This window comes from Microbacterium sp. Clip185, assembly GCF_028743715.1.
Classification (GTDB): Bacteria; Actinomycetota; Actinomycetes; order Actinomycetales; family Microbacteriaceae; genus Microbacterium.
The window spans coordinates 1,642,913-2,088,015 of sequence record NZ_CP117996.1; the positions used below are offsets into that span (position 1 = coordinate 1,642,913).

Sequence of the window (445,103 nt, forward strand, 5' to 3'; positions counted from 1 at the left end):
GCGCGGCCGAGACCGCGGACATCATCGGAGCGATCCTCGAGCGGCCCGTGACCGCCCGCTATCCCGAGCTGCGCGAACGCTCGTACGGCGAGGCCGAGGGCGTGTCGATCGATGAGCTCGCCGAGCGGTGGGGACGCGGGCCCGACGTCCAGGTGCCCGGGGCCGAAACACGCGAGCAGCTGCGTGAGCGCGCACTGGGCGCCGTAGCGCGGGTGATCGACGACGCGTCGACACAGACCGAGCCGCCGGTCGTGGTCGCCGTGGCACACGGCGCCCTCATCCGCGAGGTTCTGGCCTTCGCCACCGACGAACAGCTTCCCGCCGACGGCGACCGGCTCGGCAACGGATCGGCGCAGGAGTTCTCCTGGCAGAACGGCGTCCTGCGGCTCCTGTCCTACTCGTCCGTCTGAGCCGCCGAGCCGGCACGATGGCGATGCCGTAGCCTGACACACGATGAGCCGTCGACCGAAGAACGATCCGCCCCCGGATGCCGGAGCCGCATCCCGGCGCGACTTCCTGCGAGTGGGCGGCCTCGCCCTCGGCGGACTAGCCCTGGGCGGCGCCGCCGGAGCGGGCGCGGCGGTGGTGCAGGCCTCGACGCGACCCTCTCGCGCCGTGAACGAACCCGCGTTCGCCCACGTGGTGGTCCTGATGGGCGAGAACAGATCGTTCGACAACCTCCTGGGCCACCTCTACACGCCGAAGACTCTGCCCACGGGTGCCCGATTCGACGGGCTCGCGTTCGACGACTACTCGAACCCCGCACCCGACGGTCGTACGATACCCGCGCACGTGTACACGGGCAGCACCGATGACATCATGTGCTCACCCGACCCTGACCCGGGCGAGACCTACCCGCATGTGAACACCCAGATCTTCGGCACGGTCGACCCGGCCTCCAACGAGACCTCGTGGCATCGCCCGCTGCGCGCGCCATGGAATGCCCCATCGGCCGATGCCACCCCGACGATGCAAGGCTTCGTGCGCGACTACGTCGCCAACTACCGGCGCACGAGCAAGGGCAAAGAGCCGTCTCCGGCGGACGCCGATGTCATCATGGGCGGATTCTCCCCGGCGATGCTCCCCGTCCTCTCGACGCTGGCTCAAGGGTTCGCGGTCTACGACCACTGGCACTGCGCAGTGCCCAGCCAGACGTACTGCAACCGCTCCTTCTTCCATGCATCGACCTCGCACGGCTTCGTCACCAATCGCGGTGGAGGCGGCTACAGCAAGTGGCTGGACGCGGCTCCGGCGCCGACGATCTTCAACCGTCTTGAAGAGGCGGGTCGCAGCTGGCGCATCTACTTCGACGAACAGCTGCTCGTCTCGCTGACCGGTGTGATGCACGCTCCCGTGCTCGAGAAGTACTGGCGCAGCGACCACTTCGCGTACATGGACCAATTCTTCGCAGATGCGAAGGCGGGGACACTGCCCGATTACGCATTCATCGAGCCGCGGATGGTGTACAACCACAACGACTTCCACCCTCCCTTCGGCGTCGTGCGCGGCAGCGACGTCGATGGCTCGCCGGTGTTCGACTCTGCCGTCTCGGATGTGCGCGCCGGCGAAGCGCTGGTGGCGAGCGTCTACGACGCGATCCGCACCTCTGACAGCAGCGACGGCTCGAACGCCCTCAACACGCTCCTGCTCATCACCTTCGACGAGCATGGCGGCACGTACGACCACGTCGTCCCACCGAAGGCCACTCCTCCGGACCCCGAAGCCGCCGAGGGCGAGATGGGTTTCCGTTTCAACCGACTCGGCGTGCGCGTGCCGGCGATCGCCGTGTCGGCATACACGAGGGCGGGGACGGTCATCAATGAGGAGATCCATCACGCCGCCGTCATCGCGACCCTGTGTCAGCTGCACGGGCTCGAACCGCTGACCGATCGCGACCGTGGCGCCCCGACCCTGTTCGGTGCGACCAACCTGACCGAGCCCCGTGATCCGTCCACCTGGCCCACCGTGAGTCCCGCCTATCTGCCGCCGCTGCTGGAGGAGGATGAACTCGAGGAGATCCGTACCTCCGACAAGCCCTTGACCTCCCCCGCGAAGGGTCTCCTCGGACTCCTCCTGGAGCGATACGGCTCCAGTGGCGCGCCGGAGCCGGAGACCTACGCCGACGCGTACAACATCCTCAAGGAGCACGGGCTGGGACTGTTCACGGCTCAAGGCGCTTCCCCGAGCCCGACCGCGACGTGACACCGCACGCGCAATGTGCGCAAACCGGGCGGCCCACTGCTGCTAGCGTTGCGCATCATGCCCGCCTTGGACCGTATCGACATCGAGCTGCTCCGCGCGCTCGCTGACGACCATCGCGCGACGGTCGTCGCTCTGGCCGAGCGCCTGCAGCTGTCCCGCAACACCATTCAGGCGCGGCTCGCCCGCCTCGATCGCACAGGCGCCTTCCTCAGCTACCAGCGCGCGCTGTCAACCAGAGCCCTCGGATTCCCCATCGAGGCGTACGTGAGCGTGACGGTGAGACAGCACGAACTGCCGCGGATCCGCGAACAGCTGGCGGAGGTGCCGGAGGTCCTGCAGGCGCACGGCTTGGCGGGGTCGGTCGATCTGCTGGTCCGTGTCGCGTGCCGCGATGCGCAGCACCTGTTCGACACCGACGCCCGCATCCTCGCGATCAGCGGGGTGGAGCGCACGGAGACCTCTCTCGTCATGGACGAGGTGATCCCCTATCGCGTGACGCCTCTCATGGCACTGGCGCAACCGCAGCGATAGGTTCCGACGGCGGCGAGGTATCCATCCTGACGAGCACGACGCCGACGATCAGGACCGCGCCGCCGACGATCTGCACCGGACCGGGCGCCTCGCCCAGAAGCAGCCAGGCGAACAGGAGCGCGAAGAGGACTTCGGACAGTCCGACGAAGGATGCGACGCGCGAACCCAGCATCGGCACGGCGATGACACCGAGTGCGTACCCGAGGGTGGTCGCGACAGCGCCGACCCAGCCGATGGCGACCCATGCCGGCAGTTGGATCCCCGCCAGGGCGACCGTGACGTCGGGAGCCGCGAACGGCAGCAGGCCGGTCGCGCACAGCGCGGCCATCAGAAGAGCGCCCACGATGAGTCCACCCGCTGCCAGAGCCAGGGCAGGCAGTTCCTCGCCCGTGCGCTCGGACAGCAGGAAGTACGCGCCGACGCAGACCGCGGCCCCCAGCGCGAACACGGTGCCGAGCAGGTCGAAGCGCGCGCCGGCGACGTCCACGACCAGCACGAGGCCGACGATCGCGACGGCAGAGCCCATGAGGACCAACCGGGACGGGGCGCGACGGGTGCGCACCCACGCGAGAAGGACCAGGAGCACGGGAGCGAGGTACTGCACGAGGAGGGCGACCGCCACCGGCATCCGTTGCATGGCGGCGAAGTAGAAGATCTGGCACCCTGCGACACCGGTCAGACCGAATCCGACGATCAGCGGCCACTGGCGGCGCAGGAGTCCCGGCCGACGCCGCACGGCCCGCACGAGAGCGGGCGACAGGATGAGTGCCGCGAGCGACATCCGCACCAGGAGAGCCGCGCCCAAGGTCCAACCGGCCTCGATGAGCGGCTTCACGACAGGGCCGCTGGACGAGAAGGCCAGCGCCGAGGAGAGTCCTACCGCGAGTCCCGCGACCCGCCGGCCAGGCACGGGCAGGGGCTCGATCACGGCGAGGGAGGAGGTCTGGGCGACCATCGGCGTCTCCGGTTGTCAGGAGTAAACTAGAGGAACGCTGGTGACGCTATCCCCCATCGAGTCAGGAGTCAACTTGATCTTCACCCCTGACACGCGGTCATCCCTTGTCATGACCGCCGACATCGTCAACACGCTGCCCGGCACAACCTCGCCGGACGTGGACGGCCTCGTCGATCTGGACGATCTCGCCGCGTATCTGCAGGTGCACCCCTACTCGGGAACGATCCGTCACGACGCCACGGAACTCGAGGCGATCCGCCGCATCCGGCCCCGCCTGCGCGAACTCTGGTCCCTCGATCGCGACTCCGCGGTACCTCTCGTGAACGCCATGCTCCACGAGAGCAATGCGGTACCCCGCCTCGTGCGCCACGACGCGTACGACTGGCACATCCACGCCACCCCCGACGACGCTCCCCTCGCCGATCGCATCCTCATCGAAGCAGCCATGGCGTTCGTCGACGTCATCCGCGCCGACGCGTATGAGCGGATCCGCGTCTGTGCGGCCGACGATTGCGGAGCGGTCTACGTCGACTTCTCCCGCAACGGGTCCAAGCGCTACTGCGACACCGGCAACTGCGGGAACCGGATGAACGTCAACGCGTACCGTCAGCGGAAGGCGAAAGAAAGCGACTGATCGCGGCCGCCGCCGGCTCAGGCGTCTCATAGTGGATCAGGTGTCCGACGCCGGGGATCTCGACGAGCTCCGCGTCGTCGAACAGCGTACGCAGGGCACGCTCGGCTTCGATCGGAGTGATGTCGTCGAGCTGAGCGGCCACGAGCAGCGTGGGCTGAGAGATGCGTGGTGCGAACTCGCGCACGTCATGAGAGACGGAAGCCACGAATGCCTGCAGGAGCACGTCACGATCAGCGAAACGCGAGAAGTAGCGGTCGTGCTGGTCATGGACGAACCGTCGCAGCAACGGCTGTCGCGTCTTGACCATGGCGACGCTCATGCCACGCACGATCGCGCGGTTGCGCAGCAACGCGTCGCCGATCGGCGCAGGCAGACGCGCCGCCGCACGGTAGTAGAACACCGCCAGACGGGTGAGGACGCCGCGCGGTCCCTCCAGCGCAGGCGCGCCGATCGGGTTCACGAGCACGAGCCGATCCGTGGTCAGTCCCGCGGCGACCGCCGCCGAGGCCACGATCGACCCGAACGAGTGGCCGAGGATCGGCGCTCCCGCCGCGACCTCCTGCGCGAAGCCACGCAACCAGTCCGCGTAGAGCTCCAGGTCGTGGACGCGGCCCGGAATCGGAGCGGTCTCGCCGAAGCCCGGGAGATCGGGAGCGATCACACGGAAGCCCGGCAGGTTCGCCACGACCGGTTCGAGGCCGTGGTGGTCCCCGCGGAAGCCGTGTACGAGCAGCAGCGTCGTGTGGGCGGCCTCGTCGCCGTACTCCCAGTAGACCGTCCGGCCGCCCAGAACCTCGACAGTGCGCCGCTGAACGGGGATGGGCGCGAGCTTGTCGGCGTAAGGATGCGGCGCTGTCACCGTTCGAGTCTACGTCGCACCCGGCGTGGTCATCCGGACGTGGGGGTGGCCTCCCGTAGCGTGATCGCATGCCCGACCACCCCGTCGCCGCCCGCGCTCCCGAAGCGCTCTTCGACCTCGAGGAGTTCCTGACACCACGTCCTCCCGAGTGGGTCAGGCGCATCGGCGTCTTCGACCTCGAGACGACCGGAATCGATGTGACCCGCGACCGTATCGTGACCGCTCACGTCGGCGTGCTGGACGAGACCGGCACCGTGATCGAAGCGCGCTCGTGGCTCGCGGATCCCGGAGTCGAGATCCCGCACGCCGCGCAGGCCGTGCACGGAATCTCCACCGCGCACGCCCGAGCCCATGGGCGTCCGGCTGGAGAGGTCGTCGCCGAGGTGTCCGCCGCGCTGTCCGAGCTCTTCGCATCGGGCACGCCGGTCGTCGCCTACAACGCCCCGTACGATTTCTCGCTCCTGCGGCACGAGGCCGTGCGTCACGCGGTGGCACCGATCGAACACCCGTCCCCCGTGATCGATCCGTTGGTGCTCGACAAGGCGTTCGACACGTATCGTCGCGGCAAGCGGACGCTGAGCGTGGTCGCCGAGCACTATCGCGTCGTCCTCGAGGACGCTCACGAAGCCGCAGCGGACGCGGTAGCCGCGGGAAGGCTCGCGCTCGCCCTCTGCGAACGCTACGGCGATCGACTGCCCGCTGCCGTCGCGGAGCTTCACACGAACCAGATCGGATGGGCGAGGTCTCAGGCGGAGAGTCTCACCGAGTACTTCGTCCGTATCGGCCGCATCGACCCGCTCGATCCCGTCGACGGTCGCTGGCCAATCCGGTGACACGACGAAGGGCCCCGCGATCTCGCGGGGCCCTTCGTCGTGAGGGCGTCTTACTTGGCGCCGAAGTTCTTGAAGCGCTGGTTGAACTTCTCGACGCGACCGGCCGAGTCCATGATGCGCTGCTTGCCCGTGTAGAACGGGTGCGAGGCGGAGGAGATCTCGACGTCGACAACGGGGTACTCGACACCGTCGAGCTCGATCGTCTTGTCGCTCGAGACCGTCGAGCGGGTGAGGAAGGTCTCGCCCGAGCCGAGGTCGCGGAAAACGACGTCGCGGTAGTCGGGGTGGATGTCAGTCTTCATGGTGTTCCTTGCGGGAGTGCTTCGGAGGAAAGTCTGCGGTGCCGGAAGCACCAAAAGACGAGTCTAACAGGCGGAGCGGCGCTTCGCCGCATCCGGCGCTCAGCGTGCCGCGCGCGCGGCATAGCGGCCGTCCGCCTCCGTGACCACGATCGGCATGCCGAACGCCTCGGAGAGGTTCTCGGCGGTGAGCGTCTCGGCGATCGGTCCGGAGGCGACGACCGCGCCGGCGCGCAGGAGCAGCACGTGAGTGAAGCCGACGGGGATCTCTTCGACGTGGTGCGTGACCATGACCATCGCGGGCGTCGTGGGCGCCTGCGCGTAGCCGCTGAGCAGTTCGAGGAGCTCTTCACGCGCACCGAGATCGAGGCTCGCGGTCGGCTCGTCGAGCAGCAGCAGCTCGGGATCGGTCATGACGGCACGGGCGATCTGGACACGCTTCTGCTCGCCGTCCGACAGCGTGCCGAAGGTACGGTCGGCGAGGTGGTCGAGCTTCCACTCCGCCAGCACACGCAGCGCCCGGCGCTCGTCGATCCGGTCGTACTGCTCGTTCCAGCGTCCGAGTACGGAGAATGCTGCCGTGAGCACGACGTTCAGGACGGTCTCCTCCGCCGGGATGCGCTTGGCCATCGCGCTGGAGGCGAATCCGATGCGCGGACGCAGCTCGAAAACGTCGGTGCGGCCGAGCCTCTCGCCGAGGATCGTCACCGCACCCGAGGTCGGATGATCGAGGGTCGCGGCGAGCTGGAGGATGGTGGTCTTGCCCGCACCGTTCGCGCCGAGCACGACCCAGCGCTGGTCGCCGTCCACCTGCCAGTCCAGATGGGAGACGATGTCCTTTGCGTTGCGGCGGACGACGACGTCGGAGAAATCCAGCACCTGCGGCATGCCGTCCAGCCTACCGGGCCGGCGGTTGAGGCCGAGCCGGCTCAGCGAGCCTCGAGCACCTCGCGGTAGAGCTGCTCGGTCTCGGCGGCGATGCGCGTCCAGCTGAAGTCCTCGACCGCCCGACGGCGTCCGGCGGCACCGTAGCGGGCGGCCTGCTCGGGGTCGGAGACGACCTCGATCAGCACCCGGGCGAGATCCGCGACGAAGCGTTCGGGATCCAGCGGAGTGCCCGTTCCGTCCTGCAGCTGCTCGATCGGCACGAGGCGCCCCGTTTCACCATCGACGACCACCTCGGGAATCCCGCCCGTGGCGGTTCCGACGACCGCCGCACCGCAGGCCATGGCCTCCAGGTTCACGATGCCGAGAGGCTCGTAGATCGACGGACAGACGAACGTCGTGGCGGCCGTCAGGATCGCCGAGAGCTCGGGGCGCGGTAGGTGCCGGTCGATCCAGACGACCCCGTCGCGGGTCTCCTGCAGTTCGCGCACCAGACCCTCGACCTCTGCCATGATCTCGGGCGTGTCGGGAGCTCCCGCACACAGCACCAGCTGCACGTCGGCCGGAAGGAGCCGCGCCGCGCGGAGCAGGTACGGCAGACCCTTCTGCCGCGTGATGCGCCCGACGAAGACCACAGACGGCCGCGCCGGATCGATGCCGAGCGCGCGCAGCAGATCCTCGTTCCTGGTCGGCTGCCAGGCCTCGGCATCGATGCCGTTGTAGATGACACGCACGCGGGCCGGATCGACATCGGGGTAGGCGCGCAGGATGTCGGCCCGCATCCCCTCGCTGACCGCGACGATCGCCGCAGCGGACTCGTAGGCCGTGCGTTCGACCCAGCTCGACACCGCATAACCGCCACCGAGCTGTTCGGCCTTCCACGGCCGCAGCGGCTCGAGGGAGTGTGCGGTGACCACGTGAGGAATGCCGTGCAGAAGAGATGCGAGATGACTCGCGAAGTTGGCGTACCAGGTGTGGCTGTGCACGATGTCGGCACCGGCGACGTCGCCGACGATCTCGAGATCGGTGCCGAGCGTCTTCACCGCGGGGTTTGCGTGCGCGAGCTCCGCGGGCGTTGCATACGACGTGGTGTCGGCTTCGTCACGGGGCTCGCCGAACGCGCGCACCTGCACCTCGATACGCTCGCGCAGCGCGCGGACGAGCTCGGCGACGTGGACTCCGGCCCCGCCGTAGATCTCGGGCGGGTATTCCTTGGAGACGATGTCGACGCGCATGTCATGGACGCTAGTACAGGGGGTGCGTGCGGCATAGTCTGGTGCCATGCCGGCACCCAAGGTCTTCGGAATCATCCTCGCGGGTGGCGAAGGTAAGCGACTCATGCCGTTGACGGCCGACCGGGCGAAGCCGGCGGTGCCGTTCGGCGGACAGTACCGACTCATCGACTTCGCCATCTCGAACCTCATCAACTCGGGACTGCGACAGATCGTCGTCCTCACGCAGTACAAGTCCCACAGCCTCGACCGCCACGTCTCCCAGACATGGCGCATGTCGGCGCTGCTCGACTCCTACGTGACCTCCGTGCCGGCCCAGCAGCGCCTGGGCAAGCGATGGTTCTCCGGCTCCGCCGACGCGATCCTGCAGAGCCTGAACCTCATCAACGACGAACAGCCCGACATCGTGGTCGTGGTCGGCGCCGACCACGTCTACCGGATGGACTTCCAGCAGATGCTGGACGCGCATATCTCCTCCGGGGCGCGCGCGACGGTCGCCGGCATCCGGCAGCCGATCGGTCTGGCCAACCAGTTCGGCGTCATCGACGTCGAGCCCGACGACCCGACCCGCATCCGCGAGTTCCTCGAGAAGCCGCAGAATCCAGCAGGCCTCGTCGACAGCCCGCACGAGGTCCTCGCCTCCATGGGCAACTACATCTTCAACACCGATGCCCTCATCGAGGCCGTCGAAGCGGACGGCGAGCTTCCCACCTCGAACCACGACATGGGCGGCGACATCGTGCCGTACTTCGTCGACCGCGGCGAGGCGGGCGTCTACGACTTCATCCGCAACGAGGTCCCCGGCTCCACCGACCGGGACCGTGCCTACTGGCGGGACGTCGGCACGATCGACTCGTTCTACGACGCGCACCTCGATCTCATCTCGACGCTTCCGATCTTCAACCTCTACAACACGCAGTGGCCCATCCACTCCCAGCTCGTGAACTCGCCGCCCGCGAAGTTCGTGCGGGACGCGGTGGGTCGCATCGGCAACTCGATCGACTCGGTCGTCTCACTCGGGTCGGTGCTCTCGGGCACGCATCTGGAGCGCAGCGTCGTGGGTCCCTGGACCTTGGCGGGCGGCGGATCGACCATCACCGACTCGGTTCTCTTCGACCGTGTCCGCGTGGGAGCGGGAGCGCGCATCCACCGCGCGATCCTCGACAAGAACGTCGTCCTTCTCGACGGCGCGACGGTCGGCGTCGATCGCGAGCGCGACCTCGCGCGCGGGTTCACCGTCACCGATTCGGGGATCACGGTCGTCGGCAAGAACGTGCGCGTCGAGCCGTAACACCCGCGGTGTCCGTCAAGCGCTCGCTGCGGCGCGCGCTAGCGTGGACGGATGCGTGAGACCCGCCCTCGTCGTCTGCTCGTCGTGCTCGACGCCGACTCCACCCTCATCCGCAACGAGGTCATCGAACTGATCGCGGACGAGGCCGGACGCGGCGCCGAGGTCGCGGCGGCGACGGAGGCGGCGATGCGCGGGGAGGTGGACTTCGCGACGAGCCTGCGCGGCCGCGTCGCCCAGCTTCGCGGCGTCCCCACCGCGTCGTTCGCGCGGGTGCGCTCGCGCATCGAGCCGACCCCGGGCGCACGTGAGCTGATCGAGGCCGTGCACGCGCGAGATGGCGTCGTCGGTGTGGTCTCCGGCGGCTTCCACGAGATCCTCGACGAGATCGCGCCCGCCCTCGGCGTCGACCTGTGGCGCGCGAACCGCCTCGAGGTCGGGTCCGACGAGCTCACGGGCGTCGTCTCGGGCACCATCGTCGACGCGGAGGCCAAGGCGTCGCAACTGATCGAATGGGCCGCACAGCACGGGGTGGATCCACGCCGAACGATCGCCATCGGCGACGGCGCCAACGACCTGTTGATGATGCGCGCGGCGGCTCTGGGCCTGGCGTTCAACGCGAAGCCCGCGGTGCGCGCTTCCGCCGATCTCGTCATCGGCCCCGTGGACCTGCGCGAGGTCATTCCGCTCCTGCCCTGACGGCGTCGGAGGCGAGGCGTAGAGTCCGGGAATGCAGGTCATTCTCATTCCCGGCCTCTGGCTCGGCGGAGAGTCGTGGCACGACGTGGTGCCCACGATCGACGACGCCGGCTTCGACGCCGTTCCTCTCACCCTTCCGTCCTCCCCAGAAGCGCAGCTGGCGGACTGGATCGCTGCCGTGGTGGCACGGATCGACGCCGCCGGCGAGCCGGTCGTGCTCGTGGGGCACAGCGGCGGTGGAAATGTCGCGTGGGGCGCCGCCGACGCGCGTCCTGATGGCGTCAGCCGCGTGATCTTCGTCGACACGGTGCCCGTGCCGGACGGCGCGGACATCTCAGCATTCCCGGTCGTCGACGGCGTCGTGCCGTTCCCGGGTTGGGAGGCGTTCGACGCCCCAGACATCGCCGACCTCGACGCAGGTATGCGCCAGCGGCTCGCCGCCACAGCAGTACCCGTGCCCGCATCCGTTCCGACGGACCCGCTTCACCTGCACGACCGGCGCCGTTACCGCATCCCCGTCACCGTTCTCTCCGGCGGCGCCGACGCCGAAGAACTGGACACGCAGTTGTCAGCGTGGCCGAGCTATCACGATGAGTGGCGCGCAATCACCGACCGCGAGGTCTCGCGCGTCGGGTCGGGCCACTGGCCGCAGTTCTCCCAGCCCAGACTGCTGGGAGCGCTCATCGTGCGCGCGATCGAGCGCTGACGATCAGTGACCCATGCCCAGGCCGCCGTCGACGGGGATGACGGCGCCGGAAACGTAGGCGGCGTCATCGGAGGCGAGCCACGCCACGACCGCGGCGACCTCCGCCGCGGTGCCGTAGCGGCCGGCCGGAATGGCCTTCTTGTACTCCGCCTGCGTCTCGGCCGGCAGCTCGGCCGTCATGTCCGTCTCAATGAAGCCGGGGGCGACGACGTTCGTCGTGATGCCGCGCGCACCGAGCTCGCGGGTCAGCGAGCGAGCGAAGCCGACAAGCGCACTCTTGGAGCTTGCGTAATTGATCTGGCCCGCCGAGCCGTAGAGGCCGACCACACTGGAGATCAGGATGACGCGACCCCAACGCGCCCGGATGAGCCCCTTGGCGGCGCGCTTGACCACGCGGAACGTACCGCCGAGGTTCGTGTCGATCACATCGTCGAAATCGTCCTCGCTCATGCGCAGAAGCAGCATGTCGCGCGTGATGCCCGCGTTCGCGACGAGGATGGTGACGGGGCCGAGCTTCTCCTCGACTTCGGTGTAGGCGGCGTCCAGTGCGGCGGCGTCCGTCACATCGGCACGCACCGTGAGCGTGCCTTCCGGTCCCTCGCCCGAGCGAGCGGTCACGGCGACGCGGTACCCGTCGGACACGAAGCGTTCGGCGATCGCGCGGCCGATGCCACGGTTTCCTCCGGTGATGAGCACGACACGGTCGCTCGACATGGTTCTCCTCGTCAGTTCGGGCAGAGCCTCCAGCCTATCGACAGGCCCGTTTGACACCGCCCAGCGCTCACTGGAAGGCTTCCCTCACAGACTGAAAGGCACCCCGATGAGCGATCAGAACAACGACCTTCCCACGCCCGCATCCGCGGGAGAAGGCGGCACCCCCGACGCTCAGCCCACGCCAGCGGAGCCCTCCGGCGCGGCCCCCGCATCGCCGGACTACCAGCCGCCCGCCTACGCGCCGCCGTCCTACCCGGCTCCGTCGTCCCCGGCCCCCTCCTATGCACCGCCCGCCGCCTACCCGGGATACAGCGCACCTCCGGCGGCGCCCGCCGCCTATCCGGCGTACGGCGTGCCCCCCACGGCCCCCGCGTATCCGCCCGCGTACCAGGGCGCCCCGGCCTACGGGGTCCCGCCGACCTACACGCCGTATCCCGCGGGCCCCAAGACGAACAGCCTCGCTGTGGTGTCGCTGGTCTCCTCGATCATCGGGGTGGTCATGCTGCCGTTCATCGGTTCCATCGTCGGCATCATCACCGGCCACATCTCGCTCAAGCAGATCCGCGAACGCGAAGAGGGAGGCCGCGCGCTGGGGCTGGCGGGCACCATCACCGGTTACGCGGGCCTCGTGCTCTACGCGATCATCGGGGTGCTCGTGGTGCTCTGGATCGTCTGGGTCGTGAATCTCGCCAACGGCGCCTACTACGACTACAGCTACTCGTCCTGACCGACCCCGCGAGCGGTGCCTCCGGCGTACTCTGGAAACACCGTGAAGCACCCCTCCCCACCGCAGTCGGCGACCTCGCTCCCCCACGCTCCGCGTGACGAGTCGAGCGCTCGCATGCTCAAGTACGTCATCATGATGGGCGTGCGGGTGGCCTGCTTCGTCGCGATGATCCTCGTCACCCCCTACGGCTGGTACACGTGGCTGTTCGCCGCGGGAGCCGTGTTCCTTCCCTACATCGCCGTCGTGATCGCGAACGTGGGCCAGGAGTCCCGAGCCGCCCCCGCCGAGACCGTCACTCTGCCCGCTCTGGATCCGAAAGCGGAGCGGCCCGCGCCGACCCCCCACAGCCAGGTGATCACCATCTCCGAAACGCCTCCGAGCACGCACGACGCATGAGCGACGAGGCGATCTGTTCACGAGCGGGATGTCGCGACGGCGCCCGTTGGCGGGTGCTGTGGCGCAATCCGCGGATCCATGACGCGGATCGACGCAAGATCTGGCTGGCCTGCGACGCGCACGTCGCGTATCTCCGCGACTTCCTCGCGACCCGTTCCTTCCCGGTCGCGGTCGAGCCCTTCGCCACGCAGGACGCGTCGTGAGCATCCGTCGTGACACCGCTGTGCGGTGGACCGCGTACGTCGGGGTCGCCATCGCGTTCGCGATCGCGTGCGTCTTCCTCTCGAACTGGCAGTTCGCGCGCAACGACGAACGGGCAGCGCAGCTCGCTCTCGTCGAGCGGAACTACGACGCGACGGCCGTGCCGCTGAACGAGCTGCTTCCCGACGACGAGTTGGATCCGGAGTCGGAATGGCATCCGGTGGTCGTCGTCGGTGAGTACGTACCGGAGCAACAGTTGGTGGTGCGCAATCGTCCTCACGGAGGCACGAGCGCGTTCGAGGTTCTGACACCGCTGCGCACATCCGACGGGAAAGTGCTCATCGTCGACCGCGGCTGGATCCCGCCGGCGGAGAGTGGTGACGGGCCGGCTGCGATTCCCGCACCTCCTGACGGCCCGGTGAGCGTAGTGGTGCGCCTGCGCGCTCCGGAGGCGCTACCGGCCTCTGGCCGGTCGGCGCCTGCCGGGCAGGTCCCGACCATCAACCTCCCCCTCGTCGCAGAGACGACGGGTCCGGAGACACTCACCTCCGCCTATGGGGCCCTGGTCAGCGAGACCCCGCCTGTCACGCAGATGCCGTACGCGCTGGCAGCACCGTCGGAGGATCCTGGACCGCATCTGTCGTACGCGATCCAGTGGATCCTGTTCGCGGTGATGGGGTTCGTGTTCATCGGCTACATCATCCGTACGGAGCGTCGTAAGCGCGCGGAGGACGAAGAGGACGAGGCCACGCCGACCCCATCGCCCGCCGTCCGTCGGCGTGCCCGCGTGGACCGGGACGCCGAGCAGGAGGACGCGATCCTCGACCGCGCCGACGCCTGAGGGATCAGGCCAGGGTGATCAGGTCGACGTAGTCACGACCCCAGATGTCCTCGACCCCGTCGGGGAGGATGAGGACGCGCTCCGGGTTGAGGGCCTCCACGGCCCCGGCGTCGTGTGAGACGAGCACCACGGCACCCTCGTAGTGTGCAAGTGCTCCGAGGATTTCCTCGCGCGAGGCCGGGTCGAGGTTGTTCGTCGGCTCGTCAAGGAGCAGCATGTTCGCGCTCGAGACGACGAGCGTGGCCAGCGACAGGCGCGTCTTCTCTCCGCCGGAGAGCACGCCGGCAGGCTTCAGCACGTCGTCGCCGGTGAACAGGAACGAACCGAGAACCTTGCGGGCTTCCGTCGCGGTGATGTCCGGCGCTGCCGACATCATGTTCTCCAGGACCGAGCGAGACACGTCGAGGTTCTCATGCTCCTGGGCGTAGTACCCGATCTTCAGACCGTGTCCGGGCTCGATCGTTCCGGTGTCCGGAGCGTCCACTCCCGCGAGCATCCGCAGCAGCGTCGTCTTGCCCGCGCCGTTGAGCCCCAGAACGACGACCTTCGACCCGCGATCGATCGCCAGGTCAACGTCGGCGAAGATCTCCAGCGAGCCGTACGACTTCGACAGGCCGCGCGCCATCAGCGGCGTCTTTCCGCACGGGGCAGGCTTCGGGAAGCGGAGCTTCGCGACGCGATCTTCTTGGCGCACGTCATCCAGACCCGAGAGCATCTTCTCCGCGCGTGCCACCATCTGGTGGGCTGCCGCGGCCTTCGAAGCCTTGGCGCCGAAGCGCGCCGCCTGCAACTGGAGTGCCGTCGCCTTCTTCTCGACGTTGACGCGCTCCTTCTTGCGGCGCTCCTCATCGGCCACCCGCTGACGCTGGTAGTTCTTCCAGTTCATGTTGTAGATGTCGATGACCTGGCGGTTGGCGTCGAGGTAGAAGACACGGTTCACGGTCTCGCCGACGAGTTCGACGTCGTGACTGATGACGATGAGCCCGCCCTTGTAGTTCTTCAGGAACTCACGGAGCCAGACCACACTGTCGGCGTCGAGGTGGTTCGTCGGCTCGTCGAGGATCATCGTGTCGGCATCCGAGAACAGGATGCGGGCGAGCTCGATGCGCCGGCGCTGACCGCCCGAGAGCGTCTTCAGCGGCTGATCGAGGATGCGGTCGGGAAGCGAGAGGTTGTGGGCGATGGACGCCGCCTCGGCCTCGGCCGCGTAGCCCCCGAGTGACTCGAAGCGCTCGGTGAGCGTCCCGTAACGCCGCATGGCCTTCGCGGCGACGTCCGGATCGTCGTCGGCCATCGCGAGCGAGGCCTCCTGCATGCCGAGCGCAAGCGTCCCCAACCCGCGCGCGTCGAGGATGCGCGTGCGTGCCAGCATCTCCGGGTCGCCCGAACGAGGATCCTGCGGGAGGTAGCCGAGCTCTCCCCCGCGCTGCACCTCTCCCGCCGAGGGCAGCAGGTCGCCGGCGAGGACCTTCGTGAGCGTCGTCTTGCCCGCGCCGTTGCGACCGACCAGCCCGATCTTGTCGCCTCGGGAGACGCGGAAGGCGACCTCGGACATGAGAACGCGCGCGCCGACGCGGATCTCGAGGTCATGCACGGCGAGCACGGCGTACGTCCGTTCTGTTCGGGTGGGGTCGTGGCCGGAGAAGGCCACCGTTCAGTCTACCGGGCCCCCATCGACACGTCGTTGCGGTCACACTGCTGGTCGACCGCGGTCGAAATCCGTCAGCGAGTTAGGGTAGCCTCGCCTAGCACCCCTTCAGAAAGGCCCTCCTCGCCATGCAGCTCAAGCGCTGGACCGCCATTGCGGTCGCCGCCGTCTCCCTTGCCGCTCTCACCGCCTGCAGTTCAGGAATGGCGACCCCCGCTGCCACCGGCGATGACGCGGGTCAGAGCGACGCGTTCCCGCTCTCGATCGAGAATGCCTTCGGCGCCACCACGATCGACGCCAAGCCGCAGCGCGTCGTGACGGTCGACTGGGGCAACCAGGATGTCGCGCTGGCGCTGGGAATCGTGCCGGTGGCCATGCCGAAGGTGACCTACGGCGACGAGGACGGCGACGGACTCCTGCCGTGGGTGAAGGACAAGCTCGACGAGCTCGGCGCCGAGACCCCCGTTCTCATGGATGAGACAGACGGGTACGACTACGAGGCCATCGCCGATGCGGCACCCGATGTCATCCTGGCCGCATACTCCGGCATGACCCAGGAGCAGTACGACACCCTCAGCAAGATCGCACCGGTCGTCACCTACCAGGACATGGCGTGGGGGACGTCGTGGCAGGACATGACCATCCTCGATGGAACGGCCCTGGGAATGGCCGACGAGGCCCAGGATCTCGTCTCATCGCTCGAGAAGCACGTCGCCGACACCGCCGCGCAGTATCCGGCCATCGCCGGGAAGACCACGCTCCTGTCGTACTTCGACCCGACCGACCTCAGCAATCTCGGCTTCTACAGCCGGTCGGATCCGCGCGTCGGCTACCTCGAGGAGATGGGCTTCGCGCCCTCCGCATACGTCAAAGAGCAGTCGGCCGCGTCCGACCAGTTCTGGATCGTCACCAGCACCGAGCAGATCGAGAGCTTCGAAGACGTGCAGGTGATCGTCACCTACGGCACGGACGAGACGCTCGCCCAGTGGCAGGCCGATCCGCTCATGTCCCGTATCCCCGCCGTCGCCAAGGGCGCCGTCGCGGTGATCACCTCCGACTCGACGCTCTCCTCGGCGATCACGCCGTCGCCGCTGTCGATCGGCACGAGCTACGGCGACGACTACATCACGTTGGTCGGAGAGGCCGCCGCCAAGGCATCATGATCCCGCCGATCGTCCGCGGGCGCGGGCGGCGATGAGCGTCGCCGTCACCCCCACCACTGCCGCCCCCACACCGTCGCCGCGACGGCGCTGGGGGCGGCGTCGGGCGTTGTGGATCCTGGTGCTGCTCGTCACGTTGCTGGGGGTCTCGTTCCTGTCGATCACCTTCGGCGCACGCGCGGTCGGCTGGCACGACATCTGGTCCGGGCTCGGCGGCACCGTCGACACAGCTGGGGCTGCTGCCGTGAACAAGCGCATCCCTCGCACCGTCCTCGCGATCGCGGTCGGTGCGGCGCTCGGCGTGGCGGGTGCCGTCCTGCAGGGCGCAACCCGCAATCCTCTCGCCGACCCGCAGATCCTCGGAATCAACGGCGGGGCTGCCCTCGCCGTGGTCTGCGGCATCGCGTTCCTCGGCCTCGCCACGCCCACGCAGTACATCTGGACCGCGCTCGTGGGCGCTGGGGTCGCGGCGGTGTTCGTGTACGGCATCGGAGCGCTGGGCAGAGGGGGCGCGACGCCGCTGAAGCTTGCTCTGGCCGGGGCGGTGACAGCCGTCGCGTTCTCCTCTCTGACGAGCGCGATCCTGCTGCCGCGGGTCGACGTGATGAGCCAGTTCCGCTTCTGGCAGGTGGGCGGAGTCGGCGGCGCGACAGGGGCCACCATCCTGCAGGTCGCGCCGTTTCTCATCGTCGGTCTCGTCGTCTGCCTGGCATGCAGCCCCGCTCTCAACACGCTCGCCCTGGGTGATGAGCTCGCAGCAGGGCTCGGTGAGCGCGTGCGCACCGCCCGTATGATCTCCACGCTGGGCGCTGTACTGTTGTGCGGAGCCGCGACCGCGGTCGCCGGCCCCATCGGATTCGTGGGGCTCGTCGTCCCGCACATCTGCCGGCTGCTCATCGGCGTGGACCACCGCTGGCTCCTGCCCTTCAGCGCCGTCGCAGGAGCCGTGCTCCTCACGGGCGCCGACGTCATCGGGCGCGTCATCGCCCGGCCCGAAGAGATCGAGGTCGGCATCATCACCGCGCTCATCGGTGCGCCCTTCTTCATCGCCATCGTCAGACGCCAGAAGGTGAAGGCGCTGTGAGCGCCACCACCTCGGCCGTGCAGGCGACCGACATCGTGCGGGCCGGGCGCCGCAGACGGCGCCGACGTTGGATCGCCGTCACTTCCGTCCTCGCCGCCGTCGCGCTGATCGCCTACGCCCTCTCGCTCATGGTGGGGCAGACCTTCTACTCCCCCGCCGAGGTATGGGGCGTCCTGACTGGCCAGCGCCTGCCGGGCGCGTCCTTCACCGTGGGCGAGCTGCGACTGCCGCGTGCGACGACGGCGCTCCTGACCGGTCTCTGCTTCGGGATGGGCGGCGTCGTCTTCCAGACGATGCTGCGAAACCCGCTCGCGAGTCCGGACGTCATCGGCATCAGCTCGGGCGCCAGCGCAGCCGCTGTCACGGGGATCGTCGTCCTCGGCCTCGGAGAGACGCCCGTCTCGTTCCTGGCGACGGGCGCTGCCCTGATGGCGGCTCTGCTGATCTACCTGCTGGCCTACAAGCGCGGCGGATCCGGGGCCCGCCTGATCCTCATCGGCATCGGTGTGGCCGCCATCTGCAACAGCGTGGTGTCGTATGTCATCTCCCGCGCCGCAGAGTGGGACCTTCAGACCGCCATGCGCTGGATCACGGGCAATCTCAATGACGCGAGCTGGGACAAAGTGCTGCCACTGTTAGCCGTCATGGTCCTGGTCGTTCCCGCTTTGCTGCTCCTCGCGCGCGATCTCGAACTGCTGCGGGTGGGCGATGAGACCGCATCCGCTCTCGGCGTGCGCGTCGAGCGCAGCAGGCTCCTGCTCATCGTCACTGCCGTCTGCCTGCTCGCCTTCGCGACCGCGGCTGCCGGACCGATCTCGTTCGTGGCCTTCCTTGCCGGCCCCATCGCCGTGAGGGTCCTGGGGCCCGTCGGCTCCCCCGTCCTGCCGGCGGGACTCGTGGGCGCCGTCCTCGTGCTGGTGTCCGACTTCGTCGCGCAGTACGCACTGGGCACGCGCCTTCCCGTCGGCGTCGTGACCGGCGTGCTGGGCGCGCCCTATCTCGTCTACCTGCTCATCCGGAGCAGCCGGACCGGAGGAAGCTCTCTATGACCGTCGAACACACTCTCGCCGCCGACGCGCTCACCCTCGCATACGGAGACAGGACCATCGTCGAAGCATTGAGTCTCGCTGTTCCCGCGGGAAGGATCACGACGATCGTCGGTGCCAACGCGTGCGGGAAGTCCACGCTGCTCAAGTCGATGGCACGCTTGCTCTCCCCCGTCGCAGGACACGTCCTGCTCGACGGAAAGAGCATCCATCGGATGCCCACACGACAGGTTGCGCGCGTGCTGGGACTGCTGCCGCAGTCACCGATCGCGCCCGACGGCATCGCTGTTTCGGACCTCGTGAGCCGAGGCAGGCATCCGCACCAGGGTCCCCTTGCACGGTGGACCTCCGCCGATGACGCCGCCATCGCCGGCGCGCTCGAGGCAACGGGTACGGCGCACCTCGCCGATCGTTCGGTCGACGAGCTCAGCGGCGGCCAGCGACAGCGCGTCTGGATCGCCATGGCGCTGGCTCAGCAGACGGACCTGCTGCTGCTCGACGAACCGACGACATTCCTCGATATCAGTCACCAGATCGACGTGCTGGATCTCCTGACCGATCTGAACCGCGATCGCGGGACGACCATCGTCATGGTGCTGCACGACCTCAACCTCGCGGCTCGCTACGCCGACCACCTCGTTGCCATGGTCGACGGCCGCATCCTCGCCGCAGGAGAGCCCGCGAGCGTGCTGACGACAGATGTCGTGCGCGCGGTCTTCGGGCTGGAGAGCAGGATCATGCCCGACCCGCTCACGGGTCGACCGATGGTCATCCCTCTCGGACGCCACCACACGATCACGGATGCGGATGCACCCGCCTGACCACGCCCGGCCTCCTACTCGACGCGTTCGGCGACTCCTCGTCGCCAGTACCCCATGAAGGCCACGCGTTTGCGATCGACGCCATTGCCCTGAACGAGGAGCCGGCGCAACGTCTTGACCGTCTGCGACTCTCCGGCGATCCAGGCATAGAACTCGCCCTCCGAATCCTCCGGACTGTCCCACAGGATTTCGCGATCGACGTCGACGTCCTCGAGCTCCTGCGGACGAGGCGCAGCGGCGCGGGCGAGCACATCAGCAGCGGTCTGCGTCCAGGAGGCGACCGCCGCGATGAGCGCCTCGCCGTGGGGGCGCTCATCGCGTGACAGCCACGCGACGCGGGCATGGGTTGCGATCGGGAGAGCGTCCTGGCCAGAGGGAACCTCGATGAACACGTCGACGTCCGTGTCGGACGGCAAGGACTCGAGGATGCCGGCGATCGCCGGAGCCGCCGTCTCGTCACCGGCGAGCAGAAGCCTGCGCGCGCTTCCCGGATGCCAGTCGATACCCAGACGGGAGTCCGGGCTCCGCTGGTCCGGTCCGACGATCACGAGCTCGTCGCCGACGACGGCCGCCTCCGCCCAGGCACCGGCGGGGCCGGGATCATGGTGCAGCACGAAGTCGATGTCGACCTCGCGGCGGTCAGGATCGACGCGGCGCACGGTGTACGTGCGGAAGGGTGTGCGCTCCGCGGGTGGCAGCGCGCGCCAACGCGTGTACCAATCGCCGTTCGCCATGGCCTCCTCGTCGCGCTGACCAACGTCGCATACGCGGCCGTCCGTGCCGGGGAACAGAACCTTCAGCCGCTGGTCCTGGCCGGCAGTGCCGAAATGCTCGAAGTCGGGGCAGGTGAAGGTGAGACGCGCGAAGTGGGGAGCCAGGCGCACGACCCGAGAGACACGCGCGATGTACGGGCGATAGGACGGGCGGGTGGCGAGGACTGTCACCTATTAAGGGTATCCTTACCTGCTCGGATACCCAAGCGGGATCAGCGCAGAACGGCGATCCGCTCAATCGCCTCTGTGAGCACCTCCGGTGCGCATCCGAGAGTGAGTCGGATGTGTCCGGCACCGCCGTCCCCGAACGCGGGACCCGAGTGGACAGCCACGCGTGCCTCGCGGAGAATCCGACGCGCGGGCGCGTCCCCCCAGCCGTAGCGGGAGAGATCCACCCACCCGAGGTAACCCGCGTCGGGTGGCCGGTAGCCCGCATCCGGCAGGTGCTCCTCCAGCAGCGTGCGCAGAAGTTCGGTGTTCGCATCGATCGCGAGCGCTTGCGCATCCAACCAGGCATCGGACTCGGGCGACAGGGCCGCGACCGTCGCCAGGGCGCCGAACAGCCCGGTGCGCCACGAGACCTCCTCGGGGAGCGAGCGCAAAACGGCGTGCGTCCCTTCGCTCGCGGCAACCATGATCGCGCACTTCAGTCCCGCGAGGTTGAACGCCTTGCTTGCGGACACGATCGCATATCCGCAACGCGCCGCAGCGTCCGAGACGGAGAGGAACGGCGTGACCACATTGTCCCTTCGCGGGAGCGGCGCATGGATCTCGTCGCTCACGACGACGGCTCCGTGGCGCTCTGCGAGCTCGGCCAGCGCGCGCAGCGCGTCGGGAGCATGAATCGTCCCTGTCGGATTGTGGGGGTTGCACAGGAGGATCGCGCGCGCCCCCTCGCGGAACGCGGCATCGATGGCCCCGAGATCCAGCTCCCAGCCGCCTCCGGTGTCCCGCAGCGGCACGGACTGCGTGATCCCGCCGGCTTCCGGCACGGCCTCGAAGAACGGCGGATACACGGGCGGCGTGACCACGACGCGATCTCCGGGCTCGATGATTCGGCGCAGGATCTCGACGACGCCCATGATGACGTCTCCCGTGATCCGCATCCGCCCCGGATCCGGCTCCCACCCCAGTCGACGTGCTGCGAAGGACGCGTACGCCACCGCCGCGCCGGGATCGGCCGGCGTGTAGCCGGTGTCCCCGCGGGAGACGGCCTCGTGCAGCGCGGCGCTGATCGCGGGTGCGAGCGGATAGTCCGTCTCAGCGACGAAAAGGGGAATCACATCGTCCGGATACGACCGCCACTTGGCGCTGCTCCGCTTTCGCAGCTCATCGAGGGGCAGCGCGCGAAGCGGCTCGATCATCACGAAACGAGCCTATCGGCGACCGTCAGATCGCGAAGCCGAGCGCCCGCATCATGTCGCGCCCGTCGTCGGTGATCCGCTCCGGGCCCCACGGCGGCATCCATACCCAGTTGATCCGGAACCGGTCAACGACCGAATCCAGCGCCTGCGCCGTCTGCTCTTCGAGCACGTCGGTCAGCGGGCACCCCGCAGAGGTCAGCGTCATGTGGATGACGAGAGCATCGTTCTCGTCATCCCAGGCGAGATCGTAGATGAGCCCCAGGTCGACGACATTGACACCCAGTTCGGGGTCCATGACGTCTTTCAGAGCCTCGGTGACCTCGTCGTACTTCTCCGGGGTGATCGTCGCGGTCATAGTCGAATCCTACGCGCCCGCCTGCACACCCGGCTCGAGGAACCGGTCGTAGCCCTCGTTCTCGAGGCGCTCGGCCAGTTCAGGGCCCCCCTCTTCCGCGACGCGGCCGTTCACGAGCACATGAACGAAGTCGGGACGGATGTAGTTGAGGATGCGGGTGTAGTGCGTGATGAGCAGAACGCCGAGGTCCGTCTCCGCCTTGGCGCGGTTGACACCCTCGGACACGATCTTCAGCGCGTCGACGTCGAGGCCGGAGTCGGTCTCGTCCAGGATCGCGACCTTGGGCTTGAGCAGCTCGAGCTGGAGGATCTCGTGACGCTTCTTCTCGCCGCCGGAGAAGCCCTCGTTGACGTTGCGCTGGGCGAACTTGGCGTCCATCCGCAGGTTGCTCATGGCCGCCTTGACGTCCTTGGTCCAGGTCCGGATAGCCGGAGCCTCGCCGTCGATCGCGGTCTTTGCCGTGCGCAGGAAGTTCGTCACCGTGATTCCCGGCACCTCGACGGGATACTGCATCGCGAGGAAGAGACCGGCACGGGCGCGCTCGTCGACGCTCATCTCGAGGACGTCCTCGCCATCGAGGGTGATCGAACCACCCGTCACGGTGTACTTCGGGTGTCCGGCGATCGTGTAAGCGAGCGTCGACTTGCCCGACCCGTTGGGGCCCATGATGGCATGGGTCTCACCCGTGCGGATCGTCAGAGTGACGCCGTTCAGGATGGGGGTGGTCCCCTCATCGGTCTCGACCGTCACATGGAGGTCGCGGATCTCGAGCACAGACATGTCAGTTCCTTCGTCAGTCGACGTTCTTGGTCACGGCGGGATCGATCAGCACATCGTCTCCCTCGATCGTGACCTCGTATACGGGTACCGGCTCGTACGCCGGGAGGTTCAGGGGCTTTCCGGTACGCAGCGAGAACGCGGATCCGTGCGCCCAGCACTCCAGGGTGTCTCCCTCGACGAATCCGTCCGAGAGCGAGATGTCACCGTGGGTGCAGGTGTCGCCGATCGCGTGCACCTCACCGTTGCCGTCGAGCACAACGGCCATGGGTACGCCGTCGATCTCGACGCGGCGCGCCTCGTCCTGCTGCAGCTCACTCAGAGCGCACACGCGCGTCGCGCTCACCGCCGCTCCCCCGCCAGCTCCGCCTCGATCGCGCCGACGAGACGCTCCTCGAGCTCGGTGATGCCGATCTTCTGCACGATCTCCATGAGGAAGCCGAGCACCACCAGGCGTCGCGCCTGCTCCGCGTCGATGCCGCGGGCCTGCAGGTAGAACAGCTGCTCGTCGTCGAAACGGCCGGTGGCGCTGGCGTGCCCCGCCCCGCGGATGTCGCCCGTCTCGATCTCGAGATTCGGGATGGAGTCCGCCCGAGCACCGTCGGTCAGCACCAGATTGCGGTTCGCCTCGTAGGAGTCCGTCCCGACCGCATCCGGTCCGATCAGCACATCGCCGATCCAGACGGAGTGGGCCGTCTCGCCCTGCAGCGCACCCTTGTAGAGCACGTCGCCCACGGTCTGGGCGCCCTTGTGGTGCAGGTACACCTGACTCTCGAGGTGCTGACCGGCGTCTGCGAAGGAGAGACCGTACAGCTCGCCACGCGCGCCGGTGCCGGCGAGTTCGACGTTCGGGTTCACGCGCACGACGCCGCCCCCGAACGAGACCACGACGTGGCGCAGGCTCGCGTCGCGGTCGACGCGCGCCTGGTGGGCGGCCACGTGCACCGCATCGTCATCCCATTCCTGGAGGGTGACGAGGGTGAGGGCGGCACCGTCACGGACGATGATCTCCACGTTCTCGGCGAACTCGGCGACACCCGCGTGGCGCAGGAGCACCGTGCCGCGTGCGTTCGCCTGCGCCTCGATCACGACGTGCGCGTGTGCGCGTCCGCCGGCGCCACGGAAGTCGACGGCGACGGGCTCGCTCAGCTCGGTGCCGCTGGGAATACTCAGGTACAGCGCCTCCGCGGAGCGCTCCCACGCGATCGCCGCGCTGAGGTCCTCGGCCGTGAAGACCTCGCCGCGCGGGGCCTGCTCCGCGGAAAGACCCGCCGCTGCGAGAGGACCGGTCACGGAGACGGCGACAGCGCCGGGATCGCCTGCAGCGTCTTCGAGCAGCGAGCGGATGCGGTCGATCGGCGTGTGCTTCCAGTTGACCTCGCGGCCGCTCGGCGTCTCGAAGAACGAGACCTCGTTCGCACGCGGGCGCTCCGAACGGGTCTGCACCGGCACGAATGCGGCGGCAGGGTCGATGTGCCCCTTCGCGGTCTCGACCACGGGGGCTTCGGCCTGGGGGCTCATCCGACGCTGCCTTCCATGCCCATCTCGATGAGCTTGTTCAACTCCAGTGCGTACTCCATCGGCAGCTCGCGCGCGATGGGTTCGATGAACCCGCGCACGATCATGGCCATCGCCTCGTCCTCGGCAAGGCCGCGGCTCATGAGGTAGAAGAGCTGCTCCTCGCTGACCTTCGAGACCGTCGCCTCGTGACCCAGCTGCACGTCGTCGACCCGGATGTCGATGGCCGGATAGGTGTCGGAACGCGAGATCGTGTCGACCAGCAGCGCGTCGCAGCGCACCGTGTTGGCGGAGTGGTGCGCATTCGCATCCACGCGGACCTCGCCGCGGTAGCCGGCGCGCCCGCCGCCGCGAGCGATCGACTTCGAGACGATCGAGGACTGCGTGTACGGCGCCATGTGGATCATCTTGGCGCCGGCGTCCTGGTGCTGACCGGGACCGGCGAAGGCCACCGAGAGGGTCTCGCCCTTCGCGTGCTCTCCCATGAGGTAGATCGAGGGGTACTTCATCGTCACCTTCGAGCCGATGTTGCCGTCGACCCACTCCATGGTGGCGCCCTCGTGCGCGACAGCGCGCTTCGTCACCAGGTTGTAGACGTTGTTCGACCAGTTCTGGATCGTCGTGTAGCGCACGCGGGCGTTCTTCTTCACGATGATCTCGACGACGGCCGAGTGCAGCGAGTCGCTCTTGTAGATGGGCGCCGTGCAGCCCTCGATGTAGTGCACGTAAGAGCCCTCGTCGGCGATGATGAGGGTCCGCTCGAACTGGCCCATGTTCTCCGTGTTGATACGGAAGTAGGCCTGCAGCGGGATCTCCACGTGCACGCCTTTGGGCACGTAAACGAACGACCCGCCCGACCAGACGGCCGTGTTCAGAGCGGCGAACTTGTTGTCGCCGGCGGGGATGACGGTGCCGAAATACTCCTCGAAGAACTCCGGGTGCTCCTTCAACGCCGTGTCGGTGTCCATGAAGATGACGCCCTGCGCCTCCAGATCCTCCTGGATCTGGTGGTACACGACCTCCGACTCGTACTGTGCTGCGACACCCGCCACCAGCCGCGAGCGCTCCGCCTCAGGGATACCGAGCTTCTCGTAGGTGTTGCGGATGTCCTCGGGGAGGTCCTCCCAGGACTGCGCCTGCTTCTCCGTGGAACGCACGAAGTACTTGATGTTCTCGAAGTCGATGTCGCTGAGGTCCGCGCCCCAGGTCGGCATCGGCTTGCGACCGAACAGCTGGAACCCCTTCAGACGGGTCTTCAGCATCCACTCCGGCTCGGCCTTCAGGGCCGAGATGTCGCGAACGACGGCCTCGGTGAGTCCGCGCTTCGCGCTCGCCCCAGCGGCGTCGGGGTCGTGCCATCCGAACTCGTACACCCCCAGACCTTCGAGTTCCGGGCGGTCGATCAGCACATCCGACATCACACTCTCCTTATTGGACCGCAACGGTGTCATCCGCCCCGGCATCCGCCGCCCCGTCGAGTCTGCGGGGACGAACGCCGCTCTCGGGCCCTCATCGTGGGCGCTCGCGTCGCGCCTAAACTGTTGTCGATGCACCCTGCGCGTAGCGCGGCATCTCAACAACCACGATTCTACAGGTTCCCCCTGACTTCCGGGCCGCGCCCGGGGTCCGGAACGGGCCGGAGGACACATGCCCGCTCCCATCGCCCTGCCCGAATCCGATCGCGTCCGGGGAGCCTCCGGGATCGAGGTGCGACGCCCGCTGCGCGTGCTGGCCTGGCTCTCGTTCCTGACGGAGGTCATCATCATCGGCACCGGCGGCGCGGTGCGGCTGACCGGCTCGGGTCTGGGCTGCTCTGAGTGGCCGTTGTGCACCCCGGAATCCCTCGTCCCGCTTCCCGAGCAGGGAATCCACGGCCTGATCGAGTTCGGCAACCGGACCATGACGGGCGTGGTGGGGATCGTTGCGGTCGCGGTGGTCCTGCTCACGCTCCACGCGATCGCCGGCCGCCCCGCCGTCATGCGTGCGCTCGTGTTCGCCGGCGGCGGCATCCTCCTCGCCGTCCCCGTCTACGCACTGGCGGCGGCACTCGATCTGCCCGCCTTCGGTTTCGCCTCCGGCGCCCTTCTCGCCGCGGTCATCGCCGCCGCGATCGATGCGGGCAGACGACTGCCCCGACGCCGCGACCTGTCCACGCTCGCGTGGATCGTGTTGGCCGGTGTCATGGCTCAGGCGGTCGTCGGAGGGTTCGCAGTCCTCACCGACCTCAACCCCTTCCTCGTGGGTTTCCACTACACGTGCTCTTTGCTGCTCGTGTGCGTCGCCGCCGCCTATCTCGTGAGGCTCGATGCGACCGAAGGGCCGCGCACTCGGGTCGTGCCGCTGTGGTTCCAGATCGGAGCGCACGCCACCGGGCTCGTGCTCGCCGTGACGATCCTCTTCGGCGTGCTCACCACGGGGTCCGGCCCGCACTCAGGCGACGCCAACGTGATCCGCCAGGGGTTCGACGCCACGATCCTCGCCCACGTACACGCCTGGCCCGGCTACGTCCTCGCCGCTCTCGTGCTCGCGCTCACCGTCAGCGCCTGGGTCCTGCGTCTGCAGCCCAGACGCTGGCTGCTCGTGCTCGCCCTGGCGATCGCCGTGCAGGTCACGGTCGGCGTCTGGCAGGCGCGTGAAGGACTGCCCGAGCTTCTCGTCGGCATCCACATGGTGCTGGCTTCGCTCTCCGCAGCCGCCTACACGGTCGTCGTCCTCCACCTCAAACGGCCCGCCGCATCCGGCGCGTCCTCAGCAGACGCATAGACGGATCATCGGGCACACCTGGACTGACCCGCGAGGGTTGCCAGGTCGCGGCAACCGTTGTCGCACGTTCGAGGAGTGATCCACATGACGACCCGCCCCCGCCTGTCCCGCAGCATCCCGTTCTGGGGGCTCGTCGCAGGCTCCGCCGCCGCCGTCGGCTTCGGCGCCTGGCTGACGATCGACAAGATCTCGGTCATGACCTCAACTCTCACCGACGGCAGCGCGACCGGCGTCGAGGTCTACGCCGGTCAGGCGTGGGCCCTGTTCGGCGCCGTCATCGCGGGTGCCGGCCTGGTCGGCCTCGTCGCGGCCCTCGCGCTCGGGGCCGCACGCAGCCTCTTCGCCCCGAAGGTCGACGTCGTCGAGTCCATCGCCTGGCAGGAGGAGCCGGGTCTTGAGACAGACCCCGTGGCGGTCGAGAACGCGCCGGAGGCTTCCGCAGACCCCGAAGGACCCTCCGCCGCTGCGGAGAACGACGCCGAGACCCCCGCGGAGCAGCAGCCCATCACCCGCTGACCCGCGGACGCTGACGCTGACGCAACGCGAAGATCCCTCGGACCCGTCTCACGGGGCCGAGGGATCTTCGCGTGTCGCGCCTGGATCAGAAGGGCAGCAGAGGATCGATCGCGATCGCGACGAACAGCAGCGTCAGGTAGGTGATCGATGCGTGGAACACACGCATCGGTCGTGGCTCCGTTCCCCGTACCGCGCGTGAGTACAGACGGTGGGACTCATAGAGGAACCATCCGCCGAAGACGAGCGCCGAGACCGAATACACCATGCCCATGGAAGCGACCGGGATCAGCAGAAGCGAGCAGGCCACGGTCGCCCAGGCGTAGAGGATCACCTGGAGGCCCACCTGCGACCCCGACCGGGTGGCCCCCAACATCGGCACGTCGACGTTCTCGTACTGGTCCTTGTACTTCATGGACAGCGGCCAGTAGTGGGGCGGGGTCCACAGGAAGATCAGGACGAAGAGAATGAGCGGTGCCCACGACAGCGACCCCGTCACGGCAGACCAGCCGATGACGACGGGGAAGCAGCCTGCGATGCCGCCCCACACGATGTTCTGCTCGGTACGACGCTTGAGCAGGATCGTGTAGATGACGACGTAGAAGAAGATCGCGCCGGCCGACAGAGCGGCGGCCAGCCAGTTCGTGGTGATCAGCAGCCAGACGGTCGAGACCACCGCCAGCGTCCACGCGAAGATCAGCGCGCCGCGAGGCGAGACTTCGCCGGTCACGAGGGGCCGGTTCACCGTGCGCTGCATGTGCGCGTCGATATCGCGATCGAGGTACATGTTGAACGCGGCGGCAGAGCCTGCGCTCAACGATCCGCCGATGACGGTCGCCAGCACCAGCCAGAGATCAGGAAGCCCGTTCTGCGCCAGGATCATCACCGGAACGGTCGTCACGAGCAGCAGCTCGAGCACGCGCGGCTTCGTCAAGGTGATGTAGGCGCGCACCTTCCGACCCATCGGAGGACGGACAGCGGATGCGGGCTCGCCCTGGCTCGTCGTCATGATGTCCATCTGCTGCGTTGTCGCCCCTCGTCAAGCTCCAGACCAGTCTATGCTGAAACCACACGCGCGCCTGCCGTGGTCCAGGCCCTCCGGGGTCGGACTCATCGGCCCTCTGTGGCGCACTCCTCTTTGTGAAAGGCGGTCCCGTGGCCGATTTGCGTTGGGATGAGATTGATGCACGCGCCGTGGACACGGCCCGCATCCTCGCGGCGGATGCAGTGGAGAAGGTGGGCAACGGTCATCCCGGCACCGCGATGAGCCTCGCCCCCGCCGCCTATCTGCTCTACCAGCGAGTGCTGCGCCACGACCCCGCCGACCCGCACTGGATCGGTCGCGACCGCTTCATCCTCTCCGCCGGGCACTCGTCCCTCACGCAGTACGTCCAGCTGTACCTGGGCGGATTCGGTCTCGAGCTCACTGACCTCCAGTCGCTGCGCACGTGGGGCTCGCTGACTCCCGGCCACCCGGAATACGGCCACACCAAGGGCGTCGAGATCACCACGGGCCCCCTGGGCCAGGGCCTCGCCTCATCCGTCGGCTTCGCCTACGCCGCCCGCTACGAGCGCGGCCTGTTCGACCCCGAGGCGCCGGCGGGCACCTCGCCGTTCGACCACTTCGTCTACGTGATCGCCGGCGACGGCGACCTGCAGGAGGGTGTCACCAGCGAGGCCTCCTCGCTCGCGGGCCACCAGCAGCTGGGCAACCTCGTCGTCATCTACGACTCGAACCAGATCTCGATCGAGGACGACACGAACGTCGCCTTCACCGAGGACGTCGCCGCGCGCTACGAGGCATACGGCTGGCAGGTCCAGACCGTCGACTGGAAGAAGACCGGTCAGTACGTCGAGGACGTCGCCGAGCTGTACGCAGCGATCGAGCGCGCGAAGGGCGAGACCGACAAGCCGTCGCTCATCATCCTCAAGACGATCATCGGCTGGCCCTCGCCCGGCAAGCAGAACAGCGGCAAGATCCACGGCGCCGCGCTCGGTGCCGACGAGCTGGCCGCCACTAAGAAGGTCCTCGGATTCGACCCGGACAAGAGCTTCGACGTATCCGAGGATGTCATCGCCCACACGCGTGAGCTGGTGCAGCGCGGTGAGCAGGCGAAGGCCGAGTGGCAGAAGTCGTTCGATGCCTGGGCAGCGGCCAACCCCGAGCGCAAGGCGCTTCTCGACCGTCTCGAGGCGCGGGAGCTCCCCGCCGACATCGCCGACGCCCTGCCTGTCTTCGAGGCGGGCAAGGACGTGTCCACCCGCGCCGCCAGCGGCCAGGTGATCAACGCCCTCGCGGCGAAGCTGCCCGAACTGTGGGGCGGGTCGGCGGACCTTGCCGAGTCGAACCTCACCACGATCAAGGATGCGCGCTCGTTCATCCCGCAGGAGTGGTCGACGCACGAGTGGAGCGGCTCGCCCTATGGGCGCGTGCTGCACTTCGGCATCCGCGAACACGCCATGGGCGCGATCCTCAACGGCATTGTGCTCCACGGCCCGACGCGCCCGTTCGGCGGTACCTTCCTGATCTTCAGCGACTACATGCGCCCGCCGGTGCGTCTGGCCGCACTGATGAACATCCCCACGGTCTTCGTGTGGACGCACGACTCCGTCGCGCTCGGCGAGGACGGCCCCACCCACCAGCCGATCGAGCAGCTGGCGACGCTGCGCGCCATCCCGAACTTCTCGATGGTCCGCCCCGCCGACGCCAACGAGACGGCAGTCGTCTGGCTCGAGATGCTCCGCCGTACCGGCGGTCCCTCGGGCATCGCGCTCACCCGTCAGAACATCCCGGTGTTCGAGCGCGGCGACGGTGAGGCCTCCGGCGACGTGTTCGCCTCGGCCGACAACGCCGTCAAGGGTGCCTACGTCCTGGCCGAGGCGCCCGGCGGCACCCCCGACGTGCTGCTGATCGCGACCGGTTCGGAAGTGCAGCTGGCCGTCGAGGCACGCGCCGCTCTCGCCCAGGAGGGCGTGTCGGCGCGCGTCGTCTCGGTGCCCTCGCTCGAGTGGTTCGCCGAACAGGACGCCGAGTACCGCGAGTCCGTCCTGCCGTCCTCGGTCAAGGCGCGCGTCTCGGTGGAGGCGGGTTCGGCGCTGACCTGGCAGGGCATCGTGGGCGACGCCGGTCGCTCGGTCGCCATCGACCACTTCGGTGCCTCCGCCGACTACAAGACGCTGTTCCAGAAGTTCGGGATCACCACCGAAGCCGTCGTCACCGCCGCTCGCGAGTCCATCGCCGCGGCAGCCGAGTAAGTACGAGGAGAAGCAAGAACATGAGCACCCCTACCGAACAGCTCGCCGCGGCGGGCGTCAGCATCTGGCTCGACGACCTCTCCCGTGAGCGCATCACGACGGGCAACCTCAGCGCGCTGATCTCGGACCGCACGGTCTCCGGCGTGACGACGAACCCGACGATCTTCGCCGGCGCCCTCTCCAAGGGCGAGGCCTACGCCGAGCAGGTCGCCACCCTCGCCGCTGCCGGCGCGGATGTCGACACGGCGATCTTCGAGATCACGACGGATGACGTGCAGGCGGCGTCCGACATCTTCCGCCCGGTGTACGACGCCACCAACGGCGTCGACGGCCGCGTCTCGATCGAGGTCTCCCCCGACCTCGCTCACGACACCGCGGCGACCGTGGCACAGGCCAAGGAGCTGTGGGCCAAGGTCGACCGCCCCAACGCGCTGATCAAGATCCCCGCGACCAAGGCGGGACTGCCGGCGATCACCGAGGTCATCGGCGCGGGCATCTCCGTCAACGTGACGCTCATCTTCAGCCTGGAGCGCTACGCCGCCGTCATCGATGCGTACCTGTCCGGTCTCGAGAAGGCGCGCGACGCGGGCATCGACATCTCCGGCCTGCAGTCGGTGGCGTCGTTCTTCGTCTCGCGTGTGGACACCGAGGTGGACAAGCGGCTCAAGGCCATCGGTTCGGACGAGGCGACGGCCCTGCTGTCCCAGGCGGGCCTCGCCAACGCACGTCTCGCGTACGAGCTGTTCGAGCGCGAGTTCGGCTCCCCGCGCGCGCAGGCTCTGCTCGAAGCCGGCGCGAACCTGCAGCGTCCCCTCTGGGCCTCGACCGGTGTCAAGGACCCGGCCCTTCCTGACACCCTCTACGTGACCGAGCTCGTCGCTGCGGGCACCGTGAACACGATGCCCGAGAAGACGCTCGAGGCCACGTTCGACCACGGCGTCATCGAGGGCGACACCATCACGGGCAACATCGAGGCGGCCCACGCCTTCTTCGATCAGCTCGCCGCCGTGGGCGTCGACTTCGCCGACGTGACCCAGACGCTTGAAGACGAGGGCGTCGAGAAGTTCATCGTGTCCTGGCACGAGCTGCAGGAAACGGTGGAGACGGCGCTCAAGGCTTCGCGATGAGCTTCGACATCCACCTCAGCGGCGACGTCCGCGACGTGGTGGAGGCGGAGCTGCCCGCTCTCGTCGACTCGCTGATCGCCTCCGGCATCACGGCCGGCGACCCGGACCTCTGGGGTCCGGATGCCGCTGCGGATGCTGCGGAACGGCTCGGCTGGGTGCAGGCGGTCACCGTGTCCCGCCCGCTCGTCGAGGAGATCGTGACGCTGCGCGAGGTCCTGCGCGCCGACGGCGTCACGCGCATCGTCCTCGCCGGGATGGGCGGTTCCTCCCTCGCTCCCGAGGTGATCGCCGCCACCGCGGGCGTTCCGCTGGTCGTGTTGGACTCCACCGCCCCGGGTGAGGTCGCCGCCGCCATCGGCGGCGACGCCGAGGCCGGGGGCCTCGCGCAGACCGCTCTGGTCGTCTCGTCGAAGTCCGGCTCCACGATCGAGACGGATTCTGCGAAGCGCGCCTTCGAGGCGGCCTACCGTGCAGCGGGCATCGACCCCGCGAGTCGCATCGTCGTCGTCACCGATCCCGGCTCACCGCTCGCCGAATCGGCGGATGCCGACGGCTACCGTCTGTTCACCGCTGACCCCACCGTCGGCGGGCGCTACTCGGCGCTGACGGCATTCGGTCTCGTGCCCGCGGGTCTGGCCGGCGTCGACATCGACGAGCTCCTCAACGAGGCAGAGGCGACGCTGCTCGAGGTCGCCATCGACGACCCACGCAATCCGGCGCTCGTCCTGGCGGCCGCCATCGCCGGCGGGGGCGCCGCCCGCAAGGACAAGCTCGGTCTCATCACCGACGGCACCCACATCGTGGGGCTGCCGGGATGGATCGAACAGCTCGTCGCGGAGTCGACCGGAAAGAACGGCACCGGCATACTGCCCGTCGTCCTGCTCCCGGTCTCCCCCGAGGTCGACGACACGCCCGCCGACCTGCGCCTGCTGCGCCTGGTCGACAACGTGCGGCACGACCACCTGTTCGAGCACCACCGCGGCGAGATCCTCGTCGCCGGGTCCCTGGGCGCGCAATTCGTCGTCTGGGAGTACGCGACGGCGATCGCCGGGCGGATGCTGCAGATCAATCCGTTCGACCAGCCCGATGTCGAGGCGGCGAAGCGGGCCGCACGGGCACTCCTGGACCAGCGCCCCGAGCCGACGCCCGCCGACTTCGTCCAGGACGGCATCGAGGTCCGCGTGTCTGATCCGTCTCTTGCGGCGGACGGCACGTTGAGCGGGGTCCTCGACGCGCTCTGGGCCCGCATCCCCGACAACGGATACGTGGCGCTGCAGGCATACGTGGACCGACGAGAGCTCGCCCCGCTCGAGGGACTGCGAGAGCTCGTCGCGGCCGATTCCGGTCGCCCGACGACATTCGGGTGGGGTCCGCGATTCCTTCACTCGACCGGTCAGTACCACAAGGGCGGCCCCGCCAACGGCGTCTTCCTGCAGATTCTGCAGCATCCCCGCACCGACCTGGCCATCCCCGGCCGACCCTTCACCTTCGGCGAACTGATCGCCGCGCAAGCCGCCGGCGATGCTTCCGTGCTGGCCGACGAGCACGCGCGCCCGGTCGTCACGCTCACCCTCGTCGACGCGCAGGCCGATGTGCTCGCGCTGTTCGACGCTGCCCAGTAGGAGAACACTCTCGATGACTGCCGAGATCTCGCGGGGACACAACCCCCTCCGCGACCCCGATGACCGGCGCCTGAGCCGGATCGCGGGCCCCAGCGCCCTCGTGATCTTCGGCGTGACAGGCGACCTGTCGCGCAAGAAGCTCATGCCCGCGGTGTACGACCTCGCCAACCGTGGCCTGCTGCCCCCCGGGTTCGGGCTGGTGGGCTTCGCCCGCCGGGACTGGGAGGACGAGGACTTCGCCGAGGTCGTCCGCGACGCGGTGAAGCAGTACGCGCGCACCGAGTTCCGTGACGAGACGTGGGAGCAGCTGCTGCAGGGCATCCGTTTCGTGCAGGGACAGTTCGACGATCTCGATGCGTTCCGACGCCTGCGCGAGACCGTAGAGAAGCTCGATGTCGAACGCGGCACGATGGGAAACCACGCGTACTACCTGTCGATCCCGCCGCGCGACTTCCCTATCGTCGCCGAACAGCTCAAGGCCTCGGGGCTCGTGGACGACACGGCCGACGGCGCAGATCGTTGGCGTCGCGTCGTCATCGAGAAGCCGTTCGGCCACGACCTCGAGTCGGCGCGCGAGCTGAATGACGTCGTGCGTTCGGCCTTCCCCGCGGATTCGATCTTCCGCATCGACCACTACCTGGGCAAGGAGACGGTCCAGAACATCCTGGCGCTGCGTTTCGCCAATGAGCTCTACGAGCCCATCTGGAACCGCAACTACGTCGACCACGTCCAGATCACCATGGCCGAAGACATCGGCGTGGGCGGCCGGGCCGGTTACTACGACGGCATCGGCGCGGCGCGCGACGTCATCCAGAACCACCTGCTCCAGCTTCTGGCGCTCACCGCTATGGAGGAGCCCATCACCTTCGACGCCGCGCAGCTGCGCGCCGAGAAGGAGAAGGTCCTGGCAGCGGTCACGCTGCCCGACGACCTCTCCACGGCGACCGCGCGCGGGCAGTACGCCGGCGGTTGGCAGGGCGGCGAGAAGGTGCTCGGCTTCCTCGAGGAGGACGGCATGGCCGCCGACTCGACGACCGAGACCTATGCCGCGATCAAACTCGACATCAACACCCGGCGCTGGGCCGGCGTTCCGTTCTACCTGCGTGCCGGCAAGCGGCTCGGCCGTCGGGTGACCGAGATCGCGGTCGTCTTCAAGCGCGCCCCGGAACACCTCTTCGGTCGCAGCCAGACCGACGGCCTCGGCCAGAACGCGCTCGTCATCCGCGTCCAGCCGGATGAGGGCGTCACGATCCGATTCGGATCCAAGGTGCCGGGTGCCGACATGCAGGTGCGCGACGTCACGATGGACTTCGGCTACGGCCACGCGTTCACCGAGGCGAGCCCCGAGGCCTACGAGCGTCTCATCCTCGACGTGCTCTTGGGCGATCCGCCGCTGTTCCCCCGTCATGAAGAGGTGGAGCTGAGCTGGAAGATCCTGGATCCGATCGAGAAGTTCTGGTCGGAGCAATCCGGCCCGCTCGAACAGTACTCCCCCGGTTCATGGGGACCGCAGTCCGCGGACGATCTCCTCGCCCGCGATGGTCGCACCTGGAGGCGCCCGTGATCATCGATCTGCCCGACACCACCGTCAGCAAGATCTCCCGTGCGCTGGTCAACGTCCGTGAGGAAGGCGGCGCGGTCGCACTCGGTCGCGTCCTGACCCTGATCATCGCGACGCGGCGCGGAATCGAGGAAGAGGCGATCGAGGCGGCCAACGACGCCTCTCGCGAGCACCCCATGCGGGTCATCGTGCTCATGCTCGACGACCCGAAAGCCGAGCCTCGGCTGGATGCAGAGATCCGCGTGGGCGGCGACGCCGGCGCGAGCGAGGTCATCCTGCTTCACGCGCACGGACCAGCAGGCTCGAACGCCGAGAGCCTGGTGACCGGTCTGCTTCTTCCCGACGCCCCCGTCGTGGCGTGGTGGCCGGCTGACACCCCGGAGATCCCGTCGCGTTCCGACATCGGCAAGATCGCCCAACGTCGCATCACGGATGCGGCGATGCAGAGCGACCCGCACGAGTGGGTCCTGAACCTGGGCGGGCATTACGCGCCGGGAGACACGGATCTCGCCTGGACGCGCCTCACCCGCTGGCGTGAGCAGCTCGCCGCGGTGCTGGATCAGCCTCCGTACGAGCCGATCACAGCGGTGGAAGTCCTGGGCGGCGGCGACTCCCCCTCGACTCCCCTGCTGGCGGCGTGGCTCCGTCTTCAGCTGAAGGTGGACGTGACCTGGCGTTATCTCGACAGCGACGAATGGGCGAGCGGGATCAAGTCCGTCCGGCTCACGCGCGCCAGTGGAGACATCGTGCTCGAGCGACCCGACGCTCTGACGGCGGTGCTGACCCAGCCGGGACAACCCAGCCATGAGCTCGCCTTCCCGCGGCGCTCGCTCCGCGAGTGCCTGGCCGAGGAGCTGCGACGATTGGATGCCGACCTGCTGTACGGGCGCGTCGTCACCGAGGGCAGCGCCCTCATCGAGCACTGATACGAGGAGCATGATGCCCGAGGCCACCGAGAAGCAGGTCGTCGTCCGCTCGGACCCCGACCGGATCGCCCGCGCTGTGGCCCGGCGCCTGCTCAGCCGGATCGCGAAGCGCGTCGTCGAGGGCAAGCTCGCCCACATCTCGCTGACCGGTGGTTCCATGGGCGGGCGCGTTCTCGCGGCCGTCGCACAGAACCCACGATGCCACGAGGTGGACTGGTCGCTGGTCCACTTCTGGTGGAGCGATGAACGTTTCGTTCCGCGAGGCTCCGCCGACCGCAACGACGCCGAGGCCTTCACGGCCCTGCTCGATCGCATCCCGGTGCCGGCCGAGAACGTGCACACGATGGCTGCCAGCGACGACGGACTCAGCATCGAAGACGCGGCCGCAGCCTACGAAGCAGAACTCGCTCGCTTCGCTGACCCGAGCGTCGGTGCCTGGCCATCCTTCGACGTCTGCTTCCTTGGAGTCGGGCCGGATGCGCACATCGCTTCGCTGTTCCCGGACCGTGGCGAGATCCAGGTGACGGATCGCGCTGCATTGGCGGTCCGAGATGCGCCGAAGCCTCCGTCCGAACGGATCACCGTCACCCGCCCCGTGATCAACTCTGCGAAGCGCGTGTGGCTGGTTCTCGTCGGGCCTGACAAGGCGTCCGTCCTCGGACTCGCTCTTGCCGGCGCCAGCTATCAGAGTGTTCCCGCAGCCGGTGCGAAAGGGCGCAAGCGCACCGTCTTCTTCGTCGATGAGGCGGCGGCCGCGAAGGTGCCTGTCGAGCTCATCGACAGCGACTACTGAGATCGCAGAAGAGCCCCGGTCGATGACCGGGGCTCTTCTGGTGAACGCTGTGGTTCAGTCTTGGCCGCGACGCTCACGCAGCTTGTGCAACGCCTCGTCGAGGAGCTGCTCGGCCTCGTCGTCCGTGCGACGTTCCTTCACGTAGGCGAGGTGTGTCTTGTAGGGCTCGGGCTTCGCCAGAGCCGGCGGATTCGCCTGATCGCGGCCAGCCGGAAGCCCGGAATGGGGCGAGTCGATCGTCTCCGGGATCTCTTCCTCGGCGATGCCGGCCGCGAAGTAGCGCACCGTCTCATTGCCCAGAGCGTCCCAGTAGGACACCGCGACGCGGTCGGCGTGGTAGCCGTGATCCTGCTCACCCATCGGACCCGCGCCCACGCGCGTTCCGCGGATTGCGTTACCCCCCGTAGCCACGATCAGACCAGCCCGGTGAACTTGGTGACCAGTCCGAGGGCCACGATGGAGATGAACCAGACGAGGGCGAGCACGATCGTGAAGCGGTTCAGGTTGCGCTCGGCCAGACCCGAGGATCCCAGGGACGAACTCATGCCGCCTCCGAACATGTCGGAAAGGCCGCCGCCGCGCCCCTTGTGGAGCAGGATCAGCAGCGTCAGCAGCAGGCTCGTGATGCCGAGGAGCACCTGGAGCACGAACTCGAGAATCTGCACTGTGTTCGTCACCCTTCTTGGCGATCCCGAGATCGCACAAGGAACAAGTATAGCCAACGCGCCGACCAGAGCCGTGAGACGGGGCCGCGCCCCGCCTCACGGCCGAGATCAGACGCCGACGTGCTTCTGGTAGCGGATGATCGCCGCGAACTCCTCGGCGACCAGACTGGCTCCACCCACGAGCGCACCGTCCACGTCGGGCTGGCGCATGAAGGTGGCGATGTTGCCGGACTTGACGGACCCGCCGTAAAGGACACGAGTGCGGGCAGCGGCCTCCTCGCCCAGCACCTCGGCCACGACGCCGCGAAGCGTGGCGCACACGTCCTGCGCCTGCTCGGGCGTGGCAGCCTGGCCGGACCCGATGGCCCAAACCGGCTCGTACGCGACGACGACGTCGGCATCGGCCGACACGCCCTCGAGTGCGACCCGCAACTGGCCGACCGGTACGGCGCTCGCGCCGAACTTCTCCAAGTCCTCCGCGGTTTCGCCGACGCAGATGACCGGGCTCAGCCCGTGGCGGAGAGCCGCCTGCACCTTGGCGGCGACGACGTCGTCCGTCTCGTTGTGGTAGTCACGACGCTCGGAGTGACCGATGATCACGTACTTCGCATCGAGCTTGGCCAGGAATGCTCCGGAGATCTCACCGGTGTACGCCCCCGAGTCGTGCGTCGACAGGTCCTGGGCGCCGAGGGCGAACGGGATCTTGTCCGCGTCGATCAGCGTCTGCACCGTGCGCAGGTCGGTGAACGGCGGGAAGACGGCGACCTCGACGCTGCCCTCGTCGTGCTTGGCGTCCTTGAGCGTCCAGTAGAGCTTCTGAACGAGCGCGACCGCCTGCAGGTGGTCGAGGTTCATCTTCCAGTTTCCCGCGATGAGCGGGGTACGTGTCACTGCCATCCGAGGACCTCCAGTCCGGGAAGCTTCTTGCCCTCGAGGAACTCGAGGCTGGCGCCACCGCCGGTGGAGATGTGGCCGAACTGATCGTCGCGGAAGCCGAGCTGACGGACCGCGGCGGCAGAGTCTCCCCCGCCGACGACCGACAGGCCATCGACCTCGGTGAGTGCCTTCGCGACCGCCCGGGTACCGTCGGCGAACGCCGCCATCTCGAACACGCCCATCGGGCCGTTCCAGAACACGGTCTTGCTCGCGGCGATCGCCGCCGCGAACGTCGCCGCCGTCTCCGGGCCGATGTCCAGACCCAGACCCGAGGCACCGAACGGGGTGTCCTCCAGGGCATCGACGGCAGCCACCACATGCTCCGCGTCCGCGGAGAAGGATGCGGCCACGACGGCGTCCACCGGAAGCACGATCTTCACGCCGCGCTCTTCGGCGGTGGCCAGGTAGCCCTTGACCGTGTCGATCTGGTCCTTCTCGAGCAGGCTCGCACCCACCTTGTGACCGAGGGCGGCGAGGAAGGTGAACATCATGCCGCCGCCGACGAGGAGGGTGTCCACGCGGGGCAGCAGGTGCTCGATGACGCCGAGCTTGTCGCTCACCTTCGAGCCGCCCAGCACGACCGCGTACGGCCGCTCGGGGTTCTCGGTGAGGCGGTCGAGGACGTCGACCTCCTTCTCGATGAGCAGGCCCGCGGCCGAAGGCAGCAGCTCCGCGAGCTCATAGACGCTGGCCTGCTTGCGGTGCACGACGCCGAACCCGTCGGAGACGAGGGCGTCGCCGAGAGCCGCGAGCTCCTGCGCGAAGGCCCGACGCTCGTCCGCATCCTTCGAGGTCTCCCCCGGGTTGAAGCGGAGGTTCTCGATGATGGCGACGTCACCGTCGCCGAGCGAGGCGACAGCCTCCTGTGCCGAGACACCCACGGTGTCGCGTGCGAAGGCCACGGGCTTGCCGAGCAGCTCCGACAGTCGCTGCGCGACCGGCTCGAGGCTGTACTTCGGATTGGGCTCGCCGTCGGGACGCCCCAGGTGGGAGCAGACGACGACGCGGGCGCCCTGATTGATCAGGGCGTTGAGGGTCGGCAGCGTAGCCCGCACGCGACCGTCGTCCGTGATGACCCCGTCCTTGAGAGGAACGTTGAGGTCAGCACGGACGACGACGCGGCGGCCTGCGAGCGACCCCAGCGAATCGAGGGTGCGCAGTGCCATGGTGTGGATCAGAGACGCTCGGCGACGTACTCGGTCAGGTCGACGAGGCGGTTGGAGTAACCCCACTCGTTGTCGTACCAGCTCGAGAGCTTGACCTGGTTGCCGATGACGCGCAGGAGGCCTGCGTCGAAGATCGACGAGTGCGGGTCGGTGACGATGTCACTGGAGACGATCTCGTCTTCCGTGTACTTCAGGATGCCCTTGAGGGGACCCTCGGCTGCAGCCTTGTACGCGGCCTTGATCTCGTCGACAGTGACCTCGCGCGACGCCTCGACCGTGAGGTCGGTGATGGAGCCGGTGGGCACGGGCACGCGCAGCGCGAAGCCGTCGAGCTTGCCCTTGAGCTCCGGCAGGACCAGGCCGATGGCCTTCGCGGCGCCCGTGGAGGTGGGGACGATGTTGATCGCGGCCGCGCGAGCGCGACGCAGGTCGCTGTGCGGACCGTCCTGCAGGTTCTGGTCGGCCGTGTAGGCGTGGACCGTCGTCATGAGGCCGCGCTCGATGCCGAAGTTGTCGTTGAAGACCTTCGCCAGCGGCGCGAGGCAGTTCGTGGTGCACGAGGCGTTCGAGATGATGACGTCGGTCTCGGGGTTGTAGTCGCCCTCGTTGACGCCCATGACGATGGTGACGTCGTCACCCGTCGCGGGAGCCGAGATGAGGACCTTCTTCGCGCCACCCGCAATGTGCTTCTTGGCGTCCTCGGCCTTGGTGAAGCGGCCGGTCGACTCGATGACGATGTCGACGCCCAGCTCGCCCCAGGGGAGGTTGGCGGGGTCGCGCTCGGCGAGCACCTTGATCTTGTGACCACCGACGGTGATCGAGTCCTCGTCGTACGTGACCTCTGCGTCCAGACGACCCGTGATGGAGTCGTACTTGAGCAGGTGCGCCAGAGTCTTGTTGTCGGTGAGGTCGTTCACCGCCACGATGTCCAGGTCCGCACCCTGCGCGAGCGCTGCGCGCAGGTAGTTGCGTCCGATGCGGCCGAAGCCGTTGATGCCGATCTTGACAGACACGGTGTCTCCCGTTTTCTCGTCGCGCCGCAGCGCCTTTTCCATCCCGGGTTGTCCTCCCGGGGTGAGTCGTGCGTGGGTGCGCATCGACTCGGAGAGGGGGATGCCGGAGCCCCCGCACGGCGAGGGCTCCGAGGCATCCTCACCTGATCATGACCCTACCAGCAGGCCTGCCGTCTTCTCTCGCGCCGTAACAAAGCGCGACTGGACGTTGGACCAGTCGGCGATGTTCCAGAACGCCTTCACGTAGTCGGCTCGGACGTTCTTGTAGTCGAGGTAGTACGCGTGCTCCCAGACGTCCAGGAGCAGCAGCGGGACGCTGCCCGCAGCGAACTGCGACTGCTGGTCGAAGAACTGCTGGATGATGAGGTTCTCACCGATCGAGTCCCAGAACAGACCCGCCCAGCCGGAGCCCTGCACGCCGAGAGCAGCGGCGGTGAAGTGGGCCTGGAACTTGTCGAACGAACCGAAGTGGTCGTCGATCGCGGCCTCGAGCTCGCCGGTCGGCTTGTCGCCACCGTTGGGCGAGAGGTTCGTCCAGAAGATCGAGTGGTTGGTGTGACCGCCCAGGTTGAACGCGAGGTCCTTCTCGAGCTTGTTCACGTTCGCGAGGTTTCCGCTGTCGCGGGCCTCCGCCAGCTGCTCGAGCGCGGTGTTCGCGCCGGTGACGTAGGCCTGGTGATGCTTGCTGTGGTGCAGCTCCATGATCGTCGCGCTGATGCTGGGTTCCAGCGCGGCGTAGTCATAAGGGAGCTCGGGCAGCGTGTACTTCGCCATGTTCTCTTCCTCCTGTCGGGCGCAGCGCCGAACGCCTCGGCGATGCGGGGATGACGCCTTCATCCTACTGAGGCACAACCCCGCGAGGCAGGGGTTGATTCCTCGGAAGCTGTCCCCAAGAAGGAGGTTGGGGGCTACTCCTTGGCGGCGGCGGGGACGGCGGACTCGGTGTCCGGCAGGCCCTCGGTCTCCGCCTTCTTGTCCGCCATCGCCAACAGGCGCCGGATGCGGCCGGCCACCGCATCCTTGGTCAGCGGCGGGTCGGCGTGGTGCCCCAACTCGTCCAGGCTCGCATCGCGGTGCGCGAGACGGAGCTCCCCTGCCGCGCGCAGATGTTCGGGCACGGTGTCTCCCAGGATCTCCAGCGCGCGCTCCACGCGCGCGCACGCGGCGACGGCCGCCTGCGCGGAGCGACGGAGGTTGGCGTCGTCGAAATTCACGAGGCGGTTGACGCCGGCACGGACTTCTCGCCGCTGGCGCAGCTGTTCCCACTCCTGCGCAGCGCGACGCGCACCCATCTCGTGTAGGACGGCGCGGATCGCGTCGCCCTCGCGGACGACGACGCGCGGAAGCCCACGCACCTCTCGGGCTTTGGCGGCGATGCCGATGCGGTGCGCGGCACCGACCAGGGCCATCGCGGCCTCACCGGAGGGGCAGGCGATCTCCAGGGCAGCGGAGCGACCAGGGTCGCTGAGGCTTCCCGCGGCAAGGAACGCACCGCGCCAGATGGCGGCGAGGTCGTGACGAGCACCCGTCGTCAGACGGTTGGGAAGGCCGCGCACCTGCCGGCGACGCTGGTCGAGCAGGCCGGTCTGACGGGCGAGAGTCTCACCGCCGTCGATCACACGCACCGCGTACGTGGTGCCCGGGCGTCCCGAGGTGCCCTGCACGTGCGCGAGCTCGGGACGCACCCCGTACAGGTCGACCAGCTCGCGGGCCACACGTCGCGCGAGAGCCTCGGAATCGACCTCCGCCTCCACTGCGACACGGCCCGCGATCGCGTGAAGTCCACCGGCGAACCGCAGGATGGCGGTCAACTCGGCCACTCGGGCGCTCGGACGCGGATCGCGACCGGCGATCAGTTCGGCCTTCACATCGGCGGTCAGCGGCACGGTACTCCTTGTGGGAATGGGGAACGGGACGACGTTCCAGCCTACTCTCGACCCAGGTCCCGATGTGTGACGCCGACGGCCACATCCGGCATCTCGGACAATCGTGCAGCGATCTCCCGCGCCATGACGACCGAACGGTGCTTACCGCCGGTGCAACCGATCGCGATGATCGAGTGCCGCTTGTTCTCCCGCTGGTACCCGGCGATGACGGGCGCGAGCGCCGCCGTGTAGGCGTCGAGGAACTCGCGCGCGCCGGGTTGCGAGAGGACGAAATCGCGGACCGCCTCATCCTCGCCGGTGAGCGGACGCAGCTCGTCCGTCCAATACGGATTAGGCAGAAAACGCATGTCGGCCACCAGATCCGCATCCACCGGGAGCCCGTACTTGAAGCCGAAGCTCATCACCGAGACGGTGTGCAGCGGGCTCCCCTCGGCGGAGAACAACTCGGCTACCCGAGTGGTGAGCTGGTGGATGTTGTACGAGGAGGTGTCGATGATGAGGTCGGCACTCTCGCGCAGCGGGGCCAGGCGCTGACGTTCCCGATGGATGCCGTCGACGATCGTGCCCGTGCTCTGCAGCGGATGCGGCCGCCGCACCGCCTCGAACCGCCGCACCAGCACCTCGTCGCTGGCGTCGAGGAACACGATGCGCACGCGTCGATGGGCGCGGAGGGCTTCGGCGATCTCGGGCACGCGCCCGAACAGCTCTCGTCCACGTACATCGACCACCACGGCCACGCGAGGGACGGCCCCGCCGGCCAGCTCGGAGAGCTCGAGCAGCGGACGCAGCATCTGGGGCGGCAGGTTGTCGACAACGTACCAATCGAGGTCCTCGAGGGCGTTCGCGACGGTCGAGCGTCCCGCGCCCGACATGCCGGTGACGATCAGCACCTCGCCGGTGTTCGCCGTGTCCGGGTCCGTCATCCCTCTCTCCTGTCCGCCTCGCTCAGACTATCGACTCGTCAGGTGCTCATGCACGGCCGTCGCCAGCTTCGGCCCGATGCCGGGAAGCTCGGCGATCTGTTCCACCGTCGCGCTTCGCAGCGCCGTGACCGAACCGAAGTGACGCAACAGCGCACGGATGCGTGCGGCGCCGAGGCCGGGAACCTCCTCCAGCACGCTGGAGATATCTCGGCGCCGACGTTTGCGTTGATGGGTGATCGCGAACCGGTGCGCCTCGTCGCGCAGGCGCTGAACCAGGTAGAGCGCCTCGGAGGTGCGGGGCAGGATCACCGGGTACTCCTCCCCCGGCAGCCAGATCTCCTCCAGGCGCTTGGCGATTCCGCACAGCGCGATCTCGGTGTGGCCCGACTCCTCCAGCGCCCGCGCGGCCGCTGCGACCTGGGGCTGGCCGCCGTCCACGATCAGCAGCTGGGGCGGGTAGGCGAACCGCGGCCGCTTGCGCACGGTCGCCACCTCGTCGTCGGCGGCCGCCTGCTCGGGATCGATCGCCGCGGCGGCGACCTCGACGTCGTCCGCATCCTCGGGTCGGTCGAGGTGGGCGAGGCGACGGGTGAGCACCTGGTACAGCGAGTCCGTGTCGTCCGTCGTCTCCGCGACGGAGAAGGACCGGTACTGGTCCTTGCGCGGCAGACCGTCCTCGAAGACGACCATCGAGGCGACCACGTTCGTCCCGGCCAGATGCGACACGTCGAAGCACTCGATGCGCAGCGGTGCGGTCGCGAGCCCCAACGCCTCCTGGAGGTCGGTCAACGCCTGCGTCCGGGCGACGTAGTCGCTCGTACGACGGGTCTTGTGCAGCATCAGTGCCTGCTGCGCATTGAGGGTGGCCGTGCGCATGAGATCGGCTTTGCCGCCGCGCTGGGCGACCTGGATCGTGACATTCTTGCCGCGCTTGTCGCGCAACCACTGCTCGAGCTCGGTCACATCGTCCGGAAGGGCAGGCACGAGCACCTGCTTCGGGATGTCGGCGGCGGCCGCATCCCCGTACGTCCGCTGGAGGACCTGATCGACGAGCTCGGCGCCGGAGATGTCGATCTCCTTCTCGATCGTCGTCGCGCGCACACCGCGCACACGACCGCCGCGCACCACGAAGTGCTGCACCGCGGCGGCGAGCTCGTCTTCGGCGATTCCGAAGAGGTCCGCATCCGTGTCGTCGGAGAGGACGAGAGCGCTCTTGCCCAGGACGGCTTCGATCGCCTGCAGCTTGTCGCGGTATCCGGCCGCGGCCTCGTAATCCATGGCCGCGGCGGCCTCCCGCATCCGGGCGGTCAGGGCTCGCGCGAAGCGCTGATCGCCGCCGGCCATGAAGGCGATGAAGTCGTCGACGATGGCGCGGTGCTCCTCGATCGTGACCTTCATCGAGCACGGACCGCCGCAACGGCCGATCTGTCCGGGGAAGCACGGTCGCCCCGTCGCCATCGCCTTCTTGTAGGAAGCGTCGGAGCAGGTGCGGATCGGGAAAACCTTGATCATCAGGTCGATGACGTCGTGCACGGCCCAGACCTTCGGATACGGCCCGAAGTACTTGGCGCCCTTGATCCGCCGGTTACGCGTGACGATGACCCGTGGGGCCTCGTCCGCCAAAGTGATCGCCATGTACGGGTAGGACTTGTCGTCCTTGTAGCGCACGTTGAAGGCCGGCGAGAACTCCTGGATCCACATGTACTCCAGCTGCAGCGCCTCCACGTCGCTGCCGACGACCGTCCACTCGACCGACGAAGCGGTCGTGACCATGCGGCGCGTGCGCTCGTGCAGGGTGTGCAGCGGAGCGAAGTAGTTCGAGAGCCGTGCGCGCAGGTTCTTCGCCTTGCCGACGTAGAGGATGCGACCCTCGGCGTCACGGAAGCGATAGACCCCCGGGCTCGTGGGGATCTCCCCCTGCTTGGGTCGATAGGGCAGCACGTTCAGCCGGCCTTGCGCTGTTCGGCGACGCCCAGCACCTCCGCGAGGAACGCGCCGGTGTGGCTCTCGGGCACCTGGGCGACCTGCTCCGGGGTGCCGGTCGCGACGATGGTCCCACCTCCCGAACCACCCTCGGGACCCAGGTCGATCACCCAGTCGGCGGACTTGATCACATCGAGGTTGTGCTCGATCACGATGACCGTGTTGCCCTTGTCTACGAGGCTGTTGAGCACCTCGAGAAGCCGGCTCACGTCTTCGAAGTGCAGACCCGTCGTCGGCTCGTCCAGCACGTAGATGCTGCGCCCGTTCGAGCGTCGCTGGAGTTCGGTCGCGAGCTTCACGCGCTGCGCCTCGCCGCCCGAGAGCGTCGTCGCCGACTGCCCGAGACGGACGTAGCCCAGGCCCACATCGACGAGCGTCTTGAGGTAACGATGGATCGCCTGGATCGGCTCGAAGAACTCCGCCGCCTCGGCGATCGGCATCTGCAGGACCTCGGCGATGTTCTTGCCCTTGTAGTGCACCGTGAGGGTGTCTCGGTTGTAGCGCTGACCGTGGCAGACCTCGCAGTCGACGTACACGTCGGGCAGGAAGTTCATCTCGATCTTGATCGTGCCGTCACCGGAGCACGCCTCGCATCGTCCGCCCTTGACGTTGAAGCTGAACCGCCCGGCCTGATAACCGCGGGCCTTGGCCTCCAGGGTCTCCGCGAACAGCGTACGGATCCGATCGAACACGCCGGTGTAGGTCGCGGGGTTCGATCGCGGCGTGCGACCGATCGGGGCCTGGTCGACGTGCACGACCTTGTCGAGGTTCTCCAGGCCCGTCACGCGCGTGTGCTTGCCGGGAACGCGACGAGCGCCGTTGAGTCTCGAGGCGAGCACCTCGTAGAGGATGCCGTTGACGAGCGACGACTTGCCGGAGCCGCTGACGCCGGTCACGGCCGTCAGCACGCCCAGCGGGAAGGTCGCGGTGACGTTCTTGAGGTTGTTCTCCCGCGCCCCCACGACCGAGATCTGGCGCTTCTTGTCGATCTTGCGACGCTGAGCGGGCACGGCGATGGAACGCCGACCGGAGAGATAGGCCGCGGTGAGCGACTCGGGCTCCTCGAGAAGCTGCGGGTACGTTCCCGAGTGCACGACGCGGCCGCCTTCGACCCCTGCGCGTGGGCCGATGTCGACGATCCAGTCGGCCGCCTGGATCGTCTCCTCGTCGTGCTCGACCACGATGAGCGTGTTGCCGAGGTTCTTCAGAGCCAGCAGCGTCTCGATGAGCCGCCGATTGTCGCGCTGATGAAGGCCGATCGAGGGCTCGTCGAGCACGTAGAGCACGCCGGTGAGACCCGAGCCGATCTGCGTCGCGAGCCGGATGCGCTGCGCCTCACCGCCGGAGAGCGAGCCCGCGGCGCGGGACAGACTGAGATAGGTGAGCCCGACCTGGATGAGGAAGTTGAGGCGGGCCCGGATCTCGCGCAGCACCGCCGCGGCGATCTTCGCCTCTCGGTCGGTCAGCTCGAGGCCGTCGAAGAAGCCCTGCGCGTCGATCAGGCTGAGGCTCGACGCGTCGGCGATCGAGTGGCCGTGCACCTTGACCGCGAGCACCTCCGGCTTCAAGCGCGTGCCGTCGCATACCGGGCACGGCACCTCGCGGAGATACTCGCCCCATCGCTGGCGGGCGCTGTCGGACTCGGCCTGCTGGTACTGACGCTCGATGTAGGGAACGACACCCTCGAACCCGGACGTGTACCGCATCTCGCGGCCGTAGCGGTTCTTCCACTTGACGGAGACCTTGAAGTTGTCGCCGTGCAGCACCGCATCCTTGACGTCCTGCGGAAGCTTGCGCCAGGGGGTGTCGAGCGAGAAGCCGAGGTCGGACGAGAGCCCCTCGAGCAGTCGCTCGTAGTACTGGAACAGGCCCTTGCCCTGGGTGGTCCACGGCACCAGTACGCCCTCGCGGATCGAGAGGTCCTCGTCGCCGAGCATGAGCTCCACATCGACCGACATCCTCGTGCCGAGTCCGGAGCACGTCGGGCATGCGCCGAACGGAGCATTGAACGAGAACGTGCGTGGTTCGATCTCGGTGAGCTGAAGCGGGTGACCGTTCGGGCACGCGAGCTTCTCGCTGAAGTTCTGCCAGGCATCGTCGCCCTCTTCATCGACGAAGTTCACCTGCATCACGCCGCCCGCCAGGCCCAGCGCCGTCTCGACCGAGTCGGTGACGCGGGAGAGGATGTCGGCGCTGGCGACGAGCCGGTCGACGACGACGGCGATGTCGTGCTTGTAGCTCTTCTTCAGCGTCGGCGGCTCGGAGAGCTGGATGAGCTCGCCGTCGACGACGGCCCGCGCGTAGCCCTTCGCACTGAGTTCCTTGAAGAGGTCGACGAACTCGCCCTTCTTCTGGGTGACGACGGGAGCAACGATCTGGTACCGCGTGCGCTCGGGCAGCGTCATCAGCTGATCGGCGATCTGCTGGACCGTCTGACGTTGGATGACCTCACCGCACTCGGGGCAGTGCGGCACACCGATGCGCGCCCACAGCAGACGCATGTAGTCGTGGATCTCGGTGATCGTGCCGACCGTGGAGCGCGGGTTGCGGTTCGTGGACTTCTGATCGATCGACACCGCCGGGCTCAGCCCCTCGATGAAGTCCACGTCGGGACGGTCGACCTGCCCGAGGAACTGGCGTGCGTAGGAGCTCAGCGATTCGACGTAGCGGCGCTGGCCCTCGGCGAAGATCGTGTCGAAGGCAAGGCTGGACTTTCCGGACCCGGACAGACCCGTGAAGACGACGAGGCAGTCACGGGGGATGTCGAGATCGACGCCGCGCAGGTTGTGGACCCGGGCGCCACGGACACTGAGAGTTCCGGCGTCGTGGGCGAGTTCGGAGACAGGCGAGATGGGCACCACGCAAGTCTAGGCAGGGCCACGGACACGGGCTCCGAGCTTCGCCGACAGCGCACGATCGTGTACGCGCGCGCTCAGAGCTCCGGCCGCCGGCCGGCGAAGGGCGCGAGCCCGTCGCGCAACGCCGCGATCTGAGAGGCGTCCATGCCCACGCGGTCCATGATCTGCTGCGGAACGCGAAGCGCCTCCTCGCGGAGTCGATGGCCTGCATCGGTGAGGCCGATCTCCAGCACGCGCTCATCGTCGGCGCGCCGAGCGCGCGTGACCCTCCCCTGCGCCTCGAGACGCTTCAGCAGCGGCGACAGGGTGGCCGGCTCCATCGCCAACTCTTCGGCCAGCTCCCCCAGGGTCCGCGGCGATCGTTCCCACAGGGCGAGCAGCACGAGGTACTGCGGATGCGTGAGACCGAGCGGTTCGAGCACGGGCCGGTAGACGGCGACGACATTCCGGGCGGCGGTCACCAGGGCGAAACAGAGCTGGTTCTCGAGCCGGAGCAGATCGTCGGTCATCGCACCATCCTACAGATTAGTTAGTACACTAATGGTTATGGCACACAAGAATCCGCGGCCGCCCCTGCGACAGCGCGTACGCGAGGCAGGCGGCTGGTACGCCTGGATCAACCGCAGCCTGATCCGGGCAGCGGGTCCGGCATCCGTGGGTCCCTACGAGAGCGCACCGGAGCCCGTACGCACCGAACGCCCGTGCCCGTTGTGCGGCGCTCCGATGTCATCGCACACATTCGACCGATCCGGCCCGAAGCCGATCATGCACTGCCCCTGACGCGGATCAGAGCGGAACGGCGATGCGGAATCCGCGCTTGACCACGGTCGCCACGATGCGGGCATCCGGCAGCGACTGACGCAAGCGGCTGATCGCCACGTCCACCGCATGCGCATCCAGCGGATCCGGAGCGATGTCGGACAGCTCCTCGCGCGATACGGTGGCCCCGTCCGCCAGCATGAGCGCCCGGAAGAGAGAGCGCGACACCGGACTCAAGGCGGCCCGCTGGCCGGCCACACTCACCATCCGGCCGCGCAATTCCACCGGACCGACCTCTGTCTCGGCGCGCAGCACGCCCTCCGACTCGAGGTGTTCGCACACCAGACGGATCAGCGCCCCCATCCGGAAGCGTTCCGGAACGATCGGGAGGATCCCGGACTCGACGAGCGGCGCCGCGGTCACCGGTCCGACGGCCGCCGCCGTCACGTCGCTGCGGAAGGCGGCCTCCACATCGGCTCGCCGCCCACCCGCATCGGCCGCCGCCAGGAGCGCCTCCACCGCGGGCGCGCTCGTGAAGGTCACCGCATCGAGGCCGCCCGAGCAGATCGCGTCGATGAGGCGCGTGACCTTGGCCTGATCCTCGTGCGCGGTCCAGCGATACGGCGCGACCGCCAACACGCGTGCTCCGGCCGCATCCAGGCGTGCGAGCTGCGCGGGATCGGTGTAACCGTGCAGCTGGACGGCGATCGTCGCTCCTCGCACATCGTGGCGCAGGACGAGATCGACGAGCGACGCGGTGGTCTCGCGCTCGCTCATGCCCTCGTCGTCGAGCCCGATGGCACGAACGGCTCCGCGCGCCTTCGGTCCGCGGACCAGGATGCGGGCGTTCTCGAGCACGTCGACGAGGTCCTCCCCCAGCCCTGCCGCATCCGCCGCCTCGGTCCAGCGGCGCATGCCGTACGAGGTGGTCGCCAGCAGATAGTCGGGGCGGCCCGCGATCACGGCCCGCGTCTCTTCGACCACCTCTGCATCGTCGGATGCTGTCGCCATCCGGATCGTGGGCGCGTGCAGCACCTCCGCCCCGCGCCGCTCCAACGCCGCTATCAGATCCTCCGAGCGGCGGTCCGAGGTCACGCCGACACGGAAGCCGAGAAGTTGATCCGGCCGGAATCCGACGGCGGCGGATGCGTCGACGGAGTCCATCCGTTCCCTCCTTGCGTGGGTCAGTGCGCGGGGGCGTCGAGTGCGTCCAGCATCGCGTGAGGCGTCCACCCATTGTGCACGGCGGCCGCTGCCGGTTCGAACCCCGCGTCGCCGAGGGCGGTCACGACCTCCCCGACGACGATGACCGCGGGCGAGGCCGGCTTCACCGTGCCGAGGATCGGCACGATCTCGCCCACCGTCGAGATCGTCGCACGCTGCTCGGCGCTGAACGCCTTCTCCAGGATGGCGAGCGGCATGTCGGCGCGCATCCCGTGGCGCCGAAGTCCGGCGACCAGGTGGGGCAGGGTTCCGACGCCCATGAGCACCACCAGAGTCCCGTTCAGGCCCGCCAGGTGGGCGAGCTGGGCCTCGGCGAAAGGGGCATGCCCGGAGACGACGGTGAACGCACGCGCGACCTCGCGATGAGTGACGGGGATCCCCGCCGCCGCGGGCACGGAGATCGCGCTCGTCACACCGGGCACGACCGTCACCGGCACACCCGCATCCCGGCACGCGCGCAGCTCCTCACCGCCGCGCCCGAACACGAACGGGTCTCCCCCTTTCAGGCGGACGACCCGCATGCCCTTCGCCGCGTGAGCGACGATCAGGTCGTTGATCTCCTCCTGCGGCACGGCGTGGTGCCCGGGGGTCTTGCCCACGTCGACGATCATCGCTCCCGGCGCGTACTCCGCGATGACATGCGCGGGGCCCAGACGGTCGTGCAGCACCACATCCGCATCCGCCAGCGCGCGCAGGCCCGCCACGGTCATGAGCTCTGCATCGCCCGGTCCCCCGCCGACGAGCCAGACGTGGCCTCGACCGGCGGGCGGCAGCGGGTCGTCCTCGAGAAGCTGGATGCGGTGTCGCCTCGCCAGCGACGCGACCCGTGCGTGTTGCTCCGGCGCGCCCTCCATCCACGAGATGAGCTCGGGGACACCGTCCCCGTCCAGGAGCGCGGCGTGCAGCCGCGCCTCGACGTCCTGCGGCTCGCAACGGGAGACGCGCGCACCGGCCGCCGCGTACCGTGCGACGGCGCGGCGCGCTGCCAGCTCCCCGCCGACGACCAGGATCTCGCGGTCGCTCACGTCCAGACGTGTGTGCATGATCACGATGTCACCTGCTCTCTCACCGGCAGGACGGGTCCTGCGATCATCACCCGTTCGTGCGGGAAGGCGGGCCGCTCCTGGTCGCGCTCGCGAACCTTCCGGATGGCGGGGTCCGCGGTCGTCGGCGCGTTCACGAAGGACCGGAACCGGCGCAGACGCTCCGGGTCCGCCAGCGTCTCCCGCCACTCGTCGCGGTAGGTGCCCACGTGCCGGGCCATGGCCTGCTCGAGCTCGTCGGCGATGCCGAGCGAATCTTCGACGACGACCTCGCGCACGTGATCGAGCCCACCGGGCAGTTCCTCCTGCCACCGCGCCGTGCGCTGCAGACGCTCGGCCGTGCGGACGTAGTACATGATGTAGCGGTCGATGTAGCGCACGAGCGTCTCGTCGTCGAGGTCACCCGCCAGCAGTTCGGCGTGAACGGGCTGATACCCGCCGTTCCCGCCGACGTAGAGGTTCCACCCGTTGTCGGTTGCGATGACGCCGATGTCCTTCCCGCGCGCCTCGGCACACTCCCGCGCGCATCCGGAGACGCCCAGCTTGAACTTGTGCGGAGAACGCAGTCCCCGGTAGCGCTCTTCGAGGTACACCGCCATGCCGACGGAGTCCTGCACGCCGTACCGGCACCACGTCGAGCCGACGCACGACTTCACGGTGCGCAGCGACTTGCCGTACGCCTGCCCCGATTCCATCCCGGCATCCACGAGGATCCGCCAGATCTCCGGCAGCTGCTCCAGTCGCGCACCGAACATGTCGATGCGCTGTCCGCCCGTGATCTTCGTGTACAGACCGAACTGCTCGGCCACCTCTGCGATGACCTTGAGCTTCTGGGGCGTGATCTCACCGCCGGGGATGCGCGGCACGACCGAGTAGGTGCCGTCGCGCTGCATGTTCGCCAGGGCACGGTCGTTCGTGTCCTGCAGCGGTCCCTGCCCGCCGTCGAGGATGTAGGCGTTCGTCTGGGTGGCGAGGACGGAGGCGACCACCGGCTTGCAGATGTCGCAGCCGAGTCCTGTTCCGAACCTCTCGTAGATCGCGGCCGCGCTGGTCAGCCCCAGCACCCGCACGGACTCGAAGAGTTCCGCGCGGCTCAGTGAGAAGTGCTCGCACAGCGCGCGGGAGACCTCGACCCCGGCCGCTTCGAGCTCGGTCTCCAAGATCTTCTTCACCAGCGGAACGCACGAACCGCACTGCGTCCCGGCGCGGGTACACGCCTTCAGCTCGCCGAGATCCACGCAGCCGTCCTGCACCGCGTGGCGCACCGCGCCGACCGAGACGTTGTTGCACGAGCAGAGCTGCGCGTCGTCCGGCAGGCTCGTGCCGACCGGGGCGACCTGGCCCAGACCGGAGAGGAAGCCGCTCGGCTCAGCACCCAGCTCACGGCCGAGGAGGGGCCGCAGCGTCGAGTACGGGCTCGCGTCCCCCACGAAGATGCCGCCGAGAAGAGTCTTACCGTCGTCGGCGACGACCACCTTCTGGTAGAGCCCGCGTGCCGGGTCGGCATAGACCACGCTGAGCGCGCCGTCGGACTCGCCCCTCGCATCGCCGAAGCTCGCGACATCCACCCCGGCGAGCTTGAGCTTGGTCGCGTCGTCCGCGCCCGGAAAACGCGCGTCTCCGCCGAGGATGCGGTCGGCAACGACATCCGCCATCGCGTTGGCGGGCGCCACCAGGCCGACGCAGGACCCGCCGTGCACGGCCGCAACCTCTCCGACCGCCCAGATGTGGGGGTCACTCGTCGCGCAGGTGTCGTCGACGTGCACGCCGCCGCGTTCGCCGAGCCGAAGGCCGCCCCGGCGTGCGAGCTCGTCGCGCGCACGGATGCCGATGGAGAAGACCACGATGTCGGCGCTGACGGCAGTGCCGTCGGTGAGTTCGACGCCCAGGACACGACCGGACGGACCCGCGAGGAGGCGGGTCGGACGCCGGCCCAGGTGCAACGCGATCTGCGCCTGCCGGATGAGCCGCCCCAGCGCCTCACCGGCGCCTTCGTCGAGTTGCGCCGACATGAGCCACGCACCGGAATGAACGACGGCGGCGCGAGCACCGAGTCGGGCAGCACCGCCCGCGGCCTCCAGGCCCAACAGCCCACCTCCGACCACGACCACATTCGCCGGACGACCGTGCTGAGCGGGGAACGCGGTGATCTCGTCCACGAGGCCCGCGACGTCGTCCAGTGTCCGGTACACACGCGCCAGATGCGCGTTCTCGATGTCAGGGACGGCCGCATCCGAGCCCGTTGCGAGCACGAGCTCGTCGTACTCCATGACGCCGGATGGGCTGGACACCGTCCGGGATGCGACATCGATCGCCTCCACGCGCTCCCCCAGGCGAAGCTCGACCTCCTCCCTTTCCCACACCCGCGGAGCAAGGGTCAGGTCGGCGCTCACGTCGTCGATCCGCCGACTGAGTGCCACGCGGTCATACGGCGTGTGCGCCTCTTCCGCGAAGACCGTCACGCGGATGTCGACCCCCGACGCGGCCGCCCCGTCGAGGAGATTCGTGGTCACGCGATGCGCGGCGGGCCCGCCGCCGACCACGACGATGCGGCGTGTCTTGCTCATCGAACGCTCCCGGATGTCGATCCCTGATCTGGAAGCGCCCACGCTACGCAGCACCGGTTCCGCGCCTGTTGCCCCTGCGTAACACCGTGTGACGCGGTTCTCACAGCACCGGAAGCGGGTGGTGAGAGAGACGTTACGGCGCGGACACCATCGCACGTCGACGGCGAAACATGGGCTGCCTAGCCTCCTGCTCATGACTCTCGTCGACAGCACCGCGACCGCGAGGCGCGACCAGCTCCGGCCCGCCGTGTGGACGCGCATCTGCCGGCGCGACGATCTCGAACCGCTCTGGGGCGAGGCTGCACTCGTGGGACGCAGCCAGGTGGCGGTGTTCCGGTTGCCCGACGAGCGCATCCTGGCAGTCGGAAACGCCGACCCCGTCACCGGCGCCTCGGTCATGTCGCGAGGCCTCGTCGGGTCGCGCGGGACACGCACGACGCTCGCGTCTCCGCTTCACAAGGATGTCTACGACCTCGAGACGGGCGAATGCCTCACCCGCCCCGGCGAACTCCGACTCCCGGTGTGGCGGGTACGCGAGACGGAGGGCTGGGTAGAGGTCGCCGCATCCCACTCGCTCATCGCGGCCTCGCACGGCACCTCTGATCCCGAGGGTCGACGCGCCGTCGCATCCCTCGTCGCAGCCGTCGCCCGTGCGCGGCCGGAGCTCGCGGTCCACGAGAGCTTCGTCGACGTCCAGGAGCCCGACGTTCCCAGCGTCCTTGCGACGCAGGATCCGCACAGCGGTGCCGTCATCGTGCCCCTCCTGCTCTCGGCCGGCTACCACGTCCATGTCGATCTCGCCGAAGCTGCGTCCGCCACGGGACTCGATGCGCGCGTCACCGGCGCACTGGGCCCGGACCCGCGCCTGGTCACGGTGCTCATGCGGCGCCTGTCCGAGGCCGGAGTGGGGTGCGTCGACACGGACACCCGCGTCGTCCTGGCCGCGGCCGGTTCGTCGGATGCCAGGGCCACCGCCGACTGCATGACGACGGGCGAAGCGTTGGCCGCCGCACTCGGCGTGCCGGTCGGCGTCGGATTCGTATCCGCCGCGGCGCCTCGGTTGACCGACGCCGTGGCCGAAGCCCGTGCGCACGGCGGCAGAGTCGTCGTGGCCACCTACCTTCTCGCCCCCGGCTACTTCGCCGACCTCGTCGCCGCCTCCGGCGCCGATATCGTCACCGCTCCGCTGCTGCGAGCGGACGAAGACCCGCCCGCCGAACTCGTCGAACTGGTCTCCGACCGATTCGACCTGGCGCTCTGAACCGCCCGACGCACCGCCGATTCCTGGAGAAGCCATGTCTGCTCTGATCACGACCGCGCCCTCGAACACCGCACCTGCCGCCCCCGAACTCGTCCACCGGCGGGGTCGATGGATCGACGGATGGGACCCTGAGAATCAGGCGCAGTGGAACGCCGTCGGGCGCCGGATCGCCGCTCGGAACCTCCGCTGGTCGATCTTCGCGGAGTTCCTCGGCTTCGTCGTCTGGCAGCTCTGGTCGATCGTGGTCGTATCGCTGCCGGCGGCCGGCTTCACCTTCGACACCGCGCAGACATTCTGGCTGATCTCCATCCCCAGCCTGGTCGGCGCCACCCTGCGCTTCCCGTACACCTTCATGGTGCCCAAGGTGGGCGGACGCAACTGGACCATCGTCTCCGCCGCACTCCTGCTGCTTCCCGCGATCGGCCTCGCCCTGTGCGTCGCGAATCCGGAAACACCCTTCGGCGTGATGCTCCTCGTGGCGGCACTGGCGGGCTTCGGCGGAGGCAACTTCGCGTCTTCCATGGCCAACATCACCTACTTCTACCCCCAGCGGGAGAAGGGCTGGGCGCTCGGGCTCAATGCCGCAGGGGGCAACCTCGGCGCCGCCGTCGCACAGCTGATCGTCCCGATCGTCGTGACGATCGGCGCCGGTGTCACGCTCCAGCTGCCGCTCGCCGGATGGGTGTGGGTGCCGCTCATTCTCATTGCTGTCGCCGGGGCCGCGCTGCGCATGGACAACCTCTCGCACGCGAAGGCCGACTTCGCCGCATCCGTTGCGGCCTTCCGTGAGCCGCATCTGTGGCTCCTCTCGTTCCTCTACCTCGGCACCTTCGGCTCCTTCATCGGCTTCGCCGGAGTGTTCCCGAAGCTCCTCGCCGACCAGTTCCCGGAGTTCTCCGGCATCCACCTCGGCGCGACGACGCTGCAGCTCGCCTTCCTGGGCGCACTCTGCGGATCACTCGCCCGACCCTACGGGGGCAGGCTCGCCGACCGCTTCGGCGGTGCGACGATCACCATGATCGCGTTCGGCGTCATGGCGGCCACGACGGTCACGCTCATCCTGACGCTTCCCTCGCTCGGTTTCTGGGGCTTCCTCGGCCTCTTTCTCGTCCTGTTCGCGACGAGCGGGATCGGCAACGGCTCGACGTACCGGATGATCCCCACCGTCTTCGCCTGGCGTGCGGGCGCCGCGGATGCCCACCGCAGCTCCGGCGACATCGGAACGCAGCGCAAGGCTGCCGCGGCGCTCGGCATCATCGCCGCCATCGGCGCGTACGGCGGCTTCCTGATCCCGCAGGCGCTCGGACTGTCCAAGTCGGCGACGGGCGGGTACGGCGCCGGCCTGTCGTGGTTCGTCGCGGCCTACGCCCTCATGCTCGCCGTCACCGCCGTCGTCTACGTGCGCGGCGGACGCCGATCCGGGACTCGCCTGTGACCGCGGATGCGGCGATCGCCGACACGCACTGCCCGTACTGCGCCCTCCAGTGCGCGATGCGGCTGACGCCTCAGCGAGACGGCGCGCGGGTGGACGCACGGGAGTTCCCGACCAACCGGGGCGGATTGTGCAAGAAGGGGTGGACCGCCGCCGAACTCCTCACTCGCGGCGACCGTCTCACCGCGCCGCTGCGCCGCAACGGCGACCGGTTCGAGGAGGTCGGGTGGGACGAAGCGCTGGACGAGGTCGCAGGGACCCTGCGGGCGTTGCGCCGCACGCACGGCGCGGATGCTGTCGGCGTGTTCGGCGGCGGCGGACTCACCAACGAGAAGGCCTATCAGCTCGGCAAGTTCGCCCGCGTCGCGCTGGGCACGAGCCGCATCGACTACAACGGCAGGTTCTGCATGTCCAGCGCCGCGGCCGCGGGCAACCGGGCCTTCGGGATCGACCGAGGACTCCCCTTCCCCGTTGCCGATCTCGATGAGGCCCACACCGTCCTCCTGCTCGGCTCGAACGTCGCGGCGACCATGCCCCCCTTCATCCGCCACCTCTCACGTGCCCGAGAACGCGGCGGACTCATCGTCGTCGACCCGCGCCGGTCCGAGACCGCACGACTGACCGACGAGGGCGGGGGCATCCACCTCCAACCCGCGCCCGGCACAGATCTCGTCCTCATCCTCGGGCTGATCCACATCGTCATCGCCGAGGGTCTCGCGGACGAGGGCTACATCGCGCAGCGCACCGTGGGCTTCGACGCCCTGCGCGTGAGCGCCAACGCCTGGTGGCCGGAACGCGTGCAGCAGGTGACCGGCGTCCCCGTGCCACTGCTGCGGAGCGTCGCACGCCGACTCGCCGAGACCGGAGGCACCTACATCCTGACCGGGCGCGGTGTGGAACAGCACGTCGACGGCACCGACACGGCGACGGCCGCCATCAATCTCGCACTGCTGCTGGGGCTGCCGGGCACGCCCGGCAACGGGTACGGCACGCTGACCGGCCAGGGCAACGGGCAGGGCGGCCGTGAGCACGGGCAGAAGTGCGACCAGCTGCCCGGCTACCGCAAGATCACCGATCCCGCTGCACGAGCCCATGTCGCACGGGTGTGGGGCGTGCCCGCGGACTCGCTCCCGGGCCCGGGCGTGCCGGCCCTCGAGCTGCTGGACCTGCTCGGTGACGAGGTGCACGCCCTCCTGGTGCACGGCTCGAACGTCGTCGTGTCCGCTCCCGACGCCGACAGCGTCACCCAGCGGCTCGGTCGCCTCCAACTGCTCGTGGTGTGCGACTTCTTCCTGTCGGAGACGGCGCAGCTCGCTGACGTCGTCCTGCCGGTGACCCAGTGGGCCGAGGAGGAGGGCACGATGACCTCACTCGAGGGCCGTGTGCTGCGTCGACGCCGAGCGCTCGCCGCCCCCGCGGGAGCGCGCAGCGAGCTCTGGATCATGAGCGAACTCGCCCGTCGCCTCGACGCGCCCGGAACCTGGTCCACCGACTCGGCCGAGGTGTTCGACGAGTTGGCCCTCGCGTCCGAGGGCGGCCCCGCCGACTACTCCGGCCTCAGCCACGAACTGCTGGACACAGGCCTCACGGCGCACTGGCCGTTTCCACGAGGCTCGCGCGGCACGCCCCGCCTCTTCGAAGAGCGCTTCGCCCATGACGACGGGCGCGCACGGCTGGTCGTCGTGCATCCTCGTCGGGAGCGTTCGGAACCGAGCGGTGCGGCAGACCTCACGCTCATCACGGGCCGCCTGCTCGAGCACTATCAGTCCGGTGCGCAGACCCGGCGCGTCCCGGAGCTGCTCGCCGCTCGCCCCGAGCTCACCGCACAGCTGCACCCCGCCACGGCGGTACGGCTGGGAGTATCGGACGGCGACCCGATCGAGCTGCGAAACACCCGAGGGGCCGTGCGAGCACGCGCCGAGGTGACCGCCGGCATCCGCCACGACACGGTCTTCCTCCCCTTCCACTACCCCGGCGACGCGCGAGCGAACCTCCTCACCGAGGCGGTGACCGACCCGATCTCGGCGATGCCGGAGTTCAAACGCACGCGGGTGAGCGTCCACGCTGCGAGCGACACGCCCGTCGTGGAGACGGCGGTGTCTCGATGATCCGCATCGTCGTGATCGGCTACGGCCCTGTCGCCGCGCGCTTCATCGAGGGGATGCTGCCGGCACTACGCGCCGGCGAGGTCTCGGTGACCGTGGTGGGCGCGGAGACGGAAGACGCGTACAACCGTGTGCTCGTCGCCGAGTACGCCGTCGGGCGCGCCGATCGTTCACGGCTCGACATCACCGACACCGCTGCGGCCATCGCGGCGGGTGCCGAGATCCATCTTGGTGAAGCCGCCGTGGCGATCGACCGCAACCTGCGCACCGTCCGCACCAGCGCGGGGCGACGCATCCCGTACGACCGGCTGGTGCTCGCGACGGGGGCGCGGGCCAACATCCCCACCCTTGCGGGAATGGAGCGCGCGCGACGCGAACGCACCGTTCGCGCAGAAGACCCTGCCGCCCTCGATGAGGGTGCGAGGCCGCTGCCCTCCGGTGTTCATGCCCTGCGGGATCTGAGCGACGCCACGAGCGTGCTCGCAACCGTGAGGGCCGGTGGCCGCATCGTCATCCTCGGCGCCGGCGTACTCGGCTTGGAGTTCGCCCTCGCCGCGCGTGAACAGGGCGCGCAGGTCGTCGTCGTGCACCACGGCGCTATCCCGATGCCCCGCAATCTCGATCTCGGCGGCGGACGGATCCTGGCGCGTGCGGCCCGGGACGCGGGGATCGAGATCGCTCCGCACTCGCGCGCCGAGAGCGTGTTGCTGCGCACCGACGAGAATGACCCGCATCCACGTTTCGACGCGCTCGTCTGCGCCGACGGGAAACAGATCGCGGGAGACCTGCTCCTGCTGTCGGTGGGCGTCACGGCTCGCACCGAGCTCGCCGCGGCCTCCGGGCTCGCCGTCGCGGCAGGCATCCTCGTGGACGGTGTGGGGCGCTCATGGAGCGATCCTGATGTCTTCGCGATCGGCGACTGCGCGCAGATCGCGGAACCTGCGGCCTACGCGGACCACGACCGCGTTCCGGGCGCGCCCTCCGGTCTCATCGGTCCCGGCTGGCGCCAGGCGGATGCGGTCGCCGACATGCTCTCCGGTCGCCCCGTTGCGACGACGAACGACCGCCCGAGCGTCGTCATGCTCAAGGCGGAGGGCGTCGACATCGTCGCCGGCGGCGATGTCTCCGCCGACCTGTGGGATGAAGGCGCGCACACCGATGGCTGCGTGGATGCGCCGCAGGTCACACAGTGGGCGGATCCGGCTCGCGGAACCTACGTGAAGATGGTCACACGCGCCGGCGTGCTCACGGGCTTCGTGGCCGTCGGCCTCCCCCGTACGGGTGCCGAGCTCACACTGCTGTTCGAGCGCGGGTCGGAGCTTCCCGCCGACCGGTCCGTGCTGCTCCGCCTGGACGCGGACGACGCCGGGGCATCCGTCTCCGCGGACCCGTTCGCCGCCGACGCGACCGTGTGCTGGTGCAACGGCGTGACCGCGGGCAGGATCGGCGAAGCCGTGTCGCAGGGTGCGGACTCGGTCGAGTGCGTCGCCGCCCGGACACGGGCCGGCACAGGATGCGGTGGCTGTCGGGGCCGTATCGCCGAGCTTCTCGCCCGAACGGCCGCCGTCTGAGCCCGCGGCGCTCCCCGATCAGGCGTGGCCCGCGCGCTCCATCGCGCGAAGCTCCTTCTTCAGGTCTTGGACTTCGTCACGCAGACGGGCGGCGAGCTCGAACTTCAGCTCGGACGCCGCCGCAAGCATTTGATCGGACAGGTCGGAGATCGTCGCCTCGAGCTGCGCCGCACCCTCTGCCGCGATGCCCTCACGGCGCAGGTTGGGCGTCGGTGACTTGCCTTTGCCCTTGGGGTCGCGAGAGAGCATCGCCTTCGTGTCGGCGCCCTCACGGATCAGGGCGTCGGTGATGTCGGCGATCTTCTTTCGCAGGGGCTGCGGATCGATGCCATGCGCCGTGTTGTACGCGATCTGCTTCTCGCGTCGCCGCTCGGTCTCATCGATCGCGTTGCGCATCGAATCGGTGATCTTGTCGGCGTACATGTGCACCTGCCCGGACACGTTGCGCGCCGCGCGCCCGATGGTCTGGATCAGCGATGTTCCACTGCGCAGGAAACCTTCTTTGTCGGCGTCGAGGATCGACACCAGAGAGACCTCCGGCAGGTCGAGGCCCTCGCGCAGCAGGTTGATGCCCACCAGCACGTCGTAGACGCCCGCGCGCAACTCGCTGAGCAGCTCCACGCGTCGCAGCGTGTCGACGTCGGAGTGCAGGTACCTGACGCGCACGCCGTGCTCACCGAGGAAGTCGGTGAGCTCTTCCGCCATCTTCTTGGTGAGAGTCGTCACCAGGACACGCTCATCGCGCTCCACCCGGAGTCGGATCTCTTCGAGAAGATCGTCGATCTGCCCCTTCGAGGGCTTGACCACGATCTCGGGATCGACGAGGCCGGTGGGACGGATGATCTGCTCCACCACGCCGTCGGCGATGCCCATCTCGTACCTACCGGGGGTAGCCGAGAGGTAGACCGTCTGGCCGATCCGGTTCTTGAACTCGTCCCACCTCAGCGGCCGGTTGTCCATGGCCGAGGGCAGCCGGAACCCGTGCTCGACGAGCGTGCGCTTACGCGACGCATCGCCCTCGTACATCGCCCCGATCTGCGGAACCGTCACGTGCGACTCGTCGATCACGAGGAGGAAGTCGTCCGGGAAGAAGTCGAGCAGGGTGTGCGGGGGCTCCCCCGGCGCGCGCCCGTCCATGTGCCGGGAGTAGTTCTCGATGCCGGAGCAGAATCCGAGCTGCTGCAGCATCTCGAGGTCGAAGGTCGTGCGCATGCGCAGCCGCTGGGCCTCCAGCAGCTTGCCCTGCGCCTCGAACTCTTTCAGCCGCTCGGCCAGCTCGGTCTCGATCGTGCCGATCGCCCGCTGCACCACGTCCGTTCCCGCAACGTAGTGCGAGGCGGGGAAGATCGGCACCGAGTCCATCCGCTCGACGATCTCTCCGGTCAGCGGATGCAGGGTGTACAGCGCTTCGATCTCGTCGCCGAAGAGCTCGATGCGGATGGCGTACTCCTCGTAGACCGGGATGATCTCGATCGTGTCGCCACGGACGCGGAAGTTGCCGCGCGAGAAGTCGACGTCGTTGCGGTTGTACTGCATCGCGATGAACTGCCGGATGAGTGCGTCTCGGTCGTATCGCTCCCCCACCTGCAGCGCCACCATGGCGCGCAGATACTCCTCAGGCGCACCGAGACCGTAGATGCAGGAGACCGTGGAGACCACAACGACGTCACGCCGGCTGAGCAGGGAGTTCGTCGTGGAGTGGCGCAGGCGCTCCACCTCGGCGTTGATCGACGAGTCCTTCTCGATGAACGTATCGGTCTGGGGGACGTACGCCTCGGGCTGGTAGTAGTCGTAGTACGACACGAAGTACTCGACCGCGTTGTGCGGCATGAGCGCGCGGAACTCGTTGGCGAGCTGCGCGGCGAGGGTCTTGTTGTGTGCGAGAACGAGCGTCGGACGCTGCACCTGCTCGATCAGCCAGGCGGTGGTGGCGGACTTTCCGGTGCCGGTGGCGCCCAGCAGCACGACATCGGTCTCGCCGGCGTTGATACGGGCGGCCAGGTCGGCGATCGCCGCCGGCTGGTCGCCGGAGGGCATGTACTCGCTGACGACCTCGAAGGGGCGAACGGAACGTGTGGTCTGCACCATTCCAGGGTAGGCGCGACCACGGACATCGGGGCGGTCAGCGGCGCAGCCGCTCCCACAGCTCGTCGGTCTGGGCGATGGTGTCAGCGAGGGAACCCGACGTATCGATCACCACGTCGGCGACGGCGAGGCGTGCGTCGTCGGAGACCTGGGCGGCGATCCGCGCGCGCGCATCCTGCTCGCTGGCGCCACGCAGCTCGACGAGCCGACGCTCGCGTTCGGCGGCCGGGGCGTGGGCCACGACGATCAGCTCCCACGGGTCGTCGACACGTGCTTCCACGAGCAGCGGCACGTCGTAGACCACCACCGCTGCGGGGTCTTCGGCGAAAGCGCGCTCGAAACGCTCGGTCGAGGCGGTCCGCACCGCCGGATGCACGATGGCGTTGAGGCGTTCGCGCGCGGCATCGTCGGAGAAGACGATCGCGCCCAATGCTGCGCGATCCAGAGATCCGTCGCTCCGGATGACCGCATCTCCGAACTCGGCAGCGATCCGCTCCAGCACGGCGGAGCCCGGCGACTGCACCTCACGGACGATGGCGTCGGCGTCGACGATGACCGCACCGTGCTCGGCGAGACGGCGCGCGATGGTCGACTTGCCGGACGCGATGCCGCCGGTGAGTGCGATGAGAGGCATGACTCGAGCATGCCACGGCGTCACGCCGGGTTCTCTTCCGCCTCCGATGCGCCGCCGAACAGCACGGACGACTCGACGCTCGTGGCGGAATCGATCGCTGCCAGGCGAGCGCTCTGCACCAGCGCATCCGGTCGGTAGCCGACGGTCTCGGTCAGCGCGACACCGACGCCGACGGAGGGGATGACCGCGCGCGTCACGGCGCCCAGTGACTCCAGGACACCGCGGTAGATCACCGCCGCCTGCCGCCTGGCCTCCGCCGCTGTCGCCGCGCGCGTCACGACGATGAGCGTGTCCGCTTCGTCCTCTCCGACGAGCGCGAACGACGGCGCATATCGACGCACGCTCTGACGCCAGTGGTGCAGCACGTCGCCGGCGACGTCCGCACCGAAGGCCGTTCGGATCTCGGGGAGATCCGCCATACGCACCGCGACCGTCGCGACCATCTCCCCGCGCCACCCCGCGCGCTCGACGACATCCGCCATCGCCGTCCGGAGCGTCGCCGCCAGCAGGATGCCGTCCGATGTGACGCCCCTGCTGCTCATCCACGCGAAGGAGCGCAGCTCGACCTGCGCCGCCCTCAGCACCGAGATGACGACGACCGCGACGACCGTCAGGATCACGGTGAAGAAGTTGGCAACGACCGAGCCGAACGCGTCGAGAAAGAGCGCGCTGCCCGGGCCTGCGACGACGAACACCACGCAGCGGGCGAGATAGAACGCCGCCATCACGAGGAAGACCACGGCGAGGACCGAGGCGGTGCCGAAGCGGCGCATCGGCGCGCGGAGCGTCTCGATGGCGGCCAAGGTAGAGAACACCACGAGGCCGATTCCCATCGTGAGCCATCCGGCCCAGTCACCGCCGTCCGGTCCCTCCACGACGACGGCCCCGGCCACCGTCAGGGCGCCGAGCACGGTGACCGCCGTCGCCGAGCCGATCCGTCGCTGGTTGAAGCTGCGAGAGCCCAGCCACATCACCGCCGTCGTCGTGACGAACAGCGCATTGCCCACCGCGATCGGCAACATCTCGCCGATTCCCGCGGCCCACATGCTGTACGCGACCGTCGTCGCCATCCCGCTCAGGAAGGCGATCGACCAGATGCGGCCGGGACCGTGGTCTCGGCGCAGGATCGTATCGATGATGAAGACGGCCCCGGCGACATTACCCACGAGAGCGGTGAACAACGACGCTGTGAACAGGTCGACGTTCATCGCGAGCTCCTCGTCTGTCCGTCCGGCGCGACGACCGAAGCCTCCGAACGTTCGTCGACCGGAAGCTGCACCATGAACGTCGACCCCAGTCCCCGGCTGGTTCGTACCGTGATGTCTCCCCCGTGGGCGCGAATGATGTCGCGGCTGATCGAGAGCCCCAGTCCCGTCCCCTCCACATCCGTCCGAGCGCGGAAGTAGCGCTCGAACAACCGTTCCAGATCGGCCTCGGCGATGCCGGTACCGGTGTCTCGGACGAGGATCCACGTCGAACTCCCGTCGGTGGTGCAGCCCAGGAAGATCGCGCCGCCGTCGCGGTTGTACTTCACGGCATTGCTGACGAGGTTGTCCAAGACCTGCCTCAGCCGCAGCGGATCGGCGAATGCACCGGCGGGCTCGATCCCGGCGGTATCGATCGTCAGTGCCCTCTCGGCCGCCCGAGGACGCCAGGCTTCCGCGGTCGCCGCCACCAGTTCAGCGACGTCGACGGGCTCGGGCGAGATGGTCATATCGACCGAGAGTCGCGATGAGCTGGATGCGGCGAGGATGTCGGCGACGATCTCCAGGAGCCGCTCGCCGTTGCGCGCCGCGATCTCCAGTGAGCGGCGCGCCTGCTCGGGGTCATCGAGCGTATCCATCGCGAGGTCGAGATACCCCAGTACCGAGGTCAACGGCGTACGCAGCTCGTGCGAGACGGACGCGACGAGGCGGTCGCGAGCGCGCAGCGCCGTCATCTCCGGGGTCACATCCCGTGCGATGAGCACGGCGCCCGCATCCGCACCCTCGGCATCGTGCATCCGGCGCACGGTGATGCTCATCGCATGGCGTCGTTCATCGGGATGACCGAACCACACCACCTGGTTCTCGAACACCTCGCCTTCCAGCGCCCGGAACAACGGCCGTTCCGCGCGGGGCAACGGCGTCACGCCGTCGGCACGGTACGCGTTCTCGATCTCCCGACTGCGCGCCCCGAAGCCGGGGATCGTGTTCTGGAACCGCCCCAGCGCCTCGTTGACCACCGACACCGTTCCGTCCGGTGCGATGCGCAGCACCCCGAAGTCGACGGCGTCGAGCACGTCGATGACGAGCTCCTCCTGACGCTGCGCGCGCTGCAGCGCACCGCTGAGCAACGCCGCCTGCTTGTCCAGCAGGTGCGCCTGCGCGCGCTGGCGACGAGACGAGATGAACGTGGTCGTCGCGACCGCGAGGACGGCGACGGGCAGCAGGAACGTGGTGTATCCCCACACGGTCGTTCCGGCTGTCACGACGATCACCGCGTAGGTGGCCGTGATGACGACGAACTGCACGACGTACCCGATCGCGCCCAGGGTCGCCAGCCACATCGCCGGGAACACCCAGACCAGGCCGAGCCCGCTCATGGGCTCGGCGACACGCATGACGGCGATGGCCGCGATATCGGCCAGGGGCAGCACGTAGACCAGCCAGCGAGGAAAGCGGGTCCAGGGAACCGCGAGCGTCGCCGCTCCCACGGCGAAGACGAGCACGACCCCGACGAGGAACAGGCTCTCGTTGCGCAGGCTGTGGGAGAAGATCCCCACGGTGGCCACCACCAGAACCAGCGCGCAGAGGATGAGCTGGTTCAGGACAGCGGTGCGCCCCCGCGCCGCGAACGCACGGGAAGCGCGTGATCCGGCGACGCTCGCGTGCAGGAATCCGCGTACGCCTCTCCCCCGAACGGGAGCAGCATCGCTGTGCATATCGTGGACACTATCGCTCCGTCGGCTCCCCCGGGAACGCGGGCGTCGCCAGCCCGCGCGGCTGCGCGAACACCACGGACGTCTCGTCGCTCTCGGACGCCTCGACCGCGGCGATCGTGGCTGCCTCCACGAGCACCTCCGGCCCGTAGCCGAGCGTCTGGCTGAGGGCGACGCCGACACCGACTCCGGGCACCACGATCCCCCGTGCATCCACGAAGCGCTCGATCACCCCGCGGTAGATCAGCCCCGCCTGGCGGCGCGCATCCGACGGGCTGGACGCGGTCGTGGCGACCAGGATGATCGTCCGGTCGTCCGTCGCCCCCACCGCGGCCACGGGCGACGCGAACTCCCGTACCGCCGAGCGCAGCACGCGGGTGGTGGCTTCGGCCACTTCCTGTCCGAAGGAGGCCGTGATCGCGCCGACGTCCTCCACGATCACGGCGATGACCACGACGAGCTCCGTGCGATGCGCGGCACGCCGGAGGATCCGCCGCAACATGGCGAGGAACGCGGACGCCGCGAGCACTTCGTCCTCCGCTGCCGCACCCGTCGCCTGCTGCTCGGTGACCAGCACGGCGCGAAGCATGAACAGGGTCAGCGAGGACACGGTGCCCAGCACCAGCACGACCAGGGCGAGGGAGACGGGGCCGAACCAAGCCGCGAAGACGGCGCTGTCCTCCCCCGCCGTCACCGTGACGACGGCGCGCATGACGTGGTAGGCGCCGAACAGGGTGGTCGAGCCGACGAAGACCCAGGTGCCGACGTGAGGTCGCGTCCGCGGACCGACGGCATGGATGATCGCTCCCACGCAGAGACCGGCGATGACCAGGCTGTACCAGAGCACACCCGTCTGTCCGCCCGCCGCCGGCTTCTCGACGACCGTGACGGCCGCGACGAGGAAGGCGAGGGAGACGACCATGAGCGCGGGGCCGGCGACCTCCTCACCGTTGTAGGCGCGAAAGCCCATCAGCACGCAACCGGCGGCGCCGACTGCCGCGGCGTTGCCGAGGGCGAGAGCCCACACGCTGGTCCACTCCGACGCGTCGAACAGGCCGATCACCACCGTGCACACGACGGCGATGATCTGCAGCAGGAAACCGATGCCCCACAGCTGCGCGCCGCCGCCGTAGCGTCGAGAGAGCGTGGTGGCGATATAGGTCACCGCGATGGTGACGACCGCGATCGCTGTGAGGATGCCCGCGGTGAGGGGATCGAGCGTCATGTGGCCTGGTCCCCTTCACGGCGCGAGGCGCCCGTTCCGGTGATCGTGACGATGGCATCCGGATCGTCCAGTGCCTCCGCGCTCGCCGGGAGCTGCACGCTGAAGGTCGATCCGACGCCGGCCGTACTGGTGACGACGATGTCGCCGCCGTGTGCGCGCACGAGCTCCCGGCTGATCGAAAGCCCCAGACCGGTCCCCGTCGACGTGTCGGCGACCCGGAAGAAGCGTTCGAAGAGCCTGCCGACGTCGCCCTCCGAGACGCCAACGCCGGTGTCGGTCACCGTGATGAGGGTCGTGATGCCGTCCGAGCTCGTGCTGAGCGTGACACGCCCGCCGTCGCGGTTGTACTTCACCGCGTTGCTGACGAGGTTGTCGATCACCTGCCGCATCCGGAGCGGATCGGCGTACGCCGGCGCCGCGCGCACGCCCGCCATGTCGATCGCGATCGCCCGCTCCGCCGCTGCGGGGGCCCAGGACTCGCCGCTCGCGCGCACCACGTCTGCGATGTCCACATCCTGTTGCGAGATGGTCAGGTCAGCCGACATCTCCGACGTGCTCGACGCCGTCAGGATGTCGGAGACGATCTCCAGCAGACGCGAGACATTCCGCTCGGCGACATCGAGGTAGCCGCGCGCGCGTTCGGGTACCTCCGGGTCGTCGACCGCGAGCTCGAGATAGCCGATGATCGAGGTGAGCGGCGTGCGCAGCTCATGCGAGACCGACGAGACCAGCGAGTCCCTCGCGCGCAACGCAGTGAGCTCTGCTGTCACGTCCCGCGAGACGATCACCGCGCCGTTGTCGGAACCGTCCACGGCCCTTGTGCGCCGCGCCGTCACGCTGAGGGCACGCCGGCGCGGTCCGTCTCCCCCGAACCACACGATCTGATTGTCGAACACCTCTCCGCGCGCCGCCCGCGCGAAGGGCGTGTCGCTCCGTTCCACGGGCGTGACCCCGTCGGCCGCGAAGGCCGCGTGCCCGCCGGCCGAGCCGGCCTCGGCCGAACGTGCGGCGCGCTGCAGCCGGGCGTGCGCCTCGTTCGACAGCGTCGTGGAGCCGTCGGCGGCGAGACGGATGACGCCGAAGTCGATGGTGTCCAAGACCTCGGCCAACAGCTCCTCCTGCTTCTGCGCGCGACGCAGCGTGCGAGCCATCGTGCGGGTCTGACGGGTGAAGAGCAGCCGCTGCGCCGTCATCTGACGCCCGAGGGCCAGGCTGATGGTGGCGACGACGACGATCATCAGCGGAAGGCTGAAGGTCACGTATCCGATGTCCTGGCGCGGATCGACGATCGCGGTCGTCACCAGGATGGTGGGAGCGACGATGATCCCGACCAGGTAGCCGCCGATGCCGAAGTAGATCGCGAGCCAGATAGCGGGGATGAAGAACAGGACACCGAACCCGCCGGTGGGCAGCGACTGGCGCAGCAGAGCGATGCCCAGCAGGTCGATGATCGGGACGGCGATGATCCACCACGCGGACACCCTCGCCCACGGCACCAGCAGCGCGACGCCGCCGGCCCCGAGCACGACGATCGCCCCCAACCAGAACAGGCCGAGATCGCCGGCGTAGCCCCACGGCACGGCGATGACGACGTAGACGAGCACGACCGCGGCGAGACTCAGCTGCAGAGTCGCGGTCGTCCGCGCCCGACCGGTGTCCAGGAAGGGCGGCAACGCGAAATGACGACCGAACGCGCGGATGCGGCGCAGGATGCGCCGGGAGTCGACGACATGCTCGGCGACGGGGTACGTGTCGCCGATGTCGTTGGTGCTCATGAGTCCGACGTTATCGCGCCCCGACGCCACACGCCGACGCATCCACCCGGGTGCGCGGGCCATCGACCGCTCTCGAGGCAGAGCGTCGCCGTCCCGTCGGGTGCTACGAGGATGGGCGATCGAGCGCGTCCGCTGCGGCGTACTCAGCGATCAGCGCATGCTCTCCGGTGCGCGAGGGCAGGAGCACACGCACGACGACGGCGCCGGAGACGATGGCGACCGCGCCGACCGCATAGGACCACAGGGCGCCGTCGACGAGGCTCTGCGTCGCGGCGGCCACGATATCGGCGCGGTACTGCGGGTACTGCTGCGCGACGTGCAGGGCGGAGCCGAAGGACGCCTGCAGAGCGGTCTGAACCTCCGTGGACACCTGCGACGCCGAGGGCGAGGCGGCGATGGCCCTGCCGAACGCGTCCGCGAAACCGCTCGCCAGAATGGCGCCCAGCAGCGCCTGCATGATCGATCCGCCGAGATCGCGCTGGAGATCGGAGGTCGCGGATGCCATGCCCACGCGTCGCACCGGCGTCGCGTCGGTGAGTGCCCGCGACGCCGGCGTCATCGCGAACCCGGCACCGACCCCGATCGTGAAGAAGCCCACCCCGATGAGCCAGTAGGGCGTGTGCTCGCGCCACAACAGCGTGGTCAGGAAGCCTGCGAACACGAAGGCGTAGCCGATCAGCATGGTGGTCCGGGAGCCGCGCGTCGTGACCATCCGCGCCGACACCGGCGCCGCGATGAGGAGTCCTGCCGCGGCCGGCACGACCGCCAGGCCCGCCTCGAGCGTGTCGTAGCCGAGGATGTTCTGCAAGAACTGCTGGCCGACGAACATCGCGCCCATCAATGATCCGAAGACCACCATGCCTGCGACCGCGGGCACCCAGAACATCCGCCGTCGGGCGATCGCGAGGTCGTACACGGGCGATGCGATGGTCCGCTGGCGCCACACGAAGCAGCCGAGCACCGCCACGGCGAGAATCAGACTGACGCCGCCCGCCGTGCGCTGCCCGGGTGCGGCGATGATCCCGACGCCGACCACGAGTGCGGCCACCCCGAGCACCGACAGGAGGCCCCCGATGTGATCGACGGGTTCTGTGGACTCCCGGATGTGGGCGGGCACCACCGCGAGGACCAGGACGAAGCCGACCGCGGCGATGGGAGCGGCCAGCAAGAACGCCGCCTGCCAATGGAACACCTCCAGCACCAGCCCGGCCGCCACCGCACCGAGCACGCCCGACATCGCGCTGACGCTGGACCACAGCGCGATCGCGCCCGTCCGCGCGGGGCCACTCGACCACAGGGCCGTGATCAACGACAACGTCGTCGGGTAGGCCATGCCGGCGGCCACGCCGGTGAAGACGCGGGCGGCGATGAGCCACTCGAGCGACGGGGCCGCCGCGGCCGCGAAGCTGGCCACGACGGTCAGCGCGAGCCCCAGCAGCAGCATCTGCTTACGCCCGTAGCGGTCTGCGAGTGCACCGAGGTACAGCACGGACATCGCGAGGCCGAGGGGGCACCCGAGCGCGACGAGGTTCAGGCCGGTCTGGCCGGCCGCGAAGTCGTCGCCGATCTCCGGCAGTGCGATGTTGGCCGCGGCGAGGTTGAGGTTGCACACCAGCGCCGCGAGTACCAACGCGGCGAGCACCACCCCCGGGCGCGACGGCACCACGCTCGCGTCATGGACGCCCTCGCGGCGCTCCGCCGTCATGCGCCCACACTAGCGGCGTCGACGGAACGAGAAGAGGGCCGGGATCCGAAGATCCCGGCCCTCTCTCATGAGGATGTCAGTCGATCAACGACCCGACAGCTTCTCGCGCAGAGCCGCGAGAGCCTCGTCGTCGGCGAGGGTGCCCGCGGGGCCCGACTCGCTCGAGTAGGAGGACGAGCCGCTGGCCTCGACGGTGCCGACGTTGTTGGCCTCCGCCTCCTGGGCCTTGATGACGGCAGCCTTGTGAGCTTCCCAGCGGCCCTGAGCAGCGGCGTACTCCTGCTCCCAGGCCTCGCGCTGTGCGTCGAAGCCTTCCTTCCAGGCGTTGGTCTCGGGATCGAAGCCCTCGGGGTACTTGTACTCGCCGTTCTCGTCGTACTCCGTCACCATGCCGTAGAGGGCCGGGTCGAACTCGGTGCCGTAGGGGTCGACCGACTCGTTCGCCTGCTTGAGCGAGAGCGAGATGCGACGACGCTCGAGGTCGATGTCGATGACCTTGACGAAGACCTCTTCGCCCACCGAGACGACCTGCTCGGCCAGCTCGACGTGCTTACCCGACAGCTCGGAGATGTGCACGAGGCCCTCGATGCCGTCCGCGACGCGCACGAACGCACCGAACGGGACGAGCTTGGTGACCTTACCGGGCGTGACCTGGCCGATGGCGTGGGTACGCGCGAAGACCTGCCACGGGTCCTCCTGGGTCGCCTTCAGCGACAGCGAGACACGCTCGCGGTCGAGGTCGACCTCGAGGATCTCGACCGTGACCTCCTGGCCCACCTCGACGACCTCGGAGGCGTGCTCGATGTGCTTCCAGGACAGCTCGGAGACGTGCACGAGGCCGTCCACGCCGCCCAGGTCGACGAAGGCACCGAAGTTGACGATCGACGAGACCGTGCCCTTGCGGACCTGACCCTTGTGCAGGTTGTTGAGGAAGTTGGAGCGCGACTCCGACTGCGTCTGCTCGAGCAGCGCGCGGCGCGACAGAACCACGTTGTTGCGGTTCTTGTCGAGTTCGAGGATCTTCGCCTCGAGCTCCTGGCCGAGGTACGGGGTGAGGTCGCGGACGCGGCGCAGCTCGATGAGCGATGCGGGCAGGAAGCCACGCAGGCCGATGTCGACGATGAGGCCACCCTTGACGACCTCGATCACCTGGCCGGTGACGACGCCGTCGTTCTCCTTGATCTTCTCCACGTCGCCCCACGCGCGCTCGTACTGCGCGCGCTTCTTGGACAGGATGAGGCGACCTTCCTTGTCCTCCTTCTGGAGAACAAGAGCCTCGACGTGGTCGCCGACGTTGACGACCTCGTTGGGGTCCACGTCGTGCTTGATGGAGAGCTCGCGCGAGGGGATGACGCCCTCGGTCTTGTACCCGACGTCGAGGAGGACCTCGTCGCGGTCGATCTTCACGACGGTGCCCTCGATGAGGTCGCCGTCGTTGAAGAACTTCAGGGTCTTCTCGACCGCGGCCAGGAAGTCCTCGGCAGATCCGATGTCGTTGATCGCGACCTGCTTGGTGGTCGGGGCGGTCGTTGCGGTAGTCATGTAGTGGGTAGTCCTTGTTGGATTGGGGTCTCAGGCTCCGAGCGCGCGCGTACGCGGCGAACGAAGCGGATTGTCTGGTGTCTTGTCACTCTGTGCGCACCGACAGGCGCGCCACACGAGTGACGATCAAGGCTATCAGAGCCGGGCACCACGATCCAGCGCTGCGAGCAGCGCCGTCACGCAGCGTCATCGATCCGCGGCGCCTGCCGCGCGACTCAGTACGTGCCCGATGCCGGGCTGCCTTCGACCACGGCACGCGTGCTCGAGAGACCGAGGCGCGTGGCGCCGGCGGCGATCATCGCCTCGGCGTCCTCCCGGGTGCGGATGCCACCCGATGCCTTCACCTCGAGGCGGTCGCCGACCGTCTGCTTCATGAGCTCCACCGCGTGCACGCTCGCGCCGCCCGAGGGATGGAATCCCGTGGACGTCTTGACGAAGTCCGCCCCCGCCCGCTCTGCCGCCTGCGAGACCGCCACGATGGCCTCATCGCTCAGCGCTGCCGACTCGATGATGACCTTGAGCACCACGGGCGACGGCGCTGCCTCGCGCACCGCGCGGATGTCGGACTCGACCGCGTCATAGCGACCTTCGATCGCCGCGCCCACATCGATCACCATGTCGATCTCGTCGGCTCCTTCGGATGCGGCCAACGCCGCCTCGGCCGCCTTGATCTGCGAGTGGTGCTTGCCGCTGGGGAAGCCCACGACCACGGCGAGCTTCAGGCCGTCCGGGAGATCCACGGGCAGGACCGAGGGAGACAGGCACACGCTGTAGGCGCCCAGCGCCGCGGCCTCCGCGATCGTCGCCGCGACATCCGCCGTCGTGGCTTCGGGCTTGAGCAGCGTGTGGTCGACGTATCGCGCGATGTTCTCGGTCATGCCTTCATGTTCTCATCCGTCGATGGCCGACGCCGCACGCCGGCGCGTGAGCCCCACCCACAGCGCGCGCCAACCGACCAGAAGTACTGCAAGGGTGACCGCCGCCACCACGATGAACGCGGGGGCTGCGCCCTGACCGACCAGCATCCGCAACAACATGCCCCCGGCGACGGTCACGGCCCACACAGGCACCCCTGTGCGCACCACCGCGAAAGGTCGTCGCCAACCGAGCGAGACACCCCAGCCGACGGCGAGTGCGACGACGAACGGCCATGCCGTGGCCAGAAGGCCTCCGAGCGGCGACTCGTCGTGACTCGCGCGACCGATCGCGCAGAAGACGACGACCAGCAGAAGGTCTGCAAGGACGGCGAACAGGATGCGTCGACGGGCACGACTGAGCACCTCTCCAGAGTACGGCGCCCGCTGCCGCGCGACGGCGTACAGTGGTCGGCGTGATTCGTGACATGCAGCCCACGGGGCGTCAGGGGGTCTCCGGCGCGCATCGCGCCGGCGACAGATGAGGGTCGAGTCCCCTTGGCGGACTCCTCGCATCCGTCGACGACCGTCGACGTTCCCCGCCGCTTCGGCGGCACGCACACGAAAGCACTTTCATGATTCCGTTGGACGATGCCCGCATCCGGGCCAGTTTCGTCAATGCATCCCTGCGTGAACGCAGGGCCGTTCCGCTTCCGCCTGCTCCCGAGTCGCTGTCGCGGGACGGCCTCGACTACCTGGGCTGGCGCGATCCCAAGCAGCCCAAGCTCGGCTACGTGGTGGCCGAGGTGGATGGCACGCCCGTCGGGGTGATCCTACGAGAAGCCGATACCCGTCCGCGCTCGCGCGCGCAATGCGCCTGGTGCAACGACGTCGAGCTGCCGAACGACGTCGTGCTGTTCGTCGCACGTCGCGCCGGCGATGCCGGCCGACGCGGTAACACGGTGGGCACCCTCCTGTGCGCAGGCTTCGAGTGTTCGCGCAATGTACGCCGCCTGCCGCCCTCCGCGTACCTCGGCTTCGACCGCGAAGCGGCACGCGACAGGCGCATCGACGCTCTCCGCGACAATGTCACCGCGTTCCTGCGCGACGTGCGGGGCACCGGCTGAGGCGGATCAGCCCTCGCCGAGACGACGCAGCGCCTGGCCTGCGAGGCGCTGCGTCGTCCACTCGTCCATCGGCGCAGCGCCCAGAGAGCGGTAGAACGCGATCGCCGACTCGTTCCAGTCCAACACCGTCCATTCCAGACGCGTGTACCCACGATCGACGCACAGCGATGCCAGCGAACGGATCAACGCGCGGCCGAGTCCGGCCCCGCGCTCCGAATCGGCCACGAAGAGGTCTTCCAGCCAGATGCCGTGCCGCCCCGTCCAGGTGGAGTAGGTGAGGAACCAGATCGCGATTCCCACGATGTCGCCGGCACGTTCCACGACATGCGCGTACACCCGTGGCTCGGCTCCGAAGAGCGCTTCTGTGAGCGCGTCCTCGGTGTTCACGACCGCATCCGGTTCGTTCTCGTACCGCGCGAGATCGTGGATGCGGGCGAGGATCGCGGATTCGTCACCCGGGCGCGCGGCGCGCAACTGCGCGCCGCCGGGCAGGTCCAGAGGCAGAGGCATGCGACGAGTCTGGCGCATCACACCGGCAGGGCGAACTCCCGCGTCCGATCCCACGGCTCCGTCCAGCCGAGACGGTCGAAGACGGCGTCCAGAAGCAGCGCGGTGAAGCCCCAGACCAGGAACTCCCCCGAGACATCGTCCACGAGAAAGGCCGGTCCGCGCCATTCGCGTCCATCGCGCCGGACGACGGTGACGCCGCGGCGAGACGGGTCGAGCAGATCCGCGACCGGGGCACGGAACACCGCCGCCGACTCCGCGACATCCACCACGCCCACTGCCGAAGGCCTCTGCCACCAGGCCAGGACGGGAGTGACGACGTGTTGCGAGAACGCGAGCGGAACGGCGGGCAGTACTCCCAGAACCTCGACGCCGGCCGGGTCCAGGCCGGTCTCCTCCCGCGCCTCGCGCAGGGCCGCCGCCACCGGACCGTCGTCACCCGCTTCGAGGCGACCGCCGGGGAAGGCGACCTGACCGGGATGCGCACGCAGGGTCGCCGCGCGCGAGAGCAGCAGCACGTCGAGGTCGGCGGAGACCACATCCGCCGCTCCGCGCGTTGCGGGGAGCGCGTCGAGCACGCCGAACAGCATGAGCACCGCCGCTGCGCGATCGGTCGGCGCAGGCGCCGGAAGCTCCACCAACCGGAAGTCCTCCGCGTTGCGCGCCAGCTCTGCCAGCTCGGCGCGCGCCCCTCCTGCCCCGCTCACGTCGCTGATCGGCGAGCCGTTCAGTTCAGCGCACGAGTCGAGGCGGGGATGGAGCCGTCGGCGTAGAGGTCCTTGGCGACATCCTGGAAAGCGGTGAGCGCGACGCGTTGAGTGGTGGGTCCGTACGAGATGCGTGCCACGCCGAGCGCCTCGTACTCCGCCGCCGTCAGGGCGCCGGGAAGCCCGATGACGCTCACTCTGCGTTCTCCGATCCCTTCGACGAGGCGGCGCGTGACGTCGGCATCCAGGATGCCGGGGACGAAGACGACGTCGGCGCCGACGTCGAGGTACGCGCGTCCCCGCTCGATCGCGTCCGCGATGGACTCCTCGACCGGGCGCCCGCCCGCCCGCACGAAGGCATCGGTGCGGGCGTTGAGAGCGAACGGCACCCCCTCCGCATCCGCCGCTGCGGTGATCGCGGCCACCCGTGCGATTGCTTCGTCGATCGGCCGCAACCGGTCTTCGACATTCGCCCCGACCACTCCCACCCCGATCGCGCGACGGACGGTGTCTCCCGGATGCTCGTAGCCGTCATCGAGGTCGGCGCTGACGGGCACATCACCCGCGACGCGAACGATGCGCGAGACCATGTCGAGCGTCGTCTCCAGTGGGATCGTGCCGTCTTCGTAGCCGAAGCTCGCGGCGAGGGAATGACCCGCCGTGGCGAGCGCACGGGTCTCGGGCAAGGCCAGGACGGCTCGCGCCGAGACGACGTCCCACACGTTGACCACGCGCAGGATCTCGGAAGCGGCGTGCAGTTCGCGCAGCCGCGCCGCGCGCTCGGCGATGGTCAAGGACGATGCATCGGAGGTCATGCCCTCACGCTAGAGCACGTGTGTGACGACGGGACGGAGCCCCTCTCGTGCCGAATCCGTCCGAGCGAAATACTGGCGTGTTCTCGAATCGATTCGATACGCTGATGGATGCGGCCTGTCGGACCGCCATCCTCCCCGCACGATCTCGAGAGCTTTCGCATGTCCACCTCACTCACCACCGGCAGCCCCTGGCGAGTCATCCTCCTCTTCTCCGTTCCCCTGCTCGTCGGCAACGTCGTGCAACAGCTGTATCAGGTGGTCGACGCGATCGTGGTGGGAGGGGAGTTGGGCGTGGACGCGCTCGCTGCCGTGGGCGCGACGGGCAGCCTGCTCTTCCTGCTCATCGGGTTCGCGTGGGGTCTGACCTCCGGCTTCGCCATTCCCACGGCGCAGGCGTTCGGCGCAGGCGATCGAGCCGCCGTCCGGCGATCTGTCGCCACCGGCACGGTGCTGACGGCAGCGACCAGCGCCATCCTCACGGTCGGCGCGCCGCTCGTGTCGCGCCCGCTGCTCCAGATCCTGCAGACTCCCCCCGAGCTGCTCGACAACGCGACGGTCTTCGCCCAGGTCAGCTTTCTGGGAGCCGCGGCGACGATGTTCTTCAACTATCTCGCGGCCACGATCCGCGCCATCGGCGACGCACGCACCCCGCTCGTCTTCCTGACGGTGGCGTGCATCCTGAACGCGGGGCTCGTCGTGCTCACGGTGGGCCCGCTCGGGTGGGGCGTCGCGGGCGCGGCCATCGCCACGGTCGTCTCGCAGGCCGTGTCGGTCCTGCTGTGTCTCGCGTACGTGCGCCGACGCGTGCCGATCCTGCACCTGACCCGCGCGGACTGGCGGATCACCCGTGCCGACGTCGCCCTCCACCTGCGACTCGGGCTGCCGATGGGATTCCAGGCCTCCATCATCGCCATCGGCACCCTGGCGGTGCAGGTGCGTCTGAACGAGCTCGGCGCTGATGCGGTCGCCGCGTACACCGCCGCGGCGCGCGTCGACGGACTCGCCGTCGCGCTGCTGCAGTCCCTGGGACTGGCGGTGTCGATGTTCGTCGCGCAGAATTTCGGAGGCGGCCGCCCCGACCGCATCCGCGCCGGCGTGCGTCAGGCTTCCTGGCTCGCCATCGCCGGAGCCGTCGCGCTCGGTGGGCTGCTCATCGCCTTCGGCGCGCCCATCGTCCGCCTGTTCGTCGGAGACACCGCGCCCGAGGTCGTCGATCTCGCTGCGCTCAACCTGGTCATCAACGGCGCCAGTTACACGTTCCTCGGAATCCTCTTCGTCCTGCGCGGTGCGCTCCAGGGTCTGAGCCACACCGTCATCCCCACGGTCACAGGAGTGATCGAGCTCGGGATGCGGGTGGGCGCCGCGATCGCGCTCGGCGCCGCCTTCGGGTTCGCCGGGGTCGCTTTCAGCAATCCGCTCGCGTGGCTCGGAGCGATCATCGTGCTGATCCCGGCGTATGTGCGCGCGCACCGCCGCCTCGCCCACGACCCCATCTCCCGGGTGGACCACGTCTCTCCCGAGACGACGCCGATCCCGGTCGTCGGCCCGACGAGCGGATCCATGGTCGTCGACGCGATCGTCACGCGCCCCATCCCCATCGTCCCGACCCGCTCGCGCGGGCGACTGCTGCGCTCACGCCGCCGCTGACGCGGATCGGCGGTGCGGGACCAAAACCGCGACGTACGTTGTTGTATCCGTCGATGCCGCCGACCGGTGGCATCGATGACCGGCGGATCTACACTCGTGAAAGCCATCACGCGGCGACGATCCGTCCGACAAGGAGCAGCCAGCATGACCACCGACAACGGAACCATCACGCAGATCCCCGGCACCGAGACCGCCGTGCTCGCGGGCGGGTGCTTCTGGGGCATGGAAGACCTCATCCGTCGCCAGCCCGGCGTTCTCGACACGCGCGTGGGCTACACCGGAGGGCAGAACGATCACGCCACCTACCGCAACCACCCCGGTCACGCGGAGGCGGTCGAGGTCGTCTTCGACCCCAGGAAGACGACCTATCGCGACATCCTGGCGTTCTTCTTCCAGATCCATGACCCGTCGACCCTGAACCGACAGGGCAACGACATCGGTACGAGCTATCGCTCAGCCATCTTCCCGCTCACTGAGCAGCAGGAGCAGGTGGCCCGCGACACCATCGCGGATGTGGACGCATCGGGTCTCTGGCCGGGCAAGGCCGTCACCACGATCGAGCCGGCGGGTGCGTTCTGGGAGGCGGAGCCCGAGCACCAGGATTACCTCCAGCGCATCCCGAACGGCTACACCTGCCACTTCCCGCGCCAGGGATGGGTGCTCCCCCGCCGCGAGAACGCCACCGCGCAGTCCTGACACGAAAGGATGCGGCGAGCACGAGCCCGCCGCATCCTTTCCGGGTAGAACGTGGCGCCTGTCAGTTCAGGTCGTTCGGGTGCGTCCCGACACGGCCCGACCCGTCACCAGGATCGAGCGCCGTGATGGCCGAGACCTCGTCGTCGGAGAGCTCGAAGTCGAAGAGATTGAGGTTCTCCGCCATCCGCTCTCGATTGACCGTCTTCGGGAAGACGATGTTGCCCACCTGCAGGTGCCAGCGCAGCACGACCTGAGCGGGCGTCTTGTCGTGAGCGACCGCAGCTTCGTGGATCGCCGGCGTGCCGAACAAGTCGTACTTGCCCTGCCCCAGCGGTCCCCATGCCTCGACGTGCACGCCGTGCTGCTTCGCCCACGCGACGACCTCACGTTGCTGGTAAGCGGGATGCAGCTCGATCTGATTGACGGCGGGAAGCTTGCCGGTGGCCGCCACGAGGCGCTCGAGGTGCTCGACGAGGTGATTCGAGACGCCGATAGACCGGGCGAGCCCGGATTCGTTGAACGAGACCAGCTGCTCCCACGCATGCACGTAGTTGTCGTTCGCGGGCGCGGGCCAGTGCACGAGGTAGAGATCGACGTGATCGAGACCCAGCTTGGTCAGGCTCTCTTCGAGGGCCTGCTTCGGCTGCGAGCCGGCCTGTCGGTCGTTCCAGAGCTTCGTCGTGACGAACAGTTCGTCACGCGGAATGCCGCTGGCCGCGATGGCCCGCCCCACGCCCTCCTCGTTGCCGTAGATCGCTGCGGTGTCGATGTGGCGGTAGCCGAGCTCGAGAGCGTCGGAGACGAACCGCTCCGTCTGGGCGGGGTCGACCTTGAAGACCCCGTAGCCGAGCTGCGGGATGTCGTAACCGGAGTTGAGGGAGACCGACGGAATGCGCCCCGCGTTCTCCCGCTTCGCGTCGGCGCGATGATCTGCGTGATGTTCTGCCATGCATCCAGCGTACGAAGCCGACGATGAACGAGGGCCGGGGCTTGCGCGGTCAGGCGATCCGAGAGATATACCACGGCCGTCTTTTCAGAGGGTGATCGGGTCATCCCTTCACCGCCGGGCCGAGCGCGCGGCCCGTCCGCGTTGACGTCGCGGACGGTCGGGAGAATGATGGGAGGACCCGAACGCCGGTAGACATACCGAAGGAAGTCTCCTATGCCCGCGCCCCGACCGCTCGTGACCGCGATGGTCGCGTCGGCAGGTGCGCTCGTGCTCTCCTGTCTGAGCGCGTTCGCTCTCACCACCGTCGACGCCGAGACCTCGTCTCGTTCCGCCGGCGCACATCGCACGCTGCCCCCGATCGCGTTGAGCGCTCCCGCGTCGCTGGAAGCCGCAATCGGCACAGAGCCCACACCGGTCGAGCAGCCCCCGGCGCGTGACCAGCCCGCGCCTCCGTCATTCCGCAGCGGGCGGGAGCTCCCGCCGGCCATCGAACGGGTCCCGCAGCCCGTTCCTGCTCCGGCTCCGGCTCCGGCGCCGGAGCCATCGGCCAGCCCCGGGCCGAGCCCCGACCCCACCCCGTCGCCCACGGACGAGCCCACTCCGTCGCCCACTCCGACGACACCGCCCACCCCTGCTCCCCCCGCCGAAACGCCCGAGCAGCCGACGTCGAGCAACGGCGGCGGTAGCGCCGTCACCGCACCGGCAGCGGGCGTACTCGCTCCCGACGAGTCTTCCGCGAGAGACCAAGACGACTGATCGGCGGTCATCCGGTTCGGATGACCGATGCCTCCACCTGGATGTCCCCCGCGATCGACTCGAGCGCCGTGACGATCTCCTCGACGGGAGTCTGAAGCGGCACTGCGGCCACGATCTCTGCATGGAACAGGCGACCGCCCGACATCGCCGCATCCTGCGTCTGCGTCGTCATCCGCACGACAGTGACGCCACGCGCGCCCAGCGCGCTCGTGATCTCACGGACGATCCCGACCCGGTCGTTGCCCATCACGCGGACCGCGAGCTCGCTCCGCGGTGTCGCGAGCCGTCCCGGAGTGACGACCACGATGCTCGCCAGTCCCTCCAGTTGGCCCAGCGCCTCCCGCAGCTCGTCGACACGGGACGCAGCGACCTCGACCTGGATGACGCCGGCGAACGTGCCTGCCAGTTCCGCGAGCTCGCTGTTCTCCCAGTTGCCGCCGTGCGCGCTGATCACTTCGGCGACGCCCGACACGATGCCCGCGCGGTCGACGCCGACGACGGTGAGCACAAGGGTTGTCATGGCGCCAGCGTAGCCACCGCGCTCAGCGCTCGAAATCCTCCGGCTCGACGTCGTCGAGGAAGCTGCGGAACTCGGCGATGCGCGATTCCTCGTCCTGCGCCGCCCCCTCTTCCGGCGCCTCCGAAACGGTGTCGGGTATCCCCGCCACCGCGAGGACCTCATCGGCGACGTAGATCGGAGCGTCGGCGCGAGAGGCCAACGCGATGGCGTCCGACGGGCGCGCGTCCACGACGCGAACGCCGAGCGGGGTGTCGAGTGTGACCGCGGCATAGAACGTGCCCTCATCGATACGCGTCACCTCGACCCGCTCGACGCGCGCGGACAACTCCTCGACGATGGAGAGCATCAACTCATGTGCCAGCGGGCGCGGTGATGCGGCGCCCTGCACGGCCACGAGGATCGCGGTCGCCTCCTGGGCGCCGATCCAGACCGGGAGGATCCTGTCCCATGGACGCGCCACCGGCTTCAGCAGGATCACGTGCTCCTGCGCAGGATCCAGCGCCACCCCCAGGATGCGGACGCGAACCATGACACCTCCCGGTCGTCGATGTGCTGCCATGCTACGCACGGCCCCGCAGGGCAAGGGCCGACGCGAAGAGCAAAGATCGATTCATCGGAATGCTTTCTTGCTCCGTATCGTTGCACCGGTCATGGAACGTTTCGGAACACTGTCCTTCGGGCACTACGGCCCTCTCGGCGGCGGCCGCATCCTCACGGCGCGCGACTCGATGCTCCAGGCGATCGACCTCGCTGTGGGAATGGACGAGCTCGGCGTCGACGGCGTCTACTTCCGGGTCCACCACTTCGCGCGACAGCAGGCATCACCCATGCCTCTGCTCGCCGCGATCGCCGCGCGTACCTCCCGCATCGAGATGGGCACCGGCGTCATCGACATGCGCTATGAGAACCCCCTCTACTTGGCCGAGGAGGCGGCGGCGGTCGATCTGATCAGCGACGGCCGACTGGCCCTGGGCGTCAGCCGCGGGTCACCCGAGTCCGTGGTGCGCGGCTACGAGACCTTCGGTTACACGGGCTCCGAAGACCCGCGAGGCGCCGACATCGCACGTGGCCACTTCGAGCTGTTCCTGCGCGCGATCGACGGCGAGCCGCTCGCCGAGCGCGACCCGAACAGCCCTTTCGGCGGCGGGACCGGCATGCAGGCCATCGAGCCGCAGTCGCCCGGGCTCCGCTCCCGGGTGTGGTGGGGTGCCGGTAACCGTGACACCGCCGAGTGGGCGGGACGCGTCGGCGTGAACCTCATGTCGTCGACGCTGCTCACCGAGGCCGACGGGAGGCCCTTCGATCTCCTGCAGGCCCAGCAGATCGATGCGTTCCGCGCCGCCTGGCGCGAGGCAGGGCACGCGGGGACGCCCCGCGTCTCGGTCAGCCGCAGCATCTTCCCGATCACGACGGCTGAGGACGCCATGTACTTCGGCGGTTCGCAGGGCGGCGATCAGATCGGCATCATCGACGGCATGCGCTCGACCTTCGGCAAGACGTACGCGGCGGAACCCGATGTGCTCGTCGAGCAGCTGCTCCAGGATGCGGCCATCCAGTCCGCCGACACGCTGATGCTCACCATCCCCAGTCAGCTGGGCGTCGAGTTCAACCTGCGCGTCGTCGAGTCGTTCGCCAAGTACGTCGCTCCCGCCCTCGGCTGGAAGGCGCCGGTCTCCGCGTGACAGCGGTGGCGCCCGCCTGCTGATCAACGTCGAGTGAGCACCCGATTGCCGAGTGAGCACGCGATTGCATGCTCGCTCGGCAATCGGGTGCTCGCTCGGCACGGGTCATGACGACGCCTGTGCGGCTGCGGCGTAGGCGGCCTCCTCGTTGTCCTGCCAGATAGGCCCGAGCACGTGCGAGGAGTCGTAGTACCGCGCATCCTCGTTCGCGTACTGCGTTCCGTCGGAGCTGTCTCCCGCGAATATCGGACCGCCCGAGACGCCGCCGTTCATATCGCACGGCAGATCGATCTGCTGGGGGCCGTACTCCTGGAAGACGCCGCTGCATTCCTGCAGCGATTGACCGTCGAAGCGACCCTCGGCCGGGTATCCGAAGACGCTGCCCTCCTGCACGAGCGACTGGTTGAAGGCCACGGGAGAGGCACCGACGACACTCTGGATGTCGGCACCGTCGTCGTCGTGGGCGACCACGAGAAACCCGGTGTCGTCCGCCAGGTCGGTGTTGTCCTGCGTGTACCCGCCCGCGATCTCACCGCCCACGACCGGCCACTCGCCGTACGGCGCATCACCGTCCTCGTAGCCTGGCACGAAGACCGCGTCCCGGGAGAAGTTGCCGTCTGCGGTCATGCAGTGCGCGGCGGTGGCCACCGTCGACCGGTTCGACGACTCCACCACATTCGCGCTGCACGCGTAGCCGTTGCCGTTGAGCGTGTAGAAGACCCGGCCGATGTGCGAGACCGCGGGTTCCTGCCGAGCGACCGACAGGGCCGTCGCGTTCGCAGACGGCACCGAAGCGTCACTGGTCGTCCCGATAGGTTCCGGATCCCCCTCACCGCTGCGGGCGACGGCCTCCCTCATCCGCTCGGGGGTCCAGAAGTCGCGGAGCTCCTGCGCGTCGCGAGCGACCTGCGGGGCGAAGGGCGTCGGCACAGACACCTCGATCGGGGCGGGGTGATCCGAGCGCGACAGGTGCGCGGGGTTCGCCGCGCCCAGAGCCGCGGTGAGCAGCGCGACGGCGAGGGCTGCGTGGGAGGACGAAGAGAGCATGACGACCTTTCGCTTCGGTGGCACCAGGATGAGCTTCTTCACCAGACAGTCGTCTGATGAACTGACGCTAGTCCGGGGACGCAGATGTGCGCGCTGACCATTCGTGATGAATCGGCCCAAGGCGTCCGGATGCAGCCAGCCGCCTTCGGCGATGAGTCCCGGAGGCCTCAGCCGCTTTCAGCGCGCGGTCGGCAGTACCGAGTCCAGCACGACTTCGTCGCCCTGCTGGCTGATGGCGAACCCTGTGGCCCTTGCACCCAGTCCTGCCTGGCGCTCATCGGCTGCAGCGAGAGCTCCCCGCGAGGAGACGCGAACGCGCACGCGGCCGTCCGGCATGACGGCGATCGCGACGGCGGCGACCCGTGCCGTCGAGTGCTTCACCGCGTTGACGAGCGCCTCGTTGACTGCTTCGACCGCACGCTCCGCCGTCGCGGGATCGTGCAGGGCGACGGCTGCATCCGCGTCGACGTCGAGCGTCGTCGTGACGACGCCGCTCCAGGCGGACAGAAGGCTCTCGACGGATCCGGCGAAGCCTGACTGAGGGGCGCCGTCCGGACTCGGGTCAGGATCGAGGATGGCCGCGAAGGCGTCCTCGGTCTGCGCGCGGAACACGGCCAGGTCTTCGACCGTCGGGGGCTCATCGTCGGCCTGCGCGGCGAGGATCACGCACCTGCCCTGCACACGACCGTGAAGCAGACTCGCCGCGCGTGCCGACTGCTCGCTCGCTTGCTCCCGCATCGCCACGACCCGCTGCGCCACACGGGCCAGCACGCGGGCGGAGCGATGCTCGGCCTGGCGTACCCGGCGCATCGCGTCGACGCACAACGACAAGGCCACCGCGGCTGCGGGAATCGCGATCACGCCCACCACACTGAGCATGTTCAGACCCGGCAGGAGCGCGTACGTCAGGAGCGCGACAACGATTCCGGCCAGCAACCAGATCACGACGAATGCGGTCGGTCGCACAGAGCCGGGCGTCGCACCGCGCAGGCGACGTGCACGCGTCGCGGCCCCCGCCGCGATGTCGGCGAGGAAGACGCCGAGGTAGCCCAGCCCGACGAGGGCGGGCGCCCCCGCGGTGAGCGCGAACGGCAACGAGGCCAGGTTGTAGACGACCGCGACGGCGAGCCAGGGCGTGGGGATCAGAACCAGCGGCAGGCGACCCGTCGTGCCGGTGTGCCCGGTCGCGGTGGGCGCAACGGCGGGGTGAGCGTCGTTCTCGACGAGTTCAGCGAAACGGTGACTCTGCTCCCGCACCTGCGCGGCGTAGGCTCGCACGGTGTCGAAGTCGACGCGTCCTGCCAGCATCGCGTCTCGGCCGGAACGCAACTGAGCCACCGCCTTCTCCAGGAGCTGCCGCGTCCGCGTCACGCGTTCCTGCGTGGCGTCCAGTCGCTCCCGCATGAGCTGCAGCGCGTCGGCCAGCCGCTGGGCGACGAGACGGCGTCGCGCGAATTGGTCGGTCGCGACGCCGACGACGCCGAAGACCACGAGAGTCGTGACGAGGTTGGTCAGGGTTCGCGGGCCCCATGCGCCCGCCGTCGACGTGTGCCACAGCAGCAGGCTCACGGCGTTGTTGACGGGCGCGCGCACGAGGGCGGCGATGACGAGCGCGCCGACGACGACGATCGCGCGAGCCCTCGGCCCCCGGATTCGCCGCTCTGCGGCTGCCGCGGGCAACACGATGATCGCAAGCACCAGCCAGCCGAGGGCGCCGACGAGCACCGCCGCGGCGTAGCCCTCCAACGTCGCGTCGGCCACGGTCGGAACGCTGACCGTGCTGGCGACGACAAAGGACAGGAGAGCGCTCCACCGCGTCAGGAAGGCGCCTCCGGTGACCGCATCCGCCCACGCTCGGAGGGCACGGCGGACCCCTCCGCGCACCCGACGCACCATGCCGAACCCCCTCCGGCGCACGCGCGTCGCCGGAATCATCGTGCCGTGCATCCGCGCGACCGGCAAGCGCGCGCCCACCCGCCACCCGCGAGCACCTCACTGCGCGGGATATTGACACCCGCCCCGTTCGGTCGGATCCTCGAGTGTGACCCGCGTGCGCCTCGACCTCAACATCTCGCTGGACGGCTTCGCCACCACGACCGACCAGACGCCGGAGAACCCGTTCGGAGACGACTGGGGGCGCCTCACCGCGGCCTACGTCGCGACCCGGACCTTCCGACGCCGCGTGCTCCACGACGAGAGTGGATCGGGAACGACAGGTGTCGACGACGCGTATGCCGCCCGATACTTCGAGGGCGTCGGAGCCGAGATCATGGGAGCCGGGATGTTCGGGCTGCATCTGCACGGCGACGACCCCCAGTGGCGCGGATGGTGGGAGGACGAGCCTCCCTTCGAGGTGCCCGTCTTCGTTCTCACGCACCGTGAGCGCCCGACGATCGAGATGGCCAACGGCACCGTCTTCCATTTCGTGCAGGGACCCGCCGCTGCGGTTCTCGCACGGGCGATCGACGCGGCGGGCGGCGCGGACGTGCGAATCGGCGGGGGCGCGAGCACCGCGCGGGAGTTCCTGCGCGAAGGACTCGTCGACGACCTGCACGTGGGCATCTCCCCCGTCATCCTGGGTGACGGCATCCGGCTCTGGGACGACCTGCGCGGGTGGGAGCGGGATTACGAAGCCACCAGCGAGGCGGCGCCGGACGGTGTGATGCACCTGACGTTCCGGCGCCGCCCGCGCGACTGACTCGTCACGTCATACCGCCTGTGCGAAACCACCGCCATCCGCGTCGATGCCCTCGACCAGGTGTGCGAGCTCGGACGGAATCGCGCGGCCGTGAGCACGCATCGACTGGGCCCACAGACGGCCCGCACGGTACGACGAACGCACCAGAGGCCCGGCGAGCACGCCGAGAAAGCCCATCCGCTCCGCTTCCTGTTTGATCGCGACGAACTCGTCCGGCTTCAGCCATCGGGCAACGGGCAGGTGGCGCGGGGTCGGTCGGAGGTACTGCGTGATCGTGACGATGTCGGTGCCGGCCTCGCGGAGGTCTCGTAACGCCTGCACCACCTCGTCGGGTTCCTCCCCCATCCCCAGGATCAGATTCGACTTGGTGATCAGGCCCGCGGCGCGCGCCCTCGCGAGCACGCTCAGAGAGCGCTCGTAGCGGAACGCGGGCCGGATGCGGGTGAACAGTCGCGGCACCGTCTCGACGTTGTGCGCGAACACCTCGGGACGCGAGGCGAAGACCTCGTCCAGCAGGTCCGGATTCCCCGAGAAGTCGGTGGCGAGGATCTCCACCCCGGTGCCCGGATTGGTCGCGTGGATGCGGCGCACGGTCTCTGCATGAAGCCACGCACCCTCATCCGGCAGGTCGTCGCGGGCCACTCCCGTGACCGTCGCATACCGCAGCCGCATCCGTCGCACGCTCTCCGCGACGCGGCGCGGCTCGTCCGTGTCGTAGTCGGCGGGCTTGCCGGTGTCGATCTGGCAGAAGTCGCAGCGCCTGGTGCATTGTGCGCCCCCGATGAGGAAGGTCGCCTCGCGATCCTCCCAGCATTCGTAGATGTTCGGGCAGCCCGCCTCTTGGCAGACGGTGTGCAGGTCCTCCGTGCGGACGAGGTCACGCAGGGCGGTGTACTCGGGGCCGGTGCGGGCCGTGGTCTTGATCCACTCGGGCTTGCGCTCGATGGGTGTCTGGGCGTTGCGCACCTCGAGCCGGAGCAGCCGCCGTCCTTCCGGGGCGCTCATGCCGTCACTTCCGCGTACTCGTGCCGGAACAGGTCGGAGACGGTCGCCGCGAGCGCGCTCGGCGAGATCTGCCGACCGGCGGCGGCGCTGAGGGTCGTGACGCCGGCATCCGTGATCCCGCAGGGAACGATGCGGCGAAACGGCGCGAGCGAGTTGTCGCAGTTGACCGCGAAGCCGTGCATGGTCACGCCGCGCTCGACGCGCACACCGATCGCCGCCACCTTGTCCGCCCCTGCTTCGCCCTCCACCCAGACGCCGCTGCGGCCCGGCACCTGGTGGGCCTCGACGCCGTGCTGCGCAACGGCCGCGATCAGCACACGCTCGAGGCGACGCACGTGCCCCACGACGTCCATCGGGTCCGGCAGTCTGACGATCGGATACCCCACGAGTTGTCCGGGCCCGTGCCACGTGATGCGGCCGCCGCGGTCGACGTCGAGAACCGGGGTGCCATCGACAGGTCGCTCGGCGGGCGTCGTTCGCGTACCCGCCGTGTAGACCGCCTGATGTTCCAGCAGCAGCAGCGTGTCGCCCCGCGCGCCCGCGACCACCTCGGCGTGCAGTCTCTTCTGCAGCGCCCACGCGCGCTCGTAAGGCACGAAGGCGGGCGCGAAGCCCACCGTCACCACGTCCAGCATCCCGACTCCCTCTTTTTTGGCCTCAGTACAACAATAGGACAGATGATGCGACCCTCGATGTCCATCGGCCCTAGGCTGGTCGGATGCTGGAGATCATCGCCGTCCGTCCTGAAGACCACGCCGTCTGGCTCCAGCTCTGGCAGGGATACCTGGAGTTCTACGAAACGGAGCTCACGGAGGAAGTGACGCAGTACACCTTCGATCGGATCGTGGATCCCGCACCCGGGCTCTATGGCGCGATCGCCTGGGAAGGTGGGCGCCCGGTCGGACTCGTGCATTGGCTGACGCACCTGGCGACGTGGTCGCGAGGCGACTACTGCTACCTCGAAGACCTGTTCGTCTCCCCCGACGCACGCGGGTCCGGCGCGGGTCGGTCGCTCATCGGCCACGTCAGCGATTGGGCGAAGGATGCCGGCTGCACCAAGGTCTATTGGCTGACCGCGGAGACGAACACGCGTGCACGGGCGCTCTACGACCAGGTCGCCACCCGCAGCGGTTTCATCCACTACCAGCTGACACTCTGAGCGAGGACGCGGTCTCCACAGGCTCCCGCGACCGCACCCTCCGCTCTGTCATCCTGTTGCGGGAACGAGCAGTAGGGGGCGTTATGGCGAATGAATCGTTTGCCCGGGTCATCATTGCGACGGACGACGTCGGCGACGAACTCGACAGGTACATCCGCGCAACGCCGCGCGACGGCTACGGCATCCTCCACGACCCGATCCGCCGGGAGGGAACGGGCGCGGTCGCGCGTTTCGCGGGATTCGCCACCGGGCGCTGGGCGTACGAGACGAATCTGCGCGGGTTCTTCGGCGACCCCACCGGTTGGCACGTGGGCGAGGATGACCGGGCAGCGTGGCAGGAGGTTCTCGCCTCGCTGCGCCGGACGAAGGGGCGCATCCGATTCGAGATCGTCGACTCCGAAGAGGCAACGGCATGGCTGGCCCGGCAGACTGCCGAGATGCGGCTGAACTGGCGCTCAGCGCCGACGATCCGCATGACGACGCACTCCTCGGACGAACTGTCGTGGCCGGTCTTCGCGCACGCACTCGGGCTGGATGCCGATGTCGTCGACGAAGATCTCGAGTTCGAGGCAGTCGGCTACGTTCGCGAGCACGCGATCGCGACCGGCGAGCTGCCGACTCGCGACGAGTTGATCGCCTGGGCGCGCACGTCGGGCGCATAGCCCACACGTTCTCAGCGCAGGAACTGAGTGGGGTCGAACTCTTCGATCGGGATGACGCGGATGCGGGGCAAGGGCGCATCGAACGCGTGAGCGTCGTACTCGATGTCGAAGAAGGTGACTCCGCCCAGCGCCGCATAGCCGGTGTTGCGGAACTCGTTGAACGCGAGCACCCCGACCCGCCGCTCACCGTCGGCGAGCGGGGCGAGATCCTCCACGAAGTCGCCGTCATGGCTGACGAGGACGACGTCGTCGTCGCGCTCGCGGAGCGCGCGCAGGGTGCGCTGGATGGCGATGTCGACGACCTTCGCATCGGCCGGGCCCGACAGCGGCACCGGCTCGTAGCCGAGCGCCGTCAGGGCCTGGACGAAGGTCATCGGAAGATTCGTGGATGCGTTCAGGAAGAACAGCCCGCGCGCATGGCCGCCCCAGGTGCGCTCGACGAAGGCGAGCAGGCGGTCCCAGCGCGGACGCTCGTCCGGCTGCGGGCGGCGGCCCAGGATGGAGCCGCCCAGTGTCGCGTCGATGTTCTCCCCGTCGACGAGAAGCCAGGTCGTCGCCTGTGCCTGTGTCATCTTCTCGTCTCCCGTCGCCACCGACTCGCTCACCCCTTCGCCCGCAGGGCGCACCACGCGTCGACTCACGGACGCAGCAGGACCTTCGTCGCGCGGCGCTCGTCCATCGCCGCGTATGCCTCAGCGGCGTCGCGGAGCGGAAGCTCGAGATCGAAGACGAGGCCCGGGCGGATCGCGCCGGATCGCACATCCGGGAGCAGCTCCTCGATGTAGCCGCGCACCGGCGCCACACCGCCGTTGACGCCGACGTTCGAGCCGAACATGGTGCGCACGGGAAGCTCCGGTCCGCCGTTCGGGACACCGACGTAGCCGACCATTCCGCCCGGCCGCGTCGAGCGCAGCGCCTGGTCCATGGACTCCTTCGTGCCGACGCACTCGAGAACGCGATCCGCCCCGATTCCGCCGGTGAGCTCGCGCACCTTCGCGATGCCCTCCTCGCCGCGCTCAGCGACGATGTGCGTTGCGCCGAACTCCCGCGCGAGAGCCTGCCGTTCGGGGTGACGTGACATCGCGATGATCGTGGTGGCGCCCAGTCGCTTCGCGGCGATGACGGCGCACAGGCCGACCGCCCCGTCGCCGACGACGGCCACGCTGTCACCGGGGCGCACTCCCGCAGAGACCGCGGCGTGGTGTCCCGTGCCCATGACATCGCTCAGCGTCAGAAGCCCGGGGATCTCCTCCGGCTCGACGGGACCCGGAACCACGGCGAGGGTGCCGTCGGCGAGGGGCACACGCACGAACTCGCCCTGACCGCCGTCGGCGAAGCCGTCCTCGCGCACGTCGCTGCCCCACCATCCGCCGTTCAGGCACGAGGTGCTCACGCCGTTGCGGCAGTTCGCGCACGTGCCGTCGCACACGTAGAACGGCGCGATGACGAAGTCGCCGGCACGGACGTTCTCGACGTCGTCGCCGACCTCCTCCACGACACCGACGAACTCGTGGCCGATGCGGTGCGGGTGCTCCGTCGGCGTCACCCCGCGGTAGGGCCACAGATCCGAGCCGCACACGCACGCGGCGACGACGCGGACGATCGCGTCGCGTCCGGTCGAGAGCTGCGGACGCGGGACCTCTTCGACGCGGATGTCACGGGCGGCGTGGATGACGGTTGCGAGCATGATCCGAGCCTACGTGAGCCGGGGGCCGCGCGGCTCACCGAGCGGATGCGGGGTCTTTCCCTCGGCGAGCATCGCGACGAGCCGGGCGATGCGCCCCGCTCTCGCCGACGGCGTGGCCGTCGCGATGCGGTGCAGCACCGCGTACCGACTCGTCGCGTCGAGACGCTCGAAGAGCGCCGCCGCGGCAGGCTCCGCCGCGAGGGCGACGCGGAGGTCATCGGGCACCTCGATCGTGGCCGAGCCTGCGTAGGCACGGTCCCATCGCCCGTCGGCTTTCGCGCGATCGATCTCGGCCTGCCCCCGCGGACGCATCCGGCCCTGTTCGATCAGAGCGGCGACCAGAGTCAGATTGCGCTGAGACCACAGCGAGGCGCGGCGTCTCGGCGTATAGCGCTGGAGGAACGTCGCCTCATCGCGCCCTCGCTTCTGGCCATCGATCCAGCCGCTGCACAGCGCCTCCTCGAGCGCACTGTCATAGGTGAGGGTCGTGGGCACGGTCGTGCCCTTCTTTGCGAGAACGAGCCACACTCCCTCATCGTCCTGCTCGTGCGCGTCGAGCCAGGCGCGCCAGGCGGCGACATCGGCGACGATCAGCGGGTTGTCGGTCGTGTGCACGGACTCATCCTCTCGTTCGCCGGCGCGATGTGGGGGTGCTCAGCGCGCGCGGTCGCCCGCGCTGCGCGGCGGGTCCACGCTGACGTCCAGCGGCTCGAGGCCGCGCAGCGACGTCCATACGAGCTCCTCGCCCTTGGCGGCGTGCTGAGATGCCCGCACCGCGCGCTCGTCCGCCCAGCTGTTGAGGCGATGCCCGCGGTGTCCCCGCACGTGCTCGAGGACGACGTCGGGAAGGCCCGCCGCCCGCCGCGCGTCGCGCACTTCGATGAGCTGTTCGAGGATGTCGCGGTTGGCCGTGGGCTTCTTGGCCGAGGTCACCCAGCCGCGACGGGCGTGGCCGTCCATCCACTTCGTGTAGGTGTCGATCGCGTACATCGAGTCGGCCTGCACGATGAGCTCGGGCACGGCGAAGTGGTCGCGGATCGCGTGGAGCAGCCCCAGCAGCTCGCCGATGTTGTTCGTGCCGCTCGGCAAGGACCCTGCGGCCCACTGGCCGTCCTCGCCCACCCATGCCCACCCCGCAGGCCCCGGGTTGCCCTTGCAGGCCCCGTCGGTCGCGACGGTGTAACGAGAGGGCACGGCGGCAGTGGAGGACATCCCTCCATCCTCTCAGGCGATCCGCTCAGCCCGCCACGAGTTCCGGATGGTGACCGCAGGCCGTGCTGCCCTCGCACGCCTCACAGCGCACCACGCGATCAGGACATCCGGCGACGGCGCAGTCGATCATGCGCGACGTCGCCGCGCCGCATCCGGTGCAGCGCCCGATGTGCTCGGCTTCGGAGCCGAACGTCATCGCCTGCCGACCGTCGAAGACATAGAGGGACCCCTCCCAGAGCCCCGTGTTGCCGAACGTCTCGCCGTACCGGACGATCCCGCCGTCGAGTTGATAGACCTCCTGAAAGCCGCGCGCCATCATCAGGCTCGAGAGCACCTCGCACCGGATGCCGCCGGTGCAGTACGTGACGATCGGCTTCTGCTTCAGATGGTCGTAGCGTCCGGCGTCGAGCTCCGCGATGAACTGCCTCGTCGTGGAGACATCGGGCACGACCGCCCCGCGGAACCGGCCGATCTCGGCCTCGAACCCGTTACGGCCATCGAAGAACACCACATCCTCGCCGCGTTCCTCCACGAGCTTGTGCACGGCGCCGGGAGTCAGATGCGTGCCGGTACCCACCACGCCGTCCGTGTCGACGCGCAGTTCGTCGGGCGCGCCGAAGGTGACGATCTCGTCGCGCACCTTCACGGAGAGTTTCGGGAAGTCCAGGCTGCGGCCCTCGTCGTCGAGGCCCGTCCCCTCCGACCACTTCAGGTCGAGGCCCCGGAAGGGCTCGTACTGTCGTGTCTTTCGCGCGTAGGTCTTCACCGCGCGGAGCTCACCGCCGACCGTGCCGTTGATGCCGTGCTTCGAGATCAGGATGCGGCCGCGCAGACCGAGCAGTTCGCAGAGGTCGCGCTGCCACAGACGAACAGCCTCGGGGTCGGCGATCGGGGTGAACCGGTAGTACAGCAGGATCTTCGAGATGGCCACCGAGACAGCGTAGGCGCTCAGCCCGCCACGAGGGCCCACACAGCGGCGCCCGCCGACAGGATCGCGAGCACGAGGGCGGTGCCGATGAGCACCGCGTGCACGACGAGGAACCGTGTGGGGCGCCCGTCGGCGTCGCGGGCTCGTGCGTCTTTTGCGACGCGACCGTAGAAGCGCGGCCAGACCACGACGTTGTAGACGGCGTTGACGAGCAGAAGGACGGCGAGCAGGGGAAGCATGTCCCTGAGCGTAATCGCGCTCAGACGCGGTGGGTCACGCGGCCGTCCAGGACCGTACCGACGACCTGCATGCTGCGCAGAGCGGCCGGTTCCGCCGTCCGGGGGTCCGCCGCGAGCAGTGCGAGATCCGCACGCTGTCCGACGGCGATCGTGTCGGGATCCGCGGAACCGCGATGCGTGGATGCGGCGAGGGCGACCCCCACCGGAACGGTCTCGCCGGGCTGCCAGGGCTCGCGCCCGTCTCGCGTGCGAAAGGCAGCCGTCGCGATCGCAGCCCACGGGTCGAGGGCGGAGACCGGGGCGTCGGATCCGAAACGGAGATCGACACCCGCGGCCCACAGCGAGCGCAGCGGATATGGCCGCGCCGTCTGCGTGACCCAGATGCTGTCGGTCAGATCGCGGTCGTCGAGCGCGTGCTCCGGCTGCACGCTCGCCGTGACTCCGAGTCGTGCCATCCGCGGGATGTCGGCCGCGGCCACGAGCTGCGCGTGCTCGATCGTGCCGTGTGCGTCGGCGGCCGCGTACGCATCGAGGGCATGACGCATCGCGTCGTCGCCGATCGCGTGGATCGCGCAGTCGAGACCCGCGGCCGTGGCCCGCGTCATGACGTCGCGCAGATCGTCGGGGGCGATGGTGAGCAGTCCGTGCGGATGCGGTGCCTCGGCGTAGGCGACCGAGCACGCCGCCGTGCGGGTGCCGAGAGATCCATCGGTGATCGCCTTCAACGGTCCGACGGTGACGAGCTCGCCGTCGTCGCCGCGAAGCGGATCTCCGCTGCGCAGGCCCTCCGCGATGGCGCGGTCGAGCAGATCAGGGTAGATCCCGAACTCCACTCGCAGCAGATCGAAGCCGCCCGCACGACGGCGCTGCCACGAGGACTCGTTCCACACCATGTCGAGGTCCACCACGCCGACGACTCCGCGCGCGGACGCGGCGGCGGCCATCGCCGTCACCGCCGCATCCGCGACCTGGTCGGGAAGCTCGTTCAGTCGCCGTGACACATCGAAGGCCGGGCCTTCGCGAAGCACGCCGTCGTCTGCCGAAAGGCCCTCGCGGGCGAGAGCTGCGGAGTTGAGCCACACGCTGTGCACGTCGGCGTTGATCAGGTACGTGGGAGTGTCCCCCGTCGCCGCATCCAGGACCTCGAGCGACGGCGCATCGGGCCAGAGCGCATCGCGGAAGCCGGTGCCGACACGCCGCCCGTCCACACCCGGCGCCACCCGGCCCATCCGGGCCGCCGCATCCGCCGCCGAGACGCACTCCCCGAGTGGCTCGCGCAGCGCCGCCAAGGCCCATTGCGTCACGTGCACGTGGTGGTCCCAGAGGCCCGGGATGACGTACGCACCCTCGCCGCGATGCACGGCGCCGGCCAGGCGCAGGGACCCCGCCGGCGCGATGTCGGCGATGCGCCCGTTCTGGAGGACGATGTCGTAGACCTCGACCCCCGGAAGCAGTTCGGCGCCCGGACCCGCGATCCGCACGTCGGCGAGGGCGTCGATGCGCGGCCGGCTCATGCCTGGGGCCGTGCTCGCCGCGCGCGGGCCATCTCGTCCGCCAATGCCGGGTTCGAGTGAGGCCCTTCACCGCGCAGCATCTCGACGATGTGGTCGACCACCTCCACGGGGCGGTTCTGGCTCAGCTTCCGCTTGGCCACGACCGAGGTCGGAGTGAGCCGGAAGCCGACCGTGCCGCGCTCGAGGCGTCGCACGAACTCCGCGTCGTTCGGGCGCTCCCACATCCGGCGCGGGTCCGGCATCCGCGACTCGAACCGGTCGACGAGACGGTCCAGAACCCGCAGGTTCTCCTCGGCGTCCAGCAACTCGGGGACGCCGCGCAGGTGCGCGGCCACGAAGTTCCACGTGGGAACCGCCGGCACGTCGCCGTACCAGCCCGGCGAGACGTAGCCATGCGGGCCTTGCACCACCACCAGCAGCTCGCGCTCCCCCAGCCCATGGATCGCGTCATCGGGCTTGCCGACGTGGGCCACGATGCTCAGGTCATCGCTGGTGTCGTCGAGCAGCACGGCGTAGTGCGAGGCGACGAGCCCGTCGGGCCCGGCGCTCACGAGAGTCGCCCACGGGTTGTGGTCGATGAGCCGACGGATCTCGCCGACGTCGGTCATCGCGAAGCTCGGGTTCTGTCTCACCGCATCCTCACTTCTGGCACACCGGGCACCAGTAGAGCTTTCGCGCCCCCATCTCCTCCAGCACGATCGATGTGCCGCTGATCCGACACGGCAGGCCAGCGCGGTGGTACACCCAGTGGCGGTCGTCACGATGCGCCATCGCCCGGCGCCACTCATCGGGGGTGAGGTCGTCCATGGTCATCATCTGGCCGGTCTCGACGCCGATGCGCAGCAGCCTCACCCAGTCGCGCCAGAGGCCCCGCACGACCTCCTCGGGCACGTCGCGTCCCGGCGTGTGCGGGTCGAGCCGGGCGCGGAACAGCAGCTCGGCGCGGTAGACGTTCCCGATGCCGCTGACGACGCTCTGATCCATGAGCAGGAGTCCGATCGGCGTGGGCTTGCGTCGGACGACGCTCGTGAAGCGTTCCTCACCCTCTGCCACATCGTCGACGAGCGGATCCGGGCCGAGCTTCGCGATGACAGCCTGCACCTGATCCGGGGTGAGCACCTCGCACGCGGTGGGGCCGCGCAGGTCTGCGCACGTGGCATCGGTGAGCAGGCGCAACCGCACCTGGCCCACCACCGGGGGCGGCCAGGTCGCGTCGGTGTCATCGAGCCCGGAGGTCTGCTCGGACATGCGCACGTGTCCGCGCGCCTTGCGGGGCGCGCCGATGGAGGTCAGCGAGTTCTCGCCGGCCGCATCCACGATGCGTTCCGGATCGGTCCCCCGCTGGTTCGTCTGCCCCATGCGCCCATTGGCGGAGGCGATCGTGGGATCGACGAGGATCTCGCCGGAGAAGTCCCACGCGCCGTACATCCCGAGATGCACGCGCAGCCACAGATCGCCCTCGAACTCGAGGAACATCTGCTTGCCGACAGCCCTCACCGACAACGCCTCGCGTCCGTCGAGCAGCGCGGCTCCTTCGGCGAAGCGGCCCTGCGGACTCGACGCCGAGACGCGGTGCCCGACGACGTTGCGGTCGAACTGCCGGGCGATCCGGTGAACGGAATGGCCCTCGGGCATCAGCCCGCTTCCGGGTCGAAGCTGCTGGACGCGTCGTCGAGAACGTCGGCGTGTGCGAGACCCGCGCGCGGGTCGGGCAGGAGCGAGCCGTCGCGCTCGAAGTCCGCGATCTGCGCGATGCGGCGCACATGCCGCTCCTCGTTCGAGAAGGGCGTCGCGATGAAGCGGTCGATGAAGGTCGTGGCCTCCTCGAACGTGTGCTGGCGGGCGCCGATCGCGATGACGTTGGCATCGTTGTGCTCGCGCGCAAGCTCTGCCGTCGCGATGTTCCAGACCAGTGCCGCACGGATGCCGGCCACCTTGTTCGCCGCGATCTGCTCGCCGTTGCCGGAGCCGCCGAACACGATACCCAGCGTCTCGATCCCCGCCGCCTGATCGCGCACGACCGCCTGGGCGGCGCGGATGCAGAACGCCGGGTAGTCGTCGACGGGGTCGTACTCCAGCGGCCCGTGGTCGACGACGTCGTGACCGGCTTCGGCGAGGTGGTGCTGCAGGCGCGTCGAGAACTCGAGGCCGGCGTGATCCGTGGCGATGTGGATGCGCATGATGCTCATCCTAGGGAGGCACGCACCCGACCCGCACTCACGGGGCGATGCCGGCGGCTGCCGGCTTGAAGCCCGCGCGGATGTTCTCGCAGCATCCGGGACGGCAGACGTCGAACCACGGACCGAGCGATGTGCGGTGCGGACGCTGATCAACCGGTGTACCGGCGAGTCGTTCCTCGATCAGATCGACGAGTCCCGACACATATGCGGGGTCGATGCCCGGCGTCGGCGTGCGCACCGCCCGGATGCCCACCTCCTCCGCGGTCTCCATGGCCTCCGTGTCGAGGTCCCAGAGCACCTCCATGTGGTCACTCACGAAGCCGAGCGGAACGATCGCCACGGCCGTGACTCCGGCCGCGGCGAGCTCGGTGATCTCGTCGTTGATGTCGGGTTCGAGCCACGGTTGGGACGCGGGGCCCGAACGCGACTGGTAGACGAGCTTCCAACCGATCTCCGGTGCCGACTGCGCCATGACGACCTCGGCGACGGCGAGGTGCTGGGCCTCGTAAGCCCCGCCGGGGCCGAAGTCGCGGTCTCGCGGGCCCGAGCGCTGCGCGTCGGCGGTCGGGATCGAATGCGTCGAGAACAGCACACGGATCTGCTCGGCGGGCACACCGTCGGCGAGGAAGCCCGAGACGGCTTCGCGGACGCCTTCGACGAAGGTCGACACGAACCCCGGGTGGTCGAAGAACTGCCGCACCTTGTCGATCGTCACGGTGCCGCCCAGGTTCGTCGCGTCCAGTACGCGAGCGAAGTCCTCGCGATACTGGCGACAGCTGGAGAACGAACTGTACGCGCTCGTCGCGACAGCGAGGAGGGTCGTGTGGCCGGCCTCCGCAGCCTCCTGCACGGCCTCTTCGAGATACGGCCCCCAGTTGCGGTTGCCCCAGTAGACCGGAAGACCGAGACCACGGCGGTCGATCTCCGCCTCGAGCGCGGCCTTCAGGGCGCGGTTCTGGGCATTGATCGGGCTGACGCCGCCGAAGTGGCGATAGTGGTGTGCCACCTCCTCCAGACGCTCGTCCGGGATGCCGCGCCCGCGCGTCACGTTGCGCAGGAACGGGATCACGTCATCCTGACCCTCCGGCCCTCCGAAACCGGCGAGCAGCACCGCGTCGTACGCCGTGGGCTGCTCGACCCAGGGCGGACCGCTCGCGGCATGCGCCGAGGCGAAGGGCACGGCCGTGTCGGGGGTCTCGGTCTGAAGCGGGGTCTGTTCGGGGGAACTCACGCCAACATCCTTGCACCGCGAACGGATCGAGCCGGAGCAATACCGCCGATGCGCAGCAAAACCGTAGGCTGGAGCTCTCGCCCGTGTCGCCAGCAGCGATGCCGCGCCTTTCACACCCTCACCCCATGGGAGCAAACGCAGTGCCTGGAGAGAACCTCACCCGGATCGAGGCGCAGGAGCGCCGCGCGATCGTCGACACCGAGTCGTACGAGATCGCGCTGGATCTGACCACGGGAGCGGAGCTGTTCCGCTCGACCAGCACCATCCGATTCGCCGCCACCGAGGGCGCTTCGACCTTCGTCGACCTCATCGCGGAGCGCGTGCACCGCATCACGCTCAACGGCGTCGACATCGACACCTCCGCCTTCGCGGACTCCCGCATCCAGCTGGAGAACCTCGCCGCTCAGAACGTGCTGACCGTCGACGCCGACGCGCGGTACACGAACAGCGGCGAGGGGCTGCACCGGTTCGTCGACCCGGTCGATGGCGAGGTCTACCTCTACTCCCAGTTCGAGGTGCCCGACTCGCGGCGCGTGTTCGCCGTTTTCGAGCAGCCGGATCTGAAGGCGACGTTCCAGTTCACGATCACCGCTCCCGCCCAGTGGCAGGTCGTCTCCAACTCCCCCACGCCCGAGCCCGCTCCCGCGGGCGACGGCGTCGCGACGTGGACGTTCGAGCCCACGCCCCGCATCTCGTCCTACATCACGGCGCTGATCGCCGGCCCCTACGAGGTCACGCGTTCCGAGCTCACCAGCTCGTCGGGACGCGTCATCCCCCTCGGCGTGTTCGCCCGTAAGAGCCTCTGGCAGTACCTCGACGCCGACTACGTGTTCGAGAAGACCCGCCAGGGCTTCGCGTACTTCGAGGAGAAGTTCGGCGTCGCCTACCCGTTCGCGAAGTACGACCAGCTCTTCGTCCCCGAGTTCAACGCGGGCGCAATGGAAAACGCGGGTGCGGTGACCTTCACCGAGACGTACGTCTTCCGCAGCAAGGTCACGGACGCGGTCAAGGAGCGTCGGGTCGTCACGATCCTCCACGAGCTGGCGCACATGTGGTTCGGCGACCTCGTCACCATGAAGTGGTGGAACGACCTCTGGCTGAACGAGTCGTTCGCCGAGTGGGCGTCGACCATCGCCACCGCCGAGGCCACCGAGTGGACCGAGGCGTGGACCACGTTCAACGCGATGGAGAAGTCCTGGGCCTACCGCCAGGACCAGCTGCCCTCCACGCATCCCGTCGTCGCGGAGATCAACGACCTCGAGGACGTCCAGGTCAACTTCGACGGCATCACCTACGCCAAGGGCGGCTCCGTTCTGAAGCAGCTCGCCGCCTGGGTCGGCGTCGAGGCGTTCTTCGCCGGTGTATCCGCCTACTTCCAGAAGCACGCGTGGGGCAACACCGAGCTGCCCGATCTGCTGACGGAGCTGGAGACCACCAGCGGCCGCGATCTGTCGGGCTGGTCCAAGAAGTGGCTCGAGACGGCCGGCGTCAACACGCTCACCCCCGCGGTGGATGAGTCCGTGGATGGCACCATCAGCAAGTTCTCCATCATCCAGACCGCTCCAGCTGACTACCCCACCATCCGTCCGCACCGTCTCGGCATCGGCTTCTACGACCTGCAGGGCGATGCCCTCGTGCGCGTGCACCACATCGAGCTCGACGTCGACGGCGACCGCACCGACGTCGCCGAGCTCGTCGGCCACCGCCGCCCCGACCTCATCCTCCTCAACGACGACGACCTGGCGTACGCCAAGATCCGACTCGACGACCGCTCGCTGGCCACGGCGGTCGCGCACCTGTCGAAGATCAGCGACCCGCTCGCCCGCTCCCTGGTGTGGGGCGCCGCCTGGGATCAGACACGGGATGCGGAGGCGTCGGCCTCCGAGTACGTGCAGCTCGTCCTCGGCAACATCGCCACCGAGACCGAGTCCACCACGGTGCGCACGACGCTCGCGCAGCTGCAACTGACGGCGAACGCCTACGTCGACCCCGCCAAGCGCGATGCCACGCGAGTGGCCGTGGCCGACGGCCTCTGGGAGCTCGCACAGGGTGCGGCCGCGGGAAGCGACAGCCAATTGCAGTTCGTGACCGCATTCGCCTCTGCCGCGGCGACACCGGAGCATTTCGCACGCGTGCGGAGCCTGCGCGACGGCGAGCTCGTCCTCGACGGCCTCGAGATCGATGCGGACCTGTCCTGGGCTCTGCTCGTCTCCCTCGCCGCGGGCGGACTCGTCACGACGGCGGACATCGACGCCGCCCTCGCCGCGGACAACACGGCCAAGGGCGGTGAATTCGCCGCGCAGGCGAAGGCCGCGCTCCCGAACGCGGAGGCCAAGCAGGCCGCCTGGGACGCGCTGGTCGGCTCCGACGACCTTCCCAACACCGTCGTCCGCTCGGCCGCCGCGGGCTTCACCCACCCGGCCGGTCGCGACCTGCTAGCCCCGTTCGTGTCAACCTACTTCGACATGCTCCTGCCGGTCTGGGAGTCGCGCAGCTATCAGATCGCGAACTACCTGATCGTGGGCCTGTACCCGGCGCCCCTCGCCGACGTCGCGTTGCGCGACGCGACACGCGCCTGGCTCGTCGAGAACCGCGAAGCACCGGCGGCGCTGCGCCGTCTGGTTGCGGAGAACCTCGCCGGCGTCGAGCGCGCCCTCTCCGTCCAGGAGGCGGATGCCTGATCAGGCTGATGCATGAAGGCCCCGTCGACCCCGTGTCGACGGGGCCTTCATGCATCTCCGCCCATGGGACGAGATGCATCGACCGAGATCGGTACCACAGGGGGACGCGGGGGCGAAGCGACCGCTCGTAGCGTGGAGCCATGATCGTCGCAGAGAACCTCACCAAGCAGTTCGGGGACAGGCACGCCGTCTCCGATGTCAGCTTCACCGTCCAACCCGGCAAGGTCACCGGCTTTCTCGGCCCGAACGGCGCCGGCAAGTCCACGACGATGCGGATGATCGTGGGCCTGGACCGTCCGACCCGCGGCAACGTGACCGTCGACGGCGAGGACTACCGCAACATGCGCTCGCCCCTGACCCGGGTCGGTGTCCTCCTGGACGCCAAGGCCGTGCACACCGGCCGCTCCGCCCGTAACCACCTGCGGGCGCTCGCTGCCACGCACGGCATCCCGACCTCCCGCGTCGACGAGGTCATCGCGCTGACCGGCCTCGAATCCGTCGCCAAGAAGCGTGCGGGCGGTTTCTCCCTCGGTATGGGCCAGCGTCTCGGCATCGCCGCAGCGCTCCTGGGCGACCCGCAGACGCTCATCCTCGACGAGCCGGTCAACGGGCTCGATCCCGAGGGCGTGCGCTGGGTGCGCCAGTTCGTGCGCCACTACGCGAGTGAGGGACGCACCGTCCTGCTCTCCAGCCATCTCATGAGTGAGATGGCCATCACCGCCGACCACATCATCGTGTTGGGCAAGGGACGTGTCCTCGCGGACGCTCCCGTGTCGCAGCTCGTCTCCGAGTGGACGAGCACCCGCATCCGGCTGCGCAGCCCGCGGCTCGCGGAGCTCATCCCCCTCATCTCGGGAGCGGGCATCGAGATCACGCAGACCGAACCCGGAACAGCCGACCTCGTCGGTGCGCTGCCCGAGACCGTCGGCGACGCCGCGGCGGCCGCCGGCATCCCCATCCACGAGCTGAGCCCGCAGAGCGGTTCGCTCGAAGACGCCTACCTCGCCCTCACCGGCGAGTCCGTCGAGTACAAGAGCAAGGAAATCGCATGAGCGCCACCACTGCACCCGCCCCCGCGCGTCGCACCACCTCGACGGACGGGTCGTACCGCCTCTCCTTCCCGCGCCTCGTACGAAGCGAGTCGCTCAAGCTCGTGACCCTGCGCTCCCCGTGGTGGTCGATCGCGATCGTGGCCGTGCTCTCGATCGGCTTCTCCCTGCTGATGGCGTGGGCGATCACGAGCTTCGACGGCGGACCGCAGGGCGACGACGGCTCGTTGGCCACGATGGTGATCCTCGCGCCCACGACCTTCACGATGCTCCTCGCCGTGATCCTCGGCGCCATCCAGGTCACCGGCGAATACTCGACCGGGATGATGCGCTCCACGCTGACGGCTGCGCCCGGACGACTCGGGTCGCTCTTCGCGAAGACCGTCGTGGTCGCCGGATTCGTGTTCGTGTCCAGCATCATCATCTTCGCCATCGCCGCCGTGGCGACAGCGCCGATCATGGCCCGCAAGGACCTCGGACTCGACTTCTCCAACCCGGAGGTCTCGTTGCTCCCGCTGCTGGCGGGCGCTCTCACCATGGCGGTCATCGCGATCATCGGCGTCGCGACCGGCTACATCCTCCGCAACGGACCGGGCGCCATCGCCCTCGGTGTGGGTCTCGTGTTCGTCCTGCCCATCGTCCCCGCCTTCTTCGCCGCCCTGCCGGGCTGGGAGTGGATCCAGGACGCCGCACGGTTCCTGCCCTCGAACGCGGGCCAGCTTCTGATGGGCACCGGCGGCGGCAGCAACCCGCTCGAGCCGTGGGCAGCGAGCCTGACCCTCGTGGTGTGGGTGGTCGCGGGCCTCGTCGGCGCGAGCGCCGTCCTGAAGAGCCGCGACGCGTAGAGTCGAGCGGATGAGCAAGCGCGGTCGGGCCGTCGCCGGGGCGGAGAGCACTCCCCCCGACGACGGCCTGCTGCTGCCGCGACCTCCCGGCGCCATCCGCCGGTACTGGTCGCGGCATCCGCGTTTCGCCGATGCGCTCGTCGCGTTCTTCGCCTTCGTGCTCTCCGGGCCGGGGCTGGTGGCTGCCGCACCCATGGACGCCCGTTGGGCGCCGTTCGGGATCGTCGTGTCTATCGCCGTGCCGGCGAGCACCGCGATCGCCCTGCTGTGGCGCCGGCGCTTCCCGGTCGCCGTCTTCCTCGTCGCCGCTGTCCCCTACCCCTTCGCGCCGTACCCCATGCTGCCCAGCGGTGTCGCCCTGGCGATCGCCGTGTACTCACTGTCGGTCTACCGCTCGAGTCGCGCCGCGTGGGCGAGCGCCGGCATCCTGAGCGGGGCCCTCGTCGTCTCGGGTCTCGTGCGCGTCGTGCTCGGCGAGAGCTGGTCGAGCGCGATCGGCGCGACCATCGCCACCATGGTCATGCTCCTGATCGGGGCGCTCATCGGAGCGAACGTGGGCGGGCGCAAACGATACGTCGAAGCCCTCATCGAGCGCTCCCGTCAACTCACGATCGAGCGCGATCAGCAGGCACAGCTCGCCACGGCGGCCGAACGCACGCGAATCGCGCGCGAGATGCACGACATCGTGTCGCACTCGCTCACGGTCATCGTGGCGCTCTCGGAGGGCGCGGCCGCCACCACCGACACCGAACGCGCGCGCTCCGCCGCACGCACCGCCGCGGACACCGCTCGCGGCGCCCTGACCGAGATGCGGGCGATGCTCGGCGTCCTGCGCACGGATGACACCGGTAGCGCTCCGCTCGCCCCCCTCACGGCCCCCTCGCCGCGCGAGGTCGTCGCCACGGCGCAGGGTGCCGGCTACCCCGTCGTTTTGCGCACGTCCGGCCGCACGGGCGCGTATGCGCCGACGACGGAGCTGGCGATCGGGCGCGTCGTGCAGGAGGGCATGACGAACGCCATGCGACATGCACCCCGTGCAACAGAGGCCGTCGTCGAGATCCGCGAGGATCCGGATGCGGTGCGCATCAGGATCACGAACGACGGTGTCCCGCCCGAACGCGCCGACGACAACCCAGGGTTCGGACTTCGCGGACTCACCGAACGCGTCGCCCACGCCGGCGGCACCCTGCGCACCCGACGCGGCGACGGCACGTGGACCCTCGACGTCTGGCTTCCCACAGAGAAGGATCCCCGATGACCGACCCCATCCGCATCCTGCTCGTGGACGACCAGGAGCTCATTCGACTCGGCTTCCGCATGGTGTTGGACGCCGAGGAGGATCTGCAGGTCGTCGGCGAGGCAGCTGACGGCGCTTCCGCCGTCACGGCCGTCGAGGCGCTGCAGCCCCACGTCGTGCTCATGGACGTGCGGATGCCGGGTGTCGACGGCATCACCGCCACCGAACGGATCGTCGCCGCTCACCCCGACGCCCGCATCCTCGTGCTCACCACCTTCGATCTCGACGAGTACGCGTTCGCAGCGCTGCGTGCGGGGGCGAGCGGCTTCCTCCTCAAGGACGCCCAGCGGCAGGAGCTCATCTCCGCGATCCACGCGGTGCACCGGGGTGACGCAACGCTCTCGCCGCGCGTGACGCGCCGCATGATCGAGCTTTTGGGCACACCGCCTGTCCGCAACGCGGTACCCGACCCGACCGAGACGCTGACCGAGAGAGAGCGCGAAGTGTTCCTCGCGATGGCGCAGGGCGCGACGAACGCCGAGATCGCTGCCGCACTGTTCCTGGGCGAGTCCACCGTCAAGACGCACGTCGGCCGCATCCTCGCCAAGCTCGGCGCGAGAGATCGCGTGCAGGCGGTCGTGATCGCCCACCGCGCGGGGCTCGTCGACGGCGGCGCCCAGCTCGGTGAGAGCGGTGGTCGGTAGCATCGAAAGGGTGACGCACACCTTCGTCTTCGACCCCAACGATCCCGCGTTCTGGCCGCGCATCGGGTCGTTCTTCACGACCGCCGGCTTCAAGGTGCTCGGCGTCCTCGCCATCGTCGTCGGCGCCATCATCGTGTCCTGGATCCTCCGCGGGGTGATCCACCGGGTCGTGGAGCGCATCGTCTCGGGTGCCAAGAGCAAGGCGCAGGTGACCGACACCCAGGCGCTCGATCGCTCCCCGCTCGCGGCCGTGCGTCTCGTGCAACGCACCCGCACCCTGGGATCGATCCTGCAGAACATCGTCAACGTGACGATCGTCATCATCGGCATCATCCTGATCGTCAACACGATCGACTCGGGCATCCTGGGCTCCTTCGCACTTCTGACCGCGGCGATCGGTGCGGGACTCGGTTTCGGAGCGCAGAACATCGTCAAGGACGTGCTCAACGGCATTTTCATCGTCGCGGAGGACCAGGTGGGCATCGGCGACGTCGTCGATCTCGGGCTCGCGACGGGTGTCGTCGAGTACGTCAGCGTGCGCGTCACGCACGTGCGCGACGTCAACGGAACGCTCTGGTACGTCCGCAACGGCGAGATCACCCGCATCGGCAACATGTCGCAGGGGTGGTCGCGGGTCATCATCGATCTCTCCGTCCCCGTCGACGCCGATCTGGACGCGGTGGAGAAGGCGATGCTCGACGCCGCGAAGCAGCTCGCCAAGGACCCGAAGTGGCGCACCCGGATCATCGAACAGCCCGAGATCTGGGGACTCGAGTCCATCTCTGGCGATGCGCTGGTCATCCGACTGGTCATGAAGACCCGCTCGAACGCGAAGGACGACGTCGCGCGAGAGCTCCGTGTGCGCTTGAAGCGCGCGATGGACGCCATGGGAATCCAGCTTCCGCTGCTGAACTCGATCATGCTGAGCGGACTCGAGGGTGCCGGTCGCGTGCGCGGCGCGAACCCTCCCCGCACGAAGCCGATCCCGGTTCCTGCCGACGAGCGTCCCGTGTGGCGCCCCAAGCGGACCGGGCGCGGTGCGCGCGCCGCGGCCGAAGCCGCACCGCAGGGTGAGGCGACCACCCCCGCCGGAGGCGTCGAGCCACCGACCGATGACACGTCGGCCGCACCCCGTAAGCCCCGCAAACCCCGCACCCCGCCCGAGGAGTCCGCATGAGCGAGCAGCCCGTCAGCTTCTACGAGCAGGTCGGCGGACACGACTTCTTCACTCGGCTCGTGGATGTCTTCTACGAGGGGATCGCCGACGACGAGGTTCTGCGTCCCATGTATCCGGAGGCCGACCTCGGTCCCGCCAAAGTACGCATGCAGACCTTCCTCGAGCAGTACTGGGGCGGTCCGAGCACGTACAGCGAACAGCGGGGACACCCGCGGCTGCGCATGCGTCACGCATCCTTCCACGTGAACCCGGACGCGCGGGACCGCTGGCTCTCCCACATGCGCCGGGCCGTGGACGTGTGCGAGCTGCCACCCCTGCTCGAGGCGACGCTGTGGGACTACCTGCAGCGCGCCGCGTATGCCATGGTGAACACGTTCGAGCCCGCAGGCATCGGGCCCGCGGCGGGGGCACGTCCCTCTCTGCCGGTCGACCCCGCGCCGACCACGAAGGAGTGAGCGTGACCGCATCCCACCGCACCGATGTTCTTGTCGTGGGATGGGGGTTGGCAGGGCTCGTGGCGGCGTGCGAGGTCCTCCGCGCCGGCCGATCGGTGACGATCGTCGACCAGCAGCCGCGGGTGGACCTGGGCGGACAGGCGTGGTGGTCGTTCGGCGGACTGTTCCTCATCGACTCGCCCGAGCAGCGCCGCATGGGCATCAGGGACTCCCCTGATCTCGCCGAGCAGGACTGGTTCGCCACCGCCGGCTTCGATCGGGCCGAGGACGAGTGGCCGGCGCAGTGGGCTCGGGCCTACCTCGACTTCGCGCACGGCGAGAAGCGCGCGTGGCTCCGCCAACGCGGGGTGTCGTTCTTTCCCGTGGTGGGTTGGGCGGAGCGCGGCGGGTACACGGCGACCGGTCCCGGTAACTCCGTTCCCCGCTTCCACATCACGTGGGGCACGGGCCCTGGCCTGGTAGCTCCCTTCGCGGCGGCGATCGAGGAGGCCGAGGCGGCCGGAAGTCTGCGCATCCTCGCCCGCCATCGCGTCACCGAACTGGAGACGACCGACGGCGCGGTCACGGGGGCCCGGGGCGACGTGCTCGTTCCCGCCGACACATCGCGGGGACAAGCCACCCCACACGAGGTCGTGGGCGAGTTCACGATTGAGGCGCGAGCGACCATCGTCACCACCGGCGGCATCGGCGGCAATCATGCGCTGGTCCGCGAGCGCTGGCCGGACCGGCTGGGGTCCCCACCCCGCACGATGGTCGCCGGGGTTCCCGCCTACGTCGACGGCGCGATGCTCTCGGTCGCGGAGCGTGCGGGCGCGACGCTCATCGGGAGCGACCGGATGTGGCACTACGTCGAAGGCCTGCAGAACTGGGACCCGATCTGGCCGCAGCACGGGATCCGCATCCTTCCCGGCCCCTCCTCGATCTGGCTGGATGCGACCGGAAAGCGTCTGCCCGTACCGCTGTTCCCCGGCTTCGACACCCTCGGGACCCTGGCTCACCTGCGCGCCACCGGACACGACCATTCGTGGTTCGTCCTGTCCGAACGCATCGTCGAGAAGGAGTTCACCCTCTCCGGCAGCGAGCAGAACCCCGATCTCACGGGCAAAGACGTCTCACTGCTCGTGCGCTCACGGCTCGGGAGGGGCGCATCGGGCCCGGTGCGCGCGTTCCTCGAGAACGGCGCGGACTTCGTGCGAGCCGACCGGATAGAAGACCTGCTCGCGGGGATGCGAGCCCTGCCGGGCGGCGATGCGCTCGACCCCGAGCGGGCGCGGCGGGAGATCGAAGCCCGGGATCGCGAGATGGACAACCCGTTCACGAAGGACGCACAAGTGGCGATGCTGCGCTCCGCGCGCGCCTTCCGCGGCGACCGACTCGTGCGGACCGCCCGGCCGCACCGCATCCTGGACCGCGCGGGCGGCGGGCTGATCGCGGTCAAGCTCCACGTACTCACGCGCAAGTCCCTCGGTGGCATCCTCACCGACCTCGACTCCCGGGCGCTCGATGCGCAGGGAGCGCCGATCCCGGGGCTCTATGCCGCAGGCGAAGCCGCCGGTTTCGGTGGCGGCGGAGTGCATGGCTACCGCGCGCTGGAGGGCACCTTCCTCGGTGGTTGCCTCTTCTCCGGCCGCGCCGCGGGGAGGGCGGCTGGGCGCGCCGTCTGAGGCGTCACGCTCCCGTCGTACGTACCTCGGTCATTCCCGAGCGCGGCACGCGCACCAGGATGTGGCCCCGAGAGAGCGAGAGGCGCGCCCATCCCGGCGCAGTGAACACGCGAGCGTGCTCCTCACCGAGCACGAAGCCCATCGCGACAGCGCCGAAGGCCACGGCGCGCAGCTGTGAGCCCAGGGCCTCGTCCGGCTCTGCCCACACCCGCAGGCGAGCCGCGCGCACGATCTCCTCGCCCGGGTCGCTGGGCAGCGCGTCGGCGACGGCCGCCATCCCCCACTGCGCGCGCGCGGCGAGTACGTCCGATGCGATGCGGCCCGACCGCTCCCACCCGGCACGCGGCGGGGTCACTCCCGTCCATGCGGGACGGACCGCCGTCTCGCCGAGATCGATCCCAGTGTCCGAGACGGCTGTCAGCTTGGCCGCGGGAACACTCAGGTCGCACTCGAGCTCGGGGTCGACGGGGAGCACGCGCATGGCCAGCACTGTGGGCGTCGCGTCGAGCAGGCCGCGCGATGCCAGCACCGCCGTCGTCATCGTCAGCACACCGCCTGCGCCGCGGAAGCGCACGGCCGCTTCGCGATCAAGCGCTCCCGCTCGTCCGGCGAAGGTCAGTGCGTCCGCCGCGGCCTCGCGATCGGGGAACAGGAGACGGGCAGACACCCCACCTAGACTAACAACGCGTGCATCCGGCGAGCCGAGGAGAAGCAAGTGACGACCAACGATGAACCCACCGGCGGACGCACGGAGAACGCGAGCGACCCGGTCGGCTCCCTCATCGAGGTCCTCTCGATCGCATCCAGCGACGCTCGCACAACGGAGGACATCTTCACGGGCACGTCGCACGCCATGCCCCTTGGACGCATCTACGGCGGCCAGGTGCTCGGACAGTCGGTCGTCGCGGCATCCCGCACAGTCGCCGGGGACCGCCCCATCCACTCGATGCACGGGTACTTCCTGCGCCCGGGCGACTCCTCCCGCGGGCTGACGTTCTCGGTCGATCGCCTCCGCGACGGCCGCTCCTTCTCGGCACGCCGCACGCAGGCGTACCAGGAGGGCGTGCCGATCTTCTCGATGATCGCGTCGTTCCAGACGGACGATGCCGGTCTCGACCACGCCGAGCCGATGCCCGACGTGCCGGAGCCCGAGGCGCTCGTGCCGCAGGAGTCGGACCAGCTGCACCCCTTGTCGATGCGCAGCATCAGCGAGCTGCCCGTCGAGGTGCGTCATGTGCCGGGGACGCTCTTCGAGAGCGAGGCGGTGACTCCCGAACCGCACCAGAGCGTGTGGATGCGGCTGCGCCGCCCTCTGCCCGCCGATCCGCTGCTGCACCGAGCGATGCTCGCCTACCTCTCGGACATGACCATTCAGGAGTCGATCCTGCGCGCGCACGGACTCACGTGGCGTACGCCTCGCCTCAACGTGGCGAGCCTCGATCACGCGATGTGGTGGCACCGCCCCGCCGCCGTCGATGACTGGCTTCTGTACACGCAGGACTCCCCCAGCGCACGAGGTGGTCGCGGGCTTGCGACCGGTCGCATCTACACGCGCGACGGCCAGCTGGTCGCCAGCGTCGCGCAGGAGATCATGGTTCGCGTCCCTGCGCCGGACGCCTGACCTCTCCCACCGCGAGACTGCATTTCGCGCACGAGATCACGGGTAAACCCCGTGATCTCGTGAAGGAGATGCAGTCTCGCGAGAAGAGGGAGGCGCGGGTCAGCGGCGGCGAGCGTAGGCGATGGGCGCGCCCAGGTACGGCTCCCAGGCCTCCCGCATCCGCTCGGTGAGTCGCATGGGCCGCCCTGTGGCGGCATCGACCGTGACGACCACGGCGGACGAGCGGGCGTACAGCGTCTGAGGCTGCTCGCCCGTCAGCGGGCTGAACACCTCGTAGCAGACCTCCATGCTGGATCCGCCGAGACTCCCGAACCACAGCTGCACATCGAGCGGCGCGCGCTGGTACGGCACCGGATGCAGGTACTCGATCTCCTGGCGCGCGATGAGAGTCAGCACACCGGCCGCGGCACCCGCAGGAACCACCGCCGTCGGGTACTGCGGCTCACCGTCGTCGGCCGCCCAGAACGCGCGCACGCGCGCCTCCTCGAGAAGCTTGAGCATCGAGGTGTTGTTGACGTGGTTGAACGCGTCGAGGTCTCCCCATCGCAGGTGGATGGGCACGTGCAGCCGGCGCTCGCCCTCGGTCATGGTTCCTCCCACTGCTCGAACGCACGATGCGGACCGCCCATGGTGGGCGATCCGCATCCGGCGTCAGTCGCGCGTCAGCTTGCGGTGCGTCGAACGGTGCGGGTTGGCCGCATCCGGTCCGAGGCGCTCGATCTTGTTCTGCTCGTACGCCTCGAAGTTGCCCTCGAACCAGTACCACTGAGCAGGGTTCTCGTCGGTGCCTTCATAGGCGAGGATGTGGGTCGCGATGCGGTCGAGGAACCACCGGTCGTGCGTGATGACCACGGCGCAGCCGGGGAACTCCAGCAGGGCGTTCTCGAGCGAGCTCAGGGTCTCGACGTCGAGGTCGTTGGTCGGCTCGTCGAGCAGCAGCAGGTTGCCGCCCTCCTTGAGCGTCAGGGCGAGGTTCAGCCGGTTGCGCTCACCACCGGAGAGGACACCGGCCTTCTTCTGCTGGTCGGGCCCCTTGAATCCGAACTTGGAGACGTATGCACGCGACGGGATCTCGGTCTTGCCGACCGTGATGATGTCGAGTCCGTCGGAGACGACCTCCCACAACGTCTTGTTGGGATCGATGTTCGCGCGCGACTGGTCGACGTAGCTGATCTTGACCGTCTCACCGACCTTCAGATCGCCGCCGTCGAGCGGCTCGAGACCGACGATCGTCTTGAACAGCGTGGTCTTGCCCACACCGTTGGGGCCGATCACCCCGACGATGCCGTTCGGGGGAAGACTGAAGCTGAGTCCGTCGATGAGAACGCGGTCGCCGAAGCCCTTGTGGAGCTTCTTCGCCTCGATCACCACGTTGCCGAGGCGAGGACCTGCCGGGATCTGGATCTCCTCGAAGTCCAGCTTCCGCGTGCGCTCGGCCTCCGCCGCCATCTCCTCGTACCGGGCGAGACGCGCCTTCGACTTGGTCTGGCGTCCCTTCGCGCTCGAACGCACCCACTCGAGCTCGTCCTTGAGGCGCTTCGCGAGTTTCGCGTCCTTCTTGCCCTGGACGTCGAGGCGCTCGGCCTTCTTCTCGAGGTACGTCGAGTAGTTGCCCTCGTAGCCGATCAGGCGACCGCGGTCGACCTCGGCGATCCACTCCGCGACGTTGTCGAGGAAGTAGCGATCGTGGGTGATCGCGATGACGGCGCCCTTGTACGACTGGAGGTGCTGCTCGAGCCAGAGCACGCTCTCGGCGTCGAGGTGGTTGGTGGGCTCGTCGAGCAGGAGCAGATCGGGCTTCTGGAGCAGGAGCTTCGCCAGCGCGACGCGGCGGCGCTCACCACCGGAGAGCGGGGCGATCGCGGCGTCCCCCGGCGGGGTACGGAGTGCATCCATCGCCTGCTCGAGCTGCGAGTCGAGGTCCCAGCCGTCGGCCGCGTCGATCTCTTCCTGCAGCACGCCCATCTCTGCCAGCAGCGCGTCGAAGTCCGCGTCGGGGTCGGCCATCAGACCCGAGATCTCGTTGAAGCGATCGAGCTTGGCCTTGATGGCGACGCCGTCCTGGATGTTCTCCAGAACGGTCTTCGACTCGTCGAGCTCGGGCTCCTGCATGAGGATGCCGACGGTGTAGCCGGGGCTCAGCTTCGCCTCGCCGTTCGAGGGCTGGTCGAGACCGGCCATGATCTTGAGGATCGTCGACTTACCGGCGCCGTTCGGGCCCACCATGCCGATCTTCGCACCGGGGAGGAACGCCATCGTGACGTCGTCGAGGATGAGCTTCTCGCCGACCGCCTTGCGGGCACGGACCATGGAGTAGATGTATTCGGCCATATCCGCTCCAGTCTAGACGGCCCCCACCCGCCCCGACGTCGGTCTACCAGTCGATGTCGCGCGTGCGACCGAGCAGACACGTGCCGTCGGCGAGCCCCGGTTCGACGACGGCGACCGTCTCACCGGTGGCGTCCCCGACCTGTCCGATGAGGCACTGCTCCCCCCATCGCACGGAGAACTGGATGCTCTCGGCGGGGTTGCCCACTGTCGACTGATCGGGGGTGACCTGCATCGCCGCCTTGTCGAACCCCGCTGCCACGAGGGCATCGATGTAGGCCCGACCGGAGGCCTTGTCCGGCCCGGCCGACACCGCATCGGCGACGCTCGTGAAGAGGGGCAGGTTGTCGTCGGCGGAGCCTTCGGGTACGAGTGTCGGCGCCGGCGATGGTGCCGGCGTCGAGACAGTGGGCTCCGCCGAGACGGACACGGTCGGACTCGGCTCGGGCGTGGGCGTGCAGGCCGCCAGTACGACAGCACCGGCCGCGGCAACGAGCACGAGGGCGGACAGACGGACGGCGCGGGGCGGAGTCACGGGGCCAGTTTAGGCGTCAGAATGGCGTCTCACCGACGGCCACCTCTTCGCGCACCGCACCGGGCGCCGCCCATCCGTCCTCGTCGACCGGCCCCGAACCGTGGCCGCCCTCGATCCCGGCGGAGTCTCCCGACCGACCGGCGGTGCGGGTGAACAGGCTCGTCCCCCACCGCAGATCATGGCCGACGGCCTCTGCCTCGATCTCCGCCGAGACTCCCTTCTTCGTGTCGGTCTCCCACTCCTGCAGCGAGAACCGCCCACTCACCACGACCCTCTCACCCGCGCCGATCGACCGATGGATGTTCTCGGCGAATCCCCGGTAGGCATTCACGCGGTACCAGCTCGTGTTCCCGTCCACCCATTGCGAGGTCTGCTTGTCCTGGCGGCGTTCGGTCACTCCCACGCGGAAGCTGACGACCGCGTCGCCGGAGGGCATTCGCCGCAGCTCCGGCGCCGCCGCCACATTGCCGACGATCGTGATGCGTTCCTTCATGGTGTGTCTCCTCTCGACCGGGCACATGGGACGATGCTGCGGCGCCCGGGTGCCCGACGGGCGCCGCAGCGGAAGCAACTGTGCCGTGCGGAGCGGATCTCGACTTCCTCCGGTGCGCTGGATGCGGCGAAACCGCCGTCCACTGCACGCTGGGGAGGAGCGAAGTCGCCGTGTCGGTGGCCGTCGATAGCGTCGGAACGACGAAGGGATGACCGAATGAACGCACCGACGCACACCGCGACGAATCCGTGTCTCGTCGCCCTCGGGATCGATCGGTGGCGCGTGCTCGATCCGGCCGGAGCCGTGATCGGCCTCATCGATGCACGGTCAGGCGCGGAGGGCATGCGCTACCGCGCCCGTCGTTATCGGTGGTCGTCGCGCGCCTTCATCGACGTCGGTGAGTTCTGGCGGCGCGAAGACGCCGTTGCGGTGCTCCGACGCGGCTGAGCTCTCACACGACCGCGTCGAGCGCGCCTTCTCGCACGGTCGCGGCTCCCCGGGTGGTCCGACGCCAGGCGTGCGCGATCCCGTCGACGGCGCGCTCGAGGTCGGATGCACCGGCGGTGAAGGGGATGCGCAGGTTCTTCTCGAATCCGCCGTCGACCCCGAAACGGGGCCCCGCCGACAAGAGGACGCCCTCGGCGCGCGCGGCGAGCACGAGCGCGCTGCTGAACGGTCGGTCGAGCTCCACCCACAGCGCCACGCCGCCGTCGACCGCCGGAACGATCCACTCCGGAAGCTGCTCCGCCAGCGCCGCGCGCACGGTGTCGCGTCCCGAGCGCAGAAGATGCGCGCGCTGAGCGATCACCTCGGGCAGATGCGGCAGGAGGAGCGTCGCGACGTGCTGCTCCCAGTCAGGAGTTCCCAGCTCGATCGGAAATCGCGCCGCGATGAGTCGGCGGATGAGCTGCTCGTCGGCCCGCACCCAACCGACGCGGAGCCCACCCCAGACCGTCTTTCCGAACGAGCCGACACGCACGATCTCTTCGTGTTGACGGCCCGCACCGAAAGGCGGGGGTTCGGTCGCGCGGTCGATGTCGAGATCGGCCGTGGTCTCGTCGACGATGAGCGTCGTTCCGGCGCGCTCCGCAGCCGTCACGAACAGCTCGCGCTCGACCCCTGTCATCGATCGCCCCGTCGGATTCTGGAAGTCCGGCATCAGGTACGCGAGGCTGGGTCGCACGCGCGCGAACACCTGCTCGGCCCGGTCCAGATCCCACCCTTCGTCGGGGGTCACCGGAACACTCACGAGTCGGGCGCCGGCAGAACGGAGCGCCTCGGCGGCGTGCGGATAGGTCGGGCTCTCGATGAGCACCCGATCACCGCGACGCACGAGCACTGTCGCCAAGAGATGCAGGGCGCTCTGCGCGCCGCTCGTGATCAAGATCTGCGCGGATGTGGTCGAAATGCCGCGTCGCGTGTACTGATCGGCCAACGCGGCGCGCAGTTCCTCGCGGCCGACGACGTCGTAGCCGGGTCGGGCCAGAAGGGAGGGCGCCTGCGTCGCAGCCTCGGCGAAGACACCCGCCAGGCCGGGCCACGCGGCCGGGCTCGCCTGCTGAAGATCGATGGCGCGCGGGTCGGAGATCGTTCTGGTGGCGGCGCGCTGCGGCGCCGCCTGCGTGACACTGCCCGAGCCGCGGAGGCTGCGGATGTGGCCGCTGTCGCGAAGGCTGCGGTAGGCGGCCGCGACCGTCGTGCGGCTGACGCCGAGCACGGTGGCGAGCTCCCTCTCTGCGGGTAGCGCGGTCCCGGCGGGGAGCCTGTTGTCGAGACACAGCAGGCGAATACCGTCCGCCAATGCCTCGTACGCGGGTTCGCTCGTGCGCCACCCACCCAGCCTCGCTGTCAGAGCACGCGCGCTCACTCGGGAGTCCATGCGTGCCAGTCTATTCAGATTGGCCTCTTTGCCAGGAGCCAATTATCGACTGTCCTGGGAAACATGACCACACGACTGATCCGTCTCGTCGTCGGCTTGGCGATCTACGGGGCCGGCGAAGCGCTCATCGTGCGCGCGGGGCTCGGCGTGGATCCCTGGACGGTACTCGCCCAGGGCATCGCTCTGCACACCGGATGGGGTATCGGGTGGATCGTCAACCTCCTGGGCCTCGCCGTCATGCTGGCATGGATCCCCCTGCGACAGCGCCCCGGCGTCGGAACAGTCGCGAATATCCTTCTGCTGGGAACGAGCATGCAGGTCGTGCTGGATCTCGTGCCCGAAGCCCGCGGGATCCTGATCCAGGTGCTCATGCTTCTCGGCGGTATCGTCCTGGTCGCTTTCGCCACGGGCCTGTACATCAGCGCCGGCCTCGGACCCGGTCCGCGCGACGGACTGATGACCGGCCTTCATGCGCGCTTCGGCGTCCCCATCTGGATCGCGCGGGCCAGCATCGAGCTGACGGTCCTCGGTGCGGGGTGGTTGCTCGGAGGCACCGCGGGTGTGGGAACGGTCGCCTTCGCGCTGCTCATCGGGCCCCTCGTGCACCGCGCACTGCCCCTGCTGGCGCGACGTCAGCGCGCGGCGCCCGTGTCGATCAGTGCTGACGGAACTCCGGCCACGTCGAGCCGGGCTTGAGGTGCGCACGCAACGCGCCCTTGGCGATCTCCATACTCGGATAGCTGCCGAGACGCTCGTCCGCACCGCTCATGGTGACGGTGTATCCCCCGGCGTCCTTGCGGATGCTGCCCACGACACCCGTGTCTCCATACGCCACCCACAGCGCTTCGGTCGTGCTCATGCCGAACCTCCTTGTCCGTCTGCGCCCGACGCTACGCTCTCGCGCGTCCGCGCACCAGGCCCGCCGCGCTACTCTGGATTGCGCAACCCCCCGTAGCTCAGCGGATAGAGCAGCAGCCTTCTAATCTGTCGGTCGCAGGTTCGATTCCTGCCGGGGGGACGACCGTCTCCGACCCGTCCGTGTCGGGACACGCGAGGAGGATGTGCACGTGAGTACGACCGATGGCGACCGGCTGGTGTGGATCGACTGCGAAATGACGGGTCTCGACCCGCACGTCGACGAGCTCGTCGAGATCGCGATCGTCGTCACCGACTTCGAGCTCAACGTCCTCGACGAGGGCTTCCAGATCGTCATCCGCCCCGACGCTTCTGCGCTGGCGAACATGAACGACTTCGTCACCGAGATGCACAGATCATCGGGTCTTCTCGACGAGATCCCGACCGGCGTGAGCGTCGCCGAAGCCGAGTTCCAAGCACTCGAGTACGTGCAGCGGTTCGCGCCGATCGAGGGCAAGTCGCCACTCGCGGGCAACACCATCGGCACGGACCGCGCTTTCCTCGCGCGCTACATGCCCCGACTCGACCGCTGGCTGCACTACCGCAACGTCGATGTGTCCAGCATCAAGGAGCTCGCGCGCCGCTGGTATCCGCGGGTGTACTTCAACGCGCCCGCCAAGAACGGCGGCCACCGGGCCCTCGCCGACATCCGGGAATCGATCCGGGAGCTCGCCTACTACCGCGAAGCCGTCTTCGTCTCGCAGCCCGGTCCGTCCAGTGACGACGCGAAGTCTGTCGCGGCCAGCGTCGTGTCATCATTTGCCTCCGAGGTGTGAGAGAATCGTTTGGTTGCCCGCGAGAGCGGGAGACATGGTGGCTATAGCTCAGTTGGTAGAGCACCGCGTTGTGGTCGCGGGGGTCGCGGGTTCAAGCCCCGTTAGCCACCCCACTTCTTTCCTCCACTGCGAGGCAGGGTCGCCTGATGCTTGAGATGGATCGCGAGAATTTCGAACGCCTCGTCGTCGAAGAGCTCGACCGCCTCCCCGACGACATGGTCGACGGGCTCGACAATGTCGTGTTCGTGGTGGAAGACCGTTCGGACGATGAACAGGGCGAGCTGTTCGGTCTGTATGACGGGTGGGCGCTCACCGAGCGCGACCGCTACGGCGTCGGCGAGCTGCCCGATCGGATCGTGGTGTATCGGGAGCCGCACCTGAACGCCTGCGCCGACGAACAGGAGCTCCGCGAGGAGGTGCACACGACGCTGGTCCACGAGATCGCGCACTTCTACGGCATCGATGACGCACGCCTGCACGAGCTGGGATGGGCGTGATGGCGACGTTCGCAAGCCCCGAGGTCGACGAACACCTGGACCTCAGCGCTGCCGGGGCCCTCGACCCGCACTGGCAGACCGTGGTCTGGAACGACCCTGTCAACCTGATGAGCTATGTCGTCCGCGTCTTCCGTGAGTACTTCGGCTTCTCTCGCGAGGAGGCGACGCGCCTCATGATGGCGGTGCACCACGACGGACATGCCGTCGTCGCAGAAGGGATGCGGGAGCAGATGGAGCTGCATGCGCAGGCGATGCACGACTACGGGCTCTGGGCCACCGTCCGACGGGCACCGGGCGCATGAGCGATGCGGTCGTCATCTCTTTCACTCGCGTCGAAGCCGTGCATCTTCGCGGCCTCGTCGGACAGTTCGTCGATCTGCTGTCGGATGCGGACGCCGCATCCGATCCTGCCGTCTCACGACTGACGCCCTCGGCATATCCCGACGATGCCGCGTCAGCCGATCAGTTCCGCGCGGCGACCCGCGCGGACCTCCTGCGACGACGCAGCGAGGAGGCGGCCACGGTCCTCGCGGATCTGGCCAGCGCGGGCGAGCTGGACCCCGCCGACGATCACGCCTTCGACGAGGCCCTCACACAGATGGAGATCTCACTCGAGCCGCGCCAGGTGGCGGCGTGGCTGCGAACTCTCAATGCGGCGCGGCTCGTCCTGGCCGAGCGACTGGGAATCGACGACGAAGACGATCACCCGGCGGATGATCCCCGCTTCGGCGTGTACGAATGGCTCGGCTACCGACTCGAGCTGCTCATCGGGGCCACAGAAGACGTCTGAATCACGCGCGCGCCACGTGCGTCGCGAGTGACCGCGGGTCGTTCAGACCCAGATGCTCCCGTTCCTGCGTGGCCCACCGCTCCCAATGCGGCGCGTAGGTTTCACCATCACGGCGCAATGCCCGCTCGCGTCGCACGGTGTCGTCCGCCTCCACCCACACGCGCACCGGCGTCACAGCTGCCGCCGTCGGCGTGAGAATCCCCGAGCCTTCGACGATCAGTGCTGTTCCGGCCGCGATCTCGTGCCACGCCGCAGGCTCGTCCGCGTTCCAGTCCCAGCCCTGCCACCGGCCATGCCGACCCTGCGCGAGAGGCACCAGCACACCGCTGATCGCCGCGTCCGCACCGCGACGCAGTCCATCCCAGCCCGGATAGAGCTGATCGAGCGACAGGACACGGAAGGCAGGCCGTGCCGCTGCGAGTCGCCGCGCGAGCGTCGTCTTACCGGCACCTGAGCGACCGTCGATGACGACAAGACCGCTCGCGCCGCACGCATCGACGGATGCGGCGATGTCGGCCAGCGATGCGCCGACCTGCGGCACGTTACTTCTTGAGGGCGCGGATCACGCGGCTCAGCGCGCGGCCGGCGACGAAGACGAACGGAATCGCCACCGCGAGAAGCGACACCAGGTTCGGCTCGAAGCGAAGGTCGTCACCCTTGCGGATGTAGGCGCCCAACGGAACGGTGTAGCCCCCGCCGCCACCGCCTTCGTTGCCGCTGTCGTCGGAGCCGCCTCCGAAACCGTGCCACGACAGTGCGACCGGGATGAAGCGCACGCCGTCGACGTCCTGCTGTTCGCCGTAGACGGAGGTGACGCCGAGCGATGCGGACTGTTTACCGAGATCGAGAACGAAGTTGGCCATGTCCCCCACGCTAACGGCAGAAACGCATGGCACCTACGCCTTGACTCAGTCGGATCGGGGTGGACGCGGATGCGAGGGCAGTGAGCCGCCGGCGCGCGGTGCGCCCAGCAGCGCCGCCCGGGTCACCGCTCCGCGGCCGAAGCGGCTCGAGGCGTCGTCGAGGGCCTCTTCCACGCGCCGCCACTCTGCGTCGTCGTCCCACAGGGTCGCCATGACTCCCGATGAGCGGAGGTTCTCGCCCCGCACACCGATGAGGCGCACCGGCAGCGACCGGTCGATGCCCGCCAGCAGACGCAATGCGGCGTCGCCGATCCGCTGACCCACGGCCGTGGGCTCGGGCAGGGTCACCGACCTCGACAGGGTTCGGAAATCCGCGAAGCGCACTTTGATCGCCACCGTCGCCGCTTCGACGTCGTGCGCCCGGAGCCGGGCACCCACCCGGTCGGCGAGGCGCCGCACCTCCGCGCGGAGCACGGTGTCGTCGTCGACGTCCTCGTGGAAGGTCTCTTCGTGACCGATGCTCTTGTCGATCCGCTCGACCGACACCTCACGCGCATCCTCACCGCGCGCCAGACGCCAGACGCGCTCACCCATGGCGGGACCGAGTGCTTTCTCGAGCACGGGTCGAGGAGTCTGCAGCACGTCACCGATCGTGCGGATTCCACGCGCCTCGAGGATCTCTGCAGAACGCGGACCGACGCCCCACATCGCGCGAACCGGCCGCGGCGCGAGAAACGCCGCGGTGTCGGCGGCGGCGATGATCAGCAGGCCGTCGGGCTTGCTGATCGTCGACGCCATCTTCGCGACATGCTTCGTCGCCGCCGCGCCCACGCTGCACACGAGGCCGGTGCGCTCGAGCACCCGTGCTCGCAAGAGCCGCGCGATCGTGCCCGGACTTCCCCAGAGGCGCCGCGATCCTCGCACATCAAGGAACGCCTCGTCGATGGACAGCGGTTCGACCAGCGGGGTGAACTCGCGGAAGATGTCCATCACCTGTGCGGAGAGCGCCGTATACCTGTCGAAGCGCGGCGGCACGATCACCGCGGTCGGACACAGCCGCATGGCCTGCGAGACCGGCATCGCGGAGCGCACGCCATAACGACGCGCCTCATAAGACGCGCTCGAGACGACGCTGCGACCTTCGGGCGAGCCGATAACCAGCGGCTTGCCCGCCAACGACGGATCGTCGAGCACGGCGACGGCGGCATAGAACGCATCCATGTCGACGTGCAGGATGCCCGCGCCGGTGTCGTCGGCATCGGCCGGCGACACGATGCGCCCGGATCCGTCGCCTCGTCCCATACGATCATTCTCCCGCGGACCGCCGACATCGCGGCCCGCGGGAGAACAGGGATCACTGGGCCGCGCGCTCCAGCACCAGCTCACGGACGCGGGCGGCGTCGGCCTGACCCTTCATCGCCTTCATGACGGCGCCGATGACGGCACCGGCGGCCTGCACCTTGCCGTCGCGGATCTTCGCCAGCACGTCGGGCTGCGCGGCCAAGGCGTCGTCGATCGCGGCGATCAGCGCACCGTCGTCGGAGACGACCGCGAGCCCGCGGGCGTCGACGACCTCCTGCGGCGTGCCCTCACCGGCGATGACGCCCTCGAGCACCTGACGCGCGAGCTTGTCGGTGAGCGTGCCGGCATCCACGAGTGCCTGCAGAGCGGCGACATCCGCCGGCGTCACGAGGTCAGCCGCCTCCCGCTCCTGCGCGTTCGCGACGCGGGTGATCTCACCCGTCCACCACTTGCGCGCGGCGGCAGGGCTCGCGCCCTGGGCGATGGTCGCCTCGACCTCGGCGAGGAGCCCGCCGTTCGCGACGTCCTGGAACTCGAGGTCCGTGAAGCCCCACTCGGCCTTCAGCCGGCGCCGGCGCGCAGCGGGGGGTTCGGGGAGCGCGGCGCGCAGCTCCTCGATCAGCTCCGGTGCCGGGACCACGGGCAGCAGGTCGGGCTCCGGGAAGTACCGGTAGTCGTCGGCATCCGACTTGGGACGACCGGGAGATGTCGTCCCCGTGTCCTCGTGCCAGTGCCGCGTCTCCTGCGTGATCGTGCCGCCGGCAGCGAGGATCGCGGCCTGACGCTGGATCTCATAGCGCACGGCGCGCTCGACGGAGCGCATCGAGTTGACGTTCTTCGTCTCGGTGCGCGTTCCGAGTTTCTCCTGACCACGCGGACGCAGTGAGACGTTCGCGTCGCAGCGCAGGTTGCCGCGCTCGAGACGCGCCTCCGAGATGCCCAGCGACAAGACGATGTCACGGATGGCCGCGACGTACGCCTTGGCGATCTCCGGAGCGCGGTGCTCGGCGCCGAAGATGGGGCGCGTGACGATCTCCACGAGAGGCACACCGGCGCGGTTGTAGTCCACGAGCGAGTACTCGGCGCCCTGGATACGTCCGGTCGATCCGCCGACATGGGTGAGCTTGCCCGCGTCCTCCTCCATGTGGGCGCGCTCGATAGGAACCGTCACGAGCGTCCCGTCGGCCAGCTCGATCTCGACTTGACCGTCGAATGCGATGGGCTCGTCGTACTGCGAGATCTGGTAGTTCTTGCCGAGGTCCGGATAGAAGTAGTTCTTCCGCGCGAAGCGGCTGGACGGAGCGATCGAGCAGCCCAGCGCGAGCCCCAGGCTGATCGAGGACCGGATTGCTGTGGCGTTGACGACCGGCAGCGCACCGGGCAGACCCATGTCGACGGGCGCGACGAGCGTGTTCGGCGCGGCGTGATGATTGTCGGGATGGGCCGGGTTCGGCGCGGCCGAGAACATCTTCGTCTTCGTGTTGAGCTCGACGTGCACCTCGAAGCCGAGCACGGGCTCGAAAAGCTCGAGGGCGGCGTCGAAGTCCATCAGCTTGTCCTTGGCCATCAGCGGGTCCCTCCCAGCACCGGGGCACGATCGAGCAGCGGCCCGCCCCACGAATCGACGAGCAATGCTTCCAGCGCCGCCCCCACCCGGTACAGGCGCGCATCCTCCCTGGCGGGCGCGAGGAACTGGATGCCCACCGGCAGGCCGTCCTCGGCGGCGAGGCCCGACGGCACCGAGATACCCGGCACGCCGGCCAGGTTCGCCGGGATGGTCGTCACGTCGTTCAGGTACATCTGCAGCGGGTCGTCGATCTTCTCCCCCAGGCGGAACGCCGTGGTGGGAGCTGAGGGCGTCGCGATGACGTCGACCTTCGCGAACGCCTCGTCGAAGTCGCGCTGGATGAGGGTCCGCACCTTCTGCGCGCTGCCGTAGTAGGCGTCGTAGTAGCCCGCGGACAGCGCGTACGTGCCGAGGATGATGCGGCGCTTCACCTCGTCACCGAAACCCGCTTCGCGAGTCGCCGCCATCACGTCTTCGACTGTGGCCGCCGCATGCGGGCTCACCCGCATCCCGAAGCGCACGGAATCGAACTTCGCAAGGTTGCTGGATGCCTCCGCCGGCAGGATGAGGTAGTAGGCCGCGACGCCGTACTCGAAGTGCGGGGCACTGACCTCGACGATCTCCGCGCCCTGCGCCTCCATGGCCGCGAGTGCCGCACGGAACGAGTCGGAGACGCCCTGCTGGAAGCCCTTGTCATCGAGTTCGCGGATGACGCCGACCTTCAGACCCTTCAGGCTCTCACCCGTTGAGCCTTCACGCGCCGCGGCCGCGAAGGACGGCCAGACGTCGGTGAGGGACGTGGAGTCGTGGGGGTCGTGACCGGCGATCACGTCGTGCAGGAGAGCCGAGTCGAGGACGGTTCGCGTGACCGGACCGACCTGGTCGAGGCTCGAGGCGAGCGCGATCGCACCGTAGCGGCTGACACCGCCGTACGTCGGCTTCACGCCCACCGTTCCGGTCACGTGCGCCGGCTGACGGATGGAGCCACCGGTGTCCGAGCCCAGCGCGAGCGGCGCTTCGAAAGCGGCGACCGCGGCCGCTGAGCCACCGCCCGAGCCTCCAGGGATCCGATCGAGGTCCCACGGATTGTGGGTCGGACCGTAGGCGGAGTGCTCGGTGGAGGAGCCCATCGCGAACTCGTCCATGTTGGTCTTGCCCAGGGGCACAAGGCCGGCGGCACGAGCCCGAGCGACGACTGTCGCGTCGTAGGGCGACATGTACCCCTCGAGGATCTTGGACCCGCTCGTGGAGGGCATGTCGGTCGTGACGAGGACGTCCTTGATCGCCAGCGGCACACCCGCCAGCTCTCCGAGAGCCTCGCCGCCCGCGCGACGGCGATCGATCTCCGCGGCCACGGCCAGCGCGCCCTCGTTCACGTGGAGGAACGCGTGCACGTCGCCGTCCACCGCGGCGATGCGGTCCAGATGCGCCTGCGTCGCCTCGACGCTGGACACCTCGCCCGCGGCGAGCTTCGCGGCGAGATCCGCCGCACTGAGACGGATGATGTCGCTCACTGCTCCTCCCCCAGGATCGCCGTCACGCGGAAGCGGTCCTCCGCCGCATCCGGAGCGTTCTGCAGCACCTCGGCGAGAGACAGGGCCTCGGTGTGCTCGTCGTCGCGGAAGACGTTCTGCAGCGGGATCGGGTGGCTCGTCGCGACCACGTCGGGGGTCGCGACCTCCGACACCTTCGCGATGTTGTCGACGATCGCGTCGAGCTGTCCGGTGAGGCGCCCGACCTCCTCGTCGCTCAATTGGATCCGGGCGAGGACGCCGAGATGGCGCACGAGATCTGGGGTGATTTCCGACACCCCGACAGTCTAGTTCGGCCCCGCCCGGCAGCCATGCGCCCGTAGGCTGTGCCGGGTGACGACCTTCGATCCTCCCCGCCCCTGGGTCCGCAGCTACGCCGATGGGGTGCCCGACGACCTCGATCCGGTATCGGGCTCGCTCGTGGACATCGTCCAGGCCTCGGCGCGCGAGTACCCGGACGCCGTCGCACTGCAGTTCTTTGGGCGCGAGACCACGTATCGCGAGCTCGACCGAGCCATCTCGCGCGCGGCAGCCGGCCTTCACGCCCAGGGCGTGCGCCGGGGCGACCCGGTTGCGATCGTGCTGCCCAACTGCCCGCAGCACATCGTCGCGTTCTACGCCGTGCTGCGCTTGGGCGCCGTCGTCGTCGAGCACAACCCGCTGTACACCGCGCGGGAGCTGCGCAAGCAGTTCGAGGATCACGGCGCGAAGCACGCCATCGTCTGGAGCAAGGTAGCCGCCACGGTCCAGGCCTTCCCGAAGGACGTCCGCGTCTCGACGCTCGTAACGGTGGATCTGACACGCGCGATGCCCTTCACGACGCGAGCGGCGCTGCGGCTGCCGATCACCAAGGCACGCGAGTCCCGCGCCGCGCTTCACACGAAGGTCCGCGGCGGCATCGACTGGGACCAACTGCTGCGCAGCGAACCGCTTCCGGCGTCCCACCCTGCCCCGACGGCTGACGACCTCGCCATCATCCAGTACACGAGCGGCACGACCGGCACGCCCAAGGGCGCGAAGCTCACGCACCGGAACCTGCTCGCCAACGCGGCCCAATCGAGAGCATGGGTCCCCTCGATCCACCGCGGCGAAGGGTGCGTCGTCTACGCCGTCCTGCCGATGTTCCACGCCTACGGACTCACCCTCTGTCTCACCTTCGCCATGTCGATGGGCGCGCGACTCGTGCTGTTCCCGCGCTTCGACCCCGACATGGTCCTCGCCGTCACCAAGAAGCACCCCGCGACGTTCCTACCGCTCGTTCCGCCGATCGCCGACCGACTGCTGCAGGCGGCCGAGGCGAAGAGGGTCTCACTCGCGGGAACCCGGATCGCGATCTCCGGCGCCATGGCACTCCCGCACGAGCTCGTCGTGCCGTTCGAGAAGGCGACCGGAGGCTACCTGGTCGAGGGCTACGGGCTCAGCGAATGCTCGCCCGTGCTGATGGCGAATCCGGTCGCCGACAACCGAGTCCCCGGCACCGTAGGCCTGCCGCTGCCCGGAACAGAGTGTCGTGTGGTCGACCCGGAGAACCCTCGGGTCGACGTCGCTCCGGGCGCCGCGGGAGAGCTGATGGTGCGGGGCCCGCAGGTGTTCTCCGGCTACTACGGCAAGCCCGAGGCGACCGAGGAGGTCTTCGTCGACGGCTGGTTCCGCACCGGTGACATCGTCACGATCGACGAGGCCGGCTTTGTGCGCATCGTCGATCGGATCAAGGAGCTCATCATCACGGGCGGCTTCAACGTCGCACCCACCGAGGTGGAGAACGTGCTGCGACAGCATCCGCAGGTCGAGGATGTGGCCGTCGTGGGTCTTCCCGACGAGCATGCCGGCGAGGAGGTCGTCGCCGCCATCGTGGTGGCCCCCGGTGCCGAGATCGACACGGAGGCGATCCGCAACTACGCGCGCGGGATCCTCACTCCCTACAAGGTGCCACGGCGTCTGTTCATCGTCGAGGAGCTGCCCAAGTCACTGATCGGGAAGGTGCTGCGCAAGCAGGTGCGGGAGCACCTGCTCGCAGAGACGGGGCGCTGAGCGGATTCAGCCCGCATCGGGCGCCAGGGCGTCTAGTGCCGCCGGTCCCTGCTCCACGAGGATGCGGAACTGCGCCGCATCGATGATGCGCACGCCGAGCTGCTCGGCCTTGGCGAGCTTGGAGCCCGCACCCGGCCCCGCCGCGACGAAGTCCGTCTTCTTCGACACACTCGAGCCGGCCTTCCCGCCGGCGGCGAGGATGGCTTCCTGCGCACCCTCGCGCGTGTAGCCCTCGAGCGTGCCGGTCGCCACGACCGTCAGCCCCTCGAGCACGCCGCCTTCGACGACGGCAGCGCCGGGGCCGGGGTGGCCCGGCGTGGACAGCTGCGCTCCGGCCGCTTCCCATCGTTCGACGATCTCGCGATGCCAGTCGACCTCGAACCATGCGATCACCGCATCAGCGATGATTCCGCCCACTCCCTCGACGGCTGCGAGTTCCTCGCGGCTCGCCGACCGGATGGCCGAGACGGATCCGAACCACTGTGCAAGAGCCCGTGCGGCTACGGGCCCTACGTGGCGGATGTTGAGGGCGACGAGAAAACGCCACAGCTCCTTCGTCTTCGCCTTCTCGAGCTCGTCGAGCAGCGTCAATGCCTGCGCGGACGGCTGCGGCGTGAGCAGTCCCGACTTGCGCTCTGCGGGCGTCGGGTTGCGGCGGAACGGGGCACGACGCACCGGCTCTCCCGTCGCCTCGTCGAGCTTCGGCTCACCCGTCTCGGAATCCCGCACGACCACCTCGATCGGCACGAGTTCCTCGAGCGTCAGATCGAAGAGCCCCGCCTCGGTGTCCAAGGGTGCGTGCGCCTCGCCGTCCGCCTGCGTCAGGGCCGCTGCCGTCACCTCACCGAGCGCCTCGATGTCGAGCGCACCGCGTGAGCCGATGTGCTCGACGCGGCCGCGCACCTGCGCGGGGCACGAACGCGCGTTGGGGCAGCGCAGATCGACGTCGCCCTCCTTGGCCGGCGCGAGCGGAGTGCCGCATACGGGGCAATCGCTCGGCATCACGAACGCGCGCTCCGAGCCGTCGCGCAGCTCGACAACCGGGCCGAGTACCTCGGGGATCACGTCACCGGCCTTACGCAGGACGACCATGTCACCGATGAGAACGCCCTTGACCTTGACGACGTCCTGGTTGTGCAGCGTCGCCTGACGCACGACGGAACCTGCGACACGTGCCGGCTCCATGACGGCAAACGGCGTCGCCCGACCCGTGCGCCCGACCGAGACGACGATGTCGAGAAGGCGGGTGTTCACCTGTTCCGGCGGGTACTTGTAGGCGATGGCCCAGCGCGGTGCGCGGCTCGTCGCTCCCAGCTCGTCGTGGAGCGCGAGCTCGTCCACCTTGACGACGATGCCGTCGAGTTCGTGCTCCACATCGTGACGATGCTCGCCGTAGTGCGCCACGAACCCGAGCACGCCATCGATGTCGTCGAAGGTCTTGTAGTAGGGACTCGTCGGCAGTCCCCATTCTGCGAGCAGGTCGTAGATCTCGCTCTGAGACGCGACCGGAGGCGCCGGCCACGCACCGATACCGTGCACGAACAGCCGCAGGGATGCGAGACGCGCGCGGCCCGCCTCGAGTTCGAGACCGTCCTTCTTGTCGAGCTGCTGGCGCAGTCCGCCACTCGCCGCGTTGCGGGGGTTGGCGAACGCGGGGAAACGGCGGTCGGCACTCAGCCGCGCGCGTTCCTCTGTGAGCGTGCCGCGCTCGCGGGCCTGCTCGATGACGCGTTCCCGCATCCGCGCCTGCAGAGCGTTCAGCTCCTCGAAGGCGGCGACAGGGATGAAGACCTCGCCGCGCACCTCCACCAGCGGCGGATGCCCGGTGCCCCGCAGACGCTCGGGGATACCTTCGACGCGCAGGGCGTTGACGGTGACGTCTTCGCCGATGCGCCCATCGCCACGTGTGGCGGCGGAGGCGAGCACCCCGTTCTCGTAACGGAGGCTGATCGCGAGCCCGTCGATCTTGAGCTCCGTCAGCCACCGGACCGGACGACCCGCGGACCCCTCGGCCTTGACGCACCAGTCCCGCAGCTCGTCCGCACTGAACACATTGTCGAGGCTCAGCATCCGCTCGGCGTGCTCGACGGGCGCGAACATGGTGGTCGAGGCCGCGCCGACGCTGAGGGTCGGGGAATCCTGCTTCTGCACCTCCGGGTGCAGGCGCTCCAGTTCTTCCAGCCGGCGGATCCATCCGTCGTAGGTCGCGTCATCGACGATCTCGGCGTCGTCGCCGTAGTACGCGTCCCGGGCGCGGAGGATCCGCTCGGTCAGCTCCGCCGCTTCGGCGCGGGCCTCGGAGAGGGTCGTGTCATCGTCGATCGAGTCACCGGCTTGCGTCACGGGACGAGTCTAGGTGCGACCTCGGACAGGACCAGGCCGGTGCGCTGGGCCTGTCCGGTGCCTAGGATGCCGCGACGGAGCCGACCGGAACGGCCGACACCGTGCGGTCCACCGTGAACTGACCGAGTACGCGCGTGCCGAGGTAGAGCACGGCCGTCTGGCCCGGCGCGACGCCGTCGAACGGCACCTGGGGACGGACCACCACACCGTCCTCGCTCACCTCTGCACGGGCGGGGACCGGGTCGGCATGAGCGCGGATCTGCACCTCGCACGTGAACGCGGCCTCGGTCGGAGCGGCGCCCGCCCAGCTGAAACGCGCTCCGGCGATCTCGGTCGTCGCCAGCGCCTCCTTCGGGCCCACCACGACGGTGTTGCTCACCGGACGCACTTCGAGCACGAAACGCGGCTTGCCATCGGATGCGGGGACGCCCAGCTGCAGTCCGCGGCGCTGTCCGACAGTGAACGCGTGTGCTCCCTCGTGGCGGCCGACGACGGCGCCTTCGCGGTCGAGGATGTCGCCCTGCTCGGCACCCACGCGCTCAGCGAGCCAGGCCCGCGTGTCGCCGTCGGGGATGAAGCAGATGTCGTGACTGTCGGGCTTCTGGGCGACGGTCAGTCCGCGCTCCGCGGCCTCCGCACGAACGAGCGCCTTCGACGGGGTGTCGCCCAACGGGAAGTACGTGTGCGCGAGCTGCTCGGCGGTGAGAACGCCGAGCACATACGACTGATCCTTGGCCTGGTCACTCGCACGGTGCAGCTCGCGGCCCTCAGCACCGTCCACCAGGAGCGCGTAGTGCCCGGTGCAGACGGCGTCGAAACCCAGTTCCAGGGCGCGTTCGAGCAGGGCAGCGAACTTGATCCGCTCGTTGCAGCGCATGCACGGGTTCGGGGTGCGTCCGGCCCGGTACTCCGAGACGAAGTCGTCGATCACGTCGTCGCGGAAGCGCTCCGAGAAGTCCCACACGTAAAAGGGGATGCCGAGCTTGTCGGCCGCACGACGCGCATCCATCGCGTCCTCGATCGTGCAGCAGCCACGACTGCCCGTGCGCAGCGTTCCGCCCGCCCGGGACAGCGCCAAATGCACGCCCACCACCTCGTGACCGGCGTCGACGGCGCGCGCCGCGGCGACCGCCGAATCGACGCCGCCGCTCATCGCCGCCAGAATCCGCATCGTGCCAGTCTACGAGGGCGAGGCTGTACGGGCTCCGGCAGCACGCGCGCGCTCGACGGCCCAGGGCAGCGCCTCGAGGAACGCGTCGACGTCGTCCGAGGTCGTGGTGCGACCCAGTGTGATCCGCAGCACCGAACGCGCCGCATCCTCATCGCGACCCAGCGCGCGCACGACGTGCGAGGGTTCGGGGATCCCCGCCTGACACGCGGACCCCGTCGAGACCGCGATGCCACGGGTGTCCAGGAGGAACAGAAGCGTCTCCCCCAGTGCGCCCGGCACCAGCAGATGCGCGTTTCCGGGGAGGCGGAGCACCGGGTCGCCGAGCAGTTCGACACCCGGCACGACCGCGCAGGCGCGGTCCACCAGGCGGTCCCGCAGCGCGCCGAGACGCGCGACCTCCGCATCCCGCTCGATCGCCGCCAGTTCCGCTGCCACAGCGAAGGCGGCCGCGCCCGCGATGTCCTGCGTTCCGGCGCGCAGGCCCCGCTGCTGTGCGCCCCCGTGCATCTGCGCACCGATGCGCGCTGATCGCGCACTGATCAGCGCGCCCGTGCCCACCGGCCCGCCGACCTTGTGCGCCGACAGGCTCATCGCCACGAGGCCCGCACCCGCCGGCGCATCGCCCCGCCACCGTCGGAAGTCCACGGGCACCTGCCCGAATGCCGCCACCGCGTCCAGGTGCAACGGCACGACCGCAGCTGCGGCGCTGTGAGCGAGCGCAGCCGCGTCTGAGAGCGTTCCGACCTCGTTGTTGGCGACCAGCGCCGTGGCGAATGCCGCACCGTCGAGCGCAACCGCGAAGTCACCGGCGTCGATCGCGCCGAGGGACGTGAGCCGGACGGCTCGCACCTCGGCCTGCTGCGTGTCGACGAGTGCCGCGACCGAGTCGATCGTCGCGTGATGCTCCCCATCCGGGAGGACGACCGTGTCGGCGCCGTCGGCGCGGGTCGCCCACAAGCCCTTCACCGCGAGGTTCACCGCCTCGGTGCCGCCCGACGTGAACACGACCTCGATGGGATCGGCTCCGACGACCGCCGCCAGGCGCTCTCTGGCGTCTTCCAGCACGCGTCGCGCCGCCTGGCCGCCGCCGTGCACGGACGAGGCGTTTCCCGTCGTCGCCGCCGCTTCGAGCCACGCCTCCCGAGCCTCGGGACGCAGCGGGCTCGACGCCGCATGGTCCAGGTAGATGTGCACCCGTCCACTGTCGCACGCGTGGCGTGCGGCGGCGTCATGAGTTCGTCATGCGGCGGTGGCTAGGGTTGTGGGCATGGTCAGCCCGACAACGACCTCTTCTCCGGCGCTCGCGCAGGTCCTCGACCCCGCGCTCGACGATCTCGGCGTGCATCTGCATGAGCACGGCGGAACGCTTCGCGTGTTCTCGCACGCCGCCGATGCCGTCGACGTGGTGATCTTCGACGCGGACGATCTCGACTGGGCGACGGCGACGCTTCCGTTGCAGCGTCGAGAGCGCGGCATCTGGGAGATCACATCGGAGCTGCTCGTGGCCGGCGCGCGCTACGCGTTGCGCGCTTCCGGCCCCTTCGGCTCCGGGAACATCTTCAATCCGCAGACGCTCCTGCTCGACCCGTACGCTCGCGGAATCGTGAGCGGAGGATTCGGCGACTGGCGCTCGGTCGTCGTCGATCGCGGCTTCGACTGGGGCGACGTGCGAAAGCCGGCCGTCCCGCTGGATCGGACCGTCATCTACGAGGCGCACGTCAAAGGCATGACCAAGCGTCATCCCGGTGTTCCCGCAGCGCTCCACGGCACCTACGCCGGGCTCGCGCATCCCGCCATGATCGAGCATTTCCTGGATCTCGGCGTGACGACCATCGAACTGCTGCCCATCCATGCGTTCGCCTCGGAACCGCGCCTGCTGCAGCTGGGCCTGGACAACTACTGGGGATACAACACGCTCGGCTTCTTCGCGCCGCACGCCGCCTACGCGACCGATCAGGCGCGCCGCGAGGGACCGGATGCGGTTCTTCGCGAGGTGAAGGGGATGGTGAAGCTCCTGCACCAGGCCGGACTCGAGGTCATCCTCGACGTGGTCTACAACCACACCGCGGAGGAGGGCATCGGCGGTCCGCGCTCGAGCCTGCGCGGCCTCGACAACCGTGCCTACTACCGACAGCAGGACGACGGCACCTACATCGACGTCACCGGATGCGGCAACTCGGTCAACACGGCCACGGATGCGGGCGCGCGTCTCGTGCTCGATTCGCTGCGCTACTGGGCACGTGACGTGCAGATCGACGGTTTCCGGTTCGATCTGGCCACCACGCTGGGACGCGACGATCAGCATCGGTTCACGCCCGATCATCCTCTCCTGCGGGCGATCGCCGAGGACCCCGAGCTCGCAGACACGAAGAAGATCGCGGAGCCCTGGGACGTGGGCATGGGCGGGTGGCAGACGGGGAACTTCGGCGACGGCTGGCACGAGTGGAACGACCGGTACCGCGACCGCGTGCGCAACTTCTGGCTCTCAGACGTCGACTATGCTCGCCGCGCCTCGACGGCACCGGTCGGCATCGGCGGATTCGCCACGCGGCTCGCAGGATCCTCCAACACGTTCAGCGCCGAGCGGGGACCGCTGGCGTCGATCAACTTCGTCACCGCCCACGACGGCTTCACCCTCAACGACCTCGTCTCGTACGACGTCAAGCACAACCTCGGCAACGGCGAGCACAACCGCGACGGAGCGGACACGAACCGGTCGTTCAACCACGGCGCGGAGGGCGCGACCGACGACGAGAGGATCCTCGCGACCCGTCGCAAGGCGATGCGCAACCTCATGGGCACGCTCCTGCTCTCGGCGGGGATCCCGATGATCACCGCCGGCGACGAGTTCGGGCGGACGCAGCGCGGCAACAACAACGCGTACTGCCACGACTCGGCCCTCACCTGGCTGTCGTGGGAGCACCGCCCGTGGCAGCGCGATCTCTTCGCGCACGTGCGCCGGTTGATCGAGCTGCGTGCGGAGAACCCCGCGCTGCGCCCCATCCGCTTCGCTCGGCTCGACGAGGAGACGCCGTCGGCATCCGTCATGGAGTGGTACGACGAACGCGGCGAGACGATGTCGGGAGAGCGATGGAACGATCCCGCGCACCGTACTCTCCAGTACGTCGCGGCATCGACCCCGGAGTTCGAGGAGTTCAACCGCATCCTTCTCATCGTCCACGGCAACGAGACGCCGGTGGACGTGCGCCTTCCGCTCATCGACGGAGTCAGTCGCTACGTGTCGCTCTGGTCGAGCGCGGAGGAATCGCCGTCGTCGGAGAAGCCCGTCCTGGCACCGGGCGACATCGTTCCGACTCCCCCGACGTCGATGCATCTGTTCCGCGCCGAATAGCACGTTCGCGCCGACCGCGTCACGCCTGTCGTGCCGCACGCGCCCGCGATAGGTTCGCTGTGTGGCCACTCCGACACGATCCCTCCCCGTCCGCACTCACCGAAGCGGTGCCGAGATCCCGCTGCGCAAGGCCGTCGCGTCGACATCCGCCGACACGCTGACCGGCCGCATCCCCCTCAGCGCGGAACGACCGTCGACTCCAGACCCGAGGTTCGACCCATCCGCGTTCGCGGGCGAGGTCGTCCCGTTCCGCGTGCGCGCCTTCCGGGAGGGACACGACCTGATCGGCGTGCAGCTGCGACTCACCTCTCCCGACGGAAGCGAGTCGCTGCACCGACTCAGCGCCCACGAGGACGGATTGGACACCTGGGGTGTTCTGGTCACGCTCCTCGCACAGGGGATGTGGTCGTTCCGCTTCGAGACGTTCGCCGACCGGTACGCGACCTGGCGGCACGCGGCCGAGCTCAAGATCCCGGCCGGTGTCGATGTGGCTCTGATGCGCGAGATCGGGGCGATTCTCTTCGAGGATGCCGCGGCGGAGAAGGATCGTCCCGCGGCGGAACGGCGTCTGCTGACCGAGCAGGCCGCGCTGTTGCGTACGCCCGCCACCGACGACGAGGCCGCGCTCGCGGTCGTGCACGACGAGCGAGTGGCCGCGGCCTTCGCCGCACGCCCGCTCGGCGAACTCTGGACCCTGGGCGCGACGCACGATCTCCTCGTGGAGCGCGAGCGGGCGGGCGTCGGCGCGTGGTACGAGTTCTTCCCGCGCTCCGAGGGAGCCAAGCGGCGTGCGGACGGGACGATCGAACCGGGCACCTTCCGCACCGCCATGGACCGACTTCCCGGCGTCGCGGCGATGGGGTTCGACGTGCTCTACCTGCCGCCGATCCACCCGATCGGACGCACCCACCGCAAGGGCCCGAACAACACGCTCGATGCCGGCCCTGCCGACCCCGGGTCGCCGTGGGCCATCGGCGCGGCCGAAGGCGGGCACGATGCCATCCACCCCGAGCTCGGCACGCTCGCCGACTTCCGCGCGTTCGTCGCCGCCGCCGCATCCGCCGGCATCGAGATCGCGCTCGATCTGGCGCTGCAGGCGTCGCCCGACCACCCATGGGTGACAGAGCACCCGGAGTGGTTCACCACCCTTCCCGACGGGACGATCGCGTATGCCGAGAACCCGCCGAAGAAGTACCAGGACATCTACCCGGTCAACTTCGACAACGATCCGGCGGGAATCCGCGCCGAGGTGCTGCGGATCGTGCGCCACTGGATCGCCCAGGGGGTGAAGATCTTCCGCGTCGACAACCCTCACACCAAGCCCCTGCAGTTCTGGGAATGGCTCATCCGCACCGTCACCGACGAGGCGCCCGACGTCGTCTTCCTGGCAGAGGCCTTCACCAGGCCCACTCCCCTGCGCGCACTGGCTCAAGCGGGGTTCCAGCAGAGTTACACGTACTTCACGTGGCGCAACTCGAAGGCCGAGCTCGAGGAGTTCCTCGACTCGCTCGCCCACGAGACCGACGACTACCTGCGTCCCAATCTCTTCGTCAACACCCCCGACATCCTCACCGAGTACCTCCAGTACGGCGGGCGCGCGGCGTACCGAATCCGCGCGACGATCGCCGCGACGGCGGCTCCCACCTACGGCGTGTACGCCGGATACGAGCTGTTCGAGAATGTGGCGCGTCCGGGCAGCGAGGAGAACATCGACAACGAGAAGTACGAGTACAAGCTGCGGGACTGGCAGCAGGCCGAGGACGACGGCGACTCCCTTGCGCCCTACCTCACCTTCCTCAACCGCATCCGTCGCGAACACCCGGCGCTGCGCCAGCTGCGCAACCTCCGTATCCAGCACAGCGACGACGACGCGATCCTGGTGTACGCGAAACACCTCGAGGCCGCCCTCAGCGAGAGCGGCGAAAGCGACACGATCATCGTGGTCGTCAACGTCGATCCGCACTCCGCTCGGGAGACGACCGTTCACCTGGACACGGAGGCCTGGGGCATCCCCGCGGGAGCGCCCTACCTGGTCGAAGACCTCGTGACCGGCGCCACCTGGACCTGGACCGACCACAACTATGTGCGACTGGATGCGTTCCGCGAACCGGCGCACATCCTGCACGTGAAGGGCCTCGCATGAGCGTCATCGAACCCCGAGTGCTCGACACCGTCGCCACCGGCTCCTACTACTCCCCGCACGACGTGCTGGGCATGCACCCGGACGGTGCGACGGGCGGCGTGATCCGCGCCAGACGGCCGCTGGCCGCATCCGTCACCGCCGTCTTCGCCGACGGCCGCGAGGTGACGCTCGACCACGTCCGCTCCGGCATCTGGGAAGGTGCGTACCGCGGAGATGCGGGTGCGTACCGACTCACCGCGACCTACGAGGGCTCGGCGCCGTACACCGCCGACGATCCCTATCGCTTCTCGCCGACGATCGGCGAACTCGACCTTCACCTCATCCGCGAGGGTCGTCATGAGCAGCTGTGGCAGGTGCTCGGCTCCCACGTACGGGAGCACGAGGGTGTGGCCGGCACCTCGTTCGCCGTGTGGGCTCCGCACGCGCAGGCGGTCCGCGTCGCCGCGGACTTCAACGGGTGGGACGGCCAGTCGCACAGCATGAGGTCGATGGGCGCGAGCGGCGTGTGGGAGCTGTTCGTGCCCGGCGTCGGCACGGACAGCACCTACAAGTACGAGCTGCTCACGCGCGACGGTCGGTGGATCCTGAAGGCCGATCCGATGGCGCGTCGCGCCGAGCTTCCGCCGGCGACCGCGTCGGTCGTCACCGCTTCGGATTACGAGTGGGGCGACGACGCGTGGATCGCCGAGCGCGCCGCCAGCCAGCCGCTGGAGCGTCCGATGTCGGTGTACGAGCTGCATCTCGGCTCATGGCGTCCCGGCCTGGGCTACCGCGACGCGGCGGACCCGCTCATCGACTATGTGAGCGCTCAGGGGTTCACGCACGTCGAGTTCCTCCCGCTCGCTGAGCATCCGTTCGGCGGGTCGTGGGGATACCAGGTCAGCGGCTACTACGCCCCGACGAGCCGATTCGGCTCTCCCGACGACCTCCGGTACCTCATCGACCGCCTGCACGGGGCCGGCATCGGCGTGATCATGGATTGGGTCCCGGGCCACTTCCCGCGGGATGAGTTCGCGCTCGCCCGGTTCGACGGCGAGGCCCTCTACGAGCACCCGGATCCCCGCCGCGGCGAGCACAAGGACTGGGGCACGCTGATCTTCGACTACGGTCGGGCCGAGGTGCGCAACTTCCTGGTCGCCAACGCTCTGTACTGGTTCGAGGAGTTCCACGTGGACGGACTGCGCGTGGATGCAGTCGCGTCCATGCTGTACCTCGACTATTCGCGTGAGGCCGGCGAATGGGAGCCCAACATCTACGGTGGCCGCGAGAACCTGGAGGCGATCCAGTTCCTGCAGGAGACCAACGCGACCGTCTACAAGAAGTTCCCCGGTATCGCGATGATCGCTGAGGAATCCACCAGCTATCCGGGTGTCACCGCACCGACGAGTGCTGGCGGGCTCGGCTTCGGCTTCAAGTGGAACATGGGCTGGATGAACGACTCCCTGGTCTACATCTCCCGCGATCCGCTCTACCGCGCCCACCACGAGGGCGAGCTGTCGTTCTCGTTCGTGTACGCGTTCAGCGAGAACTACGTGCTCCCCATCAGCCACGACGAGGTCGTGCACGGCAAGGGCTCTCTGTTCGCCCGGATGCCGGGCGACCACTGGCAGAAGCTCGCGGGGATGCGCCTCTTCCTCTCCTACATGTGGGCTCACCCGGGCAAGCAGCTGCTGTTCATGGGTCAGGAGTTCGGACAGATCGCGGAGTGGTCCGAATCCCGCTCGCTCGAGTGGTGGCTGCTCGACCAGCCCGCCCATCGCGAGCTCGGCGACTTCGTGGCGGCCCTCAACGCCACCTACCGGGATACCCCTGCGCTGTGGCAGCGGGATGCGGACGGCTCGGCGTTCTCCCGGATCGGCGGCCCCACCTGGAATCCGAACGTGTCGGCCTTCGTCCGCTGGGATGCCGAAGGACGTCCGCTCGTCGCGATCTCGAACTTCTCGGGCGCGCCGCTGAACGACTATGAGCTGGATCTGCCCCTCGCGGGCGTGTGGCAGGAGCTGCTCAACTCCGACGCATCCGCCTTCGGAGGCTCCGGAGTCGGCAACCTCGGCGCGGTGACCGCCGATGCGACCGGACGTGCACGCCTGACGCTGCCACCGCTGGGAGCTCTCTGGCTCTCCCCCGCCGACTGAACGCGGAACGGGGGCGCCTCGGCCTCAGAACAAGAGGGAGGCGAGGCGTCCTCGGGCTCGGATGACGCGGGGGTCCGCATCTCCCACGAGGCCGAACAGCTCGAGGAGGCGCGCCCGAACGGGGGCGCGATCCTCTGCCGGCAGCGCGGCGAAGAGATCGAGCAGGCGTGCGAAGGCATCGTCCACGTGACCGCCTGAGACATCGAGGTCGGCCACGAGGAGCTGCGCGTCGACATCGGTCGGTGCGGCGGCGGCTGCCGCACGCGCCTGCTGCAGGTCGGCGCCCTGGACCCGCTGGAGCAATCGCACCTGTCCGAGGCCGGCCTGCGCGTCGGCGTCGCGCGGGTTCTCTGCGAGGGCGCGCTCGTAGGCGGAGGCCGCACGAGCGTAGTCGCCGTCTTCGATCGCAGCGAAGGCCTCCGCATGCAGGGGCGGCAGCGCGGGCTCCTCGGGCGCATCCGTCGTGCCCTCGGCGCCCGCGTCGACCGTGCCCGTCACACCGTTCTGCGCGGCGAGCTGCAGGAGCTGTGAGAACACCTCACGGACCTGCTCCTCGGGGACGGCGCCCGTGAACAGCGGCACCGGCTGACCGCCGACGAGAGCGACGACGAGCGGGATCGACTGCGCGCGGAAGCCCTGCGCGATCTGCGGGTTCGCGTCCACATCGACCTTGGCCAGCACGAGGCGACCGGCGAGCTCTCCCACCACCTTCTCCAGGATGGGGCTCAGCTGCTTGCAGGGCCCGCACCACTCGGCCCACAGGTCGACGACGACGGGCACGGTGCGGGAGAGCTCCAGGATCTCGCCGAACGTCGCGTCGGTCACATCCCGCACCAGAGCACCGGATGCGGGAGCCGCCGGTGCGGAGCTCGTGCCGGGTGCCGGCCGGTTGCGCAGAGCGGAGAGGTCGACGGCGCCGCGCAGAACGGCTCCAGGGGCCTGATCGGACATCACAGAACCTTCGCTTCCAGGATGTTGGAGGTGTAACCGAGGAGTCGGATCTTCTCTGAGGAACCCTGCGCCGGCACGTAGAAGAACAGCTGGTCGGCGAAGGTGGAGCTCACGCCGGTGGCGGACTCGGACACACCGGTGAGCGCCTGGACGGTGGGATTGTCGGTCAGCTTGATGACGACATCGCCGCTGTTCGGCCTCACCGTGTCGACCTCATTGACGGAGACCGCGACGATCGCTCCGCTCTCGAGGGTCGCAAGAGCGAGCGGCGGCTGGCTGCCCGCCTGGGCCGCGAACTCGATCGTGCCGGTCGAGGCTCCCGTCTCATTGAACTTGTCGCGACGCTCCTGGCGGTTCGCGGCGACGTTCTGGCTGAACAGATCGGTCTGCTCGTCGAAGAGCCCGATCGATGCGCTGTCCTTGCCGTTGTTCAGCACGTCGGCGTACGTCTCGGCGAGCTTGTCCGGGGCGACAGTGAGGAAGGACGACTCGGGCGGAACCTGCGATGCACCGATGTACGCGGGCGCGAGATCGGGCATCTCCACGGAGCCGAGCAGATCCCCGATGTAGGACAGCTTGTACTCGGACCACTGGTCGGCCTGGGTCAGGAACATGATCGTGGAGACCGGTCCCTGAGCGCCCTCCTTCTGCACGACCGCCATGACCGTGCGCGGCCACTCGTCGAACGCCTGCGGAAGGATGATCTGCGTCGGCTCGGCCGGAATAGGCGGCAACGCGGCCTCGTCGGCCAGAGCGCCGCGCAACGCGTAGTTGGTGTTGCGCTCGGCCAGCGCGGCCCCCTCGAGGCGGGTGGCCGCGAGGTTCACGTCACGCGCCTCATCGGCGGACGCCACGGTCGTCGAGATCCGCTGCAGGATCGTCTGCGCCTGGGCCTCGGTCACGGCGGGCGCCTGCTGATCAGCGGAGTCGACGATCGCCGCGGTCTGGGAGGGCGTCGGCGTCGGGGCCAGATCCGGCCACGCATCCGGAGAGCAGCCCGTGAAGACGAGTGCGCCCACCACCGCGAGCGGGATGGCGAGGAGCGGGCGACGCGACGAGCGCCGCGAAGGGGTGGCGCTGATGACGCCCTTCGCTCCCGGCTCGACAGCGAGATCGATCGGCTGCGTCTCCGGCAGGGGCGGCGGAGCCTTGCGGCGCGGCCCGCGCGATCGCCGGTCGTGCCGGATGGCGAGGATGTAGAGCACGATCCCCGCGACGAGCACGATGCCGCCGAGAAGCATGAGCGGTCCCGCCCACGGCGTCGTCTGTGCGACGTTCCAGGTGATGCTGGCCTCGGTAGGAGCGGCTTTGGTGCCGTCGGAGGCGATGAGCACGCTCATCGAGTCGGGAAGCTGCAGGGGCACGCTGACCGCGCGCTCATCGCTGTACTCGGCGAGCCAGAGGTCGGACCCGGAGGGGTTGCGGGGCTCGGCGGTCGTGGGTGCGGTCGCAGCCTCGCCACCGGCCGCATCCTGTCCGTCTGCGGGAGCCGTGACCGCGGGCTCGATCACCGCTGCGTTGAGAACGCCGTCCTGACCCGCCGAGACCTCGTTGTAGGTCTGATCGGAGAGCCATGCGCGCATGTCGGCGGTGCGACCGTAGGCGACGAAAACGCCGTCCGAGGATGAGACGCGCAACGTCTGCGTGCCTGGCAGGGAGGTCAGGACCGCCCCGTCGACCATGGTGTACGCGGTTCCTTCGGCGGCCGGAATCTCGGCGCTCTGCGTCGACGGGCCGTAGAAGACGGTCCGTTGAGCGATGCCTGCCCCGATGAGCAGAGCGGCCAGTACGAAGGCCGCGACGGCCCAGACGAAACGCACGAAATCTTCCTCCCATGCCCGCGGAGCGGAACGATCCGACATTCGAGACTAGCCGAGACGCCTGTGTGTTGCGCGAGAGGGGGTCGCTCCCGTCTCCACGGGGGCGTCCCCCGTATCGTGTGTGCAGCACGTTCCGCTCGCCGAGGAGGCACTGTGAAGCTCCACAATCCGTTCCGCATCGCCTTCATCGGCACGCTCGGTGTCGGCCTGGGGCTTCTGCTCATCGGCAGCGTGCAGACGCTGTCGACGATCCTGCTCTACATCGGCACGGCGCTCTTTCTCTCGCTCGGCCTCGAACCCGTGGTGGCGTGGCTGACCAGGCGCCGGCTGCCGCGCTGGTCGGCCGTGCTGGTGACGGTGCTCGGCGTCCTCGCCATCTTCGCCGGGATCGTCTGGATGGTCGTGCCGATCATCGTCAGTCAGGTCAGCCAGCTCGTCGAGGAGGTCACGCGGTTCCTTCAGAGCACGTCGTGGCAGGACGTCAAGAACTGGATCCACTCGGTGTTCCCGGGCATCCAGGACTCCACGATCGACGACACGGTCACGAATGTGCAGGACTGGGCGATCTCGAACTGGGGGAACATCACCGGCGGCGTCATCAACGCGAGCCTTGCGTTCCTCGGCGGCTTGACCGGCGCCTTCATCGTCCTGATCCTCACGATCTACTTCACCGCGTCGACACCGAACCTCAAGGCGGCTGTCTACAGCCTCGTCCCCGCTTCGCGTCGCCCGCGCTTCATCGAGTTGTCGGAGCAGATCACCGACTCGGTCGGCTACTACGTGATGGGACAGGTCAGCCTCGGCGTCATCAACGGCGTGTTGAGCGCGATCTTCCTGTCGATCATCCAGGCGCCGTTCCCGGCCGTCCTGGCTGTGATCGCGTTCTTCTTCTCCCTCATCCCTCTGGTCGGAACGCTGACAGGGTCCGTCATCATCATTCTCACCTGCCTCATCCCGGGGCTGGGGTCGCCGACGACCGCGCTCACGGCGGCCATCTGGTACGTCATCTACATGCAGCTCGAGGCGTACCTCGTGTCGCCGCGCATCATGAGTCGCGCCGTCGCCGTCCCCGGGGCGGTGGTCGTGATCGCCGCCCTCGCCGGCGGGTCGCTGCTGGGACTTCTCGGCGCGCTCGTCGCCATCCCCGTCGCCGCGAGCATCCTGATCATCTACCGGCAGGTGATCGTCCCGCGCATGAACGAACGCTGATCAGACGTCGGGCCCGTCCCACTGGGTCGGGAGAGGCGCGGCCCCGGGATTCACGATCTCGACGATCTCGTCCAATACGCGGCGGGTCTGCGCCTCACCGACCCACAGGTGCTTGCCGCCTTCCACGGGGATCAGCGTCATGTCGGGGACGGATGCGAACCGGCGACGCGCCTCGTCTGGCCGCAGGTAGTCGTCGAACTCCGGGATGAGCGCGACCAGGCGTCGAGGGTCGTCGCGCCAGGCGGCGACCTCGTCCTCGCTGGCGCGATGCAGCGGAGGCGAGAGCAGGATGGCACCGTCGATGGGGTGCTCCCTGCCGTACTTGAGCGCCAGCTCGGTGCCGAAGGACCAGCCGACGAGCCACGGATGCGGCAGCGCGCGCTCTGCGACGAGAGCCATCGCCGCTGCGACGTCCGCCTTCTCGCCGATCCCCTCCTCGAAGCGGCCGTCGCTCTGTCCGCGCGGGGAGGACGTGCCGCGCGTGTTGAAACGGAGCACGGCGAGGTCCGCGAGCGCGGGCAGGCGGGCTGCGGCTTTGCGGAGGATGTGCGAGTCCATGAAGCCGCCGTGGGTGGGCAGCGGATGAAGCGTCACCAGGGTGGCGACAGGCCTTCTGTCGAGCGGGAGCGCCAACTCCCCCACCAGCTCGAGCCCGTCCGTCGTGCGCAGGACGATGTCCTCGCGCCGGGCCGGAAGCACGCTTGCCCCACGGATCTCCGCCATCACGCCACCTTCCAACAGTGAGAATGCCAGTGCCGACGTGCCGCGAGATCGGCAGCGTCACCCATGACGCCGTCCGCACGCCACACCACGAGGTGCGCGGTGCCGGCAGGGATCGTACGGTGACAACCGGGGCACGTGTACTCCTTGACGGCCTGCATCGCCGCGATCGGCTGCACCGTCCACTCGCGGCCGCCGCGCATCTCCGTGCGCTTGAAGCCCGCCAGCAGGCGCTGGAACGACTCTTCGGAGCCGGAGGGCCCGGGGCGGCGTCGACGCGATCGCGCCACGGTCACCACCAGTTGTTGTTGATCCAGAAGTTGTAGGCGCCGGCCCAGCTGCCGTAGCGGCCCACGGCGTAGCCGTTCGCCCAGCGGAGGTTGTCGACGGGGTCGTAGCCGTTGCCGGGAACCTTGCTGCACGGCAGCGCCTGCACGAGCCCGCACGCGCCCGAGCCGCTGTTCGTCGCGTTGGGGTTCCAGCCGCTCTCCTTGGAGACGATGTAGTCGACGTATCCCCAATCGCTCTCGGCGATACCGGCGGCGGCCATCCACTCCGAGGGCGCTCCGCCACCCGAGTAGAACGGGGTCGCCGGGGAGGCCGCTGCGACCTTGGGCGCAGGAGGCGGCGGCGGCTTCGGCTTCTCGAAGGCGCTGTACGAGTCGCGGTCGAGAGACACGACAGCGCCGGAAGCGACGACGAGGCTCTGCGCGTCGTCGAGCGTGCTCGAGTAGACGGTCTCGGTTTCGGACTGCGCGGGCGCGGCCTCCGAGAGGGCGAACGCCGCGGGTCCGACGGATGCGGCCGCGAATGCCAATGCGGCGACGCCGGCGAACACGCCGACCACCCCACGGCGCCGCGACCAGCGCGCGCTCGTCGCGGCCTTCGAGGCGGATGCCGAGGCCGGAGCAGCCAGCGCGCGAGCCGACCGCCGGGTCAGCGGCGCCGGGTTTCGGGTGTCATCTCCGGAAGTCACGATCTCCCGATTGTAACGATTTGGTGCTGAGAACGCCATGCGAGCGCGTTCGGCGTTGCTCAGCCCACCGCCAGCATGATCTCGATGACGGCGTCGAGCACCGCATCCACCTGGGTCTCCCGATATCCACCGCGCTGCATCCGGAACGCGACCGAGCGCACTTGCTCGACCGTGAGACCGGTGCCGTCGGTCAGATACCGGGCGATCCGATCGGCCACCACGTCGACTTCTTCCACCCGGTAGCCGTAGTGGACGAAGGACACGCGGTCGAAACGGTGCCGTCGGGCGCGTCCCAGTCGGTCGAGCACCACCTGCGCGTCCTCACGCTGCTGCTGAACCCACGCCCGGGCGCCCATGCGGGCGATCGTCTGCTGCCGCTCCTGCGCGGCGAACGCGTCCTCCACGCGGCCGAGTGCGGCATCCACGGGTCCGATGGCGTACCCGCCGCGCACGAGCGCGAACGACACGTCGCGGACATCGGATGCGGTGACCGCCGACTCCCCGGGGGTGTCGGACTCGAACGCCTCCCGCGCACGCGCGAGGAAAGCGTCCACCGCAGCCGGATCATACCCCTTCGTCCGCCCCTGGACCCGGGGGAACGCATCGTGACGGGACTCCGGCGAGATCGTCGTGGCTTCGCCGCGCTGCTCGAGCGCGGATTCGTCGTGGACTGTCATGAGACCGCCAGAGGTGTCAGCAGATAGAACAGAGCAAGAGCCGCGGGAGCGGACGGGAGGATGGAGTCGAGGCGATCGAGCACACCGCCGTGCCCAGGAAGCCACGAACTCATGTCCTTGATGCCGAGATCACGCTTGAGCATGGATTCGCCGAGGTCGCCGGCGGTCGCCGTCCCCAGAATGACGAGACCGAAGATGATTCCCGTCCACCAGGGCAGTCCGAGCATCAGCCACGACAGCAGGACGCCCGCGATGACCGCGGCGAGGGTAGCTCCGGCGAAACCTTCCCAGGTCTTCTTGGGGCTGATGCGAGGGGCCATCGGGTGGCGGCCGAGCGTCAACCCCGTCACGTAGGCGCCTGTGTCGGATGCGATCGCGACGATGAGGAAGGCCATCACCCACCACTCGCCGTGCTCCTGACGCAGCAGCACGAGTGCGAGACTCGCCAGGAAGGAGACGTACACGGGAAGCAGCGCACCGGCCAGCACGTCGTCAACGACCGCGGCGTAGCGTCGGCCGTCCCGCGCGATCATCTGTCCGAGCAGACGCCACACCACGATGAGCACGACCGCGACGAACAGCGACACCCAGTGGAGCCAGAGATCGAGGAAGTACGCAGAAAGCAGGATCATGACCCCGCCCGCAAGCTGCGGGACCACATCGACCTTTCGGCCCGATGCCTGCAGCGCGCGAGCGAACTCGAACGTCCCCAGAAGCGCGACACCCGCGCCGAAGATCAGGAACGGCCACTTGACGAAGATGAGCGCCACCAGCACGACCGCGCCGATCCCGACACCGATCACGATCGCGAGGATCAGGTCACGGCCCGTGCGCTGCTTGATGCGCTCGTTCGCCTCTTCGAACTCTGCTCGCGCGTGTGCGACCTGCAGCTCGAACTCGTTGCGTCGCGCACGGATCGGCGACGACTGACGTTCGGCCCCGGCGCGCTCACGCTCCGGCGGCACTCCTTGCCCCGGTGTCGCACTCTCTGGTGCGACCCCGGCGGCATCGGATGCGTCGGACATGCCTTCTCAGACCTCGAGAAGCTCGGCTTCTTTGCGCTTGAGTGCCTCATCGATCGCGTCGACGTGCGAGCGCGTCAGAGCGTCGAGGTCCTTCTCCGCGCGCACGAGTTCGTCTTCGCCGACCTCGGACTTCAGCGCATCCAACTCGTCCTTGGCCTTGCGGCGGATGCCGCGCACGTGAACCTTCGCGTCCTCGCCCTTGCTGCGCACCAGCTTGACGTACTCCTTGCGACGGTCCTGCGTCAGCTCGGGCATCGTGACGCGGATGATGTTGCCGTCGTTGGTGGGGTTCGCGCCCAGGTTGGGCATGTCGCGGATCGCTTGCTCGATCGCCTTCAGCGCGGACTTGTCGTACGGCGTCACGATGATCGTGCGCGCCTCGGGGTTGTTGAGCGAAGCGAGCTGCGCGAGCGGCGTCGGCGTGCCGTAGTACTCCACAGTCAGCTTCTGGAAGAGCTGCGGGTTCGCACGCCCCGTTCGGACGGTCGAGAAGTCCTCTTTGGCCGCTTCCACGGCCCGTTCCATACGTCCGGCGGTTTCGGTCAGCACATCGGCGATCACGGTAACTCCCTTATATCCAGCAGTTTTCGAGTCTAGTGGCGGGGTGCGCCCCGCACGCGGACGTCACGCCGTGACGAGTGTGCCGATCTCGTCGCCGCGCAGGGCGCGCGTGACGTTGCCGGCGGGCTCCATCCCGAACACCCGCATGTCGATGCGGTTGTCCATGCACAGGCTGAAGGCGGTGGAGTCGACCACCTTCAGGCCCTGCACGAGCGCGTCGTTGTAGGTGATCCGGTCGAGCTTGACGGCCGAGGAATCCTTGTTGGGGTCGGCGGTGTAGACGCCGTCCACACCGTTCTTCGCAACGAGGACCTCGTCGGCACCGATCTCGAGCGCGCGCTGCGCCGCGACGGTGTCGGTGGAGAAATACGGGAGCCCTGCTCCGGCGCCGAAGATCACGACACGTCCCTTGGCCATGTGGCGCTGCGCACGGCGCGGGATGTACGGCTCGGCGACCTGCGTCATCTCGATCGCGGACTGGACGCGGGTCGCGGCACCCGCCTGCTCGAGGAAGTCCTGCAGCGCGAGTGCGTTCATGACGGTGCCGAGCATGCCCATGTAGTCGGCGCGCCCACGGTCCATGCCGCGCTGGCTGAGCTCGGCACCGCGGAAGAAGTTACCGCCGCCGACGACGATCGCGATCTCGACCTCGTCAACGGCCGCGGCGATCTCACGAGCGATCTGGCTCACGATGTCGGGGTTGACTCCCAGGGAGCCGGCCCCGAAGGCCTCTCCGGAGAGCTTCAGAAGGACGCGACGGCGCCCGGTCGATTCGTCCATGTGTGCGTCCTCTTCTCGTCGGGTCAAAACTACGGCATGCGAAAGGCCCGCACCGACGACGATGCGGGCCTTTCGAGCGACTTACGCGCCGACCTTGAAGCGGGCGAAGTCAGTGAGGGTCAGCCCCGCGTCGGAGGCGACCTTCGCGACGGACAGCTTGTTGTCGCGCGCGTAGTCCTGGTCGAGCAGGGCGACCTGCTTGAAGAACGCGTTCACGCGACCCTCGACGATCTTCGGCAGGGCAGCCTCGGGCTTACCCTCGTTGCGGGAGATCTCGGTGACGATCTCGCGCTCCTTCTCGACGTCGGCCTCGGGCACGTCGTCGCGGGAGAGGTAGGAGGGGTTGGCGAACGAGATGTGCTGCGCGATGGCGCGTGCGGTCTCCGCGTCGTCGCCCGAGTAGATCAGCACGACGCCGACCTGCGGCGGGAGGTCCTTGCTGGTCTTGTGGAGGTAGACCTCGGCGTGGTCGCCGGAGAGCGTGCGCACGCGACGCAGTTCGACCTTCTCGCCGATGATCGCGGCCTCGTCGGAGATGAGCTGCTCGACGGTCTTGCCGTCGACCGGCGCGGCAAGGGCGGCCTCGACGGAGTCGGCGGCGACGGCAGCGGCAGCCTCGACCACCTTGTCGGCCAGAGCGATGAAGCGCTCGTTCTTGGCGACGAAGTCGGTCTCAGTGTTCAGCTCGATGAGCGTCACCTTGCCGTCGACCTCGCGCGCGGCCACGAGGCCCTCGCTGGTCGAGCGGTCCGCACGCTTCGCGTTGCCCTTCGCGCCCTTGAGGCGGAGGATCTCAACGGCCTTCTCGAGGTCGCCGTCGGCTTCCTCGAGGGCCTTCTTGGTGTCGACCATGCCCGTGCCGAGCTGCTCACGCAGAGCCTTGATGTCGGCGATGGTGAAGTTTGCCATGAGTGGCGGCTCCTTCTGTTGGAGAGTTCTCGCGGATGCCGATCGGCGCGGCCGGTTCGCGGCCGCGCCGATCGTAGCGGGTCCAGGGGACGCGCTGATTACTTGTCGGTGGCCTCGGCCTCGGCGACGGCCTCGACGCTCTCGCCCGAAGCAGCGGCAACGGCCTCGACCTGCTCCTCGGCGGCAGCCTCGTCCGCGGCCGACTCGGTCGATGCGACGACCGCGTCAGCGCCCTCGACGACGGGGGCACCCTGCTCGAGCAGCTCGCGCTCCCACTCCGCCAGGGGCTCTTCGGCGCCGGACTCGGGGTTGTGCTTCTGCTGCAGGCCCTCGGCCGCCGCGTCCGCGATGATGCGGGTGAGCAGCGAGACGGAGCGGATCGCGTCGTCGTTGCCGGGGATCGGGAACTGGAACTCGTCCGGGTCGGCGTTGGTGTCGAGGATGCCGATCACGGGGATGCCGAGCTTGGTGGCCTCATCGACGGCCAGGTGCTCGCGCTTGGCGTCGACGATCCAGATGGCCGACGGCGTCTTGGTGAGGTTGCGGATACCGCCGAGCGACTTGTGCAGCTTGTCGAGCTCGCGCTTCTTGAGCAGCAGCTCCTTCTTGGTGAAACCGCTGGCGGCCGGGTCCTCGAAGTCGAGCTCCTCGAGCTCCTTCATGCGGGCGAGGCGCTTGCTGACCGTCGAGAAGTTGGTCAGCAGACCGCCGAGCCAGCGCTGGTTGACGTAGGGCTGGCCGACGCGCGTCGCCTGCTCCGCGATGACTTCCTGAGCCTGCTTCTTGGTGCCGACGAACAGGACCGTGCCGCCGTGGGCGACGGTCTCCTTGACGAACTCGTACGCCTTGTCGATGTACGACAGCGACTGCTGGAGGTCGATGATGTGGATGCCGGAGCGCTCGGTGAGAATGAAGCGCTTGACCTTCGGGTTCCACCGGCGGGTCTGGTGTCCGAAGTGGACGCCGCTGTCGAGCAGCTGGCGAATGGTGACGACGGCCATGGCCGTTCTCCTTCTGTTGCGGTTGTTCGCGCCGAACCGATCGGTCGACGAGCCTGGTGCCCGGCACGCACCCACCCGTCCGAGGACGGGACCGTAGGGTGGAAGTGCCGCGGGATGTACCCACTCAGAGCACGCGGAGTCACCTCGACATGCGAGGTGCGCCTCAAGTGTATCAGCCGGCAGGGCGCCCCACGGCGTCGCGGAGCGAGCTCTCCTCCCCCGCTGTCGCACCCGGGCGAGCCGTCCCCACCACCGCCGGCGCCGACCGTACGGGCCGGGATCCCGGGGCACGGTGAGGACATGCCCTCTCTCACCCGCGTCCGCCGTGCCGCCGCTCTCGCCGTCGCCTTGCTCGCCCTTGCCGCGCCCTCGACCGTCGCCGCCGCGTCACCGGCGACCCACACCGCCGCATCCGTCGAAGACGACGCGCACTCGTGGACGTGGCCCGTCCTGGGTCGCGTGCTCGAGCCGTACCGGCAGCCCGCCCACGACTATGCGGCAGGTCACCGCGGGATCGACATCGAGGCCGGCACCGACACCGTGGTCGCACCCGATGACGGGGTGGTGCTCTTCGCCGGGGTCGTCGTCGATCGCCCCGTCCTCACGATCGACCATGGAGACGGCCTGGTCAGCACGCTCGAGCCCGTCGTCACGGAACTGTCGCCGGGAACCAGGCTGAGCGCCGGCGACGTCGTGGGAGTGCTGGCCGACGGCGGGCACGCCGCCAGCGGCACTGTCCATCTCGGCGCGCGACGCGACGGCGTGTACATCAACCCGCTGCTCCTGCTGGGCGGCGTGCCCCGCGCCGTTCTGCTGCCGTGTTGCTGAGGTCAGCGACCGGTGACGGTGTTGCGTTGACCGTTGTCGGTCACCGCTCCCTGACTGTCCGCGCGCACGGTGTTGTCGTTTCCAGACACGGTCAGCGCCGTGAAGCCTGCCGCGCTCACGGAGTTGCGATCGCCATTCAGCGCCACCGTCGAGAGCATCGCTGCGTCGACGGTGTTGTCCTGTCCTCCCACTGAGAGCATCGAGATGTCCGCCGCGCGCAGGTCGTTCCGGTCCCCCGAGAGCTGAACGGTGCCCAGCGTCGCCTGTGTCGCGTCGACGCGCAGGCCGGTGCCGCCGATCATCACGCTCGAGCAGTCCCCGGCGAGAACGAAGGCCTGATCCGCGCCTGAGATCTCCGTCGTCCCGCCGTTGCACACGAGCGTCCCCTCCGCAGTGGTCGGCGTCGCCGAGGGCGCGGGAGTCGCCGGGCGGGTGGGGACGGGTGTGGCGGGCGAAGTCTGCGGAGCCTTGCTCGGCGGGTCCGGCAGAACGGTCTGACGCGGACCCGCGACGACGCCGCATCCGGTCAGCACTGCCGCGGCCGCGAGGAGGGTCGCGATATGGCCCAGTCGGCGCGTTGTCATGTCTTCACGGTACGCGGCGCGGCGGTTGACGTCATGCCCGTGGGTGGGCTTGTCGGTAGGTCGCCGCGAGCCGCTCGTGCGAGACGTGCGTGTAGATCTGCGTCGTGCCGAGGTTGGCGTGTCCGAGCATCTCCTGCACGGCGCGCAGGTCCGCACCGCCGTCGAGCAGATGCGTCGCGGCGGAGTGCCGCAGGGAGTGGGGTCCGGCAGATCGACCGATGACGGGGCCGACCGTGCGGGCGACCAGGTCGTACACGCTCCGTGGCCCCAACGCACCCCCTCGGACCCCGAGGAACAGAGCGTCCGACGGGCGCTCACCGGCGCGAGCCGCGAGGCCGGGTCGCGCGCGAACCAGATACGCGCTGACAGCCTCGTCTGCGGGCGCACCGTACGGCACGACACGTTCCTTGCTGCCCTTTCCCGTGACCCGGACGGTGCGGCGCTCGCGGTCGAGGTCTCGGCTGCGCAGCGCGCACAGCTCCGACACCCGCAGAGCCGCACCGTAGAGCATCTCCAGCACGGCGCGGTCCCGAAGCACCACGGGGTCGCCGTCCGCGCTGTCGCGGGCCAGGTCGCCCAGCAGCTCACGCAGAGCGGGGGCGCTCGCGACCGCGGGGAGCGTGCGACCGCGCTTAGGCGCGATGAGTCGAAGGCTCGGGTCGGTCGGGATGATCCCCTGCTCGCGCGCCCATCCGAAGAAACCGCGGGCGGATGCGGTGCGCCGCGCGATCGTCGCACGGCTGTCGCCGCGGTTCGTCGCCTTCCAGAGCCACTCGCGCAGCTCCTCCAGGTCGGCGTCGGCCACCTGTTCGACACCGGAGAGCGCCACGAAGTCGCGCAGGTCGGATCCGTACGCGCGCACCGTGGCCGGCGAGAGGCGACGCACGTCGGCGAGGTGATCGCACCACGCCTCGATCGCAGTCGCCAGCATCATGCAGCCAGCATGCCAGTCACCGCCCGGCCGAGCGTCGCCACCCGCCGACGTCGCCCACGACCGAGCCCTCCAGGAGCATGCTGCCCAGAATGGCCTCGACCTCGGCGATCGCGAGCCCCGACCGTTGCGCGAGCTCACCCGCGTCCCGCCCCACACGTGAACTCAGCGCGTCGCGCACCCGCGTGCGCTCGTTCGTCCATGCTCCTGCCACGACGAGGGGTTGACTCGCGCCCAGCCCCGCGAGCTCCCGCACCTCGGCCGCATCGGTGACGCACACCGCGTCGTACTCGCGGAGAAGTCGGTGACAGCCGAGCGACGCGGGACTCGTGACCGGTCCGGGCACGGCGCCCAAGGGACGCCCGAGCGACGCCGCGTGTCCGGCCGTGTTGAGGGAGCCGCTGCGCGCCCCGGCCTCGACGACGACAGTCGCGAGCGACAGAGCCGCGATGACGCGATTGCGCGAGAGGAACCGCCACTTGGTCGGCGCTGCGCCGCAGGGCACTTCGGCGACCACCGCTGCTGTCGCCGCGATGCGCTCCAGGAGTTGCTCGTGCCCCGCGGGATACGAGCGATCGCACCCACCGGCGAGCACCGCGACCGTGGACCCTGAGCGGGTTGCCAGGGCGCTGCGATGCGCGGCACCGTCGATGCCGTACGCGGCTCCCGAGACGACCGACACACCTGCGCGGGCGACCCCCGCCGCGAGTTCACCCGCCACGTGTTCGCCGTAGTTTGTCGCCGCACGCGCGCCGACGAGAGCGATGCCGGGCACGCTCAGCGAGCGGGGGTCACCGCGCACCCAGAGCGCGATCGGCGCGTGGTCCCCGAGGTCGTCGACCGCGTCGGGCCATTCGGGATCCGAAGGAACGAGGATCGACACTCGGGATCGTCGTGCGCGTTGCAGGGCGTCGCTGACCAGGTCTTCGTGAAGCCGGGGCCCCCAGCGTGCAGAAGCGTCCGCGGCCGCCCGAGCTCCGATTCCGGTCATCCGCGCGATCTCGTCGGGGTATGACGCAATGCGCAGGGCCGCCAGTGCCGGCACACACGACAGGAGTGCCCCCGCGACAGCATCGCCCGGCTCGGCCACGCCGCTCCAGAACACGCGCGCGGCACGTTCGGGCTCTGCCCGTTCCCCGAGCTCCGGGAGCATGCCGGCAATCACGGCGTCGACGTTCATGCGGCGATCCCCCGCTTCATGAACAGGGCTCGGCCGATGTCCTCCTGATTCGGCGAAGAGCGTTGCGAGAGGTCAGCCAGCGTCCATGCCAGCCGCAGCACACGGTCGTACCCGCGCAGGGTCAACTGGCCTCGTTCGAGCGCCGCGTCGAGCGGCGCCCGAACCGACGCGGGCGGCGCCGAGGGCCCCTCGCGCAGCCAACGTCCCGGAACATCGACGTTGCGTCGCCACGGCGTCTTGGCCAGCCGCTCCGCAGTCCGCGCGCGGGCATCCGCGACGCGCCTGGCTGCATCCGCCGTCGAGACGCGCCCGACCGCTGAATCGACGGCCACGGCCGCAACGCGCCGCATCGGCAGATCGATGTCGACGCGATCGAGGAGTGGGCCCGACAACCGACCCAGATAGCGGCGGATCGCGGAGGGAGGGCACTCGCACGTCGCTCCCCGTACCCCGTAGTTGCCGCACGGACAGGGATTGGTGGCGAGAACGAGCTGGAATCGCGCGGGATAACGCACGCTCATCCCCGAGCGATGGATGTGGATGTCGCCCCGCTCGAGCGGCTGGCGCAAAGCATCGAGGACGCTCGAGGGGAACTCGCCCGCCTCGTCGAGGAACAGCACCCCCTCACTGGCGCGCGCGATAGCGCCGGGCCGGATGACGCGGGAGCCCCCGCCGACGAGGGCTGCGACGCTGGCCGTATGGTGCGGCGCCTCCAGCGGCGGGACGCGGGTGAGTGAGGTCACAGCCTCGCCCGACAGCGAGCGGATCGACGCCACGGCGAGAGCCGCCTCCGGGTCGAGCGGCGGCAGGATGCCCGGCAGGCGGCGCGCGAGCATCGTCTTGCCCGCTCCCGGCGGCCCGCTCATCAGCAGATGATGCCCGCCCGCCGCCGCGACGACGAGGGCTTCCACGGCGTCACGCTGACCGATCACATCCGAGAGGTCCAGCATCTCGAACTCCTCGTCCACTGCTGCGGCGCGCACCGGCGCAGGCTCGTCGGGCACGACGACGTCCGCCCCGTGCCGCGCGGCGACCTCGGCCAAGGTCGCCGCGGGCAGCACCTCGATGCCCGTCACGAGCTGCGCCTCCTCGCCGTTCGCCGCCGGCACGACGATCCGCCGCCGCCCGGCACGTGCCGCGGCGACGACGGCGGGCAGCACGCCCGCGACGGGTCGGAGTCGGCCGTCGAGCCCCAGTTCGCCGATATGTACCGTGGCGGCGACCGACGCCGCATCCATGACACCGTCCGCGGTGAGCGCGGCGATCGCGATCGCGACGTCGAAGCCGGATCCGTGCTTCGGGAGGCTGGCCGGCGACAGGTTCACGGTGAGGCGGCGTCGGGGCAGCGGAAGGCCCGAGTTGGCGCAGGCGTTGTGCACGCGCTGCACCGCCTCGCCGAGCGCACGATCGCCGAGTCCGATGATGCGGAACTCGGGCGTCTGCTGGCTGACATCGGCCTCGACCTCGACGACAGCGCCTTCGAGCCCGTTCAGCGCGATCGCCCAGGTGCGCGCGACCGTCATCGCACGTCTCGCAGATGCTCGACGTGGCCGGAGCCCGCATCCACCCCGAGCACGGACACGGCGTCAATGCGCACCGCGCGCCCTCGCGCCTCGGCGGGATGCGCAAGGCACCACGCCACGGCGAGTCGCCAGAGGCGCGCGCGCTTTCGCGCATCGATCGCCTCGAGCGGATGGCCGAAGCGCTCGCTCGTGCGCGTCTTGACCTCCACGACGACGATTTCGCCGGCCTCGAGGGCGACGATGTCGATTTCGCCGAGAGGGCACCGCCAGTTGCGGTCGAGGATGCGGTACCCGCGGTCGGTCAGGAAGGATGCGGCCCGGTTCTCACCGTCGCGCCCCAGGTCGTCTTTGGCTGCCATGGGACCAGCGTGGCGAGCCGCCGTCGTCGTCTTGGCGGAACGGACTCTCCTCGGGGAGAACCCGCCGCCTCCCGGACGGTGAGGAGAATCGCTCAGTTGTCGAGCGAGAGTTCCTCAGGAAGCTGGAAGTCGCGACGCGAGAGCTCCTCGACGTTGACGTCCTTGAACGTCAGCACGCGCACCGCCTTCACGAAGCGGTCGGCGCGGTAGATGTCCCACACCCAGACATCCGTCATCGAGATCTCGAAGTAGAAATCGTGCTCGGTGTCGCGACGCACGACATTGACGTCGTTGGCGAGGTAGAAGCGGCGCTCGGTCTCGATCACGTACTGGAACTGCGAGACGACGTCGCGGTACTCCCGGTAGAGGGCGAGCTCGAGTTCGCGGTCGTAGTCTTCGAAGACATCGTCATCCATGGTGCGTCCATTCTACGGCTGCGGTCCGGGTCGGCGCGGTCTCAGAAGAGGGTGGGCGCCGAGGCGATCTGCCACGAGGCCCGGTGATGCGCGTGAAGCCCGTGCGCGGCGATGGCGGCACGATGCTCCGGGCTCGCGTAGCCCTTGTTGCGTTCCCAGAGGTACGCGGGCGCATCCGGGTGCAGCGCGACCATGTGCGCGTCGCGCGCGACCTTGGCGACGACGGATGCGGCAGCGGCGCTCGCACAGTCGCGGTCGCCCTTGATGACGGTGCGCACCTCGTACGGCGTCGCGCCTGCGGGCGTGATGTAGTCATGGTTGCCGTCGAGCAGGACGACCGCATCCCTCGTATCCACGCCCTGCGAGCGAAGACCGTCGAGAGCGCGGTGCGCTGCGAGACCGAGCGCCCGAGTGATCCCCACCGCGTCGATCTCGGCGGCCGAGGCCCACCCCAGAGCGCTCGCATCGACCCAAGACTCGGCCGCGCGGGCCACATCCGCTCTGCGCGCTTCGGGGATGAGCTTCGAGTCTCGCAGCCCCTCGGGGATGCGGACGCGGCGCGTGCGTGGTGCCATGACCGTCGCTCCGATCACGACGGGGCCGGCCAGAGCGCCTCGCCCGACTTCGTCGCAGGCGATGACGACACGCTGCTCGGCCCACAACCGCCGCTCCAGGCGCAGCGTCGGTTCGACGGGGCTCACTGACCCTCCGGCTTCGGAACGTCCGCGAACACCTCGTGGTGGAAGTCGATACCGCCGAAGCGGTCGAACGGCCAGGTGATCAGGAACGCGCGTCCGACGACGTTGTCGATCGGCACGAAGCCGCGGCCGGGCTGATCCTGGTTGTAACGCGAGTCCTTCGATCGGTACCGGTTGTCCCCCAGCACCCAGAGGGAGCCCTCCGGCACCGTGACGTCGAAATCGAGCGAGGATGCAGGAGCTCCAGGGTCGGGCAGCAGGAGATAGGAGGACTCGTCGATCGGAGCGCCGTTGACCGTGATCTGGCCGAGGTCGTTGCAGCAGACGACGTGATCGCCGGGCAGCCCGATGATGCGCTTGATGAGGTGGTCGTCGCTGTCGGGCGCGGCAAGGCCCACGAGCGAGAGCACCCACTCGATGCCGTCGACGATCGGCCCCTGACTCGGAGCGGACACCGAGGAGCCGAGCCAGCCGCCCGGGTCACGGAACACCACGACGTCGCCGCGCTCGTATCCCCCGAAACGCGGCGTCAGCTCATCGACGAGGATGCGATCCTGCTCGATCAGCGTGTTCTCCATCGACGCCGACGGGATGTAGAACGAGCGCACGAGGAACGTCTTCACCAGGAACGACACGAGCAACGCGATCAGGATGATGACGAGGACATCGCGGAGGAAGATCAACGCACCGCGGCGTCGGCGAGGCCGGGTTCGGCGCGGCAGCGATGCGTCGTCGACGGAGGGGTTGTCGGTGCTCATGCAGTTCCTCGAGATACAGGCGGCACGAGCCGCACTCTAGCGTCGCACATCAGCGCGCGGCCGCGGACACGACGAAGCCCCGACGCCGGAGCGGTCGGGGCTTCGTGACAGAGCGCGATCAGCGGTCGCGCTTCTCCTTGATCTTCGCCTTCTTGCCGCGGAGGTTGCGGAGGTAGTACAGCTTGGCGCGACGCACGTCACCACGCGTCACGACCTCGATCTTGTCGATGATCGGCGAGTGCACCGGGAAGATGCGCTCGACGCCGACCTGGAAGCTGATCTTGCGGACGTTGAAGGTCTCGCGCACGCCGTCGCCCTGGCGGCCGATGACGACGCCCTGGAAGACCTGGATACGCGAGCGGTTGCCCTCGGTGATGTTGACGTGCACCTTGACGGTGTCGCCGGGACCGAAGTCCGGGATGTCGGAGCGGAGCGAAGCCGCATCGACGGCGTCGAGGATCTGCATGAGTGATCTCTTCCTGCAACCGCCACAGGTCGGCTGCGAAACTGGTGTTTACGAAAGTTGGAGCGGTGCCCGCACCACGCGGATTGCGTGGCTGTCTCCCCTGAGGCAGAAACCGGTCAGGGCACAAACAACCATTCTGCCATGCGCCGCCGCGGGCGCCAACTTCAGGCGTCGCGCTGCAGCGTCTCCTCGACCACGATGACCTCGTGCGCCGGCGCGGATGCGGCGGGCGAAGGCTTCGTCGGCGGGATATAGGCCGTGCCGTCACTGGCGTGGAGCACGGCCGCTCGCGGGCGCGCCTCGCGCCACAGCTGCCAGAACTGCAACCAGATGTTCGCCACACCCACCAGCACTGTGAGCACCATGACGGGCGCCCACCACTGTTGCACGAACAAGCCGAGTGCGATCGTCAACGCGTGCCAGAGGCCGTAACCGGCCACATCCCACCAGGAGAGCGCACGTTCGGCGCGCGCCGTCGGACGAAGACGGGTCAACAGCGTCAGCAGAAGCTGCCCGAAGAAGACGGAGGGGATGGCGATGAACAGGACCCACAGCAGAGCCCAGCCGCCAGCGCCCGTCACCGTCCACCCGACGAAGAGCCAGAGCGGCAGCAGGAAGGCGGAGGGCAGAAGCCAGTGGAAGCCGGCACGACGAAGCCACATGCCTGCATCGTACGCGGGCACCGGCGGCACGAGCCTTGCGTGATCGACACTCGGGGCGGACGCCCAGCGGAGCAGGGCGTCGCGGCGAACGACACTCGCGCCGCAGGCGGGAGAGAATGGAGGAGAGAACGAAGGAGCACCATGATCGAACTGCGCACGCCGGCCGAGATCGAGCAGATGCGACCGGCAGGGCGCTTCGTCGCCGAAGTGCTGGCGACGCTGCGGGACGAGACGAAGGTCGGCACGAACCTGCTGACACTGGATCGCCGGGCGCACGACATGATCCGCAAGGCCGGCGCAGAATCCTGCTACATCGACTACCACCCGTCCTTCGGCGCGAGCCCTTTCGGCAAGGTGATCTGCACCTCGATCAACGACGCCGTGCTGCACGGGCTCCCCTTCGACTACACGCTGCGCGACGGGGACCTCGTCTCGCTCGACTTCGCCGCATCCGTCGGCGGCTGGGTCGCGGACTCCGCCGTCTCCTTCGTGGTCGGAACCCCTCGCGACGAGGATCTGCGCCTGATCGAGACCACGCGCGTCGCCCTGGATGCGGCGATCCAGGCGGCGACGGTCGGCAATCGCGTCGGGGATGTCTCCGCTGCCATCGCCGCCGTCTCCCACGGAGCCGGCTACTCCATCAACACGGACTTCGGCGGGCATGGAGTCGGCCGCGTCATGCACGGCGATCCGCATGTCCCCAACGACGGCAAGCCCGGCCGCGGCTACCCGCTGCGCGAAGGTCTCGTGGTGGCGCTCGAGCCGTGGCTCCTGGAGACGACCGATCGCCTGGTGACCGACCCGGACGGCTGGACGCTGCGCAGCGCCGACGGCTCCCGTGGAGCGCACACCGAGCACACGGTGGCCGTCACGGCCGACGGCCCCGTCGTCTTGACCGACCGCGGGTTCCTCGGAGTGGACTGACCCGGACTCAATCGGTCAGCAGGTCGGGACGCCGCTCCCGCGTGCGTGCGACCTGCTGGTCTCGACGCCACTCGGCCACTCGGCCGTGGTGCCCGCTCAGGAGCACATCGGGCACGACCAGCCCGCGCCACTCGGAGGGCTTCGTGTAGGACGGGTACTCCAGAAGACCGTCCTCGTGCGACTCCTCGACGAGGCTCTCGGGATTGCCGACGACACCGGGCACGAGACGTCCGACGGCCTCGATCATGGCCATCGCCGCCACCTCACCGCCGTTGAGCACGTAGTCGCCGAGACTGGCGAGTCGCACCTGCCCGAGTGTGGCCGCGTAGGTGAAGACCCGTTCGTCGATGCCCTCGTACCGGCCGCATCCGAAGACGAGGTGATCCAGGCCGCTCCACTCGCGAGCGGTCGCCTGCACGAAGCGTTCGCCCGCCGGCGATGGGAAGACGAAGGTCGGCGGGGACGTCGCCTCCTGGGCGATCGCGTCCAGCGCGAGACCCCAGGGCTCGGGCTTCATCACCATGCCCGCTCCCCCGCCGTAGGGGGTGTCATCGACGGTCCGATGACGGTCGCTCGTGAAATCGCGCAGGTTGTGCACGCGCACATCCAGCAGTCCGTTGCCGCGGGCCTTGCCGAGCAGCGAGACCTCGAGGACGTCGAAGAACTCGGGGAAGATCGTGATGACGTCGATGCGCACGTCAGTCCTCGCGGGCCGCGGCCGTTTCGTCGTCACCGGCGGATTCGTCGTCGGCGGGAAGCTCCTCGAAGAGCCCGGCAGGCGGCGTCACGACGACGCGACCGGCGGCGGGATCGACCTCGGGGACGATCGCCTTGACGAAGGGGACGAGCACTTCGTTCTCGCCGACGGCGACAGCCAGCAGATCCTGCGCGGGAAGGTGATCGACGCGGGCGACCCGCCCCACGACGACCCCGTCGCGGACGACGTCGAGGCCGACGAGCTGGTGGTCGAACCAGGCGTCCTCTTCGTCGGGGGTGCTCTGCTCGTCCTGGTCGATCCAGAGAATGGCGCGCACGAGGGATTCGGCCGCGTCGCGGTCGTCGACGCCCTCGAAGAACGCGACGGGATGCGTGTTCATCCACCGGAACTCGCGCACGGTGACGGTCTTGCCGAACCACGGCGACGAGTCGGGGACTTGGAGGGTGAACTCCGCCCCGGGGACGAATCGACCGTCGGGGTCGTCCGTGTACAACTCGAGTTTCAGGGCGCCCTTGAGGCCGTGGGCTTTGACGAGGCGGCCGACGCGAAGCTGGGTCTTTCCGGGGCGCGGCGCGGATGCGCGCGCGCCGTCACCGGATGCGGCCGCCATCAGTCGTCGGCGACGTCGACGCGCACGCGGGTGCCGTCGGCGAGAGCCGTGACCACGGTCCGCAGAGACTTGGCGGTGCGACCGCCGCGCCCGATCACGCGACCCCGGTCATCGGGGTGTACGTGCACCTCGAGCACGTCGCCTCGCGGTGACGTGGACGAGACGATGCGCACGGCGTCAGGGTTGTCGACGATCCCCTTGACGACGTGCTCGAGCGCGGCAGCCAGCACGATGATTACGCCTCGGTGCTCTCAGCAGCCTCGTCGGCGGCCTCGGCCTCGACGGGAGCGGGCTCTTCGGCCTTCTTCTCGGCCTTGGGCTTGATGACCGACTTCTTGGCCGAGTCGACCTCGAAGGGGGCCTTGCCCTCTGCGTACTTGACGGTGCTCACGGCGTCCTTGTCGCCCTTGAAGCGACCCCAGTCGCCCGTGAGCTTGAGGATGGCGAGGACCTGCTCGGTCGGCTGAGCGCCGACGCCGAGCCAGTACTGCGCCCGCTCGGAGTCGACCTTGATGACCGAGGGCTCCTCGGTCGGGTGGTACTGACCGATCTCCTCGATCACACGACCGTCGCGCTTGGTGCGCGAGTCGGCGACGACGATGCGGTAGTAGGGCGCACGGATCTTTCCGAGACGCTTGAGACGGATCTTGACAGCCACGATTCTCCTGAATGTGTGGAAGGTGGTCGAACTGGTCGCCTGGAGCGTGGGGTGCACACCCGGCGGAAGCTCTGTGGTTCGGACCCGGCCGGATAGAGGGTCGGGCGGGGTCCAGCTGTCTATTTTGCCAGATGATGACGCGGCTCGCGAACCAGCGTGCGCCGCGTGTCAGACTGAGCCGGTGACCGTCCCCTTCGCCCCGTCGCGCCGCTCGACCGTCGGCCTCGAGTGGGAGCTGATGCTCGCCGACGAGCGCACCGGCGATCTGGTGGCCCGCGGCCCCGAGATCATCGAAGAGCTCGAGGAATCGGTCGCCCCCGAGCGGTTCGCCGTCACGGGTGAGCTTCTCACGAACACGATCGAGGTCACCAGCGGCGTCGGCGACACGGTGGAGGCGGCCGTCGACGACATCGCGGATGCGATCGCGGCCGTGCGCACGGCGACGGACCCGCGCGGTGTCGAGCTGCTCTGCGCCGGAAGTCACCCCTTCGCGCAGTGGTACGACCAGGAGGTCACCGACAAGACCCGCTACCACTCCCTGATCGAGCGCACCCAGTGGTGGGGGCGCAACATGATGATCTGGGGCATCCACGTGCACGTCGGCGTCGACGACGTGACGAAGGTCTTCCCCATCATCAACGCCCTTTCCACCTATCTGCCGCATCTGCAGGCGCTCTCCGCATCCAGTCCGTTCTGGGCGGGCGAGCGCACCGGATACGCGTCCAACCGCGCCCTCGTCTTCCAGCAGCTGCCGACGGCCGGGCTGCCGTGGGGGCTCGACAACTGGGCGGAGTACGAATCCTACCTCGACGACATGGTGCGCACCGACGTCATGGCGGACGCGACCGAGGTGCGCTGGGACATCCGTCCCGCCCCGCGCTGGGGCACGATCGAGGTGCGCGCGTGCGACGGCATGTCGACGTTGCCCGAACTCGCCGCGGTCGCGGCCCTGACGCAGACGCTCGTCGAAGACTTCTCCCGGCGGCTCGACGCCGGCGAGGAGCTCCCCTCGCTGCAGCCCTGGTTCGTGCGCGAGAACAAGTGGCGCGCCGCGCGGTACGGGCTGGACGCACGCGTCATCGTCGATCGAGACGGACGCCAGGAACCCGTCGTCGAGCATCTCGAGTCCACCCTCGAGCGTGTCGGCGACATCGCCGTCGAGCTCAAATGCGCCCAGGAGCTCGAGGGCGTGCGCACCACCCTCGCGCAAGGAGCCAGCTACGCGCGCCAGCTCGCCGTCGCGGATGCATCAGGCGGCGACCTGCGCCAGGTCGTGCAGCACCTCATCCGCGAGTTCCGCGCCGGCCCCGAGCGCCGCGCGCCGTTGGCCGCCCGAGCCTGAACCTGTACCGCGCTCATAAGCTCGCTGCCTACCGTGATCCCGTGAACGTCCGCCGCCACTCGCTCCGCGCCGCAGCATGGGGCGCTGTCGGCGTCGTGGTGCTGGTGATCAGCGGGTGCGCCGCCGCTCCTGCGCATCGGCCGAACAGCGCTCCCCATCCGACCTCACCCGCGCCGTCGACCTCTCCGACGCACACTCCCACGGTCGCCTCCGACGCCGTCATCGTCACGATCGGCGACTCGATCATGTCGGGATACGGACTCGACCCCGACGAGGCGTGGCCCGTGCTGCTGGGCGAGCAGACACACCTCGACATCGTGAACCTCTCGTGCGGAGGCGCGGGGTTCGTGGTCGACGGCGACTGCGGGACGAACTTCTCCGCGCTCGCGAAGCAGGCCATCGACCTCGACCCCGCGATGGTCATCCTGCAGTCCTCGGACAATGACGCGGACGAGGATGCCGACGACATCGACGCGGCGACGCGCGCCACGGTCGAGGAGCTGCACGAGGCTCTTCCCTCGACGCGGATCGTCGGATTGAGCACGCTGTGGAACCAGCCCTGGGAGGCGCCGCAGTCCATCGCGTGGAGCTCGGACGCCCTCCGCTCAGCCGTGGAGGCGGCGGATGGCACGTTCGTGTGGCTGGGACAGCCGCTGCAGGAGAACCCTGAGCTGCTGCAGTGGGACAGCGAGCATCCGACCGCGGAGGGTCAGCAGTACCTCGCCCGCCACGTACGCGCGCTCCTCGCGCACGCGGGCATCGTGCTCTGAGACGTGCTCAGCCGCGCCCGAGCAGCTTCTGGAGTTCCGCGAGGTCGGCTTCGCTCGGCGCCTTGCCGCCGCCGCCGAGACCGAAGCCCGAACCGGTCGGCTCTGCGGCCGGAAGCCCGGCGTTCTCGGCGGCGCGCTTGGCGGGGTTTCCCGAGCGCGACCCCTTCGCCTTCTGCTGCTTGCCGCGCTTCGCGGATGCGCCGGGCCGGCCCATCGATCCGACACCGGGCATGCTGGGGACGCCACCGCGCGCAACCGTCTTCATCATCTTCGCGGCCTGGTCGAACCGCTGTACGAGCTGGTTCACGTCGGTGACCGTCATACCCGAGCCTCGAGCGATGCGCAGGCGTCGCGAGCCGTTGAGAAGCTTGGGGTTTCGGCGCTCAGCGGGGGTCATGGAGCGGATGATCGCCTCGGTGCGGTCGATCTCGCGCTCGTCGAAGTTATCGAGCTGCTGCTTCATCTGGCCCATGCCCGGGAGCATCCCGAGCATCTTCTTCATCGAGCCCATCTTCTTCATCTGCTGCAGCTGTTCGAGGAAGTCCTCGAGGGTGAACTGCTCCTTCGCCAGCTTCTCGGCGACCTTCATCGCCTCGGCCTCGTCGAAGGTCTGCTGCGCCTGCTCGATCAGGGTGAGGATGTCACCGAGGTCGAGGATGCGGCTCGCCATCCGGTCCGGGTGGAAAGGCTCGAGGTCCTCGAGTCCCTCACCGGTGGACGCGTAGATGATGGGACGGCCCGTGACCGAGGCCACGGACAGGGCGGCGCCACCGCGGGCATCGCCGTCGAGCTTGGAGAGCACGACGCCGGTGAAGTCCACACCCTCCTGGAACGCCGTAGCGGTGTTGACCGCATCCTGCCCGATCATCGCGTCGATGACGAACAGGACTTCGTCCGGGTCGGTCGCCGTGCGGATGTCAGCGGCCTGCTTCATGAGCTCCGCGTCGACGCCCAGGCGCCCCGCGGTGTCGATGATGACGGTGTCGTGCTGGTGGCGGCGAGCGTACTCGACGCCATCGCGTGCGACGCGCACGGGGTCGCCTACGCCGTTGCCGGGCTCAGGGGCGTAGATCGCCGCTCCCGCGCGCTCTGCGACCACCTGAAGCTGGTTGACGGCGTTGGGGCGCTGGAGGTCGGCGGCGATGAGAAGAGGCGTGTGGCCGTCCTTCTCGAGAAGGCGCGCCAGCTTTCCGGCGAACGTCGTCTTTCCGGAACCCTGCAGACCCGCGAGCATGATGACGGTGGGCGGGGTCTTGGCGAACTGCAGACGTCGCTGCTCACCGCCCAGGATCGCGACGAGCTCCTCGTTGACGATCTGCACGACCTGCTGCGCCGGATTCAGCGCACGATTGACCTCGTCGCCGAGCGCCCGCTCGCGCACCTTGCCGGTGAACTCCTTCACGACCGCCAGGGCGACGTCGGCGTCGAGCAGAGCGCGACGGATCTCGCGCACCGTCCCGTCGACGTCGGCGGGGCTGAGCTTTCCCTTCGTACGCAGATTGCGGAAGGTCTCAGTGAGCCGGTCGGAGAGGGTGCCGAAAGTCGCCATGATGCGTCGATTTTACGCGAGCGCGGGGCCGGATGAGTCGCCGGACGCTCCGTAGCCTTCGCAAAGGGACAGCGCGTGGTCCAGCAGCCCCTCCAGCGACACGGAAGACGCTCCGCGTTGTGCCCACATCCAGACTGCACCGAGCACCGCCGCACCGTAGGCGGCTGCGCGGATCTGCGCGAGAAGCGCATCGCCGTGAGCATCGGTCAGCCGGCGGGCGATCTCGCGCTGGAGCAGCGCCAGCCGCTCCGCGCGCTGGCGCTCGAGCTCCTCGCCGAGGCCCATGGCGTCTGCGTTGGTGATCGCCAGCGCGAGCGTGTCGGGCGCGAGGTCGCGTCCGATGCGAGCGAGAGCCTGCGCGACGGGCGCGCCCTCCCCGATCGCGCCGAGCGCCGCTGCCAGGCGCGCATCGAAACCCGACCAGAGCACGTCGCTCTTGGCGCGGAAGTAGTTGAAGAAGCTGGCGCGCGCGACTCCGGCGCGGCGGGTGATGTCCCCGATCGAGGTCCCGTCGTACCCCTGCTCGAAGAACAGCTCGCACGCGGCTTCGGCGAGCGTCTCGGGCGAGCTCGCCCGAGGCCGTCCCAGGCGCGGTACGTCGGTCACTCGAGCAGCTTAGCCAGCGCCAGGCCGCGGGACGCGGGGGCGCCGGGCCGCGGAACCACGGTAAGCTGATTTCTTGGACCGGATACAGCAAGTCCGTCCGCACGCATCCGCGCCTCCCCTCCTCGCCGAAGGCTCTCCCATGACCTCTGCATCTGTTCGCCCTCGCCGCGCCGCAGCCGTGGCCGCGGGCCTCGCCGCGGCCCTCGCCCTCACGGCCTGCGCGGCTGGAGGCACCGCCGACACGCCACGCGAGGGCGGGACCCTGGTCTACGCCACCGGCGACGCCGAGCCCACGTGCCTCGACCCCCACGTCGGCGGCAACTACCCGCAGGCGCTCATTTCGACGCAGTACCTGGAGCCTCTCGTCGGCCGCGGGACCGACGGCGCGATCACACCGTGGCTCGCCGAGTCGTGGCAGGTCAGCGACGACGGTCTGACCTGGGATTTCACTCTCCGCGATGGACTGACCTTCACCGACGGCACGCCCGTCGACGCAGCGGCCATCAAGACCAACATCGAGCACCTGAAGGATCCCGACACGGCATCCAGCACGGGTTATCTGGCCGTCGCGAAGGTCACCGATGTCGAGGTCGTCGACGCGACCCACGCGCGCTTCCACCTCGCAACCCCCGACTCCGCGCTCCTGGAGTCGCTCAGCCAGCAGTGGACCGCGATCGAATCGCCCGCGGGGATCGCGCGCGGGCAGGAGGAGAACTGCAAGGCGCCCATCGGCACAGGCCCCTTCGTCGTCGACTCCTGGACGCCGCAGGAGTCGGTGCACCTCGTCCGCAATGAGAACTACGCCTCCCCCGGCCCCGAGGCACAGCACGACGGACCCGCCTACCTCGACGCGATCGAGTGGCGGTTCATCCCGGATGCCGCGACGCGGCAGGCCGCGCTGCTCTCGGGCGAGGTGCAGGTCATCGACAATCCGCAGCCCGATGCCATCGTCGCGGCGGAGAACTCGACCGACACGACGCACATCGACGCACCGCGCCCCGGCTCCGTGAACCGCATCGAGCTGAACACGGGCCAGGCGCCGTTCGACGACATCCGCGTGCGCGAGGCCTTCGTCCGCGCTGCGGACCCCGACCCGGGCATCGCGGCGCTCTACCAGGGCACGGTCACGCGCTCCTTCTCGCCGCTGGCAAGCACGGAGCCCGTCGCCGTCAGCGATGAGTCGCTCTTCACGACCGACACGGCGCGTGCCGAAGAGCTGCTCGACGAGGCCGGCTGGACCACCCGGGATGCGGACGGCGTCCGCACGAAGAACGGGGCGCGCCTGAGCGTGCGCTTCCCCGTCAGCACCAATCAGTCGGTAGCGGCGGAGCAGTCGCTCTTCGAGCAGATCCAGGCGAACGCCGGCGCCGTCGGCTTCGACGTCCAGATCACGCCGCTGGATCTGTCGGGATGGTACGCCGCACTCGGAGCGAAGGAGTACGAGGCGGTCAGCGCGCCGTACACGAAGGTGGGACCCGACGTGCTGCGCATCCTCTACGACTCCGACGGCATCGTCCCCGCGCCCAGCGGCTACTTCGCCAACCACGCCCAGCTGTCCGATCCGGCTCTGGATGCGCTCCTCGAGCAGGCGTCGGCGGCATCCGATGATGGACAGCGTGCCGACCTGTACGCCCAGGCGCAGCACATCATCCTCGACAGCTACGCCATCCTCCCGCTCTACGACCAGCAGAACCACTTCCTGGTGCGCGGCGCGAGCGGGGTCACGACGCTGGGCACGGTGGCGACACCGACCTTCATCGACACCCGCCTGAACGGCTGAGCGCTCGGTGCGGATCCTTCGCTGGGTGGCGGCGCGCGTCGGATCGGCGCTGCTTGTCGTGTGGCTCGTCGCCACCGTGGTGTTCTTCGCACTGCGCGCCTCCGGCGATCCCCTCGAGGCGATCCTCGGCGGTCCGGGTTCACAGGCCGGGCCCGACACTGTTGCGGCGGCGACCCGCACCTACGCGCTCGACCAGCCGCTGATCGTGCAGTACCTGCTGCAGCTGGGCCGGATCGCCACCTTGCAGCTCGGCGACTCGTACGCCAGGAAGCAGCCCGTCGCGGAGCTCATCGCCGCGCAACTGCCCTCGACACTCCTGCTCGCAACCCTGGCTCTGCTGGTGGCGTGGATGCTGGCGCTGATCGGAGCGGTCATCGCCACCGTCGCGAGGGGCCGCGCGGCGCGGGTCGTGTCCACGGTGCTGCGCTCCGTCGAGACGATCGCCACCGTGATGCCGCAGTTCTGGCTCGGCGCCGTGCTCATCCTGCTGTTCGCCGCGACCTGGCGTGTGCTGCCCGCAACGAGTGTCGGTGCCGATCCCGCGGGGCTCGTGCTCCCGGTCATCACCCTCGCGGTTCCGATCGCCGGCTTCCTCGCGCAGGTCATGCGCGACTCACTCGCCGCGGCCGACACCGCCCCCTTCGCGACGACGGCGCGCAGCCGCGGCGCATCGGATGTGCGGGTGCTGCTGCGGCACACACTGCGGCACGCCGCACTGCCCGCCCTGGCCCTCTCCGGATGGGCCTACGGCAGCCTGCTCTCCGGAGCGGTCGTGGTCGAAGCCCTCTTCGCGCGCCCAGGTCTCGGACGCCTACTCATCGACGCGGCAACCGCCCGCGACGTGCCGCTCGTGATCGGCGCCGTCGTCGTGGTCGCGCTCATCTACGTCATCGTGGTCGTGCTGACGGATGCGGCGGAACTCCTCGTCGATCCCCGCCTTCGCGGTCGGCGACCACGGTCGCTGCGCGCACCGACCGTGGCGGTCGGCGCATGAGTACCGCAGCCCCGATGCGGGTGCGGCGAGGCGTTCTGAGGACATTCGCGTCCTCATGGGGTGCGGCAGGCGTCACGGCGCTGGTCGGACTCGCCGTGCTGGTCGTGGCCATCGTCTGGCCTGGGCTTCTGGCTCCGGGCGACCCGCTCGCGATCGCCCCGGCCGAGGCGTTCCGCCCGCCGAGCCCCGCGCACCTGTTCGGAACCGACGAGTCGGGGCGCGATCTGTACACGCGCGTCGTCCACGGCGCCGCCGCATCCGCAGGTGTCGGTGCCGCCGCCACGGCGATCGGAGTGGGGGCCGGCCTTCTGCTCGGCTTCATCGCCGGCCTCGGCCCACGGTGGCTGGATGCGGCGCTGTCGCGCATCATCGAGGTGCTCTTCTCCCTCCCGACACTCGTCATGGCCCTTCTGCTCGTGGCTGTGGCGGGCCCGGGGACGACGGCGTCGGTGGTGGCGATAGGCCTCGCGACCACACCGGGTTACGCGCGGATGCTGCGCGCACAAGTGCGGCAGGTCGCCCGCAGCGGGTACGTCGAGTACGCGCGCCTCGAACAGGCCGGACCGGTCCGCATCGTCCTCCGGCATATCGCACCCAACGCGCTCTGGCCGCTCGTGTCGGTCGCGACCCTCGGCGTCGGGCAGGCGATCGTGTGGGTCTCGGCGCTCAGCTTCCTCGGACTCGGAGCGCTCCCGCCCTCCCCGGAGTGGGGCGCGATGCTCAACGCCGGGCGTGTCTACATCGGCAGCGCCTGGTGGCTGACGGTCTTCCCGGGACTTGCGATCGTCGCAACGGCCGCCGTGCTCACCGCGATCGGGCGGCGCCTGGCCGGCGGGGTGCGCCGATGAGCGGGCTGCACGTCACGGGGCTGCGGGTCACACTTCCGGGCACCGATGATGTGCTGCGCGGCGTCGACCTGGAGGTGAACCCGGGCGAGATCGTCGCCGTCGTCGGCTCCTCCGGCGCAGGAAAGTCCGTTCTGGCGCGAACGCTGCTGGGTTTCACGCAGGAGCAGGCCGGCGCCTCGGTCTCCGCATCGCGCTTCGAGGTCGCGGGCCACGACATGCGGCGCGCGCGGCGGCGCGACTGGCGAGAGATGCGGGGGCGGGACGTCGCGCTCGTGCTGCAAGACGCCCTCCAGTCGCTGGACCCGCTGCGAACGATCGAGGCCGAGGTCGGCGAGACGCTCGCGCTGCACCGGATGCCCCGACCGCTCCGACGCGCGCGCGTCGTACAAGCCCTCGCCGACGCGGGGCTCGCGGATCCGGAGACGCTGCTGCATCGTCGCTCGGGCGAGCTCTCCGGAGGGATGCGTCAGCGCGCCCTCATCGCCTCTGCACTGGTGGGAGGCGCGGACATCCTCATCGCCGACGAGCCCACGACCGCCCTGGACGCCACAGTGGCCGTGCACGTGCTGGACCTTCTCGCGCGTATCCGCGACGAGGGACGAGCCGTCCTGCTGATCAGCCACGACCTCGCGGCCGTCGCCCGCGTCGCCGACCGGATGGCCATTCTCGAGCGCGGCGTCGTGGTCGAGTCGGGTCCGACCGCTCACGTGCTCTCCGAGCCGCGCCACGAGGTGACCCGGGCACTTCTCGCCGCGACGCCGCGCGGACCGAAGACGGTCGCCGCACAGCCCGCGGGCCGCGCGCTGCTGAGCGCGGCGGGCGTGGGGCGCGCGTATGGCTCTGTGACCGCCCTCACGGATGTCGAGCTCCGCATCGCCGCGGGCGAGGTCGTCGGAGTGGTCGGCGCGTCCGGTTCAGGAAAGACGACCCTGGCGCGACTTCTGGTGGGAGCCGAGCACCCTGACACCGGGACGATCACGCTCGGAACGCCCGCACCCCGCATCCGGCTCGTCCCGCAGGACCCGTTGGGCAGCTTCGATCCCCGCTGGAGTGTCGAGCGCATTCTGAAGAGCTCGTCCCGTCCGCCCTCCCCCGCTCCATGGGAGCTCCTCGAAGCAGTGGAACTCGACGTAGCGCTCCTTCATCGGCGTCCGGCGACGCTGTCGGGCGGACAGCGTCAGCGGGTGGCGATCGCGCGGGCTCTCGCCGCCTCCCCCGATCTGCTCGTGTGCGACGAGCCCGTCTCGGCGCTGGACGTCGCGACGCAGGCCGGCATCCTCGAGCTCATCCTCGCTCTGCCGGCGAAGACCGGAACGGCCGTCGTCTTCATCTCGCACGACCTTGCCGTCGTCAGGCGGGTCAGTGACCGTGTCCTGGTGATGTCCGCCGGCCGCGTCGTCGAGGAAGGCCCGACCGAGGCGGTTTTCACCGGCGCACAGCACCCCTTCACGCGCGAGCTGATCGCCGCGGCGTCCGCTGCACCCGGGGAGTGAGCTCAGTCGGCGCTCGTGACGGAGATCACCGCGCCGTCCGAGTCGAGATTCACCAGGAGCACGTCGTCGGTCGCGTCCGCGTCGAGCGCGTACTCGAGCACGGCGAACGGATCCGTCCCCCCGTGCTCATCGGCGAGGATCGTCATGCTGGTCAGCTGGAGCGAACGGATGACGTCGACGTGGACATCGCCGGAGATGTCGACGAGGAGGTCGGTGATGTCGTCTCCGAAGGTGTCCTGCTGCTGCAGGATGTACTCCGTCACCTCGCTGGTGCGGTCATCCAGTTCGCCGATCATGGCGTTGCGGGCGAGCAGGTCGAGCTGCTCGAGCGAGGAGATCAGGGAGGCGGCGACATCCAGGGCCGCCACGGACACGTCCTCCTGGTCGGGAGCCGTCAGATCGACCGTGACGCTCTGGTCGCCGAACTCGACGTTCTCGGACCAGAAGATGGACCCGTCGGGTCCGGATTCCAGAAGTCCGAAGAAGTCGTGTTCGATCGCCATGAGTCAATGAAACCAGCCCCCACCGCCAGGCGGTAGTCCGGCGCGCGGCTCAGGAGACGAGCTGCTCCACGAAGACGTGGGGCGTGAATCCCGTGAGGTCGCCGATGCCCTCACCCTGGCCGAGGAGCTTCACCGGGATGCCGGTGCGCTCCTGCACCGCGAGGACGAATCCGCCCTTGGCCGAACCGTCGAGTTTGGTGAGCACGAGCCCCGTGACCCCCGCCTGCTCGAGAAACGCCTCGGCCTGCATCAGACCGTTCTGGCCCGTCGTCGCGTCGAGCACGAGGAGCACCTCGCTGATCGGCGCCTGCTTCTCGATGACGCGCTTGATCTTGCCCAGCTCGTCCATGAGCCCGCCCTTGGTGTGGAGGCGCCCGGCGGTATCGACGAGGACGATTTCAGTGCCCGTCTCGATCGCGTGTGCGACGGTCTGGAAGGCGACGGATGCGGGATCCTGCCCCTCCTGCTGCGGACGCACGATCGATGCTCCCCCACGCTCGGCCCACGTCGCCAGCTGGTCGACGGCGGCGGCGCGGAAGGTGTCGGCAGCACCGACGACGACCGAGCGGTCGTATCGGCGCAGGAAGTTGGCGAACTTGCCGATCGTGGTCGTCTTGCCCACGCCGTTGACGCCGACGACGAGGACGACGGCCGGGCGTTCGGTGAGCCGGAGCGTGGAGTCGAACTTCGCGAAGTGCTCCTCGAGGGTCTCTCGCAGCATCCGCTGGAGGTCCTTCGGATCGGTCGTGCGGTAGCGGTCGACCTTCTCGCGCAGTTCGTCGATCAGACGCTCGGTCACATCGGGCCCGAAGTCCGCCGTGAGCAGAGCCGTCTCGAGGTCCTCCCACGTGCTCTCGTCGATGACGGGCTTGACGAACATCCCTCGCAGGGCACGCCCCAGCGACCACGATCTCTCGGCCATGCCTCCAGCCTACGCGGCCGGGCTCACGCGGATTCGCGCTCGCGCACCCGCTGGCCCACGACGGCCGAGACGCCGTCCTGACGCATGGAGACGCCGTACAGCGCGTCGGCGATCTCCATCGTTCGCTTCTGGTGCGTGATGACGATCAGCTGGCTGGACGCGCGCAGCTGCTCGAACACCGTCAGCAGGCGACCCAGATTGGCGTCGTCGAGTGCCGCCTCGACCTCGTCGAGGATGTAGAAGGGGCTGGGCCGGGCCTTGAAGATGGCGACCAGCAACGCCACTGCCGCGAGCGAGCGCTCCCCGCCCGAGAGCAGAGAGAGCCGCTCGACCTTCTTGCCGACCGGCCGCACGGAGACGTCGATCCCGGTCGTGAGCGGGTTGTCGGGATCCGTGAGCGCGATGCTGCCGGTACCGCCGGGGAACAGCAGCGGGAACACCTCGGTGAAGGCGACGCGGGTGTCCTCGAACGCCTCCAGGAAGATCGACCGCATCCGCTCATCGAGCTCTTCGATGATGGTGAGGAGGTCCTTGCGCGTCTGCGTCAGGTCGGCGAGCTGCTCGGTGAGGAACGTGTGCCGCTGCTCGAGCGCTGCGAACTCCTCGAGCGCGAGCGGATTGACGCGTCCGAGCTGAGCGAGCTTGCGCTCGGCCTCTTGAAGGCGCTTGCGCTGCTGGCCTCGATCGAAGGGGATCGTGGGCTGTTCGCCTTCTTCGGCGGGTTCGGCGGCGTCATCAGGGATCGGTTGATCTGGGCCATATTCCGCAATGAGAATGTTCTCGTCCAGGCCGAGTTCGCTCTGCACCCGCTCACGCAGCGAGCCGACGTGGAGCTTCTTCTCGTGGATGCGCAGCTCGAGTCCGTGCACGCTCTCCGTCAGGCCGCTCAGCCGCTCCCGCAGCGCAGCCTCCTCGCGTCGCGCCTCGGAGAGCTCCGCTGTGACCGCGGTGCGCGCGGACTCCGCCGCGGCGAGCTCTACACGCGCCTGCGACACCGAGCGGTCGACCGAGTCCAGTAGCGCCGGCAGTTGAGCGGCGACGGATGCGGCGATGTCGCGCTGGCGCCGCCGGATCACCGCGCGGCGGGCCGCCTCCTCGGCGGCCGCTCGTTCGCGTTCGCGTTGACGCTCGAGCTGGGCGATGCGGGCCTCACCCGCTCGGATCCGTTCGCGGAGAGTCTCCACGTCCAGGCGGGCGCGCATCTCGCCGTCCCGCGCCGCATCGAGCGCGGCCAGCATCCCGTCGCGCGCCGACGCGTCCAGGATCGGACGAGGAGCCTCCTGCGCCGATGCCAACCGATCCGCTGCAACGCGCGCCGAATCCTCGGCCTCGGCCACCGCCGCCTGCGCTTGGCGCAGCGTCTGGGTGAGCCGTTCGCATTCCGCCACAGCGGCCTCGTGTCGCACCGTCGCCCGGTTGACCTTCTCCGCATGCGCCGCCAGAGCCGCGTCGTGAGAGCGCAGCGCGTCGAGGGTGTGCTTGGTACGAGCGCGCGCCTCCTGGAGCACGCGCGTCTGGTCCGAGAGGGCCTCGCGCAGCGAGTCGGCAACGACCTGAAGCTCACCGAGTCGCTCTGCTGCAGCATCACGTTCCGCTGCGAGCTCGAGCCGAGAGCGACCCTGGCCACTGCCCGCGCGCACCGAGAAACGGGTGACGATCTCACCCGTGCGCGTGACCACGGTGAGATCGGGGGCCGAAGCCAGAACGCGTTGCGCGGCGGGAAGATCTGCGGCGATCACGACACGCGCAAGAAGTCCCGCGACGCCGGCCGGAGCGCTCACAACGTCGGTCGCGCGCACCGTGCCCTCGATGTCGGGAATCTCGGCCGGGGCGGCCGAGACCTCTGCGATCACGATGTCGACGACGCCGAAGTCGCCGCCGCGGGCGACCGCGGCCGCCTCCACCGCATCCGCCTCGCTGTCGACGAGAACGCCCTCCGCGACGGCCCCCAGCGCGGCGGCGATGGCTGCCTCGTAGCCCGAGGTCACCTGAACGGCGTCGCCCACGAGTCCGCGGACACCGCTGCCCCCCGCCGCGATGAGCTCTGACGCGCCGGTGCGCACGTCCAGGGCGCGTCCGAGCGTCTTGACCTGCGCGGACAGCGCGTCGACCTCGCGTTCGGTGGCGTGCAGTCGCTCGCGGATGCCGGCCACCTCGGTTTCGGCGTCAGAAGCATGCCGCTGTGCCTGCTCGTAGGCGGCGGCATGCTCTGCCGACGAAGTCTCCGGAACCAGGTCCGGTTCTGCGCTCGCGAGCTCCTCCTCCGCCTCTGCTCTGCGAGCGAGGGCGGCATCGAGAGCCTTCTGCTGCCGCTCGACCGCGGCGCGAACCGCCGCGAGCGCCGACTCCGCAGCCTCCGCCGTGCCGCGCAAGGCCGTGAGACGCATGTCGTGCTCGGAGACGAGCGCGCTCTGCGCCGCGATGTCGGCGTCCAGCGCGTCGAGCTCGGCACGCGCACGGGTCACGTCGCGCGCGGCGGCCGCCGCGGCGTCCTCGGCCTCGCCGACACCGGTCGTGATCGTGTCGAGCTCTTCGCGCGCCTCGTCGATCGCCGCCTGCGACACGGTCGGGGTCGGGGCAAGGGAGTCCTCGTCCTCGGACAGCAGGCTCAGTCGTTGCCCCGCGAGCGTGTAGAGACCGCGCAGCCGCTCCTGCACCTGTTCGAGCCCGAAGGCGACGCGGCGCGCCGCATCCACCGCTTCGGAGCGTTCCTGCGTCTCGAGCGCGACGACTCGTGCCTTGACCTGATCGGCGCGGTCCTGCAGCAGGGTCCGCTCCGCGCGGCGATCCTGCTCGTTGCGCGCGAAGTCGGCCAGTTCCGCCTGCAGTGCGACCAGCTCGTCCGCGAGCAGGCGCGCCCGTGCATCGCGGACGACGGCGGCGATCGTCGCCGCCTCGCGCGCGATGTCGGCCTGGCGACCGAGCGGTTTGAGCTGACGGCGCAACTCGCCGGCGAGATCGCTGAGGCGGGTGAGGTTCGCCTCCATGGCCTCGAGCTTGCGGAGGGTCTTCTCCTTGCGTCGCCGGTGCTTCAGGATGCCGGCCGCCTCCTCGATGAAGCCACGGCGGTCTTCGGGGCTGGCCTGCAGCACGGTGTCGAGGCGCCCCTGTCCGACGATGACGTGCATCTCACGGCCGAGTCCCGAGTCGCTGAGCAGCTCCTGCACATCGAGGAGTCGGCAGGACTGACCGTTGATCGCGTACTCGCTGGCGCCGTTGCGGAACAGCGTCCTGCTGATCGTCACCTCGGCGTACTCGATCGGCAGCGCCCCGTCGGCGTTGTCGATCGTCAGCTGTACCTCGGCGCGGCCGAGCGGCCCCCGGGTGGACGTTCCGGCGAAGATGACGTCCTCCATCTTGCCGCCGCGGAGGGTCTTCGCCCCCTGCTCCCCCATGACCCAGGCGAGAGCGTCGACGACGTTCGACTTGCCGGATCCATTGGGTCCCACGATCGCGGTGACACCGGGCTCGAGGGCGAAGGTCGTGGGCTGCGCGAACGACTTGAACCCTTTGAGCGTCACGCTCTTCAGGTGCATGCGGATCCTCCGGTCGTCGGGCTTCTCACGACGTTACCGGAGCGGCCCTCTCGCGCCTCGCAGCGACGCAGCCCGAGAGCGCGACACGCCCGGGATGTTGACAGCTGTCTCTCAGACACGCTAGCGTCCTGATCTGCCAACCGACGTTGAGAAAGGAGATCGCAAGATGACTCGTCTGCTTGTCACCACCGCGCCGAACACGTGCGTCGTCGATGCGATCCGCTCCGTCGGTGTGTTCCAGAACGGTCGCACGCACACCGCTCGTTGACCCTCGCCGGGGATCAGTCTGCCCATAACCGGGCAGACCTCCGCGCGGAGTCGACGACACGCTGAGCCGTTCGTTCCTCCGCCACCCGTGCCCTCGCACGTGGTCGGCCCTTCCCGACCGCACTGCGGCCCCATCCGGCGGCCGCATTCTGCCCGCTCTCACTCGGAGAACCATCGTGAATATCACTCAGGACGCCCCCATCCGGGCATCGCTTCCCACCCACCCGCCGTCGCCCGCGCCACGGCCCACCCTCGTCGACCGCATCGCGATGCGCGTCGGGCTCCGGCTGCTGCTCTGGGGTCGCGACCGCTCTCGGCGGCGCGTCTCACCCGAGGCCAACGCCCGGGTTCTTCTCGCGCAGGATGTGCGCCGCGCGTACGACCTCGCCGTCGTGCGCACGGGGGCACAGCCCACCATCCGATGATCGACACGAATCACCCACGGAGCACCATCATGGACACCCTCACCACCCTCGAGCTGCGGCCTGTCGAGGTCCCCACGGACCTCGACAGGCCCGCAGCCCGGGACTTCCACCGGCTCGCCGCCATCCGAAACGAGGTCTATCGAGAGATCTCCGGCACGGACGACGACCGGATGACGCCCGGCGAGCTCGCACCCTTCGCCCGCTCCGATGCACACGAACTGCGCCTCCACTGGCTCGTGCTCCTCGATGACGAGCCGGTGGGGCGTATGGGCATGGATCTGCCGCAGGAAGACGGGTCACGCACGTCGTACGTGTTCATCGAGCTGCGCCGCGACGTGTGGGGTCAGGGCATCGGCGAGCGTGCGCACGCACTCCTCGAGGAGACAGCCCGCGCGCACGGCCGCAGCGTCATGCAGAGCTGGGTCGAGCATCCCGCCGCCGACGGCGAGCAGCTGACGCCTCCGACCGGCTTCGGCCATGTGCCGCTCGATCACCCGGCACGTTTCCTCCTGCGGCACGGCTACACGCTGGAGCAGATCGTGCGAAAGAGCGCCTTCACCATCGCGGGAAACCGGGCAGAACTCGAGCAGCATGCCGCCGACGCGCGCGCCGCGTCCACCGACTACCGCGTCGTGCAGTGGGAGGCCCCTACCCCCGACGAGTTCGTCGAGGGGTACGCCTGGATGAAGTCACGCATGTCGACCGACGCCCCCTCCGCCGACCTGGTGGTGGACGAGGAGACCTGGGATGCCGCGCGTGTGCGCACCTGGGACGCCGACATCCTCGACGGCGGACGCCGGATGCTGGTGACCGCCGCACAGCACATCGCGACCGGTGAGCTGTGCGCGTTCAACGAGCTCGTACTGGGCGTCGACCCGGAGGCCGCGTCGCACCAGTACGACACCCTCGTGCTCTCGACGCATCGCGGCCACCGGCTCGGCATGCTCGTCAAGGCCGAGGGTCTGCTCGCCTGGCCGCGGGTCGCTCCGGCATCGACACGCGTCGTCACGTACAACGCGGAGGAGAACCGGCCGATGCTCGACATCAACGAGGCCATCGGTTTCGTCCCGGTCAGCTACGAGGGCGTGTGGAAGCGCGTGCTCTCGTGAGCGCGCGGGGGCGTCACCTGCCCCCGAACCACCGACGCCTGGGGCCGCGCCCCGCCGACGGAGCCTCCCCGTCCGGCGGCGGCGCGGTCACCACGTCGAGGACGACCGGCATCCCGAGTCGACTCTGTCCCGGTGTCAGGACGGAGGCGACGCCCGCCACCTGGACGGAATCGCCCGCCTCAGGCACCCGTCTCGCCTCCAGAATTCCTGCGACCGCATCCCGCAGTGCGGCGTGAGCCTCGGCGGGAGCAAGCACCGAGGAGACCAGCTGTACGTCCGGCGCGCCGAAGCGGCCGAGGCCGATGGTGTGGGCGATCGATGCCGTCTCGTCGAGGCGAGCGGCCATCGTGTGAAACCAGTTCAGCGCCGGGCGCTCGGACACCTCACCCACGTACATGACGTCCGTGGTCGCGAGATCAGCGTCGGGGAGCCAGACCGCGAGGCCGTTCTCCTGCGCGAACGCGGCGCCCAGCTGCGACACGACGTGGTGGGCGTCGAACACATCCGTCGGCGCCTCGACGCTCACCACAATGTGAGCGACATGAAGAGCGACCGCCTCGGACACGAGTTCTTTCAGCGGCGACTGGGCGACGGCATAGTCGAGCTCACGGGCGCGAAGCGGCTCGCTGCGCAGGTGAAATGTGACGGGCACACCGTTGACCGTGACCTCGATCCGCGAAACCGGCGCGCCGTGAAGCGATTGCGCCACGCTCGGGGCGACCGGAGCCAGCACTTCACCGATTCCCGCCGGCAGCGTCCTCAGCAGGATCACGATCCGCGCGACGCTCTGCCCACCCGTCTGCGCCCCGTCAGCACCGGTCCCGGTCATGCTCGATCTCCCTCCGACCTCGACGGGAGCCTACGGGCATCGGTCCGCGTGAGCGAACCCCTGGACATCACCGCATTCCCTGGCAGTGCGGGCAGTAGTGGCTCGAGCGGTTCGTGAAGGCGACCCGCACGATCGCGTGGCCGCAACGTGCACACGGTTCGCCGGTACGCCCGTACACGTTGAGGGAGTGCGCGAAGTAGCCGGCTTGTCCGTTGACATTGACGTACTGGGCGTCGAAGCTCGTGCCGCCCTCCGCGAGTGCCTTCTGCAGCACGGCGCGCACTTCGGCGAGGAGGCGGTTGACGGCGCGGGCGCTCAGCGCCGCAGCCACGGTTTCGGGGTGGATCCGGGCGGCCCACAGGGCCTCATCGGCGTAGATGTTGCCGATGCCGCTCACCACACCCTGATCGAGCAGGACCCGCTTGATGCCCGACCGCTTGCGCGCGACGAGACGGCGAAAGCCCGCGTCGTCGAACGCCGGATCGAGCGGGTCGCGCGCGATGTGCGACACCTGCGTCGGAACGCTCGGGCGATCTGTGCCGTAGCCTCCCGCCGCCCCGTCACCGGTGGGCACGAGGTGATCCACGGCGAGGGAGCCGAACGTGCGCTGATCGGCGAAAACGACCGCCAGCTCGCCGTGCTGCGGATGCCGGATATCGAACCGCACGCGCTCGTGACGCTCGCGGGGCGCGCCCGGCTCGCGCAGCAGCATCTGCCCGCTCATCCCGAGGTGCGCGACGACGGCCTGCTCCGCCGCATCCGCCAACGGGATCCAGAGGAACTTGCCCCGGCGCGCGGGCGCGCCGAACGTGCGTCCCGCGAGCTCGGTCTCGAAGTGCGAACCGTCGCCGCGATGACGTGTCAGCGCGCGCTCGTCGAGCACCTCCACGCCGTTCACGAAGGCGCCGGCGACGGCGGGCGCGAGACCCGCGCGCACGACTTCGACCTCGGGGAGCTCGGGCACCTCAGGCGCGTCCGCTGAGAGTGCGCCACGCCGTCAGGGCAGCGGCCATCTCGGCCTGTTTCTTGCTCGTGCCGGATCCGGTGGTGCTCACCTCGCCCACCGTCACGGTGCCTTCGAAGACCCGGGCGTGGTCAGGCCCCGTCGAATCCACCCGGTACACGGGTGCGGGCAGCCCCATCCGGGCCGCGAGCTCCTGCAACGCGGTCTTCGGGTCGACGGCGGCGTCGTAGCGCTCCGGATCGGCGAGCAGCGGTTCGATGAGGCGCAGGACGAGGCCCGTCGCGGCATCCGCCCCGGCGGACAGGTACGTCGCGCCGATGATCGCCTCGGTCGTGTCGGCGAGGATCGAGTCCTTGTCGTCGCCACGGGTCAGCTGCTCACCGCGGCCGAGCCGGATGTACGCGCCCAGACCGATCGAGCGGGCGACCTCCGCGAGCGCGACCGTCGATACGACGCTCGCGCGGCGCTTGGCCAGGGACCCCTCATCGAGCTCGGGGTGCGAACGGTAGAGCTTGACCGTCACCGCCTGTCCGAGCACGGAGTCACCGAGGAACTCGAGCCGCTCGTTGTGCGGAATCTGGCCGTGCTCGTACGCATAGGAGCGATGCGTGAGCGCCAGCGCAAGAAGCTCGGGGTCGATATCGACCCCGAGCTTCTCGGAAAGTGCGGAGAGATCCGCAGCTGCGTCCGTCACGGAACGCGGCTCAGATGTCAGCGACCTTGCGGCCCTTGTACTCGAGGAACAGCTCGGTACCCTGCGAGTCGGTGACGACCTTCGCCTGGTGCGGGCGGCTGTAGACGACCTTGCCGTTCTCGATGGTCTTGACGAGGGCGGGAGCCTCGGCCTTCCACTGCGCGCGGCGCGAACGGGTGTTGGAGCGCGAAACCTTGCGCTTCGGGGGGTTACCTGCCATGGTCTTCTCTTTCTACGAGGTCTGTGTGCTTTGTCCTGCGTCGCCGGGCTCCGTGGCCGGTTCCGCTACCAGGTCCGCAAGCGCTGCCCAGCGAGGATCGAGGGCTTCGCGCGGTGCCTGCGCGGGGTGGTCTGCCAGACGCTCACCGGTCTCGGGGTCGAGACCTGGGCAATCCGGCCGGCACACCGGCTGGAACGGAAGCGACAGGACGACGCCATCCCTGACCAGATTTTCAAGATCCACGTGGTCGTCTTGAACTTCGAAGTCGGACGCTTCCGATCCAGGATACGCGAAAAGCTCCTGGAACTCGACTTCGACAGGCGCGGCGATGTCGATGAGGCATCGCCCGCACACTCCCGTGTACTCCGCCTCGACGTCGCCCGTGACGAGGATGCCCTCGTGAACGGACTCCAGACGAGCCTCGATGTGCACCTCTTCACCCTGGGCCACAGAGACGAGTCCCTCGCCCCACTTCTCGGGAGCGGGCACGTCGAAGGACGCCTCGCGCATCTCGCCGGGGCGATTGACGATGTCGCGCACACCGATGCTGAAGGGGCCGGGTCGACGATTTCTCACCCGGAGAGTCTAGCCCGCCGACGCGCGACGGGGCCCGTCAGATGCCCCGGCCGCCGGTGTCCAGGAAGCGCGAGACGACCGGCGGAACGTACGGCGACACGTCCCCGCCGAGTGAGGCGACCTGTCGCACGAGCGAGCTCGACACGAGGGCGTGCGAGGGGTCGGGCAGCAGGAAGACGGTCTCGACCCCCGCCAGATGGCGGTTGACGATCGCCATCGGCGTCTCGTAGGCGACGTCCACCTGCGAGCGGATGCCCTTCACCAGCACGCCGGCACCGACCTCGGTTGCGTAGTCGACCAGCAGGCCCACACTCCACGACGCCACTGTGACGTGCTCGGCCGGAAAGCCGTCCTCACGGATCGACTGCTCCAGCAGGGAGACACGTTGCGCGATGGGGAGCATGGCCTCCTTACCCGGATTGTGCACGACGAGCACGTGGACCTCGTCGTACAGACCCGCGGCACGACGGATGACGTCGAGATGCCCGAGGGTGGGCGGGTCGAAGGAGCCGGGGACGACGGCGATCCGGTTGCTCACCCTCTCACCCTAGCGGCGCGCCTTCGACAGAAGAGGAACGCGCCGCGAGGCCGTCAGTTCTTTCCCAGCGCCGCGCGTTCGTCGGCGTCCAGCCGGCGCTCGATCGCGCCCGCGAGTCCCGGATGCCGCAGCAACGCGGGGTCGTCGGCCAGGATCACCTCGCCGTCGCTGCGCGCACGCGCGATGAGGTCGGCGTCCGTGACCACGCGCAGCATCCGCAGCGAAGAGCGCGCTCCCGACTGCGCAGCGCCGAGGACGTTGCCCTCGCCGCGCAACTGGAGGTCGACCTCGGCGAGCTCGAAGCCGTCGAGCGTCGCCGCGACCGCTTCGACACGGGTTCGAGCCGATGTGCGCGGTGGTGCGTCCGTGACGAGCAGGCACAGCCCCGGCACGGAACCTCGCCCGACACGACCGCGGAGCTGGTGCAGCTGCGAGACGCCGAACCGATCCGCGTCGAGGATGATCATGGTCGACGCGTTCGGCACATCGACACCGACCTCGACGACCGTGGTCGCCACGAGCACGTCGATGTCGCCGGCGGCGAAGGCGCGCATGACCGCATCCTTCTCTTCGGAGGGAAGCTTGCCGTGCAGTAGGGCGATGCGCTTGTCGGCGAACCGGGGATGCTCGGCGAGAAGCCCGACGACCTGCACGACGCCCCACCGTGGACGAGCGGCACCCGCGTCGTCGGGGAGATCGTCGATCGTGGTCGACGGCTCTTGCCCGGCTTCGGCGATGGCGGTCTCAGGCTCGACGTCGATCGCCGGGCACACCACGAAGACCTGATAGCCCTTCTCGACTTCCTCCGCGGCGCGCATCCAGACACGTTCGAACCAGGCGGGCTTCTCCCCCACCGGCGCGACGAACGATTCGATGCCGGCCCGGCCTGCAGGCATCGTGCGGATCGTGGAGACGTCGAGGTCGCCGAACACCGTCATCGCCACGGTGCGCGGGATCGGCGTCGCCGTGAGCACGAGCGCGTGCGGGCTCGTGCCCTTGGCACGGAGCGTCTCGCGCTGCTCGACGCCGAAGCGGTGCTGCTCGTCCACTACGACCAGGGCGAGGTCGGCGAAGGTCGTCTTGTCGCTGAGCAGCGCGTGCGTGCCGACCACGATGAGCGCCTGCCCGGCAGCGACCCGCAGCGCCGCCTTGCGCCGTTCAGCGGCGCCCATCTGCCCGGTGAGCAGTGTCGGCATGAGTTCGGGGGCGAGGGCCGGACCGAGCATCTTCGTGAGCGAGCGCAGATGCTGCGCGGCAAGCACCTCCGTCGGGGCGATCAGTGCCGACTGCCCGCCGCTCTGCGCCACCTGGAGCATGGCCCGTAGCGCGACGAGAGTCTTACCCGAGCCCACCTCTCCCTGCACCAGACGGTTCATGGGCCACGGACCCACGAGGTCGGCGGCGATCGCCTCGCCGACCGAGACCTGGTCGGGTGTGCGGGCGAACGGCAGCGCCGCGTCGAAACGCTCCAGCAGCGAGCCCGCAGGCCGCGGCTCGGCCGACAGCGCGCGCACGAGTTGGCGCTGCTGCAGCAGGGCGGTCTGCAGGACGAGCGCCTCCTGCCAACGCAGAGTGTGCACCGCCTGGTCGATGACGTCGTCGAAGTCCGGCCGATGCACGCGCTCGAGGGCCTCGCGGAAGCCCAACAGGCCCTCCCGAGCGCGGATGTCGTCGGGGATCGGATCGTCCAGTGGCGCGAGCAGATCGAGCGTGTGGGAGATCAGCTCACCGATCTTCCAGCTGGAGAGGGACGCGGTTGCGGGGTAGATCGGGATGGGTTGGGAGGCGTACGCCTGCGCGTTCATCAACGCCACGCTCTCGTCTTCGAAGAGCTGGTAGTCCGGATGCGCGAGCTGCATCTGGCGGCGATACTCGCCCACCTTGCCCGAGAAGGTGCCGCGCCGGCCGACCTTGAGCTGATCTTGACGCCACGGCTGGTTGAAGAAGGTGAGCACGAGATCACCCCGGCCGTCGGTGATGACCACCTCGAGGATCGAGCCGCGCCGGTTCTTCATCTTCCGATCGGTGACGCTCTTGACCTGCGCGACGATCGTGACCTGCTCGTCGACCGTCAACGAGTCGATGGGGGTCAGCTCGCCGTGCTTCGCGTAGCGACGGGGGTAATGCGTGAGCAGATCGCTCACCGTCCGCATCCCGAAGGCCCGCTGCAGGGTCGTCGCGGCTTTGCCTCCGATCACGCCGTCGAGGCGGGAGTCGAGGGTGACGGACATGAGCCGATTCTACGGCGGGCCTCCCCCACGCCCCGTCGGTAGGGTGAGGGGGTGACGCGCATCATCGCCGGAGCCGCCGGCGGACTCCGACTCGACGTGCCGGCCAGCGGTACGCGGCCCACGAGCGACCGCGTGCGCGAGTCGCTCTTCGCCGCGCTCGAGTCCCAGGACTTCCTCACCGGCGCCCGCGTGCTGGACCTGTATGCGGGTTCGGGTGCGCTCGGGCTCGAGGCGCTGAGCCGCGGTGCAGCGCACGTCGATCTCGTCGAGCACAACCCGAAGGCGGCCACCGTCTTGCGGCGCAACGCCGAGGTCATCGCCCGCGCGACAGGCGCGACGGCGCGGGCGCACCGCAGCACCGTCAACACCTTCCTGCGTCAGGGAACGCCCGCGTACGACCTCGTGTTCCTCGACCCGCCCTACGACGTCGCCGACGAGGAGCTCGCCGAGGCGCTCGCACTGCTGCGGCCTCTACTCAGCGATGACGCTCTCGTGGTGGTCGAGCGGGCGAAGCGGTCCGCGGAACCCGAGTGGGAGCAGGCAGACCTGGAGCAGGTGCGCGAGCGTCGTCACGGCGATACGGCGCTCTGGTGGGCTCAGCCGCGACCGGCGTCCCAGTCCGCGTAGGGATCCCATCCCCCGCGGTCGGCCGGACTCGCACCGTCCACGGTGACCGGGTGCTCGCCGCGCGGGAGCACGGTGCCGATGCGACGAAAGCCCTCGGGCAGGTCGAGATGCGCGGCGAAGGATGCCAGGAGCGCGTGGTCCTCGCCGCCGCTCAGGGCGGTCTCCGCATCCGGACCGAGGGCTTGCGTGTCGAGGGCGATCGTGACCCCCGACGCGTCCGCGAGGCGCGTCGCGTCCAGCACCAGGCCGTCGGAGACATCCATCATGGCGTGCGCCCCGGCCGCCGCCGCCCGCGGGCCCAGGGCGATCGGCGGATGCGGGCGCAGCTGCGCCGCGATGTCCTTGCGCTCCGCATCCGTCAGCGCCTGTACGTCGACCGGGACCGGGCGGCCCTCGGCATCGCGGAAGCGTGTGAACAGGAGACGCAGGCCGCGCGCAGCACCGCCCAGCTCACCGGCGATGGCGACCGTGTCGCCCTCACGCGCTGCGGAGCGGAGCACGGCGGGACCGTCGAGCTCACCCAGCGCGGTGACCGCGACGGTGAGCGTGTCGGAGACCGTCAGGTCGCCGCCTTCCACGGCGCACCCGGGCGCGAGCTCGTCGCACGCTGCGCGCAGACCGTCCGCCACGGCCTCGACGAAGCCGATCGTCGTGTCGTCGGGCATCGCGAGGGCCACAAGCAGCGCCGTCGGGCGAGCGCCCATCGCGGCGACGTCCGCGAGGTTCACGGCGGCGGCCTTCCAGCCGAGGTCGAATCCACCGGTCCACGCGAGCCGGAAGTCCGGACCGTGCACGAGGGTGTCCACGGTCGCCACGATCTGCCCGGCGGGGGCCAGCACCGCCGCGTCGTCACCAGGACCGATGACCGCCGAGCCTGTCCCGACGCGTGCCAGGATGCGCCGCAGGATCTCGCGCTCGCTGAGCTCTGCCACGGTCGTCTCGGTGCCCTCATCCACCCCGCCACGCTACCTTCCGCGGCGCTGACGCGAGACGGATGCGGCCGCGGCCGGGGTTAGCCTGGAGGGGTGATCCGCCCCCGACTCGGCCGCCTGGCAGCCGTCGCCCTCGTGCTGCTCGCGCTGACCGGCTGCAGCAGCACGGTCGCGCTCGAACCCGCCCCGGCCGCGAACGACCCGCGCTGCGCGGACATCACGGCGTATCTGCCACAGAACGTGGCTGGTCAGGACCGTCGGTGGACGGATGCGCAGGCGACGGGGGCGTGGGGCGACCCCGCCGCCGTGATCCTGACCTGCGGCGTCACGTCCCCGGGACCTTCGACCCTCGTCTGCCAGACGGTGTCCGGCGTGGACTGGCTCGTCGACGACAGCGACGCGCCCCGGTACCGCCTCACGAGTTTCGGACGCACACCCGCCGTGGAGATCTATCTGGACAACGACGTGGTGTCCAGCGTCGACGTGCTCGACAGTCTCTCGTCGCTGGTTGCGAAACTGCCCAAGGACGGGGAGTGCACCGCACGCCCCGGCACCTCGTAGGCGTCAGCGCCGCGCGAGCGCCGTCTCGATGAGCTCCGACAGCAGCTCCGAGTAGCTGAGACCCGACGCGATCCAGCACTTCGGGAACATCGAGATCGGAGTGAACCCGGGCATGGTGTTCAGCTCGTTCACGATCGGACCGTCCGCGGTGAGGAAGAAGTCGACCCGCGCGAGACCGCGGCCGTCGACGGCGGCGAACGCACGCAGGGCCAGGTCGCGGACCGCGTCGATCTCGGCGTCGGTCATGGCTGCGGGGCACACCACATCCACGCCGTCACCGCCGAGGTACTTGCCCTCGAAGTCGTAGAACTCTCGCGAACTCAACACGATCTCGCCCGGGAGCGAGGCGCGCACGACGCCGTCGCGTCCCTCGAGCACGCCGACCTCGACCTCGCGGCCGACGATGCCCTGCTCGACGAGCACCTTGTCGTCCTCGTCGAAGGCGATCCGCAGCGCCGCGTCGAGCTCGTCGGCCGAGTGCACCTTCGACACGCCCACACTCGAGCCCGCCCGAGCGGGTTTGACGAACAAGGGAAGCTCGAGGTGAGCGAGGCGCGGGCGCACCGCATCCGTGTCCTCGCTCCAGTCGGCACGGCGCAGCGTCACTCCAGGCGAGACCGGGATGCCGTCCGCCTGCAGCGCGACCTTCATGAAGTGCTTGTCCATGCACAGCGCCGAGTCGATCACTCCGCCGCCCGCGTAGGCCAGCTCGAGTGTGTCGAAGAAGCCCTGGATGGTGCCGTCCTCACCGTGCGAACCGTGCAGGATCGGCAGAACCGCGTCGACCGCACCCAGCTCGCGCACGGTGCCGTCCGCGTCGCGGACGCGCAGCACGCGGTCCCCCGCGGCCTCGGGCCAGATGATGCGCGTGCCGTTGTCGATCACGGCCGGCAGGCGATCGGCGACGAGGGCGAATTTGTCCGGATCGTCGTCCTCGAGCACGAATGCGCCCTCGCGGGTGAGGCCGACCGGGATCACCCGGTAGCGCTCGCGGTCAAGCGAGCCCAGAACCCCGCCCGCCGTGGCGGAGCTGATCGAATGCTCGCTGGAGCGACCGCCAAAGAGCACCACCACTACCGGTTTGTCCATTCTGGGTCCTCTCCCCCTGCGGGGTGTCGTCGTCGGTCGTCAGGTGGGGAGCGATCTCGCGCGGATTCATCGTGCCGTCCAGCACGCGCTTGACCTGCTCCACGATCGGCATCTGCACCCCGCTCGCCTTGGCCAGCTGGAGGATGGGGGCGACGGATGCGAGCCCCTCGGCGGTCTGCTGCATCTGCGCCACGACGTCCTGGAACTTGTACCCCTGCCCCAGCAGCCTGCCGGCAGTGTTGTTCCGGCTGAGCGGGGATTGGCAGGTGGCGATCAGGTCGCCGAGGCCGGCTAGCCCCTGCAGGGTCTCGGGCTGGGCACCCTGAGCGACCGCGAAGTCGGTCATCTCCACGAGACCGCGCGTGATGATCGATGCCTTCGTGTTCTCGCCGTAGCCGACTCCGTCGACGATGCCGATCGCCACCGCGATCAGGTTCTTCAGCACACCGCCGAACTCGGTGCCGATCACATCCGTGTTGACGAAGGAGCGGAAGTAGCGGTTGCGCGCTGCACGAGCGACGATCTCCGCTGTCTCGGGGCTGATCGAGGAGATGACCGCGGCTGTTGGCTGCTCCTGTGCGATCTCGAGCGCGAGGTTCGGTCCGGATGCGACCGCGATGCGCGCCGGATCGCATCCGAGCGCCTGCTCGATGACCTGGCTCATCCGCAGCCCGGTTCGCTTCTCGACGCCCTTCATGAGCGACACGACGGGCACCGAGCTGCCCTCGAGCAGCGGTCGGACGCCCGCAAGGTTCTCGCGCAGCGACTGGCTCGGGATCGACAGGTAGACCTGGTCGGCGCCCTCGAGCGCCTCCGCGAGGTGCGAGGTCGCGGTCATCGTGCGGGGCAGATTGATGCCGGGCAGATACTTCGTGTTGCGCTTGCCGGTGTGGATCTCGTTCGCGAGCTCCGGGCGGCGCGCCCACATGACGACGTTCGCACCACCGTCCGCGAGGATCTTGCCGAACGTGGTGCCCCAGCTGCCCGCGCCGAGCACGGCGACACGGGTGACGGGGGTCGTGGCGCGCCTACTCAAGACGGCCCGTCTCACTCTGCCCGTGCGCACCGGGCTCCCAGCGCCCCGCAGGCGCGGGCTCGCCACGGAGATCCGACAGGAGCTCTGCGATCTCGTCCATGACGCGCGCGGTCAGCTCCGCCTGCGCGGCGGGATGGGCGGCGCGGTCACGGTACTCCGCCAGCGCGATGGGCTGGCCCACCCGCACGCGGATGCGCTTGCGCAGCGGCCACAGACTGAGCTTGCCGTAGCGGGGCATGATCTGCTGCGCACCCCATTGCGCCATCGGGATGAGGGGGATGTCGCCGGCCAGCGCCAGCCGCGCCGCCCCCGTCTTTCCGCGCATCGGCCAGAGGTCGGGGTCGCGGGTGAGCGTCCCTTCGGGGTACACGATGACGCCCGCGCGACGCTCCGCCAGGTGACGCGCCGTGTCGAGCGCCTGCTTCGCGGCCGCTGCGCTCGAGGCCCGCGCCACCGGGATCATGCCCGTCGCGCGCAGCGCCCAGCCGAGCACGGGAACCCGGAAGAGACTCTCTTTGGCCATGAACCTCGGGGCGCGACCCATGCGCCACACGGCCACCGCCACGAGCAGCGGGTCGATTTCGCTGTGGTGGTTGGGGGCGAGCACGAACGGGCCCTCTTCGGGTAGGTTCTCCTCGCCTTCGATCTCGATCTTGGCCATCAGGCCGACGAAGGGGACGACGATCGCGCCGAGCAGCCAGAAGACGCTCGGCCGTGTCTTCTCCGTCGACGCGCGCCGCCGACGGGGCGTGGGCGCCGCCATCAGCCGATAACGTCGAAGTCGGCGCCGAGCGCGGTCAGCTTCGCGAGGAAGTCCGCGTATCCGCGGCGGATGATCCCGATGTTGCGCACGGTCGAGGTACCCTCTGCGGCCAGTGCAGCGATGACGTGGCTGTATCCGCCGCGGAGGTCAGGAACCGTGATGTCGGCGCCGTGCAGCGGAGTGGGTCCGGTGATGACCGCGGCCTGCTCGAGCGAGCGGCGCGGCACACGGCGCGGCCCCTCCTGGAGCCCGTGCGGGTAGACCGTGATGTCGGCCCCCATCTTGACGAGTGCCTGCGTGAAGCCGAAGCGGTTCTCATACACCGTCTCGTGCACGACGGAGCGTCCGGTCGCCTGCGTCAGCGCGACGATCAGCGGCTGCTGCCAGTCGGTCATGAAGCCGGGGTGCACGTCGGTCTCGACCGTGACGGGCTGAAGTGCCTCGCCGCGGGCGAACAGGATGCCGTCCTCGCGCACCTCGAAGTGTGCACCGATCTTGCGGAGCACGTTGAGGAAGGTGAGCATCTCCTGCTGGCGGGCACCGGCGACGAAGATCTCGCCGTCCGTGGCGATGGCGGCACTCGCCCAGCTGGCGGCCTCGTTGCGGTCGAAGATCGATCGGTGGTCATAGCCGTTGAGCTTCGGGACGCCCTCGATCAGGATGACGCGGTTCGGCTCGTAGGAGATGATCGCGCCCATCTTCTGAAGCAGCGCGATGAGATCCATGATCTCGGGTTCGATCGCCGCATTGCGCAGCTCGGTGATGCCCTGCGCGCGCACGGCCGTCAGCAGCACCTGCTCGGTGGCTCCGACGCTCGGGTAAGGCAGGTGGATGTTGGCGCCGTGCAGACCCCGCGGCGCCGACAGGCGGATGCCGCTGGGCAGCTTCTCGACGATCGCGCCGAACTTGCGCAGCGCGTCGAGGTGGAAGTCGATCGGACGGTCACCGATGCGGCACCCGCCGAGGTCGGGGATGAACGCCTGTCCGAGGCGGTGCAGCAGCGGCCCGCAGAACAGGATCGGGATGCGGGATGCACCCGCGTGCGCGTCGATCTCCTCCATGTGGGCGCTCTCGACGTCACGCGGGTCGAGGACGAGCGAACCGGGCTCGTCTCCCTCCGCGACACGCACGCCGTGCACCTCGAGCAGCGATCGCACCACGGCGACGTCGCTGATCATCGGCACGTCGCGCAGGAGGCTCGGGCTCTCTCCAAGAAGGGCCGCGACCATCGCCTTGGTGACGAGGTTCTTCGCCCCCTTGACCTCGACGGTGCCCCGCAGGGGCCGTCCGCCGCGGATCTCGAGGATCTCCGCTTCCTCCGCGAGCGGGCTGGAGGAGTCGGTCGTCTGCCCGAGAAGTGTCATGTGCGGTACCTCACTGTGCGGGAAGGGGCGGGAGTGTCCGCGGCTTCCAGGATTCGCGTCGCGCTTCGTAGGCGGCGATCTTGTCTTCGTTGCGGAGTGTGAGCCCGATGTCGTCGAGGCCCTCCAGCAACCGCCATCTAGTGTAATCGTCGATCTCGAACGGGACTCGGAGCTCGCCCGCCACGACCTCGCGCGCCGTCAGGTCGACGGTCATCTCGATGCCGGGCTGCGCGTCGATCGCCGCCCAGAGCGCCTCGATGTCGGCCTCGGTGACGACGCCGGTCACGAGACCCTGCTTGCCCGCGTTGCCGCGGAAGATGTCGGCGAACTTGGGGCTCAGCACGACCTTGAATCCGTAGTCGCGCAGCGCCCACACCGCGTGCTCGCGGCTCGAGCCGGTGCCGAAGTCGGGCCCGGCGACGAGGATCGAGCTCTGCGCGAACGCGGGCTGGTTCAGGACGAAGTCGGGATCCTGGCGCCAGTTGGCGAACAGGGCGTCCTCGAAGCCCGTCTTGGTGACCCTCTTGAGGTACACGGCCGGAATGATCTGGTCCGTGTCGACGGCTGAGCGCTTGAGCGCGGCGGCGACACCGGTGTGGACGCTGAACTTCTCCATGTCAGACCCCCGCTCCGACGATCGCCGGCTCTTCGACGGGATCGAGATCTCCCGGGCTCGACAGCGTTCCGCGCACCGCGGTCGCGGCGGCGACCAGCGGCGACACCAGATGGGTGCGTCCGCCCTTGCCCTGCCGACCCTCGAAGTTGCGGTTCGAGGTGGACGCGCACCGCTCGCCGGGGGCGAGCTGGTCGGGGTTCATGCCCAGACACATCGAGCAGCCGGCGAAGCGCCACTCGGCGCCGAACTCCTCGAAGATGCGGTGCAGGCCCTCGGCCTCCGCTTCCAACCGCACGCGGGCGGAGCCCGGCACGACCATGACGCGCACGCCCTCGGCCTTCTTGCGGCCCTTCACGATCGACGCGAAGGCGCGCAGGTCCTCGATGCGGCTGTTGGTGCACGAACCCATGAACACCGCATCCACGGGGACGTCCTTCAGCTTCGTGCCCGGCACGAGATCCATGTACTCCAGCGCCCGCTCGGCCGCGACGCGCTCGTTCGGGTCGGCGATCTCGGAGGGGGTCGGCACGACGTCGTTCAGCGACACGCCCTGGCCGGGGTTCGTGCCCCAGGTCACGAACGGCTCGAGCTCGTTCGCGTCGAGGAAGACCTCGGCGTCGTACACCGCGCCCTCGTCGCTCGGGAGCGTGCGCCAGTAGGCGACCGCATCCTCCCAGTCCTGACCTTTGGGAGCGTGCGGACGCCCCTTGAGGTAGGCGAACGTGGTCTCGTCGGGGGCGACCATCCCAGCGCGTGCCCCCGCCTCGATCGACATGTTGCACATCGTCATGCGTCCCTCCATCGAGAGGGCGCGGATCGCGCTGCCACGGAACTCGAGCACATATCCCTGCCCGCCGTTCGTGCCGATCTTCGCGATGACGGCGAGGATGATGTCCTTCGCGGTGACGCCGGGACGGAGCGTCCCCTCGACCGTGATGGCCATCGTCTTGAAGGGCTTCAATGGCAGGGTCTGCGTCGCCATGACGTGCTCGACCTCGCTCGTTCCGATACCGAAGGCCATGGCCCCGAAGGCGCCGTGCGTGGAGGTGTGCGAGTCGCCGCAGACGACCGTGATGCCGGGCATCGTGAGACCCAGCTGCGGACCGACGACGTGGACGATGCCCTGCTCGGCGTCGCCCAGCGAGTGGATGCGCACGCCGAACTCGGCCGCGTTGCGGCGCAGCGTCTCGATTTGCAGGCGGCTGGTCGGGTCGGCGATCGGCTTGTCGATCGCGAGCGTCGGGGTGTTGTGGTCTTCGGTCGCGATCGTCAGGTCGAGACGGCGCAGGCCCCGACCTTCGGCGCGGAGACCGTCGAAGGCCTGCGGGCTGGTGACCTCGTGCACGAGATGCAGGTCGATGTAGATGAGGTCGGGCTGGCCGTCCTCACCCTTGACCACCAGGTGGTTGTCCCAGACCTTCTCGGCCAGGGTGCGCGGCGCGGACGCCGCGGAGTGATCGGGATTGCTCATGCTGTCGTTCTCCTGAGATGACGGTGGATCAAGCCCGCAACGAACTCCGCGACGAGGGAGGCCTGGGTCTAGGACTCGTCGCGGCTGCGAAGGAGAAGGCGAGCGATCCGCACCCGCACAGGCTACCACCGCCCTCCGGCGGCGCGGCCCACCAGCAGCCGGCGCGCAGGTGACGTTGTGTGTCGGCGCACTCGCCCGCGAGCGGTCGGCGCTTTTAGGCTGCTGCGACCCGAGACGGCAGGACCCTCATGACCGAACCCACCCACGGATTCGCCACACGACAGGTGCACAGCGGCACCGACTGGACGGATGCGGCATCGCGCACCGTCCCGGTCTACATGACCGCCGGCTTCCGCTTCGACGACTTCGATCACGCGGCTGCCCACTTCGCGACGGGCGACGGCTACGGCTACACGCGCACAGGTAATCCGACCGTCGACGCCCTGGAGCGTCGCCTCGCAGAGCTCGAGGGCGGCGCCGGCGCAGTGTTCGTAGGCAGCGGCCAAGCCGCCGTCTCCGTCGCACTGCTGTCGCTGCTCTCGGCGGGCGACCATCTGGTCAGTTCCACCCACATCTACGAGGGAACGCGCGGGCTCGTGAACGACTTGCTCTCCCGGTTCGGGGTGACGGTCACCTATGTCGACGACATCGCGGACCCGCACGCGTGGCAGGACGCGATCCGTCCCGAGACCCGTGCCCTGTTCGCCGAGTCCATCGGCAATGCGCGCAACGATCTGCTGGACGTGCCCGCCATCGCCGCCGTGGCGGACGGCCTCGGCATCCCGCTCGTCGTCGACAACACGTTCGCGACCCCCTACCTCGTGCGACCGATCGAGCTGGGTGCGGCGGTCGTCGTCCACTCGGCGAGCAAGTTCCTGGCCGGCCACGGTGCGGCCCTCGGCGGCGTGATCGTCGACGACGGCCGCTTCGACGCCGCTCGTTCGGGTGCGCTGTTCCCCCAGCTGGTGAATGCGCGCCACGATGGCGCGCCGAGCGTGTGGGAACGCCACGGCGCCCGCGCACGTCTGGCCTATGTGCGAGAGTCCGTCGCCCCGCGGCTGGGCCCCACGCCCTCGCCGTTCAACGCCTTCCTCGTTTCGCAGGGCATCGAGACGCTGCACCTTCGCGTGCGAGAGCAGTCGGCGAATGCGGCACGGATCGCGGCGTGGCTCGAGAGCCGCGACGAGGTGGCGTCGGTCGACTACGTGGGACTGGCCAGCCATCCGCACCATGCCCTGGCGGAGCGTCTTCTCCCCCGCGGCGCCGGCTCGGTCTTCACGTTCACCCTTCACGGTGGTCAGCAAGCGGCCCGTGCCTTCGTCGAGGCCGTGGAGGTCGTGACCCACATGACCCATCTCGGCGATGTCCGTACGCTCGTGCTGCATCCGGCGACGACGAGCCATGCTCAGCACAGTGACGACGCGCGTGCGGCGCTCGGAGTGCATCCGGGAACGCTGCGTCTGTCGGTCGGCATCGAGGATGCCGACGACCTGATCGCCGATCTCGAGCGCGCCCTCAAGGCCGCATCCCTCGCGGCATCCTCCCGCACGATCGAGGTCATCGGGTGAGTCGTCTTCAGCACTTCGGCTGGTTCCTGGCGCGCGGTTTCGGCCCGCACGGCTGGGGCTTGCCGAGCCTGGACTGGGACTACGACTGGACCTCCCCTCACCTCTACCAGGATTCCGCGCGCGCCCTCGAACAGGCCGGCTTCGATCTGCTCATCATCGAGGATGCGCCCTCGCTCGGCTCTGCGGAGACCATCGACCTGCGGGTGCGACACGCGTTCGGTGGCCCCAAGCACGATCCGTTCGTCCTCGCGCCGTATCTGTTCGCGGCGACACAGCACCTCGGCGTCGTCCCCACCGTCAACCCTGCGGCGTACCTCCCCTACACGGCCGCGCGCCAGTTCGCGTCGCTGCAGCACCTGAGCGGCCACCGGTTGGGCCTGAACGTGGTGACCGACACCGGCAGCGCCCGTCACTTCGGCACCGACGCACCGCTCGGACACGATGCGGCCTACGACCGTGCGGAGGAGTGGCTGGACGGCATCCGCTCGCTGTGGCGCAGCTGGGACGAGGGGGCGCTGGTGCTCGACCGTGCCGATGATCGTTACGCGGACGGCGCCCGGATGCGGGCGGTGCGCCATCGCGGCGAACACTTCGGCTTCGACGGCCCGCTGAACGCGCTGCCGTTCACCGACGGTGAACCCGCGATCGTGTCACCGGGCGGGTCGGAGCGCGGTCTGGCTTTCGCCGGAGCGCATTCCGACGTGCAGCTGGCGCTCGCCCCTCTCGATGAGGCGAGTGTGCGCGCCTATCGGGAGAGTATTCACCGCGCCGCACGCGAACGCGGCCGCCGCCCGTCGGACGTGAAGGTGCTGTTCGCGATCCAGCCCGTGCTCGTCTCTTCCCCCGAGGAGGCGGACCGGCTCGTGACCGCATCCCGCACGCCCGACGAGTCCGCACTGCGCGCGATCGCCCGTCGCCAGTCCTCGGATCTGGAGACGGATCTCACCGCGCTCGATCTCGACCGGCCGTTGCCGGACGGGCTCTTCGCCCCGCACGTGTCGCACGGCAGCATCCGTCGGCTCGTCGGCGACCACGATGCGCGCGAGACGCCCCTGCGGCAGATCCTGGCCGCGCACGCACGCCTCGGTCGCATCTCTGACGGCTCGGGCTGGGTGGGAACCGCGGGCGAGCTCGCGGACCGCATCGAGCAGCTCGGCGACTGGGGCAACGACGGCGTGCTGCTGTGGGGCGATCTGCATCCGGTCACCGTGCACCGCATGCTCGACGAGCTCGTGCCGATCCTCCGCCGTCGCGGCATCCTGCGCCGTGAGTACGACGGCGCCGGCCTCGGTGCCAATCTGCGCGCGTTCTGAGCGAACCGCTCAGCTCTCGTCGACGGATGCGGCCTCGCGCCGCGCCGCCACGACACTCGCGACGGTCGCGGTCGCCATGGCGACCACGATGACGATGAGCGAGACCCAGGCGGAGATGTCGGGCGCCCACTCCACGCCGTGACCGCCGTTGATGAAGGGCAGCTCGTTCTCGTGCAGGGCGTGCAGGAAGAGCTTCACTCCGATGAAGGCGAGGATGAACGCGATCCCGTAGTGGAGGTAGCGCAGGCGATCGAGCAGACCGCCCAGCAGGAAGTAGAGCTGACGCAGGCCCATGAGGGCGAAGATGTTCGCGGTGAAGACGATGAACGCGCTCTGCGTGATGCCGAAGATCGCCGGGATCGAGTCGATCGCGAAGACGAGGTCGGTGAAACCGATCGCCACGAACACGAGCAGCATCGGAGTGAAGACCTTCTTGCCGTCGACCACCGTGCGCAGCTTCGATCCGTCGTACTCGTCGCGGATCTGGATGAAGCGGCGCAGCATGCGCACGACCGCGTTCTCGCGCTGCTCGCCGTGCTCATCGTCGCCGGGGAAGGCCTGTCGCCAGGCTGTCCACACGAGGAACAGCCCGAACACGTAGAAGATCCACGAGAGGTTCTCGATCAGGACGGCACCGAACGCGATGAAGATGCCCCGCAGCACGAGCGCGATGATGATGCCCACCATCAGCACCTCCTGCTGGTACTTGCGCGGCACGGCGAACTGCGCCATCAGCAGGACGAAAACGAAGAGGTTGTCGACCGAGAGGCTGTACTCGGTCAACCATCCGGCCACGAACTGGCCCGCCGCATCGCCGCTGCCCGACACCCACAACAGGATGAGGGCGAACACGAGCGCGAGCGACACGTAGAAGACGACCCACAGCGTGGCCTCCCGCGCGGAGGGGATGTGGGGTCGGCGAAGGATGAGGAGAAGGTCGGCGGCCAGGATCAGAACGAGCACGATGAGCGCGACGACCTGGAACCACACCGGGATCTCGAAGCCCATGAGAGCCTTTCGGAATCGGCGGACGCCACAGTTTATGCGGATCTGAGACGATCGGGCGGACGGGGACACCTGAGGGTGAGAGAAGACGACGGCGCATCCGACGCCGAGGGATTGGGGCACGATGACCAGCGATGGGGAGCTGATCGCCCGCGCGTCGCACGGAGATCACGAGGCCTTTCGCGCGTTGTACCGCGGCAACATCGACGCGGTCTACCGCATCGCGGCGATCCTGTTGCCGACGACCGCGGACGCCGAGGATGCGGCGCAGGAGACGTTCGTGACCGCCTGGCGCAAGCTCCGCGGGTTCCAGCTGGAGGGGGCCTCCGCTCTGCCGTGGCTCGCCACGATCTGTCGCCTGGTGTGCGCGAACCGCCTTCGTGCGCTGCGCCGCGAACGCGAGCACGTCGGCGCGACGCTCGACGAGCGGACGCCGTCGCCGATCGACGTGGAACAGGCGGTCATCGACGCCGAGCTCGCTGATCGCGTCGCCCGCGAGGTGGCGCGACTCGACGATCTCGACCGCGAGCTCTTCGTCCTGTGCGCCGCCCGCGGCTACGCCTACGAGGCCGCGGCCACCGAACTGGGCCTCACCCATGGAGCCGTCCGCAACCGTCTCTCCCGCATCCGCAGCCGCCTGCGCGGCACCGTCCAGGAGGGGAACGCATCATGACGATCGAAGACCGGGATCAGCGGCAGGAGTTCTCCTTGCCGGAAGGTCCGACCGCTCAGCAGGTCGACCGGATCGAGCGAGGCATCGATCGCGACCTCGAGCTCGACCGGACGCGCCGACGGGCGCGCCGTCGCGGCGGCTGGGCGGTCGCCGCCGCCGGTGTCGCGGTCGTCGCGCTCGCGGCGCTCGTCTCTCCCGTCGTCCTCGGCGACCGCGGGGCCGAGCTGAGCAACCCGGTGTCGCTCTCGGGGACACCCGTGACCGGGCAGCCCGAGCCCGGTCCGTTCGTCGTCGAAGGCGCTGCCGGCGGTGCCGCCGACAGCAGGTCAGGAACGCTCGATGCAGGGCGCGAGGTGTCCGCGTCGGGGTGGCTGCAGATGACGGTCGACGACCCGAAGGACGCTCAGCAGCAGATCACCGCGATCGCGACGGGCGCGCAGGGGTATGTCTCCTCGTCGAACGTGGCGGAGTCGCCGACCGCAACGGATGCGGTGTACCCCGCGCCGGCACAGAGTTCCATCACGGTGCGCGTTCCCGCGGAACGCCTGCAAGACGTGATCGACCAGGTCAGCGCCTTGGGAACCGTGTCGACATCAGCCGTGGACCGCGTCGACGTGACCGACCAGGGGGTCGATTTGCGCGCACGGATCGCCGCGCAGGAGACCTCCGTGGCGCGCCTCACCGAACTGCTGGCGCAGTCGGGGTCCGTCTCGGACCTCATCGCCGCCGAGTCCGCGCTCGCCGACCGTCAGGCCGCGCTGGAGGCGGACCGACAGCAGCTGAAGATGCTGGAGGACCAGGTCGCGATGTCGACCCTGACCGTCAACCTCGCTCCGCGGGACGCAGCGCCGCAGGCCGATCCTGCCGGCTTCGGCGACGGGATCGCCGCCGGGTGGGCGGGGCTTGTCGCGACCGTGAACGGGATCGTCATCGGATTCGGTTTTCTTTTGCCGTGGCTCGCCGTACTCGCCGTCGCCGGCGTCGTCGTCTGGGCCGTGCGGCGTGTGATTCGTCGCCGGCGCGCGCGCCGAGCACAGGCCGTTACGTCGGCCCCGCGGCAGTCGACGGACCCGCCTGAGACCGACTGAGCATCTCTATCACGCAGCGCTGCTCACCGCGCGCCCCCGGGGGCATGCTGCCCGATGAGGCATGCTGGTGACTGTGGTGATCGACGGCGTCGAGGTTCCCGAGGACGGCTCGGAGGGAATCGATCATGTGGCGACGCTGCTGACCGCGATCGCCGGGGGCGATCAGAACGCCTTCGCGCAGTTGTACGACATGCTGTCGCCGCGCGTCTTCGGCCTGATCCGGCGCGTCCTCGTCGACCCCTCGCAGAGCGAGGAGGTGCTGCAGGAGGTCTTTCTCGAGATCTGGCAATCCGCTTCGCGCTTCGCTCCGAACAAGGGGCAAGGAAGGTCGTGGGTTCTCACCATCGCGCACCGCCGAGCCGTCGACCGCGTGCGGGCGTCGCAGGCCAGCGCTGATCGTGATGCACGCATCGGCCTTCGCGATCTCGACGTGGCATATGACGGCGTCGCCGAGACGGTGGAACTGAAGATCGAGGGCGGGCGCGTCGCCGAGGCGCTCGCCGGGCTACCCGAAGCGCAGCGCGAGACGATCGTCCTCGCCTACTACGGCGGTTACTCTCAGACCGAGATCGCCGCGCTCGTCGGAGCGCCGTTGGGAACCGTGAAGACGCGCATGCGTGATGGACTGAGCAGATTGCGAACCAGGATGGGGGTGCAGTGATGGAACAGGAAGAATTCCGCGACCTCGCGGCCGGCCATGCCCTGAATGCGCTTTCTGCCGAAGATGAGATGCGCTTCCAGGAGCTCCTCGCAGCCCATCCCGCCTGGAGCACGATCGTAGCCACCGAACTCGACACCGCGTCGGCTCTTGCCGACGGCGCAGGCGACGTGGTACCCCGCCCGCAGGTTCGCGAGGCGCTTCTCGCGAGGATCGCTTCCGTCCCCCAGGACGCTCCCCTCGCCGTCGCATCCCCTGCCCCTGAAGCGGCGCCCGCGCGGCGGCGTTCGCGCTCACGGATGTGGTTCGCGCTCGCCGCGTCCCTCGCCTTCATCCTCGCCCTCGGCATCGGCGGCCTTTCGCTCGGACGTCTGATGACTCCCGAGGACGGTGCCCAGGTCGCACTGGAGCAGATCCAGGATGCGCCCGACGCCCAGTCGGCGAGCGTCACCCTCGACGATGGCGCGTCCGCGACGGCGCACTGGTCGGCATCCACGGGACGGGCTGTGCTGGTCACGGACGGCATGCCGACGCTCGAAGACGACAAGACGTTCGAGATGTGGTTCATCCGCGACGGCGCCCCGCTTCCGGCCGGCACCTTCTCGGCCGACGACGCCGTCTCCGAGCTCGACGGCACGTTCCAGCCCGGTGACGTGATCGCTGTCACCGTGGAGGCCGCGGGCGGCTCGCCCAGCGGTCTGCCCACGACGGACGCGATGTTCGCCATCACGACCTGAGATATTTCCTCCCATCCGATCGAGCGTCGGCTTCGGATGACGTGTGTGCGGCCGGAAGGTCGCAGACGGAAAACAAGGAGAGATATCGATGCGTACGAACACGAAGAACCGTCTGGCAATCATCACCGCTGCGGGAGCGGGCGCTGCAGCGATCGCTGTCGCCGGGTTCGCGCTGCCGGCTTCGGCCGACGAGCCCCGTGGGGGTGACTGGTCCACCTTCACCACGACGCTGAGCGCCCCTATCGAAGCCGCGCAGACCTGGCTGACGAGCGCGATCGAGGCCGGCAGCGCCTCGGTGTCCCCCGATACATCGGTCGCCCCTGACACCTCTGTCGGCGATGTGAGCGTGATCCAGGGCCCCATCGTGGGTGACGTGCTCTCCGGCAACCAGACGCCGGTCGCGTCGGGCAACGACGTGCAGGCGCCGGTCGCCTCCGGCAACGACGTTCAGGCTCCTGTCGAGGCGCCGGTCGGCTCCGGCAACGACACCGGCATCGAGGCCCCTGTCGCCCCCGAGACGTCGGTCGGCGGATCCGTCGGCGACATCGGCACGCAGGTGGGCGGCCTCGTGGACGGTCTCACCTCCAACCTCGACCTGGGCGGTCTTCTCAACTGACCACCCGCGCACGGGGCGTCGTTCCTTCGGGAGCGGCGCCCCTTTTCTGTGAGCAGCCTGAAAGTCATCCCATCCGTTCTCGAGCTGGCCACGAACAAGTGATGGATGCGGCACACGGTCGCGTCCTCCCTACACCGGAGGTCATCATGAGCTCTTCCCCGAACCGCATCGTCGCCACTGTCTTCGGTGCCGTCTATCTCCTCGTCGGTCTCCTCGGCTTCGCCGTCACCGGAGGCGTCGGCTTCCTCGCGACCGAGGGCGGGCTCCTCCTCGGCATCTTCGCCGTGAACCCGCTGCACAACGTCGCCCACCTGCTCATCGGTGCGGCGCTGCTCGTGGCGGGACTCGCGAACGTCCGCGCGGCGAAGACGGTCAATACCGTGGTGGGCGCCGCCTATCTGCTCCTCGGTGTCGCCGGGTTCTTCCTCGTGGGTACCGCCGCCAACATCCTGGCTCTGAACGTTCCCGACCACTTCCTGCACCTCGGCAGCGCGGTCGTGTTGCTGGCCATCGGCGTCGGCGCGGACCGCGGCGCCCGCATCGCCACGGCATGACCATCCACCAGACGGGCGCGGCCACGGGCTGGCGGGCAGCACTGCTCGCCGGCCCGTGGCCTGCCGCCCTCGCCTGGGGCGCAGCGCTCATCCTCACGGCTCTCGGGGCGGGCGCCGTCGTCCTCCCGGACGCGACGTCGGCGAGCCTGATCATCGGTATCGGCGCCGCGGCTCTCGGGCTCGGCGGCCTCGGATGGGGCGTCGGGGTACTTCGCACCGGTCGCCTTCTCGCCCCTCGTTCCACGACGGCGGGCGCCCTTCTCACGATGCTCGTCGCGACGTCGCTGCTGGTGAGCGAACCTGCGCACACGAGCATCGTGGGCGTCTCGGTCTGTGTCGCCCTCAGCGCGGCGCTCGGCGCGTGCGCCGCAGCCGCAGCCCGCAGCAACACGCCGGCGCAGCATCTGCGGGTCGGTCAGCTGCTCGCCGCTGCCGCGCTCATCGCGGTACTGGTGACGCCGGCCCTCGGCGCCGTGCAGGACGGGGTCCTCCTGCGCGATGACGGCACCGTTCCCGTGGTGCCGCACCACTGAGTCGTCAGCTCGCCTCGTCGTCGGGCAGGTCCTCGAGGAGCTCGGCGAGGATTTCAAGAGCCGCCTGCGTGGTCGCCTCGACGATCTTCTCCGAGTCGTCCCCCTCGAAGAAGAACTCGCGCGCTCCGGCGTGCGGCCCCCGCGCCCAGCCGATGAAGACGGTTCCGGGCGCATGCCCGTCTTGCGGATCGGGCCCGCCGATGCCTGTCGTGGCGACGGCCGCATCCACCTCCAACGCATCGCGGACGCCGGCGGCCATCGTGCGCGCGCACTCGGCCGAGCAGGGGTCGAGGTCGTCGGGAACTCCGAGCACGAGATTCTTCGTCTCGATCGTGTAGGCGACGACTCCCCCGGCGAACCATTCGGATGCGCCCGGGGTCGCCCCGAGGGCCGTGCACACCTGCCCGCCGGTCAGCGACTCCGCCGCCGCCACACGGATGCCCGCATCCGTGGCCCGCTCACCAATCTTCTCGGTCACGTCCACGTCCTGCTCCCCTCGGTCGTGTCGAACGTCGGCACCGTATGCCGCGACCGGATGTGTCCCGAGGGGATTGCGTCCTCGTCGTGCGCGCACTACACACCGCACCGATAGCGCTATGGAATCCGCGCCTCTCGAGACGGGTGGATTGAGGTAATCGTTGGGCAGGGCGACAACATCGCCACCGCACCTACTCGGCGAGCACCCAAGCGCGCCGCAACGGGAGGTCAGCCTTCACGTCCGCAGGCAACGCCTCATAGTTCTCGAAGATTGCCCGCTGAAGGCGTGCGGCGTCCCAAACAGCGATGCGGAACTTCTGCCCGACGAGCTGATGCTCTGCGGGCTTCGTTACACCACCCATCGCGACGAGCAAGCCCTGGTCGGCAGAATTTCGGGTGACCGCGCCATGAAGCTGAGCGACAACCGTGTCGCTGACGGCCTTCGGCTCCGACTTCACCTGCACGACAACACGCGGTGAGTCCATACCAAACAGTCCGCGACCGGCGAGGATGTCCACTCCCCCGTCAGCGCCTGGCGGCGATACCTGAACGACAAAGCCCTCCGCTTCAAGAATCGCGCCGACGAGTTGCGATAGCCGATGCCCGTCGAACCGCTCCCGGATGCGCGCGGTGATGCGGTCAGAGACATAGGCGTCAATGTCGAATCCCGACTCGGTCGCCGCGTCCTCCAGGTCAGCTTCGTCGGCGGACGCTGAGGCTGCACCCCTCTTCGGAACAAAGCCGGACCGCTCACCGGGGTCTTCCGCATCCTCGGAAGCCGCGAGTACGCCGAGGCGGTAGGCCGCGTCGTTGCGCTGCACCTGAACGACAGTGGAAAAGGCACCGATGGAGTAGAGCAGGTCCTTCCCGATGACTGTGCGCGGGATGTCGGTGCGCAGCCACTCCACCGCTCGAGTGTGGTGCACGTTTCCAAGACCCTCTTCGACGTACTGGTAGTCGCCCACGATGCGCCCGATGGCGATGTGCGGAGAGTTCTTCAGCGGGACAACAACGAGATCGCCTGCTTCAATACGCCCTCGGAACGCCCACGCCTGAGCGGCGTAGTTAAACGCGGAGGCTTCTTTCGCGTCAGGCAACGCCTTCACAGCACGTGCCTTCATCTCCTCGCGGCTGGTGACCGGAGTAAGGTCACCGAAAGTGTCGAACCCGATACCGACGAGGTTATCGGCCAAGAACCGCTGGTCGCTCTCCCCGTTACGACCACCACGAACCACCCATGCGCGCGCTTCGGTCACCATGCCTCCTACTGTCGGAACTCCTCCATACTGTCAGCGCAGTGCGAGATCACCAGGCACTACTGTCGAAGCTCCCATGTGACGCCCCACTCCAGTGGGTGATGCCTCCGGCCCCAAGCGAGCCGTTGGTATTGTTCCGCCGCCCGCGCGGCTGTTCTCTCCAATGAGGTGGCAGGGTCTGCGGGAAGCCGAACCTGGACCGGCATGTTGGCCTGAAACAAGAAAACCCCCGGATTAACCGGGGGTTTTCTGTTGGTGACCCCAGCGGGATTCGAACCCGCGTTACCGCCGTGAGAGGGCGGCGTACTAGGCCGCTATACGATGGGGCCGCTGCCGTGGCAACCGTTCAAGTATGCCATGCGGTCTTGCGTTGCGCCAAATCGAGACCGGGACTCGTGTCGGGTTGCCCCGGCGACCCGCGAAGAGTTGACTCGCGTCATGCGAATCACCAAGCACGAGCATGCCGCCCTCACCCTCGAGAAGCAGGGCCGCAAGCTCATCATCGATCCCGGTTCGTTCACGACTCCCCTGCCCGACACGGCGAACGTCGCGGCCCTCGTGATCACCCACGAGCACCCCGACCACTGGACGGCCGATCACATCGACCGCATCCTCGCCGCGAATCCCGGAGTGCCGATCTACGCCCCGCAGGGGGTCAAGAACGCCGCGCCCGGGTACGACATCACCGTCGTGGCGCCGGGCGACACCGTCGAGGTGGAGCCGTTCCGCCTGCGCTTCTTCGGGGGGCGCCATGCCGTCATCCACGAGAGCATCCCGGTGATCGACAACGTGGGCGTCCTGGTCGACGACACGCTCTACTATCCCGGCGACTCATACGCGCTGCCGAAGGGCCACGAGGTGGCGGTGCTCGCCGCTCCCGTCGGTGCACCCTGGTTGAAGATCGGCGACGCGATGGACTTCGTTCTCGCCGTGAAGCCGCGCCAGGTGTTCGGAACGCACGACACGACGCTGTCGGTCGCCGGCAAGGAGATGGGCCGTGCCCGACTGAAGTGGGCCGCCGAGCAGCACGGCGGTGAGCTCGTCGTGCTCGAGCCGGGTGACACTCTCGAAGTCTGAGCACGAACGACGAAGGCGGATGCGGCACCCGCAGGTGACCGCATCCGCCTTCGTCGTGTGATGGCGCCTTACTCGGCGTCGAGGTCCGTCTCGAGCAGCGTGACGAGCTCGTCGAGAGCCTGCTCGGCTCCCTCACCCTCCGCCTTCAGAGTCACGACGCTGCCGTGGGAGGCGCCGAGACCGATGATCGACAGAATGCTGCCCGCGTTCAGGTCGGGGCCGCCCTCGAGCGCGATCGTGACGGGGAGCTTCTTCTCCTGCACCGCCTGCACGAAGAGCTTGGCGGGGCGAGCGTGAAGGCCCGAGCTGCTGGCGATTGTCGCCTGACGTTCTGCCATGAGTGTTTCCTCTCGTCTTACCCTTCTATGCTCTCAGGCCGCGACGGGTGCTGCGGTCGCTTCCGCCTGGGCGAGTTCCTTGCGTCCGACCCACTTCTTCAGCGCGACGACCACGAGGGCGGTCGCGACGGTGCCCGCAACGAGCGAGATCAGGAAGCCCCAGATCGGGTCGATTGCGAAGAACACGAAGATGCCGCCATGCGGGGCGAGCGACGAGACGCCCAGCGCCATGCTGAGCCCGCCGGTGATGGCACCGCCGACGAGGTTGGCCGGAATCACGCGGAGCGGGTCGGCTGCGGCGAACGGGATGGCACCCTCGCTGATGAAGGCGGCGCCCAGCAGCCACGCGGCCTTGCCGTTCTCCTTCTCTACAGGCGTGAACAGGCCGCGCGCGAGGACAGTCGAGGCGAGCGCCATCGCGAGCGGCGGGACCATGCCCGAAGCCATGACGGCGGCCATGATCAGGAACGGCACGGCGTGGATGTCGGCCGTCGACACGCTCGCCAGGCCCGCGGTCGCGAATGCGTAGGCCACCTTGTTGACGGGGCCGCCGAGGTCGAAGCACATCATGAGACCGAGGATGATGCCGACGACGACGATCGCACCGGTACCGGCGAGGTCGGTGAGGCCCACGTTCAGCGCGTCCATGAGCGCCGCGATCGGCCGGCCGAGGAACAGGATCATCAGTCCCGAAGCGATGATCGAACCGATCAGCGGGATGATCACGACCGGCATCAGGCCGCGCAACCAGCGAGGCGGGTTGAGGCGACCGAGCCACCACGCGATGAATCCGGCGAGCAGACCGCCGATGATGCCGCCGATGAAGCCGGCGTTCATGAGCACCGCGACGGCTCCGGCGACGAAACCGGGCGCGATGCCGGGGCGGTCCGCGATCGCGAAGGCGATGTAGCCCGCCAACGCCGACACCAGGAAGCCCATCGATGTCGCACCGATCATGAAGGCAACGGATCCCAGGTACTGACCGATCGGGCCCAGCGGCGACGTGATGTTCTCCGTCGGCAGGTTCCAGAGCGAGTTGTCGATGATCACCTTGCCGGCGTCAGCGGTCACCTGGTAGCCGCCGAGCAGGAAGCCGAGAGCGATCAGCAGACCGCCGCCGGCGACGAACGGGATCATGTAGCTCACACCCGTGAGGAGGATCCGCTGGATCTTCGCGCCCCATCGCACGTTCTGCGCGGGAGCGCTGCTCGACGTCGTTGCAGGCCCGGAGGCGGCGGGGACACGCGCGCCCTGCGGGTCCTTGGCGGCGGCCAGGGCCTCGGTGATGAGAGCGACGGGCTGCTCGATGCCGCGCTTGACACCCGAGCGCACGACCGGCTTGCCGGCGAAGCGCTGCGGCTCACGCACATCCACGTCGACGGCGAAGATGACCGCGTCGGCGTCGTCGATCACGCTCTGCGGGAGGGCCTTGTAACCGCTGGAGCCCTGGGGCTCGACGATGAGGTCGATGCCTTGCTCCTTGCCGGCCGCGGTCAGCGCGTCGGCAGCCATGAAGGTGTGTGCGATGCCGGTGGCGCAGGCGGTGACGGCGACGATACGCGCGGGGCGACCGTCGACCTCCAGCGCGCTGGAGACGGATGCGGCCGGCGCCGCCTGGGGAGCCGCCGGCGCAGCCGCCTGCTCCTCGCCGATCGCCTGGCGCACGATGGACACGACGGCGACGGCATCGGCGGCCTGGCGCAGGTCGCTCGTGAACGACTCCTGCATGAGGCTTCGCGCGAGGCGGGACAGCACGGCGAGGTGCTCCTCGGCGGCATTCGCGGGAGCGGCGATCAGGAAGACGAGATCGGCGGGGCCGTCGGCGGCGCCGAAAGCGACCGCCGGCTTCAGCCGAGCGAAGGCGAGAGACGCCTGCGAGACGGCAGGGCTCTTCGCATGCGGGATAGCGATGCCGCCGGGCAACCCGGTCTCATCCTTCTCCTCGCGCGCCCAGGCGTCGGCGAACAGCGCATCGGCATCCGTGGCCCGACCCGCGGCGACCACGCGCGCGGCAAGGGCCCGGATGACGGCTGCCTTGTCGGCGCCGAGATCCTCGTCGAGGACGACGAGCTCCGGTGTGATGGTGTCGGACACGATGACCTCCAGTGGTCGGGTTCGTCAGCGGATGATCCGCTGTACGGGAATCTCGGCGGTCACAAGATCCGCCGGGGTCGGGGGTTGGGTTCCGGGAAGGGATGCGGCGGCGGCGCCGTACCGCATCCCCATACGCAGGCGTTCGGCAGGCTCCGCGCCGGCCACATCGGCCAGCAGGTATCCGGCGAGGGAGCTGTCGCCCGCACCGACCGTGCTGACTGCGGTGATGCGAGGGGCCGTGCCCACCCACACGCCGTCTTCGGTGACCAGCAGCGCGCCGGCGGCGCCGAGCGTGACCAGGGCTGCGCCCACGCTCGGTCCGACGAGATCCTGCGCGAGAGCGACGATGCCGTCGATGTCCCGCGTGTCCGCGGGCGCACCGGTCAGCTCGGCCAGCTCATGCTCATTGGGCTTGATGAGATCCGGGCGGGCCTCGGCCACGGCCGCCGCGAGCGCGGCGCCGGAGGTGTCGAGGGCGATGCGAGGAGTCGCGTCGCCGTGCGCGGCACGCACAGCGAGGATCGCGCGCACGTAGAAGTCGTCGCCCGCACCCGGCGGAAGGGATCCTGCCAGCACGAGCCAGTCGGCACCTGCCGTGGCGGCGACGATCGTCTCGATCAGCGCGTCCGCATCCGCAGCGTCGAGCGCGGCGCCGGGCAGATTGATCTTCGTCGTCGTGCCGTGCGGGTCCGCCAGAGTGAGGTTCGCGCGGGCATGCCCGTGCACGGGAACGGACCGGACCGGGATGCCGGTATGAGCGAGCGCGGCAGCGTAGGGATCCTGTTCGGCCAGGGGAAGCACGGCGAGTGTCGCCGTACCGGCGGCGGCGACGACGCGTGAGACATTCACGCCCTTACCGCCCGCATCCTCGCGCACGGCGAGGGCGCTCTGCACCTCGCCCACCTCGAGCGGGGCGGCGAGCGAGACGGCCCTGTCGAGCGACGGGTTGGCGGTGACGGTGACGATCATGCGACCACCACCTCGATATCGGCGCGCTCGAGCGCTTCCGCCAGCGCGGCGGGCGGAGCCGCATCCGTCACGAGCACATCGAGAGCCGACAAGGGAGCGAAGGAGACGAGGAGCTCGAGGTCGAACTTCTGCGCATCGCAGAGCACGACGACGCGACGCGCCGCCGCGACCGCCGCGCGCTTGACGGCAGCCTCTTCCGGATCGGGGGTGCTGAGACCGAACGCGGCGGAGAGTCCGTTGGTGCCGAGGAAGGCGACGTCGGGACGCAGCCCCTCGATGGCCGCCACGGTGGTCGCCCCGACGGCAGCGCCCGTGACGCGACGCACGCGACCGCCGACGAGGGTGAGGTCGATGCCGTCCTGCTCCGCCAGAAGAGGTGCGTGGGCGAAGGAGTGGGTGACCACATCCGCGCGGCCGCCGCGTGCGACGAGCGAGGAGGGAAGTTCCTGTGCGAGCGCGCCCACTGTGGAGCCGGCATCCAGCAGGATGGATCCGCTGAAGCGGTCGCCGAGGAGGCTCAGCGCCGCGCGAGCGATCCGACCCTTCGCGTCGCTGCGTTCGTGAATGCGTTCGCTGATCGAGGTCTCGCGAGTGCTGGAGCGGCCTTGAGCGACCGCTCCGCCATGCACGCGCTGCAGGACACCGCGCTGCTCCAAGGCTGCGAGGTCGCGGCGCACGGTCTCTGTCGTGACGTCGAAGCGTTCCGCGAGATCGACGACGACAAGTCGTCCCTCGGCGTCCAAGATTCGCTCGATCGCCGCCTGGCGCTCCGTTGCGTACATGATCCTCCTCGAAGGATCAACACATTACAACACAAAGTCACACAAAGAAACGGTTGCGCCGGGTAAAACCACATGCCGTGCGGTCACACGATCCCCTGCCCCGCTGGGGTGAGCGTCACGATCATCCAGCTGCGCTGTCCGTCCGAGGTGCGTCGGAGGCGGGCCCAGTGCCCGGACGAAGTGACGACAGCGTCGCCTCGCAACAGGCGCCGCGCGTCGATCTGGCCATAGCCGGCACTCGCGATCGCGAACTCGATCGCCTTGCCGTCGGTCGCGTGCATGTCGACACGCACGAACGACGCCACGACCGCGACGAGGAAGATCGGGAACCCACCGAACGCGAGAATCAGCACTGCGGGCACCACGCCCAAACCCGCGAACGGGATCGTCACCGCGAGGATCGCCGCAACGATCAACGCACCCCCGCCCACGATCGCGCAGACGACCGTCACGATCATCCATGTCCGCATCGCCCGCGCTCTGGGCGCGTCGATGACCACTTCACTCGGCTGCATGCCCTCCCCCTCGTTCCGCTCCATCCTGAGTCATCGCCTCCTGACGGCCCCGCCTCTTGACGGGTGAGCGCCTGCACGCAAAACGGTGGCCCGATCCGCGCTGCGGATCGGGCCACCGTTGTGACGAGTCTCAGGCCTCGCTCATGGCCTGGACGGCCGCCTGACCCTTCGCCGCGTAGTAGGCGGCGCGCGCCGCATCCTTACGAGCCTGCTCGGCGTAGCCGTGCTCGAGCACGTCCTGCGGGACCTCGACGCTCTCGACGTGGTTCACGCCGTGGTACTTCTCGATGTAGGCGTCGAGCTCGGGACCCGACGTCCACGAGGTGATGAGGCAGTAGCGCGGGTCGGTGCCGTTGTGCGTGGCTGCGTGCCAGAGGCGCTGCGTGTCGATGATCAGCTGGGCGCCGGCGGGAAGCGCGATGCGCACCTCGCCGCGGGGGTCCGTGCGGTTCTCGCGCAGGACGAAGTAGCTGTCCTTGTCATCCGTCAGGTTGAAGAACCCACGCACGACCCAACCGGTGCCGTCCGGGTTCAGACGGTTGTTGTCGTCCTGGTGAAGGTTGTAAAGGCAGTCGCCGTAGGGCGTGGGCTGCAGCTCGATGACACGGCAACGACCGACATTCGCACCGGGCTCCTGCGCGCGGCGCACGAGGTTCGGGGCCTTCGCGACCTGCGAGTCGATCCACACGCCGTCCTTGTCGGTGCGCGGCGGCTTGTGGTTCCAGAACCCGTTGCACTCGATCTCGCCGAAGGCGCTGGCAAGAGGGGCGAACCGGGTGTCGCCGGAGGACTTCCAGTCGTTGTACTCGATGTCGAGCCACTCTTTGGGATCGAGCTCCTGGTTGTAGCTGTCGAGGACGACGTAGCCGGTCTCCTCGAGAGCGGCGGACTTGATGTAACCCATGACGAATCATGCCTTTCGGTGGGGGGTCAGCGCGTTTTTACTGGCCCAGGTAAGGTCAGCCTACTCGGGCTCCCCGGCAATGCCCGGGAGGCCCGTTGCCCCGGCCTAGAGTGGTCTGGTCGCCCCGCGCGACCCGCTCCGCCCGCAACGAGATCGAGGATCATGGCCACCGCCACCAACGTCGATGCGACCGCCGTCAACACGATCGCCTGGCTGAGCGATCCCGACCTCGCCATCGTCGTGCCCGTGTACCAACGGCAGTACCGCTGGGACATCGGCGGGTGCGAGCAGCTGCTGGCCGACGTGCGCCAGGTCGCCGATCTCCCGGAGGGCCACACGCATTTCCTGGCGTCCATCCTGTCGTCACGCGGCGGAGACTCCGATGCGGCCGAGCTCGTACTGATCGACGGCCAGCAGCGCATCACGACGCTGATGCTTCTGGTCGCCGCCCTCGAGCACACCGTGCGAGACAGCGACCCGGTGCTCGCGGCACGCCTGCACGAGGTGCTCGTGCGCGGCGACGAGACCCACCGCACGAAGCTGCGCCCGCACCGGGCCTGGGCGGACGTCTTCGAGAGCGTGGTGCTCGATCGACGAGCTGCCGACGCCGCGGATCGCACATCGCGCTTCGACGACAACTACGCGTTCTTCCGCAGCCAGATCCGCCCCGAAGAGGCACCCCGCATCTGGCGAGGGCTTCAGCGCCTCGAGCACGTGGCCATCGCGCTCGGCGCGGATGCGAATGCGCAGCAGATCTTCGAGAGCCTGAACTCGACGGGCGAACCCCTGCGGGATCACGAGCTCATCCACAACTACATCCTCATGGGCCTCACGCACGCGCAGCAGACCGAGATCGAGGAGCGGTTCTGGCTGCCGATCGAGCAGAACACGGGCGAGGCGATCGCGGACTTCTGGCGCCACTATCTGGTGATGCGCACCGGGCGTGAACTCACGGGCGGCGCGACGCGCGCTGTCTACGACGCGTTCCGCGGCGAGTTCCCCGTGCTCGAGGCCGAGACGCTGGAGAGGGATGCGGCCGAGTGGAAGGCCTACTCGGAGATCTACCGCGTGCTCCTCGAACCCGCGCACGCTCCCGACGAGGACGTCGCCGCGCAGCTGCGCTTCCTCGGGACGTTCGGGCGCGGCACCTTCCCGCTGGTCATGGCCGCCTACCGTGACCACGAGCAGGGCGTCATCGACCGCGACGCGCTGATCGAGACGCTGGAGGATTTGCAGGCGCTCTTGCTGCGCCGGCTGGTCGCCGGACTCACCAACGACCGGCTGGTCGCCCGCCTGTGTCGCGCGCGCGCTGAAGGGCGCGAGGCGCTGCGTCACGCGTTCGGGCGCATCACTCCCTCCGACGAGCGGATGCGGATCGCCCTGAAGTTCACTCCGCTCCCGCATCCGGCCTACGTGCTGGCGCGCCTCACCGGGCGCGACTCCGCGGCGGATCTCGACGTCGAGCACATCGTTCCGCTCACGCCCGGCGACGGCTGGAGCGGCGACGGCGTGCGCACCTGGAGCGAGTACTCGGAGGACGAGCAGAACAGCCACCGTGCGCTGGCGGCCACGCTGGGCAATCTCGCCCTGCTCGAAGAACCGCTCGCCGAGCGTGCGCTCGACCGCTCGTTCCCGGACAAGCGCGACCTGTACCGCCGCAGCGCGATCGAGCTGACCGCATCCGTCGCCGACATCGAGGCATGGAACACGGCCGCGATCTCCCGGCGCACCGTCGAGCTCATCGAGCGATTCCTCGCGGTGTGGCGCCGCAGAGCCGATGTGCTCATCGACGACGACGACCTGACCCCCATCCTCGATGCGAAGAAGCGTCGCGGCTTCCCGCCGGGCTGGCAGCACGAGTGGTCGTACGTGGAGTACCGCGGCGAGCATTGGGAGATCTACGACATCGCGTCCCTGTTCAACCGCATCTTCAAACGCCTCTGGGCCGATGCCCGCGAGGACCTCCTGTCGTTCAGCGCGCGACGCGGCGGCCCCGTGTATGAGACGCGCGCGTGGAACGGGCAGTGGGACGAGCTCGGAGACGGCGCCTTCCTCTACATGGGCTGGGACTCGCGTTACATGCTCGCTGCTGTGCAGGGCGTGCTCGAGGAGGCGGGGATCGCCGCGGAGGTCTTCGTGAAGTACTCCTACATCGGCAACGCGATGCGCGACTGAGCCGCAGGGCTCAGGCGTCTCGCTGCGGGTCGCGCGCCCGCATCCAGGCGCGGTTGTCGGGTCGCTTGGGAGCCGCGACGGGCCGCACCGCGACGACAGCGGCGATCGCGGCGACCAGAGCAAGGCCGCACGCGGGGAGTTGCAGGGCGACCTCGGGCCAATCCGCAGGGATGTCGGTGGTAGCCCACACGCCCACGATGATGGCACCCAGAGCAGTCGCCGGAGTGAGCCACCAGAAGACGTCGCGGGCGAGTCCGGATGACATCTGGCGGGTTCCCCGTACGCGCCAGACGATGACCGCGGCGAGGCCCAGGACCACCGCGACAGAGGCCGTCGAGAGCACGATGATCGTGGGAAGCGCCCATGCGAACTGCTCCGCGTCACGCGCGGCGGGATCAGGACCCGCCCACGTTCCGGCGGGGAACTCCATGAGTACCCCCAGATCCGAGTAGAGGCTGTCCGTCGGATAGCCGTACTCACCGCGGGTGACCTCGAAGGAGTGCACACGCCCGTTCGCCGACGCATCGTCCGACTCCGTGATCGTTCCGGCCTTCTCCCCCGAGCTGGGTGACGGTTCGAGTTCGCTCTCGAGCGCGCCGAACGCATACGACGAGTCCTTCCAGTCGCGCGCATCCTCGGATGTCTCAGGGTCCTCCCGCAACCAGCCGGCCGAGACGGCCTGCCGCGCCACGTCGTCGTCGACGCGCACCGAGACAGTGACCGGGTCGGGCTCGGACGGGTACGTCCATCCGCTCTCCCACCCGTCGATCAGCGCCGCCCACCGGATGCGGTCGACCGACTCCCCCTCTCGCCCCGATGCCCGCGAGGCCTCCCCCGCGACGGCCGGTGAGGTGTACGCGTAGCGCACTTCGACGTGGGCCCGGCCGCTGCGTACCTCGGTCATCGCTGTCGTGATGGTGCCGGCGTCGTCGCGGATCGACAGGTGGAACGGGACGGCCTCGCCGTCGACGCGCACCTCGTCGACCTCCAGCCCGAGCGACTGTCCCTCGATCGCTGCGAGCACCGGGGTCGCGAACTGCGGCACGCGGCGGGACTCGTCGTCGAAGTCCACCACGGCTGTCTGCACCACGTCGAGACGTGGCTCGTCGCCCTCCGCGCTGAGGTGGGCGTCGACGTCCACGCTGGCGACCTGCGTATAGAGCGTGCCCGGGTCGTCGAAGTCCCAGCGGTCGTGCGTCGTGAGCCGCAGGTAAGGATTGGGTATGACGGCGACGAACACAACCGCGGCCGCCGCGATCAGGACAGCGGCGGCACGCACGAGCAGACGGGGCCACGACAGGAAGTCCGTCGTGCGCCATGCGCGTAGCTCTGCGTCGCCACCGAGCTCACGCTCGACGAGCGCCGAGACGCGGCGACCGGCCTCCCGCGGATCCGCCACGACAACGGCATAGGGCAGTAGCGCGTCGTCGATCGTGGTGCGCTCCAGGATCGACGTGCGACGGGCGTAGACGCCGATGCCCGCCAGGTGCTGCCGCGCGAGAGCACCCTTCCGAGTCAGCGGGCGGGCAGAGACGGCGACCCACAGCACGATGGCCGACACCGCGAGCGAGACGAACACGAACAGGCCGGGCCACCAGATCGCGGCGAGCGTCTCCTGGTGCGAGAGCTGGCGGATGATGGCGAGCTGCACAACCGTCAGCGCGAGCGGCGCTGCGATGAACCAGTCACGGACGAAGCCGCTCGGGATGCGTCGGAATCCCTCCGCGATCTGACGCGATCTGGTTCGGTCGAGCACGTATCCCGCCCGTGCCCGGAATCCATCGCCGACCCGGCCGCTCCGCCGCGCAGCGCGCCCCGCCGCGATCAGGGCCGTACGCCTGGCGGAGCGCCGTGTACCGCGCACCGCGGCGACGGCGAGCGCGAGCTCACGGTTGCGGGGGCGTTGGACGATCTGCACGGCCTGCGCGACGGAGACACGCTTCGGCGGGTCAGACTGCGCGACATACCAGGGGCGGCCGCGGGCGTCGCTCCACGCCACGGCCCGCGCGGCGATCGCGAACGGCAGCGTGAGCAGCAGGATCGCCAGCGGCAGGAGCGGGCCGAAGGTCTGCAGCAGGAACAGGCCGGTCGGCGGCGGCATGGCGAAGGTGCCCTCGGGAAACAGCATCCGGAACCACGCGGTCGCGTGCGGGGGCACGTTCTGGTCGACGGTGAACGCGTACACCTTCTGGCCCGACGGGGAGTCGTCCTCGGGCTCCAGCCAGTCCATCCCGCTCACCAGAGTCCAGGCGACGCCACCGGAGGGTTGACGAACGAGCAGTGCATCGAGCTCGTCCGGCACGGTGACGCTCACGTCGAGCGCCGCGAATCCCTGCGGCCAGTCCGGCCCGAACACGCTCCACTCCAGCAGATCGACGGGGTCACCCGTGACGTCATCGGTGGATATGTAGGCGAGGTCCTGGATGCGGTAGCGCAGCACGAACTCGTGATCGCCGCTGAGCCGTTCGCCCGTGTCGAGCACGAACGTCAGCCGATCACCCCTCTCCCGCAGACGGGGCTCGACAGTGACGCCGTCGATCGACGCCGCCACGTCGCGTGGTGCGAGATCGTGTCCTTGGTACTGGGTCGACAGCACGCGCCGGATGCCCGACTCGTCCACATCGTCGGGGAAGAAGGCCGTGATGGTTTCCACGACCTCCGCCTGCAGCCGCCCGTCATCGTCCCGCGTGAGCGTGTAGTCGACGTCGAAGTCCCGCGCGATCCACGTGTCGGTGGCGTTTTCGGCGGAATCGGTGATCTCTTCCAGCCCGAGCGGCGGGTTGATGATCGGCCCGACCAACAGGAACGCAGCGATCGCCGTCACGGCGATCCAGAACCCGCCGATCGTCATGCGAAGGGGCCGGCCGCCATGCGAGCGCAGCCAGGCCTCCCACCGCATCAGCCGTCGCGACAGGAAGGCCCACAAAGGTGTGGGACGAGGACGGTCGTCGGCGAATCGCTCCTCGTCGTCCGCGCGCGGGGCCAGCTCCCCCGTGTCCCCCGCGTCGCTCATCCGACCCAGCGTAGGGGGTCGCGCAGGGCGCCCTAGGACTCTTGTGGACCGCGAGCCAGCCGCATTCCTATGTCGTCACCGCCCGCATCCGGGAGCGCACCGCGGCGCGTGGATGCCCGGGCGCTGAACGCGTCACTCGCGAAGCTGCCGCCGCGGAACACGCGACGGTCGTCGTCTCCCGAAGGGTCGAGGAGGTCCCAGCACCACTCCCACACGTTGCCGAGCGTGTCGAAGAGCCCGTTCAGGTTGGGCATCTTGCCGCCCACCGGCTGCGCGCGAGCCACCCCGTCCGCTGCCGTCCACGCGACCTCCGTCAGCGGACCGTAGTGCGCGGCAGCGGACCCGGCGCGGCAGGCGTACTCCCACTCCGCCTCGGTCGGAAGCCGGTAGCCGTCGGCGTCCCGGTGCCAGGTGACCTCCGCGCCGTCGAAGCCGTAGGCGGGATCCAGCCCCTCCCACTCGGATGCGGCATTGCACAGGCGCACCGCGCGCAGCCAGCTCAGGTCGGTGGCCGGCACTCGCGGGTGGCGCACCTCGATGCCGAGCAACTCCGCGAGGACCTCCTCCGTCACGGGGTAAACCCCGATCTCGAAGGCATCGACCTCGACGGTGCGTCGCGATCGTCCGCGCGCGTCGCCCAGCGTCACCGTTCCGCCATCGAGCGCCCGCATCTCGATGTCGACCATCCCGCCACCCTACGTCGCCCCTGCCTCGACGCCTCCTCCGCGAAACAGCATTTCGAGCACGAGATCACGGGTAATGACAGTGATCTCGTGCGGGAGATGCAGTCTCGGGGTGAGGACGGGAGGGCTAGACGATGCCGCCGACCATCGCGTCGCGGCGGAGCTGCTCGTGGGTCGCGTGAAACTTGCCGTCCGACGTCCACCACGCCTCGTGGCCCGCGGCATCCGGATGCTGCTCGACGACAGCGGGCCAGTGCTCCTTGATGTTCTTGAGGTAGTAGCGGATCTCTCCACCCACCGTGCGCTTCTCGACCTTGTCGGAGGCTTCGAGCTGTTCCTGCGTTGGCTCACTCATGGGCTGAGCATAGGTGCGGGCACTCGGCGAGCGCGAGCATTGCGCCACAACAACCAAGCGCACACGAGTCCCTGTGCCATCACGATCGCGCTGATGGTGGACGCGATGACGCCCGCGGACTGATCCGCAGCCGTCAAGAGGTCGAATCCGGCGTGCCAGATCAGCACCGGCACGATGCTCCAGCGTGCCCCCTGCGACATCCATGACAGGAGGAATGAGCCCGTCACGAGTGCGAGGATCCAGCCGACGATCCCGGCGCCCATCGCGGTGTAGGTGGGATTGAAGAAGAACGCCGGAGCGTGCCAGCCGATCCATACCGCGGCGACGACCAGCGTCGCCCAGAACACCGGCATCCTGCGTGTCAGCGCGGGCAGGAGCCAGCCGCGCCACCCCGATTCCTCCCCCAACCCGAACGTGACGACCCACACGAGCGCCACGAGGGGCCAGGCCAGACCGGGCAGCTTGTCGGTCGCGCCGAACCCGGCCAGATCCGGCCAGGAGCCGGAGACCACCGCGGCAACCCCGTATCCGATGAGGAAATACGCCACGGGCATGCCGACAGCAGCGATCCACCACCGCGCGGGGAACCGCACCGAGAACGCCCGCCGTGCCCATCTCCGCAGCTCCGCACGCCCGCCTTCCCAGAAGGATGCGGCCAGCGCGCCGCAGGCGGGCCCGAGCGACCCGAGGAAGAACGTCCACGGCACCTGACCCAGCCCTCCGGACTGCGCCTCGACGACGAGCGGCGCCCACACGATCCACGTCACGCCGAACGTGACGCACAGGAACACCGCAACACCGCCGCGGCGTGCGGCTGCCTCCGGGATGCGGCCCGAGCCGGTCATGTCGTCAGTGCACACCCGCGCGCGTCCGCGCGCTACTTCGCCGCGCCGGGGATATTCGCCAACCACCCGCGAAGCGACGCCGCCACCTCCGCCGGGGCATCGGAGGGCAGGAAGTGTCCGGCCCCCTCGATCACCTCGACGTGCGCGTGCGGGGCGATGGTGCGCCACCGGGCGAGCTCGGGCTCCCGGAACGCGATGTCGCGGTCACCCCACATGATCAGAACGGGTATCGCGGACAGGACCGAGAGACCGGCCTCCAGTTCCACCAGGTGGGGCGTCGCCGCCACGATCTCCCGTGGGAGAACCGCGCTGAATCCCCGCCGCCGTGCGGTGCCCAGAGCGCGGCGGTAGTGCGCCATCTCGGCTCGCGTCACCCGACGACGTCGGTGACCGATGGGGATCATCAGGTTCACGAAGAGATTGCCATGACGGGTGAAGAACGCCCCCACTCGGCCGCCCATCGCGCCGGCGAACCGCGCGAAGTGGGGGTCGTCGGCGACAGGCCACGCCCACGTGTTGCACAGCGCCACCCCCCGGAACCTCTCCGGAGTCCGCTCCAGCAGTCGCAGGCCGATCGGACCTCCCCAGTCCTGCGCGACGAGCACGACGTCCTCCAGGCCGAGAGCATCGACGAAGCGCTCGATGACGTCGGCATGCGCGACGAAGGTGCCGTCGAAGTCGTCCGCCGCATCCGACAGGCCGAAGCCGGGCAGATCCGGCGCGACGCATCTCACGGATGCCGGCAGCGCGCGGATGACGTCGCGGTACACGAACGACCAGGTCGGGTTTCCATGCAGGAACAGCAGTGTGGGCCCGCTCTGTCCCGGTGCGGCCGTGTCGACGTAGTGGATGCGGTGGCCGCCGACGTTCGCGATCGCACTCGAGAACGGGTACTCATCTCGGTCCACCCACGACGGCCGGACCGCCTGTTCCTTCGTGTCCATGAACATCTCCCCTCAGATGGTGGATAATTTAAACCGTCAGCGTGCACGAGAGCAAGGAGCAGTTGTGAGCGGCTATCACCAGTTCTGCGGGCTCGCGGTGGCCCTCGACGTGATCGGGGACCGCTGGAACCTCCTCATCGTGCGAGAACTGCTGATCGAACCGCGAAGGTTCCGGCAGCTACGAGCGTCGCTGCCCGGCGTCGCCAGCAACCTGCTGACCGCCAGGCTCCGGACTATGGAGGAGGCGGGAATCGTCAGCCGGACGGACGAGGCGGGAAAGAAGGCGGTCGTCTATTCGCTGACCCCTCGCGGAGCGCAGCTGCGCGAGCCTGTCTTCGCCCTCATCCGCTGGGGCGCCGGCTTCATGACGGACGGCCCGAGGGACGGCGATACCGTGCGCGGAGAGTGGGTCGGGCTGGCCGCCGAAGCGCTCCTGCCCCCCGGCCCGCAGATCCGGGCGTCCGCGACGGTCGACGAGAACTCGAGCCTCGTGCGCGTCGAGTTCGGAGCCGAGAGCGCCGAGGAACGCGCCGTCCTCGACGGCCCGCCGGCAGCCGTGCTCGGCGCCCTCGCCGGAGCACTTCCGATCGCCGCCCTCGTACAGCGCGGGGGCAGCATCGACGACCCGGACGACCTCCTCGGGCGGGCTCGAAGCGGCATTCTCTCCTGACGATCCCCCGCTGTACACACGGCGCACGCGGATGTGCGCACACCGGGGACGGCGGTTATCCTCCCTGAGTGGCTCCGCACGCCACGGAATCCGTCGAAAGCGAGCACCACGTGAGTCTTCTCCGCACGAAGTCGGTCGAGCAGTCCATCGCCGACACCGAGGAACCGGAGTTCCGCCTCAAGAAATCGCTCAGCGCGCTCGATCTGACCGTCTTCGGCGTGGGCGTCGTGATCGGCGCGGGAATCTTCACGCTCACGGGACGTGCCGCGCACGAGGTCGCCGGGCCCTCGATCGTGATCAGCTTCGTGATCGCCGCGATCGCGTGTGCCCTCGCGGCCATGTGCTACGCCGAGTTCGCTTCGACCGTGCCGGTGTCGGGGTCGGCGTACACGTTCTCGTACGCGTCGCTCGGCGAGTTCTTCGCCTGGATCATCGGATGGGACCTCATCCTCGAGATGTTCCTCGGTGCGAGTGTGGTCGCGCAGGGATGGAGCGCCTACCTCGGCGCCTTCCTCGAACAGCTCGGCATCGTGCTTCCGGAGCAGCTCTCCCACGGCGGCGTGGTGGATGTGCCGGCCATCCTGCTCGTCCTGGTCCTCGGTACCTTGATGACGATCGGCATCAAGGAGTCGCTGCGCGTCAACCTCGTGCTCGTCGCGGTCAAGCTCTTCATCGTGCTGTTCGTCATCGTTGCCGGGCTCATGTTCGTGAACCCGGCCAACTACGCGCCGTTCGTCCCCGCGGCCGAGGGCACCGCATCCGCCTCTGGCCTCACGCAGCCGCTCCTGCAGTTCCTGTCCGGCATCGAGCCGGCCACATTCGGCGTCGGCGGCATCCTCGCGGGTGCGGCCCTCGTGTTCTTCGCCTACATCGGGTTCGATGTCGTCGCGACCACCGCGGAGGAAACGCGGCGGCCGCAGCGCGACATGCCGATCGGCATCATCGCCTCCCTCATCATCTGCACGATCCTGTACTGCGCCGTGGCGCTCGTGGTCACAGGCATGGTCTCGTATCGCGACCTCGACCCCGACGCGGCTCTCGCCAACGCGTTCACCTACCACGGACAGTCATGGATGGCGACGGTGATCTCCGCGGGCGCGGTGGCCGGTCTCACCACGGTCGTGCTGACGCTGCTGATCGGTGCGACGCGCATCATCTTCGCCATGTCGCGCGACGGCCTTCTCCCGCAGAAGCTCGCGCGCGTGCACCCGCGCTGGCGCACCCCGTGGGTCATCTCGATCGTCGTCACGATCGTCGTCGCCGTCGTCGCCGGCGTCACGCCCGTCGGTGTCCTCGAGCAGATGGTGAACATCGGCACACTGTCGGCGTTCGTGCTGGTGTCGGTGGGAGTCGTCGTCCTGCGTCGCACGCGTCCCGACCTGAAGCGCGGCTTCCGCGTGCCGTGGAATCCCGTGCTCCCCATCCTGTCGGCGCTGATCTGCACCTACCTGATGCTGAACCTCTCGGTCGAGACATGGTTGCGCTTCCTCGTCTGGCTCGCCCTCGGCGTCGCGATCTACTTCGCCTACTCCCGCCGGCACTCGCGCGTCGGCACGGGCGATTTCCTGAACCCCGCGACGCCGCGGGTCGTGGCACCGCCCAAGGAATGAGTACGCCGCCGCGTCACAGCGAGGGGTAGGCGGGGAACACGCACGGCGCCGCCTCGGTGAGGCTCGGTGCATCCGCATCCGAGACGTGCACGTCGGAGCCGTCCGAGTCCAGTGCAGCTCCCCCGAACACGACGCCGGATGCGGCGATGTCCGCGTCGGAGGCCTGAACCGCACCTGCGTCCACATCGACGTTCTCTAGTCGCACGCGCAGCGGATGCGCGGCATCCACCCCCTTCAGCACCGAGGTCGCGCCGTGGGGCGAATTCGTGGCGCGCAGACCCGACACCACGATGTCCTGGAACCGCGGAACGTTCGGACCGTTCGAGCCGCCGTAGAACGGATCGATGTCGATCGGCGCTTTGACGGCATCGACGCAGATCCGGCGATACGTCACCTGCCGCACGATGCCGCCGACCTTGGGCGAGCTCTTGATCCGGATGCCGATCGATGACGCGCTGGCGTTGCCGAGCGCGTCGGTGCCACTGACGGTGTCGTCGGCGACGAGCACGTCGCTTACCCCCGCTGTCGTCTCGCTTCCGATCGAGATGCCGTGCGTTCCGAACAGGTGGTTACCGAGGATCGAGATGTGTGCTGACGGTTGCGAGCCGGCCTTGATGGCGATGCCGTCATCGCCGTCCATGATCCACGAGTCGGCGATCGTGACGTCCGTTGCTCCCGCCGGGTCGATCCCGTCGGTGTTGCGCGCGGTGGCGGGCGTCTGAATGCGTACTCCCCAGACGGTGAGTCCGTCGGCGTTCTGGAACGAGACGTGGATGCCGGGCGAATCGACGAGGTCGATGTCGTGCACGCTGACATCATCGGCTTTCGTCGCCTGCACGAGCCGCGGGACGTTCTGGATGCCGTGCCCTTTCGCCGCCTGAGCGAGGTCCCACCAGCTCTGCGACGCGCCCAGCGTCGTCGCACCGCCGCGTCCGTCGATGCGCCCCTGTCGTCCTGCCGCATCCGGTGTCGACGCCAGACCGCTGTGCGCGCCGGCGAGCGTCAACAGCGGCGCGCACCCGCCACCGCTCCTGCCCACCGTGCCGCAGCTCTCCCGACCCGCGATCTGGTAGTCGGCGGGGTTGCGCGAGGCGAAGAGCGTCACGGTGGAGTCGAGCAGGAGCACCTCGCCCTGCCGAAGCGTGAGAGGTGCCGTGAGGAAGTCCGTCAGCGCTCCGGATGCCGCCAGTCGCACCGCCACGACCGCATCGCCGGTCTGAGCGCAACCGTCCAACGCCTGCTGGATCCGTGCCGTGTCGGGCGGGGCGGCCTCGTCGGCGTCGTCGGCGGTGCCGTCGGTCAGGGCGAGCTGGGCGGCGACGGTCGCGCACGTCTCAGCGGGGGCCGTGGGCTCTGAGACGGAGCGGCGGTCTCCTGACGCGAGGGTCGCCGCGTCATGCGACGCGATGCCCCGGAGAGCGGCGCAGCCGCTGAGAACCACCAGGAGAAGCAGCGCGACCGAGACCACAGATCGAACCCGCACCGCCGGATGCTCGCAGCGCGATCTATGCGCGCGCCGTAGATCGCCGATGCGGCGGCTGGGCTTCAGCTGTCGTGGAAGTCCTCATGCAGCCGGGCTTCGGTCAGCCGGTCGCCGGGTTGCGGGGTGCGGAAGTCGCTCGGCGTGCTCGGCTCGGCCGCATCCGTCGCCGCGTCGTCGTCAGCAGGGCCAGCGATCACGTCGGCATCGTGATCGAGATCGATGTCGCGGGGGTCGTCGGAGGGGTGGGGTTCGTGGGCGGGCATGAACGGCTCACTCATGGACACGGCACGATTCTGCCGTTCCGTCGACGGGAGGGGAAGAGCCAAGATCTCCCGTCGATCAGCGCAGATCGTCGCCGATCCACTCGGGCGTCAGTGCGAACGACGACGGATGCTGGGGATCGAGCACCAGCACATCGAACGCGCCGCCGATGAGCCGCAGGATCTCGCGCCCGGAGCGCGGGACCACGGTGATCTCCTTGCCCGCGTAGATCGCGTCGACTCGTTCCGAGTCGGTGAAGGCCAGGAGGATCCGCTCGCCGCGACCGTTGACGATGCTGGCAGGAGGGGAGTCGTCAACGTTCGGATCCAGGACGACGAACAGCTCGGCATCCGCGATCTCCCGGACGACCGCGGCGTAGGTCCCGTCGTCTTGCGCCGCCGTGTAGGCGTCGGCGGCAGCCTGTACGCGGGGAGCGATGACGACGGCAGCTGGCGAATCACGCTCCGCCGGAATCCACTGCCTGAAGAAGCGCAGGTTCGACAGCGACGTCCACGGTCCCGGCGAGTCCAGCACGATCCCGGCGACACCGTTTTGCGCAAAGGATGCCAGCCAGTCGAGCACCTGCGGCAGCGGAACGGCGAGAAGGGCAGCCTCCATGCCTCCCAACTCCGCCGCACGCTCGGCGGTGCTGTAGACCCCGATGAGCGTGCCGACGCCGTCGAATTGGAATCCGCCGGGCATCGGCTCTTCGGGTGTCCCACGGTTGACGATGAACCACTCGGGTAGCTTCGCCGCCGCCTCCCAGACGGCCATCTCGGCTTCGGTGTTCCCCGCCGCCGCACGGAAGGCCTTCTTGCGACGGTCCAACTCGCGGACCAGGGCATCACGTGTGTTCTCGCTCACCCTGCCATCTTGACCGCCGGCCCGCATCGACTCGCGCGTCTTGCCACAGGGCTCAGCATTCCGGTAAGCGGCCGGAGCGAGATAGCTTCGACTCGTGCGCATCGTCGTGTCCGGCACTCACGCCAGTGGCAAGAGCACCCTCATCTCCGACTTCGCCGGGCGGCATCCGCAGTTCGTCGTTCTGACGGATCCGTTCGAGTCGATGGATGAAGCGGACGACACCCCGCGCGCGAGCATGTTCGCCGCGCAGCTTCGGATCGCGGCGGAACGGCTCACCGAGGACGGCCCCGCCGATGTCATCGCCGAGCGCGGCCCACTGGACTTCCTCGCGTACCTTCTCGCTCTCGCGGACCTCACCGGACGCCCATTGGACGAGGACGTTCTTCGGCTGGCCACCGATCGCACCGCTGAGGCGCTGCGTACGGTCGATCTCCTGGCCGTCCTGCCCCTCACATCGGCGGACGCGATCGACGTGCCGACCGACGAGCATCTCGCGCTGCGCGAGGCGATGAACGACGTCCTGCTCGAGCTCGTCGACGACTCCGACATCGTGGGCCGGACACGGGTGGTGGAGCTGACCGGGTCGCCGGCCCAGCGTCTTCATGCACTGGAAACGCTGGTGGCTCCCGAGGACTGATCTGGCGCCCGCCCCGCCACCGCGGCGGCAATGAGGTCGCGGTCGGCACCGCTTGCCAGCAACGCCGCCAGCAGGATGCGGGCCTGGCCCGGGCGCAGGGTCGGCGAGTGCAGGGCTCCCGCTTCGGCAAGGTCGGCACCTCCTCCGCCTCCGCCGTACGACGGGACCAGGAGCCCCCGGGGTACCCGGCTCGAAACGACGACCGGGATGCCGCCGGCCACCGCGTCGCGCACGGCGTGGACGACCGTGGGGGTCGTGTTCCCCGACCCGAGCGCTTCGAGGACGATGCCGTCCGCTCCGGCCGCGAGGCTGGCCCTCACGTGCAGGTCGTCGGCGCCGGGCGGCAGCGCGACGACGTCGACGCGGAGCTGTGACACATCGCCGGTGAGGTGAGGTACGGCCGCCGCATCCTCTCGCGCGTGCCCGAAGGCGTCCGCACGGTCCGTCGTCAGCTTCGACAGACCCCAGGTCGAGAGGATGCGGCCGCCGAACGCGACCCAGACGCCGGGCTCCGCGGCACGGGCCGCGGCAAGGGCGACGCGGATGTTGTCGGGGCCGTCCGAGGCAGGGTGGTCGGACGTGAACTGGGCACCCGTGAAGACGACAGGCACACGCGGTGAACCCACCTGGATTGCAGCGAGCAGCGACGTCTCCTCGAGCGAGTCCGTGCCGTGCAGCACGAGCACGCCACGCACGCCCTCGTCGTCGGTGGCACGCGCGACCGCATCGACGATGTGCTGCATGTCGGCGAGCGTGAAGGTCGCCGAGTCGGCCGCCAACGCGTCGACGACACGTACGTCGTCGCCCTCGGCGAGGCCGTGGAGCAGAGCGCTCCCGCCGAGGACGGGAGCGCTCGATCCGTCGGGCGACCGGCGGCTGGCGATGGTGCCGCCGGTCGCGATGACGACGAGGTGACCTTCGCTCACGAGCCGCCCTCGTCCGTGCGCTGCAGTGCGGCGATCGTGCCGGTCTGCTCGGCGGCCAGCATCCGAATGCGGTCGCGCAGCAGGAACCAGCCGCCGATGAGGGCGGGCACGATCACGATGAGCGAACCGACCGTGAAGGTGCCGATCGGGAAGTCGAGTGCCATGAGGACGATGACGGCGGCGAGGAAGACGAGGGTCACCCAGCCGGTGTAGGGGGCTCCCGGCATCCGGAACGACGGGCGCTCCATCACGCCGGATCGCGCCAGTCGCTGCAGTTTGATCTGGCAGAGGATGATGACTGCCCAGGCGCTGATGATGCCGAGGGCCGAGACGTTCAGGGCGATCTCGAACGCCTGCGAGGGAACGAGCGCGTTGAGCACGACGCCGAGGGCGGTGACGACCGCGGTGACCGCGATGCCCATGTAGGGCACGCCCGCCCGGTTCATGCGCATGAGGGGCGCCGGCGCGGATCCCGTGACCGCCATCGAGTGGAGGATGCGGCCCGTGGAGTACAGGCCGGCGTTGAGGGAGGAGACCACCGCCGTCAGCACGACGAGGTTCATGATGACATCCGCGCCCTGCACGCCGATCGATCCGAAGAAGGTGACGAAGGGGCTCTCGCCGGCCTTGTAGCTCGAGAACGGCAGAAGGAGGGCGAACAGCAGCACCGAGCCGACATAGAAGACGGCGAGGCGGAACACGACGGCACGGATCGCCTTCGGCATGATCTTGCGCGCGTTCTCGGTCTCGCCCGCGGCCGTGCCGACGAGCTCGATCGAGGCGTAGGCGAACACGACGCCCTGCACCACGATGAGGGCGGGGAGGATGCCGTTGGGGAATACTCCCCCGTTGTCGACGATGAGGTGGAAGCCGGGGGTGGTCCCGGCGACGGGTGTGCCGGTGACGACGAAGAAGATGCCGACGACCAGGAAGGTGACGAGGGCGGCGACCTTGATGATCGCGAACCAGAACTCGAGCTCGCCGAAGACCTTCACGGAGAGCAGATTCATCGCGAGCACCAGCACGAGGGCGACGAGTGCGAACACCCACTGCGGGATGCCGACGAGCGCGGGCACGTACTGCTTGAAGAAGTTCATGTACAGCGCGACGGCGGTGACATCGGCGACCGAGGTCATCGCCCAGTTGAGCCAGTACATCCACCCCGCAGCGAACGCCATCTTCTCGCCGTAGAACTCGCGGGCGTACGACACGAACGAGCCGGTGGAGGGGCGGTGCACGATCAATTCACCGAGTGCGCGCATCACGAGGAAGGCGAACACGGCGCAAACCGCGTAGACGAGCACGAGCGCCGGTCCCGCCGTCGCGAGTCGGCCGCCGGCACCCATGAACAGGCCCGTTCCGATCGCGCCGCCGATGGCGATCATCTGGATCTGGCGCGGACGCAGACCCTTGTGGAAGCCCGCGCCTTCGGCCTGGGCGATCGAGGCCGTGCGCAGCAGCGCGGCCTCCGTCTGTGAGGTGCTCGACTCCGTTGTCATGGGTTCTCGCTTTCTGGTCTCGTCGGCTCCGTCGCCGCGAGGAGGAGGATGTGCTATCTGCCTGACAGGTCGGGGACAACTGAACACCCGTTCGCGCACATTCGTCAAGTCCGGGCCGTGAAAATGTCGAATCTGTCTGATAGGTTGGCGCCGTTCGTCCACCTCAAGGAAGAGAGCGACATGACGACGACGCGCACCGAGCACGATCTCCTCGGACCTGCCGAGATCCCCCACGACGCGTACTGGGGTGTCCACACAGCCCGCGCCCGCGACAACTTCCCGGTGACCGGCGTGCCGATCGGCACCTACCCGTTCCTGCTCCGCGGACTGGCATTCGTGAAGGAAGCCGCAGCACTTGCCAACCGCGACCTCGGCCTGCTCGACCCGATGCGCGCCGACGCCATCGCGGCGGCCTGCCGCGAAATCCGAGCCGGCGCGCTCGCAGACCAGTTCGTCGTCGACGTCATCCAGGGCGGAGCGGGCACGTCGACCAACATGAACGCGAACGAGGTCATCGCCAACCGCGCCCTCGAGATCCTCGGGCACGCCAAGGGCGAGTACACGCACCTGCATCCGAATGACCACGTCAACCTCAGCCAGTCCACCAACGACGCGTACCCGACGGCGATCGACGTCGCCCTCGTCGAGGGCGTCGACGGATTGGATGCGGCGATGGGCGTGCTGCACGATGCGTTCGCAGCGAAGGCCGCCGAGTTCGCCGGCTTCGTCAAGATCGGACGGACGCAGTTGCAGGATGCGGTGCCGATGACCCTCGGCCAGGAGTTCGGAGCGTTCGCGGTGATGCTCGACGAGGACCGGAGGCGGCTGCGCGAGTCCGCACGACTCTTGCTCGAGGTGAACCTCGGCGCGACGGCGATCGGCACCGGCTTGAACGCGCCGGCCGGCTACGGCCCACTGGCCGTCCGGCACCTCGCCGAGCTCACAGGTCGCCCTTTCGTTCCCGCCGCCGACCTCGTCGAGGCCACGCAGGACCCGGGCGCGTTCGTCCACCTGTCGGGGATGCTCAAGCGCATCGCGGTGAAGCTCTCCAAGACGTGCAACGACCTTCGGCTCCTGTCGTCGGGGCCGCGCGCGGGCCTCGGCGAGATCACGCTTCCTGCGCTGCAGGCGGGATCGAGCATCATGCCGGGCAAGGTGAACCCCGTCATCCCCGAGATGGTCACGCAGGTCGCGTACACGGTGATCGCGGACGACCTCGCGGTCACCCTCGCCGCCGAGGCCGGGCAGCTGCAGTTGAACGCGTTCGAACCGGTCATCGTGCGCGCGCTGTCGCAGAGCATCGCGCACCTGACCGCGGCGTGCCGGCTGCTCGCCGATCGGTGCGTGAGCGGCATCCAGGCTCGTCCGGAGGTGATGGCCGCCCGCGTGACGGATTCGATCGGACTCGCGACCGCGCTCAACCCGCTGATCGGCTACCGCGCCGCGACCGAGGTCGCCGGTGAGGCGCTGCGCTCGGGGCGCTCGGTGCCCGAGGTCGTGCTCGAGCGTGGACTGCTGGATGCCGACACCCTGGTGGCGGCACTCAGTCCAGAGAAGCTGGTTCCGACAGCGGGCTGACGACGCGTTCGACCGCGCCGAGGTGCGCGCGCATGGCCTCGCGCGCCTCGATGGCCGAGCCGATGCCGATCGCCTCGGCGATCGCCCGGTGCTCCCGCGAGGAGGGATCGCGACGATCCGCGATGAGGTTGACGACGCCGGATTGATGGCTGAGGGCGTCTCGGATGTCGCCGACAGCGCGGGCGAACACCGCGTTGCCGGATGCCTCGGCCACGAGCACGTGGAAGCGCGAGTCGAGCTCGACCCACTCCTCCGGGTCGGTCGTGGCGTCCATGCGGTCGCACAGCGCCACGAGCTCCGCGCGCTGTTCGTCAGTGCGTCGCTCGGCGGCGAGGCCCGCGGCGGGCACCTCGATGTGCGGTCGCGCTTCGCTCAGGTCGCGCGGCGAGAAGTCGCCGTAGCCGAGGGAGAGGGCGGGTCGGTCCGACACCACGTACGTGCCGCTTCCGGTCCGGGTGCGGGTGAGGCCGAGGGTCTGGAGGGAGCGGATGGCCTCGCGCACACTCGGACGGCTTACACCGTAACGCTCGGCGAGGGCGGCTTCGGAGGGAAGCCTCTCCCCCACCGCGAGGCGCCCGGTGACGATGTCCTCGCGCAGCCCGTCGAACACCCCGTCCGCCGCGCGGGCGCCGACAGCGGGCGAGCTCATCGCGCTCCCCCGGTCCGCATCCTCACGCCAGCCACCCGGTCAGCCTATCGGGCGGTGCGGCCGGGGCTGGGAGGCTCACGGAGCCGGACCGAGCATGCCACCTGCACAAAGCAAGAGCCCCGGCGGTCCGCTCTCGCGCGGATTTCCGGGGCTATCTGTCTTGCTGGGGTACCTGGACTCGAACCAAGAACAACTGAACCAGAATCAGCCGTGTTGCCAATTACACCATACCCCACCGGCTTCTACCGAAGTAGCGCCAAGAGAAGAGCTTAGCCCACGCCCGCGGCAATCCCAAACCGAGACGGGCTCACGGCGATGCCATCGGTCGCTCATCCGCAATCCTCCGCCGGGGCCCGTACGGTCCTGCCATGACCGCCGCGTCCGTTCCGTCTTCCGCGCCCCGGCGTGCCCGTGTCGCGTGGCCCCTGGGCCTCATCCTGATCGTCATCGCCGCCGCCCTGACCGGATGGCAGGTGTCAGCGTCGATGAGCGACTACTACGGCGCGGTCGCGATGTCGATGAGCAAGAGCTGGTCGAACCTGTTCTTCGGCGCCTTCGACCCCGCCGGCACCGTCTCGCTCGACAAGATCCCCGGCTCCTTCTGGATCCCCGCCCTGGCCGTGCGGCTGTTCGGTTTCTCGCCGGCGGCCGTCATCCTTCCCAACGCTCTCGCCGCCACCGCGGCGGCCGCCGTCAGCGCGTTCACCGCCCGTCGGTTGGTCGGAACGACGGGCGGTCTGCTGGCCGGCGCCGTGGTCGCGACCACGCCGATCCTCGTGGCCGTGGCACGATCGAATCAGCCCGAGTCGTTCTTCGTGCTCGCGCTCGCGCTGGTGGCGTGGGCGGCGGTGCGCGCAATCCAGCAGCGCAGCCTCGGCTGGTACCTCCTCGCCGGGGCCTTCATCGGCGTCGCGTTCCAGACCTACATGCTCGAGGCCTGGGCCGTATGGCCCGCTCTGGCCGCGGGGTATCTGTGCACCCGTCAGCGCTGGTGGCGTCGCATCTGGCACACGCTCGTCGCGGGGATCGCGAGCCTCGCCGTGTCGCTCACCTGGGTGCTGATCGTCTGGCTGATCCCCGCATCCGATCGGCCCTACGTCGGCGGCACGAACGGCAACAACCCGTGGGAGATGGTCTTCGGATACAACGGGCTCGGACGCTTCAGCGCCACCGCCGATTCGGACGCCTACCGCTCGTTCACGCCGGCGTTCTCGGGCGACCCCGGTCCCCTCCGCCTGTTCAACACCGAGCTCGCCGGCCAGATCGCGTGGCTGCTCCCCGCGACCGTCGCGGCGATCGTCGTCCTGCTCATCCTGCGATGGCGCCCCGCGACCGTCGTGTTCCTCGGCGGGTGGTTCGCGACCGAGGTCGCGATGTTCTCGCTCGTCGCGGGTATGCACCAGTTCTACACGTCCGCACTCGCGATCCCCGTCGCCCTCCTCGTGGCAGCGGCGTTCGCCGTCGCGCGCTCCCGGCGCCTGCTCTGGCCGCAGTTGCTCCTCGTCGCCGTCACGGCGGCCACCGCCGTGGTGATCGCGGCGATGTACTCCGAGCCGAGCCCGGTCATCGCCTGGATCCAGGCCGCCATCGCTGTCGTGGCGATCCTGCTGCTCGTCATGGAACGTCGAGCCCAGGCCTTGCGCTGGGTGACCTCCATGGTCGCGGTGATCGCCCTCCTGCTGACGCCGGCGGCGTGGTCAGTGCTGACGATCAGCACGCCGAGCTCGATCAATCCGACGGCCGCCGGAGTCTCCCAGATGCCGGGCGGCGGCGGGTTCGGCGGCTTTCGGCCCGGCGGTACGGCCTTCGGCGGCTCGGCGAGCGGCGCAAGACCGCACGCACCGGCCGGCGGAGCGCAGACCGGCGCCCGCGGCGGGATGCGCCCCACGGGCGTGCCGGGCGGGGCGGACTCGGACGCGGCGCTGCTGCTCTATCTCACAGAGCGTCAGGGCGATGCGAAGTACCTCGTCGCCACATTCGGCGCACAGTCGGCGGCGCAGCTCATCCTGTCCTCCCATGGAGGCTCCGTATTGCCCATCGGCGGATTCGACGGCAGCGACGATGTCCCGACCCTTGCCGCGTTCCAGCAGATGGTCGCCACCGGCGAGGTCACCTACGTGCTCGGGTCCGGCGCGCCGGGAGCGGGAGGGACCCGCTTGGCGTCGGAGTCGACGAAGGACATCGCCGCGTGGGTGGCATCCACCTGCACCCTCGTGAGCGATGCCCCCGCGGGCGCGACGCTCTATTCCTGCGCCGCAGGATGAGCGACCGCGTCAGCCGATCTTCTGCACCAGGGCGTCAAGACGGCGGATGCTCTCGCTCTTGCCGAGCAGCTCCATCGACTCGAACAGCGGCGGCGACACCCGACGACCGCTGACCGCAACCCGGAGCGGGCCGTAGGCGACGCGAGGCTTCAGGCCGAGCTCCTCGATCAGCGCCTTCTGCAACGCCTCCTGCACGGATGCAGCCGTGAACTCCGCGTGCGGCACGAGCTCGAGCGCGTTGACGGAGGCGACCAGCACCTCACCGGCGTTGGCCGGCAGCGACGCGAGGGCATCGTCGGCGTACTCCACCTCGTCGCGGAACAGGAACCCGAGAAGGCCCGGCACGTCGCCGAGCAGCTGCACGCGCTCCTGCACGAGCGGAGCAGCAGCGGCGATGAGCGCCCGCTCACGGTCATCGAGCGTCTCACCGATGATGCCCGCGTCGCGCAGGTACGGCAGGATGCGGGTCGCGAAGTCCTCGGGCGCCAGCATCCGGATGTGATCGCCGTTGATGGACTCGGCCTTCTTCTGATCGAAGCGGGCCGGGTTGGGGTTCACATCGGCGATGTCGAAGGCCTCGACGAGCTCGTCGAGCGAGAACACGTCGCGATCGGGGGCGAGTGACCAGCCCAGCAGCGACAGGTAGTTGAGCAGGCCCTCGTGGATGAAGCCCTTCTCCCGCTGCAGGAAGAGGTCGGCCTTCGGGTCACGCTTGGAGAGCTTCTTGTTGCCCTCCTCCCCCAGCACCAGCGGCATGTGCCCGAACCGCGGCATGAAGTCGGTGACGCCCGCTTCGATCAGCGCGCGGTACAGCGAGAGCTGACGCGCGGTCGAGGGCATGAGGTCCTCGCCGCGGATGACGTGCGTGATGCCCATGAGCGCGTCGTCGACCGGGTTCACGAAGGTGTACAGCGGCACACCGCCCGCGCGCACGATGACGAAGTCGGGGAAGGATCCGGCGGGGAACGTCACCTCGCCCCGGATGAGGTCCACGTAGGTGAGGTCTTCGTCCGGCACGCGGAGGCGGTAGGCGGGCTCGCGCCCCTCGGCGCGGAACGCGGCCTTCTGCTCTTCGGTGAGCGTGCGGTCGTAGTTGTCGTAGCCGAGCTGCTTGGCGCGCCCGTTCGCCTCGTTGCGCGCGTCGATCTCCTCGGCCGTCGAGTAGCTCTCGTACGCGACACCCGCCGCGACGAGCTTGTCGAGCACCTCGCGGTAGAGCTCATGCCGCTGCGACTGCCGGTACGGCGCGTGGGGACCGCCGACCTCGACGCCCTCGTCCCAGTCGATCTCGAGCCAGCGCAGCGCCTCGAGCAGCTGCTGGTAGCTCTCCTCGCTGTCGCGAGCCGCATCCGTGTCTTCGATGCGGAAGACGAGCTTGCCGCCGTTGTGCCGGGCGTATGCCCAGTTGAACAGCGCGGTGCGGATGAGGCCGACGTGCGGCAGGCCCGTGGGCGAGGGGCAGAACCGCACCCGGATGTCGGAGCCGGTTGCGGTCGTGGTGCGGGGATCGGGTGCGGAAACCATAGGCTCCCAGCCTACCCGCGTCGCCCCGCCGTGCCGCGGCCCACTCCCGCAGCCTGCGCGGCCTCGCCGACCGCCGCGAGTGCCAGCCGAAGCGCGGGCACCCGGTGCGCGTCGGCGGCAGTCACCACATGAAGCGTGCGCTGCTCCCCCGGTGGCAGCGGCACCGCCTGCACGCCCGGCAGCAGCGGGAAGGAGTCGAGGGCGAGCCCCGGCAGGGTCGCGACACCGGTACCCCGGGCCACGAGGTTCTCCACCGCGACGATGTTGTCGGTCTCGAACGCGATCCGCGGCGTGAACCCCGCGCGGGCGCAGAGCTCCAGCAGGTGACCGCGGCACCGAGGACAGCCCGCGATCCAGGATGCGTCGGCGAGCTCGCCGAGCTGAGCGACGGATGCTCCGACGAGCTCGTGGTCGTCGGGAAGCACGACGAACATGCGGTCCGCGCCGAGGGTGCGCACGACGAGGCCGCGCGCGCTCTCACCGTGCGGATCGTTCTCGTCGCCCGGGTAGCTGAACGTGAGCGCGATGTCGGCGCGATCCTCACGCACCGCAGCCATCGCCTCAGGCGGTTCCGCCTCGACGTAGGTCACGGCGAGTCCGGGAGCCTTGTCCGAGAGCGCCGCAAGCACCCGCGGGACCAGCGTCGGCGACGCCGAGGGGAATCCGGTCAGACGCACGCGGCCCGAGGTGAGCCCACGCAGCTGCGCCAGCTCGTCGGAGGCCGCGTCGATGGAGCGCGCCACCGCGTCCGCGTGGCGGGCGAGCACGGCGCCGGCCTCGGTGAGGCGCACCCGGCGCCCGACGCGCTCGACCACCGGCATCCCGACACGACTCTCGATGCGGCGCACCTGCTGGCTGACAGCGGGCTGGCTGTACCCGAGGGATGCGGCGGCCGCCGTGATGGACCCGGTCTCGGCGATCGCGCGCATCACGCGGAACGCCTGAACGGCGAGCTCGCCCTCGTCCTGATCGGCCATGCGCCGAATATATAACGCGAGCTTATGAACGCGATGCCCCTTCTGCCGTAGACCGCGACCTCGGGCATCCCGATGCTGGAGACATGACCGCACCGCTGGATCTCACCGCCGTCCGCGCGGCCTTCGACGGCGGTCGGGACTACCTCGCCGCCTGCACCGGCGGACTGCCGCCGCGCGTGAGCCGAGACGCCCTCATCGCCGACATCATGCGCGCGGTCACGCACGGGGCGGATGCAGCGGCCTACTCCGTCGTCGTCGAGCACACGCGCCGGCACGCCGCACGACTGCTGCAGGTCGCACCCGAGCGCGTCGCGATCGGGTCGCAGACCTCGGTTCTGGTGAGCCTCATCGCCGCAGCCCTGCCCGAGAGCAGCGAGGTGCTCGTGCCGGACGGCGACTTCTCTTCCCTCGTTCTCCCGTTCGTGCACCGCGGCGGCCTCCGTGTGCGCTGCGCACCGCTCGCAGAGCTTGCCGAAGCCGTTCGGCCCGACACGGCCCTCGTCGCCTTCTCGCTCGTGCAGTCCGCATCCGGCGAGGTCGCCGATCACGGCGCGATCACCGCCGCCGCGAGAGCGGTCGGAGCCCGCACGCTGTGTGACGGCACGCAAGCGGTCGGTTGGCTTCCCGTCGACGCGTTCGCCTTCGACGCGTTCGTCGTGCACGCGTACAAGTGGCTGTGCGCGCCGCGCGGTGTCGCCTTCCTCGCCCTGACGGAGGAGTTCGCAGCCACCCTGACGCCGCTCCACGCCGGATGGTACGCGGGCGCCGACCCGTGGCAGTCCTGCTACGGAGACGCCGCGACGCTGGCCTCGGACGCCCGTCGGTTCGATGTCTCCCCCGCGTGGCAAGCGTTCGTGGGCGCCGAGCCGTCGCTCGGACTCTTCGCCGACGCCGACATGTCCGCCGTCCACCGGTACACGACCGCTCTGGCGACGCGCTTCCTCACCGAGATGGGCCTCCCCGCCCCCTCCACCCCGAGCGCGATCGTGACGTGGACCGACGCGGATGCCGCCGACCTCGCGCGCCTGCAGGCCGCCGGCATCACCGCATCCGGCCGCGCCGGACGCGCGCGCCTCGCGTTCCACGTCTTCAACGACGAGGACGACGTCGATCGCGCGGTGCGGGCGCTGCGTTAAGCCGCTTCGCGGCGCGTGCGCGCGAGCGGAGACGCCGCCACGACGACGATCACGAGCGCGAGGGTCACGAACGCGAGCCCCCCGAATCCGATCCAGCCGAGGATGACTCCGGCGAGGATCGCGCCTGCAGCTCCCACGAGGTTCATCGCGAGATCGCTGCGGCCCTGCCGGCGGGTGCGCATCGCCTCACTGCTGGTCTCCACGAGCAACGCCGCGCCCGCCACGGTCGAGGCGCTCCACCCGAGCCCCAGCAACACGAGGCCGATGGTCACCGCGGTGTTCGCACTCTGCCCCAGCCCCGAGACGAGAAGGGATGCGGCCAACAGCCCCTGCCCGAGGAGGACGGTCGCCACCCGGCCGATCCGGTCGGCGAGGATGCCGAACACCGGCGACAGCGCGTACATCCCGGCGATGTGCAGGCTGATCGTGAGCCCGACGATCGTGAGGCTCGCGCCGTGATGCACGAGGTGCACCGGGGTCATGGCCATGACGGCGACCATCGTGCCGTGAGAGGCGGCGATCGCGAGAATCGCGTAGCGCGCCGCCACGGGCCGATCGGCGCGGGCGATCCGGGGTGCCGCGCCTGCCGCAGCCCGGGCGACGAGGCGTTGCGCCAGCAGGAGCGGGTCGGGGCGCAGCGCAGCGACGTACAGGATGACGGCGAGCACCTGGGCGACGATCGTGAACAGATAGGGGCCGGTCAGCGGAGGCATACCGACCAGGTCGCCGAGCGCCTGCCCCGGTCCGACGAGGTTCGGGCCGAGAACCGCGCCGACCGTCGTCGCCCAGACCACGACCGAGATGTCGCGACCGCGCGACGAATCGGTCGCGAGGTCGGCCGCAGCGAAGCGCGACTGCAGGTTGGCGGCCTGACCCGCACCGATCAGCACGACCCCCGCGAGCAGCAGCGGGAAGGATGCGGCCGCCACCGCGCCGATCACCAGCAGCACCCCGATCAGGGCCACGGAGAGCCCGGCCGCGAGCGCGGGGCGACGCCCGCTGCGCCGCGCGAGGGCCGCGAGCGGGATGGCGAACGCCGCCGCTCCCAACGTCACGGCTGCTGTCGCCCAGCCGGAGAACGCCTCGTCACCGGACAGCTCGGTGGCGAGGATCGCGCCGAGCGAGATCGTCGCGCCGAACGCGATTCCCCCGAGGATCTGTCCGGAGGACAGCAGCCACAGCGTGCGGCGTCGGATGCGGGTCAGCTCGGCCGCATCCGGCAGCAGGTCGGGAGCGTCAGGCATCGCGCACGGTGTTGCGCAGAACGCCGATCCCCTCGACCTCGACCTCGACCTCGTCGCCGGCCACGAGCGGGCCGACACCGGCGGGGGTTCCGGTCATGATGACATCGCCGGGCAGCAGCGTGAACACCGACGACGCGTATGCGATCAGCTCCGCGATCGGGAACATCAGATCGGTGAGCGGCGCCGACTGGCGCTCGTCGCCGTTGACGCGGGTCACGACGCGCGCGGCGGACGCGGGATCGAACTCCGTCTCGATGACGGGCCCGAGCGGGCAGAAGGTGTCGAAGCCCTTGGCGCGCGACCACTGGCCGTCACTGCGCTGGAGGTCGCGGGCGGTGACGTCGTTGCCGACCGTGTAGCCGAACACGACGTCGAGGGCCTTCTCCACCGGCACGTTCTTCGCGATCCGGCCGATCACCACGACCAGCTCGCCCTCGAAGTCGACCCGCTCGGACTGCGTGGGGCGCACGATGACGTCGCCGGGACCGATGACCGCGGTGTTGGGCTTGAGGAACATCAGCGGCTCAGCGGGGACGTCGTTGCCGAGCTCCTCCGCGTGGGCACGGTAGTTGCGTCCGATCGCCACGACCTTGGATCGCGGGATCACCGGCGCGAGCAGCGCCACATCCGCGATCGGGATGCGCTTTCCCGTCGGCTCGAAGCCGGCGAACATCGGGTCTCCGGCGAGCTGCACGAGTTCGTCGTCGTCGACGATTCCGTAGGCGATGGCGTCCTGGTGGCTGAAACGAGCGATCTTCACCCGTTCAGCCTATCCAGGACGCCCCGCCACGGACTCAGGCGTCGAGCCGGACGAGCCAGTTGTGCTTGTCTTCGCGACGGCCGTACTGGATGTCGGTCAGCTCTTCGCGCAGCGACAGCGCGAGCGAGCCGGTCGGCTGCTCGTCGAAGAAGTCCTTGCCCTTGAGCTGGCCGATCGGCGTCACCACCGCGGCCGTGCCGCAGGCGAACACCTCGACGATGTCACCCGAGGCGACACCCTCGCGCCACTCGGCCAGCGACACGGCGCGGCCCTCGACCTTGTGGCCGCGGTCGATCGCGAGCTGCAGGATCGAGTCGCGGGTGATGCCCTCGAGGATCGAGTCGGACTGCGGGGTGACGAGGGTGCCGTCCTTCTTGACGAACACGATGTTCATGCCGCCGAGCTCTTCGACGTTGCCGTCCTGGTCGAGGAACACGACCTGGTCGCACTCGTTCTCGTACGCCTCGGACTGCGGCAGCAGGCTGGCAGCGTAGTTGCCGCCGGTCTTCGCCGCCCCCGTGCCGCCCTTGCCGGCACGGGAGTAGTCCTCGCTCAGCCAGATCGAGACCGGCTGCACGCCGCCCTTGAAGTAGGCGCCCGCGGGGCTCGCGATGAGGTAGTAGGCGACCTTCTGCGCCGGGCGCACGCCCAGGAAGGCCTCCTTGGCGAACATGAACGGCCGCAGGTACAGACTCTGATCAGCGCCCGACGGCACCCAGGCCGCATCCAGCTTGATCAGCTCGCGCAGCGACTGCACGAAGTACGACACGGGCAGCTCCGGCAGTGCGAGACGCCGAGCCGAGCGCTGCAGACGCCGACCGTTCTGGTCGGGACGGAAGGTGTGGATCGACCCGTCGGCATGGCGGTACGCCTTGATGCCCTCGAAGATCTCCTGACCGTAGTGGAGAACGGCCGCGGCGGGATCCAGCGAGATCGGGCCGTACGGCTGCACGCGCGGGCGGTGCCAGCCGCCGCGCATCGACCAGCAGATGTCGACCATGTGGTCGGTGAAGTAAACGCCGAAGCCGGGGTTCTCGAGGATCTGCTCGCGCTCCGCGGCGCCGCGGGCGGCGAGGTTGCGGGTGACGGCGAACTCGAGCGGTGCGAGGCCCTGGTCGGGATCGGTGTCGAGGAGTGTCATGAGGATCTCGCTTCATCTGCGCCTTGCGGCGCGGTCACGGGCGACGGCTGCGGGCTCCAGGTTACGCCTGGAGCCGCGCGATGATCGCGTCGCCGATCTGTGCTGTGGTGCGGACCGAATCGGAACGCTCGGCGATGTCGGCTTCGACCGCGCGGGTGAGGCGGTCGGCGTCATCGCGCAGTCCCAGATGATTCAGCAGGAGCGCGACCGAGAGGATCGCGGCCGTGGGGTCGGCCTTCTGCTGGCCCGCGATGTCGGGAGCCGAACCGTGAACGGGCTCGAACATCGACGGGAAGTCGCCGTCGGGATTGATGTTCCCGGATGCGGCGAGGCCGATGCCACCGGTGACGGCACCTGCCAGGTCGGTCAGGATGTCACCGAAGAGGTTGTCGGTGACGATCACGTCGAAGCGGCTGGGGTTCGTGACCAGGAAGATCGTGGCCGCGTCGACGTGCAGATAGTCTACGGCGACGTCGGGGTGCTCCGTCGCCACCTCGTCGACGATCCGCTTCCAGATGCCCCCGGCGTGCACGAGCACGTTGGTCTTGTGCACGAGGGTGAGCTTCTTGCGGCGCCGCTCGGCCTCGGCGAACGCGAAACGCACGACACGCTCCACGCCGAACGCCGTGTTCACCGAGGTCTCGTTGGCCACCTCGTGCGGGGTGCCCACGCGGATCGCGCCCCCGTTGCCGACGTACGGGCCCTCGGTCCCCTCGCGCACCACGACGAAGTCGATCTCACCCGGGTCGGCGAGCGGACCGCTCGCACCCGGGTAGAGCTTCGACGGACGCAGGTTCACGTAGTGATCGAGCGCGAAGCGCAGCTTGAGCAGCAGCCCCCGCTCGATGTTCGCGTTCTTCAGTCGAGGATCGCCGGGCACTCCCCCGACGGCGCCGAGCAGGATCGCGTCGTGCGAGGCGATCGCCGCCAGGTCGTCGTCGGTCAGGGTGTCGCCGGTCTCGAGGAAGCGCGCGGCTCCGAGCGAGAACCACGTGCGCTCGAAGGTCACGTCGGTGTCCGCGGTGACGGCCTCGAGCACTTTGTCCGCCTCGGCGATCACCTCGGGACCGATTCCGTCACCGGGGATGACGGCGAGCTTCACGACGCGCGACATGGCACTCCTGTCTCAGGATGCCGCGGGCATCACCGCCGCGGCGAGTTACGGGATGATCCCAGCGTAGTCGCGGCGATCACCGACGCCACCACGACAAGACCCGCACCGATGAGCGACGTGATGCCGACACCGGCGTCGAAGGCGTGCGCGGCCGCATCCCGGAGCGCGGCACCGGTTTCGGGGGCGAGCCCGTTCGCGGCACTCACCGCGCCCGCCAGGGTCTCACGCGCCGCATCCGCCACGTCCGCAGGAACACCCTGCGGCACGACCAGGTTCGCGCGGTACAGCGCCGTGAGCAGTCCTCCGAGCAGCGATGTTCCCAGCACCGCACCGACCTCGTACGCGGTCTCGGAGACGGCGCTGGCCGCTCCCGCCTTCGCCGGTGGGGCGCTGGCGAGCACGAGCTCGTTCGAGACGGTCTCGGCCGCGCCGATCCCGATGCCGAGCACCATGAAGGCCACCACGAGCAGTGCCACCGAGCCCGGGTCCGTCGACAGCGCGACCATGACGTAGCCGACGAACGAGAACACCAGTGCGACGGGGATGACGACGCGCGGCGAGACGCGCTTCGCGACGGGCACGACCGCGAGTCCCGAGACGATCATGAGCACCAGACCGGGCACGAGTGCAAGGCCCGCGTTCATGGGCGAGAGACCGACGATGAGCTGCAGATGCTGCGAGACGAAGTAGATGAACCCGACCAGCGCGAGCACGCTCAACAGGTTGATCAGCAGGGCGCCCGTGAACGCGCCGCGGGCAAAGAGGCGGACATCGAGCATCGGCGTCTCGGCGCGACGCTGGCGGCGCACGAACAGCACGCCGAACCCGACGCCCGCCACCAACAGGGCGGCGACGAGCGGGCCCGGGCCGTGAGCCGCCGCCTCCTTGATCGCATAGACGATCGGCACCATGGTCGCCATGGAGAGCACGATGCTCACCGGGTCCACACGGCCGGGGTTCGGGTCGCGACTCTCCGGCACGAGGATCGGCGCGAGCACGAGCAGCGGGATGAGCACGGGCACCGCCATCAGGAACACCGATCCCCAGGCGAAGTGCTCGAGGAGGAACCCGCCCACGACCGGGCCGAGAGCCGCGCCGGCGGAGAACATAGCCGCCCAGACGGCGATCGCGAGCCGGCGCTGATTGCGGTCGGTGAAGATGCTGCGAAGCAACGACAGCGTCGACGGCATGAGCATCGCGCCGAAGACGCCCATGACGGCGCGGGCGGCGATGAGCAGCTCGGCGTTGGGGGCGAAGGCACCGAGCGCCGAGACGGCGGCGAAGCCCGTGGCGCCGATCAGCAGCATCCGGCGGCGTCCGAAGCGGTCGCCGAGCGTGCCCATCGTCACCAGGGAGCCCGCCAGCACGAGCGGATAGACGTCGATGATCCAGAGCTGCTGTGTGCTGGTGGGGCGAAGCTGCAGCGCGATCTCCGGAAGCGCGAAGCTCAGCACGGTGTTGTCGACCGCGACCAGCAGCACGGGAAGCATGAGGACGACGAGCGCCGCCCAGCCGCGCCATCCGACGCGGCGCCCCGCGGCCTCGGCGATGGCGATGTCTTGAGTCAGTGTGTTCATGTGTTTCTATACCGTCCGGCTGGTATAGTAACAGAGATGAAGCGTCCTCCGTCAGTACGATCGACACCATGAGTCGACCCCCGCGCGCCCGCGAGCTGGTGCTCGACGCCTTCGAGAATCTTCTCGTCGCGGAGGGCGAACGCGCGGCGACGATGGATGCGACGGCCAGGGCCGCCGGCGTCTCCAAGGGCGGGCTGCTCTACCACTTCGGTTCGAAGGACGCCCTCGAGGCGGGCTTGCTCGAGCGTCTCCGCCTCCTCGTCGACGAGGACCTCGAACGCATGCTCACCTCCGCCGAGGGGCCCGTGGCCTACTTCGTGCGCACCTCCGCCATGAGTGACGACGAGCTCGATCGGGCCTTCGTCGCCGTTTCCCGGCTTGCCCAGGGCGGGCACGCCGCCGCGGGCGCCGCGCTGCGCGCCATCCGCGACCGCTGGGCCGACGCGTTGCGGGCGCACGTGGCGAGCGAGGCCGCGCTGGATCTCGTGATGCTCGTGAGCGACGGCCTGTACTTCAACAACGCCCTCGGGGGCGATGGTGTGGCCGGCCCCACCCCGACAGGTGCCGCCATGGACGCCCTGCTCGAGATCGTCACCCGCGCCGCGCGCGGCTGACCCGTCGACCCGCCGCCGTTTCGACTCGGCGCTGCGCCCTCCCTCAACGACCGGTGTCGCCTTCGCCGAGTGAGCACCCAATCGCCGAGTGAGCACCCAATTGGATACTCGCTCGATGAACGGATGCTCGCTCGGCAGGACTGACCGGACGCCGCGGGAGAAGCGCCTCAGGACTCGGTGATCTCGATCTGCCGGAACAGGTCGGCCTGGATGGCGGAGCCGACCTCGGCGAGCAGCTCGTCGGGAACGGGCGAGTCGACCGTCAGCACCGAGAGGGCCTGTCCCCCGGCGGCACGGCGCGCGATCTGCATGCCCGCGATGTTGATGCCGGCCTCGCCGAAGCGCTGACCGTAGACGGCGACGATTCCGGGGCGGTCGGTGTACTGCATCACGATGTGGTGCTTCTCGATCGGCAGCTCGAGGGCGTGGCCGTTGATGGCGACGATCTTCTCGATCTGCTTCGTGCCGGTGAGCGTGCCCGACACCGAGAGCTGCGAGCCGTCGGACAGGGCGCCCGCGACGGTGATGACGTTGCGGTACTCCTCGCTCACGCCGTCGACGATGAGCCGTACCTCGATGCCGCGCTGGTCGGCCAGAAGCGGCGCGTTCACGTAGGACACCGACTCGCTGACGATGTTCGTGAACACGCCCTTGAGGGCCGCCAGCTTCAGCACGCTGACGTCGTAGTCCTTGAGCTCGCCGTGCACCTCGACGTCGATGCTCGTGACGGGCGAGACGGCCAGGGCGGAGAAGATCTGGCCGAGCTTCTCGACGAGTGCGATACCCGGCCGGACGTAGGGATCGATGACGCCGCCGGCGACGTTGACCGCATCCGGAACGAGCTCGCCCGACAGAGCCAGACGAACGGACTTCGCCACCGAAACACCGGCCTTCTCCTGAGCCTCGTCGGTTGACGCGCCGAGGTGCGGGGTCACGACCACGTTCGGCAGCGACAGCAAGCGTGCAGCATCGCTGTCGGCCGCAGGCGGCTCGCTCGAGAACACGTCGAGACCCGCGCCGGCGATCTCGCCCGAGATCAGGGCGTCGGCGAGAGCCGCCTCGTCGATCAGCCCGCCGCGAGCGACGTTCACCACGAAGGCGGTCGGCTTCATGCGGCGCAACTGCTCGGTGCTGATCATGCCGGTGGTCTCGGGCGTCTTCGGCATGTGGATGGTGATGAAGTCGCTCTGCTCGAGCAGTTCGTCGAGAGTGAGGAGCTCGACGCCCAGCTGCTGGGCACGGGCGCTCGTGACATAGGGGTCGTAGGCGACGACGCGCATGTCGAAGGCCTGCAGGCGCGCGGCGATCAGCGCGCCGATGCGGCCGAGGCCGATGATGCCCACCGTCTTCTCGAACAGCTCGGTGCCTGTGAACGAGCTGCGCTTCCAGGCGCCGGAAGAGAGGGATGCGTGCGCGGCCGGGATGCGGCGCGCGAGGCTCAGGATGTGGCCGACCGTGAGCTCCGCCGCGGAGATGATGTTCGAGGTCGGTGCATTGACGACCATGACGCCCGCGGTGGTGGCGGCCTTGATGTCGACGTTGTCGAGCCCGACGCCGGCGCGGGCGATGACCTTCAATGCGGGTGCGGCGGCGATGGCCTCCGCATCCATCCGCGTCGCCGAACGCACGAGCACGGCGTGCGCGTCCGCAAGGGCGGGCAGCAGCGCGGCGCGGTCTGCGCCGTCGACGTGACGCACGTCGAAATCGGGCCCGAGGGCGTCGATCGTGGCGGGAGAGAGCTCTTCAGCGATGAGGACGACGGGCTTGGTCACAGCGGATGTCCTTTGACACATGCGGGACCGCGTGCAGAGCACGACGGCGCGAGGCGGGTGGAAGCGCGTCGCGGGCTGGCCGGCCGCGCACTTGTCAGCCTACTGCCCCGACCCCAGTGGCCCCGACCGTGTGACGGGACGTTGGGCCTTCGGATCTCAGGCGTTGTAGAGCGAGGGGGTGACCGACGCGTAGGCGAAGATGTCGAGCCAGAAGACGGCGACCAGGCACAGGCCGAGCAGGAGCAGGAGCGCGAAGGGCCCCGCCTTGCGCCGCCAGCCGAGTGCAAAGCAGCCCGCGAACACGACGATCGGGAACAGCACGGGCAGCAACAGCACGAACCAGCCGTAACCCGTCAGACCCGCGTCTCCCCCGGCCTGCTGCAGCAGGAATCCGAGCGCCGTCCACAGCGCGAACGCGAAGAAGAGCGCGGCGAAGCCGGCGATCGTGACGATGAGCCAGACCGGCAGCGCGACGCGGCGCGCAGGCGTCGTGGCACTCATGAGCCCACTCCCGTCATGAGGAACGGCCACGGAAGCAGCACGACGGCGCCCACGACCAAGGCGATGATCCGCAGCCAGATCGGCCGGGAGCGGGTCAGCACGAGCGCGGTGGCGAACCAGACGGCGGGAGCGGCGATGGCCAGGATCCAGGCGGCGATGTGCGCCGCGGGGTTGATGAACAGCTGCGCGACGAACTGCAGGCGCGATCCGCCGATGAACCACCCGACGGCGAGCAGCAGGTAGATCCCGCCGAACACGCCGAGCGTGACGAGCGCGACGTTGCTCATCGGCGCCGGCTCGGCGTCGTCGGCGACGGATGCGGGTGCCGCATCCGTCTGGACGCTCGGCCGGCTCGCGGGAGCCGCTTTCGGCTCTGGCTGCGAGGGGGATGCGGCCCGTCGAGGCGCCGCCTGTGGGGCGAGCGTCGGGTCGTCGTCACCGTCCCAGCTGAGTGCGTCGTCGTCGCGCGAAACCATGCCTCGACCCTACCTCCTGGCACGGCGAAGGCCCCGGGATCACGAGGATCCCGGGGCCCGGACGCCCAGAAGGGGATTCAGGCGTCCTGCGTCGGACGGGCGGGCTCAGTCGCCGCATCCGCCGCAGCTTCGGCGTGCGCACGAGCGGCGCGCACTTCGTCGAACGAGGTGCCGTAGTAGGCGGCCTCCATGAGGGTGCGCATGTCCGCAAGCAGCGGCAGACGCGGGTTGGCCGGAGCGCACTGGTCGCCGTAGGCGGCCATGGCGAGCTCGTCGAGGCGCCCGATGAAGTCGCCCTCGGCGACGCCCTGCGCCTGGAACGAGCGCTCGATGCCGACGGCGTCGCGCAGCTTCTCGACCGCGCGGGCGTAGCTCTCGACGCCCTGCTCCGGGGTGTCCGCCTTGAGGCCCAGGTGCTTGGCGATCTCCTGGTAGCGCTCCGGCGCGATGTAGCGCTCGTACTTGGGCCAGCTCGTGACCTTGCTGGGCACGCGTCCGTTGTAGCGGATCGCGTGCGGCAGGTAGATCGCGTTGGTGCGGCCGTGCACGAGGTGGAACTTCGAGCCGGTCACGTGCGCCATGGCGTGCACGATCCCGAGGAACGCGTTGCCGAACGCCATGCCGGCGATGGATGCGGCGTTGTGCATCTTCTCGCGGGCCAGCAGGTCGGCGGCGTCCTTGGAGCCGGCGGGCGCCTGGGTGGAGCGCACGATGTTCTCGAAGATCAGCTTGATCGCATGCAGCGCCAGACCGTCGGTGTAGTCGTTCGCGTACACCGACACGTACGCCTCGGTCGCGTGGGTCAAGGCATCGAAGCCCGCATCCGCCACGAGGAAGGCCGGCAGCGCCGCGGTCAGTGTCGGGTCGATGATGGCGACCGACGGGGTGAGCGCGTAGTCGGCGAGCGGGTACTTCATGCCCGTGGTCTCGTCGGTGATCACCGCGAACGGCGTCATCTCGCTTCCGGTTCCCGAGGTCGTCGGAACGCAGACGAGCTTCGCCTTGGCACCGAGGTCGGGGAACTTGAACGCGCGCTTGCGCACATCGAAGAACTTCTCGCGCATGTCGGAGAACTGCACGTCGGGGTTCTCGTAGAGCAGCCACATGACCTTCGCCGCGTCCATGGGCGAGCCGCCGCCGAGCGCGATGATGGTGTCGGGCTGGAACTCGCGCATCTGCGCGGCTCCCGCCTGCACGCTCGCCACGGTGGGCTCGGGCAGCACCCGGTCGATGATCTGCAGGTGCACGGGCGTCGGGCGTCGGTGCAGGATGTCGACGACCCGATCGACGAAGCCCATCTTGGTCATCGTGGCGTCGGTGACGATCGTGACGCGGTCGACGTGCTTCATGTCGATCAGGTAGCGCAGCGCGTTCGGCTCGAAGTAGGTCTTCGCCGGGATCTTGAACCACTGCAGGTTGTTGTTGCGCCGACCGACGCGCTTGATGTTCAACAGATTCACCGCCGAGACGTTGTTCGAGACCGAGTTGTGACCGTAGGAGCCGCAGCCGAGGGTCAGCGACGGCATGAACGCGTTGTAGATGTCGCCGATGCCGCCGAGGGCCGACGGGGCGTTCTCGATGATGCGCACGGCCTTCACGCGGTCGGCGAAGTCGGCGATCACCGCCGGATCGTTGCTGTGGATCGCGCCGGAGTGGCCGAGGCCGTCGAAGGCGACCATCTGCTCCGCGAGGTCGATGCCCTCCTGCGGGTTGCGGGCGTGGAGCACGGCGAGCACGGGCGCGAGCTTCTCGCGCGTCAGGGGCTCGTGCGGCCCGACGCCGGAGACCTCGGCGAGGATGATCGACGTGTCCGCGGGAACCTCGAAGCCGGCCTGCTGGGCGATCCACACGGGCGACTGTCCGACGACGGATGCGTTGAGCTTCGCGTCCGCGCAGTTGGCGCTGTCGGCGGCCACACCGAAGATGAACTCCTCGAGCAGGCGCTTCTCGGCAGGCGTCGCCATGTAGGCGTGCAGGCGCGCGAACTCCGCGAGTGCTTCCTTCGCGATCGGAGCGTCGAGGATGACGGCCTGCTCCGAGGCGCAGACCATGCCGTTGTCGAACGACTTCGAGATCACGATGTCGTTGACCGCGCGACCGACCTTCGCCGTGCGCTCGATGAAGGCGGGCACGTTGCCCGCGCCGACGCCGAGGGCCGGCTTGCCGCAGGAGTACGCCGCGCGCACCATGGCGTTGCCGCCGGTGGCGAGGATGAGCGCGACGCCCGGGTGGTTCATGAGCTCGCCCGAGGCCTCCATCGACGGCTCCTCGATCCACTGGATGCAGTCGGCGGGCGCGCCGGCGGCGATGGCCGCATCGCGCACGACCGTCGCAGCGGCCACGGACGAGCGCTGAGCCGACGGGTGGAAGCCGAACACGATGGGGTTGCGGGTCTTCAGCGCGATGAGCGACTTGAAGATCGTGGTGGACGTCGGGTTCGTGACCGGAGTCAGGGCGCACACGACGCCGACCGGGTCGGCGATCTCGGTGATGCCGGTCAGCTCATCGGTCGAGATCACCCCGACCGTGCGCTGGTTGATGATCGAGTTCGTGACGTGTTCGCACGCGAACATGTTCTTCACGGCTTTGTCCTCGAAGGTGCCTCGGCGCGTCTCTTCGACGGCGAGCACGGCGAGGTCGGCGTGGTGGCTGAGGGCAGCGACCGACGCCTTGCGGACGATCTGGTCGATCTGCTCCTGGGTGAAGGATGCGTACGCGGCCAGAGCTTCTTGGGCCCGGTCGACGAGGGCATCGATGACGACAGACATCGGAACACTCCCACTCTGCGCGGTCATTCGCCGCGCGTCATGGGACCAGGTTATGAATTGGTCAGACCACTACCCAGGGCCCAAGGTCCCACGGAAAAGACCCGGCCACCGCATCCTGTGTTCGGGATGCGGTGGCCGGGCCAGGTCCGCCGCGTGGTGCGCGGCGAGGTGTTCAGGCGCTCAGGCGCGGATCAACGAGCGGCAGAGCCCTCGGTGTAGTCCGAGTCCTGCTGCTGCCACGAGAAGAGCGAGCGCAGCTTCTTGCCGGTCGCCTCGATCGGGTGGCCCTGCTCCTTCTCGCGCAGCGCGAGGAACTCGGGAGCACCGGCATCCTGGTCGTCGATGAAGCGCTTGGCGAACGCGCCGGACTGGATGTCGGCGAGAACAGCCTGCATGTGCTCCTTCACCGAGGGGTCGATGACGCGCGGGCCGGAGACGTAGTCGCCGTACTCGGCCGTGTCGGAGATCGACCAGCGCTGCTTGGCGATGCCGCCCTCCCACATGAGGTCGACGATGAGCTTCAGCTCGTGCAGCACCTCGAAGTAGGCGATCTCGGGCTGGTAGCCGGCCTCGGTCAGCGTCTCGAAGCCGTACTGCACGAGGTGGCTCATGCCGCCGCAGAGAACGGCCTGCTCGCCGAAGAGGTCGGTCTCGGTCTCCTCGGTGAAGGTCGTCTTGATGACACCGGCGCGCGTGCCGCCGATCGCCTTGGCGTACGAGAGCGCCGTGGCCCAGGCGGTGCCGGTCTCGTCGCGCTCGACGGCGATGATGTCCGGGATACCGCGGCCGGCGACGAACTCGCGACGAACCGTGTGGCCCGGCGCCTTCGGGGCGACGAGGATCACGTCGACACCCTCGGGCGTCTCGATGTAGCCGAAGCGGATGTTGAAGCCGTGCGCGAAGGCGAGAGTCTTGCCCGCGGTCAGCTTGTCCTTGATGCTGTCGGCGTAGATGGAGCGCTGGTGCTGGTCGGGCGCGAGGATCATGATCAGATCCGCCCACTCGGCGGCATCGGCGACCGACTTGACCTCGAAGCCGTCCTCCTGCGCCTTGGCGGCGGACTTGGAGCCGTCCTTGAGCGCGATGACGACCTCGACGCCGGAGTCGCGCAGGTTCTGCGCGTGGGCGTGACCCTGCGAGCCGTAGCCCACGATCGCGACCTTCTTGCTCTGGATGATCGAGAGGTCGGCGTCGGCGTCGTAGAAGATCTCAGCCATGGTGTGTGTTTTCTCCTTCGTGTATCGGTCGTTGCGTTTCGACTCGCTGCGCTCGCTCAACGACCGGTGAACGGCTTGCGAAAGGGGTTATCCGCGCAGGACGCGCTCGGTGATGCTCTTGCCGCCGCGACCGATCGCGAGCAGCCCGGACTGCGCCATCTCCTTGACGCCGAAGGGCTCGAGGGCGCGGAGGAAAGCGTCCACCTTGCCCTTGTCGCCGGTGATCTCGACCACGAGCGCGTCCGGCGCGTAGTCGACGACCGAGCCGCGGAACAGGTTTACGACCTCGAGCACGTTGGAGCGGCTCGCGTTGTCGGCGCGCACCTTTACCAGCACGTGCTGGCGCTGGACGGAGGCGGCCGCATCCAGCTCGACGATCTTGATGACGTTGATCAGCTTGTTGAGCTGCTTGGTCACCTGCTCGAGCGGGAGCTGGTCGACGTCGACGACGACCGTGATGCGGGACAGGCCCGGCACCTCGGTCACGCCCACGGCGAGCGACTCGATGTTGAAGCCGCGGCGGGCGAACAGGCCCGCCACGCGGGTCAGCAGACCCGGCTTGTCCTCGACGAGGAGGCTCAGCACGTGTGAAGTCATGTCAGTCCTCCTTGTCGAATTCGGGCGCGTGGTCGCGGGCGTACTGCACGAAGCTGTTGCTCACTCCCTGTGGGACCATGGGCCATACCATCGCGTCGGCCGACACGACGAAGTCGATCACGACGGGGCGATCGTTCGTCTCGAGGGCGAGCTTGATGGCGGCGTCGATCTCGTCCTCGCGCTCCACGCGGATCGCCAGACAGCCGTAGGCGTCGGCGAGCTTCACGAAGTCCGGGATGCGGGCGGTGCCGTGTCCGGTGTTCAGGTCGGTGTTCGAGTGGCGGCCGTCGAAGAACAGCGTCTGCCACTGGCGCACCATGCCCAGCGACGAGTTGTTGATGATCGCGACCTTGATCGGGATCTCGTTGATCACGCAGGTCGCGAGTTCCTGATTGGTCATCTGGAAGCATCCGTCGCCGTCGATCGCCCAGACGACCCGGTCGGGCTCTGCGACCTTCGCACCCATCGCGGCAGGGACCCCGTAGCCCATGGTTCCGGCGCCGCCGGAGTTGAGCCACGAGTTGGGACGCTCGTACTTGATGAACTGGGCGGCCCACATCTGGTGCTGGCCGACACCGGCGGCGTAGATCGCCTCGGGTCCGCTCAGCTCGCCGATGCGCGAGATGACCTGCTGCGGCGAGAGCAGCCCGTCGGTCGTGGGCGCGTAGCCCAACGGGAACTCGTCGCGGAGGCCGTCGAGGTAGCTCCACCACTCGGTGATGTCGGGCTTCTGGTCGCCCACAGTCTGGCGGAAGGCACTGTCGAGGTCGACGAGCACCTCCTTCAGATCGCCCACGATCGGCACATCTGCGAAGCGGATCTTCGAGATCTCCGCGGGATCGATGTCGACGTGCACGACCTTCGCGCCGGGGGCGAAGAGTGAGGCCTTGCCCGTGACGCGGTCGTCGAAGCGCGCACCGAGGGCGACGATGAGGTCCGCCTCCTGCAGCGCGAGCACCGCAGGGACCGTGCCGTGCATGCCGGGCATGCCGAGGTTCTGGGGGTGCGAGTCGGGGAAGGCGCCTCGAGCCATGAGCGTCGTCACGACCGGCGCGCCCGTCGCCTCGGCCAGCACACGCAGCTCGTCGGAGGAGCGCGAGCGGATCACGCCGCCGCCGACGTACAGAACGGGCTTCTGAGCCTCGGACAGCAGCTGGGCCGCGGCCTGGATCTGCTTGCCGTGGGCCTTGGTCACCGGACGGTAGCCGGGCAGCTCGACCTTGGGCGGCCAGATGAAGGGCGCCGTGGCCTGCTGGGCGTCCTTGGTGATGTCCACGAGCACCGGCCCCGGGCGTCCCGTGCTGGCGATCTCGAAGGCGGCCGCGATCGCACCGGGGATCTCCTCGGCCGTCTTCACCAGGAAGGAGTGCTTCGTGATCGGCATCGTGATGCCCACGATGTCGGCCTCCTGGAACGCGTCCGTGCCCATCAGCGTCGAGAAGACCTGTCCGGTGATGCACACGAGCGGCACGGAGTCCATGTAGGCGTCGGCGATCGCCGTGACGAGGTTCGTCGCACCGGGGCCCGACGTCGCGATGGCGACGCCGGTGCGACCGGATGCGGCGGCGTAGCCCTCGGCGGCGTGGCCGGCACCCTGCTCGTGGCGCACGAGGATGTGGCGCACGGCCTCATCGTCCATGAGCGGGTCGTAGACGGGCATGATCGCGCCGCCCGGAAGCCCGAACACGTCGGTGACGCCGACGAGTTCGAGCGAGCGGACGACGGCCTCCGCTCCCGTGATCACGGGTGCGGACTGCGCACGGGCGGGCGGCCGGGGAATGGCCGCAGAGATGTCTGAGGACATGGGAACTACCTCGGGTGGGGATGACGGGATGTCGGAGGCGAAGTTACCCGGTGACGGCGCCTTCGGCAGCCGAACGCACGAGCTTCGAGTACTTGGCCAGGACGCCACGGGTATAGCGCGGGGGAAGCGGCTCCCAGCCAGAGCGGCGGGAGCTCAGCTCGGCCTCATCGACGAGTAGGTCGAGAGAGCGAGCCGCGATATCGACCCGTATCAGATCACCATCGCGCACGAAAGCGATAGGACCTGCGTCCACCGCTTCCGGTGCTACGTGGCCGATGCACAGGCCGGTTGTGCCGCCCGAGAATCGTCCGTCCGTCAAGAGTAGTACATCTTTTCCGAGGCCAGCGCCCTTGATGGCGGCCGTCACCGCGAGCATCTCGCGCATGCCGGGGCCGCCCTTCGGTCCTTCGTAACGGATGACGACGACGTCTCCGGCGCGGATCTCTCCTGCCTCCAGGGCGTCCATCGCGGCGCGCTCGCGCTCGAACACGCGTGCGGGCCCTTCGAACACGGCGGCGTCGAAGCCGGCCGTCTTGACGACAGCGCCCTCGGGCGCCAGCGATCCGTGCAGGATCGTGATGCCGCCGGTGGCGTGGATCGGGTTGTCGAAGGTGTGGATCACCGTGCCGTCGATGGGGTCAGGGTCGAGCTCGCGCAGGTTCTCGGCGAGCGTCTTGCCGGTCACGGTGAGCGCATCACCGTGCAGCAGACCCTCATCGAGCATCGCCTTCATGATGACCGGGATGCCGCCGTGGCGGTCGACGTCGTTCATGACGTACTGGCCGAACGGCTTCATGTCGGCGACGTGCGGAACCTTGTCACCGATGCGGTTGAAGTCGTGGAGCGAGAGCTCGACATCCGCCTCGCGCGCGATGGCGAGCAGGTGCAGCACGACGTTGGTCGAGCCGCCGAGTGCCATGGCGAGGGCGATCGCGTTCTCGAACGCCTCCTTGGTGAGGATGTCGCGCGTGGTGATGCCGAGCTTCAGCAGGTTGACGACGGCCTCGCCCGAGCGGTGCGCGAAGTAGTCGCGGCGGCGGTCGGCGGAGGGCGGTGCGGCACTGCCGGGGAGGCTGAGACCGAGCGCCTCGGCGACGGAGGCCATGGTGTTGGCGGTGTACATGCCACCGCACGCTCCCTCGCCCGGCGCGATCGCGCACTCGATGCGCTTGAGGTCGGCCTCGCTCATCTTTCCGGCGAGGCACGCGCCGACGGCCTCGAAGGAGTCGATGATCGTGACGTCCTTCTCGGTGCCGTCGCTGAGCTTGACCCAGCCCGGCGCGATCGAACCCGCGTAGAGGAAGACGCTCGACAGGTCGAGGCGGGCCGAGGCCATGAGCATGCCGGGGATGGACTTGTCGCAGCCGGCCAGCAGCACGCTGCCGTCGAGGCGCTCGGCCATCATGACCGTCTCGACGGAGTCGGCGATGACCTCGCGGCTGACGAGCGAGAAGTGCATGCCTTCGTGGCCCATCGAGATGCCGTCGGAGACGGAGATCGTGCCGAACTGCAGCGGGTAGCCGCCGCCGGCGTGCACGCCTTCCTTCGCGCCCTGCGCGAGCCGATCGAGGCTGAGGTTGCAGGGGGTGATCTCGTTCCAGCTGGAGGCGATGCCGATCTGGGGCTTGTCCCAGTCCTCGTCTCCCATGCCGACGGCACGCAGCATGCCGCGGGAGGTGGTGGCTTCAATGCCGTCCGTCACAGCTCGGCTGCGCGGCTTGATGTCGATCGCTTCGTCGGGGTGGCTCACCCGTGCAGTCTATTGCGGCCGGGCCCCTGTCACGGTCGCCGAGCGGTCATCCTCGTCGTGCGCGAAGCTGCGCCAACCGGGTGAGGAGGGCAGCCAGGGCAGCCGGGTCTTCGACCGACACGGATGCGGCGCTGTCACCCCCGCCGACGTGAACGCCCAGGTCGCCGTCGCCGAGCGAACGCAGCGCGTCCTCGTCGGTCACGTCGTCGCCCGCGAACAGCACGGCCGTCGCACCGAGACGCTCGCGCAGGGCCGCGACGGCTTGATCCTTGCCCTCGTGCCGGAAGGCGAACTCGAGGATGTCGCGTCCGGTACGTCGCCGCCACCGCGGAGCGCGCTCCTGCATCAGAGCGTCGATCTCGCGTTGAGCCTGCTCGGCCGCATCCGGCTGGGCGAGACGCGTGTGCAGGCCCAACCCGAAGGCCTTCGGCTCGACCCACGCACCGTCGATGCCCGCGACGATGCGCTGCGCCTCGGCAACGAGCTCGTCGAGAAGCACCCGATCGGCACGATCGGCGGCGTCGTCGTCCTCCGCCTGCGTGCCGGGATGCCACGTCTCGGCGCCGTGGGATCCGGCGAGATGGAAGAGCGAGTCGTCCGAGTGCTCGCTGATCACGCGGAGATCGGCCAGAGTCCGACCCGACACCAGTGCGACGTCGGTGTCGGGCAGCGCGACCAGCGCATCCAGCGCCTGACGCGCCTCGGGGATCATGCGCGCCGACATCGGCTCGTCCACGAGCGGCGAGAGCGTGCCGTCGAAGTCGAGCGCGACGAGAAGCCGCGGCGTTCGGGCGAGACTCTCCAGATCGTTCACGCCCTGCCGCTCCCCCGAATTCCTGCCAGGGCGGCGAGGAACTCCCGTGACCAGTCCTCGACGTCGTGCTCGCGCACGCGGCGGCGCAGCGCCCGCATCCGTCGTCCCTGCTCCGCCGGTGTCATCTCGATCGCGCGGACGATCGTGTCCTTGAGGCCCTGGATGTCGTGGGGGTTCACGAGCAGCGAACTGCCGAGTTCGTCGGCCGCTCCCGCGAACTCGCTCAGCACGAGCGCGCCGCGGTTGTCGATGCGGCTCGCGACGTACTCCTTGGCGACGAGATTCATCCCGTCGCGCAGCGCCGTGACGAGCATGACGTCGGCGGCCAGATACAGCGCCACCATCTCCTCCTTGGGGAAGGCCTGGTGGAGGTAACGGATGGCGGTGTGGCCCATCGTGTCGTAGTCGCCGTTGATACGCCCGACCGTCAGCTCGATCTCGTCGCGCAGCTGCTGGTAGGTCTCCACCCGTTCGCGGCTCGGGCTCGCGACCTGGACGAGGGTCACGTCCTCGACCGAGAGCCGCTCGTCCTGCAGCAGCTCGCCGAACGCCTTCATGCGGTGGCGGATGCCCTTCGTGTAGTCGAGTCGGTCGACGCCGAGCAGGATGTGGCGCGGATTGCCGAGCTCTTCGCGGATCTCGCGGGCGCGCGCCTGGATCTCGGGCCGCTCGGCGAGCTCGACGTAGGAGGCCACGTCGATCGAGATCGGGAACGCACGCGCGAGCGCCATGCGCACCGAGCCGTCGGCCTGCGGGACCTTGATCCCGGTCGACTTCGTCTCGTAGCGGAGCTGGCGGCGCACCGCGCGGGCGAAGTTGCCCGCATCCGCCACGCGCTGGAAACCGATCACGTCGGCGCCGAGGAGTCCTTCGAGCACCTGACGACGCCACGGCAGCTGGGAGAACAGCCCGTATGCAGGGAACGGAATGTGATGGAAGTAGCCGATCGTCAGGTCGGGCCGCTGCTCGCGGAGGAACTTCGGAACGAGCTGCAGCTGGTAGTCCTGCACCCACACCGTGCCGCCCTCGGCCGCGACCTCTGCGGCGGCCTCGGCGAAGCGACGATTGACGGCGACGTAGGCGTTCCACCACTCGCGGCGGTACCGAGGAGCCGCGATCACGTCGTGATAGAGCGGCCAGATCGTGTCGTTCGAGAAGCCCTCGTAGTACAGCTCGACCTCTTCGGCGGTCAGCGTGATCGGGACGAGGTGCGTGCCATCGGCATCGAACGGCTCGAGCTCCAGGTCGGGCTTGCCGGCCCAGCCGACCCAGGCGCCGTCGCTCTTTCGCATCACCGGTTCGAGCGCCGTCACCAGCCCGCCGGGGCTGCGACGCCATCCGCCGTCGGCGTCTCGGTCGACGGGAAGGCGATTGGCGACGACGACGAACTCTGCTTGTGGCACGCGAGCACTCCTGGTCTCTCGGGATGCCACTCAGGCTAACAGCGGCGTGCAGGGCCTCCAGGGGTTCGCGCAAGCCCCGAGCGAGGGGGTATCCTCCCGCGATAGCGTGGGCTCATGCGCTCCTACCTCTTCGGCTCCGGTCTGTTCAGCGCCCTGCTCGGGGGCGCAACGCTCTTTCGAGGGCTGCGCAACAACGAGGAGCCCTTCACCTGGCGGACGGCGCTGGCGTGGGTCAGCTGGGGCATCACGCTCGCCCTCGCGATCGGCGCGATCGTCGACACATTCCGAGCCAAGCGCGGGCACGTGGCCGCCGGCGACTCCCCCGTCTCCGGCGACGAGACCAAGCTGCTGCGCCAGCGCCTGCGTCGCTGAGAGTCGGCGCCGCGCGGTCGTCAGCGCACGAGGATGAGCGCGTCGCCCTGACCGCCGCCGCCGCACAGCGCGACCGCAGCGGTGCCGGATCCGCGCCGCACGAGTTCGTGCACGGCGTGCACGACCAGCCGGTTGCCCGAGGCACCGATCGGGTGCCCCAGCGCGATGCCGCCGCCCTGCGGGTTGACCACGTCGTCGGAGACTCCGAGCTCGCGCTGGGAGCGCACGACGACCGCGGCAAAGGCTTCGTTGATCTCGACGAGATCCAGATCGGATGCGGCGAGTCCCTGCCGCTCGAGCGCCCGGGCGATGGCGCGCGCCGGCTGCGCGTGCAGCGAGTTGTCGGGGCCGGCGACCTGCCCGCTCGCCCCGAGCGCTGCCAATACCTTCCATCCCTGCGCGTCGGCGTGGCTGCGCGTCGTGAGCACGACCGCTGATGCGCCGTCGGAGATCTGCGACGAGTTGCCCGCCGTGATGGTCCCGCCCTCGGCGAAGGCGGGACGCAGCTTCGCGAGCACCTCTTCGGAGGTGTCGGCGCGGATTCCCTCGTCGCGCGTGATGGTGACGGGCTCGCCTCGACGCTGCGGGACCTCGACCGGCACGATCTCGGCGTCGAACAGGCCCGCCTCCACGGCGGCGGCCGCACGACGATGCGAGCGTGCGGCGACCGCATCCTGTTCGGCACGCGTGATCTCGTAGTCGGCGTTGCGGCGCTCGGTCGACTCGCCCATGCTCACCCGGTCGAACGCGTCGGTGAGGCCGTCGTACGCCATGTGGTCGAGCACCTCGACGCTGCCGTAGGCGTACCCGTCGCGCGACCCGATCAGCAGGTGGGGTGCACGACTCATCGACTCCATACCCGCTGCGACGACCACCGACGCGTCGCCCACACGGATCATCCGTGCAGCGTCGATGACGGCGGTGAGTCCGGACAGGCAGACCTTGTTGACCCCGGCGGCGTGGACGTCCCAGCCGAGGCCCGCGGCGATCGCCGCCTGCCTGGCCGGGTTCTGACCGGTCCCCGCGGGAAGCACCTGACCGATGAGAACGGCATCGACAGCGGATGCGGGGATCCCGCCCTGGGCGAGGGCGCCACGGATGGCGATCCCGCCCAGCTGGGGCGCGGGGATCGAAGCCAGCTGCCCCTTCAGCCTCCCCTGCGGCGTGCGGGCGGCGGCAACGATCACGATGTCGTCGGGAGTCATCTCCCCAGCCTACGGCTGCGCCGCAATTCCCCCCGCCGCCCGTTACATACCGCAGGTATATACTTTGGTAATGCGAAAAGCCGAAGCCATCGAGAGGATCGTCGTCGCCGCGCACGCGCTGACCCGCGTCGCCGCCGTCACGACACAGAACGATGCCCCCGCCGCCCAGTGGCGCGCGCTCAGCATCCTGCAGAAGGAGGGCCCCCAGCGCGTGGGCGATCTGGCGCGACTGAGCCGCACCACACAGCCCGGCATGACCCGACTGGTCGGTCAGCTCGCCGACCTGCACCTGGTCGAACGTGAGCGCGACGCGGAGGACTCCCGGGTGACGCTCGTCTCGATCACGCCGGCAGGATCCGAGGCGATGGATGCGTGGCGCACGCAGCTGGGCGAGGCGTTGGAGCCGCTGTTCGCGGACCTCGACGACGCGGAATGGACCGCGCTCGAGCACGCGTCCCGCATCCTGATGTCGCGCACCGACGCTTTCGCGGGAGCAGCACGATGAGCGGCGCGACAGGATCCGTCTGGCGCCAGCCAGCCCAGGTGTGGGCCGTCGCCTTCGCATGTGTCGTGGCGTTCATGGGCATCGGCCTCGTGGACCCGATCCTTCCCGCGATCGCGGAGTCGCTCGAGGCCACCCCGGTCGAGACCGAGCTCCTGTTCACGAGCTACCTGCTCGTGACGGGCCTCGCGATGCTGGTCACGAGCTGGATCTCCAGCCGCATCGGGGCGAAAGCGACGCTCCTGGCTGGGCTCGCCCTCATCGTCGTCTTCTCGCTCTTCAGCGCACTGTCCGGCAGCGTCGACGCCATCATCGGCTTCCGGGCCGGGTGGGGACTGGGCAACGCTCTGTTCATCTCCACGGCGCTCGCGACCATCGTGGGGGCCGCCAGCGGCGGGAGCTCGGCAGCGATCGTGCTGTACGAGGCCGCGCTCGGCGTCGGCATCGCGGTGGGCCCGCTGCTGGGCGGACTGCTCGGCGAGGTGAGCTGGCGCGGTCCGTTCTTCGGCGTCGTCGCGCTCATGGCGATCGCCTTCATCGCGGTCGCCGTGCTGCTCCGCGGATCGAAGGAGAAGCGCTCGCCCGTGCCGCTGTCGGCGCCGTTCCGCGCGCTCGGACAGCCGGCCCTCGCCGTGCTCGCGGTAGCCGCCCTGTTCTACAACATCGGCTTCTTCACCCTGCTGGCCTTCTCGCCGTTCCCGCTCGGGTTCGGGGCGATGGGCATCGGCTTCACGTTCTTCGGGTGGGGTGTCGCCCTGGCGATCACGAGCGTGTGGGTCGCGCCGCTCCTGCTGCGACGCTTCACCCGCTCGGGCGTGATGCTCGTCGTCCTGCCGCTGCTCGCCATCGATCTCGTCGTCGGGGGGATCCTCGTCGCGAGCTCCGCCGCGCTGGTGACCTGCATCGTCGTGGGCGGTCTGCTGCTCGGCGTGATGAACACCGTGCTGACCGAAGCGGTCATGGAGGCCACGGATCTCCCCCGTGCGGTCGCATCCTCGGCCTACTCGGCCGTCCGCTTCCTCGGCGGGGCGGCCGCTCCCCCGCTTGCCGCATGGCTGTGGCACGCGTCGAACGCGACGGTGCCGTACCTCGTGGCCGCCGCATCCATCGTCATCGCCGCCCTGACCATCGCTCTCGGGCGCCGCGCTCTGCGTCGCATCGACGAGCGTCCGGCGGATGCGGCCGAGGAAGGAGCCGCCGTCCTCGTCGGCGACGCGGCCTGACACGCGCACGAAGAGGGGTGCCCACCGTCCGGTGAGCACCCCTCTTCCACGTCGCGCGGAGTCAGTGCTTCACAGGGTGAGCACGTTCGAGCGCCGCTCCCTCGACGTCGACATCGGGCAGGATGCGGTCGAGCCAGCGCGGCAGCCACCACGCCGCGCGCCCGAACAGGTGCATGAGCGCCGGAACGATCACCATGCGCACGATGAACGCGTCGAAGAGCACACCGATCGCCATCCCGAAGCCGATCGGACGCACCATCGCGAGGTGGCTGAAGACGAAGCCGCCGAAGACGGAGATCATGATGATCGCCGCGGCCGTGACCACCGCACGCCCGCCCCGCAAGCCCGCAACGACCGCCGCGCGTGCCGGAGCGCCGTGGACGTACGCCTCGCGCATGCCCGAGACGAGGAACAGCTGGTAGTCCATCGCGAGTCCGAAGAGCACACCCATCAGGATGATCGGTCCGAAACTCAGCACCGGGCCCGGATCGTGCACGCCGAAGACATCACTCAGCCAGCCCCACTGGTAGATCGCGGTGACGGCGCCGAGCGCGGCGAACAGGGACAGCACGTAACCGGCAGTCGCGATGATGGGCACCAGGATCGACCGGAACACCAGCACCATGATGACGAGCGAGAGGCCCACGACCACGGCGAGATAGACGGGCAGCGCGTCGGCGAGCTTCTGCGACACGTCGATGTTGGCCGACGCCTGGCCCGCCACGCCGAGCTCGATGTCGCCGTCGAGCGGTGAGAGGGCGCGCAGGTCGTGCACGAGCGTCTCGGTCGACTCACTGGCGGGCCCGTCCTGCGGGACCACCTGGAACGCGAAGGTCTTGCCGTCATCCGAGACCGCGATCGGGGCGACCGCATCCACGTCGTCCTGCGCCATGAGCGTGCGGACGATGTCGGCCTGCGTCGTGACGCGATCGCTCTCCGCCACCGCCTGCGGCGTCTCGGCGACGACCAGCAGCGGGCCGTTGACGCCGGCGCCGAATGCCTCGGTCGCCGCCGTATAGGCGCGGTACTGGGTCGTGTCGGTGGCCTCCGAGGAGCCATCGGGCAGTCCGAGACGCATCGACAGGGCGGGGATGGCGATGACGAGCAGAGCGATGATCGCGACCGCGCCCGCGGCGACCACGCGTCCGGTGCGCATGGGCCGCAGCTCGGCCGGTGCGTGATCGGGATGCCCGACCTTCGCGCGCAGCCCGCGGCGCAGCACCCGCAGCTTCATGAGCCCGAGCAGGGCGGGCGTGACCGTGATGGCGACGAGGACGGCGACGAACACGCACGCCGCGCCCACGACACCCATCACGCCGAGGAACGGCACGCCGGTGACGAGGAGGGCGACCAGGGCGATGATCACGGTGGTGCCGGCGAAGACGACGGCGTTGCCCGCCGTCCCGTTGGCCAGGCCGATCGACTCGCCGATGTCCATGCCGGCGAGCACCTGCTTGCGGTGCCGGTTCACGATGAACAGCGAGTAGTCGATGCCGACGGCGAGACCGAGCATGACACCGAGGATCGGCGTCACCGATGCCATGTCGACGACGTCCGAGAAGGCGAGGGATCCGGCGACGCCGACACCGACGCCGATGAGCGACCCGATGAGAGGCGTGATGGCGGGAAGCAGCGCCCGCATCATGATCGCGAGCACGAGCGCCGCGATGAGCACTCCGACGAGCTCGCCGACGCCGATGAGGCCATCGGTCGACTGGGCGATCGTCGAGGAGTAGTCGATGCGGACACCCGGGATCTCGGCGTCGTCGAGGCGGTCCGCGACCGCATCCTTGGTCTCCTGCGGCAGCGAGAACATGTCCTCCGAGAAGGACACGTTGCCGAGAGCCGTGGCGTCGTCGGTCGAGACGGTGCGGATGGCGGATGCGGCGTCGAGCAGTTCCTGACCCGCCTCGAGCTGGGGCTTCTGCGCTTCGAGCTGGGCACGTGACGCGTCGAGTTGCTCCTGCCCCGCGGCGATCTGCGCCTGCTGCGCGGCGAACTGTGCCTCGGCCTGGGCGTACACGCCCGCTGCCTGAGCCTCGGCGATCGCGGCGTCCAGCTGAGCCTTGCCCGCGTCGAGCTGCTGCTGCGCCGCATCCAGCTGGGTCTCACCCTGCGAGAGCTGCGCGGCGCCGGACTCGAGCTGCGCGGCCTGATCGGCGCGCTGCGCCTCGGTCTGGAACGGGTCGACCGTGCCCGCGACGCCGTCGATACCGGCGACGTCTTTCAGCAGCGAGGAGATGTCGGCCTTCTGCTCGTCGGTGAACGGTTGACCGTCCGTCTGGAACACGACGGGCGCGCTGGCCCCCGTGAGGTCGGGAAGGGCGTCGGCGAGGCGGTCGTTGACGCGCTCGGTCTCGGTGCCGGGGATGCTGAAGGAGGTGGCGAGCGTGCCGCCGAAGGCGACGAACGATCCCGCCGCGACGCCGAGGGCGATCACCCAGGCGACGAGGACGAGCCAGGCGCGGCGCGCCGAGAAGCGCCCCAGCCGGTAGAGGAGTTGGGCCACGACGTGCCTTTCCGAGGGGTGGGTGGGAAGCGGCGCTCCATCGAGCCTCGTCGAGGATATCCGACACGTGTTGCAAAACCATCACATGTGGGAGAACTCCCAGCAGGGCACAGCCGCTCTGACAAGATGGCGGGATGGATCCCCGCGTGGCGCGCACGAGAGCGAGTCTGCAGAACGCACTGCTCGATCTCGCCCGTGAGCGTCCGCTCGACGCGATCACCGTGGCCGACATCGCAGCCGAGGCGGGGGTGAACCGAAGCAGCTTCTACCAGCACTACGCCGACAAGGACCAGCTCCTCGCCGACGCGCTGGAGTCGGCCGTCGACGACGTGTCGAGCCGGATCATCCGTTCCGCGGACCCGCGCGACATCAGCCAGCCGCCCGCCGAGCTGACGACGTACCTCCAGCACATCGCCGACAACGCCGACCTCTATCGACTCGTCCTTGGTGAGCACGGCTCACTGACGGTCGCCGCCCAGTTGCGTGCTCGGGTGGAGCGGATCGTCGGCGACGCCGTGGGCGAGGGCGCGCCGTCGGTGTTCGACGGACTCCCGGTCGACGTTGTCGCAGCGAGCGTGACCGGCAGTGCACTGGGCGTCATCACCGCCTGGCTCGCACGCGACCCGCTGCCGCCGATCGAGGTGGCGATCCAGTGGCTCTGGCAGGCCCTGTTCGGCCCCCTCGACCGCCTCTCGGCGTGAACCTCCCGGCTCACTCCAGCGTGCATCAGCCGTGGATGACGACGTAAGCGTCCGGGTCGTCCTGTTGGGCAAGCCACTCGTTCACGACGGCGGTCATCTCCTCGCGCGAGCGCGAAACCCCGTCCGGAGCAGGGCCGGCCCCGTTGACCATCCAGAACGTCGTCGGCGTATCGGCCTCGGCAGTTTCGTACGCGGTCATCTTCAAGATGAGGATGGGGCGCTTGCCCGTGCCCCATGACGCATCCGCGATGACCTTCTCGCGGGCGCGCAACGACGCCGACGTCGCGGCCGCCTGCGCGTCGCTGCCCCATTCCTCGGAGAAAGCGACGGCCTTGGCGTCGATATCTGCCTGTACCGCCTCCGGCAACGGCTCTCCCCTGTCCACGACCACGAAGCTGCCGTCGGCCATGGGATAAGCGCGCTGGGTGCCGCGCGTGCCGATCTCCTGCGCGGTCGTCGCATCGACGACGGCACCCACGGCCAACGTCGGCTCGGCGGGAGCCGCCGACGTGACGGAAGGCGTTGGCGCGGTACTCGACGCGGGCGCCGAGCAGGCCGTCAGGCCGAGGGCAGCCACGAGTACCGCCGCAGCGGCGACGGGAGAGGAGAAGCGCATGATCCGACACTATCGATCGGGCGTCAGCCTCTCCGACGTCATCGGGCGGATGCGTCCCGATCGCGCGCGATGGCCTCGCCGATCAGTTGACCGCCGCTGGTCAGCAGCGCTCGTCGCCAGGGAAGCACGCCATCGATCTCGATCTGGATGGACATGGACAGCACCGTGCGGATGAGCACGATCAGGCCGAGAATCAGCGCGTCCTCCAAAGAGGGCTTGGACGTGATCGTGCGGATAAGATCGGCGGCTACCAGCACCTCCAGCCCGAGGAGGATCGCGGACCCGAGCGTCGTCCGCAGCACCATGAATGCCGCCCGCCCGCCCTCCCGGCGTCCGAGGGAGCGTGCCGCGAGGATGACGGCGATCAGGGCTCCCACGACCATGGCCGTCGCTCCGACGACTTCGAAACCCACGGCGACCGCGGTGAACACCGGCTCGAGCTGCACGGCGTCAGCCTAGCGTCGCCCCGAAAAGCAGAAAGCCCCGGCAGATGGCGAGATCTGTCGAGGCAATCCGTGCACCCCCAGGGACTTGAACCCTGAACCCACTGATTAAGAGTCAGTTGCTCTGCCGATTGAGCTAGAGGTGCGTGATTCGGGGCGAGAAACTCACTTTCCGAACCGAGGGACAACGCTATCACCCGACGCAGCGGAGCGCCAATCGAGCCGAGGTCGGCCGGGTAGGCTGGCGGTCATGTCCCCCACTTCGTCTTCCGGTGCGCCTTCGGGCGGCTTCTCCGACGACCTCGCGCTGGCGCTCAGGATGGCGGATGCAGCGGATGCGGTCGCCATGTCCCGCTTCGATGCCGCCGACCTCAGCATCGAGGTGAAACCCGACGCGTCTTACGTGACGGAGGCGGACATCGCGACCGAGAGGGCGATTCGCGACATCCTGTCGACGGAGCGGCCGGACGACGCGGTGCTGGGCGAGGAGTTCGGCTCCGTCGGCGACAGCGCTCGCCAGTGGATCATCGACCCGATCGACGGCACGCACAACTACTTGAAGGGCATCCCGATCTGGGCGACGCTCATCGCCCTCGCCGTCGACGGCGTGCCGCGCGTCGGCGTCGTCAGCCAGCCCTCGATCGGACGCCGGTGGTGGGCCGCCGAGGGCGAAGGCGCCTGGACGAACGGCGCCGCGCAGCCGCGCCGGCTCGCCGTGTCGGAGGTCGACAGCCTCGACCGCTCCAGCGTCAGCTTCCAGAGCATCGCGCAGTGGGATGACGCAGGTCACCTCGACGGTCTGATCCGGCTCTCGCGCACCGTCTGGCGCGACCGCGGCTACGGTGACGCCTGGCCCTACATGCTTCTCGCCGAGGGCCGACTCGAGATGGTGGCCGAATTCGACGTCAAGGAGTACGACATCGCGGCCCTCGGCCCGATCATCACCGAAGCCGGCGGACGGATGACAGCTTTCGACGGCACCGACTCGCTCTCGACCCGGTCGGTGCTCGCCACCAACGGCGCGCTCCACCAGTCCTTCCTCGACTTCTTCTCCCCCGCTACCGACTCGGAGACCCCGGCATGATCCGCCGTACCCGCACCTCGCTCGGCTCCGCGCTCCTCATCATCGGCGCGCTGTCGCTCGCCGCTTGCTCGAGCCCTGCCGCGCCGGAGCCCGCCGCATCCACTCCCGCGTCCGCACCCGACGCCGCCACACCGACGCCTGTCGCCACCAGCGAGCCCACGCCAGGGACGATCGACAAGCCCACGTGCGAGTCGCTTCTCCCGGACGACGTGATCGCGGACTTCGCGAAGGCCAAGTGGACGGCGAAGGAAGACGTGTTCCGCGTCGGCAGCCTGACCTTCCCCGAGGGCATCCAGTGCGTCTGGGGCGACTACTCGGTCGCGAGCGATCACGTCCAGGTGTTCGGGTGGGCGCCGGTGAGCGACACCGAGGCCCAGACCGCCCGGAGCGAACTGTTGGCGAGCGGCTGGAAGAGCATCGGCGACGAGTACATCACCGAGAATCCCGCGAACGTGCTCAACCCGGATTCCGACGGCTACGGCATGACGTACCAGTTCGGTGACGGCTGGATCACACTCGCCGACACCAAACAGGGACTTCTGCTGGTCGAGCGTCCCGGCTCCTGACGAAGGGCCGAGAACTCCCCCGCCAGACGGAGGCGCTGCGGCAGGTGCGCGCCTAGCGTGGAAGGGATCCCCACGAAAGGACCCCGCCATGCCTCGCCGGCTGAGCCCTCGCTCGTCCCTTGCCCTTCTCGCTGCGGCGGCGCTCGCTCTGACGGCGTGTTCTCCTGCCACGGAGACGTCGGACTCTGCGTCGCCGACACCCTCGTCGCTGTCCGCGGAGATCGCCGACACAGCCGTGGGCGCGAAGACCGCGTGGATCATCGACGTCCTGGACGCCGAGCAGGACACCACAGCCGCCGAGTGGGAGCCCCACCTCGACACGACCTTCACCGCCGAGGTATCCGCAGCAGAGGTCGCCGAGTTGCTCAATACGCAGATCAGACCCGCAGCGCCGTTCACCGTCACGGCTTACCAGGGCGACGAACGGTCCGCGGTGGCGACTCTCAAGGGCACGATCGGCGAAGCATTCGACATGACCGTCGCGATCAACGACGAGGACAAGATCGTCGCCCTCCTCCTCGGGCCTGCGTCCGAGCCATGAAGAGCATCGTCCTCGCTCGACGAGGTCGCTGATCGTCTCGATCAGCTGCCCGGCGAGATCGGGGTCGTCATCGCCCGCGGCGACGAGGAGCTCCTCGAGCGCAGGGCGGACGAAGCTGCCCCGCTCGGCTCCGTCTTCAAGCTCTTCGTGCTTCTCGCCACCGCCGAGGCCGTCCGTTCGTCGGAGCTGGCATGGAACGACACACTCGTGCTGACCGACGCCGACCGGAGCCTGCCGTCGGGGCGCCTGCAGGATCAACCCACGGGCACGGAGGTGTCCGTGCGGGATGCGGCGCAGGAGATGATCGCGATCAGCGACAACACCGCGACCGACCTGCTCATCCGCCGACTCGGACGAGAGCGCATCGAGGCGGCCTTCGCGAGCGTCGGCGGCGAGGGCAACACCCCCTGGCTGACGACGAAGGACTTCTTCACCCTCGGTTGGGGTGACTCAGCCGTCTTCGCCCAGTGGAGTGATGCGGATGACGCGGGGCGCCGACGCATCCTCGAGAGCCTCGACACCGCTCCCCTGTCAGTGGATGCGGCCAGCGTCACCAGTCCGGCCTGGAACAGCGGCGTCGACTGGTTCGCCACTCCCGCGACCGTGGCCGCGGCGCATCGGGCCCTGCTCGACACCGGCGACGAGACCGTGCGCGCCATCCTTTCGAAGAACCCGGGGATCGGCGCAGATCTCGACCGCGCACTCCTGCCCTACCTGGGCTTCAAGGGAGGCTCCGCGCCGGGCGTTCTCGCCGCATCCTGGTCGGGAGAGACGGTGGAGGGCGAACGGGTCACCGTGGTCATCCAGCTCCGAGGAGATGATCCCGCGGCGATCACCGGCGCCCAACGCGACGTGTTCGGCCTGGGTGCGGATGCGTTGCGTCTGGCGGCCGAGGGGCCCGGTCAGCGGTAGGGATTCCCGGCAGCATCGCTCGTCTCCGCATGACCGGCGGCGAATCCCTGATCCCAGGCGTCACCGCGTCCCTCCCGCTCACGAGACAAGGCGTCGACCTCGAGGATCCGCTGCGCCAGTCGCACCCAGTGGCCCCAGTTCGCTTCGGGGACGCCCTCCTCACTCCCCGTGAGGCGCCAACGTTCCGGCGCATCGGCGGGATCCAGCGTGCGCGCTCCGGTACCGAGAGGACGGCGGCGCGGATCGGGCATGGCTGCTCCTTCGGGTCTGCGACGTCGACATGCTCTCACGTCGCCGACGACCGGCCGCCTAGGAGGAGGTGTGTCCCGTCATCAGGTCCTGTACGTCCAGCCCGTCGGGGCTGTTGGCCGCATCCATCAGCGCTTCGATCAGCTCCCGCCTGATCTGCACGGTGCCCCGTCGAGAGTATGTGAACGACAGCGGCACCGCCGGAGACATCCACAGGCTCCGTCGACCGCCGGTGCCGTCGGCGGTGGGCATGGTCAGCATGAAGGCTTCGCCACGACGAAGCTTGTTCATCGTCACGACGCGCAGGTGCGCGATCAGATCGTCCTCGACCACGAAGTACTCCTCGCGCCCGTACCAGAGTCGTCCCATACTGCTTCCGCGCTCCCACCCGTGGCCGCTCGGTCGCGACCCTGCTTCGATGATCGGTGGCCCGAACACACCGGCGCCGGTCGTCGTCCGCGATACGCATGCAAGGCTCCGCAGACGAACGGCCGGCACCGGTCGTGGAGATTCAGAGCGGTTTGCCGCCCGTGACCGGCAGAACGGCGGCGCTGACGTAGCGCGCCGCATCCGAGGCGAGGTACACATAGGCTCCAGCGAGTTCGGCGGGCTGCCCGGCGCGACCCAACGGCGTATCCGTGCCGAACGTCTCGATACGCTCCGCGTCCCAGCCGGTGCCGGGGATCAAAGGTGTCCACACCGGTCCTGGCGCGACCGCGTTGACACGAATCCCGCGGGGCCCGAGCTCCTCGGCGAGGGCCTTCACGAAGGCGACCTGCGCCGCCTTCGTCATGGCGTAGTCGATCAGCGACGGCGAGGGCGAGAACGCCTGCACCGAGCTCGTGACAATGATCGACGCACCCTCCTCCAGAAGGGGCACCGCAGCACGCGCACCGGCGATCAGACCGACGAGGTTGGTGTCGAAGACCCGCTTCACGTCGTCGAGCGGGATCGTCTCGATGCTCTCGCGATCGCGTTGGTATCCGGCGTTGAGCACCAGGAGGTCGAGACCTCCCAGCTGCTCATGCGCCTGCTCCACCATCTGCGTGGCTGCGTCCGTGTCGCGGATGTCCGCGGCGAGGGCGACGCCGCGCCGTCCGGCCTCCTCGATCCAGCGCACCGTCTCGGCGGCGTCGTCGGCTTCCTCCGGCAGATGGCCGATCGCGACGTCGGCGCCCTCGCGGGCGAACGCGATCGCCACTGCCCGCCCGATGCCGGAGTCGCCACCGGTGATGAGCGCGCGACGCCCGGTCAGCCGGCCGGTCCCGCGGTAGCTCTGCTCGCCGTGATCCGGCTGCGGATCCATGGGCGCGGTCTTCCCGGGTTGCGACTGCTCCTGCCAGGGGAATCCCTCGGATCCTTCACCCTCGCGCGGGTCGGCGGTCGTGTTCATGATCGTCCTCTCGTCGTGGTCGGATACCTGCGGGCCATGCTGCGCGAGATGCGCGGCGACACCGAGGGCCTTGACATCCGACCGGGTGATCACCGAGGTCGCGCGAGCCGACGGACGGGACGAAACAACCGCGAAGCCCCGAACCGCAGCGAGGGCGGTCCGGGGCTACGCGAGACGTTGGATCAGGCGACCGAAGCGAGCTTGCGCTCGGTGGCGCCCTTCTGGATGCCGAAGTCGTCTTTCGTCAAATCGACGTGCATGCCCGCGCTCGATGCGGCCTGGTCCGCGAGCGTGCGCAGCGTCGCCGGGTCGAGTTGCTCGGGCTCGACGGAGTCGAAGACGAACCGCATCGGAATCGAGGGCTGCAGCCAAAGCGTCGAGCGACCCACGGGCTCACTCGGCGCGTGCACCCAGGAGAAAGTGAATGACTCGTTGCGACGCAGCTTGGTAGCCGCGACCACCTTGATGTGGCTCAACAGGCGGTCGGGAATGACGACGGCCTCCGTGTCAGCCCCGTAGTACAGCTTTCCCATGGTGTCCCTTCCCCTGAGTCGGTATGTCAGACGAGCGCGAGCGCGCTGAGCGCAACGGATGCGGAGGCGGCGACCACGCACGACGCGACGAACGCCACCTGCGACGCCGAACGCAACCCCCGACGCTGAAGCGGCACGAATGTCGAGCGTCGGCGCGAGGCATCCGAAGCCCACGCGGATGATGCAACAACCATGTCTCCCCCTTGCCGATACCTGCGACGATCCGGACTTTCGTCCGTCCCTCGGCTTCAATGTCGTTCTGAAGATGACGCTACCAGGTAGTTCGCGATTTTAGCTACACAGATGAGATATCCCTCATTTTAGTTACATAGCTAAATAAACCTCCAAGCCTGGCTAAGCTGTCCAGCGGTACTACCCGACCGACGGAGGACTATGCGGATGTCCAGCGAAGCCGCCTCGACCTCGAAACTCTCGCGCGCCCTGAACGCCTACTCGGCTGCCCGGAACGATGCGCTCGTCGCAGCGCGCAAAGACCTGCGCATCAGCGAAGTCGATGCCCGCGCGCTTCTCTTCGTCGTCGACAACCCCGGCGTGCGCCCCTCCGCTCTTCGGGACTATCTGGGCATTACCTCCGCCGGAGTCACGTCCCTGGTCGATCGTCTCGTCGAGCGCGGACTGGCACGTCGCGAGTCGGATGCCGAGGACCGCCGCGGCAACCACATCACCGCGACAGTGGATCTGACCACCGAGCCGTGGTCGGCCCTGACCGAGTTCGACCGTCGCTTCGAACGGGCGGTGGAGATGAGCCTCGGCCCGCGCTCCGACGAGCTCGCCGCGCTCCTCACGCGCCTCACTGAGGAGAGCGTCGCGCAGAGCGTGTGAGTCAAACGGCGAGGTTCGCCATGTACGCCTTCGACTTGGTCTGCAGGAAGGTGCACAGAGCCGAGACCATGGCGAGTTCCGTGGACAGACGGAAGGCGCCTGCCGCATCCAGCTGGAGGTCCGTGTCACGCGCCTCGAACGTCACGACCCACGTCGTCGAACCCGGCTCGACGGGCTGGATGTAGGTCACGGTCTGGGCGTTCATCAGGCGTACACCCACCAAGCCCGTGTCACTGCCGAACTCGCGGTCCTGCGGGATGACCTTCACCGTGCCGGCGATCGGGTATCCGAGTTCACGGAACTCGCCGAGCCAGGACTCGAGCATCTCGAGGCTTCGAAACGGCATGGCACTTTCCTCCCGCGCATCCTCATGCACATCGTGCGTCATCGGGCGGACCCCGAAGCACATGCTCTCACGGATCCGAACCGGCCGAGTGCAGACGAAGGCCCCCGCAGCCGTGCTGCGGGGGCCTTCTGAGACGACGAATCGTCAGAGCGCGCGGATGTTCGCGGCCTGCATGCCCTTGGGGCCCTGCTCGGCGTCGAACTCGACCTTCTGGTCTTCGCGGAGCTCCTTGAAGCCGTTGCCAGCGATCGCGCTGAAGTGTGCGAAGAGATCGGCGGAGCCGTCATCGGGAGCGATGAAGCCGTAGCCCTTCTCGGAGTTGAACCATTTCACGGTGCCAGTGGCCATCGTGTCTTTCCTTCTGTTGTTTTGGCCGCCGGGGCGACCGGGTGTGCCGTTCCTATGTCTACGGAACGGACGATGTGGGACGCGGAACTTGTCCGCGTGTTCGCGAGCGTATGCGGAAAACGTCCGTGCCGCTACCACGGCGACGAAAGCGTCCTCCTGCTCGGGGAAGACGCCGAGCAGCTCGCCGAGCGCGCTGTGGGCGATGTGGACGGAATCGATCGACTCGACGAAACCGGCATACTCGCCGGCGATGGTGGCAACGAAGACACCGAGATCGGCCTGACGCCAGACGGGCGCGGTCGCGGTGTCAGGACCGCTGGGGATGGGGATAAACACAAGAACTTTCAGGACTCGCGGATGCTACACGCGAGAAGGATCAAAGGCACCTGAGGTGCGGTTGCTTCAGTGGAGAAGAACATCGCTCTTCCATGAGCCGATTTCTTTTACTCACCTGCTGCCCCGGATGCGGGGTATCACCACTCTACCATCTACCCCGGCTCCGCGCACCGACAGGCGATGCACCGGCTACATACAGCTCACGGCATGTGGGCGCGGTTAGCGTGGGCAACAGGCTTCGGCACTCGTCGGAGACACGCACCGACGGCCGAGGACGGCCGCCACACAGGACGGGCATCTCTCATCTCCGCCACGCTTGCATCCCCCCACGCAACACTCGGACCGATCCGCAAGACCTACGCTCGAAAAGAAGACTTCCCCCCGATCACGCGCGCCTACAGCCAGGTCTCGGAGGTGGTACGCGAGACGGGGCTCCTTCGACGCGCGCCCTGGTTCTACGCCGTCGTCGGAGCAGCCCTCGCGCTCGCGTTCGGCGGCGCCGTCACCGGCTTCATCCTCCTCGGCGACAGCTGGTTCCAGCTGTTGATCGCAGCCGCACTGGGGTTGATCTTCACCCAGGTGGCTTTCCTCGGCCACGAAGCAGCTCACCGTCAGATCCTCGCGACAGGCCCCGCCAACGACAGGCTCGCCCGTGTCCTCATCGGCATCGTCGGCACCAGCTACTCGTGGTGGGACTCCAAGCACAGCCGCCACCATGCGAACCCGAACCGGGTCGGCAAGGACCCGGACATCGAGCTCGACACGATCTCGTTCCTCGACGAGGATGCGGCCTCGGCCCGCGGTCTGCGGCGCCTCATCACACGCAAGCAGGGATGGTTCTTCTTCCCGCTGCTGACACTCGAAGGTCTGAACCTGCACTTCTTGAGCGTGAAGCACCTGCTCTCGCGTGGACCGATCAAGGGCCGGGGCATCGAACTCGCCCTGATCGGTGCACGCTTCGCTGTCATCTTCGCCGCCGTCTTCCTCGTGTTGCCACTGGGTATGGCGTTCGCCTTCCTGGGTGTCATGTTCGCCGTCTTCGGCGTGTACATGGGTGCGTCGTTCGCTCCGAACCACAAAGGCATGCCCATCATCGACCCGGACGCGAAGCTGGACTTCTTTTCCAAGCAGGTGCGCACCTCGCGCAACATCCGCGGCGGATGGTGGGCCACGGCCCTCATGGGCGGGCTCAACTACCAGGTCGAGCACCACCTCTTCCCGAGCATGGCGCGCCCGCACCTGGCGAAGACCCGCGAGATCGTGCGGGACTTCTGCAGCGCCAACGACGTGCCCTACACGGAGACCTCGCTCGTGCGGTCGTACGCGATCGTGATCGAGTACCTCAACCGGGTGGGCCTTGCGGCCGGCGACCCCTTCGACTGCCCCGTGACAGCGCAATACCGCCGGGTCTGAATGATGTCGGAGGGGCGTGTCAGACTCATATCGGGTCGGACACCACTCACCGATCCTTAAGGTCCCACGCCGAGTGCCCCGGCGCCATAGGCCGCACGTGAGTGCGGCGAGCGGATGGTCGGCAGGCGATGGCAGTTTCCGGGTTCGTCGGATTCAGCGACGCGCATCAGGCGCGCCTCGCAGAGATCGCTCGCGCAGCGCGCGAGGCGGATGCGGCGCTGGCTGCGACACAGGCGCGCATGAGCCGCGTGCTCGCCGCGGCGGAGGACCTCGCCCGTGATGTCGCCTCCAGTGCGAGTGGGGCTGCGCGTGGTCGCGAGATGGCTCAGCGGTCGATAGCAGCGGAGATCGGGGCAGTCCTGCGACTGTCGGATCGCACCGTACAGCGGCGTATGGGTGCCGCTGCAGAGCTCGCCGACGACTATCCCGCGACGCTCGCGGCGTGGGAGGCGGGCCGCATCCACGCGGGTCACGTACGAACGATCACCGACGCGGGGGCCGCGCTGCCGAGTGAGCGCCGCTCCGCCTTCGACGTGCGTGCGCTCGGAGTCTGCGAGAGCGAGACGCCAGGCAGAGCGCGACGGGTCCTGACGATGGTCGCCGAGCGGTTGCATCCCCGCTCGCTCACAGATCGCTATGTCGATGCCCGCGAGATGCGGGGCGTTTCCGTCGCACCGCTCGGCAACGGCATGAGCCACCTCGGCATCGACGCGCCCACCGTGCTGGTCGACGGCGCGTACGATCGTGCGACGCGAATGGCGCGCACCCTGATCGATCTGCGTGCCCAGGCGATCGCACGGGTGCGTGATGCACGCGCGACCGGCACCCCGATCGAACCCACCGACGAGATCCTGGCATCCGACGACCGCACCATGGAGCAGCTGCGCGCGGACATCATGGCCGACCTGCTCCTGACGGGTGACCCCGCGGTGGGCGCGGCGCTCCCGGGCGACGGCCCCGGCACGCTCGGTGCCATTCGCGCGCATGTCCAGGTGGTGGTGCCGGTGCTCACCCTGCTGACCGGCGACGGCGCGGCGGAGATCGCGGGACGGGAGCCCATCGACGCCGAGACCGCCCGTCGCCTGGCCGGCGGTACGGGGGCATGGGACCGGATCCTCACCGATCCGCTGTCGGGGCGAACGCTCGGCAGCGATCGGCGCCTCGCACCGCCCGATCTGCGCCGCTGGGTGCAGGCCCGCGACCAGCACTGCCGCTTCCCGGGTTGCACGGTCCCCGCGATCCGCTGCGAGATCGATCACGTGGTCGACTGGGCGAAGGGCGGCCGCACCGTCCCCGATAATCTGCAGGCGCTGTGTCAGCGCCATCACTCCATGAAGCAGTTCACGGGGTGGCGGGTGGCTCTGCGCGAGAGCGGCGTCGTGGCGTGGACCTCGCCCTTGGGAGAGACCTACACCGATGCTTCACCCGCACCCGCCGTCTCCTTCAGCGTCGACGAGCCGGAGCCCCCATGGGCAGACTCGGCGTGAGAACCGGGGCCCTCATCGCGGGCCGTCAGGGACGAACGGGAAGAGTCGCGGAGAGTGCCTCGATCATCCCCGTGGGATCCTGCCCCACCGGGATGAGGACGACAGTGCTCGCGCCGGCGTCGTGACGCCGGCGGATGCCGGCCCGTACCTCGTCGACCGCGCCCGACAGCGTCAACTCAGACACCCACTCCGGAGGCAGTGTCTGGGTGAAGACGTCGACGGGGAGATCCGCCGCATGCTGCAGAAGTTCCTGCGCGTACGGCAGCGGGAGAACATGGGGGCGCCAATCACTCTCGGCCAGCACGGCCAGCGCGGGTCGGACGATCTCCTGCGCCGCATCCGTCGTGTCGGCCACAGCCGCGAGATCGTAGGTGATCACGCGAGCCTCGACGTCGCCGATCTGCGCCAAGGCGTGAGCGATGTACTCGGGAGTGGCAGGCTCGGCGAGCACGACCCCGTCCGCGATCTCGCCGGCGGCAGCGAGCGACTTCGGCCCGCGCACGCCGAGCACGATCGGAGGAATGATGTCCGGGGTCTCGCTCAGCCGCAGCCCTCCGACCTCGACGTAGGTGCCGTGCTCCGGCGCCGGTGAGCCCTCCAGGAGCGCGCGGAGGGCGACGACGTACTCGCGGAGGAACGTCAGCGGCTTCTGCGGCCAGGCACCGACCGACGTCAGCCAGCCCGGCATGCCGTGACCGATGCCGACGACGAGGCGCCCAGGGTACAGCTGTGCGAGCGTGGCGATCTCCATCGCCGCGAAGGCGACGTTGCGCACGGCGGCGGGCAGGATCCCTACCCCGACCGTGATCCGCGAGGTCACCGCGAGCACAGACGCCGCTTGCGCGACTCCCCCGCGATATCCGAGATCTTCGACCACCCACACCTCGTCGAAGCCCGCATCCTCAGCGCGCCGCGCGAAATCCAAGACCTCCGAGGCGGGCAGGTCCCGAGGGAGCATGATCCCGACGTTCTTCGTCGCTGACGGCATGAAGCTCTCCAGTCAGACCGCCATCACCCCAGCGGCGCGGTCTCCTCCACCCTAGGACACGGCGCGGTCGAGTTCCGCAGGCTCCGGGCGGTTTGCAGCGCCGACGTCAATGGTCGGAAGGCAACGAGAATGAGCCCCGCCGCCGATCTCGCAGCCTGAGCGCGGACACGGTGATCGCCGTTGCCCCAATGAGCGTCGGATATGCGCTGACGGAGGCGAACGCGATGCATTGAACGGGTCGAAGGGCGAGCCGTTCGATACCCACCCCACACGCGATGCGATAGCCACAGCGACCATGGCGAGAATGATCAAACCCGCGGTCAGACCCAAGACCGGCCATCGCCAGCCCGTGAGTGCGACCGCGACGGCGACGAGTCCGAGGGAGATGAGTGTCATCGGGTGGACCGAATAATCGCCGCCCCACGGGAGGTTCGCGAGCAGCGACGTCGCGTAGAGGATGAGAAAGAATGGAGCAGGGCTGCGAAAGAAAAAGGCCGCCCCGAAGGACGGCCTCTCTCACTCGCTCGAGCGACAAGGGTTGGTGGAGATGGGGGGAATCGAACCCCCGTCCATCGCTGTGATACGGCGGCTTCTCCGGGCGCAGTCTGTGGAGACGTTCTGCTCGGCTCCGACTTTTAGCACAGACACATAAGTCGACGAGCCCAGTCTGGGAAGAGTCCCACGCACCGTCCAGACGCCGGTACGTAGCAAGATCCCTAGATGACGCCAGGGTCCGTGTCGGGATCACACACGGTCTGACGGACTATCGGGCTCGCTTAGGCAGCGAGGGCGAAGTCAGTGCGCTTGGATTCGGCACTTATTGGTTTACAGGGAGCGTTTACGAGATAACCCTGCATCCTCGGCCCGCTTCTCGGCGATTCGCAAGCGATGTCGAAACCGATCATCCCCGTGAACCCTTCGGTGAAGGAACCATTGTCGCTCTGTGGAGTTGTCACCTCGCGGGCAGGACCCGCGAGCATCACAGACTACAACGGATGCGGGCCAGCCGCCATTCCCGAAGGCTTCGCTACGGCCCCCGCGGATACGATCGAAGGATGACCGCTCCCCGCCGTCCACCCCGTCCGCAGGTGACGCTCGAGGTCGTCCGGACCACGGCGCTGAGCCCCGGGATGGTGCGCGTCACTCTCGGCGGAGATGGGTTCGCGGCGTTCGCCGACCGCGAAGAGACCGACAAGTACGTCAAGCTTCACATCCCGCCGGCCGGGAGCACGCTGACCCCGCCGTACGACCTGGCGGAGTTGCGTGAACGTCTTCCCTTCGACGAATTGCCGAGTGTCCGCACGTACACCGTGCGCCGGGTCGACCACTCCGCACGCACGCTCGACATCGACATCGTCACCCACGGCGACACGGGCGTCGCCGGCCGCTGGGCGGCGACCGTACGCCCCGGCGACCTGCTCACCTTCGCCGGCCCGGGCGGCGGGTATCGACCTGATGTCACGGCCGACCACCGCTTGTTCGTCGGCGACGAGTCCGCGCTCCCCGCGATCGCTGCGTCACTCGAGGCCCTCCCGCCGGGGGTTGGCGCCATGGCCATCGTGGAGACGCGCTCCTCGGCGCACCGCATCCCCCTGCCCGCATCCGCAGACGTCACATGGGTCGACGAAGACCACGGCGCGCCGGGCTCGCGCCTCGTCGATGCCGTCGCAGGCGCTCCATGGCCGTCCGGCCGTGTGCAGGTCTTCGCGCACGGAGAACGAGAGGCGATGAAGAGGCTGCGCGCGGTCTTCGCAGAACGCGGCGTCGCGCGCCAGGACCTCTCACTGTCCGCTTACTGGGCGTACGGGCGCAGCGAAGACACCTTCCAGGCCGAGAAGCGACTCCCCGTGGGCCAGATCTTTCCCGACTGAACGTCCGTAGGCTGGGCCGCATGAGCGAGGACGTCACGATCACGGTCCGCGGCTCCCACGTGGAGCGCATCTCCGCCGAGGAGGGCGTCGCCCGGATCGCCGTGCGAGTCGAGCATCACGACCGCAGTGAAGCGATGGCCCGGCTCGCAGCATCCGGCCAGCGCGTGCGCGAGGACCTCGAGAGGTGTGCGGCCTCCGGCGGGCTCGTGTCGTGGACCAGTTCGCGTGCCCAGATCTTCACCGATCGCCCGTGGGGACCCGACGGCACCCGCTTGGACCCCGTCCACCACGCATCGCTCGAGTTGCGAGCCGTGTTCGACGATGCGGATGCCCTGTCGGCGTGGATCGACACTGCCACCGCCGATCCCGCCGTCCAGTTGGACGGCATCGACTGGCGGCTGACGGAAGCGACCGCGCTGGATGCACGCGACCGGGTGGCCCGCGCAGCCGTGCAGGATGCGGTCGCTCGAGCTCGGTCCTACGCGGCGTCGCTCGGTCTGCACCATGTCACAGCCATCGAGATCGCCGACGCAGGGCTGCTCTCACCCGACTCGGCGCCGGCGGGGCCGATGATGATGAAGTCCGCCGCCGCGGACGCTGCCGTCGTCGTACGTCCAGACGAGGTCGTCGTCGCGGTCGGGGTCGAGGCGCGGTTCAGCGCTCGCTGAGAGGCTCTTCCGACAGCGGGAGTCGCAAGGTGGCGAGCGTTCCGCCCGTCTCCCCCTCCGACAGCACGATCGCGCCGCCCATCGCGCCCGCCAGCGCCTGCGCCACCGACAGGCCGATGCCCGAGCCCGGCACGCCGTCGCTCACCGCCTGCGCACTGCGGTAGAACCGCTCGAAGACGCGCGCCCTGTCTTGTTCACTGATACCCGGTCCGTGGTCCTCGATCTCGACGAGCGCCGCGTGACCGATCGGACCCGCCGTCACGCGGATGACCCCCTGCTCCGGGGAGAACTTGATCGCGTTGGTGAGCAGATTCGTGACGATCTGTCCGAGCTCGGCCTCGTTCGCCCGCACGGGCACCGGCCCCTGGACATCGCTGTCCACCCGAAGGCAGCGCTCATCGATCCGGTAGCGCAGATCTTCGAGGGAGTCCGTGACGATCCGCGCCAGATCCACGATGCGCGTGCCGTGCATCCCGACCGGGGGCTGCGTGATGGTCGCGGCCCGCAGGGAATTGGACACCAGTGTCGCCAGCCGATCGGCGTTGCGGCTGATGACCTCGACGTACGCCTTCTGATCCGGGTCCGTGACGCTGTCCTCGAGCTCCTCCGCGTACCCCACGATCGCTGTGATGGGTGTGCGCAGCTCGTGGGAAACGCTCGCGACGAACGCGTCCTGCTTGTGGTTGAGTTCGCGCAACGCCTCGCTGACATGCCGCTCACGGTCCAGCTGGCTCGCCATCGCCTGCTCGACAGCGCGCACCGGGCGAAGGTCCTCGATCGTGACGAGCAGGATGCGGCCGAGCTCGGGTCGCATGATCGGGTCGACCCAGAAGCGCGCCGGCACCGCATCCTCACCCAGCTCGTCGCTCTCGTGCGAGCGCTCCTGATCGCCGGCGTCACCCAGGATGCGGCGAAGGGGGGCGTCGTCGAGAACCCGCCACTCACCGTCGGCATGCACCAGCTGCCCGTTGAAGAGCTCCGCGGCTACATCGTTCGCCTCCAGGACCCGGAGCCTGCGCGACTCCCGCACCTGTGTGACGAGGAAGCCGGTACGGGAGCGCGCGAACGCATCGCGCAGGAGCCGCAGCACCGCATCCTGCCGGTCCTCGAGTTCTCTGCGTTCCGCACGCTGCGTCGCGATCACCAGGCAGGTGATGGCGATGGCCACCGCGTAGACCTGCAGCAGAGTGCTGGTCGGCAGCAGGCCCTCGGCGTTGGCGAACGGCCCGTAGCCCGCCACGGTCAGTCCGCTCGCGAGCGACACCGCCAGCAGCACCTGCCCGATCGCCACGAACATCGTCTGCGAGAACGCCGCCCACGCCAGCAGGGGTACCGGCAGGAACGACAGGGGAGCCGAGGCGAAAGGACCGAACGCGACAGCGACGAGGAGGGCGATGGCCGCGGTGAGAGTGACGGCGCGCCACCAGGGCCCAGGGCGCTGGCTCGAACGGTCGATGAGCACGAGCGGCACGATGAGCAGGAGCGCGGAAAGGTGGGAGGCCCCGGTCCCCACGAACCGCGCCACGAAGTCGCCGCCGGCCGCTGCCGCCGCGCCCGCCACGACGAGCGCCAGCGCTGCCGCGGCAGCGACCGCGGTCAGGATGAAACGGCCGACGTCCCGCGTCGTCGACAACCGTGGAGCCGCACCCTTCGGGGTGAGCCCCGCCACCATGACGGCGATCTCGGCGGCGGTGCCGACCAAGCTCGCCGTGACCACGAGCGGCGGACGTCCCGCGAGAGCGGATGCGGTCGCGGTCAGCAGCGACGCGACGAGGATCACCAGCGGCACGTACCGGGGCGCAGCGCTGAGCGCGGCGGCGGCACCCGCTCCCGCGGCCGGCCACCACCAGGAGGTCGGCTGCTCCCCCGCCTGACCGAGGGCGAACGCCGACGCGAGCACGAAGCCGAGCAGCAGAATCGCTGCCACCACGGTGCTCCGCCGCCACGGAGGAAGCGCTGTGATGTGGAAGAGGAGGTTCGGACGGGTCATCGGGCGACGCCGCCTATGTGCGTGCGGCGCGGACCCATCGTTCGATCACTCCCCGACGCGGTTGCGTAGGCGCATCGCGCGCTCGGCTTCGCGGGTGTCCTGCCGTTCTCGCAGGGTCTGGCGCTTGTCATACTCGCGCTTGCCCTTCGCGACCGCCAACTCGATCTTCGCCCGGCCGTCGGAGAAGTACAGCCGCAGCGGCACGAGCGTGTAGCCGCCGGCCGAAACGGCGTGGGAGAGCTTCACGATCTCCTCTTTGTGCAGCAGGAGCTTGCGCGTGCGCTTCGCGGCGTGGTTCGTCCAGTGCCCCTGCGAGTACTCGGGGATGTGCACGGCGTCGAGGAACGCCTCGCCGCCCTGGATGTACGCGTAACCGTCGGACAGGTTGGCACGGCCCTGGCGCAGCGACTTCACCTCGGTACCGGTCAGCACGAGGCCGGCCTCGTACGTCTTCTCGACGGTGTATTCGTGGCGCGCGCGGCGGTTGGTCGCGACGACCTTCTCTCCGCGTTCCCTGGGCATGCTCTCTCCTTCGTGCGACCGCACGGCGCGCGGCAGCCCGTCAGTCTAGCAAGCCCAGCGCCCCTCGGATCAGGCGCGCAACCACCGACGTATCGCGAAGCCGGCCGACAGCGCGGCGAGCAGGACGCCGATGACGACGATGACCGGGATCACGAGCGCGAGATCGGAGTACCCGACCCACGTCGTGACGAAGCCGATGCGCTCACGCAGATACCCGTTGATGCCGAACTCGACGGTCGCCCAGACGCCGACGCTCGCCAGAGCCGAACCGATCAGCGCGGCGAAGACGCCCTCGAGGATGAAGGGTGTCTGGATGAACCTGTTCGAAGCACCTACGAGGCGCATGATCCCGAGTTCCTTGCGTCTGGCGAAGGCCGAGAGGCGGATGGTGGTTGCGATCAGCAGCACGGCGGCGACGAGCATGAGACCCGCGATCCCGACCGCGATGTACGTCGCGATCGTGAGCGCCGAGAACAGCGGCTCCAGGTACTGCATCTGATCCTTGACCTCTTCGACGCCCTTGCTTCCGCCGAAGGCCTCCGCGATCACATCCGATTGCGACTGGTCGACGAGGTTGATCGAGAACGTCGCGTTGAACTGGTCGGGGGTGACGATGTTCTCGTACTCCGACCCCAGTTGCTGGATGGCTTTCTCGTAGACTTGCTCGTTGGTCTCGAACGTGTAGTCCTTGATCAGCGGCGACAGAGCAGGGCCCTCCAGCTCGGCCTTGATCTGATCGATCTGGTCTTGCGTGGCGACGCCGTCGGAGCAGGTGCTCGCGGTGGAGACACTGGCGCACATGTAGACCGCGACCTGGGCGCGATCCACCCAGAAGTCCTTCATCTTGCCGATCTGCATCTGCATCAGCACGGCCGCGCCCACAAAGGTGAGCGACACGAAGGTCACGAGCACGACGGAGATGACCATCGATGCGTTCCGGCGGAGGCCGCTGAGGGCCTCCCCCATGATCAGTCCGAATCTCATCGCGTGGGTCCCACCTCGTCATCGGACGCGCCGAGGCCCAGCCGGTCGGCGAGTCCCAGTTCCGCGGGCAGGTCGGCGTCGGGGCGCGGGGCGCGCTCCTCCTCGGCCAGACGTGCCGCCAGTGCTTCTGCGGCCTTCGCCTCTGCCACCGCGGCCGCGTGCGCCGGCTCGGTTCGGGCAGCCTGCTCCGTGGCCGCGACGGCCGCATCCATCGTCAAGGGAGCGATCTGACCGGTCTCGGCGATCTCGCGATGCACGTCGAGCACAGCCGTCAGGGCGGCGACAGCCGCCGCGCCCTTCTCGACCTCGGGAGCCAGGCGCGGGATGGCGGACGTGTCGCCGTATCCGCCGTGGCGCTCATCGCGCACGATCTCACCGCTGCGAAGCTCGATCACACGACGCTGCATCTGATCGACGAAGCCCGCCTCGTGCGTCGCCATGACGACCGTCGTGCCTCCGGCGTTGATGCGCGCGAGCAGCTGCATGATGTCGACGGATGTGGCCGGGTCGAGGTTTCCGGTGGGCTCGTCGGCCAGCAGGATCTGCGGACGGTTGACCAGCGCGCGGGCGATCGCGACGCGCTGCTGCTCACCGCCGGACAGCTCGTGCGGCAGACGCTTCTCTTTGCCGTCGAGCCCGACGAGCGCGAGCGCCTCGGGGACGGCCTGCTGGATGAATCCGCGGGAGGAGCCGATCACCTGCAGGGTGAAGGCGACGTTCTGGAACACCGTCTTGGTCGGCAGGAGTCGGAAGTCCTGGAAGACGGCACCGATCTGACGCCGGAAGTAGGGCACCTTGCGGTTGGGCACCGAGCGCAGGTCGCGGCCGAGCACGACCACGCGGCCCTCACTGGGCGAGTCCTCGCGCAGGATGAGGCGCAGGCAGGACGACTTGCCGGAGCCCGACGCCCCCACAAGGAAGACGAACTCTCCGCGTTGCACCTCGAAGTCAACGCTCTGCAGCGCAGGTCGGGAGGTGCCGCGATACCGCTTGGTGACGTTCTCGAACCGGATCATGGCTGTGACAGCCTAAGCGCGCTTCCTACGGATGCCCGCCACGACACCCGGCGCGCCGGATCAGTCCTCGTCTTTGCGCTTGCGCCAGCGGATGCCGGCCGCGATGAAGCCGTCGAGGTCGCCGTCGAACACGGTGGCGGGGTTTCCCACCTCGTGTCCGGTGCGCAGGTCCTTCACGAGCTGCTGGCCGTAGAGGAAGTAGGAGCGCATCTGGTCGCCCCAGCTCGCGGTGATGGTACCGGCGAGCTCCTTCTTCTTCGCGGCCTCCTCTTCGCGCTGCAGCAGCATGAGGCGCGTCTGCAGCACGCGCATGGCGGCGGCGCGGTTCTGGATCTGCGACTTCTCGTTCTGCATCGAGACGACGATGCCGGTGGGGATGTGCGTGATGCGCACCGCAGAGTCTGTCGTGTTGACCGACTGACCGCCGGGACCGGACGAGCGGAAGACGTCGACGCGGATGTCGTTCTCGGGGACCTCGACCTCCTGCGCCTCCTCCATGACGGGGATGACTTCGACGGCGGCGAAGCTGGTCTGGCGCTTATCGGCCGAGCCGAACGGGCTGATCCGTGCGAGTCGGTGCGTGCCCGCCTCGACGGAGAGCGTTCCGTAGGCGTAGGGAGCATCGACCTCGAAGGTCGCGGACTTGATGCCCGCACCCTCGGCGTACGACGTGTCCATGACCTTCACCGGATACTTGTGACGCTCGGCCCACCGCAGGTACATGCGCATGAGCATCTCGGCGAAATCGGTGGCGTCGTCGCCGCCTGCGCCGGAGCGGATGGTGACGACGGCCGATCGGGAGTCGTACTCGCCGTCGAGCAGGGTCTGCACCTCGAGCTGGCCGACGACGTCCTCGAGCTCGGCGATCTCGCGACGAGCCTCCTCCGCGGAGTCCTCGTCGTCCATCTCGTTGGCGAGCTCGACGAGCACATCGAGGTCGTCGAGACGCTGCTCGACCTCGGTGACGCGCTTGAGCTCGGCCTGGCGGTGACTGAGGGCGCTGGTGACCTTCTGCGCCTTCTCGACGTCGTCCCAGAGATCCGGCGCACCGGCTTCTTCGGAGAGCCGATCGATCTCCGCCCGGAGGGCGTCGACGTCGACGACGGCTTTGATGTCGCTGAAGGTGGAGCGGAGGGCCTGGATGTCGGCTGACGGATCGAATTCGAGCATGGCACTCCAGAGTATCGTGGATGCACGTGTCCGACCGCGTCAGCTCTGTGCTCTGGCGGTTCGCGCCGATGATCTACGGCCCCACGATCCTCTTCGCCCTCGGCGAGGGGGCGGTGATCCCCCTCATCCCGATCCTTGCGGCGGAGCGCGGAGCGGATGTGGCTGAGGCCGCGTTCATCGCTTCCTTCCTCGTCGTGGGCCAGCTCTGCGGCAACATACCGGCCGGATGGTCGGTGGCGCGGCTCGGCGAGCGCCTCACGATGGCGATCGGCGGCGTGCTGGCGATCGCGGGCTCCGTCACGATGCTGCTCTCCCCCAATGCGGCCGTCCTCGCCGTGGCGGTGTTCGTGATCGGGTTCTGCGCGGCGGCGTTCGGCCTCGCCCGCCATTCCTTCATGACGACGCGGGTTCCGCTCGCCTTCCGGGCGCGGGCGCTGTCGCTCCTCGGCGGCTCGTTCCGCTTCGGCACGTTCGTGGGGCCCTTCATCGCGGCGGGACTCCTCGTCGCGGTGGGCAACGAGCTGTCGGCGGTGTGGTTCTTCATCGTCTGCCTCGTCGCCACCGTGCTGCTGGTGCTGCTCGGCCCCGATCCCGAGAAGACTCCGGACGCCCCCGACCGCGCGGCGACCCCCGAGGACGACAGCGGAGAACCGGTCACCGGCTCGATCCCCGCGGCAGAACGCGTCGGGGTGTTCCGCACGATGTGGCAGCACCGGCGGGTGCTCTCGCGCCTCGGGGTGGCCGCCGCATCCCTGTCGGCCGTCCGGTCGGCGCGTCAGGTCGTGCTGCCATTGTGGGGTCTCTCCCTCGGGCTCGACGCCCCGACGATCGCCCTTGTCGTCGGTGTCTCCGGGGCCATCGACTTCGCCCTGTTCTATGCGAGCGGCCAGGTGATGGATCGCTTCGGCAGGCTCTGGGCCGCCCTGCCCGCCATGATCCTCATGGGCACCGGCTTCCTCGCCCTGTCGCTCACGCACGATCTCACCTCAGCGAACATGTGGTTCGCGATGTTCGCGGCGGTGCTCGGCGTGGGCAACGGCCTCTCCAGCGGCATCCTGCTCACCCTCGGCGCGGACGTGGCGCCCAAGACCGAGCCGGCCGCGTTCCTCGGCTCGTGGCGCACCCTGACGGATGCCGGCGGCGCCGTCGCTCCGCTCCTGCTCACCGCTCTCACCGCCGCCGCGTCGCTGTCGGTGGCGACCGGTGCGATGGGCGTGGTGGGATTGCTGGGCGCGGCGGCGTTCATCCGGTGGGTGCCGCGCTTCGTGCCGCGACGACGCGAGGAGAGCTGATGACACTGCAGAACTGGGCCGGCAATCTGACGTACCAGGGTCGGCTCGTGGCGCCGACCACCCGCGACGAGGCGGCACGCACGGTGCGGGAGGCGGATGCGGTGCGCGCGCTCGGCACGCGGCACTCGTTCTCGACGATCGCCGACACCCCCGGCATCCTGCTGTCGACCGCGGCGCTGCCGTCGAGGGTCGAGATCGATCGGGCAGCGCACATCGCCCGGGTGTCGGGCGGGCTGCGTTACGGCGACGTCGCGGAGCGTCTGCAGGCCGAAGGCTGGGCGCTCGGGAACCTCGCGTCTCTGCCGCACATCTCGGTCGCCGGGGCTATCGCGACCGGCACGCACGGATCCGGCGACCGGAACCGGTCGCTCGCGGGCTCCGTCGCGGGTGTCGAGCTGCTGATGGCCGACGGCGCCATCCGGTGGTTCCGCCGCGGCGACACCGAGTTCCCGGGGGTGGTCGTCTCCCTGGGTGCGCTCGGCGTCGTTCTGGATGTCGAGCTCGATATCGAGCCGACCTACGACATCGCACAGACCGTCTACGAGCGCGTGCCCTGGGATGCGGCGCTGGAGAACCTTTCTGCCGTGACCTCGCTCGGTCACAGCGTGAGCCTGTTCAGCACCTGGGCCGATCCGGACGTCGCCGACCAGCTGTGGCTCAAGGGGCGCGTCGGCGAGGCTCCCGCGCCCGCGGACGTGTTCGGCGCAACGCCCGCATCCGAGCCGCGCCATCCGCTCCCGGGGGTGTGCGCCGAGAACTGCACCGTGCAGGGCGGGGTCGCCGGCCCCTGGCTCGAGCGTCTGCCCCACTTCCGCCTCGGCTTCACACCGTCGCAGGGCGACGAGCTGCAGAGCGAGTACTTCGTCGACCGCCGCGACGCACCCGCGGCCATCCGGGCCCTCCGCGAGCTGTCGCCGCGTTTCGTCCCGCTGCTTCTGGTGAACGAGGTGCGCACGATCGCCGCCGACGACCTGTGGCTCAGCGGCGCGTACGCTCGCGAGTCGGTCGGACTGCACTTCACCTGGCGTCGTGACGAGGCAGGGGTGCGCGCCGTGCTCCCCGAGATCGAAGATGCCCTCGCCCCGTACGCCGCCCGCCCGCACTGGGGCAAGGTGTTCACCATGGCAGCCGCCGACATCCGCGCGCGCTACCCGCGCTTCGACGAGGCGACCGCGCTTCGCGGCCGGTTGGATCCCACCGGAACCTTCCGCAACAGCTTCCTCGCCGACCTCGGGTTCTGATCCCGCTTATGCACGGCTGACCGGGCCCGGTTCGCGTCGGCATCCGGAGGACGATCGACGCAGGAGGCGGACGCGCCCACCACTCGCGCCCGATCGGACATGCTGACTATCGAACGCGCGCTCATCGACGTACAGGCGCCGGCCGCGGAGCACAAGGTGCACGGTCTGCGGCACCCGGGGCGCTTTCTCGCTTCGGGGATGATGGCCGGCGCGTACATCGGCGTCGGGGTGGTGCTGATGGTCAGCGCCGCAGGGCCGTTGACGGCGGCCGGAAGCGGATGGGGCAAGTTCGTCAGTGGACTCGTGTTCGGCGTGGCGCTGACGCTCGTCGTGTTCGCGGGCGGTGAGCTCGTGACGTCGTCGATGATGACGCTCGCGCAGGGCACCTACCTGCGCGCCGTACGGCCCGGCCCGGCGATCGGCGCGCTGTTCGCCACCTTCGGCGCGAACCTCGTCGGCTCGATCGTGTTCGGCGTGCTGGTGGCGACGTCGGGCGTGCTGCACAGCAACGCCGCGGCGGGCACGATGCTCGCCGACATGCTCGCGGCGAAGGCACACGAGGGGCCGGTTGAGCTGTTCGTCCGTGGCGCACTGTGCAATCTGCTGGTCTGCCTCGCGATCTGGATGTGCGCCCGGCTCAGCTCCGACGGAGTGAAGCTCGCGGTGATCTTCTGCGCGATCCTGGCCTTCATCACCTCGGGCTTCGAGCACGTCGTCGCGAACATGACGACCTACACGATCGGTCTCGCCACCGGCGTCCCGGAAGCCACGTGGGGGCACTTCGGCACGAACCTGCTGTGGGTCGGACTCGGCAATCTCTTCGGCGGTGCCGTACTCGTGGGTCTCGTGTACTGGTTCATCGGCGGATCCCCCCGGCTCGCCGCGACCGCTGTGGAGCAGGAGCCGGCGCTCACCGAGCGATGAACACGGTCCGTGTCACAGGGGCTCGGAGTGTGTGTGGATGCGGTCGCCGTCGCCGTGGAAGATGCTGATCAGCTGCACGGGCTTGCCGCCCGCAGCCGACATCGCGTGCGGCGTACGCGTATCGAACTCGGCCGCTTCCCCGCGCACGAGCGTGAGGTCCTGCTCGCCCAGCCGCAGCCGGAGGCGCCCGGAGAGCACGTAGAACCAGGCGAAGCCGTCGTGCACCCGCTGCTCGGGCTCCGGACCCGGGAGGTAGGTGATCTTGTAGGCGTTCGTCGGCGATCCTTCCGGCGCGAGCGGGAGCACGAGGTGGCCCTCACGATGGATGAGGGTGCGACGCACGCGGGGATCCTGGTCGCGCGGCTGCAACAGGTCGTCGATGCGAATGCCGAGCTCGCGCACCAGCGGCAGCAGCAGCTCGAGGCTCGCCTGACGCTTGCCCGACTCCAGCCGTGACAGCGTGCTCGAGGAGAGTCCGGCGCGTGCGGCGAGGTCGTCGAGAGTCCACCCCTTCGCACGTCGGACGGTACGCAGCCGCATCCCGAGGTCGTCGAGTTCGGCACGAACGGAGGGGCTTGCTGTTTCCGCAAGATCGCTTGCCATAGTTGCAGAGTAGCCGTGTGATGGGCTCATGCAGAACTCCACGGACGTCCTCGTCATCGGCGCCGGCCCTGCCGGCCTGTCCGCAGCCCTCATGCTCGTGCGCGCCCGCCGCGCCGTCACGGTCGTCGATGCCGGGTCGGGCCGCAACCGCTTCGCCGAGCACATGCATGGCGTGCTCGGGCACGAGGGGCTGGCCCCAGGCGAGCTGCGCTCCCGCGGCCGCGCCGAGGTGGAAAGGTACGGCGGCCGTTTCGTGGCGGGCACAGTGTCGCTCGTCGAGGCGGACGACGAGAGCGTGACGGTGACGCTGGTCGACGGTTCCGTCTGGCGCGCTCGCGCGCTCGTCGTGGCGACGGGGCTGAGCGACGAGCTCCCCGACATCCCCGGTCTCGCCGACAGGTGGGGCCGCACGGTGCTCCACTGCCCCTACTGCCACGGCTGGGAGGTGCGCGGACAGACCATCGGCGTGCTGACCACGTCGCCCCTCGGCGCCCACCAGGCGCAGCTGCTCACCCAGTGGAGCGACGATGTCGTGGTGTTCACCGCGGGCCTCGGGGAGCTCGACCCCGCGCTGCGCCACCGCCTGCTTGCCCGCGGAGTGCGGCTGGTGAGCTCGCCGGTCATCGAGGTGCGGGGCGAGGGCGATCGGATCGACGCGGTGCGCACCGCCGACGGGCGGGAGGTGGCCGTGTCGGCGATCTTCACCGCGGGCCGCCCCGTGCCGCACGACGGCTTCCTCGACGGCCTCGACCTCGTGCGCACCGAGGGTCCGCTGGGGGCGATGATCCAGGTCGACCGCCTGGGGCGCACAAGTCACCCCCGCGTCTGGGCTGCCGGCAACGTCGTCGACCCGAGCGCCAACGTCCCCCTGTCGATGGGGACCGCATCCTTCGTCGGGGCGGGTGTGAACGCCGCACTCGTCGAGGAGGACCTCGATCGTGTCGCCGCGCCGGCCGCGTACTGGGAAGGTCGATACGCGGGAGACGAGCGGGTGTGGTCGGGCCGCGTCAATCGCACCGTCGCCGACATCGCCGCATCCCTGCCGTCGGGCACGGCCCTCGACCTCGGCTGCGGCGAGGGCGGCGACGCCCTGTGGCTCGCCGAGCACGGCTGGCAGGTGACCGGAGTCGACATCAGCGAGACGGCGGTCGCGCGGGCCAGAGAGGCCGCCGCATCCGCGGACCTCGCCGACCGCGCGCGCTTCGTACGTGCGGAGCTTCCCGGCGGGATGCCGGAGGGCTCCTTCGATCTCGTGAGCGCCTCGTTCCTGCACTCCCCCGTGACACTGGACCGTCTCGAGATCCTGCGCGCGGCCGCATCCCGCGTCGCGGTGGGCGGACACCTGCTCGTCGTGTCTCACGCGTCCATGCCGCCCTGGGCGCACGCCGATGCGCAGCACGCCGACTTCCCGGACCTGCACGAGGAACTCGCCGCGCTCGCGCTGGATCCGTCCGCCTGGGAGACCGTGATCGCGCAGACCCGGGCGCGCCCGATCACGGTCCCCGACGGCACCGAGTCCACGATCGACGACGCCGTACTTCTCCTCCTCCGGCGGTGAGCAGTCCGGTGGCTCTCCCTCCTCGCGGAGGCGGGCTGGGAGGGATGGAAGGGCACCGACAGGGCGGGACGCGGGCAGGTCAGGCCAGGCGGCGCTCGATCTCGCGCAGGACACGGCGCTGCTCGGGCGTGAACTGCGTGCGAACGAGGTCGTCGACCAGCTCGGCGCCCGCCCCCAGCTCGACTGCGACACCGGCATCCGTCAGCTCGGCGACGACGGGAGCGAAGGCCGCGACCACGGTCTCGATGAACGCGTCGACCTCCCCGGATGCGGTGCCGGCGCCGATCTCGGCGAAGCGCGCGGAGATCTCGGCCACGAGCGGCGCGAGAGCGGGAGTGCTGAGGATCTCGTAGAGTCGCGTGAGCCGCGGCATTCCCTCCTCGCCGGCGAGGTGGGCGAGGAGCACGGACTGATCGCGGTCCATGCTCGCCAGGCCCACCGGGCCACCCGCCGTCGCGAGCACCGCGAGGTGCGGCGCGAGCTCGGGCGGAACGTCGGGCGCCGCGTCGGTTGCGCGCAGCCGCGCGATGAGCGAGCGCTGCGCCGTCAGCCGGTCGATCTGGTCCGCGAGCTCCGCGTCGAGGGACTCGAGCAGCGCACCCGCATCCGCCGGTTCGCCGTCGAGCAACGCGGGCATCTTGTCGAGAGGGATGCCGACCGCCGCCAGACGTCGGATGCGCAGCACCCGCACGAGGTCGCTCACGCCGTAGTCGCGATAGCCGTTGCTCCCGCGCTCCGGCTCGGGCAGCACACCCTCCTGGTGGTAGTGCCGCAGGGCACGTACCGTGACGCCGGCGAGCCGCGCGAGTTCACCGCTGCGCATGGCGTCTCACCCCACATCCGTCTCGGCCACGGGATCCAGGCTACGCAGTGACCGCGCAGTCAGACCGACCATGAGCGCGACGAGCCAGAGGCTTGCGAGTACCGCGGCGGCCACGGCAACACCGGCGTACTCGGTGAGCCCGGCGGCGAGCACGATCCCCACGGGCGGCGCCGCGGTCAGCACGGCGTTCTGCGTGCCGAGGATGCGGCCGCGCACGGCTTCGGGGATGCGCTCGATCATGAGCACCCCGATGAGGCTATTGAACAGGCCCGCGGCGAGGCCCATGACCCCGGCACCCACGAGAACGATCCACACCGACGGCAGGGCGCCGATGAGCGCGAAGCCCGCCGTGCTGCCGAGCAGCCCGGCGAGGAACCAACCTCGGCGAGACCCGCGCGCGCCCGCAACCGCGTAGAGAGCCCCACCGACCAGCATCCCGGCGGCGAGCGCGGAAAGCACGAGGCCGAGCAGACCGGGTTTCCCTTCCAGGGTGAAGTACACCGGGAGGATCAGAGCCTGCATTGAGGCGAGCACGAGCACCGAGAGCAGACTGAGCGAGGTCGTGGCTATGAGGAACGGGCTGCCCGCGAGCACCCGCCACCCCTCGCGCAGCTGTGCCCACCCGCTCGCACCGGACGGCGCCTCCACGGAGATGTCCCCCACACGCCGCGGCAGCAGCATCGTCATGAGCGCGGCGCACAGAGAGGTTGCCGCGGTGACCCACAGCACGCCCGTTCCGTCGAGCGTGACGAGCAGTACCCCGGCGAGCGCGGGGCCGAGGAGAATCGCGATCGCGCCCAACGCTTCCCGGACCCCGATAAGGCGTTCGGCACTCCAGCGGCCGTGGCGCACGATCGCCGGCAGGAGTGTCTCGCGGGCCGTCATACCGGGGACGTCGCCGAGGGCGCCGATGATCCCCATGATCACGAACCACCCCAGGTTCAGTCCCCAGACGAGGTCCAGCACGGGGAGGGCCGCAACGGCGAGCGCGGAGATCACGTCGGAGGCGATCGAGGCGGTGCGCCGATTGATGCGGTCGATGATCACGCCCGCGAACAGTCCGGCGAGGATGGCGGGAATCGCGGTGGCGGCGGCGACGGCTCCCGCGCCGAGGGCGCTGCCGGTCACCTGCAAGACGATGAGCGGCAGGGCGACGGCGGCGATCGAGTTGCCGAGCAGGGAGAGAAAGGTGGAGGCCAGGTAGGCCAGTGGCACGAGGGTCATGCACCCAGTCACAACTATGACGTTGCGGCGGGGTCAAGCTCGAGACTCAGCGGGCGAGCTGGCCAATCTCCACCGAGGCGCCGTCGAGCATCGACCACGCGGGGCTCCGCAGTGCGGGGCAGTGCTCCGGTGTGGGGTGGAGCGCGATGTCGATCATGCGATCGAGGGCATCGCGAGCGGCTGCGAGGTCGTTCATCGCGGCAGTGATGCGGTCCCGCTCGCTCGTCATGAGCGCGAGATCCTCATCCCTCGACTCCCCCGCCTGGATGCTCGGCGTGAGACGACGGATGGTGCGGCTCGACAGCCCTGCGGCGAACAGCTGCTGGATCAACACGACCCACTCGACGGCCGACTCCGGGTAGATCCGCTGCCCGCTGAATGTGCGATCCGGCTCGAGCAGACCCTGCTCTTCGTAGTACCGGAGTGCGCGGGCGCTCACGCCGGCGCGACGACCCAGTTCACCGATCCGCATGGACGCCTCCTCTCCCTTTCGGACCATCGCGCGGCAGTGGGACTTGACCCTGACGCCGACGTGAAGTTTTAGCGTAACCACGTCGCAGGCCACCAGGATGCGGCACCCCTCATCCCTCTTCAGAAGGACCGGTCCCCCAATGGACATTTCTGGCCAGATCGCCCTCGTCTCGGGCGCCAACCGCGGCATCGGGCGTCAGTTCGTCCTCGAGCTGCTCGACCGTGGCGCGAGCAAGGTGTACGCCGCGGCGCGACGTCCCGAGTCCGTCGAGGTGACCGACGAACGCATCGTGCCGCTGCGGCTGGATGTGCTCGACCACGCCACGATCGAGCGTGCAGTCGACGCTGCGCCCGATGTCTCCCTGCTCATCAACAACGCCGGGATCTCGACCGGCGCGAAGCTCGTCACCGGTGATGCGTCCGAGATCCGGCGAGAGATGGACACGCACTTCTGGGGCACGCTCGAGATGATCCGTGCCTTCAGCCCGGTGCTGGCCGCGCAGGGCGGCGGAGCGGTCGTCAACGTCCTCTCGGCGCTCTCGTGGTTCGCGGCGCCCAGCAGCGGCGCGTACTCGGCGGCGAAGGCGGCCGCGTGGAACATGACCAACGGCGTGCGTCTTGAGCTCGCAGCGCAGGGCACGCTGGTGCAGGGAGTGCTGCTGGGCGTCGCCGACACCGACCTCACCGCCGGCTACGAGGGGCCCAAGACCGACCCCCGCGACGTGGCGCGCGCCTCGCTCGACGCACTCGCGGCGGACCGCATCGAGGTGATCGTCGATGACTGGACAGCCATGGTGAAAGCCTCACTCTCCGGCGACCCGGCAGCCTTCTACCGTCAGGTCACGGAGCTTCTGGGCTCCTGACCCTTCCCTCCCCTGCCCGCGTCCCCGACCCGGGCCCCGCGAGACTGCATCTTCTGGACGAGATCACGGGTAATGACAGTGATCTCGTGCGTGAAGTGCAGTCTCGCGGGAAGGGAAATGCCATCCTCGGAGCATGACGCCCGACTCCCCCTCCGCGCGCGCCCTGCATTGGCGACGCGCCCTGCACCTCGAACCGTTGCCCGTGGAGTCCGGATGGTGGGCGCCGCGCTCGCGGTCCGACCTCCCCGTGACGGAGGGCGAGGACACGCTGGCGGCACACAACTCCATCTACTACCTGCTCGACGCCGAGCGGCCCGTCAACTACTGGCACCGCCTCGCATCCGACGACATTCACGTGCTCATCGAGGGCGGCCCGGTCGAGTACCTGCTCGCCACGGACGCGGGAACGATCGAGCGGCACGTGCTCGGTACGGATCTGGATGCGGGCGAGCAGCCGATGGTGGTGTGCCCCGCCGGCACGACGAAGGCCCTGCGACTCATGGATCCGCGGGGCTATGCGCTGATCGGCAGTGTCGTGACCCCGGGGTGGGCACCGGACCGCGTCGGGTTCGTGGCGCCGACGATCCCGGACGAGCACCGCCCGGTCTGGCTCGAACCCGGCACGATCGCCGCGCTCACCTCCCCCGACACGGTCTGAGCTGCGCTACCGCAGCGCCGTACGACTGGTGGCGGTCGCCTCGAGCGCGACGCCGTCGGGGACGAACATGGACACGAGCGGCGGCTGCCACACGCCGGCGACCGTCACCTGCGCGGAGACGCCGTCGGGCGTCGTCGCCGACACCAGCGTCGCGTCACCCGAGAACGCCACCAGGGCCTCCGCCTGCTCGCGTACGCCGTCCGCACTCAGCTCGGCACGCGGAGCACCGTCGACGACCGACAGCGTGAAGCCGTCGGCGCCGGCGAGGGCCGCCGCATCCGCTACCCCGTCCAGCCGCTTCTGCGCGAGATACAGACTCGTCGCCGACACGCACACGAAGATCGCGGCAATCGCGAGCACGGCGTAGCCGATCACGAGCGGCAGGATGCTGCCCTCGTCGTCGCGTTGCAGGTGTCTCATGGTGTCGTCCCCCACAGCCGTGACACCTTCTGCGCGGCACTCGCCTCGACAGGAACGGATGCGACCTGGTCGAGCCCCAGCACCGGCGGCACCAAGGGCAGCGGGACGTCCGTACTCACGCTGAGGAGCAAGGTCGCCCCGGCGGATGGGCACTCGACACCCGCGGGGGCGCACTCCCAGCGCAGCACGACCGCATCCGGGTCGATGCCGTACTCCTCCGCCACGGCCGCCATCACCAGGTCGGCGCGTGCGGCCGCATCCTCCGCATTCGCCGCGGTGGAGACAGCGCGGGCGATGTGACGGGCCGCCGCCTCCACGCCGAGCGCCTGCGACTGGATCGCTCCGAGCGCGACGATCAGATAGACGAGCGGTGCGAGCAGGATGAGGCCCGCCACGATGAACTCGAGCGAGGCGTTGCCTTCGTCATCATCGAGCAGCGAGGCCACCTCAGTCGAAGCTCTCGTTCGGCGCATGAGCGGTCACCTCCAACGCCTCGGGCACGCCCCACAGACCCGCGACCGGCGACGTCGTCCGCACCGTGATTTCGGTCGCCGGATAACCGAAGCGATCGGTCTCCGCGGCCTGCACCTCCACCGGGTAGGCATCCCCCACGGCCCGGGCGACGACATCCGCTGTGCGGGCAGCGCCATCCGCCAGGCTCGTATCCGCCAGCGCTGCGTGATACGCCCCCTCGACCGCAGCATCGTGCACGACGTTGCGGATGTAGACGGCGAACCCCAACTGCAGCACGGCGAGCGTCAGGAACGTCAGTATGGCCCCGACCAGCACGAACTCGACCGGAGCTGCACCCTCGTCGTCGAGCAGCGGGTGCCGGTCGGACATCGCTCAGAACCCGCTGACGCGGTCGATCGCCTGCGTGAACAGATCCGCGAGCGCAGGACCGGCGAGCGCCCAGTTCACCACGACGAGCGTCGTCTCGCGGGGTACAGGGGGAACAACGTGACATGGGTAGATGACATCTTCCGCGCCGGTCAGGCGAACCGAGGCGGGGTCGTGCGCCGTTCGATCGAGTCGGTCGAACAATACGCGTCGATCGAAGAGGTCGTTGTGGCTGCAAGGGATCGTGGGTTCCATGTGATCGCGACCGGCGATCAGCTAGTCATCCTGTGCCACCCCGGTGAGATGTCAGTTCTCTGCTGACCTCCCGCCGACAGTGGCACCCGGACCAGTGGGTGCAGCCCGCCGGTTGTCGCCGTAGCTCCTGGTCGACCTCGTCGCCCATTCGGAAAGAGTAGGGCACAGCGGCGAACGTGGTCGGCTACTGTCCACCGTCGCCTGTACGATCCGATCATGCCGCCCCGACACGCGGAGCACTAGGCGTCGGGTTGGCGATGCTGGAACGCGGGCGGCGAGCGGCACCGGCTATCCATGGGGGAACTAGTTGTTCGACGAAGATGCTCGGACCTGGGCAAACGAGGTTCCGCTGTTCCTCGCTGCCGGGACGAAGAGCGATCTCACACGCAAGATGTATGAGCGCGACTTGCGCCGGTTTGCTGAGTGGTGCGCAACTCTGAGCTACGTCCCGCTTCGCGCGGATGCAGGCCAGGTGCACGAGTTCGCCGGCCACCTCGGCAACATCGGGCACAAGCCGAGAACCATCTACCGCGAGATGACGACCGTGCGGGTATTCTTCGGGTTCCTGGCTGCGCGCGGTGTCATCGCGACCAACCCAATCGCGGATCTCCGCTGGTCGACGCCTCCCCTGGAGAACCGCGAGGTGCCGACTGTCGGCGAGCTTCGCGAAATATGGTCAGGGTGCAAAGACGACAACGAGCGGGCGACCGTCGGCCTGCTCGGGTTCTGTGGCATGCGCCCATCCGAGGTCGAGTCGGCGACATTCGCCAACCTCGGAGAGGTCGAGGGTCATCAGATCCTCCGGGTTCCCGCTCGGAACAACCAGTTCCAGCGCCCGTACGTCGTGATCCCGGAGCCAGTGTCAGCAGCGATCGCGAATCTGCGGACTCGGCTGGGTTCGGGAGCGATCATCCGCACCGGTTGGGACAACAGTGTTGACCGCAACTCCCTCCGAACCATCGTGATGCGGATAGGCAGCCGCACCAGCTTGAGATACGAACTCAAGCCCTTGGACCTGACGTTCTGTCTGCGCTCGATCGCGGTTGAGCGGGGATTCGCCTATGGCGAGGTCGTTCGATCGGTAGGTGAGGCCGAGTCTCGGCGACTCGCCATCTGGGCGGCGCGATCGACCGGGGCAATCGAGGACCACCCTGCACTGCGGTTGAGCAGGCTAGTGCTACCGACCAAGCCGGATTCGCTCGCGGCGATGGAAGAGGCGGGGACCATGTTGCGGTTGTCCGACGCGCACCCGGCCGCCGCGACAGCATTCGCGGGTGCGGCGCTTGAGAAGCACCTTCGCGATCTCGCCCGCGAGAACGAGATCCCGCTTCGGGGCGAAGGGAAGCTGAGCGCGTACGCGGCCGTCCTGAAGTCGCGGGGAGTTATCGACAACAGGACGCTGCAGTCGATCAACCGACTTCAAGACATCCGCAACGATGCAGCGCACGGTTGGTTCGAGCGAGTGTCCAGTTCGGACGCTGCGTGGTTTATCACCAACGCCACCGAACTCATCCGTCGGTACCCCTTGACCGAGCCGGGATCTCTGGGTCAAGGCGACTGACCAACCGTGTCACGACAAGACCTGCGCGAGAGCGTGCGCGCTGGACTTCTCCAGCTTCTACCAGATCAAGTCGCTGCCGCAGATGGACGAGGCGTACCTCGAAGACAGGGAGGCCTTCCACCTGGGAAAGCGCGACGCACTGCACGGTCACGAGTTGATGGTTCGTACCCGCGTGGCCGTGGCGCTGATGGTCCTCGATGGTCGCGTGGAACTGAACGACGAGGACTGGGAGCTGGCCGAGGCAGTGATGGTTCACTCGCGAGCTACGCGCACGGTGGTTCGGCAACGACTGGCCGAGGTGAGTGCCCAGGAGCACGTGACGCGCGGTCGCGCGGCGGGCAAGCAGAAGTTCGCTGAACAGGAGCCCTTCCGGCTACCTTGCTCAAACTCGAACATCTGTTCGATGCGCGCCTCAAGCGGAAGGTTCCACACCATGCCCAACCACCCCAAGGATCAGCGCCGATGACGACCATGATCGGTTACCTACGTGTGTCCACCGAGAAGCAGGCCAGCAGCGGCCTCGGGCTTGATGCCCAGCGCGACAGCATCCAGCGCTACGCCGATGCCCACGGCTGGGAGGTGCTCTGGTACGAGGACGCGGGCCTCAGCGCCAAGTCGCTCGCCCGACCCCAGCTACAGGCCGCGCTCGACCGGCTGGACATCAGTCCCAAGCGCCGCGACGTTGACGGCATCGTGGTGGCCAAGCTCGACCGCCTGAGCCGTAACGTGGCCGACTTCGCCCGTGTGCTGGAGCAGGCCCGTTCACGCGGCTGGGCACTTGTCGCCATCGACCTGGGAGTGGACACCAGCACGCCGACCGGCGAGCTTGTGGCCAACGTGATGATGTCGGTAGCGCAGTGGGAGCGCCGGGTGATCGGTGAACACACCAGCGCCGCGATGCAAGCCGCCAAGCGTCAGGGACGACACATGGGCCGCGTGTCCGTGCTGCCCCAGGACACCGGCGACAGGCTCCTGGCGCTGCGCCGCACGCGCACCCTCGCCGACACGGCTGCCACACTCAACGCCGAGGGCCGCACCACGGCTACCGGGCTGCCCTGGACTGTCAATGGCGTAGCCAAGGCACAGCGCCGACTCACATCCCGCCTGGCCGTGGCCTGACCCACAAGCTCACCCGTCGTCACATGCGGGGGTCACCTACGGACCAAGGGCCGTAGATGGCGACTCGCTTCCGCGCGTAGCCATTGATTATCCACGCCATGACGACCGTGAGCACTGCACCCGTGATTCCCACCGCGAGACCCCACCCAACTTGATCTAGGTAGGCCAACGCGACCCCGACTGCGACAGCGTTGATGCCGAGCGAAGCAACAAGCCCGAATCCCAACTCGGCGCGAGTTCCACCCTCCATCTGATTGAGTGATCCGAGCCGGGCAGCACGGACCGGTTCCGCTCCCTCGTGATACTCGTGAGCGACGCGATATCGCTCAGCCAGCAGGCGCACTCCTCTTCGAATGGGGTTCATCGAGAACGCGATCGAGATGCTGAGCGCGCCAAGAATGTTCCAGAAATCCGCATCCTTGCGCGCCCAGAGGAACGCTTGCGCTGGCCCGAGGAGCATTAGAGCCACCAACGGCAAGAACCTCCAACCGGGCACGAGCATCCCGGCAACAAGAGAGGCGTTGGCGTTGTGGAGGATCGCCCTCAGCGTCACCAATCGGGCCTCGTTCTGCTCATGCTCACTCGTCTCCTGGAGCCACTTCACACGGCGCTTTAGAACGGCAGGACGAGTCCACTGGCTGATGGCCACAACCAGCCCAACCAGCGAAACGATGGCGGCGAGCGCCTTCGAAGCAGCGTCAATCGCCTGCGCTGGATCGATGCTGTTCACAGTGCCCAGTATCCCGGAGCATGCCGCATCAGCGGTCTAGGCTCGCTCAGCCAGACAAGGCCTTATACCGGCGCACGCTCGCCGGGCTACTCTTTGGCGCATTCGACTGGCGTCGGTGCGCCCCCAGCCCGGAAAACGGGAGTGGCAATCCAGCGCAGGTCCGGCGGAAGCCAGTTGATCTCACAGACTTCACGGCTTGAGATGTCAGATACCTTGATCCAAACCGGCTTACGGCTGCGATCAAGCAGAAGTAGCTGACCAGCCTGTTCGCCGACGACGTAGCCCGCAACGGTGTCACCCGATGACGTAGTCGTTATCTGTTCGGATGGCATCCAAGGCTGGCCAAGGAGCACAACGACGACCGTTCCGATTGCAAGCCCCGCTGCCCACGCCCCGCGATTCTTCTTCGACTTGGGACGAGGTTTGCGCCGTCGCGCCCTCAATATCTTCCCGACAATCACCCCGATCACAGCGATAGTCACCAGCGCTACGAGAATCGGCGTCATGAAGGACCCGTAGATCAAGGGAAGCAGCGCAGTAACCGCGATAGTGGTGCCGAAGACGATCGCGCGGGGCGCACCAGCTTCATGGACACGATTCACGTAGCCTCCTGGATCGAACACCCAAACGACTGAGAGTCCGACGACCAGAAACAGTGCGAGCGTCGTGATGAGAAGCGTTGCCTGGTTAGTAAGCGTCAACACGGCAAACGCAACCGGCAGGTCGAACCTTGCGAAGTACAGCGCGCGCAGCACGACGAGAACCGCGAGTGACAGTGAGACTGTTAGCGCCACATGCTTCGTGGCGAGGTCACGCGCGCGCTCCAACAAGGTCATGATTCATTGTGCCCGTCACACAGCGGACTCCCCCTTATGACATCCCGCGCACGGCGAACGGGCTTACCACCGCACTCCTGACGGGGGCCGGAGTACGTCGCAACCGCACCCCCTTCACACTGGCGCGAGTTCCGGAAGGGGACCGTTTCGGCTACCACGGCAGCGGTCTACACGCCGTAGTTGAGACCCGCTCTTGGATGCCCTCGTGAGCCGAGGCTAGCTTGCTCGTGTTCGAAGCAATCTTCTAACATCCGCCCCGCCAGGAAGGTTCTACATTATGGCCACCAAGACCACCAGCACCAAGACCCCGAAGCCCGTCGAGACCGTGGAGGCTGCCGCGTTCGACGAGGCGCTGCCCGCCATCGAAGCTGCCATCCAGCAGGTCGTTGACACGTTCGGCGTCACCGTGCAGCGCGCCCGCCTCAAGGGCATCCGCGCGCTGGCCTACCAGGCGCTCGTTGAGTCCATCGAGGCCGGCGATCTGGAAGCCCTCACCCAGCGGGCCATCACCAACGCGGGCAGCCTGCCCAACGGCTGGACCGTCACCCCGCCCCGCCGTGCGCCCAAGGCCGACGCTGCAACGGCTGCTAAGGAGCCCGCTGCACGCAAGCCCCGCGTCACCAAGGGCAGCACCGTCGCCACCGAGGAAGGCGTGGTCATCGCGGAGCAGCGCCACAGCGAACTCTCATAGCCGAGTGGGGCAGAGCTAGCTAACCCGGTTGCGGTGCGCCTCAAAGTAGGCGTGCCGACCGTGGTCCTGCTGCCCGGTGAATCCCTTGAACTCGCCCCCGCCCCGAGTACAACCGGCAAACGAAGCTGTTCGAGGTCTCCCGCGATAACGGTGACGACCTGATTGACGGGCTGATCCGGGAGTTCGGGACTGTCCGCGTGGTCATATATGGAAACTCTCGTACAACGTGCGTATCCGAATGCTGGGGCGCCAATCCTGACAATGCCTGGAACTGCGTCTGCGGATGCGCTGGCTCCAACCACGGAAGCGGCCACCCGCTTGGCGTTGAGGTGGCGCGCGGGCTTTCAGTGGAGAATCAGCACACGCGCGCCGAATACCTTGCGTCTCGCACCGGATGGGTGTTCGTCGCCTGACGCCCGAGAGTAGTGCTAGCCGTTCAGCAGCTTGAGCACAGCGGTCAGCACCGCGCCAAGCCCAAGCACCCAGGTGACCAGCCCCGCAGCAGGGGACCATTCAGCGACCGCGACCCGCCGACGCTCGAATTCCTCGACAAGTGCAGCAGCTTCATCCTTCATCTTCTTCATCTCATCGGAGTCGTCTTTGGCCAACCCCAGGGCCTTCAGCGCTCCCTTCAATCGACCGGCTTTGCTTGGCGCGACCAGCGCCTGGAGACTATCGATCGCCTGCTCGTAGCGAATCTCAAGTACTGCGCCGATCTGCTTGACTGCGCCCACAACCACGGTGGCCGCAGCGATACCAATGAGGCCACCTACGCCCCCCGAGAGGACAGCCGAGACGACGACTGCCGCGACGACGACTACTGTGACGATGAGAATGACAATGTCGCGAGTCACCCGCGTGCGCACAGCGCTCGGAATCTGAACTTCGATATCAGCCACAGGCCAAACATATCGCTCGGCGGGTTCAGCCCGATTCACGCAAGGTACGTTTACGCAATGGTGCGGGGCAGCAGCATGTAGATCTCTTTACGGCCGGCCTTCTCGATGAGCACGCGCTTGGCGTCCTCGCGTGCGTCGGCGGCCTGCGCCTGCAGAACCTGCGCGAGTGGTGCGCCGCGGTCGATGGCGGCGACGATCTGGTCGATGCTGCGGGCGACGGCGGGCGTGTCGATCGCCCGCGCGACGGAGGCGAGCGCGTCGCTCAGCGACGACCCCGTGCCGACATCCAGCACGGCGCGACGAAGCTCCGTCACGATCTCGCCGGAGCCGACCGAGGACACACGCCGGATCGCGTCGAAGGCGCCCTCGCCGGCGGCGAGGCACAGCGCGAGGAACTCCAGGATGGTGGGCAGCTCCTCGGCGGCACGCGCAGCGCGTGTCCGAACCGCCGCCCCGAGGCGCAGGTCGTAGCCAATCGCTCCGGCCACAGCACCCAGCAACGGGAGCACGCCGACGGCGGGGGCGAAAGACCCGGCGACCACGAGAGCGACCACGAGGACCGCGCCGACGACGAGACCGACGATCGCCCAGGTGAGTTGGCGCGCCCGGAAGGCCGCCGCATCCATCAGCCATCCCGCGCGGCGCAGCCGCGCCTCCAGGTCGGCCGCGCCGCCCACGCGCGCACCCAGCCGGCGCAGCAGCTTCTCACCCGCGTCGCGTACAGGGGCGTGCAGCGGCGTCAGTCCACGCGGGTCGGCGACATCACGCACGTACGGCGCGACACGGCGACCGAGCGACACGGCACGCCACCTCGGAGTCGCCCAGAGGATCAGGGACATTCCGGCACCCAGCGCCCCGCCGAGCAGCACGGCGACGGCCACCTGCGTGATTCCGGCCGGGGTCATCCGAACCACCTCCGCGGTTCAGGAAGCCGCCCCACCGCCAGCATCATGCGAAACGCCAGGGCGGACACCAGCGCGCCGACCACGATCAACACCACGCCCTCGGGGCTCGAGTAGGCGGCGGATCCTTCCGGACGGAGCGCGAGCAGCACGAGGATCACCCAGGGTGCGAGCAGGCCCAGCACCGCAGCGCCCCGCACCCACGACTGCCGCGCATCCACTTCGGCGCGCACCGCCGCATCCGCCCGCACCGCGCTGGAGAGCGATCGCAGCACCGGAACCAGCTCGGTTCCGCCGACCTGCCGCGCCATCCGCAGCGTCTCGAGGATGCGGTCGGCCACCGGATCCGACAGCGCCACCTTCAACCGATCGAGGCTCGTCTCGAAGTGCCCGGATGCGGCGAGGTCGCGCGCGAAACCCGCGAAGGCGGGGCGCAGGGGCGTGGGCGCCGAGCTCTGCAACGACGCGAGGGCATCCGGCAAGGCGAAGCCGGCACGCACCGACGCGATGAGCAGATCGCAGACGTCGGGCCACAGTCCCCGCCGGATCTTGAGAAGCCGACGCGCTCGGCCACGAAGCCACAGCGTGGGAGCCGCAGCACCCGAGAGCGCGGCGAGCAGAGCGAAAGCCGGCACCTGGGTGAGCAACCAGGCGATCGCGGCCGCGAGCACCGCAGCGGCCGCGGAAGCGAGCAGCAGCGCGGTGACCGGCAGGTGCGCGAATCCTGCCTCCGCAAGCAGTCCTGCGCCCCGTGACACGCGCTGCTCGGAACGCTCGGTTGCCACTCGCGCCGGCCACAGCCGCGGCGCGAGCATGAGGAGGATTCCGGCGCCGAGAAGCGCGCCCAGCAGGATCGTCATCGGGCCGCCTCGTACACGGGGACGACCTCGACCACACCGTCCATGACCTCACCCGTCGTCTGCATCACTTCGACGACGTGTCGCGCGCCACGGGCGTCCTGAGCACAGTGCACGACGAGGTCGATGCTCGACGCGATGGCGGGCACGACGAAGTCCCGGTCGATGTTGCGTCCCGCCAGCAGCGGCAGGGATGCGAGCTTGACGAGAGCGTCGCGCGCGGAGTTCGCGTGGATCGTCGCAGCACCCGGCACACCCGTGTTGAGGGCGAGGAGCAGATCGAGCGCCTCCGCGTCACGCACCTCCCCGACGATGAGGCGGTCGGGCCGCATCCGGAGTGCTTCTTTCACCAGCCGCCGCAGCGTCACCTCACCCGTCCCCTCGAGACTGGGCTGGCGACCCTGCAGCGCCACGATGTCGTGCGCGTCGACCGCGAGCTCGAACGTCTCCTCGACCGTGATGATGCGCTGCTGGGGAGCGCATTCAGCGATCAGCGCCGCGAGCATCGTCGTCTTGCCGGCGTGCGTCGCCCCCGACACCAGGATGCTGTCGCCCTGCCGCATTGCCCGACTCAGCCGTTCGGCGACGTGCGGCGGCAGCGTGCCCGTGGCGACGAGCTGCGCCAGCCGACGGTAGCGCGGCAGGAACTTGCGGATGTTGACGGCCCAGTGCTTACGGGTGATCAACCCTCGCATGTTGCAGCGAATGCAACTGTTGACACTTGCAAACGAGGACTATTGGTCTCGGTCGGGCTGGTCCGCTCTGACCCTAACAGCGAGATCACGCGCCTCCCAAGATCCGACTTGACTCGGTGATGCACTATCCCATACTTTGTTGCATCTAATGCAAGATTTTGGGAGCTCTCCAGCCGCACTTCGACTGCTCACCTCGGCGTCGAACGTCGCTTTGGCGAACCCGGAGCAGCAGGTCTTCGACGCGATGATGGACGGCTGGCGGAATCAGCAGCTGTCGCGAGGGCTCCGTGAGCAGACCATCCAGAACCGCGTGGCGACGGTGGCCCGCTTCCGGGAGTTCGCGGACAAGCCGCCGTGGAAGTGGACGGTCGCTGACGTTGACGAGTTCACAAGGGAAGCCACCGATCGCAGGCTGGCGCTGTCCACTCTGCGTCACCACCATGGCGCAATCCGCGGGTTCTGCGACTACCTGACGAATCCGTTGTACGACTGGATGGAGATCTGCGAACGGGAGTTCGGCGAGATCCCGTCGCAGGTGTGCTTGCCATGGAACACGGTCGCGCATCGGTTTGAGTTCGAGGGCGACGGAAAGCGCCGGCCGTTCACCTACGACGAGGTGGAGCGCCTGTTCGACACCGCTGACGCCCGGGTTGAGTTGCTCGTGAGCTCGGGACGAAAAGGCGCGCTCGGGGCGCTGCGGGACGCGCAGCTGCTGAAGACGGTCTACGCGTTCGGGCTGCGCCGCACCGAGGTGGTGATGCTCGACACCGTCGACCTGCACCACAACGCCAAGATGCGCCAATGGGGACGCTACGGTGCGATCCACGTGCGGTGGGCGAAGGCGGCTGGCGGCGGCGCTCCTCGTCGTCGCACAGTGCTGCTGGTGCCGGAGTTCGACTGGTGGGTGCCGGGCATGCAGCAGTGGCTCGAACAGGCCCGGGAACGGTTTGCGCCCGGTGACGACCTCGACGCGCTCTGGGTGACCGAGCGACGCACCCGCCTGTCCGCCGGCTATCTCGACCGGAGGTTCGCGGAACTGCGGGACGAGGCCGGCCTGTCGAAGGATCTGACGCTGCACAGCCTCCGGCATTCCTACGTCACGCACCTGCTCGAGTTCGGCTACGCCGAGCGATTCGTGCAGGAGCAGGTCGGGCACATGCACGCGTCGACGACGTCGATCTACGCCTCCGTCAGTTCGGACTACAAGAACCGGGTGCTTGCAGAGGCATTGAAGGCCCTCATCGAAGGAGAAGCGGAATGACCGTTGAACTTGAGACCGGATGGAACCTGCGCAGCGTGATGGCGTCACGCGGCATCTTCCAGACCTCCAAGCTGAGACCTCTGCTTGAGGAGCGCGGCATCGGCCTCTCCCGAGAGCAGGTCTATCGGCTGGTGACGCAACCGCCGCAACGGGTGCGTCTCGACGTCCTCGCCGCACTCTGCGACGCGCTGGAGTGCTCCCTCGACGATCTTGTGACGATCACCCGCCGCGAGGCCGCGGCCCCGATCGCCGTGGGCGAAGAAGCGACTCGCGGGTCGATCGGCGATCTCAGGCCCGTTCGCGCCACCATCCGCCGTCCACGCACCAAGTAGACCGTCGTGGCCAAGCCGCCGCAGGAGCCGCGTGTCGCAGAGGTCGTGATGCTCATCCAGTGGGTCGCGATCGAGATCCCGACGGAACGTCTCGTTGAGATCGTGAGCACGGTCGCTCCGGTGCCGCTCACGCAACGCCTGCTCGAGCTCGCTCTCCTCAAGCAACCCGGAGTTCTCGAAGGACGTCACGCGAATGTGCCTGTGACGGTTCAGGACCTTGCGCACGCGCTCGTCGCCGAGGGCGCGAGTCGGGTTGTCCTGCCGACGTGCGAGTCGTGCGGCCGTGCTGTCCGCATGCCGCACAAGACGCCGAGCGGCGGACGTCGCTGCTCCCGCTGCGAACGGAACGCCAGATCCGTCGCATGCGCGACCTGCGGCCAGGTGAGGCCAGTGCAGCGCACCATCGACGGGAAGCGGTACTGCCGTGAATGCTGGCGTGCTGATCCCCGTTCCTTCGACCATTGCTCCCGGTGCGGTCAGCACGCGACCATCGTCGTCCGTCGCCCCGAGCTCGTCTGCCTGGCCTGTTACACCGCGCCAGTCAAGACCTGCGGGCTCTGCGGAGAGCCCGGCCGGGTCGCATCCCATCTCGACGGGCGACGCGTCTGCGCCCGCTGCTACTACGCGATGCGCACGCCGCAACCCTGCCCTGAATGCGGGCGCAAGGTGTTCCTCACCGGGTTCATGAACGACCAGAAGGTCTGCGCGGATTGCGCCGGCACGCCGATCACGATGGCGTGTCCCGGCTGCGGTTCAATCGAAGAAGTGCGCAAGCATCGCCTCTGCGCCGAGTGCCGCCGCCCGATCACCATCCAGCGACTCCTCTGCGATGAGACCGGTGATATCCGCCCGGAGCTTCAGCCTCTTGCTGACTACCTGCTCACGCACCATGGCAAGGCGAATTCTCTGGAGCGGTGGCAGCACAAGAGCAAATGTGCCGCCGTGCTCCGCGAACTCGCCGAGGGAACCCTGCCTCTCGCCGCCGACGCGATCATGACCAGAGCCCAGTCGGGGCAGTCCGTGGCATTCCTCCTTTCGCTGCTGGTTCGCTCCGGCGTACTACCGGAGCTTGACGTCGAGGCCGCGCGCTTCGACCACTGGCTCGAGAACTGGCTATCGGAGGTTGGGCACGCCGAAGACCGGCTTGTCCTGCGCCGGTACTGCACCTGGGAGTTGCTCCGTTCGACGCGCGCATTCCGGGCGGTGTCTCGCGGCCCGTCGAGCCCTGCGGCTGGCTTCCAACGGCAACGCGCAGCGCTCAAGTACTGTGCCGCGCTCCTGCACGAAATCCGATCGCAGCGCGAGACGCTCGCCACCTTCCCCCAACGCCGCCTCGACGCGTTCCTCACGGACTCCCCGAGTCAGCGGGACGCGTTGGCACCATTCACCCGCTGGTTGCGACGCCACCAGTTGAGCACCCTACGCGTCGAGTTCCGGCCGAGTCGCCTCGAGGGCCGGCACTACGAGTCCGACCATCGATGGCAGATGGCCCGTCGATTCCTCACCGATTCGGACATGGACTCGAAGACCCGTGCTGCGGGCCTGCTCGTTCTCCTCTACGGCATCCAGCTCACCCGCATCATCACCCTCACCCGCGATCAGGTCGACGCGACCTCCCAGCCCGTGAAGCTCACTATCGGGGCGGAACCTATCGAGCTCCCCAAGATTCTCGGAGACGCGATCATCGACCTGGTCGACGCGTCGATGCGCCATCCCGAAGGATGGCTATTCCCCGGCAGAAACCCGGGGCTCCATCTCACCCCGGGGCCGATCAGTCGCCGCCTCCGCGCCGAAGGGCTCCGCTCCGGAAGCGCCCGGACGACCGCCCTCATCGAACTCACCCGGCAGATGCACCCGCGGATCGTGTCCGACTTGCTCGGCATAACGCCGGCGTCGGCCGCCGCGTGGTCGCGCCTCGCCAGTGGGGACTGGTCCGACTACCCAAAGATCCGCTCGGTGTCCGACTGACAACGAAGCTCAGCCCAGCAGCGCCTTCGCCGCGTCGGCGAGCGTGCCGGTGGTCGGCTGGTAGTACGCCCATTTCCCGCGCTGCTCGCGCGTGACGAGGCCGGCCTCGACGAGCAGCTTCATGTGGTGGGAGATCGTCGGCTGCGACAGGCCCACGGGGTCGGTGAGGTCGCAGACGCACATCTCGCCGGCGCTGCTCCCGACGATCATCGAGAGCAGCTTCACCCGCGTCGGGTCGCCGAGGGCCTTGAAGACCTTCGCGAGGTCGTGGGCGGTGCCGTCGTCCATCGCCTGGCCGGGGGTGCAGCAGGAGTCGGCGCTGGTGTCGATGGTGACGGGCAGTGCGTTCATGGCTCTATTCTGCCCGACGTATTGACATCTGTCGATATGAGCGTCAGGATCGTCTTGTCTCACATCGAAGAACGTCAATGCATGGAGGTCGCAGTGAACCCTGTCGTCGTCATCGGTGCTGGTCCGCAGGGACTGGCCGCCGCAGCCCATCTGATCGAGCGGGGGCTCGAACCGCTCGTCCTGGAGTCCGGCGACGCCGCCGCTTCGGCTGTGACCGAATGGGGCCACGTGCGCTTGTTCTCGCCGTGGACGGAGCTCACCGACCCCGCGTCGCGACGTCTGCTGGAGCCGACTGGATGGTCGGCCCCGACGCAGGGCTACCCGACCGGCGCGCAGTGGATCGAGCGGTACCTCGCGCCCCTCAGCAATGTGCTCGGCGACCGCGTGCGCTACGGGACGCGGGTCGTCGGCGTCGGCCGGGAGGGCCGCGACCTCTCCGTCGACGCCGGCCGCGCCGAGCAGCCCTTCGTCGTCCACGTCGAGCGCGCGGACGGCACCGAGGAGCGGATCGAAGCGCGTGCGGTGATCGACGCTTCGGGCACCTGGCGCACTCCGAGCCCTGCCGGAGCTGACGGGCTGCCCGCGCTCGGGGAACGCGCTGCAGTCGATGCGGAGCTCCTGGAGCATCGCATGCCCGCGATCGAGGACGCGACCGCGCTGGCTGGCCAGCACATCGTGGTGGTCGGCAACGGCCACTCCGCCGCGACGACGATCGGTACGCTCTCTCGCGTGGCCAAGCGCGAGCCGGGGACGCGGATCACCTGGGTGCTCCGGCGCGGCGCGGTCGGCAACACCTTCGGCGGCGGCAGCGCCGACGAGCTGCCCGAGCGCGGCGCGCTGGGACAGCGGGCGAAGAAGGCCGTCGAGGACGGGCTCGTCGATCTCGTCACTGGATTCCGCACGGAGCAGGTCGTCATCGATGGCGGTCAGGCGGTGCTCATCGCGGAGGACGGCCGCCGGCTCGACCCTGCCGCTCGGGTGTTCGTCGCGACCGGCTTCCGCCCAGACTTGTCCTTCCTCTCGGAGATCCGTCTCGACCTCGACATGCGCCTGCAGGCCCCGTCGAAGATCGCTGCGGAGGTTGATCCGAACGTGCACTCGTGCGGCTCCGTGCGGGCCACGGGCGCTGCTGATCTCGCCCAGCCCGAGTCGGGCTTCTACATCGTCGGTGCGAAGTCCTACGGGCGTGCGCCGACGTTCCTCGCTCTGACCGGGTTCGAGCAGGTGCGCAGCGTCGTCGCCGCGATCGCCGGGGACCACGAGGCCGCCGAGCGCGTGGAGCTCGCTCTGCCGGACACCGGCGTGTGCGGAGGCTCCGGCCTCTTCGACGCGCCGGACGAGTCTGCCAGCACGGGATCGTGTTGCGCGCCGGCCCCGCAGCTCATCCAGCTCGGCGTGGGTTCGGCCTCGTAGGTTCACTACCCATTCGGTTCATGTCAGTGCTGGCTGTATAGTCAGTGTGTGCTGACTATTGCTTCGCGTCTTGACGTCATGAACCGGCTCGGCCGGGCGATGGCGGACCCGACGCGTTCCCGGATCCTGATGACCCTGCTCGCCGGCCCGAGCTATCCCGCCGTGCTCTCGCGCGAGCTGAAACTGACCCGCTCGAACGTCTCGAACCACCTGACCTGCTTGCGCGACTGCGGGATCGTGGTCGCTGAGCCCGAGGGGAGGCAGACGCGCTACGAGATCGCGGACCCGCACCTGGCGGCGGCGCTGACCGCGTTGGTGGACGTGACTCTCGCGGTAGACGAGCACGCGCCCTGCATGGACGCGGCGTGCACGGTGCCGGGCTGCTGCGGGATGGGAGCGAGCGAGTGAGCGCGGCGTGCGGCTGCGAGCACGACGAGCTCGAGACCACCATCAGCGAAGAGGCTGAGGAGGCGGAACACCCCTGGTGGCGGGACCGCGGGATCATGGTCCCGGTCTTCTCCGGCATCGCCTTCCTCACTGGCCTGGTCCTGGAGTGGTCTGGGATGGAGATCCCGGCCTTGGTGTTGTTCTGGATCGGCCTGCTGCTGGGTGCATCGACGTTCACCCCGGGCGCGATTCGGAAGCTGTTCAAGGGTAAGCTCGGCATCGGGCTGCTGATGACGATCAGCGCGGTCGGTGCGGTGATCCTCGGCTATGTCGAGGAGGCCGCAGCGCTGGCGTTCCTGTACTCGATCGCCGAGGCACTGGAAGACAAAGCCATGGACCGCGCCCGCGGCGGGCTCCGGGCGCTGCTCAAGCTCGTCCCGGAGACCGCGACCGTCCGCCGCGACGGTACCTCGGTTGAGGTCCCGGCGAAGGATCTCCAAGTGGGGCAGCTGATGCTGGTGCGGCCGGGCGAGCGGATCGCGACCGACGGCATCGTCCGCACGGGGCGCTCCAGCCTGGACACCTCCGCGATCACCGGGGAGTCGATCCCGGTCGAGGTCGAGCCCGGCGACACGGTCTCAGCCGGTGCGATCAACACCGCTGGGGCGCTGGAGGTCGAGACGACCGCGGCCGGCACCGACAACTCGCTGACCACGATCGTCGACCTGGTGGAGAAGGCTCAGGCCGAGAAGGGCGACCGCGCCCGTCTCGCCGACCGCATCGCCCGCCCCCTCGTCCCGGGCGTGCTGATCCTCGCCGCCCTGGTCGCGATCATCGGGTCGCTGTTCGGCGACCCGGAGCTGTGGATCGCCCGCGCTCTCGTGGTGCTGGTGGCGGCGTCGCCGTGCGCGTTGGCGATCTCGGTCCCGCTGACTGTGGTGGCCGCGATCGGCTCGGCGAGCAAGTTCGGCGTGATCATCAAGTCGGGTGCCGCGTTCGAGCGGTTCGGCGTGATCCGTCACGTCGCCGTCGACAAGACCGGCACCCTCACCCGCAACGAGCCCGCCGTCGCCGCCGTCCTCACCGTAGACGGTGTGAGCGAGGCGGAGGCGCTGGCGTGGGCGGCCGCGTTGGAGCAGCACAGCACCCACCCGCTCGCGGCCGCGATCACCGCCGCTGTGCCGGATGCCCCTGCGGCGGAGGGCGTGACCGAGCAGGCCGGTCACGGCATCGAGGGCGAGCTCGACGGCGCGCGGATCACGGTCGGCAGTCCCCGCTGGCTGCACGCCGGGACGCTCGGCGACCGGGTCGCGGGGCTGGAGGAGCAAGGCATGACGGTCGTGATCGTCCACCGCGACGGCGTCCCGGTCGCCGCGATCGGCGTCCGCGACGAGCTGCGACCGGAGGTCCCCGAGGTCGTGCGCACCCTCGCGACCCAGGGCATCGGGGTGACCATGCTCACCGGCGACAACGCCCGCACCGCCCGCGCCCTCGCTGCGCAAGCAGGGATCGATGACGTCCGCGCCGAGCTGCGCCCCGAAGACAAGGCCGCCGCGATCGCAGAGTTCGGTGCGAAGGGGCCGGTCGCGATGATCGGCGACGGCATCAACGACGCCCCTGCGCTGGCCGCCGCGGACATCGGTATCGCGATGGGCGCGACGGGCTCCGACGCCGCGATCGAGTCGGCCGACGTGGCCTTCACCGGTCACGACCTGCGGCTTCTCCCGCGCGCGTTCGACCACGCCCGTCGGGGGCGGCACATCATCAACCAGAACATCATCCTGTCGCTGCTGATCATCACCGTGCTGCTCCCGCTGGCCCTGTTCGGCGTCCTGGGCCTCGCCGCCGTGGTCCTGGTGCACGAGATCGCCGAGGTCGTCGTCATCCTCAACGGACTGCGCGCCGCCCGGACTCGGAAGGAGCCGACCGCATGAAGGTCGAACTGCTGCACATCGTCGACTGCCCGAACACGGCAATCGCCGAAGCCAACGCACGCGCGGCGCTGGATGCTCTCGGGCTCGGGGCCGTTCCTGTCGAGCTGGTGACGATCCGAACCGAGGCCGAGGCGGCGAGCACCCAGTTCGGAGGCTCGCCCACGATCCTCCTCGACGACGTCGACCTGTTCCCGACGGCCCCGGTTCGCGCGCTGGCGTGCCGGGTCTACGCGACGGAAAGCGGGTACGCCGGAGCGCCCACGCAGGAGCAGATCGAAGCAGCGATGCGAGGCGCATCCCGGTAGAGCGAGAACGACCGGTGACGCGATCACTGGGTCACACCTCACGGCACAACGGTGTTCGCCGTAAAGTTCGCGGACCCGGAAACACACCGGAGGGGTAGGGCCATTGGCCTCTGCCCCTCCGCTGCTCGCAGCTCCTCAGACGAGCAGTTCGGCGAGGAGGGTCTCGACGCGGGCCTTGATGTCGTCGCGAATCGGGCGCACCGCATCGATGCCCTGCCCCGCCGGGTCGTCGAGCTTCCAGTCCTCGTACCGCTTGCCCGGGAAGAACGGGCAAGCGTCGCCGCAACCCATCGTGATCACCACGTCGGAGGCCTGCACGGCCTCGGTGGTGAGCACCTTGGGCTGTTCGGCGGTGATGTCGATCCCCTCCTCGCGCATCGCCTCGACGGCGACCGGGTTGATCTGGTCGGCGGGCATGGACCCGGCGGAGCGGACCTCGACGCGGTCGCCCGCCAACTCGCGGAGATAGCCGGCGGCCATCTGGGAACGGCCGGCGTTGTGGACGCAGACGAAGAGGACGGAAGGCTTCTGGTCGGTCATGGTTGTTCGCTTCTTTCAGTCGGTGAGGGTGGCGAGGAGGCCGCGGACGCGGCCCTCGATGTCCTGGCGGATCGCTTCGACGCCCTCGGGCGAGGCCAGCGCAGGATCGCCCACGGCCCAGTCCTCATAGCGGACGCCGGGGATGATCGGGCAGACGTCGCCGCAGCCCATCGTGACCACCACGTCTGCGGCGCGCACCGCGTCGTCGGTGAGCGGCTTCGGGAACGCCGTCTCGGCCTCCTGCGCGCCCTCGATCTCGGTGAGCAGCGAGCGCACGTGCGGGTGCACGTCCGACGCCGGGGCGGATCCTGCGGAGCGTGCGACGACGCGGCCGTCGGCGAGCTGGTTGACGATCGCGGCGGCGAGCTGGGAGCGGCCCGCGTTCTGCACGCAGACGAACAACACCTGCGGCACCCCGGCCGAGCGGTCCCGCGTCAGGTCGGCGAGGCGCTGCCGGGCGAACCGCTCGGTCAGCGGGATCATGTGCGCCGTCAGCTTCGCCGAACGCACCAGGCCGGCGTAGGACTCGCGCACGATCGCGATCACGAGGTCCCGGTTCAGCCCGGCCAGCTCGTCCGCGAGCTCCTCCGCGAGCCTGGTGACTCGGGCGTCCATCTGCTGCAGGGCCGCGGTCCGTGCCGCGGTGTCTTCGGGGTCGTCGGTGACGGCCGCGGCGGGAGCGAACGCGTCGAGGAGGGCTGCGACGGCGCGCTGTTTGCCCGGGGCGATGCGGTAGTAGACCCAGGTGCCGCGGCGCTCGGACAGCAGCATCCCGGTCTCCTTCAACACCTTCAAGTGGTGCGAAACGGTCGGCTGCGACACCTCGGCGAGGTCCGCGAGGTCGCACACGCAGGACTCGCCGCGCGGGTCGGTCGCGATCGCGGAGAGCATCCGCAGCCGCAGCGGGTCAGCGAGCGCTTTCAGTGCCCCGGCCACGGTCGTGGCGGCCTCGGTGCCGATCGCGTGCGCCGTGGACGGTGCGCACGCGTCGGCGTCAGAGATGACGGTCGTGTCGGTCATGACGTCCTCGATTCGGTGGCGTAGGGATCGGTGTGGAACCAGGCCTTCGCGGCCCAGAGTGAGACGTAGACCAGGCCCACGAGCACGGGCACTTCGATGAGCGGGCCGACGACCCCGGCCAAGGCCTGGCCGGATGCCGCGCCGAAGGTGCCGATCGCGACCGCGATGGCGAGCTCGAAGTTGTTGCCCGCGGCGGTGAACGCGAGCGTCGTGGAGCGCGCGTAGCCCAGACCGAGTGCCTTGCCCAGCAGGATGCCGGCGAACCACATCAGTGCGAAGTAGACCAGCAGCGGCAGCGCGATCCTGGCGACGTCCATCGGGTGGGAGGTGACCTGTTCGCCCTGCAGGGCGAACAGCAGCACGATCGTGAACAGCAGCCCATAGAGCGCCCACGGCCCGATCCTCGGGAGGAACTTCTCCTCGTACCAGTCGCGCCCCTTGCGCTTCTCGCCGATGAACCGGGACGCGAAGCCCGCGACGAGCGGGATGCCGAGGAACACGAGCACGTTCAAGGCGATCTGCCAGACCGAGATCTCCAGCCCCTGCGCATCCAGCCCCAGCCAGCCCGGCAGCACGGTCAGGTAGAACCAGCCCAGCACCGAGAACATCACGACCTGGAATACCGAGTTGATCGCGACCAGCACCGCGGTCGCCTCCCGGTCACCGCACGCGAGATCGTTCCAGATCACGACCATCGCGATGCAGCGCGCGAGACCCACGATGATCAGCCCGGTCCGGTACTCCGGCAGGTCGGGCAGGAAGATCCACGCGAGCGCGAACATCACCGCGGGCCCCACGAGCCAGTTCAGCACGAGCGAGGAGACAAGAAGCTTCTTGTCGCCCGTGACGGCGGCGACCTTGTCGTAGCGGACCTTCGCGAGCACCGGGTACATCATCACCAGCAGGCCCAGCCCGATCGGGATCGAGATCCCGCCGACCTCCATCGCAGAGAGCGCGTCAGAAAGTGCGGGCACGAAACGACCGAGCAAGAGGCCCGCGACCATCGCGAAGCCGATCCACAGCGGAAGCCACTTGTCGAGGGTGGAGAGCCGTTTCGGGGCGGTGCGGGTCAGGGTGTCGGTCATGCGAGCAGCTCTTCGATCTTCGCGACGTAGACGGGTTTCGGGTGCGCGCCGATCAGCACGTCCACCCGCTCTCCGTTCCGGTAGAACCCGAGGGTGGGGATCGAGGTCACGCCGGCCGCGGTCACGGTCTCGGGGTTCTGGTCGGCGTCGACCTTCACGATCTTCACCCGGCCCGCGTAGTCGCTGGCGAGCTGGTCCAGGATCGGGGCGATCGCCTTGCACGGGCCGCACCAGGTCGCCCAGACGTCGACCACGACGGGTAGCTCGGACTCGATCACCTCAGCCCGGAAAGTAGCGTCGGTGACGGGAGTGACGATGCTCATGCGGAGACCTCCAAAGCAAGCTCAGGAACGGTGGTGGGTTCGAGGTTCGACAGGTAGTGCTGGGCGTCCTGCGCGGCCGCGCAGCCGGTGCCCGCGGCGGTGATCGCCTGCCGGTACGTGTGATCGACGAGATCCCCGGCCGCGAACACCCCGGGCAGGTTCGTCCGCGTCGACGGGTGCGCGACCCGCACATACCCGTCCGCGTCGGTGTCGACCTGCCCGGTCACGAGCTCGGAACGCGGGTCGTGCCCGATCGCGACGAACACCCCCGTCGCGTCGAGCGTGCGCTCGGCCCCGGTGACGGTGTCGCGCAGCGTGAGCCCGGTGACCTGCTCATCGCCGAGGATCGCAGCGACCTCACTGTTCCAGGCGACCTCGATCTTCGGGTCCTCCAGCACGCGCTGCGCCATGATCCTCGACGCGCGGAACTCGTCCCGGCGGTGCACGACGGTCACCTTCGACGCGAACCGGGTGAGAAACAGGGCCTCCTCCATCGCGGAGTCCCCGCCGCCGACCACGACGATCTCCTGCTCGCGGAAGAAGAACCCGTCGCACGTCGCGCACCAGGACACTCCGTGCCCCGACAGCCGCTCTTCTTCGGAGAGGCCGAGCTTGCGGTACGCGGAACCCATCGTGAGGACCACCGCCCGCGCCCGGTACGTCGCCCCGGCACCGGTCTCGATGGTCTTCACGTCGCCGTCGAGCTCGAGGCGGATCGCGTCGTCGTAGACGATCCGAGCGCCGAATCGCTCGGCCTGCGCCCGCATCGACTCCATCAGCTCCGGTCCCTGCACGCCATCGACGAAGCCCGGGAAGTTCTCCACCTCCGTCGTCGTCATCAACGCACCGCCCGCGGTCACCGAGCCCGCGATCACGACCGGCGCGAGACCCGCACGCGCCGCGTAGACCGCCGCCGTGTATCCGGCGGGACCGGACCCGACGATGACCAGTTCGACTTCTTGATTCGACATGCTTCTATATTGACATCTATCGAATCAATCCGCGAGTTCGCGATGGCTTTGTCACCGGATGTTCACCTACCGTGCTCAGGCATGGCCGCCAACACCCTTCGCGCGTGAACCTCCGCATCATCGACGAAAAAGGCGCGAAAAGTGCACTCTTCAACAATCGGACCTACCAGTACCGCCGATCACGACGTGCAGTCGGCTCCCATCGGGAAGTGACGCGTCCACGAACGGCTGACTCAGATCGACACGTCGTCCCGTCGCGTGCAGCATGCGCTCGACGAGTTCGCGCACCTGGGATTCGGTGAGCACCACGCCGGTGCGCTCAGATCGCCCCTCACGTGCCACGAAGATCCGGTCGGGTGCGTTGATCCAGACCTCCTCGATGTCCGGATCATCGAGCAGCGGCTGGAGCGGCCCGTATCCGGCGACGGTCGCGAGCACCCCGCGCACGGATGCGTCCTCGTCGTCGAGGGTCGCCGCGCCCCTCGCGAGCGCCGCGTCGTTGTGCCGGCGCACCTCGGCGCGGGCGAGCCGCTCCCCCGCCTCCGGGTCCCGCGTCGGATCGATCCCGTCGGCACGCAGCCGCGCTCGTACCCGTTCGGCGAGCGTGGCCTCGGCGGGCAGCGCATCGCGAAGAGCGGACGACGGTGACATGCGCAGCATCCTGAACGGGACGCGTCCCCGCGCGCTGGAATTATCCACAGCCACCGCACAGAAACGCCCCGACAGGCGGATTCACCAGCGAGGGCCGGCACGATATGCCCCGGAAGGCATACCGCACCGGCCCCGGATGGTTCAGCGAGCGATCAGACCGCCCGGCGATGCGGACGGCGCAGGAACCACGCCATTCCGCCGACCACGATCAATAGCGACCCCAGGAGCGCGACACCCAAGGGTCCCTGCGCACCCGTGGCCGCGAGCTGCCCCGCCGGAACCACGGTGATCAGCTGGCGGGCGACCTCCGATCCGTCGGCACCGAAGACCACGATCGTGTGGACGCCGGCGGGCAGATCAGCGGGGATCTGCACGTCGAACACCACCGTGCCGGTCGTGTCGGCCGCCGGGATACCCGCGATCCGGATGGGATCGCTGCGCAGCTCTGCCGTGACCTGCTCGCCGGGAGCCAGGCCCGTCACGGTGACCTTCACGATGCCGCCGCGCTCGACGGTCGACGTCGACACCGACACGCCGGGAACGCTCGGCTCCTGCGTGGGCTGAGGCGAGGCAGACCCGCTTGGCTGAGGCAACGGCGACCCGCTGGGCTGCGGCGACGGCGAGCCGCTCGGCTCCGGCGACGGGGACTCACTCGGCTCCGGCGACGGTGAACCACTGGGCTCGGGCGACGGTGAACCACTGGGCTCGGGCGACGGGGACCCACTCGGCTCCGGCGAGGGCGACTCGCTCGGCTCCGGGTCGGGCCCGGTGCCGGGCACCGTGCGCGGCTCCACGCCGGTGAGGGTCGGCACGACCGTCTGGAACAGCCCGTCGGAGCCGATCTGGATCCGGTCGATCGTCGTCTCGCGGTGCGTGCCGTCACCGCCCGGGATCGCGAAGCGGTGGTACGCGATGTACCACTCGTCCGTGCCCGGAACGTTGATGATCGAGCTGTGCGCCGGGCCGAGGATCCCCTGCGTGGTGTCCTTCTGCAGCAGGATGCCGCGGTAGGTCCACGGACCGTCGACGCTCGTCGAGGTGGCGTAGCCCACGCGATAGTTCGGCGAGCCCGTGTCATCGATCGAGTACGTCAGGTGGTACAGCCCGTCGCGGTAGTTCATGAACAGCCCCTCGCGGAACTCCGGCAGACCCGAGATCCGCTGGATCGTGCCCGGCACGATGCTGTTCATGTCATCCGACAGCTCGCCGTACAGCGGGCTGCCGTTGCCCCAGAACAGGTAGTACTTGCCCGAGACCGGGTCGTGGAACGCCGCCGGGTCGATGGCCTGCCCGCTCGTGACGCTCTCGTCGTTGCGGATCATCGGCAGATCCTGGGCCGTGAAGGGGCCCTCGGGGCTGTCGGCGACCGCGACGCCGATCATCTTGCGGTTGGCGTTCGGCTCGTGACCACTGAAGTAGAAGTAGTACTTGCCGTCCTTCTCGATGATCGTCGGCGCCCAGGCGTTACCGGTCGCCCACGGCACGTTGCCGTTCGCGCCGTCGAGCGTCAGGAAGGGCTCGGCACTGCGCGTCCAGTCCACGAGGTTCTTGGACTTCCACACGTAGAACGTGTTGCCGCCCCATCCGGGAACGCCGTCGCTCGTCGCGTAGATGTAGTACGTGTCGCCGAACACCGCGATGTTCGGATCTGCGTACAGGCCCGGCAGCACGGGGGTCTTCACCTCGACTGCCTTCAGCGTCCACACGACGTTCTCCGCGCCCTCCCGCGACAGCGTCACGGTCACGGGCGTGGTGAGGTTGCGCACCTTTCCGGATGCGGGCGAGGGAGTCACACCCTCCGCCGTCGCGTAGACGGGGCGGAGCTTCGTGAGGTCCGTCCCGCGGTTGACCGGGAAGGTCACGGTGCGGTTCGCCACATCCACGATCGGCGCCATCTTCAGCACCGACGGGTCGGCGAGGCTCACGCCGCCGAGCACCTCGGTGTTGCCCGAGCGCTCGACGACCTCGCCGGCGGAGAGCGCCCGGTTGTAGAGCACGAAGTCGCTCACCTGACCACGGAAGAGGTTGTCCTCGTTGTAGACGGACTTGCCGATGTAGTTCGCCAGCGTGCGCCCACCCCCGATGTCACCGGGGTCGACAGTGACGTCGTCGTTCTCGGCCACCTGCACACCGTTGAGATACAGCCGGGCGGTGTTGCCGCTCAGCGTGTACACGAGGTGCGCCCATTCACCGCGCGGCAGGGCTGCTGCGGATGTGGCGTTGCGCTCACCCGTCCAGTTGCCCGTCGTGATCGCCGCACGATACGTGTCGTTACCGGTGGAGAACATGTAACCGTTGCCCTTGCCGTCGCCGCCGGTGTTGCCGAAGGCGTACAGGAAGTACGGGTTGCGCTGAGCGGGATCCAGCTTCACGCGGGTCTCGACCGTCACATCCGTCACCCCCGTGAGCAGGTCGTCGGGCAGGTCGACATAGTCGTTCGAGCCGTCGAAGGTCAGGGCGCCGTCCGAGAACGTGGCTCCGCCCTGGATGACGGCGTCGCGCCCGGCTCCCGAGCGGTCGTGCAGCGTGGCGCCCGAGCCGTCCGTGAAGTCGTAGCGCACGATCTCGCCGTCCTCGTTCGCCGAGATCGGCTGCGGCAAGTTGGCGCGCAGCGCCGTGAGCTCGGCCGCCGTCACCGGGACGACCGTGCCGTGGCGGGGGCTCGCGGGCAGACGGTAGTCGGCGGGAACCTGCCAGTTCGGGTTCGCGATGTCGTCGGTCGCGAGCGGGATGTAGCCGCGTCCGCCGTACTCGTCGACGAACAGGTAGTACTTCTCACCGTTCACGTCGCCGGGGTTCGCCTTGAACACCGACGGGCCCTCGACCGCACCGGTTCCCGCGTCGCGGCCGATGCACGAGTCCTCCATCGTCCAGCCCGAAAGCGGCGCGCGCAGATCGGTCGAACGCTCCTGGATGATGTCGCTGCAGCCCGTGCCGCCGGCGCCCTCATCCTTCGTGAAGCGGTGGTAGACGCCGTCGGCCTTGATGACGGTCGAGTCGATACGCGACAGACCGTCGTCCTGCCAGATCTTGGTGTCGCTGAAAGTGACGAAGTCGCGCGTGGTGGCGTACAGCATCCGGTTGTAGGTGTTGCCGGTGTGGTTCACGTCGTCTTCGGCGTAGAGCTTGGACGCCCAGAACACGACGTACTCGCCGATCGACTCGTCGTAGTACGCCTCGGGGGCCCACGTGTTGCCGGCAGTGTCGGGCGAGACCTTCACATGGCGCTGCTCGCTCCAGGTGATGAGGTCATGCGATTCCCACACTTCGATGTACTTCGAGCCCGTGCGCTGCGAGCGGTCCCAGTTGCCGTCGCGGCCGATCGAGAGGTCGGTCGCGATCAGGTAGAACGTGTCGCCCTCGGGCGAGCGGATGAGGAACGGGTCGCGCAGGCCCTTCTCGCCGTAGTTCGAGGTGAGCGCGTAGTTGCCGTTGTTCAGCTCGGTCCACGACAGGGCGTTGTTGCCGTTGCTGGCCGCGAAGTAGATGTTCTCGCCCTGCACCGAGTTTCCGGTGAAGTACGCGAACGTGTACCCCTCGAACGGCGCCAGCTCGACGGCGGCGCGCACCGTGAGCGAGATGTCGCGCGTGCGAGTGACCTCTCCCTTGGTGACGCTGGCGGTGACGGTCACCGACTCGTCGCTCGCGCCGCGGTTCACGACCCCGTCGGTGCCGACGACAGAGGCGTCGGAGGACGACCACGACACGTCGAGGCCCTCCGACGACGTCGGCAGCGTGATGTTGCCGCGCACGTCGTCGGCGTTCGGCACGCTCAACGCGGCGAGCGCCGCATCCACGGCCTGCTCGTCATCGAGAACGGGCGGCACGTACACGAGGTCGGCCACCTCCTCGGCGCTCAGCGCGCGGTCGTAGAGGCGGAAGTCACGGACGCTGCCGGCGAGCAGGCGATCCGCGTTGTACGCGGATCGACCGATGTAGTTGGCGGTCGTCGTGCCCTGTCCGATGTCGCCCGGCTTCGTCGTGGTCTGCGTGTTGACGGCGACCTGCACACCGTCCAGGTAGATGCGCGACGTGTCGGAGGCGTCGTCGAGCGTGTAGGTGAGCGTCTTCCACTCGTCCCGGGGAACGTTGCTCTCGGTGCGAGGGCCCTGCTCCGTGCTCCAGTTTCCGATTCCGATGGCCGCGCGGTACGGGCTGGATGTGGCGAACAGATAGCCGTCGCCGATGCCGTTCGTGGTGTTGCCGAAGTTCCACAGGAAGTGGTTGCCGGTCATCTCCGAACGCACGAGCACCTCGGCGCTGACGGTGACAGAAGAGAGTCCGCGCAGCAGGTCGTTCGGCAGCTTCACGTAGTCGTCGGAGCCGTCCAGCCGGACTCCGTCGCTGCCGGTAAGCGTAGGCGAGCCGATGTACGCGGCATCGCGGCCGTTGCCGGACGAGTCTGCCGCGACCGTGCCGCTCGTCTCGTCGAGCTCGTAGTGCGCGACGAGCCCGGTCGGAGTGTCGGCATGGGCGATCAGTGGGCTGACGAGCGGAGCCGCGACGAGGGCGGCGAGGACGGGAACGGCGAGCGTCCGGGGTGTTCGGCGGCGCGCGGGGGCCGCCGGGTGCAACGTGGGCACGGGCTACGGTCCTTTCGGGGAGCGTCTTTGCTGTGACCGACGACAGCGTCGGCTCCCCGAATGTTAGCGCTCACTCACCTTGCCTGTCAGCCTTCAGTTTCGGGAGCGCTCCCGCGATGGGGCCCGCGGGTGCCGAGTTTGTCGAACCGGATTGCTCATGCGCGAGCAAGGCGCCGTGGTGACCGCGCCGTAGCGTCGGCCGCACCATCCACCCCAGAAGCAAGGAGCTGTCCCGTGGCCACACCCACCATCGTCCTGGTGCACGGCGCGTTCGCCGACGCCGCCAGCTGGGCACCTGTCACTCGTGAGCTGCTGGATCGCGGCTACGACGTGCGCGTTCCCCCCGTCTACAACCGGAGCCTCGGCGAGGATGCCGCATCCATCAAGGCGTTCGTCGAGACGATCGACGGCGACGTCGTGCTCGCCGGGCACTCTTACGGCGGAGCCGTCATCACCGTCGCCGGAGAAGCCGCGAACGTCGCCGCGCTCGTCTACGTCTCGGGCTACGTGCTCGAGGTCGGCGAGAGCCTCGGCCAGCTGCAGGGCGGCTTCCCCGACTCCGAGCTCGCCGCCAACCTCGTCTACACGCCGTACCCGGTGCCCGGCAGCGACGAGCCCGGAACGGACGTCTCGGTGGCGATCGCCGCGTTCCCCGAGGTCTTCGCTGCGGGCGTGGACCTCGCGCGCGCCCAGGTGCTCGCCGTCTCGCAGCGCCCACTGTCGGCGGCGGCCTTCTCGGAGCCCGCGACCTTCGCCGCGTGGAAGACCAAGCCGGCGTGGGGCATCGTCTCGAGCGAGGACCACACCATCAACCCCGAGGTCGAGCGCTTCGGTTACACGCGCGCCGGACTCCGCGGCATCGTGGAGCTTGCCGCGCCCCACCTCGCGATGCAGAGCCACCCGAACGAGGTGGCCGATCTCATCGAGACGGCGGTGAGCGAAGTCACCGCGTCCTGACGCGACCTGTGCGTCGTCGCGATCCGCGGCGACGCACAGGTGATCCGAAGCGCGCTGGATAGACTGTCCCCACCCGCGGGAGTGGTGAAATTGGCAGACACGCAGGATTTAGGTTCCTGTGCTTTCGAGCGTGTGGGTTCAAGTCCCACCTTCCGCACGGGGACGGGGGCGTGTCACCCGCGCCCCGCATCCTGACATCCGATCGACGGGACGCCCGTGCACTCCATCGCCCTCATCCCCTGGCTCTCCCCCGAGACGATCATCGCGGCGGCCGGCCCGTGGGCTCTCGCCGTGGTCTGCTTCATCGTGTTCGCCGAGACGGGGCTGCTCATCGGCTTCCTGCTGCCCGGCGACACGCTGCTCATCATCTCCGGACTGCTCTCGCACTCCTCGGATGTGGCGCCCAACGGTGTCTTCGGCGTCAACGTCTGGATCGTGGCCCTGCTGATCGGTCTCGCCGCCTTCGTGGGTGGCGAGGTGGGCTACCTGATCGGCCACAAGGGCGGGCCGGCGATCTTCGAGCGCAAAGAGTCGGGACTGTTCAGCAAGAAGAACGTCGAGCGAACCAATGCGTTCTTCGAGCGCTTCGGCGGGCTGACCGTCATCTTCGCCCGGTTCGTTCCCATCGTGCGCACCTTCGCGCCCGTCGCCGCCGGCGTCGGCCACATGCCGTGGCGCAAGTACAGCCTGTACAACCTCATCGGCGCGATCCTCTGGGGCTTCGGGCTCACGATGATCGGGTTCCTGGTCGGCTACATCCCCTGGGTCGCCCACATCGTCACCGAGTACATCGACATCATCCTCATCGGTGTCGTGGCGATCACGGCGGCCGTCACGCTGTGGCACTACTTCCGCGAGCGCGCGAAGGTCAAGAAGGAGCAGCGCGACGAGGCCGTCTCGGGCGAGTAAGCCCGCCGCATCCGGTCACGACGCCTTCGAACTCTTCTTCCGCTTCGACGCCGGCTTTTCGTCGGTCGTCGACGACGAGTCCTTCTTCGACGCCCGACTGCGCTCCACGCTCGCGCGCAGGGCCGCCATGAGGTCGATGACCTCCCCGCCGTCCTTCTCGTCGCTCTCCTCGCCGAACGTGGCCGAGGTGTCGACGCTCTCCCCCTTCTCGAGCTTCGCCTCGATCAGCGTGCGCAGCTGCTCCTGATACTCGTCGCGGAACTCGGTGGGGTCGAAGTCGGACGAGAAGCTGTCGACCAGCGCCGCCGACAGCTCCAGTTCCTTCGCGGAGATCTTCACGTCCTCATCGAGCGACGGGAAGGACGCCTCGCGCACCTCGTCGGCCCACAGCAGCGTCTGCAGCACCAGCACGTCGCCGCGTACGCGCAGCGCGGCCAGCCGGGTCTTCTGGCGCAGCGAGAACTGCACGATCGCGGTGCGGTCGGTCTGCTCGAGCGTGCGCCGCAGCAGCACATAGGCCTTCGGCGACGAGGAATCCGGCTCGAGGTAGTAGGCCTTGTCGAGGGTGAGCAGATCCACCTGATCGCTCGGCACGAACTCGACGACCGAGATCTCCCGCGACTTCTCCGCCGGCAACGACTCGAGGTCCTCTTTCGTGAGCACCACGGTGCGGTCGCCGTCGTCGTACGCCCGGTCGATGTCGGCGTACGGCACGACCTCTCCGTCGAGCTCGCAGACACGCTGATACCGGATGCGGCCGCCATCCGCCGCGTGCACCTGATGCAGCGAGACGTCGTGATCCTCCGTGGCGGAGTACACCTTCACCGGCACGTTCACGAGCCCGAATGCCACGGCGCCCTTCCATATCGACCTCATAGGCCTAGTAGACATCCCAGCCGCGCGTGGCGGCTAGGGGTTGCGAGCCTCTTGCATCCGACGTGCGCGCACGCAACGGGTGCGCTCGCCAGGCACCGGACGGCAGGATGGGCCCATGTCCCCGCGTGAGCAGACCGTCGACGTGGAGGGTCGCCGCATCCGCGTCAGCCACCTCGACAAGGTGCTCTACCCCGCCGTCGGCACCACCAAGGCGGAGGTCATCGACTACTACGCGCGGATCGCGCCCTTGCTGCTCCCCCACCTCGACGGGCGGCCCGTGACGCGCAAACGCTGGCCCGACGGCGTGGACACCGAGCCCTTCTTCGCGAAGAACCTCGAGCGCGGCGCCCCCGAGTGGCTGCGACGCCAGAGCATCGAGCACTCCACCGGCACGAAGGACTACGTGCTCGTCGACGACGTTCCGACCCTGGTGTGGCTCGCACAGACCGCGAGCCTCGAGTTGCACACGCCGCAGTGGCGCTTCGACGCCGACGGACACCCGTCGGATCCCGACCGACTGGTTCTCGACCTCGACCCCGGCGATGACATCGACCTGCCCGTCGTCGCCGAGGTCGCACGATGGGCGCGCGCGATACTCACGGATGCCGGGCTCGTACCGTTTCCCGTCACGAGCGGCAGCAAGGGCATCCATCTGTACTGCGCGCTCCCCGCGGGCCAGACGAGCGAGGCGGCGTCCGCGCTCGCAAAGGAGCTGGCCCGGTCGCTCGAGGCCGACCACCCCGACCTCGTCGTCAGCAGCATGTCGCGAGCGCTTCGTCCCGGCAAGGTGTTCGTCGACTGGTCGCAGAACAACGGCAAGAAGACGACCATCGCCCCGTACTCGCTGCGTGGCCGGGCACGACCCACGGTGGCGGCGCCGCGAACCTGGGAGGAACTGGACGACCCCGGCCTCGCGCAGCTCGATTTCATCGAGGTGCTCGCGCGCGCAGAGAAGGACGGCGACCCTCTCGCGGCGCTCCGCCCCCGCCGCGGGAGCGCCGGGCCGCTGCGCACCTACATCTCCAAGCGATCCGCCGACCGCACGCCCGAGCCGGTGCCCTCAGACCCGGCCGCCGATCCGGCGTCCGCCGGTGCGCCGCGCTTCGTCATCCAGGAGCATCACGCGAGGCGCCTGCACTACGACCTGCGCCTCGAACACGACGGCGTGTTCGTGAGCTGGGCCGTGCCCAAGGGTGTGCCCGAGACCGTGAAACGCAACCATCTCGCGGTCATGACCGAGGATCATCCGCTCTCCTACGGCACCTTCGAGGGCCGCATCCCCGCGGGCGAGTACGGCGCGGGCGAGGTGACGATCTGGGACGCCGGTACCTACGAGGCGGAGAAGTGGCGAGCGGACGAGGTCATCTTCACCGTGACCGGCCGGAAAGGCGGCCCCCTCGGCACCGCCCGGCTAGCCCTCATCCGCACCGATGGCGAGGGCGAGAAGTCGACGTGGCTCCTGCACCGGATGAAGGACCACACCGCGCCGGTCGTCGCATCCGCTGCACCCTGGCCGGACGAACTGTCGCCCTCTCGACTGCGTCCGATGCTCGCCGAGAACTCCACCGCTGGTCTGGCGGCCGCGGCGGCGCGCCGGTGGGGCGAAGCGTGGGCGGAAATGAAGTGGGACGGCGTGCGCGCCCTCGCGTTCTGGGACGGCGAGCGGATGCTGCTGCGTGCCCGGAGCGGAACCGACATCACCGAGAGGTATCCCGAGCTCACCGCCGACCCCGGGCTCGGGCGTGCGGCCTGCATCCTCGACGGGGAGATCGTCGCCCTGGACGAGCGTGGACGGCCGAGCTTCCCCCTGCTGCAGTCGCGCATGCACCTCGCTAAGGCGGCGGAGATCCGGCGCGAGGCGGAACGGATCCCCGTGCACCTGCACCTGTTCGATGTCCTCGCCCTCGACGGCGAGGACCTCACCGCTCTGCCGCTGCGCGAGCGACGCAGACGCCTCGAGGGTCTCGCCCGCGACCTCAACGCACCCTGGGTCGTGCCGCCCGTGTTCGATGACCTGGATGCGGCGCTGGAGGCCAGTACCGCGTTCTCGCTCGAGGGGGTCATGGTCAAGAACCCGGCATCCGTGTACCGTCCGGGCCGGCGCAGCGACCAGTGGCTGAAGATCAAGCACGTCGCCATGCAGGAGGTCGTGATCGGTGCGATCCGCCCGGGTCGCAACGGTCGCGGCGGCATCGGATCGCTGCTCATGGGAGTGCCCTCCCCCGACGGACTTCGTTATGTCGGCCGGGTGGGGACGGGCTTCAGCGAGCGGGAGCTGCGCCGGCTCGACGAGGTGCTGCAGCCGCTGCGGACCGACGCGTCCCCCTTCCTCGATGTGCCGCACGCCGACGCGTCGGACGCGTTGTGGGTGCGCCCGGAGATCGTCGCCGAGGTCGGCTACGCCGAGGTCACGCCCGACGGCAGACTGCGACAGGCACGCTGGCGCGGACTCCGACCCGACAAGAAACCGGACGAGGTCCGAGACGAGACGTGATCAGGCGTGCGCCTCGTGCTCGACGTGATCGGCGGGCTCGAGCTGGAAGGTCGAGTGCTCGACGTCGAAGTGCGTGGCCAGGCAGCCCTGCAGATCGCTGAGGATGCGGGCTGCGCCTCCGGTGGCATAGGCCTCTTCGTCGACCACGACGTGCGCCGTGAACACCGGAGCGCCGCGGGTGAGCTGCCAGACGTGCAGGTCATGGACGGCGACGACGCCGGGCGTCCCGAGGATGTGGGCACGGATCGTGTCGACCTCGACGCCCTTCGGGGTCGCCTCGCTCAGCACCGAGACCACTTCGCGCAGCAGGCCGATGGCGCGCGGCACGATCATGGCGGCGATGAGCAGCGACGCGATCGCGTCGGCCGGCAGCCAGCCGGTGAGCAGGATGACGACCGCCGCGACGATGACCGCGACCGAGCCGAGCAGGTCGCCCAGCACTTCGAGATACGCGCCGCGCACGTTGATGCTCGTACGCTGCGCCGCGCCCAGCAGCCACATCGCGACGGCATTGGCGATGAGGCCGACCGCGGCGACGCCGAGCATCAGCCCGCCGGCCACCTCCGCCTCGGCAGGGTTGATGAGCCGCGTGATCGCTTCGACACCGACCCACAGCGAGAGCCCGAGAAGGATCACGCCGTTCGCGAGCGCGCCGAACACCTCCGCGCGCTGGTATCCGAAGGTGCGACGGTCGTTGGCGGGGCGCGCCGCCACAGCGCTGGCGATCAGCGCGATGACGAGGGCCGCCGCATCCGTCAGCATGTGGGCGGCGTCCGCGAGCAGCGCCAGCGACCCGGACAGGATCGCGCCGACCACCTGCACGACGAACACCGTCGAGGTGATCCCGAGCGAGATCGAGAGAAGGCGGCGGTTGCTGCCGCCGCGGACTCCGGATGCGGGCGCGTGATCGTGCATGGCACCAGGCTAGGCGCCGCGCCACGCCCTCAGACGGTTTGCGCGCAATCGGGAACGAGAGTGATTCTCGCTCCCGCGCTCAGAGCTCGACGCGAACGAGACTCACGTCTCCGACGCGACATAGCGCTGCATCCGCTCGAGAATGCTGCCCCGGTACGGCAGCCTTGCGGCCAGATCGAGGGCGTTCACCCCGTACCGCGAGATCGTCGTGAAATCGAGGCGCGGCTGCTCGAACCAGAGGTCATACAGCGGCGTGAGCTGCTCATCCGTGAACTTCAGGTTGAGCACGTCGAGAAATGGGAGCCTGCCATCGAGATCAGGCGCGTTCACGTCGGCCCCTCGCTGGATGAGTCGGCGAGCGAGCGACGTGTCCTCGTCGATGTCGTGCTTCACCTGCGCGAAAAGCACATGAAGCACCGTCGCCCCTCCGGAGCCGGGTCCGCCGAGCGGGCAGTCGTCGTCGAGCAGTGCGTTCGAGATCTCGTAGCGCGAGGGGAGATCCGTGTTACCGAGGGCGTAGAGCAGAAGGCTGCATCCTCGGTCATCGAGCCGCCTCGCCAAAGCCGCTGAGTAGCCCGCGAAGAACGTCGACGCCGGCTTCATGCGCGCCGTGAGGAAGAGATCCATGACGCTCGTGATTCTCGCTCCCGCGGTCAGAGCTCGCTGAGCAGCGGTCCGAGCTCGGCGAAGGCGCGGGCGCGGTGCGAGGCGGCGTTCTTCTCGGCGGCCGAGAACTGACCCACCGTGCGCTCCGTGCCGGACTGGCCGTCCGGGATGAAGATCGGGTCGTACCCGAATCCACCGGCACCGTCGGCGGCGGGTGCGAGCCGGCCCGGCCAGACGCCCTCGACGACGTGCTCGGCACCGCCGGGCATCACGAGCGCGATCGTGGAGACGAACTGCGCGGTGCGGTGCGGGTCGGCGATGTCGGACAGCTGATCGAGCAGCAGCTCCAGGTTGGCTGCGGCATCCTTGCGGTGTCCGGCCCAGTACGCGGAGAACACGCCCGGCGCTCCCCCGAGCACGTCGACGCAGATGCCCGAGTCGTCGGCGAGCGCCGGAAGCCCCGTGTAGGCCGCCGCGGCACGGGCCTTGATGAGCGCGTTGGCGGCGAAGGTCACGCCGTCCTCGACGGGCTCCGGCCCGTCGTAGCCGATGACGGTGAGGTCGGGACGCGTCGCCTGCAGGATGTGGCGGAATTCCTCGACCTTGTGCGGGTTGTGCGTGGCGAGCACCACGCGGTCGGTCACGCGTCGGCTCCCGCTGCGAGCGCAGCTGCCTGCGCCTGGCTCAGCTCGCCGCATCCGGCGACCGCCAGCTCCAGCAGGGCGTCGAGCTCGCGCTTGTCGAACGGCGCCCCCTCGGCGGTGCCCTGCACCTCGACGAAGAGCCCGCGTCCGGTGACGACGACGTTCATGTCGGTCTCGGCGCGCACGTCCTCGACGTACGCGAGGTCGAGCATCGGCTCACCGTCGATGATGCCGACCGAGACCGCCGAGACGGAGTCGAAGAGCACCTGCGCCTTCTGGCCGATGAACTTCTTGCGACGGCCCCACTCGATCGCATCCGCGAGGGCGACGTACGCGCCCGTGATGGCCGCCGTGCGCGTGCCGCCGTCGGCCTGCAGCACGTCGCAGTCGATGACGATCGTGTTCTCACCCAGGGCCTTCGTGTCGACGACCGCGCGCAGCGCCCGGCCGATGAGGCGGGAGATCTCGTGCGTGCGGCCGCCGATCTTTCCCTTGACGCTCTCGCGGTCGTTGCGGTCGTTCGTGGCGCGCGGCAGCATCGCGTACTCAGCCGTGATCCACCCCTTGCCCTTGCCCGTGAGCCACCGGGGCACGCCGTTCGTGAACGACGCGGTGCACAGCACCTTCGTGTTGCCGAAGGAGATGAGTGCGGAACCCTCGGCCTGGCTCGACCAGCCGCGCTCGATCGTCACGGGACGCAGCTGCGAGACGGTGCGCCCATCGGCGCGGGTGATGTCGGTCATCGTTCTCCTCGGGTAGGGCGGATGCGGGAAAGTCGGGGATGCGGCGTCAGGACGCGGTCGTGCGGGGAAGATCGATCGTGCCGGTCTGCACGAGCTGCACCTGACGCACCTCGCGCCCCATGAGGCGGTGCGCGAGCTGGATGAAGTCGTCGGCCGACGAGCCCGTCGCCTCGTAGACGTGCTGGGCCACGGCGTCGGGCCCTGCCAGCAGATCGCGGGACACGAGCTGACGGTAGACGTCCTTGGCCGTCTCGGTGTCGCTCGAGACGAGACTGGTGCCCTCACCCATGACGTAGCTGATAGCCCCCTCGAGGAAGGGGTAGTGCGTGCAGCCGAGCACGAGCGTGTCGACGCCGGCGTGACGCAGGGGTGCGAGATAGTCCTCGGCCACCTGCAGCACCTCGGGAGAGCCGGTGACACCCGCCTCGACGAAGTCGACGAACCGGGGGCAGGCCTGCGCGAACACGGTGACGTTCGGGTTCACCTCGAGCATGTCCTGGTAAGCACCGGATCCGATCGTTCCCGTCGTGCCGATGACGCCGATGCGGCTGTTGCGAGTCGTCGCGAGCGCGGTGCGCACGGCGGGGCCGATGACCTCGACCACGGGCACGTCGTAGCGCTCACGCGCATCCCGGAGCACCGCGGCCGACGCCGTGTTGCAGGCGATCACGAGCATCTTCACGCCCTGCTCCACGAGCGTGTCGAGGATCTCGAGCGAATACCGACGCACATCCGCGATGGGCTTCGGGCCGTAGGGCGAGCGCGCAGTGTCGCCGATGTAGAGCAGCGATTCGCGCGGCAGCAGCTGCGAGATCGCGCGGGCGACGGTCAGACCACCCACTCCGGAGTCGAAGATCCCGATCGGCGCGTCGTTCACCACGATCATCCAGCCTACCCGCGCTCGGTAGAGTGACCGCCATGCCCGAGACCACCTCGCTGCTCACCGACCGCTACGAGCTGACCATGATCGAGGCGGCGCTGCGCGACGGCACCGCCTCGCGTCCCACGGTCTTCGAGCTCTTCGCCCGCCGTCTGGCGGGAGGACGCCGCTTCGGCGTGGTCGCGGGGACCGGCCGGCTGCTGTCGCTGCTGCGTGAGTTCCGCTTCGGCGACGACGAGCTGCGCTACCTGCGCGACAACCGCGTGGTGGATGCGGACACTCTCGCCACCCTCGCCGACTTCCGCTTCACCGGATCGATCTCCGGATATCGCGAGGGTGAGCTGTACTTTCCCGGCTCCCCCGTGCTGACCGTCGAAGGCAGCTTCCTCGAGGCCGTGATCCTGGAGACCCTCGCCCTCAGCGTGCTCAACCACGACTCCGCCGTCGCCACCGCGGCCGCGCGGATGTCGCTGGCCGCCGGCGACCGACCACTGGCCGAGATGGGCTCGCGGCGAGCCGGCGAGCGATCGGCCGTCGCCGCCGCGCGCGCCGCATACATCGCCGGCTTCGGTGCGACGAGCAACCTGGAGGCGGGTCGCACCTGGGGCATCCCCACGATGGGCACCGCCGCGCACGCATGGACGCTGCTCCACGAGCGCGAAGAGGACGCCTTCCGCGCGCAGATCGCCGCCCAGGGACTCGGCACGACGCTGCTCGTGGACACCTATGACATCGAGCGGGGCGTCGAGACGGCGATCCGCGTGGCAGGCACGGGGCTCGGCGGGGTGCGCATCGACTCGGGCGACCTGCCCGTCGTCGCCGCTCGGGTGCGGGCGCAGCTGGACGCGCTCGGCGCCACCGGCACGCGCATCACCGTCACGAGCGACCTCGATGAGTACGCGCTCGCGGCACTCGCCGCCTCCCCCGTGGACGCCTACGGCGTCGGCACCTCCGTTGTCACCGGCTCGGGCACCCCCACCGCGGGGATGGTCTACAAGCTGGTCGCGCGTCAGGATGCCGACGGCACCTGGGTCGGGGTCGCCAAAGCGTCCGCCGAGAAGACCTCGACGGGTGGGCGGAAGTCTGCCTTCCGAGGGCTGCGCGACGGAATCGCCGAGGCTGAGCTCATCCGCATCGACGAGTCGGAATCACCGGCCGAACTCGCCGACGCGCGAGCACTGCAGGTCCCGCTCGTTCAACGCGGCGAGATCGACGCCTCCCACGAAGGGTCCGAGGGTGTGCACGCGGCACGATCCCACCACCTCGCGGTCCGCAGGGAGCTGCCGCTCGCGGCGCACGGCCTCAGCCGGTCGGATCCGGCGATTCCCACCCGCTATGTGTGAGCGCGGCGAGTCACTGCTGCAGCGACTCGTAGATCTCCTTGCATGACGGGCAGACCGGGAACTTCTCCGGATCGCGGCCCGGCGTCCACTTCTTGCCGCACAGCGCGCGCACGGGCTTGCCCGTGATGGCGGACTCGAGGATCTTCTCCTTCTTCACGTAGTGCGAGAAGCGCTCATGATCGCCGGGCTCGATGGTCTCTTCGCGGATGAGCTCTTCGAGCTCGCGGTCGAGGGTGGCGAGGCCGCCCTGGTCGGGGCTGTCGGCAGGGGTGCTCATGGACAGCAAGTGTAGCCGCGAGGGGTGTGCGCGGCTCGGGTCAGGAGCTGGTAGCGGCGAACTCCATGAGCTCGCTCTCTCGCCGTTCGAACACCCGCGAGCCGATGGCGAGACCCGCTCCGAGCACGGCGAGGCCGGTCGCGGCCCCGCCCACGAGGGCGGCGAGCCCGAACGAGGAGTCGCCCGAGACCGCTTGCCACGCCCACCACAGCGTCGGCACGCTGACGGCGAGCGCTCCCAGCATCACGAGAGCCTGCGACAGGATGCCGGCGGATCCCGTGCGCTGTGGCTGCTGGAACGGGCTGTCACCCGGTCGCGACACGGCGTACGGCGCGGCCGCCGAGGCGATGGAGGAAAGCCCGAGACCGGAGAGGAACAGGCTGATCGTCACACCGGCGAGCGCCGGCAGGTGCGCCCAACGCCCGTGGATGGCCACCGCGACCGGCACGGCGACGGCGAACGTCGGCACGGCGATCAGCAGGATCGGCACCAGACGCCCGACACGGTCCGAGATGCCGCGCACACCGGAGGCGACGTGCATCCACACCGCGGTGGAGTCGTACGCGACGTCGTTGTGGGGCAGCCATCCGAAGAAGAGCGCGATGATCGGCACCGGAACGAGCGCCACGTACTCGGCGGGCACGCCCGCGACCAGCAGCGGGATCGTGGTCAGCAGCGCTGCGATCGGCACCACCAGCACGTTCACGCCGTAGCGGCGGTCGCGCAGCCAGTAGGTGAGGCTGCGGGCGGCGATGGCGCCTCCTGCGGTGCCGGGGAGCACCGAGAACCACCCCATGCCGCCGCGCTCGCGCGCGGCGAGGGGGCGCTCGATCGTCGTGAGGGCACGGCGCACGATCGCGTACCACGCCCAGCCGAGCAGGGCGATCGTGACCACAGCGACGATCGCTGCCAGCCAGAGCCCGCCGACATCGGCGGTCGCCGCGAGGCCGGGCAGCGCCCAGGCGGCGCCGATCGGGGTGAACGCGAGCACGTGCGCCGCCACGTCGAGCTGGCTGGGAACGGCGTCGCCCCAGTCGAGCGAGGCGAAGAACACCCCCACCGGCACGAAGACGACCAGCAGCGCGAGGATGAACAGGCCGGTGAGCTCGCGCGACCGGCGTGGGAGCGTCCACATCGAGGCGAGTCCGGCGGCGACCCGCGTGAGCAGCACCGCCGTCACCAGTCCGAGCAGGGGTCCGATGACGGCCGGCGCGCCAGCATCCTGGGACAGCCACATCACAGCCGTCGCCACGGCCACCGCCGCCAGTGCCATGACCGGCACGCTGACGATGCTCGCCAGCAGGATCGATCCGGCGAGCGGTCTGGGATCCAGCCCGAACGTCTGGAACCGGCGGGGATCCAGCTGGTCGGGGCTTCCGGAGATGGGCGGCGCGAGCGCATAGCCCACGGCGACCGCGCTACCCCCGAGGACGGTGACGACCAAGGCGGATTGGGCGGTGACGGCCTGCAGCGCGATCTGGGCGATGCAGGCGGCGACGACACCTCCGACGACCAGCACGGTCGCGACGATGGCCCGCCAGCGCTCGGCGGCATCGCCGCGCAGGGCGCCGATCAGGAGGGCGGCCCTCAGTCGGAGAACGTGTGCAGCCATTCGAGGCCCTCCACCTCGTTCGAGCCACCGACCAGCTCCAGGAATCGCGCCTCGAGCGTCTGCTCGCCGCGAACCTCGGCGACCGTGCCGTCGGCCAGCACCTGGCCCGACACGATGACCGCAACGCGATCGCACACGCGCTCCACCAGGTCCATGCCGTGGCTGGAGAGCAGAACGGTTCCGCCGTGAGACACATAGGTGCCGAGGATGTCGAGGATCACCGAGCTCGAAACCGGATCGACGGCCTCGAAGGGCTCATCGAGCACGAGAAGTCGAGGCGAGTGGATGAGGGCAGCTGCGAGCATGATCTTCTTCGTCATGCCCGCGGAGTAGTCCGACACCGACCGACCCAATGCAGAGGTCAGATCGAAGGCTCGACCGAGGTCGGTGGCGCGACGCTCCACGGTGTTCGCGTCGAGACCGCGCAATAGCCCCGCATAAGAGAGGAGCTGGCGACCTGTCAGGCGGTCGAAGGTGCGCAGTCGGTCCGGCAGCACGCCGATCAGCTTCTTGGCCTCGCGTGACCGCGTGCGCGCGTCGACCCCGGCCACGCGGATGGTGCCCGCATCCGGCTTCAAGAGTCCGGCGATCATCGAGAGGGTAGTGGTCTTGCCCGCGCCGTTCGGCCCGACGAGGCCATAGAAGGTGCCGGCGGGAACGACGAGGTCGATGCCGGCGACCGCGACGGTCGAGCCGTACGACTTGGTCAGTCCGCTCACTTCGAGCGCCAGAGCGGGTTCCGCCGCCGTCTCGGCGACGTCGGCGAACAGCCGGTCGGCCTCATCATCCTCCGCGCGCTCGATCACGACGACGGTCTCGGCAGCCGCCGCCTCGTCGTCGGGGGTCTCATCGACCGCCTCGGCGACAGCAGGGGCCTCGACGACCGGCTCCGACTCGGGCTCCACCTCGACGACCTCGACCGCCTCGACCGCCACGGACTCATCGACCGTCTCGACGGTCTGGGGTGATGTCACGTCCGCATTCGCGACGACGGGCACCTCGTCGAGTACCTCGGGCGATGCGGCCTCGACGGGCGCCTCGTCCGGGAGGATCACGTCGTCGACGGGGGCAGGCTTCTCCGCATCCGACGGCACGGGACGCGGCGGAAGGGGCGGTTTGGGCGGAATGACGAAGTCGACCGCGACCGGCGCATCGATCGGAGCCACGGGCGGCGGGGTCTTGGCCGCGGCCGTGCGCGGCGTCTTGACTCCCGCCGACGCCGCCTTCGTTCGGCCGGTCGCCGCGCGCGGCTTTGGTGCGGTCTCACCGGTCTGCGCCGCCGTCGTTCGCGCAGCAGGCTTTCTGGGCGTCGCCGGTTTCTTCGCCGGGGCGGGCCTCTTGGCTGCGGCCGGCGCGGCCGCATCTTCTGCTGCGACGCTCGGCGTGCGCTTCGCTGCCGCCGGCCGCTTCGCGGCGGGCTTCTTCGGGGCCGCCTGCGCGGGAGCTTCACCCTCGCCGGGCGCGGCCGCTGCCGACGACCCGGCCGCCGGCTTCTTCGCGGCAGGCTTGCGTGCAGCTGCCGGACGGGCGGTCGTGGCGCGCGGAGCGCGCGGCGTCGACGGGCGTGCGGACGCCGGCTTCTTGGGAGCTTCGGAGACCTCCTCGGCGGAGCCGTCGTCGGGCGTGGGCGCGTCGGAACCGGAAGGAGTGGAGGTCACTCATCCAACGTACCAACCGCCCCTGACGATCCCGGCGGTGGGATGCGGCCCCGTCACCGATTGTCACGAATCCACAACAGGAGTGGGGAGATCTGCGGGCTTCCAGGTGGCCCGGATACCATGGGCACGGCACAAAGGAGTGTTTCGTCGGTGAACCGACCGTGAACTTCGACTCCAGGAGCGATGAATCTTATGAGACTTCAGACTGTGATCCTTGCCGCCGGCATGGGCTCGCGCCTCGGCCGCAGCCTGCCGAAGCCGCTGACCCAGCTGAACGACGGGCGCAGCATCATGCGCCAGCAGCACGACAACATCCGCGCCGCTTTCGGCTCGGATGCCAAGATCACGGCCGTCGTCGGCTACCGCGCCGAGACCATCGTCGAGGCCTTCCCCGAGGCCGACTACGTCTACAACGAGCGCTACGACCAGACGAACACCTCGAAGAGCCTGCTGCGCGCGCTGTCCGCGACCGGCAAGGCCGGCGTGCTCTGGATGAACGGCGACGTCGTCTTCGACCCCCGCGTCCTGGGCCGCGCCGTGGCGCTCATCGAGCGCGAGCAGTCCTTCGTCACCGTCAACACCGCGAAGGTGAGCGACGAAGAGGTCAAGTACACCGTCACGAGCGAGGGCTTCATCAAGGAGCTGTCCAAGACCGTCCGCGGCGGCATCGGCGAGGCCGTCGGCATCAACTACATCTCGCGCGCGGACAAGCGCTCCTTCATGCACCACCTGGCGCGCGTCGACGATCAGGACTACTTCGAGCGGGGTCTCGAGCTCGCCATCCAGCACGACGGTCTCCTGCTCGAGCCGATGGACATCTCCGACCTGTACGCGGTCGAGGTGGACTTCGCCGAAGACCTCGAGCGCGCGAACCAGTTCGTCTGATCCGCAACCCCCGGTCGCCGTTCAGCAGAGGCGCCTAGCATCGCAGGATGCCGGAGAAGGTCCACCGCATCCACAGCCTGCCGGACGAGTCCCCCTGGCAGGGCGGGATTCCGCCCGTCGGGTCGAGTGAGCACCCGTTCACGGTGCGCGCCCTCGATCGTGTGCTCGCGGTCCAGCGCCCCGTCGTGCTGGCGCACCTGCGCAGTATCCGCGTGCGTCACCCTCGCGCCACGACGCTCGAGATCGTGCGAATGCTCGAGCGCCGGTATCTCGCGGCGGTGACCACCGGCGGGGCCGCCGTCGGCGCGACCGCGGTGGTGCCGGGCATCGGGACCGGCGTCACGTTGGCACTGAGCGGGGTGGAGACCCTCGGCTTCTTGGAGACGACGACACTGTTCGCGCAGTCGGTCGCCGAGGTGCACGGCCTGCCGGTCGAGAACCCCGACCGGGCGCGTGCTCTCGTGCTGACTCTGCTCCTCGGCCAGGAGGGGATCGACCTCGTCACCCAGCTCGCGCGGCAGGCCGGCGGCAAGGGGCCGTCGCGCAGCACCTACTGGGGCGAGTTGATCACCACGACGCTGCCCCGCGCGGCTCTCGGTCCACTCGTCGACCGTCTCAAGACCTCGTTCCTGCACCGGTTCGCTGCACGCGGCGGCGCCTCGTTCCTCGGCAAGGCGCTGCCTTTCGGCGTGGGCGCGGCAGTCGGCGGCGCCGGCAACCACCTGCTCGGACGACGTGTGATCACGACGTCTCGACGCGCGTTCGGGATGCCGCCCATCGACCTGCCGGCGGAGCTCGAACCGCGCCCGGGCGCCGCACCGGTCGAACAACTCGCGGGGCGCGGCCTCGCCCGCGCCGGTGGACTCGTGGCCCAGGTCGCGGGATCCGCCACGCGCCGCACGCGCGACGCCGCAAAGGCGCTGGGCTCCGCGCGGCGCAAGTAGCCGCGTTTCGTCTCGCCTACGGCTCGCTCAACGAACGAGGTGGCGCACGGCTCGCTCAACGAACGAGGTGGCGCGCGGCTCGCCCAACGGACGAGGTGGCGCGCGGCTCGCTCAACGGACGACGGTGAGCAGCGTTCGGCGTCAGGAGGCTTCTTCGCGACCGGCGTTCGAATCGAGCTCCGCCTGCGCCGCGGCGTCGTCCGCATCGCCGCCGGCCCGCGCGTGCCACTGATCCCACTCATCCATGAGGCGACCGATCGCCGCGTGGAAGCGTGCGGTCGGAGCTCCGGGCGAGGTGTCGCCGAAGTAGTGCTCCACCCAGTACGCCAGGCGCGCGACGGCCTCGGGATCGCCGACCAGGCGGTCGACCTCCTCCAGGATGCGGGGGGCATCGGCGGCATCCAGCCACTCGCACGCGGAGAGGTACCCGCTCGTGTCGACCGCGGCGCGCTCGTCGACGGGACGCGTGATCAGCAGCGGCTTGTCGGCGGCGAGGCGGTCGTAGACCATGGCCGAGATGTCGACGACCGCGACATCCGAGGCCGCCAGCTGCCAGCCGAGTTCGGGTCCGTCGTCGTACACGTGCTGAGCAGAAGGGTCGGCGGCATTGGCCGCGGCGATCGCGGCGACGATGCGTCGATGGGCCGCCAGGTACTCGTGGTCGACCACGCCGCTGCGCGGATGCGGCCGGTAGATGAGGCGATGGCGCGGGGAGCCGAGGACGGCCGAGGTGAGCGCTTCTCCGTGACTGGCGATGGATCCGTAGAACGCGGAGGGCCGGTCGCCCTCCCAGGTCGGCGCGTACAGGACGACCGTGCGGTCATCCGGCGTGTAGGGCAGAACGCCGGAGTAGTGATCGGCCTGCGGGCGGCCGATCTCGATCGTGCGGGTGTCGAGGTCGTAGTTCCAGAGCACCCGGCCCAGGCGTTCGCGCGCCGCATCCCCCGCGATCAGGGCGTAGTCGTACGCCTTGAACTGGTTGGTGGTCATGTACATCTTGTCGGACTCGCCGTGGTTGATGAACACGTGCCAGCGGTGCCCGTAGCGGAACATCTGGAAGTTCCGCGTGTTCTGGTTCACATACAGCACGACGCGCAGACCCTGGGCCGCCACGACCTTCTCGAGGTCGCGAACGGTCGGCACGAAGGCGACCGGTAGCTCGCTCTCGGTCATGATCGCCGCCGCCGAGGTGGCGTTCCGGCTGAGCACCAGGACGGGCCACGTCTCGGCGAGCTTCTGGAGCGGCTTGTACCACTGCCGCATCTGATACAGGTTCACGGCACCGTCGGCGAAGTAGACGCCGATGCGGAAATGGCCGACCGGCAGCGGGGTGCGCATCGCCCGCACCTCGCGGACGGCGGAGCGGTTGTCGAGGACTTTCCGGAGAAGTCCCCGCGCCTTGCGGATGTCTGATGCCAGGCCCATCCTTCCAGCCTAACCAGCGCTCGCATGGGATGATCGTCGGATGCATGTCGACGCGGGGGGCCAACGTGATGCCCCGGTTCCCAGCGCCGAGGCAGGGGTCTCGTTCGTCATGCCCGTGCTCAACGAGGCGCGCTACCTCGAACGCGCCGTGCAGAGTGTGCTCGCCCAGCAGACCCCCGGCCCGATGGAACTCATCCTGGCGCTGGGCCCCTCGTCCGACGGCACCGACGAGATAGCCGAGCGGCTCGCCGCCGGTGACGAGCGCATCCTGCTCGTGCGCAATCCCGACGCAGACATCCCGACGGGTTTGAACCTGGCGATCGCCCGCAGCACGCTTGCCACCATCGTGCGCGTCGACGCCCACTCCGAGCTCGCCCCCGGTTACACGCTGAGGGCCCTCGAGACGCTCGCCCGCGTGCGCGCCGCGAACGTCGGAGGCGTCATGCAGGCCGACGGTCGCACGCCGTTCCAGCGCGCCGTCGCCCGCGCCTACAACTCCCCGTTCGGCCTCGGTGGCGGGGCCTATCACGGCGGGCGCCGGGAGAGCGCTGCCGAGTCGGCGTACCTCGGCGTCATGCGCCGCGTCGTCGTCGACGAGGTCGGCGGATTCGACGAGTCCCTGCGCCGTGGCGAGGACTGGGAGCTGAATCTCCGCATCCGCCGGGCCGGCTACCGCGTCTGGTTCGACCCGGCGTTGCGCGTGACGTACTGGCCGCGCGAGAGCTGGCAACGGCTCGTGCGCCAGTTCCGCGCCACCGGCGCGTGGCGCGGCGAGCTGGTGCGCCGCTATGGCCGCCGCAACTCCCTGCGCTTCTTCGCCCCGCCGGTGCTGGTGGCCTGCGTGGCGCTCGCCGTCGTGACCGGCGCGCTGCAGCTCACCGGCGTGCTCTCGGGTGCCGCCGCGCTCATCGCGAGCATCGCCTACCTGCCCGTGGTCGCCTATGCGGTCCTCGTGGTCGGCGTCGCGCTCGGTCCCGGTGGCGGAAGCGGATGGCGCGACAAGCTCTGGACGATGGGCGTCCTCCCCTCGATGCACCTCGCGTGGGGGGCCGGGTTCATCCAGGGGCTCGTTCGGGGCGCCCGCGACACCGTCGACACTTCACGGCTCGGCTCGCGCAACACGCCACTGCCGTGAGTCAGCCTCCGATCAGCCCCTGATCGAGGATGCGGGCGACGACCCGCTCAGCCGCGTGGCCGTCGTCTCGCGCATTGAACGCGCGCTGCCATGAGGCGTACCGGTCGGCATAGGCGGCCGAGTCCTCGGCCAGCGCCCGGGTCAGCTCGTCCTGCGTGCGCACGAGCGGCCCGGGGGCTCGCCCTGCGAGATCGAAGTAGAACCCGCGGAGGCGGCCTCGGTAATCCTCGAGATCCGGGACGAAGAAGTACACCGGCTTTCCCGTGACGGTGAAGTCGAACATCACCGACGAGTAGTCCGTCACGAGCGCGTCGGCGGCCAGCAGCAGCTGGGCGGTGTCGGGGAAGCCCGTCACGTCCACGACCCGTGCCCCCTGGGCGTCCGTGCCCGGCAGCAGCGTGCGCGAGTGACCGCGCACCAGAACGATCGCACCGGTGTCGGCGGCGAGCCTCTCCGCGTCCAGGAAGTCGACGATCTGCTCACGATCGTCGCGCCAGGTGGGCGCGTACAGGATGACGCGTTCGTCCGCGCCGATGCCGAGACGCGCACGTACCGCCACTGCATCCCCCGTGCGCAGCACGTCGTTGCGCGGGTATCCCTCGACCCAGATCGGTCGGCGACCGAACGCATAGGCGCGACGCAGGATGGATGCCGCGTACGGGTTCTGGGCCAGCAGCACGTCCCACCGACGCGATTCGCGCACGACGGCGACGGCCCGCCGCGGATCGAAGCCCGGGCGATGAAGCGCCAGTCTTTTGAGGGGCGACCCGTGCCACGTCTGAACGACGTGCTGTCCAGGTCGTCGCACGTATCGGCGACGCAGCCAGTCGTTGACCACCAACAGGCGTGACACCGCCCGCGCCCGCCACCAGTCCGGGCTCCCCTCGACGACGGGGATCGCCCCCTCGGGAACGTCGACGGAGAGGTCGACGACACTCCAGTAGCGCACGAGGCCCGGCACCCGCTCGCGCAGCTCCCTGTCGATCGCAAGCGGGTTACAGCTGGCGTTTCGTCCGTAGAAGCTCTCGAAGAAGACAGCCTCCTCCAACGACTCCCGCCCGGTCGCGTAGCGCCGTTCGAGCGCCTCCTGGGCCTCGCCGGAGTCGTACGCCGGATCGACGGGCGGTCCGATCTCGACGTCCCACCCGGTCAGCGCCGCGCGCAACGGCCCGAGCTGCGCGAGCGCAAGGGGCTCCGGAACCTCGGGATCGTCCGCGGAGGGCGCGGGCTCGACATGCACCCGGTAGCGTCCGCTCGGCAGCGGAAGAACCGGCCCACCCCAGCGGGAGGCCGAGAGCGTCAACGTCGCTTTCCACGTCTTGCCCCGCCCGGTCACCGACGCCCCCACCCGCGCGCGGGCTCCCGCCAGCTCGACGCGTTCAGGGCGCGCGCCGGTGCCCCGCAGGACGAGCGCCGGAGCGCTCCCGGTGATCCACTCCGCCGTCGTCATGCGGTCTCCTCCCGAGAGTCGTCGCCGATCGCGGCCATGATGGCCCGATAGACGCGTTCGGCATTCCGGCCGTCGCGGTGCGCATGCATGACCGCATCCAATCGCCTGGCGCTCTCCAGCCGTGCCCGGCGTACGTCATCATCGGAGAGCACGGCCGCGATCTGCGCCAGAGCCGCCTCCCAATCCGCCGCGACGTCCGTTCCCGCCACGTCCGCATAGGTGCCGTAGAAGCCGCGACGACGGGCGTAGTCGTCCACGTCCGGCGCGAAGTAGACCACCGGCAGCGGCACCAGCGAAGAATCGTAGGCCAGCGACGAGTAGTCGGTGACGAGCAGGTCCATGCCCGCAAGCACCGGCGTGACATCGGCCAGAACTTCGCTGCCCAGCAGATGCACGCGCTCCGCCCCCGATGGCGGCGCGTACTCGCCAGCGCCCAGCGGATGCGGGCGGACGATCAGCCGCGCATCGTGCTCGTCGAGCACGGCGGTGATCCGAACCCAGTCGGCGGCCGTGGGGATCGCCGGATCCTCATCGCCGTCGCGCCAGGTCGGGGCGTAGAGCACCAGCCGGTCGTCACCGAGCGGGCCCAGCAGCGATTCGAGCTGACCACGAGCGCTCTCGCGGCGTTCGGCGGCACTCCCCCGCGACAGCACGTCGACGCGGGGCTCTCCGACGACGGGCACGCGCGAATCGTCGAGCGAGAACGCCGACTCGAGGCGGCCGCGCACGAGGTGCGAGGCGGCAGGCAGGAGGCGGATCCGTCGCGTCGCGCTGCGGTACATGCACGCGAGCAGACCCCGCACGAGACGGGAAGAGGGCAGGAGGGAGCTGCGGAGGGTCTCGGGTGAGTCGATGCCGATGCGCTTGAGCGGGATGCCATGCCACAGCTGCACGAGGTACGACCCGGACACCGCGTAGCGGTTGACATCGCCGAACCCGTGCGTGACGACCACGACCTCGGCGCGCGCGGTGAGCCAGAGCCCGCGGAGCGAATCGGCGCGGACGTGCGGGATGCCGCGGGATGCCGCATCCCTGGCCTGCTCCTCGGTGCGGATGAGCCAGACGGCGCGGTGGCCGCGCGCTGCCGTCTCGTGCCAGAGCGCGAGCGCGCCGTCTGCGATCCCGGCGGCCGATCCGAAGACCCACCTCCCGCGGGCCCGTGGCACGAGCAGCGTCAGCGCTCGCCCGGCCGCATACAGCGGAATGGCGAGCAGCTTCTTCGCATTGCCGTCGCCGAACGAGAAGGACGCCACCTCGCGAGCCTATCGCGAGGTGGCGTCCGCACCGTCCCAGCGGCGTGGTTACTGCAGCGTGCCCAGCGTCAGCTTCGCCGTCTCGGTCTTACCGTCACGGACGTAGCTCAGCGTCGCCTCGGAGCCACCGGCAGCCGCACGTACCTGAGCGGTGAGGTCGATCGCGTTGGTGACGGGCACCCCGTTGAACTCCGTGACGATGTCTCCGGAGCGAAGCCCCGCACCGGCGGCCGCGCCGCCCGAGGACACGTCCTGGATGTAGGCGCCCTGGATCGTGGCGTTCTTCTGCGAGGCGGCGTCGGCGACGGTCGCTCCCAGCAGGCCGTGCGTGGCGCTGCCGTCCTTGATGATCTCGTCCGCCACGCGCTGGGCGATGTTGGCGGGGATCGAGAAGCCGACGCCGATGTTGCCCGACTGACCGCCCGACGAGCTGCCGCCGGAGGACGCGATGGCCACGTTGATACCGATCAGCTTGCCGTCGGAGTCCACCAGCGCGCCGCCCGAGTTGCCCGGGTTGATCGCCGCATCCGTCTGGATGACCGCGATCTTGATCGTGGCGTTCGTGGACTGCTGCTGTTGCTGCTGCCCCTGGCCGAAGTCGAACTGGAACGGGCTCTCCTGCTGGCCCTGACCGCCGTCCTCCTTGGTGGAGGAGTCGTCGGGCGCAGCCGACGAGGCGATCTCGATGGAGCGGTTCAGGGCGCTGACGATGCCGGTCGTGACCGTGTTGTCGAGGCCCAGGGGGGCGCCGAGAGCGATCGCCTGGTCTCCCACGTTGAGCTTGCTCGAGTCCGCGAAGTCGATCGGGGTCAGCCCGGATGCGTCCGTCAGCTTGATGACCGCGAGGTCGTACGTCGGGTCGGTGCCCACGACCGTGGCCTTGTAGACCTTGCCGTCGGAGGTCGTGACCGAGAGCGTCGGGTCGGCGGTGGCACCGTCCAGCGTCACGACGTGCGTGTTGGTGAGCACGTAGCCGTCCGCGGAGAGGACGACACCGCTGCCCGTGCCGCCGCCGTTGCTCGCGGTGGCCGAGATCGTCACGACACTGGGCAGCACCTTGGCGGCCACCGCGGTGACATTGTTGACCTTCTGGGTGTCGTTGACCGTCACGACGGTGGGGCTGCTGGCCGCCGTCGTCTGGGTCTGACCCCACATGCTGATGCCGGCGTAGGTTCCACCGACGCCTGCCGCGCCGCCGACGAGCGCCGCGGCGACGAGCAGGCCGACCGTGCGGCCGGCGGTGGACTTCTTGCGAGCCGGCGCCGGCGTCGACGGCGCCGGGCTGTTCAGCGGCAGCGTCGGTGCGGTCTGAGCGCCGGGACCGAACGCCTGGCCGGTGCCCGCGGGGCCGGCCGCCGGAGCGCCGTAGCCCGCGGGCGCCTTCGGGTACGCGGCGGGGTAGGGCGGACGGGGCGGCATGGAGGGGGCGGCGGGTCCGGTCGCGGCCGGGGTCGGCGGCACGTCGGACGAGGATGCCGGCTGCGGCGATGCGGCAGGCGTGACGGGTTCGGACACAGAGTCTTCGGATTCGGGGCGGGAGCCCTGGTTGTCACTCATGGTTGCTCCTTCTGACAGGCGATCTTCACTGTGACCGTCGTCTCTGTGGTTTTCCTATGCCAGCCTTGGGACAGCCCTATGGGACTAACGTGTGCTGAATGCGAAACCAGAACGCGCCGTGGCAAAGGGTGGCCGCGGGCGCCGGACTCCTCGGCCCGGACGGCATCCCCGCCCCTACGATCTTCGCAGAGATGAGCGCTCTGGCGGCCGAGACCGGTGCCGTCAACCTGGGTCAGGGCTTCCCCGATGAGGACGGGCCTGCCGAACTCCTCGACGTCGCGCGCGACGCCATCGCGGCGGGGGTCAACCAGTACTCGCCCGGTCGCGGCACGGCGGATCTCCGCCTCGCGATCGCCGAGCACCAAGCGCGGTTCTATGGGTTGCAGGTCGATCCCGGTCGCGAGGTGCTCGTCACCGCGGGGGCCACCGAAGCGCTTGCCGCCACGCTCCTCGCGCTCGTGGGTCCGGGCGACGAGGTCGTCGTCTTCGAACCCCATTACGACGCATATGCGGCGGATGTGGCGCTGGCCGGCGCCACGCTCGTGACCGTGCCCCTTCGATGGCCCGGTTTCCAGCCGGACCTCGATCAGCTCGCCGCCGCCGTCACGGACCGCACCCGCGTCATCCTGCTCAACGATCCCCACAATCCCACGGGCGTCGTGTTCACCGACGAGGTGCGTGCGGAGATCGTGCGCCTCGCACATCGGCACGACGCGATCATCGTGACCGACGAGGTGTACGAGCATCTGGTGTTCGACGGCCGCCGCCATGTGCCCATCGCGACATTGCCGGGTGCCGCCGAGCGCACGATATCGATCTCGTCCGCGGGCAAGACGTTCTCGGTGACGGGATGGAAGATCGGCTGGGCCACAGGGCCCGCATCCCTCATCGACGCCGTACTCACGATCAAGCAGTTCCTGACGTACGTCAACGGCGCCCCGTTCCAGCCTGCCGTCGCTGCGGGACTGCGCCTGGACGACGCGTTCTTCGCCGGCGTCGGCGCCGCGCTGCAGCGCAAGCGCGACATGCTGCGCGAGGGGCTCAGCGCCGCCGGGTTCGTGCCTTTCCGCGCCGGTGGCTCGTACTTCACAGTGGCGGATGCGGCCCCGCTCGGCGTGAGCGACGCCCACGAGTTCTGCCGCCGACTGCCGCACGAGGCCGGGGTCGTGGCGATACCGCTGACGGCGTTCGCCACACCTGAGCGACGCCACGAGTACGAGAGCCTCGTCCGGTTCGCCGCCTGCAAGCGCCCCGACGTCATCGCGGAGGCGGTGCGGCGCCTCGCAGCGCTGGCCTGAGTCAGCGCGGGAGGACGCGGTAGCGCCGCAGCTGCAGCGCCGGGTTCACAGCGCGAATGCGCGCCAGCTCGTCGAGGTCGATCGGTGCGACCGCGAGCCCCTCTCCCGCGGCAAGCCCGGCCAGTGTCACACCCTGCGGGTCGAGGATGGCGGAGTGGCCGACGCCGAGCGGGGCGGGGTGATCCGCCGCCGCGACGAACGCCGTGCTCTCGATCGCGCGCGCTGCGAGCAGCGTCTGCCACTGCTGCTCCTTCAGCGGACCGCGAACCCATTCGGCCGGCACGAGGATGACATGGGCACCGGCGTCGACGATGCGTCGGGCCGCCTCGGGGAAGCGCAGGTCGTAGCAGGTCATGATGCCGAAGACGACGCCGTCGACAGTGAAGGTCTGCGGCTCGTCGAGGTCTCCCGGCGCGACCCAATCCGACTCGCGCTGCCCGAAGGCGTCGTAGAGGTGCTGCTTGCGGTAGCTCGCGACCACCCCGGAGGCATCGACGGCGACGACCGTGTTGTACACGCGGTCCGCGTCCGCCGCCTCGACCAGACCCGCCACCAGGGTGAGATCCTCCCGCAGGGCGATCTCGCGCAGACCCCGCACGAACGGCCCGTCGAGCCCGGGCTCGGCGTTCTTGCGCAGCGACGCGTCGAACGGTTCGACGAAGAAGCTGCTGTACTCCGGAAGCACCAGCACACGGGCCCCGCGCGAGGCGGCCTGCGCGGCGAGGAGACGGATGCGATCCAGGTTGGCGACGCGGTCGGCTACCGGCGCGAACTGCGCGACGGCGAGGGAGAGAACGGCGGGCACTCCCCCATCCTCCCGGCCCAGAGGGGCCTCGGCAACCGCCTCGATTCGCGCACTACTCGAACGCGTGCTAGTGTTATCTCTTGTGCCGCGGGGTGGAGCAGTTCGGTAGCTCGCTGGGCTCATAACCCAGAGGTCGCAGGTTCAAATCCTGTCCCCGCAACAAAAAGAAGGCCCGGATCCTCGGATCCGGGCCTTCTGCTTTGCCCGGGAACCCTGCTCGGGGGGCTCGGCTCATAGGCCAGAACGCGCCGGACAAGGCTCCCGACGGAAGCGAACGTCGGGCTGATCACTTGCGCAGGTGCACGCTAGGACTTCTCTTCGTGGCGCTTCGTTGTTGCCAGTCGGTGATGATCATCCAGGCGACCCACGTGATGATGGGAAGGACGGATGCGGGGCCAGCCCATTCAGGCTGGCCGAGGTTCGAAATGTAGATTGCGTTGAGTGCCACCAGCCACACAACCGACGCGAGGAACAGAACCAGACGCACGGGAGAGAACAGCACCTTCAGTCGCGTTATGAGCGAGTAGCGATAGTTCTCACTGCTCATCGGACTGTTCCTCCCTCTGGGATTCTCCCGCCCTCAGGCGTCGGGGTCAATGCCGACCGACAGACGTTCGATGAAGTCGGCGATCACAGCGAGCTCCGTCGGCGAGTAATCGAACGCGACATCCCGCATCGCATCGATGCTGTCGCGGAAGTGGTGGGTGAAGTCGGTGCGGGACTTGTCGGTCAACGAGATGAGTCTCGCCCGACGATCCACCGGATGCGGCTTGCGCAAGACATGACCCGAGTCCTCGAGACGATCCACCAGCTTCGTGGTGGAGGCGGTGGAGATCCGCAGGTGTCGCGCGATGTCGTGCGGGCTGACGTCCTGTCCCCGCTGTTCGCGGATGATGAGCATGCGCAGGGCGGCAAGGTCGGTGGCGTTCATGTCCATGTCGCCCTTCATGCCGCTGTACATGCGATCCATGGCGTCGCTGAAGGCGCGCACGGCCGACAGGACGCGCCATACTGCGCGATCCATATCACGCGACGTATGGTCGACGTCAGCGGGACTCGCCATGTGGACACCCCCTCAGGCCGTATGTATGCTCGATCGAACTCGGTTAGCTAGTAAAGCTAGCAAAATGGAAGGGCGTATGGACGAGATCGAACAGGTCATTCTTGTGGATGACGAGGGCAACCAGATCGGGACTGCGCCCAAGAGCAGTGTCCACGGTACAGACACCGCGCTGCATCTCGCGTTCTCCTGCCATGTTCTGGATGACGAAGGTCGGGTCCTCGTCACCCGCCGAGCCCTGCACAAGCGCACCTGGCCGGGCGTCTGGACGAACTCCTTCTGCGGACACCCGCGACCCGCCGAGCCCGTCCTGAACGCCGTGAAGCGCCACGCCGACTCCGAGCTCGGACTCCGCCTGACCGACATCGAACTCGCCCTCCCGCTCTTCCGGTACCGCGCCACCGACGCGAGCGGGATCGTCGAGAACGAGATCTGCCCTGTGTACATCGCCCGCGCCGAGAACCTGCCGCAACCCAATCCGCTCGAGGTGCTCGAGACGCAATGGGTGCACCCCGCCGACCTCGTGACCGCGCTGGATGCGGCCGAGTGGGCGTTCAGCCCCTGGCTCGTGCTGCAAGCACGTCAGCTCGATCTGTTCGTCGCCCAGCGACGGATACAGGCAGGGGCCCGATGATCTCCTGGCTCAGCGCGGACAACCGCGCCGGGATCGACGCGGCGGTCGATGCGGCTCTCGCCCGCATTCGTCGCCGTGCGACCGACGGCGCAGACGCCTACGCCGCGCTCACCGCCGCGGTCACGCGCGCGGCCACCGGAGGAAAGCGCTTCCGGCCGGCCAACGTCGTGGGCGCGTATCTCGCATTCGACGGGGCGGACCAGGCGCTGCCCGCGGTCTACGAGGTCGCTGCGGCCTTCGAGCTGCTGCACGCGGCGTTCGTCGTCCACGACGACGTGATCGACCACGACGTCCAGCGTCGTGGCGTGCTGAACATCTCCGGGGAGTTCCGCACGCGCGCCACAGCCGCCGGCGCGTCGGCCTCCGGCGCCGACGATCTCGGCGACGCGGCAGCGATCCTCGGCGGCGACCTGCTGCTGTACGAAGCCACCCGCATCCTCGCGCTGGTCGACGTTCCCGCCGCCACCCGGACGGCTCTCGTGGAGCTCTTCGACGACGCCGTTTCGGTCTCGGCCGCCGGCGAGCTCGCCGACGTCGAGAACGCGCTCGGCCTGCACGCCGCCGAGGCGGCATCCGTGCTCACGACCGCGCACGACAAGACCGCGGTCTACTCCTTCGACGCGCCGCTTCGTGCAGGTGCGCTGCTCGCCGGCGCGAGCGAGCCCGAGCTGGAGGCCCTTCGCCGGGCCGGCGGCGCATTGGGGCTCGCCTTCCAGCTCGTCGATGACCTGATCGGCGCCTTCGGCACGGCCGACCAGGCCGGTCGGGATGTGGGCAGCGACCTTCGCGAGGCCAAGCGCACCCCCCTCGTCGTCCTGGCGCAGCAGGGAGCGGGCCGCGACGCGGTCGCTGAGGCGCTCGCGGTCGCGCACACGGGTCCGGTGGCCGTGCTGGCCGCACAGCGCGCGTTGGACGCGACCGGCGCACGCGAACGCCTCGCCGTCCTCATCGACGAGACCCTGCGCTCCGCACGGGCCGACGCCGCCACGCTCTCCCCGGCAGCCCTCGCGCTCGTCGACGAGCTCGCGACCCGCATCGCGGAGCGGATGCCGTGAGCGCGCGCGACCAGCCGAGCGGGCTGTCCCTCTACGACCGCACGGCGGTGGCAGCGGCCGCATCCGTCATCCGCGCGTACTCCACCTCTTTCGCCCTCGCGACAGGGCTGCTCAGCGCGCGCACCCGAGCCCACATCCGCAACGTCTACGCACTCGTTCGCGTCGCGGACGAGATCGTGGACGGGCCGGCCGGCGAGGCCGGGCTGGATCGCGAGCGGCAGGAGGAGGTCCTCGACGCGTTCGAGCAGGAGACCCGGGCAGCCGTCGAGCGGGGCTTCAGCGCGAACCTCGTCGTGCACGCGTTCGCCCTGACCGCCCGCGAGTGCGGAATCGGCGACGACCTGACCGCGCCGTTCTTCGCCTCCATGCGCACGGATCTCGGCGTGCGCGAGCACGACGACGTGTCGCACGATGCCTACGTCTACGGTTCGGCCGAGGTGGTGGGGCTGATGTGTCTCGCCGTCTTCGAGAATGCCGGACGCCGCTCCCCCTCCGCTCCCCCGGCCGACCTTGTCGCCGGCGCCCGCGCTCTCGGGCGCGCGTTCCAGGACGTCAACTTCCTTCGGGACCTGGAGCACGATGCGGGAGCCCTCGGCCGCGACTACCTCGCCGTCGACGGCGTCGAGCGCACACGGGACGACGTGCTCGACCGGATCGACCGAGACCTCGCCACCGCCGCCGCCACCATCCCGCTCCTGCCCCCGGACTGCCGCAGAGCCGTCACCGCTGCCCACGATCTCTTCGCCGCACTCTCCGTGCGCCTGCGCGGGGCGACCGAGGACGGCCGCGTGCGCGTGCCCACATCACAGAAAGCCGTTCTCGCCGCCCGCGCCTGGCTGGGCGCCGCACCCCTGAAGGAACGCTCATGAGTCGCACCGTCGTCATCGGAGGCGGGATTGCGGGGCTCGCCACGGCCGCCTTGCTCGCGAGCGACGGGCACGATGTGACCCTTCTCGAGGGGCGTGACGCGGTGGGCGGCCGAGCGGGCTCGTGGGAGCGCGACGGCTTCCGCTTCGACACCGGCCCGAGCTGGTACCTGATGCCGGAGGTGTTCGACCACTTCTTCCGCCTGCTCGGCACGACGACCGCGGAGCAGCTCGACCTCGTCGATCTCGTCCCGGCCTACCGCGTCTACGCCGAATCCCACCTCGACGAGGCACCCGTCGATGTCGTGTCGGGCCGCGAGGAGGCGACCGCCCTGTTCGAGTCGATCGAGCCGGGCGCGGGCGCACGTCTGGATGCGTACCTCGACTCGGCCGGTGAGGCGTACGATCTCGCGGTCGACCGCTTCCTCTACGACACGTACGAGTCGCTCGGCAACTTGACCGACCCTGCGATCCTGCGCCGGCTGGGCCACCTGACGCGTCTGCTCACCCAGCCGCTGCAGTCCAGGATCGACAAGCGCTTCACCGACACGCGGCTGCGTCAGATCCTCGGCTATGCCGGCGTCTTCCTCGGCGGCTCGCCGTACCAGCTGTCGAGTCTCTATCACCTCATGAGCCACCTCGATCTGGATGACCGGGTGCGCTATCCGCAGGGCGGCTTCACCGCGCTGATCGATGCCATCGCGCGTCTCGCCGCCGATCGCGGCGTCACCATCGAGACCGGCGCGAACGTGGAGCGCATCCTCGTCGCCGACGGTGTCGCGCGCGGCGTCATCACGGCCGACGGCCGCCGCTTCGACGCCGACGCCGTGGTCTCCACCGCCGATCTGCACCACACGGAGACGCGCCTCGTCCCCGAGCGCTACCGCACCTACCCGGAGTCCTGGTGGCGATCGAAGACCCCGAGCTACGGCGCACTGCTCGTGCTGCTGGGCGTGAAGGGCGAGCTGCCCGAACTCTCCCACCACACGCTCCTGTTCACCGAGGACTGGCGCACGAACTTCGCCGCCATCTTCGGCGACACGACCCGCATCCCGGATCCGGCGTCGCTCTACGTCTGCCGGCCCAGTGCGACCGACCCCTCCGTCGCACCTGAGGCCCACGAGAACCTCTTCGTGCTCGTACCGATCCCCGCCGACCCGGGCCTCGGCCACGGCGGCGTCGACGGGGCGGGCGACGTGGTCATCGAACGCGCGGCTGATGCGGCCATCGACCAGATCGCGGCCTGGTGCGGGGTCCCGGACCTGCGTGATCGTGTCGTCGTACGTCGCACGATCGCCCCCGGCGACTTCGAGAGTGACCTGCACGCCTGGCGCGGCAATGCCCTGGGCCTCGCGCATCCGCTCACGCAGAGCGCCCTGTTCCGGCCCCGCAACGCCTCGGCCAAGGTGGAGGGGCTGTACTACGCGGGCGCTTCCGTGCTGCCGGGGATCGGGCTTCCGATGTGCCTGATCTCCGCCGAGCTCGTCGTCAAGCGGATGCGCGGCGATCGCTCCGCCGGCCCTCTCCCCGAGCCGGTGGCCGAGGCGGTGTGATGCCGGGCCTCTACCTGCTGGCGCTGCTGGTCAGCATCGCCGGGGTGGCCGCTCTGGATGCTCGCTTCCGACTGGCCCTCTGGGCCCATCCGCGGCGCACCGCGACAGCCGTCGCCATCGGGACCGCCTTCTTCGTCGTCTGGGACGCGGTCGGCATCGCCACCGGTGTCTTCGTCAAGGGAGGCAGCCCTCTTCTCGTCGGCTTCGATCTCGCGCCTCACCTCCCGCTCGAAGAACCGGTTTTCCTCGCGTTCCTGTGCTATCTCGCCCTCGTCGTGCACGCTGCATCCCTGCGTGTCACGAGGCGCCGACGGGACACGGCATGACCTATCCGCTGATCGTGCTCCCCTTCGTGCTGGTGACTGCCGTGGTCACCGCCGCCAGCGCCCGCCGGCCCGGTTTCGCGCGAAGGATGCGGGCCAGTGTCGTCGCCGCCGTCGCGCTGTTCGCGCTGACCGCGGTCTTCGATAACGTGATGATCGCCCTCGACCTGTTCACCTACCCCGCGGAGCATCTCAGCGGCATCCGGATCGGACTCGCGCCGATCGAGGACTTCTCCTATCCCCTGTGCGCAGCATTCGGCGTTCCCGCCGTGCTCTCGCTGCTCCCGACTCGGAAGACCGAATGACCGACCTCCGCCCCGCCGGCGTGCTGCGCACGCTGTTCGTCTCGTCACGCCCCGTGAGCTGGATCAACACGGCGTTCCCGTTCGCCGCGGCCGTCGTGATGACCACGCGCACGGTGGATCTGACGCTCATCGTCGGCACGCTGTTCTTCCTCGTCCCGTACAACCTCGCGATGTACGGCGTGAACGACGTCTTCGACTACGAGTCGGATCTTCGCAATCCGCGCAAGGGCGGAGCTCACGGCGCCGTCCTCGATCGGCGGATGCACCGGATCACACTGTGGGCGGCGACGCTGTCGTGCCTGCCGTTCGTCGTGTACCTCGTCGCGGTCGGCTCGCCCGCATCCTGGCTCGTGCTCGCGATCAGCCTGTTCTTCGTGGTGTTCTACTCGGCGCCGCCGCTGCGCCTCAAGGAGGTGCCGTTCGCCGATTCGATGACGAGCAGCATCCACTTCTTCTCGCCCGCTGTCTATGGGCTCGTCCTGGCGGGCGCTGCCTTCACACCGGGGCTCATCGCCGTCATCGTCGCCTTCGCGCTCTGGGGCGTCGCCTCGCACGCGTTCGGCGCGGTGCAGGACGTCACCGCCGACCGCGAGGCCGGGATCTCCTCGATCGCGACGGTGCGAGGCGCGCGGTGGACCGTGTGGTTCGCGCTCGGGTGCTATCTCGCGGCCGGCCTCGTGATGCTCGCCTCCGCGTGGCCGGGGCCGCTCGGCGGGCTGCTCGTCATCCCGTATCTGCTCGCCCTGTGGCCCTACCGCTCGATCACCGATGAGACCTGCGAGCGGGCGACCATCGGCTGGCGGCGGTTCCTCTGGCTCAACCAGCTGGGCGGTTTCGGCACCACCCTGCTGCTCATCTGGTACGCCTTCCTCACCGCCTGACGCTCCCCTCACCACCTCCCGGGGTGGTGAAGACGAGCGCGCCGGCCCCGCGGAATGCGGGACCGGCGCGAGGCGAAGCGGATGCGGGTCAGCCGCCGAGCTGGATCAGCTTGTCGACCGCAGCCGTCAGGCGACTGTCGGCCTCGCCGTATTTCGTCCAGTCGCCGGCCTTGAGGGCCGCGTCGCGGTCGAGCAGCGCCTGACGGGCATCCTGCAGCGCAGCCTGGTAGTCGGGGCTACCCGTGCTGCCGCCCGACGATCCGCCGCTGCCGCCGGTCTGCTCGGGCGAAGGCGTCGTGCCAGGATCGGGCGCCACATCCTGGTCTCCGGCGTTGGCGCCGGAGTCACCACCGAACAGCTTGTTCAGCGCGTCATTGAGGGTGTCCTCGAACGCGACCTCGGTGCCGAACGCGACCAGAACCTTCTGCAGCTGCGGCAACTGCGTTCCGCTGGAGGCCTGCACGAAGACGGGCTGCACGTAGAGCAGTCCGCCACCGACCGGCAGCGTGAGCAGGTTGCCGTTGATGACGTTGGACTGCCCCTGTTTCAGGATGTTGATCTGCGCGGAGATACCGGGATCGGAGTTGAACGTGTTCTGCACCTGACCGGGACCGGGGATCGTGGCGCCCGCCGTGATCTCCAGGAGCCTGAGCTTGCCGTAGTCCGCGCTCTTCACACCCGCCTGGTCACCGGCATCCGAATCGACCGAGAGGTAGCCCATGAGCACGTTGCGCGACTCCGTCCCCGTCGACTGCGGGATGAAGCTCGTGAACATCGAGTAGCTCGGCTCGTCCTGACCGGGCATCTTCATGCTCAGGTAGTACGGCGGCTGGTTGACGTCGCTGTTCTGCGGGTCTGCCGGCGTGGACCACGCGTTGTCGCGCTCGTAGAGCGACTGCGCCGTATCGACGTGGTACTCGCCGAGCATCGCGCGCTGCACCTTGAACAGGTCGGTCGGGTAGCGCACGTGGCTCATGAGGTCGGCGGACATGTCCGAGACCGGCTTGATCGTGGTCGGGAAGACGTTCTGCCACGCCTTCAGCAGCGGGTCGGTGTCGTCCCACGCGTAGAGGGTGACCTTGCCGTCGTACGCGTCCACGGTCGCCTTGACCGAGTTGCGGATGTAGTTGACGTTGTCGAGCGCGACGCGCGGCGTCGGGTTGTTCGCGTCCTCGATGGCCTGCGACATGCTCGTCGCGGTCGAGTACGGGTACTGATCGCTCGTCGTGTAGCCGTCGACGATCCACACCACGCGACCGTCCACGACGCTCGGATACGGGTCGGAGTCGAGGGTCAGGTAGGGCGCCGCCTTCTGCACGCGCACCGCGGGGTCACGGTCGTAGAGGATCTGCGACTTCTCGTTGATCGAGTCGGAGAAGACGATCTGCTCCGACTGGAACTTCAGTGCGTAGATCAGGCGGTTGAACATGTTGCCGATGGACGGACCGCCGTCACCGTCGAAGGTGGTGCGGGTGTCGTTGCCGCCGTCGCTCGCCGACGGGTAGTCGAGCTCGATGGGCGTCGTGCCCTCGGGCGCGCCCACGATGGAGTAGGCGGGCGAGTTCTCACCGAAGTAGATGCGCGGCTCGTACTTCTCGTCGGTCAGGAACCCGGATGCGGGGATGCTGCCCTCGATGAAGACGGGATCGCCATCGGTCGTGCGCTCGTTGCCCTTGGCCACCACGAGTCCGTAGCCGTGCGTGTAGACCAGCGTGGAGTTCTGCCAGGATCCCGCGTCGCCGAGCCCGGCCGTGTTCACCTCGCGGACCGAGACCACGGTGTCCTGCGTCTGACCGTCGATCTTGTAGCGGTCCACGTCGAGCGGGTCCTCGAAGCGGTAGTACGGACGGTACTGCTGCAGCTGGCGCACGGTCGGCTGGATGATCGCCGGGTCCATGATGCGGATGGATGCGGTCGTCTCGGCGTCGGAGCGCAGCTGGCCGGGCTCGGCGTCGGTCTTCGCGTCGTACGCGGTCGTCTCGAGACCCTCGATGTTGAACGCGGTCTTGGTCGCCTCGAGGTTCCGCTCGAAGTAAGGCATCTCGAGCGTGCGCTGGTTGGGGCGCACCTGGACGGTGTTGAGGATCCACGGGTAGGCCACACCCACCACGAGAGACGTGACCACCAGCAGCGCGGTCGCGATCAGCGGGTAGCGCCACCGGCCGATGACGGCAGTGACGAAGAACAGCACGGCGACGAACGCGGCCACGATCGAGAGGATCGTGAGGCCGGGGATGGTCGCGTTGACGGTCGTGTAGCTCGCGCCCGTGATCCGGTCGCCCGCCTGCGTGAGAGTGCCGAAGCGGTCGAGGAACAGGCTCACGCCCTGCAGCAGCAAGTAGAGGCCGGCGATGATCGCGAGCTGGATGCGGGCGGGCTTGGAGATCCGCAGCTCACGCTGCCCGATGCGCACCGAACCGTAGAGGTACGAGACGAGGGCGGTGACCAACAGCGCCACCAGCACGACCGCCGAGGCGAAGCCCACGGCCCCCTGGTAGAAGGGCAGCGCGAACAGGTAGAAACCGGTGTCCATGCCGAACTGCGGGTCGGCGGTGTCGGTGTGCACGCCGCCCAGCCAGAGCGCCGCCGTCTCCCACTGCGCCGAGGTCGCGAAGCCCGCGAAGAAGCCGAAGAAGACCGGGATCCCCCACATGGCGAGCCGACGCAGCGGCTCGACGACCTCCTGGTAGCGATCGAGCTGGGAGCTCAGACGCACGTAGACGGGGCGCAGCCGGTAGGCGAGCTGGATCGTGACCCAGATCGGGATGGCCATTCCGAGGAAGCCGACGACAAACATCGCGGCACGCCAGAGCCACTGCGTGGTCAGGACCGACGAGTAGCCGAGCTGGTCGTACCAGAGCCAGTCGGCGTACAGGCTCGCGAAGAGGAAGAACCCCACCGCGAGCGCCGCGATGACGGCAAGCGAGATGGCGATCACCCGCCGGGATCTATTGACAGGGACGGGCGTCGGCGCTGCGGTCGAAGTCACCCCCTCATCCTACGAGGGGCATACGCCAGCGGTCGCCGTGAGCCCGCTATGCACGGCGATCGGTCAGGTGCAGGTGGGAAGCGCGTCCAGGTCGCCGCCGGACGAGATCGCATCCAGCACGTCGACGGCGTCATCGAGCGTGGACACCGAGAACACGCGCAGGCCGTCGGGAACGTGCCCCACGACCTCGTCGCAGTTGGTCTCGGGCGCGAGGAAGTACTGGGCGCCAGCGTCGTGAGCTCCCCAGAGCTTCTGACGGATGCCGCCGATGGGCCCCACCTCGCCGTCGGCCGTGATGGTGCCGGTACCGGCGACCTGCGCGCCTCCGTTGAGCTCGCCCGGCGTGAGCTGATCGATCATTCCGAGGGCGAACATCATGCCCGCCGACGGTCCGCCGACGTTGTTGAGCTGCACCTGCACGTCGAAGGGGAAGGTGTAGGAGACGGTCAGGGTGATGCCGATCTGCCAGATGCCCGCGGCGTCGCCCGTGCCCTCCTGCGGTGTGACCGTGACGTTCTCCTGGGCGCCGCCGCGGTCGACGAGGATCTGGACGGGCGCGCCCGCGCCCTCGTTGATGACGCGGCGCAGCCCCTCGGCCGTCGTGACGGCCGTGCCGTTCGCCTGGAGCACGCGATCCCCCGCCTGGAGCTGACCGCTCGCGGGCGACCCGTCGGCCACGGCCGTGACCTGCAGCTGCGGGTTCACGTCGTACCCGAGATGGGTGAGGGCCGCCGCGGTGGCGTCGGCCTGCGAGTCCACCATCATCGCGGTGTTCTGCTCCGACCGTTGCTCGCTGGTCTGACCCGTCGGGAAGATCTGCTCCATCGGGACGACCGCCTTGGTCGGATCGAACCATGCGACCGCTGCATCCAGCCAGGACAACCGCTGCTCCGGTGAGCCGATGACCTGCACGGTCAACAGGTCCAGGGATCCCTCGGTCGGGTACGTCTCGGCGCCGTCGATCGCGATCAACGGCACGTCCTTGCCGTCGGCGTCGGTGACCTTGCCGAGGGTGTTGTAGACGGGGCCTGGCCGCTCGATCACGTAAGGGCTCGGCAGGAACGACATCGTCAGCAGTGCCAGCAGGGCGACCATCAGCGCCCAGATGCCGGCCACCGTGCCCCGCGGCATGCGTCGACGCGGCGGCTCGGGCACGAGGGCGCCCGGGGTCTCGAACAATGTCACTGTGCCTCTTCCGTCGGCCGTTCGCGGCCGGCGTACGGCGAAGTCGTGCTCGCCCGGCTGTGCGATGTATCCCTGCGACTAGCGTAGAACGGGACGTTATCCCCCGGCTGAAAGGCGCCTGACGTGGCAGACGAGGACGACCGGAGCCCCGAAGACCAGTTCCAGGAGCTGCTGCGCCAGCTTTTCGGAGCGGACGGTCTCGACCCGGAGCAGCTGCGACAGCTCCAGCAGATGGGCATCGACCCCGCGATGATGCAGCAGATGATGGGCCAGATGCAGCGTGCGTTCACGAGCTCCGACGGCTCGATCGCGTGGGATGCCGCCGAGCGGCAGGCTCTGCACATCGCGAACCAGAGCGACCTCGGCGTGGCGGCAGGCTCGCGCAGCGACCTCGACCAGGCGTTCTCGCTCGCCACCCTGTGGCTGGGCGAGGCGACGACCATCTCCGAGCTCGCCGAGACCCCCCGTGCGCTGACCCGCGGGGCGTGGGTGGAGGCGACGATGCCGGTCTGGCGCGAGCTCGCCGAGCCGGTCGCCACCAGCATCGCCGACGCGCTCACGGCGACGCTCGCCGAGCAGGCCCCCGAGGAGATGCAGTCCATGCTCCAGGGGGCAGGACGCATGATGCGCTCGATAGGCGGCTCGCTGTTCGCGACCCAGCTGGGCCAGGTCGTCGGACGACTCTCGATGGAGGTCGTCAGCGGAGGCGACGTGGGACTTCCCGTCATGCCCGCCGGCGCCGCCGCGATCCTGCCGCAGAACTTCGCCGACTTCGGCCAGGGACTGGAGATCCCCGAGGACCAGCTCGCGCTGTACGTCGCCACCCGCGAGCTCGCCCACGCCCGCCTCTTCCGCCACGCCCGCTGGCTGCGCCTGGATGTGATCGCGCAGGTGACCGAATTCGCCCGCGGCATCCACGTCGACACGAGCCGGCTCGAGGAACTCGCTGAGCGGTTCGATCCCAGCCAGCCCGAGGAGCTGCGCCAGGCACTCGAGAGCGGCGCCCTGCTGCCCGAGCGCACCGAGCAGCAGGACCTCGCCCTCACGCGCCTGGAGACCCTCCTCGCGCTCATCGAAGGCTGGGTCGACATCGTGACGGCCGACGCGACCCACCGGTTGCCCAGCGCCGACCGCATCGCGGAGGTCGTCCGTCGCCGTCGCGCGGTCGGCGGCCCCGCCGAGAAGGCACTGGGCTCCCTCGTCGGCCTCGAGCTGCGTCCGCGCCGGATGCGGGAGGCCGCCGCGATGTGGCGAAAGGTCACGGATGCCGTCGGCGTCGCCGGCCGCGACGCCCTCTGGGATTACCCGGACCTGCTGCCAGGTGCCACCGACATCGACGACCCGACGGCGCTCATCGAGCGCCTCTCCGCGCGCGCCCGTGGAGAGGCTCCGGAGCGCGACGCGATGGACGAGGCCCTGGAACAGCTGCTCGCAGAAGAAGAAGGCGGAGAGGGACCCGAGGGTCCGCGTCCCGTCTGATCTCTCCTCCCCAACCGGCCCCCGAACGGGCCCGACCATGTGGACAACGACGGCGTCGGTGCCGGCGGGAACAGAATCGGGGCATGCTCCGACTCGATCCCGCCTACCCGCCGGTCTGGCGCGACGAGCGCACGCTGCAGTTCGGAGGCGAGGCGCGCGCCGTGATCGCCGAGGCCGAGCCGTGGCACGAGTGGCTCGTGCACGCGCTTCGCACGGGCGTGAGCGCCAACGATGCGATCACGCTCGCCGCCTCGCTCGGGGCAGACCGCGCGGCGGTCGCGGGCATGCTGGCACAGCTCGCGCCCGTGCTGTGCTCGGACGCTCCCCGCACGCGCGTGGGCTTCGAGGTGTCCGACGCGATCGACGGTGCCGTCGCCGTCGCGGTGATCCGACTGCTCGACACGTCGGTGGAGCTCGTGAGCGATCCCGACGAGGACTGCACGGTGGTCATGCTCGAGTCGTTCGTGGCCGACCCGGGACGCTATCGGGGTCATCTGCGCGACGAGCGAGCGCATCTGCCGATCATCCTCGCGGGCGACCAGGTGCACGTGGGTCCGCTGGTCACTCCCGGCGAGGGGCCCTGCCTCGCATGCGACGCGGCGCACCGTCGTGACGAGGACGCCGCGTGGCCGGCCATTGCGGCACAGCTCATGTCCCAGCCCGCGCCGCCGGTGTCGGCAGCGCTCGTCGGAGAGGCGGTCGCCTATGCCGCGCGCCTGCTCACCGGTCAGCTGCCGGCGCCGGCCGCCCGCCGCCGGGTGACATTCGCTGCTTCCTCGCCCCGCCGGCGGTCGGTCTGGCCGGACGTTCATCCAGCGTGCGCGTGCCGATCTCTTGCAGAAAGCGCGAGGGCTGACGCGTCTGCCGCGCCGACTGCGATGCCCACGAGAGCGACAGGGTACGCGCGGCCCGCGTGATTCCGACGTATGCCAGCCGCCGCTCCTCGTCGATCTGCTCGAAACCCTGCGCGTAGGAGATCGGCAGCAGTCCTTCCGACAGCCCCACGAGGTGAACGTGGTCCCACTCCAGGCCCTTCGCCGCGTGCAACGTCGCCAGGGTCACGGTGGCCAGCGACGGCTCGTGCTGGTCTCGCGCTCTGGCCATCAGATCGTCCGTGAACGCACGCAGCGTGGTGTCCTCTGGCTGCTCTTCGGCCAATGCCAACAGCGCGGCGCGCGCCTCCCACGCGTCACGCAGAGCCCCTCCGACGGCCGGCGGCTCATCGGTGTACCCGCATCCGCGGAGCACGTCGCGGACCGTGTCGCGGAAGCTCCCCTGCATCGGGGCCACCGTTGCGGCGCGCAGTGCCATGACTGCCTGACGCACCTCAGGCATGTCGAAGAAGCGCTTGCCGCCCATCACCGTGGTGGGAACGCCCGCATCCGCGAGTGCCGTCACCAGCTCCGCCGACTGCGCATGGGCACGGTAGAGCACGGCGATCTGGCGGGGGTCCACGCCGTCGTCGAGTTGGGCACGGATGCGGGCGGCCACACCCGCGGCCTCGTGGGCGTCGTCGTCGAAACGCGTCACCGTGGGTACGGGAGAGTCCACGCCGCGGTCGGTGACCAGCTGCAGCGCACCGGGACGACCGCGCATGAGGGCATTGGCGACCCGGAGCACGGGCTGGTCGCTGCGGTAGTTGTGCTCGAGCGTGAAGCTGCGCGCGTCGGGGTGGTGTCTCGGAAAGTCCAGGAGGTAGTCGGCGCGGGCGCCGGCGAAGGAGTAGATCGTCTGGCTCGCGTCACCCACGACGCACAGGTCGCGCCGCTCGCCGAGCCACAGCTCGAGGAGTCGGTTCTGCAGCGGCGAGACGTCCTGGAACTCGTCGACGGTGAAGTGCCGGTACTGCTCGCGCACCGATTGGGCGACGCGCGGCTCCGCCTCGATCATGCCCGCACAGGCGAGCAGGACGTCTTCGAAGTCGAGCTGGTGCCGTTCGTCCTTGAGCTTCTCGTAAGCCGCGTGCAGGTCGCGGATCTGACCGGTGTCGAGCGTGCCGATCGTGACCGGACGGGTGCTTCCGATCTCGTCGATCCTCTGCATCGCGACCTTGCGCTGCTCGATGTGGGAGGCGACGTCGCGCAGGGTCGCGGTGTCGAGGTGCAGTCGCTGCTGCTCGGCCGCCTGAGCGAGCAGGCGCACCTTGTTGTCGACGATGCGCGGAGCGGGGACGCCCGCCACCTGCGGCCAGAAGTAGTTGAGCTGCGAGAGTGCGGCGGCGTGGAACGTGCGCGCGGCGACACCGACGATCCCGAGCGCCCGCAGGCGCCCGCGCATCTCGCCCGCCGCCTTCGCCGTGAAGGTCAGGGCCATCACACGGCCGGGTGAGTACGTCCCGCTGTCGACACCGTAGGCGATACGGCGCGTGATCACGCGGGTCTTGCCCGTGCCTGCGCCCGCCAGGACCCGCACCGGGCCGCGCACCGCCATCACCGCGGCGTGCTGCTGCTCGTCGAGATCGGCCAGGATGTCGACGCTCATGCACGCCCCTCGTACCAGTCGCGGATCAGACGCCAGGAGATCGATGCGGAACCGGGCAGCACGACCTCTCCCCTGCCCTCGAGCGCGTCCCCGATCTCCTCGCGGGTGAACCAGCGGACCTCGACGATCTCGTCGCCGTCCGGGCGAGCGGCGTCCGCGATCCGGGCCGCCGCGTGGAAGCCGAGCATCAGCGAACGGGGGTACGGCCAGGCCTGAGATCCGTGGTAGCGCACCCCGACGAGTTCCACCCCCGCCTCCTCCGCGACTTCCCGACCCACCGCGTCCTCCAGCGACTCGCCCGCCTCCGCGAACCCGGCGAAGCAGGAGTACCTGCCGGCGGGCCAGGCGGCATTGCTGCCCAGGAGCAGCCGGTTCGGGTCGTCGGCGTCATGCACGGCGACGATGATCGCTGGATCCGTGCGGGGGAAGTGCTCGCGTCCGCAGTGCGGGCAGTGACGGGCCCAGCCCGACTGTCGCAGCTCGGTGCGCGTGCCGCAGAACGGGCAGTAGCCCTGCTCGCGCAACCACACGCCCAGCGCCACAGCAGTGGTCGCCGCATCCGATTCCGCCTCCGGCAGAAGCCCGCCGATCTCCCGCAGCCGGGCGAAGGGCTCGGCGACGGTCTCGGTCACCGCCGCAAGGACACCCCGGCCGTCGACCGTGCGCCCGAGGAAAGCCCACTCGGATGCTGCCAGTCCGGCAGCGGCCACCAGGCGCACACGAGGGTCCTCGGCGCTCCCGGAGATCGACACGAGGTCGCCCGCGACGGCCAGGGCGAGGGTGGTCTCGTCGGCGCGCAGGGTATCGACCAGCGCCGGGTCCTGCCGCTCTTCCGCGGCACGCCGGAGCGGGAACAGAGCCTGTGCACCGGTGTCGGAAACGCTCACCGATACCTCCTCGACGGGCGTGGCGACCGGCTCGGGCCGGGGGTGGACGCCTACCCTGAGTGCATGCCACGCTCACCTCTCACTCTAGCCGCGTCGGTGACGGCGGCTCTTCCGGAGGCCGTCGTCGTGAGCGCGGGGCGGCTGGGCAGCATGGACGAGGCCGGCACCGCTGCGGCGCTGGTGGAGCTCGCCGACGGCCGCCGCGTCGTGGTGCGCGTCGCGGGAGACGACGAGGCGGGTCGCACGGCTCGCGCCGACGCGCGCGTGCTGTCCTCGCTGAGTGCCGGGGTGCGGAGCCTGCTCCCCTTCCGGGCGCCCACGGTGCTGGGCGAGACCACGATGGGTTCCGAGCACGTCATCGTCACCGACTACCTCGCCGGATACCGCGTCGACGCGGCCGATCTGCCGCCGGGCCCCGGGTTCACCGGACTCGTCGGACGCGCGATCGCCGCCGTGCACGATCTTCCCGTGACCGTGATCCGCGCCGAGGGTTACCCTGTGCGCTCCGCACAGCAGGTGCGCACCGACGCACGGCGCCTCGTCGAGCGCGCGGACGACACCGGTCGCCTCGTGCCCGAGCTCCGGGATCGCTGGCTGAGCCTGCTCGATGACGACGCCGCGTGGCGCTACGAGCCCACGGTCGTCCTGGACGGACTCGATGTGTCCTCCTTCGTCTTCGACGACGTGGACGGGACGCCCGAAGTGGTCGCCCTTCTCGACTGGCAGGGCCTGTCGATCGGGGATCCCGCCGTGGATCTGCGGTGGTTGGGCTCCGCGCCGGAGTCGGTGGAGGGCGTCCACGACGGATATGCGGCGGCCTCTCACCATTCCCCGGATCCTGCACTGATCGCTCGGGCACGGTTGTTCGCCGAGCTCGAGTTCGCGAAGTGGCTCGTGCACGGCGTCGATCAGGGCGATGAGTTCGTCGTCCAGGACGCCACGAAGCTTCTCGCGTCGCTCGCCGATGCGACCACGGGAACAGAACTCGTGCGCGGACGCTCTGCCGACGTCGAGGATGCCATCGCGCTTCTCGGACGAGTGCCGGAGACCGAGCCGGGCAGCGGGCAGACCTCGATGCAGACCGACGCCTACGACCCTGTCGAGCTGGGCGCGTACCTCGCCGAGGAGGAGGATCGCCAGGGCTCCGCGTCTGCGGAGGGCATGCCGACGCTGCCGGTCGATCTGTCCGAGTGGACTGTCAGAGCTCAGCCCGCGCACGACGACACTGCCGACACCGCAGAGGATGACGAAGAGAGCCGCGAGGAGACCGCGCGCGCATCCCGCGAGGCGTTGCGCCGCTGGACCGAGGGCTGAGCAGACGCGAGCGCCGGCTCAGTCGCGGATGACGAGATCGTCGGCGACGTAGTACAGCGCCACGTCGATCTGCTCGATCGGGATGCCGTGGCGCGCGTGATAGGCCTGACGGTACAACTCGAGCTGTACCAGGCGCTCACGTCTCTCGGACTCCGACCGCGGGGCACGACCCGTCTTCCAATCGACGATCTCGATCCGATCTCCCCGCCGGTACACCGCATCCAGCTTGCACACCACGACGTGGGGCCGGTCGTCGATGCCGATGTAACGGAAATCGATCTCCGTCTCGACTTCGATCGGCTGCAGCGTGGCCCACTCGCTCGCCTCGAAGATCGCGACGAGACGCGCGAAGTCCGCGTCGTCTGCATCCTGCTCGATCTCTGTCGAGAAGAGCGGATCGTCGAGCGAGGCCGAGGCGCTCACCCCGGAACGACGCTCCACCCACGCATGGAAACGCGTGCCCAGCGAGGTCTGCCGATAGGGCCGCTCCGGCATCGGGCGCTCGAGCGCTGCGACGGCGGCGTCGTAATCGGCGACGAAGTCCTTGTACGCGGATGCCGGGATACGCACCGGTGCACCGGCTCGGGCGGGCCGCAAGCGCTCGGCGCGCTCGGCGAGCAGCAGGGCGAGCTCGTCGTCCGCCTCAGCCGGATGCTCACGCGCCGCCTCCACCGCCTGGGCGGCGTCCGTCACGCGCGGCCTGCGCGACCCCAGAGCGTCCATGGGCCAGTGCAGCGTGCGCGTCGTATCCGCCGGCGGATCCTCTCCCGGATCGATGCGGGGATCGTCGTGTCCGAGGGCCTCAGCGATCTCGATCGTGAACCGGCTCAGCTCCCGCGGCTTCGTCGTCCCCGCCCACGGCGATCCGCTCAGCAGCAGGTGGTCGCGGGCGCGCGTGACCGCCACGTACGCGAGGCGCCGATCCTCCTCGAGCGCACGGTCGCGGTGCGCGTCGACGAAGGCGATGCGGCGATCGCGCAGCTGCTGCTGGCTCTCGGCCCCCTGCCACGGATACGAGGGCAGCCATGCGGAGTCCCCGCGGAAGGCGTACGGCAGGACGCCCGCGCCGAGCCAGCCGCGCGTCTCCTTGGGCGTGGACGGCAACTCGCCCTCCACGACCCGGACGACCGCGACCGCATCCCATTCCAGGCCCTTCGAGCCGTGGATGGTCAACAGTTGGACCACGTCGGATTCCGGCGGGTCGGCCCGCGGGGCCAGGTCGTCGCTGCGCTCGGCATGCTCGAGCCAGGCCAGCAGGCTCTGCAGCGAGCCGTGCTCGTCGGCTGCGAGGAAGGCGTTGACCTCGTCGACGAACGCGCGTATCTGGGCTGCGGCCGTGCGGGCCGGTCCGCGGCTCTCGTTGGCGGCGAGCTCGATGTCCAGTCGCAGCTCCACCTCGATCGCCCGCACGAGTTCTGTCAGGGGAAGGGTCGCCGCGACCTGACGGAGACCGGCGAACACCGCCGCCGCCTCTCGCAGTCGATCGCGAGCGGCCGGGCTGAACGGCTCGAACCACGCGTGGTCGGGACGGAGCCTGGTGAACAGATCGAGGGCGTCGATGAGCGACCCACTCTCGGCGCGTGCGCTCTGCCGCAACCGCGCCAGCAGATCCGGCTCGCTCTCGCCGGCGGCCTGAGCGCGCACCTGACGTCGGGCGAGATCATTCAGTGCCGCCATGTCGGCCAGCCCGATCGCCCACCGCGGGCCGCTCAGCAGGCGGATGAGGGCGGAGCCCTGCGCCGGGTCGCTGACGACTCGCAGCGCACTGACGATATCGACGATCTCGGGCGTGCTCAGCAGTCCGCCGAGGCCGAGAACGCGATGCGGGATGCCGTGGCGGGCCAGCGCTTCGGCGAAACGCGGCATGTGCTTCTTGGCGCGGAACAGAACGGCTCCCGTCGTCGGACGCCCCTCGGCGCCGCGCGCGGCGATCACCCGCCCGAACCAGCGTGCGACCGCATCCGCCTCGCTCTCCAGGTCGGGCTCCGTCACGATCTCTACCCGCCCGTGGTCGGCCCCCGGCCGCGCACGCAGCGTCCCCACCGCCACCGTGCTTCGTTCGGCGAGCGGCGCCAGCACGGCCGTTGCCGCGTTCAGCACGGCCGGGGCGTTGCGCCAACTCGTGAGCAGGTCGAAGCGTGCGCAGGCGCCGTTCGCCGAGAACGCCTCCCCGAACCCCGCCAGGTTGCCGGCGCTCGCACCGCGCCAGCCGTAGATCGCCTGGTGGGGATCCCCGACCGCCATGACCGCCGAATCGGCGAACAGCGTCGACAGCAGCAGGCTCTGCACCACGGAGGTGTCCTGGTACTCGTCCAGGAGCACGACGCGATACTGCTCACGCAGCTCGTCGACGAGCCGCGGATCGCCGCGCACGATCTCGTACGCTCCGGCGACCTGGTCGGCGAAGTCGATCACTCCGGTCCTGCGCTTGTTCCGGTCGTACTCCCGGGCGAGACGCGCGTAGAGCGCGAGCTTGCCGACCGCGGCGACGTCGTCCTGCACGTCCTTGTAGACCGTGGTGCGCGCGTTCTCCGAGGGGATGTCTACGACGCGCGCGAAGCGCTCGGGGAAGCGCTCGAGGTCGTCGAGATCGACGAGGTTGTCGACGGCGTCGCGTGCGATGCGCAGCGCGCGATCGACGAGGGTCCGCAACGACTCCTCCGTCGTCTCGAGCTCGGGATCGTCGGAGGCGAGCACAGTGCGCCGCATGAGCAGCCAGGCCGCCGATTCGGACAGGACGACCGCTTCGGCGTCGCGCCCGATGCGGGCAGCGTGTTCGCGGACGATACCGTCGGCGAAACTGTTGTAGGTCGAGACCGTGGGCCGGTCGAGCAGATCGTCGGCGTCCTCGACAGGCCCCGCGGCCGCCGTCTGTCGCTCAGCGAGGCGGTCGAGCAATCGGCGCCGGTCGTCATCGGAGCCGCCCGAACGCTCGATCTCACCGAATCCCGCGAGCTCGCCGCGACGGTGCAGATCCTCGAGGCTGCCGAGCAGGCCTCGCCGCTCGAACTCCGCGAGGCGCGCCAGGCGGCGCTGGATGCGCTCCGCCAGCTCGCCCGCCGCCTTACGGGTGAAGGTGAGGCCCAGGATCTGGTCGCGGCGGACGAGGCCGTTCGCGACGAGCCATACGACGCGTCCCGCCATCGTCTCCGTCTTGCCGCTGCCCGCTCCCGCGACCACGAGAGCCGGTTCGAGATCCGACTCGATGACCGCCGCCTGTTCGTCGGTGGGCGGGAACTGCCCGAGCGCCGCAGCGATGGCCGCCGCGCTGATCAGTCCGCTCACGGCGCGCTCACCGGCGCGACCGTGTGGATGCGGCACACGCCGTGCGAGAAGTCGTCGCGGCAGTGCGACTCGTAGTGAGCCTCGAAGGACCGTGCGCTCATCACTGTGGCCGCAGCGTTGAGCCGACCGAGGAATGCGGCACGCGCCGCATCGTCGAGGGGTGGCTGCGTGGGCGTCGCGAAGATGGATCGGGAGGACGTGGGCTGCAGGACCAGGAGCTTCGCGCCCGCGCTCTCACGCCCCTGCGCGTCGGGCACCATACCCGCGTCCACCGCGACTTGATACGCCGCGAGCTGCGCGTTGTCGGCCACTTTCGCATCGGTGCTCGCAACCGAGCGCCCGGTCTTGAGATCGACGATCTCCACGCGGCCGTCGGGCAGGAGCTCGACACGATCGATGGTTCCCGACAGCACCATGGGCTGCGCCTTCTCGCCCGCGGGATGCGGCAGCGACACCTCGAACCGTGACTCCGCTCCGAGGAGCGTCCCCCCACGGGCCTCGAAGTCCCGAAGGTAGGCCGACAGCCTCCGGACCAGATCGCGCGCGCGTTCTCGTTCCACGCGCTCGCGCCACGGGGCGTCGAACTCGAGTTCGTCCCAGCGTTGCTCGACCGCACGCCAGAGCGAGTCCTCGTCCGGCCCCGCGGTCTCCATCGCGTGATGCAGGAGCGTTCCGAGGCCGGCGGTCGTCTCGGTGCGCGCACCGCCGAGATCCGAGACGACCCAGTCGAGCTGACAGGTCTCCAGTGCCTCGAGCCGCGAGGGCGAGAGTCGCACGGACGCCTCGGAGGCATCGCGCAGCGGCCCGTCCGATGTGACGGGAGCCATGCCGTACCACTGCGCAGGTGCAGCGCCGGCGACGCGGGCATCGGCCAGCAGGACGAGCTGCTGCGCCGCGTGGGAGCGCGCGGCGGATGCGGTCGCCGTGGTCAGTGTGCGGCGGTGGGCTGCGACGAGTCCCCGCAACGAGAGCGGATGCCGGGTGGGCGCCGGCTGCGCGTCCGGCAGCAGCTCCAGGAGAGGGCTCGGCACCGATGCGTCGTCCGACACAGCGGTCACCACCACGCGGCTGCGGGCGCGCGAGAGCGCCCGGGCGAACAGACGCAGCTCGTCGTGCAGAACCTCTCGCCGCCGATCGCGGGTACTCGCGGCCGCCGCGCCGATACGTGCTTCCGCGAGTCGCCACGCCTGCAGCAGGGTGCCGCGCAGACGCGTGTTGGGCCAGACGCCCTCCTGCATCCCCGCGATCACGACCGTGTCGAACTCCGTGCCCAGCGCTGCCGCCGGGGTGAGCACCTGCACCCGTTCCCGCCTGCTGGGCGGGGTGAAGAGGTCCTCGGCGACGTCGCTGTCGAGGACCCCGCGCACGAACACCATCGGGTCGCGCGGACCCCCCTCCTCGGCACGCTCGCCGAACCGCTTGGCTGCTTGGAAGAGCGCCACGACCGCATCCAGGTCGCGGTCCGCCTGCTCGGCGAGCGGACCCGTACCGCGCGCGAGCGTCGACCAGGCGGTTTCGAGTCCGCTGCGCGACCAGGCGGTCCACAACAGCTCGTGCGCGGTGGCACCCCTCCGGAGGTCGTCTCGCAGCTGAGCGAGCGTCGCGGCGATCGCTGCCGCACGTGATCCCTCGCGCGTTCCCAGCGCCTCCAGTCGCGCGGGCTCGTGCAGTGCGTCCGCGAGCAGCTGCGCGGCGGGTCTCGTGCCTGCCACGAGCACCTCGGCGCGACGAAGCGCCGCACGGAGCCTGCGCAGGTCGACGGGGTCGAAGCCCGCGGCCAACAGGGTCTCGGCCGGGTCGATGTCTTCGGCCGCCGCGCGGACGACCGTCAGCAGGCGCCTCACGCTCCCCCGCGTTCCCAGCGGTTCGACGAGACCCGGCGCGCGGGCAGGCACCTCACGAGCGCCCAGCTCCGCCTCCAGAACGGCGACCTGGCGCGAATCGTGCGCGATCACGGCGCAGTCGGCCCACGCCACCCCGTCACGCAGGTGTCGTTCGCGCAGCACGCGCGCGATGAGGTCGTGTTCCTCGGGAGCGGAGCGGGCGAGGTAGACCCGCAGACTCTCGTCGTGGGGTACGTCCCGGGGCGCTCGTCGGTGGGCGACCACTCCCGCCGCGCCGATCCTGCTCGTGACCCGGCGCACGGCGTCGGTCTGCAGCGCGCTGCCACGGTGCGACGATTCGAGCACCATCGTGCGGCCGAGCGAGGACGCGAGACGCGAGAAGTGTTCGGGACGTGCGCCACGAAAGGCGCCAGAGCCGATGTCGGGATCACCGAAGGCGGTGACCGCGATCCCCCGCGCGCGCAGCGCCTCCAGCAAGGCGACGGCGCCCGGGGTGAGCTCCTGCGCGTCGTCGATCAGCACGGCCCGCAAGCGCCGCACGACCGCGAGCGCCGGGTCCGCCGCTTCGAGCCGGCCCAGCAGCGACACGGCCTCGGCGACGAGCCCCGCCGCATCACGGTGCGAGGAGCGCAGATGACCGCGGGCGTCGTCGTATTCGACGAGGAACGAGCTGAGCGCCTTCCAGACCGGGATTCCTTCGGATGCGGCGAGCTCCGCGAGCTCTGCCGCATCGATGCCCCACGTGGTGCACTCGGCGAGGAAGGCCCGCAGCTCACTGCGGAAGGCGCGCGACGAGCGCACCGCTGCCGGGAAGCCCTCTGGCCAGCGGGATGCGGCGCCCTCCTGCTCGTCGAGTTCATCGCCGCGCAGCAGATCGTGCACGATCTGATCGTCGTCCGCTCCCGTCAGCAGGCGCGGGGCCGGGCGACCGCGGCGCACCTCGTGCGCGCGCACGATCTCGAACGCGAGAGATGCCACAGACCTCGCCGGCGCGCCCGAGCGGGCGCCCGTCATCGCCAGCGAGAGGCGGTCGCGCAGCGCGGTCGCGCTCTGACGCGTCGAGGTCAGCACCAGCACCTCGTCAGGATCGAGTCCCCACGCCGTGAGCTGCGCCGCGCGAGCGATCAAGAGGGTGGTCTTGCCCGATCCCGGCGCACCGACGACCACCAGCGACTGGTCGGGGCCGGCATCCAGTACCGCACGCTGCGAGGCGTCCCAGTCGGGCGCCTCGAACACCGGCTCGGCGTGGGCCGCGGGGCTCGCGGAGGCGGAGAGAAGAGGCATCGGAAGAACGGTAACGCGCCCCGGCGACACGGGGCCGAAGCGACGCGTTCGCCCACAGCGTGCGCCGTCACCCCCGCCGCCGGGCGGCGGCATTCTGCGGTGCCGTAGAGTCGGAACGTCCCCGAAGACAGACGAGAGAGGCGACATCCGTGGAGATCCGCATCGGCATCGCGAACACCGGCCGCGAGCTCAACTTCGAGACCGACCAGGCCGCCGACGACGTGAAGAAGTCGCTCGCCGACGCACTCGGCTCGGGCGCTCCGTTCGTGTCGTTCGCCGACACCAAGGGCAACTCCTACATCGTCCCCGCCGCCAGCCTGGCCTACGTCGAGCTCGGCACCGAAGAGGCCCGTCGGGTCGGCTTCGTCGCCTGAGCGATGGAGATCCTGCTCGCGCTGATCTACGGCGCCGCCGTGGGCACCGCGGCTCATTTCGCCCTCGGTGGTCGTGAGCTGCGCGGCGTCGCGCTCGCGCCCATGGTGGGCGCGTTGATCGGTGGGGTCGTGTGGCTCGCGCTGACATGGGCCGGTGCCAGCACGGCCGAGCCATGGTTGTGGCTCGCAACGCTGGTCGCGGCACCGGTCGTCGTCGTGCCCCTGCTCGTCGTGCTCGGCCGCATCCGCTCGGCGCACGACGCTCGCGAGCGTCAGCGCCTGCACATCGGCTGAGCCCATGAGTGCTTCCGCCGTCCGCCTCATCCGCGCGGAGCGGCTCAGCGGGGTGGCCGAATACGCCTACGCCGCGACCGCGCCCGCCGGCACACGCTTCATCTTCCTGGCAGGAGCCTGCCCGCTGGCCGCCGACGGCTCCACTGTCGCCGTGGGCGATTACGCCGGCCAGGCGGCGCGCTGCATCGAGACCCTCGCCGAGGCTCTCGTGGCGGCCGGCGCCGAGCTGGCGGACGTCATCAGCACCCGCGTGCTGGTCGCCTCCACCGCGCAGCGGGACCTCGTCGCAGCGTGGGAGGTCGTGCGCGACGCGTTCGGTGATCACGACGTGCCGAGCACCCTGATGGGGGTGACCGTGCTGGGCTACGACGATCAGCTGGTCGAGATCGAGGCTGTCGCCGCCGTCGCCGACTGAGGCGCCCGCACCCGCCGGGTCAGGACGACAGGCCGAGCGACTCCATCCGGCGCGCGTGCGCGGCCATCAGTTCGGTGAACACCGGCTCCACGGTCTCCTGCATCGCCGTCGTGTTCTCCGTGCCCTTCAGCGCCGCGCGTGCGATCAGCAGGGTGTCTCCGACAAGACGGCGTCCCCACAGTGCCAGCAGCGACGGCCACTCCTCGCTCTCGCCCAGGGTCTCGAGGAGGATGTCGACCAGGGCACCGCGTGCATCGTCCGCCTCCAACGCCCGGGCCACCCTGAGTCCCGTTTCGCCGTAGCTCGCCGAGAGCGCGAGGTAGAAGTCGTCGAGCATGCCCGCGGTCAGGTGCACCGAGAGCATCGTCTCGGGCCACCGCACGCCGTGCACCTCGGCGCGGAAGGCGTCGAGCGGCTCGCGGAAGGGCAGCATGAGCGCGGTCGGGTCCTCATCGCGATCGCGGATGACCGCGACCAGCTGCTCGTGCTTGCGCAGTGCGGCGCCCGCAGCGCGAGAGATCGCCTCCTTGCGGGCGAGTTCGGGTGTCAACGCGATGAGTTCGGTGAGCGTCTCGAAGAAGCCGAGCTGCAGATAGGCGGCTTGGCCGAGGAAGGTGTCGATGTCGGGCGCGAGCTCGGCGAAGTCGACGCGCGTGATGCCGTCGTACTCCCCGCGTGAGCGCAGGCGCAGCGTGCGGCCCGCGGGCCTCGAACGACGTCGGAACCATTCCCACACACGACCAGCCTAGAAGGTTCCCCGCCCGCGCGTCGGAGCGCCCGGCGGAGCGGAGGGCGTGCTCCGGTATCCTGGTGGAGTCCCGGCATCGGATCGGGACCTGCGCGCCTGGGGCTGACAAGGGCGCGGACATCCGGCGGCGCTTCCCGCGCCCACAACCAGACAGGTGCATATTGTGACGACCTTCGCCGAGCTCGGCGTCGACCAGGACATCGTCGACGTTCTCGCCGCTCGCGGCATCGCCGACGCGTTCCCCATCCAAGAGCAGACCATTCCGCTCTCCCTGCCCGGGCAGGACATCATCGGCCAGGCCAAGACCGGTACCGGCAAGACCTTCGGCTTCGGCATCCCGGTGGTGCAGCGTCTCGGCGCCTCGCCGGATCCGGGCGTGAAGGCGCTCATCGTGGTTCCCACCCGCGAGCTCGCTGTGCAGGTCTACGAAGACATGGACCTGCTGACCTCCGGTCGCAGCACCAGCGTCGTCGCCATCTACGGCGGCAAGGCCTACGAGGGCCAGATCGACCAGCTCAAGGCCGGCGCCCAGATCGTCGTCGGCACGCCGGGCCGTCTCATCGACCTCGCGAACCAGCGCCTGCTCGACCTCTCCCACGCGACAGAGGTCGTCCTGGACGAGGCCGACAAGATGCTCGATCTCGGCTTCCTTCCCGACATCGACAAGATCTTCTCGAAGGTTCCCGCGGTGCGGCACACGCAGCTGTTCTCGGCGACGATGCCGGGGCCGATCGTCGCACTCGCGCGACGCTTCATGTCGAACCCCATCCACATCCGTGCCAACGACCCGGATGAGGGGCTGACGCAGGCCAACATCCGTCATCTGGTCTACCGCGCCCACAGCCTGGACAAGGACGAGATCATCGCCCGCATCCTGCAGGCCGAAGGTCGCGGCAAGACCGTCGTGTTCACGCGCACCAAGCGCGCGGCGCAGCGACTGGTCGACGAGCTCAACGACCGCGGCTTCAACGCCGGCGCTGTGCACGGCGATATGAGCCAGGAGTCGCGCGAACGGTCCATGGCGGCGTTCAAGGCGGGCAAGAAGGACGTCCTGATCGCGACGGATGTGGCGGCGCGAGGCATCGACGTCGACGACGTCACCCACGTCATCAATCACACCATTCCGGACGACGAGAAGACCTACCTGCACCGCGCCGGCCGCACCGGCCGCGCGGGACGCACCGGCATCGCGGTGACCTTCGTCGACTGGGAGGACCTGCACAAGTGGGCCCTCATCAATCGCGCACTCGAGTTCGGCCAGCCCGACCCCGTCGAGACCTACTCGTCGAGCCCGCACCTGTTCGCCGACCTGGACATTCCCGAGGGCACGAAGGGACGCCTGCGCAAGGCTCCCGCCACGGCGACCGTCACGACCGTGTCCGGTGACGCGCCTGCCGCAGACGCGGCGCCCCGCAAGCGCCGGCGTCGGCGCACGGGCGCCGGCGCCGACCCGTCCGCAGCACCCGCCGCATCCGGATCGGATGCCGCGCGCACCGACGGCGGCGGCACGCACGACGGCGGCGGCGCCGAGCACCACGACGGCAAGCCCGCGGCCGCACGGCGCCGCCGGCGTCGGCGCGGTCCCCGCCCCGACGCGTCCGCTCCGTCGGCCTGACACCTCGCAGCGCGCCGGTCCCCCTCAGGGGTGGATCGGCGCGCTGCCGCGTGCACGGGCGATGATCCGTGCGAGCATCTCGCCCGACGTGGTGTTCTCACCCGGGCGATTGGGCTTGCCCGCGCCGTGATAGTCGCTCGAACCGGTGACGATGAGACCGTTCTGCGTGGCGACGCGGCGCAGTACCGCCTTGCCGTCGGACGTGTTCTCACGGTGTTCGATCTCGAAACCGCCTAGTCCATGCGCGATGAGCTCGTCGATCACGGGCATCGGCAGCATCCGGTCGCGGCCATGAGGCGTGGGGTGGGCGATGATCGGCACGCCGCCGGCGGCGACCACGAGGTCGACGGCGGTGACCGGGTCGGGCGCGTAGTGGGGCTCGTAGTAGCCCGCGCGCGGATGCAGCACCCCGTCGAACGCAGCACCGCGGTCGGCGACGATGCCGCGCGCGACGAGAGCATCGGCGATGTGGGGACGCCCCACGGTCGCGTCGGCGCCGGTCTGAGCGAGCACGTCCGCCCAGGTGAGGTCGTAGTCACGCGCGAGGCTGGCGACGATGCGCTCCGCGCGACCGATGCGGTCGTCGCGGATGCGGGCCAGCTCCGCCGTCAGAGCACTGTCGGTGGGGTCGAACAGGTACGCGAGGACGTGGACGCTGCGCCACCCCTGACGCGCGCTCATCTCCATCCCCGGCAGGAACGTCATGCCCAGTCGCACGGCTTCCTCGGCCGCCTCGCCCCAGCCCGCGGTCGTGTCGTGGTCGGTGAGCGAGACGGTGGCCAGCCCAGCCGCATGTGTCTGGCGCATGACCTCGGCGGGCGACTCGGTGCCGTCCGAGCGCGTGGAATGCAGATGCAGGTCGGCGGGCGTCGATACGCGGCCGTCTGCACTCATCCCCTGAGCGTACCGCGCAGCCGAGAGCGCCCTCCTGCGTGCGGCCGACGCTCAGGTCGACTGCCTAGGCTCGGGAGGGTGTCACGTCTGCTGGGAATCCTGCTGAGCCTGCTCTGCGCGATCGCGGCGGCCGTGCTCACCTGGCCGGAGTTCTTCCGCCTCTCGCGGACCTTTCCGCTCGCCCAGATCGTGTCGTTCCGCTCTCTGGTCGCCGTGGCGTTCGCGGCTCTCGCCGTCGTCGCGCTGCTGCTGTCGGTGGCCCGCCCGGTGCGCCGTATCGCGCTTCCCATGGCCCTCGTCGCCCTCCTCGCCGTCGGCGCCAATGCGGCGATCATCGTCTCGCGCGGCACCGGTACCACGGCACTGCCCGCGAAGACCGAGAACAGCATCCGGGTCATGACGTGGAACACGGCGGGCGACGCCACCTCACCCCAGACGATCGCGCAGACGGCCATCGCCATGGGTGCCGACATCGTGAGCCTGCCCGAGACCACGATCGAGACCGGTGCGGAGGTCGCGGTCGCGATGCGTGATCTCGGCAGTCCGATGTGGGCGCACCACACCGAGTACGGGACCGACGGATGGGCGGCGGATTCGACCACGCTGCTCATCAGCCCTTCGCTCGGCACCTACTCGGTCATCGCCTCTTCGCAGGAGGGGACCAGCACCGTGCCCAGCGCCGTCGCGATGCCGACCGACGGCAACGGCCCCACGGTCGTGGCCGCTCACGCCGTGGCACCTCGCGAGGACCAGATGGAGCATTGGCGCCACGACCTGCAGTGGCTCGCCGATCAGTGCGCGGGCGGGGACGTCATCATGGCGGGCGACTTCAACGCGACGCTGGACCACATGTCGGGCCTGGGAACCGATGGCGGAACACTCGGCGCCTGCCGGGATGCGGCGTCGCAGACCGGCAACGGTGCTGTCGGCACCTGGCCCACCGATCTCCCGGCCCTCGCCGGCGCGCCGATCGACCACGTGCTGGCCACACCGCAGTGGACGCCCACGGGCTCTGTCGTGCTGAGCGGGATGGACGACGCCGGCAGCGACCACCGGCCGCTCGTCGTGCAGTACGAGCGCACCGGCTGAGCGCCCGGGCGACGAGGGTGGGAGACTGGACGCATGTCGGAATCCACGGACACCTCACCCGCGACCTCTGAAGAGCCGGTCGTCTCGAACCGCAAGCAGCCCTTCCCGCAGGGCTTCCTGTCGACGATCTCGACCGGATGGGCCGAGCGCGCGGAAACGATCGCTCCGCCGCGCATCGAAGCGGCCTACGCCGCCGCACGCCGCGTCGCGCTCTCTGCGCTGTTCCCGGGCTCACGCCTCGTGATCCCGGCCGGCGAGCTGAAGCAACGCAGCAACGACACCGACTATCCGTTCCGTGCGCACTCCGCCTTCGCCCACCTGACCGGATGGGGCGCGGACAGCGAGCCCGGCTCGGTTCTCGTCTTCGAGCCCCGAGCCGACGAGGGCCACGACGTCATGCTCTACTTCCGCGAGCGGGCCGACCGCACCACGAGCGAGTTCTACGCCGACGCCAGTGTCGGTGAGTTCTGGATCGGGCCGCGCCCGTCGCTGGCGCAGGTCGCGGCAGACCTCGCGATCGCGACAGCCCATCTCGACGCGTTCACTCCGAGCGAGGCGGACCGTGTCGTCGACGAGGATGCGGAGCTCAGCCGCATCGTCTCGGAGCTGCGCCTCATCAAGGACGAGCACGAGATCGCCCAGCTGCAGCTCGCAGTGGACGTCACCGGCGCAGGCTTCGACGACATCGTGCGAGAGCTCCCCCGCATCGTCGCGCATCCCCGCGGCGAACGCGTGGTGGAGGGCGTCTTCCATCAGCGGGCCCGCAGCGACGGCAACTGGGAGGGCTACGACACGATCGCCGCTTCCGGTGCCCATGCCTGCTATCTGCACTGGACCCGCAACGACGGCCGCGTCCTGCCGGGCGATCTCATCCTGATCGACGCGGGTGTCGAGGTCGACAGTCTGTACACCGCCGACATCACCCGCACGCTTCCGGTCAACGGACGCTTCACCGAGGTGCAGCGCCGCGTGTACGAGACCGTCCGAGAGGCGGCCGATGTCGCGTTCGCCGCCGCTCGCCCCGGCGTGAAGTTCCGCGAGATCCATGAGGCCGCCATGTCGGTCATCGCGGCCCGCGTCGCGGAATGGGGCCTCATCCCCGTCACAGCCGAGGAGGCGTTGGACGCCGACCGCGGCGGGCAGCACCGGCGGTACATGGTGCACGGCACGAGCCATCACCTCGGCCTCGACGTGCACGACTGCGCGCAGGCTCGGCGCGACATGTACTACGAGGGCGAGCTTGCGCCGGGAATGGTCTTCACGATCGAGCCCGGCCTCTACTTCCAGGCCGACGACCTCACCGTCCCCGAGGAGCTGCGCGGCATCGGTGTGCGCATCGAGGACGACATCCTCATGACGGCCGAGGGCCCCGTGAACCTGTCCGCAGGCATCCCCCGCACCGCCGACGAGATCGAGGCGTGGATCGCCCGCCTGTCGAGTTGACGCGGGCCGGTCGGGCAGGAGGCGGCGTGCTCAGGCGCGCTCGTCGTCCTGGCCCGCCTGCGGCTCCCCCGTCGCGGGCCGCTCGACGGGCGACGCCTGGGGCGGCTGCGAACCCGGCGTGATCCGCTCGCCGTAGCGCGGCGGCGTGTCGAGGCGCTGGGGCGTCGAGGACGGGCGCGTCGCGGTCGGCGCGGTGCCCAGTGCGGTGCGGGCCTTATGGACGCTCGTGGGCGCGACCTTGACCTCGTAGTGGTCCGCGACGACCTGCATGACGGACGCATAGTCGCGCCGGCGACGCACGATCGAGAACATCAGGATGTTCAGCAGCATCCCGATCGCGATGCCGACCAGCAGCACGCCCACGAACGCCTGGATCTGTACCGTCGGCGAGCCGAGCACGAAGATGAATGAGAAGAGGACGCCGAGCATAAGGCCGTTGATCGCCCCCGATCTGGCGGCGGTGGCGTAGCCCAGCCGGCCGGTGATGCGCTCGATGGAGCGCAGACCCGCACCTACGATCGCGATCTCCTTCGCGGGGACCTCGGCAGCGATGAGAGCGGAGACGGCCTTCTGCGCCCCCTCGTACTGCGTGAACGAGGCGACGGTCTCGCCCGTTTCGGCGGAGCCTTGCGAGAACGGTGCACCCTGGTTGCTCATCACCCCATCTTCCCACGCCGTGCCGCAGCGCTCCCGGCGTGCTCATCGAGCCCGGGGCTAGGCTGGTCGGGTGAGCACACAGCGGGTTTTCGTCGCGCGTCTGGCCGGATGCGCGGTCTTCGATCCCGCCGGCGACCGCCTCGGACGCGTGCGCGACGTCGTCGTGATCTACCGCCCCGACGACGCTCCCCGCGTCATCGGCCTGGTCATCGAGATCCCCGGTCGACGCCACGTGTTCGTCTCGATCGGACGGGTCACCTCGATCGACACCGGTCAGGTCATCACGACCGGCCTCATCAACGTGCGTCGCTTCCAGCAGCGCGGTGGCGAGGTGCGTGTTCTGGCGGAGCTCGTCGGGCGCAAGGTATCGCTGCGTGACGGCTCCGGTCAGGCCGTCATCGAGGATGTCGCCATCGAGCGAAACCGCCTCGGCGAATGGGACGTGTCCCAGCTCTTCCTGCGCAAACCCAAGACGAGCCCCTCACCGTTCGCGAAGGGCGCCACCACCTTCGCCTCGTGGCACGACGTCAACGACGGCCAGACCCGGGGCGAAGCGCAGTCCGCCGAGCGGCTGGTGGCCAGCTATGCGGAACTCAAGGCCGCCGACCTTGCCAACACCCTGCTGGATCTCCCCGAAGACCGCCTCCTCGAGGTCGCGGAAGAGCTTCCCGACGACCGCCTCGCCGACGCCCTCGAAGAGATGCCGGAAGAGGAGCAGGTGCACATCCTCGAGGCCCTCGGCGACGAGCGCGCGGCCGACATCCTCGACGCGATGGAGCCGGACGACGCCGCGGACGTTCTCGCCCAGCTGCCGGCCGAGCAGCGCGAGGAGCTGCTCGAGCTCATGGAACCCGATGAGGCGGAGGACGTGCGCGCCCTTCTGCAGTACGGCCCCGATACGGCGGGCGGGCTGATGACGCCCGAGCCCATCGTGCTGTCGGCCGACAACACGATCGCCGAAGCGCTCGCGCTCATCCGCCGCCACGAGACGCATCCGGCCCTCGCCGCCGCCGTGTTCGTGACACTGCCTCCCTACGAGACGCCCACCGGTCGTCTGCTCGGCACCGTGCACTTCCAGCGGATGCTGCGCTATCCCCCGCACGAGCGACTCGGCGCGCTGCTGGATGACTCGCTCGAGCCCGTGCCCGCCACCGCCTCTGCTGCCGTCGTCGCGCGTCTTCTGGCGACCTACAACCTCGTCTCGGTTCCGGTCGTCGACTCCGCACAGCGCCTCGTCGGCGCCGTCAGCGTCGACGATGTGCTCGACTATCTGCTTCCGGAGGACTGGCGCACCGGTGACTCGGAAGGGCGGCCGCAATGATGGCCCGGTCGCCTCGAAAGGGCGCGCTGGACGCGCCCCGCGGGCGGAGCGGGATGCTGTCGCGGTCCCCGCAGCCCTCACGCGACCGGTTCGGTCGCTTCACCGAGGTGATCGCCCGCGGCATGGGAACGCCGTGGTTCCTGGTGGGCCTGAGTGCGTTCTGCGCCGCCTGGCTCGCGTGGAACACGATGCTGCCGCCGGAGCTGCGCTTCGACTCCTCGGACAACGGCTTCACGGCGCTCACGCTCGTGCTCTCGCTGCAGGCCTCCTACGCCGCCCCGCTCATCCTGCTCGCACAGAACCGGCAGGACGACCGCGACCGGGTGCAGATCGAGCAGGACCGTCAGCGCGCGGAGCGCAACCTCGCCGACACCGAGTACCTGGCCCGGGAGATCGTCGCCCTGCGGATGGCGCTGACGGACGTCTCGAGCGAGTCGGTCACCCGCGAGGTGCTCCGCGACGAACTGCGGGCGCTGCTGGAGGATCTGCAGGCGCACGAGGCGGGCGAGGAGCCGGAGCAGGTCCGGGCCGAGCGCGAGGAGAAGCGCCGACGGGCCGAGCGCCGCGAGAAGGCGGAGCGCGAAGCCCGTGAGCTCTGAGTCCCACCGCATCACCCGGGTGCGGGAGGCCGTCGGGGCCGTCACCGATCCCGAGCTGAGACGCAGCCTCGCCGACCTCGACATGGTGCGCGAGGTCAGCGAGAGCACCGACGGCGGCGTGCGCGTCGCCGTCGCGCTCACAATCGTCGGCTGCCCCGCATCCGATCGCATCGAGCGCGACGTGCGCCAGGCCGCCGAACGCGTGGTCGGCGATGCCAAGGTCGAGGTCGTCCTGGGCGTCATGAGCCCCGAGGAGCGCGAGGCGCTGACGACGCGTCTGCGCGGAGGCCGCCGACGCGGCAACCCCTTCACGCCCGAGTCGCTGACACGGGTGATCGCCGTCACGAGCGGCAAGGGCGGCGTCGGAAAGTCGACGCTGACCGCCAACCTCGCCGTGGCGTTGGCCGACCGCGGCAGGCGCGTGGGTCTCGTGGACGCGGACGTGCATGGCTTCTCGATCCCCGCACTGCTGGGACTCGTCGACGCCGACGGTGAGAGCGTGCGACCGACCAGGATCGACGATCTCATCGTCCCTCCGGTCGCCTACGACGTGAAGGTGGTCTCGATCGGCATGTTCCTGCCCGAAGGCGCCGCTCGCAGCGCCGTCGCGTGGCGCGGACCCATGCTCCACCGCACGATGCAGCAGTTCCTCACCGAGGTGTACTTCGGCGACCTCGACGTACTGCTCATCGACATGCCGCCCGGCACCGGCGACATCGCCATCTCGATCGGGCAGCTCCTGCCGCACGCCGACGTGCTCGTGGTCACCACCCCGCAGGCTGCGGCTTCGGAGGTGGCGGCACGCAGCGGGCTGGTCGCCAGGCAGACGGGCCAGAGCGTCCTGGGGGTCGTCGAGAACATGACCGCCATGACGCTGCCCGACGGCACGAGCTTCGATCTGTTCGGGTCCGGGGGCGGTGATCGCATCGCGCGGGAGCTGAGCACGGACGCCGAGACGGTGGACGTGATCGCGCGTGTTCCGCTCAGCCGCGCGCTGCGCAGCGGAGGGGATGCGGGCGAGCCGGTCGTTCGCCGCGCCCCGGATGATCCCGCCTCGCTCGCTATCCAGCAGATCGCCGAGCGCATCCTGCTCACCGGCAGGTCGCTCTCCGGCAGAGCGCTGCCCGTCACCCCGCGCTGAACCGCTGGGGCGTCAGGTCGCCTCGTCGTCGAACGGGGGCTGCTCCCCCGACTCCAGGTCGAAGCTCTCCGCGGCACGGGTCGTCGACATCGTCGCCGCAGCGGCTGCACCGGCCGCGCGCACGGTCGCTGTGGGCGGGTCGTCCAGCAGCGCCTCGCGGATGATGCGCCGCGGGTCGTACTGGCGCGGATCGAGCTTGCGCCAATCCACCTCATCGAACTCGGGGCCCATCTCATCCTTCACGCGGCTGCGCGCACCGCGCAGGAACTCGCGTGAGCGGTTCGTGAACCGCGCCAGGGCCTCGGCATACCGGGGCAGTCGTTCGGGTCCGATGAGAAAGGCGGCGATCACGGCGATCACCAGCAGCTTCTCGATCGTGAGCCCGAACACCATGCCTTCAGATTACCGCCGCGCCTGACCGCCGCCGCCCATCGGCGACCGTAGGCTTGCCGAGGAGGAACACCATGGCCGGACACGACGCGAGCGATCGCTTCGCACGCGAGGCGACCGTCGAACCCGACGCGATCGCCCGCGCACGCACACACGCCCTCGAGCTCGGGGCCGACCCGGTGAGCGCGCCCATCGGGGCGCAGCTCGCGCTGCTCGCGCAGGTCTCGCGTGCCCTGAACATCGTCGAGATCGGGACCGGGGCCGGTGTGTCGGGGCTGTGGCTCATGCACGGCGCACCGCGAGCCATCCTCACGACCATCGACAAGGAGCCCGAGCACCTGCAGGCCGCCCGTCGCGCATTCTCCGACGCACGCATCGCACCCGCGCGCGCCAGGTTCATCACCGGTCGCGCCTCCGATGTCCTGCCGCGCATGAACGAAGCCTCGTACGACATCGTGCTCGTCGACGCAGATGCGGATGGCGTGATCGAGTACGTGGAGCACGGTCTGCGCCTGGTGCGTCCCGGCGGACTCGTGCTCGTGCCCCGCATCCTCGCCGGCGGCGCCGTCGCCGACCCGGTGCGACGCGACCCCGTGACGACCGCCTACCGTTCGCTCATCCAGGAGACGCAGTCCTCCCCTGCGGTCATCGGTGCGCTGTCGATCGTCGGCGAAGGTCTCCTGCAGCTCACGACCATCGACGAGAGCCGCTGACACGCCACTGCGGCCGATCCCGAAGGACCGGCCGCAGTGAAGTAGGAAGTGAACAGCTCAGGCGCCGACGACCCCCGCGAGCACGTCGTGCAATTCCTTGGCCTCGGCGTCGTTGACCGACACCACAAGACGCCCGCCGCCCTCGAGCGGAACACGAACGATGATCAGGCGCCCCTCCTTCACAGCCTCCATCGGCCCGTCTCCGGTTCTCGGCTTCATGGCTGCCATCGTGGCTCCTCTTCGTCAATGGTGAGTTCCCAGTTTATCGTGCGTGAGAGCGCGCCCGACGCTTGTCCTCAGGGGATCTGCCAGAGCGTGTTCCCCAGCGCGTACATGTTGTAGATCCACCACCACTGTCCGGCCAGTCCCGCGATCAGCACGCCGATGCGCCAGGCCGGATGCCGCCCGACGGCGACGGCGCCCCAGAGCGGTGACAGCGGAACGAGCAGCCGGAAGGTGCTCGACTGCGGGAAGAACACGGCGAGCAGATACAGCAGGTAGCTCGCCGACCAGAGACGGATCTCCATCCCGAGCCGTCGCACGCCGGGGGCGAGCAACAGGATGGCGGCCACAACCGCCACCAGCACCGCCAGCGCCGCGAACCCCAGCCAGAGCGGCCAGCCCCAGAGACGGGCCCAGAAGGCGGTGCCTGCCAGGAAGCCGTCGAAGGGGAAGAAGTGCGCGGCGGCATCCGGGATCCAGTTGCGTCGCCACGCGAGCTCGGTTGTGAGATAGGCCGCCGGGTCCCCCGTCGCAACGGCCGCGATCACCTGCCAGGAGAAGCCGACGATCGTAGCCAGGGCCGCGAGGGCGACAAGGTGCACGATCTCCCGCGCGGGGAGCGGATCCACGCGCCTGCGCGACCACCTCCAGATGCCCACCAGACCGAGTGTCAGCGCGAAGGCGAGGATGCCGGGCCTCGTGAACCCCATGAGCGGGATGAGGAGATACAGCCACCCGTAGCGCCGTCGGAGCAGGGCGTCGAGTGCCAGCACGAGCCAGAGCAGGAACAGCGACTCCGCGTACGCGATCTGGAACACGGCGGCGAGCGGACCCGCCACGAAGAAGACGACAGCCCACGTCGACGCCGACCGATCGAGACGCTGACGCATGAGGCGGTAGAAGGCGAGGGCTGCGAAGTAGCCGGCGATGAGCGCGACGAGAGGACCGGCGACCGGCCATCCGCCGACGAGGATCCCGACGCCCTGGGACATCCACGGATACAGCGGCAGGAAGGCCCAGGCGTTCTCGGCGACCTGTCCGGCTTCCGTCAGCGGTAGAGGCGAGGGGTACCCGTTGGCGGCGACGACCCAGTACCACTGCGCGTCCCAGCCCATGAGCAGCTTGCCGACTCCGGGGGCCACCCCGAACCGGGAGACCGAGGTCGACAGCGAAGAGGCGAGCACGAAGAAACCGAGCGTCACCAGGCGAGCGGCGACGTAGACGAGTCCGATCCGGACGGCGACCGGCCAGCGGCCGATGCGCGTCAGCTGCTCAGCCACGTGCGCAGTCCGCGCTCGACGTCCTCGATCTGCGCGATCGGAACGCGCTCCTGGTCGTGGTGCGCCAGGCTCGGGTCGCCGGGGCCGTAGTTCACCGCGGGGACTCCCAGCGCCGAGAAACGTGCGACGTCCGTCCAGCCGTACTTCGGATGCGGCTCGGCGCCGACCGCGCGCACGAACTCCTGCGCGAGCGGTGCGTCCAGGCCCGGTCGGGCGCCGGCCGACGAGTCCGTGAGCTCGACCTCGAAGCCCGCCAGCACTTCGCGCACGTGTGCCTCGGCCTCGGCCACCGATCTGCTCGGTGCGAAGCGGTAGTTGATCTCGACCTCGCACAGATCGGGGATGACGTTTCCTGCCACGCCGCCGGTGACGCGCACCGCATTGAGCCCCTCGCGATAGGCGAGCCCCTCGACGTCGATCGTCTGCGGCTCGTACGCCGCGAGACGCGTGAGGATGGGAGCCGCCGCGTGGATGGCGTTCTCCCCCACCCACGCTCGGGCACTGTGCGCCCGGACCCCGTGCGTGCGCGCCACGACCCGCAGCGTGCCGTTGCAGCCGCCCTCGACCTGGCCGTTGGAGGGTTCGCCGAGAATCGCGAAGTCCGCCTCGAAGAGGTCGGGGCGAAGACGCGCCACGCGGCCGAGTCCGTTGAGGGAGGCTTCCACCTCTTCGTGGTCGTACCACATCCAGGTGATGTCGACGCGAGGGTCGGTGAGCTCTGCGGCAAGCTTCAGCTGTACGGCGACGCCCGCCTTCATGTCGACCGTGCCGCGCCCCCAGAGGGTCGGCTCCCCCGCGTCATCGATCAGGCGGGTGGGGAGGTTGTCATTGATGGGGACCGTGTCGATGTGGCCGGCGATCACGACGCGCTGCGGCCTGCCGAGGCGGGTGCGGGCGACGATCGCGTCGCCGTCGCGGAAGACCTCGAGGTGCGAAAAGGGCGCGAGGGCGGCGGCGATGGCGTCGGCCAGCGTCGCCTCATCGCCCGAGACGCTCGGGATGTCGCAGATCGCCTGCGTGAGCTCGACGGCGGACGCGGACAGATCCAGCACGGGCATGGGGCCAGTCTAACGAGACGCCCCGGGCCGATAACCTGAGGGAATGAGCATGAAGCGCACGGTGTGGGGCACGGGTCTGTCGACGACGAGCGAGGACGGCACGATTCTCGACGCGTGGTTCCCGACGGTTGCGGCCGAGCCGCAGCACGGCGCGGCGTCCGAGTTCGCGCAGTTCGCCGGCGCAGATACCCGTCGCCAGGTCACCGTCGCTCCCGTCGAGCTGACGATCGATGCGGATGCGGCGCCCGCCTCGACGGTTGACGCGTATCTGCGCCTGCACGCGCTCTCCCACCGCGTCGTGGCACCGAACGAGATCAATCTCGACGGCATCTTCGGTCACCTGCCGATCGTCGCGTGGACGACCGCGGGGCCGATGCACCCCGCCGACGCCGAGCGGCTGCGTCCTGCGCTCACCCGCGCCGGCATCCAGGTGCACAGCCTCGACAAGTTCCCGCGGCTGCTCGACTACGTCACGCCGCCCGGGGTGCGCATCGCCGACGCGTCCCGCGTGCGCCTGGGCGCCTACCTCTCCCCCGGCACAACGGTGATGCACGAAGGATTCGTCAACTTCAACGCGGGGACCTTGGGCGCCTCGATGGTCGAGGGGCGTATCTCCCAGGGCGTCGTGGTCGGCGACGGCAGCGACATCGGCGGCGGCGCATCGATCATGGGCACCCTCTCGGGCGGCGGCACGCACCGCGTCTCGATCGGCTCGCGCACGCTGCTCGGCGCGAACGCCGGCATCGGCATCTCGCTCGGCGACGACTGCGTGGTGGAGGCCGGCCTGTACGTCACCGCGGGATCCAAGATCGTGCTCGCCGACGAGCAGCCCGGCGCCGACGGAGCGCGGCCGGTCGTGAAGGGCGCGGAACTGTCCGGCCGCGACGGCATCCTGTTCCGAAGGAACTCGGTGACGGGAGCGATCGAGGCCGTGCGACGCGTGGGCGTGGGCGTCACCCTCAACGAGGCGCTGCACGCATGAGCGCGGCGCGGCTTCCGAAGAAGCTCTACGAGCGCGAGCTCGCGCGTCTGCAGGCCCAGCTCGTCGACATGCAGGCGTGGGTGCAGGCGACCGGCGCGCGCGTCGTGGTGATCTTCGAAGGCCGCGACGCTGCGGGCAAGGGCTCGACGATCAAGCGGGTGTCGGAGTATCTGAATCCCCGCGTCAGCCGCATCGTGGCGCTGCCGACGCCCACGGATCGCGAGAAGTCGCAGTGGTACTTCCAGCGATACGTCCCGCATCTGCCCGCGGCGGGCGAGATCGTGCTGATGGACCGCTCCTGGTACAACCGGGCGGGCGTCGAGCGCGTCATGGGTTACTGCACCGATGCGGAGTACCAGCGGTTCCTGCGCCAGGCGCCGCTGTTCGAGCGGATGCTGGTCGAGGACGGCATTCTGCTTCTGAAGTACTGGTTCAGCGTGTCCGACGTGGAGCAGGAGGCGCGCTTCCGCTCCCGGGCGAGCGATCCGATGAGGCGCTGGAAGCTGAGCCCGAACGATGTGCTGTCCATCACCAAGTGGGAGGACTACTCACGGGCCAAGGATGCGATGCTCGTGCACACCGACATCCCCGAGGCGCCCTGGTACGAGGTCGACAACGAGGACAAACGGCGGGGCCGGATCAACATGATCCACCACCTGCTCGAGCGCATCCCGTGGCAGCCGGTCCCCCACGAGACGGTGGAGATCCCCGAACGCCCCGCCTCACGCGGATACGAGCGGCCGCCGCGCAGCGCAGACGCGATGGTTCCCGACTACGCCGCTACGCTCGAGCGCTGACGCGGTCAGTCGCGCAGCCGCACCGACAGACAGGTGACGCAGCCCTCGAGCTTCTCGAACTCGGTCACGGGGGTCGTGATGACCTCCAGACCTCTCTCCCGGAAGAGCGCGGCGGATGCGGGGGCGTCCGCTGACATGAGCACGGTGTTCTCGTCGAGCACGACGACCGCGGTGCCGTGCTCCTCGGGGACCGGCAGGAATGCGGGGAAGGCTGCAGGGTCGTCGACGAGCGGCGGATAACCGATGACGGTGCCGTCCGGAAGCGCGGTGACCGCGGACTTCAGGTGCAGCACCCGTGTCACGGGAACGCCGTGCACCGTCCAGCCACGCGGTTCGAGCATCGCACGCAGCTGCGCCACGGCATCCTCGTTCGTTCGCGCCGACAGACCGACGTAGACGGTGCGGCCGATCTTGAGCACGTCGCCGCCGTCGAGTGTGGCAGGGGCGACGATCTCCGCGGTCTCGAGTCCTGTCCGCACGGTGGCGGCTTCGATCGTCGGGCGCTCTCCTCGGCGCGAGTCGGCTCCGGCACGGCAGAGGACGGCCAGATCGCCGAAGACCACCACGGCGTCCTCGACGAACACCCCGTCCGCCTGTTCGTCAGCCTCGGCGACCGGCAGGATCTCCCACCCGTGGGCGCGGAACACGTCGACGTACGCCTCCCACTGCTCTCTCGCGAGCGTCGGGTCCACCGGCACGCGCTCCAGATGGGTGAGCTCCCCCTCGGCCAGCCGCGACGACGGAGGCCGCACGAGAAGTCGCGGCATCGTCAGCCCACGCCCGGGTAGTTGCGCTCGGGAGCGCCCACGTACAGCTGCTGAGGGCGGCCGATCTTGGTCTGCGGGTCCTGGTTCATCTCGCGCCAGTGCGCGAGCCATCCCGGAAGGCGCCCGATCGCGAACAACACGGTGAACATCCGCGTCGGAAAGCCCATGGCCTTGTAGATGACACCGGTGTAGAAGTCGACGTTCGGGTACAGCCGGCGCGAGATGAAGTAATCGTCGCGCAGGGCGATCTCCTCCAGCTCCTTCGCGAGATCCAGCAGCGGATCGCTCACGCCGAGCTCGGCGAGCACCTCGTCGGCGGACTCCTTGACGAGCTTCGCGCGCGGGTCGTAGTTCTTGTAGACGCGGTGGCCGAAGCCCATGAGCTTCACGCCGTCTTCCTTGTTCTTGACCCGTTCGACGAAGCGCTGCACGCTCTCGCCGGAGTCGCGGATGCGGCCCAGCATGTCCAGCACCGCCTCGTTCGCGCCGCCGTGGAGCGGACCGGATAGGGCGTTGATGCCGGCAGAGACGGAGGAGAAGATGTTCGCCCCGGTGGACCCCACGAGCCGCACGGTCGACGTCGAGGCGTTCTGCTCGTGGTCCTCGTGCAGGATCAGCAGGCGCTCCAGGGCGCGAGACATCACGGGGCTGATCTCATACTGCTCGCTGAGCACACCGAAGTTGAGCTTCAGGAAGTTGTCGACGAAGCTCAGCGAGTTGTCGGGGTACAAGAACGCCTGACCGACGCTCTTCTTGTGCGCATAGGCCGCGATCACGGGCAGCTTCGCAAGCATCCGGATCGTGTTGAGCTCGACGAACTCGGGGTTGTGCGGGTCCGACTGGTTCTCGTAGTAGGTCGAGAGTGCCGCGGTGGCGGCCGACAGCACCGACATCGGGTGCGCGGTGTGCGGCAGCGCGGAGAAGAAGCGCTTCAGATCCTCGTGCAGCAGCGTGTGACGCCGGATGCGGTTGTCGAAGTCCTCGAGCTCGCTGGCGCTGGGCAGTTCGCCGTAGATGAGCAGCCAGGCCACCTCGAGATAGGTCGAGTTCTTCGCGAGCTGCTCGATCGGGTATCCGCGATAGCGGAGGATGCCCTCGTCGCCATCGATGAAGGTGATCGCGGACTTCGTCGCCGCGGTGTTCACGAACCCGTAGTCGAGGGTCGTGTGCCCGGTCTGACGCGTCAGCGACGACACATCGATGCTGGGCGCACCATCCGTGCCCGTCAGCACAGGCAGCTCCGCGGTGTGCTCTGCGACGGTCAGACGTGCGGTCTTCTGCTGCGAGCCGGCTTCGGTCACGGCGCCTCCTTGCGATGGATCGTCGGCGAAAGGTGGGGATCCTCGGTCGCCGGTGGCGACCTGCCCGGGCACGCTACGTGTCGGCGCGCCCCTGCGATTACAGCCTAGCCGGGGCCGGGGCCTACGGTGACTGACGCCAAAGGAATGAGAGATTCGTAGGAGAAGATCTACGAGCTCGCGGCGGTGAGACGTGCCGCAGCCGCGGCGATCCGCTCATCCGACGCCGTCAGGGAGAGCCGGATGTGCTGGCGGTGGTGCGGTCCGTAGAAGTGCCCGGGACCCGCGAGAATGCCGAGCTCGGCCAGGGCGGCCATGCTGTCCCAGGCGTCCTCACCGCGCGTCGCCCACAGATAGAGACCGGCCTCGCTGCGGTCCACGCGGAAGCCGGCGGCCTCGACGGCGGGCTTCAGCACTGCGCGCCTGGCGCCGTAGCGCTCCTTCTGGGCGGCGACGTGCGCATCGTCGCCCAACGCCGCCACCATCGCGGCCTGCACGGGTGCCGGCAGCATGAGACCGAGATGCTTGCGCGCCGTCAGCAGCCGCGCGACGAGCGCGGGATCGCCCGCGAGGAAGGCGGCACGATAGCCGGCGAGGTTGGACTGCTTGCTCAGCGAGTAGACCGACAGCACGCCTGACAGATCGTCGGCGACCACGGCGGGATTCAGGACCGACGGCACGGGGGCATCAGCCCACGGTTCTTCCCACCCGAGTTCGGCGTAGCACTCGTCGGACGCCAGGACCGCGCCGAGCTCTCGGGCACGCTCACGCGCACGGCGCAGCTCCGCGACGCTCCACACGCGTCCGTCCGGGTTGCCGGGAGAGTTGATCCAGACGAGCTTGGTGCCCTCCGGCCAGGATGCGGGATCGTCCTCGGCCACCGGAGTGGCACCGACCAGGCGTGCACCGACCTCGTACGTCGGATACGCCGCCACCGGATGCACGACGGTGTCGCCCGCGCCGAGCCCCAGCAGCAGCGGAAGCAGCGCGACGAGCTCTTTCGAACCGACGGTCGGCAGCACGTGAGGGGGCGTCAGACCCACGACACCGCGGCGCCTGGCGTACCAGTCGACGATCGCCTCGCGCAGCGGGGGCGTGCCCACGGTCTGCGGGTAGGCATGCGCGTCGGTCGCGGCGGCGAGGGCGGCCCCGACGACCGCCGGCGTGGGATCGACCGGCGAGCCGATGGACAGGTCGACGATGCCGTCAGGATGCCGCCGCGCGGTCTCGGCGTACGGTGCGACGGCGTCCCAGGGGTAGTCGGCGAGATCGGCGACGCTCATCTAGGCGATCACTCGCCCTGCGGCGGCAGCTCGGCGATGACCGGGTGATCCTTGTGGATCACGCCGACCTTTGCGGCGCCGCCGGGCGAGCCGATGTCGTCGAAGAACTCGACGTTGGCCTTGTAGTAGTCCTGCCACTCTTCGGGGAGGTCGTCTTCGTAGTAGATCGCCTCGACGGGGCAGGCCGGCTCGCACGCTCCGCAGTCCACGCACTCATCGGGGTGGATGTAGAGCGAGCGATCGCCCTCGTAGATGCAGTCGACGGGGCATTCGTCGATGCAGGCGCGATCCTTGACATCGACGCACGGAAGGGCGATCACATACGTCACGGGATCAGTCTAGTTGGCCTCGGCTGTTCGTCGGGGCGTACGCGGCCATGCCACGACGATGGCGGCGATCAACGGGACCGCCCCCATCCAGATCAGCGCGAGCGTCTCGTGCTCGACCGTGAACAACACGGACCCGCCCGTCGAGGGCTGGGCGAACACGTAGGTGATGACCATCATGCCCAGCGCCGCAGCGAGGGTCGTCCACCTGTCCCCCGTCAGCAGCCGCACGGCGATCAGCAGTGCGCCCGCACCGATGACGCCGAGGAGGAGCCCGATCGGCACCGGTCCGATGAATGCCGCGTGAGCGAAGGATCCGGCGGCGCCGTAGACGATCCCCACGACCAGAGCGATCACCCAGGCGGCGATCCGAGATGCAAGCGAGCCCACCCCGGGATCCTAGTCGCCGCGGGTGTGAGTCTTCTCAGGCGGCCCAACCCGCCAGACGAAGCAGAGCCGCGACGGCCGCCGCGATCACCACCACGACCAGGAACGGCGCCCGCAGCGCGAGCAGCCCCGCGGCCACCAGCAGCGCGGGCAGACGCGCATCGACGACGATCGCCTGGCCCGCCCCCAACGTCTGCACGGCGACGAGCGCACCGAGCAGCGCCACGGTGAGCAGATCGGCGATGCGCGCGGGCCGGGGAGCCTCGACGAAGCGCGTCGGGATGGCGTAGCCCACGGCTTTCAGGGCGAGGCAGATCACGGCGGCCAGCAGGACCGCGTTCCAGAGCGTCATGATGCCCCCTTCGCCACAGGGCGATCGACCCATCCGACGACGATTGCCACGAGGGCCGCGATCAGCACGGGAACGCCCGGCATCAGCGCGGGCGTGAGCACGGTCGCCACCACGGCTGCCGCGATTCCCACAGCGATGGCCTGCCGGCCCGCCAGTCGCGGCCACAGCAGCGCGAGGAAGGCAGCGGCGGCCGCCGCATCCAGTCCGTACGCGCGCGGGTCGCCCAGCACGTCCCCCAGCAGCGCCCCCGCGAGAGTGGAGATGTTCCAGCCGATGTAGATGCCGACACCCGTGACCCAGAAGCCGAGCGACCGGGCGCGGGTGTCCTTCTGAGCGAGCGAGACCGCCGTCGACTCGTCGATCGTGAACCCGGCCGCGGCCATCTTGCGCCAGAGCGCGTCGAACTGCGGCGACAGCCGCATGCCGTACGCGACGTTGCGCACGCCGAGCAGCGCCGCGGAGGCGATCGCCGCGGGTGCGGCGGCGATCCCACCGGCAGCGATCACGCCCACGAAGGCGAACTGCGAGCCGCCGGTGAACATGAGCAGGCTCAAGACGCACGTCTGCCACACATCCAGACCCGCCGCGACCGAGAGGGCGCCGAAGGAGATGCCGTATGCGCTCGTCGCCAGAGCGACCGCGAGGCCCTGCCGCACCGCACGACGGCCGGCGTCGGGCGCGCGGTCCTCATCCATCCCCACATGATGTCCGCAGGATCTGGTGTTCGTCAAACCGAACGGTCGTGCACCATACTGAACGCATGGAGGCCCTCGGTCCACGCATCGCCCAGTCGCTCCGCCGTGAGCGGGAGCGCAAAGGGTTCAGCATCTCCGAGCTGGCGCGGCAGGCCGGCGTAGGAAAGGCCACGATCTCGCAACTCGAGTCGGGCGCCGGAAACCCGAGCGTGGAGACGCTCTGGGCGATCGCGACCGCCCTTGGGGTGCCCTTCGCGGTCTTCGTCGAAGAGCCCGACGACGGCCCCCGGCTCATCCGCGCACGCTCCGGCGACGGCATCCGTGCGGCCGACTCTCCCTACAGCGCCCTGCTGCTCGCGGCCGGCTCACCGCAATCCCGTAGCGACCTCTACCTGCTGCGTGCTGAGCCGGGCGAGCCGCGTCGGTCACTGCCGCACGCCCTGGGAACCGTCGAGCACGTCGTGCTCGTCACGGGTCGCGCTGCGGCAGGCCCCGCGGACTCCCCCATCGAGCTCGCGCCGGGCGATTACCTCCGGTATCGCGGGGACGCGCCTCACGTCTTCGAGGCGCTGACCCGCGACACCAGCGCGGTCCTCGTCTCCGAGGTCCGCTAGATCACGTTCAGGCGTTGGCGTCCTGGCGCTTCAGCCGGGATGCGGCGCGGCCGCGCTCGGTCGCGTCGAGCACGACCTTGCGGATGCGCACCTTCTCGGGGGTCACTTCGACGCATTCGTCGTCGCGCGCGAACTCGAGCGACTCCTCCAGGGTCAGCACACGAGGCGGCGTCATCGACTCGAAGGAGTCGGAGGTCGACGAACGCATGTTCGTCAGCTTCTTCTCCTTGGTGATGTTGACGTCCATGTCGTCGGCGCGCGAGTTCTCGCCGATGACCATGCCCTCGTAGACCTCCTCGGTCGGCTGCACGAAGAAGCTCATCCGCTCCTGCAGCGCGATCATCGCGAAGGGCGTGACGACACCCTGGCGGTCGGCGACGATCGAGCCGTTCTGACGCGTCGTGATCGAACCCGCCCAGTCGTCGTACCCGTGCGAGATCGCGTTCGCGATACCGGTGCCGCGCGTGATCGTGAGGAACTCGCTGCGGAAGCCGATGAGGCCGCGGGAGGGGACGATGAACTCCATGCGCACCCAGCCGGTGCCGTGGTTCGTCATGTTGTCCATGCGGCCCTTGCGAGCGGCCATGAGCTGTGTGATCGCGCCGAGGTGCTCCTCGGGGGCATCGATCGTCAGGTGCTCGAAGGGCTCCTTGAGCTTGCCGTCCTCGCCGCGCTTGGTGACGACCTGAGGCTTGCCGACGGTGAGCTCGAAGCCCTCGCGGCGCATGTTCTCTACGAGGATCGCCAGCGCCAGCTCACCGCGGCCCTGAACCTCCCAGGCGTCGGGGCGGCCGATGTCGACGACCTTGAGCGAGACGTTTCCGATGAGCTCGCGGTCGAGGCGGTCCTTCACCATGCGGGCCGTGAGCTTGTGCCCCTTGACCTTGCCCATCAGCGGTGAGGTGTTCGTGCCGATCGTCATCGAGATGGCGGGATCGTCGACCGTGATGGCCGGCAGCGGGCGGACATCCTCGGGGTCGGCGATGGTCTCACCGATCGTGATGTCCTCGAAGCCCGCGATGGCGACGATGTCGCCGGGGCCGGCGGACTCGGCCGGGAAGCGCTCGAGCGCCTTCGTCTTGAGCAGCTCGGTCACGCGCGCGTTCGAGTGCGAGCCGTCGTGGCGCACCCAGGCGACGGTCTGGCCCTTCTTGAGGGTGCCGTTGAAGACGCGCAGAAGAGCGAGACGACCGAGGAACGGGCTGGAGTCGAGGTTGGTCACCCACGCCTGCAGCGGCGCCTCGTCGTCGTAGGACGGCGCCGGCACGTGCTCGAGGATCGCCTCGAACAGGGGCTCGAGGTCTTCGTTGTCGGGCAGCGAGCCGTTCTCGGGACGCGTGCGCGACGCGGCACCGGCACGACCGGAGGCGTAGACCACGGGGACGTCCAGCAGCGCGTCGACATCGAGGTCGGGCACGTCGTCCTGCAGGTCGGATGCGAGTCCGAGCAGCAGGTCGTGGGCCTCCTCCTCGACCTCGGCGATGCGCGCGTCGGGGCGGTCGGTCTTGTTCACGAGCAGGATGACCGGCAGCTTCGCCTCGAGCGCCTTGCGCAGCACGAAGCGGGTCTGGGGCAGCGGCCCCTCGGAGGCGTCGACGAGCAGCACGACGCCGTCGACCATCGACAGGCCGCGCTCGACCTCGCCGCCGAAGTCGGCGTGACCCGGGGTGTCGATGACGTTGATCGTGATCGGGGTGTCGGTGTGGATGCCGTTGTACGTGATCGCCGTGTTCTTGGCGAGGATCGTGATGCCCTTCTCACGCTCCAGGTCGTTGGAGTCCATGGCGCGCTCTTCGACGTGCGCGTGTTCACCGAACGAGCCCGTCTGACGGAGCATGGCATCGACGAGAGTCGTCTTGCCGTGGTCGACGTGGGCGACGATCGCGACGTTACGCAGATCGGAGCGGAGGGCGCGCGCCATACAGGTTTCCTTGCAGTGAGGGAGGGTGACCCGGGACTCCGGGCCCCTCAGTCTACCGCAGGCGGCGGTGAGACGGTCAGCCGGCCTGGACCACAGCCACCGCGACGCCGGCCCAGACCAACAGGGCGATGACAGACACGAGCGCCGGGAGGTCCCACATCCGTCGAACCGAAGCGGGAACCGCGGTCGATGCTCTGGCGGCGCGCCAGTCCTCGATGAGACGCTCCGCGTCAGCCGAGCCGGCCGCCGGGCGATCACCGGCGCCAGCGCGGCGAGAGCCGCTGCGGGCCGAAACAGGTCCGCCGTAACAGGTGATCGTACGCCCCTCAGTCGTCTCGACCACGACCTGATAGCGCATGCGGATATCGGCGACAGCGGAGAACGGGATGCGCGTGACGCGCAGGAAGTTCTGCACGCGCAGTCCGTCGGCGGAGCTGACGATGCTCGACGCGAACAGACCCACGTAGATGCCCCACAGCGCGAGCAGGACCCAGGGCGCGAGCAGGAGCGCGCTGACGATCCCGGCGCGGATCAGTGCGTCGCCGAGGAGGAAGGCGGCGGCGACCGCCGAGATGATGATCCCGACGGTCGCCGACGTCGACCGATAGACGGTGCGGTTCAGTTGCCGCCTCCGAGCGGGATCGTGGCGCCAGGGATCGCCTCGAGGAGACGCCGGGTGTACTCCTCGGCAGGGTTGGCGAAGATCTCGTCGACCGTGCCCTGCTCCACGATGCGCCCCTTCTCCATGACCGCGACCATGTCGGCGGCCACACGCACGACCGCGAGGTCGTGCGTGATGAAGAGGTAGGTCAGCTCGAGCTCGGACTGCAGCTCCGCGAGCAGCTGCAGGATCTGGTCCTGCACCAGCACGTCGAGCGCGGACACCGCCTCGTCGAGCACGACGATGTCAGGCTTGAGCGCGAGCGCACGGGCGATCGCCACGCGCTGACGCTGGCCGCCGGAGAGCTCGTTCGGGTAGCGGGTCGCCAGCTCCTGCGGGAGCGAGACCTGGTCGAGCAGCTCACGCACGCGCTCACGCCGCGACGCGGCGTCGCCGACCTTGTGGATCTCCATCGGCTCGGCGATCGTGTTACCGATGTTGCGCAGCGGGTCGAGAGAGCCGTACGGATCCTGGAACACCGGCTGCATCCGCCGGCGAAGCGCAAAGGCCTGCCGGTTGGAGAGGCTCGCGATGTTGGTGCCGTCGATCTCGATGGATCCCGCGGTCGGGTCCTCGAGCTTCAGCACCATCTTGGCGACCGTGGACTTTCCTGATCCGGACTCGCCCACGAGGGCGAGCGTCTTTCCGCGCGGGATCTCGAACGAGACCCCGTCGACGGCACGGAAGGCTTCGCTGCGGAAGCCGCCCTGGCGGATCTTGTACTCCTTGGTCAGATCCGTCACGCGGATCGCGGGGGCCAGACCCTCGATGTCCTCGGTCGTCTCGATGCCCCGACGCTCCGCGCTCGCCTGGATGCGCTGCGACGCGAGCGAGGGAGCCGCCGCGACGAGACGCTGCGTGTAGGGGTGCAGCGGGTTCTGGAGGATCTCGCGGCTCGGTCCCGACTCGACGATCTCGCCGTTCTGCATGACGATGATCTTCTCGGCGCGCTCTGCAGCGAGTCCGAGGTCGTGCGTGATCAGCAGCACCGAGGTGCCCTTCTCCCGCGTCAGCTTCGCCATGTGGTCGAGGATGACGCGCTGCACGGTCACGTCGAGCGCAGAGGTCGGCTCGTCGGCGATGAGCAGCTTCGGGTCGGCGGCGAGGCCGATTCCGATCAGCGCACGCTGACGCATACCGCCCGAGAACTGGTGCGGGTACTGGTGCAGGCGCTTGGCCGCATCCGCGAGTCCCGCCTGCTGGAGAACCTCGATCGCCCGCTGGGTGACCTCATTGCGGCCGGTGGCGATGCCGTTCGCACGGATCGCTTCCTTGACCTGGAAGCCGATCGACCAGACCGGGTTGAGGTTGGACATCGGGTCCTGCGGCACGTAGCCGATCTCGCGACCGCGCAGACGCTCCATCTGGGTGCGGCTGAGGCCGGTCAGCTCTCGCCCGTCCAGCGTGATGCTGCCCTGGGTGACGTGACCGGTGCCGGGGAGCAGGTTCACGACGGCGGAGGCCGTGGTGGACTTGCCCGATCCGGACTCACCCACGATCGCGACCGTCTCGCCGGGGAACACGTCGAGGTTGACGCCGTGGAGCACCTCACGGCTGCCCGACTGGGTGTCGAAGGCGACGCGGAGGTTGCGGATGCTGAGCAACGGGGTTGCGGCGCTCTCGCTCATCGGCGGGCCCTCGCTCTCGGGTCGAGGGCGTCGCGGATCAGCTCGCCCAGGAGGATGAACGCGAGGACGGTGAGCGTCAGCGCGATCGACGGGTAGATGAGCGCCATGGGAGCGATACGCAGCGACTGCTGCGCCTCGGAGATGTCGCGGCCCCATGACATGACCTCGGGACCGAGGCCGACACCCAGGAACGCCAGCGTCGCCTCGGCGACGATCGCCGCGGCCAGGCTCAGGGTCGAGATGACCAGCAGCGGCGCGATCGCGTTGGGGACGACGTGCGAGAGCATCGTGCGGAAGCGCGACTGTCCCAGAGCGCGGGAGGCGGTCACGAAGTCCGCCTGCCTGACCCTGAGCACCTCGGCGCGCACGACACGAGCCGTCGACGCCCACGAGAATCCACCGATCGCGATCGCGAGCGTGAAGACGTTGCGGAAGTCCGCGAAGACGCTCATCACGACGACGGCAGCCAGGATGTAAGGGATCGAGAAGAAGATGTCGCCGACGCGCGAGAGCAGCGAGTCGAGCCATCCGCCGTAGAAGCCGGCAAGCGCACCCATGATCAGACCGATCGAGGAGCCGATGAGGGTGGAGAGCAGACCGACCGACAGCGACGTGCGCGATCCCCACACGATGCGCGCGTAGATGTCGCATCCCTGGAACGTGAACCCGAGCGGGTGGCCGGCGGCGGGGCCGCCGTTGCTGTTGGACAGCTGGCAGTCGTCGTTCGGCGGGGTCTGGGTGAACAGCGTCGGCCACACGGCCATCAGCAGGATGAAGGCCACGACGGCCAGCGAGATCCAGAAGGTGGGACGCTTGCGCAGGTCGCGCCAGGCATCCCGCCAGAGGCTGGAGGGCTTCTCGTCGGCGATGCGGACGGCGTCGACCGTCAGCGACGCGTCCTTGACCTCGGCGACGAAATGCGTCGGCAGTTCGGAGTTACTTGACATAGCGGATCCTCGGGTCGAGCAGACCGTAGAGCAGGTCGATCACCAGGTTGACGAGAACGTAGATGATCACGAAGACGGTGACGAACGACACGATCGTCGGGCCCTCATGACGCAGCGTCGCCTGGAAGAGCGTGTTGCCGACGCCGGGGACGTTGAAGATCGCCTCGGTGACGGTGGCACCCACCAGCAGCACACCGAAGTTGGTGGCCGAGTTGGTGATGACCGGGATGAGCGAGTTGCGCAGCACATGCACGGGGATGACGCGGCGACGCGGCAGTCCCTTGCTGTACGCGGTGCGCACCCAGTCCTGGTTGAGGGTGTCGATGACCGAGCCGCGCATGAGTCGCATGCTCGTGGCGTAGAGGCTGAACCCCAGCACCAATGCCGGCAGCCACAGGTCGCCCCAGTTGTTGTTCCCGCCCACGGTCGGCTTGAACCAGCCGAACTGCAGGGCCAGGAAGTACTGCGCGAGGAAGGCCAGAACGAAGATCGGCATCGCGACGAACAGCAGCGAGATGACCAGCGCGACGTTGTCGAAGATCTTGCCCTTACGCAAGGCCGACACGGTGCCGATGATGATGGCGAGCGTGAACTCGATGGCGATGGCCATCACCGCCAGTCGACCGGTCACCGGCAGCGTTCGGGCGAGGACGTCATTGACCGATTGGCCCGAGAACGTGTTGCCCAGGTCTCCCTGGAAGATGCCGGTGATGTAGTAGAAGTACTGCACGATGAACGGTTCGTTCAGGTGGTACTGCGCCTCGAGTGCGTCGATGACCGACTGGCTCGGCGTCTTGTCGCCGAACAGAGCCAGGATCGGGTTTCCCGGCATCGCGAAGACGAGGAAATAGATGAGCAGTGTGGATCCCAGGAAGACCGGGATCACCTGCAGGATGCGTCTGAGGATGTAAGCGAGCATCCTCTCTCCCTCCGAGAAAGTGGCCGAGGAGTATCCTCGCACGATCGGTGCGCGAACCCCTCGCCCGACGAGAGACCGGCGCCGCGCGGGTGACGCGGACGCAGGTCTCTGGACAGGCCGCGAGGCGGTGACGAGATCGTCACCGCCTCGCGGTCGCGATCAGAAGAGCTATCAGCCCTTCGTGATCTGGTAGTACAGCGGAACCGAGTTCCAGCCGAACACGACGTTCTGAACCGTGTCAGCGTACCCGCCGTTCACGTTCGAGTACCACAGCGGGATGGCGGGGAGGTCCTTGAGCAGGATCTCCTGAGCCTTCTCGTAGTCGGCCGTGGCTGCGTCGACGCTGTCAGCAGCGGCGCCGGACGCGAGCAGCTTGTCGAAGTCGGGGTTCGAGTAGTCGCCGTCGTTCGAGCTTGCGCCGGTCTGGTACAGCGGGGCCAGGAAGTTGTACAGACCCGGGTAGTCGGCCTGCCAACCGGTGCGGAACGCCGTGGTGATCGTGCGGTTGGTCACCTCGGTGCGCAGCGAAGCGAAGTCGACGAACGGAGCACCGGACGCATCGATGCCGAGCGTGTTCTTGATCGAGTTCGTGGTCGCGTCGACCCAGGCCTGGTGGCCGCCGTCGGAGTTGTACGCGATCTGGAACGTGCCGCTCCAGGGCGAGATCTTGTCGGCCTCGGCCCACAGCTCCTTCGCCTTGTCCTGGTTGTACTTGAGCACGTCAGCGCCCTCGAGCGAGTCGGACCATCCACCGATGACCGGCGACGAGAAGTCGCTGGCCGGCGTACGCGTGCCGTTGAAGATGGTCTTGGTGATCGCGTCACGGTCGATCGCGAGCGACAGCGCCTCGCGACGCAGCTTGCCCTCTTCGCCCGAGAAGTGCTCGAGGCTCTCCGGGATCGTGAACGACTGGAAGATCGCGGCGGGCTGGTTGACCGCGCGCTCGCCCAGGTCGGACTCGAAGGTCGCCTGTGCGCTGGTGGGGATCGCGTCGAGGACGTCGAGGTTGCCCGACTGCAGGTCGGCGTAGGCGCCGTCCAGGTTGGCGTAGAAGACGATGTCCAGGCCACCGTTCTTGGCCTCGCGGCCACCGGTGTAGGCGTCGTTCTTCACGAGGTTGATCTCGACGTCGTGCTGCCACGCGCCCTCGCCGGCCAGCTTGTACGGACCGTTGCCGATCGGGTTCTCACCGAACGCGGCGGGGTCCTCGAAGGCGACCTCGGGAAGCGGGTAGTACGCCGAGTAGCCCAGGCGCTGCACGAAGTCGGCGGCGACGGGGTTGGAGAGCTTGATCGTGAAGGTCGTGTCGTCGACCTTGGTCAGACCGGTGAGCTCGGAGTCGGTCTCCTCGCTGTAGCCCTCGATGTCGGAGAACCAGGAAGCGTTCTTCTGAGCGTTCGACTTCAGCGCGCCGTAGTTCCACGCCTTGATGAAGCTGTCGGCGGTGACGGCCTCGTCGTTGCTGAACTTCTGGCCCTCCTTCAGCTTCACCGTGATGGTGTTGGCGTCGTCGACCGTGATCGAGTCGGCGACATCGTTGACGATGTTGCCCTCGCCGTCGTAGTACGCCAGGCCCGCGTAGATCGAGTCGACGATCTTGCCGCCGCCGGTCTCGTTCGTGTTGGCCGGGAAGAGCGGGTTCTCCGGCTCCGAACCGTTGACCTTGATGATGGCACCGGCGTCGCCACCGGCAGGGGTCGGCTCGTCCGAGCCGCCGCTCGCGCAGCCGGCGAGGGCGAGTGCCCCGATGCCGGCCAGCGCCACGCTCGCGAGAGCGATCTTGCTGCGCTTCACTATTCCTCCTGGGAAAGGGATGATGCAGGCACGACGAGCTGTGAAGGCATCGTGCCGCGGATACCGAAACACTAAGCACGAGCCACGGCTTGGTCAAAACGACCGCGCGAATAGTTACACACCCTTAACGAACCCCCGGGCGAACCGAGCAGATTGCTCAAGCCCGCCGAGGATGGGCGGCCGGACGGCCGGAACTACTCCCCGCGAGCGGTTGCGGCCCCGCGGTCGGGCTGCCAGCTCGCGAAGGTGGAGAGGATGCGGTCGGCGGACGCCGGCGCCGGCGGGCCCCCGAGCGCGTCGGACCACACGGTGAGCTGCGGCACCGCGAACAGCGGGAGCGCCCATGCCGCATCGGACACGGCGTCATCCAGTTGGGACAGCAGCTGATCGCGCCGCGACCGGTCCAGGCTCGACGACGCGTCCACGACCAGCGCGTCCACCGTCTCGTCGCTCCAGCCGTACACGTTCTGCGCCGCCGCGGTGTGGAACACCGTCGCCGCCGCCACGGTGGACGAGGGGTCGGGGCTCCACGCGAACAGGGCGGCGTCGTACGCATCCGGCTGCTCGCGGAGCACACGTTCCCAGTCCGGCGAGGAGACGTCGACGAGGGTGACGCCCGCCCGCGAGGCGGACTCGGACATGAGGGAGAACTCCGCGGCACGGCGCGCGTCGCCCGCGGGGTACAGCACGCGAACCGTCAGCCCGGCCGCATCCGCCGCTTCCCCGGCAGTGCCGTCCGGTGCCGGAGAGGGCGACGCGGCGGGCTCCGACTCCGTGGCGTCGATCATGCCGTGGCGCAGGGGCTCATCGGCGAGGAGGGGGTGCACGAGTTCGTCGAGCATCCTCTGGCGCGGAACGGTGTCCAGGAATGCGGCGCGGGCTCGATGCGCGCGCTCCGGATCGCCGCCGTACGAGGCCGGGTCGAACACTCCCCCGCCCGCAGTCTGGAGATCGAGATGGTCGAAGGGCTCGCCGCTCGACACGCGGGAGCCGCCCGCTGCTCCCGCCGCGTCGACGAGACTCTCCTCCGCTGCCGCCGCTGTCAGATCAGCCTCGCCGCCGGCCACGGCCGCGACGCGCTCTGCCGGGTCGGCCATCGCGCGCACCCGCACGCGTTCGATGCGCGCGGCACTCTGATGATCGGCGGCGACGAGATCGATCGCCCCGCCGTCATCGGCGATGCGTGCGATGTCATAGGCGCCCGCCGTGACCCGCGCCGCATCCGGGACGTCGCCATCGAGACGGAAGTCCTCGCGGAAGGCGCGGGAGACGGGCGCGAGCCAGTCCAAGTCGCCTGCCTCGACGGCGTCGGTGAACGCTGTCTTCGCCGCTGCCGGATCCTCGTAACGCCCCGGATAGGCGAGCTCGACCAGCGCGTGGGCCGCGACGGGCGGCGCGTCGAAGGCGCTCTGCCAGTCGGCATAGGGAGTGTCGTACACCAGGGTCAGGCTCCGGCCGTCGTCGCCGACCTCGGGCACCGCTGAGACGAGGTCGAGGCCCTGACCGGCGCCGGCGCCCGCGTCCCAATGCGTCTCGCCCGCAGCATCCGTGCGGTGCGTCGTGCGCGCGGCCCACATCAGCAGCAGGTCCGCGGCGTCGACCGTCGCGCCATCGGACCACGTCGCCGAGCCGTCGAGCGTGTAGCGGACGGTGAGAGGGTCGCTGGAGAGTACCCGGACGTCTCCGAATCCTTCGTTCGCCGAGCGGGTGCCGTCGACCTCCCGCTGCCAGAAGCTGCCCGAGGTCAACGCCGAGAGATCGCGATCGGCGGCGGTGTCCTGACCCACCACGAGCGGGTTGAGCGAGGTCACGGGCGCCGCCGTGGCGACCGTCAGAGACGAGCCGGGCAGGACCCGGTTCCCCTCGGGCGCGCAGGCGACCACCACGCCCGCCAGCAGACCGATCAGAGCCAGGGTGGTCACGAGCGCGCGACGCCGCATCCGTCCTCCTTCTCCGCAGCGATCGTGGTGCCGCTCGCGGTCGTATGCGTAAGCCGCACACACCCTATGCGCGCAATCTGAGCGCTTTCGAAAGCGGGTTCGGCCCGCATCCGCTATGCCAAGCTGATCGGATGACGACCCTGTCCGCGCGCGAACCGTTCTGGCGCACCGTGAGGGCCTTCGATCCGCCGCGATCCACGGGGTTCGCCCTGTTGCGCATGCGGTGGGAGATCTGGCTCGTCCTGGCCGTGACGGTCGGGAAGTCCGCGCTGTACTCGGTCCTCTCCTTCATCCGCACGCTGCAGCGCTCGCTGCAGGAGAACCAGGCGATCTCCTCGCAGCAGACGCAGCTGAATCCGGCGCGCGACGCCGAAGCGCTGTGGGACGCGCTCTACCAGCTGCTCGACATCTTCTTCTCGATCGCGCTCGTCGCACTCGTCGTCTATCTGCTTTGGGAGCCGGGCAAGAACGCGCTCCGGCGGATCGGCCTCGATTTCCGCCGCTTCGGCGGCGACCTCGGGCTCGGCGTCGCGCTGATCGCCATCATCGGCATACCCGGGATCGCCCTCTACGTCGCCGGTCGCCTCGCGGGCATCACTGTCGGCGTCGTCGCCTCCCCGTTGGATGCGGCCTGGTACACCGTGCCGCTGCTGCTGCTCTCGGCCGCGCGCGCCGGCCTCACCGAGGAGGTCATCTTCCTCGGCTACCTCTTCGATCGCCTGCGCCGTCTCGGATGGGGATGGTGGTCGATCATCCTCGCGACAGCGGCCCTGCGGGGCGCGTACCACGCCTACCAGGGCGTCGGTTCGGTGGTCGGCAACTTCGCGATGGGCGTCGTGTTCGGCTGGTGCTACCGGCGATGGGGACGCGTGATGCCCCTCGTGATCGCCCACACCCTCATCGATGTGTTCGCCTTCGTGGGCTACCCCCTCGTGGCATCCCTCTGGCCCGGGATCTTCTAACCCCCCTCCCCCCTCTGATCCCGCACCTTCCCCCCTCTCATCCCGCGAGACTGCATTTCGAGCACGAGATCACGGGTAATGACAGTGATCTCGTGCTGAAAGTGCTGTCTCGCGGGATCAGGGGGTGGTGGGGCGCCGCTGCAGGGGTGGGCGGGGGCAGCGGCGACCGGGCCTGCACAGCCCGGGATGTGCGGGGTGTTGCGCACGGATGCGGGAAGCGCCGCATCCGGGAGCCGTCCACTCGCGCACGGTGGGGCGATGACCCAGCCCATTCCGCTGCGCAGCGGCGCTCAGCTGCTGCCCTCTCCCGCGCCGCTGCTGCGCGCGCACGACATGCACCGCCCCGACCTCGCGCTGCGACGCGGCGACATCGTACGCGTGCTCCGCGGCGTGTACGCCCCGGCGCTCGCGTGGCAGACGCTGCCGCCCTGGGATCGCTACCTCACCCGGGTGCACGCCGTGGCGCTCCTGATGCCGGATGCAGTCTTCGCACTCGAATCGGCCGCCGCGCTGCGCGGCATCCCACTCGTCGGCGAAGCCGCGGAGGTCCATGTCCTCCGCGGCGCAGAGGGCACATCGCGCCAGGCGGAGAGGGTCCGCGTCCACACGTGCCGGGGCGGCGTGGAGGTCACGGGCGAGGGCGGGATCCTCACGACCGGCCCCATCGAGACCGCCGTGGCGCTGGCACGGGTGAGAAACCCTGCGCTCGGTCTGAGCATCGCCGACGCCACCCTGCGCGCGCATCCGGATCTCAGCCCCGAGGTCCTCGTGGCGCACAATGAGCTCGCGCCCTCGAGCCGAGGCCGCAGACTCGCGCGCTGGGCGCTTCATCGCGCCGACCCGAGGGCCGAGACGACGCTGGAGTCGCTGAGTCGCGCGGCCATCGAATGGCTGGGCTTCGCTGCGCCCGAGTTGCAGTGGCTGGTGCGCGGCGGCGCGGCCGTCGCCGACCGCGCCGACTTCGCCTGGCCCGACATCGGAGCCGTCGGAGAGGCCGATGGCCTCCTCAAGTACGACGGGCGCTTCGGCGATCCCGTCCGTGCGGTGCAGGACGAGAAGCGGCGGGAGGACCGCATCCGTCGTCGGGTCCACGGCTTCGCCCGCTGGGGATGGGCCGATGTCCGCGAGCCCGAGCGGCTCGGCGCGATCCTGGATGCGGCAGGTGTCCGCCGCGAGCGCGCACCCGACGCGCTGGCCCTGCACGCCCTCGCCCGCCTCCTCCGCTGACCGTTACTTCCGTACCGCCCCGGCTCCAAGCACGCGGCCCTCATCCCGCGAGACTGCATCTTCGGCACGAGATCACGGGTAAACCCAGTGATCTCGTGCTCGAAATGCAGTCTCGCGGTTCAGGAAGGGCAAGGAGGGACGAGCCGCTGGCGCGTCAGGCGAAGGCCTCCGGGGGCGGGCAGGCGCACACGAGATTGCGATCACCGTAGGCGTTGTCGATTCGGCGCACGGGCGGCCAGTACTTCGTGCGCACGAGCGTCGGCACGGGATACACGGCCTCCTCGCGCGAGTACGGATGCGTCCACTCGCCGCCGATGACCGACTGCGCGGTGTGCGGAGCATTGACCAACGGGTTGTCGGCGGCCGGCCAGCGCCCGGCGCCGACCTGCTCCGCCTCGGCCGCGATCTGGATCATCGCCTCGATGAAGCGCTCGATCTCGCCGAGGTCCTCGGACTCGGTGGGCTCGACCATGAGCGTGCCCGCGACGGGGAACGACATCGTCGGTGCGTGGAAGCCGTAGTCGATCAGCCGCTTGGCGACGTCGTCGACCGTGATCCCGGTGCGCTCGCGCAGCGGGCGGAGGTCCAGGATGCACTCGTGCGCCACGAGCCCGGCTTGGCCGGCATACAGCACCGGGAAGTGCGCCTTCAGGCGGTGGGCGATGTAGTTCGCCGAGAGCACGGCGGCTCCGGTCGCCTCACCCAGGCCCGCAGCGCCCATCATGCGCACGTAGGCCCACGAGATGGGAAGGATGGATGCCGAGCCGTACGGCGCTGCCGAGACCGGACCGCCCTCGAACACGAAGCCGCCCGCGTGGTCGGCGCGCTGCGCCAGCGGGTGCGACGGGAGGTAGGGCGCGAGGTGCGCCTTGGCGGCGACGGGGCCGACGCCCGGGCCTCCCCCGCCGTGCGGGATGGCGAAGGTCTTGTGCAGGTTCAGGTGCGAGACATCGCCGCCGAGGTCGCCGAATCGCGCGAAACCGAGCAGCGCGTTGAGGTTGGCGCCGTCGATGTACACCTGCCCGCCCGCGTCGTGCACCGCCTGCGTGATGGCGAGCACCTCGTGCTCGTACACGCCGTGCGTGGACGGATAGGTGATCATGAGGGCGCCCAGCTCGTCCGCGTGCTGCGCGATCTTGGCGTGCAGGTCGTCGAGGTCGACGTTGCCGGCCTCGTCGCACGCGACGACCACCACCCGCATCCCCGCGAGCACGGCGGATGCGGCGTTCGTGCCGTGCGCGGACGACGGGATGAGGCACACGGTGCGCTGGGCGTCGTCGTTCGCGAGGTGGTAGCCGCGGATGGCGAGAAGCCCCGCCAACTCCCCCTGCGAGCCGGCGTTCGGCTGCAGCGAGACCGCGTCGTAGCCGGTGACCTCGGCGAGCCAGGTCTCCAGCTGCTCGATGAGCGCGAGGGTCCCTCGCACATCCGCCTCCGGCGCGAAGGGATGCACGCGGGAGAACTCGGGCCACGAGACCGCCGCCATCTCGGTCGCGGCGTTGAGCTTCATGGTGCATGAGCCGAGCGGGATCATGCCGCGATCGAGCGCGTAATCACGGTCGGCGAGCGTCTTGAGGTAGCGCATCATCGCCGTCTCCGAGCGGTGCGCGTGGAAGACGGGATGCGTGAGGAACTCGTCGCGGCGGTGGAGGTCGGCCGCGACGCCGGCCAGGGGCGCTGCGCCCTCGACGTCGAACGTCGTCTCGTCGGGCAGGCCGAACGCGGCGGTCACCGCGGCCAGGTCGGCGGCCGTGGTCGTCTCGTCGACCGAGATGCCCACCGTCGCCTCGTCCGCGAAGAACAGCTGGTACCCGAGGCGCCGGGCACGTTCGATCACGCGCTCGGCGGTGCCGGGAACGACCACGCGCACGGTGTCGAAGAACGCGTCGTGCACGACCTCCAGCCCGCCGGCGCGCAGCGTCTCGGCGAGCGCCTGAGCCTTCCGTGCCACATCGGTGGCGATCGCACGCAGACCCTCGGGACCGTGGTAGACCGCGTACATCGCGGCCATGACGGCCAGCAGCACCTGCGCGGTGCAGATGTTGGATGTGGCCTTCTCCCGACGGATGTGCTGCTCGCGCGTCTGCAGCGCGAGTCGGTAGGCGGGGTGACCCGCCGCATCCTGCGAGACGCCGACCAGGCGTCCGGGAAGTTGGCGCTCCAGCCCCGCGCGCACGGCAAGGTAGCCCGCGTGCGGTCCGCCGAACCCGAGCGGTACGCCGAAGCGCTGCGTGGTACCCGCGGCGATGTCGGCGCCGAATGAGCCGGGCGAGCGCAGCAGGGTGAGCGCGAGCAGGTCGGCGGCGACCACGACGAGCCCGCCCTGCGCCTGCACGGCGGCGACGAGCTCAGTGGGATCCCACACGCGGCCGCTCGCGCCCGGGTACTGCACGAACGCGCCGAAGACCGCGGCGGATGCGGCGTCCGGCTGCCAGGTGCGGGTGTCGATCTCGCGGATCTCGATGCCGACGGCGGCAGCGCGGTGGTGCAGCAGCGCCTTGGTCTGGGGAAGCGCGTCCGCGTCGACCAGGAACACGTCGGAGGCGGACTTCGAGGCGCGGCGTGCGACCAGCATCCCCTCGACGACCGCCGTCGCCTCATCCAGCATGGAGGCGCCCGCCGTTGCGAGCCCGGTGAGGTCGGTCACCATGGTCTGGAAGTTGATGAGCGCCTCGAGCCGGCCCTGCGAGATCTCGGGCTGGTACGGCGTGTAGGCGGTGTACCAGGACGGGTTCTCGAAGACGTTGCGTGCGATGACCGCCGGGGTGAAGGTGTCGTAGTAGCCGAGGCCGATCATCGCCCGCGCCGGACGGTTCGCGTCGGCCAGCGCGCGCAGCTCCGCCAGAGCCTCCGCCTCGGTCGCGGCGTCCGGGATGCTGGTGCTCGCGCGCGGCGCCGCGTGGATGGATGCGGGAACCGCCGTGCGCACCAGCTCGTCGACGCTGGCGTAGCCGAGCGCGTCGAGCATGTGCCGCTGCGCGGCCGCATCCGTTCCGATGTGGCGCTGGGTGAACGCAACGCTCACGCGGCGCCCTCGATGAGCGCCTCGTAGGCCGCGCGGTCGAGCAGGGGCGCGCTCTCGCCGTCAAGTTCGATGCGCACGAGCCACGCGCCGTAGGGATCGGCGTTCACGAGCGAGGGGTCGGAGTCGACCTCGCCGTTGACCTGGATGACGCGTCCGCTGAGGGGGGCATACAGCTCGCCGACCGACTTGGTCGACTCGATCTCACCGCAGACCTGCCCGGCGACGACCGGGGCGTCGATCGCGGGAAGGTCGACGAACACGACGTCGCCGAGCTGCTCGGCGGCGTGATCGGTGATGCCGAAGGTGGCGACGCCGCCCTCGATGAGCACCCACTCGTGCTCGGCGGTGTAGGACAGCGTGGTCGGATCGACGGTCATTTCTTCCTCCGGTAGAAGGGCGGTTCGGTCACGGTCGCGGGGATTCGCGTGCCGCGTACATCGATGAACAGGTCTGTGCCGATCGCGCTCCGTTCGCCGTCGACATAGGCGAGGGCGATCGGGTGCCCGAGGGTCGGGCTGAGCGCGCCGCTCGTGATCTCGCCGACGACGGCGCCCTCGGTGTCGAGGACGGGATAGCCCGCTCGCCCGGCGCGCTTGCCCTCCGAGACGAGGGCGACCAGGACACGCGCGTCGGATGCGGGCTCGGTCGCCCCTTTTCCGATGAAGGCGTCCTTGTCGGCGGCGACGACGCGTCCGAGGCCCGCCTGCGCCGGCCGCACGTTGCGGGTCAGCTCGTGTCCGTACAGCGGCATCCCCGCCTCGAGGCGCAGGGTGTCGCGGGCCGCGAGCCCCGCCGGGACGAGCCCGAACGGCTCGCCGGCCACGAGGAGGGCGTCCCACAGTTCTGCGGCCGCGTCGGCGCGTACCAGCAGCTCGACGCCGTCCTCGCCCGTGTAGCCGGTGCGCAGGATCAGCACCGACTCCCCGGCGAAGTCCGCGGTGCGCACGCTGTAGTAGCCGAGCTCGTCGAAGCTCCACGGCGTGGGCGCATCTCCCTGGCGGCGCGCCGGTTCGGCCAGTTCCAGGTTCGGCAGCGCTTCAAGCACGGCGATCGCCGCCGGGCCCTGGAGCGCCAGAAGCGCGGTCACATCGGAGGCGTCTTCGACGGTGACGTGGACACCCGGGATGAATCCGAAAGACCCGTCGGCGCTCACCGCGGGAGCGGGCGGCGTGAACGAGGCGCGCGCGTCGGCAAGCGCCGCAGCGACGGCATCGTGGTTGCCGGCGTTGGCGATCACGATGAACCAGTCGTCGGCGAGACGGTAGACGATGACGTCGTCGACGATTCCTCCGTCGGGGGCGAGCACGAGCGAGTACTTCGCCTTGCCGAGCCGCATGCTCGAGTGCCGGGCGGCGAGCGCGTAGTCGAGGAACGCCCCCGCGTGCGCGCCGGTCACGAGGAACTCGGCCATGTGCGAGATGTCGAAGAGCCCCGCGGCCTCGCGCACCGCGCGGTGCTCGGCGAGGTCGGACCCGTAGCGCACGGGCATCAGCCATCCGCCGAAGTCGGTGAAGGCGGCCCCGGCCGCCTCGTGGCGGTCTCGGAGCGGGGTGGAGCGTGGATCGGTCATGAGTTCTCCCGGGTGGATGCGGGTAGGCGAGGGCCTGAGAACTCCCCCTCTGTCATGGGCCTGAGAGTTTCGAACACGCACAGCGCGATCTTTCACCGTCGGCGGATCCGCGAGGATCGCTTTTCAGAGTCGCCCGACCGGGGCGGTACGCGTACCTGAGAGATTGGCGGGGAGGCTTGCTCCTTCGGTGCTCGGACAAGATCTCCGAGGCTCTCCCGCACCGGTCGTGGGGCCGATATTCACGTTGTCGGGCCAGCATAGCCCGCCGCACCCGCGCGAGCGATCAGGGCACGCAGGCGCCGGAGCCGACCGCATCCGTCAGGGTGGGCGCTGCCTCAACGACCGGGGCGAGCTCGGTCGCGGTGGATGCGTAGCCGATGTCGGAGCCGTCGTCGGCGCGCGCGAAGACGATGCCCACGACCTCGCCCGCGGCGTTCAGCAGCGGTCCGCCGGAGTTGCCGGGGCGCACCGTCGCCGCCAACGCGTAGACGTCGCGCTGATCGCGTCCCTGGTCGTAGATGTCGGGGACGGAGGCGACCCCCACGGTCTGCACGGTGGCGCTGCCCATCGTGAACGGGCCGCCGTAGGGGTACCCCTGCACGACGGCGGCGGCCCCGGGGCCGAGATCGGCGCCGATCGGCAACGCGGCCGCATCCAGATCGTCCACGGCGATCAGGGCGAGATCCGCCGTGGCATCGACGTACACGACGCGTCCCTCGCGCGCCGCTCGCCCCGGCAGCTCCACCATCGGACGCTCGACGCCCGCGATCACGTGGGCGTTGGTCATGACGCGATCGGGCGCCACGACGAAGCCGCTGCCGGTGAGGTTGCGTCCGCAGGAGTACGCCGTCCCCGCGATACGCGCCACCGACTGGGCCGCCGTGCTCAGCGCCGGATCGTCGAGGTCGACGGGCGGCGCCGTCTCGGTGGGGGCGGTGAGCTCTCCGAAGAGCGCACCCAGCTGCGGGAGACCGTCGTCGAGAACGCTCGAGCGAACCTGCGCCAACGCCTCGTCGACGGGGCGGGGCGTGATCGTGTCGATCGTGCGCAGCACGGCGGAGGAGGCGAGCGCCGAGGAGACGAAGGGGATGCCGAGGGCCGCGACGCTCTGCCCGACCAGCGAGAGCACGAGGGCTGCGACGACCGTCATCGCCCCCGCGCCCAGCACACGGTCGACGCCTCGCAGACGGATGCGGGTCGCTCCCCGGCGCAGCGCCCGTCCGAGCGCGCCGCCGAGCGACGCTCCGAGCACGAGAAGCCCGACGGCGACACCCAGGGCTGCCCAGCCGCGCCAGGCCGCGTCGGGAACCCAGCGGGAGACCACGGGCACCAGCCACCATGCCGCGACCGCTCCGAGCACGAGTCCGGCGATCGTCCCGAGGCTCGCCAGAAGCCCCCGCCGCCATCCCTGGATCAGCACGATGACGAGTATCACGACCAGCAGGATGTCGATCACGATCGGCGGCATGCGGTCAGCGTAAGCCGCCGTGCTGACAGCGTCCCGCGAGCAGGCGTGGGCGGCGGTGGATTTTACTTCTGGTCGCAATGACATTAAGATCGTCGCGAGTTAAGGTCACCATGACACGAACTAACCCCTCTCCCGACACCGCCGACGCCGAGTCCACCGAGACGCGCGTGGCGGTCTCGACCGTGATCTTCAGCCTGCGGCGTGACGGTGACGAGGATCCGCGGCTCGTCCTCCCCCTCGTCAAGCGCACGCGCGATCCGCACGAGGGGCTGTGGGCCCTGCCGGGCGGCTGGCTGGACGCCGCTGAGAACCTCGACGAGGCGGCGTCGCGAACGCTCGCCGAGACGACGGGCCTCAGCGCGAGCTATCTCGAGCAGCTCTACGCGTTCGGCGACATCGGCCGCTCTCCCAGCCGCGTCGTCTCGATCGTGTACTGGGCGCTGCTGCGCTCCGACGAGGTCGATGCCCAGAGCGCCGCTCACGCGGCCGCCGGCGACGCGCCCGAGAACGTCGACTGGTTCACGGCGACCGATCTTCCGACCCTCGCCTTCGATCACAACGCGATCGTGGACTACGCCCTGTGGCGACTGCGCAACAAGGTCGGCTACAGCCGCATCGCGCACGGCCTGCTCCCGGACGCCTTCACGCTCGCGGATCTGCGAGAGGTCAACGAGGCGATCCTGGACCGCAAGCTCGACCCCGCCAACTTCCGCCGGCAGGTCGAGAACAGCAACACCCTGATCCCCACCGAGTCGTTTCGCACCGGGAGTCACCGGCCGGCACGGCTGTACCGCTACAACCAGGACGTCGAGCTGGCCGATCGTGGCCCGCTCGGCCGCCCGCGAAGTCACGAATCGAGCACGACATGAGCACGACGCTGACCATCCAGCCGCGTCCCATCGATCCGTCCGTCGATCACGAGATCCAGGCGATCGTCTCGGGCGCCGGGTCCGGGTCCACCTGCAACACCGACCTTGCGGCGGGCCCGTGGGACTTCGATACGCGCCCCGGATACGGGCCCGGCGCGTCGATGGGCGATGTGATCCCCACCGGTTCCCCGCGCCAGGGCATGCTCCCTCAGGCCTACCGCGACGCGAGCGACGACGAGCTCGACGCCCGCATCCGCCGCGCCAAGGAGACGCTGGGCGACCGCGTGGTGGTGCTCGGGCACTTCTACCAGCGTGAGGAGGTCGTGCGTCATGCCGACTACGTGGGCGACTCGTTCCAGCTCGCCAACGCCGCGCTCGAGCACCCGGATGCCGAGGCGATCGTCTTCTGCGGCGTGCACTTCATGGCCGAGACCGCCGACCTGCTCTCGCAGCCCGAGCAGGCCGTCATCCTCCCTAACCTCGCCGCCGGATGCTCCATGGCCGACATGGCCGACATCGACCAGGTCGAGGAGTGCTGGGAGCAGCTGGAGGAGCTCTACGGCGACATGGACGCCCCCGACGCGGACGGTCTCGTGCCGGTGGTGCCCGTGACCTACATGAACTCGTCCGCCGCGATCAAGGGCTTCGTCGGGCGCCACGGCGGCATCGTCTGCACCTCCTCGAACGCGCGCACGGTGCTCGAGTGGGCGTTCGCGAGGGGCCGTCGGGTGCTGTTCTTCCCCGACCAGCACCTCGGACGCAACACCGCCAAGGCCATGGGTGTACCGCTCGCGCAGATGCCGATGTGGAACCCCACGAAGCCGCTCGGTGGCAGCGACGAGCAGACGCTCGCCGACGCCCGGGTCATCCTCTGGCACGGCTTCTGCTCCGTGCACCGCCGCTTCACGGTCGACCAGATCGACAAGGCGCGTGCCGAGCACCCCGGTGTCCGGGTGATCGTGCACCCGGAGTGCCCGATGGCCGTCGTGGATGCGGCCGACGAGGCGGGCTCCACCGACTACATCCGCAAGGCGATCGCCGCGGCGACAGAGCCCACGACCTTCGCGATCGGCACCGAGATCAACCTCGTGCAGCGTCTCGCCGCGCAGTATCCGCAGCACGAGATCTTCTGCCTCGACCCTGTGGTCTGCCCGTGCTCGACGATGTACCGCATCCACCCCGGATACCTCGCCTGGGTGCTGGAGGGCCTCGTCGCGGGCGAGACCCTCAACCGCATCACCGTGCCCGCCTCCGTCGCCGACCCCGCGCGCGTCGCCCTCGAGCGGATGCTGGCGGCCAAGCCCTCGGGCAGCGCGGCATGAGAGCGGTCGTCGTCGGCAGCGGCATCGCCGGGCTCACGGCGGCGCTCGCGGCCGCCGAGGGCGGAGCCGAGGTCACACTCATCACGAAGGCCGCGGCGGATGCGGGTAGCACGGCGCACGCGCAGGGCGGGATCGCCGCCGTCACTGCGGCGAGCGACTCCCCCGACGCTCACTTCGACGACACCCTGACCGCCGGCGCGGGGCTGAACGATCCGGCCGCGGTGCGGGTGCTCGTCGATGCCGGCGGCGAGACGATCCGCGCACTGCTGGCCGCCGGCGTGCCGTTCGACCGCGACGACACCGGTGAGCTGCGCCGAGGGCTGGAGGCCGCGCACTCGGCGCCGCGCGTCCTGCACGCGGGCGGCGATGCGACGGGTGCGGCCATCGAAGCCGCGCTGCTCGCCCGCCTCGCCGACAGCGACGTGATCGTGCGCGAGCAGACGTTCCTCGCGCACCTCGTCGTGCGGGAGGGACGGGTGACGGGCGTCGACGTCGTCGACGCGTCGGGGCGCCGCGAGCGGATCGAGGCTGACGCCGTCGTGCTGGCGACCGGCGGCGCGGGCCAGCTCTACGCCCACACCACGAACCCCTCGGTCGCGACCGGCGACGGCATCGCCGCCGCGATCCGCGCGGGCGCTGCGGTCGCCGACCTGGAGTTCGTGCAGTTCCACCCCACCGCCTTCGACGGCGACGACCCGTTCCTCGTCTCAGAGGCCGTCCGGGGCGAGGGCGCGGTGCTGCGGGATGCGGAGGGTCGACGCTTCGCGTTCGATGCGCACCCCGACGGCGAGCTCGCTCCCCGCGACGTCGTGGCGCGCGCGATCGCCCGGCAGTCCGCCGCGCAGCCCGGGGTCCCCGTCGTGCTGGATGCGACGGCTCTGGGCGGGGCGGAGGCCCTCGCCGCGCGCTTCCCCACGATCGACCGGGCACTGCGCGCACGCGGGATCGACTGGTCGACGACACCCGTCCCGGTCACCCCGGCCGCCCACTACCTGATGGGCGGAGTGCTCACCGATCTCGACGGGCGCACGAGCGTCGGCGGCCTGTTCGCCGTCGGCGAGACGGCACGCACCGGCGTGCACGGCGCGAACCGCCTGGCCTCCAACTCGCTTCTGGAGGGTGCCGTCTTCGGCGCCCGCGCGGCGGCGGCACTGCTGGCCGAGCCTGTACGCGCGGCCGTGTTCCCGATCGCTGGCGCCGCGACGCCTGCCGAACCCGCGAGCGACGCGCCCGCGTTCAGCCGGACGCGACTGCAGCAGTTGCTCTGGGATCACGCGGGACTGGAGCGCGACGAGGCCGGTCTGGCGCGCGCCGCATCCGTCATCGCGGCCTGGCGCCGCACCGCGGTCCCCGCACCGAGCCTGCCCGCGCAGAGCATCGCCGCGCAGGAGGACGCCAACCTGCTGCTGGTCGCCGAGCATCTCGTGGCCGCCGCTCGCCGGCGCACGGTGTCGGTCGGCGCCCACTTCCGTCGCGACGGCGCCCCGGTCGCCGCCGCCATCGTCCAGGAGGCCGAGGCATGCTGACATCCGCCACCATCGATCGGGTCGTGTCCGCTGCCCTCGAGGAAGACGCCCCCTGGGGCGACGTGACGAGCGAGACGCTCATCCCCGCGGATGCGGTCGCCACGGCGTCCCTGGTCTCCCGCGAGGGCGGCGTGTTCTCGGGCGGAGCGGTGTTCGCCGCCGCCTTCCGCCTGGTCGATGCTCGGACGCGGGTCGAGCTGCTCCTCGCCGACGGCGACCGGTTCGAGGCCGGCACGGCGCTGGCCACCGTCACGGGCCCCGCGCGCTCCGTGCTGACGGCCGAGCGCGTCGGCCTCAACTTCGTCCAGCGGATGTCGGGCATCGCGACCCTCACCGCCGCGTACGTCGCCGAGGTCGCGCACACCGGCGCCCGGATCGCCGACACCCGCAAGACCACGCCGGGACTTCGCGCCTTCGAGCGCCACGCGGTCGTCAGCGGCGGCGGCCACAACCACCGCTTCAGCCTGTCGGATGCGGTCATGGCCAAGGACAACCACCTCGCCGTGCTGGCCGCCTCCGGCGTCCCGCTCACGCAGGCGCTGCAGGAGGCGCTGGCACGTCTGCCTCACACGACGCACGTCGAGGTCGAGGTCGACCGACTCGACCAGATCGACGACGTCCTCGCCGCCGGCGTGGGCACCATCATGCTCGACAACTTCTCGATCGAGGACCTCCGGCGAGGTGTCGAGCAGATCGCCGGTCGCGCGGTCGTGGATGCCTCCGGCGGCGTCACGCTCGCCACCGTGCGCGAGATCGCGGAGACGGGGGTCGATGTGATCTCCGTCGGCGCTCTGACGCACGCGGCGCGGGGGCTCGACCTCGGTCTCGACATCGACCTGCGCCTGCCCGACCCGGTGTGAGCGGCGCGATGTACCTCGACAACGCCGCGACGACGCCCGTGCGTCCCGAGGTTCTCGAGGCGATGATGCCGTACTGGCGCGGGACGTTCGGCAACCCGTCCAGTCACCACGAGGTCGGCGAACAGGCGGCGACCGCCCTCGCCGACGCCCGGGCACGGGTGGCGGCGGTGCTGGGCGTGCGCACGGGCGACGTGATCTTCACCTCCGGCGGCACGGAGGGCAACAACCTGGCCGTCAAGGGGATCGCCCTGGGCGCCATGCTCGCGCGGGGTCGGCGCCACGTCGTGACGACGGGGATCGAGCACGAGTCGATCCTCGAGTCGGTGGCCGCCCTCGAGCGCCTCCACGGGTTCGACGCGACGATCCTCGATGTCGACGACACGGGCCGCGTGTCTGCGGATGCGGTCGCCGCTGCCCTCCGCGAGGACACGGCGCTCGTCACCCTCGGCTACGCGAACAACGAGACCGGCACCGTACAGGATGTGCGCTCGATCGCCGCTGTCACGGGCGCTGCCCGCGTGCCTCTGCACCTCGATGCCGTACAGGCGGCGGGCTGGCTGCCACTGTCCGGCACGGGGGCCGATGCGCTCACCATCGCCGGTCACAAGCTCGGAGCCCCGAAGGGCATCGGCGCTGCGGCCATTCGCGGCCGCATCCCGGTCGAGCCGGTTCTGCACGGCGGCGGGCAGGAGCGCGGGCGGCGCAGCGGCACAGAGGACGTCGCCGGCGCCGTGGGGCTGGCCACCGCCCTCGAGCTCGTCGAGGCGGAGCGCGCCGCATCCGCCGCCCGCGTCGGCGCCGCACGAGACGCGTTCGTGGCGCAGGTGCTCGCGGCCGTCCCGTCCGCCGCGCTGACCGGCCACCCCACCGAGCGGCTCCCCGCGACGGCGAGCTTCACGTTCGCGGGCACCAGCGGCGAGGCCGTGCTGCTCGAGCTCGAACGGCGCGGCATCGTCTCCTCCAGCGGATCGGCGTGCGCCGCCGGCAGCGACGAGCCCTCGCACGTGCTCGTGGCGATGGGCATCACGCCGGAGGTGGCGCAGACCGCCGTGCGCTTCACCTTCCCCCATGACCTGACGGTCGATCTCGGCCCGGTCGCCGCCGCGGTCGCCGCATCGGTGGCGGCGGTACGATCGGCGACGTGAGTCAGCGCCCCCTCGTCACGGTCGTCGTCCCCGGCTACCAGGTCGAGCCGTGGGCGCAGGCGGCCCTCGACTCGCTGCGCGCGCAGACGCTGTCGCGCTGGCGGGCTGTTCTCGTCGACGACGCGTCGTCCGACCGCACCGGCGACCTGTTCGAGGCGGCCGCCGTATCCGATCCGCGCTTCCGGGTGTTGAGGCTCACACGGCGCACCGGACTCGGCGCCGCCCGCAACGCGGCACTGGAGACGGTCGACACGCCGTACCTCGGGTTCCTGGACGCCGACGACGTGATGCTCCCGACGACCCTCGAGCGCTTCGTCGCCACCCTGGATGAGAGCGGCAGCGATTTCGCGGTGGGCGCGTACGTTCGCCTGCGCCCGGACGGGGCGGGCGGCTACACCGCCGGCGACGTGCAGCCCTGGGTCAGCGCCGCGACGACGCCCGCGCGGACGGCGACGACCCTAGAAGAGCACCCCGAGGTGACGGCCAACATCGTCGCGTGGTCGAAGCTGAGCCGCACCGAGTTCTGGCAGCGCACCGGGCTGCGCTTTCCCGAGGGGCGCCTCTACGAGGACCAGGTCGTCGCCCAGCAGATGTACGCGAGGGCGCGCCGGTTCGACGTCCTGTCGGACGTCGTCGTGCACTGGCGGGAGCGCGCAGACGGCTCCTCGATCACGCAGCATGAGGAGCGGCTCGACGTGCTGCGCGACTGCCTCGATGCGATGAGCGAGGGGATGCGGGTGCTCGACGGCACGGGGCACACGGCCGCGGCGCGCGCTCGTGCGGGGCAGCTGCTGCGCATGGACATCCCTCGGCTCGCCCGTGTGGCGGCCGGGCATCCGGACGACGAGTACCGCCGGCTGGTCGGCACGTTCGCTCGGTCGGTCTCCGAGCGGCAGGATGCGGCGGCCATCGCCGTCCCCGACGACGTGCGCCCGCTGATCTCCGCCGCGTTGCTGTGGTGACCGGCGCTCAGACGGTGAGCTGCTCGGACGCGAGCGCGGCGTAGAGCCCGCGCGCCGCGACGAGCTCGGCGTGCGTGCCCCGCTCGACGATGCGACCGTCGTCGACGACGAGGATGACGTCCGCGGCGACCACCGTGGACAGCCGGTGCGCCACCGTGATCGTAGTCCGGCCGCGGGCCGCCGCATCCAGCGCCTGCTGCACGACGCGCTCACTGCGCGTGTCCAGCGCCGAGGTGGCTTCATCGAGCAGCAGCACGGGCGGATCCTTCAGCAGCACACGGGCGATCGCGATACGCTGCTTCTCCCCGCCGGAGAGGCGGTAGCCGCGTTCGCCTACGACGGTGTCGTAGCCCTTCTCGAAGCCCGTGATGACATGATGCACGTTCGCGGCCTCACAGGCGGCGGCGAGCTCCTCATCGGTCGCGTCGGGCTTGGCATAGCGCAGGTTCTCCGCGATCGTCGCGTGGAACAGATAGGTCTCCTGCGAGACGATGCCGATCCGATCGATGACGGATGCTGCGGTGAGCTCGCGCACATCGGCGCCCGCGAACAGCACCGCGCCGCCGTCGACGTCGTAGAACCGCGGTATGAGCGAGAGCACGGTGGACTTCCCGGCGCCGCTCGGCCCGACCAGCGCCACGTGCTGCCCCGGCTCGGCGACGAAGGACACCGCATCCAGGAGCGGACGCGAGGAGGCGGCCGACTCCGGGTAGCGGAAGGTGACCTCGCGCAGCTCGACGCGTCCCACCGGGCCCGGCGCCGCGGAGACGTCGATCGCATCGGGTGCATCGCGCACGGCCGGGCGCAGATCGAGGTACTCGAAGATGCGCGCGAACACGGCGGCGGAGGTCTGCACGTCGAGAGCGACGCGCATCAGCCCCATGAGCGGCTGCAGCAGGCGCGCCTGCACGGTCGTGAAGGCCACGATCGTGCCGGCCGAGATCCCCGCATCCGCACCGCCCGACATGAACAGACCCGCCACGAGGTAGATCACGGCGGGAACGCTTGCCATGATGACGCCGACGAGCGCGAAGAAGCCCTGGCCGCTCATGGCCTGACGCACCTGCAGCCGGATCTGGATGCGGTTCTGCGCCCCGTAGCGCTCCGACTCGCTGCGCTGCCGGTTGAACGACTTGGCCAGCAGGATCCCCGACACGCTCAGGCTCTCCTGCGTGATGGCCGACAGCTCCGACAACGACTCCTGCGTCTGCCCCGCGATGCGGGCGCGCACCTGTCCGACCCGGCGCTGGATCAGCGCCAGGATCGGCATGAGGAACACGGCGATCAGTGTGAGCCGTGCGTCGATCAGCACCATGGCGACGAGGGATGCGACGACCGTGACCGTGTTGCCCAGCACACTCGTGACGGTGTTGGTCAGAACACCCGAGACGGCGCCCACGTCGTTCTGGAGCCGTGACTGGATCACGCCGGTCTTCGTGCGCGTGAAGAAGCCGAGCTCCATCGACTGCAGGTGATCGAACAGACGCACGCGCAGGTCGCCCGTGACGTTGTTTCCGACCGTCGAGGTGAACCAGGTCTGGGCGACCTGCAGGCCGCCCGAGGCGAGGAAGAGCACGGCCATGATCGCGACGAGGCGCACGAGCAGCCCCATGTCCACCCCCGACCCGTCGGCGGGGAACAGCGCATCGTCGAACACCCGCTCGACGATGAGCGCGGGCACGACGGCGACGGCGGCGCCCGCGACCACCAGCAGCGCCGTGATGACGAGGCGCGCCCGGTAGGGACGGAACAGCGCGGCGATCCGACGTCCGAGGTGAGGGATGCGGGGAGCCTCGGCGTTGCGCAGGCGCTGTGCCGCCGCATCCACTCCGCGAAACCCCGGCGGATGCGACGGGCCGGCCATACTCATGGGCTCAGCCTAGATCTCCCCCGCGTGCCGGGCTCCGAACCGGTAGTCTTGTCCGACGCGCATCGGTGCCGGTCGCGGGCGAGGACAGGCCCGACCGGATTCCGCCGCCTCGGGAATGCCCCGCCCTCTCGCCGCGTTGTCAGATTCGCTCGCCACCTCCGGCGGCCGTCCCCATCCCTTTTCGATTCCGAGGAGACGACCATGCACGCCGAATCCGTCCAGACCGGTTCCGTGGCCACCACGACCGACTCCGCCCCCGCCGTCCGCTCCGGTGAGAACCGCATCATCTGGCTGCTGCTCGTGGCAGCCTTCGTCGCGATCCTCAACGAGACGACGATGGGCGTGGCCATCCCCCATCTGATCGTCGACCTCGGCATCACCGCCGTGCTGGCGCAGTGGCTGACCACCGCCTTCATGCTGACGATGGCAGTCGTGATCCCGATCACCGGCTTCCTCCTGCAGCGACTCACGACTCGGGCCGTGTTCATGACGGCGATGTCGCTGTTCTCCTTCGGAACGCTCATTGCGGTGCTCGCGCCCGGCTTCGAGGTGCTGCTGGTCGCACGCGTCGTGCAGGCGTCCGGCACGGCGATCATGATGCCGTTGCTCATGACGACGCTCATGACGATCGTCGCGCCGTCCGCGCGCGGTCGGATGATGGGTCGCGTCAGCATCGTGATGGCCCTCGCGCCGGCGATCGGCCCGACGATGTCGGGCTTCGTGCTGGAGAACCTCGGGTGGCGCTGGATCTTCGCGATCGTGCTGCCCATCGCTCTCGTCTCGCTCGCCATCGGGGCGCGCTGGATCTCGAACGTCGGCACCCAGACGCACGCCCGCATCGACGTGTTCTCCGTCATCCTCTCGGCCTTCGGCTTCGGCGGGGTCGTATTCGGTCTCAGCCAGATCGGCGGCGGCTCGCACGGCGGTTCCGCGGATGCGGCGGCCACCACGTCGTCGTTGACCCTCATCATCTCGCTCGTCGTCGGCGTGCTGGCGCTGGGCGTGTTCGTGTGGCGCCAGTTCGTGCTGCAGCGCGAGGACCGCGCTCTGCTGGATCTGCGCGTGTTCCGTTTCACGAACTTCACGATCTCGGTCGCGCACTTCGCGGTGCTCTCGCTCGCCTTCTTCGGCACGATCACCGTGCTCCCGCTGTTCGCGCAGAACGGGATGAAGCTGAGCCCGCTCGTCACCGGCCTGATCGTGCTGCCGGGTTCGCTCGCGATGGGTCTCGCGGGCCCGCTCATCGGCCGCATCTACGACCGCTGGGGAACCCGTGTGCTTCTGCTGCCCGGATCCATCCTGACGGTGTCGCTGCTCTGGGTGTTCACGACCCTCTCGGAGACGACCCCGATCTGGGAGCTCGTGGTCACCCAGACCCTGCTCTCGGTGGGCCTCGCCATGTCGTTCACGCCGCTGTTCACGGCGTCGCTCGGTTCGCTCGCACCGCGCTTCTACTCGTACGGCAGCGCCATCGTCAGCACCGTTCAGCAGGTGGCCGGCGCCGCGGGAATCGCCGTCATGATCACGATCATGAACGCGGGCTTCATCGCCAACGAGGCGTCGGGCGATGCGGCCGCATGGGCGGCCGGTGCCCGCAGCGCCTTCATGTTCGCCGCGATCGTGGCGATCCCGACGATCGTCGGCGCGCTGCTCATCCGCAAGCCCGCCGATTCGATCGGCGCTCCGCCCGCAGGGCACTGACGCAGGCGGAGCCCGAGAGGGGTCAGTCGATGCTGCAGGAGCCGCCGCCGCAGCAGCCGAACGACTCCTCCGGGCTCGGCTGCGCGTTCTCGTCCTCAACGGGACGGACGTTCAGCAACTGGATCGGCGAGGGCTTCGTGGACATGACGACCATGCTACGTCCGCTAGGCGTCGCTGTCGCCCCGGTGATGCCATGAACTCCGCGAGCGCATCGTGGTGCCTCAGCCGCGCCGGCGGGGTGGTCTGCACGAGACCCCGCGGCCACGCGGGTCTGCACAACCGGTCCGGCACGTCGCGGATGTGGTCGGACCGGGAAGCGGACGCACCGTTGTGTCCGGGCTCGGGGGCGCCGGCCACACCCGCACCGCGGCTGGCCGACGGGTTTCCGCATGGCACGGCGCTCTGCGAGGCCTGTTGGGGCTTCGTCCCGCTCGACGACGGCCTGCTCGCGCCGCACGACGCCTTCCGCGGTGCCGACGATGCGGAAGAGGCCGGCCGACGCAGCGTGTGGTTCAACACCCACGGCTGGTGAGGGGCTCTCCACGCGACGGCCGTAGGCTCGAGCGTATGAGCGAGACGACGGGACGGATGCGGATCGTCGTCATGGGCGTCTCGGGGGCGGGAAAGTCGACGGTGGCGCTCGCGCTTGCCGCGCGGCTCGGCGGCGTCTATCTCGACGCGGATGATCTGCACGACGATGCGGCGCGCGCGAAGATGGCCGCCGGGGTTGCGTTGACCGACGAGGATCGCGCGCCCTGGCTCGGTCGCGTCGGTCTCGCCTTCGGCACGGCGAGCGAGACGGGCCCCGTCGTCATCGCCTGCTCGGCGCTTCGTCGCCGGTATCGCGATCTCATCCGTGCCGAGGCCACCGAGCCCATCTTCTTCGCCGCGCTCGAGCTCGACGAGGCCACCCTCGCGAAGCGGGTGGCTGCGCGCACAGACCACTTCATGCCGGTGAGCCTGCTCGCCTCGCAGCTCGAGACGCTCGAGTCGCTCCAGCCGGATGAGTGGGGGGTGACGGTCTCGACGCGCGACAGCGTGCCCACGGTCGTCGCACGAATCGTCGAGGCCCTCCCCTATCAGGGAACGATCGAGTCCACGTAACCGCCGTCGGCGCGCACCGCCGCGCCGGTCGTCGCCGATGCCAGTGGCGAGGCGAGGTAGACGACCAGATTGGCGATCTCGCTCGGCTCGATGAGGCGCCCCAGCAGCGACTGCGGCCGCGCGGTGCGCATGAACTCGCGCTGTGCCTGGTCCCACGGCAGATCCCGCCCGACGACCTGCGCCACGAACTCCTCCACACCGGGGGTGTGCGTGGGCCCGGCGATGACGGCGTTGACCGTGACGCCGGTTCCTGCGGCGGCCTTCGCGAACCCGCGCGAGGCTCCGAGCACGGCGGTCTTCGAGGTGCCGTAGTGGATCATCTCGGCCGGGATGACGATGGCCGAGTCGCTCGCGATGTTCACGACGCGCCCCCATCCCCGCTGGATCATCTGCGGCAGCAGCTCACGCGTCAGGCGCACGCCCGACAGCACGTTCGTCTCGAAGAAGCGGCGCCAGGCGGCGTCGTCGATCTCCAGCGCCTCGGCCGCCTCGAAGATCCCGAGGTTGTTGACGAGCACGTCGACGCGCCCGGCCTGCGCCACGAGGGCCGCTGCGCCTGCGTCATCGGCCGCGTCGGCCACGATGCCGCGCGCTGCATCTTCGACCTGCGCGTTGATCTCGGCGACGGCACGCGCGACGGACTCCTCGTTGCGACCGTTCACGATGACTTCTGCGCCCGCCTCCGCCAGGCGCAGAGCGATCGCGAAGCCGATCCCTGCCGACGACGCGGTCACCAGCGCCGTCTTGCCCGTCAGATCGATCGACACCATTCCGGTTCGTTCGAGTCGCATGCTCTCTCCCTCGTGTCGGCCGGCGTTCGGCGTCGGATGCGGGCGACGCTACCCGCCGCACGCGTCGTCTGTCCCCGACAGGAGTCGAGGGCCGGTCAGACGGCGGACGGGGTGGCGATCGATCCTCCGGCGGCACGCACTTCGATGCCCCCGTCCCGGCGGATGATCGTCGCGAACGTGCGCGTGCAGCCCCGGCACCGCACGATGGCGGCTGCCGCGTCCATCTCCACCGACCACTCGGCGAGGGCCGCGCTGCGACCGCAATGACCGCAGGTCAGCAGGAGGAGTGCCGGGTCGAGTCCGGCGAAGGCGTCCAGCATGCCGGCGAGCGCGTTGCCGTCGACGCGTTGGGCGATGCGGCGCGGGTCGACGCGGACGTGCGGCGTGCTGTCCATCAGGATCCTCCGAACCTCTCGGTCTTCACGCGAGCGGGATCGTGTCCCGCCGCGACCATCGCATCGGCGGCCGCCTCGACGAAGCTCGTCGGACCGCAGATGAACGTCAGCGGATGCTGCGCGGGCATCCACGTGGTCTGCGCGATGCGCTCCGCATCCAGCCGCCCGACCCGTCCGGGCCATCCGGTGGGCGCCTGACGGGTGTAGGCCCACGTCACATCGAGGCCGGCGGCGCCCAGCCGCTCGACCTCGTCGCGGTAGAGGGCGTCGGCCGCCGTGCGCACCGAGTACAGCAGCCGGAACGGCGCACCGATGCCTGCGACCTCCCGCGCGCGCGCCATGGCGAGCAGCGGCACAATGCCGGAGCCGCCCGCGATGAGCTGCACGGGCGACGGGTCGGCGGCATCCCACACGAAGTAGGCGCCGAGCGGGCCCTTGACCTCGAGCGCGTCGCCGGGCTCGGCAACACGGACGAGGTAGGGCGACACCTCCCCCTCGGGGATCTCGTCGACGGCGATCTCGACGCTCTCCCCCGGCCCGAAGGAGGCGATCGAGTACGAGCGCTCGGCCTGATAGCCGTCGGGCGCCGTGAGGCGGATGTCGAGGTGCTGTCCGGGAGCGTTTCCCGGCCAGCCCGGGACGGCGAGCGTCAGCACGCGACCGTGCGCGGTGTCGGGTACGGCTGAGGCGACCCGCGCGGCGAGCCAGTCGCTGGTTCTCACCAGTAGCGTTCCTCTGTCCACGGGTCGCCGTGCAGGTTGTAGCCGTTCTGCTCCCAGAAGCCCGGGTCGTCGTGCTTCTGCATGCTGAGCCCGCGCACCCATTTGGCGCTCTTCCAGAAGTAGAGATGCGGCACGAGGAGTCGCGCGGGGCCGCCGTGCTCCGGATCGAGCGGCTTGCCGTCGAACGAGTACGCGATCCATGCCTTCCCGCCGCGCAGGTCCGCCATGGGCACATTCGTCGTGTAGCCGCCGTACGAGTGCGCCATGGCGTACTCGTACGAGGTGTCGATGCCGGCGAACAGCGTGTCGATGGAGACGCCGCGCCAGGTCGTGTCGAGCTTCGACCAACGCGTCACGCAGTGGATGTCGGTGTGGACGTCCTCGGCGGGAAGGTCGAGGAACTCGGACCAGCTCCAGGAAGTGACCTGCCCCGATTCGGTGCGGATCGAGAACGACCACTCGCTCTCCGGGATGCGCGGGGTGGGTCCGGCGGAGAGGACGGGGAAGTCGGCGGTGAGGTACTGACCCGGTGGGAGCCTCGGGTCCGACTCCCGCCGCCGTCCGCCGAATCCGCGTGTGAACTCCGCCATGACCGTCTCCGTCTCGTCGTTGGCTCAGGGTAGCGCCGCCGCCCGCGGTCGAGAACCCTCTCCTCCGATCGAAGTCTGCCGCGTTGAGCCGTGAACACACGGCACCCGTGTCGAGGCGATGCTCGACACGGGTCGCACCCCGCGCCTGCGCCCCGCTCTAGCCTGTGAGGGATGCGGCCGTGCACAGGTGCGGTCGGGAAGGCGGAGCATGTCGCAGGTGCGCACCAGCAATCGGAAGGTGTCCCACGGGGCGGGATTCTGGATCGTCGCGATCGCTTTCCTGCTGGTGATGGCGTACTCGACGGTGCCGACCCCGCTGTATCCGCTCTACCAGGAGCTCGATCACTTTCCCGTGTCGATCGTCACGGTGATCTTCGCGGCGTATGCGGTGGGTGTCGTCTTCAGCCTGTTCTTCCTCGGTCACATCAGCGACTGGACCGGGCGGCGACGGATGCTGGTGATCGCCGTGCTGGTGTCCGCAGTGTCGGCGGTCATGTTCCTCGCCGTGATGAGCGTGCCGGGTCTGATCGCGGCCCGACTGGTCAACGGTGTCAGCGTCGGGATCCTGACCGCGACGGCGACGGCGCACCTCGGGGAGCTGCGCCAGGCGGCACGGCCCGACGAGAACGCGATCGTGGCGGCATCCGTCGCGGGAGCGGCGAACATCGGGGGCCTCGCTCTGGGTCCGCTCATCGGAGGGTTGTTCGCCGAGTTCCTGCCCGACCCGCTCGTGCTCCCCCACGCCGTCTTCCTCGTCGTGCTGCTGCTGGCTGCGGTCGCCCTGCTCGCTGTCCCCGAGACGGTGGCGACGCCAGAGCCGCGGCCCGCGTATCGACCCCAGCGCCTGGCGGCGCCGCCCGCATCCCGCCGGATCTTCATCGCCGCGGGATTCGGCGCCTTCGCCGGCTTCGCCCTGTTCGGCCTGTTCACCTCTCTCGCCCCGACCTTCCTCGCCGGCACCTTCGACCAGCACGATCACCTCGTCGCCGGCGCGACGACGTTCTCCGTCTTCGGAGCGGCGGCCGCGGCGCAGGTGCTGCTCGCCCGCGTGCCCGTGCGCGTGCAGCTCGGGATCGCCCGGCTCGCATGCGCCGTGGGCCTCGTTCTCGTCGCCGCAGGTGCCGTGCTGCCCAACCTCGCACTTTTCCTCGTCGGCGGCGTGGTGTCGGGGGTGGGTGTCGGGCTCCTGTTCAAGGCGTCGATCGCGACCGCGTCGGCCCTGGCAGACCCGTCGCGGCGCGGTGAGACGCTCGCGCTCATCTTCCTGATCGCCTATTGCGGGCTGGCACTGCCGGTTCTCGCCGTCGGCGTCTTCCTGACCTTCGTCGACCAGACGGTGGTCCTTCTGATCTTCGCAGCGCTGGTCTTCGTCGCTACGGTGGTGGCGGCCACGATGATGCGAGCGAGAAAGGCACAGGCATGAGCGATTCGACCCAGATCAGAACTGATGTGCCGCCCAGCGGCACGGGATGCGTCGAGTGCGAGCAGACGGGCAGTTGGTGGCTGCATCTGCGCCGTTGTGCCGCCTGCGGCCATGTGGGCTGCTGCGACGACTCGCTCGGCAAGCACGCCACTGCGCATTGGCGCGCCACCGGGCATCGCATCATGCAGAGCTTTGAGCCCGGCGAGGACTGGTTCTGGGACTACGAGTCCGAGACCATGGCGTCTGGCCCCGAGCTCGCGCCCGCCCACTCGCATCCCGTGTCGCAGACCGCACCCGGTCCCGCGGATCGGGTGCCCGCCGACTGGCAGTCGCTGCTGCGGGACTGACCGCGCGCGCCCACCGCGTTCAGGCGAGGTTCGCCGCCACGCGCACGATGAGGGCGGCTACCTCGGCGGGGTGCGTGTGCATGAGCAGGTGCGGGCCCTCGAGTTCGAGGATCTGGCGGACCCCCGCGCGCTCGTAAGCCCAACGCAGGGCATCCGGGTTCACGACGCGGTCGGCGAGGCCGATCACGCCCCAAGAGGGTGTCGTGCGCCACGCCGCCGCCTGAGCCGGCTCGCTGAGGACCGCGGCGTCGAGCGGTCGCTGGGTCACGGCGAGCACGTCGGCTTCGTCGTCGGGCAGTCCCGCGGCAGCGAGGAAGGCGAACTCCCTCTCGTCTACGGAGATGTCGCGGCGCGTGCCGTCGCCGAGCTCCGGGTAGGCCACCTCGCGGAAGAACTCGACCGCGGGCGCCGGGGCGAACCGCGCGTGGATCTCCGCCGCGCTCTCGCCCTCGTCCAGCACGTACCCGCTCACGAACACCACGGCGGCGACGTTCTTGCAGCGCCCCGCGACACCGACCACGGTGGCCCCATAGGAGTGTCCGACGAGCACGACCGGCCCCGGGATGCGGGACACGAACGCGCTGACGTAGTCGGCGTCGGCGGCGAGGCTCCGGTTGGAGATGGCGGGCACCCGTACCTGGAAGCCGGCGCCCTGAAGCCGCAACGCGACGGGCGACCAGCTCGCCCCGTCCGCGAATGCACCGTGCACCAGCACGATCGTCGGCATCTCGGCCACCACGATCACCTCGTCTCGCATCTGATCGCTTCGACGCTAGACGTGCACGGGCCGCGACGCCTGCGACCGGGTGTCCCCTCTTTTCTCGACGCGTGTCGAAGCGGTGCTCGCCGCACCGCAGAGGAACGCGTCGACGAGAGCGTTGAACGCTTCCGTCGCCTCGAGGAACGGGAAGTGCGACGACGCGGCGTCCCGCCCGAACACGTGCACGAGGGCGCCAGGGATGCGGGCGGCGAGCTCGCGCTGCGAGCGCACGCCGACATGGCTCCCCTCGCAGCCGATCACGAGAACAGGGACGTCGATGCGTCCGAGCACGTCCGTCCAGTCCTGCGTGGCGTGATCGATGAGCAACGGGACGGCGGCGTGGACGGGCGTGTGTCGGATCTGTTCCGAAACCAGCCGCCACAGCCGGTCCTCGACCGGCTCGCTGAACATCGACCTGACGAAGCTCTGCACGACATCGCCGCTCTCGTCGGTGGCGATGGATGCGGCGAGCCGGCTCAGACCCTCGATCGGCAGGATCGCGCCGGTCTCGGCCGAACGCTCCGCCGTGGTCCACGGCCAGGCGATGACCGCGGCGGGCTGATCGACGATCACCAGCGAGCGCACGCGCGCGGAGCCGAACAGCTCGAGGTAGGACCAGGTGACGGATGCACCCATGGACCAACCGAGGAGGTCCGCCTGCTCGATTTCGAGGGCGTCCAGCACGTCTCGGAGATCGGCCGCGAGCCGTGCGATGCGGTAGCCGTGGTCGGGCTTGTCGGAGAGCCCGTGCCCGCGCATGTCGTAGGCGATCACCCGGCGCGCACCGGCGAGCCCGGTGAGCTGCCCGTCGAAGAGCGCCGCGGTCTGCCCCCAGCCGTGAAGCAGGATCAGCGGGATGCCGCCCCCGCCGGTGTCCGACACGCGCAGCCGCACGCCGTCGGAGGTCGTGACCACGCTGCCGGCCATCAGATCCTCCCCGAATGCTCCCAGTAGGCGGCGAGTTTCAGCGCGAGATGGAGCGTGCTGCGGGAGAGGCCGTCATCGAGCGCCTCGCGCACCGGTTCGGGCATGTTCTCGAGCCGGTAGTAGAGCGTGGTGCGGTGGATGTGCAGCACGTCGCACACCTCCCGGACGCGGCCCGCGCCGTCGAGGAACGCCTCGATCGTCTGCCGGCGCAGCGGATCGGCATCGTTCAGCAGCACGTGCGCCGCCGGTGAGAACCGGGCGAGCCGGCTGGGATCGGCGATGATGTCGGAGATCAGCAACCAGGGTCCGATCTCCTCTGCGGCGGCGCGTCCGCCCAGCGACGGCAGCACCTCGGCGACCGCCGCGGCCGCGATGGCCCGATCGGCGACCTCGCGCAGGTCGTTGTCCTCTCGCGTGAGGCTGGCGGAGCCGATGGCCCGAAGGAGCACGTCCTCCGCCGCTGTCTCTGCCGCGATCGCCGCATCCGTCGCATCGGTGTCCGACGCGTGTCCGAGAAACAGCAGGGATGCGCCGTCCTCCCCCAGGAACGTGAGACGCACGCCGGCGAGGTTCTCGAGCGCTCGCCCGAGCGCCGCCCGCTGCACCACGCCGGTGTCGTAGCCCACAGCCACCGCGCGCACGACGCTGCCGGGTCCGCGTTCCACGCCGTACGAGCGCACCGCGGCGGTGAGCGCCTCGCGGCGTGCGAGCACGTCCGGTGCCAGCAGATCCCTCATGACGGCGGTGCGCACGGACACCGTGGCCGTGCGCGAATGGGTGATGAGCAGGTCACGTGAGACCGCGACGGCCGCGTCGATCGCGCGGTAGTCGTGCTCCGTGAGGGCGGGCATTCCGCCCGTGATGAGCCACAGGACACCCACCGGCTCGTCGTCCGTCCAGATCGGGATGGCGAGGCGTTCACGGGCGTTGAAGCGCGTCAGGTCGATCGTCAGCGGACGTCGAGACTGCAGCAGTCGCAGGCTCTCGAGGTACGCGCGCTCGGCGGGGGCGGTCTGGCGACGAAGCAGGGCGCGCGCGCGGACCTCGTCGATCTCGTCACCCTGCGCGGACGCCGCGACCGGACGGTAGGCGAGGTCGTTGATGACGACCGAGCGACCGAGCGTTTCCGCCAGTTCGTCGACGACGTCTTGCAGGTTCATTGCGCAAGGACCGCTCGGACAGGGAAAGACGTGGGGGGAAACGTCATGGGTGCTCCTTCGTGAGGATCGACACCCGGAACGCTACCGAGGGGTTGCGGAGGGCTGGGAGGCCCGGGTAGTACCACTTTCCGTCGCCGCCAGCCGCTCGACGAGCCGTGAGAAGACGGTGGCCGCCAGCGACTGCGGCGGCGCCGCCATGACGGTCATGATGTAGCCGGGCAGGGAGCGCACGCTGAAGTTCTGGATCTCGACCTCGAGCGCTCCGAGCCCTTCGACGATGATCGAGATCTGCGCGTCCTCGGGGCCCGATACGTCGTGACGTTCCCAGATCCGCACGAAGTCCTCGTCGTGCGAGAGCTCCTGGATGATCTCCTTCAGCCGCGGCGAGTCCGGGTCGGCGTCGCGCCGGAGGGTCGCGACGGCGGCCCTGGTCATGGACTCCCACTGATCGAGCGTGCGTTTCATGCGGTCGTTGAAGAGGTTGATCACGACGTTCTGGCCCGCAGCCAATCCCCCGAAGCCGAAGGCTGCGGCCAGTGGATTGGCCACGACGACGTCACGGTGACGGTCCGACATGTAGGCGGGTGTGTGGGTCCACTGCGCCAGCACGCGCGCGATCTGGTCGGCGACCGCCGCATCCTCCGGTTCCGGCAGGGCGGGGGTGCCTGCGGCGAGGCGTCCGAGGTAGGCGCGCGACTCCGCATCCAGGCCGAGGACGCCCGCAAGTGCGCGCAGCACCTGGTCGGAGGGACGCGCACCGCGCCCCTGCTCGAGACGGAGGTAGTACTCCGCACTGATGCCGGCCAGCTGCGCGACCTCATCGCGCCGCAAGCCCGGCACGCGCCGGCCCGGAGCGCGCTCGAGGCCCACCTCTTCGGGCTGGCGCACATTGCGCCGCGCGCGCAGATAGTCGCCCAGCGCGACGCGTTCTCGTTCCATGACAGTCCTTCCCCGCAGAGAAGAATGTACGTGATGGAGCGGGCGCTCCACATCCCCCGTGCGCTCAACCGACGTCCCCCACACCGACGGAGCCTTCACCGGGTGTCGGGTGGATGTTCGTCGGGTGTCGGAGCGCTCCCACACCGCGCCGCGCCATACTTGCGACGACGGCACCCAGGATGCCGTCGGAAGGTGAACCCGATGGCTGAGAGCGTGCGCCGCGCCGACCCCTCCTCGTTCGTGCCGGGAGCGATGCAGCAGTTCGGCTCACCGCTGTCGACGCATGCCGTGTTCCTGGTCCTGCGTGTGTCGGCCGGGGCCGATGCGCTCTCGCGCGTCCGGGGCGTTCTGGCGGATCTCTCGGGCACGATCAAGGCGGTCGCCTTCCGCGATCCCTCGGCGACGCTGACCTGCACGGTCGGCATCGGGAGCGAGATCTGGCCGCGTCTCGTGGGCGTACCGCGCCCCTCCCAGCTCCGACCTTTCGTCCCCATTGTCGGCGAGGCCCACACCGCACCCGCGACGGCCGGCGACCTGCTCTTCCACATCCGCGCCGATCGCGCCGACATCTGCTTCGAGTTCGAGCGGCAGCTCATGGATGCGCTCCGCGACGCGGTCAGCACCGCCGACGAGACGGCGTGCTTCCGGTACTTCGACCGACGAGATGTGCTCGGATTCGTCGACGGCACGGCGAATCCGGTGGGCGAGGACATCGCCGAAACCGTGCTCGTCGGCGACGAGGACCCCGACCACGCCGGCGGCACGTACATCGTGACGCAGAAGTACCTGCATCCGCTTTCCGCATGGCGCGCGCTTCCGACCGAAGTGCAAGAGGCGATCATGGGCAGGTCGAAGGCCGACAACATCGAGCTCGACGACGCGACGAGTGGGCAGAAGGCCCACAAGACACTGGCAACAATCGTCGACGACGACGGCGTCGAGCACGACATCCTCCGCGACAACATGCCCTTCGGCAGTCCCGGTGCCGCCGAGTTCGGCACGTACTTCATCGGCTGCTGCCGCGACCTCTGGGTCATCCAGCGGATGCTCGAGCGGATGTTCATCGGCGACCCGCCGGGGCTCCACGATCGACTGCTCGACTTCTCATCCGCCGTGACGGGCAGCGTGTTCTTCGCGCCCCGCCCCGACGTTCTGGACGGGCTCGACGACGAAGCCCCGAAGACCCCCGCCGCGACGATGCCTCCCCCGCGCGCTGCGGACTCCTCGCTCGGCATCGGCGGCCGTTCCTGACGATCGGAAGGACTCTCATGGATCACCTCTATCGCGACCTCGCGCCCATCACCGACGCGACCTGGGACACGCTGGACGATGAGGCGCGCACCCGGCTGCAGCCGGCACTCGGCGCCCGGCGCCTGGTCGACTTCGTCGGGCCGCTGGGCTGGCAGCACTCGGCAACGACGCTCGGACGCGTCGGCACGAGCTTCTCGACGTCGTTCGCCGGCGTCACAGGGCGTTCACGCCAGGTACTGCCGCTCGCGGAACTGCGCGCGGATTTCGCGCTGTCGCGCAGCGAGCTCGACGATGACGCCCGCGGTGCCGTCGACACCGATCTGACACCCCTGGACGAGGCGGCCGTCGCGCTCGCCAGTGCGGAGAATGCCGCGGTCTTCCACGGCTGGGATGCCGCGGGCTTCGTCGGCATCGTTCCGTCGTCACCGCATCCTCCGCTGACCGGCGCAGCAGAGGCGGGCCGACTGGCGCCTCTGGTCGCCCAGGCGATCGCCACTCTGTCGGGAGCCGGAGTCGGTGGGCCGTACGGCCTCGCCGTCGACACGGCGACGTGGACGGAGATCTCGGGCGGCAGCGACGCGGGAGGGGCCGTGCTCCTGCGTCACCTGGAGCGCATCCTCGGCGGCCCCGTGGCATGGACGCCCGGCATCACGGGAGCGGTCGTGGTGAGCCTGCGCGGCGGCGACTTCATCCTCGAGTGCGGCCAGGACATCTCGCTCGGTTACACGGCGCACAGCCGGGACGCTGTCGAGCTGTACCTCATCGAGAGTCTGAGCTTCCGCGTCGCGACGCCCGAAGCGGCCATCGCCATCCGCTGATCCGCTCAGGCGGCGAGCACTCCCGACGCGGCGAGCGCGACCTGCTCGCTCATGCGGGCAAGCTCCGCCTCGTCGCGGCCGATCCGCCAGAGCTGGATGAGCGATTGTGACAGCGCGACGACGTTGGCCGCAGCGGCGGCCACCTCCTCATCGGATCGATCGCGACCGGCCGCCTCAGCGAGCGCCTCGGCCATACGCCGTTCCATCTGCGTCATCGTGTCCGCAACGATTCGTGCGACCTCTTCGTCGGTGCCGAGCTCGGCGATCGTGTTGAGCATCAGGCACCCCCGACGGTCCGGGTGGGCCGCACAATCGGCGCGCACCGCAGCGAGGTAGGCGCGGACGGTGCCCGCGACATCCCGTCCTGGAGCGAGGGTGGCCTCGACGAAGTCGACGCGGGAGGCGCAGTAGCGGCGGAAGACCAGCAGGAACAGTGCCCACTTGCTCCCGTAGGCCTGGTAAAGACTCCCGTTGGCCACACCGGTGGCGGCCGAGAGATCGGTCAGCGCGGAGCCTCGATACCCACGGATCCAGAACTGCTCGGTGACCGCGTCGAGGAAGAGCTCTTCGTCGAAGGAACGGGCGCGAGGCATGGCCCCACCGTAGCGTGCGCGTGACGATGGGCGGATCAGCGCCTGCCGAACCATTCGGTCAGCACGACGTGTCCGAGCGGCAGGAGCGAGAGCAGCATGAGAACCGATCCGAGTACCTCGTCGGAGGGGCGCAGGAGGACGCCGGCGATGAGGGTGCCGGAGAAGATCACGCCGCTCATGGCGCGCGACGCCAGCTTCTCGGTGCGCGCGAAGCGGCGCTCGAGGCGCGAGAAGTCCACCGTCAGTCGCCCCTCCTCGAGACGCGTGATGAGAGCGTCCGCCCGGCGCGGCAGTCGCGCGGTGATCGAGGCGACCGACGCCATCTCTCCGAGCATGTCGCGCATCAGGTTCCCGCTCTCGGCCCGCAACAGTTCGGATGCGTAGGGTTCGACGGCGTCCCACACGTTGAACGCCGGGTCGAGCGTGCTGCACACCCCCGAGGTGATCGACATCGAGCGGATGATGAGCAGGAAGTTCTCGGGCAGTTGGAACGGCATCTCGCGGGTGACATCACCGAACTGCTCGGCGAACTCGCGGAACTCCCTGGGATCGATCTCGCGGAGCTCGGCGAAACCCATGCCGCCGAACCGTGCGAACAGCGTGGTCATCGCTCGTTCGAGTTCGAGCGTGTCGGCGTCGGGCAGGAGCACGCCGACCTTGCCGATCCCCTCGACCAGACGCTTGCTGTCGCGCGCAGCCACGGCGATCAGCAGACCCCGGAGCCCGTCGCGCAGGGAGTCCGGCACCTCCCCCATCATCCCGAAGTCGATGAAGGTGAGTCGGAAGCCGCCCTCCACCTCCGCATCCGGCGTGACGAAGACGTTCCCGGGATGAGGATCGGCGTGGAAGAACCCTCGGCGAAACAGTTGGTCGAACATGACGCGCGCGAAGAGCTTCGCAACCTCGGCCGGATCGATGCCGGCCGCACGCAACGCGACCGCATCCGAGATCTTGATGGCCGTGACGTCTGCCAGGGTCAGGACGCGGCGTGTGACGCGTTCCCACACCGCGACGGGGGCGTCGACGCGCGGCTCCTCGGCGACGTCCACGGCGAAGCGCTCCGCCCACGCCGCCTCGTGGAGATAGTCGGTCTCGGCAAGGCTCGTGGCGGCGAACTCCTCGACCAGCGCCGGCGCGTCGACACGCTCGGACACCACACGGATGCGTCGCAACCAACCGCCCACTCGGCGGAGCGCGGCGAGGTCGACAGCGACGATGTCGTCGATCCCGGGCCGTTGCACCTTGACCACGACGTCGGCGAATCCGACGTCTGCCGCGAGGGCTTCGTGCAGCCGGGCACGATGAGCCTGCCCGAGAGAGGCTGCCGCGACCGGCGTCTCGTCGAAACGCGCGTAGGCGCGTTCGAGCGGCATGCCCAGCTCTGCCTCGGCCGCGGCGCGGATCGCCGCGAACGGGAGGGGCGGCACCTCGTCCTGCAGCCCCTCGAGCTCCTTCGTGATCTCGGGCGGCAACACGTCGAGTCGAGACGACAGGAACTGCCCGACCTTGATCATGAGACCGCCGAGCTCGAGCGCGAGCGCGTGGAAACGACGTGCCAGCCGCGTCATCCGCCGCGGCTGGCCGCGCATCGCGAGGCGCCTCAAGCCGACCCGCGGCAAGACGAGTTCGAACCACCACACCTGGACGAGGGCGCGCGCGGCGAAGCGGATGATCCGGTTGTAGCGCGCCCGAGTATCGGTCACGACCGGGTCCGCTCCGCCGTCACCTGCCGGCGGCACCGGGTTCAGTCCTCGGCGAGGATCGCGTACAGGCGTCGGCGCGTCTCGGCAAGCGCGTCGACCGCCGCCTGCACCTGCTCCGGCGAACCGGTGCGGGCGACCTGAGCGACGACCTGGGCGAGTTCCATGCCGGCCTTCGGCAGCGCCGTCATGCGTCCGCTGTCGCGCAGCCCCGGGGCCTCCCACGGGGCGTCGGATTCAGCGGCCTCCTCGGCCTCGGCCGCGCCCGCTTCGGTGAGCGAGTACGTCTTTCGTCCGCCCGCCTCCTCCGCCACGATCAGTCCCTCGTCGGCGAGCAGCTGCAGCGTCGGGTAGACCGAGCCGGCGCTGGGTTTCCACGCGCCACCGCTGCGCTCGGCGATCTCGTTGATGATCTGGTAGCCGTGCATCGGCTGCTCGGCGAGAAGAAGCAGAACGGCGGCGCGGACGTCACCGCGCCCGACCCGGAATCCGACCTTCTTGTCGACCGAGGAGCGCATCTGCTCCATGGCGTCCCAGAGGCTTCCCGGCAGCCCGCCACCGAATCCTGCGCCCGCGAATGGATTGCTCATCGTGACCTCCTCAGATCGTGAACGATACTTGACGATATATCGTTCAATGCCGGGATGGAGCGGTCCTCAGAAGACTCTCAGCGACGCCCGCGACGCGATCCCCTCTCGCCTGAGGCGCGGCCCGGGATAGCGTGAACGGCATGAGACGCTCCCTCGCCGCCCTTTCGCTCGCCGCGGTCGCTGCTCTTCTCGCCGGCTGCACCGTCACGGCCCCGACCGCCGCGCCCAGCTCGGGCGATGCGACCACCACGACGACGCCCTCCCCCGCCGAGACACGACTCGTCGTCGGCATTCAGGCCGTCGGCTACGCGCACGACGGAGACACCACCGTCGTCTCCTACACCGAGGCCGAGAAGCTGCAGGATCTCCTGCGTTCCATCAGCGATCAGGATCCGGAGCAGACCGCGGTCGATGGCCCTCCGGGGTACGAGATGCAGATGACCCGGTACGACTACGGCGGAATCACTCTCACATCCGGCCCCGACGGCCCCGCGAGCATTGCGGTGGAGACCGCAACCTTCCACGGTGTCCCGGTAGCGACACAGGAAGGCATCTCCGTCGGCTCGACGCGAGCGGAAGCGATGGATGCGGGAGCCCGCGACGGCTACGACCAGGACGGCGACGGCATCGCGGACTGGCTGGATCTCGGTTCGGTGGAGATCTCCGGCACCCAGTCGCTGGTGAACCCCGGCTCGGTCGGCATCCAGTTCGTGATGCTCGGCCTCGACGGCGACACGGTGCGCGAACTTCAGGCGCCCGCCAACGACTTCTCGGATCTCTGACCCGCACGAGCGGGGCCGTTCAGAAGGGCGGCACGTCAGTTCTGGGCGCGCTCGAGTCCCTCCCCGCGGATGCGGGGACGAAGCGGGGTGTTCGTCGCTCCGGTTCGACCCGGTAGCGACGGCCCGTGGGCGATGTCCAGACGATCGCACCGTCGGGGTGCTGTCGGGTCTGCCATCCGCCGTGATGCTTGACGGTGTGGTGCCCCTTGCAGAGCGGGGTGAGATTGTCGGCGCGCGTTTCGCCGCCGTGCTCCCATGCCACCGTGTGGTCGATCTCGCAGCGATCGGCAGCCATCCGACACCCGGGGGCGGTGCAGTGCGCGGCCCGCCAACGCACGAGGCGCTGCAGGTCGGCGGGCGGACGGTACCGCGTGCGCCCCACGGAGAGCACGACGCCCGTCTCGGGGTGGGTGAGCACCCGCATCCATCCCTCGGCGCCGCCGCAGAGCGTGCGAGCGGTGCGGATCGGGATCGGCCCGACGCCGTCGAGTTCGGCAGGCGCGCTCAACGCGGCGTCATCGTCGAGCAAGGAGAGAACCGGCACGGTGACGGCGACAGTGGCGCGCACGCCCCGCACCGTCTCGGGATGATCGCTCACCTCGCCGTCGACGAGGAGATCGCCGAGCAGATCGGCCCGGACCTGATCGAGCGTTCGCGGCGTGGGTGCCGCGGAGATCTCGTCTCCGACACTCGTCTCGGCTACTTGGCCGACGGCGGCTTCGCGCTCGGCAGCCAGGAGCGCCGAGCCCATCGCCGTCAGTCGATGGAAGATCGCGCGGGCCTCGACCGCCGGCAGGTACGCCGAGAGCCAGGCCATGCCGTCGCTGTCGGACTCGACCGAGACGCGCCGCATCCGTACCGCGTCATCGTGGCGCTGCTCGAGCGAGACGACCCTGGCGCGTTCGACGAGGGCGCGGACCGCGGCGCGGAACTGACCGACCGGCATCCGCTCGGCGAGTTCGAGCGAAAGCGACGCGAGCTCAGCGCGCAGCGACGGCTCGACCGCGTCGACCGCGTCGACGAGGATGCGGGCGTGCTGCTCGGTGATCACGCCGCGCCCCAACGCGTCGAGCACGCCGTCGTACCGTTCGGTGAGCGCGACCGCCTGCGAAACGAGGCGCTCGGCCGTCGACTCGGTCACGCGCAGAGCCTGCGAGATCTCGAGTCGGAACGAACGCTCGGCGATGCCGCGGTCTCCCCCGCGCGCGGCCGACTCGACGAGCGCAGCGGCACGCGCCTCCGCGATCGCGACCGCCCGTTGGGCGGCGAACGACGAGACGAGCGATGCCATGCCCACGACCTGGTCGATCAGATCGGGCTCATCGGACCCGGACGGCGGCGCCTCCCACGACCGCGCGATGCGGCGGTCGTCGTCGAAGGTGTCGTCCTCGTCCATACCCCCACGGTAGGCGGGACCTCCGACATCGCACCCGACTCAGACCCCCGCGCCGATGACCGTCAGAAGCCGCAGCTTCTCGGCGCTCTCCGAGCCCGGTGCCGCCGTGTACACGAGGAGCGAGTGCGACTGCGCCGGGTCCAGCAGAGTCTGGCATTCCAACTCCAGCGCCCCCAGCTCCGGATGCACGAAGCGCTTGGTCGCCCGCGGGCGCACGCCCACCTCGCCCCGCGACCAGATGTCGCGGAACTCCGGACTCCGCGCATCGAGCTCCGCCACCATCCGCGACGCGCGGGAACCCGGACCGCGACGCGTCGCGATCTCGCGCAGGCCGGACACCCACAGCCGCGAGAGGAAGTCGTGTTCGTCGGGGTCGTAGAGCTCACGACTGGCCGAGTCGGTGAACCAGCGGTAGCCGATGCTTCGGACGGGGCCCGCCAATGATGCCGTGTCCCCCGTCAGAGCGACGCCGAGCGGCGTCTGGCGAAGCGTCTCGCCGAGCTCGGTGACGATCTCGGCCGGCGTGTCGGTGAGGCGGTCGAGGATCCGCAGCATGCCCGGACTCACGTGTTCGCTCGAGGCACCGGCCACAGGAGGGTGGTGGCCCGCCAGGAGGAAGAGATGGTCGCGCTCGGCGAGCGTGAGATGCATCCCCTGCGCGATGGCCGCCACCATCTGCGCCGACGGATGCGGCCCCGTCGCGCGCTCGAGGCGCGCGTAGTAGTCCGTGGACATGTGACAGAGTCCCGCCACCTCCTCCCGACGGAGCCCGGCGGTGCGCCTGCGGCTCCCGCGAGCGAGGCCCACGTCGTCGGGCTGCAGCGCCTCGCGCCGCTGCCGGAGGAACACGGCGAGCGCCTCGCGATCGATGTCCATGCGCCTTTCCTACCGTGCCGCGTGCCTCGTAGCCACGGACCGTCAATCCGCCCCCGTCACCGCGAGCCGTGGATCGAGGGGTCCTGGATGACCGGGGCAGCGGGGACCATGCTCGGATGACCCCGACCGAGGAGGCCCCATGACCCGCACCGTTGCCGAACTCGAGCTCCCAGACCTGACGGGCAGGCGCGCCCTCGTGACGGGCGGCAGCGACGGCATCGGGCTGCGCATCGCCGCCCGGCTCGCTCGCGCCGGCGCCGAGATCGTCCTGCCCGTGCGCAACCGAGCCAAGGGGGATGCGGCCGCCGACCGCATCCGCGCCGACGCGCCGCGCGCCCGCGTGATTCTGCACGACATGGACCTGGCCTCGCTCGGATCGGTCGCGGCTCTCGGCGAACGTCTGAGGACGGAGGGGATGCCGCTGCATCTGCTGATCAACAACGCGGGCCTGATGTCGCCGCCCTCGCGGCAGCTGACGACGGACGGCTTCGAGTCGCAGTGGGGAACCAATCACCTCGGTCACGTCGCGCTCATGTCGGCACTGCTGCCGCTGCTGCGCGAGGGACGGGCACGCGTGGTGTCGCAGATCAGCGTCGCTGCAGCGCGCGGCCGCATCCGCTGGGACGATCTGAACGCCGAGCGCACCTACGACGCCATGGCCTCGTATCGGCAATCGAAAATCGCACTGGGCCTGTTCGCGCGCGAACTGCAGCGACAGAGCGTCGCCCTCGACTGGGGCATCGTGAGTGTCCTGTCGCACCCCGGTGTCGCGCCGACGAGCCTCCTGGCGGCCCGGCCCGAGCTGGAACGCTCGGCCGACACCCGCGAGGTGCGTCTCATCCGGTGGATGTCCGCACACGGACTCTTCGTCGGGACGCCGGACTCGGCTTCACTTCCCGCCCTGTTGGCGGCCACCTCCGCGGGCGCGGTCGGAGGCCATCTCTACGGTCCGTCGGGTCTGGGAAGGGTCGGCGGCGCTCCGGCCGAACAACGGCTCTACCCTCCACTGCGAGACGACGAAGCCGCCCGACGCGTCTGGGTCGTGTCACAGAAGCTCACGGGAACGAGGTTCCCGACCGATTAGTCGGCGTCGCGGGGCGGATTGTGCATGAACTCGATGCGGATGCCGTTCGCGTCCTCGAGGAACGACGCGTAGTACCGGTCGGTGAAACGCGGGTACTCCTTCGGGTCGCGCACCGGCACCCAGCCCGCCGCGACGGCGATCTCGTGCAGACGCTCGACCTCTTCGCGCGAATCGACCGCGAAGGCCAGATGCTGCCATCCGACGCGGCCGTGGACGTGCGGGCCGGAACCGCTCTCGCGCGCAGGCATGAGGATGAGTTCCGTCTCGCGGTCGCGCCACCAGGAGACCGAGGTCTCGGCGCCCTCCCGCGTATACCCGAGCGCGGCCATGATCGGATCGAACTGCCGAGTCGCACTCGGTACGTCCTCGACGGTGATTCCCAGGTGATCGAAGATCGGCATGCGTCGATCCTGGCAGCATCCGCCGACACGACACCGAGGACCTGCTGCGACAATGGATCTTCGGCGATCGGAAGGCCCCTATGAAGCTCGAGCACCTGGTGAGGTTCGTCGCTCTCGCCGAGCACCTGCACTTCCCGCGCGCAGCACAGTCGCTGGGCATCGCCCTGCCCGCGCTCTACAGCGCCGTCGACAAGCTCGAGGAGGAGGTCGGGCAGCCGCTCGTCATCCGCGAGGCTCCCACTCGCCTCACCCCGGCCGGCGCGCTGCTGCTCGACGAGGCACGCGCGCGCATCGCCGACGCGCCCGCGGCGGTGCGCCCGAAGGCCCCAGGCGGCGGCAAGGCCAAGGCATCGAAGGGCAAGGGCCGCGCCCCCATCGTGAAGGGGCAGCCGAAGCCCTACAAGAAGCGCCAGGGACGCTAGCCGCGAGCGTCCGGCCGTCCTACCCTGACGCCATGGGTCTGCTGCGCTACTCGATCAACGTCACGCTCGACGGCTGCGTCGATCATCGCTCCGCGATCCCGGATGAGGAACTGCACCGACGCGCGGCCGAGTACATCGCGCGGGCCGACGTGCTCCTGTTCGGACGCGTCACATACGAGATGATGCAGGATGCATGGCGGCCGCCCGCATCCGATGCTCTCCCCGACTGGATGAAACCGTTCGGTCGCACGATCGACGCCGCCCGGAAGTACGTGGTCTCGAGCACATTGCGCGACGTCGATTGGAACGCCGAGCTGGTGCACGGCGATCTGGCCACCGCGGTGCGCGAACTGAAGCGGGATGCCGACGTCGCCACCGGCGGCGTGATGCTCCCCACGGCTCTCGCGGAGCTGGGCCTCATCGACGAGTACGAGTTCGTCGTGCACCCGCGCATCACGGGCCACGGGCCACGGGCCGAGGCTCTTCGACGGGCTGACGACGCCGCTGGATCTTCAGCTCACCGATCGCATCGAGTACGGCTCGGGCGCCGTCGCGTCGCGGTACGTGCCCCGCGCTACAGCTCGGTGAGCCGCCCCGCTTCGACGCGCCAGCGGCGGTCGGTGTCGACGGCGGCGAGCATGCGGCGATCGTGGGTCACGAGCAGGAGCGTCCCCTCGTAGGACTCGAGCGCCTGCTCCAACTGCTCGATCGCGGGCAGATCGAGATGGTTCGTCGGCTCGTCGAGCACGAGCAGGTTCACGCCCCGCGCCTGCAGCAGCGCCATCCCGGCGCGCGTGCGCTCGCCCGGCGAGAGCTCGTCGACCGCCCGGGTGACGTGGTCGGCCTTCAGCCCGAACTTCGCGAGCAGCGTGCGCACCTCGGCAGCGGCCATCTCGGGCACCAGATCGCCGAAGGCTTCGGCGAGCGGCCGGGTTCCGGACAGGAGTGCCCGGGCCTGGTCGATTTCACCGATCTGCACGTTGGCGCCGAGGGCGGCGCGCCCCGCATCCGGCTGCTGACGACCGAGCAGACCCCGCAGGAGCGTCGACTTGCCGGCGCCGTTGGGTCCGGTGATGCCGATGCGCTCGCCCGCGTTGACCTGCAGCGAGATCGGTCCGAGAACGAAGTCGCCCTGATGGAACTCTGCCTCCGACAGCGTCGCGACGACCGTGCTGGAGCGCGGCGCCGAGCCGATCGTGAACTCGAGCTGCCATTCCTTGCGCGGCTCCTCGACCTCCTCCAGCCGTGCGATGCGGCTCTCCATCTGCCGGACCTTCTGCGCCTGCTTCTCGCTCGACTCCATCGACGCCTTGCGCTTGATCTTGTCGTTGTCGGGCGACTTCTTCATGGCGTTGCGCACGCCCTGGCTCGACCACTCCCGCTGCGTGCGGGCGCGAGCGACGAGGTCCGCCTTCTTGTCGGCGAACTCGTCGTACTTCTCGCGCGCGTGCCGACGCACCGTGGCCCGCTCCTCGAGGTACGCGTCGTAGCCGCCGCCGTAGAGCCGGTTCGTGTTCTGCGCGAGATCGAGCTCGAGCACGCGCGTGACGCAGCGCGCCAGGAACTCGCGATCGTGGCTGACGAGCACGACGCCGCCGCGGAGGCCGCGCACGAAGGTCTCGAGCCGCTCAAGACCGTCCAGATCGAGGTCGTTGGTCGGCTCGTCGAGCAGCACGATGTCGAAGCGGCTCAGCAGGAGGGCCGCGAGGCCGACGCGCGCCGCCTGTCCGCCCGACAGCGAGGTCATCAGCGCCTCCGCATCGAGCTGGAGTCCGAGGTCGGCGAGCACCGCGGGGATCCGTTCCTCCAGGTCGGCGGCGCCGCTGGCGAGCCAACGCTCCAGGGCCGTGCCGTACGCATCGTCTGCTCCGACGGCATCGGGGTCGGCGAGGGCGGCGGCGGCCGCATCCATCTGCTCCGTCGCCTGCGCACAACCCGTGCGGCGCGCGATGTACGCCGACACGGTCTCGCCGGCCACCCGCTCGTGCTCCTGCGGCAGCCAGCCCACGAAGGCGTCGGCCGGTGCGAGCGAGACGGTGCCGCCCTGCGGCTGGTCGACGCCGGCCAGCAGCCGGAGGAGCGTGGACTTGCCCGCCCCGTTGGCCCCGACGACACCGACGACGTCACCGGGGGCGACCGTCAACTCGACGCCGTCGAAGAGTGTGCGATGGCCGTAGCCGCCGGCGAGCTGATGGGCGACGAGCGTTGCGGTCATCCGTCGATTCTCCCAGGCGTCAGTCCGGCACCGCGTCGCGGGCGCGCTGCGCCTCGTTCGCGGCGGCCTTCGCGGCGGATGCGGCTTCTCGCAGCCTTCGTTCGCGATGAGCGAGTTCGGCATCCGCCGCGTCCGCATCCGACACGAGCCGCTCGAGCTGCGCGCGCACCTCCGCGATCCGCTCGTGGAGCAGGTCGGCGTGCTCTCGCGCCTTACGCTCGGCGACCTCGGCGGCGACCCGCTCCCGTTCCACAGCCGTCGCGGTGCGCTCCGCATCCCGCGCGGCGCGTTCCGCGGCCTTGCGCGCACGGCGCACGGCGAGCTCGTCCGGATCGGATGCGGGGCGCGCGGCCGTCTCGCCAAGCGGGGAACCCGCGACGACCTCCGCCGCGTCGAGGTCGTCGAGCGCGCCGGCATCCAGCGGCTTGCGGAGGCGCCCCGTGAGGACGGCCGCGGCGGCGCGGGCATCCATGACGGCCGCGTTGATCGTCTGAGCGACGGCCTCGCGGGCAGAATCGGCGAGCGGGTGCCCCGCCTCCGCGGCCAGCGCCGCGGCACGTTTCGCCAGAGAGGCCACGAGCTGCCGGCGCTGGGTGCCGAGCCGGCGGAGCTCAGCCGCATCCAGATCTTCCTGCGCTTCGCGGAGCGCTGCGGCGAGTTCGATCGCCTCCACCAGTTGGCCGTCTGCGACGAGGAGGTTCACCGCCCACGCGGCGACGACAGGCTTGCGCAGAGCCTTGATCCGTGCGGCGTCGGCCGCATCCGCCGTCGCGGCCCGCTCGTCACGGGCGGCGGTGAACGCGTCGGGCGGCAGCCGGTACAGCGCGACGGCGACCTCGTCGACGGGGTTCCCGGATGCGGCGGCCATGGGCTCATTCTGCCGGGCGGCTGGGATGCCCGTCGGGAGGGGCGCGGGGATGGACGCACGGCCGGCGGCGGCGCCCGAACTCCTGCAGAACGCGGCACACGGGGCTCCGCGACACCCGCACAGGGCGATGTGCAGGAGTTCAGGCACGGGCGCCGCAGGAAGCAGGCACCACAGGCGGTGCGGATGCACGGGCCGAACTCCTGCAGAATGCCGTGCGAGACCCTCCAGCAGCAGACCGAACCCCGATCTGCAGGAGTTCGGGCACGGGCCTGACGGGGAAGTTCGGACGAGGAACGACGAAGGGCCGGGCGTCCGAAGACGCGCCGACCCTTCCGAAGGATGCGGGTCAGTCCCAGTCGAGGTAGTCCTCGATCGCCCACGACACGGCCCCGGTGTGGGTTGCCGGGAACAGGTGCTTGCCGCCGTCGACGTTCACGACGCTCACCAGCTCGGGCGCCGAGGCGCGCAGGTCCTCCCCGTTCGACGGCGGCGTGATGCGGTCTTCGGACCCCTGGATCACAAGCACGGGAACCCCGGCGGCGAGCGCAGGAAGCTCGCCCAGCGCTTCGCGGGCCGCGCGCTGCAGGCCGTCGACCTCCGCGTCCCGAAGTTCCTCCGGGGCGTCGGAGAGGTCGAGCTCGTCGGAGCCGGCCGCGCCCTCGACCCCGAGGAGCAGGACGCCGTTCACGCGGTCGTGGTGGTCGATCGCGACCACACGGGCGACCGTGCCGCCGAAGGCATGTCCGCCGATCCAGGCGTGGTCGATGCCGAGATGATCGAGCACGTCGACGACGTCCTGCGCGAGCTCGTGCAGCGACACGGCCGTATCCGACGGGCGACGCGTGCCGATGCGCACGACGCGGAAGTCTTCCTGCGCGACGGAGTGCCCGAGGGCCTCCAGGTAGCCGATATTCAGGCCCTGCGCCGGCAGCAGGACCAGGCCGGGGCCGTCGCCCTCGACCGCGAACGGGATGGCGCGGCCGTCGGGCTCGAAGATCTGGGTGTCCGTCATGCGGGAGTCCTCTCGCGGAAGGCGGGATCGAGACGGCGATCGGGAACCCGGGGCACCGTGTGCCGCAGCGGTGATCGCCTGGGAGAATTTACCAGCCCAGGATGCGGTCGCCTCAGCGTCCGGCGCGCCGCAGCTGCCCGCCGATCACCACGAGCAGGGCGCCCATACCGGCGGCGAAGGCTGCGACGCCGTAGGCCAGCACCGATGTGAACAGCGAGGTGCGGAGGGCGGATGCGGTGGACAGCGCGGCGCTCTGCTTGCGCAGGTCGGCCTCCTCCTGGCTCCCCTTCTCGACCTTCTGCAGCGCCGCGCTGATGTCGGCGTAGGTGCGACCACCGGCGCCGCGCTCTGCGTTGCCCTTGATGACCTGCGCTTCGATGTAGGCCGTGACCGGCCCCTGGACGGGGGCCCCGGCGAGCGCGGGCGCGTTCGGCGGCACAGTGATCTTCTCGGCGCGCAGCTGGCTGGTGACGGTGGCCCACGCTGCGCCGCCCACAGCGGCGAACAGCGTGCCGGCAGCAATGGCGTAGCCGCCGGCGCGACGGACGGAGGAGAGGTCGGAGCGCGTTGTCATGCGGGTCCTTTCAACGGAGACGGTCGTGTGCATCATCCCAGGCCGACGGATGCGGCGCGCGAGCCGCAGCCGTGCGATTCGGCGGTCAGGTTCGCTCGAACGCGGTCTAGGACGACCACCCGGCTATCAGATCGTGAATGAGATTGATCAAGCCGAACACGGCGAAGGCGGCACCGAGGACCCACCACCAGTCCTCCTTGACCGACAGCCGGCGCCCCTGCCGCGCGACCCCGCGCGCGTCCTGCGACCCGTTGAGGATATCGCCGGCGGAGTCTGTCGATCGCTGCAGGCGATCATCGCGCCATCGTTCCCACCGCAACACGCGCTCCGAGAGGACGTCCACGCTGGTCAGCAGTCGCTCCCACAGGGCCGGCTCGAGCGTGGCGAGCTTGCCGGGGGCGTAGAGGAACAGGTAGTCGTCGACGAGCTCGACGTCGAAAGCAGCGGCCTCATCGACGAAGACTGCCATCGTGTCGGGCGAGAAGAGATACAGGGCGTCCGTTTCGTATCCCTCCGGGCAGTACAGGGTGAAGAAGCGGTCGAAGTCACCCTCGAGTGACAACCGCTGCTCCTTCGCGAAAGCGATCGGCAGCCTTGGCCGGCCGACCGCGTTGTTGCCGTGCGCGTCGAGCACGATGTGCGGCAACGCGACGGGAAGTCGAATCGCGGCAAACCCCCATCGATACGTGCTCGTGCTCCTGCCCGAGCCTGTCGTGCAGGTGTGATTGCCGATCTCCAGCGCGTACCGCTCGCGTCGCCGGAGGATGTCGGTGACGAACGCCGATGACTGCCCCGGCCGCGTGAAGATCATCCCCGGCAGGGCCGGGGCGGACGCATACGGCTCGTAGGTGAACCCGTTGGCCTCGGCGAAGCCGTTCAGTCGGTACGGACGCACGCCCGACCGACGCGACAACGCGCGAACGAGCAGGACGACCCCGATCACCGGCGGAATCGCGTACGGAAGGAGGATCGCGGTCAGAGCCCAATCCCACTCGTCGTCGGCGAAGAACGATCCGTCGATGAACACCACCCACATCGTGAGCAGTGCCAGCGGGAAGACGATGAGCAGCACGACGCGCGTCAGGACGCCGCCCCATCGCGGACGGACGGTCGCCGGGAGCGAGCGTCGGTAGGCGCGGAGCCGTCGACGGTCGATCCGGGCGGTCAATGGGGCGGTGTCGACGCTCACGCGCGCCATCCTAGGGCGGCCGCCCTACGGCGCGTCGACCGCTCGGCGATCACCTCGCGTCGAGGGTGCGCTCACGACCAGGAAGCGGACATCCGCGGGCCCGGGGTTGGCGAAGCGATGCGGGATGCCGGCCGGAACTTCTACGCCTTCGCCCGCCGAGAACTCGACCACTCCGTCCGCCGTGTGCAGATGGGCGCGGCCTTCGAGGGCGTAGAAGAACTGCCGCGCGGCGTCGTGGACGTGCCACTGCTCCCCCGAGCCCGCGGGCACCCGTTCCTCGATGACCGAGAGCCCGGGGTCGTCGACCAGCCGCCATCCGTCGGATACCTGGCCCCAGATGTAGTGCGCGGCGTTCTCGCGGCTGGTCGGCGTGAGCCCCTCCCCCGTCATGAGGCACCGATGACCATGAGCCGGTCGGGGTCGGGGAACCGTTGGAAGCCCACGCGGGCGTAGAGCTCGTGCGCGTCGAGCGTCGAGAGCATGAGACGTTTCAGACCGAGCGGGCGCGTCGCATCCACCACGGCGGATGCCAGCGCCTTGCCCAGCCCGCGCCCTCGCGCCTCGGGCGCCACGTACACGTCGCACAGCCACCCGAAGGTGACTCCGTCCGTCACGAGGCGGGCGTAACCGACCTGTGCACCCGTCGGGTCATACACGCCGAAGTTGACGGATGCGGCCGACGCGCGCTGCACCACGTCGAAGGAGCGCCCGATCGCCCAGAACGCGTCGGTCGACAGCCACCGGTGGACCCGCTCGAGGTCGAGGCGGTCGCGATCGGTGTCGATCTCGAAGCCATCGGCCAACGGGACGCACACGCGAGGAATGAGGGAGTCCATCGTCATCGCTCAGCTCCGCGCTCGACGCGGTTGCAGCGGGATACTGTCCGTTCCACCCTCGGGCGAAGCGACCTCCCAGCGGATACCTGCGGGGTCCGCAGGGATGAGGGCGGCGAGCCACTCTGCCGCCTGCTCGACGAGCACCGTTTCGAGGCCATCGAACGTCCACTCGTCCGGACGCTCGGGCACATCCGGCTCCCAGCCCGTCTCTCCCCAGATGACGTCGAACACGCCGCGCTCGTGGTCGAAGCGCCGGTTGAGGGCGAAGTCGTCCGGCCCGTCGAAGCGGGCCATGATCGTGAACGGGCCCTCCGCATCCTGCTCGAGGAACACCTCGATCACGATGTCGTGTCGCCCCTCGCTCGCATCGGCCATCCGCTGCAGCACATCGGCCGCTCGCTCTGAAGCCCCTTCGAGCAGGGGACGCAGACGGGAACGGTAGTCGTCACTCACACAGCCAGCGTAGGACGCTCGTCCGGCGCGATGCGCTCGGGCCGGAAGCCGTAGCCGACCAGGCGCGGCAGCAGACGGCGCGCGATCGGAATCGCGATGCGCAGCACGATTCGTTCCCGGCGCGTCGGCGGATTGTGCAGGATGCGGGGCCGCGGGCGTCCGATCGCACGGTGCACGACCTGCTGGAGCCGCTGCATCGCGCGGGTGGGCAGGGCCCTCCGGCGCTGGAGCGCGGCGCACGCCCGATCGATCGCGACCGGGCCGCCGCCGAGTGCAGGGGCGAGCAGTCGCGCGGCGGCGACCGCATCCTGGATCGCGTAGTTGATGCCGACGCCGAACGCCGGCGACATGGCGTGCGCCGCATCGCCGATGAACAGCAAGCCGGGCTGCCACCAGCGCCGCAGGTGGTTGATCTCGACCGAGAGCAGCTTCACGTCGTCGAACGAGGCGACGGCGCCCAGCTCGGACGCGATCGGCGGCGCGGCGCGCGCCACCCGCATCCGGAAGGCGTCGATACCCCGCCCGCGGATCTCGCCGAAGGAGCCCTTGCCGACTACGAGGCCGCACTGGAAGTACCCCGGCCGAGGGATCGTGATGAGCATGCCGTCGCCGGAGAGCCACGCGAGTGTGTCGGGTACGGGCGCCGCGGGCTCGGGGAGACGGAACCACAGGACGTCGATGCCGACACCGGTCACCACGGGCGCCACACCGACGGCTTCGCGCAGAGTCGAGCCGCGCCCGTCGGCGGCGACCACAAGTGCCGCATCGACGCGGAGGGGGCCGGCATCCGTCGCGGCGTGCACGCCGCTCACGCGCGAGCCGGCCCGCACGACACCCGTCACGTCCGCGCCCATCAAGAGCGTGAAGCTCGACTCATGCCGGGCGGCATCGGCGAGGAGGTCGAGCAGATCCCACTGCGGCATGAGCGTCAGGATGCGGTTCGTACCCCGGAGGGTGCGGAAATCGATCGCGTGCAGTCGTACGCCGTTCACCACGGCGTCGAGGGTGTCGAGCGGACGGTGCTCAATGGCGTCGAAGCTCTGACGCAGTCCGAGCGCGTCGATGATGTCGAGCGTCGACGGATGCACGGTGTCGCCGCGGAAGTCGCGGAAGAAGTCCGCGTGCTTCTCGAGCACGACGACCTCGACGCCGGCACGAGCGAGGAGCAGCCCGAGCATGATGCCGCCCGGGCCTCCTCCGGCGATGCAGACCTGGGTGCGGAGGGTGCGCATGCGCACAGTGTCGCGGATGCGGGGGCGTGAGGCCAGGGTCAGGTGAGGCGCTCGAACACCATCGTCGCCTGGATGCGGTCTCCGCCGCCGATCCCCTTACTGCCCGAGGACGCGGTGGTGATCGTATGCAGGCGATAGCCCAGCGCAGCCTGCTTGTTGATCGCCTTCTCGAGTTCTGTGAGGTTTCCTGAGCCCGTGCCCCACAGCTTTTCCTTGAGGATGACTTGCAGGACCACGTAGTCCATGCCGGTAGGCGCAGGGCGAGGCTGGCCCCCAGAGACGGCATCTGCCTGGATGCGGTCGATCATGCCGGCGACTCCCGGCGCGGGCGGCTGTGGGGGCTGCACCGTGTCGGTCCACGCCGACCCGTCCCACCAGCGCTTCGTGCCTGTGCCGTCGTCGTACCAGCCGGCCTGCGTATCCGTCATACTCTCTCCCCGTCGACATCGACCTTCACGCCGATCATGGCGCGACGCTGAGCGCAGGAAGCGGCGCGGCGCGCCGTTGAAATGAACAGGGTTTCGCGGCCAAAGTCAGCCGCCCGCGAGCAGGTGCGCGGTGGGTCGGTAGTCGATCTTCCAGTCGACGTAGACGCCGGCCACGCCGTCGGCGGTGCAGCGCAGACCGACGGATACCCACCGCACCTCACCGTCAGAATCGAGAGCGAAGCCGACGGCGACGCGGAACTCGTCGTTACCGCACGAGCACTCGGCCTGCTGCACCTCGTCGACGTCGTCGAAGTGATCATCCGAGTCGGCGAGCGCCGCCTCCCCCTCGCAGACAGTGCAGATCGTGGCGGCGACGCCGACCTCGTCCTCCAGCACGACGGCGAACGTCTCATTGCCGCACGTGCACACCGAGAACGCAACACTGTCGACCGCGTACCCGCCCGCAGCGAACTCCTCGATGGAGCTCCGCAGCTCGTCGCGCTCCTGCTGCACCGTGCTCATGCGGCGAGACTACCGGCGTGGGCGGGTCAGGAGTCGGCGCCCCACCTGGCCGGCGACACGAGATGATGAAGTCATGCCCGCTCGCCGTCGCCCCGACGTCACATCCCTCGAGCTGGTCGGCGGACCGGAACCGGTGACCGTCGGCATCCACGGCTACGACCCGAGCTGGCCCGTTGCGTTCGCGGAGCATCGCGACCGCATCCGTCTGGCGCTCACGGGGCGGCAGATCCAGATCGCGCACATCGGATCGACGTCCGTGCCGGGCCTCGCGGCGAAGCCGATCATCGACATCCTCGTCACCGTCGACGACATCACCGCGGAAGAGGACTACCTCGACGCGCTGCTCGGGGCAGGTTACGCGCTGCGGGTAAGGGAACCCGGCCACCGCCTGGTGCGCACACCCCAGCGCGATGTTCACGTGCACGTCTACGAGCGGGACGCACGCGCCGTGGACGAGTACCTCCTGCTGCGCGATCGGCTGCGAGAGGACGCGGCCGATCGCGCGCTCTACGAGCGGACGAAACGCGAGCTCATGCAGCGCGACTGGGACGACATGAACGCCTACGCGGACGCGAAGACCGCCGTCATCGACGCGATCAAGGAGCGCGCCCGGGCGGCACGGCGCTAGCCACCGGTACCGTCCTCAGAGAGTGGTCGATGCCGCCGGATCCGTGCGCTCTGCACTGTCGACGAACTGTCGGAGGTTGTCGATCTCTGGAAGGTCGACCCAGAGGCGGATGCCACCGTCCCTGGCGCCCGCGCCGTTGACGACGACGGCACCACCCAGACGGTCGATCAGCGGGCCCACCTCGTGGGCCGCAGCGGCGGGGAGATACCCCACGCCGCGGCCGTTCGAGGTGACGGAGATGCCTCCTTTGTCGCGGCGCGAGCGTTTCGCGCGACGCAGGACGTAGGCGCGGCGCTCATCGCCGTGCCGTTCGCGGTCGTTGACGATGTAGTGCGTCCGTTCCAGGGCCACCGGTCGCGATGGCAGATGCCGGAGGTCGGGCAGATCGGCATGACGGCCGACACGTCCCGTCGTGATGTGCAACAGCTCTTCCCACCATGTCGGCATGTGCGCCCTCTCCTCGGTTCGATATGCCATCACCGAGGCGGAGCACTCCCCCACTGTGTCACGTCCCGCTGGGCGCCCCCTGACCGACCAGCGACGGTGGTCGGCGAGGTCGCGAGCCGACCGGAGCACGATTCTGCGCCGATGTGCCCGATCCGGCCCGCGAACGCCGTAAGGCGCGTACGGTGAGGCACATGTGGACAGTTCTTCTCATCTTGCTCGTCGTATGGGTGGTGCTGTCGGTCGTGGGTTTCGCGTTCGAGGGTCTGCTCTGGCTGGCCGTCATCGGCATCGTGCTCTTCATCGGCACGCTCATCTTCGGCATCATCCGTCAACGCTCGCGCCGCAACCGCAGCTGATACTTCTCGTCAGGCTGACGGAGCGATCTGGCTGCGCTGCTCGACCAGCGGGCAGCTGAACACGTCCCGCTCGCCGAGACCGACGCGGTTGATGTAGCGGACGATGATCGCGTAGGACGCGAACAAGCCGGTCTGCACGTACGGCACGCCGTGCGCGCGGCAGTATTCGGCGATGAGCGGTGCGGCCTTGCGCAGATGCGGTCGCGGCATCGACGGGAACAGATGGTGCTCGATCTGGTAGTTCAGTCCGCCCATGGCCGTGTCGAGCACGCGATTGCCGCGGATGTTGCGGCTCATCATGGCCTGACGGCGCAGGAAGTCGATCGTCGCGTCGCGCGGGACGATCGGCATCCCCTTGTGGTTCGGGGCGAAGGAGACGCCCATGTAGAAGCCGAAGAGCCCGAGCTGCACCCCGAGGAAGACGAACGCCACGCCCGGCGAGAGCACGAGGAACACGAGAAGGGGGAATCCGAGCAGGCGTACCGCGAGGAAGCCGATCTCGACCCATCGCCGGTCGAGTCGCCCTCGCGTCGCGACACGCGCGACGCCGGATGCGTGCAGCGACACCCCTTCGAGGAGCAGGATCGGGAAGAAGAACATGCCCTGATGTGCGCGGAGCCAGGTGACGACGACACCTCGAGGGGCGCGCTTGTCCGGGGCGACAACGATCACCGGCAGCTCGATGTCGGGGTCCGCCCCCAGCTTGTTCGGATTCGCATGGTGGCGAGTGTGCTTGTGCTGCCACCACCCGTAGCTCATGCCGACCAGAAGGTCACCGAGCACCAGACTCACCCAGTCGTTCCATTTGCCGGAGACGAAGATCTGGCGATGCGCCGAGTCATGGCCGAGAAACGCGATCTGCGTGAAGAGCATCGCCAGGAACGCCGCCGTGAACAGTTGCCACCAGGTGTCACCGATCCACACGAACAGCAGAAGGCTGGCGGCCAGCAGCAACGGCAGCCCGATCAGCTTGGTCCAGTAGTACCCGTATCGTCGCCTGAGAAGTCCGCGTTCACGCACCACCTGAGCGAGTGCCGTGAACTCACTCGCGCCGCGAGGAGCGCGGGCGGCTCGGGGCATGGTCGCGCGGAACTCGTTCATGGTCCTCGCCGCTTCCCCTCATCACGAGCGCGGCATGCGCTCGTGACCGCCCTCTCCGTCCCACTCGGACAGCTGCGCCGCATCCGCGTCCGGCTGCCCTGACGCGCGGAAATGCACGGACTCGGCGAGAGCGACCACGGCGGCTGCCCGCGTGTGCTCGTGATCGGCCGCGTCCTTCATGCGCACCTCCGCCGCATCGCGCACGGCACGCACACGCTCGCTGATCTCGGCCAGTCGGTCCATCAGGACGGCGGCGAGTCCGTCACGCAGTTCCTCGAGGTTCGTGTTGGCGATCTCGAGCCGTCGATCCGACACCGCGACCTCCACGGTCGGGTATCCGGCTCTGGTGAGGAAGTCGCGGGTCTCGCCGTCGAGGATCGCCGCCACCTCATCCTTCTGCGGGCGTCGGGTGAACACCGTCTCCACCGTGTAGCGCTCGGGGGCGTCATCGGTCATCAGGGCCGCAGGCAGCGAACCCACGAGCACCGATCCCAGGCCCAGCGTGGCGGCGTCTGCGCCGCCCGTTCGTGTCTGTGTCTCCATAGCCGGACGTTACGCCCGCCACATGTACGCCTCACAGGTTGGGCGAAACGTGGGCGCGCCGCGCGGCCCGGGATCACATATCTTGTGGATGTGACCGGCAGATGGGTGCGACGCGTGCTCGTCGTCGAGGACCAGGCCGCTATGCGGCTGCTCGTCTGCGAGACGCTGAACCAGCACGGGTTCGAGACCCGCGGAGCCGAGAGCGCGGCCGAGGCGACACGTCTGTTCACCGAGTTCGATCCCGACGTGCTCCTCGCCGACATCGACCTCGGTTCCCGCCCGTCCGGCGCCGAACTGGCAGCCGGACTCGTGGCGCTCGCGCCCCACCTCGGAGTCGTCTTCCTGAGCAGCTATCCGCGCGCCGCGGCGGGGGCGACCGCGATGGGCGTGTCGGGAGCGGTGTTCGTCTCCAAGCTCGCCCTCGCCTCCACCGCCGAGCTCGTCGACGCCGTCGAGGCGGTCATGTCGACCCAGTCTCCCGTCGGTCCCGCGAGCCGCGACGGCGAGGACTCGCTGAGCATTCTTCGGCGAGTCCGCCGGCGGCGGGCTCGTGACCACGCTGCTGGCCACACCGTCCGCGCGCGGGCTGTTCCACCGCGCTATCGCCGAGTCCTCCCCCGCATCCAGCGTCCACGGCGCCGAGCGCGCCCGGGCGGTCGCCGCGCGTTTCACCGCAGCACTGCGCATCGATGAGACGCAGCCGGATGCGGCGGAAGCGCTGCGTGCCGCAACGTCGCAGCAGATCGTCGACGCGGGCATGGAGGTCTACGCGCAGGTGCCCGACGCCGACCCCGGCGTGCTCGCCTTCGCACCGGTCATCGACGGCGACCTCCTGCCGGAGGCACCCGCCGTCGTGCTGCGCGAGGGCAGGGGACTTGCCGTCCCGCTGCTCATCGGGACGGCAAGGACGAGGCATCCCTGTTCAAGTTCATGAAGTCGCCGCTGATCCCCATCACCGACGAACGCCTGCGCGACATGTTCGGCGACATGGCCGCGGACAATCCCGCTCTCGAGCTGCCGACGTTCGATGACGTGCGCACCGCGTACGAGCACGCGCGGCAACGCGCGATCGGGCTCGGAATCGCGCGGGACATCGGATTCCGCATGCCGAGCGTGTGGATCGCGGAGGGGCATTCGCAGGTGGCGGATGTCTGGCTGTACCGCTTCGACCACGCGGCCCCGTTCCTCCGCCTGATCGGACTCGGCGCGACGCAGGCCACCGAGCTGCCGTACCTCTGGGGCAACCTGACGAGTGGGCCGAAGGACCCGACGTTCCGCCTCGGCGGCCGCCGGGTGGCCGAGAGCATCTCGGCTCACATGCAGCAGCGGTGGACCGCCTTCGCGCACGGAGAGTCACCGGATGCGGACGGCTCGGCTCCCTGGGAGTCCTACTCGGTCGATCGGGGGCGCAGCACGCTGGTGATCGACCATCAGGATCACCTCGTGCCGGATCTGGACGCGTCACTGCGAGCCGCGTGGGGCGACGAAGTACTGAGCTTCCACTGATCGGGAGGCGTCGGGGGCGGCGTGTCGACGGTGAGGGCCGGAATCCGCCGGACTGCAACGGCTCGATCGCGTTGGCTGAAGGGGTGAACAACGACACCGCGACCGCCGCCTTCCGCGCCCTCTGCCTCGACTCGCCGCATCCGTTCGTCCTCGTCAACGCGTGGGATGCGGCGAGCGCACGGATCATGGAGGCTGCCGGCGCACCTGCGATCGCCACCACCAGCGCCGGGGTGGCGTGGTCACTCGGCCGACCCGACGGCGATGCCCTCACCCGCGCCGAAGCCGCAGGTGCCGTAAGACGCATCGTCGACGCCGTCTCCGTGCCGGTCTCGGCAGATATCGAGGGCGGGTATCCCGATTCGTCACACGGCGTCGCACGCACGGTCGACGCCGTGCTCGACGCGGGCGCGGCCGGGATCAACATCGAGGACGGCACATTGTCACCGACCGAGTTCGCGGCCCGTATCGCCGACGCGCGGCGGACAGCCGATCGTGCGGGCGTGGCACTGTTCATCAATGCCCGGACGGACGTCTTCCTTCGAGGCGGGCGGAGCACGGCCGCTCTCACCGCGGAGGCGATAGAGCGCGGACGACGCTACGTCGAAGCCGGAGCCGACGGCGTCTTCGTTCCGGGCGCAGCGATAACCGAGATCGCTGCTCTCTCGTCCGGTATCCCGGCGCCACTCAACGTCATGGCAGGCCCGGGGTCGCCGACGACGGCGGCGCTCGGGAGACTCGGTGCGGCGCGAGTCAGCCTCGGGTCGAGTGTCGCCCAGGCTGCCTACGCACTGGCGCGCCGCGCCGCGGCAGAGGCGCTGACGGCGGGCACGTTCGACGCTCTCATCGACG

At 69.3% G+C, this 445,103-nt stretch carries 445 protein-coding genes, 7 tRNA genes, 1 other RNA gene, 1 pseudogene and 2 riboswitches (2 of these 456 running past the window's edge); of the genes and pseudogenes, 177 read left to right on the forward strand and 277 right to left on the reverse strand.

Annotation, left to right across the window (positions count from 1 at the left end; all coding sequences use genetic code 11):
- The 3 genes in view from PQV94_RS07905 to PQV94_RS07915 are tightly spaced (at most 57 nt apart) and all read left to right on the forward strand, a layout consistent with a single transcriptional unit that may run on beyond the window.
- Positions 1 to 410, forward strand: the 3' portion of a protein-coding gene (locus PQV94_RS07905; protein WP_274288195.1) for a histidine phosphatase family protein. Its footprint begins 184 nt before the window's first position; 410 of the gene's 594 nt are visible here — the last part of the coding sequence; its start codon lies off the left edge, out of view; it ends in the stop codon at positions 408 to 410.
- 43 nt (positions 411 to 453) lie between these two features.
- The gene (locus PQV94_RS07910) at positions 454 to 2,202 is read left to right on the forward strand and encodes an alkaline phosphatase family protein (RefSeq protein ID WP_274288196.1); all 1,749 of its coding nucleotides are present in this window, start codon (positions 454 to 456) and stop codon (positions 2,200 to 2,202) included.
- 57 nt (positions 2,203 to 2,259) lie between these two features.
- Positions 2,260 to 2,733 carry an Lrp/AsnC family transcriptional regulator gene (locus PQV94_RS07915; RefSeq protein WP_274288197.1) on the forward strand — a complete coding sequence of 158 codons (474 nt, stop codon included), beginning with the start codon at positions 2,260 to 2,262 and terminating at the stop codon, positions 2,731 to 2,733.
- Here PQV94_RS07915 and PQV94_RS07920 read toward each other — a convergent pair.
- Complete coding sequence (locus tag PQV94_RS07920) at positions 2,705 to 3,688, reverse strand: EamA family transporter (protein WP_274288198.1); 984 nt, start codon at positions 3,686 to 3,688, stop codon at positions 2,705 to 2,707. The two genes, PQV94_RS07915 and PQV94_RS07920, sit on opposite strands and share 29 nt — an antisense overlap.
- A 73-nt stretch (positions 3,689 to 3,761) precedes the next feature.
- Here PQV94_RS07920 and PQV94_RS07925 point away from each other — a divergent pair, with 73 nt between their 5' ends.
- The gene (locus PQV94_RS07925; protein WP_443192722.1) at positions 3,762 to 4,322 is read left to right on the forward strand and encodes a CGNR zinc finger domain-containing protein; all 561 of its coding nucleotides are present in this window, start codon (positions 3,762 to 3,764) and stop codon (positions 4,320 to 4,322) included.
- Here the strand turns inward: PQV94_RS07925 and PQV94_RS07930 are convergent.
- Positions 4,282 to 5,181, reverse strand: a complete 900-nt coding sequence (locus PQV94_RS07930) for an alpha/beta fold hydrolase (protein ID WP_274288200.1) — start codon at positions 5,179 to 5,181, stop codon at positions 4,282 to 4,284. The genes PQV94_RS07925 and PQV94_RS07930 overlap by 41 nt on opposite strands.
- Positions 5,182 to 5,249: 68 nt before the next feature.
- On the opposite strand from PQV94_RS07930, the gene PQV94_RS07935 reads away from it, so the two are divergent.
- A complete protein-coding gene (locus PQV94_RS07935) occupies positions 5,250 to 6,014 on the forward strand; it encodes an exonuclease domain-containing protein (RefSeq protein WP_274288201.1) in 765 nt (254 codons plus the stop codon).
- A 50-nt stretch (positions 6,015 to 6,064) separates the two neighbouring features.
- On the opposite strand, the gene PQV94_RS07940 is transcribed toward PQV94_RS07935, so the two are convergent.
- The 3 genes from PQV94_RS07940 to glgA all read right to left on the reverse strand — a co-directional run bounded on the left by PQV94_RS07940 (position 6,065) and on the right by glgA (position 8,433).
- Positions 6,065 to 6,316 carry a type B 50S ribosomal protein L31 gene (locus tag PQV94_RS07940; RefSeq protein ID WP_137417031.1) on the reverse strand — a complete coding sequence of 84 codons (252 nt, stop codon included), beginning with the start codon at positions 6,314 to 6,316 and terminating at the stop codon, positions 6,065 to 6,067.
- A gap of 99 nt (positions 6,317 to 6,415) precedes the next feature.
- Complete coding sequence (locus tag PQV94_RS07945) at positions 6,416 to 7,201, reverse strand: ABC transporter ATP-binding protein (protein WP_274288202.1); 786 nt, start codon at positions 7,199 to 7,201, stop codon at positions 6,416 to 6,418.
- A 41-nt stretch (positions 7,202 to 7,242) separates the two neighbouring features.
- The gene (glgA, locus tag PQV94_RS07950; protein ID WP_274288203.1) at positions 7,243 to 8,433 is read right to left on the reverse strand and encodes a glycogen synthase; all 1,191 of its coding nucleotides are present in this window, start codon (positions 8,431 to 8,433) and stop codon (positions 7,243 to 7,245) included.
- A gap of 46 nt (positions 8,434 to 8,479) precedes the next feature.
- On the opposite strand from glgA, the gene glgC reads away from it, so the two are divergent.
- Genes glgC through PQV94_RS07965 form a run of 3 tightly spaced genes read left to right on the forward strand, consistent with a single transcriptional unit; the run spans position 8,480 to position 11,123 of the window.
- Positions 8,480 to 9,721 (forward strand): glucose-1-phosphate adenylyltransferase, encoded by a 1,242-nt coding sequence (glgC, locus tag PQV94_RS07955; RefSeq protein ID WP_274288204.1) that lies wholly within the window; start codon positions 8,480 to 8,482, stop codon positions 9,719 to 9,721.
- 51 nt (positions 9,722 to 9,772) lie between these two features.
- On the forward strand, positions 9,773 to 10,417 hold the full coding sequence (gene serB, locus PQV94_RS07960) for a phosphoserine phosphatase SerB (RefSeq protein ID WP_274288205.1): 645 nt from the start codon (positions 9,773 to 9,775) through the stop codon (positions 10,415 to 10,417).
- A gap of 31 nt (positions 10,418 to 10,448) precedes the next feature.
- Complete coding sequence (locus PQV94_RS07965; protein ID WP_274285357.1) at positions 10,449 to 11,123, forward strand: alpha/beta fold hydrolase; 675 nt, start codon at positions 10,449 to 10,451, stop codon at positions 11,121 to 11,123.
- Positions 11,124 to 11,126: 3 nt separating this feature from the next.
- On the opposite strand, the gene fabG is transcribed toward PQV94_RS07965, so the two are convergent.
- Entirely contained in the window at positions 11,127 to 11,837 is a 711-nt protein-coding gene (fabG, locus tag PQV94_RS07970; protein WP_274285358.1) for a 3-oxoacyl-ACP reductase FabG, read from the reverse strand.
- Positions 11,838 to 11,943: 106 nt separating this feature from the next.
- Here fabG and PQV94_RS07975 point away from each other — a divergent pair, with 106 nt between their 5' ends.
- The 4 genes from PQV94_RS07975 to PQV94_RS07990 are packed head-to-tail and all read left to right on the forward strand — an operon-like array spanning position 11,944 to position 14,002.
- Positions 11,944 to 12,564 (forward strand): DUF4190 domain-containing protein, encoded by a 621-nt coding sequence (locus tag PQV94_RS07975; protein ID WP_274285359.1) that lies wholly within the window; start codon positions 11,944 to 11,946, stop codon positions 12,562 to 12,564.
- 42 nt (positions 12,565 to 12,606) lie between these two features.
- Positions 12,607 to 12,960, forward strand: a complete 354-nt coding sequence (locus PQV94_RS07980) for a DUF3099 domain-containing protein (RefSeq protein ID WP_274285360.1) — start codon at positions 12,607 to 12,609, stop codon at positions 12,958 to 12,960.
- Positions 12,957 to 13,163 carry a hypothetical protein gene (locus tag PQV94_RS07985; RefSeq protein ID WP_274285361.1) on the forward strand — a complete coding sequence of 69 codons (207 nt, stop codon included), beginning with the start codon at positions 12,957 to 12,959 and terminating at the stop codon, positions 13,161 to 13,163. Before PQV94_RS07980 ends, PQV94_RS07985 begins: the two co-directional genes overlap by 4 nt.
- Positions 13,160 to 14,002, forward strand: coding sequence for an SURF1 family cytochrome oxidase biogenesis protein (locus PQV94_RS07990; RefSeq protein ID WP_337994348.1), 843 nt, complete (start codon positions 13,160 to 13,162; stop codon positions 14,000 to 14,002). The genes PQV94_RS07985 and PQV94_RS07990 overlap by 4 nt, the downstream gene beginning before the upstream one ends.
- Before the next feature lie 4 nt (positions 14,003 to 14,006).
- Here the strand turns inward: PQV94_RS07990 and PQV94_RS07995 are convergent, their stop codons facing one another.
- Positions 14,007 to 15,605, reverse strand: coding sequence for an ABC-F family ATP-binding cassette domain-containing protein (locus PQV94_RS07995; protein WP_274288244.1), 1,599 nt, complete (start codon positions 15,603 to 15,605; stop codon positions 14,007 to 14,009).
- 173 nt (positions 15,606 to 15,778) lie between these two features.
- Between PQV94_RS07995 and PQV94_RS08000 the strand changes: the two genes are divergently transcribed.
- From PQV94_RS08000 to PQV94_RS08015, 4 genes are read left to right on the forward strand one after another with little or no spacing between them, the layout of a single operon-like run.
- Positions 15,779 to 16,813 (forward strand): iron-siderophore ABC transporter substrate-binding protein, encoded by a 1,035-nt coding sequence (locus tag PQV94_RS08000; RefSeq protein ID WP_274285362.1) that lies wholly within the window; start codon positions 15,779 to 15,781, stop codon positions 16,811 to 16,813.
- Between the two features lie 31 nt (positions 16,814 to 16,844).
- Positions 16,845 to 17,894, forward strand: coding sequence for a FecCD family ABC transporter permease (locus tag PQV94_RS08005; protein ID WP_274285363.1), 1,050 nt, complete (start codon positions 16,845 to 16,847; stop codon positions 17,892 to 17,894).
- Complete coding sequence (locus PQV94_RS08010) at positions 17,891 to 18,943, forward strand: FecCD family ABC transporter permease (RefSeq protein ID WP_274285364.1); 1,053 nt, start codon at positions 17,891 to 17,893, stop codon at positions 18,941 to 18,943. Before PQV94_RS08005 ends, PQV94_RS08010 begins: the two co-directional genes overlap by 4 nt.
- Entirely contained in the window at positions 18,940 to 19,761 is an 822-nt protein-coding gene (locus PQV94_RS08015) for an ABC transporter ATP-binding protein (protein ID WP_274285365.1), read from the forward strand. The genes PQV94_RS08010 and PQV94_RS08015 overlap by 4 nt, the downstream gene beginning before the upstream one ends.
- 14 nt (positions 19,762 to 19,775) lie before the next feature.
- On the opposite strand, the gene PQV94_RS08020 is transcribed toward PQV94_RS08015, so the two are convergent.
- From PQV94_RS08020 to sufB, 7 genes are read right to left on the reverse strand one after another with little or no spacing between them, the layout of a single operon-like run.
- Positions 19,776 to 20,705 (reverse strand): siderophore-interacting protein, encoded by a 930-nt coding sequence (locus tag PQV94_RS08020; RefSeq protein WP_274285366.1) that lies wholly within the window; start codon positions 20,703 to 20,705, stop codon positions 19,776 to 19,778.
- A gap of 41 nt (positions 20,706 to 20,746) precedes the next feature.
- Complete coding sequence (locus PQV94_RS08025; protein WP_274285367.1) at positions 20,747 to 21,898, reverse strand: MalY/PatB family protein; 1,152 nt, start codon at positions 21,896 to 21,898, stop codon at positions 20,747 to 20,749.
- Positions 21,899 to 21,923: 25 nt separating this feature from the next.
- Entirely contained in the window at positions 21,924 to 22,253 is a 330-nt protein-coding gene (locus PQV94_RS08030; protein ID WP_274285368.1) for a metal-sulfur cluster assembly factor, read from the reverse strand.
- A 9-nt stretch (positions 22,254 to 22,262) separates the two neighbouring features.
- Entirely contained in the window at positions 22,263 to 23,033 is a 771-nt protein-coding gene (sufC, locus tag PQV94_RS08035) for a Fe-S cluster assembly ATPase SufC (RefSeq protein ID WP_137417045.1), read from the reverse strand.
- Between the two features lie 13 nt (positions 23,034 to 23,046).
- On the reverse strand, positions 23,047 to 23,376 hold the full coding sequence (locus PQV94_RS08040; RefSeq protein ID WP_137417046.1) for a non-heme iron oxygenase ferredoxin subunit: 330 nt from the start codon (positions 23,374 to 23,376) through the stop codon (positions 23,047 to 23,049).
- A complete protein-coding gene (gene sufD, locus PQV94_RS08045) occupies positions 23,373 to 24,551 on the reverse strand; it encodes a Fe-S cluster assembly protein SufD (protein WP_274285369.1) in 1,179 nt (392 codons plus the stop codon). The genes PQV94_RS08040 and sufD overlap by 4 nt, the downstream gene beginning before the upstream one ends.
- On the reverse strand, positions 24,548 to 25,966 hold the full coding sequence (gene sufB, locus PQV94_RS08050) for a Fe-S cluster assembly protein SufB (RefSeq protein ID WP_137417048.1): 1,419 nt from the start codon (positions 25,964 to 25,966) through the stop codon (positions 24,548 to 24,550). The genes sufD and sufB overlap by 4 nt, the downstream gene beginning before the upstream one ends.
- Positions 25,967 to 26,195: 229 nt before the next feature.
- Here sufB and PQV94_RS08055 point away from each other — a divergent pair, with 229 nt between their 5' ends.
- Both PQV94_RS08055 and PQV94_RS08060 read left to right on the forward strand, forming a co-directional pair.
- Positions 26,196 to 27,311 carry a COX15/CtaA family protein gene (locus tag PQV94_RS08055; RefSeq protein WP_274285370.1) on the forward strand — a complete coding sequence of 372 codons (1,116 nt, stop codon included), beginning with the start codon at positions 26,196 to 26,198 and terminating at the stop codon, positions 27,309 to 27,311.
- Positions 27,312 to 27,395: 84 nt separating this feature from the next.
- Complete coding sequence (locus tag PQV94_RS08060) at positions 27,396 to 27,827, forward strand: dinucleotide-utilizing enzyme (protein ID WP_274285371.1); 432 nt, start codon at positions 27,396 to 27,398, stop codon at positions 27,825 to 27,827.
- Between the two features lie 85 nt (positions 27,828 to 27,912).
- Here the strand turns inward: PQV94_RS08060 and PQV94_RS08065 are convergent, their stop codons facing one another.
- The gene (locus PQV94_RS08065; RefSeq protein ID WP_274285372.1) at positions 27,913 to 28,842 is read right to left on the reverse strand and encodes a heme o synthase; all 930 of its coding nucleotides are present in this window, start codon (positions 28,840 to 28,842) and stop codon (positions 27,913 to 27,915) included.
- 137 nt (positions 28,843 to 28,979) lie between these two features.
- Here PQV94_RS08065 and tkt point away from each other — a divergent pair, with 137 nt between their 5' ends.
- From tkt to pgl, 6 genes are read left to right on the forward strand one after another with little or no spacing between them, the layout of a single operon-like run.
- Positions 28,980 to 31,079, forward strand: a complete 2,100-nt coding sequence (gene tkt, locus PQV94_RS08070; protein ID WP_274285373.1) for a transketolase — start codon at positions 28,980 to 28,982, stop codon at positions 31,077 to 31,079.
- Positions 31,080 to 31,099: 20 nt separating this feature from the next.
- Positions 31,100 to 32,206, forward strand: a complete 1,107-nt coding sequence (gene tal / locus PQV94_RS08075; protein ID WP_274285374.1) for a transaldolase — start codon at positions 31,100 to 31,102, stop codon at positions 32,204 to 32,206.
- Positions 32,203 to 33,828 (forward strand): glucose-6-phosphate isomerase, encoded by a 1,626-nt coding sequence (locus PQV94_RS08080; protein WP_274285375.1) that lies wholly within the window; start codon positions 32,203 to 32,205, stop codon positions 33,826 to 33,828. Before tal ends, PQV94_RS08080 begins: the two co-directional genes overlap by 4 nt.
- A gap of 13 nt (positions 33,829 to 33,841) precedes the next feature.
- The gene (gene zwf, locus PQV94_RS08085; protein WP_234075382.1) at positions 33,842 to 35,392 is read left to right on the forward strand and encodes a glucose-6-phosphate dehydrogenase; all 1,551 of its coding nucleotides are present in this window, start codon (positions 33,842 to 33,844) and stop codon (positions 35,390 to 35,392) included.
- Entirely contained in the window at positions 35,389 to 36,315 is a 927-nt protein-coding gene (locus tag PQV94_RS08090; RefSeq protein ID WP_274285376.1) for a glucose-6-phosphate dehydrogenase assembly protein OpcA, read from the forward strand. The genes zwf and PQV94_RS08090 overlap by 4 nt, the downstream gene beginning before the upstream one ends.
- Positions 36,316 to 36,325: 10 nt before the next feature.
- Positions 36,326 to 37,108, forward strand: a complete 783-nt coding sequence (gene pgl / locus PQV94_RS08095; RefSeq protein ID WP_443192676.1) for a 6-phosphogluconolactonase — start codon at positions 36,326 to 36,328, stop codon at positions 37,106 to 37,108.
- Positions 37,109 to 37,162: 54 nt separating this feature from the next.
- Here the strand turns inward: pgl and PQV94_RS08100 are convergent, their stop codons facing one another.
- The 11 genes from PQV94_RS08100 to PQV94_RS08150 form a co-directional block, all read right to left on the reverse strand.
- Positions 37,163 to 37,519, reverse strand: coding sequence for an RNA polymerase-binding protein RbpA (locus PQV94_RS08100; RefSeq protein WP_243227789.1), 357 nt, complete (start codon positions 37,517 to 37,519; stop codon positions 37,163 to 37,165).
- A 2-nt stretch (positions 37,520 to 37,521) separates the two neighbouring features.
- Positions 37,522 to 37,773, reverse strand: a complete 252-nt coding sequence (secG, locus tag PQV94_RS08105; protein ID WP_137419120.1) for a preprotein translocase subunit SecG — start codon at positions 37,771 to 37,773, stop codon at positions 37,522 to 37,524.
- A gap of 108 nt (positions 37,774 to 37,881) precedes the next feature.
- Positions 37,882 to 38,670: a triose-phosphate isomerase gene (gene tpiA, locus PQV94_RS08110; protein ID WP_274285378.1), complete on the reverse strand. Its 789-nt coding sequence runs from the start codon at positions 38,668 to 38,670 to the stop codon at positions 37,882 to 37,884.
- Positions 38,661 to 39,875: a phosphoglycerate kinase gene (locus tag PQV94_RS08115; protein ID WP_274285379.1), complete on the reverse strand. Its 1,215-nt coding sequence runs from the start codon at positions 39,873 to 39,875 to the stop codon at positions 38,661 to 38,663. The genes tpiA and PQV94_RS08115 overlap by 10 nt, the downstream gene beginning before the upstream one ends.
- Before the next feature lie 8 nt (positions 39,876 to 39,883).
- Positions 39,884 to 40,888 carry a type I glyceraldehyde-3-phosphate dehydrogenase gene (gene gap, locus PQV94_RS08120; protein WP_137417061.1) on the reverse strand — a complete coding sequence of 335 codons (1,005 nt, stop codon included), beginning with the start codon at positions 40,886 to 40,888 and terminating at the stop codon, positions 39,884 to 39,886.
- A 147-nt stretch (positions 40,889 to 41,035) separates the two neighbouring features.
- A complete protein-coding gene (locus PQV94_RS08125; protein WP_137417062.1) occupies positions 41,036 to 41,662 on the reverse strand; it encodes a superoxide dismutase in 627 nt (208 codons plus the stop codon).
- A gap of 134 nt (positions 41,663 to 41,796) precedes the next feature.
- Positions 41,797 to 42,774: a DNA-binding protein WhiA gene (gene whiA, locus PQV94_RS08130; protein WP_274285380.1), complete on the reverse strand. Its 978-nt coding sequence runs from the start codon at positions 42,772 to 42,774 to the stop codon at positions 41,797 to 41,799.
- Positions 42,775 to 42,815: 41 nt separating this feature from the next.
- Positions 42,816 to 43,697 (reverse strand): RNase adapter RapZ, encoded by an 882-nt coding sequence (rapZ, locus tag PQV94_RS08135; RefSeq protein ID WP_274285381.1) that lies wholly within the window; start codon positions 43,695 to 43,697, stop codon positions 42,816 to 42,818.
- Between the two features lie 27 nt (positions 43,698 to 43,724).
- A complete protein-coding gene (gene uvrC / locus PQV94_RS08140; RefSeq protein ID WP_274288245.1) occupies positions 43,725 to 45,644 on the reverse strand; it encodes an excinuclease ABC subunit UvrC in 1,920 nt (639 codons plus the stop codon).
- Complete coding sequence (uvrA, locus tag PQV94_RS08145; protein WP_443192677.1) at positions 45,641 to 48,538, reverse strand: excinuclease ABC subunit UvrA; 2,898 nt, start codon at positions 48,536 to 48,538, stop codon at positions 45,641 to 45,643. The genes uvrC and uvrA overlap by 4 nt, the downstream gene beginning before the upstream one ends.
- 74 nt (positions 48,539 to 48,612) lie before the next feature.
- Positions 48,613 to 49,047: a MarR family winged helix-turn-helix transcriptional regulator gene (locus PQV94_RS08150; RefSeq protein WP_274285383.1), complete on the reverse strand. Its 435-nt coding sequence runs from the start codon at positions 49,045 to 49,047 to the stop codon at positions 48,613 to 48,615.
- A 37-nt stretch (positions 49,048 to 49,084) separates the two neighbouring features.
- Here PQV94_RS08150 and PQV94_RS08155 point away from each other — a divergent pair, with 37 nt between their 5' ends.
- Positions 49,085 to 49,318, forward strand: coding sequence for a hypothetical protein (locus PQV94_RS08155; protein WP_274285384.1), 234 nt, complete (start codon positions 49,085 to 49,087; stop codon positions 49,316 to 49,318).
- Positions 49,319 to 49,324: 6 nt separating this feature from the next.
- Here PQV94_RS08155 and PQV94_RS08160 read toward each other — a convergent pair whose 3' ends face one another.
- The 3 genes from PQV94_RS08160 to nirB are packed head-to-tail and all read right to left on the reverse strand — an operon-like array spanning position 49,325 to position 54,131.
- Positions 49,325 to 50,461, reverse strand: a complete 1,137-nt coding sequence (locus PQV94_RS08160; protein WP_274285385.1) for a uroporphyrinogen-III synthase — start codon at positions 50,459 to 50,461, stop codon at positions 49,325 to 49,327.
- A gap of 20 nt (positions 50,462 to 50,481) precedes the next feature.
- Positions 50,482 to 51,564: a uroporphyrinogen-III C-methyltransferase gene (gene cobA / locus PQV94_RS08165; RefSeq protein ID WP_274285386.1), complete on the reverse strand. Its 1,083-nt coding sequence runs from the start codon at positions 51,562 to 51,564 to the stop codon at positions 50,482 to 50,484.
- A 2-nt stretch (positions 51,565 to 51,566) separates the two neighbouring features.
- The gene (gene nirB, locus PQV94_RS08170) at positions 51,567 to 54,131 is read right to left on the reverse strand and encodes a nitrite reductase large subunit NirB (RefSeq protein ID WP_274285387.1); all 2,565 of its coding nucleotides are present in this window, start codon (positions 54,129 to 54,131) and stop codon (positions 51,567 to 51,569) included.
- A 193-nt stretch (positions 54,132 to 54,324) separates the two neighbouring features.
- Between nirB and nirD the strand changes: the two genes are divergently transcribed.
- The 4 genes from nirD to PQV94_RS08195 are packed head-to-tail and all read left to right on the forward strand — an operon-like array spanning position 54,325 to position 60,500.
- Positions 54,325 to 55,392, forward strand: coding sequence for a nitrite reductase small subunit NirD (nirD, locus tag PQV94_RS16160; protein WP_337994349.1), 1,068 nt, complete (start codon positions 54,325 to 54,327; stop codon positions 55,390 to 55,392).
- A 34-nt stretch (positions 55,393 to 55,426) separates the two neighbouring features.
- Positions 55,427 to 56,827, forward strand: coding sequence for an MFS transporter (locus PQV94_RS08185; RefSeq protein WP_274285388.1), 1,401 nt, complete (start codon positions 55,427 to 55,429; stop codon positions 56,825 to 56,827).
- Entirely contained in the window at positions 56,824 to 58,932 is a 2,109-nt protein-coding gene (locus tag PQV94_RS08190; RefSeq protein ID WP_274285389.1) for a molybdopterin oxidoreductase family protein, read from the forward strand. Before PQV94_RS08185 ends, PQV94_RS08190 begins: the two co-directional genes overlap by 4 nt.
- Positions 58,929 to 60,500 (forward strand): FAD-dependent oxidoreductase, encoded by a 1,572-nt coding sequence (locus PQV94_RS08195; RefSeq protein WP_274285390.1) that lies wholly within the window; start codon positions 58,929 to 58,931, stop codon positions 60,498 to 60,500. The genes PQV94_RS08190 and PQV94_RS08195 overlap by 4 nt, the downstream gene beginning before the upstream one ends.
- 18 nt (positions 60,501 to 60,518) lie before the next feature.
- Here PQV94_RS08195 and uvrB read toward each other — a convergent pair whose 3' ends face one another.
- From uvrB to PQV94_RS08245, 10 genes are all read right to left on the reverse strand, one after another.
- Positions 60,519 to 62,585, reverse strand: a complete 2,067-nt coding sequence (gene uvrB, locus PQV94_RS08200) for an excinuclease ABC subunit UvrB (RefSeq protein WP_274285391.1) — start codon at positions 62,583 to 62,585, stop codon at positions 60,519 to 60,521.
- Positions 62,586 to 62,622: 37 nt separating this feature from the next.
- Positions 62,623 to 63,219, reverse strand: coding sequence for a dephospho-CoA kinase (gene coaE, locus PQV94_RS08205; protein ID WP_274285392.1), 597 nt, complete (start codon positions 63,217 to 63,219; stop codon positions 62,623 to 62,625).
- A 20-nt stretch (positions 63,220 to 63,239) separates the two neighbouring features.
- Positions 63,240 to 64,427, reverse strand: coding sequence for a diguanylate cyclase (locus PQV94_RS08210; RefSeq protein WP_274285393.1), 1,188 nt, complete (start codon positions 64,425 to 64,427; stop codon positions 63,240 to 63,242).
- Positions 64,424 to 66,142, reverse strand: coding sequence for an ATP-binding protein (locus PQV94_RS08215; RefSeq protein WP_274285394.1), 1,719 nt, complete (start codon positions 66,140 to 66,142; stop codon positions 64,424 to 64,426). The genes PQV94_RS08210 and PQV94_RS08215 overlap by 4 nt, the downstream gene beginning before the upstream one ends.
- A gap of 10 nt (positions 66,143 to 66,152) precedes the next feature.
- Entirely contained in the window at positions 66,153 to 67,364 is a 1,212-nt protein-coding gene (locus PQV94_RS08220) for a hypothetical protein (protein ID WP_274285395.1), read from the reverse strand.
- Complete coding sequence (locus PQV94_RS08225; RefSeq protein WP_274285396.1) at positions 67,361 to 69,139, reverse strand: sensor histidine kinase; 1,779 nt, start codon at positions 69,137 to 69,139, stop codon at positions 67,361 to 67,363. Before PQV94_RS08225 ends, PQV94_RS08220 begins: the two co-directional genes overlap by 4 nt.
- A gap of 103 nt (positions 69,140 to 69,242) precedes the next feature.
- Positions 69,243 to 70,844, reverse strand: coding sequence for an MFS transporter (locus PQV94_RS08230; RefSeq protein WP_274285397.1), 1,602 nt, complete (start codon positions 70,842 to 70,844; stop codon positions 69,243 to 69,245).
- An 84-nt stretch (positions 70,845 to 70,928) separates the two neighbouring features.
- Complete coding sequence (rpsA, locus tag PQV94_RS08235) at positions 70,929 to 72,386, reverse strand: 30S ribosomal protein S1 (protein ID WP_274285398.1); 1,458 nt, start codon at positions 72,384 to 72,386, stop codon at positions 70,929 to 70,931.
- A 215-nt stretch (positions 72,387 to 72,601) separates the two neighbouring features.
- The gene (deoC, locus tag PQV94_RS08240; protein WP_274285399.1) at positions 72,602 to 73,264 is read right to left on the reverse strand and encodes a deoxyribose-phosphate aldolase; all 663 of its coding nucleotides are present in this window, start codon (positions 73,262 to 73,264) and stop codon (positions 72,602 to 72,604) included.
- Between the two features lie 12 nt (positions 73,265 to 73,276).
- The gene (locus PQV94_RS08245; RefSeq protein ID WP_274285400.1) at positions 73,277 to 73,666 is read right to left on the reverse strand and encodes a DUF3054 domain-containing protein; all 390 of its coding nucleotides are present in this window, start codon (positions 73,664 to 73,666) and stop codon (positions 73,277 to 73,279) included.
- A 209-nt stretch (positions 73,667 to 73,875) separates the two neighbouring features.
- On the opposite strand from PQV94_RS08245, the gene PQV94_RS08250 reads away from it, so the two are divergent.
- Positions 73,876 to 74,367: an FBP domain-containing protein gene (locus PQV94_RS08250; protein WP_274285401.1), complete on the forward strand. Its 492-nt coding sequence runs from the start codon at positions 73,876 to 73,878 to the stop codon at positions 74,365 to 74,367.
- 6 nt (positions 74,368 to 74,373) lie between these two features.
- Here PQV94_RS08250 and PQV94_RS08255 read toward each other — a convergent pair whose 3' ends face one another.
- The 3 genes from PQV94_RS08255 to PQV94_RS08265 are packed head-to-tail and all read right to left on the reverse strand — an operon-like array spanning position 74,374 to position 76,396.
- Positions 74,374 to 74,877: a GNAT family N-acetyltransferase gene (locus PQV94_RS08255; protein ID WP_274285402.1), complete on the reverse strand. Its 504-nt coding sequence runs from the start codon at positions 74,875 to 74,877 to the stop codon at positions 74,374 to 74,376.
- Positions 74,878 to 74,894: 17 nt separating this feature from the next.
- Positions 74,895 to 75,581, reverse strand: coding sequence for an NUDIX hydrolase (locus PQV94_RS08260; protein WP_443192678.1), 687 nt, complete (start codon positions 75,579 to 75,581; stop codon positions 74,895 to 74,897).
- Between the two features lie 20 nt (positions 75,582 to 75,601).
- A complete protein-coding gene (locus tag PQV94_RS08265) occupies positions 75,602 to 76,396 on the reverse strand; it encodes an isocitrate lyase/PEP mutase family protein (protein ID WP_274285403.1) in 795 nt (264 codons plus the stop codon).
- A 159-nt stretch (positions 76,397 to 76,555) separates the two neighbouring features.
- On the opposite strand from PQV94_RS08265, the gene PQV94_RS08270 reads away from it, so the two are divergent.
- Together PQV94_RS08270 and msrA are read left to right on the forward strand one after the other, a co-directional pair.
- Positions 76,556 to 78,043 (forward strand): MATE family efflux transporter, encoded by a 1,488-nt coding sequence (locus PQV94_RS08270; protein WP_274285404.1) that lies wholly within the window; start codon positions 76,556 to 76,558, stop codon positions 78,041 to 78,043.
- 144 nt (positions 78,044 to 78,187) lie between these two features.
- Positions 78,188 to 78,739, forward strand: a complete 552-nt coding sequence (msrA, locus tag PQV94_RS08275) for a peptide-methionine (S)-S-oxide reductase MsrA (protein ID WP_274285405.1) — start codon at positions 78,188 to 78,190, stop codon at positions 78,737 to 78,739.
- Positions 78,740 to 78,800: 61 nt separating this feature from the next.
- Here msrA and PQV94_RS08280 read toward each other — a convergent pair whose 3' ends face one another.
- The gene (locus PQV94_RS08280; protein ID WP_274285406.1) at positions 78,801 to 79,688 is read right to left on the reverse strand and encodes an aldo/keto reductase; all 888 of its coding nucleotides are present in this window, start codon (positions 79,686 to 79,688) and stop codon (positions 78,801 to 78,803) included.
- 213 nt (positions 79,689 to 79,901) lie between these two features.
- On the opposite strand from PQV94_RS08280, the gene PQV94_RS08285 reads away from it, so the two are divergent.
- Entirely contained in the window at positions 79,902 to 80,444 is a 543-nt protein-coding gene (locus PQV94_RS08285) for a hypothetical protein (RefSeq protein ID WP_274285407.1), read from the forward strand.
- Between the two features lie 7 nt (positions 80,445 to 80,451).
- On the opposite strand, the gene PQV94_RS08290 is transcribed toward PQV94_RS08285, so the two are convergent.
- Together PQV94_RS08290 and PQV94_RS08295 are read right to left on the reverse strand one after the other, a co-directional pair.
- A complete protein-coding gene (locus PQV94_RS08290) occupies positions 80,452 to 80,964 on the reverse strand; it encodes a glycine cleavage system protein R (RefSeq protein ID WP_274285408.1) in 513 nt (170 codons plus the stop codon).
- Between the two features lie 22 nt (positions 80,965 to 80,986).
- Positions 80,987 to 81,493 carry a bifunctional nuclease family protein gene (locus tag PQV94_RS08295; RefSeq protein ID WP_274285409.1) on the reverse strand — a complete coding sequence of 169 codons (507 nt, stop codon included), beginning with the start codon at positions 81,491 to 81,493 and terminating at the stop codon, positions 80,987 to 80,989.
- 121 nt (positions 81,494 to 81,614) lie between these two features.
- Here PQV94_RS08295 and PQV94_RS08300 point away from each other — a divergent pair, with 121 nt between their 5' ends.
- A complete protein-coding gene (locus PQV94_RS08300) occupies positions 81,615 to 82,646 on the forward strand; it encodes an LLM class flavin-dependent oxidoreductase (protein WP_274285410.1) in 1,032 nt (343 codons plus the stop codon).
- A 105-nt stretch (positions 82,647 to 82,751) separates the two neighbouring features.
- Here the strand turns inward: PQV94_RS08300 and PQV94_RS08305 are convergent, their stop codons facing one another.
- Both PQV94_RS08305 and PQV94_RS08310 read right to left on the reverse strand, forming a co-directional pair.
- Positions 82,752 to 83,693, reverse strand: a complete 942-nt coding sequence (locus PQV94_RS08305) for a trypsin-like serine peptidase (protein WP_274285411.1) — start codon at positions 83,691 to 83,693, stop codon at positions 82,752 to 82,754.
- A 177-nt stretch (positions 83,694 to 83,870) separates the two neighbouring features.
- Positions 83,871 to 85,589, reverse strand: coding sequence for a hypothetical protein (locus PQV94_RS08310; RefSeq protein ID WP_274285412.1), 1,719 nt, complete (start codon positions 85,587 to 85,589; stop codon positions 83,871 to 83,873).
- Positions 85,590 to 85,734: 145 nt separating this feature from the next.
- On the opposite strand from PQV94_RS08310, the gene PQV94_RS08315 reads away from it, so the two are divergent.
- Entirely contained in the window at positions 85,735 to 86,391 is a 657-nt protein-coding gene (locus tag PQV94_RS08315; RefSeq protein ID WP_274285413.1) for a dihydrofolate reductase family protein, read from the forward strand.
- Positions 86,392 to 86,400: 9 nt separating this feature from the next.
- On the opposite strand, the gene lipA is transcribed toward PQV94_RS08315, so the two are convergent.
- Both lipA and lipB read right to left on the reverse strand, forming a co-directional pair.
- Positions 86,401 to 87,396: a lipoyl synthase gene (gene lipA, locus PQV94_RS08320; protein WP_274285414.1), complete on the reverse strand. Its 996-nt coding sequence runs from the start codon at positions 87,394 to 87,396 to the stop codon at positions 86,401 to 86,403.
- On the reverse strand, positions 87,393 to 88,031 hold the full coding sequence (gene lipB, locus PQV94_RS08325) for a lipoyl(octanoyl) transferase LipB (RefSeq protein WP_274285415.1): 639 nt from the start codon (positions 88,029 to 88,031) through the stop codon (positions 87,393 to 87,395). Before lipB ends, lipA begins: the two co-directional genes overlap by 4 nt.
- Positions 88,032 to 88,114: 83 nt before the next feature.
- On the opposite strand from lipB, the gene PQV94_RS08330 reads away from it, so the two are divergent.
- Both PQV94_RS08330 and PQV94_RS08335 read left to right on the forward strand, forming a co-directional pair.
- A complete protein-coding gene (locus tag PQV94_RS08330) occupies positions 88,115 to 88,555 on the forward strand; it encodes a GNAT family N-acetyltransferase (protein WP_274285416.1) in 441 nt (146 codons plus the stop codon).
- 83 nt (positions 88,556 to 88,638) lie between these two features.
- A complete protein-coding gene (locus PQV94_RS08335; RefSeq protein ID WP_274285417.1) occupies positions 88,639 to 89,217 on the forward strand; it encodes a hypothetical protein in 579 nt (192 codons plus the stop codon).
- A gap of 11 nt (positions 89,218 to 89,228) precedes the next feature.
- On the opposite strand, the gene PQV94_RS08340 is transcribed toward PQV94_RS08335, so the two are convergent.
- The 11 genes from PQV94_RS08340 to PQV94_RS08390 all read right to left on the reverse strand — a co-directional run bounded on the left by PQV94_RS08340 (position 89,229) and on the right by PQV94_RS08390 (position 98,208).
- Entirely contained in the window at positions 89,229 to 89,789 is a 561-nt protein-coding gene (locus PQV94_RS08340) for an NYN domain-containing protein (protein ID WP_274285418.1), read from the reverse strand.
- A 65-nt stretch (positions 89,790 to 89,854) separates the two neighbouring features.
- Positions 89,855 to 90,904 carry a zinc-dependent alcohol dehydrogenase family protein gene (locus PQV94_RS08345; RefSeq protein WP_274285419.1) on the reverse strand — a complete coding sequence of 350 codons (1,050 nt, stop codon included), beginning with the start codon at positions 90,902 to 90,904 and terminating at the stop codon, positions 89,855 to 89,857.
- Between the two features lie 9 nt (positions 90,905 to 90,913).
- Complete coding sequence (locus PQV94_RS08350; RefSeq protein WP_274285420.1) at positions 90,914 to 91,519, reverse strand: YdeI/OmpD-associated family protein; 606 nt, start codon at positions 91,517 to 91,519, stop codon at positions 90,914 to 90,916.
- Positions 91,520 to 91,558: 39 nt separating this feature from the next.
- A complete protein-coding gene (locus PQV94_RS08355) occupies positions 91,559 to 92,116 on the reverse strand; it encodes a ribonuclease H family protein (protein WP_274285421.1) in 558 nt (185 codons plus the stop codon).
- Positions 92,117 to 92,141: 25 nt separating this feature from the next.
- Positions 92,142 to 93,047, reverse strand: coding sequence for an oxygen-dependent tRNA uridine(34) hydroxylase TrhO (gene trhO / locus PQV94_RS08360; RefSeq protein WP_274285422.1), 906 nt, complete (start codon positions 93,045 to 93,047; stop codon positions 92,142 to 92,144).
- Positions 93,048 to 93,064: 17 nt separating this feature from the next.
- Positions 93,065 to 93,283 (reverse strand): SCO4848 family membrane protein, encoded by a 219-nt coding sequence (locus PQV94_RS08365; RefSeq protein ID WP_274285423.1) that lies wholly within the window; start codon positions 93,281 to 93,283, stop codon positions 93,065 to 93,067.
- A 20-nt stretch (positions 93,284 to 93,303) separates the two neighbouring features.
- Entirely contained in the window at positions 93,304 to 94,797 is a 1,494-nt protein-coding gene (locus PQV94_RS08370) for an amidohydrolase (protein WP_274285424.1), read from the reverse strand.
- Positions 94,794 to 95,429: an FMN-binding negative transcriptional regulator gene (locus tag PQV94_RS08375; RefSeq protein WP_274285425.1), complete on the reverse strand. Its 636-nt coding sequence runs from the start codon at positions 95,427 to 95,429 to the stop codon at positions 94,794 to 94,796. The genes PQV94_RS08370 and PQV94_RS08375 overlap by 4 nt, the downstream gene beginning before the upstream one ends.
- 7 nt (positions 95,430 to 95,436) lie before the next feature.
- Positions 95,437 to 96,432 carry an Fpg/Nei family DNA glycosylase gene (locus PQV94_RS08380; protein WP_274285426.1) on the reverse strand — a complete coding sequence of 332 codons (996 nt, stop codon included), beginning with the start codon at positions 96,430 to 96,432 and terminating at the stop codon, positions 95,437 to 95,439.
- Positions 96,432 to 96,977 (reverse strand): ribose-5-phosphate isomerase, encoded by a 546-nt coding sequence (locus PQV94_RS08385; RefSeq protein ID WP_274285427.1) that lies wholly within the window; start codon positions 96,975 to 96,977, stop codon positions 96,432 to 96,434. Before PQV94_RS08385 ends, PQV94_RS08380 begins: the two co-directional genes overlap by 1 nt.
- Before the next feature lie 37 nt (positions 96,978 to 97,014).
- On the reverse strand, positions 97,015 to 98,208 hold the full coding sequence (locus PQV94_RS08390) for a ferrochelatase (RefSeq protein ID WP_443192679.1): 1,194 nt from the start codon (positions 98,206 to 98,208) through the stop codon (positions 97,015 to 97,017).
- A gap of 140 nt (positions 98,209 to 98,348) precedes the next feature.
- On the opposite strand from PQV94_RS08390, the gene pepN reads away from it, so the two are divergent.
- From pepN to PQV94_RS08430, 8 genes are all read left to right on the forward strand, one after another.
- Positions 98,349 to 100,889, forward strand: a complete 2,541-nt coding sequence (gene pepN, locus PQV94_RS08395; protein ID WP_274288249.1) for an aminopeptidase N — start codon at positions 98,349 to 98,351, stop codon at positions 100,887 to 100,889.
- A 140-nt stretch (positions 100,890 to 101,029) separates the two neighbouring features.
- Positions 101,030 to 101,941, forward strand: a complete 912-nt coding sequence (locus tag PQV94_RS08400) for an ABC transporter ATP-binding protein (protein WP_274285428.1) — start codon at positions 101,030 to 101,032, stop codon at positions 101,939 to 101,941.
- Positions 101,938 to 102,783, forward strand: a complete 846-nt coding sequence (locus PQV94_RS08405) for an ABC transporter permease (protein ID WP_274285429.1) — start codon at positions 101,938 to 101,940, stop codon at positions 102,781 to 102,783. Before PQV94_RS08400 ends, PQV94_RS08405 begins: the two co-directional genes overlap by 4 nt.
- Positions 102,784 to 102,793: 10 nt before the next feature.
- Positions 102,794 to 104,041, forward strand: coding sequence for a sensor histidine kinase (locus PQV94_RS08410; protein ID WP_274285430.1), 1,248 nt, complete (start codon positions 102,794 to 102,796; stop codon positions 104,039 to 104,041).
- Positions 104,038 to 104,724 carry a response regulator gene (locus tag PQV94_RS08415; RefSeq protein ID WP_274285431.1) on the forward strand — a complete coding sequence of 229 codons (687 nt, stop codon included), beginning with the start codon at positions 104,038 to 104,040 and terminating at the stop codon, positions 104,722 to 104,724. The genes PQV94_RS08410 and PQV94_RS08415 overlap by 4 nt, the downstream gene beginning before the upstream one ends.
- A gap of 61 nt (positions 104,725 to 104,785) precedes the next feature.
- Entirely contained in the window at positions 104,786 to 105,901 is a 1,116-nt protein-coding gene (locus tag PQV94_RS08420; protein WP_274288250.1) for a mechanosensitive ion channel family protein, read from the forward strand.
- On the forward strand, positions 105,898 to 106,356 hold the full coding sequence (locus PQV94_RS08425; RefSeq protein ID WP_274285432.1) for a globin: 459 nt from the start codon (positions 105,898 to 105,900) through the stop codon (positions 106,354 to 106,356). Before PQV94_RS08420 ends, PQV94_RS08425 begins: the two co-directional genes overlap by 4 nt.
- 2 nt (positions 106,357 to 106,358) lie before the next feature.
- The gene (locus tag PQV94_RS08430) at positions 106,359 to 108,020 is read left to right on the forward strand and encodes an FAD-binding dehydrogenase (RefSeq protein WP_443192680.1); all 1,662 of its coding nucleotides are present in this window, start codon (positions 106,359 to 106,361) and stop codon (positions 108,018 to 108,020) included.
- A gap of 4 nt (positions 108,021 to 108,024) precedes the next feature.
- Here PQV94_RS08430 and PQV94_RS08435 read toward each other — a convergent pair whose 3' ends face one another.
- Positions 108,025 to 108,687, reverse strand: a complete 663-nt coding sequence (locus tag PQV94_RS08435) for a hypothetical protein (RefSeq protein ID WP_274285434.1) — start codon at positions 108,685 to 108,687, stop codon at positions 108,025 to 108,027.
- A 48-nt stretch (positions 108,688 to 108,735) separates the two neighbouring features.
- Between PQV94_RS08435 and PQV94_RS08440 the strand changes: the two genes are divergently transcribed.
- Entirely contained in the window at positions 108,736 to 109,641 is a 906-nt protein-coding gene (locus PQV94_RS08440) for an acyl-CoA thioesterase (protein ID WP_274285435.1), read from the forward strand.
- Between the two features lie 99 nt (positions 109,642 to 109,740).
- Here PQV94_RS08440 and PQV94_RS08445 read toward each other — a convergent pair whose 3' ends face one another.
- From PQV94_RS08445 to ssb, 4 genes are all read right to left on the reverse strand, one after another.
- Complete coding sequence (locus PQV94_RS08445) at positions 109,741 to 110,229, reverse strand: acyl-CoA thioesterase (RefSeq protein WP_274285436.1); 489 nt, start codon at positions 110,227 to 110,229, stop codon at positions 109,741 to 109,743.
- Between the two features lie 63 nt (positions 110,230 to 110,292).
- Positions 110,293 to 111,972 (reverse strand): energy-dependent translational throttle protein EttA, encoded by a 1,680-nt coding sequence (ettA, locus tag PQV94_RS08450; RefSeq protein ID WP_274285437.1) that lies wholly within the window; start codon positions 111,970 to 111,972, stop codon positions 110,293 to 110,295.
- Positions 111,973 to 112,015: 43 nt separating this feature from the next.
- The gene (locus PQV94_RS08455; RefSeq protein WP_274285438.1) at positions 112,016 to 112,504 is read right to left on the reverse strand and encodes a DUF6993 domain-containing protein; all 489 of its coding nucleotides are present in this window, start codon (positions 112,502 to 112,504) and stop codon (positions 112,016 to 112,018) included.
- A 16-nt stretch (positions 112,505 to 112,520) separates the two neighbouring features.
- A complete protein-coding gene (gene ssb / locus PQV94_RS08460) occupies positions 112,521 to 112,997 on the reverse strand; it encodes a single-stranded DNA-binding protein (protein ID WP_274285439.1) in 477 nt (158 codons plus the stop codon).
- A 216-nt stretch (positions 112,998 to 113,213) separates the two neighbouring features.
- Between ssb and PQV94_RS08465 the strand changes: the two genes are divergently transcribed.
- Entirely contained in the window at positions 113,214 to 113,444 is a 231-nt protein-coding gene (locus PQV94_RS08465; protein ID WP_274285440.1) for a hypothetical protein, read from the forward strand.
- 4 nt (positions 113,445 to 113,448) lie between these two features.
- On the opposite strand, the gene yczR is transcribed toward PQV94_RS08465, so the two are convergent.
- Positions 113,449 to 114,876 (reverse strand): MocR-like transcription factor YczR, encoded by a 1,428-nt coding sequence (yczR, locus tag PQV94_RS08470; protein WP_274285441.1) that lies wholly within the window; start codon positions 114,874 to 114,876, stop codon positions 113,449 to 113,451.
- A gap of 63 nt (positions 114,877 to 114,939) precedes the next feature.
- Here yczR and yczE point away from each other — a divergent pair, with 63 nt between their 5' ends.
- Positions 114,940 to 115,572, forward strand: a complete 633-nt coding sequence (yczE, locus tag PQV94_RS08475) for a membrane protein YczE (RefSeq protein WP_274285442.1) — start codon at positions 114,940 to 114,942, stop codon at positions 115,570 to 115,572.
- Here yczE and PQV94_RS08480 read toward each other — a convergent pair.
- Complete coding sequence (locus PQV94_RS08480; RefSeq protein WP_274285443.1) at positions 115,532 to 115,735, reverse strand: methyltransferase; 204 nt, start codon at positions 115,733 to 115,735, stop codon at positions 115,532 to 115,534. The two genes, yczE and PQV94_RS08480, sit on opposite strands and share 41 nt — an antisense overlap.
- An 86-nt stretch (positions 115,736 to 115,821) precedes the next feature.
- On the opposite strand from PQV94_RS08480, the gene PQV94_RS08485 reads away from it, so the two are divergent.
- From PQV94_RS08485 to PQV94_RS08510, 6 genes are all read left to right on the forward strand, one after another.
- Positions 115,822 to 115,894 (forward strand) — tRNA-Arg (locus tag PQV94_RS08485).
- A 49-nt stretch (positions 115,895 to 115,943) separates the two neighbouring features.
- A complete protein-coding gene (orn, locus tag PQV94_RS08490; RefSeq protein WP_274285444.1) occupies positions 115,944 to 116,567 on the forward strand; it encodes an oligoribonuclease in 624 nt (207 codons plus the stop codon).
- A 37-nt stretch (positions 116,568 to 116,604) separates the two neighbouring features.
- A tRNA-His gene (locus PQV94_RS08495) sits at positions 116,605 to 116,680 on the forward strand.
- A 33-nt stretch (positions 116,681 to 116,713) separates the two neighbouring features.
- Positions 116,714 to 117,064, forward strand: a complete 351-nt coding sequence (locus tag PQV94_RS08500) for a metallopeptidase family protein (RefSeq protein ID WP_274285445.1) — start codon at positions 116,714 to 116,716, stop codon at positions 117,062 to 117,064.
- Entirely contained in the window at positions 117,055 to 117,366 is a 312-nt protein-coding gene (gene clpS, locus PQV94_RS08505) for an ATP-dependent Clp protease adapter ClpS (protein WP_274285446.1), read from the forward strand. The genes PQV94_RS08500 and clpS overlap by 10 nt, the downstream gene beginning before the upstream one ends.
- The gene (locus PQV94_RS08510; protein WP_274285447.1) at positions 117,363 to 117,854 is read left to right on the forward strand and encodes a DUF2017 family protein; all 492 of its coding nucleotides are present in this window, start codon (positions 117,363 to 117,365) and stop codon (positions 117,852 to 117,854) included. Before clpS ends, PQV94_RS08510 begins: the two co-directional genes overlap by 4 nt.
- Position 117,855: 1 nt before the next feature.
- Here the strand turns inward: PQV94_RS08510 and PQV94_RS08515 are convergent, their stop codons facing one another.
- Genes PQV94_RS08515 through gatC form a run of 6 tightly spaced genes read right to left on the reverse strand, consistent with a single transcriptional unit; the run spans position 117,856 to position 123,396 of the window.
- Positions 117,856 to 118,395 carry a hypothetical protein gene (locus PQV94_RS08515; RefSeq protein WP_274285448.1) on the reverse strand — a complete coding sequence of 180 codons (540 nt, stop codon included), beginning with the start codon at positions 118,393 to 118,395 and terminating at the stop codon, positions 117,856 to 117,858.
- 1 nt (position 118,396) lies between these two features.
- Positions 118,397 to 118,717, reverse strand: coding sequence for a hypothetical protein (locus PQV94_RS08520; RefSeq protein WP_137417116.1), 321 nt, complete (start codon positions 118,715 to 118,717; stop codon positions 118,397 to 118,399).
- A gap of 45 nt (positions 118,718 to 118,762) precedes the next feature.
- Entirely contained in the window at positions 118,763 to 120,019 is a 1,257-nt protein-coding gene (dinB, locus tag PQV94_RS08525; RefSeq protein WP_274285449.1) for a DNA polymerase IV, read from the reverse strand.
- A gap of 52 nt (positions 120,020 to 120,071) precedes the next feature.
- Entirely contained in the window at positions 120,072 to 121,586 is a 1,515-nt protein-coding gene (gatB, locus tag PQV94_RS08530) for an Asp-tRNA(Asn)/Glu-tRNA(Gln) amidotransferase subunit GatB (protein ID WP_274285450.1), read from the reverse strand.
- Positions 121,586 to 123,100 (reverse strand): Asp-tRNA(Asn)/Glu-tRNA(Gln) amidotransferase subunit GatA, encoded by a 1,515-nt coding sequence (gatA, locus tag PQV94_RS08535; RefSeq protein ID WP_274285451.1) that lies wholly within the window; start codon positions 123,098 to 123,100, stop codon positions 121,586 to 121,588. Before gatA ends, gatB begins: the two co-directional genes overlap by 1 nt.
- Positions 123,097 to 123,396: an Asp-tRNA(Asn)/Glu-tRNA(Gln) amidotransferase subunit GatC gene (gatC, locus tag PQV94_RS08540; protein WP_274285452.1), complete on the reverse strand. Its 300-nt coding sequence runs from the start codon at positions 123,394 to 123,396 to the stop codon at positions 123,097 to 123,099. The genes gatA and gatC overlap by 4 nt, the downstream gene beginning before the upstream one ends.
- Positions 123,397 to 123,451: 55 nt before the next feature.
- On the opposite strand from gatC, the gene PQV94_RS08545 reads away from it, so the two are divergent.
- Entirely contained in the window at positions 123,452 to 125,149 is a 1,698-nt protein-coding gene (locus tag PQV94_RS08545; protein WP_274285453.1) for a long-chain-fatty-acid--CoA ligase, read from the forward strand.
- A 6-nt stretch (positions 125,150 to 125,155) separates the two neighbouring features.
- Here the strand turns inward: PQV94_RS08545 and ligA are convergent, their stop codons facing one another.
- The 3 genes from ligA to PQV94_RS08560 all read right to left on the reverse strand — a co-directional run bounded on the left by ligA (position 125,156) and on the right by PQV94_RS08560 (position 129,857).
- Complete coding sequence (ligA, locus tag PQV94_RS08550; RefSeq protein ID WP_274285454.1) at positions 125,156 to 127,492, reverse strand: NAD-dependent DNA ligase LigA; 2,337 nt, start codon at positions 127,490 to 127,492, stop codon at positions 125,156 to 125,158.
- Positions 127,493 to 127,553: 61 nt separating this feature from the next.
- Positions 127,554 to 128,663: a tRNA 2-thiouridine(34) synthase MnmA gene (gene mnmA / locus PQV94_RS08555; RefSeq protein WP_274285455.1), complete on the reverse strand. Its 1,110-nt coding sequence runs from the start codon at positions 128,661 to 128,663 to the stop codon at positions 127,554 to 127,556.
- A gap of 9 nt (positions 128,664 to 128,672) precedes the next feature.
- Positions 128,673 to 129,857, reverse strand: a complete 1,185-nt coding sequence (locus PQV94_RS08560; RefSeq protein WP_274285456.1) for a cysteine desulfurase family protein — start codon at positions 129,855 to 129,857, stop codon at positions 128,673 to 128,675.
- Positions 129,858 to 129,930: 73 nt separating this feature from the next.
- On the opposite strand from PQV94_RS08560, the gene glgX reads away from it, so the two are divergent.
- The 3 genes from glgX to glgB all read left to right on the forward strand — a co-directional run bounded on the left by glgX (position 129,931) and on the right by glgB (position 136,293).
- Positions 129,931 to 132,015 carry a glycogen debranching protein GlgX gene (gene glgX / locus PQV94_RS08565; protein WP_274285457.1) on the forward strand — a complete coding sequence of 695 codons (2,085 nt, stop codon included), beginning with the start codon at positions 129,931 to 129,933 and terminating at the stop codon, positions 132,013 to 132,015.
- Positions 132,016 to 132,076: 61 nt separating this feature from the next.
- Positions 132,077 to 134,158, forward strand: coding sequence for a maltotransferase domain-containing protein (locus tag PQV94_RS08570; protein ID WP_443192681.1), 2,082 nt, complete (start codon positions 132,077 to 132,079; stop codon positions 134,156 to 134,158).
- Complete coding sequence (gene glgB, locus PQV94_RS08575; RefSeq protein ID WP_274285458.1) at positions 134,155 to 136,293, forward strand: 1,4-alpha-glucan branching protein GlgB; 2,139 nt, start codon at positions 134,155 to 134,157, stop codon at positions 136,291 to 136,293. The genes PQV94_RS08570 and glgB overlap by 4 nt, the downstream gene beginning before the upstream one ends.
- 24 nt (positions 136,294 to 136,317) lie before the next feature.
- Here the strand turns inward: glgB and PQV94_RS08580 are convergent, their stop codons facing one another.
- Both PQV94_RS08580 and PQV94_RS08585 read right to left on the reverse strand, forming a co-directional pair.
- Positions 136,318 to 137,244: a tetratricopeptide repeat protein gene (locus PQV94_RS08580; RefSeq protein WP_274285459.1), complete on the reverse strand. Its 927-nt coding sequence runs from the start codon at positions 137,242 to 137,244 to the stop codon at positions 136,318 to 136,320.
- The gene (locus tag PQV94_RS08585) at positions 137,244 to 139,064 is read right to left on the reverse strand and encodes a glycosyl transferase (protein ID WP_274285460.1); all 1,821 of its coding nucleotides are present in this window, start codon (positions 139,062 to 139,064) and stop codon (positions 137,244 to 137,246) included. The genes PQV94_RS08580 and PQV94_RS08585 overlap by 1 nt, the downstream gene beginning before the upstream one ends.
- 153 nt (positions 139,065 to 139,217) lie before the next feature.
- Here PQV94_RS08585 and PQV94_RS08590 point away from each other — a divergent pair, with 153 nt between their 5' ends.
- On the forward strand, positions 139,218 to 140,273 hold the full coding sequence (locus tag PQV94_RS08590; RefSeq protein WP_274285461.1) for an AI-2E family transporter: 1,056 nt from the start codon (positions 139,218 to 139,220) through the stop codon (positions 140,271 to 140,273).
- On the opposite strand, the gene PQV94_RS08595 is transcribed toward PQV94_RS08590, so the two are convergent.
- The 9 genes from PQV94_RS08595 to rpsB form a co-directional block, all read right to left on the reverse strand.
- Positions 140,274 to 140,996 carry an alpha/beta hydrolase gene (locus PQV94_RS08595; RefSeq protein WP_274285462.1) on the reverse strand — a complete coding sequence of 241 codons (723 nt, stop codon included), beginning with the start codon at positions 140,994 to 140,996 and terminating at the stop codon, positions 140,274 to 140,276.
- On the reverse strand, positions 140,996 to 141,283 hold the full coding sequence (locus tag PQV94_RS08600) for a hypothetical protein (RefSeq protein ID WP_274288252.1): 288 nt from the start codon (positions 141,281 to 141,283) through the stop codon (positions 140,996 to 140,998). The genes PQV94_RS08595 and PQV94_RS08600 overlap by 1 nt, the downstream gene beginning before the upstream one ends.
- Before the next feature lie 2 nt (positions 141,284 to 141,285).
- Positions 141,286 to 141,969 carry a transglycosylase SLT domain-containing protein gene (locus PQV94_RS08605; RefSeq protein ID WP_274285463.1) on the reverse strand — a complete coding sequence of 228 codons (684 nt, stop codon included), beginning with the start codon at positions 141,967 to 141,969 and terminating at the stop codon, positions 141,286 to 141,288.
- Positions 141,970 to 142,028: 59 nt separating this feature from the next.
- Positions 142,029 to 142,646, reverse strand: coding sequence for a DivIVA domain-containing protein (locus tag PQV94_RS08610; protein ID WP_274285464.1), 618 nt, complete (start codon positions 142,644 to 142,646; stop codon positions 142,029 to 142,031).
- Positions 142,643 to 143,671: a phosphatidate cytidylyltransferase gene (locus PQV94_RS08615; protein ID WP_274285465.1), complete on the reverse strand. Its 1,029-nt coding sequence runs from the start codon at positions 143,669 to 143,671 to the stop codon at positions 142,643 to 142,645. Before PQV94_RS08615 ends, PQV94_RS08610 begins: the two co-directional genes overlap by 4 nt.
- 6 nt (positions 143,672 to 143,677) lie before the next feature.
- Positions 143,678 to 144,232, reverse strand: a complete 555-nt coding sequence (frr, locus tag PQV94_RS08620) for a ribosome recycling factor (RefSeq protein WP_274285466.1) — start codon at positions 144,230 to 144,232, stop codon at positions 143,678 to 143,680.
- 63 nt (positions 144,233 to 144,295) lie between these two features.
- Positions 144,296 to 145,012 carry a UMP kinase gene (gene pyrH, locus PQV94_RS08625; RefSeq protein WP_137417134.1) on the reverse strand — a complete coding sequence of 239 codons (717 nt, stop codon included), beginning with the start codon at positions 145,010 to 145,012 and terminating at the stop codon, positions 144,296 to 144,298.
- 81 nt (positions 145,013 to 145,093) lie between these two features.
- Positions 145,094 to 145,921, reverse strand: a complete 828-nt coding sequence (tsf, locus tag PQV94_RS08630) for a translation elongation factor Ts (protein ID WP_274285467.1) — start codon at positions 145,919 to 145,921, stop codon at positions 145,094 to 145,096.
- A 98-nt stretch (positions 145,922 to 146,019) separates the two neighbouring features.
- Positions 146,020 to 146,922, reverse strand: coding sequence for a 30S ribosomal protein S2 (gene rpsB / locus PQV94_RS08635; RefSeq protein ID WP_274285468.1), 903 nt, complete (start codon positions 146,920 to 146,922; stop codon positions 146,020 to 146,022).
- Between the two features lie 300 nt (positions 146,923 to 147,222).
- Here rpsB and PQV94_RS08640 point away from each other — a divergent pair, with 300 nt between their 5' ends.
- Entirely contained in the window at positions 147,223 to 147,750 is a 528-nt protein-coding gene (locus PQV94_RS08640; protein WP_274285469.1) for a murein hydrolase activator EnvC family protein, read from the forward strand.
- A gap of 2 nt (positions 147,751 to 147,752) precedes the next feature.
- Here the strand turns inward: PQV94_RS08640 and PQV94_RS08645 are convergent, their stop codons facing one another.
- From PQV94_RS08645 to PQV94_RS08690, 10 genes are all read right to left on the reverse strand, one after another.
- Positions 147,753 to 148,334 (reverse strand): DUF3060 domain-containing protein, encoded by a 582-nt coding sequence (locus PQV94_RS08645; RefSeq protein WP_274285470.1) that lies wholly within the window; start codon positions 148,332 to 148,334, stop codon positions 147,753 to 147,755.
- Positions 148,335 to 148,365: 31 nt separating this feature from the next.
- A complete protein-coding gene (locus tag PQV94_RS08650; RefSeq protein WP_274285471.1) occupies positions 148,366 to 149,268 on the reverse strand; it encodes a tyrosine recombinase XerC in 903 nt (300 codons plus the stop codon).
- 16 nt (positions 149,269 to 149,284) lie between these two features.
- Entirely contained in the window at positions 149,285 to 150,445 is a 1,161-nt protein-coding gene (gene dprA, locus PQV94_RS08655; protein ID WP_274285472.1) for a DNA-processing protein DprA, read from the reverse strand.
- The gene (locus PQV94_RS08660; protein ID WP_274285473.1) at positions 150,442 to 151,968 is read right to left on the reverse strand and encodes a YifB family Mg chelatase-like AAA ATPase; all 1,527 of its coding nucleotides are present in this window, start codon (positions 151,966 to 151,968) and stop codon (positions 150,442 to 150,444) included. Before PQV94_RS08660 ends, dprA begins: the two co-directional genes overlap by 4 nt.
- Entirely contained in the window at positions 151,965 to 152,327 is a 363-nt protein-coding gene (locus tag PQV94_RS08665) for a YraN family protein (protein WP_274285474.1), read from the reverse strand. Before PQV94_RS08665 ends, PQV94_RS08660 begins: the two co-directional genes overlap by 4 nt.
- A 92-nt stretch (positions 152,328 to 152,419) precedes the next feature.
- On the reverse strand, positions 152,420 to 152,743 hold the full coding sequence (locus PQV94_RS08670; RefSeq protein WP_137417143.1) for a DUF2469 family protein: 324 nt from the start codon (positions 152,741 to 152,743) through the stop codon (positions 152,420 to 152,422).
- Positions 152,744 to 152,784: 41 nt separating this feature from the next.
- Positions 152,785 to 153,444 (reverse strand): ribonuclease HII, encoded by a 660-nt coding sequence (locus PQV94_RS08675; protein ID WP_274285475.1) that lies wholly within the window; start codon positions 153,442 to 153,444, stop codon positions 152,785 to 152,787.
- Entirely contained in the window at positions 153,441 to 154,199 is a 759-nt protein-coding gene (gene lepB / locus PQV94_RS08680; protein ID WP_274285476.1) for a signal peptidase I, read from the reverse strand. Before lepB ends, PQV94_RS08675 begins: the two co-directional genes overlap by 4 nt.
- Positions 154,200 to 154,317: 118 nt before the next feature.
- A complete protein-coding gene (gene rplS / locus PQV94_RS08685) occupies positions 154,318 to 154,665 on the reverse strand; it encodes a 50S ribosomal protein L19 (RefSeq protein ID WP_137417146.1) in 348 nt (115 codons plus the stop codon).
- Between the two features lie 164 nt (positions 154,666 to 154,829).
- On the reverse strand, positions 154,830 to 155,327 hold the full coding sequence (locus PQV94_RS08690; protein ID WP_274285477.1) for an MFS transporter permease: 498 nt from the start codon (positions 155,325 to 155,327) through the stop codon (positions 154,830 to 154,832).
- A gap of 141 nt (positions 155,328 to 155,468) precedes the next feature.
- Here PQV94_RS08690 and map point away from each other — a divergent pair, with 141 nt between their 5' ends.
- Positions 155,469 to 156,251: a type I methionyl aminopeptidase gene (map, locus tag PQV94_RS08695; RefSeq protein WP_274285478.1), complete on the forward strand. Its 783-nt coding sequence runs from the start codon at positions 155,469 to 155,471 to the stop codon at positions 156,249 to 156,251.
- A gap of 7 nt (positions 156,252 to 156,258) precedes the next feature.
- Here the strand turns inward: map and trmD are convergent, their stop codons facing one another.
- From trmD to rpsP, 4 genes are read right to left on the reverse strand one after another with little or no spacing between them, the layout of a single operon-like run.
- Positions 156,259 to 156,948, reverse strand: coding sequence for a tRNA (guanosine(37)-N1)-methyltransferase TrmD (trmD, locus tag PQV94_RS08700; RefSeq protein ID WP_274285479.1), 690 nt, complete (start codon positions 156,946 to 156,948; stop codon positions 156,259 to 156,261).
- Position 156,949: 1 nt separating this feature from the next.
- A complete protein-coding gene (gene rimM, locus PQV94_RS08705) occupies positions 156,950 to 157,579 on the reverse strand; it encodes a ribosome maturation factor RimM (protein WP_274285480.1) in 630 nt (209 codons plus the stop codon).
- Positions 157,579 to 157,809: an RNA-binding protein gene (locus PQV94_RS08710; RefSeq protein WP_274285481.1), complete on the reverse strand. Its 231-nt coding sequence runs from the start codon at positions 157,807 to 157,809 to the stop codon at positions 157,579 to 157,581. Before PQV94_RS08710 ends, rimM begins: the two co-directional genes overlap by 1 nt.
- 5 nt (positions 157,810 to 157,814) lie before the next feature.
- Positions 157,815 to 158,237: a 30S ribosomal protein S16 gene (gene rpsP / locus PQV94_RS08715; RefSeq protein WP_274285482.1), complete on the reverse strand. Its 423-nt coding sequence runs from the start codon at positions 158,235 to 158,237 to the stop codon at positions 157,815 to 157,817.
- A gap of 181 nt (positions 158,238 to 158,418) precedes the next feature.
- Here rpsP and PQV94_RS08720 point away from each other — a divergent pair, with 181 nt between their 5' ends.
- Complete coding sequence (locus PQV94_RS08720) at positions 158,419 to 159,579, forward strand: glutamate--cysteine ligase (protein WP_274285483.1); 1,161 nt, start codon at positions 158,419 to 158,421, stop codon at positions 159,577 to 159,579.
- A 41-nt stretch (positions 159,580 to 159,620) separates the two neighbouring features.
- A complete protein-coding gene (locus tag PQV94_RS08725; protein WP_274285484.1) occupies positions 159,621 to 160,349 on the forward strand; it encodes an SGNH/GDSL hydrolase family protein in 729 nt (242 codons plus the stop codon).
- A gap of 7 nt (positions 160,350 to 160,356) precedes the next feature.
- Here the strand turns inward: PQV94_RS08725 and ffh are convergent, their stop codons facing one another.
- Positions 160,357 to 161,898 carry a signal recognition particle protein gene (gene ffh, locus PQV94_RS08730; RefSeq protein ID WP_274285485.1) on the reverse strand — a complete coding sequence of 514 codons (1,542 nt, stop codon included), beginning with the start codon at positions 161,896 to 161,898 and terminating at the stop codon, positions 160,357 to 160,359.
- 12 nt (positions 161,899 to 161,910) lie between these two features.
- The gene (locus tag PQV94_RS08735; protein WP_274285486.1) at positions 161,911 to 162,504 is read right to left on the reverse strand and encodes a TetR/AcrR family transcriptional regulator; all 594 of its coding nucleotides are present in this window, start codon (positions 162,502 to 162,504) and stop codon (positions 161,911 to 161,913) included.
- Positions 162,505 to 162,643: 139 nt separating this feature from the next.
- Here PQV94_RS08735 and PQV94_RS08740 point away from each other — a divergent pair, with 139 nt between their 5' ends.
- Genes PQV94_RS08740 through PQV94_RS08755 form a run of 4 tightly spaced genes read left to right on the forward strand, consistent with a single transcriptional unit; the run spans position 162,644 to position 167,619 of the window.
- Positions 162,644 to 164,284 carry an ABC transporter substrate-binding protein gene (locus PQV94_RS08740; RefSeq protein ID WP_274285487.1) on the forward strand — a complete coding sequence of 547 codons (1,641 nt, stop codon included), beginning with the start codon at positions 162,644 to 162,646 and terminating at the stop codon, positions 164,282 to 164,284.
- Positions 164,285 to 164,291: 7 nt separating this feature from the next.
- Positions 164,292 to 165,278, forward strand: a complete 987-nt coding sequence (locus PQV94_RS08745; RefSeq protein ID WP_274285488.1) for an ABC transporter permease — start codon at positions 164,292 to 164,294, stop codon at positions 165,276 to 165,278.
- On the forward strand, positions 165,275 to 166,126 hold the full coding sequence (locus PQV94_RS08750) for an ABC transporter permease (protein ID WP_274285489.1): 852 nt from the start codon (positions 165,275 to 165,277) through the stop codon (positions 166,124 to 166,126). Before PQV94_RS08745 ends, PQV94_RS08750 begins: the two co-directional genes overlap by 4 nt.
- On the forward strand, positions 166,123 to 167,619 hold the full coding sequence (locus PQV94_RS08755; protein ID WP_274285490.1) for an ATP-binding cassette domain-containing protein: 1,497 nt from the start codon (positions 166,123 to 166,125) through the stop codon (positions 167,617 to 167,619). Before PQV94_RS08750 ends, PQV94_RS08755 begins: the two co-directional genes overlap by 4 nt.
- Positions 167,620 to 167,621: 2 nt before the next feature.
- On the opposite strand, the gene PQV94_RS08760 is transcribed toward PQV94_RS08755, so the two are convergent.
- Genes PQV94_RS08760 through smc form a run of 3 tightly spaced genes read right to left on the reverse strand, consistent with a single transcriptional unit; the run spans position 167,622 to position 172,580 of the window.
- On the reverse strand, positions 167,622 to 168,122 hold the full coding sequence (locus PQV94_RS08760) for a DUF2004 domain-containing protein (protein ID WP_274285491.1): 501 nt from the start codon (positions 168,120 to 168,122) through the stop codon (positions 167,622 to 167,624).
- A 49-nt stretch (positions 168,123 to 168,171) separates the two neighbouring features.
- Entirely contained in the window at positions 168,172 to 169,044 is an 873-nt protein-coding gene (gene ftsY / locus PQV94_RS08765; protein ID WP_234075294.1) for a signal recognition particle-docking protein FtsY, read from the reverse strand.
- Between the two features lie 23 nt (positions 169,045 to 169,067).
- A complete protein-coding gene (smc, locus tag PQV94_RS08770) occupies positions 169,068 to 172,580 on the reverse strand; it encodes a chromosome segregation protein SMC (RefSeq protein ID WP_274285492.1) in 3,513 nt (1,170 codons plus the stop codon).
- Between the two features lie 443 nt (positions 172,581 to 173,023).
- Here smc and PQV94_RS08775 point away from each other — a divergent pair, with 443 nt between their 5' ends.
- Both PQV94_RS08775 and PQV94_RS08780 read left to right on the forward strand, forming a co-directional pair.
- Positions 173,024 to 173,272, forward strand: coding sequence for a hypothetical protein (locus PQV94_RS08775; protein WP_274285493.1), 249 nt, complete (start codon positions 173,024 to 173,026; stop codon positions 173,270 to 173,272).
- Positions 173,273 to 173,301: 29 nt separating this feature from the next.
- Entirely contained in the window at positions 173,302 to 174,381 is a 1,080-nt protein-coding gene (locus tag PQV94_RS08780; RefSeq protein WP_274285494.1) for a GNAT family N-acetyltransferase, read from the forward strand.
- A 13-nt stretch (positions 174,382 to 174,394) separates the two neighbouring features.
- Here the strand turns inward: PQV94_RS08780 and PQV94_RS08785 are convergent, their stop codons facing one another.
- The 7 genes from PQV94_RS08785 to PQV94_RS08815 form a co-directional block, all read right to left on the reverse strand.
- Complete coding sequence (locus PQV94_RS08785) at positions 174,395 to 175,210, reverse strand: hypothetical protein (RefSeq protein ID WP_274285495.1); 816 nt, start codon at positions 175,208 to 175,210, stop codon at positions 174,395 to 174,397.
- 67 nt (positions 175,211 to 175,277) lie between these two features.
- Positions 175,278 to 176,174 carry a bifunctional DNA-formamidopyrimidine glycosylase/DNA-(apurinic or apyrimidinic site) lyase gene (mutM, locus tag PQV94_RS08790; RefSeq protein ID WP_274285496.1) on the reverse strand — a complete coding sequence of 299 codons (897 nt, stop codon included), beginning with the start codon at positions 176,172 to 176,174 and terminating at the stop codon, positions 175,278 to 175,280.
- A 1-nt stretch (position 176,175) separates the two neighbouring features.
- Entirely contained in the window at positions 176,176 to 176,868 is a 693-nt protein-coding gene (gene rnc / locus PQV94_RS08795; protein WP_274285497.1) for a ribonuclease III, read from the reverse strand.
- A 10-nt stretch (positions 176,869 to 176,878) separates the two neighbouring features.
- Positions 176,879 to 177,088 carry a 50S ribosomal protein L32 gene (gene rpmF, locus PQV94_RS08800; protein WP_045248451.1) on the reverse strand — a complete coding sequence of 70 codons (210 nt, stop codon included), beginning with the start codon at positions 177,086 to 177,088 and terminating at the stop codon, positions 176,879 to 176,881.
- 12 nt (positions 177,089 to 177,100) lie between these two features.
- A complete protein-coding gene (locus PQV94_RS08805; RefSeq protein WP_274288253.1) occupies positions 177,101 to 177,598 on the reverse strand; it encodes a YceD family protein in 498 nt (165 codons plus the stop codon).
- A 103-nt stretch (positions 177,599 to 177,701) separates the two neighbouring features.
- Positions 177,702 to 178,202, reverse strand: coding sequence for a pantetheine-phosphate adenylyltransferase (gene coaD / locus PQV94_RS08810; RefSeq protein WP_137417165.1), 501 nt, complete (start codon positions 178,200 to 178,202; stop codon positions 177,702 to 177,704).
- Between the two features lie 53 nt (positions 178,203 to 178,255).
- A complete protein-coding gene (locus tag PQV94_RS08815) occupies positions 178,256 to 180,433 on the reverse strand; it encodes an ATP-dependent DNA helicase RecG (protein ID WP_274285498.1) in 2,178 nt (725 codons plus the stop codon).
- Positions 180,434 to 180,484: 51 nt separating this feature from the next.
- Between PQV94_RS08815 and rsmD the strand changes: the two genes are divergently transcribed.
- Positions 180,485 to 181,060 carry a 16S rRNA (guanine(966)-N(2))-methyltransferase RsmD gene (rsmD, locus tag PQV94_RS08820; RefSeq protein ID WP_274285499.1) on the forward strand — a complete coding sequence of 192 codons (576 nt, stop codon included), beginning with the start codon at positions 180,485 to 180,487 and terminating at the stop codon, positions 181,058 to 181,060.
- Here rsmD and thiL read toward each other — a convergent pair.
- On the reverse strand, positions 181,030 to 182,016 hold the full coding sequence (thiL, locus tag PQV94_RS08825; protein ID WP_274285500.1) for a thiamine-phosphate kinase: 987 nt from the start codon (positions 182,014 to 182,016) through the stop codon (positions 181,030 to 181,032). The genes rsmD and thiL overlap by 31 nt on opposite strands.
- Before the next feature lie 69 nt (positions 182,017 to 182,085).
- Between thiL and PQV94_RS08830 the strand changes: the two genes are divergently transcribed.
- Positions 182,086 to 182,553 carry a DUF3515 family protein gene (locus PQV94_RS08830; RefSeq protein ID WP_274285501.1) on the forward strand — a complete coding sequence of 156 codons (468 nt, stop codon included), beginning with the start codon at positions 182,086 to 182,088 and terminating at the stop codon, positions 182,551 to 182,553.
- 3 nt (positions 182,554 to 182,556) lie between these two features.
- Here PQV94_RS08830 and PQV94_RS08835 read toward each other — a convergent pair whose 3' ends face one another.
- Genes PQV94_RS08835 through leuC form a run of 6 tightly spaced genes read right to left on the reverse strand, consistent with a single transcriptional unit; the run spans position 182,557 to position 188,892 of the window.
- Positions 182,557 to 183,642 (reverse strand): D-alanine--D-alanine ligase family protein, encoded by a 1,086-nt coding sequence (locus PQV94_RS08835; RefSeq protein WP_274285502.1) that lies wholly within the window; start codon positions 183,640 to 183,642, stop codon positions 182,557 to 182,559.
- The gene (locus PQV94_RS08840; RefSeq protein ID WP_274285503.1) at positions 183,548 to 184,678 is read right to left on the reverse strand and encodes an NAD(P)H-dependent glycerol-3-phosphate dehydrogenase; all 1,131 of its coding nucleotides are present in this window, start codon (positions 184,676 to 184,678) and stop codon (positions 183,548 to 183,550) included. The genes PQV94_RS08835 and PQV94_RS08840 overlap by 95 nt, the downstream gene beginning before the upstream one ends.
- Entirely contained in the window at positions 184,671 to 185,441 is a 771-nt protein-coding gene (locus PQV94_RS08845) for a lysophospholipid acyltransferase family protein (RefSeq protein WP_274285504.1), read from the reverse strand. The genes PQV94_RS08840 and PQV94_RS08845 overlap by 8 nt, the downstream gene beginning before the upstream one ends.
- Complete coding sequence (murA, locus tag PQV94_RS08850) at positions 185,441 to 186,805, reverse strand: UDP-N-acetylglucosamine 1-carboxyvinyltransferase (protein ID WP_274285505.1); 1,365 nt, start codon at positions 186,803 to 186,805, stop codon at positions 185,441 to 185,443. Before murA ends, PQV94_RS08845 begins: the two co-directional genes overlap by 1 nt.
- A gap of 10 nt (positions 186,806 to 186,815) precedes the next feature.
- Positions 186,816 to 187,421 (reverse strand): 3-isopropylmalate dehydratase small subunit, encoded by a 606-nt coding sequence (gene leuD, locus PQV94_RS08855; protein ID WP_274285506.1) that lies wholly within the window; start codon positions 187,419 to 187,421, stop codon positions 186,816 to 186,818.
- A 1-nt stretch (position 187,422) separates the two neighbouring features.
- Entirely contained in the window at positions 187,423 to 188,892 is a 1,470-nt protein-coding gene (leuC, locus tag PQV94_RS08860; RefSeq protein WP_274285507.1) for a 3-isopropylmalate dehydratase large subunit, read from the reverse strand.
- Positions 188,893 to 189,140: 248 nt separating this feature from the next.
- Between leuC and PQV94_RS08865 the strand changes: the two genes are divergently transcribed.
- Complete coding sequence (locus PQV94_RS08865; protein ID WP_274285508.1) at positions 189,141 to 190,460, forward strand: O-acetylhomoserine aminocarboxypropyltransferase/cysteine synthase family protein; 1,320 nt, start codon at positions 189,141 to 189,143, stop codon at positions 190,458 to 190,460.
- Positions 190,457 to 191,773: an LLM class flavin-dependent oxidoreductase gene (locus PQV94_RS08870; protein WP_274285509.1), complete on the forward strand. Its 1,317-nt coding sequence runs from the start codon at positions 190,457 to 190,459 to the stop codon at positions 191,771 to 191,773. The genes PQV94_RS08865 and PQV94_RS08870 overlap by 4 nt, the downstream gene beginning before the upstream one ends.
- A 9-nt stretch (positions 191,774 to 191,782) precedes the next feature.
- On the opposite strand, the gene PQV94_RS08875 is transcribed toward PQV94_RS08870, so the two are convergent.
- Positions 191,783 to 192,781, reverse strand: a complete 999-nt coding sequence (locus PQV94_RS08875; RefSeq protein ID WP_274285510.1) for a TerC/Alx family metal homeostasis membrane protein — start codon at positions 192,779 to 192,781, stop codon at positions 191,783 to 191,785.
- 121 nt (positions 192,782 to 192,902) lie between these two features.
- On the opposite strand from PQV94_RS08875, the gene PQV94_RS08880 reads away from it, so the two are divergent.
- The 7 genes from PQV94_RS08880 (at position 192,903) to PQV94_RS08910 (ending at position 197,637) form a co-directional block, all read left to right on the forward strand.
- On the forward strand, positions 192,903 to 193,451 hold the full coding sequence (locus tag PQV94_RS08880; RefSeq protein WP_274285511.1) for an RNA polymerase sigma factor: 549 nt from the start codon (positions 192,903 to 192,905) through the stop codon (positions 193,449 to 193,451).
- A complete protein-coding gene (locus PQV94_RS08885) occupies positions 193,448 to 194,539 on the forward strand; it encodes a DUF4349 domain-containing protein (RefSeq protein WP_274285512.1) in 1,092 nt (363 codons plus the stop codon). The genes PQV94_RS08880 and PQV94_RS08885 overlap by 4 nt, the downstream gene beginning before the upstream one ends.
- A 61-nt stretch (positions 194,540 to 194,600) precedes the next feature.
- Positions 194,601 to 195,200: an ECF RNA polymerase sigma factor SigK gene (sigK, locus tag PQV94_RS08890; RefSeq protein ID WP_274285513.1), complete on the forward strand. Its 600-nt coding sequence runs from the start codon at positions 194,601 to 194,603 to the stop codon at positions 195,198 to 195,200.
- A complete protein-coding gene (locus tag PQV94_RS08895) occupies positions 195,200 to 195,934 on the forward strand; it encodes an anti-sigma factor (protein WP_274285514.1) in 735 nt (244 codons plus the stop codon). The genes sigK and PQV94_RS08895 overlap by 1 nt, the downstream gene beginning before the upstream one ends.
- Before the next feature lie 88 nt (positions 195,935 to 196,022).
- Entirely contained in the window at positions 196,023 to 196,550 is a 528-nt protein-coding gene (locus tag PQV94_RS08900; protein WP_274285515.1) for a hypothetical protein, read from the forward strand.
- A 146-nt stretch (positions 196,551 to 196,696) separates the two neighbouring features.
- A complete protein-coding gene (locus PQV94_RS08905; RefSeq protein ID WP_274285516.1) occupies positions 196,697 to 197,104 on the forward strand; it encodes a DUF4383 domain-containing protein in 408 nt (135 codons plus the stop codon).
- On the forward strand, positions 197,101 to 197,637 hold the full coding sequence (locus tag PQV94_RS08910) for a hypothetical protein (RefSeq protein WP_274285517.1): 537 nt from the start codon (positions 197,101 to 197,103) through the stop codon (positions 197,635 to 197,637). The genes PQV94_RS08905 and PQV94_RS08910 overlap by 4 nt, the downstream gene beginning before the upstream one ends.
- Positions 197,638 to 197,641: 4 nt before the next feature.
- Here PQV94_RS08910 and PQV94_RS08915 read toward each other — a convergent pair whose 3' ends face one another.
- From PQV94_RS08915 to PQV94_RS08925, 3 genes are all read right to left on the reverse strand, one after another.
- The gene (locus PQV94_RS08915) at positions 197,642 to 198,115 is read right to left on the reverse strand and encodes a CinA family protein (RefSeq protein ID WP_274285518.1); all 474 of its coding nucleotides are present in this window, start codon (positions 198,113 to 198,115) and stop codon (positions 197,642 to 197,644) included.
- A 190-nt stretch (positions 198,116 to 198,305) separates the two neighbouring features.
- A complete protein-coding gene (locus PQV94_RS08920) occupies positions 198,306 to 199,373 on the reverse strand; it encodes a restriction endonuclease (RefSeq protein ID WP_274285519.1) in 1,068 nt (355 codons plus the stop codon).
- A 250-nt stretch (positions 199,374 to 199,623) separates the two neighbouring features.
- A tRNA-Glu gene (locus PQV94_RS08925) sits at positions 199,624 to 199,699 on the reverse strand.
- A gap of 109 nt (positions 199,700 to 199,808) precedes the next feature.
- Between PQV94_RS08925 and PQV94_RS08930 the strand changes: the two genes are divergently transcribed.
- Positions 199,809 to 200,447 (forward strand): MBL fold metallo-hydrolase, encoded by a 639-nt coding sequence (locus PQV94_RS08930; RefSeq protein WP_274285520.1) that lies wholly within the window; start codon positions 199,809 to 199,811, stop codon positions 200,445 to 200,447.
- A 68-nt stretch (positions 200,448 to 200,515) separates the two neighbouring features.
- Here PQV94_RS08930 and PQV94_RS08935 read toward each other — a convergent pair whose 3' ends face one another.
- The 6 genes from PQV94_RS08935 to PQV94_RS08960 form a co-directional block, all read right to left on the reverse strand.
- Complete coding sequence (locus PQV94_RS08935; RefSeq protein ID WP_274285521.1) at positions 200,516 to 200,785, reverse strand: HPr family phosphocarrier protein; 270 nt, start codon at positions 200,783 to 200,785, stop codon at positions 200,516 to 200,518.
- 33 nt (positions 200,786 to 200,818) lie between these two features.
- A complete protein-coding gene (locus PQV94_RS08940) occupies positions 200,819 to 202,879 on the reverse strand; it encodes a PTS fructose transporter subunit IIABC (protein ID WP_274285522.1) in 2,061 nt (686 codons plus the stop codon).
- Positions 202,880 to 202,903: 24 nt separating this feature from the next.
- Positions 202,904 to 203,848 carry a 1-phosphofructokinase family hexose kinase gene (locus tag PQV94_RS08945; RefSeq protein ID WP_274285523.1) on the reverse strand — a complete coding sequence of 315 codons (945 nt, stop codon included), beginning with the start codon at positions 203,846 to 203,848 and terminating at the stop codon, positions 202,904 to 202,906.
- Positions 203,845 to 204,630 carry a DeoR/GlpR family DNA-binding transcription regulator gene (locus PQV94_RS08950; RefSeq protein ID WP_274285524.1) on the reverse strand — a complete coding sequence of 262 codons (786 nt, stop codon included), beginning with the start codon at positions 204,628 to 204,630 and terminating at the stop codon, positions 203,845 to 203,847. The genes PQV94_RS08945 and PQV94_RS08950 overlap by 4 nt, the downstream gene beginning before the upstream one ends.
- A gap of 83 nt (positions 204,631 to 204,713) precedes the next feature.
- Positions 204,714 to 205,145, reverse strand: coding sequence for a hypothetical protein (locus tag PQV94_RS08955; protein ID WP_274285525.1), 432 nt, complete (start codon positions 205,143 to 205,145; stop codon positions 204,714 to 204,716).
- 130 nt (positions 205,146 to 205,275) lie between these two features.
- A complete protein-coding gene (locus tag PQV94_RS08960) occupies positions 205,276 to 206,049 on the reverse strand; it encodes a hypothetical protein (RefSeq protein ID WP_137417202.1) in 774 nt (257 codons plus the stop codon).
- A 162-nt stretch (positions 206,050 to 206,211) separates the two neighbouring features.
- On the opposite strand from PQV94_RS08960, the gene PQV94_RS08965 reads away from it, so the two are divergent.
- Positions 206,212 to 208,224 carry a DUF262 domain-containing protein gene (locus tag PQV94_RS08965; protein ID WP_274285526.1) on the forward strand — a complete coding sequence of 671 codons (2,013 nt, stop codon included), beginning with the start codon at positions 206,212 to 206,214 and terminating at the stop codon, positions 208,222 to 208,224.
- A 10-nt stretch (positions 208,225 to 208,234) separates the two neighbouring features.
- Here the strand turns inward: PQV94_RS08965 and PQV94_RS08970 are convergent, their stop codons facing one another.
- From PQV94_RS08970 to PQV94_RS08990, 5 genes are all read right to left on the reverse strand, one after another.
- Entirely contained in the window at positions 208,235 to 211,237 is a 3,003-nt protein-coding gene (locus PQV94_RS08970; RefSeq protein ID WP_274285527.1) for a DUF2207 domain-containing protein, read from the reverse strand.
- Between the two features lie 32 nt (positions 211,238 to 211,269).
- Entirely contained in the window at positions 211,270 to 211,923 is a 654-nt protein-coding gene (locus tag PQV94_RS08975; protein WP_274285528.1) for a formylglycine-generating enzyme family protein, read from the reverse strand.
- Positions 211,924 to 212,047: 124 nt separating this feature from the next.
- Positions 212,048 to 212,275 (reverse strand): hypothetical protein, encoded by a 228-nt coding sequence (locus tag PQV94_RS08980; protein ID WP_274285529.1) that lies wholly within the window; start codon positions 212,273 to 212,275, stop codon positions 212,048 to 212,050.
- Positions 212,272 to 213,120 (reverse strand): CPBP family intramembrane glutamic endopeptidase, encoded by an 849-nt coding sequence (locus PQV94_RS08985; protein WP_274285530.1) that lies wholly within the window; start codon positions 213,118 to 213,120, stop codon positions 212,272 to 212,274. The genes PQV94_RS08980 and PQV94_RS08985 overlap by 4 nt, the downstream gene beginning before the upstream one ends.
- Before the next feature lie 32 nt (positions 213,121 to 213,152).
- Positions 213,153 to 214,064 (reverse strand): alpha/beta fold hydrolase, encoded by a 912-nt coding sequence (locus tag PQV94_RS08990; protein ID WP_274285531.1) that lies wholly within the window; start codon positions 214,062 to 214,064, stop codon positions 213,153 to 213,155.
- Positions 214,065 to 214,128: 64 nt separating this feature from the next.
- Here PQV94_RS08990 and PQV94_RS08995 point away from each other — a divergent pair, with 64 nt between their 5' ends.
- On the forward strand, positions 214,129 to 214,734 hold the full coding sequence (locus PQV94_RS08995) for a winged helix-turn-helix transcriptional regulator (protein WP_274285532.1): 606 nt from the start codon (positions 214,129 to 214,131) through the stop codon (positions 214,732 to 214,734).
- 110 nt (positions 214,735 to 214,844) lie between these two features.
- Positions 214,845 to 216,344, forward strand: a complete 1,500-nt coding sequence (locus PQV94_RS09000; RefSeq protein WP_274288254.1) for an amino acid permease — start codon at positions 214,845 to 214,847, stop codon at positions 216,342 to 216,344.
- Positions 216,345 to 216,357: 13 nt separating this feature from the next.
- Here the strand turns inward: PQV94_RS09000 and PQV94_RS09005 are convergent, their stop codons facing one another.
- The 3 genes from PQV94_RS09005 to PQV94_RS09015 form a co-directional block, all read right to left on the reverse strand.
- Positions 216,358 to 217,827, reverse strand: coding sequence for a glycoside hydrolase family 28 protein (locus tag PQV94_RS09005; protein WP_274285533.1), 1,470 nt, complete (start codon positions 217,825 to 217,827; stop codon positions 216,358 to 216,360).
- 62 nt (positions 217,828 to 217,889) lie between these two features.
- Positions 217,890 to 218,111, reverse strand: a complete 222-nt coding sequence (locus tag PQV94_RS09010; protein ID WP_274285534.1) for a hypothetical protein — start codon at positions 218,109 to 218,111, stop codon at positions 217,890 to 217,892.
- A 55-nt stretch (positions 218,112 to 218,166) separates the two neighbouring features.
- The gene (locus PQV94_RS09015) at positions 218,167 to 218,952 is read right to left on the reverse strand and encodes an SseB family protein (RefSeq protein ID WP_274285535.1); all 786 of its coding nucleotides are present in this window, start codon (positions 218,950 to 218,952) and stop codon (positions 218,167 to 218,169) included.
- A 94-nt stretch (positions 218,953 to 219,046) separates the two neighbouring features.
- On the opposite strand from PQV94_RS09015, the gene PQV94_RS09020 reads away from it, so the two are divergent.
- Positions 219,047 to 219,589 carry an AAA family ATPase gene (locus PQV94_RS09020; RefSeq protein WP_274285536.1) on the forward strand — a complete coding sequence of 181 codons (543 nt, stop codon included), beginning with the start codon at positions 219,047 to 219,049 and terminating at the stop codon, positions 219,587 to 219,589.
- Here PQV94_RS09020 and PQV94_RS09025 read toward each other — a convergent pair.
- Both PQV94_RS09025 and PQV94_RS09030 read right to left on the reverse strand, forming a co-directional pair.
- Complete coding sequence (locus PQV94_RS09025) at positions 219,553 to 220,515, reverse strand: asparaginase domain-containing protein (protein ID WP_274285537.1); 963 nt, start codon at positions 220,513 to 220,515, stop codon at positions 219,553 to 219,555. The genes PQV94_RS09020 and PQV94_RS09025 overlap by 37 nt on opposite strands.
- Positions 220,512 to 222,014 carry an amino acid permease gene (locus tag PQV94_RS09030; protein ID WP_274285538.1) on the reverse strand — a complete coding sequence of 501 codons (1,503 nt, stop codon included), beginning with the start codon at positions 222,012 to 222,014 and terminating at the stop codon, positions 220,512 to 220,514. Before PQV94_RS09030 ends, PQV94_RS09025 begins: the two co-directional genes overlap by 4 nt.
- Before the next feature lie 180 nt (positions 222,015 to 222,194).
- On the opposite strand from PQV94_RS09030, the gene PQV94_RS09035 reads away from it, so the two are divergent.
- Positions 222,195 to 223,592 carry an aspartate ammonia-lyase gene (locus PQV94_RS09035; protein WP_274285539.1) on the forward strand — a complete coding sequence of 466 codons (1,398 nt, stop codon included), beginning with the start codon at positions 222,195 to 222,197 and terminating at the stop codon, positions 223,590 to 223,592.
- Here PQV94_RS09035 and PQV94_RS09040 read toward each other — a convergent pair.
- Together PQV94_RS09040 and PQV94_RS09045 are read right to left on the reverse strand one after the other, a co-directional pair.
- Positions 223,558 to 224,241, reverse strand: coding sequence for a FadR/GntR family transcriptional regulator (locus PQV94_RS09040; protein WP_274285540.1), 684 nt, complete (start codon positions 224,239 to 224,241; stop codon positions 223,558 to 223,560). The genes PQV94_RS09035 and PQV94_RS09040 overlap by 35 nt on opposite strands.
- Positions 224,242 to 224,404: 163 nt before the next feature.
- Positions 224,405 to 224,476, reverse strand: a tRNA-Gln gene (locus PQV94_RS09045).
- Between the two features lie 133 nt (positions 224,477 to 224,609).
- Between PQV94_RS09045 and PQV94_RS09050 the strand changes: the two genes are divergently transcribed.
- Positions 224,610 to 226,505: an ArnT family glycosyltransferase gene (locus PQV94_RS09050; protein WP_274285541.1), complete on the forward strand. Its 1,896-nt coding sequence runs from the start codon at positions 224,610 to 224,612 to the stop codon at positions 226,503 to 226,505.
- 9 nt (positions 226,506 to 226,514) lie between these two features.
- On the opposite strand, the gene gltX is transcribed toward PQV94_RS09050, so the two are convergent.
- Positions 226,515 to 228,029, reverse strand: a complete 1,515-nt coding sequence (gene gltX, locus PQV94_RS09055; RefSeq protein ID WP_274285542.1) for a glutamate--tRNA ligase — start codon at positions 228,027 to 228,029, stop codon at positions 226,515 to 226,517.
- A gap of 11 nt (positions 228,030 to 228,040) precedes the next feature.
- The gene (locus PQV94_RS09060; RefSeq protein WP_274285543.1) at positions 228,041 to 229,006 is read right to left on the reverse strand and encodes a LysR family transcriptional regulator; all 966 of its coding nucleotides are present in this window, start codon (positions 229,004 to 229,006) and stop codon (positions 228,041 to 228,043) included.
- An 83-nt stretch (positions 229,007 to 229,089) separates the two neighbouring features.
- Between PQV94_RS09060 and PQV94_RS09065 the strand changes: the two genes are divergently transcribed.
- The gene (locus tag PQV94_RS09065) at positions 229,090 to 230,142 is read left to right on the forward strand and encodes an aminotransferase class V-fold PLP-dependent enzyme (protein WP_274285544.1); all 1,053 of its coding nucleotides are present in this window, start codon (positions 229,090 to 229,092) and stop codon (positions 230,140 to 230,142) included.
- Here PQV94_RS09065 and PQV94_RS09070 read toward each other — a convergent pair.
- The 5 genes from PQV94_RS09070 to PQV94_RS09090 all read right to left on the reverse strand — a co-directional run bounded on the left by PQV94_RS09070 (position 230,139) and on the right by PQV94_RS09090 (position 235,978).
- The gene (locus tag PQV94_RS09070) at positions 230,139 to 231,386 is read right to left on the reverse strand and encodes an MFS transporter (protein WP_274285545.1); all 1,248 of its coding nucleotides are present in this window, start codon (positions 231,384 to 231,386) and stop codon (positions 230,139 to 230,141) included. The genes PQV94_RS09065 and PQV94_RS09070 overlap by 4 nt on opposite strands.
- Positions 231,379 to 232,146 (reverse strand): fumarylacetoacetate hydrolase family protein, encoded by a 768-nt coding sequence (locus PQV94_RS09075; RefSeq protein WP_274285546.1) that lies wholly within the window; start codon positions 232,144 to 232,146, stop codon positions 231,379 to 231,381. Before PQV94_RS09075 ends, PQV94_RS09070 begins: the two co-directional genes overlap by 8 nt.
- Before the next feature lie 34 nt (positions 232,147 to 232,180).
- Positions 232,181 to 233,287 carry a branched-chain amino acid aminotransferase gene (locus PQV94_RS09080; protein WP_274285547.1) on the reverse strand — a complete coding sequence of 369 codons (1,107 nt, stop codon included), beginning with the start codon at positions 233,285 to 233,287 and terminating at the stop codon, positions 232,181 to 232,183.
- Between the two features lie 61 nt (positions 233,288 to 233,348).
- Complete coding sequence (locus PQV94_RS09085) at positions 233,349 to 234,401, reverse strand: 3-isopropylmalate dehydrogenase (RefSeq protein ID WP_274285548.1); 1,053 nt, start codon at positions 234,399 to 234,401, stop codon at positions 233,349 to 233,351.
- Between the two features lie 29 nt (positions 234,402 to 234,430).
- Entirely contained in the window at positions 234,431 to 235,978 is a 1,548-nt protein-coding gene (locus PQV94_RS09090; RefSeq protein ID WP_274285549.1) for an MFS transporter, read from the reverse strand.
- Positions 235,979 to 236,046: 68 nt separating this feature from the next.
- On the opposite strand from PQV94_RS09090, the gene PQV94_RS09095 reads away from it, so the two are divergent.
- Positions 236,047 to 236,592: a TetR/AcrR family transcriptional regulator gene (locus PQV94_RS09095; RefSeq protein WP_274285550.1), complete on the forward strand. Its 546-nt coding sequence runs from the start codon at positions 236,047 to 236,049 to the stop codon at positions 236,590 to 236,592.
- Between the two features lie 167 nt (positions 236,593 to 236,759).
- Here the strand turns inward: PQV94_RS09095 and serA are convergent, their stop codons facing one another.
- The 10 genes from serA to PQV94_RS09145 form a co-directional block, all read right to left on the reverse strand.
- On the reverse strand, positions 236,760 to 238,364 hold the full coding sequence (serA, locus tag PQV94_RS09100) for a phosphoglycerate dehydrogenase (RefSeq protein ID WP_274285551.1): 1,605 nt from the start codon (positions 238,362 to 238,364) through the stop codon (positions 236,760 to 236,762).
- A gap of 156 nt (positions 238,365 to 238,520) precedes the next feature.
- Complete coding sequence (locus PQV94_RS09105) at positions 238,521 to 238,865, reverse strand: bacitracin resistance protein (protein WP_274285552.1); 345 nt, start codon at positions 238,863 to 238,865, stop codon at positions 238,521 to 238,523.
- Positions 238,862 to 239,341, reverse strand: a complete 480-nt coding sequence (locus tag PQV94_RS09110) for a DNA polymerase III subunit gamma/tau (protein WP_274285553.1) — start codon at positions 239,339 to 239,341, stop codon at positions 238,862 to 238,864. The genes PQV94_RS09105 and PQV94_RS09110 overlap by 4 nt, the downstream gene beginning before the upstream one ends.
- Positions 239,342 to 239,418: 77 nt before the next feature.
- Positions 239,419 to 242,109, reverse strand: a complete 2,691-nt coding sequence (adhE, locus tag PQV94_RS09115) for a bifunctional acetaldehyde-CoA/alcohol dehydrogenase (protein ID WP_274285554.1) — start codon at positions 242,107 to 242,109, stop codon at positions 239,419 to 239,421.
- Between the two features lie 191 nt (positions 242,110 to 242,300).
- Complete coding sequence (gene ilvC, locus PQV94_RS09120; protein ID WP_137417264.1) at positions 242,301 to 243,326, reverse strand: ketol-acid reductoisomerase; 1,026 nt, start codon at positions 243,324 to 243,326, stop codon at positions 242,301 to 242,303.
- A gap of 87 nt (positions 243,327 to 243,413) precedes the next feature.
- Complete coding sequence (gene ilvN / locus PQV94_RS09125) at positions 243,414 to 243,923, reverse strand: acetolactate synthase small subunit (protein ID WP_274285555.1); 510 nt, start codon at positions 243,921 to 243,923, stop codon at positions 243,414 to 243,416.
- Between the two features lies 1 nt (position 243,924).
- Complete coding sequence (locus tag PQV94_RS09130; RefSeq protein ID WP_274285556.1) at positions 243,925 to 245,727, reverse strand: acetolactate synthase large subunit; 1,803 nt, start codon at positions 245,725 to 245,727, stop codon at positions 243,925 to 243,927.
- A gap of 43 nt (positions 245,728 to 245,770) precedes the next feature.
- Positions 245,771 to 247,477 carry a dihydroxy-acid dehydratase gene (gene ilvD, locus PQV94_RS09135; RefSeq protein ID WP_234075230.1) on the reverse strand — a complete coding sequence of 569 codons (1,707 nt, stop codon included), beginning with the start codon at positions 247,475 to 247,477 and terminating at the stop codon, positions 245,771 to 245,773.
- 46 nt (positions 247,478 to 247,523) lie between these two features.
- Positions 247,524 to 248,291: a trehalose-phosphatase gene (gene otsB / locus PQV94_RS09140; protein WP_274285557.1), complete on the reverse strand. Its 768-nt coding sequence runs from the start codon at positions 248,289 to 248,291 to the stop codon at positions 247,524 to 247,526.
- Positions 248,288 to 249,694 (reverse strand): alpha,alpha-trehalose-phosphate synthase (UDP-forming), encoded by a 1,407-nt coding sequence (locus PQV94_RS09145; protein WP_274285558.1) that lies wholly within the window; start codon positions 249,692 to 249,694, stop codon positions 248,288 to 248,290. Before PQV94_RS09145 ends, otsB begins: the two co-directional genes overlap by 4 nt.
- Positions 249,695 to 249,808: 114 nt before the next feature.
- On the opposite strand from PQV94_RS09145, the gene PQV94_RS09150 reads away from it, so the two are divergent.
- The gene (locus tag PQV94_RS09150; protein WP_274285559.1) at positions 249,809 to 250,066 is read left to right on the forward strand and encodes a hypothetical protein; all 258 of its coding nucleotides are present in this window, start codon (positions 249,809 to 249,811) and stop codon (positions 250,064 to 250,066) included.
- A gap of 20 nt (positions 250,067 to 250,086) precedes the next feature.
- Here PQV94_RS09150 and PQV94_RS09155 read toward each other — a convergent pair whose 3' ends face one another.
- Positions 250,087 to 251,271 carry an acetyl-CoA C-acetyltransferase gene (locus tag PQV94_RS09155; protein ID WP_274285560.1) on the reverse strand — a complete coding sequence of 395 codons (1,185 nt, stop codon included), beginning with the start codon at positions 251,269 to 251,271 and terminating at the stop codon, positions 250,087 to 250,089.
- A gap of 70 nt (positions 251,272 to 251,341) precedes the next feature.
- Here PQV94_RS09155 and PQV94_RS09160 point away from each other — a divergent pair, with 70 nt between their 5' ends.
- Positions 251,342 to 251,776: a MarR family winged helix-turn-helix transcriptional regulator gene (locus PQV94_RS09160; RefSeq protein ID WP_274285561.1), complete on the forward strand. Its 435-nt coding sequence runs from the start codon at positions 251,342 to 251,344 to the stop codon at positions 251,774 to 251,776.
- Positions 251,773 to 252,996: an MFS transporter gene (locus PQV94_RS09165; protein ID WP_274285562.1), complete on the forward strand. Its 1,224-nt coding sequence runs from the start codon at positions 251,773 to 251,775 to the stop codon at positions 252,994 to 252,996. Before PQV94_RS09160 ends, PQV94_RS09165 begins: the two co-directional genes overlap by 4 nt.
- A 61-nt stretch (positions 252,997 to 253,057) precedes the next feature.
- Here the strand turns inward: PQV94_RS09165 and PQV94_RS09170 are convergent, their stop codons facing one another.
- Entirely contained in the window at positions 253,058 to 255,505 is a 2,448-nt protein-coding gene (locus PQV94_RS09170) for an MMPL family transporter (RefSeq protein WP_274285563.1), read from the reverse strand.
- A 134-nt stretch (positions 255,506 to 255,639) separates the two neighbouring features.
- On the opposite strand from PQV94_RS09170, the gene PQV94_RS09175 reads away from it, so the two are divergent.
- Positions 255,640 to 256,206 (forward strand): TetR/AcrR family transcriptional regulator, encoded by a 567-nt coding sequence (locus PQV94_RS09175; protein WP_274285564.1) that lies wholly within the window; start codon positions 255,640 to 255,642, stop codon positions 256,204 to 256,206.
- A 25-nt stretch (positions 256,207 to 256,231) separates the two neighbouring features.
- Here the strand turns inward: PQV94_RS09175 and PQV94_RS09180 are convergent, their stop codons facing one another.
- The 3 genes from PQV94_RS09180 to PQV94_RS09190 form a co-directional block, all read right to left on the reverse strand.
- On the reverse strand, positions 256,232 to 256,822 hold the full coding sequence (locus tag PQV94_RS09180; protein WP_274285565.1) for a hypothetical protein: 591 nt from the start codon (positions 256,820 to 256,822) through the stop codon (positions 256,232 to 256,234).
- A gap of 38 nt (positions 256,823 to 256,860) precedes the next feature.
- Complete coding sequence (locus PQV94_RS09185) at positions 256,861 to 257,268, reverse strand: DUF1622 domain-containing protein (RefSeq protein ID WP_274285566.1); 408 nt, start codon at positions 257,266 to 257,268, stop codon at positions 256,861 to 256,863.
- Between the two features lie 70 nt (positions 257,269 to 257,338).
- Positions 257,339 to 257,411 (reverse strand) — tRNA-Lys (locus tag PQV94_RS09190).
- Positions 257,412 to 257,515: 104 nt separating this feature from the next.
- Here PQV94_RS09190 and PQV94_RS09195 point away from each other — a divergent pair.
- From PQV94_RS09195 to PQV94_RS09210, 4 genes are all read left to right on the forward strand, one after another.
- Positions 257,516 to 258,349: an inositol monophosphatase family protein gene (locus tag PQV94_RS09195; RefSeq protein ID WP_274285567.1), complete on the forward strand. Its 834-nt coding sequence runs from the start codon at positions 257,516 to 257,518 to the stop codon at positions 258,347 to 258,349.
- The gene (locus tag PQV94_RS09200; protein WP_274285568.1) at positions 258,346 to 258,915 is read left to right on the forward strand and encodes a hypothetical protein; all 570 of its coding nucleotides are present in this window, start codon (positions 258,346 to 258,348) and stop codon (positions 258,913 to 258,915) included. The genes PQV94_RS09195 and PQV94_RS09200 overlap by 4 nt, the downstream gene beginning before the upstream one ends.
- Positions 258,916 to 259,003: 88 nt before the next feature.
- Positions 259,004 to 259,456 (forward strand): Cpe/LpqF family protein, encoded by a 453-nt coding sequence (locus PQV94_RS09205; RefSeq protein ID WP_274285569.1) that lies wholly within the window; start codon positions 259,004 to 259,006, stop codon positions 259,454 to 259,456.
- A 69-nt stretch (positions 259,457 to 259,525) separates the two neighbouring features.
- Complete coding sequence (locus PQV94_RS09210) at positions 259,526 to 260,368, forward strand: serine hydrolase (protein ID WP_274288255.1); 843 nt, start codon at positions 259,526 to 259,528, stop codon at positions 260,366 to 260,368.
- On the opposite strand, the gene PQV94_RS09215 is transcribed toward PQV94_RS09210, so the two are convergent.
- The 5 genes from PQV94_RS09215 to PQV94_RS09235 all read right to left on the reverse strand — a co-directional run bounded on the left by PQV94_RS09215 (position 260,359) and on the right by PQV94_RS09235 (position 262,737).
- Complete coding sequence (locus tag PQV94_RS09215) at positions 260,359 to 260,619, reverse strand: hypothetical protein (RefSeq protein WP_274285570.1); 261 nt, start codon at positions 260,617 to 260,619, stop codon at positions 260,359 to 260,361. The two genes, PQV94_RS09210 and PQV94_RS09215, sit on opposite strands and share 10 nt — an antisense overlap.
- Before the next feature lie 58 nt (positions 260,620 to 260,677).
- Positions 260,678 to 260,986: a DUF7882 family protein gene (locus PQV94_RS09220; RefSeq protein WP_274285571.1), complete on the reverse strand. Its 309-nt coding sequence runs from the start codon at positions 260,984 to 260,986 to the stop codon at positions 260,678 to 260,680.
- A gap of 142 nt (positions 260,987 to 261,128) precedes the next feature.
- Positions 261,129 to 262,010, reverse strand: a complete 882-nt coding sequence (locus PQV94_RS09225; protein ID WP_274285572.1) for an SDR family oxidoreductase — start codon at positions 262,008 to 262,010, stop codon at positions 261,129 to 261,131.
- Positions 262,011 to 262,192: 182 nt separating this feature from the next.
- The gene (locus tag PQV94_RS09230) at positions 262,193 to 262,543 is read right to left on the reverse strand and encodes a DUF7882 family protein (protein WP_234075213.1); all 351 of its coding nucleotides are present in this window, start codon (positions 262,541 to 262,543) and stop codon (positions 262,193 to 262,195) included.
- A gap of 26 nt (positions 262,544 to 262,569) precedes the next feature.
- Positions 262,570 to 262,737 (reverse strand): hypothetical protein, encoded by a 168-nt coding sequence (locus PQV94_RS09235; RefSeq protein WP_274285573.1) that lies wholly within the window; start codon positions 262,735 to 262,737, stop codon positions 262,570 to 262,572.
- Between the two features lie 205 nt (positions 262,738 to 262,942).
- On the opposite strand from PQV94_RS09235, the gene PQV94_RS09240 reads away from it, so the two are divergent.
- Positions 262,943 to 263,386 carry a MarR family winged helix-turn-helix transcriptional regulator gene (locus PQV94_RS09240; protein ID WP_234075211.1) on the forward strand — a complete coding sequence of 148 codons (444 nt, stop codon included), beginning with the start codon at positions 262,943 to 262,945 and terminating at the stop codon, positions 263,384 to 263,386.
- A gap of 1 nt (position 263,387) precedes the next feature.
- Here the strand turns inward: PQV94_RS09240 and PQV94_RS09245 are convergent, their stop codons facing one another.
- Positions 263,388 to 263,732 carry a hypothetical protein gene (locus tag PQV94_RS09245; protein ID WP_274285574.1) on the reverse strand — a complete coding sequence of 115 codons (345 nt, stop codon included), beginning with the start codon at positions 263,730 to 263,732 and terminating at the stop codon, positions 263,388 to 263,390.
- Between the two features lie 144 nt (positions 263,733 to 263,876).
- Positions 263,877 to 264,080 carry a cold-shock protein gene (locus tag PQV94_RS09250; protein ID WP_137417306.1) on the reverse strand — a complete coding sequence of 68 codons (204 nt, stop codon included), beginning with the start codon at positions 264,078 to 264,080 and terminating at the stop codon, positions 263,877 to 263,879.
- Between the two features lie 72 nt (positions 264,081 to 264,152).
- Here PQV94_RS09250 and PQV94_RS09255 point away from each other — a divergent pair, with 72 nt between their 5' ends.
- From PQV94_RS09255 to PQV94_RS09265, 3 genes are all read left to right on the forward strand, one after another.
- Positions 264,153 to 264,470, forward strand: coding sequence for a hypothetical protein (locus PQV94_RS09255; RefSeq protein ID WP_274285575.1), 318 nt, complete (start codon positions 264,153 to 264,155; stop codon positions 264,468 to 264,470).
- Positions 264,471 to 264,830: 360 nt separating this feature from the next.
- On the forward strand, positions 264,831 to 265,829 hold the full coding sequence (locus tag PQV94_RS09260; protein WP_443192682.1) for a fatty acid desaturase family protein: 999 nt from the start codon (positions 264,831 to 264,833) through the stop codon (positions 265,827 to 265,829).
- A 128-nt stretch (positions 265,830 to 265,957) separates the two neighbouring features.
- The gene (locus PQV94_RS09265) at positions 265,958 to 267,316 is read left to right on the forward strand and encodes an HNH endonuclease signature motif containing protein (RefSeq protein WP_274285576.1); all 1,359 of its coding nucleotides are present in this window, start codon (positions 265,958 to 265,960) and stop codon (positions 267,314 to 267,316) included.
- A gap of 25 nt (positions 267,317 to 267,341) precedes the next feature.
- Here PQV94_RS09265 and PQV94_RS09270 read toward each other — a convergent pair whose 3' ends face one another.
- Positions 267,342 to 268,304, reverse strand: coding sequence for an LLM class flavin-dependent oxidoreductase (locus PQV94_RS09270; protein WP_274285577.1), 963 nt, complete (start codon positions 268,302 to 268,304; stop codon positions 267,342 to 267,344).
- A gap of 539 nt (positions 268,305 to 268,843) precedes the next feature.
- Positions 268,844 to 269,213: a transfer-messenger RNA gene (gene ssrA, locus PQV94_RS09275) on the reverse strand.
- Positions 269,214 to 269,359: 146 nt separating this feature from the next.
- On the opposite strand from ssrA, the gene PQV94_RS09280 reads away from it, so the two are divergent.
- Together PQV94_RS09280 and PQV94_RS09285 are read left to right on the forward strand one after the other, a co-directional pair.
- The gene (locus tag PQV94_RS09280; RefSeq protein WP_274285578.1) at positions 269,360 to 270,175 is read left to right on the forward strand and encodes a siderophore-interacting protein; all 816 of its coding nucleotides are present in this window, start codon (positions 269,360 to 269,362) and stop codon (positions 270,173 to 270,175) included.
- Between the two features lie 20 nt (positions 270,176 to 270,195).
- On the forward strand, positions 270,196 to 270,843 hold the full coding sequence (locus PQV94_RS09285; protein ID WP_274285579.1) for an SIMPL domain-containing protein: 648 nt from the start codon (positions 270,196 to 270,198) through the stop codon (positions 270,841 to 270,843).
- On the opposite strand, the gene PQV94_RS09290 is transcribed toward PQV94_RS09285, so the two are convergent.
- The 5 genes from PQV94_RS09290 to prfB form a co-directional block, all read right to left on the reverse strand.
- Positions 270,830 to 272,773, reverse strand: a complete 1,944-nt coding sequence (locus PQV94_RS09290; RefSeq protein ID WP_274285580.1) for a sensor histidine kinase — start codon at positions 272,771 to 272,773, stop codon at positions 270,830 to 270,832. The genes PQV94_RS09285 and PQV94_RS09290 overlap by 14 nt on opposite strands.
- Before the next feature lie 105 nt (positions 272,774 to 272,878).
- The gene (gene smpB / locus PQV94_RS09295) at positions 272,879 to 273,355 is read right to left on the reverse strand and encodes an SsrA-binding protein SmpB (protein WP_274285581.1); all 477 of its coding nucleotides are present in this window, start codon (positions 273,353 to 273,355) and stop codon (positions 272,879 to 272,881) included.
- A 69-nt stretch (positions 273,356 to 273,424) separates the two neighbouring features.
- Complete coding sequence (gene ftsX, locus PQV94_RS09300; RefSeq protein WP_274285582.1) at positions 273,425 to 274,339, reverse strand: permease-like cell division protein FtsX; 915 nt, start codon at positions 274,337 to 274,339, stop codon at positions 273,425 to 273,427.
- The gene (gene ftsE / locus PQV94_RS09305; RefSeq protein ID WP_274285583.1) at positions 274,336 to 275,355 is read right to left on the reverse strand and encodes a cell division ATP-binding protein FtsE; all 1,020 of its coding nucleotides are present in this window, start codon (positions 275,353 to 275,355) and stop codon (positions 274,336 to 274,338) included. The genes ftsX and ftsE overlap by 4 nt, the downstream gene beginning before the upstream one ends.
- A 60-nt stretch (positions 275,356 to 275,415) precedes the next feature.
- On the reverse strand, positions 275,416 to 276,525 hold the full coding sequence (gene prfB, locus PQV94_RS09310; RefSeq protein WP_234075202.1) for a peptide chain release factor 2: 1,110 nt from the start codon (positions 276,523 to 276,525) through the stop codon (positions 275,416 to 275,418).
- Between the two features lie 20 nt (positions 276,526 to 276,545).
- Here prfB and PQV94_RS09315 point away from each other — a divergent pair, with 20 nt between their 5' ends.
- From PQV94_RS09315 to PQV94_RS09325, 3 genes are all read left to right on the forward strand, one after another.
- Complete coding sequence (locus tag PQV94_RS09315) at positions 276,546 to 277,817, forward strand: MFS transporter (RefSeq protein ID WP_274285584.1); 1,272 nt, start codon at positions 276,546 to 276,548, stop codon at positions 277,815 to 277,817.
- Positions 277,817 to 279,058, forward strand: a complete 1,242-nt coding sequence (locus tag PQV94_RS09320; RefSeq protein ID WP_274285585.1) for an FAD-binding protein — start codon at positions 277,817 to 277,819, stop codon at positions 279,056 to 279,058. The genes PQV94_RS09315 and PQV94_RS09320 overlap by 1 nt, the downstream gene beginning before the upstream one ends.
- A 99-nt stretch (positions 279,059 to 279,157) precedes the next feature.
- Complete coding sequence (locus PQV94_RS09325) at positions 279,158 to 279,982, forward strand: formate/nitrite transporter family protein (protein WP_274285586.1); 825 nt, start codon at positions 279,158 to 279,160, stop codon at positions 279,980 to 279,982.
- Positions 279,983 to 279,994: 12 nt separating this feature from the next.
- Here the strand turns inward: PQV94_RS09325 and PQV94_RS09330 are convergent, their stop codons facing one another.
- The gene (locus tag PQV94_RS09330; protein WP_274285587.1) at positions 279,995 to 280,585 is read right to left on the reverse strand and encodes a helix-turn-helix domain-containing protein; all 591 of its coding nucleotides are present in this window, start codon (positions 280,583 to 280,585) and stop codon (positions 279,995 to 279,997) included.
- Positions 280,586 to 280,613: 28 nt separating this feature from the next.
- Between PQV94_RS09330 and PQV94_RS09335 the strand changes: the two genes are divergently transcribed.
- Complete coding sequence (locus tag PQV94_RS09335; protein ID WP_274285588.1) at positions 280,614 to 282,143, forward strand: FAD-dependent oxidoreductase; 1,530 nt, start codon at positions 280,614 to 280,616, stop codon at positions 282,141 to 282,143.
- 79 nt (positions 282,144 to 282,222) lie between these two features.
- Here PQV94_RS09335 and PQV94_RS09340 read toward each other — a convergent pair whose 3' ends face one another.
- From PQV94_RS09340 to PQV94_RS09350, 3 genes are read right to left on the reverse strand one after another with little or no spacing between them, the layout of a single operon-like run.
- Positions 282,223 to 282,966, reverse strand: coding sequence for a MerR family transcriptional regulator (locus PQV94_RS09340; protein WP_274285589.1), 744 nt, complete (start codon positions 282,964 to 282,966; stop codon positions 282,223 to 282,225).
- 6 nt (positions 282,967 to 282,972) lie between these two features.
- Positions 282,973 to 284,190 (reverse strand): MFS transporter, encoded by a 1,218-nt coding sequence (locus PQV94_RS09345; protein WP_274285590.1) that lies wholly within the window; start codon positions 284,188 to 284,190, stop codon positions 282,973 to 282,975.
- A gap of 46 nt (positions 284,191 to 284,236) precedes the next feature.
- Complete coding sequence (locus PQV94_RS09350) at positions 284,237 to 284,662, reverse strand: MerR family transcriptional regulator (protein ID WP_274285591.1); 426 nt, start codon at positions 284,660 to 284,662, stop codon at positions 284,237 to 284,239.
- 139 nt (positions 284,663 to 284,801) lie between these two features.
- Between PQV94_RS09350 and PQV94_RS09355 the strand changes: the two genes are divergently transcribed.
- A complete protein-coding gene (locus PQV94_RS09355; protein ID WP_274285592.1) occupies positions 284,802 to 285,524 on the forward strand; it encodes an SDR family oxidoreductase in 723 nt (240 codons plus the stop codon).
- Positions 285,525 to 285,657: 133 nt separating this feature from the next.
- Positions 285,658 to 286,182, forward strand: coding sequence for a cupin domain-containing protein (locus tag PQV94_RS09360; protein ID WP_274285593.1), 525 nt, complete (start codon positions 285,658 to 285,660; stop codon positions 286,180 to 286,182).
- 6 nt (positions 286,183 to 286,188) lie between these two features.
- Here the strand turns inward: PQV94_RS09360 and PQV94_RS09365 are convergent, their stop codons facing one another.
- The 4 genes from PQV94_RS09365 to PQV94_RS09380 are packed head-to-tail and all read right to left on the reverse strand — an operon-like array spanning position 286,189 to position 287,697.
- The gene (locus tag PQV94_RS09365) at positions 286,189 to 286,602 is read right to left on the reverse strand and encodes a pilus assembly protein TadG-related protein (RefSeq protein ID WP_274285594.1); all 414 of its coding nucleotides are present in this window, start codon (positions 286,600 to 286,602) and stop codon (positions 286,189 to 286,191) included.
- Positions 286,599 to 287,048 carry a TadE family protein gene (locus PQV94_RS09370; protein ID WP_337994350.1) on the reverse strand — a complete coding sequence of 150 codons (450 nt, stop codon included), beginning with the start codon at positions 287,046 to 287,048 and terminating at the stop codon, positions 286,599 to 286,601. Before PQV94_RS09370 ends, PQV94_RS09365 begins: the two co-directional genes overlap by 4 nt.
- A 1-nt stretch (position 287,049) precedes the next feature.
- The gene (locus PQV94_RS09375; RefSeq protein WP_274285596.1) at positions 287,050 to 287,445 is read right to left on the reverse strand and encodes a TadE/TadG family type IV pilus assembly protein; all 396 of its coding nucleotides are present in this window, start codon (positions 287,443 to 287,445) and stop codon (positions 287,050 to 287,052) included.
- A 3-nt stretch (positions 287,446 to 287,448) separates the two neighbouring features.
- Positions 287,449 to 287,697 (reverse strand): hypothetical protein, encoded by a 249-nt coding sequence (locus tag PQV94_RS09380; protein ID WP_274285597.1) that lies wholly within the window; start codon positions 287,695 to 287,697, stop codon positions 287,449 to 287,451.
- A 307-nt stretch (positions 287,698 to 288,004) separates the two neighbouring features.
- On the opposite strand from PQV94_RS09380, the gene PQV94_RS09385 reads away from it, so the two are divergent.
- The 3 genes from PQV94_RS09385 to PQV94_RS09395 all read left to right on the forward strand — a co-directional run bounded on the left by PQV94_RS09385 (position 288,005) and on the right by PQV94_RS09395 (position 290,377).
- Positions 288,005 to 289,258 (forward strand): tyrosine-type recombinase/integrase, encoded by a 1,254-nt coding sequence (locus PQV94_RS09385; RefSeq protein ID WP_274285598.1) that lies wholly within the window; start codon positions 288,005 to 288,007, stop codon positions 289,256 to 289,258.
- Between the two features lie 82 nt (positions 289,259 to 289,340).
- Positions 289,341 to 289,724: a hypothetical protein gene (locus tag PQV94_RS09390; protein WP_274285599.1), complete on the forward strand. Its 384-nt coding sequence runs from the start codon at positions 289,341 to 289,343 to the stop codon at positions 289,722 to 289,724.
- Positions 289,721 to 290,377, forward strand: a complete 657-nt coding sequence (locus tag PQV94_RS09395; RefSeq protein WP_274285600.1) for a recombinase family protein — start codon at positions 289,721 to 289,723, stop codon at positions 290,375 to 290,377. The genes PQV94_RS09390 and PQV94_RS09395 overlap by 4 nt, the downstream gene beginning before the upstream one ends.
- 19 nt (positions 290,378 to 290,396) lie before the next feature.
- On the opposite strand, the gene PQV94_RS09400 is transcribed toward PQV94_RS09395, so the two are convergent.
- Together PQV94_RS09400 and PQV94_RS09405 are read right to left on the reverse strand one after the other, a co-directional pair.
- Complete coding sequence (locus PQV94_RS09400) at positions 290,397 to 291,107, reverse strand: hypothetical protein (protein ID WP_274285601.1); 711 nt, start codon at positions 291,105 to 291,107, stop codon at positions 290,397 to 290,399.
- An 86-nt stretch (positions 291,108 to 291,193) separates the two neighbouring features.
- Positions 291,194 to 291,943 (reverse strand): hypothetical protein, encoded by a 750-nt coding sequence (locus tag PQV94_RS09405; protein WP_274285602.1) that lies wholly within the window; start codon positions 291,941 to 291,943, stop codon positions 291,194 to 291,196.
- A 277-nt stretch (positions 291,944 to 292,220) separates the two neighbouring features.
- Here PQV94_RS09405 and PQV94_RS09410 point away from each other — a divergent pair, with 277 nt between their 5' ends.
- Positions 292,221 to 292,634 carry a hypothetical protein gene (locus PQV94_RS09410; protein WP_274285603.1) on the forward strand — a complete coding sequence of 138 codons (414 nt, stop codon included), beginning with the start codon at positions 292,221 to 292,223 and terminating at the stop codon, positions 292,632 to 292,634.
- A 428-nt stretch (positions 292,635 to 293,062) separates the two neighbouring features.
- Here the strand turns inward: PQV94_RS09410 and PQV94_RS09415 are convergent, their stop codons facing one another.
- From PQV94_RS09415 to PQV94_RS09430, 4 genes are read right to left on the reverse strand one after another with little or no spacing between them, the layout of a single operon-like run.
- On the reverse strand, positions 293,063 to 293,533 hold the full coding sequence (locus tag PQV94_RS09415; protein ID WP_274285604.1) for a hypothetical protein: 471 nt from the start codon (positions 293,531 to 293,533) through the stop codon (positions 293,063 to 293,065).
- Between the two features lie 50 nt (positions 293,534 to 293,583).
- Positions 293,584 to 294,438 (reverse strand): type II secretion system F family protein, encoded by an 855-nt coding sequence (locus tag PQV94_RS09420; protein WP_274285605.1) that lies wholly within the window; start codon positions 294,436 to 294,438, stop codon positions 293,584 to 293,586.
- Positions 294,435 to 295,295, reverse strand: a complete 861-nt coding sequence (locus PQV94_RS09425; RefSeq protein WP_274285606.1) for a type II secretion system F family protein — start codon at positions 295,293 to 295,295, stop codon at positions 294,435 to 294,437. Before PQV94_RS09425 ends, PQV94_RS09420 begins: the two co-directional genes overlap by 4 nt.
- A complete protein-coding gene (locus PQV94_RS09430) occupies positions 295,292 to 295,978 on the reverse strand; it encodes a CpaF family protein (protein WP_274285607.1) in 687 nt (228 codons plus the stop codon). Before PQV94_RS09430 ends, PQV94_RS09425 begins: the two co-directional genes overlap by 4 nt.
- 220 nt (positions 295,979 to 296,198) lie before the next feature.
- Between PQV94_RS09430 and PQV94_RS09435 the strand changes: the two genes are divergently transcribed.
- Genes PQV94_RS09435 through PQV94_RS09445 form a run of 3 tightly spaced genes read left to right on the forward strand, consistent with a single transcriptional unit; the run spans position 296,199 to position 299,548 of the window.
- Positions 296,199 to 297,248, forward strand: coding sequence for a tyrosine-type recombinase/integrase (locus PQV94_RS09435; protein WP_098409375.1), 1,050 nt, complete (start codon positions 296,199 to 296,201; stop codon positions 297,246 to 297,248).
- The gene (locus tag PQV94_RS09440) at positions 297,245 to 297,580 is read left to right on the forward strand and encodes a helix-turn-helix domain-containing protein (RefSeq protein WP_098408593.1); all 336 of its coding nucleotides are present in this window, start codon (positions 297,245 to 297,247) and stop codon (positions 297,578 to 297,580) included. The genes PQV94_RS09435 and PQV94_RS09440 overlap by 4 nt, the downstream gene beginning before the upstream one ends.
- Positions 297,581 to 297,586: 6 nt before the next feature.
- Positions 297,587 to 299,548, forward strand: coding sequence for a hypothetical protein (locus tag PQV94_RS09445; protein WP_274285608.1), 1,962 nt, complete (start codon positions 297,587 to 297,589; stop codon positions 299,546 to 299,548).
- A 9-nt stretch (positions 299,549 to 299,557) separates the two neighbouring features.
- Here the strand turns inward: PQV94_RS09445 and PQV94_RS09450 are convergent, their stop codons facing one another.
- Entirely contained in the window at positions 299,558 to 299,899 is a 342-nt protein-coding gene (locus tag PQV94_RS09450; RefSeq protein ID WP_098408594.1) for an ArsR/SmtB family transcription factor, read from the reverse strand.
- Between the two features lie 81 nt (positions 299,900 to 299,980).
- Here PQV94_RS09450 and PQV94_RS09455 point away from each other — a divergent pair, with 81 nt between their 5' ends.
- Genes PQV94_RS09455 through PQV94_RS09470 form a run of 4 tightly spaced genes read left to right on the forward strand, consistent with a single transcriptional unit; the run spans position 299,981 to position 303,938 of the window.
- Positions 299,981 to 301,312 (forward strand): NAD(P)-binding domain-containing protein, encoded by a 1,332-nt coding sequence (locus PQV94_RS09455; RefSeq protein ID WP_274285609.1) that lies wholly within the window; start codon positions 299,981 to 299,983, stop codon positions 301,310 to 301,312.
- Between the two features lie 48 nt (positions 301,313 to 301,360).
- Positions 301,361 to 301,720 carry a Cd(II)/Pb(II)-sensing metalloregulatory transcriptional regulator CmtR gene (gene cmtR, locus PQV94_RS09460; protein ID WP_144882518.1) on the forward strand — a complete coding sequence of 120 codons (360 nt, stop codon included), beginning with the start codon at positions 301,361 to 301,363 and terminating at the stop codon, positions 301,718 to 301,720.
- Complete coding sequence (locus PQV94_RS09465) at positions 301,717 to 303,633, forward strand: heavy metal translocating P-type ATPase (protein WP_274285610.1); 1,917 nt, start codon at positions 301,717 to 301,719, stop codon at positions 303,631 to 303,633. Before cmtR ends, PQV94_RS09465 begins: the two co-directional genes overlap by 4 nt.
- Entirely contained in the window at positions 303,630 to 303,938 is a 309-nt protein-coding gene (locus PQV94_RS09470) for a hypothetical protein (RefSeq protein ID WP_274285611.1), read from the forward strand. The genes PQV94_RS09465 and PQV94_RS09470 overlap by 4 nt, the downstream gene beginning before the upstream one ends.
- 135 nt (positions 303,939 to 304,073) lie before the next feature.
- Here PQV94_RS09470 and PQV94_RS09475 read toward each other — a convergent pair whose 3' ends face one another.
- The 7 genes from PQV94_RS09475 to PQV94_RS09505 all read right to left on the reverse strand — a co-directional run bounded on the left by PQV94_RS09475 (position 304,074) and on the right by PQV94_RS09505 (position 313,111).
- The gene (locus PQV94_RS09475) at positions 304,074 to 304,478 is read right to left on the reverse strand and encodes an arsenate reductase ArsC (protein ID WP_098408599.1); all 405 of its coding nucleotides are present in this window, start codon (positions 304,476 to 304,478) and stop codon (positions 304,074 to 304,076) included.
- Between the two features lie 15 nt (positions 304,479 to 304,493).
- Positions 304,494 to 305,498 (reverse strand): metalloregulator ArsR/SmtB family transcription factor, encoded by a 1,005-nt coding sequence (locus PQV94_RS09480; protein ID WP_144882516.1) that lies wholly within the window; start codon positions 305,496 to 305,498, stop codon positions 304,494 to 304,496.
- Positions 305,495 to 306,583 carry an ACR3 family arsenite efflux transporter gene (gene arsB / locus PQV94_RS09485; protein ID WP_144882515.1) on the reverse strand — a complete coding sequence of 363 codons (1,089 nt, stop codon included), beginning with the start codon at positions 306,581 to 306,583 and terminating at the stop codon, positions 305,495 to 305,497. The genes PQV94_RS09480 and arsB overlap by 4 nt, the downstream gene beginning before the upstream one ends.
- The gene (gene trxA, locus PQV94_RS09490) at positions 306,580 to 306,906 is read right to left on the reverse strand and encodes a thioredoxin (RefSeq protein WP_274285612.1); all 327 of its coding nucleotides are present in this window, start codon (positions 306,904 to 306,906) and stop codon (positions 306,580 to 306,582) included. The genes arsB and trxA overlap by 4 nt, the downstream gene beginning before the upstream one ends.
- Entirely contained in the window at positions 306,903 to 307,877 is a 975-nt protein-coding gene (gene trxB, locus PQV94_RS09495) for a thioredoxin-disulfide reductase (protein WP_098408603.1), read from the reverse strand. Before trxB ends, trxA begins: the two co-directional genes overlap by 4 nt.
- Positions 307,878 to 308,027: 150 nt before the next feature.
- Positions 308,028 to 308,528: an ATPase, T2SS/T4P/T4SS family gene (locus PQV94_RS09500; protein ID WP_274285613.1), complete on the reverse strand. Its 501-nt coding sequence runs from the start codon at positions 308,526 to 308,528 to the stop codon at positions 308,028 to 308,030.
- Positions 308,529 to 308,680: 152 nt separating this feature from the next.
- Positions 308,681 to 313,111 carry a family 43 glycosylhydrolase gene (locus PQV94_RS09505; RefSeq protein ID WP_274285614.1) on the reverse strand — a complete coding sequence of 1,477 codons (4,431 nt, stop codon included), beginning with the start codon at positions 313,109 to 313,111 and terminating at the stop codon, positions 308,681 to 308,683.
- Positions 313,112 to 313,345: 234 nt separating this feature from the next.
- Between PQV94_RS09505 and PQV94_RS09510 the strand changes: the two genes are divergently transcribed.
- The 3 genes from PQV94_RS09510 to PQV94_RS09520 all read left to right on the forward strand — a co-directional run bounded on the left by PQV94_RS09510 (position 313,346) and on the right by PQV94_RS09520 (position 314,977).
- Entirely contained in the window at positions 313,346 to 314,068 is a 723-nt protein-coding gene (locus tag PQV94_RS09510) for an alpha/beta hydrolase (protein WP_274285615.1), read from the forward strand.
- Positions 314,069 to 314,143: 75 nt separating this feature from the next.
- Positions 314,144 to 314,225 (forward strand) — tRNA-Leu (locus tag PQV94_RS09515).
- Between the two features lie 59 nt (positions 314,226 to 314,284).
- The gene (locus tag PQV94_RS09520) at positions 314,285 to 314,977 is read left to right on the forward strand and encodes a DedA family protein (RefSeq protein WP_274285616.1); all 693 of its coding nucleotides are present in this window, start codon (positions 314,285 to 314,287) and stop codon (positions 314,975 to 314,977) included.
- A 15-nt stretch (positions 314,978 to 314,992) separates the two neighbouring features.
- Here the strand turns inward: PQV94_RS09520 and ku are convergent, their stop codons facing one another.
- Entirely contained in the window at positions 314,993 to 315,853 is an 861-nt protein-coding gene (ku, locus tag PQV94_RS09525) for a non-homologous end joining protein Ku (protein ID WP_274285617.1), read from the reverse strand.
- Positions 315,854 to 315,968: 115 nt separating this feature from the next.
- On the opposite strand from ku, the gene PQV94_RS09530 reads away from it, so the two are divergent.
- Positions 315,969 to 318,347 (forward strand): ATP-dependent DNA ligase, encoded by a 2,379-nt coding sequence (locus PQV94_RS09530; RefSeq protein WP_274285618.1) that lies wholly within the window; start codon positions 315,969 to 315,971, stop codon positions 318,345 to 318,347.
- Here PQV94_RS09530 and PQV94_RS09535 read toward each other — a convergent pair whose 3' ends face one another.
- The 5 genes from PQV94_RS09535 to murI all read right to left on the reverse strand — a co-directional run bounded on the left by PQV94_RS09535 (position 318,348) and on the right by murI (position 322,132).
- Positions 318,348 to 319,262, reverse strand: coding sequence for a cation diffusion facilitator family transporter (locus tag PQV94_RS09535; RefSeq protein WP_274285619.1), 915 nt, complete (start codon positions 319,260 to 319,262; stop codon positions 318,348 to 318,350). It abuts the gene before it with no gap.
- A gap of 102 nt (positions 319,263 to 319,364) precedes the next feature.
- Positions 319,365 to 319,889: a hypothetical protein gene (locus tag PQV94_RS09540; RefSeq protein WP_274285620.1), complete on the reverse strand. Its 525-nt coding sequence runs from the start codon at positions 319,887 to 319,889 to the stop codon at positions 319,365 to 319,367.
- 26 nt (positions 319,890 to 319,915) lie between these two features.
- The gene (gene rdgB, locus PQV94_RS09545; RefSeq protein WP_274285621.1) at positions 319,916 to 320,512 is read right to left on the reverse strand and encodes an RdgB/HAM1 family non-canonical purine NTP pyrophosphatase; all 597 of its coding nucleotides are present in this window, start codon (positions 320,510 to 320,512) and stop codon (positions 319,916 to 319,918) included.
- The gene (gene rph, locus PQV94_RS09550) at positions 320,509 to 321,255 is read right to left on the reverse strand and encodes a ribonuclease PH (RefSeq protein ID WP_274285622.1); all 747 of its coding nucleotides are present in this window, start codon (positions 321,253 to 321,255) and stop codon (positions 320,509 to 320,511) included. Before rph ends, rdgB begins: the two co-directional genes overlap by 4 nt.
- 46 nt (positions 321,256 to 321,301) lie before the next feature.
- On the reverse strand, positions 321,302 to 322,132 hold the full coding sequence (gene murI / locus PQV94_RS09555; RefSeq protein WP_274288257.1) for a glutamate racemase: 831 nt from the start codon (positions 322,130 to 322,132) through the stop codon (positions 321,302 to 321,304).
- Between the two features lie 41 nt (positions 322,133 to 322,173).
- Between murI and PQV94_RS09560 the strand changes: the two genes are divergently transcribed.
- The gene (locus PQV94_RS09560) at positions 322,174 to 323,478 is read left to right on the forward strand and encodes a nicotinate phosphoribosyltransferase (protein WP_274285623.1); all 1,305 of its coding nucleotides are present in this window, start codon (positions 322,174 to 322,176) and stop codon (positions 323,476 to 323,478) included.
- A 10-nt stretch (positions 323,479 to 323,488) separates the two neighbouring features.
- On the opposite strand, the gene PQV94_RS09565 is transcribed toward PQV94_RS09560, so the two are convergent.
- The 3 genes from PQV94_RS09565 to PQV94_RS09575 are packed head-to-tail and all read right to left on the reverse strand — an operon-like array spanning position 323,489 to position 327,025.
- A complete protein-coding gene (locus tag PQV94_RS09565) occupies positions 323,489 to 323,755 on the reverse strand; it encodes a DUF3039 domain-containing protein (protein ID WP_137417359.1) in 267 nt (88 codons plus the stop codon).
- A gap of 40 nt (positions 323,756 to 323,795) precedes the next feature.
- Positions 323,796 to 325,367 (reverse strand): hypothetical protein, encoded by a 1,572-nt coding sequence (locus PQV94_RS09570; protein WP_274285624.1) that lies wholly within the window; start codon positions 325,365 to 325,367, stop codon positions 323,796 to 323,798.
- Complete coding sequence (locus PQV94_RS09575) at positions 325,343 to 327,025, reverse strand: ABC transporter ATP-binding protein (protein WP_274285625.1); 1,683 nt, start codon at positions 327,023 to 327,025, stop codon at positions 325,343 to 325,345. Before PQV94_RS09575 ends, PQV94_RS09570 begins: the two co-directional genes overlap by 25 nt.
- A 192-nt stretch (positions 327,026 to 327,217) precedes the next feature.
- Here PQV94_RS09575 and PQV94_RS09580 point away from each other — a divergent pair, with 192 nt between their 5' ends.
- On the forward strand, positions 327,218 to 327,910 hold the full coding sequence (locus tag PQV94_RS09580) for a phosphocholine cytidylyltransferase family protein (protein ID WP_274285626.1): 693 nt from the start codon (positions 327,218 to 327,220) through the stop codon (positions 327,908 to 327,910).
- 47 nt (positions 327,911 to 327,957) lie between these two features.
- The gene (locus PQV94_RS09585; protein ID WP_274285627.1) at positions 327,958 to 328,854 is read left to right on the forward strand and encodes a hypothetical protein; all 897 of its coding nucleotides are present in this window, start codon (positions 327,958 to 327,960) and stop codon (positions 328,852 to 328,854) included.
- A 141-nt stretch (positions 328,855 to 328,995) separates the two neighbouring features.
- Here PQV94_RS09585 and PQV94_RS09590 read toward each other — a convergent pair whose 3' ends face one another.
- Positions 328,996 to 330,279, reverse strand: coding sequence for a CDP-glycerol glycerophosphotransferase family protein (locus tag PQV94_RS09590; RefSeq protein ID WP_274285628.1), 1,284 nt, complete (start codon positions 330,277 to 330,279; stop codon positions 328,996 to 328,998).
- A gap of 40 nt (positions 330,280 to 330,319) precedes the next feature.
- On the opposite strand from PQV94_RS09590, the gene PQV94_RS09595 reads away from it, so the two are divergent.
- The gene (locus tag PQV94_RS09595) at positions 330,320 to 331,414 is read left to right on the forward strand and encodes a glycosyltransferase family 2 protein (protein ID WP_274285629.1); all 1,095 of its coding nucleotides are present in this window, start codon (positions 330,320 to 330,322) and stop codon (positions 331,412 to 331,414) included.
- Between the two features lies 1 nt (position 331,415).
- Here PQV94_RS09595 and PQV94_RS09600 read toward each other — a convergent pair whose 3' ends face one another.
- From PQV94_RS09600 to PQV94_RS09610, 3 genes are read right to left on the reverse strand one after another with little or no spacing between them, the layout of a single operon-like run.
- Positions 331,416 to 332,864, reverse strand: a complete 1,449-nt coding sequence (locus PQV94_RS09600) for a CDP-glycerol glycerophosphotransferase family protein (RefSeq protein WP_274285630.1) — start codon at positions 332,862 to 332,864, stop codon at positions 331,416 to 331,418.
- Entirely contained in the window at positions 332,861 to 334,117 is a 1,257-nt protein-coding gene (locus PQV94_RS09605) for a CDP-glycerol glycerophosphotransferase family protein (protein ID WP_274285631.1), read from the reverse strand. The genes PQV94_RS09600 and PQV94_RS09605 overlap by 4 nt, the downstream gene beginning before the upstream one ends.
- Before the next feature lie 48 nt (positions 334,118 to 334,165).
- Entirely contained in the window at positions 334,166 to 335,674 is a 1,509-nt protein-coding gene (locus PQV94_RS09610; RefSeq protein ID WP_274285632.1) for a S1C family serine protease, read from the reverse strand.
- Between the two features lie 98 nt (positions 335,675 to 335,772).
- Here PQV94_RS09610 and PQV94_RS09615 point away from each other — a divergent pair, with 98 nt between their 5' ends.
- The gene (locus tag PQV94_RS09615) at positions 335,773 to 336,972 is read left to right on the forward strand and encodes a pyridoxal phosphate-dependent aminotransferase (protein WP_274285633.1); all 1,200 of its coding nucleotides are present in this window, start codon (positions 335,773 to 335,775) and stop codon (positions 336,970 to 336,972) included.
- A gap of 1 nt (position 336,973) precedes the next feature.
- Here PQV94_RS09615 and PQV94_RS09620 read toward each other — a convergent pair whose 3' ends face one another.
- Positions 336,974 to 337,777 carry a carbon-nitrogen hydrolase family protein gene (locus tag PQV94_RS09620; RefSeq protein WP_274285634.1) on the reverse strand — a complete coding sequence of 268 codons (804 nt, stop codon included), beginning with the start codon at positions 337,775 to 337,777 and terminating at the stop codon, positions 336,974 to 336,976.
- Positions 337,778 to 337,863: 86 nt separating this feature from the next.
- Between PQV94_RS09620 and PQV94_RS09625 the strand changes: the two genes are divergently transcribed.
- Positions 337,864 to 337,937, forward strand: a tRNA-Met gene (locus PQV94_RS09625).
- Between the two features lie 126 nt (positions 337,938 to 338,063).
- Here PQV94_RS09625 and PQV94_RS09630 read toward each other — a convergent pair.
- Positions 338,064 to 338,324, reverse strand: a complete 261-nt coding sequence (locus PQV94_RS09630) for a hypothetical protein (protein ID WP_274285635.1) — start codon at positions 338,322 to 338,324, stop codon at positions 338,064 to 338,066.
- A 33-nt stretch (positions 338,325 to 338,357) separates the two neighbouring features.
- Positions 338,358 to 338,840 carry a MarR family winged helix-turn-helix transcriptional regulator gene (locus tag PQV94_RS09635; protein ID WP_274285636.1) on the reverse strand — a complete coding sequence of 161 codons (483 nt, stop codon included), beginning with the start codon at positions 338,838 to 338,840 and terminating at the stop codon, positions 338,358 to 338,360.
- Between the two features lie 76 nt (positions 338,841 to 338,916).
- On the opposite strand from PQV94_RS09635, the gene idi reads away from it, so the two are divergent.
- Genes idi through PQV94_RS09670 form a run of 7 tightly spaced genes read left to right on the forward strand, consistent with a single transcriptional unit; the run spans position 338,917 to position 344,454 of the window.
- Entirely contained in the window at positions 338,917 to 339,471 is a 555-nt protein-coding gene (gene idi / locus PQV94_RS09640; protein ID WP_274285637.1) for an isopentenyl-diphosphate Delta-isomerase, read from the forward strand.
- Positions 339,468 to 340,526, forward strand: a complete 1,059-nt coding sequence (locus PQV94_RS09645) for a polyprenyl synthetase family protein (protein WP_274285638.1) — start codon at positions 339,468 to 339,470, stop codon at positions 340,524 to 340,526. Before idi ends, PQV94_RS09645 begins: the two co-directional genes overlap by 4 nt.
- Positions 340,523 to 341,395 (forward strand): phytoene/squalene synthase family protein, encoded by an 873-nt coding sequence (locus PQV94_RS09650; RefSeq protein WP_274285639.1) that lies wholly within the window; start codon positions 340,523 to 340,525, stop codon positions 341,393 to 341,395. Before PQV94_RS09645 ends, PQV94_RS09650 begins: the two co-directional genes overlap by 4 nt.
- Positions 341,392 to 342,945, forward strand: coding sequence for a phytoene desaturase family protein (gene crtI, locus PQV94_RS09655; protein WP_274285640.1), 1,554 nt, complete (start codon positions 341,392 to 341,394; stop codon positions 342,943 to 342,945). Before PQV94_RS09650 ends, crtI begins: the two co-directional genes overlap by 4 nt.
- Positions 342,945 to 343,271 carry a lycopene cyclase domain-containing protein gene (locus tag PQV94_RS09660; RefSeq protein ID WP_274285641.1) on the forward strand — a complete coding sequence of 109 codons (327 nt, stop codon included), beginning with the start codon at positions 342,945 to 342,947 and terminating at the stop codon, positions 343,269 to 343,271. The genes crtI and PQV94_RS09660 overlap by 1 nt, the downstream gene beginning before the upstream one ends.
- Positions 343,268 to 343,573, forward strand: coding sequence for a lycopene cyclase domain-containing protein (locus tag PQV94_RS09665; protein ID WP_274285642.1), 306 nt, complete (start codon positions 343,268 to 343,270; stop codon positions 343,571 to 343,573). The genes PQV94_RS09660 and PQV94_RS09665 overlap by 4 nt, the downstream gene beginning before the upstream one ends.
- A complete protein-coding gene (locus PQV94_RS09670; protein WP_274285643.1) occupies positions 343,570 to 344,454 on the forward strand; it encodes a prenyltransferase in 885 nt (294 codons plus the stop codon). The genes PQV94_RS09665 and PQV94_RS09670 overlap by 4 nt, the downstream gene beginning before the upstream one ends.
- An 88-nt stretch (positions 344,455 to 344,542) precedes the next feature.
- Here PQV94_RS09670 and PQV94_RS09675 read toward each other — a convergent pair whose 3' ends face one another.
- Both PQV94_RS09675 and PQV94_RS09680 read right to left on the reverse strand, forming a co-directional pair.
- Positions 344,543 to 347,443: a UPF0182 family membrane protein gene (locus PQV94_RS09675; RefSeq protein ID WP_274285644.1), complete on the reverse strand. Its 2,901-nt coding sequence runs from the start codon at positions 347,441 to 347,443 to the stop codon at positions 344,543 to 344,545.
- Between the two features lie 63 nt (positions 347,444 to 347,506).
- On the reverse strand, positions 347,507 to 348,628 hold the full coding sequence (locus PQV94_RS09680; RefSeq protein ID WP_337994352.1) for a YlbL family protein: 1,122 nt from the start codon (positions 348,626 to 348,628) through the stop codon (positions 347,507 to 347,509).
- Positions 348,629 to 348,751: 123 nt separating this feature from the next.
- On the opposite strand from PQV94_RS09680, the gene PQV94_RS09685 reads away from it, so the two are divergent.
- A complete protein-coding gene (locus PQV94_RS09685; protein WP_274285645.1) occupies positions 348,752 to 350,107 on the forward strand; it encodes a zinc-dependent metalloprotease in 1,356 nt (451 codons plus the stop codon).
- A gap of 720 nt (positions 350,108 to 350,827) precedes the next feature.
- On the opposite strand, the gene PQV94_RS09690 is transcribed toward PQV94_RS09685, so the two are convergent.
- Positions 350,828 to 352,588: an ATP-dependent helicase gene (locus tag PQV94_RS09690; RefSeq protein WP_274285646.1), complete on the reverse strand. Its 1,761-nt coding sequence runs from the start codon at positions 352,586 to 352,588 to the stop codon at positions 350,828 to 350,830.
- Positions 352,585 to 353,475 (reverse strand): NAD(+) diphosphatase, encoded by an 891-nt coding sequence (gene nudC, locus PQV94_RS09695; RefSeq protein WP_274285647.1) that lies wholly within the window; start codon positions 353,473 to 353,475, stop codon positions 352,585 to 352,587. Before nudC ends, PQV94_RS09690 begins: the two co-directional genes overlap by 4 nt.
- Positions 353,476 to 353,538: 63 nt before the next feature.
- Here nudC and PQV94_RS09700 point away from each other — a divergent pair, with 63 nt between their 5' ends.
- Positions 353,539 to 354,789, forward strand: a complete 1,251-nt coding sequence (locus tag PQV94_RS09700) for a phosphotransferase (protein ID WP_274285648.1) — start codon at positions 353,539 to 353,541, stop codon at positions 354,787 to 354,789.
- An 18-nt stretch (positions 354,790 to 354,807) separates the two neighbouring features.
- Here PQV94_RS09700 and PQV94_RS09705 read toward each other — a convergent pair whose 3' ends face one another.
- Both PQV94_RS09705 and PQV94_RS09710 read right to left on the reverse strand, forming a co-directional pair.
- Positions 354,808 to 358,074 (reverse strand): ATP-dependent DNA helicase, encoded by a 3,267-nt coding sequence (locus PQV94_RS09705; RefSeq protein WP_274285649.1) that lies wholly within the window; start codon positions 358,072 to 358,074, stop codon positions 354,808 to 354,810.
- Positions 358,071 to 361,202, reverse strand: a complete 3,132-nt coding sequence (locus tag PQV94_RS09710) for an ATP-dependent helicase (RefSeq protein WP_274285650.1) — start codon at positions 361,200 to 361,202, stop codon at positions 358,071 to 358,073. Before PQV94_RS09710 ends, PQV94_RS09705 begins: the two co-directional genes overlap by 4 nt.
- 149 nt (positions 361,203 to 361,351) lie before the next feature.
- On the opposite strand from PQV94_RS09710, the gene PQV94_RS09715 reads away from it, so the two are divergent.
- The 3 genes from PQV94_RS09715 to PQV94_RS09725 are packed head-to-tail and all read left to right on the forward strand — an operon-like array spanning position 361,352 to position 362,285.
- The gene (locus tag PQV94_RS09715; protein WP_137417388.1) at positions 361,352 to 361,576 is read left to right on the forward strand and encodes a DUF3107 domain-containing protein; all 225 of its coding nucleotides are present in this window, start codon (positions 361,352 to 361,354) and stop codon (positions 361,574 to 361,576) included.
- A gap of 3 nt (positions 361,577 to 361,579) precedes the next feature.
- Positions 361,580 to 361,870, forward strand: coding sequence for a hypothetical protein (locus tag PQV94_RS09720; RefSeq protein ID WP_274285651.1), 291 nt, complete (start codon positions 361,580 to 361,582; stop codon positions 361,868 to 361,870).
- Between the two features lie 4 nt (positions 361,871 to 361,874).
- Positions 361,875 to 362,285 (forward strand): RidA family protein, encoded by a 411-nt coding sequence (locus tag PQV94_RS09725; protein ID WP_274285652.1) that lies wholly within the window; start codon positions 361,875 to 361,877, stop codon positions 362,283 to 362,285.
- A 19-nt stretch (positions 362,286 to 362,304) separates the two neighbouring features.
- Here the strand turns inward: PQV94_RS09725 and PQV94_RS09730 are convergent, their stop codons facing one another.
- Positions 362,305 to 363,021, reverse strand: coding sequence for a ferritin-like fold-containing protein (locus tag PQV94_RS09730; protein WP_274285653.1), 717 nt, complete (start codon positions 363,019 to 363,021; stop codon positions 362,305 to 362,307).
- Positions 363,022 to 363,196: 175 nt separating this feature from the next.
- Here PQV94_RS09730 and PQV94_RS09735 point away from each other — a divergent pair, with 175 nt between their 5' ends.
- The gene (locus tag PQV94_RS09735; protein ID WP_274285654.1) at positions 363,197 to 364,648 is read left to right on the forward strand and encodes a DEAD/DEAH box helicase; all 1,452 of its coding nucleotides are present in this window, start codon (positions 363,197 to 363,199) and stop codon (positions 364,646 to 364,648) included.
- A gap of 24 nt (positions 364,649 to 364,672) precedes the next feature.
- On the opposite strand, the gene PQV94_RS09740 is transcribed toward PQV94_RS09735, so the two are convergent.
- Complete coding sequence (locus PQV94_RS09740; protein WP_274285655.1) at positions 364,673 to 365,542, reverse strand: PHP domain-containing protein; 870 nt, start codon at positions 365,540 to 365,542, stop codon at positions 364,673 to 364,675.
- Between the two features lie 78 nt (positions 365,543 to 365,620).
- Here PQV94_RS09740 and PQV94_RS09745 point away from each other — a divergent pair, with 78 nt between their 5' ends.
- Both PQV94_RS09745 and PQV94_RS09750 read left to right on the forward strand, forming a co-directional pair.
- Positions 365,621 to 366,631, forward strand: coding sequence for an endonuclease/exonuclease/phosphatase family protein (locus PQV94_RS09745; protein ID WP_274285656.1), 1,011 nt, complete (start codon positions 365,621 to 365,623; stop codon positions 366,629 to 366,631).
- Positions 366,632 to 366,664: 33 nt separating this feature from the next.
- Positions 366,665 to 368,074, forward strand: coding sequence for an aminopeptidase P family protein (locus PQV94_RS09750; RefSeq protein ID WP_274285657.1), 1,410 nt, complete (start codon positions 366,665 to 366,667; stop codon positions 368,072 to 368,074).
- Between the two features lie 30 nt (positions 368,075 to 368,104).
- On the opposite strand, the gene PQV94_RS09755 is transcribed toward PQV94_RS09750, so the two are convergent.
- Entirely contained in the window at positions 368,105 to 368,731 is a 627-nt protein-coding gene (locus PQV94_RS09755; RefSeq protein WP_274285658.1) for a general stress protein, read from the reverse strand.
- Between the two features lie 70 nt (positions 368,732 to 368,801).
- Here PQV94_RS09755 and PQV94_RS09760 point away from each other — a divergent pair, with 70 nt between their 5' ends.
- From PQV94_RS09760 to PQV94_RS09770, 3 genes are read left to right on the forward strand one after another with little or no spacing between them, the layout of a single operon-like run.
- Positions 368,802 to 370,052, forward strand: a complete 1,251-nt coding sequence (locus PQV94_RS09760) for a magnesium transporter MgtE N-terminal domain-containing protein (RefSeq protein ID WP_137417397.1) — start codon at positions 368,802 to 368,804, stop codon at positions 370,050 to 370,052.
- Positions 370,052 to 370,651 (forward strand): DUF1003 domain-containing protein, encoded by a 600-nt coding sequence (locus tag PQV94_RS09765; protein WP_274288259.1) that lies wholly within the window; start codon positions 370,052 to 370,054, stop codon positions 370,649 to 370,651. Before PQV94_RS09760 ends, PQV94_RS09765 begins: the two co-directional genes overlap by 1 nt.
- On the forward strand, positions 370,641 to 371,792 hold the full coding sequence (locus tag PQV94_RS09770) for an Mrp/NBP35 family ATP-binding protein (protein ID WP_274285659.1): 1,152 nt from the start codon (positions 370,641 to 370,643) through the stop codon (positions 371,790 to 371,792). The genes PQV94_RS09765 and PQV94_RS09770 overlap by 11 nt, the downstream gene beginning before the upstream one ends.
- A 12-nt stretch (positions 371,793 to 371,804) precedes the next feature.
- Here the strand turns inward: PQV94_RS09770 and PQV94_RS09775 are convergent, their stop codons facing one another.
- Positions 371,805 to 372,185: a Sec-independent protein translocase TatB gene (locus PQV94_RS09775; protein ID WP_274285660.1), complete on the reverse strand. Its 381-nt coding sequence runs from the start codon at positions 372,183 to 372,185 to the stop codon at positions 371,805 to 371,807.
- 71 nt (positions 372,186 to 372,256) lie between these two features.
- Here PQV94_RS09775 and PQV94_RS09780 point away from each other — a divergent pair, with 71 nt between their 5' ends.
- Positions 372,257 to 372,895, forward strand: coding sequence for an O-methyltransferase (locus PQV94_RS09780; protein ID WP_274285661.1), 639 nt, complete (start codon positions 372,257 to 372,259; stop codon positions 372,893 to 372,895).
- A gap of 57 nt (positions 372,896 to 372,952) precedes the next feature.
- Here PQV94_RS09780 and PQV94_RS09785 read toward each other — a convergent pair whose 3' ends face one another.
- The 3 genes from PQV94_RS09785 to dapE form a co-directional block, all read right to left on the reverse strand.
- Complete coding sequence (locus tag PQV94_RS09785) at positions 372,953 to 373,123, reverse strand: DUF3117 domain-containing protein (RefSeq protein ID WP_137417400.1); 171 nt, start codon at positions 373,121 to 373,123, stop codon at positions 372,953 to 372,955.
- Positions 373,124 to 373,191: 68 nt separating this feature from the next.
- Positions 373,192 to 374,397 (reverse strand): hypothetical protein, encoded by a 1,206-nt coding sequence (locus tag PQV94_RS09790; RefSeq protein WP_274285662.1) that lies wholly within the window; start codon positions 374,395 to 374,397, stop codon positions 373,192 to 373,194.
- Positions 374,382 to 375,455 (reverse strand): succinyl-diaminopimelate desuccinylase, encoded by a 1,074-nt coding sequence (gene dapE / locus PQV94_RS09795; protein WP_274285663.1) that lies wholly within the window; start codon positions 375,453 to 375,455, stop codon positions 374,382 to 374,384. The genes PQV94_RS09790 and dapE overlap by 16 nt, the downstream gene beginning before the upstream one ends.
- Positions 375,456 to 375,498: 43 nt before the next feature.
- Here dapE and dapD point away from each other — a divergent pair, with 43 nt between their 5' ends.
- Both dapD and ppk2 read left to right on the forward strand, forming a co-directional pair.
- Positions 375,499 to 376,437 (forward strand): 2,3,4,5-tetrahydropyridine-2,6-dicarboxylate N-succinyltransferase, encoded by a 939-nt coding sequence (gene dapD, locus PQV94_RS09800; RefSeq protein WP_274285664.1) that lies wholly within the window; start codon positions 375,499 to 375,501, stop codon positions 376,435 to 376,437.
- Entirely contained in the window at positions 376,434 to 377,234 is an 801-nt protein-coding gene (gene ppk2, locus PQV94_RS09805; protein WP_274285665.1) for a polyphosphate kinase 2, read from the forward strand. The genes dapD and ppk2 overlap by 4 nt, the downstream gene beginning before the upstream one ends.
- Positions 377,235 to 377,239: 5 nt before the next feature.
- On the opposite strand, the gene ddaH is transcribed toward ppk2, so the two are convergent.
- From ddaH to PQV94_RS09840, 7 genes are all read right to left on the reverse strand, one after another.
- Positions 377,240 to 378,001 (reverse strand): dimethylargininase, encoded by a 762-nt coding sequence (ddaH, locus tag PQV94_RS09810; RefSeq protein ID WP_274285666.1) that lies wholly within the window; start codon positions 377,999 to 378,001, stop codon positions 377,240 to 377,242.
- A gap of 2 nt (positions 378,002 to 378,003) precedes the next feature.
- A complete protein-coding gene (locus tag PQV94_RS09815; RefSeq protein WP_274285667.1) occupies positions 378,004 to 379,302 on the reverse strand; it encodes a citrate synthase in 1,299 nt (432 codons plus the stop codon).
- A 167-nt stretch (positions 379,303 to 379,469) separates the two neighbouring features.
- Positions 379,470 to 380,582 (reverse strand): succinyldiaminopimelate transaminase, encoded by a 1,113-nt coding sequence (dapC, locus tag PQV94_RS09820; protein WP_274285668.1) that lies wholly within the window; start codon positions 380,580 to 380,582, stop codon positions 379,470 to 379,472.
- 8 nt (positions 380,583 to 380,590) lie between these two features.
- Entirely contained in the window at positions 380,591 to 380,911 is a 321-nt protein-coding gene (gene fdxA, locus PQV94_RS09825; protein WP_137417408.1) for a ferredoxin, read from the reverse strand.
- Positions 380,912 to 380,920: 9 nt separating this feature from the next.
- Positions 380,921 to 381,298 carry a DUF6113 family protein gene (locus PQV94_RS09830; RefSeq protein ID WP_274285669.1) on the reverse strand — a complete coding sequence of 126 codons (378 nt, stop codon included), beginning with the start codon at positions 381,296 to 381,298 and terminating at the stop codon, positions 380,921 to 380,923.
- Positions 381,299 to 381,332: 34 nt separating this feature from the next.
- Entirely contained in the window at positions 381,333 to 381,647 is a 315-nt protein-coding gene (locus tag PQV94_RS09835) for an AzlD domain-containing protein (RefSeq protein WP_274285670.1), read from the reverse strand.
- Complete coding sequence (locus tag PQV94_RS09840; protein WP_274285671.1) at positions 381,644 to 382,342, reverse strand: AzlC family ABC transporter permease; 699 nt, start codon at positions 382,340 to 382,342, stop codon at positions 381,644 to 381,646. Before PQV94_RS09840 ends, PQV94_RS09835 begins: the two co-directional genes overlap by 4 nt.
- 65 nt (positions 382,343 to 382,407) lie before the next feature.
- On the opposite strand from PQV94_RS09840, the gene PQV94_RS09845 reads away from it, so the two are divergent.
- Positions 382,408 to 382,956 (forward strand): helix-turn-helix domain-containing protein, encoded by a 549-nt coding sequence (locus tag PQV94_RS09845; protein WP_274285672.1) that lies wholly within the window; start codon positions 382,408 to 382,410, stop codon positions 382,954 to 382,956.
- Between the two features lie 7 nt (positions 382,957 to 382,963).
- Here the strand turns inward: PQV94_RS09845 and typA are convergent, their stop codons facing one another.
- The 7 genes from typA to PQV94_RS09880 form a co-directional block, all read right to left on the reverse strand.
- Positions 382,964 to 384,877, reverse strand: a complete 1,914-nt coding sequence (gene typA, locus PQV94_RS09850) for a translational GTPase TypA (RefSeq protein ID WP_274285673.1) — start codon at positions 384,875 to 384,877, stop codon at positions 382,964 to 382,966.
- A gap of 76 nt (positions 384,878 to 384,953) precedes the next feature.
- Positions 384,954 to 385,340 carry a PH domain-containing protein gene (locus PQV94_RS09855; RefSeq protein ID WP_274285674.1) on the reverse strand — a complete coding sequence of 129 codons (387 nt, stop codon included), beginning with the start codon at positions 385,338 to 385,340 and terminating at the stop codon, positions 384,954 to 384,956.
- A 155-nt stretch (positions 385,341 to 385,495) separates the two neighbouring features.
- Entirely contained in the window at positions 385,496 to 387,166 is a 1,671-nt protein-coding gene (locus PQV94_RS09860; protein WP_274285675.1) for a dipeptide ABC transporter ATP-binding protein, read from the reverse strand.
- Entirely contained in the window at positions 387,163 to 388,113 is a 951-nt protein-coding gene (locus tag PQV94_RS09865) for an ABC transporter permease (RefSeq protein ID WP_274285676.1), read from the reverse strand. The genes PQV94_RS09860 and PQV94_RS09865 overlap by 4 nt, the downstream gene beginning before the upstream one ends.
- Positions 388,103 to 389,032 (reverse strand): ABC transporter permease, encoded by a 930-nt coding sequence (locus PQV94_RS09870; RefSeq protein ID WP_274285677.1) that lies wholly within the window; start codon positions 389,030 to 389,032, stop codon positions 388,103 to 388,105. Before PQV94_RS09870 ends, PQV94_RS09865 begins: the two co-directional genes overlap by 11 nt.
- Positions 389,033 to 389,203: 171 nt before the next feature.
- Positions 389,204 to 390,826: a peptide ABC transporter substrate-binding protein gene (locus PQV94_RS09875; RefSeq protein WP_274285678.1), complete on the reverse strand. Its 1,623-nt coding sequence runs from the start codon at positions 390,824 to 390,826 to the stop codon at positions 389,204 to 389,206.
- A gap of 194 nt (positions 390,827 to 391,020) precedes the next feature.
- Complete coding sequence (locus tag PQV94_RS09880) at positions 391,021 to 392,766, reverse strand: ABC transporter substrate-binding protein (protein WP_274285679.1); 1,746 nt, start codon at positions 392,764 to 392,766, stop codon at positions 391,021 to 391,023.
- Between the two features lie 131 nt (positions 392,767 to 392,897).
- Here PQV94_RS09880 and PQV94_RS09885 point away from each other — a divergent pair, with 131 nt between their 5' ends.
- Positions 392,898 to 393,728: a CPBP family intramembrane glutamic endopeptidase gene (locus PQV94_RS09885; protein ID WP_443192683.1), complete on the forward strand. Its 831-nt coding sequence runs from the start codon at positions 392,898 to 392,900 to the stop codon at positions 393,726 to 393,728.
- Between the two features lie 258 nt (positions 393,729 to 393,986).
- Positions 393,987 to 394,955 carry a hypothetical protein gene (locus PQV94_RS09890; RefSeq protein WP_274285680.1) on the forward strand — a complete coding sequence of 323 codons (969 nt, stop codon included), beginning with the start codon at positions 393,987 to 393,989 and terminating at the stop codon, positions 394,953 to 394,955.
- Positions 394,956 to 395,109: 154 nt separating this feature from the next.
- On the opposite strand, the gene gcvP is transcribed toward PQV94_RS09890, so the two are convergent.
- From gcvP to PQV94_RS09910, 4 genes are all read right to left on the reverse strand, one after another.
- Positions 395,110 to 397,923, reverse strand: a complete 2,814-nt coding sequence (gene gcvP / locus PQV94_RS09895) for an aminomethyl-transferring glycine dehydrogenase (RefSeq protein WP_443192723.1) — start codon at positions 397,921 to 397,923, stop codon at positions 395,110 to 395,112.
- A gap of 53 nt (positions 397,924 to 397,976) precedes the next feature.
- A complete protein-coding gene (gene gcvH / locus PQV94_RS09900) occupies positions 397,977 to 398,357 on the reverse strand; it encodes a glycine cleavage system protein GcvH (RefSeq protein ID WP_274285682.1) in 381 nt (126 codons plus the stop codon).
- A complete protein-coding gene (locus tag PQV94_RS09905; protein WP_274285683.1) occupies positions 398,354 to 399,550 on the reverse strand; it encodes an aminomethyltransferase family protein in 1,197 nt (398 codons plus the stop codon). Before PQV94_RS09905 ends, gcvH begins: the two co-directional genes overlap by 4 nt.
- 39 nt (positions 399,551 to 399,589) lie before the next feature.
- A riboswitch (glycine riboswitch) is annotated at positions 399,590 to 399,683 on the reverse strand.
- A riboswitch (glycine riboswitch) is annotated at positions 399,684 to 399,778 on the reverse strand.
- 55 nt (positions 399,779 to 399,833) lie between these two features.
- Positions 399,834 to 401,018, reverse strand: a complete 1,185-nt coding sequence (locus PQV94_RS09910) for a MarP family serine protease (RefSeq protein ID WP_274285684.1) — start codon at positions 401,016 to 401,018, stop codon at positions 399,834 to 399,836.
- Between the two features lie 110 nt (positions 401,019 to 401,128).
- Between PQV94_RS09910 and PQV94_RS09915 the strand changes: the two genes are divergently transcribed.
- Genes PQV94_RS09915 through PQV94_RS09940 form a run of 6 tightly spaced genes read left to right on the forward strand, consistent with a single transcriptional unit; the run spans position 401,129 to position 407,702 of the window.
- A complete protein-coding gene (locus tag PQV94_RS09915; protein ID WP_274285685.1) occupies positions 401,129 to 401,887 on the forward strand; it encodes an NUDIX hydrolase in 759 nt (252 codons plus the stop codon).
- Entirely contained in the window at positions 401,884 to 403,209 is a 1,326-nt protein-coding gene (gene nadA, locus PQV94_RS09920; RefSeq protein WP_274285686.1) for a quinolinate synthase NadA, read from the forward strand. The genes PQV94_RS09915 and nadA overlap by 4 nt, the downstream gene beginning before the upstream one ends.
- Complete coding sequence (nadB, locus tag PQV94_RS09925; protein ID WP_274285687.1) at positions 403,206 to 404,735, forward strand: L-aspartate oxidase; 1,530 nt, start codon at positions 403,206 to 403,208, stop codon at positions 404,733 to 404,735. The genes nadA and nadB overlap by 4 nt, the downstream gene beginning before the upstream one ends.
- Complete coding sequence (nadC, locus tag PQV94_RS09930) at positions 404,729 to 405,595, forward strand: carboxylating nicotinate-nucleotide diphosphorylase (protein ID WP_274285688.1); 867 nt, start codon at positions 404,729 to 404,731, stop codon at positions 405,593 to 405,595. The genes nadB and nadC overlap by 7 nt, the downstream gene beginning before the upstream one ends.
- A gap of 8 nt (positions 405,596 to 405,603) precedes the next feature.
- Positions 405,604 to 406,740, forward strand: coding sequence for a cysteine desulfurase family protein (locus PQV94_RS09935; RefSeq protein WP_274285689.1), 1,137 nt, complete (start codon positions 405,604 to 405,606; stop codon positions 406,738 to 406,740).
- On the forward strand, positions 406,737 to 407,702 hold the full coding sequence (locus PQV94_RS09940; RefSeq protein WP_274285690.1) for a glycosyltransferase family 2 protein: 966 nt from the start codon (positions 406,737 to 406,739) through the stop codon (positions 407,700 to 407,702). The genes PQV94_RS09935 and PQV94_RS09940 overlap by 4 nt, the downstream gene beginning before the upstream one ends.
- A 7-nt stretch (positions 407,703 to 407,709) precedes the next feature.
- Here PQV94_RS09940 and PQV94_RS09945 read toward each other — a convergent pair whose 3' ends face one another.
- Positions 407,710 to 409,572 carry an ABC transporter ATP-binding protein gene (locus PQV94_RS09945; RefSeq protein ID WP_274285691.1) on the reverse strand — a complete coding sequence of 621 codons (1,863 nt, stop codon included), beginning with the start codon at positions 409,570 to 409,572 and terminating at the stop codon, positions 407,710 to 407,712.
- A gap of 201 nt (positions 409,573 to 409,773) precedes the next feature.
- Between PQV94_RS09945 and PQV94_RS09950 the strand changes: the two genes are divergently transcribed.
- The gene (locus tag PQV94_RS09950) at positions 409,774 to 411,273 is read left to right on the forward strand and encodes a DHA2 family efflux MFS transporter permease subunit (RefSeq protein ID WP_274285692.1); all 1,500 of its coding nucleotides are present in this window, start codon (positions 409,774 to 409,776) and stop codon (positions 411,271 to 411,273) included.
- Positions 411,274 to 411,295: 22 nt separating this feature from the next.
- On the opposite strand, the gene PQV94_RS09955 is transcribed toward PQV94_RS09950, so the two are convergent.
- Positions 411,296 to 411,418 (reverse strand): hypothetical protein, encoded by a 123-nt coding sequence (locus PQV94_RS09955; RefSeq protein WP_274285693.1) that lies wholly within the window; start codon positions 411,416 to 411,418, stop codon positions 411,296 to 411,298.
- Between the two features lie 48 nt (positions 411,419 to 411,466).
- Between PQV94_RS09955 and PQV94_RS09960 the strand changes: the two genes are divergently transcribed.
- Together PQV94_RS09960 and PQV94_RS09965 are read left to right on the forward strand one after the other, a co-directional pair.
- Positions 411,467 to 411,805, forward strand: a complete 339-nt coding sequence (locus PQV94_RS09960; RefSeq protein ID WP_274285694.1) for a hypothetical protein — start codon at positions 411,467 to 411,469, stop codon at positions 411,803 to 411,805.
- A 35-nt stretch (positions 411,806 to 411,840) separates the two neighbouring features.
- Entirely contained in the window at positions 411,841 to 412,377 is a 537-nt protein-coding gene (locus PQV94_RS09965) for a gluconokinase (protein WP_274285695.1), read from the forward strand.
- Here the strand turns inward: PQV94_RS09965 and PQV94_RS09970 are convergent.
- The 4 genes from PQV94_RS09970 to PQV94_RS09985 form a co-directional block, all read right to left on the reverse strand.
- On the reverse strand, positions 412,353 to 413,144 hold the full coding sequence (locus tag PQV94_RS09970; protein WP_274288261.1) for an SDR family NAD(P)-dependent oxidoreductase: 792 nt from the start codon (positions 413,142 to 413,144) through the stop codon (positions 412,353 to 412,355). The two genes, PQV94_RS09965 and PQV94_RS09970, sit on opposite strands and share 25 nt — an antisense overlap.
- Positions 413,145 to 413,263: 119 nt before the next feature.
- Positions 413,264 to 413,563, reverse strand: a complete 300-nt coding sequence (locus PQV94_RS09975; protein WP_274285696.1) for a DUF6510 family protein — start codon at positions 413,561 to 413,563, stop codon at positions 413,264 to 413,266.
- The gene (locus tag PQV94_RS09980; protein ID WP_274285697.1) at positions 413,563 to 414,285 is read right to left on the reverse strand and encodes an FAD-binding oxidoreductase; all 723 of its coding nucleotides are present in this window, start codon (positions 414,283 to 414,285) and stop codon (positions 413,563 to 413,565) included. The genes PQV94_RS09975 and PQV94_RS09980 overlap by 1 nt, the downstream gene beginning before the upstream one ends.
- Positions 414,282 to 414,875, reverse strand: a complete 594-nt coding sequence (locus tag PQV94_RS09985; protein ID WP_274285698.1) for a molybdopterin-dependent oxidoreductase — start codon at positions 414,873 to 414,875, stop codon at positions 414,282 to 414,284. The genes PQV94_RS09980 and PQV94_RS09985 overlap by 4 nt, the downstream gene beginning before the upstream one ends.
- Positions 414,876 to 415,083: 208 nt before the next feature.
- Between PQV94_RS09985 and PQV94_RS09990 the strand changes: the two genes are divergently transcribed.
- Positions 415,084 to 416,298 (forward strand): MFS transporter, encoded by a 1,215-nt coding sequence (locus PQV94_RS09990; protein ID WP_274285699.1) that lies wholly within the window; start codon positions 415,084 to 415,086, stop codon positions 416,296 to 416,298.
- Entirely contained in the window at positions 416,295 to 416,645 is a 351-nt protein-coding gene (locus PQV94_RS09995) for a UBP-type zinc finger domain-containing protein (protein WP_274285700.1), read from the forward strand. Before PQV94_RS09990 ends, PQV94_RS09995 begins: the two co-directional genes overlap by 4 nt.
- Before the next feature lie 19 nt (positions 416,646 to 416,664).
- On the opposite strand, the gene PQV94_RS10000 is transcribed toward PQV94_RS09995, so the two are convergent.
- From PQV94_RS10000 to PQV94_RS10015, 4 genes are all read right to left on the reverse strand, one after another.
- Complete coding sequence (locus PQV94_RS10000) at positions 416,665 to 417,402, reverse strand: alpha/beta fold hydrolase (protein ID WP_274285701.1); 738 nt, start codon at positions 417,400 to 417,402, stop codon at positions 416,665 to 416,667.
- Between the two features lie 15 nt (positions 417,403 to 417,417).
- Positions 417,418 to 418,332 (reverse strand): alpha/beta fold hydrolase, encoded by a 915-nt coding sequence (locus tag PQV94_RS10005; RefSeq protein ID WP_274285702.1) that lies wholly within the window; start codon positions 418,330 to 418,332, stop codon positions 417,418 to 417,420.
- Positions 418,332 to 419,492 (reverse strand): helix-turn-helix domain-containing protein, encoded by a 1,161-nt coding sequence (locus tag PQV94_RS10010; protein ID WP_274285703.1) that lies wholly within the window; start codon positions 419,490 to 419,492, stop codon positions 418,332 to 418,334. The genes PQV94_RS10005 and PQV94_RS10010 overlap by 1 nt, the downstream gene beginning before the upstream one ends.
- A gap of 81 nt (positions 419,493 to 419,573) precedes the next feature.
- Positions 419,574 to 420,431, reverse strand: coding sequence for a helix-turn-helix transcriptional regulator (locus PQV94_RS10015; RefSeq protein ID WP_274285704.1), 858 nt, complete (start codon positions 420,429 to 420,431; stop codon positions 419,574 to 419,576).
- A gap of 201 nt (positions 420,432 to 420,632) precedes the next feature.
- On the opposite strand from PQV94_RS10015, the gene PQV94_RS10020 reads away from it, so the two are divergent.
- Positions 420,633 to 421,682: a Dyp-type peroxidase gene (locus PQV94_RS10020; RefSeq protein WP_337994353.1), complete on the forward strand. Its 1,050-nt coding sequence runs from the start codon at positions 420,633 to 420,635 to the stop codon at positions 421,680 to 421,682.
- 17 nt (positions 421,683 to 421,699) lie between these two features.
- Entirely contained in the window at positions 421,700 to 422,500 is an 801-nt protein-coding gene (locus tag PQV94_RS10025) for a family 1 encapsulin nanocompartment shell protein (RefSeq protein WP_274285705.1), read from the forward strand.
- A 5-nt stretch (positions 422,501 to 422,505) separates the two neighbouring features.
- Here the strand turns inward: PQV94_RS10025 and PQV94_RS10030 are convergent, their stop codons facing one another.
- The 3 genes from PQV94_RS10030 to PQV94_RS10040 are packed head-to-tail and all read right to left on the reverse strand — an operon-like array spanning position 422,506 to position 425,383.
- Positions 422,506 to 423,093: a TetR/AcrR family transcriptional regulator gene (locus tag PQV94_RS10030; RefSeq protein WP_274285706.1), complete on the reverse strand. Its 588-nt coding sequence runs from the start codon at positions 423,091 to 423,093 to the stop codon at positions 422,506 to 422,508.
- A 35-nt stretch (positions 423,094 to 423,128) separates the two neighbouring features.
- A complete protein-coding gene (locus PQV94_RS10035; protein WP_274285707.1) occupies positions 423,129 to 424,796 on the reverse strand; it encodes an ABC1 kinase family protein in 1,668 nt (555 codons plus the stop codon).
- Positions 424,797 to 424,837: 41 nt separating this feature from the next.
- A complete protein-coding gene (locus tag PQV94_RS10040; protein ID WP_274285708.1) occupies positions 424,838 to 425,383 on the reverse strand; it encodes a PadR family transcriptional regulator in 546 nt (181 codons plus the stop codon).
- A gap of 140 nt (positions 425,384 to 425,523) precedes the next feature.
- Between PQV94_RS10040 and PQV94_RS10045 the strand changes: the two genes are divergently transcribed.
- A complete protein-coding gene (locus PQV94_RS10045) occupies positions 425,524 to 426,165 on the forward strand; it encodes a hypothetical protein (RefSeq protein WP_274285709.1) in 642 nt (213 codons plus the stop codon).
- Positions 426,166 to 426,184: 19 nt separating this feature from the next.
- On the opposite strand, the gene PQV94_RS10050 is transcribed toward PQV94_RS10045, so the two are convergent.
- Both PQV94_RS10050 and PQV94_RS10055 read right to left on the reverse strand, forming a co-directional pair.
- Entirely contained in the window at positions 426,185 to 427,561 is a 1,377-nt protein-coding gene (locus PQV94_RS10050) for an HNH endonuclease signature motif containing protein (RefSeq protein ID WP_274285710.1), read from the reverse strand.
- Between the two features lie 39 nt (positions 427,562 to 427,600).
- A complete protein-coding gene (locus PQV94_RS10055; protein ID WP_274285711.1) occupies positions 427,601 to 428,437 on the reverse strand; it encodes a helix-turn-helix transcriptional regulator in 837 nt (278 codons plus the stop codon).
- A gap of 139 nt (positions 428,438 to 428,576) precedes the next feature.
- On the opposite strand from PQV94_RS10055, the gene PQV94_RS10060 reads away from it, so the two are divergent.
- Positions 428,577 to 429,521, forward strand: a complete 945-nt coding sequence (locus tag PQV94_RS10060) for an SDR family oxidoreductase (RefSeq protein ID WP_274285712.1) — start codon at positions 428,577 to 428,579, stop codon at positions 429,519 to 429,521.
- Here PQV94_RS10060 and PQV94_RS10065 read toward each other — a convergent pair.
- Positions 429,518 to 429,922, reverse strand: coding sequence for a VOC family protein (locus PQV94_RS10065; protein WP_274285713.1), 405 nt, complete (start codon positions 429,920 to 429,922; stop codon positions 429,518 to 429,520). The genes PQV94_RS10060 and PQV94_RS10065 overlap by 4 nt on opposite strands.
- Positions 429,923 to 430,002: 80 nt before the next feature.
- Between PQV94_RS10065 and PQV94_RS10070 the strand changes: the two genes are divergently transcribed.
- Both PQV94_RS10070 and PQV94_RS10075 read left to right on the forward strand, forming a co-directional pair.
- Positions 430,003 to 430,344, forward strand: a complete 342-nt coding sequence (locus PQV94_RS10070) for a helix-turn-helix domain-containing protein (protein WP_274285714.1) — start codon at positions 430,003 to 430,005, stop codon at positions 430,342 to 430,344.
- 32 nt (positions 430,345 to 430,376) lie between these two features.
- Positions 430,377 to 431,024 carry a dihydrofolate reductase family protein gene (locus PQV94_RS10075; RefSeq protein ID WP_337994354.1) on the forward strand — a complete coding sequence of 216 codons (648 nt, stop codon included), beginning with the start codon at positions 430,377 to 430,379 and terminating at the stop codon, positions 431,022 to 431,024.
- Here the strand turns inward: PQV94_RS10075 and abc-f are convergent.
- The 11 genes from abc-f to PQV94_RS10130 all read right to left on the reverse strand — a co-directional run bounded on the left by abc-f (position 430,919) and on the right by PQV94_RS10130 (position 439,673).
- Complete coding sequence (gene abc-f / locus PQV94_RS10080) at positions 430,919 to 432,559, reverse strand: ribosomal protection-like ABC-F family protein (protein WP_274285715.1); 1,641 nt, start codon at positions 432,557 to 432,559, stop codon at positions 430,919 to 430,921. The genes PQV94_RS10075 and abc-f overlap by 106 nt on opposite strands.
- A gap of 19 nt (positions 432,560 to 432,578) precedes the next feature.
- On the reverse strand, positions 432,579 to 433,427 hold the full coding sequence (locus PQV94_RS10085) for a transposase (protein ID WP_274285716.1): 849 nt from the start codon (positions 433,425 to 433,427) through the stop codon (positions 432,579 to 432,581).
- Positions 433,428 to 433,773: 346 nt separating this feature from the next.
- Positions 433,774 to 434,439, reverse strand: coding sequence for an alpha/beta fold hydrolase (locus PQV94_RS10090; RefSeq protein ID WP_274285717.1), 666 nt, complete (start codon positions 434,437 to 434,439; stop codon positions 433,774 to 433,776).
- A 112-nt stretch (positions 434,440 to 434,551) separates the two neighbouring features.
- Positions 434,552 to 435,013 carry an aromatic ring-opening dioxygenase LigA gene (locus PQV94_RS10095; protein WP_274285718.1) on the reverse strand — a complete coding sequence of 154 codons (462 nt, stop codon included), beginning with the start codon at positions 435,011 to 435,013 and terminating at the stop codon, positions 434,552 to 434,554.
- A 106-nt stretch (positions 435,014 to 435,119) separates the two neighbouring features.
- On the reverse strand, positions 435,120 to 436,202 hold the full coding sequence (locus tag PQV94_RS10100) for a hypothetical protein (protein ID WP_274285719.1): 1,083 nt from the start codon (positions 436,200 to 436,202) through the stop codon (positions 435,120 to 435,122).
- 24 nt (positions 436,203 to 436,226) lie between these two features.
- Entirely contained in the window at positions 436,227 to 436,592 is a 366-nt protein-coding gene (locus PQV94_RS10105; RefSeq protein ID WP_274285720.1) for a cupin domain-containing protein, read from the reverse strand.
- On the reverse strand, positions 436,589 to 437,044 hold the full coding sequence (locus tag PQV94_RS10110; protein ID WP_337994355.1) for a GNAT family N-acetyltransferase: 456 nt from the start codon (positions 437,042 to 437,044) through the stop codon (positions 436,589 to 436,591). Before PQV94_RS10110 ends, PQV94_RS10105 begins: the two co-directional genes overlap by 4 nt.
- A 3-nt stretch (positions 437,045 to 437,047) precedes the next feature.
- Complete coding sequence (locus PQV94_RS10115; RefSeq protein ID WP_274285721.1) at positions 437,048 to 437,491, reverse strand: DUF6389 family protein; 444 nt, start codon at positions 437,489 to 437,491, stop codon at positions 437,048 to 437,050.
- Complete coding sequence (locus PQV94_RS10120; protein WP_274285722.1) at positions 437,488 to 438,723, reverse strand: FAD-dependent oxidoreductase; 1,236 nt, start codon at positions 438,721 to 438,723, stop codon at positions 437,488 to 437,490. The genes PQV94_RS10115 and PQV94_RS10120 overlap by 4 nt, the downstream gene beginning before the upstream one ends.
- A 38-nt stretch (positions 438,724 to 438,761) precedes the next feature.
- Positions 438,762 to 439,151, reverse strand: coding sequence for a DUF2510 domain-containing protein (locus tag PQV94_RS10125; protein ID WP_274285723.1), 390 nt, complete (start codon positions 439,149 to 439,151; stop codon positions 438,762 to 438,764).
- A gap of 105 nt (positions 439,152 to 439,256) precedes the next feature.
- Complete coding sequence (locus PQV94_RS10130) at positions 439,257 to 439,673, reverse strand: hypothetical protein (RefSeq protein ID WP_274285724.1); 417 nt, start codon at positions 439,671 to 439,673, stop codon at positions 439,257 to 439,259.
- Between the two features lie 73 nt (positions 439,674 to 439,746).
- On the opposite strand from PQV94_RS10130, the gene PQV94_RS10135 reads away from it, so the two are divergent.
- Positions 439,747 to 440,301, forward strand: coding sequence for a GrpB family protein (locus tag PQV94_RS10135; RefSeq protein WP_274285725.1), 555 nt, complete (start codon positions 439,747 to 439,749; stop codon positions 440,299 to 440,301).
- 15 nt (positions 440,302 to 440,316) lie between these two features.
- Here the strand turns inward: PQV94_RS10135 and PQV94_RS10140 are convergent, their stop codons facing one another.
- The gene (locus PQV94_RS10140; RefSeq protein ID WP_274285726.1) at positions 440,317 to 440,748 is read right to left on the reverse strand and encodes a hypothetical protein; all 432 of its coding nucleotides are present in this window, start codon (positions 440,746 to 440,748) and stop codon (positions 440,317 to 440,319) included.
- A 191-nt stretch (positions 440,749 to 440,939) separates the two neighbouring features.
- Here PQV94_RS10140 and PQV94_RS10145 point away from each other — a divergent pair, with 191 nt between their 5' ends.
- A complete protein-coding gene (locus tag PQV94_RS10145; protein WP_274285727.1) occupies positions 440,940 to 441,104 on the forward strand; it encodes a hypothetical protein in 165 nt (54 codons plus the stop codon).
- Positions 441,105 to 441,113: 9 nt separating this feature from the next.
- Here PQV94_RS10145 and PQV94_RS10150 read toward each other — a convergent pair whose 3' ends face one another.
- On the reverse strand, positions 441,114 to 442,205 hold the full coding sequence (locus PQV94_RS10150; RefSeq protein ID WP_274285728.1) for a fatty acid desaturase family protein: 1,092 nt from the start codon (positions 442,203 to 442,205) through the stop codon (positions 441,114 to 441,116).
- Between the two features lie 21 nt (positions 442,206 to 442,226).
- Positions 442,227 to 442,748, reverse strand: coding sequence for a hypothetical protein (locus tag PQV94_RS10155; protein ID WP_274285729.1), 522 nt, complete (start codon positions 442,746 to 442,748; stop codon positions 442,227 to 442,229).
- A gap of 90 nt (positions 442,749 to 442,838) precedes the next feature.
- Here PQV94_RS10155 and PQV94_RS10160 point away from each other — a divergent pair, with 90 nt between their 5' ends.
- The 4 genes and pseudogenes from PQV94_RS10160 to PQV94_RS10175 form a co-directional block, all read left to right on the forward strand.
- Positions 442,839 to 443,441: a response regulator gene (locus PQV94_RS10160; RefSeq protein ID WP_274285730.1), complete on the forward strand. Its 603-nt coding sequence runs from the start codon at positions 442,839 to 442,841 to the stop codon at positions 443,439 to 443,441.
- Positions 443,332 to 443,682, forward strand: a pseudogene (locus tag PQV94_RS10165) (carboxylesterase family protein); the annotation flags it as partial. The gene PQV94_RS10160 and the pseudogene PQV94_RS10165, both read left to right, overlap by 110 nt.
- Positions 443,679 to 444,254 carry a carboxylesterase family protein gene (locus tag PQV94_RS10170; protein ID WP_274285731.1) on the forward strand — a complete coding sequence of 192 codons (576 nt, stop codon included), beginning with the start codon at positions 443,679 to 443,681 and terminating at the stop codon, positions 444,252 to 444,254. The pseudogene PQV94_RS10165 and the gene PQV94_RS10170, both read left to right, overlap by 4 nt.
- Positions 444,255 to 444,337: 83 nt before the next feature.
- Positions 444,338 to 445,103, forward strand: the 5' portion of a protein-coding gene (locus PQV94_RS10175) for an isocitrate lyase/PEP mutase family protein (RefSeq protein ID WP_274285732.1). 44 nt of this gene lie beyond the right edge of the window; the window shows 766 of its 810 coding nt (coding positions 1–766); the start codon lies at positions 444,338 to 444,340; its stop codon lies beyond the right edge, outside the window.

What these genes read in the sequence shown, in the direction of transcription:
- PQV94_RS07910 (WP_274288196.1), top strand. Translation starts at nt 454, where the DNA reads ATGAGCCGTCGACCGAAGAACGATCCGCCCCCGGATGCCGGAGCCGCA.
- PQV94_RS07915 (WP_274288197.1), top strand. Translation starts at nt 2,260, where the DNA reads ATGCCCGCCTTGGACCGTATCGACATCGAGCTGCTCCGCGCGCTCGCT.
- PQV94_RS07920 (WP_274288198.1), bottom strand. Translation starts at nt 3,688, where the DNA reads ATGGTCGCCCAGACCTCCTCCCTCGCCGTGATCGAGCCCCTGCCCGTG.
- PQV94_RS07935 (WP_274288201.1), top strand. Translation starts at nt 5,250, where the DNA reads ATGCCCGACCACCCCGTCGCCGCCCGCGCTCCCGAAGCGCTCTTCGAC.
- PQV94_RS07940 (WP_137417031.1), bottom strand. Translation starts at nt 6,316, where the DNA reads ATGAAGACTGACATCCACCCCGACTACCGCGACGTCGTTTTCCGCGAC.
- PQV94_RS07945 (WP_274288202.1), bottom strand. Translation starts at nt 7,201, where the DNA reads ATGCCGCAGGTGCTGGATTTCTCCGACGTCGTCGTCCGCCGCAACGCA.
- glgA (WP_274288203.1), bottom strand. Translation starts at nt 8,433, where the DNA reads ATGCGCGTCGACATCGTCTCCAAGGAATACCCGCCCGAGATCTACGGC.
- glgC (WP_274288204.1), top strand. Translation starts at nt 8,480, where the DNA reads ATGCCGGCACCCAAGGTCTTCGGAATCATCCTCGCGGGTGGCGAAGGT.
- serB (WP_274288205.1), top strand. Translation starts at nt 9,773, where the DNA reads ATGCGTGAGACCCGCCCTCGTCGTCTGCTCGTCGTGCTCGACGCCGAC.
- PQV94_RS07965 (WP_274285357.1), top strand. Translation starts at nt 10,449, where the DNA reads ATGCAGGTCATTCTCATTCCCGGCCTCTGGCTCGGCGGAGAGTCGTGG.
- fabG (WP_274285358.1), bottom strand. Translation starts at nt 11,837, where the DNA reads ATGTCGAGCGACCGTGTCGTGCTCATCACCGGAGGAAACCGTGGCATC.
- PQV94_RS07975 (WP_274285359.1), top strand. Translation starts at nt 11,944, where the DNA reads ATGAGCGATCAGAACAACGACCTTCCCACGCCCGCATCCGCGGGAGAA.
- PQV94_RS07985 (WP_274285361.1), top strand. Translation starts at nt 12,957, where the DNA reads ATGAGCGACGAGGCGATCTGTTCACGAGCGGGATGTCGCGACGGCGCC.
- PQV94_RS08000 (WP_274285362.1), top strand. Translation starts at nt 15,779, where the DNA reads ATGCAGCTCAAGCGCTGGACCGCCATTGCGGTCGCCGCCGTCTCCCTT.
- PQV94_RS08005 (WP_274285363.1), top strand. Translation starts at nt 16,845, where the DNA reads ATGAGCGTCGCCGTCACCCCCACCACTGCCGCCCCCACACCGTCGCCG.
- PQV94_RS08015 (WP_274285365.1), top strand. Translation starts at nt 18,940, where the DNA reads ATGACCGTCGAACACACTCTCGCCGCCGACGCGCTCACCCTCGCATAC.
- PQV94_RS08025 (WP_274285367.1), bottom strand. Translation starts at nt 21,898, where the DNA reads ATGATCGAGCCGCTTCGCGCGCTGCCCCTCGATGAGCTGCGAAAGCGG.
- PQV94_RS08030 (WP_274285368.1), bottom strand. Translation starts at nt 22,253, where the DNA reads ATGACCGCGACGATCACCCCGGAGAAGTACGACGAGGTCACCGAGGCT.
- sufC (WP_137417045.1), bottom strand. Translation starts at nt 23,033, where the DNA reads ATGTCTGTGCTCGAGATCCGCGACCTCCATGTGACGGTCGAGACCGAT.
- sufD (WP_274285369.1), bottom strand. Translation starts at nt 24,551, where the DNA reads ATGAGCCCCCAGGCCGAAGCCCCCGTGGTCGAGACCGCGAAGGGGCAC.
- sufB (WP_137417048.1), bottom strand. Translation starts at nt 25,966, where the DNA reads ATGTCGGATGTGCTGATCGACCGCCCGGAACTCGAAGGTCTGGGGGTG.
- PQV94_RS08055 (WP_274285370.1), top strand. Translation starts at nt 26,196, where the DNA reads ATGCCCGCTCCCATCGCCCTGCCCGAATCCGATCGCGTCCGGGGAGCC.
- PQV94_RS08060 (WP_274285371.1), top strand. Translation starts at nt 27,396, where the DNA reads ATGACGACCCGCCCCCGCCTGTCCCGCAGCATCCCGTTCTGGGGGCTC.
- PQV94_RS08065 (WP_274285372.1), bottom strand. Translation starts at nt 28,842, where the DNA reads ATGGACATCATGACGACGAGCCAGGGCGAGCCCGCATCCGCTGTCCGT.
- tal (WP_274285374.1), top strand. Translation starts at nt 31,100, where the DNA reads ATGAGCACCCCTACCGAACAGCTCGCCGCGGCGGGCGTCAGCATCTGG.
- PQV94_RS08080 (WP_274285375.1), top strand. Translation starts at nt 32,203, where the DNA reads ATGAGCTTCGACATCCACCTCAGCGGCGACGTCCGCGACGTGGTGGAG.
- zwf (WP_234075382.1), top strand. Translation starts at nt 33,842, where the DNA reads ATGACTGCCGAGATCTCGCGGGGACACAACCCCCTCCGCGACCCCGAT.
- pgl (WP_443192676.1), top strand. Translation starts at nt 36,326, where the DNA reads ATGATGCCCGAGGCCACCGAGAAGCAGGTCGTCGTCCGCTCGGACCCC.
- tpiA (WP_274285378.1), bottom strand. Translation starts at nt 38,670, where the DNA reads ATGGCAGTGACACGTACCCCGCTCATCGCGGGAAACTGGAAGATGAAC.
- PQV94_RS08115 (WP_274285379.1), bottom strand. Translation starts at nt 39,875, where the DNA reads ATGGCACTGCGCACCCTCGATTCGCTGGGGTCGCTCGCAGGCCGCCGC.
- PQV94_RS08125 (WP_137417062.1), bottom strand. Translation starts at nt 41,662, where the DNA reads ATGGCGAAGTACACGCTGCCCGAGCTCCCTTATGACTACGCCGCGCTG.
- rapZ (WP_274285381.1), bottom strand. Translation starts at nt 43,697, where the DNA reads ATGACGGACCCGGACACGGCGAACACCGGCGAGGTGCTGATCGTCACC.
- PQV94_RS08150 (WP_274285383.1), bottom strand. Translation starts at nt 49,047, where the DNA reads ATGACCGACGATCTGCTCCGGCTCGAGAACCAGCTCTGTTTCGCCCTG.
- PQV94_RS08155 (WP_274285384.1), top strand. Translation starts at nt 49,085, where the DNA reads ATGGCACACAAGAATCCGCGGCCGCCCCTGCGACAGCGCGTACGCGAG.
- PQV94_RS08160 (WP_274285385.1), bottom strand. Translation starts at nt 50,461, where the DNA reads ATGGACTCCGTCGACGCATCCGCCGCCGTCGGATTCCGGCCGGATCAA.
- cobA (WP_274285386.1), bottom strand. Translation starts at nt 51,564, where the DNA reads ATGCACACACGTCTGGACGTGAGCGACCGCGAGATCCTGGTCGTCGGC.
- nirB (WP_274285387.1), bottom strand. Translation starts at nt 54,131, where the DNA reads ATGAGCAAGACACGCCGCATCGTCGTGGTCGGCGGCGGGCCCGCCGCG.
- nirD (WP_337994349.1), top strand. Translation starts at nt 54,325, where the DNA reads ATGACTCTCGTCGACAGCACCGCGACCGCGAGGCGCGACCAGCTCCGG.
- PQV94_RS08185 (WP_274285388.1), top strand. Translation starts at nt 55,427, where the DNA reads ATGTCTGCTCTGATCACGACCGCGCCCTCGAACACCGCACCTGCCGCC.
- PQV94_RS08195 (WP_274285390.1), top strand. Translation starts at nt 58,929, where the DNA reads ATGATCCGCATCGTCGTGATCGGCTACGGCCCTGTCGCCGCGCGCTTC.
- coaE (WP_274285392.1), bottom strand. Translation starts at nt 63,219, where the DNA reads ATGCCTCTCATCGCACTCACCGGCGGCATCGCGTCCGGCAAGTCGACC.
- PQV94_RS08210 (WP_274285393.1), bottom strand. Translation starts at nt 64,427, where the DNA reads ATGAACGTCGACCTGTTCACAGCGTCGTTGTTCACCGCTCTCGTGGGT.
- PQV94_RS08215 (WP_274285394.1), bottom strand. Translation starts at nt 66,142, where the DNA reads ATGCACAGCGATGCTGCTCCCGTTCGGGGGAGAGGCGTACGCGGATTC.
- PQV94_RS08220 (WP_274285395.1), bottom strand. Translation starts at nt 67,364, where the DNA reads ATGACGCTCGATCCCCTCACCGCGGGCATCCTCACAGCGATCGCGGTC.
- PQV94_RS08225 (WP_274285396.1), bottom strand. Translation starts at nt 69,139, where the DNA reads ATGAGCACCAACGACATCGGCGACACGTACCCCGTCGCCGAGCATGTC.
- PQV94_RS08230 (WP_274285397.1), bottom strand. Translation starts at nt 70,844, where the DNA reads ATGACGGCGGAGCGCCGCGAGGGCGTCCATGACGCGAGCGTGGTGCCG.
- rpsA (WP_274285398.1), bottom strand. Translation starts at nt 72,386, where the DNA reads ATGACTACCGCAACGACCGCCCCGACCACCAAGCAGGTCGCGATCAAC.
- deoC (WP_274285399.1), bottom strand. Translation starts at nt 73,264, where the DNA reads ATGACCGAGAACATCGCGCGATACGTCGACCACACGCTGCTCAAGCCC.
- PQV94_RS08250 (WP_274285401.1), top strand. Translation starts at nt 73,876, where the DNA reads ATGATTCCGTTGGACGATGCCCGCATCCGGGCCAGTTTCGTCAATGCA.
- PQV94_RS08255 (WP_274285402.1), bottom strand. Translation starts at nt 74,877, where the DNA reads ATGCCTCTGCCTCTGGACCTGCCCGGCGGCGCGCAGTTGCGCGCCGCG.
- PQV94_RS08265 (WP_274285403.1), bottom strand. Translation starts at nt 76,396, where the DNA reads ATGACCTCCGATGCATCGTCCTTGACCATCGCCGAGCGCGCGGCGCGG.
- PQV94_RS08270 (WP_274285404.1), top strand. Translation starts at nt 76,556, where the DNA reads ATGTCCACCTCACTCACCACCGGCAGCCCCTGGCGAGTCATCCTCCTC.
- msrA (WP_274285405.1), top strand. Translation starts at nt 78,188, where the DNA reads ATGACCACCGACAACGGAACCATCACGCAGATCCCCGGCACCGAGACC.
- PQV94_RS08280 (WP_274285406.1), bottom strand. Translation starts at nt 79,688, where the DNA reads ATGGCAGAACATCACGCAGATCATCGCGCCGACGCGAAGCGGGAGAAC.
- PQV94_RS08285 (WP_274285407.1), top strand. Translation starts at nt 79,902, where the DNA reads ATGCCCGCGCCCCGACCGCTCGTGACCGCGATGGTCGCGTCGGCAGGT.
- PQV94_RS08290 (WP_274285408.1), bottom strand. Translation starts at nt 80,964, where the DNA reads ATGACAACCCTTGTGCTCACCGTCGTCGGCGTCGACCGCGCGGGCATC.
- PQV94_RS08295 (WP_274285409.1), bottom strand. Translation starts at nt 81,493, where the DNA reads ATGGTTCGCGTCCGCATCCTGGGGGTGGCGCTGGATCCTGCGCAGGAG.
- PQV94_RS08300 (WP_274285410.1), top strand. Translation starts at nt 81,615, where the DNA reads ATGGAACGTTTCGGAACACTGTCCTTCGGGCACTACGGCCCTCTCGGC.
- PQV94_RS08305 (WP_274285411.1), bottom strand. Translation starts at nt 83,693, where the DNA reads ATGCTCTCTTCGTCCTCCCACGCAGCCCTCGCCGTCGCGCTGCTCACC.
- PQV94_RS08310 (WP_274285412.1), bottom strand. Translation starts at nt 85,589, where the DNA reads ATGGTGCGTCGGGTGCGCGGAGGGGTCCGCCGTGCCCTCCGAGCGTGG.
- lipA (WP_274285414.1), bottom strand. Translation starts at nt 87,396, where the DNA reads ATGAGCGCCCCGGAAGGACGGCGGCTGCTCCGGCTCGAGGTGCGCAAC.
- lipB (WP_274285415.1), bottom strand. Translation starts at nt 88,031, where the DNA reads ATGCTGGACGTGGTGACGGTGGGCTTCGCGCCCGCCTTCGTGCCTTAC.
- PQV94_RS08330 (WP_274285416.1), top strand. Translation starts at nt 88,115, where the DNA reads ATGCTGGAGATCATCGCCGTCCGTCCTGAAGACCACGCCGTCTGGCTC.
- PQV94_RS08335 (WP_274285417.1), top strand. Translation starts at nt 88,639, where the DNA reads ATGGCGAATGAATCGTTTGCCCGGGTCATCATTGCGACGGACGACGTC.
- PQV94_RS08340 (WP_274285418.1), bottom strand. Translation starts at nt 89,789, where the DNA reads ATGACACAGGCACAGGCGACGACCTGGCTTCTCGTCGACGGGGAGAAC.
- PQV94_RS08345 (WP_274285419.1), bottom strand. Translation starts at nt 90,904, where the DNA reads ATGCTCGCAACCGTCATCCACGCCGCCCGTGACATCCGCGTCGAAGAG.
- PQV94_RS08355 (WP_274285421.1), bottom strand. Translation starts at nt 92,116, where the DNA reads ATGTCCTCCACTGCCGCCGTGCCCTCTCGTTACACCGTCGCGACCGAC.
- PQV94_RS08365 (WP_274285423.1), bottom strand. Translation starts at nt 93,283, where the DNA reads ATGCTTCCCCTGCTCGCCGTCCTTCTGCTCGTCAACGCCGTCTACAAC.
- PQV94_RS08370 (WP_274285424.1), bottom strand. Translation starts at nt 94,797, where the DNA reads ATGAGCCGGCCGCGCATCGACGCCCTCGCCGACGTGCGGATCGCGGGT.
- PQV94_RS08380 (WP_274285426.1), bottom strand. Translation starts at nt 96,432, where the DNA reads ATGCCCGAGGGCCATTCCGTTCACCGGATCGCCCGGCAGTTCGACCGC.
- PQV94_RS08385 (WP_274285427.1), bottom strand. Translation starts at nt 96,977, where the DNA reads ATGCGCATCCACATCGCCACGGATCACGCCGGCCTCGAGTTCTCGACG.
- PQV94_RS08400 (WP_274285428.1), top strand. Translation starts at nt 101,030, where the DNA reads ATGATCGTCGCAGAGAACCTCACCAAGCAGTTCGGGGACAGGCACGCC.
- PQV94_RS08405 (WP_274285429.1), top strand. Translation starts at nt 101,938, where the DNA reads ATGAGCGCCACCACTGCACCCGCCCCCGCGCGTCGCACCACCTCGACG.
- PQV94_RS08410 (WP_274285430.1), top strand. Translation starts at nt 102,794, where the DNA reads ATGAGCAAGCGCGGTCGGGCCGTCGCCGGGGCGGAGAGCACTCCCCCC.
- PQV94_RS08415 (WP_274285431.1), top strand. Translation starts at nt 104,038, where the DNA reads ATGACCGACCCCATCCGCATCCTGCTCGTGGACGACCAGGAGCTCATT.
- PQV94_RS08425 (WP_274285432.1), top strand. Translation starts at nt 105,898, where the DNA reads ATGAGCGAGCAGCCCGTCAGCTTCTACGAGCAGGTCGGCGGACACGAC.
- PQV94_RS08445 (WP_274285436.1), bottom strand. Translation starts at nt 110,229, where the DNA reads ATGACCGAGGGCGAGCGCCGGCTGCACGTGCCCATCCACCTGCGATGG.
- ettA (WP_274285437.1), bottom strand. Translation starts at nt 111,972, where the DNA reads ATGGCCGAATACATCTACTCCATGGTCCGTGCCCGCAAGGCGGTCGGC.
- ssb (WP_274285439.1), bottom strand. Translation starts at nt 112,997, where the DNA reads ATGAAGGAACGCATCACGATCGTCGGCAATGTGGCGGCGGCGCCGGAG.
- PQV94_RS08465 (WP_274285440.1), top strand. Translation starts at nt 113,214, where the DNA reads ATGAACGCACCGACGCACACCGCGACGAATCCGTGTCTCGTCGCCCTC.
- yczR (WP_274285441.1), bottom strand. Translation starts at nt 114,876, where the DNA reads ATGGACTCCCGAGTGAGCGCGCGTGCTCTGACAGCGAGGCTGGGTGGG.
- yczE (WP_274285442.1), top strand. Translation starts at nt 114,940, where the DNA reads ATGACCACACGACTGATCCGTCTCGTCGTCGGCTTGGCGATCTACGGG.
- PQV94_RS08480 (WP_274285443.1), bottom strand. Translation starts at nt 115,735, where the DNA reads ATGAGCACGACCGAAGCGCTGTGGGTGGCGTATGGAGACACGGGTGTC.
- PQV94_RS08500 (WP_274285445.1), top strand. Translation starts at nt 116,714, where the DNA reads ATGCTTGAGATGGATCGCGAGAATTTCGAACGCCTCGTCGTCGAAGAG.
- clpS (WP_274285446.1), top strand. Translation starts at nt 117,055, where the DNA reads ATGGGCGTGATGGCGACGTTCGCAAGCCCCGAGGTCGACGAACACCTG.
- PQV94_RS08510 (WP_274285447.1), top strand. Translation starts at nt 117,363, where the DNA reads ATGAGCGATGCGGTCGTCATCTCTTTCACTCGCGTCGAAGCCGTGCAT.
- PQV94_RS08520 (WP_137417116.1), bottom strand. Translation starts at nt 118,717, where the DNA reads ATGGCCAACTTCGTTCTCGATCTCGGTAAACAGTCCGCATCGCTCGGC.
- dinB (WP_274285449.1), bottom strand. Translation starts at nt 120,019, where the DNA reads ATGGGACGAGGCGACGGATCCGGGCGCATCGTGTCGCCGGCCGATGCC.
- gatB (WP_274285450.1), bottom strand. Translation starts at nt 121,586, where the DNA reads ATGGCCAAGGACAAGCTGATGGACTTCGACGCCGCCCTCGAGCTTTTC.
- mnmA (WP_274285455.1), bottom strand. Translation starts at nt 128,663, where the DNA reads ATGCGGATTCTGGCGGCGATGAGCGGCGGCGTCGATTCGGCGGTCGCC.
- glgX (WP_274285457.1), top strand. Translation starts at nt 129,931, where the DNA reads ATGGTCAGCCCGACAACGACCTCTTCTCCGGCGCTCGCGCAGGTCCTC.
- glgB (WP_274285458.1), top strand. Translation starts at nt 134,155, where the DNA reads ATGAGCGTCATCGAACCCCGAGTGCTCGACACCGTCGCCACCGGCTCC.
- PQV94_RS08580 (WP_274285459.1), bottom strand. Translation starts at nt 137,244, where the DNA reads ATGTCCGATCAGGCCCCTGGAGCCGTTCTGCGCGGCGCCGTCGACCTC.
- PQV94_RS08595 (WP_274285462.1), bottom strand. Translation starts at nt 140,996, where the DNA reads ATGGCGGAGATCCGTGGGGCAAGCGTGCTTCCGGCCCGGCGCGAGGAC.
- PQV94_RS08610 (WP_274285464.1), bottom strand. Translation starts at nt 142,646, where the DNA reads ATGACAGTCCACGACGAATCCGCGCTCGAGCAGCGCGGCGAAGCCACG.
- PQV94_RS08615 (WP_274285465.1), bottom strand. Translation starts at nt 143,671, where the DNA reads ATGTCCGACGCATCCGATGCCGCCGGGGTCGCACCAGAGAGTGCGACA.
- pyrH (WP_137417134.1), bottom strand. Translation starts at nt 145,012, where the DNA reads ATGGACGAATCGACCGGGCGCCGTCGCGTCCTTCTGAAGCTCTCCGGA.
- tsf (WP_274285467.1), bottom strand. Translation starts at nt 145,921, where the DNA reads ATGGCAAACTTCACCATCGCCGACATCAAGGCTCTGCGTGAGCAGCTC.
- rpsB (WP_274285468.1), bottom strand. Translation starts at nt 146,922, where the DNA reads ATGGCCGTCGTCACCATTCGCCAGCTGCTCGACAGCGGCGTCCACTTC.
- PQV94_RS08640 (WP_274285469.1), top strand. Translation starts at nt 147,223, where the DNA reads ATGCCCTCTCTCACCCGCGTCCGCCGTGCCGCCGCTCTCGCCGTCGCC.
- PQV94_RS08645 (WP_274285470.1), bottom strand. Translation starts at nt 148,334, where the DNA reads ATGACAACGCGCCGACTGGGCCATATCGCGACCCTCCTCGCGGCCGCG.
- PQV94_RS08650 (WP_274285471.1), bottom strand. Translation starts at nt 149,268, where the DNA reads ATGATGCTGGCGACTGCGATCGAGGCGTGGTGCGATCACCTCGCCGAC.
- dprA (WP_274285472.1), bottom strand. Translation starts at nt 150,445, where the DNA reads ATGAACGTCGACGCCGTGATTGCCGGCATGCTCCCGGAGCTCGGGGAA.
- PQV94_RS08660 (WP_274285473.1), bottom strand. Translation starts at nt 151,968, where the DNA reads ATGACGGTCGCGCGCACCTGGGCGATCGCGCTGAACGGGCTCGAAGGC.
- PQV94_RS08665 (WP_274285474.1), bottom strand. Translation starts at nt 152,327, where the DNA reads ATGGCAGCCAAAGACGACCTGGGGCGCGACGGTGAGAACCGGGCCGCA.
- PQV94_RS08670 (WP_137417143.1), bottom strand. Translation starts at nt 152,743, where the DNA reads ATGGATGACGATGTCTTCGAAGACTACGACCGCGAACTCGAGCTCGCC.
- lepB (WP_274285476.1), bottom strand. Translation starts at nt 154,199, where the DNA reads ATGAGCACCGACAACCCCTCCGTCGACGACGCATCGCTGCCGCGCCGA.
- rplS (WP_137417146.1), bottom strand. Translation starts at nt 154,665, where the DNA reads ATGCAGATCCTCGACGCCGTCGATGCGGCTTCGCTCCGCTCCGACATC.
- PQV94_RS08690 (WP_274285477.1), bottom strand. Translation starts at nt 155,327, where the DNA reads ATGTGGCTTCGTCGTGCCGGCTTCCACTGGCTTCTGCCCTCCGCCTTC.
- map (WP_274285478.1), top strand. Translation starts at nt 155,469, where the DNA reads ATGATCGAACTGCGCACGCCGGCCGAGATCGAGCAGATGCGACCGGCA.
- rimM (WP_274285480.1), bottom strand. Translation starts at nt 157,579, where the DNA reads ATGGCGGCCGCATCCGGTGACGGCGCGCGCGCATCCGCGCCGCGCCCC.
- ffh (WP_274285485.1), bottom strand. Translation starts at nt 161,898, where the DNA reads ATGGCGACTTTCGGCACCCTCTCCGACCGGCTCACTGAGACCTTCCGC.
- PQV94_RS08740 (WP_274285487.1), top strand. Translation starts at nt 162,644, where the DNA reads ATGACCTCTGCATCTGTTCGCCCTCGCCGCGCCGCAGCCGTGGCCGCG.
- PQV94_RS08750 (WP_274285489.1), top strand. Translation starts at nt 165,275, where the DNA reads ATGAGTACCGCAGCCCCGATGCGGGTGCGGCGAGGCGTTCTGAGGACA.
- PQV94_RS08755 (WP_274285490.1), top strand. Translation starts at nt 166,123, where the DNA reads ATGAGCGGGCTGCACGTCACGGGGCTGCGGGTCACACTTCCGGGCACC.
- PQV94_RS08760 (WP_274285491.1), bottom strand. Translation starts at nt 168,122, where the DNA reads ATGGCGATCGAACACGACTTCTTCGGACTTCTGGAATCCGGACCCGAC.
- ftsY (WP_234075294.1), bottom strand. Translation starts at nt 169,044, where the DNA reads ATGGCCGAGAGATCGTGGTCGCTGGGGCGTGCCCTGCGAGGGATGTTC.
- smc (WP_274285492.1), bottom strand. Translation starts at nt 172,580, where the DNA reads ATGCACCTGAAGAGCGTGACGCTCAAAGGGTTCAAGTCGTTCGCGCAG.
- PQV94_RS08780 (WP_274285494.1), top strand. Translation starts at nt 173,302, where the DNA reads ATGGACACCCTCACCACCCTCGAGCTGCGGCCTGTCGAGGTCCCCACG.
- PQV94_RS08785 (WP_274285495.1), bottom strand. Translation starts at nt 175,210, where the DNA reads ATGACCGGGACCGGTGCTGACGGGGCGCAGACGGGTGGGCAGAGCGTC.
- rpmF (WP_045248451.1), bottom strand. Translation starts at nt 177,088, where the DNA reads ATGGCAGGTAACCCCCCGAAGCGCAAGGTTTCGCGCTCCAACACCCGT.
- PQV94_RS08805 (WP_274288253.1), bottom strand. Translation starts at nt 177,598, where the DNA reads ATGCGCGAGGCGTCCTTCGACGTGCCCGCTCCCGAGAAGTGGGGCGAG.
- PQV94_RS08815 (WP_274285498.1), bottom strand. Translation starts at nt 180,433, where the DNA reads ATGTCCGTCACCCTCGACTCCCGCCTCGACGGCGTGATCGGAGGCAAA.
- PQV94_RS08835 (WP_274285502.1), bottom strand. Translation starts at nt 183,642, where the DNA reads ATGGACAAACCGGTAGTGGTGGTGCTCTTTGGCGGTCGCTCCAGCGAG.
- PQV94_RS08845 (WP_274285504.1), bottom strand. Translation starts at nt 185,441, where the DNA reads ATGGCGGCGCCCACGCCCCGTCGGCGGCGCGCGTCGACGGAGAAGACA.
- murA (WP_274285505.1), bottom strand. Translation starts at nt 186,805, where the DNA reads ATGACACTTCTCGGGCAGACGACCGACTCCTCCAGCCCGCTCGCGGAG.
- leuD (WP_274285506.1), bottom strand. Translation starts at nt 187,421, where the DNA reads ATGGAGAAGTTCAGCGTCCACACCGGTGTCGCCGCCGCGCTCAAGCGC.
- leuC (WP_274285507.1), bottom strand. Translation starts at nt 188,892, where the DNA reads ATGAGCAATCCCGATCACTCCGCGGCGTCCGCGCCGCGCACCCTGGCC.
- PQV94_RS08865 (WP_274285508.1), top strand. Translation starts at nt 189,141, where the DNA reads ATGACCGAACCCACCCACGGATTCGCCACACGACAGGTGCACAGCGGC.
- PQV94_RS08875 (WP_274285510.1), bottom strand. Translation starts at nt 192,781, where the DNA reads ATGGGCTTCGAGATCCCGGTGTGGTTCCAGGTCGTCGCGCTCATCGTG.
- PQV94_RS08880 (WP_274285511.1), top strand. Translation starts at nt 192,903, where the DNA reads ATGACCAGCGATGGGGAGCTGATCGCCCGCGCGTCGCACGGAGATCAC.
- PQV94_RS08885 (WP_274285512.1), top strand. Translation starts at nt 193,448, where the DNA reads ATGACGATCGAAGACCGGGATCAGCGGCAGGAGTTCTCCTTGCCGGAA.
- sigK (WP_274285513.1), top strand. Translation starts at nt 194,601, where the DNA reads ATGCTGGTGACTGTGGTGATCGACGGCGTCGAGGTTCCCGAGGACGGC.
- PQV94_RS08895 (WP_274285514.1), top strand. Translation starts at nt 195,200, where the DNA reads ATGGAACAGGAAGAATTCCGCGACCTCGCGGCCGGCCATGCCCTGAAT.
- PQV94_RS08900 (WP_274285515.1), top strand. Translation starts at nt 196,023, where the DNA reads ATGCGTACGAACACGAAGAACCGTCTGGCAATCATCACCGCTGCGGGA.
- PQV94_RS08905 (WP_274285516.1), top strand. Translation starts at nt 196,697, where the DNA reads ATGAGCTCTTCCCCGAACCGCATCGTCGCCACTGTCTTCGGTGCCGTC.
- PQV94_RS08910 (WP_274285517.1), top strand. Translation starts at nt 197,101, where the DNA reads ATGACCATCCACCAGACGGGCGCGGCCACGGGCTGGCGGGCAGCACTG.
- PQV94_RS08920 (WP_274285519.1), bottom strand. Translation starts at nt 199,373, where the DNA reads ATGGTGACCGAAGCGCGCGCATGGGTGGTTCGTGGTGGTCGTAACGGG.
- PQV94_RS08930 (WP_274285520.1), top strand. Translation starts at nt 199,809, where the DNA reads ATGCGAATCACCAAGCACGAGCATGCCGCCCTCACCCTCGAGAAGCAG.
- PQV94_RS08935 (WP_274285521.1), bottom strand. Translation starts at nt 200,785, where the DNA reads ATGGCAGAACGTCAGGCGACAATCGCCAGCAGCTCGGGCCTTCACGCT.
- PQV94_RS08945 (WP_274285523.1), bottom strand. Translation starts at nt 203,848, where the DNA reads ATGATCGTCACCGTCACCGCCAACCCGTCGCTCGACAGGGCCGTCTCG.
- PQV94_RS08950 (WP_274285524.1), bottom strand. Translation starts at nt 204,630, where the DNA reads ATGTACGCAACGGAGCGCCAGGCGGCGATCGAGCGAATCTTGGACGCC.
- PQV94_RS08955 (WP_274285525.1), bottom strand. Translation starts at nt 205,145, where the DNA reads ATGCAGCCGAGTGAAGTGGTCATCGACGCGCCCAGAGCGCGGGCGATG.
- PQV94_RS08960 (WP_137417202.1), bottom strand. Translation starts at nt 206,049, where the DNA reads ATGGGTTACATCAAGTCCGCCGCTCTCGAGGAGACCGGCTACGTCGTC.
- PQV94_RS08965 (WP_274285526.1), top strand. Translation starts at nt 206,212, where the DNA reads ATGGCCACCGCCACCAACGTCGATGCGACCGCCGTCAACACGATCGCC.
- PQV94_RS08970 (WP_274285527.1), bottom strand. Translation starts at nt 211,237, where the DNA reads ATGAGCGACGCGGGGGACACGGGGGAGCTGGCCCCGCGCGCGGACGAC.
- PQV94_RS08975 (WP_274285528.1), bottom strand. Translation starts at nt 211,923, where the DNA reads ATGGTCGACATCGAGATGCGGGCGCTCGATGGCGGAACGGTGACGCTG.
- PQV94_RS08980 (WP_274285529.1), bottom strand. Translation starts at nt 212,275, where the DNA reads ATGAGTGAGCCAACGCAGGAACAGCTCGAAGCCTCCGACAAGGTCGAG.
- PQV94_RS08985 (WP_274285530.1), bottom strand. Translation starts at nt 213,120, where the DNA reads ATGACCGGCTCGGGCCGCATCCCGGAGGCAGCCGCACGCCGCGGCGGT.
- PQV94_RS08990 (WP_274285531.1), bottom strand. Translation starts at nt 214,064, where the DNA reads ATGGACACGAAGGAACAGGCGGTCCGGCCGTCGTGGGTGGACCGAGAT.
- PQV94_RS09030 (WP_274285538.1), bottom strand. Translation starts at nt 222,014, where the DNA reads ATGACAACGGAGTCGAGCACCTCACAGACGGAGGCCGCGCTGCTGCGC.
- PQV94_RS09035 (WP_274285539.1), top strand. Translation starts at nt 222,195, where the DNA reads ATGACGACGACGCGCACCGAGCACGATCTCCTCGGACCTGCCGAGATC.
- PQV94_RS09040 (WP_274285540.1), bottom strand. Translation starts at nt 224,241, where the DNA reads ATGAGCTCGCCCGCTGTCGGCGCCCGCGCGGCGGACGGGGTGTTCGAC.
- PQV94_RS09050 (WP_274285541.1), top strand. Translation starts at nt 224,610, where the DNA reads ATGACCGCCGCGTCCGTTCCGTCTTCCGCGCCCCGGCGTGCCCGTGTC.
- gltX (WP_274285542.1), bottom strand. Translation starts at nt 228,029, where the DNA reads ATGGTTTCCGCACCCGATCCCCGCACCACGACCGCAACCGGCTCCGAC.
- PQV94_RS09060 (WP_274285543.1), bottom strand. Translation starts at nt 229,006, where the DNA reads ATGGCCGATCAGGACGAGGGCGAGCTCGCCGTTCAGGCGTTCCGCGTG.
- PQV94_RS09065 (WP_274285544.1), top strand. Translation starts at nt 229,090, where the DNA reads ATGACCGCACCGCTGGATCTCACCGCCGTCCGCGCGGCCTTCGACGGC.
- PQV94_RS09070 (WP_274285545.1), bottom strand. Translation starts at nt 231,386, where the DNA reads ATGCCTGACGCTCCCGACCTGCTGCCGGATGCGGCCGAGCTGACCCGC.
- PQV94_RS09080 (WP_274285547.1), bottom strand. Translation starts at nt 233,287, where the DNA reads ATGACACTCCTCGACACCGATCCCGACCAGGGCCTCGCACCGCTCGAG.
- PQV94_RS09085 (WP_274285548.1), bottom strand. Translation starts at nt 234,401, where the DNA reads ATGTCGCGCGTCGTGAAGCTCGCCGTCATCCCCGGTGACGGAATCGGT.
- PQV94_RS09090 (WP_274285549.1), bottom strand. Translation starts at nt 235,978, where the DNA reads ATGAACACACTGACTCAAGACATCGCCATCGCCGAGGCCGCGGGGCGC.
- PQV94_RS09095 (WP_274285550.1), top strand. Translation starts at nt 236,047, where the DNA reads ATGAGTCGACCCCCGCGCGCCCGCGAGCTGGTGCTCGACGCCTTCGAG.
- PQV94_RS09105 (WP_274285552.1), bottom strand. Translation starts at nt 238,865, where the DNA reads ATGAGTGCCACGACGCCTGCGCGCCGCGTCGCGCTGCCGGTCTGGCTC.
- PQV94_RS09110 (WP_274285553.1), bottom strand. Translation starts at nt 239,341, where the DNA reads ATGGTTTCGCGCGACGACGACGCACTCAGCTGGGACGGTGACGACGAC.
- adhE (WP_274285554.1), bottom strand. Translation starts at nt 242,109, where the DNA reads ATGTCTGTCGTCATCGATGCCCTCGTCGACCGGGCCCAAGAAGCTCTG.
- ilvC (WP_137417264.1), bottom strand. Translation starts at nt 243,326, where the DNA reads ATGGCTGAGATCTTCTACGACGCCGACGCCGACCTCTCGATCATCCAG.
- ilvN (WP_274285555.1), bottom strand. Translation starts at nt 243,923, where the DNA reads ATGACTTCACACGTGCTGAGCCTCCTCGTCGAGGACAAGCCGGGTCTG.
- PQV94_RS09130 (WP_274285556.1), bottom strand. Translation starts at nt 245,727, where the DNA reads ATGTCCTCAGACATCTCTGCGGCCATTCCCCGGCCGCCCGCCCGTGCG.
- PQV94_RS09150 (WP_274285559.1), top strand. Translation starts at nt 249,809, where the DNA reads ATGCGCTCCTACCTCTTCGGCTCCGGTCTGTTCAGCGCCCTGCTCGGG.
- PQV94_RS09155 (WP_274285560.1), bottom strand. Translation starts at nt 251,271, where the DNA reads ATGACTCCCGACGACATCGTGATCGTTGCCGCCGCCCGCACGCCGCAG.
- PQV94_RS09160 (WP_274285561.1), top strand. Translation starts at nt 251,342, where the DNA reads ATGCGAAAAGCCGAAGCCATCGAGAGGATCGTCGTCGCCGCGCACGCG.
- PQV94_RS09165 (WP_274285562.1), top strand. Translation starts at nt 251,773, where the DNA reads ATGAGCGGCGCGACAGGATCCGTCTGGCGCCAGCCAGCCCAGGTGTGG.
- PQV94_RS09175 (WP_274285564.1), top strand. Translation starts at nt 255,640, where the DNA reads ATGGATCCCCGCGTGGCGCGCACGAGAGCGAGTCTGCAGAACGCACTG.
- PQV94_RS09180 (WP_274285565.1), bottom strand. Translation starts at nt 256,822, where the DNA reads ATGCGCTTCTCCTCTCCCGTCGCCGCTGCGGCGGTACTCGTGGCTGCC.
- PQV94_RS09195 (WP_274285567.1), top strand. Translation starts at nt 257,516, where the DNA reads ATGTCCCCCACTTCGTCTTCCGGTGCGCCTTCGGGCGGCTTCTCCGAC.
- PQV94_RS09200 (WP_274285568.1), top strand. Translation starts at nt 258,346, where the DNA reads ATGATCCGCCGTACCCGCACCTCGCTCGGCTCCGCGCTCCTCATCATC.
- PQV94_RS09205 (WP_274285569.1), top strand. Translation starts at nt 259,004, where the DNA reads ATGCCTCGCCGGCTGAGCCCTCGCTCGTCCCTTGCCCTTCTCGCTGCG.
- PQV94_RS09215 (WP_274285570.1), bottom strand. Translation starts at nt 260,619, where the DNA reads ATGCCCGATCCGCGCCGCCGTCCTCTCGGTACCGGAGCGCGCACGCTG.
- PQV94_RS09220 (WP_274285571.1), bottom strand. Translation starts at nt 260,986, where the DNA reads ATGGGACGACTCTGGTACGGGCGCGAGGAGTACTTCGTGGTCGAGGAC.
- PQV94_RS09225 (WP_274285572.1), bottom strand. Translation starts at nt 262,010, where the DNA reads ATGAACACGACCGCCGACCCGCGCGAGGGTGAAGGATCCGAGGGATTC.
- PQV94_RS09230 (WP_234075213.1), bottom strand. Translation starts at nt 262,543, where the DNA reads ATGGGAAAGCTGTACTACGGGGCTGACACGGAGGCCGTCGTCATTCCC.
- PQV94_RS09235 (WP_274285573.1), bottom strand. Translation starts at nt 262,737, where the DNA reads ATGGTTGTTGCATCATCCGCGTGGGCTTCGGATGCCTCGCGCCGACGC.
- PQV94_RS09240 (WP_234075211.1), top strand. Translation starts at nt 262,943, where the DNA reads ATGTCCAGCGAAGCCGCCTCGACCTCGAAACTCTCGCGCGCCCTGAAC.
- PQV94_RS09245 (WP_274285574.1), bottom strand. Translation starts at nt 263,732, where the DNA reads ATGCCGTTTCGAAGCCTCGAGATGCTCGAGTCCTGGCTCGGCGAGTTC.
- PQV94_RS09250 (WP_137417306.1), bottom strand. Translation starts at nt 264,080, where the DNA reads ATGGCCACTGGCACCGTGAAATGGTTCAACTCCGAGAAGGGCTACGGC.
- PQV94_RS09255 (WP_274285575.1), top strand. Translation starts at nt 264,153, where the DNA reads ATGTGGGACGCGGAACTTGTCCGCGTGTTCGCGAGCGTATGCGGAAAA.
- PQV94_RS09265 (WP_274285576.1), top strand. Translation starts at nt 265,958, where the DNA reads ATGGCAGTTTCCGGGTTCGTCGGATTCAGCGACGCGCATCAGGCGCGC.
- PQV94_RS09270 (WP_274285577.1), bottom strand. Translation starts at nt 268,304, where the DNA reads ATGCCGTCAGCGACGAAGAACGTCGGGATCATGCTCCCTCGGGACCTG.
- PQV94_RS09280 (WP_274285578.1), top strand. Translation starts at nt 269,360, where the DNA reads ATGACCGCTCCCCGCCGTCCACCCCGTCCGCAGGTGACGCTCGAGGTC.
- PQV94_RS09285 (WP_274285579.1), top strand. Translation starts at nt 270,196, where the DNA reads ATGAGCGAGGACGTCACGATCACGGTCCGCGGCTCCCACGTGGAGCGC.
- smpB (WP_274285581.1), bottom strand. Translation starts at nt 273,355, where the DNA reads ATGCCCAGGGAACGCGGAGAGAAGGTCGTCGCGACCAACCGCCGCGCG.
- ftsX (WP_274285582.1), bottom strand. Translation starts at nt 274,339, where the DNA reads ATGAGATTCGGACTGATCATGGGGGAGGCCCTCAGCGGCCTCCGCCGG.
- ftsE (WP_274285583.1), bottom strand. Translation starts at nt 275,355, where the DNA reads ATGATCCGGTTCGAGAACGTCACCAAGCGGTATCGCGGCACCTCCCGA.
- prfB (WP_234075202.1), bottom strand. Translation starts at nt 276,525, where the DNA reads ATGCTCGAATTCGATCCGTCAGCCGACATCCAGGCCCTCCGCTCCACC.
- PQV94_RS09315 (WP_274285584.1), top strand. Translation starts at nt 276,546, where the DNA reads ATGCACGTGTCCGACCGCGTCAGCTCTGTGCTCTGGCGGTTCGCGCCG.
- PQV94_RS09320 (WP_274285585.1), top strand. Translation starts at nt 277,817, where the DNA reads ATGACACTGCAGAACTGGGCCGGCAATCTGACGTACCAGGGTCGGCTC.
- PQV94_RS09325 (WP_274285586.1), top strand. Translation starts at nt 279,158, where the DNA reads ATGCTGACTATCGAACGCGCGCTCATCGACGTACAGGCGCCGGCCGCG.
- PQV94_RS09330 (WP_274285587.1), bottom strand. Translation starts at nt 280,585, where the DNA reads ATGGCAAGCGATCTTGCGGAAACAGCAAGCCCCTCCGTTCGTGCCGAA.
- PQV94_RS09335 (WP_274285588.1), top strand. Translation starts at nt 280,614, where the DNA reads ATGCAGAACTCCACGGACGTCCTCGTCATCGGCGCCGGCCCTGCCGGC.
- PQV94_RS09340 (WP_274285589.1), bottom strand. Translation starts at nt 282,966, where the DNA reads ATGCGCAGCGGTGAACTCGCGCGGCTCGCCGGCGTCACGGTACGTGCC.
- PQV94_RS09345 (WP_274285590.1), bottom strand. Translation starts at nt 284,190, where the DNA reads ATGACCCTCGTGCCACTGGCCTACCTGGCCTCCACCTTTCTCTCCCTG.
- PQV94_RS09350 (WP_274285591.1), bottom strand. Translation starts at nt 284,662, where the DNA reads ATGCGGATCGGTGAACTGGGTCGTCGCGCCGGCGTGAGCGCCCGCGCA.
- PQV94_RS09355 (WP_274285592.1), top strand. Translation starts at nt 284,802, where the DNA reads ATGGACATTTCTGGCCAGATCGCCCTCGTCTCGGGCGCCAACCGCGGC.
- PQV94_RS09360 (WP_274285593.1), top strand. Translation starts at nt 285,658, where the DNA reads ATGACGCCCGACTCCCCCTCCGCGCGCGCCCTGCATTGGCGACGCGCC.
- PQV94_RS09365 (WP_274285594.1), bottom strand. Translation starts at nt 286,602, where the DNA reads ATGAGACACCTGCAACGCGACGACGAGGGCAGCATCCTGCCGCTCGTG.
- PQV94_RS09375 (WP_274285596.1), bottom strand. Translation starts at nt 287,445, where the DNA reads ATGTCCGACCGGCACCCGCTGCTCGACGACGAGGGTGCAGCTCCGGTC.
- PQV94_RS09380 (WP_274285597.1), bottom strand. Translation starts at nt 287,697, where the DNA reads ATGGAACCCACGATCCCTTGCAGCCACAACGACCTCTTCGATCGACGC.
- PQV94_RS09390 (WP_274285599.1), top strand. Translation starts at nt 289,341, where the DNA reads ATGGACGAGGCGTACCTCGAAGACAGGGAGGCCTTCCACCTGGGAAAG.
- PQV94_RS09395 (WP_274285600.1), top strand. Translation starts at nt 289,721, where the DNA reads ATGACGACCATGATCGGTTACCTACGTGTGTCCACCGAGAAGCAGGCC.
- PQV94_RS09405 (WP_274285602.1), bottom strand. Translation starts at nt 291,943, where the DNA reads ATGACCTTGTTGGAGCGCGCGCGTGACCTCGCCACGAAGCATGTGGCG.
- PQV94_RS09410 (WP_274285603.1), top strand. Translation starts at nt 292,221, where the DNA reads ATGGCCACCAAGACCACCAGCACCAAGACCCCGAAGCCCGTCGAGACC.
- PQV94_RS09420 (WP_274285605.1), bottom strand. Translation starts at nt 294,438, where the DNA reads ATGACCCCGGCCGGAATCACGCAGGTGGCCGTCGCCGTGCTGCTCGGC.
- PQV94_RS09425 (WP_274285606.1), bottom strand. Translation starts at nt 295,295, where the DNA reads ATGACGATCCTGCTGGGCGCGCTTCTCGGCGCCGGAATCCTCCTCATG.
- PQV94_RS09440 (WP_098408593.1), top strand. Translation starts at nt 297,245, where the DNA reads ATGACCGTTGAACTTGAGACCGGATGGAACCTGCGCAGCGTGATGGCG.
- PQV94_RS09450 (WP_098408594.1), bottom strand. Translation starts at nt 299,899, where the DNA reads ATGAACGCACTGCCCGTCACCATCGACACCAGCGCCGACTCCTGCTGC.
- PQV94_RS09455 (WP_274285609.1), top strand. Translation starts at nt 299,981, where the DNA reads ATGGAGGTCGCAGTGAACCCTGTCGTCGTCATCGGTGCTGGTCCGCAG.
- PQV94_RS09470 (WP_274285611.1), top strand. Translation starts at nt 303,630, where the DNA reads ATGAAGGTCGAACTGCTGCACATCGTCGACTGCCCGAACACGGCAATC.
- PQV94_RS09475 (WP_098408599.1), bottom strand. Translation starts at nt 304,478, where the DNA reads ATGACCGACCAGAAGCCTTCCGTCCTCTTCGTCTGCGTCCACAACGCC.
- PQV94_RS09480 (WP_144882516.1), bottom strand. Translation starts at nt 305,498, where the DNA reads ATGACCGACACGACCGTCATCTCTGACGCCGACGCGTGCGCACCGTCC.
- arsB (WP_144882515.1), bottom strand. Translation starts at nt 306,583, where the DNA reads ATGACCGACACCCTGACCCGCACCGCCCCGAAACGGCTCTCCACCCTC.
- trxA (WP_274285612.1), bottom strand. Translation starts at nt 306,906, where the DNA reads ATGAGCATCGTCACTCCCGTCACCGACGCTACTTTCCGGGCTGAGGTG.
- trxB (WP_098408603.1), bottom strand. Translation starts at nt 307,877, where the DNA reads ATGTCGAATCAAGAAGTCGAACTGGTCATCGTCGGGTCCGGTCCCGCC.
- PQV94_RS09500 (WP_274285613.1), bottom strand. Translation starts at nt 308,528, where the DNA reads ATGTCACCGTCGTCCGCTCTTCGCGATGCGCTGCCCGCCGAGGCCACG.
- ku (WP_274285617.1), bottom strand. Translation starts at nt 315,853, where the DNA reads ATGAGGTCGATATGGAAGGGCGCCGTGGCATTCGGGCTCGTGAACGTG.
- PQV94_RS09530 (WP_274285618.1), top strand. Translation starts at nt 315,969, where the DNA reads ATGTCCCCGCGTGAGCAGACCGTCGACGTGGAGGGTCGCCGCATCCGC.
- PQV94_RS09535 (WP_274285619.1), bottom strand. Translation starts at nt 319,262, where the DNA reads ATGCACGATCACGCGCCCGCATCCGGAGTCCGCGGCGGCAGCAACCGC.
- PQV94_RS09540 (WP_274285620.1), bottom strand. Translation starts at nt 319,889, where the DNA reads ATGGATCTCTTCCTCACGGCGCGCATGAAGCCGGCGTCGACGTTCTTC.
- rph (WP_274285622.1), bottom strand. Translation starts at nt 321,255, where the DNA reads ATGACCGACATCACCCGCGCCGATGGGCGCACCGTCTCGCAGCTGCGT.
- PQV94_RS09560 (WP_274285623.1), top strand. Translation starts at nt 322,174, where the DNA reads ATGCCCGAGACCACCTCGCTGCTCACCGACCGCTACGAGCTGACCATG.
- PQV94_RS09565 (WP_137417359.1), bottom strand. Translation starts at nt 323,755, where the DNA reads ATGAGCACCCCTGCCGACAGCCCCGACCAGGGCGGCCTCGCCACCCTC.
- PQV94_RS09570 (WP_274285624.1), bottom strand. Translation starts at nt 325,367, where the DNA reads ATGGCTGCACACGTTCTCCGACTGAGGGCCGCCCTCCTGATCGGCGCC.
- PQV94_RS09580 (WP_274285626.1), top strand. Translation starts at nt 327,218, where the DNA reads ATGAGACTTCAGACTGTGATCCTTGCCGCCGGCATGGGCTCGCGCCTC.
- PQV94_RS09585 (WP_274285627.1), top strand. Translation starts at nt 327,958, where the DNA reads ATGCCGGAGAAGGTCCACCGCATCCACAGCCTGCCGGACGAGTCCCCC.
- PQV94_RS09590 (WP_274285628.1), bottom strand. Translation starts at nt 330,279, where the DNA reads ATGGGCCTGGCATCAGACATCCGCAAGGCGCGGGGACTTCTCCGGAAA.
- PQV94_RS09595 (WP_274285629.1), top strand. Translation starts at nt 330,320, where the DNA reads ATGCATGTCGACGCGGGGGGCCAACGTGATGCCCCGGTTCCCAGCGCC.
- PQV94_RS09600 (WP_274285630.1), bottom strand. Translation starts at nt 332,864, where the DNA reads ATGACGACGGCGGAGTGGATCACCGGGAGCGCTCCGGCGCTCGTCCTG.
- PQV94_RS09610 (WP_274285632.1), bottom strand. Translation starts at nt 335,674, where the DNA reads ATGAGTGACAACCAGGGCTCCCGCCCCGAATCCGAAGACTCTGTGTCC.
- PQV94_RS09615 (WP_274285633.1), top strand. Translation starts at nt 335,773, where the DNA reads ATGCGAAACCAGAACGCGCCGTGGCAAAGGGTGGCCGCGGGCGCCGGA.
- PQV94_RS09630 (WP_274285635.1), bottom strand. Translation starts at nt 338,324, where the DNA reads ATGAGCAGTGAGAACTATCGCTACTCGCTCATAACGCGACTGAAGGTG.
- PQV94_RS09635 (WP_274285636.1), bottom strand. Translation starts at nt 338,840, where the DNA reads ATGGCGAGTCCCGCTGACGTCGACCATACGTCGCGTGATATGGATCGC.
- idi (WP_274285637.1), top strand. Translation starts at nt 338,917, where the DNA reads ATGGACGAGATCGAACAGGTCATTCTTGTGGATGACGAGGGCAACCAG.
- PQV94_RS09645 (WP_274285638.1), top strand. Translation starts at nt 339,468, where the DNA reads ATGATCTCCTGGCTCAGCGCGGACAACCGCGCCGGGATCGACGCGGCG.
- crtI (WP_274285640.1), top strand. Translation starts at nt 341,392, where the DNA reads ATGAGTCGCACCGTCGTCATCGGAGGCGGGATTGCGGGGCTCGCCACG.
- PQV94_RS09660 (WP_274285641.1), top strand. Translation starts at nt 342,945, where the DNA reads ATGCCGGGCCTCTACCTGCTGGCGCTGCTGGTCAGCATCGCCGGGGTG.
- PQV94_RS09665 (WP_274285642.1), top strand. Translation starts at nt 343,268, where the DNA reads ATGACCTATCCGCTGATCGTGCTCCCCTTCGTGCTGGTGACTGCCGTG.
- PQV94_RS09670 (WP_274285643.1), top strand. Translation starts at nt 343,570, where the DNA reads ATGACCGACCTCCGCCCCGCCGGCGTGCTGCGCACGCTGTTCGTCTCG.
- PQV94_RS09690 (WP_274285646.1), bottom strand. Translation starts at nt 352,588, where the DNA reads ATGAGCGTCGACATCCTGGCCGATCTCGACGAGCAGCAGCACGCCGCG.
- PQV94_RS09700 (WP_274285648.1), top strand. Translation starts at nt 353,539, where the DNA reads ATGCCACGCTCACCTCTCACTCTAGCCGCGTCGGTGACGGCGGCTCTT.
- PQV94_RS09710 (WP_274285650.1), bottom strand. Translation starts at nt 361,202, where the DNA reads ATGCCTCTTCTCTCCGCCTCCGCGAGCCCCGCGGCCCACGCCGAGCCG.
- PQV94_RS09720 (WP_274285651.1), top strand. Translation starts at nt 361,580, where the DNA reads ATGGAGATCCTGCTCGCGCTGATCTACGGCGCCGCCGTGGGCACCGCG.
- PQV94_RS09725 (WP_274285652.1), top strand. Translation starts at nt 361,875, where the DNA reads ATGAGTGCTTCCGCCGTCCGCCTCATCCGCGCGGAGCGGCTCAGCGGG.
- PQV94_RS09740 (WP_274285655.1), bottom strand. Translation starts at nt 365,542, where the DNA reads ATGAGTGCAGACGGCCGCGTATCGACGCCCGCCGACCTGCATCTGCAT.
- PQV94_RS09750 (WP_274285657.1), top strand. Translation starts at nt 366,665, where the DNA reads ATGTCGGAATCCACGGACACCTCACCCGCGACCTCTGAAGAGCCGGTC.
- PQV94_RS09755 (WP_274285658.1), bottom strand. Translation starts at nt 368,731, where the DNA reads ATGAGCAACCAGGGTGCACCGTTCTCGCAAGGCTCCGCCGAAACGGGC.
- PQV94_RS09765 (WP_274288259.1), top strand. Translation starts at nt 370,052, where the DNA reads ATGGCCCGGTCGCCTCGAAAGGGCGCGCTGGACGCGCCCCGCGGGCGG.
- PQV94_RS09775 (WP_274285660.1), bottom strand. Translation starts at nt 372,185, where the DNA reads ATGGTGTTCGGGCTCACGATCGAGAAGCTGCTGGTGATCGCCGTGATC.
- PQV94_RS09780 (WP_274285661.1), top strand. Translation starts at nt 372,257, where the DNA reads ATGGCCGGACACGACGCGAGCGATCGCTTCGCACGCGAGGCGACCGTC.
- PQV94_RS09785 (WP_137417400.1), bottom strand. Translation starts at nt 373,123, where the DNA reads ATGGCAGCCATGAAGCCGAGAACCGGAGACGGGCCGATGGAGGCTGTG.
- dapE (WP_274285663.1), bottom strand. Translation starts at nt 375,455, where the DNA reads ATGCCCGTGCTGGATCTGTCCGCGTCCGCCGTCGAGCTCACGCAGGCG.
- dapD (WP_274285664.1), top strand. Translation starts at nt 375,499, where the DNA reads ATGAGCATGAAGCGCACGGTGTGGGGCACGGGTCTGTCGACGACGAGC.
- ppk2 (WP_274285665.1), top strand. Translation starts at nt 376,434, where the DNA reads ATGAGCGCGGCGCGGCTTCCGAAGAAGCTCTACGAGCGCGAGCTCGCG.
- ddaH (WP_274285666.1), bottom strand. Translation starts at nt 378,001, where the DNA reads ATGCCGCGACTTCTCGTGCGGCCTCCGTCGTCGCGGCTGGCCGAGGGG.
- dapC (WP_274285668.1), bottom strand. Translation starts at nt 380,582, where the DNA reads ATGAGCGTCGCCGATCTCGCCGACTACCCCTGGGACGCCGTCGCACCG.
- PQV94_RS09835 (WP_274285670.1), bottom strand. Translation starts at nt 381,647, where the DNA reads ATGACGCTCTGGAACGCGGTCCTGCTGGCCGCCGTGATCTGCCTCGCC.
- PQV94_RS09840 (WP_274285671.1), bottom strand. Translation starts at nt 382,342, where the DNA reads ATGGATGAGGACCGCGCGCCCGACGCCGGCCGTCGTGCGGTGCGGCAG.
- PQV94_RS09845 (WP_274285672.1), top strand. Translation starts at nt 382,408, where the DNA reads ATGGAGGCCCTCGGTCCACGCATCGCCCAGTCGCTCCGCCGTGAGCGG.
- typA (WP_274285673.1), bottom strand. Translation starts at nt 384,877, where the DNA reads ATGGCGCGCGCCCTCCGCTCCGATCTGCGTAACGTCGCGATCGTCGCC.
- PQV94_RS09860 (WP_274285675.1), bottom strand. Translation starts at nt 387,166, where the DNA reads ATGAGCGAGAGCGCCGCAACCCCGTTGCTCAGCATCCGCAACCTCCGC.
- PQV94_RS09865 (WP_274285676.1), bottom strand. Translation starts at nt 388,113, where the DNA reads ATGTCAAGTAACTCCGAACTGCCGACGCATTTCGTCGCCGAGGTCAAG.
- PQV94_RS09870 (WP_274285677.1), bottom strand. Translation starts at nt 389,032, where the DNA reads ATGCTCGCTTACATCCTCAGACGCATCCTGCAGGTGATCCCGGTCTTC.
- PQV94_RS09880 (WP_274285679.1), bottom strand. Translation starts at nt 392,766, where the DNA reads ATGCGGCGTCGCGCGCTCGTGACCACCCTGGCTCTGATCGGTCTGCTG.
- PQV94_RS09885 (WP_443192683.1), top strand. Translation starts at nt 392,898, where the DNA reads ATGACGACCCTGTCCGCGCGCGAACCGTTCTGGCGCACCGTGAGGGCC.
- PQV94_RS09890 (WP_274285680.1), top strand. Translation starts at nt 393,987, where the DNA reads ATGACCCAGCCCATTCCGCTGCGCAGCGGCGCTCAGCTGCTGCCCTCT.
- gcvP (WP_443192723.1), bottom strand. Translation starts at nt 397,923, where the DNA reads ATGCTCGACGCGCTCGGCTACGCCAGCGTCGACGAGCTGGTGCGCACG.
- gcvH (WP_274285682.1), bottom strand. Translation starts at nt 398,357, where the DNA reads ATGACCGTCGATCCGACCACGCTGTCCTACACCGCCGAGCACGAGTGG.
- PQV94_RS09905 (WP_274285683.1), bottom strand. Translation starts at nt 399,550, where the DNA reads ATGACCGATCCACGCTCCACCCCGCTCCGAGACCGCCACGAGGCGGCC.
- PQV94_RS09910 (WP_274285684.1), bottom strand. Translation starts at nt 401,018, where the DNA reads ATGCCGCCGATCGTGATCGACATCCTGCTGGTCGTGATACTCGTCATC.
- PQV94_RS09915 (WP_274285685.1), top strand. Translation starts at nt 401,129, where the DNA reads ATGACACGAACTAACCCCTCTCCCGACACCGCCGACGCCGAGTCCACC.
- nadA (WP_274285686.1), top strand. Translation starts at nt 401,884, where the DNA reads ATGAGCACGACGCTGACCATCCAGCCGCGTCCCATCGATCCGTCCGTC.
- nadB (WP_274285687.1), top strand. Translation starts at nt 403,206, where the DNA reads ATGAGAGCGGTCGTCGTCGGCAGCGGCATCGCCGGGCTCACGGCGGCG.
- nadC (WP_274285688.1), top strand. Translation starts at nt 404,729, where the DNA reads ATGCTGACATCCGCCACCATCGATCGGGTCGTGTCCGCTGCCCTCGAG.
- PQV94_RS09935 (WP_274285689.1), top strand. Translation starts at nt 405,604, where the DNA reads ATGTACCTCGACAACGCCGCGACGACGCCCGTGCGTCCCGAGGTTCTC.
- PQV94_RS09945 (WP_274285691.1), bottom strand. Translation starts at nt 409,572, where the DNA reads ATGAGTATGGCCGGCCCGTCGCATCCGCCGGGGTTTCGCGGAGTGGAT.
- PQV94_RS09950 (WP_274285692.1), top strand. Translation starts at nt 409,774, where the DNA reads ATGCACGCCGAATCCGTCCAGACCGGTTCCGTGGCCACCACGACCGAC.
- PQV94_RS09955 (WP_274285693.1), bottom strand. Translation starts at nt 411,418, where the DNA reads ATGTCCACGAAGCCCTCGCCGATCCAGTTGCTGAACGTCCGTCCCGTT.
- PQV94_RS09960 (WP_274285694.1), top strand. Translation starts at nt 411,467, where the DNA reads ATGAACTCCGCGAGCGCATCGTGGTGCCTCAGCCGCGCCGGCGGGGTG.
- PQV94_RS09965 (WP_274285695.1), top strand. Translation starts at nt 411,841, where the DNA reads ATGAGCGAGACGACGGGACGGATGCGGATCGTCGTCATGGGCGTCTCG.
- PQV94_RS09975 (WP_274285696.1), bottom strand. Translation starts at nt 413,563, where the DNA reads ATGGACAGCACGCCGCACGTCCGCGTCGACCCGCGCCGCATCGCCCAA.
- PQV94_RS09985 (WP_274285698.1), bottom strand. Translation starts at nt 414,875, where the DNA reads ATGGCGGAGTTCACACGCGGATTCGGCGGACGGCGGCGGGAGTCGGAC.
- PQV94_RS09990 (WP_274285699.1), top strand. Translation starts at nt 415,084, where the DNA reads ATGTCGCAGGTGCGCACCAGCAATCGGAAGGTGTCCCACGGGGCGGGA.
- PQV94_RS09995 (WP_274285700.1), top strand. Translation starts at nt 416,295, where the DNA reads ATGAGCGATTCGACCCAGATCAGAACTGATGTGCCGCCCAGCGGCACG.
- PQV94_RS10000 (WP_274285701.1), bottom strand. Translation starts at nt 417,402, where the DNA reads ATGCGAGACGAGGTGATCGTGGTGGCCGAGATGCCGACGATCGTGCTG.
- PQV94_RS10005 (WP_274285702.1), bottom strand. Translation starts at nt 418,332, where the DNA reads ATGGCCGGCAGCGTGGTCACGACCTCCGACGGCGTGCGGCTGCGCGTG.
- PQV94_RS10010 (WP_274285703.1), bottom strand. Translation starts at nt 419,492, where the DNA reads ATGAACCTGCAAGACGTCGTCGACGAACTGGCGGAAACGCTCGGTCGC.
- PQV94_RS10015 (WP_274285704.1), bottom strand. Translation starts at nt 420,431, where the DNA reads ATGGAACGAGAACGCGTCGCGCTGGGCGACTATCTGCGCGCGCGGCGC.
- PQV94_RS10020 (WP_337994353.1), top strand. Translation starts at nt 420,633, where the DNA reads ATGGCTGAGAGCGTGCGCCGCGCCGACCCCTCCTCGTTCGTGCCGGGA.
- PQV94_RS10025 (WP_274285705.1), top strand. Translation starts at nt 421,700, where the DNA reads ATGGATCACCTCTATCGCGACCTCGCGCCCATCACCGACGCGACCTGG.
- PQV94_RS10030 (WP_274285706.1), bottom strand. Translation starts at nt 423,093, where the DNA reads ATGCCTCGCGCCCGTTCCTTCGACGAAGAGCTCTTCCTCGACGCGGTC.
- PQV94_RS10040 (WP_274285708.1), bottom strand. Translation starts at nt 425,383, where the DNA reads ATGAGCAATCCATTCGCGGGCGCAGGATTCGGTGGCGGGCTGCCGGGA.
- PQV94_RS10045 (WP_274285709.1), top strand. Translation starts at nt 425,524, where the DNA reads ATGAGACGCTCCCTCGCCGCCCTTTCGCTCGCCGCGGTCGCTGCTCTT.
- PQV94_RS10050 (WP_274285710.1), bottom strand. Translation starts at nt 427,561, where the DNA reads ATGGACGAGGACGACACCTTCGACGACGACCGCCGCATCGCGCGGTCG.
- PQV94_RS10055 (WP_274285711.1), bottom strand. Translation starts at nt 428,437, where the DNA reads ATGGACATCGATCGCGAGGCGCTCGCCGTGTTCCTCCGGCAGCGGCGC.
- PQV94_RS10060 (WP_274285712.1), top strand. Translation starts at nt 428,577, where the DNA reads ATGACCCGCACCGTTGCCGAACTCGAGCTCCCAGACCTGACGGGCAGG.
- PQV94_RS10065 (WP_274285713.1), bottom strand. Translation starts at nt 429,922, where the DNA reads ATGCCGATCTTCGATCACCTGGGAATCACCGTCGAGGACGTACCGAGT.
- PQV94_RS10070 (WP_274285714.1), top strand. Translation starts at nt 430,003, where the DNA reads ATGAAGCTCGAGCACCTGGTGAGGTTCGTCGCTCTCGCCGAGCACCTG.
- PQV94_RS10075 (WP_337994354.1), top strand. Translation starts at nt 430,377, where the DNA reads ATGGGTCTGCTGCGCTACTCGATCAACGTCACGCTCGACGGCTGCGTC.
- abc-f (WP_274285715.1), bottom strand. Translation starts at nt 432,559, where the DNA reads ATGACCGCAACGCTCGTCGCCCATCAGCTCGCCGGCGGCTACGGCCAT.
- PQV94_RS10085 (WP_274285716.1), bottom strand. Translation starts at nt 433,427, where the DNA reads ATGGCCGCCGCATCCGGGAACCCCGTCGACGAGGTCGCCGTCGCGCTG.
- PQV94_RS10090 (WP_274285717.1), bottom strand. Translation starts at nt 434,439, where the DNA reads ATGACGGACACCCAGATCTTCGAGCCCGACGGCCGCGCCATCCCGTTC.
- PQV94_RS10095 (WP_274285718.1), bottom strand. Translation starts at nt 435,013, where the DNA reads ATGACAACGCGCTCCGACCTCTCCTCCGTCCGTCGCGCCGGCGGCTAC.
- PQV94_RS10105 (WP_274285720.1), bottom strand. Translation starts at nt 436,592, where the DNA reads ATGACGGGGGAGGGGCTCACGCCGACCAGCCGCGAGAACGCCGCGCAC.
- PQV94_RS10110 (WP_337994355.1), bottom strand. Translation starts at nt 437,044, where the DNA reads ATGACGATGGACTCCCTCATTCCTCGCGTGTGCGTCCCGTTGGCCGAT.
- PQV94_RS10120 (WP_274285722.1), bottom strand. Translation starts at nt 438,723, where the DNA reads ATGCGCACCCTCCGCACCCAGGTCTGCATCGCCGGAGGAGGCCCGGGC.
- PQV94_RS10125 (WP_274285723.1), bottom strand. Translation starts at nt 439,151, where the DNA reads ATGACGGATACGCAGGCCGGCTGGTACGACGACGGCACAGGCACGAAG.
- PQV94_RS10130 (WP_274285724.1), bottom strand. Translation starts at nt 439,673, where the DNA reads ATGAGCACGGTGCAGCAGGAGCGCGACGAGCTGCGGAGCTCCATCGAG.
- PQV94_RS10135 (WP_274285725.1), top strand. Translation starts at nt 439,747, where the DNA reads ATGCCCGCTCGCCGTCGCCCCGACGTCACATCCCTCGAGCTGGTCGGC.
- PQV94_RS10140 (WP_274285726.1), bottom strand. Translation starts at nt 440,748, where the DNA reads ATGCCGACATGGTGGGAAGAGCTGTTGCACATCACGACGGGACGTGTC.
- PQV94_RS10145 (WP_274285727.1), top strand. Translation starts at nt 440,940, where the DNA reads ATGTGGACAGTTCTTCTCATCTTGCTCGTCGTATGGGTGGTGCTGTCG.
- PQV94_RS10150 (WP_274285728.1), bottom strand. Translation starts at nt 442,205, where the DNA reads ATGAACGAGTTCCGCGCGACCATGCCCCGAGCCGCCCGCGCTCCTCGC.
- PQV94_RS10155 (WP_274285729.1), bottom strand. Translation starts at nt 442,748, where the DNA reads ATGGAGACACAGACACGAACGGGCGGCGCAGACGCCGCCACGCTGGGC.
- PQV94_RS10170 (WP_274285731.1), top strand. Translation starts at nt 443,679, where the DNA reads ATGAAGTCGCCGCTGATCCCCATCACCGACGAACGCCTGCGCGACATG.